Genomic DNA, 461373 nt, shown 5'->3' on the forward strand with positions numbered 1-461373 from the left:
AGGTTTCCGCCGGCCAGCTCGGTGCCGAGCCGATGCCCAACAAGAGCGACTTCCTGCTGTCGATCAATGCGCAGGGCCGCCTGACCACCGAAGAAGAGTTCGGCAACATCGTGATCCGCAGCGGCAACAGCGGCGAGATCGTGCGCCTGTCGGATGTGGCGCGTCTGGAACTGGGTGCGGGCAACTACACCCTGCGCTCGCAGCTGGACAACAAGAACGCGGTCGGCATGGGCGTGTTCCAGTCGCCGGGTGCCAACGCGATCGAATTGTCCGATGCGGTGCGCGCCAAGATGGCCGAGCTGGAAAAGCAGTTCCCGCAGGACATGGCGTGGTCGGCTGCGTACGACCCGACCGTGTTCGTGCGCGACTCGATCAGCGCGGTGGTGCACACGCTGCTGGAAGCGGTGCTGCTGGTGGTGCTGGTGGTGATCCTGTTCCTGCAGACCTGGCGCGCCTCGATCATTCCGTTGCTGGCGGTGCCGGTGTCGGTGGTCGGTACGTTCGCCGCGCTCTACCTGCTGGGTTTTTCGATCAACACGCTGAGCCTGTTCGGCCTGGTGCTGGCGATCGGCATCGTGGTCGACGATGCGATCGTGGTGGTGGAAAACGTCGAGCGCAACATCGAAGAAGGTCTGGCTCCGTTGGCCGCGGCGCACCAGGCGATGCGGGAGGTGTCCGGGCCGATCATCGCCATCGCGCTGGTGCTGTGCGCGGTGTTCGTGCCGATGGCGTTCCTGTCGGGCGTGACCGGCCAGTTCTACAAGCAGTTCGCGGTGACCATCGCCATTTCCACGGTGATTTCGGCGATCAATTCGCTGACCTTGTCGCCGGCACTGGCCGCCATGCTGCTCAAGCCGCATGACGCACCGAAGGATGGCCCGTCGCGGTTGATCGATCGCTTGTTCGGCTGGTTGTTCCGTCCGTTCAATCGCTTCTTCAACAGCAGTTCGCACAAGTACCAGGGCGCGGTCTCGCGCACCCTGGGCAAGCGTGGCGCGGTGTTCGCGGTGTATGTGCTGCTGCTGGTGGTCACCGGCTTCATGTTCAAGGTGGTGCCGGGTGGCTTCATTCCGACCCAGGACAAGCTGTACCTGATTGCCGGTACCAAGTTGCCGGAAGGCGCCTCGCTGGAACGCACCAACGAAGTGATCCGTCAGATCACCCAGATCGCGCTGCAGACCGAAGGCGTGGACCACGCGATTGCGTTCCCGGGCCTGAACCCGCTGCAGTTCACCAACACGCCCAATACCGGCACGGTGTTCCTGACGCTCAAGCCGTTCAGCCAGCGCAGCCGCACTGCGGCGCAGATCAATGCGGAGATCAACGCCCGCATCAGCCAGATCCAGCAGGGTTTTGCGTTTGCGTTCATGCCGCCGCCGATCCTGGGCCTGGGGCAGGGCTCGGGCTACTCGCTGTACATCCAGGACCGCGCCGGCCTGGGCTATGGCCAGTTGCAGAGTGCGGTCAATGCGATGTCCGGTGCGATCTCGCAGACGCCGGGCATGCAGTTCCCGATCGGCACGTATCAGGCCAATGTGCCGCAGCTCGACGCCAAGGTCGATCGCGACAAGGCCAAGGCGCAGGGCGTGCCGCTGACCAACCTGTTCGACACCTTGCAGACCTATCTGGGTTCGTCCTACATCAACGACTTCAATCGCTTCGGTCGCACCTATCAGGTGATCGCCCAGGCCGATGGACAGTTCCGCGACAGTGTCGAAGACATCGCCAACCTGCGCACCCGCAACGATCGCGGGCAGATGGTGCCGATCGGCAGCATGGTCACGCTGGGCCAGACCTACGGCCCGGATCCGGTGATCCGCTACAACGGCTACCCGGCCGCCGACCTGATCGGCGAAGCGGACCCGCGCGTGCTCTCCTCCACCCAGGCGATGCAGACGCTGTCCGGCATGGCGCCCAAGGTGTTGCCCAACGGCATGAACATCGAGTGGACCGACCTGAGCTATCAGCAGTCCACCCAGGGCAACTCGGCGCTGATCGTGTTCCCGATGGCGGTGTTGCTGGCGTTCCTGGTGCTGGCTGCGTTGTACGAGAGCTGGACGCTGCCGCTGGCGGTGATCCTGATCGTGCCGATGACCTTGCTGTCGGCCTTGTTCGGCGTGTGGCTCACCGGCGGCGACAACAACGTGTTCGTGCAGGTGGGGTTGGTGGTGCTGATGGGCCTGGCGTGCAAGAACGCGATCCTGATCGTGGAGTTCGCCCGCGAACTCGAAATGCACGGCAAGGGCATCGTCGAGGCCGCGCTCGAAGCCTGCCGCCTGCGTCTGCGTCCGATCGTGATGACCTCCATCGCCTTCATCGCCGGCACCGTGCCGCTGGTGTTCGGGCATGGCGCCGGCGCCGAAGTGCGCTCGGTCACCGGTATCACCGTGTTCGCCGGCATGCTCGGTGTGACCTTGTTCGGCCTGTTCCTGACCCCGGTGTTCTACGTGGCGCTGCGCAAGTGGGTCACCCGTCGCGAACCCGCTGCACCGGCCGCCGTTGCGCACGATCACGTCAAGGCGTGAGTGCGTCGTCCCCAATCCCCATTCGCAGTACAAGGACATTGAAATGAGCAACCACAAGATCGCATTGGTCACCGGCGCCACCCGCGGCATCGGCCTGGAAACCGTTCGGCAACTGGCCCAGGCCGGCGTGCATACGCTGCTGGCCGGGCGCAAGCGCGACGATGCCGTCGCCGCCGCACTCAAGCTGCAGGCCGAAGGCCTGCCGGTGGAGGCCATCCAGCTCGACGTCAACGACGACATCAGCATCGCTGCGGCGGTCGGCACGGTGGAGCAGCGTCATGGCCACCTGGACATCCTGATCAACAACGCCGGCATCATGATCGAGGACATGCAGCGCACGCCGTCGCAGCAGAGCCTGGAGGTGTGGAAGCGCACCTTCGACACCAACCTGTTCGCGGTCGTCAGCGTCACCAAGGCGTTCCTGCCGCTGCTGCGTCGCTCGCTGGCCGGGCGCATCGTCAATGTGTCCAGCATGCTCGGCTCGCTGACCCTGCACACCCAGCCCGGTTCGCCGATCTACGACTTCAAGATTCCCGCCTACGACGCCTCCAAGAGCGCGGTCAACAGCTGGACGGTGCACCTGGCCCATGAGCTGCGCGACACCGCCATCAAGGTCAACACCGTGCATCCGGGCTACGTCAAAACCGACATGAACGGTGGCGGCGGCGAGATCGAGGTGGAGCAGGGCGCGCACAGCAGCGTGCAAATGGCATTGCTCGACGCGCACGGCGCCACCGGCAGCTTTACGCATCTGGGAGAAGTGTTGCCATGGTAAGAACCTTTCTGAGCGTGGCACTGGCTGCGCTGGTGCTCAGCGGCTGCGCGGTGGGGCCGGATTACCGGCCCGACCCGCCGGCCGCGGTGACCTTGCAGGGTGCGCAGGATGCGGCCTTCAGCAGCGAATCACCGGTCGGTAACTGGTGGTCGCAGTTCGACGACCCGGTGCTGGAACAACTGGTGCGCGATGCCTTGTTCGCCAACCACGATCTGCGCATCGCCGTGTCGCGCGTCAAGCAGGCACGCGCGGTGTTCGTCGAGCGTCGCCTCGACCAGGCCCCGCACATCACTGCGCAGGGCAGCTTCGATCGACGCGAACAACAGCAGGTGGTTGCCGGCAACCAGCGCTTCCTCACCGAGCAGACCACCCTGGGTCTGGATGCGGCCTGGGAGCTGGACCTGTTCGGCCGCCAGCGGCGCGCCTCGGAAGCGGCGCGTGCGGATCTGGAAGCCGAGCAGGCCGGCCTGCTCGACGTGCAGGTCACCGTCGCTGCCGAAGTGGCGCGCAACTACTTCGAGTTGCGCGGCACGCAAAAGCAGCTGGAGGTGTCCAAGCGCACGCTGACCAACCTGCACGACACCCAGCGGCTGACGCAGACGCGTTGGGACCTGGGCGCCGGCAGCGAACTGGATGTGCAGAGCAGCCTGGCGCGCCTGAAGGCGATCGAGGCGGACATTCCGTTGCTGGAAACCGCCGAGGCGCAGTACCGCCATCGCCTGGCGGTGCTGCTCGGCCAGGCGCCCAACGCCCTGGACGCCACCCTGGTAGCGCGCACCACGCCCGCGTTCGCACGTGCGTTGCCCTTGGGCGATACCGCCGGATTGCTGCGTCAGCGCCCGGACGTGCGCAGCGCCGAACGTCGCCTGGCAGCGGCCACCGCGCAGGTCGGCGTGGCCACCGCGGATCTGTTCCCGCGCATCAGCGTCAGCGGCTTTGTCGGCTTCCTGTCCGGCGACGCGGCCAGGCTGACCGAGGGCAGCGGCAAGGCCTGGTCGATCACCCCGTCGATCAGCTGGGCGGCATTCGACTTCGGCACCGTGCGTGCCCGCCTGCGTGCCAGCAAGGCGCAGGCCGACGGTGCCTTGGCGCAATACCAGCAGACCGTGTTGCTGGCGCTGGAAGACACCGAGAACGCCTTGATCGGTTACGGTCGCCAGCAGGCGCGCCTGGCGATCGTGGTGGAGCAGGCCAATGCGGCGCGGCGTGCCGAACAACTGGCGCAGATCCGCTACCGCGAGGGTTCGGAAGACTTCCTGACCCTGCTGGACGCGCAACGCACCCAGCTGGCCGCCGACGATGCGTTGGCGCAGGCCGAGGCCGCGGTGAATGTCGGGGTGGTCGGTGTGTACAAGGCGCTGGGCGGCTGGAAGCAGGGCGAAGCACCTGCGGCACCGGTGGCCGTGCTCAATCGGTAAGGCAGGCCTGCAGGGCGGCCGTCAGGTCGCCCTGCAGGGACCCGGCTGCGCCAACGCCTCATCGGCCGATACGGCGGCTGGATTCCGGGCGACGGTCGGCATGCCTGCCGACCAGCTGATCACACGAGGGCTGCGCTCAGTCGGCCACCCGCACGCTGTCGCGGCCGCCGTTCTTGGCCAGATACAGCGCCGCATCGGCACGCGAAAACCAGTCCTGCCAATGCGTTTCGCCGTCATGGCGGGCCGCGCCCAGCGACACCGTGATCCGCCCGCCGGGGCCACGCAGCCCGTTGCGGATCACCTTGCGCAGGCGCTCGGTGGCCGCTTCCAGTTCCTGCAGGGAGCCGGCACGCAACAGCACCACGAATTCTTCGCCGCCGAAGCGGAACACCTGGTGTGGCTCGCGCACTTCGAAGCGCAGGATGGTGGCCAGATCCGACAACGCGGCGTCGCCTGCGGCGTGCCCGTAGAGATCATTGACCTCCTTGAAATGGTCCAGATCCAGGATGATTAGGCTGTTGAGCCGTTCATTCGGCTGGCGTCGGTCGATCTGATGGGTGAGCGCACGCTCGAGCATGCGCCGGTTGGGCAGGCCGGTCAGCGCATCCAGCGAGGCCAGCTCTTCCAGATGCACGCGGTCGTCCTGCATGCGCAGCGAGAACGCATACCCCACCGCCAGCGTCACCAGCGTCACCACGACCGTCGACACGCCCTGGCCGGGGCTGACGATCAGGCCCGGCAACAGCAGCAGCGCCGCCAGCAGCGGCAGGCTCAGCAGCACGGCGCGTTGCGGGCCGCACAGGAAGTAATTGGTGGCCAGCACTGGAAACAGCCAGGGCAGGGCGCCATCGCCGCCGCTCCAGCAGGCCACCAGACAGCCGCCCACATTGATCGAGGCCAGCCACACGCCGCCAGCGCCGGTGCGCTCTGCATCGCGCATCTTCCAGCCACGCCATATCGCAAGCACACCGAGCGATGCGGTGATCAGGCAGGCCAGCGCCTGACCGGTAATGGCCAGGTACACCGCATAGAGGCAAAGCAACAGCGCGGTGATCGGCCCCAGCATCTTGACGATGCCGAGGCGGAAATCCCGCCGCAGGTGGAGGATCACAGGGAAGGTTCTATAGGAGTCGGCATCATTATCGGCGGAGCCTTGCGAAAGTTGAGCGTGCACGCGCCGCGGCAGCGGGCCGGAAAATGAAGCGTTGCCGGGTCGGGCTTCGCACATCCTTGACGGCCGTGCCGCAACCGTAGCGTCTTTGCCGTCGGAGTCTGCCATGCCCACACGCGAAGAACTCGACATGCGCCTGGACGCGCTGCAGGACGAACTGCCGCAGCTATCGGCCGATGAAGACGCGGATTTCGACTATCTCGATTTTCAGGCGCGTGCCCAGGCCGTGCTCAGCAGTGCCGCGGCCGAGGACGCGGCCTATGTGCGGACCCGCGTCGACAACATGCTGGCGGGTGCCGGCCTGATTCCAACCGATGCGGATGGGCGCAGTTGCGCTTGATGCCCGCTGTGCGCGGTCAGTGCAATGCCTGCATTGCGGGCGCGCGTGGCGCGTCGGTATGCCCGCAGACGCAGGTCCAATCTGATAACGGCATGTCTCAGCCTGCGGCTGCGGTGCCCGCACTCACTACCTGATTGCGTCCGGCCTGCTTGGCGCGGTACAGCGCCTCGTCCGCGCGACGCAGCAACTGCGCCATATTGCCCGCATGTTGGGGAAAGCTGGCCGCACCGAACGAGGCGCTGACCTTCGGCAACGACACGCCATCGGCCATCACCTGCAGCGTTTCGATGCCGGCACGCAGCTTCTCGGCCATCCTGCAGGCGGTCGCCAGATCCACTTCCGGCAGGATGATCGTCAACTCCTCGCCGCCATAGCGGCAGCAGATGTCTTCGCCGCGCGTCTGCGCCAGCAGGAATTCGCCGATCGCCGCCAGCACGCGGTCGCCGCCGCTGTGGCCGTGCAGATCGTTGAACTGCTTGAAGTGGTCCACGTCCAGCATCAGCACCGACAAGGGGAGGGCCCGCCGCGTGCAGCGCGCCAGTTCGTGATTGAGCGCTTCTTCGAGATAACGGCGGTTGTACAGACCGGTCAACGGATCGCGAATGGATTGCTGGCGCAGCGTCTCGCGCAGGCGCAGGTTGTGCAACGCCAGCGATAGTTGTTCGGCTGCGGCCTCGGCCACGGTCAACGAGGCCAGATCGCGCGGATCCTCGCTGCGTAGCGCCAGCATCCCCAGTTGCGTGCCTTGAGCCGATAGCGGGATGCAGGCGGTGCTCGCATGCGCCGGAAGATTGGCGCCGATGTGTTGGCAGAGCATGCCCTGGCTGGCGTCTTCCACCACATGCGTGCGGTCGCGGCGCAAGGCCCAGCACGTATCCGGGGCGATGCTGGCGCTGTCGTCGTCGGCCATCGTGCCCCAGGCCACCACCTGTTCGGCACGATCGCGCGAGGCGCGCAGCAAATAGACCGCGCCGGCCGCGCCCGGGATCAGCGGAGCGATCGTGCGGGCGGTGATTTCCAGCGCTTCCTCGGCATTGCGGCAGTTCTGCAGCAGGCCCGAGTAACGTGCCAGCGCCTCCAGCCCGGCCGACGTGCGTTCGAGCGTGGCGAACGATTCGATCAGGCGTTCGCTGGTCGTGCTGGCCGCGTCTTCGGCGAGCACGCGCCGTTCCAGTTCGCGCGACAGCAACCGGTAGGCCAGCAACATCACCAGCAAGCCGCTGAAAATCCCGACCACCGTCACCCACAGCACCCATTGCGCGCTGCGCGCATTGGTGTCGGTACGCTTCACCAGTTGCTGGCGCTCCAGTTCCGTCATGGTCTGCACCTGGCGGCGCAGCGACGACGAGGTCTGGAACACGCCGCGTGCGATCGAGGCGCGCGCGCCATCCAGGCCCTGCTTGCGATAGCTGTGCAACAGGTCATTGATCTGGACCAGGCGCATGTCCACCAGGCGTCCGAGCGCCACGACGTTGCGCCGCTGCACCGGGTTGTCCTGCACCAGGGCATCCAGCCGCACGATGCGCTCGGGAAGCCGCCCGATCGCATCGGCGTACACCCCGAGAAACGCTTCATTGTCGGTCAGGACATAGCCACGCACCGACGACTCTGCCGACAGCATCCCGGCCTGGATCTCGTCGATGCTGGCGATCACTTCCTGCGTATGCGTCACCCAGCCGGCATCGGCCAGCGAGCGCTGCGTGGTGAAATAACCGCCCACCCCGATCAGGACGAAGATCACCCCGCCAAGCAACAAGGCGCCGGCGGCGTGACGTTTTGCGTTCCTGGTTAACACCGTGTTCCCCTGACATCGATTGTCTGGTTGAGGCTGATGCAAGTCGCGTGCCCATGCTCCACTTCGCTTGTCAGTCAGCTGCGGGACGGGCTTGAGGTCGCTCCGGCGCCGGCACGACGGTATCCTTCATGCTCGTCACCGAGCCGGGCAACAGAGTGGTCATTTTCCTTGGTAGCTATCGATTGACCTGTCGCGCTGCCCGGGGCGATGGCCCCAGCCGCGGCTGGGTCGCCGACTGGCAGATCGCCCAGATTGGGGCCAGCGCCGGCGACCTAGCGGGCAGCGCCCTGTCTGCCACGTTTCCCGACCACCGCAGTGCCATGGCCGCCGCCCGGGTTGCCGGCATGGTGACGCTGGAAGCGATGCATGCCGAAGCGCAGCGGCAGCTCGAGTCCGCGTAAGCGGCATGCGTGCCCGGTCGCATCGACCACGCCGGCACCGCACCAGCTGGCATACGGTTTGCTTCCAGCCCTGAACAACGCTGGGGAGCGTCTTGGACGGAAGCGACATGCAAGAGCTCAACAAAAGTGCCCTGGCCCTGCTGCAGCAGGAAGCCACTGAACTGCTCGCGCTATTCGATCAACTGCGTGGCGATGCAGTGCCGGCGCATGACGCGGACAGCGTCGTCGCAACCGCATCCACCGAATGCACCGAACAGACCGCCCACGTCACTAATTGACTCAGCAGGTAAGCCCGCCGACGTCTGCGATGCAGGGGCTGTCGGGCGAGACGCGATGCGACATTCTGTCAGCGCGATGTCGCTGCCGATCATGCGTCACCACGGCAGGGTATCGCCCATGAAAAAGGCCGGAAGCCCTCTGCATCGAGGAGTCCCGGCCTTAGTCGGTCGTCTTAGGACCGTTGTTTGGTGGAGGTGGGCGGAATCGAACCGCCGTCCGGAAGCACTCCATCCCCAGCACTACATGCTTAGCCCTCCGTTGGATCTCATTCCCAGGCAGCACGGTTGGCAAAGCGCACCTGGAAACCAGCCTGCTTTATCTAACCGGTAGCTGACAGGCAGCCACTACCGATGGTTCCGTGATAATGACCCTACACCTACGAGCACGGGCACAAGTAGGTTCGGGGGTTCGCCTAAGGCGGCTGTAGAACTACAACTAAAGCCAATTAAGCGGCGATAGCGAAGTCCGAACCGTAGTTGTCATCGTTGGCAACTAAAAGTTTGCTGCTGGATTAACGAGGAAAGCTGCCCCCTCGGCATGCGCCAAGCGACTTCGCGACCCCCGTCGAAACCAGTGCACCCCCGGGGAAAGCATCAAAACGCTGACCTGATCAGTGTAGGGATCGGAGCGCCCTGTCACAAGTGGTGAGACGTGCAGCGCTTACAGTTGCTTCAGTCCTATCGGACGGAAAAGTCTGGTAATCAAGGAGCCAAACGATGGCGACAGGCAAGCCCCCAGGTCCACGGCAGGCACGCAGCACGCCCCGCAAACGCGCATCGGGCGTCGACACCCCCAGGCCTCGACGCGCAGCCAAGGCTGCGCAGCAGCAGGCGCAGGACACCGTACTGACGCGCGTGCAGGGCAAGGCGCGCACTGTGATCTACATCCATGGCATCGGCAACAAGCCGCCGGCCGAGGTGCTGCGCTGTCAGTGGGACAAGGCCTTGTTCGGGCGGCCGATGGGCGAGCGCACGCGCCTGGCGTACTGGGTCAATCGCGAGCGCTATCCGGTTGCCGAACCCGGTAACTGCGACGCACGCGATGTCGGCCCGGCGCTCAATCAGAGCGTGCAGCGCGCCTTGAGCACGCTTGGGCTGGTGCCAGGCGAGCAGGATCTGCATCTGCTCGCCGATGCCTTGGCGCAGAGCGAGCAAGAGCGTGTCGATCTGCACCGCTTGCTGGACGAACTGGATGCCGCGCCCGCGATGCCGGCGGCGGGCCAGGTGCAGGCCAAAGGTCCGATCGATGCGATCAACCGCGTGCTGCTGCGGCTGATCTCCGCCGCGCTGCTGCAGGACGTGCACGATTTGTTCTTCGTGCCCGAGCGTGCGGCGCTGATGCGCGAGAGCCTGACGCAGCGGTTGCGTTCGGGTGGCGGGCCGTTTGTGGTGGTGGCGCACAGCCAGGGCTCGATGATCGCCTTTGACGTGCTGCGTCAGCTCCAGGCGGCCGAGTGCGAGGTCAGCCTGTTCCTGACCCTGGGCTCGCCCTTGGGCCTGCCGCAGGTGCGCAGCATGTTCAAGCGCTGGACCGGCACACGCAAGCTGCCGTTTCCCGCGTGCGTACGGCGCTGGATCAACGTGGCCGACACGCGCGACCCGATCGCGCTGGATCCGGATCTCGGCGACGATATCGCCAACGCCAAGGGGCGTTTCGAAAACCTCGCGGGCGCGCGCCTGAATCCGGACTGGCAGCACAACGCGCATTCGGGCTCGGGCTATCTGTCGATTCCGCAGGTGCGCGCGGCGGTGCGCGAAGCGGTGGGCGTCGGCTTCGACCAACCGGTCTCCAATGCGGTGCTGATCAAGGATCTCAGCGAGCAGCTGGAAGCACATGGCGCCGAGTATCGGCACGAAGTGCTGATCGAGCTGGATCGCCGGTTGCTGGGCGACGACCCGGCCGCCACGCGTGCGCTGCTGTTGGCGCAGTTGCGCCAGACGGCTGCAGCGACCACCGGCTTGAGCGGCGATGCGCTGGACGAGGCGATCGAGCTGGAAGATGGCTTGCAGCGGTTCGTGTCGGCGCGGCTGACGCGGTTCGAGATCGAATCGCTGCAGGACCGCTACCGCGCGCTGGGATTCCGGCGCGTGTGGCGCGATGCCGGCAAGCGCGCGTTGATCAACGTGTCCGGCAACGTCCTGCATGCCGATGCGGCGCGCACCGCGTATCGCGCGCGCGGGCAACAGATCGGCTGGGCGGTGCTGGACACCGGTATCGCAGCCAGTCACCCGCATTTCTTCGCAAAGGGGGAGCGCGACACGGTGGTCGCGCAATGGGATTGCACGCGGCGGGGTGCAGCCAGGCGATTGACGCGCGCCGACGGCGATGCCTTCGCTCGGCTGGATCGTCACGGGCACGGCACGCATATCGCCGGGATCATCGCCGGCCATAGCCGCGCAGTGGTTCCCGACGCGCAGGGCAACCCGGGCAAACCGCTGGAGTTTGCCGGCATGGCGCCGGACACCCAGCTGTACGGGTTCAAAGTGCTGGACGATGCCGGCAACGGCCGTGATTCCTGGATGATCAAGGCGTTGCAGCAGGTGGCAGCGATCAACGAGCGCGCCGGCGAGCTGGTCATCCATGGCGTCAATCTGAGCCTGGGCGGTTACTTCGATCCGGAGAGCTACGGCTGCGGTTTTACGCCGCTGTGCAATGAGTTGCGGCGGCTATGGCGGCAAGGCGTGCTAGTGGTGGTGGCCGCCGGCAACGAAGGCCTGGCCTGGTTGATGCGCAACGACGGCGATGCATATCCGGCCAACATGGATCTGTCGATCAGCGACCCGGGCAATCTGGAAGACGCCATCGTGGTCGGCTCGGTGCACAAGAGCAGCCCGCACAATTACGGCGTGTCGTATTTTTCGTCGCGCGGACCGACCGCCGATGGGCGCGGCAAGCCGGATGTCGTGGCGCCGGGTGAAAAGATCCTGTCGGCCTATTACGATTTCGACCCGAAAGATCCGGCCAGCCTGATGGTGGAGATGAGCGGCACCAGCATGGCCGCACCGCACGTCTCCGGCGTGCTGGCCGGCTTCCTCTCCGCCCGCCGCGAGTTCATCGGCTTCCCGGATCGGGTCAAGCAGCTGATGCTGGACACCAGCACCGACCTGCAACGCGATCGCTATGTGCAGGGCAGGGGAGTGCCGAATTTGATGCGGATGCTTGGAGCGACGTGATTCGGGATTAGGAATTGGGGATTCGCAAGAGCATGGGTTCTACGCGCCGCGTTGCTCGCCGGGGCCGAGAGCCATGCAAACGCCTGCTGCGAATGGATTTGCCGTTACCAATCCCCAATGCCGAATCCCCAATCCCGGCTACTCACGCATCCCGGTTATGCCGCCGCATCACGCGCTGCTTGTCGCGTTGCCAGTCACGGTCCTTGGCGGCGTCGCGCTTGTCGTGGTTCTGCTTGCCCTTGGCCAGCGCGATTTCCAGCTTGACCTTGTTGTTGCTCCAGTACAGCGCTGTCGGCACCAGGGTGTAGCCGTCGCGTTCGACGCTGCTCAGCACCTTGTCGATTTCCCGGCGGTGCAGCAGCAGCTTGCGGTCGCGGCGTTCCACCGGCACGGTGTGGCTGGAGGCCTGGATCAGCGGGGTGATCTGCGCGCCGATCAGGAAGATCTCGCCGGAGCGCACATAGGCGTAGCCATCGATGATGTTAGCGCGGCCCGCGCGGATCGCCTTGACCTCCCAGCCCTGCAGGGCCAGGCCGGCTTCGTAGCGCTCTTCCAGGTGGTATTCATGGCGCGCACGCTTGTTCAGCGCGATGGTTTTCGTGGCCGTCGCGCCGTTTGCTTTATCCTTGGCTGGTTTCTTGCTCATGCCGCCATTGTCGCCGATTCGGCGTCATCAAACGATCTTCTGTCTTTCACAAGTTAGCGAATGCCTACCATCCGTCGCAGCGCCCTGGTCGAACACAGCGCCACCCGCATGTTCGATCTGGTCAATGATGTTGCCGCCTATCCGCGCCGTTTCGGCTGGTGCGATGCTGCGCAGGTGCTTGAACAGGACCAGGCGCATATCGTGGCGCGGCTGGATCTGGGGTTGGGGTCGTTCCGCACCTGGTTCACCACCGAAAACGTGCTCGAACGTCCGCAGCGCATCGTCATGCATCTGCGCGACGGGCCGTTCAAGCGCCTGGAAGGCCTGTGGGAGTTTCAGTCGCTGGGCGAGAACGCCTGCAAGGTCAGCCTGACCCTGGAGGTGGAAACCAGCTCGCGGCTGTTGGGTCCGGCGCTGGCGCTGGGCTTTCAAGGCCTGGCCGACCGCATGGTCAACGATTTCGTGCGGGTCGCCGATCGCGGCGACGTCTGAGCATGCGGGTCGACGTCGTGCTGGCCTGGCCGGACCGCTGCAGTTCGGTATCGCTGGAGCTGGCCGAGGGCGCCACCGTCGCCGAGGCGATTGCCGCCTCCGGTCTGGCATCGGATCGACCGCCTGCCGCGCAGGCGATCCATGGGCTGATTGCACGCGCGGATCAGGTGCTGCGTGACGGCGACCGGGTCGAATTGCTCAGGCCGCTGCTGCTGGACCCGAAGGAGGCACGGCGTCGCCGTGCCGGACCAAGCAAAAAGGCCGGTCCCAACGGATAGCTGTGGGCCGGCACTGCGACGTATGTGCGCTGTGCGCAACAGTGAGCTCTTCTGTTGAGCGATCTGGATAAGCGAGCGCAGCCGGTAGCTTGAACAGGCGCATGTCGCCGCAAGACGGCTGACGGAAAACCGCGGATGTCGATATCCAGATCAGCGCTGCAGTTCCTGACCCAACACGTCTCTGCGACCAGGCAAATAAAAAACGCATCCGTTCAAACGGATGCGTTTTCTGGTGCGGCGACACTCAGGCGATCGCGCAGTGCGCGACCGAGCGCATCAACGGCCGCGCTGCTTTTTCTTGTCGCGGGCCAGATTGCGACCGAACTGCTTGGGTGCCGACTTGGCCAGCTGCTCGTCCTGCGAGGGGAAATAATCGCCTTCCCAGCGAACGACCTGCTCGTTTTCGAAGAACACGGTGAAGTTCTTGATCTCGGTGCGCGCCAGACGGTCCACGCGCTGGGTGGAGGTGTAGTCCCAGCGCTGCGAATGGAATGGATCGGGGATCGAGGGGGTACCCAGCAACGCGCTAACCTGCTGCTTGCTCTGGCCTACCTGCAGTTGCTCCACGGCATTCTGTTTGATCAGATTGCCCTGGTAGATCGGCTGCTTGTAGATGATGCCGCAGCCAGCGGTGGAAAGAGCAACGGCGGCGACCAGCAGGAGATTACGCATCGGGGATTAAGTGCTGAGGAAATCACGCCGATGATACACTCCCGCCGGTCGCCGCGACCCGTTTGATGGCAGCTGGCGCTAAATCGCCAATGAACGGAGAACATATGGAAACCCACGACCTGCGCAAAGTCGGGCTCAAGGTGACCCACCCGCGGATGCGGATCCTGGAGTTGCTCGAGCAGAAGAGCAACCAGCACCACCTCAGCGCAGAAGACATCTACCGGCAGCTGCTCGACCATGGCGACGAAATCGGTCTGGCCACGGTGTATCGGGTGCTGACCCAGTTCGAGGCCGCCGGTCTGGTGCTGAAGCACAATTTCGAAGGCGGCCAGGCGGTCTATGAGCTGGATCGCGGCGGCCATCACGACCATATGGTGGACGTGGATACCGGCCACGTGATCGAGTTCGAGAGCGAAGAGATCGAGGCCTTGCAGCGGCAGATCGCCGCCCAGCATGGCTACGAGCTGGAAGAGCACTCGCTGGTGCTGTACGTGCGCAAGAAGCGTCCGCGCTGACGGCAAGCTGGTGGCATCGCGGTAACGACAAGGCGGCTTCGGCCGCCTTGTGCGTTTGCCGCCATCGGCTGCCTGGGCAACCCCGATGGCGGCCGAGACAGCGCCCGGCGGCTCAGGCGCTCTGCAGCAGCTTGCGTGCCGCCGCGCGGGCTTCCTTGCTGACTTCCACCCCGCCCAGCATGCGCGCCAGCTCTTCCTGGCGCGCCTGCGGGCCGAGCAGTTCGACCGCGCTCTGGGTCATGCCGTCCACCGGCGCCTTGCTGACCCGATAGTGCGCGTGGCCCTTGGCGGCCACCTGCGGCAAGTGGGTCACGCACAGCACCTGGCGCTCTTCGCCCAGGGCGCGCAGCTTTTGCCCGACGATGTCGGCCACCGCGCCGCCGATGCCTGAATCCACTTCGTCGAAGACCATGGTCGGCACGCTGTCCAGCCCGAGCGCGGCGACCTCGATCGCCAGCGAAATCCGTGACAGCTCGCCGCCGGAGGCGACCTTGCGCAATGCGCGCGGTGGCTGCCCGGCGTTGGCGGCGACCAGGAATTCCACCCGCTCGGCGCCGTTGGGGTCCGGGCGCAGGGTGTCCTGGGGCTGCAGCTGGATCAGGAACTGCCCGCCGCCCATGCCCAGCTCGCCGATCAGCGTGGTGGTGGCGGCCGACAAGGCCTCGGCAGCGGTGGTGCGGCTGGCGCTGAGGCTGCTGGCCGCGCTGCGCCAGACGCCGATCGCCGCCTCGATATGCTTGTCCAGCTGCTGCAGGCGCTCGTCGGCGCCGCGCAGGCTCTCCACTTCCAGGCTCATGCGGTCGCGCTGGGCGGCCAGTTCGTCCGGGGTGACGCGGTGCTTGCGGGCCAGATCGTGCAGGCGGCCGAGCCGGCGCTCCATCGCCTCGAACTGGGCCGGATCGGCCTCCAGGTCGTCGCGCACGCGGTCGAGCAGGGCCAGCGCCTCCTCGATCTGGATGACCGCGCTGTCCAGCAGTGCATCGACCTCGCCCAGGCGCGGCTCGTGCTCGGCCACGCGCGCCAGGTCATGGCGGCTGTCCTGCAGCAGGCCCAGCGCGGAGGCGCCGTCGTCGCCATTGAGCTGCAGGGCCACGCTGTCGCAGGCGCCGATCAATGCGGTGGCGTGCGCCTGGCGGCGATGATTGACGTCCAGCGCGGCGATCGCGGCCGGGTCCAGGTCCTCGCGTTCCAGTTCGCTGAGCTGGTGTTCCAGAAAGCCGATGCGGTCGGAGACATCGCCCTGCGCGGACAGCGCATCGCGTTCGTCCAGCAGGGCCTGCCAGCGCTGGCTGGCCTGGCGCACCTGCTCGCGCTGCGCGCCGTTGCGGGCGTAGGCGTCGAGCAGGGCGAGCTGGCTGTGGCGGGCCATCAGGGCCTGGTGTTCGTGCTGGCCGTGAATCTCCACCAGCCGCGAGGCCAGCTCCGCCAGTTGCGAAGAGGTCACCGGGCGGCCGTTGATCCAGGCACGCGAGCCGCCATCGGCACGGATGATCCGGCGCAGCTGGCATTGCGCGTCGTCGTCGAGCTCGTTGTCCGACAGCCAGGTCAGGCCCGGGTGCTGGGCCGGCAGCTGGAATTCGGCCGACAGTTCGGCGCGGTCGGCACCGTGGCGGACCACGCCGCTGTCGGCGCGCAGCCCGGACAGGAAGCCTAGCGCGTCCACCATCAGCGACTTGCCGGCGCCGGTTTCGCCGGAAACCACGGTCATGCCTGGCCCGAATTCCAGTTCGGTGGCGCGGACGACGGCGAAATCCTTGATGGAGAGGTGTCTGAGCATGGGATCGAGTGTGAACGCTTTGGGGAAGCTTAGGGTGGGAGCGGCGGGCAGGGAATAAGACGCTTGCCAACCGCAGGGCCAGACATTATCTATGCCCAGTCTCACCGGATGATCCCATGCGCGCGTCACAGTCCCCAACGCTCGATCCCCGCGCACGCCAATTGCTGCGGACGCTGATTGCCCGCTACATCCGCGATGGCGAGCCGGTGGGCTCCAAGACGCTGGCCCAGCATGCGGGGCTGGACGTCAGCCCGGCCACCATCCGCAACATCCTGGCCGATCTGGAGGATGTGGGGCTGCTCAGCTCTCCGCATACCTCGGCCGGGCGGGTGCCCACCGCGCACGGTTACCGGGTGTTCGTCGACAGCCTGGTGCAGATGCAGCCGCCCGGCGAGGAAGAAGTGCGCCGCCTGCGCGCGGAGCTTGCCAGCGGCAACGGCACCCAGTCGCTGCTGGGCAGCGCCTCGCAGATGCTGTCGGCGATGAGCCATTTCGTCGGCGTGGTCAGTGCGCCGCGGCGCGAGCAGTTCGCGTTCCGGCATATCGACTTTGTGGCGCTGGACGCGCGCCGGGTGCTAGCGATCCTGGTGTTTGCCGACAACGAGGTGCAGAACCGGGTGATCGAGCCGCGCCGGGCCTACGAGCCGGCCGAGCTGGAGCGGGTGGCCAATTACCTCAATGCGCAATTTGCCGGGCGCGCGCTGTCGGACATCCGCGCCTCGCTGCTGCGCGAGCTGCGCATGGCCAAGAACGAGATGGAGCAGCTGCTGGCGCACAGCGTGGATCTGGCCAGCGAGGCGCTGGTGCCTGCCGACGCCGACGACATGGTGATGGCCGGGCAGACCCGCCTGATGGGCGTGCAGGACCTGTCGGACCTGGACCGGTTGCGCGAGCTGTTCGAGGCCTTCGCCAGCAAGCGCGAGATCCTGCAGCTGCTCGAACGCACCATCCAGGCGCCGGGCGTGCGCATCTTCATCGGCGAAGAGACCGGCATGCTGTCGCTGGACGATGTCTCGCTGGTCACCGCGCCGTATGCCGCCAATGGCCAGGTGCTGGGCGTGCTGGGCGTGATCGGGCCCAAACGCATGGCCTACGACCGGGTGATTCCGCTGGTGCAGACCGCCGCCCAGGTGCTGGGCGCGGCCATGGAACCGCCCGGCACGCGATAAGCGGCAGCGATCGATACGATCGTTTTGCTTGAAACGCGCGCGCGCGCCCACATACGGGGTGACGTTGGGGCGGGCGTTCCGCTTGCCCGGGAACTGCACATGAACCAAGACCACCCCGAATTCGACTCCGAAGACCTGTCCCAGAACCCACCCGAGACCGATCCGCTCAAGGCCGAGATCGAGTCGCTGCGCAGCGAGATCGCGCTGGTCAAGGCCGATGCCCTGCGCGAGCGGGCCGATCTGGAAAACCAGCGCAAGCGCATCGCCCGCGACGTCGAGAACGCGCGCAAGTTCGCCAACGAGAAGTTGCTGGGCGAGCTGCTGCCGGTGTTCGACAGCCTGGACGCCGGCCTGACCGCGGCCGGCACCGAACCCAGCCCGCTGCGCGATGGCCTGGACATGACCTACAAGCAGTTGCTCAAGGTCGCGGCTGACAACGGCCTGACCCTGCTCGACCCGGTCGGCCAGCCGTTCAACCCGGACCAGCACCAGGCGATCAGCCAGGGCGAGGCCGAGGGCATCGCCCCGGGCCACGTGGTGCAGGTGTTCCAGAAAGGCTATCTGCTCAACGAGCGTCTGCTGCGCCCGGCCCTGGTGGTCGTGGCCAAGCACGACTGAACCGCAGCGCCCGGCTGAACTGCCGGGCGCATGCGCGAAACGCAGATTCGTGCAGGTGGCTTGAACACCTGCGCACCACCCCCACATCTCAGCCAGACCCGGCGTCGCCGGACACAGCTACAGAATCATCAGGAGCGTATCCATGGGCAAGATCATTGGTATTGACCTCGGCACCACGAACTCGTGCGTGTCGATCATGGACGGCGGCAAGGCCCGCGTCATCGAAAATTCCGAGGGCGACCGCACCACGCCTTCGATCGTCGCCTACACCAAGGACGGCGAAGTGCTGGTCGGTGCCTCGGCCAAGCGCCAGGCGGTGACCAACCCGAAGAACACCTTCTACGCGGTGAAGCGCCTGATTGGCCGCAAGTTCACCGACGCCGAAGTGCAGAAGGACATCTCGCACGTGCCGTACGGCATTCTTGCCCACGACAACGGCGATGCCTGGGTGCAGACCAGCGATGGCAAGCGCATGGCGCCGCAGGAAATCTCTGCGCGCGTGCTGGAAAAGATGAAGAAGACCGCCGAGGACTTCCTGGGCGAGAAGGTTACCGAGGCCGTGATCACGGTGCCGGCGTACTTCAACGACAGCCAGCGTCAGGCCACCAAGGACGCCGGCCGCATCGCCGGTCTGGACGTCAAGCGCATCATCAACGAGCCGACCGCGGCCGCCCTGGCCTATGGCTTGGACAAGAACGGCGGCGACCGCAAGATCGCCGTGTACGACCTGGGCGGCGGTACCTTCGACGTGTCGATCATCGAAATTGCTGAAGTCGATGGCGAGAAGCAGTTCGAAGTGCTGGCCACCAACGGCGACACCTTCCTGGGCGGCGAAGACTTCGACAACCGCGTCATCGAGTACCTGGTCGACGAATTCAACAAGGATCAGGGCATCGATCTGCGCAAGGATCCGTTGGCACTGCAGCGCCTGAAGGATGCCGCAGAGCGCGCCAAGATCGAGCTGTCGACCAGCCAGCAGACCGAAGTGAACCTGCCGTACGTCACCGCCGATGCCTCGGGCCCGAAGCACCTCAACATCAAGCTGACCCGTGCCAAGCTCGAAGCGCTGGTGGAAGACCTGGTCAAGAAGTCGATCGAGCCATGCCGCACCGCGTTGAACGATGCCGGCCTGCGCGCCAGCGACATCAACGAAGTGATCCTGGTCGGCGGTCAGACCCGCATGCCGAAGGTGCAGCAGGCGGTTGCCGATTTCTTCGGCAAGGAACCGCGCAAGGACGTCAACCCGGATGAAGCCGTGGCCGTGGGCGCTGCGATCCAGGGCGGCGTGCTGGCCGGCGACGTCAAGGACGTGCTGCTGCTGGACGTGACCCCGCTGTCGCTAGGTATCGAAACCATGGGCGGCGTGTTCACCAAGATCATCGAAAAGAACACCACCATCCCGACCAAGGCCTCGCAGACCTTCTCCACCGCCGAGGACAACCAGTCGGCCGTGACCGTGCACGTGCTGCAGGGTGAGCGCGAGCAGGCCCGCTTCAACAAGTCGCTGGCCAAGTTCGACCTGTCCGGCATCGAGCCGGCGCCGCGCGGCATGCCGCAGGTGGAAGTGTCCTTCGACATCGACGCCAACGGCATCCTGCACGTGTCGGCCAAGGACAAGAAGACCAACAAGGAACAGAAGGTCGAGATCAAGGCCGGTTCGGGTCTGTCGGACGAAGAGATCCAGCGCATGGTCGCCGACGCGGAAGCCAACCGCGAGGAAGACAAGAAGTTCCAGGAACTGGTGCAGGCCCGTAACCAGGCCGATGGCCTGATCCACGCCACCCGCACTGCGATCACCGAGCATGGCAGCAAGGTCGGTGGCGATGTGATCGGCAAGGTGGAAGCGGCGCTGTCGGATCTGGAAACCGCCATGAAGAGCGACGACAAGGCGCAGATCGAAGCCCGCAGCAAGACCCTGGAAGAAGCCGGCCAGTCGCTGTACGCCGCCGCCGCCGCGGCAGAGCAGGGCGGCAACGCCGATGCGGCCAGCGGCAACGCGCAGGCCTCCAAGGCCGCCGACGACGTGGTGGACGCCGAGTTCACCGAGGTCAAGGACGACAAGAAGTAAGCCGTGATTAGGGAGTCGGGAGTGGGGATTGGCAGCCGCTAAAGGTGCCGATCCCCATCCCGATATCCTTTACGCGTCGCGTCGCCAAGGCGGACCAGCGCATGCTGTCCGCTTTTGCGTTTCAACGAATCTCAAATCACGAATCCCCAATACCGGCTTATGAGCAAACGCGATTACTACGAAGTGCTGGGCGTTGCCCGTGGCGCCAGCGACGAGGAGCTGAAGAAGGCGTATCGGCGCTGTGCGATGAAGCACCACCCGGACCGCAATCCAGGCGACGCTGCTGCCGAGGCGATGTTCAAGGAGTGCAAGGAAGCCTATGAAGTGTTGTCGGACGGCAACAAGCGTCGTGCCTACGATGCGCATGGCCACGCTGCGTTCGAGCACGGCATGGGCGGTGGTGGTGGGCCGGGTGGCCCGGACATGGGAGATATCTTTGGCGATATCTTCGGCAATATTTTCGGCGGTGGCGCCGCCGGTCCGCGCGCTGCGCGACGTGGCGCCGACGTCGGTTACGTGTTGGAACTGGATCTGGAAGAAGCCGTCGCCGGCATCGAGCGCCGCATCGAGATCCCGACCCTGATCGAGTGCGAGCCCTGCCACGGCAGCGGTTCGGAAGACGGCAAGGTGGAAGTGTGCGGGACCTGCCACGGACGCGGCCAGGTACGCATCCAGCGCGGCATCTTCGCCATGCAGCAGAGCTGCCCGCATTGCGACGGGCGCGGCACGCTGATCCAGAATCCGTGCAAGACCTGCCACGGCGCCGGTCGCGTGGAAGAAGACAAGGTGCTGTCGATCAAGGTGCCTGCCGGTGTGGATACCGGCGACCGCATCCGTCTGGCAGGCGAGGGCGAGGCCGGTCCGGCTGGCACGCCGCCGGGCGACCTGTATGTGGAGGTGCGCGTGCGCGAGCATGCGATCTTCCAGCGCGACGGCGACGACCTGCATTGCGAAGTGCCGATCCGCATCTCGCAGGCGGCGCTCGGCGACACCGTGCGTGTGGCGACCCTGGGCGGCGAGGCGGAAATCCGCATTCCGGCCGAAACCCAGACCGGCAAGCTGTTCCGGTTGCGCGGCAAGGGTGTGCGCTCGGTGCGTAGCCGTACCGAAGGCGATCTGTATTGCCGCGTGGTGGTCGAAACGCCGGTGAATCTGACCGCCGACCAGCGCGCGTTGCTGCAGCAGTTCGAGGCCACGTTCACCGGTGAGGATGCCCGCAAGCATTCGCCCAAGTCGGCCACGTTCATCGATGGCGTCAAGGGCTTCTGGGATCGGATGACGTCCTGAGGCCGGGAGTCGGGAATCGGGATTGGGGAATCGTAAGGGCGGCGTGACCGGGCCTGCAGGGATGGTGCGCCAGTGTGGCGATTCGGGATTCGTGGGAGCGGATGCCCGCTTCCAAATGCCCGGAGAGTTGCACGGCTGAGCGAGGTTCTCCCTATCAATGCCGGCCCCAGGGGCCGGCATTTGCGTTTGTGCGGCGGGAGCCCGCAGAGGTAAGGGCGATAGCGACTGCCGCCGGCGCATAGACCAGCCTGGCGGCGGAGTGCGCAGCGGCGAGCGGACGGTGGGCGCATCGATCGACGCCGGGCGCGCGGTGGCGCTGGCGTAAAATGCGGCGATGAACAATGCCCCCGACAGTCACCTCGTCCACGGTCGCCGCCAGCGCCCGGATGGTCCTTCGCCGATCGATGTGATCTCGGTGCAATCGCAACTGGTCTACGGCCATGCCGGCAACAGCGCGGCGGTGCCGCCGTTGCGTGCGCTGGGCCTGCGGGTGGCGGAAGTGCCCACCACGCTGCTGAGCAACGCGCCGTTCTACGCCACCTTGCGCGGCCGCATCCTGCCGGCCGACTGGTTGGCTGACCTGTTGCTGGGTGCCACCGAGCGCGGCCTGCCGCAGCGTGCGCGCATGCTGGTCTCCGGCTACTTCGGCAGCCTGACCAATGGCGAGGCATTCGCAGAATGGCTCGAGCAAACCCTGCCGCAGGCGCCGCAGCTGCGGTATTGCCTGGATCCGGTGATCGGCGACACGCACACCGGCCCGTATGTCGAGCCTGGACTGGAGCGCGTCTTCGCCGAGCGGCTGTTGCCGCATGCCTGGCTGGTGACGCCGAATGCGTTCGAGCTCGGGCGCCTGACCGGTTTGCCGAGCCTGCAGCAGGACGATGCCATCGTCGCCGCGCGCGCATTGCTGGCGCGCGGCCCGCAATGGGTGCTTGCGCACAGCGTGGCCGGTGCGGCCGGTGAGCTGGTGACCCTGGCGGTCAGCGACACGGCGGTGTATCGATGGGCCACGCCGCATCTGCCGGTGGATGTGGCCGGCACCGGCGATGTGCTGATGGCCTTGCTGATCGGTTTGCTGCTGCGCGAGGTGCCGTTCGAGCAGGCGGTGGGGCACGCGCTCAGCGGCGTGCACAGCGCGCTGGAAGCGACCCTGGCTGCAGGCTTCGAAGAGTTCGATGTGCTGGCCGCCGCGCCGGCCGCACTCGCGGCCGCACCGCGCTTTGCCGTCGAGCGCTTGGCGTGATGGCGCAGCCGGTGGTCGGCATCGTCGGCATCGCCGGCGCCTACGGACGCTGGCTGGCGCAGTTCCTGCGCACGCGCATGCGGCTGGAGGTGATCGGCTTCGATCCGGCCGTTGATGGCGACATCGATGAAGCCACGTTGGCGCAGCGTGCGGACGTGCTGATTTTTTCTGCACCGATCCGCCACACCGCCGGCTTGATCGAGCGCTATGTGGCGCTTGCCGGCCCGCGTGCCGCGTCGCAGTTGTGGATGGATGTCACCTCGATCAAGCAGGCACCGGTGGCCGCGATGCTGGCCTCGCCGGCCGAGGTCGTCGGCCTGCATCCGATGACCGCACCGCCCAAATCGCCCACCTTGAAAGGTCGGGTGATGGTGGTCTGCCAGGCACGCCTGCAGCACTGGTCCACGTGGGTACAGGCGCTGTGTACCGCGTTGCAGGCCGAGTGCGTGTACGCCACGCCCGAGCACCACGACCGCGTGATGGCGCTGGTGCAGGCAATGGTGCACGCCACCCATCTGGCGCAGGCCGGCACCTTGCGCGACTACGCGCCGCTGCTCGGCGAGCTGCGCGCGCTGATGCCGTATCGCTCGGCCTCGTTCGAGCTGGATACCGCGGTGATCGCACGCATCCTCTCGCTCAATCCGGCGATCTACGAAGACATCCAGTTCGGCAACCCCTACGTCGGCGAGATGCTCGATCGGCTGTTGCTGCAACTGCAGGAGCTGCGCGCCCTGGTCGCGCGAGGTGACGATGCGGCGCGCGCGCAGTTTCGCGCCCGGTTCCTGGACGACAACGCGCAGGCGCTGCAGGGCGAATCGCTCGCGGCCGGCAACTACACCTATGAGCGCGTGGGCTACCTGCTGGCCGACCTCACCGAACTGCTGACCCTGAGCGTGTATCTGCCGGAAGACCAGCCCGGGTCGTTGCGTGCGTTGCTGCATGTGTTCGAGCAGCATGGGGTGAACCTGTCGTCGATCCACTCCTCGCGCACGCCGGTGGGCGAGCTGCATTTCCGCATCGGGTTCGAGCCGGGCAGCGATCGCGCCGCGCTGGCGCAGGCGGCCAGCGAAATCGACCGCAGCGGCATCGGACGGGTGCTGGAGCGTTCCGACCGCAACGGGTAGCAGCAGTGCGGGGCGACCGTGGGCTTGCCCGCTGTCGATGGCCGCAGCAGGGTGCAGATATCAGGCACCGATCATGTGCTGGCCGAGTGACACCGCATGCGTCGCCGCCAAGGGCGAGGGTGATTGTCATTGGGCGCAATGCCGGATAAGGCAGACCGGTTTCATCCACACAGGGTGTGGATGAAACCTGCGCAAGCATGTGGATAACTGCGCGCAGCCTTTGCGCGGCAACGGCTACAGACAGGTTGGTCAAAAAATGACCAGTGCTATTTCAGGGCGTCGACAGGCGCAGCTCGCCACCAGCGGTGATGAAGCGCTGGCCCTGCCGTTGCAGGCGGCGGCCATCGGGCAGTTCGTAGCGTGGCGCGGTATGCGCTTGCGTGCGTGGTTGCGGCCCGTTGCGGGATTCGAGCTCGTCGCGGAATTCGATGATGACGTAGGACTCGCCATCTGCACCGATTGCGGGAAATTGCCGGAAAGACATACGCACCTCCGAAGGATTTCAGGGTCGCAGTGCGAGCCGCCAGGGACCGCACGCCCGGCGCCGGGCCGGTGCAGGCGAGCATGCGCAGGCAGGTGTTACCCGGGCGTCATTGCGCACTGCGGCACCGCTCGGGAGCCAGCAGGCAGCTTGCTCAACGGCTCAGATGCAATGCGTCCCGGTCGGCCGTTGCCGCTGCCAGCTCGGCACGCGCCGAGGCAATGCGCGCCTGCGCATCGATCAGGCGCACGCGGGCATCGTTGGCGGTTTCTTCGCGCTGATTGACCAGGAAGAAGTCGCCCGAGCCCAGTTCGAAGCGGCGGCGCTCGGCCACGGCCAGGCGGTCGGCCAGGCTGCGTTCTTCGTCGGCGATCTTGGCCAGCCGCTCGGCAGCGGTGAGCGAGATGACGATCGATTCAACCTCCACGGTGATCTGGTCGCGCAGGTAGCGGCTGCGCTGATCCAGCGCCTCGATCTCGGCGCGTGCCTCGGCGACCTTTCCCTTGGCGGTGCGGTTTTCCAGCGGCACGCTGAAGCGGAAGCCGATGATCGCATCGGTCGGCGAGCGGTTCGGGCCGCCCACACCGGGCGCCCCCAGATCCTTGCTGACCTCGAAGGTGACGTCCAGGCGTGGTTTGAGATCGTTCTGCGCCAGCATCAGCCGCGCGGTGGCTTGGTCGATCCGGGTCAGCACCGCGCGGTAATCGGGGCGCTCCACCGGCGCGGTGATCCTGCTGGCACCGGCCAGACCTTCCAGCGCCGACGTATCGGCCGGCAGGCGCTCGGTGGAGACGATCAACGGCATGCCGGCATCGTCGCGCAGGTACAGCGACAAGGCATTGGCGGCGTTGGCGAAGTCCTGCTCCGAGCGCACCACCAGGGCGCGCCGGCGGACCAGGTTCTGGTCGTTCTCGGTCAGCAGGATGGTGGGCCGCGCGCCCAGCGTCACCTGCCGGGAGATCGCATTGCGGCGCTGCTCGGCCAGCTGCAGCAGCTCGTTGTACGCGCGCAGCTTCAGGCCGGCCGCGACCCAGCTCTGGTAGGCATCCACCGCGCGGCGTTGCACGCCGATGGCGACCATTTGCGCTTCGTACTGGGCGACATCGATATCGCCACCGGCAACGCTGCGGCGGGTGCGGCGTTCGTCGACCACGCGGTCGCGCAGCAACGCATACAGCGCGCCGACTTTCACTTCGCCGCCGCGGTCGGTGTAGGACTTGTCTTCGTACACCGGGAACGCGCCGCGCGAGGAGCGGTAACCGCCGTAGTAGTAGCCGCCGTTGTCATCGAAGGGACGCTTGACGGTGCTTTCGATCGTGCTGCCGTCGTAGTAGCCGGCCTCGCGCGAACGGCCGTCGAGATCGAACACGGTATCAAACGCACCATCGGCCGAGATGCCCTTGCCTTCGGCCTGGCGGACCTTGGCCAGCGCTTCGACGATCTGCGGGGAAGCGCGTGCGGAGGAGCGCAGCACTTCGTCCAGCGTCAGCGGGGTGGTCTGGGCGGCGCCCACGCCCGGTGCGAGCGCGATCAGCAGGACGACAAGACGGCGGATCATTTCTTGCCGGTCTCGTCGTCTTCGGCCTTGGGCGCCGCCTTGGCCTTGCCCTCATCCTGCGTCGTCGTCGCTGCCGGACGGCGGCCAAACTCCAGCGGGAAATTGTTGAGCTGGCGCCACAGTTCGTAGCCCACCTTCACCGTTTCGCCCTGTACCCAGCCGCGCACCTTGCCGCCCTGGCGGGCGAATTCCTGCGCCGGCCACGCCGGCTTGCCCGGCTGCGGTTCGACCAGGATGCGGAACAGGCCGTCGGGCGCGGCATTGGGGTCGATGGCGCGCACGCGGCCATCGAACATGCCGTGCGCCACCGACGGCCAGCCGCTGAACTGGATCGCCGGCCAGCCTTCGAACTCCAGCCGCACCGGGCGGCCGGGGCGGATCAGCGGCACGTCGCGGCCGTCGATATACAACTCGACCGCACGCTCCACCCGCTCCGGCGCGATCACCGCCAGCACCGTGCCGGGCGAGACCATCGCACTGCCGCTGGCGGCGTTGAGCTGCTGCACGCGGCCATCGCGCGGTGCACGCACCAGCTGCGCCGACTGGCGGTTCAACTGGATGTCGATGCGGGTCAACTTGGCGCGCGATTCGGCCAGCTTGGCATCGGCCTCGGCGACCTTGATCTGGGTCAGCTCGAAGTCGCGGCGGCCGGCCAGCCCCTCGGCGAGCAATTGCCTGCTGCGCGCCACATCGATGCTGGCAACCGCGCGCGATTGCTGGATCGCGGTGATTTCCGCCTGCACCTGGGCCCGCTCGCTGGCCAGGCGGGCGAGCAGATCCGGGTCCAGGTCGCCGACACGCGCGATCGGATCGCCGCGCGAGACATGCTGGCCGTCGTGCACATACCAGCGCTCGACCCGGCCGGGCACGAAGGCGGTGACCTGCTGCTGGCGGTCGCCCGGATCCAGCGCCACCACCTGGCCCTTGCCGCTGGCGGTCTGCACCCACGGCGCCAGCGCCAGGATCGCGCTGGCAATGACAATGCCGATCAGCAGCATCCAGGCCAGCGCCTTGGCAATGCTCGGTGGGCGCATCGCCGCCAGGGTGGGGAAGTGCGCGTTGCGATCAGTAGCGTGCTGCATCGTTTGCCTCCTGCGTGGAGGCGACCAGTTCGGCGCGGGTGGCAAAGCGCTGCTGTCGCTCGGGCTGCAGGTGGAACCAGCCATCCAGGGTGATGTCTTCCGGCCGCCCGGTGCACAGCAGCACCGTGGTGCCGGCCGCCTTCAGGCGTCGCAGCACGCCGGCCAGGCGGTCGGCGGGAATCAGGTCGTACAGCTGCGACAGCATCAGCACGCGCGGGCGCACCAGCAGCGCATTGGCCAGCTTCAAGGCCATCACTTCACCGATCCACAGCGGGTAGCCGGAGGCGGCCAGCCGCGTGTCCAGGCCCTGCGGCAGCGCGGCGATACGGGTGCGCAAGCCCACCGCATCGATCGCCTCCAGCATCGCTTCGGAGTTCACATCGGCCGACGCCAGCGCCAGATATTCGCGGATGGTGACCTCGACAATGGTCGGCCGGTCGAGCACCGTCACTTCCGAGCGCAGCAGATACATGTCGAAGGTGGCCAGGTCCGCACCGCCCACCATGACCAGCCCGCGATCGGGGACCACATGGCGCTTGAGGATCATCGCCAGCAGCCGCTCCGCGCCGCCATCGGCGATCGTCACCAACTGCTCGCCGGCAGCCAGCGAAAAATCGAAACGCGCGCCGTCGATCACCACCCCGTCCAGGCGCACCGCGCTGTTGCCGGGCGTCTTGCCGGGTGCCACGACCGCGCGTTCCTGCGGGATGGCGAACAGCAGCGACAGTTCCTCGGAGCTGGCCACCAGGTCGTAGAACGCGTCCAGGTACGCACCGAGTTGCGAGATGCCGTAGAAGACCGCGCTGAGGATCAGCTCGGCTGCCACCAGCTGGCCGATCGACAGCTCGCCCCGCAGGATCAGGTTGCCGCCCAGCGCCAGCAGCGCCGCGCTGGCGATCGCGTAGACCAGCAGGAACGCCACCGTCTGGGTGAAGCTGTAACGGAAGTGGCGCCGATGCCGGTCGACATAGGCGGCGGTGACGGACTCGGAGCGGTCCATCGCAAAGTTGAGGTGGCGGCTGGATTTATAGAAGCCGTTGGAGCCGCCGACACTTTCCAGCCAGCGCGCGGCCTCGTGCTTGGCATGGCTCAGGTCGACCGCGGTGCGGATCGACCCGCGCGACCAGATCATCCAGATGCCGAAGATGACCAGCAGCAGCAGGGCGTTGAAGCCCAGGAAGAACGGGTGGTAGAAGCTGGTGAGTATCAGCCCGACCGCCGACTGCAGCACGATGGTGAAGGCGCCGATGGCCAGGCTCGGCACCGCTTTCTGCACCACCACCAGATCGAAGTAGCGGTTGAACATGTCGCCGCGGTTCTGGTCGGCGAAGAATGGATTCTGCGCATGCACCGCGCGCACGGTGATTTCCGACACCACGCGTGCGAACAGCCGGCGCTCGAACAGCGCCATGATCCACACCCGCATCGCGCTCAGGCCGGCGACCAGCAGCAACAGGCCCAGCAACAGGCTCGACAGGGTCCACAGCGGCGCCGCCAGCGCGGTATTGGCCACGCTGTTGATCAGCAACTGCACCGAGATCGGCGTGGCCAGCGACAGCAGGCTGATCGCGACTCCGTACACCATGGCCAGGCGCACATAGGGCATGTCCGGCCCAACGATTTCCGCCAGCCAGGCTCCCGCTTCCCGCCATCCGATCTGCTTGCCCGCCATTCGATTTCCGTTGATGAGTTCAATGAAGCATTGACGAGTTGCAGCTGGCGAACAAGGCCGCAGCACTTATTCGAGGCATAGGATTTTCCTATGCGGCCACCGCACGCAGAAGATCGGCGATCAGGCCGAAGGCCGGCGCGCGTCCTGCGCCCTGCCGCCACAACAGCCCGATCTCCCTATAGTAGCGTCCGCCTTTGATCGGCCGGACCACGACATCGTCGCCCTCGCGGATTTCCTGGCGCACATACAGGTCTGGCAGCAGTGCAAGACCCATGCCCATCCCGGCCATCTGGCGGATCGCATCCAGGCTGGTGCCTTCGTAATCGCGCAGCACATTGGCACCGACGTCCATGGCGATCGCCGCCACCTGTTCGGCCAGGCGGTACTCTGGCATCAAGGTGAGCAGGTTGGCGCCGCGCAGATCGGCCGGCGTGATGCAGGTCTTGGCCCGCAAGGGATGATCGGCGGCCATGGTCACGTGCAGCGGTTCGCGGAACAGCCGCTCGCTGTGCAGGCCGCGCCCGGCCACCGGCAATTGCGCCAGGATCAGGTCGTGCACGCCGCTGGCCAGGCCGCTGGCCAGCGCGGTCGGCAGGCCTTCGCGCACGTGTACGCGCAGTGCCGGATGTTCGCGGTGCAGGCGCGCCACCAGGCTCGGCATCAGGTAGGCGCCCAGCGTGGGCGACACGCCCAGCCGGATGGTGCCGATCAAGGTGTCGGCCGAGGTGGCGCGGACCTCTTCCAGATCGGCGACGTCCAGCAGGATGCTGCGCGCGCGCTCGAGCAGGTCGCGCCCCAACGGCGTCAGGATGGCCGGCACGCCACGTTCGAACAGCGCGGCGCCGACGATGGTTTCCAGCGCACGGATCTGCTGCGACAGCGAGGGTTGCGACACGCCCATCTGCTCGGCGGCGCGGGTGAAGCTGCCGGTGTCGGCGAGCGCGACGAAATAACTGAGTTGGCGAATGGTGGTTCTGGGGCGGGGCATGCGTGACGTCGTCAGGTGGGGGCGCGTGGGGGCGCAGGATCGGCCCGGGCCGCTGCCGCGGACACGCTGGCATGACAGCACACGCCGGTGTCACCCAGGCGTCATTGATCGATGAACTGCAGCCGCGCCAGCTCCGCGTACAGGCCGCCTTCGGCGATCAACTGCGCGTGCGTGCCCTGCGCGACGATGCGGCCGGCATCCATCACCACGATGCGGTCGGCCTTGAGTACGGTGGCCAGGCGATGGGCGATGACCAGTGTGGTGCGGCCTTCCATCAACCGGTCCAGCGCCTGCTGCACGGCGCGCTCGCTCTGCGCATCCAGCGCGCTGGTGGCCTCGTCCAGCAGCAGGATCGGCGCGTCCTTGAGCAAGGCGCGCGCGATCGCCACCCGTTGCTGCTGGCCGCCGGACAGGCGCGTGCCGCGTTCGCCGAGTTCGCTGGCGTAGCCCTGCGGCAGGGCGCGGATGAAACTGTCGGCTTCGGCGGCCGCGGCGGCGGCTTGCACCTCCGCATCGCTGGCGTCCAGGCGACCATAGCGGATGTTGTCGGCGGCACTGGCGGCAAACAGCGTGGGTTGCTGCGGCACCAGGGCGATGCGTTCGCGCAGCAGCACCGGGTCGGTATCGCGCAGGTCCACCTCGTCGATACGCAGCCTGCCACTGACCGGGTCGTGGAAGCGCAGCAACATCGCCAGCACCGTGCTCTTGCCGGCGCCGGAGGGCCCGACCAGCGCCACGGTTTCGCCCGGATGGACATGCAGGTCGAAGCCATCCAGCGCCGGCGCATCGGGGCGCTGCGGATAATGGAACACCACCTGATCGAAATGGATCGCGCCGCGCAGTGGCTGCGGCAAGGCCTGCGGCGTGGCCGGGGCGACGATCGCCGGCTGCTCGTCAAGTAATTCGCCGACCCGGCCCATGCCGCCGGCCGCGCGCTGCAACTCGTTCCAGACCTCGGCCAAGGCACCGACCGAGCCGCCGCCGATCAGCGCGTACAACACGAACTGTCCCAGCGTGCCGGGGGTCATGCGTCCGGCGATGACATCGTGCGCGCCCAGCCACAGCACACCGACGATGGCGCCGAAGATCAGCATGATCGCCACCGCCGTCACGGTGGCCTGGGTGCGGATGCGCAGCCGTGCGGTATCGATCGCGGCGAACAGGGCCTGGCTGAACCGCTGGCTCTCGTAGCGCTCGCGCGCATGCGCCTGCACGGTGCGCACCGCGCCCAGCGTTTCGGCTGCCAGCGTGTTGGCGTCGGCGACGCGGTCCTGGCTGGCGCGCGAGATCTTCTGCAGGCGGCGTGCGCCCAGCACGATCGGCAGCACCGCCAGCGGAATGCCGATCAAGGTGAAGCCGGCCAGCCGCGGGCTGGTCACGAACAACATCACCATGCTGCCGATCACCGTGACCGAGCTGCGCAACGCCACCGACATGGTGGTGCCGATCACCCCGCGCAGCAGCTCGCTGTCGGCCGACAGGCGCGACACCAGCTCGCCGCTGCGGCTGCGATCATGGAAGCCGGCGTCCAGCCCGATCAGATGCGCATACAGGCGGCCGCGCAAATCGGCCACCACTTTTTCGCCCAGCAACGCGACGAAATAGAAGCGCGCGGCCGTTGCCACCGCCAGCACCACCGCCACCGCGAACAACAGCGCGAAGGCGTGGTTGATCTGCGAGCCGCCGGAGAAACCATGGTCGATCATCTGCTTGACCGCCGCCGGCAGGCTCAACGTGGCGGCCGAGGAAATGGCCAGTGCAATCAGCCAGGCGGCGAACAGGCCACGCTGGCGCTGCACGAACGGCCACAGGGTGCGCAGGCTGCCAAGCTTCCGCAACGGGTTGGGCCTGGCGGCGGCTGGCTGGTTCATGCGGCTTCCGGTGATGAGAGATGGACACGGTTGCGAGTGGCGTCGCAAAGGCGCGTTTTCAAGCCGGCCAGCTGATCGGCCGGCAGTTGCACGCGTAGTGCCGCGCCCTGCGCGTCGAAGTGCTCGTCCAGCTTGTCGGCGTGGAAGGCGCTCAAGGCAGCATGCACCAGGCCCAGGTCGTCGAACCGGCATTGCAGGTCGAGCAGCGACAACGCAATCAATGGCTGTCGCGCCGCCAGTCGCAGGCATTCGGCCGCGGCGCCGCCGTAGGCACGCACCAGCCCACCGGCACCGAGCTTGATGCCGCCATACCAGCGTGTGACCACCACCACCACGCGGTCGTAGCCCTGGCCATCGATGGCCGCGAGAATCGGCCGCCCGGCGGTGCCGCTGGGCTCGCCATCGTCGCTGGAACGGTAGTCCTGCCCGAATCGGTAGGCCCAGCAGTTGTGGGTGGCATCGGCAACGGACACGCGCTGCACGATCTCCAGCGCCTGCGCGGGAGAGTCCAGTGCCGCAGCATTGGCCAGAAAGCGACTGTGCTTGATGTCCAGGCTGTGGTGCGCGTCAGCGGCGAGGGTATCGAGCATCGTCGCCATTCTATGCGAGCCGCTCGCGCCCGACGCCGCAGCCATCGTGACTGCCGTTGCAAGCTTGCAGATCGGCAGGGGGTTGGGCGGTGCGTTGCGACGGGGGATGTGCAATGAGCGCCGTGGCTCCTAGGCGGTTACGCCAGGGTGCTGTCGTTGATCTGTCGACCTGGTGAACAACGTGACGCGGTGCGTGACACGGCAGCCGCCGGGTGCGGCATCGCGCCTGAGCGATGGCCGCATAAGTGGGACATGGCCCGGTGCGTGGCTACTTCCACGCAGCTGACGTATGACTATAGCGCCGCAGCGCGCTTGCTGTTGCGCATGCCCGACCATGACGCCGGGCATGGCCCGCGATAGGGCAGGGAGCGGGCGTCGCCCCGCATCACACCAGCGTGGAGCGGCGCTTCTCGTCGATCCACTTGGAGGCCTGCGCCGGCGTGTAGTGCTGCATCCACTCCAGCATCTGTTCGATATCGGCGCCGTACCACAGGTCGCTGCGCTGGTCCGGATGCAGGAAGCGCTCTTCCACCATGCGATCGATCATGCCGATCAGCGGTGCATAAAACCCTTCGATATCCAGGAACGCACAGGGCTTGTTGCCGATGCCGAGCTGGCGCCAGGTGAGCATCTCGAAGATCTCTTCCATGGTGCCGAAGCCGCCGGGCAGGGCGACGAAGGCATCGGACAGCTCGAACATGCGCATCTTGCGCTCATGCATGGAGCCAACGATTTCCAGCGTGGTCAGCCCACGGTGCGCCACTTCCCAATCGGCCAGCTGCTGCGGAATCACCCCGGTCACCTCGCCACCAGCCGCCAGCACCGCATTGGCCACGGTGCCCATCAGCCCGACATTGCCGCCGCCATACACCAGCCGCAGGCCCTGCTCGGCGATGCGCTGGCCCAGCGCAGTGGCGCGCTCGGCGTAGGCGGGTTTGTTGCCGGCATTGGAACCGCAGTAGACGCAGATGCTTTTCATGGGATTCGGGAGTTGGGATTGGGGATTGGTAAAAGCGAGGCAGCGCTGCTGATTGCAGGTGATGCCATCGGCAGGGGGCGCGCTGAATTGTTTGAGTTCTTGCATGGCTTGAAAAACATAACGCCGGGTTTTCACCCGGCGCCATGTCATTGCCGGAGAGGGCCGGGACGGAGAGCCGCAGTTGCGAATCCCCAATCCCGAATCCACCAATCCCGGTCAGTTGGCCTTATGAATCGCGCGCTTGCTCACTGCCATCGCGGCATCGTGGATCGCTTCGGACAGCGTCGGGTGGGCGTGGCAGATGCGTGCCAGGTCGTCGGCCGAGCCGTTGAATTCCATCGTCAGCACGCCCTCGTGGACCAGCTCGGAGACGCCCACACCAACCAGGTGCATGCCCAGCACGCGGTCGGTTTCGGCATCGGCGATGACCTTGACGAAGCCGGCCGGCTCGCCCATGGCCACGGCACGGCCGATCGCCGCGAACGGGAAGCTGCCGGCCTTGTAGGCGACGCCTTCGGCCTTCAACTGCTGCTCGGTCTTGCCGACCCAGGCAATCTCCGGCTCGGTGTAGATGACCCACGGAATGGTGTCGAAGTTGACGTGGCCGGGCAGGCCGGCGATCAGCTCGGCGACCGCGATGCCTTCCTCGAAGCCCTTGTGCGCCAGCATCGGGCCGCGCACGCAGTCGCCGATGGCCCACACGCCGTCGACGCCGGTATGGCAATGGCCATCGACCTCGATCTGGCCGCGGTCGGTCACCTTGACGCCGGTGCCGTCAGCCAGCAGGTTCTTGGTGGCGGCCTTGCGGCCCACGGCCACCAGCAGCTTGTCCACGGTCAGGGTCTGCTCGCCGGCGCTGTCGGTGTAGCTGAGCACCACCTGCTTGGCATCGCCGCTGCCGGTGATCTCGGTCTTGCTGACCTTGGCGCCCAGCTTGATGTCCAGGCCCTGCTTCTTGAATTCCTTCAGCGCGGTCTTGGCCACTTCGGCATCGGCCAGCGCCAGGAAATCCGGCAGCGCTTCGAGGATGGTGACCTCGGCGCCCAGGCGCTTCCACACGCTGCCCAGTTCCAGGCCGATCACGCCGGCGCCGATCACGGCCAGGCGCTTGGGCACGGCGGTGAAGTCCAGGCCGCCGACGTTGTCGACGATGGTGTCGCCGTCGAACTTGGCGAACGGCAGCTCGATCGATTCCGAGCCGGCCGCAAGGATCACGTTGGTGCCCTTGAGTTCGATCTCGCCGCCTTCGTGCTGTGCGACCTTGACGATGTTGCCCGGCAGCAGCTGGCCGAAGCCGTAGTACGGGGTGATCTTGTTCGCCTTGAACAGCATCGCGATGCCGCCGGTGAACTGCTTCACGATCTTGTCCTTGCGGCCGATCATGGTGGGCACGTCCATCTTGGCGTCGTTGAAGCTGATGCCGTGGTCGCCGAACAGGTGGCCCATGTTCCAGAACTGGCGCGAGGAATCCAGCAGCGCCTTGGACGGAATGCAGCCCACGCGCAGGCAGGTACCGCCCAGCGCCGGCTTGCCATCCTTACCGATAGCCGCGTCGATGCAGGCGACCTTCATGCCCAGCTGGGCCGCGCGAATCGCAGCGTGATAACCGGCCGGACCGGCACCGATGACGACGACGTCGAATTGTTCTTGTTCGCTCATTCTTCGCTCACGAGATTGGGAATTGGGGATTGGGGATTCGTAAAAGCGGGATGCTCGGGAAAGGGCGGCTCTCGCCAATCCCCAATCCCGACTCCCCAATCCCGGCTTTCATCACAGACCGAACAACATCCGGCCCGGGTTTTCCAGCTGATTCTTGATGTCGACCAGGAACTGCACCGAGTCCTTGCCGTCGATGATGCGGTGGTCGTAGGACAGCGCCAGATACATCATCGGGGCGATCACGACCTGGCCGTTCTCGGCGATCGGACGCTCCTTGATCGCGTGCATGCCCAGGATGGCGCTCTGCGGCGGGTTGATGATCGGGGTCGACAGCAGCGAGCCGAAGGTGCCGCCGTTGGTGATCGTGAAGGTGCCACCCTGCAGATCGTCCAGGCCCAGCTTGCCGGCGCGGGCCTTGGCGGCGTAGTCGGCAATGCCCTGTTCGACGTCGGCAAACGACTGGCGCTCGACGTTACGCAGCACCGGCGTGACCAGGCCCTTCTCGGTCGACACCGCGATCGAGATGTCGCTGTAGCCGTGATAGATGATGTCGTCGCCGTCGATCGAGGCATTGACCAGCGGGAAGCGCTGCAGCGCGTTGGCGGCGGCCTTGACGAAGAAGCTCATGAAACCGAGCTTGATGCCATGCGCCTTCTGGAACTCGTCCTGCAGCTCCTTGCGTGCGGCCGAGACCTTGGCGAGGTTGACCTCGTTGAAGGTGGTCAGCATCGCAGTGGAGTTCTTGGACTCCATCAGGCGCTTGGCGATGGTCTTGCGCACGCGGGTCATCGGCACGCGCTCTTCCGGACGGGCCCCGGATGCCTTGCCCACGCCGCCAGCCTTGGCGAAGTTGACGATGTCTTCCTTGGTCACCGCGCCACGACGGCCGGTGCCTTCGACCTGGGCCGGATCCACGCCCTGGGTGATCGCGGAAAAACGCGCACCCGGCGGCAGCGCATCGGCAGCCGACTTGGATGCAGCGGCAGGCGCAGCGGCAGCAGCCGGGGCTGGGGCGGCGGCCGGGGCAGCAGCGGCAGGCGCCGGTGCCTCGGCCTTCTTCTCGTCGGCCGGTGCGGCCGCAGCCACGGCGCCTTCTTCGATGATCGCCAGGATCTGGTTGCTGGTGACGGTGCTGCCGGCTTCGAACTTGATTTCCTTCAGCACGCCGTCGACCGGCGAAGGAACTTCCAACACGACCTTGTCGGTTTCCAGGTCGACCAGATTCTCGTCGCGCTTGACCGCTTCACCGGCCTTCTTGTGCCAGCTGGCGATGGTGGCGTCGGAAACGGATTCGGGCAGTACCGGAACTTTGACTTCGGTGGCCATTCGGGGAGCGTCCTAGGGTTTTCGTTCTTTGGGGAAGGTGAGTTATTCAGCGACTTGGTCGTTGAACGGATTGAGGAGCGCATCGGCGACCAGCTTCTGCTGTTCGACGATGTGGTCGGCCATATGGCCGGCGGCAGGCGAGGGCGAACGGGCACGGCCGGCGTAATGCAGGCTCTGGCCGCTGGTCAGGCAGAAGTTCAGGTGGTGGCGGATCTGGTACCACGCACCCTGGTTCTGCGGTTCTTCCTGGCACCACACCACGTCGGTGGCGTTGGCATAGGCCTTGAGCTCGGCGGCCAGCTGCGCACGCGGGAACGGATACAGCTGCTCCACGCGCAGGATGGCGACGTCGTCCTGGCCACGCTTGGTCTGGTCTTCGAGCAGGTCGTAATAGACCTTGCCCGAGCACAGCACCACGCGCTTGACCTTGCCGGCATCGGCCTTGGCGTCGGGAATCAGATGCTGGAACTCGCCCTCGGCCAGTTCTTCCAGGCTCGATACCGCCAGCTTGTGGCGCAGCAACGACTTGGGCGTCATCACCACCAGCGGCTTGCGGGTGGTCATGCGCATCTGGCGGCGGATCATGTGGAAGCACTGCGCCGGGGTGGTCGGCACGCAGACCAGCATGTTCTCCAGCGCGCACAGCTGCAGAAAGCGCTCCAGACGCGCGGAGCTGTGCTCCGGGCCCTGGCCTTCATAGCCGTGCGGCAGGAACAGCGACAGGCCCGCGATGCGGCCCCACTTGGCTTCGCCAGCGGCGATGAACTGGTCGATCACCACCTGCGCGCCGTTGGCGAAGTCGCCGAACTGCGCTTCCCAGATGCACAGCGCATTCGGGTCGGTGGTGGAGTAGCCGTATTCGAAGCCCATCACCGCTTCTTCGCTGAGCAGCGAGTCGATGATGGTGGCGTCTTCGGGGTTCTGCACCAGCTGGCGCAGCGGCAGGTGATAGCTGTCGGTCTTCTGGTCATGCAGGATCGCGTGACGGTGGAAGAACGTGCCGCGACCGGCGTCCTGGCCGACCAGGCGCAGCTTGTGGCCTTCGGCCAGCAAGGTGGCATAGGCCAGATTTTCGGCAAAGCCCCAGTCGCCGGCCTGTTCGCCGGCGGCCATCTTGACGCGGTCGTCGTAGATCTTGCCGACGCGCGCATGCAGCTCGACGCCTTCCGGAATCGTGGTGATCAGCTTGGCCAGACGGTCCAGCTGCTCGCGCTTGACGCGGGTGTCGACCGGATCGGCAGCGGTGCCGACCAGATACTTGGACCAGTCGATGGCGAATTCGTCCGGCTTGCGCGTCGCCAGTTCGGTGGTGTATTCGCCCGAATCGAGCTTGTTGCGGTAACCATCGACCAGCGCCTTGGCCTCGTCGGCGCTCAGCACGCCGTCGCTTTCCAGCTTGGCGGCGTACAGCTCGCGGGTGGTCTTGTGCTTGCGGATGGTCTGGTACATCACCGGCTGGGTCGCTGCCGGTTCGTCGGCCTCGTTATGGCCCCAACGGCGGTAGCAAACCAGGTCGATGACCACGTCCTTCTTGAACTGCTGGCGGAATTCATAGGCCAGCTTGGACACGAACATCACCGCGTCCGGGTCGTCGCCGTTCACGTGGAAGACCGGCGCGCCGATCATCTTGGCCACGTCGGTGCAGTACAGCGTGGAACGGGCGTCGTCGCGGGCGCTGGTGGTGAAGCCGATCTGGTTGTTGACCACGATGTGCACGGTGCCACCGACGGCGAAGCCGCGCGCCTGCGACATCTGGAACAGTTCCATCACCACGCCCTGGCCGGCGAATGCGGCATCGCCGTGGATCAGGATCGGCAGCACGCTCTTGCGCTCGGCATCGCCGAAGCGCTCCTGACGCGAACGCACGCTGCCGACCACGACCGGGTCGACGATTTCCAGATGCGAGGGGTTGAAGGCAAGCGCCAGATGCACCTGCTTGTCGCCACCGACCGCGATGTCGGCCGAGAAGCCCATGTGGTACTTGACGTCGCCGGTGTGGGCGCGGTCGTCGTGGGCGTGCTCGAACTTGCCTTCGAACTCGTCGAACAGCTTGCGCGGGTTCTTGCCCAGCGTATTGACCAGCACGTTGAGGCGGCCGCGGTGGGCCATGCCGATCACGATGTCCTTGACCTGATCGTTGCCGGACTGGCGAATGATCTCGTCCATCATCGGGATCAGCGCGTCGCCGCCTTCCAGCGAGAAGCGCTTCTGGCCGACGTACTTGGTGTGCAGGTAGCGCTCCAGGCCTTCGGCGGCGGTGAGCCGCTCCAGCGTGCGCTTGCGGCTGGCCGCGTCGCCGGCGATCTTGCCGCCGGCATCTTCCAGGCGCTTGTAGATCCACTGGCGCTGGTCGAATTCCTGGATGTGCATGAACTCTGCGCCGATGGTGCTGGCGTAGGTCGCCTTCAGGCGGGCCAGCAGGTCCTTCAGCTTCATGCGCGGCTGGCCGCCGACGCCGCCGGTGCTGAACTCGCTGTCCAGATCCGCCTGCGACAGGCTGTGGAACGGCAGGTCCAGGTCGGGCGGGTTGACCGGCGGGGTCAGGCCGAGCGGATCGAGCTGCGCGCCGAGGTGACCACGCGCACGGTAGGCGGTGATCAGGCGGCCGACGTTGCGCTCGCGCTCGTCACTGGCCGCGGCGCCGGTGCCGGCGTTGGCAGCCTGCTTGGAGGCGGTGAGGATATGGGCAATGGCCGCCGAGTGCGGCACATCACCGGCATCGCGACCCTTGAAGCCATCGAAATAGCTCTTCCACTTCGGGTCAACACTGTCCGGGGCGACGAGGTACTGCTCGTACAGATCCTCGATATAGGCGGCGTTGCCGCCGGCGAGCTGCGATGACTGTGCGAACTGCTTTAGGAGATTATCCACGATGGTAAGTCGGGTCTGCTGTGGGGATGATTGTGCGGAAGCGGCGGGGCGAGATGCCCTGTCGGTCGGTCTCAAATCTCGAAAAATTATACCCCCTTGCGCTAGTGAGGGGGCGTCTGCCAGCTGACCGGACGGGTAGGTGCAACCGCCTGGCGCCTATGTGCGAAGGGCGCTGCGGTCTCAGATGCCGAGTGCGCGCGGTTCGTTCCAAAGCGCGCTGCGCTCCCATATCTGCGCGAATTCGCGCTCCAGCTGGCGGCTGCGCGCCGCGCCCGACAGCCAGGTTTCGCCATCGTCGAAGCGATGGCCTGTTGGACGAAAGTAGTAGGCGTCATCGCCCACCACATAGGCCGACGCATAGCTGGCATCGACCGGATCGCTGACCGCACGGAAGCGGAACACGCTGGGCAGGCGCTGGGCCAGCCGCAGCATCGCGCTGCTGTTGGTGCCCGCGGCGGCGGTGTCCTGCACCAGCACCTGCACGCGCTTGTCGTGGCGGGCGGTGGCAAAGCGGCGCAGCGCATCGAGCACTGCGGGGTTGTCGAACAGCGGCGGATCCAGTGCCCGCGTATAGATCAGCACCTGGCGGCGTGCGGCGCACAGCAGGCCGGTGGTGGCGGCCAGGGCCGCGCGCAGGTCGTCCACCGCCATCGGGCCGTCGAGACGGCGGTGCAGCGGCCCACCCGGGCGATCGCCCGCCGTTGCCGCGCTAGCGGGGTGCCGGTCGGAAGACGTGTCCGGCAGGAAGCCCAGGCGTGCAAACACGGCCTCGGCGTCTGTGTTCACACGGGTTTGCAGGCCGGGCCAGCCGCGTTGTTGTGCGGTGGCGACGGCGGCTGCGAGCAACCGCTCGGCCAGGCCGCGGCGGCGCCAGCCCGGCAGCACGCCGAGCCGGTCGATGCGCCGATCCGCCGTCAGCCGCACCGAGCCGATCAACTGGCCATCCTCGCTGCGCAGCGCCAGGTGCAGGCTGAGCGGGTCCAGGGCGTCCCAGTCGGCAGCGCTGTCCTCGGTGCTGCCGGTGCCGCAGGCCAGGCGCAGCGCACGCAGGGTTGCGGCGTCGGACGCCGCATCCAGCGAAACGATCTGCAGCCCGGCGTGGGAACTCATGCGCGCTGGTCGGACCCGTCGTCGTCGCCAGCGTCCGATGCCGCGTCGTCGTCGGCCAGCCCGCTGTCGTCGTCCTGGTCGGCATCCTCGCCTTGTTCGGCCTCCTCAGCCTGGGCCGGGCCGTCCGCGGCATCGGCGACCTGCTCGACGTCGGCCTCGGCGTCGATCTCGTCATCCGCGTCCGGCGTGTCGGCCCCGGCGTCGGCATCGTCATGGTCGCCCGACAGGCTCAGGACGTGGCCCTGGTCGTCGTCGATGTCCTCAATGTCGTCCTCCGCGTCCTCGTGGGCGCGCTGGTAATGGCCCTGCGCCAGCAGCTCCAGCACCACCTCGCGGCCACGGTTGGACAGCTGCGCATACAGCGTGCCGTCGATCTCTTCGGCTGCGGCCAGACGTGCGGCATCCTTGGCCGACAGCGCGAATTCCAGGCCGCTGCAGAACAGGGTGGCGCCACGCTTGGCGCGCCGCCAGGCCAGCCGCGACCAGGGGTGACGGTGCAGCAGCACGCCTTCTTCCAGCGCCTGCTCGACCGCCTCGCGGGGAATCGGTTCGGGTGCCGGCACCACGTCGCCGGAGGCGCGGTAGGTGGTCATGAAGCGGCCGAACCAGTCGCCCAGGCGATCCGGATCGTTCATGCGCAGCGCGTTGAGCGCTTCGACCACGCGGTTCATCGCGGTGACGTCGATCTCGTACGGATCGGCCGGCACCTTGAGGTCTTCGTCGTGATAGCGCACGGCCTCGTCGGCATCGGCGATCAAGGTGTCCAGGTAGTCGCCGATCAGCTCGGCCGAGGACGGCGCGCGGGTGCCGATGGAAAAGGTCAGGCAGGCGTCTTCGGCCACGCCGTGATGCGGCACCAGCGGCGGCAGGTACAGCATGTCGCCCGGGCCCAGCACCCAGTCGTGGGTGGGCTTGAAGTCGCGCAGCAGCTTGAGCTCGACATCGTCGCGGAACGCCAGCGGCGCGGCCTTGCGGCCCTGCTGCGCGCGTGCGTCGATCTGCCAGCGGCGGTGGCCCTGGCCCTGCAGCAGGAACACGTCGTAATGGTCGACGTGTGCGCCGACCGAGCCGCCGGTGGCGGCGAAGCTGATCATGATGTCGTCGATGCGCCAGCGCGGCAGGAAGCGGAACTGTTCCAGCAGCGCGCGGACGTCGGCGTCCCACTTGTCCACGTCCTGCACCAGCAGGGTCCAGTCATGGTCGGGCAGGCCGGGGAAGTCGGTTTCCTGGAACGGGCCGGTGCGCACGTTCCAGTCGTCGGTGGCGCGGTCGTGGCTGATCAGGCGTGCCAGCACGCCGTCTTCGCAGGCCAGGCCGGCCAGGTCTTCGGGCTGCAGCGGGGACTGGAAGTCCGCAAACGCGTTGCGGATCAGCAGCGGGTGCTTGTGCCAGTAGTTGCGCAGGAAGCGCTCGACCGGCATGCCCAGCGGCTGGTCGCGGGTGGCATGGATCTCGAAGGCCAGTGGCGCGCCTTTCCTGGCGGCGATCTTTTTTGCGGGGGTCTTTTTCATGGTGTCACGGGTCCGACTGGAGGGCCGGCGCGGTGCGGCCGGCGAGGTGGCTTATTGTCGCCCAGCCCGCCATGCGCTGCCTTGCATGCGGGTGTCGCGGTGAGGTTGCGGTGCGCGTCCGGGCCATGCACGGCCGGGGATGCAGCTGAGTGTCTCGGTGTCAGCAGATCAGCGGGTGGAGATCTGGTTGTTGCTGCCGTAGTCGTTGACCATCGCAGTGCCGGATTGCTGGGTGATGCGGTTGCCGCGGCCGTGCAGCGTGGCGGAGGCGATCGCCTGCGCCTGTACCTGGTTGTCGTCGCCCGGCACCAGCAGCGTGCCGATGCGGCCGGCCTTGAGCGTGGAGGTGCGGCTGAACAGTTCGATGGTGCTGGCATCGCCGGCGAGGGTGACCTGGGCATCGTTGCCGACCATGCGCACTGCCTCGGCGCGCTCGATCTGCACGATCGCATGCTGGCCCAGCACTGCGATCGTGCCGCAGTCACCCTTGAGGACCAGATTGGCGTTCTGTCCGGTCAGGTCGACGTTATGGCCGTCGCAGCTGACCGTGCCGCTGGTCGAGGTGACCATCAGTGTCGGCCGCTCGCTATTGCTGGCGACCTGGGTGGCGCCGTCCATGCTCGGAACTGACGGAACCGGCGGCACCGCTGCGGCCGCCACGCCGGCCGGCGCGTGCGGCGCGGCAGCGGGGGCGTCGGGCTGCGAGTCGGGAGTGGCCTGCTTCCCGCAGGCCAGCAATCCGCAGGCCACCGACGCAAGCAGGGAGACAGACAGCAGCGCGCGCAATGCCATGGCAATACTCCTGACAGCTGGATACAAGGGCGTGATACCGGTGGATGGATACCGCTGCTTAGATCGCGCGCGCCAGCTGTTCGGCCAGCCCGGTGTACGCACCCGGCGTCAGCGCCCGCAGCCGCTGCTTGTCCTGCTCCGGCAACTGCAGGCTCTCGACAAAGGCCTGCATGGACGCGGCAGTGATGCCCTGGCCGCGGGTCAGCGCCTTGAGCTGCTCGTAGGGGTTGGGCAGGCCGTGGCGACGCATCACCGTCTGCACGGCTTCGGCCAGTACTTCCCAGGCCGCATCCAGATCGGCATCCAGGCGCTGCGGATTGACGGTCAGCTTGCCCAGGCCCTTGGCCAGCGAATCCAGCGCGACCTGGGTATGGCCGAACGCGGTGCCGAGCGCGCGCAGCACGGTGGAGTCGGTGAGGTCGCGCTGCCAGCGGCTGATCGGCAGCTTGGCGGAAAAATGTTCGAACAACGCATTGGCGATACCGAAGTTGCCTTCGGCATTTTCGAAGTCGATCGGGTTGACCTTGTGCGGCATGGTCGAGGAGCCGACTTCGCCTTCCTTGAGCTTCTGCTTGAAGTAGCCCAGCGAGATGTAGCCCCAGATGTCGCGCGACAGGTCGATCAGGATGGTGTTCACGCGGCGGCTGGCGTCGCCGATTTCGGCCACGTTGTCGTGCGGCTCGATCTGGGTGGTGTAGGGGTTGAACACCAGGCCCAGGCTTTCGACGAAGCGCTGCGCGAACGCGGCCCAGTCCAGCTCCGGGTACGACACCAGGTGCGCGTTGTAGTTGCCGACCGCGCCGTTGATCTTGCCGGTGAGTTCGACCGCGGCGATCTGCTTGCGCTGCCGCTCCAGGCGCGCGACCACATTGGCGATTTCCTTGCCCAGCGTGGTGGGCGAGGCGGTCTGGCCATGCGTGCGCGACAGCATCGGCTGGCCGGCCTGGGCATGGGCGAGGGTGCGCAGGCTGGCGGTGATGCCGTCCAGCGTGGGCAGCAGCACCTCGCGGCGCGCCTGTTCCAGCATCAGGCCATAGCTGAGGTTGTTGATGTCCTCGCTGGTGCAGGCGAAATGCACGAATTCCAGCGCCGGGCCCAGCTCGGCATCGTCCTTGAGCTGTTCCTTGATGAAGTATTCCACCGCCTTGACGTCGTGGTTGGTGGTGCGCTCGATCTGCTTGACCCGCGCGGCATCGCCGACGCTGAAGTCGTCGGCCAGGCGGCGCAGGGTCTGGGTGGCGGCGGCCGAGAACGGCGCCAGCTCGGCGATGCCCGGTTCGGCGGCCAGCGCCAGCAGCCATTCGATCTCGACCTTGACCCGCGCCCTGATCAGGCCGTATTCGGAGAAGATCGGGCGCAGCGCATCCACTTTGGAAGCGTAGCGGCCGTCGAGCGGGGACAGGGCGAGCAGGGCGGAATCCGACATGGGCAGGGCACTGGGAGGCTGGCGGGGGTGCGTATTCTACGCCGCCCCGGCGCCGGCTTCGCCGATCGGCCGCACCGTGATGGCCTGGATCCGGTGCCCGGCCATACGCCGCACCGTCAGTGCGTGGCCGTCCAGCTCCAGGGTTTCGCCTTCTTCGGGCAGCCGCTGCAAACGGTGCACGATCAGCCCGCCGACCGAATTGACGTGGTCCGGCGCGCTCAGGTCCTGGCCCAGCAGACGTTCCAGGCGGAAGATCGAGGTGCTGCCGGCCACCAGCAGCGAGCCGTCCTGGCTGCGGATCGGGGCATCGCGCACCACGTGGCGGTGCTCGTCCTCGATCTCGCCGACCACCACTTCCAGCAGGTCTTCCAGGGTGAAAAAGCCCAGGATGCGGCCCTCCTCCTCCACGCACAGCGCCAGATGGGTGGTGCCGGTGCGGAACTGCTCCAGCGCGCTGGGGATCGGGGTTTCCAGGGTCAGCAGGGTGGGCGGGCGTAGCAACGGGCGCAGATCGTCCAGATCCTGGCTGCGTGCCATCGCCACCAGCAGATCCTTGGTATGCAGGATGCCCAGCACCTGCTCGCCATCGGCGTCGAACCACGGGTAGCGGCTGTAGCGCGACTCGCTGAACTCGGCCAGCACCGATTCCAGCGTCATGCCTTCGCGCAGGCTGCGCAGGTGCTCGCGCGGGCGCATCAGGTCGCCGGCGACCAGGTCGGGCAGTTCCAGGGCGTGGCTCATCAGGGCCAGCCCGTGATCGGGCGTGGCGGCGTTGGGATCCTGGCGGCCGACGATCAGCATCAGCTCCTCGCGCGAATAGCGATGCGACTGGTGCTCCACATCGCCCCAGCCCAGCACCCGCAGCAGGCGGTTGGCGCTGGTGTTGAGCACCCAGATCGCCGGGTACATCAGCCAATAGAACACGTAGAGCGGCGCGGCGGTCCACAGCGACATCCGCTCCGGGCGGCGGATCGCCATGGTCTTGGGCGCCAGTTCGCCCAGCACGATGTGCAGGAACGAAATCAGGCTGAAGGCGATCGCCAGTGCGGTGAACTGTGCCGCTTCCGGCGACAGGCCGGCGGTGTCGAACAACGGCTGCAGCAGATGCGCGAAGGCCGGCTCGCCGACCCAGCCCAGGCCGAGCGAGGCCAGGGTGATGCCGAGCTGGCACGCCGACAGGTAGGCATCCAGATGCGCATGTACCCCGAGCAACAACCGCCCACGCCAACCGTTGTTCTGCGCCAGGCCCACCGCCTGCGTGTGGCGCAGCTTGACCAGCGCGAACTCGGCGGCGACGAAGAAGCCGTTCAACAGCACCAGCAGCAGTGCGACGAACAACAGCAGCACGTTACCCAACATGGCGTCGGCCCCCTTGTCGCGTAACAGCGTTGACGCTGCCTGTCAGCCGCTGCGCGCAAGTGCCGGGGCAGTGTGCAAGCAAGCAAGACGCAAACGATGCGTTTCTACAATCAGGGTCGTCGCCCATGGCGGCGTGGTACCTCGTATGGATCATTGGGCAGTCTAGCCCACGGCTTGCGACGACACGGTCGCAACGCCGCGAGCGAGTATCGTAAACAGCCTCGCCAGCGTGGGCACGCCCGCTGCCAGCCATCCATCACCACAAACCAACCATGTGCGGAGAGTGCAGATGAGCGAACGTTTCAGGACCGAACACGACAGCATGGGTGAGCTGCAGGTGCCCGCCGATGCCTTGTGGGGCGCGCAGACCCAGCGTGCCGTGCAGAATTTCCCGGTGTCCGGCCAGCCGATGCCGCGCGGCTTCATCCGCGCGCTGGGGCTGATCAAGGCCGCTGCTGCTAGCGTCAATGCCGAACTCGGCCTGCTGCCCAAGTCGATCGGCAAGGCCGTGCAGGACGCAGCACTGCAGGTCGCCGACGGCACGTATGACGCGCAGTTTCCGATCGACGTCTACCAGACCGGCTCGGGCACCTCGTCCAACATGAATGCCAACGAGGTGATCGCCACGCTGGCCACGCGCGCCGGCAAGGACGCGGTGCATCCCAACGATCACGTCAATCTCGGGCAGAGTTCCAACGACGTGGTGCCCACCGCGATCCGGGTGTCGGCGTTGCTGGCGGTGCAGGAGCACCTGCAGCCGGCGCTCAAGCATCTGCGCAAGACCATCGACAAGCGCGGCAAGGGGCTGGACAAGGTCGTCAAGACCGGGCGCACGCATCTGATGGATGCGATGCCGCTGACCTTCGGCCAGGAATTCGGTGCATGGTCGGCGCAGCTGAGTTCGGCGCAGGAGCGTATCGACGATGCCCTCAAGCGCCTGCGCCGGCTGCCGCTGGGCGGTACTGCGATCGGCACCGGCATCAATGCCGATCCGCGCTTTGGCGGCAAGGTGGCCAAGGCCTTGTCGGGCCTGAGCAAGTTCAAGTTCGAGAGTGCGGACAACAAGTTCGAGGGCCTGGCTGCGCAGGACGATGCAGTGGAGCTGTCCGGTCAGCTCAATGCGCTGGCGGTGGCATTGATCAAGATCGCCAACGACCTGCGCTGGATGAATGCAGGCCCCCTGGCCGGGCTGGGCGAGATCGAGTTGCCGGCGCTGCAGCCGGGCAGTTCGATCATGCCGGGCAAGGTCAACCCGGTGATTCCCGAAGCCACCGTGATGGCCTGCGCACAGGTGATCGGCCACCACACCGCGATCACCGTGGCCGGGCAGACCGGCAACTTCCAGTTGAACGTGACGCTGCCGTTGATCGCCTACAACCTGCTGGATTCGATCAACTTGCTGGGCAATGTGGCGCGGCTGCTGGCCGATAGCGCGATTGCCGGGTTGAAGGTGCGCCAGGAGCGCGTGCGCGAGGCACTGGACCGCAATCCGATCCTGGTCACCGCGCTCAACCCGATCATCGGCTACGAGAAGGCCGCGGCGATCGCCAAGCGTGCCTACAAGGAACAGCGCCCGGTGCTGGACGTGGCGCTGGAAGACAGCGGACTCAGCGAGGCGGATCTGCGCCGTTTGCTGGATCCGGCTGCGCTGACCCGCGGTGGCATCCAGGCCGGCAGCACGGGCGGCGGTGGCTGACCACCGTAGCGTGCGTGCGTAGGAGCGCACCTGGGCGCGATGGGGCTTTATCGACAACGCCCCGTCGCGCCCAGGTGCGCTCCTACATGGGTTTGCGCGAATCCGCGGCGTCGCCAGGACTCAGTGCCGCTCGGCCTGCACGTTGCCGAAGCTTTCGCGATACGGCTGCAGCGACGGGATTTCATCGAGCAATTCGCCGCTGAGCTTCTGGATCTCCGGCGTGGCCATCAGCTTGATCGACTTGTATTCCGGGTCCGCGCCAGCCTCGTTGACGGCCTGCTGGCGCAGCATCTGCAGGTGCCCGAACAGCAGTTGCAACTTGGCGCGCGTCGGCTCTTTCTGCGGCAGCGCGATATCGTCGATCTTCAGCGTGCCGTCCGGGGTGATTTCCGCATTTGCGGCCGGTGGGCGGCGGATCATCACCGACTGGGTGGTGATGGCAACGCGCGGCTTGCCGCGTTCGGCGCGCCGCGACGACTGGTCGCCGCAGGCGGTCAGGGCGCATAGCAGGAGCGCCATGCAGAGCATCACCAACTTGTTCATGGGGTCGCCGGATTCAGGGGGAGCGTACTAGTGTAATCCCGCTCCGGCCAGCCGATCGGTGCCTGCGGCACATGGCGCGGCTGACAAGATGTCGCAGGCCGATGTTGGGTGCCTGGCGTGCGCGCAGCAATCGGTGTGACGATCCATCCGGTTTCCGGTCAGCCGCTGCGCCCGTCGATGTGGGCGCAGCGGCGATCAAGGCCGCGCTTACTTGCGGCAGTCGTCGACATCGTGCTGGCTGAGGGTCGAGTACGGCGCGAATGCCGGCACCAGTTGCGCGGCGGCGTCCTGCGCGTTGCGCAGCTTGGCCAGCTGATCGCAGATCTGCATCGCAGTGTGTTTGAAGGTTTCGGCCTGCGCTTCGATCTTGTCGCCGATCTGGTCGGTATTGCCGCTGAGCACACCCTTGAGCGCTTCGCCGGCGGCATGCGCACCGAAGGCCGCGCCCTGCGTGCCGATGTCGATGCCTTTATCGGCGACGCCCTGGATCTGCACGTAGAAGCCGCGCATCGCCTGGCGCTGCGCATCGTTCAGGCTCACCGGCTTGCCGGCGATGCTGAGCGCGCCATCCGCGCCGATGGTGGCCGCGGGCAGGCCGTCGCGGTGGAGCGTCAGGCTCTTGCCGTTGAAGATCACCCCGTTCGCGTTGGTCTTGCCCGACACCACGACCGTGGGTTCGGACTTGCCGCAGCCGACCAGCAGCGCGCCCACCAGTACCGCACAAATCAACAGTTTCATCAGCCGTCCCCCTCTTGAATGGTCAATGCAATGGTCAGTTGTCGGTCGGCACGCGGGTGGTGCCGGCCACATCGCTGACGTCGATATCGCCGCTGCCCTTGCGCGCGACGCTGACGTCGCCGCGTACCTTGTGCACGCTCAGGGCGCCGGAGTTGACCGCTTCCACGCCGACATCGCCTTGCACATCGTCGATGTCGACATCGCCTGAGCCGATCGTGCCGAACTTGACGTTGCCTGCCACGCCGCGCAGCTTGACGTCGCCCGAACCGACCTTGCCGACCTCTGCTGCGCCATGCACCTGCCTGGCCTTGAGATCGCCCGAGCCGACCGCCAGCACGCGCAGCGACCCCATCTCTTCCAGTTCGATATCGCCGGAACCGACCTTGGCGGTGACCCGGCCCCTGGTGCGGCGGATGGCCATGTCGCCGGAACCGACATCGGCACTCACGGCCGCAGCGCCGCTGATCTCGGCGTCACCGGAGCCCACGTCGAACTGCACCAGCAGCGTGTCCGGCACGCTGCCGCGCAGGTCCAGGTACGAGTAGCTGTCGCCGATGGAGATGCGCAGCGGGCGGTCGTCGGCCAGCGTCACCACCAGCTTGTCGCCCACCCGCTTCTGGGTGACGGTCAGGCCCTTGAGCAGCTCGGCCCTGGCGGCGCAGGCGCGGCCGCCCAAACGCCCGCCGTTGCCCGGCGCGGCGTCCAGATGCAGGTCGTTGGAGCCGACCTCGAACAGCACCGACTTCACTCCGCTCAGTTTCAACTCCAGGCTGCGCGGTTCGGAGAACTTGCATTGCTCCTCGGCAAACGCAGCGCCGGGCACGGCGAACAGGATGGCCAGACTCAGCAGACGACGCATGGGATGTCCTTCAGGCTTCGGAGCGCCGACGGCGCAGGTAGATGGAGGCGGCGATCAGGGCAACGCCGATTGCAGCGCCGATCCAGATGTCCGGATTGCCGTAGACCCGTGCGCTGTCGGTGTGCTGCAGCGCCCACTGCACCAGATCGCTGGGGTTCTGCATCGCGCTGCTGTCGAGGTTGCCGCTGACCGCGCGCGGCGACCAGGTGCCGGGCAGGGCGCTGAGCAGGCCGCGGTAGCCGACGATGTACCAGATCCAGCCGATCGGCAGCGAGATACCCGGCATCGCCGAGAGGATGCTCAGCATCACGCAGGCCAGCAGCGGGAACAGCACCGCCCACAGGAACGGCTTGCTGGTGGCCCAGGCCGAGCAGAACATCAGCCAGCCCACCGTCGGCAACGCCCACAGCAGACTCATCGGCACGGTCTTCAGCAACAGCCACAGCAACGCGAACGGGTGCGAATGGGTCGCCAGGGCCCAGGGGCTGGGGACGCCGGCGATCGAGGCGCCCACGATGGCGATCAGCCACAGTGCCAGGCCGACCAGCACGCCGATCACGATGGAAATCAGCGGCGCCAGCAGCAGCGCCCAGGCGGCCTTGGACAGCACCGTCTGCACATCGGACACCGGCAGCGATTTCCAGAACAGCACGCTGCGGTCGCGGCGGTCGTCGTACAGGCTGCCCAGCGAATAGAAGAACACCACGAACGCCAGGACCACCGAGGCGATGCCGATGCCGCCGAGCAGCAGGCCGTCGCCGACCTGGCCCAGGGTGCGCGTGTATTCGGCCAGATCGTCCATCGTGATGCTGTCGCCGATCATGTTGCGACGCGCGCTGATCGCGCCGATCACCGCGCCCAGCAGCGCGAAGAACACCGCGATGCCACCGGTGATGATCTGTGCCCAGACGAAACCGCCGCGGTGTTCCCAGTACTCGCGTTTGAGCAGCCAGCCGAACGTGCGTGCGGGAGAAGCTTGGTGGGTGAGTGCATTCATGCGTAGGTCCCCTTCATGACCGCAACGAACAGGTCGGCAAGGCCGGGATTGCGGGTTTCGCCAAAACGGGCGAGCTGCGCTTTCGGCACGCCATCGAACAGCATCACGGTCTTGCCAAACGGGAGGCTGCGCTCGTCGATCGGCTGCAGGCCTCTGGCGGCGTCGAGATGCTCGGCACCCACCAGCACTTCGGTGTATCGCTCGGCCACGTTTTCCATGTCGGCGGTCAGCACGATGCGGCCGTCGCGGATGAACATCACATCGGTGAGGATGTGTTCGATCTCTTCGACCTGATGGGTGGTGACGATGATGGTCTTCTGCTCGTCGAAGTAGTCTTCCAGCAGGCGTTGGTAGAACTGCTTGCGATACAGGATGTCCAGGCCCAGGGTCGGCTCGTCCAGCACCAGGATGCGGGCATCGATGGCCATCACCAGCGCCAGGTGCAGCTGCACGATCATGCCCTTGGACAACTCGCGCACCCGCGACTTGCGGTTGAGCTGCGTATTGGCCAGGAAGCGCTCGCACTTGGCGCGATCGAAGCGCGGGTGCACGCCGGCGACGAAGTCGATCGCCTCGCCGACCCGCAGCCAGCGCGGCAGTACCGCCACGTCGGCGATGAAGCAGACCTCGTTCATCAGTGCGTTGCGCTGGGTGCGCGGATCCATGCCGAGCACGCTCAGGTCGCCATCGAAATCGGTCAGCCCCAGCACCGCCTTGAGCGCAGTGGTCTTGCCGGCGCCGTTGGGGCCGATCAGGCCGACGATGCGCCCGGCGGCGATGGTGAAGCTGGTGTTGTCCAGCGCGAGCCGATGCTTGTAAGCCTTGCGCAGGCCACGTGCGTCGACCACATGGTCGGAGGAGACGGCGGTCATGGTGTTTTTCCCTGTGGCAACAGATCGTCGATGGACAGTCCCAGGCGCTGGATGCGTTCCAGCACTGCGGGCCATTCTTCATTCAGGAAACGCTCGCGCTCGCTGCCGCGCAATTTCTGCGCGGCCTCTGGTGTCATGAACATGCCCAAGCCGCGGCGTTTCTCCACCAGGTTCTCGTCGGCCAGTTCCTGGTAGGCGCGCGAGACGGTGATGGGATTGAGTTGGTAGTCGGCCGCCACCTGCCGTACCGAGGGCAGGGCGTCGCCAGGCTTGAGGATTCCATCGAGCATCATGGCAATCACCCGTTCCTTGAGTTGGCGGTAGATGGGAGCGCCGTCGCTCCATTGGATGTCGTTCATGGTCAGCTCCGTGGGCGCAGAACCTGCGCGAAGGAGAAATAGGGCATCGACAGCGAAGCGCGCAGGTGCCGGCTGGGCCGGGTGCGCGCCTCGGGGGGAGTTGTCGCGTTTTCCGTAACCGCCTCCGACACGCCATAATCGGCGCCGGACTCCGTGACCTGACTGGAAGCGGCTCCCAGGCAACCAATGGCGAACAGGGCGCTGCCGAACAGCAGCAATGGAGCTGGTCGCGTGAAGCGTGTGCTGTTCATGCTTTCCCCTGCGTTGGATGACTGGTGTTGTATTCAACTATAACACCGACACGCAGGCAGTCAACTGCCTGTCATACCCAACTGATGGCACCCCGCGTCGGCGGGTGGCCCGGACCTATCGAAAGGGATCGCTCATGTTGCTCAAGCGTCTGCTGGTCGTTGTATTCGCTGGCTTTTTCTCCGTCTCGGCGCTGGCCGCCGGCGCGCCGGTGCTGGATCTGGATTACCGGCCGCTGGCCGGCAAGGCGCCAATCAACCTGAACCGTACCTACGGCGGCAAGGTCCTGATGGTGGTCAATACCGCCAGCAAGTGCGGCTACACCCCGCAGTACGAAGGGCTGGAGGCGCTCAACCAGCGCTTCGGCAGCCGCGGTTTTTCGGTGCTGGGCTTTCCGTCCAACGATTTCCAGGGGCAGGAACCCGGATCTGAGAAGCAGATCCAGGAATTCTGCACGCTGACCTATGGCGTCAAGTTCCCGATGTTTGAGAAGGTGCATGTGCTGGGTGCACAGGCCACGCCGCTGTATCAGCGCCTGACCCAGGCCACGGGTGTGGCGCCGGGCTGGAACTTCCACAAGTATCTGATCGGGCGCAATGGACGGGTGGTGGCGCAGTTCCCCAGCAAGATCAAACCGGACGATCCGAGCGTGCTGGCGGCAATCGAACGCGAGCTCAACGCGCCGTCGCGCTGAGCACGGCGCTCGCAAGGCCACGCGCACATGCGACAATGCGCATTCAGCGCCGGCGTCGGCGTGTCTTTTCACTTTCGGGAAGTGCATCGAATGAAGATGGGAAAGCGCGGCGCGGCGGCGTCGCTACTGATGGTGGCACTGTCGGCATCGATGCCGGCGATGTCGCAGCAACCGGCCGCAGCGGCCACCAAGGAGAAGCCAGTTTTGAATGCATCGTCTGAGAAGAGCACGCGCGACAACGTCAGCTACGCCATCGGTATGGACGTGGCACGTTCGTTCGAGCCGATTGCCCAGGACATCGATGTGAGCGCACTGCAACGCGCCATCGAGAATGCATTCAAGGGCGGCAAGCCGCTGTTGTCCGACGAGCAGACCCAGGCCACCGACACCGCACTGCGCACGGCGCTGGCGGCGCGTAACGGCCAGCAGGTTCCTGGCATGGCGCCGGGTAGCGCGCCGGCCGCGCCGTCCAAGGAAAATGTCGGCCTGATGCTGGGCGATCGCGCGGTCGGTCCGTCGCTGGCCGGCATCAAGGACGAGATCGACCTGTCGATCCTGATGGAAGCGGTGCGCACCGTGTTCGCCAAGGGCACCACGCGTCTGACCCAGCAGGAAGCCGCTGCCACCATGCAGGCGTTCGCCTCTGCCAAGCAGGGTGCTGCCGGTGCCAAGAATCGCGAGGAAGGCAATGCCTTCCTCGCCAAGAACAAGACCGAGAAGGGCGTGATCACCACCGCGTCGGGCCTGCAGTACATGGTGCTGCGCCAGGGCAGCGGCGAGCGTCCGATGCCCACCAACACGGTGCGCGTGAACTATGAAGGCAAGCTGCTCAACGGTCAGGTGTTCGACAGCTCCTACCAGCGCGGCCAGCCGGCCGAATTCGGTCTGAATCAAGTCATTGCAGGTTGGACCGAGGGCGTCGCGTTGATGCCGGTCGGTTCGAAATACCGTTTCTGGATTCCATCCAACTTGGCCTATGGCCCGAACGGCACGCAGGGGGGGCCGATCGGACCAGACGCAACGTTGACGTTCGATGTCGAACTGATGGGTATCCTTCCCTGATCCCCCACAGGAGTACCCCCACCCATGCGAGTTGCGATCTTTGGTACCGGCTATGTTGGTCTTGTCACCGGTACCTGTCTGGCGGAAGTAGGTCATCACGTCATCTGCGTGGATATCGACCAGGCGAAAGTTGATGGTCTCAATCGTGGGGTGATTCCCATCTATGAACCCGGCCTGGAGCCGATGGTGAAAGCCAACCACGCCTCTGGCCGGTTGCGCTTCACCACCGATGCGGCCGAGGCGATTGCGCACGGCGAAATCACCTTCATCGCCGTGGGCACGCCGCCGGACGAGGATGGCAGTGCCGACCTGCAGTACGTGCTGGCGGTTGCGCGTACCGTCGGTCACCATATCGATGGCCCCTCGGTGGTCGTCAACAAGTCCACCGTGCCGGTCGGCACCGCCGACAAGGTGCGCGTGGCGATCCAGGAAGAGCTGGACGCACGCGGCGTGGACCATGAGTTCGATGTGGTCTCCAACCCCGAGTTCCTCAAGGAAGGCGACGCCGTGGCCGACTGCATGCGTCCGGATCGCATCGTGATCGGCGCCAAGAAGCCGGCGGCCATTGCCCGCATGCGTCGTCTGTATGCGCCGTTCAACCGCAACCGCGACCGCATCGTGGAGATGGACGTGCGTTCGGCCGAGCTGACCAAGTACGCGGCCAACGCAATGCTGGCGACCAAGATCAGTTTCATGAACGAGATCGCCAATATTGCCGAGCGCGTCGGTGCGGACGTCGAGCACGTGCGTAACGGGATCGGCTCGGATCCGCGCATCGGCTGGCACTTCATCTATCCCGGCGCCGGTTATGGCGGCTCGTGCTTCCCGAAGGATGTGCAGGCACTGGCCAAGACCGCCGAACAGTACGGCATGGAGCCGACCCTGCTCAACGCGGTGGAAAGCGTCAACAATGCGCAGAAGGGGCACCTGTTCGAACTGGTGCAGCGGCATTACGGCGCCGAAGGCACCGGCAGCATTGCCGGCAAGACCTTCGCGGTGTGGGGCCTGGCGTTCAAGCCCAATACCGACGACATGCGTGCCGCGTCCAGCCGCCGTCTGATGGAGCAGTTGTGGGAAGCCGGTGCCACCGTGCGTGCCTACGACCCGGAAGCGACCCATGAAGCCAAGCGCATCTTCGGCGAGCGCGACGATCTGACCTTCTGCGACGAGGCATTTGCCGCACTGGAAGGCGCCGACGCCCTGGTCGTGGTCACCGAGTGGAAGCAGTTCCGCAGCCCGGATTTCGGCAAGATCAAGCAGGCCTTGAAGGACGACGTGGTGTTCGACGGCCGCAACCTTTACGACCCGCAGGAAATCGAAGCCGCAGGTCTGGCCTACTACGCCATCGGACGAGGCCGTTCGTTGCATGCATGAGCAACTCTCGCCGCGCGACCAGGAACTGGACGCGCGGTTGGTTGAACTGGAAACGCGCCTGTCCTTTCAGGAGCAGGCGCTCAATGAACTGAGTGAAGCACTTGCGGACGCCCGTTTGACGGGCGCCCGCAATGCCGAACTGATCCGCCACCTGCTCGAGGATTTGGGCAAGGTGCGCTCCACGTTGTTTGCCGACGCAGCGGATGAACCGCCGCCTCCGCATTATTGATTGCAGATTGCCACCGCCATGAGCGATACCTTACGTGACCAGTTGCTTGGGTTGGGCTTCAAGTCCGCACCCAAGCCCGAACGCAAACCCGACGCACGGCCTGCCGCGCGTCAACATGGCCACGGTGGCAGGCCCGCGCCCGGCGGCAACAAGCCGGGTGGCCAGGGCAGGGGACCGCAGCGGCCGCATGCCGCTGCGGTGACTGACGGCAAGGGCGAGCGCAAACACGACGGCAGGCCGGAGCGTCGCAACGATGGCAAGCCGGCAGGATCGCAACGTCCGCCGCAGTCCACGGCCGACCGCCGCGGACCCAGGCCGGCACGCACGCGTGAGGACATCGACCTGGCCAAGGCCTATGCGATCCGCGCGCAACGCGAGAAGGACGAGCGCATCGAAGCCGAGCGGCTGAAACAGGAAGAAGCACGCCTGCGTCGCGAAGCCAAGGCCAAGCTCGAAGAACTGCTCAAGGACAAGGGGCTCAATCATGTCGATGCGGATATCGCCCGGCATTTCCCCTATGGCGGCAAGATCAAGCGTATCTACGTGACTGCCGATCAGCTCAAGGCGCTCAACGCCGGCGAGCTCGGCGTGCTGCAGCTCAACGGTCGTTATCTATTGGTGACTGCCGAAGTACTGGCCGACGCCGAAGCGGTATTCGCACCGTCGGTGGCACTGAAGGTGGACCCGAATGCGCCGGCAGGCGAAGACCCGTATGCCGATCCCCAGTACCAGGTGCCCGACGACCTGGTCTGGTAAGGCTGCGTAGATAGGTTTGCGTTGGCACATGGGCACCTGATGGGTGCCCATCTGTTGAGTGGTGGTCAACCCGATTGCGTGGCCGCCAAGTGGATGCGGTCGATGCGTCAAGGCGGGAGATCTAGTTTTCCTGCATGGCGGCCCGTATGCGTTTTAGAGTGCGCCGGTCGGCCGTTCGCGATGAGGGGCGGCCGCTTGTGTGCAAGTGACGAAACTTCGAGGATCAGGATGACGCGCTCGGCGACAGGGAATGCTTACTTCGCGCATATCGACGGATTGCGTGCATTGGCGGTGCTGTCGGTCATCGCCTATCACCTGGACGCCAGCTGGTTGCCCGGTGGCTTCACCGGCGTCGATATATTTTTCGTTATCTCGGGGTTTGTGGTCAGTGCGTCGGTCGATCGATTACCGCGCATTGCGGTGGCCGCCGAGTTGGCGCGGTTTTATGCGCGCCGCTTGCGGCGTATCGCACCGGCCTTGCTGGTCTGCGTGCTGGTCACCGCGCTGTTTTCGACCTTGTTCATTCCCGAGTCGTGGCTGAGCGAAGCCAGCACCAAGACCGGGCGCATGGCCTTGTTCGGGCTGAGCAACTGGGTGTTGGCCAGCGTCGGCCAGGATTATTTTTCTCCGCGTGCCGAGTTCAATCCGTATACGCAGACCTGGTCGCTGGGCGTGGAGGAACAGTTCTATCTGCTGTTTCCGTGGATGTTCCTGGCCTGGATGCGTGGCGGTGCCGGACGTGCCTGGTCGCTGGGCCTGTTCGCGCTCGCCAGCGCGGCCTCGCTGGGCTATGCCTGGCAGCGCACGCAGGTGCCGGGACACGAGGTCACTTCGTTCTATCTGACCACCGCACGCTTTTGGCAACTGGGTGCCGGCGTGGTGTTGTTTCAGCTGATGGCACTGCTGCGCCGCCGCGACGGGCAGCGTGTGTTCGCAGCAGGCATCGGCCTGCCTGCACCGTTGCGCGCAATTCTGTTGCTGTTGGCCTTGGCAGGCATCGGCAACGGACTGTGGAATGCGCGGCCTGGGCATTCGCCCTGGAGCGATGGCCTGTGGCCGGCGGTTGGCACGCTGGTGGTGTTGGCGTTGCTGCATCGGCACAGCGAGGGCTGGATCGGGCGCGTGTTGTCCGCCAGGCCGGTGGTGACGATCGGGCGCATCTCGTATTCGTTGTATCTGTGGCACTGGCCTGTGCTGGTGCTGCTGCGCTGGACGATCGGGCTGGATGCGGTGGCGGCCAAGCTGCTGGCGCTGGTGCTGACGGTCGTTTGCGCGGCGGCGTCGTATCGCTGGGTGGAACTGCCTTGGCGCAATCGGCGTATGGGTGGCTGGTCGAACGTGCGCGTGGTGATGGCCGGCCTCGCTGCGTTGGTGCTGGCCTTCGGCGTGCAATCGGCAGTGATCAAGTCGACGCCGTATACCTCGTTGAGTGTGGTCAGCCGCCACCCGCTGGATTGGTATGCGTATGCGCGCGGCTTGCGCAAGGAGCTGCCGGACTGCCGCCTGATCGCCAGCAACGCATCGGTGGGCGGTCAGCCGGTGCGCATCTTCGCGCGCGGGAAGTGTTCGCGTCCTGCGGCCAGCCAGCGCCAGGTCTTTGTGATCGGCGATTCGCATGCGCTGGCCTACAACGAAATGCTGCGGCGTTTTCCGTTGCTGGAAGGCGGCAGCGTGCGCATGTATGGCGTGGCCGGGTGTGCGGTCGCATCGATGCAGCCGGGTGGTCAGGGCGCAGGTTGCGACGCGTTCCTGCGACCGGCGCTGGAGGACGTGGCGGGCAGGGCGCGTGCGGGCGATGTGCTGTTCCTGCCTGGTTTGCGGGTGCCGCGGCTGGCCGAGCAGGACGTGTTGTTCGACCTGCACGGCAATATCGCCACGCTGCAGAGCGAGCCGGCACAGCGCGAGCGCGATGCGACGGTGGCGGCGACGATCGCATTGCTGGCACCGGTGCAGGCGCGGGGCGTTCTGATTGTGTTCGAAGCGCCCAAACCGGTGCTCAGGGCACCGCCTTACCGATGTTCGGACTGGTTCAATCGTGGCAATGCGATCTGCGCCAACGGCATGCAGATCGAGCGCAAGGCGATGGAAGACTATCGCGCGCCGGCACTTGATGGATTGCGTCGCATCGCATCCGGGCTAGGGGGCGCCAGCATCTGGGACCCGCTGCCGTCGCTGTGCGATGCGCAGGTGTGCGCGCCGACACAGCAGGGCCGGCCGCTGTTCTTCGATGCCGACCACTTGAGCGGGTATGGCAACCGTGTGCTGCTGCCGGGTTTCGCGGCGCATCTGCGTGGCTTGCCGGCGTCGGCACCGGTGGCTCAATAAAGGACCGGCTGCTCAGGAAAGGTTGACGTGCCGCTGGCGATACACGGGCCGGTCACGGCGCGCGCGGCACCATCGCCGCGTTATTGTCGACGCAGCCGGGCATGGTGCCCACTGCGTCGCTGCCCACTTCTGCCGATGGTGCCGCGTATGTCCTTGTTGTCGAACGTGTTGAAGTCCCGTGCCGTTGCGTCGGTTGCCTCCACCGCGCGTGGCGCTTCGGGTTTGCAGGCGACGCGCGCCACGGTGTTGGCCGCTGCCATGTTTGCGTTATGCGGGATGAGTGGGCAGGCCGCTGCGCAGACGGAGGATGCCCCTGCGTTTGACCGTCCCGGCATTCCGTTTGCCGCCGAAGTGCTGCAGCCCGGCGTGTTCGCCTGGGAGCAGGGTCTGCCGGATGCGAGTACCGATCGCAGCGACGGGCAGCGAATCACCCAGTACACCGCCGATACAGTGCTGCGCCTGGGCCTGTTCCAGAACGTGGAACTGCAGGTCGGCAGCGACAGCTACAACTGGCAGCACGGTGGCGGTGCGCATGTGCGCGGCGGAGGCGATAGCCATATCGGTCTGAAGGTGGCATTGCCGTCGCAGTCGGACAGCTTTCATTGGGCCGCGCTCGGCAGCTACAGCGTGCCGACCGGCAGCGCTGCCTTCAGCGATGGCTACGCGCGCGAACTGGGCGTGACCGCGTCCTGGGATCTGGCCCAGCAGCGCGCACTGGCGCTATACGTCAACTATGCGCGCGACAGCGACGGGCATACCTGGACCTTCTCGCCCAACTACACGTTCTTTTCCGGTGAGCGTTTCAGCAGTTATGTCGAGGCAGGCTTCGATACCGGCGGCGAGCATTCGCGCGTGGCCGGCGCCGGCGGTGCCTGGCAGTTGCCGCATGCGATGCAGCTGGATGTCTCGGTGCTGCGCGGGCTGACCTCCGAGAGCCCGGACTGGCAGGGCGGGATCGGCCTGTCGATTGCCTTTCAGTGATGGCAAGATGGAAGGCGGCGGCAGCGTCGCGGCCGCTGTCCATGTTGCACTGCCGCATGCATTGAGTGCGTGGAAAAGGCCTAATTGGATCGATCCAATCGACGCCAGATGCATGCGCACTTTTCCCATTGCAAGGTCGGCAACGTGACGCGTGCCAAACCGGCGCCCTCCGCTTCGGAGGATGGCGACGCGCGCCGCAGCGGACGCGGGCCGGTGACCCTGCGCGATATCGCCAGTGCCATCGGCGTATCGCGCGCGACGGTGTCGTTGGTGCTGCGCGGCAGCCCGCTGGTGCATGCGACCACGCGCGCGCGCGTGGAGGCCGAACTGGATCGGCAGCACTACGTCTACAACCGTGCTGCGGCCAATCTGCGCTGCCGCACCTCATCCAGCATCGCGCTGGTCATCAACGATCTGTCCAATCCGTTCTTTGCCGAATTCGCCGCAGGCGTGGACGAAGCGCTGGGCGCGGCGGGTTATGTGACCCTGCTCGGCAGCACCGGCGAATCGACGCAGCGCCAGCAGGCGGTGCTGACCTCGTTGATGGAGCACACCCCTGCCGGCATCATCCTGTCGCCGGCCGAAGGCAGCCAGGCACAGGCGCTGACCCAGGTGCTGGGACGACAACACAACGTGGTGTTGTTCAACCGCGAAGTGGAGGGCGCGGGCTGGGATCTGCTGGCGCTGGACAACGAGCAGGGCGCGTTGCTTGCCTGCGCGCATCTGATTGCGCAAGGCCACCGGCGCATCGTGTTCTTCGGTGGTCATGCCGAATCCAGTTCCTGCCGGCAACGCCGTGCCGGTTACGCGCGCGCGATGGCCGACGCCGGTCTGGCCGTGCATTACGTTGAATCCGCACCGAATCGACAGGATGCTGCGCTGTGCGCCGGTCGCATGTTGGACAGCGCCGAGCACGATCGCGCAACTGCGGCGGTCTGCTACAACGATAGCGTCGCGTTGGGCCTGATGGCCGCACTGGCGATGCATGGCATCGTGCCGGGGCGCGATTTCGCGGTGACCGGCTTCGACGATATCGCCGAAGCCGCGTTGTTCACGCCCGCGCTGACCACGCTGGCCGCAGATCCGCGCGCGCGCGGGCGCCAGGCTGCGCAACTGGTGTTGCAGCGTATCGGGAGTCCCGCCCTTGCATCGCAGCGTCTGACCGCCGCAGTCGAATTGAAGATCCGCGCCAGCAGCGCCAGCGCGTTGAGCTCCGTGATTCCGCTTTACTCCCCCAGCGATTCCCCCGCCCATTCCCCCACCAAGGCCTCAGGCCGCTGACCAGGCAATTCCTATGGTTTCCCTTTCCACGCAGTCCACAGTGCCTAGCGGCAACAAGGCGCCCGTCAACAACGGCGTTGCGTTGTCGGTCGTCACCACGATCTTCTTCATGTGGGGCTTTCTCACCTGCCTCAACGACATCCTGATCCCGCATCTGAAGGCGGTGTTCGAGCTCAACTTCGCGCAGGCGATGCTGGTGCAGTTCACCTTCTTCGGCGCGTACTTCCTGATGTCGCTGCCGGCCGGTTGGCTGGTGGCCAGGCTTGGCTACAAGCAAGGCATCGTGGCCGGGCTGGCGGTTGCCGCGGTCGGTGCGCTGGGCTTCTGGCCTGCGGCGGAATTGCGCGTCTATGGCGCATTTCTCGGCGCGTTGTTCGTGCTGGCCACCGGCATCACCATCCTGCAGGTGGCGGCCAACCCGTATGTCGCGCTGCTGGGCCCGGAGCGCAGTGCGTCCAGCCGCTTGACCCTGGCGCAGGCGCTCAATTCGCTGGGTACTGCGATCGCGCCGCTGTTCGGTGGCTGGCTGATCCTGTCCAACACCGTCATGAGCGGCGACCAGCTCAAGGTGCTGCCGGAAGCCGAGCAACTGGCCTATCGCGTGCAGGAAGCGCAGGCCGTGCAGGGGCCGTACATCGGTCTGGGCATCGTGCTGTTTCTGCTGGCGATCTTCGTGTTCCTGTTCCGTCTGCCGGCCCTGACCGATGTGGGCGCGCAGAAGGATGAAAGCAGGCATTCGCTGCTGGATGCGCTGGCGCATCCGCATGTGCGCTTTGGTGTGTTGGCGATCTTTTTCTATGTCGGTGCGGAAGTGGCAATCGGCAGCCTGATGGTCAACTATTTCTCGTTGCCGCAGATCGGCGGGTTCACCGAACGCGAAGCGACCCACTACGTGTCGGCGTACTGGACGCTGGCGATGATCGGCCGTTTCATCGGTTCGGCCTTGCTGGCCAAGTTGTCGCCGCGCGTGCTGTTGTCGGTGTTCGCCGGGATCAACGCACTGCTGCTGGGCCTGACCATGGCCAGCGGCGGCATGCTGGCGGTGTATGCGCTGGTGGCGATCGGCCTGTTCAATTCGATCATGTTCCCGACCATCTTTACGCTGGGCATCGAGCGGCTTGGCCCGCTGACCGGCCGCGCCTCGAGCCTGTTGATCATGGCCATCGTCGGCGGCGCCATCGTGCCGTATCTGCAGGGCCTGCTGGCCGACAGCATCGGTCTGCACGAGTCGTTCGTGCTGCCGCTGGTGTGCTATCTCTACATCGTGTTCTACGGCATCTGGGGCTCGCGTCTGCGCGGCCCACTGGCGGAGGCGCGCGCATGAGTGCCTTGAAGAACCGGGTGGTGTGTTTTGGCGAGGCCTTGATCGACATGCTGGCACTGCCGCAGGCGGGTCCGGATGAGGCGCGCACGTTTGCGCAATACGCCGGCGGTGCGCCGGCCAATGTCGCGGTCGCGGTGGCGCGCCTGGGTGGCGCAGCGCATTTCGTCGGCATGCTGGGGCGCGACATGTTCGGCGATTTTTTGCTGCAGAGCCTGCAGCAGGCCGGTGTCGCCACCGATGGCATCGTGCGCACCGATGAGGCCAAGACTGCGCTGGCTTTTGTTGCACTGGATGAAGCCGGCGAACGCAGTTTCAGTTTCTACCGTCCGCCTGCGGCGGATCTGCTGTTCCGGCCGGAGCATTTCGCCGCGGACGGCTTCACGCAGGCTGCCGTGCTGCATGTGTGTTCCAACAGCATGACCGAGCCGGCGATCGCGCAATGCACGCTGGACGGCATGCGCCGCGCACGCGCCGATGGCGCCATCGTCAGCCTGGATCTCAACCTGCGCCCGATGCTGTGGCCGCAGGATGTGGACCCGGCTGCACTGCTGTGGGAGGCGTTGGCGCTGGCCGATGTGGTCAAGCTCTCGCGCGAAGAACTCGATTACCTGGCCGGCACGCTCGATGGCGACGCCAGCGCGGTCACCCGCAAGCTCTGGCAGGGCCAGGCCAGCTGGTTGCTGGTCACCGACGGTGGTGGCCCGGTGCACTGGCAGACACGCACCGATTCGGGTCAGGTGCCGGCCTTCCGCGTGCAGGTGCGCGACAGCACGGCAGCGGGCGATGCGTTCGTCGGTGGCTTGCTGTTTCAGCTGGCGACGCGTGCATCCACGCTGGAGCAGCTGTCCGGCGATGCCGCTGCGATCACCGAGGTGATCCGCTTTGCCGCGGCGGTCGGCGCGCTCGCGGTGACGCGCAAGGGCGCGTTTGCGGCCATGCCGAGCGTCGATGAAGTCCATTCCCTGATCCAGGAACAATCATGAGCCGTTTGCCTGCGAGCCCCGCACCCGATTTCCGTTCGGCCGATGTGCTGCGTCAGCATATCGCCGACACCATGGCGTTCTACCACCCGCGCGCGATCGACCCGGCGGGCGGGTTTTTCCAGTATTTCCGCGACGATGGTTCGATCTACGATGCCGGGCATCGGCATCTGGTCAGCAGCACGCGCTTCGTCTTCAACTATGCGATGGCGTATCGCGAATTCGGCGATGCGCAGTACCTGCAGGCGGTGCGTCACGGCCTGGACTATCTGCGCAACGTGCATCGCAATCCGGCCACCGGCGGTTACGCATGGACATTGCGTGACGGCGTGGTCGAAGACGACATGAATCACTGCTACGGCGTGGCCTTCGTGCTGCTGGCGTATTCGTGCGGCCTGAAGGCGGGTGTCTATGAGGCGCGCGCATGGATGGACGAGACCTGGCAGCTGCTGGAAAAGCACTTCTGGGAGCCGGAATTCGGCCTGTACCGCGACGAGGCCGATGCGCAATTCAACTTCACCAGCTACCGCGGCCAGAACGCCAACATGCACATGTGCGAGGCGATGATCGCCGCGTACGAAGCCAGTGGCGAGCAACGCTACCTGGACCGTGCGCTGTCGCTGGCCGACACCATGACCCGGCGCCAGGCGGCCAAGGCCGACGGTCTGGTGTGGGAACACTACGATCTGCAATGGAATATCGACTGGGACTACAACCGCGACAATCCCAAGCACCTGTTCCGCCCCTGGGGTTTCCAGCCGGGCCATCAGACCGAATGGGCCAAGCTGCTGATGCTGCTGGATCGCTACGCACCGACCGACTGGTTGTTGCCGACCGCGCAACACCTGTTCGATGTGGCAGTGGAGCGCTCCTGGGATGCGCAGCGTGGCGGGCTGTATTACGGCTTCGACCCGGACGGCAAGGTTTGCGACGACGACAAGTATTTCTGGGTGCAGGCCGAATCGCTGGCGGCGGCGGCGTTGCTGGCGCAGCGCAGCGGCGAGCCGCGCTATTGGCAGTGGTACGACAAGCTCTGGGCGTATTCCTGGGAGCACATGATCGACCATCGCTATGGTGCGTGGTACCGCATTCTGGACGCGGACAACCGCAAGTACAGCGACGAAAAGAGCCCCGCCGGCAAGACCGATTACCACACCATGGGCGCCTGCTACGAGGTCTTGAACGTGTTGCGGCCGGCTGCTTGATGCTGGCGTGATCAAGGGCGCCGCCGCGCAATGCGTCGGCGCCGCGTAGGAGCGCACCCAGGCGCGATGCGGATTTACCGGTAAAGCCTCGTCGCGCCCGGGTGCGCTCCTGCGATGTCTGTGGTCTGCGGCTGTGCTTATTCCGGGTCGTAATCCAGATTCGATGCCAGCCAACGTTCTGCCAATGCCACGGTGATGCCCTTGCGCCTGGCGTAGTCGGCCACCTGTTCCTTGCCCAGGCGCCCGACCACGAAGTACTGGCTCTTGGGATGGCTGAAGTAGTAGCCGGAGACCGCTGCGGTGGGCAGCATCGCGAAACTTTCGGTCAGCGTCATCGTGGTATGACGCTCGGCATCGAGCAGGTCGAACAGGGTGCGCTTTTCGCTGTGCTCGGGGCAGGCGGGATACCCCGGTGCCGGGCGAATGCCGCGATAGCGCTCGGCGATCAGCGCCTCGTTGTCCAGCGTCTCATCCTCCACATAGCCCCAGAATTCGGTGCGCACGCGTTGATGCAGGCGCTCGGCCAGCGCCTCGGCCAGACGGTCGGCCAGGGCCTTGAGCAGAATCGAATTGTAGTCGTCATGCGCGGCTTCGAACCGCGCCACATGCGGCTCGATGCCGATGCCGGCGGTGACCGCAAACGCGCCGATCCAGTCCTGCTTGCCGCTGCTCTTGGGCGCGATGAAATCGGCCAGGCAGAAGTCGGGGCGGTCGACGGGTTTGTCGACTTGTTGGCGTAAGAAGTGCAAGAGCTGCCGGGATTGGGCATTCGGGATTTGGGATTGGCCGGGCTGCTGCGAATCTCCAATCCCGTTTGCCGAATCCCGGTGGTCTGTCAGCACCACTTCCACGTCATCGCCCACACTGTTTGCCGGCCACAGCCCGAACACCGCCTTCGCGGTCAGCCATTTTTCGGCGACGATGGTGCGCAGCATCTTGCGTGCATCGCGGTACAACTCGCTGGCCTGGGTGCCGACCACCTCGTCGCTGAGGATCGCCGGGAACTTGCCGGCCAGCTCCCAGGCCTGGAAGAACGGGGTCCAGTCGATCAGCTCGATCAACTCCTGCAGCGGATAGTCGTCGAACACGTGCAGGCCGGGCTGACGCGGGGCGGGCGGTGTGTAGGTGCCCCAATCACCATCGAAACGCTGTGCGCGTGCCTTTTCCAGCGACACCAGGCGTTTGGCGTCGCCGCGGTTGCGATGGCGGGCGCGGATCTCTGCGTAGTCGGCATCGTTGGCGGCAACGAAGGCCTGGCGCAGGTCGCGCGAGATCAGCGATTGCGCAACGCCCACCGCGCGCGAGGCGTCCTTCACCCACACGGTGGGGGCGGTGTAATGCGGGTCGATCTTCAAGGCGGTGTGTGCGCGTGAGGTGGTGGCGCCACCGATCAACAGCGGAATCTCGAAGCCTTGTCGCTGCATCTCGCGTGCGACATGCGACATCTCTTCCAGCGACGGCGTGATCAGGCCGGACAAGCCGATCAGGTCCGCATTCTCTGCGCGCGCACGGTCCAGTATCACCTGCGCCGACACCATCACGCCCAGGTCCACCACGTCGAAGTTGTTGCATGCCAGCACCACGCCGACGATGTTCTTGCCGATGTCGTGCACATCGCCCTTGACGGTGGCCATGATGATCTTGCCGTTGGACTTGCCGACATCACCGGTCCGCAGCTTTTCCGCTTCGATGAAGGGCAGCAGGTACGCCACCGCCTTCTTCATCACACGCGCGGACTTGACCACCTGCGGCAGGAACATCTTGCCGGCGCCGAACAGGTCGCCGACCACGTTCATGCCGTCCATCAGCGGGCCTTCGATCACGTCCAGCGGGCGGGTGGACTGCTGGCGCGCTTCCTCGGTATCGGTTTCCACGAATGCGTCGATGCCGTGCACCAGCGCATGCGCCAGCCGCGCACGCACCGGCTTCTCGCGCCAGGCCAGGTCTTCGACTTTCGCCGCGCCCTTGCTGCCTTTATAGCGCTCTGCAATTTCGAGCAAGCGTTCGGTGCCGTCCTTGCGGCGATTGAGGACCACATCCTCCACGCGTTCGCGCAGTTCCGGGTCGAGCTCGTCGTAGATCGGCATGCCGCCGGCGTTGACGATGCCCATGTCCATGCCGGCCTTGATCGCATGGAACAGGAACACCGAGTGGATCGCCTGGCGCACCATCTCGTTGCCGCGAAACGAGAACGACACGTTGGAAACGCCGCCGGAAACATGGCAGTGCGGCAGCGTGCGTTTGATCTGCCGGGTGGCTTCGATGAAGTCCACCGCGTAGTTGTCGTGCTCCTCGATGCCGGTGGCCACGGCAAAGATGTTCGGGTCGAAGATGATGTCTTCCGGCGGAAAGCCCACCTGCTCGGTCAGCACCTTGTAGGCGCGCGTGCAGATCTCGACCTTGCGCGCGCAGGTATCGGCCTGGCCCACTTCGTCGAAGGCCATCACCACCGCGGCAGCGCCATAGCGCAGCACCTTGCGCGCCTGTTCGATGAACAGCGCCTCGCCTTCCTTGAGCGAGATCGAGTTGACTACGCTCTTGCCTTGCAGGCACTTCAGGCCGGCTTCGATCACGCTCCACTTGGACGAATCCACCATCACCGGAATGCGCGCGATATCCGGCTCGGACATGATCAGGTTGAGAAAGCGCGTCATCGCCTTTTCCGAATCGATCAGGCCCTCGTCCATGTTGACGTCGAGGATCTGCGCACCGTTGGCGACCTGCTGGCGCGCCACCTCCACCGCCTCTTCGTAGCGCTCTTCCTTGATCAGCTTGCGGAACTGCGCGCTGCCGGTGACGTTGGTGCGCTCGCCCACGTTGACGAACAACAGGTCCGGGGTGATGACCAGCGGTTCCAGGCCGGATAGGCGGGTGTGGCGGGGAGTGCTCATGCGATGCTCTGAAGAAGGGCGGCCGCGTTGCTAGCCCGGATCGGAAAAGGAAGTGACGGGACGCAGTCGTCTGCACTCATCCGGCGCTGCACGCCTGCTTCCCCCGCATGCGGATGAAGGTGCCCGAAGGACGGATGAGTGTCATCGCTCTGCATCACGCTGCCAGCTCCTGCGCGCCAGGCAATTGCCGCGGCGGCAGGTCGGCGACCGCTTGGGCGATCGCACGGATGTGATCCGGCGAGGTGCCGCAGCAGCCGCCGACCAGATTGAGCAGGCCGGCCTGCGCAAATTCGCGCAAGGTTTCGGCCATTTCTTCCGGGGTTTCGTCGTACTCGCCGAAGGCATTCGGCAGGCCGGCATTGGGATGCGCGCTGACATAGGCGTCGGCAATCTGCGCCAGCGTTTCCACGTGCGGGCGCAGGTCCTTGGCACCGAGCGCGCAGTTCAGGCCCACCGACAGCGGCCGTCCGTGCGCGACCGAGGCGTAGAACGCCTCGGCTGTCTGGCCGGACAAGGTGCGTCCGGAGGCATCGGTGATGGTGCCGGAGATCATCACCGGCAGGCGCCCGCCGCGCGCTTCGAACACTTCCTCGATGGCATACAGCGCGGCCTTGGCGTTGAGCGTGTCGAAGATGGTTTCCACCATCAGCGTGTCGGCACCGCCGTCGATCAAACCGTCGATGGCCTCACGATAGGTGTCGCGCAAGGCATCGAAGCTGGTGTTGCGGTAGCCGGGGTCGTTGACGTCCGGGCTGATCGAGGCGGTGCGGCTGGTGGGGCCGAGCACGCCGATCACGAAGCGCGGTTTATGCGGGGTCAGCGCCTCGACTTCGTCGCAGCAGGCGCGCGCGACCTGCGCGCCGGCCTTGTTCAATTCGTAGACCAGATGTTCCAGGTGATAGTCGGCCTGGCTCACCGAGGTGGCGTTGAAGGTATTGGTTTCCAGCAGGTCGGCACCGGCGTCCAGATAGGCGCGATGGATGCCGGCGATGATCTCCGGGCGCGACAGCAACAGCAGGTCGTTGTTGCCTTTCAGGTCGTGGCCTTCCGGCGCGTGTGCGTGATCGCAGCCCGGGCCATGTACGTGCACCTGCGCGCTGTCGTAACCGTCGGCAAAGCGGCTGCCGCGGTAGTCGCGCTCCTGCAGATCGTGGCGCTGGATCATCGTGCCCATCGCGCCATCGATGATGAGGATGCGTTCGGCGAGCGCGGCAGTGAGTCTGGCGGCGCGTTCGGGATGCAGCCAGGGCAGTGCAAACGGGATTGGAGCTTGGGGATTGGATACCTGCGTCATGATTCAGCTCTCCGCGAAGCAGCGCCTTTGCTTTCAACGATTCCCGATTCCCGATTCCCAATTCCCGGCTTCACCGCAATCAATGAAATCACCTCGAAATGCGGCGGGCGCTTCTCGCGCGTCACCGTCTCCAGGCTGGACACGTCCAGCCCGGCTTTCTCGGCAAACCTGCGCAGTTCCTTGGCAGCAAAGCCAAGATTGACGTGGCCATAGGCATGCACCGCGGCACGGTGTTCGTGCTTGGCCAGGCTGCACAGCAGCAGGCGACCGCCGGGGCGCAGCACGCGCGCGGATTCGGCCACTGCCTGCGCCGGCTTGGCTGCGTAGGTGAGCGCATGCATCAGCACCACCAGGTCGAAGCTGGCATCGGGAAACGGCAGCGCATGCATGTCACCCTCGCGCACTTCCACATTGCGCAGCTTGCGCAGGCGCTCGCTGGCGGCGGCGACCACGCGTGCGCTGGTGTCGATGCAGATGTAGCGGGTGGCATGTGGTGCCACCAGCTCGGCCAGCACGCCGTCGCCGGAGGCGATGTCGAGCACGTCGCCGGTTTCCAGCAGAGGCAGGGCGGTGCGCGCCAGCGCCTCCCAGGTGCGCCCCGGGGAGTAGTGTCGTTCCATGTCGCCGGCCACCGAATCGGCCCAGTTCTGGTCGGCGGCGCGGTTGGCCAGCACTGCCGCCACGCGCTCGGCGTCCTGACGCAGTAGCGGATCGTCGCTGCCGGTGCTCAATGCCAGCCACAGGGCGCGCTGCGCCGGATCCAGCGACACCTCGTCGAAACGGTAGTAAGCCGACACGCCGGCGCGGCGGTCGCGCACCAGCCCGGCTTCCTTGAGCTTGGCCAGGTGCGTGGACACGCGCGGTTGGGCCAGGCGGGTGATCGCCGACAGCTCGGCCACGGTGAGTTCTTCCTGCTCCAGCAAGGTCAGCAGGCGGACGCGGGTGGCGTCGGCAAATACCTTCAGGCGCGCCGACCAGTCTTCCAGATCCATGAATATCTCTATATCGCGATATGGAGATATTTTCGGTCGGGCAGGGTGTGGGGTCAACTACATACGCATGCGAATGGTTGGAGCTACAATGGGCGCTCAGCCTAGGCCTGGAGGGGTGCGACGTGGATTTCAGCTTTACCGAAGAACAATTGATGATCCAGGATGTGGCCCGCCGCATCGCCCAGGAAAAGATCGCCCCCAGCGCGGAGCAGTTCGATCGCAGCGGCGAGTTCCCGCTGGAGAACATCCGCCTGCTCGGCGAAAACGGCCTGATGGGCATCGAGGTGCCGGCCGAGTACGGTGGCGCCGGCATGGACCCGATCAGCTATGCGCTGGCAATGATCGAGATCGCCGCCGCCGACGGCGCGCATTCCACCATCGTGTCGGTCAACAACTCGCTGTTTTGCACCGGCATCCTGAAGAACGGCAGCGAGGCGCAGAAACAGCTGTACGTGCGCGCGATCGCCGAAGGCGCGCAGATCGGCGCGTTCGCACTGACTGAGCCGCAGTCCGGTTCGGATGCCTCGGCGATGCGCTGCCGCGCGGTCAAGCAGGCCGATGGCAGCTTTGTGATCAACGGCAAGAAGAGCTGGATCACCTCCGGCCCGGTCGCCAAGTACATCGTGTTGTTTGCGGTGACCGAGCCGGACAAGGGCTCGCGCGGCATCACCGCTTTCATGGTCGACGCCGATCGCGCCGGCTTCCATCGCGGCAAGACCGAGCCCAAGCTCGGCATCCGTGCCTCGGCCACCTGCGAGATCGAATTTGCCGATTACATTGCCCAGCCCGACGAAGTGCTGGGCGTGGAAGGCGAGGGCTTCAAGACCGCGATGAGCGTGCTCGACGCCGGGCGCATCGGCATCGCGTCGCAGGCGGTCGGCATCGCGCGTGCGGCCTATGAAGCGACCCTGGCCTACGTTAAGGAGCGCAAAGCCTTCGGTGCGGCCATCGGCACCTTCCAGATGACCCAGGCCAAGATCGCCGACATGAAGTGCAAGCTGGATGCAGCGCTGCTGCTGACGCTGCGCGCGGCCTGGTTGAAGGGGCAGGGCCAGAAGTTCGGCACCGAAGCGGCCGTGGCCAAGCTCACCGCCTCGGAGGCGGCGATGTGGATCACCCATCAGGCTGTGCAGATCCACGGCGGCATGGGCTATTCGAAGGAAATGCCGCTGGAGCGTTACTTCCGCGACGCCAAGATCACCGAAATCTACGAGGGCACCTCGGAAATCCAGCGCCTGGTGATCGCGCGTGGCGAGACCGGCTTGCGCTGAAGGGCCTGATCCGGCAGTACGCCGCGGTCGACACCATCGGCCCGAGCTGCGCAGCAGTCGATCCGGCACCGTGACGCTGGCGATTGCCTCGCACTATGTAGGAGCGCGCTTGCGCAAACGTGAGCGGTCAGATATCACAGAAGCGCCGTACATCGCACATGGTTGCGCCCGACCTTGTCGCGCGCGGCGCGCGCGGATCACAATCGCAGCTTCTCTGGCCTCTGGTGCGCGCATGCCCCGGTCCTTGCACGCTGTGTTTTCCCGCCTTTCGTTGTCCGCCCGTGTTCCGGTGCTTGTGTGTTGGGGGCTGTTGCTGGTCTGCGCTGCGGCAAGTGCGCAAACGCCGCCGCCCTCGATCGTGCCCACCGACCGCCTGCAGGAAGCCTGGTGGGCGCAGCGGCATGCGCAGGTGCTGGAGCAGGTGAAGCAGCACGCCGACACGCCGCTGTTGTTGATCGGCGATTCGATCACCCAGAACTACGAAAAAGCCAAGGCGCCGGACGAGGATTTTCAGCCGACCTGGCAAACCTTCTACGGCAGCCGTGGCGCGCTCAATCTGGGCTTCAGCGGCGATGGCACCGAGAACGTGCTGTGGCGGCTGGCCAATGGCGAGGTCGATGGCCTGCAGCCCAAGGTCGCGCTGGTATTGATCGGTACCAACAACACCGGCCACCTCGGCCAGACCGCGGAGCAGGCCCAGCTCGGTATCGATGCGGTGGTGGCGGCGATCGAACAGAAGTTGCCGCGCACCCAGATCTTGCTGGTGGGTGTGCTGCCCAGCGACATCTCCGGCGAGAAGTCGCGCCGCGACGCGCAGATCAACCAGGGCCTGGCGGTGCGCTATGGCGACAATCCACGCGTGACCTATCTGGATGTGGGGTCGATCTTCCAGCGCGACGGCAAGCTGCGCACCGAGCTGTTTTACGACACCCGTTTCCGTCCGCCGGCCGCTGCCCTGCATCCGGACACGCAAGGCCAGCGCATGCTGGCCGAGGCGATCGAGCCGACCCTGGCGCGCCTGCTGGGCGAGGCGCCGGTCAAGCCGGTTGCCGCGCTGGGCCGCGATTTTGCGACCTCGCTGATTCCGGTCGACCGGCTGGAGCAGGACTCCTACGACTGGTATGCGCGTCACCATGCGGCGCTGGCCGCAGCGCGAACGCTCAAGCCCGAGGTGGTGGTGATCGGCGATTCGATCACGCACTTCTGGGCCGGCCCGCCGCAGGCCACGCGTGTCAGTGGCCCCGAGTCCTGGAGCTGGTTGTACGGCAGGGTCCCGGTGCTGAATCTGGGCTTTGGCTGGGACCGCACCCAGAACGTGCTGTGGCGCATCCGCCAGGGCGAGCTCGACGGCCTGGATCCGCGCTGGGTGGTGCTGCATATCGGCACCAACAACCTCACCGGCACCGCGCAAGCGCGCGCCTCCACGCCGGCCGAGACCGCGCAGGGTGTGGAGGCGGTGGTGAGCGAGGTGCGTCGCCGTTTGCCCAGGAGTCAGCTGATCCTGATGGCGATCATGCCGCGCGGCCGCCATGCCGGGGATGCGCAGCGCGCGCCCATTGCCGAGACCAATCGGCTGCTGGCCGCGCGTTATGGCAAGGATCGGTCCGTGCGTCTGGTCGACATCGGGCCTCGGATGCTGCAGCCGGACGGGACCTTGCCCGAGGCGCTGATGCCCGACGGCACCCATCCCAGTGAGACCGGGTATGCGATCTGGGCCACGGCGCTGCGCGAGGCGGGCATCACGGCAACGCCATAAGCCGTCCTGCGCTGCGGAGTCGGGGCAGTGGCCTCGAAGAGGGCGCTGCTGTCGCGCAGCAGGCTATCCGGTTGCACGGTTGCTGCGTCATGGCGTGAGCGGAATGAAGCGCCGGCCGCCGATCAATAGCGGGCTGCCATCGGCCGGCAACGCAGGCGCACGGCCACCGTCAGAACTTTTCGGACCCCAGAAACCAGAAGACCCCCGATCGCTCGGAGGTCTTTTTAAACTGGTGCCCAGAAGAGGACTCGAACCTCCACGAAGTTGCCCCCGCTAGCACCTGAAGCTAGTGCGTCTACCAATTCCGCCACCTGGGCAGGTGAGCCGCGAATTTTGCAGACTCCCGGCGGGCTTGTCAATGCCTGGTGGCCGGCAATTGCGACCGGCCGGGCGAGGCGTGCCGCCCATGGCGCGGCCGCAAGGGGTACCATGTAAGCAATGACAAAGAAAAACACCCCAGATTCCGATCGGCCCAGTCGCCGCAAGTCCACCAGCCCGGGCGAGTCCACCACCGCCGAAAAACAGAAGTTGCCGGGCTGGATGCCGGACTTCCTGGTCCGCGCCGCCGCCGGTGCGTCGACCAAGTCCGCCAACAAACGCGCTGCCGACAAGGCCGCCAACGCCTCGCCAGAGCTGCCGGTAGCGCCCGCGCTGCCCACGCCGCCGGCACCACGCGCACCGCATCCGCGCAAGAGCGGTCCGCCGGCGCCGCCGCCGGAACGCTTCCAGCAGGCGCCGACCGAAGCGCCCGCCCCGGCGGCGGAGTTCAAGGACCCGCATGCCGACCGCGAGGCACTGCGCTACGCCGAGCCGATCGCCAGCCGCGAGGCCATCCTGCAGTTGCTCGACGCCTGCGATGGCCCGCAGACCGCCGAGGAAATCGCCGAACAACTCAATCTCAGCGACCGCATCGACGCGCTGAGCAAGCGCCTTGCAGCGATGGTGCGCGAAGCGCAGCTGGTGCAGAACCGTCGCGGCGGCTACGCGCCGGTGCAGCAGACCAGCCTGATCGCCGGCGTGGTGATCGCCAATCCGGAAGGCTTCGGTTTCCTCAAGCCGGACGAGGGTGGCGACGACCTGTTCCTGCCGCCTTATGAAATGCGCAAGGTCATGCACGGCGATCGTGCGCTGGCCAACGTCACCGGCATTGACCGCCGCGGCCGTCGCGAAGGTGCGATCGCCCGCGTGCTCGAACGCCGTATGTCGCGCATGCTCGGACGCTTCTTCTACGAGCATGGCGTGGCCTATGTCGACCCGGACGACAAGCGCGTGCAACGCAACGTGCAGATCGCACCTGACGGTATCGGCGAGGCGCGCGAAGGGCAGTTGGTGGTGTGCGAACTGATCGCGCCGCCGGATGCGCGGCGCCCGGCGATCGGCAAGATCATCGCGGTGCTCGGTGACAAGCTCACCCCGTCGCTGGTGGTGGAGATGGCCATCCACGGCCATGAGCTGCCGCACGAATTTCCGCAGGAAGTGCTGGACGAGGCCGCGGCAGTGCCGTTGGTGGTCGAGCCGCAGATGATCGGCGGGCGCGTGGATCTGCGGCAGATGCCGCTGGTCACCATCGACGGCGAAGACGCCAAGGATTTCGACGACGCGGTGTATTGCGAGCCCAATGTCGACGGTTTCCGTCTGGTGGTGGCGATCGCCGACGTGTCCAACTATGTGCGTCCGGGCACGCCGCTGGACGATGAAGCACAAAAGCGTGCCACCTCGGTGTATTTCCCGGGTTTCGTGGTGCCGATGCTGCCGGAGACGCTGTCCAACGGCATCTGCTCGCTGATGCCCAAGGTCGACCGCATGTGCTTCGTCTGCGATATGCAGGTGGGGCGCGACGGCGAAGTCACCGGTTCGCGTTTCTACGAAGCGGTGATGAACTCGCATGCGCGCCTGACCTATAACCAGGTCTGGAAGGCGGTGGGCGAAGACGACGCCGACACCAAGGCCTTCATCGGCCCGTTGCTGCCGCAGGTGCAGCGCCTGCACCAGCTGTACAACGTGCTGTCCAAGGCGCGCACGCAGCGTGGCGCGATCGAGTTCGAAACCTCCGAAGTGCGCTTCGTGCTCGACAACACCGGCGAAGTCACCCAGGCCGGCATGCTGGTGCGCAACGATGCGCACAAGCTGATCGAAGAATGCATGATCGCCGCCAACGTCGAGGCCGCGCGTTACCTGCTGAGCATGCATGTGCCGGCGCCGTACCGCGTGCACGAGCGGCCGCCGGAGAGCAAGTACGAAGACCTGCTGGAGTTCCTCAAGGAATTCCAGCTGAGCCTACCGGCATGGAGCAAGGTGCGCCCCGGTGACTACACCAAGTTGCTGAAGAAAGTGCGCGCGCGCCCCGACGCGGCGCTGCTGGAGTCGGTGCTGCTGCGCAGCCAGAGCCTGGCGGTGTATTCGCCGGACAACAACGGTCACTTCGGTCTGGCGCTGGAGGCGTATGCGCACTTCACCTCGCCGATCCGGCGTTACCCGGACCTGCTGGTGCACCGCGCGATCAAGCACGCCCTGACCGGTGCCAGCCCGGAAAAATACATCTATACCCCGCGTCAGATGGCGGCCTTGTCGCTGCAGTGTTCCGAGCGTGGTCGGCGTGCCGACGAAGCCGAACGCGAAGTCGACGAGCGGTATCGCGCCGCGTGGATGGAAAAGCATGTCGGCGGCCAGTTCGATGGCGTGATCAGCGGCGTGACCGGGTTCGGCCTGTTCGTGGAGTTGACCCAGTCCAAGGTCAACGGCCTGGTGCATGTCACCCAGCTGCCGCAGGACTATTACCAGTTCGATCCGATCCGCAAGACGCTCAGTGGCGAGCGCCGTGGCCGCACGTTCCGTCTGGGCGATCCGGTGCGGGTGCTGGTGCTGAAGGCCAGCATGGAAGAGCGCAAGATCGACTTCCGCCTGGCCGAGGATCGCGGCGATTCGCCCGAACCGCCGCCGCCGCCGAGCGCTCAGCCGGCCAAGCGCAAGAAAAAACAGTACTAAGCGCGTCTGCAGGATCACAAGCCGCCGTCCGGCGGCGGCTCGCGATGTATACGGACCGCCGGATATGAGCGGCAGGTCGTTGCGGGCAGACGCTCGCAACGCGCGCTGGGTGCCCACTTTCAAGGCTTGAGGCGACGATGGACGCAGCAATCGAGTACAGCGGTGGCTGCCAGTGCGGTGCCGTGCGTTTCCACGTGCGCGGCAGGCTGACGGACGCCTCGATCTGCCATTGCCGCATGTGTCAAAAAGCCTTCGGTGCCTACTACGCGCCGTTGGTTTCGGTGCGCGGTGTCGAGTTCAGCTGGACACGCGGCGAGCCGAAGCGCTTCGCCTCTTCATCGATGGTGTTGCGTGGCTTCTGCGCCGAATGTGGAACGCCGCTGACCTATGAAGCGCCCGACGGCCTGGCGATTGCTGCCGGTGCGTTCGATACGCCCGAGCAGCTGCCTCCGGCAATCCAGTACGGGGTGGAGCGCAAGCTGCCGTTCGTCGATGCATTGGCCGATCTACCGGCGCGCACCACCGAGGACGATGTCGCCGCATTGGCGTTTCTGGCCGATGTGGTGTCAAGGCAGCACCCGGATCACGATACCGCGCAGTGGCCAGTGTGAGTCCGCGCCCGCAGGCGTGAGTGCCTACCGCAGGGGCGCGCGACAGCGGGGTGCGTGCAGGTGCCGGCACCATCACAACGGGGCGAGCGCCATCTTCGATCCCCGCAATCGGCCGTACAGCGTGCTGAAGTTCTGGCCGTGGCCCAGGAGCACCGCGATCTCCTTGCCGCCAGCGCCGTCTGCGCTCCGGCCGTGACGTGGCAGGCCGCAGGCCCTACCATTCCCCTTTATCTCTTCGTATCCGGCGCAATGAGCAGCAAGCAGAATCAGTGGATCGTCGGCGTCAACGCCGTCGCCTCGTCCGTCGAGAACGACGCCGACAACGTGCGCGAGGTCTTGATCGAGGCCGGCAGCAAGAATCCGCGCCTGATCGAGATCGAAGAGCAGGCCCGCCGCAAGGGCATCGACGTGCGCCGGGTCAACACCCAGGCACTCGATGGCGTCGGTGGGCAGGTGCGCCACCAGGGCGTGGTCGCGCGTTATGCCGCAGCGCGGCTGTGGGCCGAAAACGAGCTCGAAGCACTGGTGACCGCCGCCGAGGGACGTGCCTTGCTGCTGATCCTCGATGGCGTGCAGGACCCGCACAATCTCGGTGCATGCCTGCGCAGCGCGGCGGCGGCCGGCGTCACTGCGGTGGTCATTCCCAAGGACAAGTCGGCCACGGTCAACGCGACCGTGCGCAAGACCTCGGCCGGTGCGGCCGACCGTATTCCGGTGGTCGCGGTGACCAATCTGGCGCGTTGCCTGCGCGATCTGCAGAAGCAGGGCGTGTGGCTGTATGGCCTGGCCGGTGAAGCCGAGGCGTCGCTGTACAGCGTGGACCTGCGCGGCAACGTCGGGCTGGTGCTCGGTGGCGAGGCCGACGGCCTGCGTCGTCTCACCCGCGAGCACTGCGATGGTCTGGTCAAGATCCCGATGCCGGGCGATATCGAAAGCCTCAACGTGTCGGTGGCCGCCGGCGTGACCCTGTTCGAAGCGGTACGCCAGCGCCTGGGCGCCTGAAGCGGCGACCGAAACGACTGCGCTCACCGCCAGGTGGGCGCGGGCGCGGCCGATGCCCCGACTCGGCACGCACCACCGTGCACTGCGCTTGCTGCACGTCGTCCGCATCCAGCTGGCGACTGTTCGCCCTGTGTTGCCAACCACTCCGCATCGCACGTGCGTGCCGATGGCGAACCGCGCAGGTCGATCTGCATGGCGAGATCGCGCGTGCGGCGCGGTTCGATCCGCGCACCCACGCAGCAGCCGATCTGCGCAAACAATGGCGCCGGTGCGCTTGCAGCTGCAGTGCCGGGCGCACAGGTGGCCCGCCGCGCATGACGTTGACCAAGGCGTACGACGATTGACCGGCGCGCGTGCCCGTTTTTGCCTACCATATCGCCAGCGAACGGCGTGTTATGTCTGATGAGAGATGGGGCGGGGGCCTGGTCGACGGGCGAGAACGGATGCGATGCCAAGGCGTCGGCACGGGGAGACAAGCGGCCGCAGCGCTGGCTCGGTGCCGTTGTCTGCATGCTGCTGGCGCTGTGCTCGCTCGCGGCACTGGCTGCACCGGCCGGCACGGCGCCACTGCGCGACTACGCGATCGACAGCTGGAGCTCGCGTAACGGCCTGCCGCACAACTCCTTGCGCGATATCGCCCAGACCCGCGATGGCTACCTGTGGTTCGCCACCTGGGAAGGCCTGGTGCGTTACAACGGGCTGGAATTCGGCATCATCGACCGCAGCACGCGTCCCGGCCTGCCCGACAACGGCGTCGGCGCCTTGTACGTCGACCACGACGGGGCGCTGTGGCTCAGCGATGCGCGCGGCAATCTGGTGCGTCACGGCAGCGACGGGCAGTGGCGGCACTGGCAGCGGCAGGGACAGTGGCCGCAGGCGCTGATCCATGCAATGACCATGGATGCGCGCGGTCGCATGTGGTTGCTGTTCGAGGGCCACGGGCTGGGCTGCCTGTGGCCGGATGGGCGCTTCGAGTATTTTCCGCCGCGCGATGGCGTGCCGCTGCAGAGCAGCTTTCCGCGCATGGCGTTCGACGACCAGGGCCGGCTGCTGATCGGCACGCTGGACGGCCTGATCTATCGCGAACCGGACGGACGCATGCATCGCGCCCCGGCCGCGTTCGGCCTGCCACCCGGGCTGGCGTGGCCATACCGCGCGCCGGACGGCACGCTGTGGGTTGTCGCCGGCGAGCAGCTGTATCGGCTGCGGGGCGAGACTGCCGAGCTGGTACGGCGGGTGCCTGGGCAGGGCCATTTCACCGCGATGCTGCAGGACCACCATGGCGACCTGTGGCTGGGCAGCGAAAATCAGGGGCTGCTGCGCATCGGCAGTCATGGAGTGGAGCATCTGCCGGCTGGTCGCAGCCTGCCGACCGGGCGCATCGTCAGCCTGCGCGAGGATGCCGAAGGCAGCATCTGGGTCGGCGCCAACGGCGGGCTGTTTCGGCTGCGCGAAACCCTGTTCAGCAGTTACAGCCAACGCGATGGGCTGAGCGGCGACTACGCCCGCGCGGTGCTGGAAGACCGCGACGGCAGCCTGTGGATCGCCAGCACCGCCGGCCTGGATCGCATGCTGCCGGACGGACGCATCGTGCCGGTGGCGGTGGCCACGCCATCCGGGCGCAAGCTTTCGGTGCTCAGCCTGGCGCTGGATCGGCACGGCGATCTGTGGGTGGGCACGTATGCCGATGGCGTCTTCGTGCTGCACGACGGACGCCTGCTGCGGCATTACGGCGACGCCGAGGGCATTCCCAGCGGGCATATCCGCGCCATCGTGATCGACGACTCCGGCGTGGTGTGGCTGGCCACGCAGCGCGGCGTGGTGAAGCTGGTGAACGGCAAGCGGGCGCCCCTGGCGGTCGACGGCCTGCCCGATGGCGTGGTGACCGCGCTGGCCAGCATCGATGGTGCGCTGTGGATCGGCTCGGTCGACGGCGCGGCGGTACTGCGCGCCGGAAAACTGCAGCAATTGAATCTGGAAGCGCTGGGCGGCGCGCGGAGCGTGTTCGGTTTTCAGCGCATCGGTGACGCTGTCTGGATCTCGACCGATCGCGGCCTGTACCGGGTGCGCAACGGCAGGCTCGCACGCGTGGGGCTGGAGCAGGGCATTCCGGTCGATACGGTGTTCCAGCTGGTCGGCGACCGGTTCGGCAACGCCTGGATCAGCAGCAATCGCGGCGTGCTGCGCACGCAACTCACCCTGCTCGACGCGGTTGCCGATGGACGCGGCCGGCTGGTCATCGAACGCTATGGCGAGATCGACGGCATGGGCAACGCGCAGGCCAACGGCAGCTCCGGGCCGAGCATGATCGCGCGTGCCGATGGCTCGATCTGGGTGGTCACCGCCGGCGGCGTGAGCACGGTCGACCCGGCGCGCCTGCAGCGCTTTCGCGAGCGGCGCGCGCCGCCGGCGGTGATCGAAAGCGTGCAGCAGGACGCACGTCCGCTGACATGGCGGCAGCAGGCACGCCTGCCGGGCGGGCATCGCCTGAACGTGTCCTACGTCGGCATGAGCTTTCTGCTGCCGGAGCGGATCGAGTACCGCACGCGCCTGGAAGGCCTGGACAGCGACTGGACCGAGCGTGGCCGGCAACGCAGCGTGGAATTCATCGGCCTGCCGCCGGGGCGCTACCGTCTGCATGTGGCGGCCCGTCACCCGGGCGGTGCCTGGAGTCCGCACGAGGCGGTGTGGGCGTTCGAGGTGCTGCCGCTGTGGTGGCAGCGCCAGGACGTGCGTCTTGCCGCGGTACTGGGTGCGATTTTATTGCTGGCGCTGGTGTATCGGTTCCTGCTACGCCGCTACAAGAGCCATAACGCACGCCTGGCCGAACTGGTGCGCAAACGCACCGAAGATCTGCAACTGCAGGCGCAGCGTTTGCTGCAGGCCAACCAGGAAAAGAGCGAGCTGCTGACACGGCTGCGCATCAAGTCGGATGTCTTTGAGCGCCAGGCGCACGAGGACGCCCTGACCGGGCTGCCCAACCGCCGGCATTTCGACGAGGCGCTGGCGCGCGACATCAGCCGCGCACGCCGCAGCGGGCGGCCGTTGGTGCTGGCGATTCTGGATATCGATCATTTCAAGCGCATCAACGACCACTATTCGCACGCCAGTGGCGATGCGGTATTGCATGAAGTCGGTGTGCTGCTGACCGCCGCCGCGCGCGCGTCGGACCTGCCGGCACGCCTGGGCGGCGAAGAGTTCGCCCTGCTGCTGGCCGACACGACGCTGGAGGATGCACAGGCGCTGTGCCAGCGCATCCGCGCGCTGTTCCACGCGCGCCAAGGCTGGGGCGGCGTGGAAGGCCTGCAGGTGACCTTCAGTGCCGGCGTGGCCCAGTTGCGCGACGACGACACCGGCTCATCGCTGATGCAGCGCGCCGATCAGGCGCTGTACCAGGCCAAGAGCGCGGGGCGCGATCGCATCTGTGTGGGTTAGGTGCTGGGATTGGGGATTGGGGATTGGCAAGGGCAGTGTGTTGATCTGCTTTAGAACCCACCGACTGGCTGTGCCATTGCGTGCGGCGCATCGTGGCTCAGCAGAAGGGACGCGTCAGGCAGCGTGCCTTTGCGAATCCCCAATCCCCAATGCCCAATCCCCGCTCAAACAGGCCCCGGCCAGGCATTGGCGATCGTGCAGAACAGTCGCGCGGTCTGCTCGGTGTCGTAGACCGCGCTATGCGCATCGGCGGCATTCCATTCCAGGCCTGCGGCTTTTGCCGCGCGCGCCAGCACGGTCTGCCCGTAGGCCACGCCGGCCAGGGTCACGGTGTCGAACACGCTGAAAGGATGGAACGGGTTGCGTTTGTGGCCCACGCGCGCAACCGCGGCGTTGAGGAAGTTCAGGTCGAAATGCGCGTTATGGCCGACCAGGATCGCGCGCTGGCAGCCGTATTTCTTCACTGCCGCACGCACCGGCGCGAACACATGGTCCAGCGCGTCCTTTTCCTGCTTGGCAAAGCGGAACGGGTGGTCGAGCACGATGCCGGTGATCTCCAGCGACTTCGGGTCGATCTCCAGTCCTGGCGCGGGCACCAGATGGGCACTGGCGGTGTCGCCGGGGAAGAACCGCCCGTCGGCATCCATTTCGATCGGCACGCAGGCAATTTCCAGCAGGGCGTGCTTGTTCCAGTCGAAACCTCCCGTTTCCACATCCACCACCACGGGCAGATAGCCGCGGAAGCGCCGCGACATGGGCAGGAAGGAGGGGGCAGGCTGCAGGTCGACCGGTTCGTTCATCGGCATAGCCTAGCAGGTCGCACGGCCGGCTCGATCGTGGCAGCTGGCGGCCTGCCCGCGTGTACTGAGCGGCGATCCGTCAAACAAAAGCCCGACCCGTGTTGCCACGGATCGGGCCCGGAAGCTGTGCTACACCGCTGGCGTCAGCGGGCGGCGACCACGCTTGCGATCAGCCCGGTGGCCACCGCAATCAGCACGTAGTTGTTGTCCACGCGGCGCCACTCGTGCCCGCGCTGCGGCGTGTTCAAGTGATGCTTGTGGTAGTCGGTCACCCGTATGCCGCGGTGGTCCGGTGCCAGGCGCTCGCCACGCCGATACGGCGGGCCGCGACGATCGTTGCGGTGGTCGTCGTTGTGCGCGCTGGGGCGGTGGTCGCGCTTGTCATCGTGTCTGTCGTCGCGATGATCGTCGCGGCGGTCCGGACCATGCGCGTCGTGGTGCTGCGCGCTGCGGTCGCGGTCGTCATGCTGCTGCGGCGTGGCGAACGCTGCGCCGGACGTGAGCAGCGATACAACCATGAGGGATCCGATGATGCGTTTCATCTGCCTACTCCTGCGTCACAGGAACAGCCTGTGCGAGTTCACCGTAGGCATTTGGAGCTGAATACGTAATGAAATAAGGCGTTGCGACCTGTGCCGGCAGATGCCGCCGGCACTTGTTGCAATCAGATGACGCCGGTGGTGCTGGTGTCGTCGCGCTTCAGGCGCGGCGGCAGCGGCTGTTCGCCGTGGACCAGGAACCACACGTTCTCGGCGATGTTGGTGGCGTGGTCGCCGATGCGCTCCAGGTTCTTGGCCATGAACAGCAGGTGCGTGCAGGGAGTGATGTTGCGCGGGTCTTCCATCATGTAGGTCAGCAGTTCGCGGAACAGCGCGGTGTATTGCGCATCCAGGCGTGCATCTTCGTCGCGTACGCGGATGGCCGCATCGGCATCCTTGTTGCGGTATGCCTGCACCGCTTCGCGCACGGCATCGGCGGCCATCTGGCCGAGCGCACGCAGGCCCACCGTCTGCGGCAGCGGCGGTGCGGAATTGAGCGCGATCGAGCGCTTGGCGACATTGGCCGCGTAATCGCCAATGCGTTCGATATCGGCCGGAATGCGCAGGCCGGCCAGGATCTCGCGCAGGTCGCGCGCCATCGGCCCACGCAACGCCAGCCGCATCACGTCGTGGCTGATCGCATGCTCCAGCGCATCGATCGCCTCGTCGTTGACCACGATGCGATGCGCGGCGTTGTCGTCGCGACGCTCCACCACATCCAGTGCGGCTTCCAGCTGCGCCACCGCCGTGTCGCCCATGCGCACGATCTCGGCGACAAGACGGTGCTGCTCCTCGTCGTAGCTTTTGACGATATGGTCGTTGAGGTGCTGGTTCATCGTGATCTCGATTCGTGGCGGTGGTGGATGTCCGCCGTAACCCTGGCGACATCGCGGGTGATGCAAATGTCGTGCCGGGCAGTGCGGCGGAGCTGCGTCAATGCGGCGTTGCGATGGCCCGCCTTATATCAACCGAAACGGCCGGTGATGTAGTCCTCGGTCTGCTGCTTGGACGGCTGGGAGAAAATCGTTTCGGTGCGGTCATGCTCGATCAGGTCGCCCAGGTACATGAAGGCGGTGTAGTCGGAGACACGCGCCGCCTGCTGCATGTTGTGGGTCACGATCACGATGGTGTATTCGCGCTTGAGCTCTTCCACCAGTTGCTCGATACGGCTGGTGGAAATCGGATCCAGTGCCGAGGTCGGTTCGTCCAGCAGCAGCACGTCCGGGCGCAGCGCCACCGCGCGTGCGATGCACAGCCGCTGCTGCTGGCCGCCGGACAGGCCCAGCGCGCTTTGCCCCAGCTTGTCCTTGACCTCGTCCCACAGCGCGCCCTGGCGCAGCGCCTGCTCGACCCGGTTCTGCATGTCGGCCTTGGACAGTTTTTCGTGGTGGCGGATGCCGTAGGCGACGTTTTCGAAGATCGTCATCGGGAACGGCACCGGCTTCTGGAACACCATGCCGACCTTGCTGCGCAGCCGGTTCATCGGGTACTTCGGCGACAGGATGTTTTCGTTGTCCAGCAGCACTTCGCCGCGCGCTTCCATCTTCGGATACAGCGCATAGATGCGGTTGAAGATGCGCAGCAGGGTGGACTTGCCGCAGCCCGACGGCCCGATCAGCGCAGTGACGCGCTTTTCCGGAATCTCGATGTTGATGCCCTTGAGCGCGTGGTACTTGTCGTAATAGAAGTCCAGATTGCGTGCGGCCACTTTCACCGGCGCCTGCGCGGCCGGTGCTCCCTTGGCGGCCGGAACGGCGATGCGATGCATCGGCATGGCGTTTTGGAGATCGTTCATGTCGGGTGTCCGGAGGGAGAGGTCAGTCATTGGAAATCTTGTTGCGCAATAGCAGGGCGCGCGCGCCCAGGCTCACCAGCAGCACGAACACGGTCAGCACCAGCGCGCCGGACCAGGCCAGGGTCTGCCAGGTCTCGTACGGGCTGCCGGCGAACTGATTCATGATCACCGGCACGCTGGCCATCGGCTGGAACACGTTGCTGTTCCAGTACTGATTGCCGAAGGCGGTGAACAGCAACGGCGCGGTCTCGCCGCTGATGCGGGCCAGGGCCAGCAGGATGCCGGTGAGGATGCCGGCCGAGGCGGCGCGATACAGCACCTGCACGGTGACCTTCCACTGCGGGATGCCCAGCGACAACGCCGCTTCGCGCATCTGCGCCGGTACCAGGCGCAGCATTTCGTCGGTGGTGCGCACCACCACCGGCAGCACGATGAAGGCCAGCGACAGCGCGCCGGCAAATGCGGAGAAGCGCCCGCCGGTCTGCATCACGTACAGCGTGTAGACGAACAACCCCAGCACGATCGACGGTGCCGACAACAAGATGTCGTTGACGAAGCGCACCACCAACCCGGCCTTGCGTGCATTGCCGTATTCGGCCAGCCAGGTGCCGGCGGCAATGCCCAGTGGCGTGCCGATCGCCAGCGCCAGGCCGCACATCACCGCACTGCCGAAGAAGGCATTGAGCAGGCCGCCTTCCTGCATCGGCGGCGGTGTCATCTTGGTAAACAGGTTGACGTCGATGCCCGGCACGCCCTTGGACAACAAGGTCCACAGGATCCAGGCCAGGAAGAACAGGCCGAACACCGCGGTGACGCAGGACAGCAACAGTGCGATCGCGTTGGTCACGCGGCGGCGGTTGTACAGCGATTGCGAGACCGAGGACATCAGTTGCCCTCCCGACGCGACAGCTGCATCAGCATGAAGCGCGCAATCGCCAGCACGATGAAGGTCACGATGAACAAGACAAAGCCCAGTAGCAGCAATGCCGAGCGATAGGTTTCGGTGGCCTCGCCGAAGTCATTGGCGATCAGCGCGGCGATGGTGGTGCCGGGCTCCAGCAGCGACGGCGACAGCCGCACCGTGTTGCCGACCACGAACGCCACTGCCATGGTTTCGCCCAGCGCACGGCCCAGGCCCAGGAACACGCCACCGATCACCGCAGAGCGGGTATAGGGCAGCACGATGTCCCAGCTGACTTCCCATTTGGTCGACCCCAGCGCATACGCCGATTCCTTCAGGCGCGTCGGCACGGTCAGGAACACCTCGCGCATCACCGAGGAGATGAACGGAATCACCATGATCGCCAGCACGAAGCCTGCGGTCAGCAACCCGATTCCCAACGGCGGGCCCTGGAACAACGGGCCGATCAACGGCAGCGTGCCCAGGTGATCGTTGAGCCAGGGCGTCACGTGCTCGGTCATCACCGGCACCAGCACGAACAGGCCCCACATGCCGTAGATGATCGACGGGATGCCGGCCAGCAGTTCGATGGCGGTGCCGACCGGGCCGCGCAGCCAGCGCGGCGCCACCTCGGTGAGGAAGAACGCGATACCGAAACTCACCGGCACCGCAATCACCATCGCAATCAATGCGGTGACCAGGGTGCCGTAGATCGGCGCCAGCGCGCCGTATTTGTTTTCCACCGGATTCCAGTCGGCGGAATAGAAAAAGCTCAGGCCCTGCATCTGCAAGGCATGGCGCCCGCCCCACAGCATCGACAGCGCGGCGCTGCCGAGCGCCAACAGGACGAAGACGACCGTGGCGGCCAGCGCAAGCTTGAACAGGCGATCGGCACGTGCATCGCGCAGGTCGCGGCCGCGCGGGGCGGTCATCGCTTCGGGAATGGCGGTGGCATTCATTCGATTGGACTCGTCACCCGCGCACTGGCGGGAGCGTGAGACAGCAGGAACGGCGAGGCGCCCGCAGGCACCTCACCGCAGCGCAACCCGCCATGACAGCGGGTGCAGGGCATCACTTGAACTCGCTGGCCCAGTAGGCCTGGATCTGCTTGACCAGTTCCGGCGGCAGCGGCACGTAATGCAGTTCGCTGGCCTGAGCCTGGCCGTTGTCCAGCGCCCACTTGAAGAAGTCCAGCGTGGCCTTGCTGCGCGCCGCATCCTTGGGCTGCTTGTGCATCAGCATGAAGTTGGTCGCGGTGATCGGCCAGGCCTTCTCGCCCGGTGCGTTGGTGATCACCAGGTTGAAATCCTTGGCGTTGGCCCAGTCGGCGCTGGCGGCAGCGGCGGCGAAGCTTTCTGCATTCGGCTCCACCCACTGGCCGGCCGCATTCTGCAGCGAGGCGTAGGGCATCTTGTTCTGCAGGGCGTAGGCCAGTTCGACATAACCGATCGAACCCTTGATCTGCTGCACGTACGAGGCCACGCCTTCGTTGCCCTTGCCGCCGACGCCACCTGGCCACTGCACCGAGGTGCCTTCGCCGACCTTGCTCTTCCACTCCGGGCTGACCTTGGACAGGTAGTTGGAGAAGTTGAAGGTGGTGCCCGAACCATCGGAGCGATGCACCAGGTTGATCTTGGTCGCCGGCAGCGTCACGCCCGGATTGGCCGCGACGATCGCCGCGTCGTTCCACATCGTGACCTTGCCCAGGAAGATGTCGCCCAGCAGCGCGCCGGTCAGGCGCAGCTTGCCCGGTGCGATGCCTTCCAGGTTCACCACCGGCACCACGCCGCCGATCGCCGACGGGAACTGGCCCAGGCCGGCCTGCTGCAGTTCGGCGCTGTCCAGCGGCTTGTCGGTCGAACCGAAGTCCACCGTGCCGGCCTTGATCTGCGCGATACCGCCGCCGGAGCCGATCGACTGGTAGTTCACCTTGTTGCCGGTGGCGGCGTTGTAGTCGGCCGACCACTTGGAGACCAGCGGATAGATGAAGGATGCACCGGCGCCGGAGATCTCGGCGCTCTTGCTGTCGCCAGCGGTGGCACCTGCGGCGGTGGCACCCTTGGCGGTGTCGCCGGACTGCGCATCCTTGCCGGGCGAGCAGGCGGCCAGGGCGAGGGCGATGGTGAGGGACAGGGCGGTCAGGCTGGCCGACTGCAGTTTCATGGAAGCTCCGAGGCTGGGTTGGCCGGGGGACCCGGCAGACCACGCTATGAAATGATGTTTTTGTTACACGTGCATGACAGTGCCTTTTGGAGAAGGCATCACAAAAAAGACGCGACCCCGTGGGGGCCGCGTCCCGGTGCCGACGCCGGGGAGAGAGACGGCGTCGTTCCTGTCGCTGTGGCTGGCGTTACTTGGGCAGGTTCTTGGCCCAGTAGCCTTCGATCTGGGTCACCAGGCTGTCCGGCAGCGGCACGTAGTCCAGCTGCTTGGCCTGCGCATCGCCCTTGCTGTAGACCCAGCGGAAGAACTCCAGCGTGTTCTTGAGGCCGGCCGGATTCTTGGGCTTCTTCTGCACCAGGATGAAGTTGGTGGCGGTGATCGGCCAGGCATTGTCACCGGAGGCATTGGTCATCACCAGGTAGAAGTCCTTGCTGTTGCCCCAGTCGGCGCTGTTGGCGGCGGCGGCAAAGGTCTCGTCGGACGGCTGCACGAACTTGCCGGCGGCGTTCTTCATCGCGGTGTAGGCCATCTTGTTCTGCAGCGCATACGACAGCTCGACGTAGCCGATGCCGCCCTTGATCTGCTTCACGTACGCGGCCACGCCCTCGTTGCCCTTGCCGCCGATGCCGGTCGGCCACTGCACCGCGGTGCCTTCGCCGACCTTGCCCTTCCAGTCCGGGTTGACCTTGGACAGGTAGTTGGTGAAGTTGAAGCTGGTGCCCGAACCGTCGGAGCGATGCACCACGGTGATCTTGCCGTCGGGCAGCTTGACGCCCGGGTTGAGCGCGGCGATCGCCGGGTCGTTCCAGGTGCTGACCTTGCCCAGGAAAATGTCGCCCAGGGTCTTGCCGTCCAGCTTCAGCGCGCCTGCCGCCACGCCGGGCACGTTGACCACCGGCACCACGCCGCCGATCACCGACGGAAATTGCGCCAGGCCGGCCGCGGCCAGTTCTTCCGGCTTGAGCGGCGCATCGGACGAGCCGAAATCCACGCTGGCTGCCTTGATCTGGGCGATGCCGCCGCCCGAACCGATCGATTGGTAGTTGACCTGCTTCTTGGTGGCCGCGTTGTAGTCGGCCGACCACTTGGACATCACCGGGTAGATGAACGACGCACCGGCGCCGGTGACATCGGCGGCCTGGGCGCACAAGGCCAGCGAGGCGGTGAGCACGCCGACGGCCAGACGGGTCTTCAGAGAGTGGATCACGGAACAGCTCCTGTAGCGAAGGGATGAGGACGTCCCGCGGTCGTGCCATTGCAGGGCAGGGGCATGACGGCGCGATGTCCGGGAGATGACATGCAGATGACGGCGTTGCGGCGGGGCGCGTTGCCGGGTGGGATCAGGCCGGTTGCCGCCGTGGCACGCTCACGGGAGCGCAGCACGGCAGCCGATCCAGCGCGCACTTACCAATAGAACTGCGCACGTGCCTCGATGATCGACGGGTTGTCGTCGACCAGGCCACGCGTGGCGCTGTTGTAACGGGTGCTTTCCACCTTCGCGTAGTCGAGTGCGAACTTGAAGTTGGAGCGCCAGTACCAGTTGGCACCGACCGTCCACACGTCCATCTTGCCGCCCAGCACGCCGTCCACGAACGGGGTGGTGCCGTTGGAGACCAGATGGCCGTCGTTGAGGTCCAGGGTGTCGTAGCGCACCGCCAGCTGCCACATCCCCGAGGCCGGCGCGTTCGGCAGCGGGGTGGTCGGCACGCCGGCCTTGTAGCCCCAGGTCTCGCCGGTGATGTTCCAGACGCCGCTGACGTACCAGCCGTCACTCTTGTAATCGTTGGCGTTGTTGCCGATGCGCTTGGCGTTTTCCTGGAAGAACTCGCTCTGCAGCTTGAACGGGCCGGTGATCCACATCGCCTCGGCGCCGGCCACACCCACGCGGTCCACGTTGGTGATGGCGCCGCTGTCGATCAGGCGCACCGTGGTCAGGTCGGCGTCCGGGCGTGCGCGCAGGCGCAGGGTGTCGTCGTCGGTGTCATAACCCAGGTAGCTCAGACCGAAGTGCAGCACGTTGCCGCTCTCGTTGATCGGCGCCCAGGTGCCGCGCGCGCCGTAGCCGCTGCCGTGTGCCTGGTTGCGGGTCAGTTCGCGGCCGAACGCACTGGCGGTGATGCTCCAGTCGTTGTCGCCCATGCCGTAGGCCACGCCCAGCCGGCGCGAGATGCCGTAGGTGTTGGTCACTGCGGCCTTGGAGACGAAGTCGTTGTTCTTGGTGCTGGACAGCTCTTCCAGGCTGTTGGGCTGCTTGAACTGGCCGACCTGCAGGTAGTTGTTGGCGTTGCCGGCGAACTTGTACTTGATGTTGTTGTCGAGGAAACGCCCGGTGCTGCGGATGGTGGTGCCGCGGATGGTGACTTCCTTCAGCACGCTGGGGTCGTAACCGGCCACCCATTCGAAATTGCCCGGGCCCTTGCCCTTGAGCACCAGCTCGGCACGGCGGATGCTGAATTCGGAATTGTCGCCATTGGCACCGATCGGGCCATTGAGGTCCTGCACGTCGTTGTGGAACCAGTTGCCGTCGGCCTGGACCAGGCCTTCGAGCGACATCTCCGAGCCGCCGATCACGTCGATGGCGATTTCGGCGTGCGCGGCGGGTGCGGCCAGCGCCAGCAGCAGGGCGGAGCCAAGCAGGGTGGGAGAAAGTTTCATATGTGCCTTGCGACCTGAGAAAGTGAACGCAGGCTATGGCGTGAAAGTTGCGTTAATGTGACAACTTCAGATCGCGTTGCAATCTGATTTTTGTCAACAAAGACAAAGATTTACGCGTGTTTGTTTTTTGTCAGTGTGTGTCATGAGTCTGAACAGGCCACGTCGTATGACAGATGTGACAGTGGCGCAGTTCACCGTTTCAGCGAGCTCAAGCTTATTGCGACCTGAACCAACTAAGTGGAACTGCGGCGTATCAAGCGCTTTGTGCGTCGCACCACTTGCACAGGCGCGTTCTAAATTGTTAGTTTCGAGGCCATGTTTCCTCGATTCCTCCAGTTGCTGTTGGTCTGCCTGCTCGCGCTTACTGCGTGGTCGGCGGCCGATGCGCACAGCCGCATCCACGATGCGCTTGTGGGCGACGGCGTGGCGGTAATGGCGGACGCTGGCGAAGAACGTGATGCAGCCGATGATCTGCAGGGCGACGGGGACGCACAGACCCAGGTCGATACCCATTCTGCAGACGATATCCCCTTGCTCTCCCAGGCATGGCCGGTGGTCGCACGTTATTTCCCCTCTTGGTACGCGCATTACGCGCCGGCAACTCAAAAACGCGACCTGATCCCGCAACTGCGTCCTCCCAACGCAGTGCGCGCCTGATCCTCCGTTAGTCGCGTCAACCGGTGCAGCGCACCGGATTCCTTTGACTTGTTCGTCTTTGCACTTCGCGGTTCGCGCCGCGGAGAGCCATCCGTTGCCTAGAGGTATCTCCCATGGAAAGTTTGCTAGAAGGTTTTCGTCATTTCCGTAAGGAAGTGTATCCGCGCCAGAGTGCGCGCTTTCAGGAGCTGGCCGGTGGCCAGAGTCCGCATACGTTGTTCATCACCTGCGCCGATTCGCGTGTCATGCCGGAGCTGATCTTCTCCGCACAGCCGGGCGAACTGTTCGTCTATCGCAACATCGGCAATGTGGTGCCGCCTTACTCCCAGCACGTCAGCGGCGTGGTTGCGGCGATCGAATACGCCATCGCCGTGCTGGGCGTGCGGCACATCGTGATCTGCGGTCATACCGACTGCGGCGCAATGAAGGCGGTGCTCAAGCCGGAATCGCTGGAAGACGTGCCGTCCGTGGCGGCCTGGCTCAAGCACACCGATGCAGCGCGTCACGTCACTGCCCATCACGGACACGATCCGCACAGCCAGGAAGCGCTGAGCTGCATGACCGAAGAGAACGTGGTCTCGCAGCTGGACCATCTGCGGACGCAGCCGGTGGTCGCCGCGCGTCTGGCGGCCGGCACCTTGCGCATCCATGGCTGGATCTATGACATCGCCCATGGCGAGATCCGCGCCTTCGATGCCGAGAAGGGTGGCTTCCGTCCGTTGTTGGCGGACAACACCCCCGAAGCCACCCCACGTCCGCGACTGCAGCAAGTCGTGCGCGCTGAACTCGCCTGACGGAGCACATCATGAACACATCAGGTATCGGCGGATATTTCCGCCAGGGACTGTTCGGACGTGATTTGTTGTCGTCTGTCGTGGTCTTCCTCGTCGCGCTCCCGTTGTGTATGGGCATTGCGATCGCTTCCGGCATGCCGCCGGCCGCAGGTCTGATCACCGGCATCATCGGTGGGCTGGTCGTCGGCTTCCTGGCGGGCTCTCCTCTGCAGGTGAGCGGACCGGCCGCCGGCCTGGCTGTGTTGGTGTTCGAGCTGGTTCGCGAGCATGGCGTTGCCGCCCTGGGTCCGGTGATCCTGCTGGCCGGTGCGATTCAGTTGATTGCCGGCCTGTGCCGCGCAGGCGTGTGGTTCCGGATGACGTCGCCGGCCGTGGTGGCCGGCATGTTGTCGGGCATCGGCATCCTGATCGTGGCCTCGCAGGCGCATGTGCTGATGGACGCCGCTCCCAAGGCGCGCGGTCTGGAAAACTTCGCTGCATTGCCGGCGGTGGTGTGGCAGGCGATCAGCGAAGGAACCGGCCGCACCGCGTTGTTCGTGGGTCTGGCCACCATCGGCATCATCCTGGCCTGGGACAAGCTGCGCCCGCAGCGTCTGCGCTTTTTGCCGGGTGCGTTGATCGCGGTGGTGGTGGTCACGGCGACGGTGCAGTTGCAGGGCCTGAACGTCAACAAGGTCGACGTGCCGACCAATCTGTTCTCGGCGATCAGCATCCCCAGCGTCGCGGACATCTTCGGCGTGTTCAATGCGACGTTGCTGGTGTCGGCGGTGACCTTTGCCTTCATCGCCAGCGCAGAGACCTTGCTGTCGGCGGCGGCGGTGGATCGCATGCATCAGGGTGCGCGTACGCAGTACGATCGTGAGCTGGCGGCGCAGGGTGTGGGCAATATGTTGTGCGGCTTCCTGGGCGCATTGCCGATGACCGGCGTGATCGTGCGTAGCGCAGCCAATGTGCAGGCAGGTGCGGCCACGCGCATGTCCACGGTGCTGCATGGCGGCTGGTTGCTGGTGTTCGCGATGCTGCTGCCGTGGCTGTTGCGGATGACGCCGGTGGCGTGTCTGGCCGGCATCCTGGTCTACACGGGCGTGAAGATGATCAAGATCGGGCAGGTCAAGGAGCTGGCGACCTATGGTCGTGGCACCGCGGCGATCTACCTGGCGACCACCTTCGCGATCGTGGCGACCGACCTGCTGACCGGCGTGCTGATCGGCTTCGGCCTGTCGTTGTTCCGTCTGGCCCTGCATTCTTCGCGCCTGAAGGTGGACGTGCGTGAGCACGAGCACAAGAAGGACGAGATGCATCTGACCCTGCAGGGTTCGGCGACGTTCCTGAAGGTGCCGGCGATGGCGCGTACGCTGGAAAGCGTGCCGCCGAACACCGCACTGCACCTGGACGTGGCCAAGCTGCATCACGTCGACCACGCCTGTATCGAGTTGCTGCGCGACTGGAGCCGGAACGCGGCCTCGCGCGGCTGCGAGCTGGTGGTGGACTGGAACGAGCTGGATCGACGCGTGGAAGGCCAGCCGACGGTGGAAAGCGCGCTGGTCGAACAGCGCGTGGAGCAAGCCAAGGCGGCGTAGACCTGCTGCAAACACCCGGCGCTCGCGCCGGGTGACATCTATCGTGACCGGGTGATGCATGGCGCCGCAAGACGCATCATCCCGGTCGCGATTTTTTTTGGGCGGGGATTAGGGAGTCGGGATTTGGGATTTGCAAAAGCCGGGAACGGCGTTGCCGATACGAGAAGCCTGGCGCCTGGCTGGATGCTGCACAGTTATTACGACGGTTTCGCTAGATCGTGTCAGCCAGGTTGAGTCAGACCGCGTCATCCCTTCGGTGTTGTCGGCCTTTCGGCGGGTGCGGGGGTCTTGTCGCGGTAGCGGCACAGGTCGTGGATCACGCAGCCTGGGCAATCGGGTTTGCGTGCCTTGCAGACGTAGCGGCCATGCAGGATGAGCCAGTGGTGTGCGTCGTGCAGGAATTCGGCCGGAATGACCTTGACCAGCTTGTCCTCGACCACGCGCACGTCCTTGCCCGGTGCAAGACCGGTGCGGTTGGCGACGCGGAAGATATGCGTATCCACCGCCATGGTGGGCTCGCCGAACGCGGTGTTGAGCACGACGTTGGCGGTCTTGCGGCCGACGCCGGGTAAGGCCTCCAGTGCAGCGCGATCGTGCGGCACCTCGCCGCCGTATTGCTCCAGCAGGATCCTGCAGGTGGCAATGACGTTCTTGGCCTTGGCGTTGAACAGGCCAATCGTGGCGATGTAGCGCTTCAGGCCTTCTTCGCCCAGATCGAGAATGTCGCGCGGGGTATTGGCCACCGGGTACAGCTTGCGGGTGGCCTTATTGACGCCGACATCGGTGGCTTGTGCCGACAGCAGCACCGCGATCAGCAACTCGAACGGCGTGGTGTATTCCAGTTCGGTGGTCGGGTGCGGATTGAGCTCGCGCAGGCGCGCGAACATCTCCTGTATTTCGGGCTTGCGCATGTTGTTGCCGCGCCGTGCCGGCGCGGTGACGTGGATCGCGTTCATGGCTGTGCTCCACCAGCGGCCTTGGCCTTGGCGCGCGCCAGGATGGCCGCAGCCAGCGGCGGTAGTGCGGCGGCCGCCGGTTGGCTGGGCGCCGCTGCCGGCGTCCGGCGTGCATCGCGTTCGGCAGCGCGACGTTGCAGGCGCGCGGCGCGTGCACGGTAGCGGTCGCGTGCTGCCCAGGCATCGCGTAGCCGTTGTTGTGCGGCCAGCAGCACCGCGCTCAGTTGCGGGCAGGCCGGATCGAGCAGGTCGTCGCGTGGATCGGGCCGGTACTCCATCAGGCCCAGTGCCAACGCACGATCGAGATCGTCGGCGTGGACGCAGTCGAACAGCTGCAGGGCCAGTGGACGTGGTGCCGGTGTGGGGTCGAACGTCATGGCAGGCCGATCAGCGGTTGAGAAAGTGCGCGGGGCGTTTTTCGAGAAAGGCGCCGGTGCCTTCGCGCATGTCGTCGCTGGCGAACAACAGTGCAAATTGCGCGGTTTCCAGCTGCAGGCCTTCTTCGATGGCGCATTCGCCACCGAACACCACCGCATCCAGGATGCCGCGCAGCGCGAGCGGTGCGGCGGCGGCCAGGCGTTGTGCCAGGGCGAGGGTTTCGTCCTGCAATACCTCCGGCTCGACCACGCGATTGACCAGACCCAACTGGAACGCGCGCGCAGCATCGATCGGCAGGCCGAGCAGGCACAGTTCCAGCGCTGCCGCTCGCCCGGTCAGACGCAACAGCCGTTGTGTGCCGCCGAAGCCGGGGATCAGGCCAAGATTGATTTCCGGCTGCCCAAGACGCGCGCTGGATGCGGCGATGCGCAGATGGCAGGCCATCGCCAGCTCCAGCCCGCCGCCGAGTGCAAAGCCATTGACCATGGCGATCACCGGCTTGGGCATGCGCTCGATCCGGCGCATCAGCTGCTGGCCGAGCAGCGAGAACTCGCGGCCCTGCATCGCCGACAGATCGCGCATTTCGGCGATGTCCGCGCCGGCGACAAACGCCTTGGGGCCGGCACCGGTCAGTATCACCACGCGGATGTCGTCCGCGCTCGCTGCCTCGGCGAAGGCGTGATCCAGCGCCTGCAGCGTTTCCTGGTTCAAGGCGTTCAGTTTGTCCGGTCGATTGACCGTGATCGTCCGTACACTGGCGTGGTCGGCGATCAGAATGACGTGATTGGACATGGAAATCCTTACGAACGTAAAAAATTAGTAAATGCGGAACTTCCGAAAGCCTTGCTGGTCATAGCTTTCGTGATAAGTAGCGGTTCGCTATCGCGGCCGCTATCCTAGCGCGTCATCTCAGGCGGCAGACCCGTCCTGTGCCACCACCCTGGAGAATTGTTTGATGAAGTTGCGTTCTATCGCGGTCGCTGTGGCGGCCCTGGCCCTGACGGGCAATGCACTGGCCCAGGACACGACGTCCGAGAAGGGCAAGTTGAGCTACTACTTCGGCTATGACTACGGCAACAACCTTGCCGAACTCACCGGCCGCGGTGAGCAGCTCGACATCAACTCGGTGGTAAAGGGTCTGCAGGACGCCTATGCCAAGAAGCAGCCGGCGATCACCGCCGACCAGCTGAAGCCGGCTGTCGAAGCGTTCCAGAAGCGTGAGCAGGGCCGTGCCCAGCAGGCCAAGGCCGAATACGACAAGGCCGCTGCTGCCAACAAGACCAAGAGCGACCAGTTCCTGGCCAAGAACAAGGGCACCGCTGGCGTGCAGACGCTGCCGAGCGGCGTGCAGTACCGCGTGATCGAAGCCGGCAAGGGCGCCAAGCCGACCCAGGCCAGCACCGTGCAGCTGGAAGTGGCCGGTCCGTTCCCGTTCGGCGACCGCGAGAAGGCCCGTCCGGCGCAGCAGATCCCGGCCATCAAGGTCAGCGAAGTCGAAATGCAGGCCATGCGCGACACGCTGCTGCAGATGCCGGCCGGCTCGAAGTGGGAAGTGACCCTGCCGCCGGAGAAGGCCTACGGTGCCGACCCGCGTACCCCGTTCCCGCCGAACGTGGCCGTGCAGTTCGAGATCAAGCTGGTCAGCGTCAAGTAATTGCGTTTGCTGTTGCTGTGACAACGCCGGCCACCAGGCCGGCGTTGTCGTTTGGGTCCGCCGGATGCGCGACAGGATGGACGGACGGCGTGAGGATGCGGTGCGGCGGGAGCCAGCGATGAGCGACACGGATTCGAACCGCAGTGGCCTGCCCAGCCCGTGTATCGGTGTATGTTCGTTGGACGCGCAGGCGCACTGTGTCGGCTGCCTGCGCAGCCTGGATGAAATTGCACGCTGGATGAGCATGAGCGACGGCGAACGTCAGGAGTATCTGCACACGGTTCTGCCCGCGCGCGCGTTGGCCGCGCGGCTGCCCGAATGCGCGCAGCTGCAGCGTGCGCTGTATGCGCTGGACACCGCGCCCGACGGGCCGGGCTGGAATCATGCCGAATTGATCGACCTGACCGAAGGCGGCGCGTCTGCCGAGGCCGCAGTGCTGTGCGGTCTGGTGCCGCGCGCGCAGGGCACCATGGTGCTGCTGACCCGGCGCACCGACAGCCTGCGTCACCATGCCGGACAGGTCAGTTTTCCCGGTGGCCGGGTCGAGCCGTCGGATGCGGATGCGGCCGCTGCGGCCTTGCGCGAGAGCTGCGAGGAAATCGCGCTCGGCGCCGGCCAGGTGCATGCGCTGGGATATCTGGATCCGTTTCTGACCGTGAGCGGGTTTCGCGTCATCCCGGTGGTGGCGGTGATCGACCCGGCGTTCGTGGCGGTGCCGCAGCCGGATGAAGTGGCCGAGGTGTTCGAGGTGCCGTTGGCCTATCTGATGGACCCGGACAATCTGCGCAGCGTGGAGCTGGAGTTTCGCGGCAGGCCACGCCGCGTGCTGGAATACGACTGGCCGGGCCACCGCATCTGGGGCGCCACCGCGGCCATTCTCCTCAATCTTCGTCGTCGTCTGGAGCAGGTTGCATGAGTGCGGAACTCCACTGGACCACGCTGGTCGACAGCGCCACGCTGGCCGCGGCATTGCCGCATCCGCAGTTGCGACTGCTGGACGCGCGCGCTGCGCCACCGACTGCGCCGGACCGGGATGCAGCGCGCAAGGCCTATGCACAGGGGCATCTGCCAGGCGCGCATTACGCCGATCTCGACGAGGATCTGGCCGATCTGTCGCAGCCTGCGCAAGGGCGGCATCCGCTGCCGACCAGCGCGGCATTCGCCAGGCGGCTGGGCGAGTGGGGGATCGACCCGGATAGCCAGGTGGTGATCTACGACGCTGCCGACGGCAGCATGGCCGCGGCGCGGGCATGGTGGATGCTGCGGTTGTTGGGGCATCGCCGCGTGGCGGTGCTCGATGGCGGGCTGGCCGCCTGGCGCGCGGCGGGGTTGCCGGAAAGCACCGAGCCGCCTGCACTGCATGATGGCGCGGCATACCCGGGCAGCTTCGATGGCGATGCCGTGGTCGAGGCCGGGCAGATCCTGGCGCGGCTGGATCAGGCGCCGGGCTGGTTGCTGGATGCACGCGCCGCCGAGCGTTTTCGCGGCGAGGTGGAGCCGGTCGATCCGGTGGCCGGGCATGTGCCCGGTGCGGTGAGTCGTCCGCTGGGTGTGAGCCTGCGCGATGGTCGCTTCAAGCCGGCCGAGGAACTGCGCAGCGAGTTGTCTGCGCTGCTGGGCGCGTATCGCCCCGAGCAGGCAGTGGTGATGTGCGGCTCGGGCGTGACCGCCTGCCATCTGCTGCTGGCGCTGGAAGTGGCCGGCTTGTCGGGCGCGCGCGTTTACGCCGGCTCCTGGAGCGGTTGGTTGCAGGATGCGACACGCCCGGTCGCGACCGGCCCCTGATTGCAGGCACAATGGCGGCAGGAACGGTGACCTGTGGGGACGCAGGTTCGCTGCGCGGAGCGCAGTTTCTCGCAGTGCTGGGTGACTCATGCGGTTGCAGTTGCAGGTCGGCGCGCTGTGCGTCGCGATGCTGTCGATGGCGGCCTGTTCGGCGGGATCGACCGCCGACGCCAACGGTGCGCGCATTGCCGGTCGCGGACAGAGCGACCGCCATGCGGTGTATCAGGTCGAACTCGAACGTGCACGCGCCGAGCGCTTGCAGCGCTTGCGCGCGCCCGACGGTTGGCTGAGCTACACCGGCTCCGGGCGTGTGCGCGCAGGCCGTTACCAGGTGGGCAGCGATCCGCGCAGCGATCTGGTATTGCCGGCCGGTCCTGCGCAGCTGGGGCAGCTGACGCTGGATGGCGACGGCCGCGTGCACTTCGACGCCGCCGCACATGTACCGGTGTACTTGAACGGGCAGCGCGTCGATCGCGTCCGCCTGGAGCCGGAGCGCGCAGGGCAGCGGGGCGATCGCCTCGATGTGGACGGGCGGCAGTTCTATCTGGTGCAGACCGGCAGCTTGTTCGGCTGGCGTTTCCGTGACCCGGCAGCGCCGTTGCTGAGCCATTTCGCCGGGCTGGAATATTTTCCGACCGATCCGCACTGGCGCATCCTGGCGCGCTGGCAGGCGTATCCCACCCCGCGCACGACCACGCTGCTGACGTCGATCGGCACGCCGCTTACCGTCGAGATACCGGGCGAGGCGGTGTTCTCGCGCAATGGCCAGGAGTACCGCTTGCAGCCGATCGTCAGCGACGACGGGGAGGGCCTGTTCTTCCTGTTCGCCGATCGCACCAGCGGCAAGGAAAGTTATGGCGGCGCGCGTTATCTCTACACCGCGCCGCCACACGATGGCCGGCTCGTGCTCGACTTCAATCTGGCCGAAAATCCGCCCTGCGCGTTGACGCCGCATGTGGTCTGCCCGATCGCATCGCCGGAAAATCGCCTGGATCTTGCGGTGAATGCGGGCGAGAAGACCTACCGCGCAGCCGAGCGTTGAGCGCTGTACCAGCGAAGGCAGAATGCTGTTTCGATGGGGGCACCGCTGCTAGCGCGGTGCATGCGACCAGCTGACCGCCGCTTCGATCTGCGGCCACGGAAACAGCGGGCCGGGATCGAGCTTGCGCTGGATCTTGCGCGACGGGTCGTCGCTGGCCGCTTCCTGGGTGGTGTCCAGTGCCTGGTGGCCGGCAATCCGGCGTACCGACGGCAACTGTTGTTGCAGCCATTGCAGCAGCGTGATCAGCGCGTTGATCTGCACCTGCGGGTACGGTTCGTTCATGCACTGATGGCGCGAGTCCAGCCAGTGCGGATAACGGCCGCTGTTGACCAGTTCGATGCCCAGCGTATGCGGGTTGTGGCCGCGCACGTGGTGGGCGACGCGCTCCAGCGCAACGTATTGCTGGATGCTGCCGTTGCGGTCGATGTAGTAATGCCCACTGTTGCCGGTGCCGCTGTCGTAGAGCACGCGTTCGCCGTATTCGCGCGCCATCGCCATGTCGGGCAATTCGGTGCAATGGATGACCACCATGTCGATCTGCGTGAGCGCGCGTCGCGCCAGCCGCGATTCGTAGGACAACGGCGCGTAGGTGATCGGTGGCGACGGCAGGACGGCATCGGACATGGGGCGGATGCTAGCATTCGACGATGGCTTTGAATCCCGACAGCCCTTTGGGCAAATTGATGGCAACCCTGCCGCAGACCGGCCAGGTGACCTGGATCGGCGTGCGCCCGGCGCGCGATGTGGACATGATTGAGGTGGACGCGGCGCAGGCCACCACCGGTATCGGCCTGGTCGGCGACCGCTACAAGGGCGGCAGCGGCAAGCGCGGCGTGACCCTGATCCAGGCCGAGCATCTGCCGGTGATCGCAGCGCTGGCCGGCCACCCCGCGATTGCGCCGGCCACCTTGCGCCGCAACCTGGTGGTGTCCGGCATCCCGCTGATCGCCTTGAAGGGGCGGCGCTTCCGCATCGGCGATGTCGAGCTGGAAGGCACCGACCCCTGCGATCCGTGCTCGCGCATGGAAGATGCGCTGGGCGCGGGTGGCTATAACGCCATGCGCGGCCATGGCGGCTTGTGCGCGCGCATCCTGCGTGGCGGCGTGCTGCGCATCGGCGATACGGTGCAGGCGCTATGAGCCGCGGTCACTGCATCCTGTCGCACGGCTTCGAGAGCGGCCCGGATGCGCTGAAGGTCACCGCCCTGGCCGATGTCGCCGGGCAGCTGGGCTGGACCCACGAGCGCCCGGACTACACCGATCTGGACGCACGCCGCGATGTCAGTTCGCTCGGCGACGTGCAGGGCCGGCTGCAACGCCTGCTGGAGATCGCGCGGGCGGCGGCCGACAAGGGCCCGCTGGTGCTGGTCGGCTCCAGCCTGGGCTCGTACATCGCTGCGCAGGTGTCGTTGCAGGTGCCCACGCGCGGACTGTTCCTGATGGTGCCGCCGACCCGGATGGGGCCGTTGCCGGCACTGGATGCGGCGCGCGTGCCGATTTCCATCGTGCATGCCTGGCGCGATGAATTGATTCCGGCCGGCGAGGTGATCGCCTGGGCGCAGGCGCGGCATGCGCGCTTGCTGCTGGTCGACGACGAACACCGGCTGGCGTCGCATGTGGATGCGTCGGCGCGTGCCTTCGCCGAACTGTTGCAGAGCCTGTGATGCGCAATGGTCTGAAGACGAGCGGGCTGCGGGGCCTGCGATGAACGTGCTGATTCGCGAAGCCAGCGATGGCGATGCTGCGGCGATCGAACTGCTGACGATGGTCGCGTTCATGCGCGACGAACATAGCCGCCACGACGAGCAGCACGTGATCGCCGCCTTGCGCAACGACGGCGCGCTGGCGCTGTCGCTGGTGGCCGACCACGACGGGTATGTGGTCGGGCACCTGGCGGTATCGCCGGTGTCGCTGTCGGACGATTCGCCCGGCTGGTATGCGTTGGGGCCGCTGGCGATCGGGCCGGGGCATCAGCGCCAGGGACTGGGCACGCGCCTGGTGCAGGCGGCGCTGGGCAGCTTGCGCGAGCGTGGCGCCGCCGGTTGCCTGGCATTGGGCGAGCCGGCCTTTTTCCGACGTCTGGGCTTTGCGGTGGAACCGGGGCTGGTGTTGCCCGGCGTGCCGGCGTCCGAGCTGCAGGCGCTGGCGTTCGGCGACCGTCTGCTGCCGCTGGCCGATGTCGCCTATCACCCGGCCTTCGGGCTGGGTTGAGTCCAGCTGCTGGCGACCGCTTGGCGTGATCCACGCCAGGCACTGGGTCGGCAGGGGACGGTTTTCGCGGGATTGAGGACGCAGGGACGCCGAATCCCGGCAATTGCGTACCGGCGAGCGCTCGCCGCGGTTTCCGGGGGCGCCTGGAGGTCGGCGAGGTGCTGGCCTGCAGGAGCGTGAAACGCCATGAACGCCGGTGCTCGCCATGCTGGGCTTGACCGCGGCCACGCCTGCGATTTGGCCTGGCTCGCAGGCTGACCTACACTTTGCCGCATTGCCCACTGTCTGAGGATTGGTCCAATGCGCCATTGATGCCGCCGTCGTGATGACGGCCTTACCCGCTGCCGGTCCGGCTGGATCGGTGCGTGTGCTGGCATGCAATGGAGACCCGTATGACCTGTCCGTCGCTGACGCTGGAAAGCGTTGCGTATGTGCTGCCCGATGGCAGCCCGCTATTTTCCGATCTGTCCATCCACATCGACCAACGCGCCACCGGCCTGGTCGGGCGCAATGGCGTGGGCAAGAGCGTGCTTGCGCGCCTGCTGGCCGGCGAGGTGCTGCCCAGCGCAGGGCGTTACGTGCGCAACGGCAGCGTGCATTACCTGCCGCAGCGCGTGCGCGTGGCGCCGGGGCAGAGCATTGCCGAACTGGCCGGCGTCGCGCCGCTGCTGGATGCGCTGGACCGTATCGCCGCCGACAGCGTTGCGCCCGCCGATTTTGAACTGGTCGGCGAGCGCTGGACCGCCCATGCGCAATTTGCCGCAGAACTCGAACGGCAAGGCCTGGGTGGGCGCGATCCGCGTGCACCGGCCGCGCAGCTCAGTGGCGGCGAAGCGACGCGCGTGGCACTAGCCGGTGCGTTTCTGGCCCGGCCGGACCTGTTGATTCTGGACGAGCCCAGCAATCACCTGGATGGCCCGCAACGGCAGCGGCTGATGGATCAGTTACTGGCGTGGAGCGGTGGCTTGCTGGTGATCAGCCACGACCGCGACCTGCTCGATGCGATGCAGCGCATTGTTGAATTGTCCGCGCAGGGGCTGCGCAGTTATGGCGGCAATTACACGTTCTATGCGCAGCAGCGCGCCATCGAACAGCAGGCGGCCAGCACGTTGCTGGCCCAGCGCAAACAGGCGCGTTCACGCGGTGAGCAGGCGCTGCGCGAACAGCAGCAGCGTCAACAGCAACGCCAGGCACGCGGCGCGCGTGCCGCAGGGCAGGCCAACCAGGCCGCGATCCTGCTCGGCGCGCAGAAGCAGCGCAGCGAGCTCAGCGCGGGGCGGCTGCAACAGCAACGCCAGGCCGAACAGGCGCGGCTGAGCGAGGCGGTGGTGCAGGCCGCAGCGCTGGTGCAGGACGACCCCACGATCGCGCTCCTGGCGCCGACATCGCCCGCCGGTGCATCGCGGCAGCTTGCCACGCTGCAGCAGGTGGAGCTGGCCGACGGACGGCTGGGCGGGCGGCGGGTGGGCCTGCTGCTGCATGGGCAGCCGCGGATCGGCCTGGTCGGCCCCAATGGCAGCGGCAAGTCGTCGTTGCTGCAGCTGCTGGCCGGGCGCCTGCAACCCAGCGCGGGGCGTTGCCAGGTGCATGTGCCGGTGGCGTACCTGGATCAGCACCTGGGGCTGCTGGATCCGGCGCGCTCGGCCGCTGCGCAGCTGCAGGATGCAGCTCCGGACGCGCCAGCACACGCGCAGCGGCTGCGCCTGGCGCTGCTGGGCCTGGACCAACAGCGTGCCGACCTGCCCACCGGCCAGCTCAGCGGCGGCCAACGGCTCAAAGCGGCGCTGGCATGTGCGCTGTACCGGGCGCAGCCGGCGCAACTGCTGTTGCTGGACGAGCCGACCAACCACCTGGACCTGGCCGCGGTGGAAGCGATCGAGGCGCTGCTGCGCAGCTACCAGGGGGCGCTGATCGTCGCCTCGCACGATGCCGCCTTCCTGCAGCGGCTGGGCCTGCGGCAGCGCCTGGAGACTGCGCAGCCGCAGTGGCGGCTGGCGCCGTGGTGAACCGCGCGGTGGGCGATCCGGCCGGCGGGCTGGTAAAGCCGGCTCCGATGGCCGACCATTTGCGCCCCGCCCGCGGCGGCCACGGCTTTGCCCTCCCGGGCGCCGGCCCAGCGTCCTGCTCCCACGCTCGCCCCCACGGCCAGCGTCCCCATCGATACCTGCCTACGTGAAATTCTTCGCATCCTGTGCCAAGGGCCTGGAATACCTGCTTGCCGACGAGCTGCTGTCGCTCGGTGCCAGCAAGGCCACCGCCACCATCTCCGGCGTCAACGTCGAAGGTGACCTGCGCGATGCGCAGCGCGCCGTGCTGTGGTCGCGCCTGGCCAGCCGCGTGTTGTGGCCGCTGAGCGAATTCGATTGCCCGGACGAGGACGCGCTGTATGCCGGGGTGGCCGAATTGCCGTGGGACGAGCACCTGTCCGTCGGCCACACGCTGTCGGTGGACGCGCATGTCTCCGGTACCGCGATCACGCACGCCCGTTACGCGGCGCAGCGGATCAAGGACGCGGTGGTCGACACCATGCGTCGGCAGGGCCTGGAACGTCCGTCGGTGGACGTGGACAGCCCGGATCTGCGTTTGAACCTGTCGCTGCGCAAGGGCCGCGCCACCATTTCGGTGGATCTGGGCGGCGGCCCGCTGCACCGGCGCGGTTGGCGCATGGCGCAGAACGATGCGCCGCTCAAGGAGAATCTGGCCGCGGCGGTGTTGCTGCGCGCCGGTTGGCCGCGCGCCTACGCCGATGGCGGCGGCCTGCTGGATCCGATGTGCGGCAGCGGCACCCTGCTGATCGAAGGCGCGCTGATGGCCGCTGACGTGGCGCCCGGCCTGCAGCGCTATGGCAGCGATCTCCCCAGCCGCTGGCGCGGCTTCGATCGCGAGGGCTGGCAGCAACTGGTGGGCGAAGCGCGCGAGCGCGACAGTCTTGGCCGCGCCGCGCTCCGGCAGGTGATCCACGGCAGCGACATGGACCCGCATGCGATCCGCGCCGCGAAAGAAAATGCGCAAGTGGCCGGCGTGGCCGAGGCGATCTGGTTCGGCGTGCGCGAGGTGGGCGACCTGCAGACCCCGCCGCAGGCCACCGGCGTAGTGGTGTGCAATCCGCCCTACGACGAACGTCTGGCCGCCGATGCGGCGCTGTATCGCCGCCTGGGCGATACCCTGCAGCGCGCCGTGCCGCAATGGCGGGCCAGCCTGCTGTGCGGCAACGCCGAGCTGGCGTATGCCACCGGCCTGCGCGCGGGCAAGAAATACCAGCTGTTCAATGGCGCGATCGAGTGCGCGTTGATCGTCTGCGACCCGATCGCGGTGCCGCGGCGCACCCCGCTGGCGGCGCCGACCGCGCTCAGCGAAGGCGCGCAGATGGTCGCCAACCGCCTGCGCAAGAACCTGCAGAAGTTCAAGAAGTGGCGCGCACGCGAAGGCATCGAATGCTTCCGCGTCTACGACGCCGATCTGCCGGAATACTCGGCCGCCATCGACGTGTACCAGCAAGCCGATGGCGATCGCCGCGTGTTTCTGCATGTGCAGGAATACGCGGCGCCGGCGACGATTCCGGAAGCCGACGTGCGCCGCCGTCTGGGCGAACTGCTGGCCGCCGCACGCGAGGTGTTCGAGGTGCCGGGCGAACGCGTGGCGCTCAAATCGCGCGAGCGCGGCAAGGGCGGCAGCAAGTACGGCCGCTTCGAGCAGCGCAACGAGTTCATCAACGTGCGCGAGCATGGCGCGCTGCTGCGGGTGAATCTGTTCGATTACCTGGACACCGGCCTGTTCCTGGATCATCGCCCGTTGCGCGGCACCATGGCCACGCAATCGAAGGGGCGGCGCTTCCTCAACCTGTTCTGCTACACCGGCGTGGCCAGCGTGGAAGCGGCGGTGGCCGGCGCGAGCTCGACCACCAGCGTGGACCTGTCCGGTACCTATCTGCAGTGGTGCGCCGACAACCTGGCCCTGAACGGCCAGGCCGGCAGCAAGCACAAGCTGGTGCAGGCCGACGCGCTGGCCTGGCTGGAAGCCGAGCGCGCGCATTTCGACGTGATCTTCTGCGACCCGCCGACCTTCTCCAACTCCGCACGCGCCGAAGACTTCGACATCCAGCGCGAGCATGTGCGGCTGTTACGCGCGGCAGTGGCGCGCCTGGCGCCGGGTGGGGTGCTGTATTTCTCCAACAACTTCCGCCGCTTCAAGCTGGACGAGGAACTGGTGGCCGAGTTTGCGCAGTGCGAGGAAATCAGCCCGCGCACCATCGACCCGGATTTCGAGCGGCATGCGCGCATCCATCGCGCCTGGCGGTTGACCGCCTGAGGAAGTGGCCCGGTGACGTCTGGCCGGGCAGTACGCGCAGGGCGCGCGCGGGATTGCCGCGCCCGTTGCGCTGACGTGCGCCGTGTCACCGGTGGCGCCCGATCCCGATCGCGCAGACGCAGGCGCGTCCGCGCAGGCGAGGGAGGGGCGGCTAGCCAACAAGCCCACCACAGCGCTGCGGTATGCTGATTCGCATGCTCTGGAGTCAACGATGACCGCACCACCCCGGATTGCCTTTCTCGCCAGTCACGCCGAGCCGGCGGTGACCGCGCGCGCGCGTCTTGTGCAGCGCTATGGCGATCACGCGCTGGACAGCGCCGACATCGTCTGCGCACTGGGCGGGGACGGCTTCATGCTGCAGACCCTGCACCGGCACGGCGCTGCCAGCAAGCCGGTGTTCGGCATGAAGCTGGGCTCGGTCGGGTTTTTGATGAACCAGTACCGCGACGACGAGGACGACCTGCTCGCGCGTCTGCAACGTGCCGAACCGGCGCACCTGCGCCCGCTGGAAATGCAGGTGCAGACCGAGTCCGGTGCCAGCACGGTGTCGCTGGCCTACAACGAGGTCTCGCTGCTGCGCCAGACCCGCCAGGCCGCGCACCTGAGCGTGGATCTCAATGGCCAGACCCGCATCGCCGAGCTGATCGGCGACGGTGTCATGGTCGCCACGCCAGCCGGCAGCACCGCCTACAACTATTCCGCGCACGGGCCGATCCTGCCGCTGGGCTCGCACACGCTGGCACTGACCCCGATCGCCCCGTATCGCCCGCGCCGCTGGCGTGGCGCGATCCTCAAGGCCGACACCGAAGTGTGCTTCCGCGTGCTGGACCCGTACAAGCGCCCGGTCAGCGTCACCGCCGACTCGCACGAAATCCGCGACGTGGTCGAAGTGACCATCCGCGAATCCACCCAGCGCCAGGTGACGCTGCTGTTCGATCCCGAACACAATCTGGAAGAACGCATCTTCAGCGAACAGTTTGCGGTTTGAGGAGCGGGGATTGGGGAGTGGGGATTCGGGATTGGCAACGGCAGCAGCGTGCTACGTCGTCTTTAGAACGCGCGCACGCGCTACGATGCTGCGCAGATGGGCGATCAAATCCCGATCCAGTTCCTGCTTTAAACCAATCCCCAATCCCCACTCCCGAATCCCCGCCCCAATGACCGATAACTCCCCAAGACTCCTGACCGTCGCAGTGACCTCGCGCGCGCTGTTCGATCTCGAAGAAGGCCACGCGCTGTTCGAGGCCGATGGCGTGGAGGCGTATTCGGCGTTCCAGCGCGAGCATGAGGACGACATCCTGGAGCCGGGCGTGGCCTTTCCGGTGGTGCGCAAGCTGCTGGCGCTCAACCACGATGTGCCCGAAGAAACCCCGCGTGTGGAAGTGATCCTGCTGTCGCGCAATTCCGCCGACACCGGGCTGCGCATCTTCAATTCGATCCAGCACTACAACCTGGGCATCGTGCGGGCGACCTTTACCTCGGGTCAGCCGACCTGGCCGTACGTGAAGCCGTTCGGCACCGACCTGTTCCTGTCGGCCAACCCGGAGTCGGTACGGCGTGCGCTGACCCATGGCATTGCGGCGGCGACCATCATGCCGCGCGCGCCGGGCGAACGCGCCGAGGCCGCCGCGGCGATCGTGGACAACGACGAAAGCCGCCTGTCGACCCAACTGCGCATCGCCTTCGACGGCGATGCGGTGATCTTCGGCGACGAGAGCGAACGCATCTCGCGCGAGCAGGGCGTGGAGGCATTCGGGCGCCACGAGCGCGAACGTGCGCGCGAGCCGTTGTCGGTCGGGCCGTTCCGCAATTTCCTGTCGGCGCTGCATGCGCTGCAGGCGGCATTCCCGCCGGGCGAGGCCTCGCCGATCCGCACCGCGCTGGTCACCGCGCGCTCGGCGCCGGCGCACGAACGGGTGATCCGCACCCTGCGCGAGTGGGGCGTGCGTCTGGACGAGGCGCTGTTCCTCGGTGGGCGGCACAAGGGGCCGTTCCTGGAGGCGTTTGGCGCGGACATCTTCTTCGACGATTCGCAGCACAACATCGACAGTGCGCGCCAGCACCAGCACGTGGCGGCCGGCCACGTACCGCATGGCGTGGCCAACGATCCGCCGGGCAGGTGAGCGAGGCACCGAAGCCGGCTGGACGCGCCGCGCTGCGCTCCAGCTGGCGCCAGCTGGAGTTGTACTTCGCCGACGACACCGTGCAGACCCGCATGTCGCGCTGGGCACCGTACCGGCTGATGCTGCCATATACGCGCGGCATGCTGGCGGCGCTGTGGCTGCAGCCGCGGCCCGAACGCATCGGTCTGATCGGCTTCGGCGGCGGCGCGCAGGCCAAGTTCTGCCACCGCTATCTGCACAGCACGCGCATCGAGGCGGTGGACGCCGATGCGCAGGTGCTGGCGTTGCGCGATGCGTTTGGCGTGCCGCGCGACGATGCGCGGCTTGAGGTTACGCATGGCGACGGTGCGCAGTGGATCGGTACGCGTACCGGGCGCTACGACCTGTTGCTGCTGGATGCCTACGATGCCGATGGCATCCCACCGGCGTTGTGCACGCCCGAGTTCTACGCCGCTTGCCGCGCTGCGCTGACGCCCGGCGGCGTGCTGGCGCTGAACCTGTTCCAGGTGCCGCTGGCCGGGCATCTGGCCACGCTGCGCGAGGTATTCGATGGGCGGCTGCTGCTGTTGCCCGAGCCGGATCCGCGCAACCAGTTGCTGTATGCCTGGAACGGCAAACGCACGCCGGGCACTGCGGAGCAGGCGCTGGCGACGTTGCCGTGGCCGGCGCGCCGGCAGCTGCGGCCGTCGATGCTGCGGCTGCAGGCAGCGTGGATGGAGCGGGCCTGGCGGTTTTCGTAAGCCGCTGTCCGGCGCGTGGCGTCAGCCTGCGAAGGAGAACACTTCAACAGCGCCGCAGGTGCGCGGTCATGGGGGCGGCGGAGTTTCTGCATCTGCCAGCGGCAGCTGGATATCGGTCAGCCGCCAGCGCAGCCCTTGCCGGGTCAGCACGAACACCACCGGCGCTCCGGTCGCGGTGCGGGTGGTGGCGGTGAAGCGGCGGGTGGATTCGAAGCGCTGCTCGGCGCCTTGCAGCGGACGCGCCGGCGCGGGCGCCGCATAGGTGTCCGGGCTGACGGTGTCGCCGGTGACGCGATTCCACACGCTATGGCCTTGCAGCAGCGCGCCGATGCCCAGCGGCGTCACCAGCGTGTCCACGCCGGCACCGCTGATACCGCTGGCGAGCTGCAGGGCGAACCCGCCGAGCAGGCTCGATTGCATGCGGCTGCCGGCCTGACGGACCAGGTAATCGTCCAGCTGCGCCTTGAGGTTGACCCGCAGGCTGGGGAAATCCACATGGCGTTCCAGCTGCGACGCGTCGCGATTGGCGACGGCTTGGCTGATGCCGCGAATGGCCAAGTACGGGCCTGCAACCACATAGCTGACAAGCAGCAGCACGGCCAGTACGGGCAACAGCAACCAGCGTTTGTTCATGGTGTGCAGTCCATCGCGGTGGTTGGTGCAAGACGCAGCGATGCACAGCGCCGCGCAGCGAGAGATCGCTTCGGTGTGCTGACCGCCGGCGCCGCGTCGATGGCCGTCGGCGCCGCGCGATCCATCAAAATTCCAGATCCAGCGCAGCGCACAGGTAATCGACGAACGGCGCCAGCACCACCAGGTCGGCCTCGATGGTCTGGCGCAGGCGCGGGCCGGTCATGACGGCATCGTCGAGATGACGCAGGTACGCCCAGTTGCGGTGCTTGAGATCGTCGATGAACTCGAACTCGTTGGGAAAGCCGCGCGGTGCGCGCACCAGTTTCTCGCTGTCGTCCAGCGCGAACTTGCGGCGCAGTCTGGGTTCGTAGGCGGCCGCTTTCCAGTTGGCGGGATTGTCGAAAATGAACTGGCGCAGCTTGCGCTGGGTGTCCGGCTCCGGATGCCACAGCCCGGCACCGACGAAGCTTTCGCCCGGCTGCAGATGGATGTAGAACGACGGCGCCGGCACCTGGCGGCGGCGCTCATGGAACAGGCGCGCGCCCTGCCAGTTCTTATACGGCGACTTGTCGTTGGAAAAACGCGCATCGCGGTAGATGCGAAACAGCGAACCGCCCTGGGTCTTGGGATCGGCGCGATAGTGCTCGCTGACCTCGGCCAGGGCCGGCTGCAGGTCGGTGATGAGCTGCAGGAACGGCTGGCGCACATGCGCCTCGTACTGATGCCGGTGGTCGTTGAACCAGGTCTTGTCGTTGTGGCGCGCCAGTGCGCGCAGGAACTTGAAACTGGCGTCGGAAAAATAGGTGGTCATAGCGTGCGTTGGAGGTCCAAACCCCAGGCGGCGAGCTGATCGAGCAGGGACTGCTTGGTAGCATCGTCGGGGTGAGCAAGCCGTAAATCCGCGATCTGCGCATGGAACTGATCGAGCGTGAGCTCGCCCAGGCCACGGTCGTCGAGCAGGCGCTGACGACGGTAGACGTTCCAGCGTTCCTGCTCTTCGAACGACAGCGTCTGCGGCCAGTTGCGCGCGCGGTAGCGGAACAGCAACTCGACCAGGCGCGGGTCGCGAAAGCGCGACTCCAGCGCGCCCAGTTCGGCCGGCGCACTGGCGCGCACCTGCGCCAGCAGGCGCTTGTCGCCTTCGGCCAGGAAGCCATCGTAGAGCGAGGCATCGGCATCGTTGACCGCCGGCGCCGCAGCGCGCTCGTTGCCGTACACCTGGCGCACTTTTTCGGCCAGCTCAGGGCCGAGCTCGCGCAGGCGTGCAGCCTTGGCCAGCACCGCGTCGTGGTCGATGCCCAGGCGCTGGAAATCCGCTGCGCGCAGATGCTGCCAGGCCACCAGCGCCGGCGACTTGTTCAAGTGCACTTCCTTGAGCGGAATGCGCTGCTCGCCTTCGGGCAGGTCGGCGGCGCGGATATACAGCCGGTCGGCAATCTCGTCCGGGCTCAGGCGCAACAGCACTTCAGGGTCGCCATCCAGATCGAACACGATCACGCGGCTGTCGATGCGCGGATGGCGCGTCAACGGCAGCACCGCGGCGGCGCACATGCGCGAGGCGGGATAGCGCTGCGAGATATGCAGCACCGGCTGCATCGCGATGACGTCCAGCAGCGTCGCCGCAAAGCGCTTGTCGCGCAGGCGCAGCGCGTAGTCCCACAACTTGGGTTGATGCTGCTGGAACCTGCGCGCCATGCCGATGGTGGCGTACACGTCCGACAGCGCCTCGTGCGCGTCGCCTTCGCGCACTGCGTTGGCATCGGCCAGGTGTTCGAGCTTGAACGAGGTGGCGCCGTCTTCGCGCTGCGGCCAGACGATGCCGTCAGGGCGCAGCGCATGCACCAGCCGCAACACGTCGAGCAGGTCCCAGCGCGAATTGCCGCCGCGCCACTCGCGCTCGTACGGGTCGTAGAAATTGCGGAACAGCCCGCAGCGCACGAACTCGTCGTCGAAGCGGATCGAGTTGTAGCCCAGCGTGCAGGTCTGCGGCCGGCTCATCTGTTCGGAGATGCGCGCGAACGCTTCGGCCTCGCTCACGCCTTCGCGCAGTGCGTGTTGCGGGGTGATACCGGTGACCATGGTCGCGTACGGCGAGGGCAGCAGATCGTCGGCCGGTTGCACGTAGAAACTGATCGGCTCTTCGATCACGCGCAGTTGCGCATCGGTACGCACCGCGGCGAACTGTGCGATGCGCGTGCGGCGTGGATCCTGGCCGAAGGTTTCCAGGTCGTAGAAGAGAAAGCTGTCAGGCATGCCGTATGAAATCCAGATCCGCGGCGCACTGCGCAGGGCGCCGCCAGTGCTGCCTAGTATCTCTTATCCGCACCTACGCCTGCTGACGCCGGCCTGTGCGGGTGGATCAGTGCGCGCCTTCCAGCGGCTGCAGGCGCGCATGCACGACCGCTTCCAGCGCGGCCCAGTCGATGCGCGACAGGTCGCTGTGCCCGCGCGTGGCCTCGACCAGGATCTGGCGCTGGATCTCGCTGCGCGCCAGGGCGATCGAGTAGCGCGTGCGCAGGAAGGTCACCATCGTGTAATGCGGCACGAAACGGGTGGGCCAGCGCGCCTGCAATTGCTGTTCGAGCGCACGTTGCAGCAGGAAATCGGGATCGTCGACGCGGTCGCGCATCTCCAGGTAATTCTCCAGCGCCATCTGCTGGATCGCTGCGGCGTCGTCATGGCGTGCGGCCTGGAACGCGGCAAACGCAGTTTCCAGATCCTCGTGCGCATCCAGCTGCTCTGCCAGCGCCACGCAATCTTCGAACGCGCAGTTCATGCCCTGGCCGTGGAACGGCACCATCGCGTGCGCGGCGTCGCCGATCAGCAGTGCGCGGCCGCCCAGATGCCAGCGGTCCAGGGTGAGGGTGCCGAGCAGGCCGGGCGGATGTTCTTCCCAGTGCTCCTTGAGCTGCGGGATCAGCGGCAGGGCATCGGGAAAATCACGCGCAAACAGGGCCAGCGCTTCGTCGCCGGTACGCGTGGTGGCAAAGCTGGGCTCGCCGGCGTTGGGCAGGAATAGCGTGACGGTGAAGGTGCCGCCGTCGTTGGGCAGCGCGATGCACATGTAGCGCCCGCGCGGCCAGATGTGCAGCGCATTGCCTTCGATGCGGAAACCGCCACCGGGCAACGGCGGAATTTCCAGCTCCTTGTAGGAGTGATCGAGGAATTCGGTGCGCTCGCCCAGCGGCGACTTGCGCTGCATCGCCGCGCGTAGCGCTGAGCCGGCGCCATCGCTGCCGATCAGGCTCTGGAAGTGGATTTCGTGCGGCTGGTCGTCGCGGTCGTCGATGAAGCGCGCATAGCCGGCATCGAAGTCCACCGTGTGCAGGCGGCGATAGAAATGCACGCGTGCGCCGGCGCGTTCAGCCAGATCCAGCAGTGCGACGTTCAACGCGGCGCGGTGGATCGACCAGATCACTTCGCTGTCGTCGCGCCCGTAGCGTTGCAGCTGCGGTTCGCCGATCAACGGATGCACCATGCGCCCGCGCATCATCACCGCCTTGGCCATCACCGCGTCTTCGGCACCGGCCTGGCGCAGCGCATGGCGGCCGCGCTCGGCCAGCGCCAGGTTGATCGAGCGGCCGGACTCGTAGCCCTTGATGCGCGGATCGCCGCGGCGCTCGTAGACGGTGACCTGCCAGCCGCGACGCGACAACAGGATGGCCAGCAGGCAACCGGCCAGGCCAGCGCCGATCAAAGTCAGGGAACGGGGAGAGACTGCGCTCAATGCGGTATCCGGCAGCGGCCGGACGCAAGTGCCGGCGAAGGGGGAGAACGGGGATGGCTGGCAACGGCACCCGCCGCGATCAGCCAGGTGCGGGTTCGGAGTGTACGTGCGCGTGTGCCGGTTCCGGCCCACGCACCGATCTGGTCGATGGCACGGTCTGTGCCGTGCGTGCTCAGGCGCTGGCCCAGGTTTCCACCTGTTCGACCAACCGATGCAGATCGCTGAAGCGGTTGTACAGCGGCACCGGCGCGATGCGGATCACGTCTGGCTCGCGCCAGTCGCCGAGCACGCCGGCCGACTGCAGGTACTCGAACAGCGAGCGCCCCTGCGCGCGGCCACCGGCCACCCGCAACGACAGCTGGCAGCCGCGTTGCGCCGGCGCGGCCGGGGTGACGATCTGCAGCACCTGCGGCACGCGGGCGTGGATCAGCTGTTCCAGGTGCCCGGTGAGTTGTTCGGACTTGGCACGCAGCGCCGGCATGCCGGCCTGATCGAACAGCTCCAGCGACGCACGCAGCGGCGCCAGCGCCAGCACCGGCGGATTGCTCAGCTGCCAGCCTTCGGCGCCAGGCGAGGGCACGAACTGCGGCTCCATGCGGAAGCGGCTCTGCTGCTCATGTCCCCACCAACCGGCCATGCGCGGCAGGTCGCTGTTGGCATGGCGTGCGTGCACGAAACAGCCACCCACCGCGCCGGGGCCGGCGTTGAGATATTTGTAGTGGCACCACACCGCGAAATCCGCGCCGTCGTCGTGCAGCGTCAACGCGATATTGCCGACCGCATGCGCCAGGTCGAAACCCACCATCGCGCCCTGCGCGCGTGCCAGCCGCGCGATTTCTCCCAGCTCGAAGGCCTGGCCGGTGCGGTACTGGATGCCGGGCCACAGCACCAGCGCCAGCCGCGGACCGTGCCGTGCGATGGCATCGGCGATCGCCGCCATCGATACCGTGCCATTGGGTTGGTCGGCTTCCACTTCGATCAGCTGCGTGGCCGGATCCAGCCCATGCAGGCGCAGTTGCGATTCCACCGCATGGCGGTCGGACGGGAACGCGCCGGCTTCGATCAGGATGGCGCCCCGCTCGGGCGTGGGCCGGTAGAAGCTGGCCATCATCAGATGCAGGTTGACGCTCAGCGTGTTCATCGCGACCACTTCGCCGGGCTGCGCGCCGACCACGCGCGCCAGGCCATCGCGCACCAGCTGGTGATAGGTCAGCCACTGGGTGGGACCGGTGAAGTGGCCTTCCACCGCGAGCGCACCCCACTGGTCGAGCACTTCGGCCACCATCGCGCGCGCGCCGCGCGGCTGCAGGCCCAGCGAATTGCCGACGAAATAGGTCTGGTCCTGGCCGGCATGCTGCGGGAACACGAAGTCATCGCGCAGGTGGCGCAGCGGGTCGGCGACGTCCAGGGCAACGGCATGGGCGCGGGACAGCAGGTCGGTCATGATCACGGCTCGCAACGCAGGTCAGTGACGCAGTTTACCCGCCGGCACCGTGTGCGCCGTCATGCGCGGCCGCCGCCTCGGCTGCAGCGGTGGTCGAGGCTGGCCGGGCAGGGCGCAGTAGATGCGTCAAGGTGCCGATGCTGTCGGTGATGCGGTCGATGGTGTCGGCCAGTGCGGCGGTGGCGGGCGAGCCGTCGGGCAGGGCTGTCAATGCATCGGACAGCTGGCGCTCGGCGCCGCGCAGGGTGGCTGCGGCGGGAATGCCGCCGTCGACCAGGCAGGCGATCAGCTCGGACAATGCCTGGTCGGCCTGTTGCGCGAAGGCGGGCAGCGCTTCCAGCGCAGGCAGGGGATGGCCGTCGCGCAGTACCGCCTCCAGCGACAGGGTGGCGCGGATCAGCCGGTTGCCGTTGGCCAGCAAGGATTCGGCGAGTTTGAGCTCGTGCAGATTGCGCCGGCTGCGTGGCTCGCCGCGCAGGCGTTCAATCGAGGCCTGCGCGTTGGTGCGCGCCACGCGTGCGGCAGCGCGGGTGTCGCCCAGATCGTCCATCCTGCCGAGCAGCAGATTGCGCAGATGATCGCGATAGGCGCTCAGCAGCTGCGCCAGCGAGGCGCGGATATGCCGACGCTCGCGCGTGGGCCACACCGCGTAGGCGATCAACGCCCATGCACTGCCGGCGACCGTGGCCTGCAGACGCGCACCGATGGCCTCGCCCGGTGCCACGCCTTCGAAGGACAGCAGCAGCACCAGCATGCCGGTCAGAAACGCCACGCCGATGCCGTAATTCACCTGCGTCAGCAGGCGGAAGCCCAGGCAGAACAGCGCCAGCAACGCCAGGCGGACGCTGGCGCCGTCCATCGCCAGGTGCGCCAGCAAGGTCGCCACCAGCAGGCCGACGAAGGTGCCGGCCACGCGCAAGGCGCCGAAGCTGAAAGTGCCGCCGAAATCCGGCTTGAGCACGATGGCGGTGGTCATCGGAATCCAGAAGCCGTGCGGGATCTGCTGCCAGCGCTGGAAGGCGATCGCCAGCGCCAGGCACACGCCGCAGCGCAAGGCATGCCGGAACGCCACCGAGGACAGATCCAGGTTCGCGCGCAGCGTGGCCCAGGTAGCCGCGGGCCTGAGTGCCGCCGGCAGGCGCGCTTCGGCCAGCTGCGCCTGGATCTCGCCACGGCTGCTGGCCCAATGCGCGTTGCGGATCAGGGCGCGCAGCTGGCCGCCCAGGCCTTGCGCGCGCGCCACCGCCACGCGCACCAGCCGGCGCTCGCGGGTATCGGCGTTGTCGTGCTGGAACTGCGCCAGTGCGGCGACCAGATCGTCGAAACCGGTCATCGAGGCATTGGCGGCGAGCGGGTCTTCGCCCACCGTCATCGCATGCGCGAGCTGTTCCAGCACGATGGCGCTGCGTTCGAGCACGCGCTCGATCGCCGGGCGCGCCTGCGAGTCGGTCAGGCGGGTATCGACATCCGCCAGCGACAGCAGCTCGAGCCGTACGCGCTCGCACAGCTCGGCGATGATGCGGAAGCTCTGTACGGCGATCGCGCGCGAGCGATGCTCGCCATGCAGCATCACCATCGCATCGAGCACTTCCTGGGTGGCCGGTGGCGGGGCGCTGGCTTCCGGACGCTGGCGTGCGATGCCGGCCAGTTGACGCATCAGGTCGGCCAGCGCGAAGCGCTCCGGGCGATAGCGTTGCAATGGCCAGGCCGCCAGTGCCAGCACTACCTGGAGCAGGCCGCCGGCGAAGATCAATGCCGCCACGCCCGCGGCCTGCTGCACCGGCAGGCGCATGTCGGCGCTGACCACCAGCAGGATCATGCTGGTCAGCCCCACCCGCGCTGCCACCGGGCCAAGTGCCACCAGCAAGCCGCCGCCAAGACCGAGCAGCAACCCGGCGATCACCAATGCCGGCGTGTTGTGGCCGACCCAGATGCCGAGCAACGCGGCCAGGCCTGCTGCCAGCGCGGCCATCAGCATGCGCTGCAGGCGCGCACGGTACGGGCCGGGCTGGTCGGTGAACATGGTGTTGAGCGCGCCGGTACACACGGCCAGACCGGCGGCGACGTGCCCGCTGGCCACACCGACCGCCAGCGGCAGCACCACCGCGGCGGTGTTGCGCAACGCTACGCGCAATGGCACGTCGCGCGGCTTGAGGTCGATCAGCGTGCGCAGCATGGCATGGGGTTCAACGCGGGCGCACAGCGCAGCTGCGGCGCGTGCACACGCTCGACACACGGCGCGCTGCGCACAGCTGCATCGTCATTGCGTTGCGCGGCATTGCGAGGGCGCGGCGGAGCGCCGATGGCCACCGCCGAGCGAATGCGCTCGAAGACCTGTGCGACGCGTGCCTGGAATTGGCTCGGCCATCGTCCACTCATGCCTCGACAGTGGCATAGCGCTCCGGCGCAGGGTGCAGATGTCCGCACTGGCTGCAGGTGCGCAGCGCGAGCGAACGGTAGAAATGATCGAACACCGGCGGAAAATCGGTTTCGATGTCCTGCAGCGGAAACATCGCCTCGTACAGTTTGTGATTGCACTGCGGGCAATACCACTGCAGGCCGTCCTGCTCGTTGGGCAAGCGCTCGCGTTCGATCACCAGGCCGATCGAGCCGGCCGCGCGTTGCGGCGAATGCGGCACCTTCGGCGGCAGCAGGAAGATCTCGCCGGCGCGGATCGGGATGTCGCGTGCCACGCCTTCGTCCTGCACCTTCAGCACCATCTCGCCTTCGAGCTGGAAGAACCACTCCGGGCCTTCGTCGTAGTGATAGTCGGTGCGCGCATTCGGCCCACCGACGATCATGATGATGAAGCCGTCCTGCTGGATGCATTTGTTGCCCACCGGTGGCTTGAGCAGGTGGCGGTGTTGCTCGATCCAGGCTTGCAGGTTGATCGGCGGGACCAGCATCGACGTTCCTCGGCAAAGAAGACGTCCAGCATAGCCAACCGACGGCGCCGATGGGCGCCGCGGCTGGATGGCGTGCGGGTGCGGCTCAGCGTTCGGCGTGATCGGCCTGGATGCGCGCCAGTGCGGCGTCGTAGCGTTCCTGCAGCAGCTCCGGGCGGTCGATCGACATGCCCAGGTCGTGCGCACGTCCGTCGCGCAGGCTGTAGACCCAGCCATGCACCTGCAGTGCCTGGCCGCGGTCCCAGGCGTCGCGCACGATGGTGGTGCGGCAGACATTGACCACCTGTTCGAGCACGTTGAGCTCGCACAGGCGCGCGTGCTGCACCGGCAGGTCGCCCGCGTCGTGCAGGCAGGCCTCGTGCTTGTCGGCCACATCGGTGACATGGCGGATCCAGTTGTCGACCAGGCCCATGCGCTTCTGGGTCAGGCTGGCGAACACGCCGCCGCAGCCGTAATGGCCGACCACCAGGATGTGCTTGACCTTGAGCACGTCGACGGCGAACTGGATCACCGACAGGCAGTTCAGGTCGGTATGCACCACCACGTTGGCGATATTGCGGTGGACGAACACCTCGCCCGGGGCCATGTCGATGATCTGGTTGGCCGGCACGCGCGAGTCCGAGCATCCGATCCACAGGTACTCGGGCGTCTGCTGGGTGGACAGCTTGGAGAAGAATTCCGGGTCCTCGCGGCGGATGCGCTCGGACCAGGCACGGTTGTTTTCAAGCAAATGGTTGAGCTCGTTCATGCGCGCAGTATTCCAGAGGAAGGAGGGCAGTGTGTGATCGATAGATGAGCGAGAAGCGGTGTTGCAGAAATCGGGGGTGTGCCGCGCCGCTCAGACCGCGCGGTCGCGTACAAGCAGGGCATCGCGCATCAGCGACGCCACCTCGCGGGAGTCGGCCGATGCCTGTTGCTGCAATGCATCGCTCACAGCCGCCACATTAGCGGCCGGATGGTTCTGGCTGAGCTTGAAGGTCAGCTCGATGCGGCTGGGAACGAAGCGGAAGCCGACCAGGCCGCGCAACTGGCGGCGGTGGTTGTCGCGCTCCATCTCGAACAGCCAGTCGCTGCCGACGCGTTGTTCGAAGTGCGTGCTCATGCGGCCGATCAGCTCGCCCAGCGCCGCCTCATCGCTCACCTGCTCGCAGCGTCCATGCAGATGCGCCACGGCGTAGTTCCAGGTCGGCACGCGTGCGGCCGCTTCCTTGTCCGGATACCAGCTGGGCGACACATAGGCATGCGGGCCCTGCACCACGAGGACCGCGTCGCCGGGGCTGCGCGCCTGCGAATTGGGGCGCGCCCAGTGGCCTTCGATGACCACGGAGTGCGCATCGCGTCGGTACAGCACCGGCAGATGCGAGATCGCCGGCTGTCCGTCCTCGCCGTGGCTGATCAGGGTGACGAACGGGTCGCGCGCGATCAGCCAGTCCAGCAAGGCCAGATCGGTCTGCGCGAACGCGCGTGGGGCGTACATGTCAGGCGCGACCGCCCAGGGTCAGCACCATGCGTTCGCGCAGGTCCGCATCGTCGTCGCCACGCGGCGGCGAGACCTCATCGAGCGAGAAGCCGCGCATCAGCGCGTCTTCTTCGTCCAGCCCGTCGAGCGCGACGAATTCGGCATCGAACAAGGCCGCGCGGGCGCTGTCTTCGCTGTCGTAAGGCAGGATCTTGCCGTCGCTGTCCAGGACTTCGGCGGTACCGGCCTGCTTCACGCGCAGGCGCGCCCAGATCAGCGTGCGGCCGATCGTGGCCAGCCACCACGAATCGTGGTCGTCATGTGCGGTGTCTTGCGGTGTATTCATGGCATTACCTTGGAAAGCAGGCCGAGCAGGGCTGCCATGCCCAGGCCGAAGAAGATGGTCAGCAGCGACAGCCAGGCCGGCGTGGCCAGGCCGGACAGCGCACCGTCGCGATGGCTGCGGTAGCGCCGCGCCAGCAACCAGCGCAGCGCCGCAGGACTGATGAAGGCCGGTTCGCCGAAGCTGGCCAACGCCTCTGGATGTCGGTCGCGCAGGTGCACCAGCGTCAGCGGCCAGAAGATCAGCAAGGCGGTGAGGCCGGCAACGGCCACACCGACAAAACACAGCGCGAAGAACAGGGTCATGTGCCCGCCAGCATCAGTGCGAGTTGGGGAAGTGCTGCGCCGATCACCAGCGCAGTGATGGTCCACCATAAAGGACGCACGGCGTGGATGATCGCCCTGCGTGCCGTGTCACCCTGCCACCAGGCGCTTGCACCGGGATGTGCGGCTGCCCGCTGCGCCAGTCGGACGCCGCGCACGCCGGCGATGTCGGCGCCCGGCAACGCCGCCGCGAAGGCCAGCAACTGCAGCGTGGCGGCGGCCAGCAGGCTCACATCAGAACTCGGCGCTGCCCGGCGCGCGCGGGTAGGGGATGGCGTCGCGGATATTGCTCAGCCCGCACACGTACACCACCAGGCGCTCGAAGCCCAAGCCGAAGCCGGCATGCGGCACCGAGCCGTAGCGGCGGAAATCGCGGTACCAGCTGTAGTGCTCCTGGTCCAGGCCGAATTGCGCCATGCGTGCATCCAGCACATCCAGGCGCTCTTCGCGCTGGCTGCCGCCGATGATCTCGCCGATGCCCGGCGCCAGCACGTCCATCGCCGCGACGGTCTTGCCGTCATCGTTCAGGCGCATGTAGAACGCCTTGATGTGCTCGGGGTAGTTGGTCACCACCACCGGGCGGCCGATATGCTCTTCGGTCAGCCAGCGCTCGTGCTCGGTCTGCAGGTCCAGGCCCCATTCGACCGGGAAGTCGAATTTCTTGCCCGAGTTCTGCAGCAGCTTCACCGCCTCGGTGTAGTCGATCTGCTCGAACGGGGCATTGATGAAGGCTTCCAGTTTGGCGATCGCGTTCTTGTCCACGCGCTCGGCCAGGAATGCCAGATCGTCGCCACGCTCATCGAGCACCGCGCGGAACAGGTACTTGAGGAACTGCTCGGCCAGGCGCGCGTCTTCGGCCAGATCGGCAAAGGCGATTTCCGGCTCGATCATCCAGAATTCGGCCAGATGGCGCGTGGTGTGGCTGTTCTCGGCGCGGAAGGTCGGGCCGAAGGTGTAGACCTTGCTCAGCGCCAGGCAGTAGGCCTCCACGTTGAGCTGGCCGGACACGGTCAGGAAGGTTTCCTTGCCGAAGAAGTCGCGGCTGAAATCCACCGCGCCGCTGGCATCGCGCGGCAGGTTGACCATGTCCAGCGTGGAGACGCGGAACATCTGCCCGGCGCCTTCGGCGTCGGAGGTGGTGATGATCGGGGTGCTGATCCAGTTGAAGCCGTTCTGGTGGAAGAAGCGGTGCACCGCCTGCGCCAGGCAGTTGCGGATGCGGGTGACTGCGCCGAACAGGTTGGTGCGCGGGCGCAGGTGCGCCACTTCGCGCAGGAACTCCGGCGACATCGGCTTGGGCTGGATCGGGTAGGTCAGCGGGTCTTCGACCCAGCCGACGATCTCCACGCCGCTGGCCTGGATCTCGAACGACTGACCCTTGCCCTGCGACTTCACTAGCACGCCCTTGGCGATCAACGAGCAACCGCTGGTCAGGCGCTTGATCTCGTCAAAGTTGGGCAGGGTGTCGTTGGCCACCACCTGGATCGGAGCGAAGCAGGAGCCATCGGTCACGTTGATGAAGGCCAGTCCGGCAGATCCGCGCAGCGTGCGCACCCACCCCCGTACCGTGACTTCGCCGCCTTCCGGGAGTTTTCCCGCAAGCGCATGTTCAACGCTGACCACCGTCATGACTTGTCCTCGCCGTAGCGACTTTGAATGGTCTGCGAGTTTACTGGCTGCGGGCGCGCCGGCGCGAGCATCTGAACCGCTTGCGGATGGTTGCGCTTGTCCAAGGCCGGACATGGCCCCATCTGGGGAACACGGCGTCGCAGCGGCTGCAGCCCCGGTAATTGCAGCCTCGCTATACTTGCCACCATCGTTTCCGGAGCACCCCCCATGGCCATCAGCCTCACCCCCGCCGCGCTGGAGCGCGTGCAGCGTTTCGTGCAGCAGACCCCGGGGACGCTGGGTCTGCGCTTTGGCGTGACCAAGACCGGTTGCTCGGGCTGGGGCCATGTCACCGACTTGGCGCGCGAGAAACGCGACGACGACGCGGTGTTCGAGCAGGAGGGCGTGCGCATCTTCGTCGACCCGGTCAGCCTGCCGCTGGTTGACGGCACCTGCATCGATTTCGGCAAGCACGGCCTGAGCGAGACCTTCACCTTCCGCAATCCCAACGCGACTGCCGAGTGCGGCTGCGGGGAAAGTTTCACGACCGAAGCCGAGCATCGCTGAGCTCGCTGGTGCGCGCTATTCCTTCTCCCACCGGGCGAAGGTGCCCGAAGGGCGGATGAGGGTACGGGGCGAAGCCTCGCGCGGTTAGACGTCACCAGTGGCTTCGCAGCGGACCCTCACCCCAACCCCCGCGCCCCGGCCCGCGCCTGCGGCGCGGGCGTTCCAAGGCACGCGCGCCAGTGGCGCGCAAGCGGTGCCTTATCGCCCCGGCGGGAGAGGGGCTTAAGCAGTCACCACGTAGATGTTACGTTCCTAGGCTCAGCCGCTGGCTCGGCCCAGTTGCGGCTAAGCGCTTGAACTGCCATACTTTCCTGCTTCCTGCCCGGTTCCGGGTGGGGATCCTTGCTCCACCGGCCGCCTTGCGCGGGTTACCGGGGAGCTGTCCGGCCCACGTGGCCACATCCGAAAGGTAATACAACATGAGTCGTCATTACGAAGTCGTGTTCCTGGTCCACCCGGATCAGAGCGAGCAGGTCCCGGCCATGATCGAGCGCTACAAGTCGCTGATCGAGGGCGGTAACGGCACCATCCACCGTCTGGAAGACTGGGGCCGCCGTCAGCTGGCCTACCCGATCCAGAACCTGGTGAAGGCGCACTACGTGCTGCTCAACATCGAAGTCGACCAGGCCGTGCTGAGCGAGCTGGTGGAAAGCTTCCGCTTCAACGATGCGGTGCTGCGTCACCTGGTCGTCAAGCGCGATGGCCCGGACACCGAGCAGTCGCTGATCATGAAGAGCAAGGACGAGAAGGGCGACAAGCCCGAGCGTAGCGAGCGTCGTCGTCGTGATGACGATGAGGGCGATGCTGCACCTGCCGCCACCGATACCGACGGCGACAACGCCGAAGCCGCTTAAGGAGCGCTGTCATGTCCAAGTTCTTCCGTCGTCGCAAGTTCTGCAAGTTCACCGCCGAGGGCGTGAAAGAGATCGATTACAAGGATCTCAACACCCTGCGTCAGTACCTCACCGAGAACGGCAAGATCGTGCCGAGCCGCGTGACCGGTACCAAGTCCAAGTACCAGCGTCAGCTGGCCACGGCCGTCAAGCGCTCGCGTTTCCTGGCGCTGATCCCGTACACGGACAATCACGACGTTTAATCCGAGTCGTTGATGTGAGTTCCTCACAAAAGCCCGCACGGTTGTATGTGAGTCCCTCACAAAAGCCCGCACATCCATGTGCGGGTAATAAATATAGAGGCCGGTCATTCGAGATGCGGTGTTGATCGTGCTGTTGCGATTCCCAAATCCCGATTCCCGAATCCCGTCTTTTCGGACAGCAAACGTTGCGTCGGCCAAAGTGCCGGCGCTAACGAATAACGGAGCACCACCATGGATCTGATTCTTCTGCAGAAAGTGACCAATCTCGGCGGCCTGGGCGACAAGGTCAGCGTCAAGCCGGGTTACGGCCGCAACTTCCTCGTGCCGCAGGGCAAGGCCGTTCCGGCCACCGCTGCCAACGTCGAAGCGTTTGAAGCCAAGCGTGCCGATTACGAAGCCAAGGCCAACACCATCCTGGCCGATGCACAGAGCCGCGCCGGCAAGTTCGAAGGCGCCAGCGTCACCATCGGCGCGCATGCGTCGACCGAAGGCAAGCTGTACGGCTCGGTCGGCCCGCGCGACATCGCCGAGGCGTTCACCGCCGCCGGCCTGCCGCTGGAAAAGAGCGAAGTGATCCTGGGCGAAGGCGCATTCCGCAATGTCGGCGAGTACGACGTTGTGCTGCACCTGCACGCCGATGTGGAAACCTCGGTCAAGGTCATCGTCGAATCCGACGCCTGATCCACGCTGCACGCTGTACCCGAAGGGCGCCTGGTTAGGCGCCCTTCGTCTTTCTGCGGCCACGCCAGCGATGCCAGGCCCGCTATACTCATGCTCCATTGCCGGTTCCACGGCCCATAGATCTTGTGGATCAAGGGCTTAGGGGCGGCTTCACAGGAAAAAGCGCCTGCCGGCCTCGCCCGTGCGGTGCCCGGAACCTTCAGTCCCATGCGCCTGTCCACGATCAAACTGTCCGGTTTCAAGTCGTTCGTCGACCCGACCACGTTGCACCTGCCCACCAACATGACCGGTATCGTCGGTCCCAACGGCTGCGGCAAGTCCAACATCATCGATGCGGTGCGCTGGGTGATGGGCGAAAGTTCGGCCAGCCGCCTGCGTGGCGACTCGCTGACCGACGTGATCTTCTCCGGCTCCTCGGCGCGCAAGCCGGTGTCGCAGGCGACGGTGGAGCTGATCTTCGACAATTCCGATCACACCATCAGCGGCGAGTTCGCCTCGTTCAACGAGATCTCGGTCAAGCGCCTGGTCAGCCGCGACGGCAACAGCGCCTACTACCTCAACGGCACCAAGTGCCGGCGCCGCGACATCACCGACCTGTTCCTGGGCACAGGCCTGGGGCCGCGCAGCTACTCGATCATCGAGCAGGGCATGATCAGCCAGATCATCGAGGCGCGCCCGGAAGACCTGCGCGTGTATCTGGAAGAAGCCGCCGGCATTTCCAAGTACAAGGAGCGCCGCAAGGAAACCGAAACGCGCATCCGGCATACCCGCGAGAACCTGGATCGCCTGGGCGACCTGCGCGAAGAGATCACCAAGCAGCTGGCGCATCTGCAGCGCCAGGCGCGCCAGGCCGAGCAGTATCAGGCCCTGCAGGAAGAGCGCCGGATCAAGGACGCCGAGTGGAAGGCGCTGGAATACCGCGGCCTGGATGGCCGGCTGCAGGGCCTGCGCGAAAAACTGAATCAGGAAGAGACCCGGCTGCAGCAATTGATCGCCGAACAGCGCGATGCCGAGGCACGGATCGAAACCGGGCGCGCGCGTCGCGAGGAAGCCGCCGAAGCGGTGGCCAAGGCGCAGGCCGATGTCTATCAGGTCGGTGGCGCGCTGGCGCGCATCGAGCAGCAGATCCAGCACCAGCGCGAACTCTCGCATCGCCTGCACAAGGCGCGTGACGAGGCGCAGAGCCAGTTGCAGGAGCTGACCCAGCACATCAGCGGCGATTCGGCCAGGCTGGCGGTATTGCGCGAGGCGGTGGACGCTGCCGAACCGCAACTGGAACAGCTGCGCGAGGACCACGAATTCCGCCAGGAGTCGCTACGCGAGGCCGAGGCGCGTCTGGCCGACTGGCAGCAGCGCTGGGAAACCCATAACCGCGACACCGGCGAAGCCTCGCGTGCCGGCGAAGTGGAGCGCACGCGCGTCGATTATCTCGATCGCCAGTCGCTGGAGGCCGAGCGTCGCCGCGAAGCGCTGGTCAACGAGCGCGCCGGGCTGGACCTGGATGCGCTGGCCGAGGCGTTCGAGCAGATCGAGCTGCGCCACGAAACCCAGAAGACCTCGCTGGACGGGCTGACCGAGCAGGTCGAAGCGCGCAAGCACGCGCTCGGCGGGCTGCAGGAACAACAGCGCGCCAGCCAGGGCGAACTGGCCGACGTGCGCAAGCAGGCGCAGGCCGCGCGTGGTCGGCTGTCGTCGCTGGAAACCCTGCAGCAGGCCGCACTCGGCCAGGAGCAGGGCGCCGCAGTGGCGTGGCTGAAGTCGCGCGGGCTGGATTCTGCCGCACGTGTCGGCGAGCGCATCACGGTCGAAAGCGGCTGGGAAAACGCGGTGGAAGGCGCGTTGGGGCAGTTGATCGAAGGCGTGCTGGTGGATGCGCCGGAACAACTGGTCGATGCGCTGGGCGAATTGGGCGAGGGCCGCATCGCGCTGGTGTCCGGTGCCAGCGACAACGCCAGCTTCGCGCCGACCTCGCTGGCGGCCAAGGTGCAGGGGCCGATCGCGATCCGTCGCCTGCTCGCGCGCCTGCACGCGGCCGAGGATCTGGAGGCCGCGCGCACGCTGCAGCGCAGCCTGCCCGAAGGCGATTCGGTCATCACCCGCAGCGGCGAGCGGCTGGGCGAGGGCTGGGTGCGGGTGTCGCGCTCCGGTGCCGCCAAGCAGGGCGCCTTGCTGCGCGAGCGCGAGATTCAGGAGCTGCGTGCGCAGATCGAAACGCTGCAGGAGCGCGAGGCCGAACTCGAGCAGCGCCTGGGCAGCTTCCGCGAGCAACTGCTGGCGGCCGAGCAGCAACGCGAAGATGCGCAGCGCCAGTTGTACATGGCGCACCGCAGCGTGTCCGAGCTGGCCGGCCAGCTGCAGAGCCAGCAGGGCAAGGTCGATGCCGCGCGCACGCGCATCGAACGCATCGAAAACGAATTGTCGCAGCTGCTGGAAACACTGGACACCAGCCGCGAGCAGGCACGCGAGGCACGCGCCAAGCTCGAAGACGCGGTGACCCTGATGGGCGACCTGCAAGGCACTCGCGAGGCGCTGGAGAACGAACGCCGTCAGCTCACCGATGCGCGCGATCAGGCCCGCGATGCCGCACGTGGCGTGCGCGATGCGATGCATGCATTGGCGCTGACGCTGGAATCGCAACGCACCCAGATCACCTCCCTGAGCCAGACGCTGGAACGCATGGACAGCCAGCGCGGCCAGCTCGATACGCGCCTGGAGGACCTGGTCGCCCAGCTCAGCGACGGCGACTCGCCGGTGGAAACGCTGGAGCACGAGCACCAGGCCGCGTTGAGCGAGCGTGTGCGCACCGAGCGCGTGCTGAGCGAAGCGCGCACCATGCTCGAGAGCATCGATGGCGAGCTGCGCAGCTATGAGCAGACCCGCCAGCAGCGCGACGAACAGGCGCTGGCCCAGCGCGAGCGCATCTCCCAGCGCAGGCTCGATCAGCAGGCGCTGGTGCTCAGCGCAGAGCAACTGGAGGCCGCCGTGGTGAAAGCCGGCTTCGTGCTCGAGGACGTCGTCAATGGGTTGCCGGAAGCCGCGAACGTGGCCGAGTGGGAGGCGGCGGTCGGCCAGATCGACGGCCGCATGCGGCGGCTGGAACCGGTCAACCTGGCCGCGATCCAGGAGTACGGCGAAGCGGCGCAGCGTTCGGAATATCTGGACGCGCAGAATCTGGATCTCAACACCGCACTGGAGACGCTGGAAGAGGCGATCCGCAAGATCGACCGCGAAACCCGCGGCCGCTTCAAGGACACCTTCGACCGGGTCAATTCCGGCGTGCAGGCGCTGTATCCGCGCCTGTTCGGCGGTGGCCACGCGTATCTGGAGCTCACCGGCGAAGACCTGCTCGACACCGGCGTGACCATCATGGCGCGCCCGCCGGGCAAGCGCGTGTCCAGCATCTCGCTGCTGTCCGGTGGCGAGAAGGCGATGACCGCGGTGGCGCTGGTGTTTGCGATCTTCCAGCTCAATCCCGCGCCGTTCTGCCTGCTCGACGAGGTGGACGCGCCGCTGGACGAAGCCAATGTCGGCCGCCTGGCCAACATGGTGCGGGAAATGAGCGAGAAGGTGCAGTTCCTGTTCGTCAGCCACAACAAGGCGACGATGGAGGCTGCGCGCCAGCTCTCCGGTGTAACCATGCGCGAGCCGGGCGTCAGTCGCCTGGTCAGCGTGGACCTGGAAGAGGCCGCACGTTTGGCGGGTGCGGCATGACGTGCCATGCTTGTCGGAATATCGACACCTGTCACTCTTATGCGGAGGCACGCTGAATGTCCGACATGGCCATGATCCGGATCGGGATCCTGATCGCTGGACTGCTGCTGGTCGCGGCCATCTTCCTGTTTGGTCGCCCGAAAAAATCGCCACAAGGGCGCCGGGTCGACAAGGACGACGGGCAGCCGCGCGAGCGCCGCGAGCCGGTGATCTCCAGCGAGCCTGGCGTGGACGGCGACCCGTTCGAGCGCAATGAAGGCGCCGAGCAAAGCGAACTGAACCTGGACGATGCCGATGCGGCCGGCGGCAACGATGTCGGCAAGCGGCCTAACCAGGATTTCGACAAGATCGTCTCGCTGTTCGTGGCCGCCAAGGCCGGCCAGGTGCTGCGCGGCGAAGATGTGGTGGTCGCTGCGGAGAAGACCGGGCTGGTGTTCGGTCACATGAATGTCTTCCACCGTCTGGTGGAGGGGCACCCGGAGCGCGGGCCGATCTTCAGCATGGCCAGCATCCTCAAGCCCGGCAGCTTCGACATGGCCAACATCCGCGAGATGCAGACCCCGGCGATTGCGTTCTTCCTCACCTTGCCGGCGCCGATGACCGCGCTGGATGCCTGGGAAAAGATGCTGCCGACCGTGCAGCGCATGGCCGAACTGCTCGACGGCGTGGTGCTGGACGACAGCCGCAATGCGCTGGGCCGCCAGCGCGTGGCGCATATCCGCGACGAACTGCGCGCCTACGATCGCCAGCACCAGGCACCGCCGCTGACCAAGTCGCCGCGCTGGTGAGTGCGTATTGCTTTTAAGTGCGCGCTGCTGGTGATGTGCGTGGGTGGTGATTGCGCACCGCTGGTGATCGAGCGTCGCTGAGTCAGTGATTACGAGCCATTGACCGCGAGCCATCCCGACCGCGAGTCATCCATACGCAGTCTGAGTCGCGACCTGCCGCAGGACGCGTTCTAGCGTGAGGTGAACGATGTGGAGCTTGCAGGGCGCGCTGGCGGTGCTGATGTTGCTGGCGGTGTGGGCCATCCTGGCCGCACCGCTGCTATGGATGGTGTCGCGGATTGCGCTGCGTTTGCGCAAAGGCGCGTCGACAAGCCCACATCGCGCGCAATGGAGCTCGATCGGGTTTGCCGCTGCGGTGACGCTGCTGGTTGCGCCAGTGCCAACGCCCATCGTCACTGTCTTCCTGCCGCATGCGATCGCGCTGTTGGATGCCAGCTACTACGCACGCATCTTTCAGGGTCCGCCGATACTGCGCCAGCTCCTGGTGTGGATTGCGGTGTCGATGGCGCTGACGTTTGCGCTCAGCTACGTGTGGATCCGGCGCGTGCTGCGTCCGAATGCTGCCGCGCCGCTTCCAACTCCCACGCGATAGGAAATCAAAGCCCCTCTCCGGCGGGAGAGGGGTGAGGGTGCGGAGGCGAAGCAGTGCAGCAGTCGGTGATCCAGGTCTGCCGGCGCGTGGCGACGCGTTTGTCATTGCAGGTGTTGGTAGATCTCCGAGGCGCACCCTCAGCCGCCCTTTCGGGGCACCTTCTCCCGAGAGGGGAAGGGATGGCCACTCTGTGCTTGGCGATCAGCGCTTGGCCTTGGTAAACGCCTCGCGAAAGCGCAGCATCTCCGCCTCGGTGCCGACGCTCACGCGCACGCGCTTGGGCCAGATCGGCCAGCTGCGGCCGACGATGACGCCCTGTTTCTGCATCGAATCGGCGAACACGCCAGCGTCGCGCTTGACGTCGAGCAGGAGGCAATTGGCCTGCGTGGGCAGGCAGGTGTAGCCCTTGCTCTTGAGCCAGGCGATGGTGTCGTCGCGCACGCGGGCGTTCTCCGCGCGGCGGGTCTGCACCAGCTGCGGGTCGCGCAGGCTGGCGATGCCGGCGGCCATTGCCGGTACCGACAACGGGTTGCTGCCCAGGCTGGCGAGCTTGGTCTGCAGCCCCGGCGGCGCCAGCGCGGCGCCCAGGCGCAGGCCGGCCATGCCGTAGAGCTTGGAGAAGCTGCGCAGCACGATCAGGTCCTGGCGCTGACGCACCAGGTCCGCCATGGACGGCTCGTTGCTGTAGTGGATATACGCCTCGTCGACCACCAGCACTGCGCTAGCCGGCTTGTTGGCTAGCAGCCACTCGATGTCGGCGCGCGGGGTGATGGCGCCGCTGGCGTTGCCGGGGTTGCACAGGTAGATCAGGCCGGCGGACGGGTCGGCCTTGGCCATCGCCTTGACGTCGTGCGCGCCATCGGCCCGCAGCGGCACCTTGCGTACCGGCACGCCGCGGGCGGTGGCGCTGTCGATGATCGGGTCGAAGCTCGGGTCGGCCACCACCAGCCCGGCACGTGCCGAGGTGAACAGGCTGCCGGCACGCAGCAGCGCGTCCCTGGAGCCGGGAAAGAACGCCAGATGGTCGCCGGGCAGTTGCAGCTCGCCGGTCATCAGGTTGCGCAGGTCCTGCTCCATCTCGAACTGATAGCGGCCTGCACGTGCCAGCGAGCGCGTTGCCGCGTCCACTGCGGCGGGCGAGGGGCCGAGCGGATGTTCGTTGAGATTGAGAAACACCGCGCCCGCTGCCGGCGCCACACCGGGCTTGGCCGGCGCAGCCGCACGCTTGCGGGCTGCCTCGGCTGCCGGTGCCAGGCCCAGTGCGGAGATCGCCACGCCAACGCTGGCAAGGTTGAGAAACGAACGGCGCGAAACGGGCAACGGCACGGTGAGCTCCAGGCGAGCAGGCAAAGAGGGCGCCACGCTAGCGGGTTTGTGCCTGTCTGCCTATCGGGAAATCGCTGCCGGGCTCGCTGTCGCGCGATTTGGTCGGCGGTCCGGCAGCACTTGCACACCGGCATGGCCCGTTAGAATGGGCGGCCCAGAGCCAGCCCAGCGATCGTATGACTGTCAGCCCGGATCCCGCTCAGCGCATCGACGCCCTGCGTCATCGTATCGAGGACGCCAACTACCGCTATCACGTGCTCGACGAGCCGCAGATGGCCGACGTCGACTACGACCGCCTGATGCGTGAACTTGAGGCCCTGGAGGCGGCGCACCCGGAGCTGGCCAGCGCCGATTCACCGACCCAGCGCGTCGGCCACCTGGCCGCGTCGCGCTTTGCCGAGGTGCGGCATGTCCTGCCGATGCTGTCGTTGGGCAATGCCTTCAGCGACGAGGAAGTGACCGAGTTCGTACGGCGTATCAGCGAGCGGCTGGAGGTGAAGCAGCCGCTGTTCTCGGCCGAGCCCAAGCTCGATGGCCTGGCGATCAGCCTGCGCTACGAAAACGGCGAGTTCGTGCAGGGCGCAACGCGGGGCGACGGCGCCACCGGTGAGGATGTCAGCGCCAATCTGCGCACCGTCAAGGCGATTCCGCTGCGCCTGCGTGGCGAAGGCTGGCCGCAGGTACTGGAGGTGCGCGGCGAGGTGTACATGCCGCGCGCCGCCTTCGAGACCTACAACGCGCAGATGCGCCTGCAGGGCGGCAAGGTGCTGGCCAATCCGCGCAATGGCGCTGCCGGCTCGCTGCGTCAGTTGGATGCGCGCATCACGGCGCAGCGCCCGCTGAGTTTCTTTGCGTATGGCGTGGGCGAAGTGAGTGAAGGTGCGTTGCCGCAGACGCATTCGGCGATCCTGGCGCAGTTGCGCGCATGGGGTTTCCCGGTCAGCGCCCTGGTCGAGGTGGTGCAGGGTAGCGACGGCCTGTTGGCGTACTACCAACGCATCGGTGAGGCGCGCGACGGCTTGCCGTTCGATATCGATGGCGTGGTCTACAAGCTCGACGATCTGGCCGGGCAGCGCGAGATGGGATTTGTCTCGCGTGCGCCACGCTGGGCGATCGCGCACAAGTTCCCGGCACAGGAGCAGTCCACCACGGTGGAGGCGATCGAGATCCAGATCGGCCGTACCGGTGCGGCCACGCCGGTGGCGCGGCTCAAGCCGGTGCACGTGGCCGGGGTGATCGTCACCAACGCCACGCTGCACAACGCCGACCAGATCGCGCGGCTGGATGTGCGCGTGGGCGATACGGTGATCGTGCGGCGTGCCGGCGATGTGATTCCCGAAGTGGCCGGCGTGGTTGCCGAGCAACGGCCGCCCGGCACCCAGCCATGGCAGATGCCCACGCAATGCCCGGTCTGCGGGTCGGAGATCGTGCGCGAGGAAGGCGAGGCGGTGTGGCGCTGCTCCGGCGAGCTGACCTGCCCGGCGCAGCGCAAGGAAGCGTTCCGGCATTTCGTCTCGCGCCGCGCGATGGATGTCGATGGCCTGGGCGAAAAATTCATCGAGGTGCTGGTCGACAGCGGCGTGGTGCAGGGCGTGGCCGATCTGTATCTGCTCAACGTGGACCAGCTGCTGCAATTGCGCATGATCAGCACTGCCGAAAGCCCGCACGCGTTCCTGCGCGAGGCGCGCGAGCATCTGGCCAGCGGTGCGTACGGCCAGCTGGAAAACACCGTGGTCGGCATCGGTGTGGACCTGGCCGGCGAGCGCGAGGCGCCGCACACCTGGCAGGCGGATCTGTTGCGCGCCGGGCTGCCGGCGTTCGACTGGAACCGCAAGAAGATCGCCACCAAATGGGCGGAAAACCTGATCGAGGCGATCGAGCAATCGCGCGATACCACGCTGGAGCGTTTCCTGTTTGCGCTCGGCATCGAGCATGTCGGCGAGAGCACCGCCAAGGCCTTGTCGGCGTGGTTCGGCGATCTGGAGTTGATCCGCCATCTGCCGTGGCCGCTGTTCAAGCGCGTGCCCGACATCGGTGGCGAGGTGGCGCGCTCGCTCGGGCACTTCTTCGACCAGCCCGGCAATCAGCAGGCCATCGACGACCTGCTGCAACGTGGCGTGCGCATCGGCGATGCGCATCCGCCATCACCTAAACTGCGCGAGGCGCTGAGCTTTGCCAGCGTGCTGCAGGACATGGATATCCCCAAGGTGACGCCGGTGCGTGCGCAGCAGCTGGCTGCCGCGGTGGCCTCCTTCGATGCGCTGCGCAGCGCCGGGTCCGATGCCTTGTTGCAGGCCGGCGTTCCCGCGCCGGTGGTGGCGTCGCTGCTGCAATGGCTGGAGCGGCCGGAAAATGCGGCCTTGGCAAGCGCTGCGCAGCAGGCGATGGAAACGGTGCTGTCGCGTCTGCCCGACGCCGACGCGCTGCAAGCCGGCCCGCTCGACGGCCAGACCGTGGTGATCACCGGGACCCTGGCCGCGCTCACCCGCGATGCGGCCAAGCAACGGCTGGAAGCGCTGGGTGCCAAGGTCGCCGGCAGCGTCTCCAAGAAAACCGCGTTTCTGGTGGCCGGCGAAGAGGCCGGGTCCAAGCTGGACAAGGCGCAGTCGTTGGGCGTGGAGATCTGGGACGAGGCGCGCTTGCTGGCCTTCCTCGGCGAGCACGGCCAGCAACCATGACTGCGATGCAGGTCGATCTGGACGCGTTGCGGTTGCGCGCGCGGCTCAACGCGCTGATCCGCGATTTCTTCGCCGAGCGCGACGTGCTGGAAGTGGAGACGCCGGTGCTGTCGGAGGCCGGCAACACCGAGCCGAATATCGACAGTTTCAGCACGCGCTTCAGCGGCCATGTCGATGCCGGCGCGCCGGTGCGCTGGTTGCGCACCTCGCCGGAATATCCGCTCAAGCGGCTGCTGGCGGCCGGGGTGGGCGATTGCTACGAGCTGGGGCGGGTGTTCCGCAATGGCGAGGCCGGCGGCCGCCACAATCCCGAGTTCAGCATGCTCGAGTGGTACCGAGTGGGTTGGGACGATCGCGCCCTGGCGCAGGAGACCGTTGAGTTGGTGCGCCGCGCGCTTGCGCTGGTCGGGCGCCAGGCGCAGGTGCAGGTGCTGAGCTATCGCGCGCTGTTCGTGCAGGCGCTGGGCATCGACCCGTTGCGCGATCCGATCGAAACGCTGCGCGCACCGCTACACGACATCGCCATCGATCCGGATGGCCTGACCCGCGACGACTGGCTGGATCTGCTGATGACCCATCGCCTCCAGCCGGGCTTTGCCAGCGACACGCTGACCGTGGTGCACGACTGGCCTGCCAGCCAGTGCGCGTTGGCGCGCATCCGCCCCGACGAGCCGCCGGTGGCTGAGCGCTTCGAGCTGTATCTGGGCGCCTACGAGGTCGCCAACGGGTACCACGAGCTCAACGATGCGCAGGAGCAGCGGGCGCGTTTCATGCGCGACAACGCGGTGCGTGCGGCGCGCGGATTGCCGCAGCTGCCGGTGGATGAGCGGCTGCTGACGGTGTTGTCGCAACTGCCCGATTGCGCGGGGGTGGCGGTCGGTGTGGACCGGCTGTTGATGGCCATGCGTGGCACCACGCAGATTGCCGATGTGCTGGCCTTCGCCTTCGCCCGCGCCTGACCCACGGCGGTACCCAGTGTCTGCGCGGCACCGGGCGCGCGCCCGTTGCCATCCCGCTGTCATCGCCACCGTATTGCTATCTTCACATCGATGATGCTCTCATCGTGGCGTCCACGGGGGCGCGGCGCAGAGTGTGTTTGGGTGAGGATTGTCGGCATGAAGTGGCTGATCAGCTTATGCGGTTTGTGGTGCTTGCCGCTGCTGATGCTGGCCGATGCGCGTGCAGCGGATCGCGCCGCCGGCGTGGTGCGCTGCGAGTCCAAGGACATGGCGCGCGTGCATTGTGCGATGGATACCGAGCACGGCGTCCAGCTGGTACGCCAGCTGTCCGAGACCAGTTGCATCCGTGGCAGCGAGTGGGACATCGAACGCGGTGGCGTCTGGGTCGAACAGGGCTGCCGTGCAGAGTTTGCGACCGCACGGGCGCTGAGCGCTCCGCAGATGCGCCGCGTGGTGCGCTGCGATTCCAACGGCGGCAAGGTGGTATGCCCGGTGGTGCTGCGTGGTGCGCCTGTGCGCCTGCTGCGCCAGCGCTCGGTGTGGCCGTGCAAGGAAGGCCGCAGCTGGGGTGCGCGCCGTAACGAAATCTGGGTCTCGCGCGGCTGCGATGGCGAATTCGAGGTCGCTGCCGAGGACGGTTCCGGGTTCGTGGCCATGCCACGCATGGTGACCTGCGAATCGAAGAAGGGCGCACGCCGCACCTGCGGGATCTCGGTGGAGCGCCAGGTGCGTGTGGGCCGGCAGATCTCCAAGAAGGAATGCGTGGAAGGCCAGACCTGGGGCTGGAGCCGCGACGGCGTGTGGGTCAACGACGGCTGCCGCGCCGAGTTCATCGTCGACTGAGACGCTCAAGCTTTCGGTTGTCCTGAGATGTGATTGAACGGGGTGCGGATGCATCAGGCGTGGAGCGGGCGATCCGCGGCCTGGCTGCGGGACCTTTGCCTGCCCACCATCGCGGGACACGCCGCAAATACTTCCGTGTAGGTTTGCAAGAAGCGGCCGGCCAACGTTCTGGCGCGGTGCGGGCACCGCGCACTTGACCAGTTCGGTTTGCGGCATCGCCGGCGGGCCGAGCGCTGCGGCCACTGACTGGGCTGCCCGCGCGCTTTACAATGTCCGGATGAACGACAGCGCCCATATCGATTACGCCCGCTACGACCATATCCGCCCGCTGCTGTGGACGGGCGATGCCCTGGAACTGCTCGACCAGCGCAAGCTGCCCTTCGTGGTCGAGCATGTGCGTTGCGACACCAGCGATGCCGTGGCCGAGGCGATCCATTCGCTGGCCGTACGCGGCGCGCCCGCGATCGGCATTGCGGCCGGGTGGGGCGTGGTGCTGGCCGCGCGCGACATCGTTGCCGACGACGGCAGTGCGGCCCTGCAGAAGCTCGAACCGGCGCTGTTGCGGCTCAATGCCGCGCGTCCGACCGCGGTCAACCTGGCTTGGGCGCTGATGCGCATGCGTCGCGTGCTGGGCGCTGCCGGCGCCGACTGGCGCGAGGTGATCGCGCGCGAGGCGCAGGCCATCGCCGACGAAGACCTGGCGGCCAACCGGCATATGGGCGCGCTGGGTGCGTCGTTGATCGAGACCGGCAGCGGCGTGCTGACCCATTGCAATACCGGTTCGCTGGCCACCGCCGGCTTCGGCACCGCGCTGGGCGTGATCCGTGCCGGCATGGCGCAGCAGCGCATCGCCAAGGTGTTTGCCGGCGAGACCCGGCCGTGGTTGCAGGGCGCGCGCCTGACCGTGTGGGAGCTGCAGCAGGATGGCATCGACGCGACCCTGATCGCCGATTCGGCCGCTGCGCATCTGATGAAGTCCGGGCTGGTGCAGTGGGTCATCGTCGGCGCCGACCGCATCTGCGCCAACGGCGATACCGCCAACAAGATCGGCACCTATCAGCTGGCGATCGCCGCGCGCCACCACGGCGTCAAGTTCATGGTGGTGGCACCGTCGTCCACGGTGGACATGGACACCGCCAGCGGCGATCAGATCGAGATCGAGCAGCGCGATCCGGGCGAATTGTTCGGGGTCGGCGGCGTGCGCACGGTGGCCGATGGCATCAACGCCTGGAACCCGGTGTTCGATGTCACCCCCGGCAGCCTGATCGATGCGATCGTCACCGAACGCGGGGTGATCGCGCAGCCGGACCTGGCGCGCATGCAGGCGGCGTTCGGCGGCTGAGGCCAGTGCGGCGCACTATCGCCGCATCGCCCCGCCAAAATCCTGCAAGTGCTTGTTTCTGGCCGGTAAACCGGCGGCATCGTGGTGCCCCTTCGTGATACAATCCGGGGCTTGAATCGATCGGCGGGAGCGTGGGGTCGGCAGCCTGTTGTCAGGGCGCCCCCGACGCGGCTTTCCGGCTCGCCCGCCACCTCACTTACGGAACCCGAATGGCAGAAACCGCCAAGGAAATCATCCAGGTCAATCTGGAAGACGAGATGCGCAAGAGCTATCTCGATTACGCGATGAGCGTGATCGTGGGCCGCGCACTCCCCGATGCCCGTGATGGCCTCAAACCCGTGCACCGTCGCGTCCTGTACGCCATGCACGAGCTGGGTGCACACAGCAACAAGGCCTACTTCAAGTCGGCGCGTATCGTCGGCGACGTCATCGGTAAATACCACCCGCACGGCGACCAGTCGGTGTACGACACGCTGGTGCGCATGGCGCAGCCATTCTCGCTGCGCTACATGATGGTGGACGGCCAGGGTAACTTCGGTTCGGTCGATGGCGACTCCGCCGCGGCGATGCGTTACACCGAGTCGCGCATGTCGCGGCTGGCGCATGAGCTGATGGCCGACATCGACAAGGAAACCGTCGATTTCCAGCCCAATTACGACGAGAAGGAACAGGAACCGACGGTCATGCCGACCCGGTTCCCGAGCCTGCTGGTCAACGGCTCGGCCGGTATCGCGGTGGGCATGGCCACCAATATCCCGCCGCACAATCTGACCGAGGCGATCAACGCCTGCATCGCCTTGATCGACACGCCGGAGCTGGATGTCGAAGGCCTGATGGAATACATCCCCGGCCCGGATTTCCCCACCGCCGGCATCATCAACGGCACCGCCGGCATCGCTGCCGGTTACCGCACCGGCCGTGGCCGCGTGCGCATGCGCGCCAAGGCCGATGTGGAAGTGGCCGACAACGGCCGCGAAGCGATCATCGTCACCGAGATTCCGTATCAGGTGAACAAGGCGCGGCTGATCGAGAAGATCGCCGAGCTGGTCAAGGAAAAGAAGCTCGAAGGCATCAGCGAGCTGCGCGACGAGTCCGACAAGGACGGCATGCGCATCTACATCGAGGTCAAGCGCGGCGAGTCGGCCGAGGTTGTGCTCAACAACCTGTATCAGCAGACCCAGATGGAGTCGGTGTTCGGTATCAACATGGTGGCGCTGATCGACGGCCGCCCGCAGTTGATGAACCTCAAGCAGATGCTGCAGGCGTTCATCCGCCACCGCCGCGAAGTGGTCACCCGCCGCACCATCTTTGAACTGCGCAAGGCGCGTGCGCGTGCGCACGTGCTGGAAGGCCTGACCGTCGCGTTGGCCAACATCGACGAGATGATCGAGCTGATCAAGACCTCGGCCAACCCGCAGGAAGCGCGCGAGCGCATGCTGGCCAAGACCTGGGAACCGGGTCTGGTCGGTGCGCTGCTGGGCGCCGCCGGTGCCGAAGCCTCCAAGCCGGAAGATCTGGCCCCGGGCGTGGGCCTGGCCAACGGCTTCTATCAGCTCAGTGAAGTGCAGGCCTCGCAGATCCTGGAAATGCGCCTGCATCGCCTGACCGGGTTGGAGCAGGAAAAGCTGACCGACGAGTACAAGCAGTTGCTCGAGGTCATCCAGGGCCTGATCCGCATCCTGGAAAACCCGGACGTGCTGCTGCAGGTGATCCGCGACGAGCTGATCAACATCCGCGAGGAGTACGGCGACGAACGCCGCACCGAGATCCGTCACAGCGAAGAAGATCTGGACATCCTGGACCTGATTTCGCCGGAAGACGTGGTGGTGACGCTCTCGCATGCCGGCTATGCCAAGCGCCAGCCGGTGAGCGCGTATCGTGCGCAGCGCCGTGGTGGCCGTGGCCGGTCGGCGGCGGCGACCAAGGAAGAGGATTTCATCGACCAGCTGTGGCTAGTCAATACGCACGACACGCTGCTGACCTTCACCAGCAGCGGCAAGGTGTTCTGGCTGCCGGTGTACCAGTTGCCGGAGGCCGGCTCCAATGCGCGTGGCCGTCCGATCATCAACTGGATTCCGCTGGAACCCGGCGAGCGTGTGCAGGCGGTGCTGCCGGTGCGCGAATACGCTGACAACCGCTATGTGTTCTTTGCCACGCGCAACGGCACGGTCAAGAAGACCCCGCTGAGCGAATTCGCGTTCCGGCTGGCACGCGGCAAGATCGCGATCAACCTCGACGAGGGTGATGCGCTGGTCGGTGTGGCCTTGACCGATGGCGACCGCGACGTGTTGCTGTTCGCCTCCAACGGCAAGACCGTGCGCTTTGGCGAATCCACCGTGCGTTCGATGGGCCGTACCGCCACCGGCGTGCGCGGCATCCGTCTGACCAAGGGCGAAGAAGTGGTCAGCCTGATCGTGGCCGAGCGCGCCGGCGGCATCGAAGGCGATGTCGAGGACGAGGGTGTCGAGGACGTGGTGGAGAGCACGGACGGTGTCGAGGCGGAAGTGATCGACGTCGCCGAGAGCGACGACATGGCCTACATCCTCACCGCCACCGAGAACGGCTACGGCAAGCGCACCCCGCTGACCGAGTACCCGCGCAAGGGCCGCGGTACGCAGGGCGTGATCGGCATCCAGACCACCGAGCGCAACGGCAAGCTGGTGCGTGCGGTGCTGCTGGGCGCCACCGACGAAGTGCTGCTGATTTCCGATGGCGGTACGCTGGTGCGCACCCGCGGTTCGGAGATCTCGCGCGTGGGTCGCAATACCCAGGGCGTGACCTTGATCCGCTTGTCCAAGGGCGAAAAGCTGCAGGCGGTCGAACGCCTGGATGCCTCGCTGGATGAGGCAGAGGATGTGCTGGACGATGCAGCGGTTGCACCGGCAGCAAGCACGGGCGACCTGCCACCGACCGAAGCGTGATCGCAGCAGGCGAGCAACGCAGCTGAAGAAAAACGCCGGCGCACAGCCGGCGTTTTTTATTGCACGCGGTGACATCTGCAACGCAGTGTTTTTCGACGGCGTTCGCAAAGAACGCGGTTTTTTCACCGCGGCGGGTCGAAGGTTGGGGGTGGTGCGGCGGCGTTGCGTCGCCGCAGATCGAAGAGGAACAACTGATGACGACATTGCATCGTCCTTCCCGTCGCGGCCACTGGGCGCTGGCGACGTTGGGAGGCGTGATTGGAGTGCTGGGCGCCGTGCTGCTGGCCGGCGGCGTGTGGCTGGCCGCGCTGGGCGGCTCCTGGTATTACGCGCCTGCGGGCGCGGCCTTGCTGATCGCCGGCGTATTGCTGTTTCGCGGTCGCAATGCGGGCGCGTGGTGGTTTGCCGCAGTGGTGGCGGCGACGTTGCCGTGGACGTGGTGGGAATCGGGCAGCGATTACTGGCGTTGGGTACCGCGGCTGGGCTTGATCGTCGGCCTGGCGTTCGTGCTGGCACTGCTGCTGCCGAAGCTGGAGCGCCCGGTGTCGCGTGCGGTGTCGCGCAGCGTGGCCGGCGTTCTGGCAGCGGTGTTCGTGGTGGCCTTCGCGCTGGCGTTCGTGCCGTTTGGGGTGACCGAGGCCGATGGTGCGCTGGCACACGCCGCCGGCATGGCCGCTAGCCTGGTCAAGCGCAGCGCGTCTGCAGCGCCGGCCGCCGCCGACGGGCAGCCGGGCAATGCGCCTGCCGACGACGACTGGGCCGCGTATGGACGCAGCCAGGCCGGGCAGCGCTATTCGCCGTTGCAGCAGATCAACCGCGACAACGTTGCGCAATTGAAGCAGGCCTGGGTCTTCCACACCGGCGACCTGCCGAGCAAGCGCTGGGGTGCGGAAACCACGCCGCTGAAGGTGGGCGACAGCCTGTATCTGTGTACTGCGCGCAATCAGGTGATCGCGCTGGATGCCGCCAGTGGCAAGGAGCGTTGGCGTTACGATCCCAAGGTCAAGGACGAGGCGATTCCGTATACGGCCGCCTGCCGCGGTGTGTCGTACTACCAGGTGCCGGTGGCAGCCAACGACGCCGCCGCAGCAGTGGCAGCGGAGGGGGCGCCGCTGTGCCGCACGCGCATCATCGAAGGCACGCTGGATGGCCGCCTGATCGCGCTGGATGCGCGTAGCGGCAAGCCGTGCACGGATTTCGGCAACAACGGCCAGGTCGACATCACCGTCGGCATGGGGCAGACGCCGCCGGGCTATGTGTCGATCAATTCGCCGCCCGCCATCGTGCGCGGGGTGGTGGTCACCGGCCATCAGGTGCTGGACGGGCAGAAGCGTTACGAGCCGTCCGGTGTGATCGAAGGTTTCGATGCGGTGACCGGCCAATTGCGCTGGGCCTGGGACATGACCCATCCGGACTGGAACGGCGCACCGCCGCCGGGCCAGACCTGGACGCGTGGCACGCCGAACATGTGGACCACCGCCGCGGCCGACGAACAGCTGGGCTATGTGTATCTGCCGATGGGCAACTCCACCGCCGATTACTGGAGCAGCTCGCGCACGCCGCAGGAGAATCGCTACGCGACCTCGCTGGTGGCGCTGGATGTCACCACCGGCAAGCCGGTGTGGAATTTCCAGACCACGCATATCGATGCGTGGGATTACGACCTGGGCTCGCAGCCGAGCCTGATCGACTTCCCCAAGGACGGCGTCAACGTGCCGGCGGTGTTGTTGCCGAGCAAGCAGGGCGAGTTGTACGTGCTGGATCGGCGTACCGGCAAGCCGCTGGTGGGCGTGGAAGAACGCGCAGTGCCAGGCGGTGGCGTGGAGCCGCAGATGCGTGCCAAGACGCAGCCGTTTTCGCTGTACCACACGCTGCGCAAGCCGGATCTGACCGAGCGCGACATGTGGGGGATGACGCCGATCGATCAGCTGGTCTGCCGTATCCAGTTCCGCAAGGCCAGCTACAAGGGCATCTACACGCCGCCGGAAGCCGACCGCCATTCGATCGAATACCCCGGCTACAACGGTGGTTCGGACTGGGGCAGCGTGTCGGTGGATCCGCAGCGCGGCGTGATCGTGGCCAACTACAACGACATGCCCAACTACAACCTGCTGGTGCCGCGCGCCAAGGCCGACAAACTGGGCTGGGCACCGCGCGATGAAGTGCGCGGCGATGCCGGTGGCGCAGAAGGCGCGGGCGATCCGCAGGCCGGTACGCCGTATGCGATCAACGTCAACGCCGGCTGGCGTCTGCCGTTCACCAAGCTGCTGTGCAAGCAGCCGCCATATGGCGGCATCCGTGCGATCGATCTGGCCAGCGGCAAGACCCTTTGGGACCGCCCGTTCGGCAGCGCACGCGGCAATGGTCCGTTCGGCATCCGCTCTGGTCTGCCGATCGAGATTGGCACGCCCAACAACGGCGGTTCGGTGGTGACGGCCAGTGGCTTGATTTTCATTGCCGCCGCAACCGACGACCTGATCCGCGCCATCGATCTGTCCACCGGCAAGGAGCTGTGGCACGCCAAGCTGCCGGCCGGCGGCCAGGCCAACCCGATGGTCTACGCCTACAACGGCCGCGAGTATCTGGTGATCATGGCCGGCGGCCACCACTTCATGGAAACGCCCGCAGGCGATGCCGTGGTGGCCTACGCGCTGCCGCAGCAGGCACCATGACGCAGGCAGGGACCAAGCTCGCCAACCAAGGCAAGCCGGCCATTCCCGAGGCCTGAAACGAAAAAGCGCACCCCAAGCGGTGCGCTTTTTTTATGGGCAATCGCATCACAGCACTCGCTGCATCGGGAAGCGGTCAAACAGCATGCATCTACCTGTTGACCCAACAGAACCCCGCACCCACGCTCTTACGATTCCCGATTCCCGATTCCCGATTCCCGATTCCCGATTCCCGATTCCCGATTCCCGATTCCCAACTCACCCAACGTTAGCCGCAACCGCATCCTCAATCACCGCATCACGCACATCCTGCGCCAGCGTCGCCTTGACGATGATCGAGCGGATGGCATCGGTGGCATCCGACAGCGGCACATCGCTGCTCAGCCGCTGGAAGGTGTCGCGGCTGTTGTAGCCGGACCCGTCCTTCAGATAGTGGTCGTACATCGACAACAGGTCCTGGCAGGCGGTGATCAGCGCCGCGACGTTGCCGCGCAACAGGGCATAGCCGATCTGGTCGAAGCTGTGCAGGCAATCGGCCAGCCAATGCAGGTCGTAACGGGCGGTGGCCGGTTCCGGCGCGGTGTGGCCGCGGCTGTAGGCGCTGTAGCGGCGCAGGCTGCGTGCCACCCGTGCGACGTGCGCGAACAACGTGCCGATCTCGTTGGCGATATCCAGCCGCTGCACCATCACCATCGGAATCACCTGGCTGTCGGCAGCCGGCGCCTGTTCGGCGGCCGTCTGTTCCTGCTGCTCCAGCGATTGCTTGAGGACGGTGTAGCTGCGCTGCAGCGATTCCAGCTCCAGCACGCTGGCGGCCGCACGCGCCTTCGCCTGCGAGAGCGCGGCCTGGTAGCGGGCAAGGCTGTCCTGGGTGCTGGCGAGCTGGCCGGATTCGGCGCGCAGCTGCCGGCCACGCACGAACGCCAGCACGGTGGCAATCAGCGCCCAGAGCGCGAATGCAGGCACCAGGTAGATCAAGATGCCCATGGAGAGTCCTCGAAACGTTGCATACCTTGTCGGCCTGCACGCGGCGGACTTGAGGGCAATCGCCGAGAATGTGATGGGCAACGATGTCCTCGCTTGCAACCCGACGCCGGAAGCTGTCGCGCCCCCTGACCAAAGGCACGTGGCGGGCGGTATCCCGGCATGCTCGAATCAGCGCACCCGCCAGCCCGGAGCCTTGAATGCGCAGATGGATCGATCGCTGGCCGCCAACGCTGCGGCGCGTCCGCTCAGCCGGACTGATCTGGGTCGTGATGTGTGCCACCGTGCAGGCCGCGCCGGCCATGCCGTCATCGGCACCCGTGCAGGTGGATTACAGCGAGGCCACGGACCTGTTCAACCTGCTGGATAACCTGTCGGACTGGTTGCCGGGCTATACGGCGCCCGTGTATCGCAGCTATTTCGAAACCCATGGCGGGCTGGACCCGGCCGATCGTGCAGCGCTTGTGGCCTACGCAGATTTCCGTCGGCGCACCTCGGGGCTGGCAAAGGACGACGATCCGGAGGTGCTCGACCGTGTGTTTGCGCCAGATGCCACCCGTGAGGTAGATCCTTTCTCCCGGCATTTCCTCGGGAATGCGGGATTCGAGGCCTCAGCGGACGCCGCCATTGCCGAGCAGTCGGCAGACGACCAGGCGATGTTACGCGCGTATTTTGCCCGCTTCGTTCCGCGCGCCAGGCACCTGGTCGCCGTTGCACCGCGTTTCGAGCAACAGGCGCGCGAGCTGGGCGAGGAACTGTCCAAGCCCGCCGTCTCGCGGTTGGCAGCGCAGATGCGGGCGTTCTTTGCAGTGCCGGAGCCTGCGGTATTCCAGGCAACATTCGTCTGGTGGCCGGAGCCGGACACCACCCAGGCCAAGGTGCGCGGACGCACGATGCTGCTGTATTCGCAGCATGATGCGCGTACCGGCACGGCCTCGATGGACTGGGCGCCGATCGTGTTGCATGAATTGAGTCACTACCTGTCTGCGGGGCAGCCATCGGCGCGCAAACGCATGCTCGCTGCCAACTTCGTGCGGCTGTGTCCGGGTGCGGCCACCTTGCGTAACCCGCTCAACGCGCTGGAAGAGCCGTTGGCGATCTACTGGGGACAGTATCGCTTCGAGCAGGCGGTGCGCGGGCGTTCGCTGCCGCCGTCGTCGCAGTGGTACATCCAGGCGGACGCCGATCGCGCGGCGAAGGCGATCGCAGCCGCCTATCCAGCAAGCGGGGCGGCACCGGTGCTCGATGACAGCGCATTGCTGGCCGCTGCTGCATCGGCCTGCAAGTAGACCGTGATGGAGCTGGAAGCCGCCGGCAGAACGCGGCGGATCGTCGTCGCCTGCTGCGGATGGTGCGCTCACAACCGGTGATCTCCGCGTGCTGCATGCCGACCACATACGGCGTGCACGCGGTCGGCGAAACAGCCGGGGCCGAGAATCCTCAGCCGAGAATGCCCGGCAAATCCAGGCCTTTTTGCTTCGCGCAGTCGGTGGCGATGGCGTAGCCGGCATCGGCGTGGCGCATCACGCCGGTGGCCGGGTCGTTCCAGAGCACGCGCTCCAGGCGTCTGTCGGCTGCCTCGCTGCCGTCGCAGACGATGACCATGCCGGCGTGCTGCGAGAAGCCCATGCCGACGCCGCCGCCGTGATGCAGCGACACCCAGGTCGCGCCGGACGCGGTGTTGAGCAAGGCGTTGAGCAGCGGCCAGTCGGAGACCGCATCCGAACCGTCGGCCATGGCTTCGGTTTCGCGGTTGGGCGAGGCGACGCTGCCCGAATCCAGATGATCGCGGCCGATCACCACCGGCGCCTTCAATTCACCGCTGCGCACCATCGCATTGAAGGCCAGGCCGAGCCGATGGCGGTCGCCCAGACCGACCCAGCAGATCCGCGCAGGCAGGCCCTGGAAGGCAATCTTTTCGGCAGCCATGTCCAGCCAGCGGTGCAGATGCGCATCGTCGGGAATGAGCTCCTTGACCTTGGCATCGGTCTTGGCGATGTCGTCCGGATCGCCACTGAGCGCGACCCAGCGGAACGGGCCGATGCCACGGCAGAACAGCGGCCGGATATAGGCGGGCACGAAGCCGGGGAAGTCGAACGCATTGTCGACGCCGGCCTCCAGCGCCATCTGGCGCAGGTTGTTGCCGTAATCCACGGTGGGCACGCCGAGTGCGTGGAAGGTGAGCATGGCGCGGATGTGGTTGGCCATCGAGTCGCGCGCGGCCGCTTCCACCGCCTTCGGCGCGCTCACGCGTTTCGCGTCCCATTCCTCCACCGTCCAGCCCTGCGGCAGGTAGCCGTTGATCGGGTCGTGCGCGGAGGTCTGGTCGGTCAGCAGGTCCGGCTTGACCCCGCGTAGCAGCAGCTCGTCCAGCACGTCTGCGACATTGCCGAGCAGGCCGACCGACAGCGGCTTCTTCGCCGTGCACGATTCCTCGATCAGGCGCAGCGCTTCGTCCAGGTCGTCGGTCCAGGTGTCCAGGTAGCCGGTGCGCAGGCGCATGTCGATGCTGGAACGGCGGCATTCCACCGCCAGGCACGAGGCGCCGGCCATCACCGCGGCCAGCGGCTGCGCGCCGCCCATGCCGCCCAGGCCACCGGTGAACAGCCACTTGCCGGCCAGGCTGCCGCCGTAATGCTGGCGGCCCATTTCCACGAAGGTTTCGTAGGTGCCTTGCACGATGCCTTGCGCGCCGATGTAGATCCAGCTGCCGGCGGTCATCTGGCCGTACATCGCCAGACCCTTGCGATCGAGTTCGTTGAAATGCTCCCAGCTGGCCCAGCGCGGCACCAGGTTGGAGTTGGCGATCAGCACGCGCGGCGCATCGGCATGCGTGCGGAACACCCCGACCGGCTTGCCGGACTGCACCAGCAGGGTCTGGTCGTCGTCCAGGCGCGTCAGCGCGGCGACGATCCCATCGAAGGATTCCCAGTCGCGCGCGGCGCGGCCGATCCCGCCATAGACCACCAGTTCCTGCGGACGCTCGGCCACGTCCGGGTCCAGGTTGTTCATCAGCATGCGCAGCGGCGCTTCGGTGAGCCAGCTTTTTGCGGTAAGCGTGGTGCCGGTGGCGGCGCGGATGACGCGGGTTGCATCGTGACGGGTCATGCCGGTTTCCTTGCAATCAACGGTGCGCCGCAGGCGGCGTGGTGGCGGAGGAGTGAGCGGTGGTATTGGCAAACTGCAGGCAGGCCAGCAGCACGTGACGCAGCACTGCGCGTAGTGCGACCGCATGCGCGGGGAGCCAGGGCGTGGGCCAGTTCTGCGGGGTGATGGTGTCCGGCTCGCGCATGTAGCCGCGGCACGCCAGCTCCATCTGCAGCGTATGCACGCCATGCCCTGGCTGCGCATAGTGGCGTGTGATCCAGCCGCCCTTGAAGCGCCCGTTGCGCACGGTGCTCGAGCCGCTGCTGCGGCATAGCTGCTCCACGGCATCGGCCAGGGCCGGATCGCAACTGCGGTCGTCGTTGCTGCCGATGTTGAACTGCGGCAGCTCGCCATCGAACAGATGCGGAATATGCGAGCGGATCGAATGCGCGTCGTAGACCACGATGCTGGCGTGCTGCGTGCGCAGGCGCGCGATCTCGGCAGCGAGCGCAGCGTGATAGGGGTCGAACCACTGCGTGCGGCGCCGGGCGATCTGCGCTTGGTCGGGTTCTGCGCCGTCGGCATACAGCGGCTGGTTGTCGAAGGTGGTCAGCGGGCACAGGCCGGTGGTGTTCTGGCCCGGGTACAGGGACGCTCCGCTGGGATCGCGGTTGACGTCGATCACCGAGCGCGAGATCGCGGTGCGCACGGTGGTGGCGCCGAGCGATTGCGCGAAGTCGTACAGCTGATGCACCCACCAATCGGCATCGCGGCGTGCCAACCAGGGCGAGACGAACTGGTCGACCATCTCCTCGGGCAGCTCGGTGCCGGTATGCGGGAAGCTGAGGATCAGCGGCGCATCGCCGCGGTGGATCTCGAGCCAGGGCAGGGCACTCATCGCGGTGCGCCTTGTGCTGGTGCGATCGTCAGGACGCGACGATGTCGTGCCTGCATCCGGCCGGCGCGCACCACGGCCTGACGCGCAAGCAGTCCGCGCGCGCGTATCGGCCGCAGTGCATGTTCGTCGCGCAGATGCGCGCTCGGCAGTGACGCGAGACCTTGCACGCGCGGACACCACGCTGCCGAGCTCATTCCAGCGGCTGCGAGGTGGCGCGTCATGCGTGCTGCTCCACGCCTGGCAAGGCGATGGCGACCGCCTGCGCGAGCGCGCCCGAACGCACCAACGCACTGGCCGCCAGCATGTCGGGATGGAAATAGCGGTCGTCCTGCAGGGTCGGCACCTGCGCGCGCAGCAGGGCGCGCGCGGCTTCCAGCGCGGCGCTGGAGCGCAGCGGCGCATGGAAGTCGCAGCCTTGCACGGCCGCCAGCAATTCGATGCCGATCACGTGCGCGGCGTTCTCGGTCATCGCCAGCAGACGCCGCGCGCCATGCGCGGCCATCGACACATGATCTTCCTGATTGGCCGAGGTCGGGATCGAATCGACACTGGCCGGATACGCACGCTGCTTGTTTTCCGACACCAGGGCCGCAGCGGTGACCTGCGGAATCATGAAGCCGGAATTCAGGCCCGGGCGCGGGGTGAGGAACGCCGGCAGGCCCGACAAGGCCGGGTCAACCAGCATCGCGGTGCGGCGTTCGCTGATCGAGCCGATTTCGCAGACCGCCATCGCCAGCATGTCGGCCGCGAAGGCCACCGGCTCGGCGTGGAAGTTGCCGCCGGACAACGCCTCGCCGGTATCGCTGAACACCAGCGGGTTATCCGAGACGCCATTGGCCTCGATCTCCAACGTGCGTGCGGCCTGACGCATGATGTCCAGCGCCGCGCCCATCACCTGCGGCTGGCAGCGCAGGCAGTACGGATCCTGCACACGCACATCGCCGAGCCGGTGCGATTCGCGGATGCTCGAATCGGCCATCAGCGCGCGCAGCGCGGCAGCGGTGGCGATCTGCCCCGGTTGGCCACGCAAGGCATGGATGCGCGCATCGAACGGCGTGTCCGAGCCCTTGGCCGCTTCCACCGACAGCGCGCCGGTGACCAACGCGGCCTGCAGCACGGTTTCGATCTCGAACAGGCCGGCCAAGGCGCAGGCGGTGGAGAACTGGGTGCCGTTGAGCAGCGCCAGGCCTTCCTTGGCGCCCAGCACGCGTGGCTGCAGCTGCGCTTGCGCCAGAGCGTCGGCGGCAGGCAGGCGTTGCCCGCCGACGAAGGCTTCGCCGACGCCGATCATCACCGCGGCCAGGTGCGACAGCGGTGCCAGATCGCCGGAGGCACCGACCGAGCCCTGGCACGGCACCACCGGCGTGATGCCCTGGCGCAGCATCGCGTCCAGCAACGCCAGCGTCTGCGGCTGCACGCCCGAGGCACCCTGGGCCAGGCTGGTGAGCTTGAGCGCCATCATCAGCCGCACCACCGGCACCGGCGTGGGCTCGCCGACCCCGGCGGCGTGCGAGAGCACGATATTGCGCTGCAGGGTCTGCAGGTCCTCGCGCTCGATGCGCACGCTGGCCAGCTTGCCGAAGCCGGTATTGACGCCATACACCGGCTCGCCGCGCGCCACGATGGCCTCCACCGTCTGCGCGCTGCGCAGGACCGCGGCCGCGCAAGCGTCGTCCAGCACGACGTCGGCGCCGCGATACAGCGCACGCCACTGCGCCAGCGTGACCTGGCCGGGCTGCAAGACAATAGAAGCACTCATGACGACTCCGGATTCAGCAGGAATGCCCGCGCCAGACGCGGGCATGAAGAGGGTTGAAGCCCATGCGGTAGACCAGGTCGGCCGGCGCATCGATGTCCCAGATCGCCAGGTCGCAGTGCAGGCCGGCGCGCAGCCGGCCCAGTCGCTCGCCGCGCCCGAGTGCGCGTGCGGCTTCGCGGGTGAACCCGGCGATGCACTCGTCCACGGTCATGCGGAACAGCGTGGCGGCCATGTTCATCGCCAGCAGTGGGCTGGTCAGCGGCGAGGTGCCCGGGTTGCAGTCGGTGGCCAGGGCCAGCGGCACGCCGGCGGCGCGCAACGCCGCGATCGGTGGCAGCTGGGTGTCGCGGGTGAAATAGAACGCGCCCGGCAACAGCACCGCGACGGTGCCGGCGCCGGCCATTGCGGCAATGCCGGCGTCATCCAGGTATTCGATGTGATCGGCCGACAACGCGCCATGGCGTGCGGCCAGTTGCGCGCCATGCTGATTGCTCAGTTGCTCGGCATGGATCTTGATGTCCAGGCCATGTGCCTGCGCGGCACGGAAGACCTGTTCGGCCTGCGCGGGCGAGAACGCCAGATGCTCGCAGAACACGTCCACCGCCTCGGCAAGCCCTTGCGCGGCGATCGCCGGAATCATCTGCGTGCAGACGGCGTCGATATAGCTCTGCGCATCGCCGCCCGGCGGCACCGCATGCGCACCGAGGAAGGTCGGCACCACTTCGACCTTGCGCAGTGCCGCGAGCTGGCGTGCCACGCGCAGCTGCTTGGTTTCGTCCTCCAGCGTCAGCCCGTAGCCGGATTTGATTTCCAGCGTGGTCACGCCTTCGGCGAGCATGGCGTCCAGGCGCGGCAGGCTGGCGGCCAGCAGCGCTGCGTCGTCGGCAGCGCGGGTGGCGCGCACCGTGGCCACGATGCCACCGCCGGCTGCGGCAATCTCGGCATAACTGGCACCGCGCAGGCGTTGCTCGAATTCGTTGGCGCGATTGCCTGCATACACCAGATGGGTATGGCAATCGATCAGGCCGGGGCTGATCCAGCGGCGCCGGCAATCGTGCGCAACGTACGGCGTCAGCGCCGGGGCCTGCGCGGCCGGGCCGGCGTAGGTGATGCGGCCGTCCTGGCAGGCCAGAACGCCATCGTCCACGATGCCCAGGCCACCATCGGCTGCGTCCAGGGTCATCAGCTGTGCGTTGTGCCAGAGGACGTCGCAATGCATGGCGCAGGCTCGTGGTGTCTGATATGTATATACAATAGAACCGGCAATCGAGGGTGTCCAGTGGCAGACCAACAGGTGCAGGCGTTGTGGGCGGCGCGGGCTCTCCTGCCCGATGGCTGGGCGGGCGACGTGCGGATCACGCTGGCGCAGGGGCGCATCGCCTTGGTGCAGCCCGGCACCGCACCCGCTGCCGGCGACAGCCGGGTCGAGCGGCTGCTGCCCGGGCTGGGCAACCTGCATAGCCACGCATTCCAGCGCGGCATGGCCGGGCTGACCGAAGTGGGCGGGCGCAGCGGCGACAGTTTCTGGAGCTGGCGCGAGTTGATGTACCGCTTCGTCGACCGACTCGATCCGGACAGCCTGCAGGCGATCGCCGAACAGGCCTATGTGGAAATGCTCGAAAGCGGCTTCACCCGCGTCGGCGAATTCCATTACCTGCACCACAGCCCCGGTGGCGCGGCGTATGCGCAGGCCGGCGAAATGTCCGGGCGCATCGCTGCTGCCGCCGCCAACACCGGCATCGGGCTGACGCTGTTGCCGGTGTTCTATGCGCATGCGGATTTCGGTGGCGTCGCGCCCAGCGCAGCGCAGCGTCGTTTGATCCACGACCTCGACGGTTTCGCGCGGTTGCTGGACGACTGCAAGGGCAGCCTGAAACCATTGCCGGATGGCGTGCTCGGGCTGGCGCCACACAGCCTGCGCGCGGTCACGCCGGAGCAGTTGGCGGCGTTGGTGCCGCTCACCGATGGCCCGATCCATATCCATATCGCCGAGCAGCAGCGCGAGGTCCAGGCCTGCCTGGCCTGGTCCGGCCAGCGCCCGCTGCAGTGGCTGCTGGCCAACACGCCGGTGGATGCGCGCTGGTGCCTGGTGCATGCCACGCATGTGGACGCGAGCGAGCTGCAGGGTATCGTCGGCAGCGGCGCGGTGGTCGGGCTGTGCCCGATTACCGAGGCGAATCTGGGCGACGGCCTGTTCCCGATGCAGGCATTTGCCGCTGCGGGCGGGCGCTTTGGTGTCGGCTCGGATTCGAATGTGTTGATCGACGCGGCCGAAGAACTGCGCCTGCTCGAATACGGCCAGCGTCTGCAGCTGCAGGCACGCAATGTGCTGGCGCAGGCGGGCGCCTCCAGCGGGCGTTGGTTGTTCGAGCAGGCGGGCGAGGGTGCGGCGCAGGCCCTGGGCACTGCGCGCAGCGGCATCCGGGTCGGCGCATCGGCCGATCTGCTCGAACTGGACCCGACGCATCCGGCGCTGCTGGCGCGCAACGACGACGCGCTGCTGGACAGTTGGCTGTTCGCCGCGCGCGGCGGTGCGGTGCGCACCGTCTGGCGCGCCGGGCAACCGGTGGTGCGCGACGGGCGCCATGTGGATCGCGCGCGGATTGCCGCGCGTTTTGCCGGGGTTCTGCGATCGCTGCTGAGCAGATGAGTGGATGCGCGCACAATGCGGGTCTGACCGGAGACCTGTTTTGACCGCCACCCCCACCGCCGCGCCCGGCACCCTGCATCAACGCATCCGGCAGGATCTGGAACGCCGCATCCACAGTGGCGACTGGCCGCCCGGTCACCGGGTGCCGCCCGAGCACGAGCTGATGGCGCAATACGGCTGTTCGCGCATGACCGTGAACAAGGTACTCGGCCTGCTTGCCGATGCCGGCATGATCGAACGCCGGCGCCGCACCGGCTCGTTCGTGGCGCGCCCGCATCCGCATCTGGAGCAGGTCGCGTTGTCGATCCCCGACATCGAAGTGGAGATGACCGCGCGCGGCCACCTCTACCGGTTCGCGCTGTTGTCGCGCCGACTGCGCAGCCCGCGCCTGCGCGTGCCGCAGGAGCGGGCCCTGGGCAGCAGCGGCAAGGTGCTGGCGCTGGAAAGCGTGCACCTGGCAGACGGCAGTCCGTTCGCGCTGGAGCAGCGGGTGATCGACATCACCACCGTGCCCGAGGCATTGCTGCAGCCGTTCACCGACGTGGCGCCGGGCAGTTGGTTGTTGCGCAACGTGCCGTGGACGCGCGCCGAACACCGCATCAGTGCCGTCAGTGCGGACGCCGCGCAAGCCGAACGCCTGCAGGTGGACGATGGCGCGGCCTGTCTGGTCATCGATCGCCACACCTGGCGCGGAGACCAGCCGGTCACCTATGTGCGTCAGCTGTTCCTGGGCGGATCCTACGACCTGGTGGCACGGTTCGCACCGGGAATGCGCTGAGCCTCAAGCCTCGCGCGCAGGCGCATGGGGCGATGCATGAATCAGATCGTCGTGCACTGCCGCCAGCGCACCGCTTCGTCCACGCCGGGGCGTGGATTGAGTTGCACGCGCACGGTGCGCAGGTAGGGATAGCGCTGCAGTTCGCGGCAGATCAACGGCCACGCCGCCGCATCGTCAACCGAGCGATCCACCGCCAGCGTTGCCTGGGTGATCCAGATGCCGCGCACCAGGCCGGGCGTCTGTGCCAGCGCCTTGGACACCTCGCGCTGATAGCCCTGCATGGTTGCCGCATCCGGTTCGGCATCGCCTGCCAGTGGCGTCGATGCAGGCGGCGCCGCTGATGGCGGCGCGGCCTGCGGCGAGCTTGTGCCCTGCTGTGGGGGTGTTGCGGCGACCGCTGCGGCAGCGCCTGGGGCGGCCACCACCGCTGCCTGCTGCGCAGGCGCAGGTGGCTGCACCGGTTGCAAGGCCAGCACCGCGACCAGCGCCAGGGTCGCCAGCGCTGCACCGGCAATAAGGCTGTGACGGATCGCGCGACGGCGCGCCATGCCGACCACGCCGGTTTCCACATCGCCCGGCAGATACGGTTTGAGCAAGGGCCACAGGCGCACGCCATCCAGCACTTCGATGGACTGCTTCTCGGCGGCCGCCAGGCCTTCGCGTTCCATGCGGCCCTCGGTCACCATCACGCCGCCGCCCGCGCCGGCCAGCCGCGCCATCGCCCCCAGCTCGTTCACCGCTGCCACGCCGATGCGGTAGCCGCGCCCGTGCTTGCAGGCCACCAGGCGCGTGCCGTGCTCGGTCTGCATCATGAAGTCGGCCGTCGGCAGGCCGTCCTGCGGCACCTGGGTGGGTTGCCAGCCGCGTTGCTCCTGCAGCACGCGCTGCACCACGGCGGAAAAGTCGCGCCAGTGCATCGCCGCCAACGCACGCACGCCCTCGCTGGTTTCGTTGGCACGGCGGCGCACCAGCCACACATACGCACACACTCCCAGCCAGAGCAGCAGGGAAGCCACAAGCGCCACAATCCAGGAAGGCATGAGCATCAAGCGAAGGTATGGAACGTATGACGAAGCGGTACGCCTAGAAGAATCTTTCGCCGCAGATTCGTCAATGGATCGCGAGCGGCGATACCACGCACCGTGATCCAGATAGCGAAAGACCCGCCAGTCCGAAGCCGTGAGGGGAGGGGAGCAAACGGACTTCGTATTACAGGACTGGCGGGTCCTTCCCGATTGTCTAAAAAATCATGCTGCTTTGCAACATTGTCGGGCCGGCTTATTCACCATCGAACGCAGCGCTGCCAGGACTGGAGTTGCCGCTGGTCGAGCCGGTGGTGTCGCTGCTGGCGGCCTGCGCGTCCTGATTGGCGGTGCGGTTGGCGCGCTTGGTCGCGGCGGTATTGGCGCGCACCTGGGCCTTGAGCGATTCCACCTCGCGGCGCAGGTTTTCCAGTTCGTCCTGCTCGGGAATGTTGAGCGTGCGCAGCACGCCCTTGACGCGTTCGTCGAAGGCCTTGCCCAGCTTGTCCCAGCCGCGCACGGCAGTGTCGCGTGCCTGTTCGAACTGGGTTTCCACCTCTTCGCGCAGCTCATCGACGCTTTCGGCCGCCTTGCGCTGGCCGCTGCGCTCGTAGGCTGCGCCTTCGCGCACCAGCGAATCGAACAACTTGCCACCCTCGCTCTGCACCCTTCCCAGCGCACCGAGCCCGGCTAGCCACACCGTCTGTGCCGATTCGCCGAGCCGGCGCGAAATCTGTTCTGCCTGCGCCTGGAAGCCGTGCGCGGCATCGTCGCGCTTGCCGTTCTGATCGTATCCGGTCGTCATGGAATGCTCCTGTGGGTTGCCAAAGTGACGTTGCCTTCACCCTAGTCCCGGCACTGCATCGAGCAGGTGAAACACGTCCAGAGCATCCGCCTGCAATGGGCCGCGCGGGTGACTTGTCGCTGAAGCACCGGTGCGGTCAGGGCATGGCCGGGCGATCAGGCCCGGACCAGCGACACTGCGGCTCAGACGAGTTTTTCGGCCAGCAGGCGACGGATCTCCGATTCCACCATCGGCTGCATCGCCGACAACAGGAAGCCGAGCTCGGCGGTGACATGTACCTGCTGCGGCAGCAGGGTGATCGCCCCATCCACGCCGGCCCGCGCGATGCGCAAGGTATCGCCTTCCCAATGCGAGGCGACGCCATAGCGATCGGTCAACTTGCGCGCCGCCGCGTCGATCGCTGCGCGGGCCTGGGCCGGCGGCAAGGCATGGTCGTGGCGGATATCGATGCTGGACATGGGTTCCATGGGGAAGACGAAAGAAGCGTGCATTGTGCGCATACGCGGGCCAGGCTCCAAGTGCGGCGCGCGTGTGGCCGAGCAGCGACGCACCTCGGTGCCGTACCTGCGTCGGCCGGACGCCGGTCACATTGTTGGCCGCGGCGCGGGGCAAACCTGCTAGGCTGCGGCGGGTGCGCGATCTGCAAGTTCATTTCACCCACCGGCAGCAGCCGGATCATTCCCTCAAGCCCGGCGTCCACCGGATCGTCCGCCATGCCTCCGGCAGTGTGCGGGTGGTTGCCGATGCGCAGGGGGCGCTGCTGTTGGCGCAGTTCTGCCTGGACCAGCGCGGGCTGTGGCTGCAGGTGGCCAACGGGATCCGCGGCATCCATGTCAACGGACGTCCGGTGCGGCGCATGGCGCTGTTGCGCCCCGGCGATGCGATCTACGCCGACGGCGTGGAGATGCTCCTGCGCAGTGCGCCATCGAGCGCGCCGGCCAACGACGTTGCAGACGACGATGCCGGCCTGAGCGAGGTCTGCCTGCTGTTGCGCGGGCTGGGCGGCCGCCATCACGGGCGCAGCTTCACGCTGGACCGCTCACGCCTGGTCGGCAGCGACCCGGCTGCGGACATCGTCATCGACGACCCGGCCTTCGCCGCGCAGCACGCGCGCCTGGAACGTCACGGCGACCGTGTGCTGATCCGCGACCTGGGTTCGGAAGAAGGCAGCTGGATCAACGGCGTGCAGGTGCGCGACGGCTGGCTGCAGGCTGGCGACCAGGTGGTGTTCGATGCCCGCCATCGCTTTGTCGTGGAGGTGCCGCGCACCCATCACGGCACCACCTGGGACCTTCCCGAGTCGGAGCCGTTGCCGCCACCACGCGCGCCCGGCGAACCGGCACGTGCGCCTGTCAAAGTGGCGCGCTGGCCGTGGCTGCTGCTCAGCGCGGTGTTGCTGGCGGCGGCGTTGAGCGCCTTGCTGTGGTTCGGCGCGCGCTGAGTTTCTTCCAGATCCGCCAGCCCAACAGCACCGCCAGAATGCCGGCATATAGCGCCGGTTCGCGGATGTCGGATTTCACCAGCCACCAGAAATGCAGTACCGCCAGCAAGCCGATCGGGTAGATCAGCATGTGCAGGCGGCCCCAGTTGCGCTTGAGCCGCCGCATCCAGCCCTGGGTGGAGGTGATCGCCAGCGGCACCAGCAGCAGCCATGCCGCAAAGCCGACCGTGATGTAGGGGCGCTTGAGGATCTCCTCGAAGATCTGCGTCCAGAAGCCGCGCAGATCCAGGCTCAGGTAGGCCGCCAGATGCACGCTGGCGTAGAAGAATGCGTACAGCCCGAGCATGCGCCGGAATCGGATCAGCGTCGCCTGGCCGGTGAGCTGGCGCAGCGGCGTGATCGCCAGGGTGATCAACAGGAAGCGCAGCGCCCACAGCCCGGTGCGGTGCTCGATTTCGGCCACCGGATCGGCGCCCAGCGCATCGCTGCCGGTTTGCCATACCTGCCAGAACTGCCAGCCGAGCAAGGCGATCGGGGTCAGCGCGGCGACATGCACCAGGGTCTTGGCGGCGATCAGGGATGCGGAGGTCTTGGCCATGCGATCTCGATGAAGGAAGCGATGCCGCGCGGGCATCAACATGCATCGTAGGAGCGCACCCGGGCGCGACGGGCATTCCTGGTAACGCCCGTCGCGCCCGGGTGCGCTCCTACGCGGGGGACATCACTGCCTAAAACCACTTCTTCAGGTCCATCCCCGCGTACAGCGAGGCGACCTGGTCCGCATAGCCGTTGAACGGCTTGGTCGCGATGCGCTCGGCGAACAACTTGCTCGCGGTGCCAGCGATCCGGCGCTCGGTCTTCTGGCTCCAGCGTGGGTGATCCACCGCCGGATTGACGTTGGAAAAGAAGCCGTACTCGGACGGCTGCAGATCGTGCCACGCGGTTTCGGGCATCTTCTCGACAAAGCGGATTTCCACGATCGACTTGATGCTTTTGAAGCCGTACTTCCACGGCACCACCAGCCGCAGCGGCGCGCCGTTCTGCTGCGGCAGCGGCTTGCCATACAGGCCGGTGGCCAGCAGGGTCAGTGGATGCATCGCTTCGTCGATGCGCAGGCCCTCGCGGTACGGCCAGTTGATCGAGCGGTAGCGCACGCCCGGCATCTGCTGCGGATCGGCCAGCGTGGTGAATGCCACGTACTTGGCCTTGGAGGTCGGTGCGAAGCGCTTGAGCACCTCGCCGAGCGGCACGCCCGTCCACGGGATCACCATCGACCAGCCTTCCACACAGCGCAGCCGGTAGATGCGTTCCTCCGCGCTGATGCCCTTGAGCAACTCGTCCAGCGACAGACTGCCGGGCTTTTCGCATTCGCCGCTGACCTTCACCGACCACGGCGACAGCTTCAGGGTCTTGGCGGCCTTGGACGGGTCGGTCTTGTCGGTGCCGAACTCGTAGAAGTTGTTGTAGCTGGTGACGTCTTCCAGCCGGGTCAGTTCCTCGGCGGTACGGAAGCCGCTGCGCGCCTGCGCCGGGGTCACCACGGTCTTGGGCGGAGGCGGCGGATCGGCCTCGGCGCAGCCGGCCACGCCCAGCGCCGGGGTCAGCGCAAACAGCTGCAGCAGCCGGCGTCGGTCGCGGTAGACGGCCTCATCGGTGATCTCGCTGGACGGCGTCTTCAAGACATCGCGAAGGGACATGGCTCGCTCCTGACAGTGGCTGCTGATGAGAATACCGGACCATGGTGATGACGCTGCCGATGGCCTACGCAAACCATACGTCGCCATGGGTGAGAAGGATGCACATGCAACTTTTCTGCAACGCTGCCAAGGCCGGTGCGCTGCGGCATACTAGAAGGCTAGCTCGCCAAGGTGTGCCATGACACGCGCGTTCAATTTCAGTGCCGGCCCTGCGACATTGCCGGAATCGGTCCTGCGCCAGGCGCAGGAAGAGATGGTCGAGTGGAACGGCGTCGGCGCCTCGATCGTGGAAATCAGCCACCGCAGCGCCGATTTCATGGCCGTGGCGGCCGCGGCCGAAGCCGATCTGCGCACCCTGTTGTCGATTCCCGACGATTACGCGGTGCTGTTCACTGCCGGTGGCGCCACCACCATCCAGGCGCTGCTGCCGCTGAATTTCGCCGCACCCGGCCAGGCCGCCGACTACGTGATCACCGGCCACTGGGGCAAGACCGCGATCAAGCAGGCGTCCACCTATGTGGATGCGCGCATTGCCGCAGACGGCCAGGCGGGCGGCTTCACCGACATTCCGCCGGTGGCCAGCTGGACCTTGTCGCCGCACTCGGCCTACGTGCACATCACCGCCAACGAAACCATCCACGGCGTCGAGTTCCGCGACACCCCGGCAGTGGGTACCTTGCCGCTGTTTGCCGATTTCAGTTCGTCGATCGCCTCCGAGCCGCTGGATGTGTCGCGCTACGGGCTGATCTATGCCGGCGCGCAGAAGAATCTGGGCCCGGTCGGCATCTCGGTGCTGATCGTGCGGCGCGACCTGCTCGAACGCGCCGGCCAGCCGCGCGCGGACATCTTCAACTACGCCTCGCATGCCGCCCGCGATTCGATGCTCAACACGCCACCGACCTGGAACTGGTATCTGCTCGGACTCACCGTGAAGTGGATGCTGGAGCAGGGCGGGGTGGACGAATTCGCCCGCCGCAACGCCGAGAAGGCAGCGTTGGTGTATGGCGCGATCGATGGTTCCGGCGGGTTCTATCGCAACCTGGTCAAGCCGGCGGTGCGTTCGCGCATGAACATCCCGTTCTTTCTGGCCGACGAGCAGCTGGATGCGTTGTTCGTCAGCGAATCCAAGGCAGCCGGTCTGCTGGCGCTGAAGGGGCACAAGGCGGTCGGCGGCATTCGCGCCTCGCTCTACAACGCGATGCCGGTGGCGGGCGCGCAGGCGCTGGCGAGCTTCATGCACGACTTCCAGCAGCGTCACGGCTGAGTCTTTCATTCGACCGCGGCGCATGCCGCGCAGGCGCATGCGCCGCAATTTCAAGGAATGCCGAGCGATGGCTCCCAAGTCCAGCAAGCCCAGTGCCGCCACCGGCGGCAAGACCAAACCGGCAGGCAAGTCCGCCGCCAAGTCCACGGCCAACGCCTCAGACAAGCGCGCGATCAAGCCGGCCACCGCTGCGCCGGTGCTGGCCGACGTGCGCGCCAAGATCGACGAGATCGACCGCACCATCCAGGCGTTGATCGCCGAACGCGCCAACTTCGCCCATCAGGTCGGCAAGGCCAAGGGCAAGCTCGCCGCAGCGGTGGATTACTACCGGCCCGAGCGCGAGGCGCAGGTACTGCGCATGGTGGTGGACCGCAACGAAGGCCCGCTCAGCGATGAAGTGCTGGTGCACGTGTACCGCGAAATCATGTCCGCGTGCCTGGCCCAGCAGGAGCCGTTGAAGATCGGCTATCTCGGCCCGGAAGGCACCTTCAGCCAGCAGGCGGTGCTCAAGCACTTCGGCCGTTCGGCAGTTGGCCTGCCGATGGCAACCATCGAGGAAGTGTTCCAGGAAGTGGAAGCCGGCAATGCCGATTTCGGCGTGGTGCCGGTGGAAAATTCCGGCCAGGGCACCATCCAGGTCACCCTCGACATGTTCCTGACCTCCAACCTGAAAATCTGCGGCGAAGTCGAACTGCGCGTGCACCAGTACCTGCTCTCGCGCAACGGCCGGCTGGAAGACATCGAGCGCATCTACGCGCATTCGCAGTCGTTTGCGCAGACCGCCGGTTGGCTGCGTTCGCACCTGCCCAAGGTCGAGAAGATCGCCGTCTCCAGCAATGCCGAAGGCGCACGCCGCGCCCGCAATGCCGAGGACGCCGCGGCGATCGGCGGCGAGAGCGCCGCGCATGTGTATGGCTTGAAGAAAGTCATCATGAAGTCGATCGAAGACGACGACGACAACACCACGCGTTTTCTGGTGATCGGCCGGCAGATCTTCCCCACCTCCGGGCATGACCGCACCTCGGTGCTGGTGTTCATCCACGACAAGCCGGGTGCGTTGTTCGACGTGCTCAGCCCGTTCGCGCGGCATGGCATCAGCATGAACCGCATTGAGTCGCGTCCCTCGCACCAGGCCAAGTGGGAATACGGCTTCTTCATCGACCTCGCCGGCCACGTGGAAGACGAGGCGATGAAGCAGGCGCTGGCCGAACTGGAAGCGCACTCGGCGCAGATCAAGGTGCTGGGCTCGTACCCGGTCGCCATTCCCTGAGCGCCGGGCGTCACGCCAGCGCCGTCCTGACAGGCGCGCCGTCACCGGCCGAGGTGACGGCAGCGCCACGACACTCTTCAACGCGCATCGCCGCACAGGGCGATGCCGCAGCAATCGGATCACACGCATGAGCAGCAGCACGCACCACTGGATCGCCCGGCAGGGCAGCGCATTGCAGGGCAGCCTGACCATTCCCGGCGACAAGTCGGTCTCGCACCGCGCGGTGATGTTCGCCGCGCTGGCCGATGGCGTCTCGCAGATCGACGGCTTTCTCGAAGGCGAAGACACGCGCTCTACCGCGGCCATTTTCGCCCAGCTCGGTGTGCGCATCGACACGCCGTCGGCGTCGCAGCGCATCGTGCACGGCGTCGGCGTGGATGGCCTGCAGCCGCCCAGCCAGGCGCTGGACTGTGGCAACGCCGGCACCGGCATGCGTCTGCTTGCCGGCCTGCTGGCCGCGCAGCGTTTCGATAGCGAGTTGGTCGGCGATGCGTCGCTGTCCAAGCGCCCGATGCGGCGCGTGACCGGCCCGCTGGCACAGATGGGCGCGCGCATCGACACCGAGGACGACGGCACCCCGCCGCTGCGTGTGCATGGTGGTCAGGCCTTGCATGGCATTGACTTCGTCTCGCCGGTGGCCAGTGCGCAGGTCAAATCCGCGGTGTTGCTGGCAGGCCTGTATGCGCAGGGAGAGACGTCGGTCAGCGAGCCGCATCCCACCCGCGATTACACCGAGCGCATGTTGTCTGCGTTTGGTGTGGAAATCGATTTCTCGCCCGGCAAGGCGCGGCTACGCGGTGGTCAGCGTCTGCGCGCCACCGATATCGCGGTGCCTGCCGATTTCTCGTCGGCGGCGTTCTTCATCGTGGCAGCCAGCATCATTCCCGGTTCGGACGTGCTGCTGCGTGCGGTGGGCCTGAATCCACGTCGCACCGGGTTGCTGGCGGCACTGCGGCTGATGGGCGCGAATATCGCCGAAGAACGTCATGCCGAACATGGCGGCGAGCCGGTGGCGGATCTGCGCGTGCGCTATGCGCCGCTGCAGGGCGCGCAGATTCCCGAAGCGCTGGTGCCGGACATGATCGACGAATTCCCGGCGCTGTTCGTGGCCGCCGCTGCGGCAACCGGGCAGACGGTGGTCACCGGCGCTGCCGAACTGCGGGTCAAGGAGTCCGACCGCCTTGCAGCCATGGCCACCGGGCTGCGCGCGCTGGGCGTGCGAGTGGACGAAACCCCGGATGGTGCCACCATTCACGGCGGCAGCATCGGCAGCGGCGTGATCGAAAGCCACGGCGACCACCGCATCGCGATGGCGTTTGCCATTGCCGGGCAGCTGTCCACCGGCAGCGTGCGGGTCAATGACGTGGCCAATGTCGCAACCTCGTTCCCGGGCTTCGACAGCCTGGCGCGGGGCGCCGGTTTCGGGCTTGAAACGGCCTGAGTAATGAAACGGCTTCGGTAGGAAAGACGGGCAGTTCTCTTGCTGGTTGAGGACTGCTCTTCGGATGAGGAGCGGTCGACCAAAGGCGTCGTAACGCCTGTCAGTCGACGCTTGGATACCGCATTACAGCCAGCACGGCGCCACTGCGATCCGACTTGGTTGATGATCCCGCTCAGTGCTCGGCGGTGAACTCCACCGGCACCTGCACGCTGCTGACGACGGCGTGGCCATCGCGGCTGGCTGGCTCGAAACGCCACTGACGCAAGCTGTCCATCACCGCTGCATCCAGGCGCGGGTCATTGCTGCCGCTGCGATCGACGATGCTCACATCGCTCACCCGGCCTTGCACGTCCAGCTGCAGTCGCGCGGTGCGGCTGCCTGCGATCCCGGCCTGCGCAATGTCCGACGGGTAGCTCGGCACCGCATTGCCCGGCAGCGGAATCGCTTCTTGGGTGCTGATCGCCGCGCGCGCGGGTTGGTGCGCGATCATGGTCATCGCACGCGGACCCTCCGAGGTCGGCAGGATCTGGCGACTGGCCGCAGGCGCGGGGCGCGTGTCGGTCGCAAACGATTCATCGCTATGGCGGGCCCACCACCAGGTCGGCACCACCACCAGCAACGCCAGCAGGGTCGCCCACAGCCATGGCGAGGCGCCGTCGGCCGCGTCGTCGCCCGCACGGTCTTGCGCATGCACGGGGCGCTGCGGCAGTGCCTGGGTAGGGTGTGACGAAGGATTGGAGATGAAGGACATGGCCGGCCTCCTGGCGCATCTTTGGGATGACGTGACCAGTCTGGTCGGCCTTGCCTGAGGGCCAGCTAAGGCAGGGCGCTCGGGAAGGTTTAAACGGCGGTAGACATTCAGCTTGGTCAAGCCGAGTCAGGGTCTGGTTCGCCCCGCCTTGTCCGGTTAACGCGCAGTGGTGTTCGTCGATTGCGGCAGTCTGGCCGCCGTCGTGTGCGGTGCGCACGACGCGCCGTATCGGCGGGGCTTACTGCGCCGGCTTGAACTCGAACGGGATATCCAGACTGCCGGCAATCGGCTGGCCGTTGCGCTGCGCCGGATGGAAGCGCCAGTGACGCACCGCTTCCATCGCGGCGCGGTCCAGATCGCGCGAGCCGCTGCGTTGCACCAGCGTCACCCCGCCCGGATTGCCCGCCGCGTCCACGTCCACCCGCACCACCACATCGCCGGCATCGCCGCGACGCAGGGCAGCCGCGGGGTAGCGCGGCGGCGGCATCTGGCCCTGCATCGGCACCGGGCGATCTCCGCCTGCAGCCGCCGCGGCGTTTGCCGGTGCGGCGCCCGGCGCGCCGGGAACCGCGTCCTCCGGCAAGGGCGTCGGCGCGGGCGGGGCTGGTGGCGCAGTTTCCACCAGTGTCGGGGTTTCTTCCGGTGGCTTGGCCTGCGGCATGTCACTGGCGCCGTCCTGGGCCGGCAGCGGCGCGGGCAGCGGCTGGATGTTGTCGTCGGCCTGCGCACCTGCAGCCGGTTGCGCCGGCGAGGCCTTATAGAAGTCGTCCTTGCGGCCGGTGGCCCACACCAGCAGGAACAGCAGCAGGCCGGCAACGAAGGCGATACCGGCAATTTTCAGGGTGTGGCGGGGCAGTCGCAGGACAATCTGCCGATCAGACGCAGGGCGGGGCGCGGGCATAGGGCTCACCTGAAGGATCGGGCCAATTCTGGCATAGCGGCGGTGAATCGATCGCAGCAGGTGACGGAACAGGCGATAATCTCGCGCTTCCTACCGACACACAGACTCCCGATGCTAGATCCGGCCCTGCTTCGCCAACATCCCGCCGACCTTGCCGAGCGCCTGCGCAGCACGCGCAGTTTCTCCCTGGACACTGCGGAACTGGAGTCGCTGGAAAGCGAGCGCAAGCGCATCCAGGTGCGTACGCAGGAGCTGCAGAGTCAGCGCAACTCCAAGTCCAAGGCGATCGGGCAGGCCAAGGCCAAGGGCGAGGATGTCACTGCGCTGATGGCCGAAGTGGCCGGTTTCGGCGATGAGCTCAAGGCCTCCGAAGACGCGTTGGAGGTGATTCGCGCCAAGCTGGAGACCATCGCGCTGGGCCTGCCCAATCTGCCGGCCGACGACGTGCCGCAGGGCAAGGACGAGAGCGAGAATGTCGAGCAGTCGCGCTGGGGCACGCCGCGCCAGTTCGACTTCCCGGTCAAAGACCATGTGGAACTCGGTGCACCGCACGGCTGGTTGGACGGCGAGACTGCCGCCAAGCTGTCGGGTGCGCGTTTCACTGTGCTGCGCGGGCCGGTCGCGCGGCTGCACCGCGCGCTGGCGCAATTCATGCTCGACCTGCATGTCGGCGAGCATGGCTATGAAGAAACCAACGTGCCGCTACTGGTCAATGCCGAATCGATGCGCGGCACCGGGCAACTGCCCAAATTCGAGGACGACCTGTTTCAGACCGAAGTGGGCGAGTCGCGCCGCTATCTGATCCCCACCTCGGAAGTGCCGCTGACCAATATCGTGCGCGACGAAATCGTCGATGCCGAGCGTCTGCCATTGCGCATGACCGCGCATTCGATGTGCTTCCGCGCCGAAGCCGGCAGCGGTGGCCGCGACACGCGCGGCATGATCCGCCAGCACCAGTTCGAAAAAGTCGAACTGGTCACCGCCTGCGCACCGGAACACAGCGATGCCGAGCATCAGCGCATGACCCGCTGCGCCGAAGTGGTGCTGGAAAAACTCGGCCTGCCGTATCGCAAGGTGCTGCTGTGCACCGGCGACATGGGCTTCTCGGCGATCAAGACCTACGATCTGGAGGTGTGGCTGCCGTCGCAGGACACCTATCGCGAGATTTCGTCGTGCTCGAACTGCGGCGATTTCCAGGCGCGGCGCATGCAGGCGCGCTGGCGTAACCCGGCCAGCGGCAAGCCGGAGCTGCTGCACACGCTCAACGGCTCCGGCACCGCCGTGGGCCGCGCGATGATCGCGGTGATGGAGAACTACCAAAACGCCGACGGCTCGATCGATGTGCCCGAGGTGCTGCGTCCGTATATGGGCGGGCTCGAGCGGATCGGATAAGAGCGGCCGAGGCACCGGCTGCGCAGCATCCAGGCGGGCGCGGCCGATGCCTGGAATGGGCGTGCATCTTCATGCTCGATGTCGGGCGGGCAGGCAGCCTCGACTGGCGGCTGGCGGCTGGCGGCTGGCGGCTGGCGGCTGGCGACTGCCAGCTCCGGCTCGCTCGTCAGCCTTGTTGAGCGCCGTTGCTGGCGCGGCCGCTCAGCTACCCAAGTTGCGGTGGCGGAGTTGTTAAACATATTGATCAAGAACGGGGCCGTCACTGGCCCCGTTTGCATTTGCATGGTGCACGGCCTGCTGCGGCGCCTGGAAGACCCCGGTGGATCTAGCGAGCGCTACCTGCCGACATCTGTGCCGGGTGCTGGGCGTTGCCTTGGTAGAAAAAGATGAAGCTCCGTGCGCAAGAGTTCGATGGTCTGGCTGCAAGGAACTACATTTCTGATGTATCAGGTCGTTGCTCTGCTGGAATAAAGGTGATTAAATGTCACTTATCGTTCTATCCATGGATGCCTGCGCCATGCACGACCTGAATGACCTGTACTACTTCGCGATGGTGGTGGACCACGGCGGCTTCGCCGCGGCCGAGCGTGCGCTCGGGATCCCCAAGTCGCGCCTGAGCCGCCGTATCAGCCAGCTCGAAACGGATCTTGGTGTGCGCCTGCTGCAGCGCTCCACCCGCCGCTTTGCGGTCACCGACGTCGGCACCAGCGTGCATCGGCACGCGCAGACCATGCTGGCCGAAGCCCAGGCCGCGCGCGAGGTGGTGGATCGTCTCAGTGCCGAGCCGCGCGGTCTTGTACGTGTGAGCGTTCCGGTCTCGCTGGCGCAGATCCAGCTGCCCAAGCTGTTGCCGGAATTCCTGGCCAAGTACCCCAAGGTGCGGCTGCAGCTCAACATCAGCAATCGCCGCGTCGACGTCATCAACGAGGGCTACGACATCGCGCTGCGCGTGCGATCGCGCCTGGACGACGACGGCAGCCTGGTGATGCGCAGCTTTGGCCAGGTGCAGGAGTTGCTGGTGGCCAGCCCCAAATACCTGGACCGCGCCGGGCGTCCCAAGGACCCGAGCGAGCTGGCCAACCACACCACCATGAGCACCAGCGAAGACGAAGCGCACCAGCGCTGGGAACTGCACGGCCCCAACGGCGAGATGCGCCGCGTGGACCTGCAGCCGCGTCTGGCCGGCTTCGATTTCCCGCTGCTGCAGTCGATGGCGCGCGATGGCTTCGGCATCACCATGCTGCCGGAAACCGTGTGCGCCCAGGCAGTGCGCAGCGGCGAGCTGGAAGTGGTACTGCCGCACTGGTCGCTCCCGCAAGGCATCTGCCACGCAGTGTTCGCCTCGCGCCGCGGCCTGCTGCCGGCGGTGCGGGTGTTCATCGACTTCCTGGCCGAGCACCTGCCGCAGGAAATCGAACGTTCGCGCCTGGATTGCGGCGGCAACTGCGCCGAGCTGGCCGAAAAGCTCAAGCGTGCGGCCGCGACCGCACCGCGCCTGGCCGTGGCGGAAGCCGGCTGAGCGCCGTGCCTGTTCGTGGCTGAAGCCGGCCAAGCGCTGTGCCTAGTCGTCGACGTTTTGGTTGTCGACGTCGGCACATCAGCGCTGCGCGGCCTGGCAAGGCCGCGTCGTCGGGAACGCTGCGTACCTGGCAAGCGGAACCCCTTTGCAAAGCCTGGCAGCTCGGCAAGACGCAGCGCTTAGCAAAGCGCGTCCGGGCATGCGAGAATGCGCGCCCGGGAGCAATCCCGGGTCGATGGCGCCGCTCACTGCCGCGTCCATCGACATACGTCACCCGCATCGCGCGTGGCGCAAGCGTGATCACACGACGCCCTCGGCGGTCACGCAAAGCAGCATCGGAGAGATGGCCGAGCGGTTTAAGGCACCGGTCTTGAAAACCGGCGAAGGGTCAAACCTTCCGTGGGTTCGAATCCCACTCTCTCCGCCAGTCACGTCTAAGTTATTGATTTTAATCACTAATTTTTTAGGTGAATTGATTGGAGGCAGGAAGCATGCAGAGGAAAAACTCGCATGCGCATCCCTCATCATTTGAGCCGGTCCTCCACCGGCCGCTGGTCGTTCGTCCAACGTGTGCCCATCGGTTTGCAAACCGTGATGGGCTGCCGGCTTATCAAACGCTCCCTGCAAACGAAGGACTTGGCGCAGGCTCACGTGCGTGCGGTCGTGCTGGGGGCGGGCTATGCTCGGCTCTTCGCACAGTTGAAGGATCAACGCGTGGCCAAGCTCAGCAAGTCGGACGCGGATCTGCTCATTGCTCGACTGACGAGCGCCGAGAATCTTCAAGAGCTCACGTTGAATCGGACGCGTGCTCCTGACGGCAGCGTCACTGAGCAGTGGCAGATCGACAGCCCGAAGGACTTGAAACTGTATCGGCAGCTGATGGAACTGGAAGCGATGGCCGGCGCTGCCTTGCAGGCTAGAGCCCGCCCGGTTGCCGCGCCAACCATTTTTGGCTCACCGCATGCTGGCCCAAGTAGGCAAGCCTCTGCGCCGGCCATCGAAACCATGACTTTGGGCAAAGCCCGTGATGCCTTTCTGGCGACGCTCAAATCCTCGACGCTGCCCAAGACCTACACGATCAAGAAGACGGCCATCGAGGCGTTGGTGGCGTTCCTGGGGCCGACGATGAAGGTCCATGCCATCACCCGGTCGGATTTGGCCCGCTGGTATCAAGACATGCGGGAGAAGGGCGCTTCAACGCCGACGCTCACCAACAAGCAAAGCTACATCGGCGGCAAGGGTGGGTTCTTCGAATGGGCTATGGCGTCAGGCCATTACCCTAGGGGCGACAACCCTGCCTCCGGTCACGTGAGCTACTCACAGCGCGAGAAGAGGGCTCGGAAAAAGCTTGGCTTCAAGGCATACGACCGCGCCCAGATACAGGCGCTTTTCGCACCAGAGGCGCTTGTCAAGATGTCTGAGTCAGGCCGTTGGGCTTCCTTTATCGGGCTCTACACCGGTGCGAGGGCATCGGAGGTCGGCCAGCTCCTCGTCAAGGACGTGTTCGAGGAGGACGGCATCCCTTGCATTCGTATCTCGAATGAAGGCGAGCATCAGAAAGTAAAGACTGAGGTGAGCCTTCGAACGGTGCCGCTCCATCCCGAGCTTCTTAAGATGGGCTTCCTGAATTGGGTCGATGGGAAGCGCAGGGTCGGTGAAACGAGGCTGTTCCCGGCAGCTAAGGCCACGGCAGTCAACGGGCAGGGCAACTGGATCACCAAGGCCTTCAGTCGTCACCTGGCTGAGGTGGGGAAGGGCTGGGAGCCGGCTAAACGCGGCTTTCACTCACTGCGAAAAACGTTCATCCAAGAGCTCCAGGGAGTTGGCGTGGTGTCGGAACTTCGCGCGCAGATCGTCGGCCACGAGCTCGATGATGAGCACCATTCGACTTACAGCCGCGATTTCACCGTCCGGGAAAAGCTGCAAGGTATCGGGGCGCATTCGCCTGGATTAAGCGCAATCGCTGGCCTTTGGGTCTGGCAGGAAACTCACGATGTAAGTCTTGAGTTGCAAGCAAAATCACCATGTGGAGGCTGATCTTGAGTGCCTTTGTTTTCTTGAGTGAGCTCCTAAGGGCGATGACGAATTGGAGTGCTATTAGCGGTAGATGCTCTCGCAAAGAAGTAATAGATATTCAGGTCGAATTGAATGAGCTAAAGACGCGCATTGCAAAGCTTGAGCAGGTCCCGGATCCTAAAGGTGTAGAAAAGAAAAATGGCTGGACGCCAGTCTTTTTTTCCTATCTTTTTGTTCTTTCAGGAATATTGACTGTGGCGACAGCAGTTTTCTTCGTAAAGGGTGGTGTCGCAGAATATTTGTCTTACATTTCACCCCTCTTAGCAGCCATCATTGGCGGTGCGGGAGTCTACTTCTCCGAGAGGCGGGCGGGAATAGAAGGGCAGGGCAAAGTTGGGAAGGTTCTTAGTGCCGAAATTGTCTGCTATTTATCCTCGATTGGTGTCGGAAGTTTGGGCTTAATCGCATTTTTTGCATACAAAGAAGTTGTCATTGATCTCGCTGTAGCAATGATGGTTCCATTTGCGTTTATGCTTTCATTCTTCCTTTTTTTGATAAGGGTTCGTGAGGATAATGGCAAGTCATTGGGTGGACGCAATTGGCTACTCCCAAGTTTCATGCTAGTGGTGGTTTGCGCTGGCCTAGCTTACTGCTGGTTGGAATTCGTAATAGGCGGGCAAAAGCAAGTAAACGATGCTGCCGCCGCAGCAGTGGCTACGAAAAACGAAGCCAGACCCAAATAAGAGTTGCGAAGGGACTGAACGCAAAAATCGGTATGAGAAAGCGTGGCTCTGCGACTGCCTTCAGCAAATCTGTCACTTGACCTAAATCAAATTTCCCCATGTTTTTCATGCTTTATCCTCATTTCATGAACTGATACTCCCATGTTATTTCTATCTGTCAATGTCGCCCCCCCAGGCGAACAGGACATCGGTAACCCGCTTACCAGTACGAAAGCACTGAACACGCCCATCAGGTTAAGTGCCGTTTCTTGAGCGTGGATCCGGTGGCCGCGGACTCGGTATTGGCGGCTAACTTCAATCGCTACTGGTATGCAAACAACAATCCGTATCGGTTCACTGACCCGGATGGGCGAGACGGTAGACTTTTCTGGTCAGCGCCCGATCGAGTGACCTTTACAGTTCCATGGACGATGACTGGCGTGCCAACATCCAATTTCACGGCTGCCTCCGTCAATGCACAGATTGCTCAAGATTTCTCTGGGACCGTCACTGTAAATGGCGTCAAGGTCACAATGACTGCGCAAGGTGTTTATCAAACAACAGGGGGGAAAGGCGTCAACGTCGTTAACGTCGTGCCTGATACGGCTGGTGTCACTAAAAGTGGACGTTCCCAAATTAACGCTATCGGCAGTAACAAAGTGACCGCTGGTGCCGGTGGAGCAGATGCGGCAACAACTTTAACGATATCGCACGAACTTGGCCATGCCGGCGGCGCAGGGGATCAATATGCGGGCGGGGTTGACGCTAATGGAAATGTGCTTCCGGCCGATGTCGCAGGTCCAGCTAATGTGATGAAGGATCTTTCTGGCCAGCCGGCAAATTCTCAGAGCCTTGGAGAGATCATCAATGCCAAGACCAATGTAAACTCCTGCGATAAGGGCGTAAGCGCGGCGAACGGAGGTTGTTAGTGAACAAATTATCACTTATTGCAGGCATGGTCGGACTTCTTGGAAGCGGTTTTGTAACCGCTTCGCCTAGAACCCAGGCGCCAGCTGCGCCTCCCTCACGGTGCGAGATTCGTTTGTCAGCATGGTGCATTGCCGAAGGGGCTTACGAAATAAACCGACAGTTGGCTAACGACTCCGTTCATGACAGGGTCTGGTCTATGCGAGGGAGATCCAAGCCTGCATCTAAGGTGATTGTTCTCGAGCCCAATGGATGCAAAAGTGGGCCTTCAGATGCGCTGGAGTTGTTGGAATTTGAACAAGGGGTGGCGTGGCAAAACGATTCTTGGGATCGAATTCAAGTCAAGCTAAAGTCTGATGGGTCCTGCGATCTGACAATTTTGCTGCCTCCTTATGATGGAGACCCCCTGGAATGGGCCTTCTCCAGTGGGTTGCCTCTGATTAGGCCTTGCAAGGACGAAAAGTGCATTGGTGCGGGTATTGGGGAGCTGAGGTCTCAATTTGAAAAGAGATATCGCGAGCGCCCAAAATCATAGTATTTCATGGCGGTTTTCTCGACCCAATACGAAGAGGCCCGCAGTGATGCCGGCCTCGCAGTTTCCAGAGCTGATTCCTCTCGGTGACTGGCGTATTGAGCGACTCCTCCATGTTTGAGTTTTGTGCTGTCAGGCAGGAGCAAGATCTTCAGCTGGTCAACTGAAGCCACAACACGAGCAGCACCATGGGACGTCCGCTGAGCATCGAGCTGACCCAGAAAGCTCCCACTACGGTCAGCGAGGTCATCACCCACCACTGCCACCAAGCGAAGTCGGTATCCCGCGCTTGGGCAACCCGTGCTTCCGACGGGTAGAGCCGCTCGGCTTTCCGCAGACCCCGTCGAGCCATGAGTGGCCCAACAATGAAACCGAACGGGCCCAGGAAGAGCAGGCTCAGCGAGAACCACCAGAAGAACCGGTTGTGCGGCGTGGTCACCTTTTTGGGGGGCAGCGCGCAGTGCGCCGTCCCCGCCAAGCCCTCCCACGGCGCCGACTGCCGTTCCAACCATCGAATTCGATTCGGTCTTCATTGGCGTAGGCCCTCCACGTGCCGTCGGCCTTCGCATAGCGGAGATTTTTGCTGACGGGGACGGGAACCTGCCTGCCGGCGATTTCCAGGGTCACTTGGCCACGGGTATCGCAGCGGTAGCCGTCGGCGTCCTCGGCCTTGGTGCAGCCGGTCAGTTCGAAGTTCTGGACGAAGGTAGAGCGTTGTGACGCCCCATGTATCCACCAACCCGTGCGCCAAGATGAGCGCCCACAAGTTTCGGTTTGAGCGCAGGTATGCATAGCCAAAAACTGCCCCAACAAGGCCCGTCAGTAGAACTCCCGAAACGCCTTGACTCGCGTGCATGGCGCCGAACACAACTCTGCCCGCGACAGCCGCTCCGATGCGGCCTAGGCCAACGCGGTCGAACAACGCTTCAAGCTGGTGGATCAGAAACGCTCGGAACACCAGCTCCTCCCCGATGACGGCGCTGATCCATGCATACCCAATCAGCTGCATGGCTGCTGGTGCGTTATTGCGAAGCGCGCCGTAGGCGCTGTAATCCGTCTTGGTGCCAGTGAGGTAGTCGATCAGCGGCTGGAAAAACGGTGTGATGATCGCGGTGACGAAGAGCACCAGCAGCGCTGTCCACCCGAGCGTGGGGCCTAGTCCTCGCCATGTCAGGCCGCACGCCCGCCAATCGTGGGTTTCTAGCCAAACCAACGCAATAAGGCAGGGGCACGGTGGATGCTCTTGACGTGCTCCCACTCGCCAAGACCTATCGGTAAGCGCCGAAGCTCTATTACCGGCTAGTCAAAAAGTGCTGGCGAGAAATCCAAATCTTGTGGACGCTCGTGACTCGGCCACCGCCACTTTTTACCAAGGCGTAGGACGTTTCTGACAGAGAATGGCGCTATGCTGTGGAACCTCCACTGCGGAACGATGGGCCATCTCGCGCTGACGGAGGGGGCCACTGAGTCGCAAGGCGCTCAGCGCCCGTCTTGCCATGGTCCAGCCCTTGTTGCAAGACAGATGCGACGGATAATCGCGTCCAGGGTCCAATCAGGCCGCCAGCGATTCCTGGATGCGGTTGACCAAATGAGCGCGTTTGTAGGGCTTGCTTAGAAATTTTGTTCGACTGGGCAAGTCGCCAGGAATGTAGCCAATGCCCGAGGTGAGAATGGCAGGAAGGTTGCATCCGTCCAATCGGAGGTGGTGGAGCATCTCCTTCCCGTCCATGGCACCCGGCATTTGCAAGTCCGTGAAGATCAAGCCTATCTCAGGATGATCGGCAAGCCGGTCCAGTGCCTGGCTTGCATCCCCTGCGGTTACCACGCAATAGCCGTGTTCGGTCAGCAGTATTTCCGCCAGCTCACGAGTAAGTTCATCGTCATCGACAATTAGGATGACGCATTCAGCAAGAGAAGCCATGGGGGTCGTCTGGTCGCGGATCTAGCTATCGACACTGGCCCCTACAGTGCAAAATGCGCGTGATTGCCGAACTGCCCCCACTGAATGATCCAGATGCTTCCCTCTCAAGACCGCTACCGACAGATCGTTGAGCTGTCTCCGGACTCCATCAAAGAAATTGCTCTCGACGGCAAGGTGCGTTTTGTGAACTCCCACGGAGTCGCGCGGATCGCTGTGGAGAATGCGGAGCGTGTGCTGGGGCAACAGTGGTCGTCTCTATGGCCTGAAGAGGTCCGCGACACCGTCGAAGAGGCAATCTCCGCAGCTTCTCGTGGGGAACGGCGGCAGTTCGATGCGGCCTGCACAACTCCCAGCGGTGAGCGCCGGTTCTGGCTGGTTTCTACCAGTCCACTAACCAATGCCGACGGGGAAATCGAGGCCGTCCTGGCCGTCAATCGAGACGTAACCGAGCGCCGCCAGGCTGAAGTGGCGCTGCGCACGCTCAATGAGAGCTTGAGCAGTCAGCCTGAACTAGCCTTGGCCCACGCCGAGCTGGCCGATGCCATTGATGAGAAGTTGGGCCATGCCAACCAGCGGGCACAGCAGCTAGAGGGGGAGCTCAATATTGCAAAGGCCGCCCAGCGTATGGCCGAGGCAATCGCAGAGCAGGCCCAGAAAAGGGACGCGATTGGTCAGCTGTTGGCCGGCATGGTGCACGACTTCAACAACGTGCTGCAGGCGGCCTCCGGCGCGGTGGAGATGGTGCTTCTAAGCCAGGGTATCGACGATAAGAACCGCAAGCTTTTGGGCATGGCAGAAAGCGCGTTGCAGCAAGGGGCGACCATGTCGCAGCGGCTGCTCGGCTTTGCCCGGCAGCACCCTTATCTGCCAGAGAATGTTGACGTCGGCCGGGTCGTGCAGGGGATGCTGCCGCTGCTGAACCAAGCCGTGGGTCTCGGCATCACGATCGACTTCCGAGCGGAATCCAACCTCCCCCTGGCTATGGTGGATCTGCACAGCTTGGAACGGGCCATCATGAACCTGGTGGTGAACGCCCGGGATGCGTGCGGCGATGCAGGCACCATCACCATTTCTACGGAGAGTTGTTCCATCGGGCGTGTGCCCGACGGCGCATCCCATTCGCCTGGCCGCTATGTGCTTGTGAAGGTTCACGATACGGGGCAAGGCATCGCGCCAGAGGTGCTGGGACGGCTGTTTGAAGCCTACTTCACCACCAAGCCACCCGGGAAAGGGACGGGTCTGGGTCTCTCTCAGGTCTACGGCACGATGCGTCGGGCCAACGGCTTCGTCGATGTGGAGTCGCAGCCAGGACAGGGTGCTTGCTTCACTTTGGGCGTGCCTTGTCCTTGATGGACGCTGATTGCGGCGGCTGGGGCGCCGCAGCAGGCCACCGTCGCATTCTCGAGTAGTCCTGCTGTCTAGCGCGTCAGTTGCGCATAGAGCACAAACAGAACCATCGGGAGGCCGCTCAGCACCGAAGTGACCCAAAAGGCGCCCATGACGGTCAGCGGGGTCATGACCCACCACTGCCACCAGCTGAAGCCACGATCACGCTGGCGGGCCATGTGAGCCTCGAAAGCGTAGAGGTGCTCTGCCTTTCGCAATCCTCGTCGAGCCATGAGCGGCCCGACGATGAAGCCGAACGGTCCCAGGAAGAGCAGGCTCAGCGAGAACCACCAGAAGAATCGGTTGTGCGGGGTGGTCACATTTTTAGGGGCAGCGCGCATGGCGCCGTCTTCGAGGAAGCCACCCACGGTGCCAGCGGACGTTCCTGCCATCGAATCGGGTCGGGTCTTCATTTGGCGTAGGCCCTCCACGTGCCGTCGGCCTTCGCATAGCGAAGATTCTTACTGACCGGGATGGGCACCTGCCGGCCCTCGATGTTGAGCACGGCCTGGCCGCGCGTGTCGCAGCGGTAGCCCTCGGCTCCTTCGGCTTCAACGCAGCCAGTGAGTTCGAAGTTCTGGACGTCGGTGACTTGGCCGGCGCCGCTGTCTTTCAGCAGTCGGATAAAAGCTTCCTTGGCATTGTCAGATGAGGGCTTGCCGCCGCAGGCGGTCAGGCCCAAGGCCATGGTCAACGCGACCAGGCCAATCCATGCGTTTTTCATGTCGTTCCTTTTTTGAGGGATGGTGACGGGGAAGGCGGGCCAAGCCGGGACCTACTACTTGTCGCGGTTCCCGTCGGGCCTGAAGGCAGCAATCCAGAGCCTGGTGTCTTTGAAGGGCGTCAGCATCCCCGACGGTCCGGGATGCAGATCTGCGGTCTGGATGAATCCCGAGACCCATGCCACGCGCAGGGCGACATCGACGGCGCGGTCAGCCACGCCGGGCCGGCTCACATTGACGACAAACGGCTGGGCCGGAGGGTTGGGGCCGTTGGAGCGCTGGGCGCCCGTGTTGGGCTTGCTGGGCAGCACACGGATGCCGTTGAGGACATCCCGGCCTTTCCAGAGAGCAGAGGTATTGAGCTCTGCCGTCTCGCCCAGGTCGTCGGTCTCGGTCAGCGGAGCGTTGGCGCAGGCCTGGAAGGTCTCGACGCTCGGCGCGTTGGGGCCAGTCCAGATGCGGGCCTCCACCGTCCAGCAGGGCAGGGATGCCCCCCACTCGGTGAAGGTCAGCGCCACCCGAGGCCACTCCAGCTTCCCGAGCTGGGCCTGCTGGTGGTTGTCGCCCTTGAAGAGGTTAGGCAGCTTCCCGGCGCCGCTGATGGGCGTATAGATCGAGCTATTCCCCTGACCGCTGGCCTTGCCAGCGATCTGCGGCCTGATACCCACCATCTGCTTGCCGGTGTCTGCCAAGCCTTTGCCCAGCTGACGGAAGAAGCCAGGCCTCTGTTCTTGTGCGTCCTGGGCCTGAGCGGCGCTGGCCACAGTCAATGCGAGCAGGGCTGCGCCTGCAATCCTCGCGGTCTTCATGAAATCCCCGTGTGTTGGTGGAGGGTGCTACATTTCATGAAGAGTCTGCCATGCAGTGGAGGAGCAAGTCATGCTGTCCGGCCAACTTTTCAACATTCGTTCACGTGCCGAAGGCTTCCCCCCGAGCTCTCTTTGCTGCCCGCCTGAAACAGGCTCGGGAACTGCAAGGCATCCCAAGCCAGCGGGCTTTGGGGGTGCTGATGGGGCTTGATAAGAAGTTGGCCAGCAGCCGGGTCAATCGCTATGAGAACGAGACCAGTGGCATTGACCTGGATGGGCTAGGGAAGCTGGCCGAGACACTTGGAGTGCCTATGGCCTACTTGGTGGCGGAAGATGAAGCGACCGCAGAGGTGGTGTTGGCGCTTTCCGAATTGTCACGTGACGAACGAGCTCAAGTTGTCACATTGGTCAAGGAAAAGCTCGAAAAGAAGTGAATCCTCTTAACCATAAGTGATTCCGAATGCGCGCCCGATACGTCATTCCTTTCACCCGCCGGATCATCATCCCCGACCATTGGGAAATCCCATTTCAAGCAGGGGTATGCCGAGTTCGCGAAGAGGCAGGAATCGCCGTGGCGCTGGAGGTTGTTTTTTCCGGCCAGCCGGTAAACTTGGCGCCTAAATTAGTGCAAGAGCCGGGAGGAAATTTCCGTTTGGTGAATGAAGATCATAATGTTGAATTTATTCGAGTGCAGCTCGTCGATGCAATGGCTTTCCTCAGTTGCTACTTTGATATTGCACTCGAGATGGACGAAGTTGAGGCATTCTACGAGGCGGAGACGCCGGAAGAAGATGGAAAAATAGAAGTTAAGTCATTCAAGTCGGGAAGGCACGTCCCTAATCTTCCAATTCTCTTCGATTTATTGAGTCGAGCTATTTTTTGCGCCGAAGGGACCTCCGGGCCCCGCTTTGAAGCCACTTTAGTATCAAGTGCTCGCCATGCAATGGGTGAGAAGCGATACATAGACTCATTTAGATACTATTTTCTATTGATTGAGGCGTTATATGGTGGCGGGCATTTCAAAACCGTCGCCCTTAAGAGCGTTCTCAAGGCAGATGTTGAATTCAAGAATATGGTGCATCAAGCATTCGAGCATCTTAAGAGCTTTGATGTTGCTCGAATCAATAAGCTATCAGAACTGCTGTCGTTGCCAGATAGTGTTGATGGATTGATAGATCATCTGGTTGAACAGCGCGGAATCTACTTTCACAACAATGTTCGCCGTAAGGGCGCATGGCGGCCAGAGCGGCAGCAAGAAGCCCATGCCTTGGCGCTTTTCTCTGCTTTGGTAGCGCAAGAAATTTCTCAAAAGGCAGCAAGCCCGATGTTCTCAAAGGAACTTGTGGGTAGGCATATGGAATCTGCAAATAAGGCGGGAGCAAAAGTTGTGTATCAAATAAACTTCGATTATAAGGCAGTTGGCGAAGGTATTCTAAGAAGTAGTCATCTTATTGTTGACATGCCTGGAACCAAACCAACGCCCGCAGCTGTTTTTGAAGTCATGAAGATGTTCATTAAATATTTTGAACAAAACGTGCCAATGGGGAGTCTGGAGCGAGCAGCCTGCGTGGTCCAGGGGACGGGGGAAAAGGTGTTTGAAATGACTTTTTCTATGGGCGGAAACGTTGTCATGCCTGTTGGCTCAGAGTGATGCTCAATGTCAGTCGAGCCGGGCGTGGAGATTCTGAAGACGCTTTGGGAGAAGAGCTCGGTAGGCGAGTGGAAGATCGCTCAGTTGCGTCCTTTAAAGCTCTTGCCTGCGCAGGGATATGGGGAGGACTATTTTTGGATAGCGAACCGGTTCGAGTTTCCGACGACTCATAGGAGTTTTAGCTTCGGGCAGCTTGTTGAGTCTACGGGTTCTACCAACAGCTTTCTTAAACAAAGCATTGTTCCTGTTGTTGCCCTTGTTGCCGGAGCTTCTTTTCTTCGAGTCATTGGAACTGCTTTCGTGATCAGTGCATCCGGCTTGGTCATGACGGCAGCCCATGTGCTCCTAGACCCAGAAGATTCTGGTTATGGCGGTGCTATCAATGAAAATGGAGCAGTCCGTTTTGACGGTAATATTCAGATGGGAGTTCTCTTTCCCTTGCCGTCTACGAGCTACGGTCCAAGCGCTGTCCGGTTCGCCCCATTTCAGTCCAGTAGGTTCTGGGGAGGCTGGAAGGAAAGTCCGCTCTTCCACGAACGGGATCGGGTGGATTTTGACACCGATGTGGCTATATGCCGGCTTTTGCCGCATCCAGGTGGGGCGTATCAGCCCCTGAACCTTTCACTCAGGCCTGTAGAAGTGTCGGAACAGGTGTTTGCGATTGGCTATGCGGAGATGGACGATATCCCGGTTCGCTATGTGGATGGTGCAGTCGTGTTGGGCCAGTTTAGCCAAGACCTATACGTCTCGGTTGGCACGACCACAGCTGTCCATCTGGACAATGCTCAGACGCGCTCTGTGTCTACGCCCGGCCCGTGTTTTGAGTTCGACGCGAGGATCCCTGGCAAGATGAGTGGTAGTCCGATTCTCGGAGGCGATGGGGCAGTCATTCGCGGAGTAGTCAGCAAGAGCCTGTCAGGAGAGCGCCATGCGTTTGGCGCCTTACTTGGACCCGCGACCCATCTTCCACTTTTTGACCAGGAAAGCCTCAAGGACCTGATGGCGAAAGGATCCGAAGGCGTTCCGAGGATTCAGGGCACTGGCCTCTAGACTTCGGACAAGACGGCAATAGGAATGCCAGCAAAGTCCAACCAAATTTTGATCCTAGAGTCCATCTCGGCCGGCTAATTGAGCATCGCCAGGAGGCTGGTGGCCGACCTCCACATTCTCGTTGCCGTAGCGGAGAGGCGGGGGAGTCACCTGTAACGGGCAGCCCCATGCGTGCGCACAAGCACCTGGTCGCCCATAAAGCGTGGCAAGGTCAGCCCACCACAGGAGATCTTATTCAGCGATTTTTTTAGGCGCTTCATCCGACAACTTGGGTAAAAGAACCACGTAAAAGCCGGGAAGTGGCGCTCTGACGCTCGGGCCAACTCCCTTTTATCAGCCCAGCTGATGTCAGCATCCATCAAGCGCTCCCCGAAGGTCTGGCGTAGCGCGGAGAATCCGCTTTTTTCGATGCCATGAGAGCGCAAGTATCGAGCGAACTTGCTCCTAAGCCATGCGGCTGTGTCGGCTGTTCGCTCCCTCTGGCTGGTGGGAAAGAGTTCCCGCCCGTCCTTGTTTTTGATGGCTGCGACGTAGTCCGGAAACCCGGCATCAAGCAACACTTTCGGCACCGGAATCGACCCTGTGTTATGCCTCTGTCGAGTTCGGTATTTGGAGGCAGTGGCGCTTTCCGATTCCGGCGCAGCTCGATTCTTGAGCACGATGCACATCAGCCCGGCGGGTTCGATGATGTCGTCGATAGACAGCGCAGCCGCCTCCGATGCCCGGACACCCATGTAGAGTCCGAGCAAGGGGGCCCAAAAAAGCAGCGGTTCGTTGGCTGCCCATTGATCGTAGGCTGGAGATGCGAAAATCGTCGCTAGGTCGCTCTCAGCAAGACGCTGCGGGCGTTGGCGGTGAGATTCGGCATTCATAACAAATGCTGTGCTTGCGGTGCTGCGAGGTGTTCGAAAGGTTACTTTGCCAGGTAGGCGTTGATTGAGGAGAGAGGACAGATGTTCGGCAGTAGGCGTGCTGGTGATGCTCATGATTGAATTCCGAAAGGGTGGAGAAGGAAGGGTGGAGAAGGAAGGGTGGAGAAGGGCGTTGAGGTTTGAGCCCGCTACTTGGTCGCTGGCATCCGTTTTCAGTTGCTTAGCAACGGATGGTCGAAACAAGTGACCTTGCTGCGGCGATGACGCGGCAGCAAGATCGCAAGTCGCGATATCAAAGCAAGGTGCGGTCAGGGGTAGAACTTGCGGGGATCCGACAACTGTTCGGCGAACTGTCCTCGGCGATACTTGGGCAGCTCAACCGGCGGCTTGTATTTCCCCAGAATTCTGATCTGCGTGGCCCGAGCAAGCTTGGGCTTCTTGTGGAAATACGCGTCATGCAAGACGGGCACGTTCTTCCGCAGCGAATGGCCGGTAATGAGGGCGATGTCTTGGTCGGACACGTTCTTGTGGTGAAGCTCGGTGGCAAGCGTGTGGCGGAAGGTGTGAGCGCCGATCCCCTTTCCGAAGCCCAAGGTCTTCATGTAGCTGCTGAACTGGTTCACCGCGCCTTGGCTGTAGCGCGCATTGGTCTCACCCGTTTCCCGGTTCACGCCCGCAGACAGATGCGGAAAGAGTCTGGGATGGCCAGTAGCCTTGATGTCCTCAATGAAATCCAGGAAACCAGCATCCAGCAATGGTTTCGGGATGGGCAGGGTGCGAACTGCTGCTTTGCCCTTTAGGCTTTGACGGCTCCTGTCTCGATCCTTATGCCTGAGATCGGCGTCGACCGTTTTTTGGATGCGGATACACCAGACCTTGGCCTCCTCAACGATGTCCGCGACCTTCAATTGAGCGAGCTCGTTGATGCGTGCGCCCGTGTAGAGCGAGATCATGGGCAGCCACCACCGATGCGGATACTTCTTGGCCCAGGCCGGGAACGTCTTGGGTGAAAAGATGCGCTGAAGCTCTTCCTCGTCGAACAAGCGCTGGGGCTTGTTCGTGTCCACGACCAGGTCTTTCTTGATTTTCGGGAACGCATCCATTGGCGATATGGGAATCGCCTTGGCTTTTACTAGATTGCTGAAGAAGGTCACCAGGAACCGCCGGTGCTTCTCCAGCGTGGCGGGAGCGGGCGGCGTCACGCCAAGTTCTTTGCCACGGGCAACCGCCTGCTCGAACGTGTAGTCCCGATACTTAAGGTCGGACAGCAAGAGCGGGGGTGCCCAACGCATCAGGTCCCAAAGCTTGTAGATGTGAGCGTGGTCGATGCGCGAGACAGGAACGTCACCACAGGCAATCCGTAGGAGCTTCAGCGTGCGAGCCGTGTCGTCGACGGTTTCCTTTGCCAGGCAGCACCGCTCGCGATGGCCGAGGTAGTCCGAGATCTCGACCGACAGCAGTCGAGCAGGAGAGCAGAGGGGTAGGGGCTCGGGGTAGAGCGTCCGATTCTTACTGAGGCGCACTCTACGGGAGCGCTCATCCGCGCGGTCAAAGAGCTCCAGGGCGTGGATGGCGGCTTCGCGACCCGTAATGTTGATTTCGGAGGCCCGGACGTTGCCGACATGGACATCCTTGATTTGTAGGAGCCCAAACGGGGAGGTGATGTAATCGCGGAGCTGTTGCTGGACGATAGAGGACATTGCTTGCTTCCATTGTTTCAATGGAAGTAGTGATAAAACAGCCCGGAAATTCGTCAATCAAAACGGGCAATTTTTTTCTTTTCCTGAAGCAAACTCTACCGCAACGGTGCCACATGGACTTGCGCCAAAATTATTATGTCCGGTTCCAACCCGGCAGATCCATGTAATTCAATGATTTAGAACTGGTTGGCGAAATATTTTTGAGTGATTTGCCCTGGCATTATTGTACTGTTTAATGCAAATAGGCTAACTAAAACAGCCCTTATGTTAGTTTTTAAGGTGTACCATTCCTGAATGCTCGCTCAAATGTTAGTATTATCTCGGTAGATAAAGCAGCCAAAAACGGGAGTTAACTAACATGGACCACTTCGAGGGCGCGGTGCTGGACTACCTGCGTGCGGATCGCACTGGTATTACGATGCCTTGGCTGTGAGTTTCGAGGAGCAGGCAAACCACTTGTGTGAAATCTCCTGCACGGTGAACGAGCCGTTGCTCTTGGGGCGATTTAGCGCGGCATGTCCCAGCCAGAGAGACGCTTGACCGGGAGCATTGCTTCCAAGGCGATAATATAGTTGCCGGCACTCAGCCTTCGGCTACTATGTCGAGGGGATCTATTGGTGGTTTTTGCTAACAACAGGGGGTGAGATGGGAAGTGTGATCGTAATGACGCGGGACGAGCTAGAAGCGGCCAGGAACGCGAAGGCGCAGGAGATTGTCGTCAGGTGCAGCAGTTGCTGAAGGAAGTGATCTGCAACGCTACTTCTCCGTCCCTGTGTCCGCGTGATCGTTCTGAACGGAATCATGCGAACCCAGAATTCTGAGCAGCGCCAACAGAGCGCTATGCGAATCCATCGCCTGGCTCAGAGAGCTGGCTTCTTCGCCGTATCGAACAGCTGGTGAAGTCTTGAGGGTGGACAGAATCCGCTCGTCTACGTGGATTCCGAGTTTTTCATCCAAGAGTTTGCCAAGGTGGACGTGATCGTGACCCTTCCCGGCGTTCGTCGGGTATGCCTGTCCAGCCCGGGCAAGGAAGCCCTTCAGTAACTTTTCCGCGCACTGGGCGGCCTCCCATCGAGCTTTCCCATACTCTCGCCCGCTTGAGATGGCTTCGACGCTGTGCCTAAAATCTGCTTTCGCATGGGCGAAGAGCGGATGGCCGCGGAGAGAATCAAAAGTCATGATGGCTTGCCATCCGTGCACAAAGGCCCGATGGAAGAAGACGAGTTCTCGGTCTGTCAACTTGTTTGCCATTGGTTGAGTCAGACCTTCTACCGAAGACAATGCGTTGTGGATTGCTGGACCTCTGCCGACAGTATTCTGTTGGACCTTTGAAAGATCTCGATCAACCACGACCACTCCTTCACCCATGATCATCGGAAGGCGAATCCTCCAAAGGTTGGCGTTGACAACCACAAGAAAGGTTCCAGGTGAAAAGTCGACCTTCATCGCATCGCCGTAGTGATCGGAATACCATGCGTGAACACGAGCAAGAAGATCACGGGGGGAGAAAGGCGGACCCCTGTCCGTCGGTCCGCCAAGGATCGGAGTTCCATCCAACTTCAACGTCCAGGACACCTGCAGGGAAGCCATCATCCCGCGACGGTGCGGTTCGATGCCCTTCGCCGAGAGTCGACTGTCGAGTGACGTCATCATGGCGTCGAACTCGACCTCATTCGTCGGGCGGTGTGGCCACTGCCATTCGTTGAGCTCATCCTTCCTAGATTTTGTCATACAAACTCTTTGTGGCTGTTCTTGAAGGGGAGTTTAGACGGACCCGCAGGGCCTGCATTGGACCAGTGACTCGATCGTATCCGGCACTAACGCACCCGGACAAGCTGATCTCACCTTGTAGTGTAAGCCGGTGACAACGCTGTCTGGTTCATGGCCCACACCTACCTGCGTTGCTCGCCCCCGCGCACCCGCTTGGCGGACGACGCAATGGCCATTGAGCCGCGACCGAACTGGGTGTTCGCGCGGTCCATGATGTCCATCAAGGCTTTGGAGCGTGGTCCACTTGGGCGAACAAATCGCCCGGGCGGACATAGCCCGCGGGTTCGGACACTCGCTCGCAGCTGACGTAGAAGTTGTTGCCGTCTATGAGGCCCAGCATACTAAAGCGCCCGCGGGTCCACGTCGTGCCATTGCCGGATTTCTTGCTCCAGAGCGTCCCACGTTGTTTGGAGTTGCTGCCTGTCCCCATTGAATAGGGGCTGGTCCAAGTGTGCGAACTGGTCAAACTGGGGGTGGGGAAGAACGCTGCCGATGCCGCTGAAGCAAAACCACTCGCCCACCAGCTGCGCGATCTGGGCCAACTCCTTGATGGCACCTTTGGCGTCGTCCAGGTTCCACTGCTGGAGCGCTCGACCGGTGCGGCTGAACTCGGTGGCCGCGTGAGCGATTTCCACGTTGACGTGTTCCACTACGCCGTCCAGGCGCGCTAGGCGGCGCTCCAGCGTGTCAAACACCTCTTCTCGAATCAAATCATCGGGGGTGGACGTGCCGGGCGTGGTCCCGCTCAGCCAGTCGAAAACGGCGTGCCGTTGGGCCGAGGGTTCGTAGTGATAGTCCCGAGGAACCCAGTGAGCTTGGCCTGGTGCTTGGGCGCGCAGAAACTGCCGATACTGCTCTTCAATGGCCGCATAGTTGTAGCCGAGGCTGGCGATGTCCTCGACGAATACCCGACGGGTGATGCGCTGCCGGACCGCTTTCGCGTCCAGTAGCAGGCCACCAATGGAGCACACCCCACGTTGACCGTGGATGGTATCCCGCTCGGCCAGTCGCCGAACGCCTTGCATGGTGCTGCTCCAGAAGCCCGAGACGAGCATCTCCAGCACCATCCCATTGAGCTGCTTCCCATCCTCGCCATCGGGCGCCTGTCGTACTATTTCCACCACGCAAGTGAACGCGGTCAAGTCCCACGCAAGCTTCGACAACGCTTTGGATATGGCATTGTCGTCGGTGTCGTAGACGCGCTTCCAAAGCTCTATCCGATCGCGCATCACCTCTCCTGAATGACAGTCACGCCTTCGGGGGCGTTGAGCCCGCCTTCCCGGCGCCACAATTGGGATAGCACCCCTTCAAACCGCTTAAGTTCCCCGTCGTCGATGGGCGCACGCCGATAGGCAACTTCATCGTCAAGCACGCTTAGCACCGTTAGTTTAATAGTATGTGGACTTACCTTTAAAGAACGGCACTGTGACTACGAACGTTGAAAATGAACCTGATGGCGAGGACAAAAAGACGTTGGTTGAACCGGAGGCAATGTCAAGTTGCCAAGACCGGCCAGCTGTAGATCGATTGGTCGCTGCGCTGCAGAAGAGCTCGAATCGGCAGAGACTGCGCCTGTGGCTGGGGAGCGAGTCCCTCGTTGAGGCAGCTCACGCTGCGGATCACTCGGCCCGACGATCAGTAACACGACATTGGGAAGCTACTACAGCCTTGGAACACGCTTCCCGGTTGCGCTCGGTGGATGCCCTCGCGGCCACGGGGCCGGCTTATGAGCTGGCCCGTGTTGCCCAGGTTGGCGCAGCCGCGCTTCAGGAAGCCACCGAGGTATGGGCCCCCGTGTTCGAGGTCTTGTCCGTCGGCATCCAACAATTGGCCCGCAACGCGCAGGTCTGGCAGAGCCGGCTGTCGATGGTGGGCGATGTGGCCATTGAACTTCAGCGAAGAGTGAATGTAGCCAAAAGTCCTGTACTTTTGGTCGCGCAAGAGATTCAAGACCGGTTGAGCATGGTCCATCAAGTGGCGCAGTCGCCTACGTTCCAGACCTGGCTCCAAGAGCTGCCTAGCGAGCGAGTTCAGGAGGGCATCCGTCGCTTCCTTGAGGAAGTTGAGGAAGCCGAAGGTCTTGAGCAACCTGATGCTGTGGCCAGTGATGTTGCCGTTGCAGCAGAGGGTGACAGTGCTTGGATCGTGTCGTGGCTTCTTTCTTTCCTCAAGTGCTTGCAGAGGCTTGGGGTTACTCCTTCCGAACGCTGGAATGCCTATGCCTTATTGCTTCCGTTCGCCTGCTTCCTTTACACAGAGCAGGGCAACGACGAGGATCACGCGGAATTGGTGTCACTTATTCGCCAACAGCATCAGGCCGAGATGGCTCAAGGTTTGGAGCACCATCAAAGCTCAGTTGAATTGCTCAAAGTCATGCGCGCGTCGCTCGCGCTACAGCAGCTCGAACAGAGTTATGAAGTGGCCGTCGGACGCGCGCCGATTCGCGACCATTGGTCAGGACCCGTAACTGGTCATTTAGTGAAGGGAGATGAAGTCCAAGTTCTGGAGGCGGCAGGGAAGTGGCGACGCGTGCAGTCAGTCGATGAGGAAGGAAGGTTCTTCATTGGATGGATGCTCAATAAGCACCTACGTCACCTACCTGTTTAACCTTAATCTCTCAGTCCCTGTTAGGGGCCGCGCATCTGAGTTTGCCCGTTGGCTCAGCATACCTCCGGCTTAGTCCTGTATATGAACCACGGAACAAAACGGAATGGCGAAAGCCCTCCCAAGACGTTAGAAAGCTGGTTGAAGCAGAGCGCCACCTGGCATGTCAACTGGCGACTTGAAGAGGGGCTGACCGTGTGTCTCAGGCGATGCGACAGCATTGCCGATACTTGGGGTTATGGACAGAGCCGAGTTGCGCATCCACCTCGAACGCCTGGATGCAGCCGTTCCGACATTGCGGGCGTCGAGTCCTGATCGCCGCCACTTTTGGCGAGCTTTTACAGTCATGGCCGCCGCCATCGAGAGCAAGGCAGCGACGAGCGAAGACGCACAGTTCGTCGGCCGTCAGGCCGAGGAAATCTTGTCCTGGCACGGACTGGAAAACACCGAAAACCAAGTCTGAGTTCATGAGTGTTGCCAAGGCCATCCCGATGGTTGCGTGCTTCTCGTGCGCAGTGATGCGTGCGTAAGGCAAGCAAGCAAAGCTACGTAGTGGCTTCATCAATGGCTGCAAAACCCAGCCATAGCCTGCTGACAACGTCAGTCGCCTCGTCAATCCGCACGCCGTTTGGCCCGTAAGCCTTGTTGGCATGCATGGTGTTTTCTCCACAATGCGCTGGGCCTCTTGAAGGGAATCTTGGCTTCGCTGTCCCGACCGCAAGGACAGGCCTCCTTCTCGGCGCTGGCGCTCTGTTGCGGCCCTCCGCTGTGCGCCTAACGGTGCTCGCTCCCGGGTGCGGTCGAGCCGAACGCTTCGCCTGCCGGTTCCCACGAGGCGCACAACGCGCTGGTGGAGAAGAACCGATGAAGCGCACCCAAGACCTGAAGGCTCAATACCAACTCCAGATGGACGAGGAGGGTATTTTACTCGCCGCCGCGACCATCCTGGAGCAGCGCCTTCAACGCCAAGGCCGCATCCACAGCCCGGAGCAAGCCGGCAGCTACCTGGTCGCCCGCTGCGCCCACCTGCCGCGTGAGGTCTTCGGATGCATCTTCCTCGACACCAAGCACCACATCTTGGCCACCGAGCACCTCTTCAGCGGCACCATCGACGGGTGCGATGTCCACCCGCGAGTCGTAGCAAAGCGTGCCCTGGACCTCAACGCCGTCGCCGTCATCCTCTTCCACAACCATCCGAGCGGGAATCCGGAGCCCAGCGAAGCCGACCGCAAAGTCACGAAGCGCCTGGAGCAGGCCTTGGGTCTGCTGGACATCCGAGTCCTCGACCACCTGGTCATCGGTGGCCGGCAGCACACCAGCCTGGCCGCAAGGGGGTGGGCATAGCCCGCCCCCTCTTTGCTACCCTTTAACTTCAAAGGAGAAGGCGATGAAGCTTAAGCGGGAAGCTAGAACACTGAAATCCAAGTCTTTGGCCTCATTGCGCCGAGGACTTGAAGCCTTTAATAGTCACGATGATGTTGGTCGCCCCGAGGTAATCTTGCTGCTGCTGCAACATGCTAGCGAGATGCTTACGAAAGCGCTTTTAGTTCAAAAAGAAGAGGATGTATTTGACAAAGAAAAGGGGACATCTATCGGGCTTGAGAGATCTTTGAAAATCGGGCTGTCAAAAGGTTGGCTAACCGTAGCTCAAGCAGGGTCTATTCGGGTTATTGATGCTATGAGAGATCAAGCTCAACACTGGATGATCGTTGTTCCTGAGGACGCGCTTTATATCAATTCGCGAGCACTTATTACAACGTTGGATGAAATTCTTTCTCTTCACTTCGATGACTCTCTTGCTGATCACCTTCCTTTGCGAGTTCTTCCGCTTTCGACGCAGCCCATTCCCGATTTCATCATGTTGGTTAATCGGGAGTACGCTCAAATTAGAGAGCTGTTAGCCCCGGGCCGCCGTGCTCGTGATGAGGCGAGAGGGCGAATCACTGCCTTATTGGCGATGGAAGCACACGTGAGCGAAGAGGTTTCGGTGTCAAGACGAGACTTGGATCGAATCGAAGAGGCAATCAAGGGCGGGACGCCGGTGGAACAGGTATTTCCGCGCCTGATGACATTGGCAACCGATGTTGCAGGTGAGGGTCCCACTATTCGTGTTCGAATCACCAAGGCCCCAGATGCTCCTGGAATTCGTTATGTGTCTGGTGACGATCCTGAGGGGGCAGCCGCTATCCGCGAGGTGGATCTTCAAAGGAAGTATCACTTAAGCCCTAGTGCTCTTGCGGATAAGCTTGGTTTGACTAACAGCAAGGCCAAGGCGGTGCGAGATCTACTACGTGTGGATGAGGATCCAGCGAATGTTATGGTTTTTGAGTTCGGCTCCCAAAAGCATCCTCGTTACTCGGATAACGCACTTCGGGTTCTGAAGGCAGCCATCAATCCAGAATTAGTCGATCGTGCTTGGAGAGAGCGTGTCAGACGCCGTTAAGATTTATGTAAAGCGCAAGCTTTGGGTGGGGCATTGATGGCCACGTGTTGGGCCCATACAGTGAGCGGCTATGATTTAATATCTAGTGAGCATGTTGTCATGCAGGGCGGTGTGAGGTATTCAATTTTTATTTAATTGAAGTCGGGAATTGCTTTTGAATTTTTTATCTTTGATCTATTGCATTGCATAACTCATATGTGAGAGCGATTAGAGCTTCCATCGCCAACTTTGCTCTTTGATATTCAGCTAGGTTGGCATCATGTGTCTCTTCAAGAGAAAGTGGCTCTTGGCAAATCATGGCATAACTCACTGCCGTTTTCGTAGGGTGCTCGACTTCAAGGTAGGTTCCGTCATCCTGCCTAGCCATCTCGGGAAAGGGGACGATTGAGCGAATCGAGCGTGAAATTTGGCCGAGAAGTAGGCGAGGGGAGAAGGAGTGTGCAGCTAGGTCACGGAAATTGCTCGTCAGACCGGAGTATTCATCCCCATCCAGAAGGTGCAGATTTCGCTGGAAATCCGAAAATTTTGTCCAGCGCTCTCCCAACTTGCCCAGCTGTTTTCGCCTATCTGATCTTCGCAATGGTTTCCCAGGGCGATCGTCCTGCACAAGCCGGTCAGGCTCTTCTGGGGAAACAAATTGGTTGGCTTGATGGATAAGATTTTCTGCGGTCAAAGCTAGACGGTCTGCGAAGCTGCTGGGCTGAAGCATGCAATAGAAAGCGATCGGTTCCAAAAAGTGATTAAGAATTTCCCATTTGCGCTCCTCCTCCTGATAGTTCGAAACAACGTTGTTCCAGGCTGACCACTCGTGAATACGAATTCCCCAAGCATTGAGTAAGTTGATGCTCTCTTGGACTTCGCTGGAAGCTCCCCAAAACCAGGCGAAGGTTCCTTTTGTTTCGTTGACCTTTTGAACGATATCGTAAGAGGTAAGGCTTGGATGCCGGTCCCTGTGTCGCTCAAGGGCCGTCTGAAAACGCGTATAAGCTTCAAGGGAGAACGATTGCCAGCAACGCCAATGCTCTTCAGTTTCATTATCGGTCGGCATTGCATCCTCCAGATGCTGTCCCAGTTCCTACATTGTAGGGTTGCTGATTGATTGTTGGAATTCTGCTTTCCCTTATAGGGCACCGGTCCTCTTGAATCGTGCTCTCTCATCACAGCACAAGCGAGAATCCGGAGCACAGCGAAGTCGGCGGCGCCGTAAGCCTGCCAGCAGGTAGCATAGCCCTCCTTCACCTGTGCGGTCTGCCGAAGCTAGACTGCCAAGGCAGATGCACGTCCAAGGAGCAGGAAATGAGAGCGTTTCACGTGCAAGGCATTGTGTGGGAAACCGATGGCAAGCGTCCCGCGTTGCCGATGGAAGCCACGGTCGAATGCGAGAGCGAAGAAGACATCGCCGATGCGCTCAGCGATGCATACAGCTGGCTGGTGAGCGAGATTGCCGTCGTAGAGGAGATTGATGTCGGCCACGGCAGTGAATCGGGGCAAGGCTGATCGGTGGCCATCGCCTGGCTATTCTGGCCGTTGGGGCACAGCCGTGCTGCCGGCGATTTGGAGACCGGATGGCAGCCGGCAAACGTTGATGCTAATAGTTGTGGAAGCGCGGGATCGGTGCGCACCGAGCAAACTCCAAAGCAGGTAAGCTCTTCCGAGAGATGGCGCAACGCAAAAGAGATGGAGCGCAACGCATGGAATCGACGATGACCAATCAGCCAGAGGCTGAAGAGTTTTTTATATTTGGGCCCGACCTCGAGAGCGATAGGCCGTTCCGGGGTGCGGTCTTTGAAAACGTCCGAGCGTTGCTCACTCCACCTCGCCTCATCCTTCGACCCGAAGACGGCGGATTCCCTCCCTTGAGTGAAGCGCCACGGCTCTTGTTTGATCCTGCCCAGGGGCCCATGCCACGGGACTTGGAAGGAGGCTTCAGCGGGTATTGGTTGGTCTCGGAACGGCTCCAGCAAGTCATGGTTGCCGTTGACCCGGAGGCATTTGCATTCGTTGAGTGCGATACCCGCCTTGTGGATGGGTCAAAAGGGCCAAAGCACTTCCTTTGCGACGTGGTCCGCGAAGTGGATGCCCTGGACGAAGAAGCCTCAAGGCTGAAGATCGAGATCGACGAGGATTTCGTCAACGGGAAGTTCTATTCCCTGGGTGGAGGAGCCAGTTTGGTCTTCAGGCGTGAGGTCTTGGATGGTGCGCACGTGTTTCTGACGCCGTTCAACTCCTTTGTCGTTTGTGACCGGTCTTTCAAAGAGGCCGTTCAGAGCGCTGGAATACCTGAAGACCCCGGGGTAAGTGGCATCTCTTTCATCGACGCATCGGACATCTGACTGCCTTCAGGCGCGACAAGGAAGGAATCTGCACCATGCCCAACAAAAGTCCCCTTTTCCAAGGGCACCACGGCATCGAGCAACAAACCCTGGGGCATAGCCGCCTGTTGAAAGCGCTGGCGGATACTGGGCGCTTTGAGATGGACGCGGGTTCGAACCTGATCAACATGCCGAACGACAAGGTTCTTGCTCATGCACTCGGCGTTTCGCCCCATAGTGGCGGCCCTATACGTGATTACCGCCTAGGCTTGGAGGATAGTCTTGCCCGGTTGGAACGATCCAAGGATGGACGTGCTGCATTGGCGGGCGACCCCGAAGCGCTGGACAGGGTAGCGGCGAAGGTCCATCGGCTCGGCGACAACGTGCAGGTGGCGCTTATCAATGGCGACCTTCGCACCAACACGGGATTGGGGCAGACGATCGATCAGGCGCGCGCCCAAACCAAGGCATTTTTCCAAGACCCAAACGGCTACGACAAACTCCATGCTGGTCAGGTGGATGCACATGGCCAAGCCAGCCCGCTAAATCGCCAGTGGGGTGTGGTGACACAGAGCGAGCCGCGTGTGCTTGCCACCCTTCAACACCTCCAAGGATCTACGCAAGCGCTAACCCGCGGTGGCAATGTGGACCTCCAGCGGAACGGTCTCTCGCAGGCGATTGCTAATGCGCATCATGATGGCCGCGTGGTGATGTCCGAGCGCGGCATCCTGGTGGTCGAGCAAACCCTGGGAGAGGAAGCCGCACAAAACCTCCGTGTGCCGCGCGGGCAGCGCGGTGATGTCGCCATGCAGCTGTTGATGGGCGAGGCCTCTGCTCGGGGCCTGACGCGCGCGGGCGGACTTTTGACTACGGGCACGGATGCGGTCATGACCGCGCGCACGGCGTCCGCGCTGATGGAGCAGGGCAACACCACAGCGGCGCAGTCAGAGGTTCAGCACGCCATTGCGCGCAACGCGGGCGGCTGGGCTGGTGGTGCGTCCACGGCAGCGGCGCTGGGCAGCAGCGGAGGCTTTGTGCCTGCGGCCTTGGTGGTTGGCGACGCGGTCCTGATGAGCAAGGCCTTCGACAAAGGCGCCGATCTGCTGGACAACCGCGCCATCTACCACCAGACCGACAAGGCGGGCGTGGAGTGGCAGTTCAATGGCCGGGATTGGCAGCGCCAGGGCGCTTTCGAGCGCGGGGCAGATGGACGAGACACTCCCAGTCAGGCTCCGGTTGGAGCCAGCTACGCCAAGTCCCAGGAACTGGGTGCGGTGGCGAACGCCAAAGCAGCCGAGTTGGCGCTGGGCAAGGCACCGCCGCCGCAGGATCCGTTCAATCTCCCGGCCAAGCCTGGCGACCAGACGGGACTGGACAACCAGAACTGGCAGCGCAATCCGACTACCGAGTCCTGGGAACGCCAGGTCAAGACCGGCGTGGCGGGGCCCAACGACCACGGTGTTTACGAGCCTCAGGCCGCTACCCCGGCGCAGGCGCAGCGTTTGAACCAGGAATCCTTGGCTCGGATTGAGAACAACATTTCCACTGGTCGCGAGGCCATCGCCCAGGCCTACCTGGAAAGCCATGCCGCGCAGCGTGGGCAGGACTACGGGGTTGCAGTGCCGGAAGCCGTGGAGAGCGCCCGGGCCAAGCCCGACCAGGTCCAGGGCCATAACGGCCAGCTCTACCAGCGCAACGAGGCTGGGCAATGGGCGGGCAAGGACGGAGTGGCCACCGGCAACCTGGCGGTGGAACTGGAGCTGACGAATCAGATGCGCCAGCCCTCGCTGGAGCGCGCCCAGGAAACCGTAGCGGCCATTGAGGCTCGCCCAGCGCCCACGCCGGCGCAGATGGAGCACAACGAGCTCCTGCATCGCTACCGGGCCGCAGGCGTGGACCTCAACGCTCAAGAGAACAACCTTCAGGCGGTGGAGCTGGCCACCCAGCGCACCAAGCAGGCCGAAGGCCTGACTGGTCCGACGATGCAGCAGCTGAAACCGAACGAGCAGGGGCAATACGGCTACGACAGTCCCATTGCGCACTTCCAGGTCGGCGCCGACGGGGTGGCCCACCAGGTCGCGTTGACGACCGCTGAGGAGCTACGCCAGGCCAAGGCCGAGCTGGGCCAGCCGGCCATGGCGCACGTGCCGACGCTGGGCGCGGTGTCGGTGACCGGGCCAGGGCGCAGCAAGGAGCAGGAGGCTGAGCCGGCGCAGGAGAAGGCGGCTCCTGGTCTGTTGCTGGCCGACAACCCTTCGCACCCGGACCACTCGACCTATCAGCAGATCCACTCCTGGGTTCGCGGCACGGGGAACTGGAACGACGAGGAAACCAGGAACGTCTCGGCTGCGCTTTACAAGCAGCAGGTGGACGACCCGTTGCTGCAGCGGGTCGACAAGGTCACGGGCGGGCTGGGCAAGGACGGGGCGCACAACGTCTTTGCGGTCTACGCGCCGCATGGGATGGGAGTCGCGCCAATGTTTCATGCCCATGTCGATGGCCGCCAAGCCGCGCAAGAACCGGCGCAACAGAACCTTCAGCAAGCCGAGGCCATTCAGCAGACCCAGGTCCGCCAGCAGGCGATGGAGCAGACGCAGCAGCAAAACGTCCAGCAGGAGCAAGGGCCACGAATGACCATGGGTGGGCCCTGATGTCGCTCTTCGGCATGGCATGTCCGATGGAAAACGAGGAAGTGCATTTGAGCGATACCAAAACGGCGCTATGAAATCGGTCACTCCACTTTTGTATGCCTGATTCCACCTTAGACCGTTCTACGCTGGTCGACAGTGCTCACGTCCGAAGCCTCAACCAGTGGGTCCGAGGCCAATGCCAGCGTGGTCGAGCGCTGCCGTTTTTCGACCCGCTGGATGGGGGTGAAAGGGCTCGGATGATGGTGTTGCTGGAAAGCCCCGCTCGCCATGCCGCCACGCCGCGCTTTGTGTCGCGAGACAACCCGGTTCCTGCGCAGAAAAACTTGAAACACTTCCTCGAACAGGTGGCATTGCCGCGCAACGAGACCATCCTTTGGAACGCGGTGCCATGGCTGCCATCGGCAGGTGAGACCAAGAAACCACTTAGGAAGGCAGATCTACAGGAAGGGGTGGTGATGCTCCTGGACGTGCTTTCCCGCCTTCCAAGGCTTCACGCCATCGTCTTTGCGGGGCGAGTCGCCCAGCAGTGCATGCCCAGTGTCAGAGAGAGCTTCCCTCTGTTGGCCCTCTTCGGCATGCCTCACCCAAGCCCGCTGTCGGTCTGCACCAGCCCCGAGGTTACCAAGCGCATCTTGTCCGTCCTGAGCGAAGCCAAGCGCTCGCTTCAGACCGCTCCCGCTGCCCCACGCGAAGGGTGAATCAACTCCCCTTATTGAGCGAAGCGATGCAGGGAGAAACGAACAGGTTTCCCCGGTAAGCGCCGGCCAGTGTCTTGGCAAAGACGATGGCCCACATGACGGCCAACAACACGACCAGCGCCGTGCCCAGAACTTCGAAGAAGCTCAGGTGAAGCGTGGCCCCGAGGCGCAATGTCGTCACCGCATACACGCCCAGCGGGAAGGTGAATCCCCACCAGCCGAGGTTGAACGGGATGCCGTTTCGGAGGTAGCGCACGGTGATGAGCATGGCCAGCACCATCCACCACAATCCCAATCCCCAAAACAACAACCCGCTGATGAGGCCAAATCCCGCCGCCATGCTTCCTGCCGACTCGAGGCCTTGGGCAGCCAGGATGGCAGGGGCATCCGTGCCCAGCACCAGCATCCCCAGTGCGCCGGTTCCGATGGGGCCCAGCGACAGCCAACTGGACGCGGCCATGCTTTCGTGCGGCAACTTGTGCAGCGCCATGCGCAACAACAAGATAACCAAGATGCTCAAGGCCACCGGCACCGAGTATGCCCACAGCACGTAGCTGGTGATCAGCACATGGTATTGGCTTGCGGCGTCCGTGAGGTGGGGAGCCAGCAGCCCACCACTTGCGGCCGCGACCTCGGCCGCCACCACCGGCAACAGCCAAACGGCGGTCATCTGGTCGATGCTGTGCTGTTGGCGCGTGAACATCATGAAGGGGATCAGCACCCCGCAGGCCAACGACATGGCCACATCGACCCACCAGAGCGTCTCTGCCAACGGGAGCACATCCGCTCCCCACCTAGGCAGGCCGTAAAGAAGCAAGCCGTTGATGATGGTGGCCAGCCCCATGGGAATGGTCCCAAAGAACATGGAAACGGTGGAATGGCCAAAGATCTGCTTGGCCTCGTTGAAAAACAGCAGCCAACGGCTGGCGTAGAGCGTGCTGAACAAAATGAAGAGCCCGATGTTGAAGCACCACAATGCTTCGCCAAGGGCCTTGGCCCACGGGGACGGGAAGGGAAGTTGGCCCAAGGCCAGCGCCAGGATGCCGGTGCCCATGGTCGCGGCAAACCAGTTCGGCGTGAACTGCCGGATGGCCTCGCGAGGGTTGGAAAGAGCGGCCAGGGGCCGGTGCCCGCCCATGATGGCCATCAGTTTGCTTTCGCTCATTGCAGCAGCCTCGCAGCGGGGTGTTGGGAACGGGTAGAGTCTAGGGCGGCTTCCAATATCTGTAAAACGGGTAATCTTGGTAAGAGTTACCTGTTTGGTGGATTGAAATGAAGGTCAGCCTCCGTCAGCTCCAAATCTTTTGCGCCGTGGCCGAGCATGGCAGCACCACTGGCGGCGGCGCCGCGGTGGCGCTTTCGCAGTCGGCCACGAGCGCTGCGCTCAACGAGTTGGAGAGCGTGCTGGAAACGCGGTTGTTCGACCGAGTCGGCAAGCGGTTGCTGCTCAATGCCGAAGGCGAACGCCTGCTGCCGCAGGCACGGCAACTGCTCGACGGCGCACGCCAGATTGAAACCAGCTACCGCCCCGGCGCTTCCGGCCGTCCGGTGCGGCTACGGATCGGCTGCAGCACGACCATCGGCAACTACGTCTTGCCCCGTTTGCTTGCCGATTTGCGCAAGTCGTTCCCCCACATTCACGTGGACGCCGACGTGGCCAACAACGCCGCGATTGCGCGAAAGGTCGCCGACTTCCAACTCGACATGGGGCTCCTGGAAGGCCCTTCTCATCTTCCGGAACTTCATGCCGAGCCCTGGTTGACGGACGAACTGCTGATCGTCGCGGGGGCCCAGCATCCGCTGGCCAAGGCCTCGAAAGTCACCAAGGCGGACCTGCGCCGGGCCGACTGGCTGCTGCGAGAGCAAGGGTCTGGCACCCGGGAAGAAGTCGAGGCGCTTCTGTTGCGCTATCTAAGCGACCTGGCCAACACGCAGCAGATCGGCAGTTCCGAGGCCATCAAAAACACGCTAGTCCAGGGAATCGGCGTCAGTTGCCTCTCCCGTTGGGTGGTGAGCGACTTGCTGTCTTCCGGGCGACTGGTGGCCCTTGAGGGCGTGCTTCCCTCGTTGGCCCGTCAGTTCTACTTGGTCAAGCACCGCGACAAGTTCATCTCTCAGGGGTTGGCCGGGGCTTGGGAACAGTGCCTGGAAATGGGGCGAGACCCCAAAAAGAAGATACCTAAAAAATAGGTCGGTGAAACAGGAATAATTTGTTTTCCTTCTTCGTTGCCATGGGCCAGAGTAGTGAGGTCCAGCAGATTGCTGCGATGAGAACGATCACGCGCGCAGTCGCGCAGAACCGGAGGATGCGATGAACCTGTTACAAAAAACGATTGTCGGCTTGGTTTTCGGCGGCGCGATGGCTGTATCGCTGGGCACCCAAGCGGCCGAGGAACGGTGGACCTTTGACGGCGATATCCGCAACAACTCGCTTGCTGTCAGCCCGGATGAGGCGACGGCCGTGGTGTCCTACAGTCAGCGCCCGGAAATCGTGGTGTATGACCTCAAGGCGGGAAAGTCCAAGCGGGTTTTATCGGGTTACGTCACGCCCCGAAACATCGTGTTCTCACCGAACGGCGCGTTCTTTTACGTCTCCGATAGCAGCTTGGGCGTGGTGCGCAAAATCGATAGTCAGACGCTTAAAACGGTTGCCGACCTTCCGTTGGGTGCCGGGGCCTTCGGCACTACGCTCAGCAAGGATGGACGCTTTTTGTATGTCAACAACGAAGCGGCCAGCACGGTTTCGGTGTTCGACTTGAACAGCGATCGCCCGGTGGCGGTAGTGACTGGCTTCTCGCAGCCTCGCCAGGGCATCCGTATCAGCCCAGATGGTGCAACGGCTTACGTCACCAATTTTAAGGGCGACAAGATCAGCTTGCTGGACACAAAGACCAATACGATTCAAGGCGAAATCACCGGCTTCAACAAACTGCGGGCGATTTCCATATCGTCGGACGGCAAAACGCTGTATGCCGCCAACAGCGGCAGCAACACCGTGGCTGTGGTCGACACGGCCAAGCGTTCGATCACCACCACTATTGCCGTGGGGAAGGACCCTTACGGCGCAGCGCTCACGCCCGATGGCAAGCACGTGTATTCGGGGAACATGGCGGACAATACCTTGTCGGTCATCGACACGCAGACGCTGAAAGTGACTGGAACGATTTCGGGCTTCAAAGCCCCAAGGCAGGCCATTGTCTTCAGCAAGGACCTAAAGAAGGCGTATGTCCTTAACGAGGATCTGAGCCTTTCGGCCGTCGACTTGGCAACGAACAAGGTGAGCAAAACACTGACAGCCGATTGAGGAGCACAGCGTTTGCGGGAAGAGGGCGGCGCTGTGCCGTCCGCCTTTTTCCCACCGTCGTCTCCCGTTTCTTGAATTGCCAGATCGTGAGCCCTTTAAGTGCTTGGTAATGCGGCTCGCGCGGCACCTCGCAAACGAGCGGCTTGCCTGACACTGGGTTCTTTGCGGGCGTCCAGGTGTTGGAGCAACGCTCCTGCTAACTCGTCGTCGTCCAGCACATGGGCGTCAACTGAGAAGACCAAGTCGGCCACATTCTGCCGCCGCTTCGCTTTTTCTCGCCTCGCGGTTTGCTTGGCCTTCAACTCCGTGCGCTGGTTGGCTAAAAGCTCCTTCGCTTGCAGTTGGGCTAACTGCTTTGTGGCTCGGGCAATGCGGTCGTGGTAGTGGCTTGTGGCAGTCATGCGTTTCTCCAATGATTCCGTCTTTGAGTCAATCACGGAAAAGCACCTAGTCAAGTTTATGCGGGTTCGAAAATTGCCAGCACTCAAAAGTTGTTCGATGCTGAAAAACAGTGCGTAAAAGAAAGAAGCAAGAGCGCACTGATGCAATGTCTGCGACATAGCGCGCGCCAGGTGCTACGCCCCCGGACCCCCAAGCGCTCCGCGCTTGCGCAAACCAAAAGCCACGGCATAAAGAGAGCAACCTCATCTGGAGCTCTGCATGGCCATCTACCACTCTCGCGTCAAAGTTTTTAGTCGTTCCCGCGGCGACTCTGCTGTGGCCGCAGCCGCTTATCGGGCTGGCCTGCTACTTATCGATCACCTCACTGGCCAGCGCCACGACTACCGCCGCCGCGGTGGAGTGGTGGCGTCCGAATGCCTTGCTCCCCAGGATGCGCCGGCGTGGGCCCTTGTCCCGGCCGAGCTCTGGCAAAAGGCCGAGGCGGCGGAAAACCGCAAGAATTCGGTGGTGGCACGCGAGTTCGAGGTCGCCTTGCCCCACGAGCTCAACGACGAGCAGCGGTCCGTGCTCGCCACGGCCATCGGCCAAGCCCTGGTCGCCCGCTACGGATTTGCTGTGCAAGCCAGCATCCACTCGCCGGGCTCCCGTGACGGTCTGAACCATCACGTTCACCTTCTCGCCACCACGCGCAGGCTGGCCCCCGAAGGCTTTACCGAGAAAACGAGGGAGCTGGACGGCGGAGCGTCGGGGAAGATTGAGATCGAGTGGATCCGCCAAACCATTGCATCCACCATCAACGAGCACTTGGCCGCTGCCGGCATCGATGCCCGGGTCGACCATCGCCGCCTTGAAGTCCAGGCTGAAGACGCCCTGGCTCGCGGCGACTGGGCCGAAGCCATGGTGCTGTCCCGGCAGCCCACGAAACACGTGGGCAAGACAGCCACGGCATTGGCGCGCAAAGGCGTCATGACCGACCGTGCCGCCGAGAACGCGCGCATCATTCGAGAGAACGAGGAAGCCTTTGAACAGTTGCTCGCTCAAGCCGAGCAGGAGGGCAGGGCAATTCCAAACTCTATTGGCCATAGCCACGACCAAGCGCAGCGCGACCGTCGACGCCGGGTTGGCTCCACGAACGACCTTCAAACCGCTGTGCCCGGGTTGGAAATCCATGGGCTCCGTGGCATGCGCCTCTCTGATGCTTTAGGCCGGCGTGCGGAAGATACCCAGGTGCGACCGCTACGCCCTATCAGTGAGCTTGTCGGTGAGGCGGCTCGGGACCTGGCGGAGATCTTCTCGACCCGGCCCGACCTGGCGTTGACCGCCACCCAGCGCTTGGTGGGGCAATGGACCGCGCATGCGTCTACCCTTCTCGAAAGTATCGATTTGCGCAGGTGGCTCAACGGCCTGGTTGAACGACTCGGCCGTCTGAAACGGAGCGTGCTCAAGTTTGCCCAGCGGACCAGCTCCTTGGGTCGTGCCGAGAAGCTCTTCCACCTGGCCGAACAGGCGTGGGAGCAGTTCAACGGCGACCACCCTCGTCCCGATGGCGAGTGGGCCTCTCAAGAATGGGAAAAGCGGCGGGGAAGGCGGTTGGCCGTCTTGGAGAAGCGCACAGCTGAACTGGGGGCAGCTCAGGCAGCCGTCTCAGAGCAGCAGTGGAACGACGACGAGAACGAGATTGAGAACCGCGCCGCTCAGGTGGAACAGTGGAGCGAAGCGATGCTCGCAAGTCCAAAGCCTGAAATCGTTTATGGCTCTGTTGCATCTATCGACGCTGCTCCTGCTTTGCCCAAGCCCTCCCCAACGCCGACGCCAGCGCCACGACCAACAAGCCGGCGCCCGCGGCCCTGATGGATATCGAAAGCCCCGCATCTGCGGGGCTTTCTTCATTGGCCTTAATGCCGGGGGCGAGGGCGCAGGTCTATGCGTTCAATCCCAATGGGCTCCTTGGGGCGGGGGACATTGTCCTTTTCCTTGTTCTTCTTGCGCGTCTCCCGCCATTCTTCGACGGACGCCGGCATGGTCGGCACGATGCTGCGATCAACGGCCGCTCGTTTGACCAGGATGGGTTGAGAAGGTGCCATGGCTGAGACCTGGGTTTGACTGGCTGGCCCTGGCCCGCCGAGCCTCAGCAGCTCGGCGGCCAAATCCAGTGAGTATTGGATGTCCTCGACTTGGTTAGGGGGAAGGCGTGTGGTGTGTTGCTGGAGGAGGTGGCCGAGCAAGCGACTGGCGACTTGGATTTGCGTTTGGTGGTGCATGGGTGCTCCTGTGTTGGGTAAGCCCTCATCCAACCAAGAAACGGTGCTTACGCAAGAGCTCGCTTGTGGCTGCATTTCACAAATTTGAATACGCGAAGAAATTCGATGGCAGTTATGCCATTTGACGAATAGGAAAGATTTCAACTGGGTCGGCGTCCCCGATTTGTCGTTTGTAGAAGCACATGGTCCGCTGAGGCAGCGGGAGCAATCACGCCGTATCGGCGGGTTCTGGCTTGTGCGCGATACTGACCGACCAGCCGCCGGTCTCCTCCCGTTGCGTGGTCAGCAGGTCGTAGGTTTTGACCATATTGAGCAACCCCGAATGGCCATAGAGGTTGGGTGAGAAGGACGGGTCAGTGCGTTTGAGGTATTGGCCCAGTGCTCCCAATCCAACCTTGCCTTCAGAGGTGTCTCCCGTCAGCAGGGTGACGGCTTCAACCAAGAACCGAGGGCGGCGCTTGGGTAGCGGCTTGGCTTCAGCACGGGGCGCTTCTTCTTTCGCCGCCTCCGATTTCAGGACAGGAAGTTCATTGCCCTGGACTTCGGGTGCTGCCGCTTCCTTGGCCTTCCGGTCCCATTCGAAGAACTGGTCGCAGGCGTTGCGCAAAGCATCCGGGGTCTTGGGCTCGCCCACGATGAAGACCGTCGCTCCACGCTCCCGGAGCTTGCGGCAAAGGTAAGAAAAGTCCGAGTCGCTGGTGACCAGGCAGAAGGTGTCGGCTCGGTGATCGAACAACGCCTCCAAGGCGTCGAGCGCCAAAGCGATGTCGGCCGTGTTCTTGCCGGAGGCGTATTGGTATTGAAGGCACGGGGTGAACGCCTGGCGGACCAGGACTTCCTGCCACTTGCTAGCGAGGGTGTTGTGGTTGCCATACCCACGGCGCAGCACGACCCGGCCGAACTGGGCGACCATGAGCAACGCGTGCTCGACGATGTCGGTCGGCACGTTGTCGCAGTCGACCAATACAGCCACGCGGGATTCGTGCGGGAGGTTTGAGTTGCTCATGTTTGCGCGTCCCTAGGAAGCAATCCGAGCATCCATACCGGTATGCTCACGTAGCAAATAGAGCAATCCACCGCCGTCTATGAGTTCCAGAGGCTTGTTTTTGACAAAGTTGAAGGCGTCTGGCCCATAGCCACTGGTGCACACCAAGATGCCTTTGCTCGCCCCCTCGTTTTGCATAGTTCCATAGAGATCCCGAACAGCACTAATCCCGACTGTGTCGCGATAACGTTTTGCTTGGATAACTACCTTCCCACCGAGCACCGGTCGAGTATCGAAGGCAACTGCATCCACCCCCCCATCGCGGGAGCTGCGGGTGAGCTTTGTGTCGAGGCCCATCTTCGTAAAAAGATTCGCCACCAGCACCTCAAAATCCCCTGGAGTCAGGTCCAGCAGATTTGGTCGCGATTCGAGCGAGGAGAGCACATCCCCCTGCTCGATGAACCGCTTGTCCACCATGTCGAAGTCGATGATGGGTTTGATTGCCTGGAGCTCGTCTGGACGATTAGAGACCTGGGCGCCTAAGTTTCGGAGGCACGGGATCTTCTCTACACGTTCCAGTCGGAGTTCCAGAAACGCTACCTTTGTTGTGCGAACTGAAACCACAGGAACTCGCAACTCGCGGCCGCTGGCGGGATCGTGGGTGTCGATCAAGCCGTTGAAGGTGACCAGCGATAAGGCGTTTGCTTGATCTGCCTCAAACACCTCGTGCAGGGTTCGAAGCGCAATCGAAGCAATGATGTCTTGATAGAGCGCTTTGATCTCCGCTGGCTTACGGGGCTTGGATTCAATGAGATCCTTCGTCTTAACGTAGCGGTATTCAGCATCTACAGGAATCATTGATATTTCTGGCAAATCGTATTCGATGACAAGCTCGGACGAGTCTTCGCCATAAGCAAGTTTGAAGACCTGAGGGAAGCCCTCGGACGGATATTCTGAGCGTGTCAAAACCATCTCGTTATAGGCCACGATCGCATCTGCATCGTGTGCCATGTAGGCCGATTGGAGAGCATCTATCTCGGCGTCGCGACGTTTGACATCGGCTTCGTAGACTGCTCGTTCCTTTTCGTATTTGGCCTTCAGTCCGGCAACACGATTGCTTTTGGCTCTTTCTTTTTCTTCAAAATCGTTCAGCACGAGCCTATGCGCCGCTGTTGCTTTTGCTACAGCTGCGGCATGGCGACCAGAGGCACCCGGAATGAATTGATAGATGCCCGTGGGGAGCGGAACTGGCTGCATCTCGGGAGGGCGAGCAGGTTGCAGATCCTTTGGTGTCTCGAACCGTTCAAAAGGCTCGACATGCCGAAGGCTTGCAAAGTCGATGGTGTCGTCATGAGACAGCGTATGGGCAAGGATTCCACGCAAGTCCTCCATGCGGTCGGCAAGCTCTGCGTTGAGGTCATCCACCTCTCCCTGGCGGTCATCGAGGTATTCCGCTTTGGCTCGCTTGGCCGATTCTTTTTGTTCACGGTCGAACGCACGTTGATCGCGGACTTGCTGTGCCGCAGCCATGCGAGCATGGCGCTCCAATTGCCTAAAATGCGTTTGACGCATGCGCTCCTGCCGCTTGCGTTCCCTCTCAGCGCTTGCCGCAGCTCGTCCAGCTGCGCGGATGAATCCTTCCAAGCCTGTCCGTGTCCCCATACCTTCCCCCTTGTTTTGTCTGATCCTGAAAGCGTTGCGAATACCATCCTATCGTTGCTCAACGTAGCTTTAGATTCAGCGCACTAAATTTCCCAGCGGCTGACCAAAGTGAGCGATTACCAATCACGTAAACGGCTTCCTTGGCTCGGGTGACTGCGACGTTGAGCAGGTTCGGCGTCGAACCGGCCCATTGCCGGGCGCCATTTTGGCCAGGGTCCGGGGCCCCTAGAACGATGATGACGGCCTCCGCCTCTCTTCCTTGGACAGTGTGGACGGTGCCAATCCGCTCGGATGGCCACTTGGAGGCATTTTCCACCCAGCCTTGCAAGACGCCGTCCTGCTTCACCAGCTCTCGAAGGCCATCTTGAACGGCGACAAAGGGCGTGACGATGTAGAGATCAGGGAGAACCGCGTTGTTTCTCAACGTCCTGAGAAAAAGCAACAGCTGCTGGCCTTCCTCCGGTGAGAACTTGTCTCTCGCACTTCCAAGCACGTCTATCCAATGGGAGTTGCCCAAGACATCTCGAATGCTCGAGCTCTTAGGGGGCTTTGCCTGGACCATCAACCCGCCATAAGCAATTGTGTTGGAAATCTCGAACATCGGCGACGCACACCGACGGTGGACGAGCAGGGGGGATCCCACCGTCCGGAATCCACCGGCCGTATCGAACGTGGCGCAATAGTCGCCAGCCTCGTCGGCCAAGGTTTGAACCGACGCATTTGGGGCTCCGAATTTGTCAGGGTCGGCATCAAACTCGCGAAGGACGGCAGCAGTCAGCACGTCAGGCAGCGGAACGACTGGCTCAACTTGCTGCGGATCGCCCACGACCACTGCTCGCTGACATCGAAGCAGGGCACCTACGACTGCTTGCGGCGTCGCTTGCCCTGCTTCATCCACCAGCAGCCAGCCAAAGGTCTCCTGGGGAAGACGTCCCAACATTCGCTCGACGGAAGCAAACGTTGTTGAAATGACCGGCACGACCAGGAACAAACTGCTCCATAGATGTCCGCTCAAGTGCTGTCGGTCTGGTGGAATGTTGAAGTTTCCTCCGACCAAGGCGTTGATGTTATGGAGAAGGGGCTTTGCTGCTGCGTCGATGAAGGCCCGATGCACTTCCATGGCTGCTTCAAAGACCTCCATTCGAAGCTTCTGTAGCTCGCTGTCCAGCCAGGGCACGGCCAGCTGCTTCTGCTCGTGCGGCAGTGAAAGGAAATGCTCGTCCAGCACTTGAGCTCCAGCGCCGATCTGCACCTCGCGGCACTGCTGCTCCGTCGCTTCGCGTTTCTTGCAGGCCTTTTCGAGTTCCTGTGAAGCAATCGCTGCTTGCTGACCAGCGATCTGGGCCAAACCATCTGCGTTGGATTGGGCTTCTACAGCGACGCCCTTCGCCGTCCTTGCGATGTCAGCCTGATGTTTGAGAGGCCCGTGCCTGACCTCCCAAGATTTGGCGGACTGGACACCAAAAAGACGCTTTAGACTGAAAAAACTCGGTCGTTTTTGCGCATGATAGGACAGCGCGGTCTCACACTGCTGCAGCGCCAAAGTTGCGAATTGTGTATCTCTAACCAAGGCAGCAAGCAGCGACTGTGCCTGGTTGGCATGACTGGATGCCTCCAGATGTTGTTGGCGTTTTTCCTTCTCGTCTTCCCGCAGCTTGGGTAGTTGGATCAAGGCGCGTCGCAAGCTTTCCAGTTGAGACAACCGCGTGGAGCACGCACTGGAGAGTTGCTTGAAATGCTTTCGAGCACGCTCCCAGCGGTCTTGGGCTTCCTTTGGAGTAGATGGCGCACTGCAAAGTTCGGCCAGGCCCTCGGGAGACCCGTCTTCACGCGGTGCGATGCCGCTGACCTGTTTGAGGTAGCGTTCAAGGGAGCGTGGCGAGTCTCCCCAAAATTTCTTTCGGAACGCAGACCGATTGGATGCATTGCCGAGGACCGCTGTCATCAACCCCCATGCCTCGCGGTCCAATAGATCAGAAGCCAACGGCGCGAAATAGCGCAGGAGGGAGTCGCCGGGAATCGCTTGCATCGATGGCATTTCTGCACTGACGTTCTCGACGGCCTTGTTGTTCGAGCTGGCAACGATCATCTCGAATCCCCGCAAGCTGGCATCCAGCGCGTGAAGCTCCTGGGTCTCTCCCTTGGCCCTCTTTGTCCAACCGACTTTAAAAGCTTGGGTCGGGTCGGTGAACGCGCACATGGCTGTGGCTCGGCGAGTCAGCAAATCCGCCACAATGTCACGCAGCAGGGTGCTTTTTCCCGTCCCAGGTGGGCCATTGACGCCTAAAATCCCGGGGCCTCCGGACAAACGCCCCGCCGAGTTGACAGCAGCCTGCTGTAACAGGGCAGGGGTATGCGATGCAGGGGTGGGCCATCGACCCAGCGGCACATCGGCTGGAGCCAACGAAGCTTCCAGGGCGGCATCGTCTTTCAATAAGTCCCGTCGTGCTGCTGGCTTCTGGCTGCCCAGATAGAGAGACAACGCTTTGGGGAGTTCGCCCTTGTTGGCGATCTCTCGTGCCTTGGCCAAGTCGCGCAGGTAAAAGCTATTGAGAAGAAGCGGATCTGGAACAATCCGCAACGTGTAGTAGAGGTAATGGGCGACAGCGAATGTCGGGCCGCTTACTTGGTGTCCGGATAACCCAAGGGTGTCTACCAGCCAGGAAGAGGCGCGTTGTAGCGCTTCCCACGTCAGTGGAACTGGGGTCTCTGTTGATGAAACGCCCAACTGCTTGGTGAGGCCTTCGATCAGCCGCGGTTCTTGTTGGGTCCAGGCAGCCAGATCCTTGAGCGACCCTCCCAGGGCGACAGGCAAGCCCCATCCGAACGCGGACAGCGAGATGGGTGCCTCTCCAGCAAGGATTCCTTCCTTGTCCACAAGCAACGAGGCAAGAACAACGTCACCTTTAACGCTCGGGCGTTCAAGACGGGAGTCTTTGAAGCGGTCGATCAATGCAGCGAAAGCGGGCGCGGCAGGAATGGTTGCCAAAACGATGTGGAAATAAATCTTCTGCCTGGGGCGCGAGCTCGCAGGCCCTCTGTCCCAAGGCAGGCGGCCATCGCTGATAGAAACAATGGCTCGGTCCCCCTTCGCCAGGTCGGTAGGGCGGTCATACGTCTGCAGTGACAGCACCTCCAGTGCAGACCACGCAGCAAGCACATCCTTGGGGCGATTGGCATAAATTTTGGGGCGGTGTGCTGAGTCAGGCGGAGCCACGGGTGGAGACCAGAGCCTGTCCCTATCTCCGGTGAAACCTTCGGCCTGCGATGGTGGTGCAGGACGTTCTTGCTCAGCTTCCGGGCTCAAGCGAGCCAAGGTCTGCATCACCTCGACCTCCAACTCTTTTGCCCGTGCAGTTCTTCTAAACCCTAGTTCGGTCGCAATGGCGAGCAATACCGGGGAGGCATTCTGGGAAGTGGAAAACAGTTCCTCGAGCTGATCGATGGAGCTGGAAAGATAGGGACGGCTCATCCTTGACTCGGTGGTGATTTGGCTTCGGTCCAGTTTACGCAGAGGAGCGGTGCCAGCGTCGATCCACCTCACAGGCAAGCGGGCGCTAGCAATCGAGTCAAGCCCGGCGTTATGATCGAGGAAACATTGACAGGAAACCTGCCGAGCACGCTTTCTGCAACAGATTGAATGGGTTAAGTCGGACGTGATCCGATCCCACTCTCTCCGCCATATGTCGCTGCAGAGCACAAAGGCGCCCGCTTTTTTCAAGACCCGCCGATTCGTCCCATCTCCTGTCCGGTACTTGGCCCCGCGGTCCGTTCGTCATCGCGGTCACTGAGTTGTCGAGCCGTGGACAGCCGGAGGGTTTCTTCATGGCACTGCGGTGTGTTGATGCCTGCTCGCGTGTGTTGGGGCTTGAAGTGTGTGTCATCCGATCGCCGGGCGGCGATCAGCGACGTTCATGCCCATCGTATGAATCAGGCGCGGGGCAGCCGCCAACCGATATGGCCAACGCGTGTGCAAATCTCTGCCGTCTGTCTCGGCGCAGCAGCTGATTTATGGCCATCATCTGCTCGCCGTCCCCGCGAGCGCTGCGGCCGTTGCTGGGTAGCGCCGGGACGGCCTTTTCATTCGGTCAAATTGGCCATGGGGGCTTCCAATGTCTGCTCGACATCATCGTCTGCGTCGCATCTTTCGCATGATTTTGGCGCTTCCGCTTTGCCTGGTGCTGCCTGCAGCACCGGCTGCTGCGGCTGACAGCATTCCGCCTGGGGATTGGCGCGGAATCCTGTCCACCCGCGGCGGCACCGGGCCGGTTTATGTCGTTCTGAGAGCGCGTGCAGCAGGAGCCGATGGCATGCAGGGTGCGGAGCTGCGATTCGGGCCCCCGTTCAATTGCGCACTGGAGCTGCGTGCGCAAGCAGACGATTACGCGCTGCAGTCGCGCAATGGTGGCAAGTTCTGCGATGCGCTCTCCGGCGGGCGTGCCCAGCTCCAGGCAGGGGATGGGATGGCATCAGGCATTCAGCTCACGCTGCTGGGTCGCGAGGCGCCGCTTGTCATTGCCCTGGACCAGAAGGCCGATGCAGCGTTGACCGAAGCAGGGCGCTGGCGCTCAAACGGCCTGACGTCGGCGCAGCTGGACCTGGTGGCGACGGCGGTCCGGCCGGGTGATGTGGTCGGTCGCCTGCGCTATGGCGCTCCTCGGGACTGCCAAGTGGAATTGCGCTATGCCGGGCATGAGGCAGGTGCTTTGACCGCCTGGATCGGTGCCAACGATAGAGGCTACTGCCGGGGGCTCAGCGACAGCCAAGCCAGGATGCAGATGGGTCCGGATGGCAGCGCCGTGCTTTCGCTGCTCTTGCATGGTCAACGCGATATGGTGTCGTTTGAGCGAGTGCCCTGACCTCGGTGCAGGTGCAGGCTGCCAGTGCGACAACACCGCCGTCTTTCAAACGGTGATTACTGTGTGTTGGTGTGCTGATGGGAGTTAGGCCTTGCGGCAGCGAACGAGGAAAAACATCATGGGCGTGGCCTGGCTATAAATTGTTCATGAAATGAGCAAGATCAGCCGCCTGCGAGGACTGCCGCGCGTTTCTCCAACGAAGCGGCAGCTTCGACCAGAAAAGCGAAAGGAATGCCGGGCGTAGGCTGCATCGCCCGTCTATTAGCCATTGCCATTGCAAGGGCAGGCCAGAGTAGGCGTATGGCCCTCGACAAGTGGCTGCCTACGGCTTCGACGGAGCGTAAACAGCGGGTGTAGCACATTGGCCTGACCAGCCATAAAGCCAGGAACCCCATGAACGCGCCCGTCGAATATCGCCCCGATCTGGAAACGCCCAGCGTCAGTGAGCAGGAAACCATTCGTTCGCTGGAAGCGCTGTTCGTCGACATGGCAACGACCGTGGCTGAAAAGGAAGGGCATGCGCACCGCGCAGTCCATGCGAAAGGGCAGGGCCTGTTCACCGCCAGGCTCAGCGTATTCAACGATCTGCCCGAAGAGCTGCGACAAGGCCTGTTCGCAGGGCCTGGGCAATACGATGCTTACATCCGCCTGTCATCGCCACCTGCAGAACAACTGAGCGATGCTGTGTCGACTCCGCGTGCCCTGGCCTTGAAGGTGTTGGGCGTCAGCGGCGAGCGCGTCGAGGGCGGAGACGAGAAGCACAGCCAGGATTTCTTGATGGTCAATGGCCCTTCCTTCACCACCCCCGGTCCCGACGGTTTCTTGCGTAACTTCCGCGTGCTGGCGACGACCACGGAAAAGGCGCCAGGCGCCAAGGCGGCGCTTTCAAAAGTGCTTCGGGGTGTCGAGCACACGCTTGAAAAGATCGGCGGGGGAAGCGGCAGCATCAAGCAGATGGGCGGACAGCCGCAGGTTCATCCGCTGGGCGAGACGTTTTTCTCGCAGGTGCCGTATCTCTACGGGCGTTACATCGCCAAGTTCTCGCTTGCGCCGATATCCAGCAATCTCGTTGAACTCGATGGGCAGGAAGTTGGCGACTCCCCGGATGCGCAGCGCGAGGCCGTTCATCACGCCATCAGCACCCTGGATAGCCCGGCCGAGTGGGAGCTGCGCGTGCAGCTGTGCCGGGACGTGGAAAAGATGCCGGTCGAGGATGCGTCGATAGAATGGCCGCAATCCATCAGCCCCTTTGTGGCAGTCGCGCGCGTGGTGGTCGAGCGCCAGGCCGGTTGGGACGGAGAGAACTCGCAGCAGCTGGAAGACCGCATCGCCTTCTCGCCGTGGCATGCCTTGGCCGCGCACCGGCCGCTGGGCGCCATCAACCGGGCGCGCCGTATCGTGATGGCAGCCTCGCGCCGATTCCGCTCCGAGTTCAATCGCTGCCCGATCCACGAGCCGACTGGCGTCTAGCTGCTCCTGCTGCGTGCACGTGTCGTGCAGCACGCCTGTATCCGGGGGGCCGGAGTGCCCCTGGATCGCAGCTGCCAGGCGAGGATTTTGATCAGTCGTTGAGCGACTGCGTCGACTCGCGTGGCATGCCAGGGTGACCGCCGCTGCGTTTGGCGAGGACTAGCAGACAGCGGACTCGATCCACCGGGACTGCTGCTGTCTAGCTGAATGCTCGACTCACCCAGAGTGATGGATCGGGAAAGGACCATCAAGAACGACCGATCGCTGCCGCTAGGGACGCATCCCCAACGCAAGCAGCAGAGGCCGCTATGTTTTTCTCCGACAGCCACAAGGTGGACGCACTGACCAAGGCGGTTGATGCCACGTTGAAAGGTGGCAGTGCGCAGTGGCCCAATAACGGATCGGCTCTGCTGCTCAAGAAAATGGCCGAGCGTTTGTATGCGGCCCAGCAGGAGCGTGATCTGGCCAAGGCCCAGGCGGAAGACGCGACGACCGCGTTGCGCCATCTGGAGGGCCGTTTCGAGCTGGTCGCCAGTGGTACGACCGACGGGCTCTGGGATATTGGCGTCATCGCCGGCGATCCCAGCCACCCCGACAGCCCGGTGTGGTGGTCGCCGCAGATGCGCCGGCTGCTGGGCTTTGCCTCTGAACAGGATTTTCCCAATGTCCTGGACAGCTGGGTCGCATGCCTGCACCCGGATGACAAGCAGCCGACGCTGGATGCCTTTGCGGCGCACCTTGCCGATCGCAGCGGTCGAACCCCTTACGACGTGGAAAACCGCCTGCGTCTGAAGTCCGGCGAATATCGCTGGTTCCGCGCATTTGGCACTACCGAGCGCGATGCGCAGGGCTTGCCGCTCCGTGTGGCGGGTTCGCTCACCGACATCACCGAGCGTCGCGAGCGCGAGCAGTTCCTCGACATCACGCTGACGCGCTTCGAGCTCGGCTCGCAGATGCTCAGCGACGGCTTGTGGGACATGAGCGTGATCGCGGGTGACCCGATCAATCCGAACAACGAATTCTGGTGGTCGCAGCAGTTCCGCCATCTGCTCGGCTTCGAGTCCGAGCAGGACTTCCCCAACGTGCTCGATAGCTGGGCGTCACGGCTGCACCCGGAAGACAAGGAGCGTTCTTTGAACGCGTTCGCGGCGCATTTGAACGACCGTAGTGGCCGCACCAACTTCGATATCGAGTATCGCCTGCAGCTCAAGAACGGCCAGTACCGCTGGTTCCGCGCACGCGGCCTGACCAAGCGCGCTGCCGATGGCACGCCGTTGCGCGCGGTTGGAGCATTGATGGACGTGGAAGCCGGGCGTCAGCTGGGCGAGGTGGCAAATACGCTCAGCAGTGCGGCAGGTGACATCGTGCGCAGCAACGATGACCTGTCGCGGCGCACGGAGCAGCAGGCGGCGGCGCTCGAGGAGACTGCAAGCTCCATGGAGGAGATGACCAGCATCGTTCGCAAGAACGCCGAAGGTGCGCGTCAGGCCAATTCGCTGGCGAGCAAGGCCGCAGAGACCGCGTTGCATGGCGGTGAGCTGGTCAATGGTGTCGTCAGCACCATGGCGGCAATCCAGGCGTCGTCGCGGAAGATCGGCGAAATCATCACCGTCATCGATGGCATCGCGTTCCAGACCAATATCCTTGCCTTGAACGCGGCCGTGGAAGCGGCGCGGGCTGGCGAGCAGGGACGTGGCTTTGCGGTCGTTGCGTCCGAGGTGCGCAGCCTCGCGCAGCGCTGCACCATGGCGGCCAAGGAGATCCGCGACCTGATCGCCGATTCGGGTGCGAAGGTGGGTCAGGGCGCGGAGCAGGTCAACGTGGCGGGAAAGGCCATGGAAGAACTGCTTTCCTCGGTGCGGCAGGTCAACGACATCATGAGCGGCATTGCCGCGGCCAGTCACGAGCAGAGCGCTGGCATCGAGCAGATCAATCAAACCATCTCGCAGATGGATGCAGCGACCCAGCAAAACTCCGCTCTTGTTGACACCATGGCATCGTCGGCCCGCGCACTTGAGGATCAGGCGACTGCGTTGGTGGAGAGTGTTGCCAACAGCTCACGCAGCGCCTCCGGCAAGACGAAGCTCGCATTGGCTGCATAACGCGTGCAGCCGGTGCCACCCTGTGACCCGGTAATACCGGGAAGCAGGGCGGTGCACTGGAAACCAGAATGCGCTCGATGGCTTTTCTACGCTCGGCCTGAAAAGGCGCCCGGTCTAGACCGATCGCCTGAAATGTTTCATCGGGCAGGTGCGGTGTCGATGCGTGCGCCCGTCGCGAATGAGGCTCTCTGGATTTTTCCGTCGATCACCTCGTAGATGCATAGCATCTCAACAAGGCCGATCCCGTCTGGAAAGTTGCGGGTGATGCGCTCCGCGTCGGCGACGATGTTGCCGACCACGGTCCGCGACAACAGCTGCGCATGCAGGTCCGGCTCCTGAAAGCGGGCCAGAAACCGCTCGCGAAGCATGGCATGCCCCTTGGCCAGCTGTGGTCCGTGCAAGGTGTAATGCTCGGCATCGTCAGCATAGGTGGCCAGCAAGGCGTCGATATCCTTGGCGTTGTAGGCGTCCAGCTGCGCTTGAACGATCGAGAGCAGGCTATCGGTTGTCATGTCTGACAATGCTCGTAGAGAAAGACAAGGCGCTATCGTCCAGCATCTACGGATGACGGGCCAAGGATTTGCTGGCAGTGAGGCACCGAAGCAAGCGGATCCTGGTGGGTGTCTGCTAATACCAACCCAGATACAGCGTCGCAATGCCCCAGGTATCGATCAAGCCATGCGCCAGGATCATCGCCCAGAGGTTGCGTCGTGATCGCAGATAGACATAGCCGAACAACGCGCCGACAAGCCCGGTCAGCAACACCCCCGAGATGCCTTGGGTCAGGTGCATCGCGCCAAACAGGGCTCCCCCTGCCAGTGCCGCCATCACGCGTCCGCCACGATGGCGGCTCAGCAGGTGATCGAGGTGGTGCATCAGGAACGCACGGAAGACCAGTTCCTCGCCAAGCGCCGCGCTGAGCCAGGCGCCGCCTGCCAGGTGGGCTGCCGCGTTGACGTTGCCAAGCAGTGCGCCGTAGCCGCTGTAGTCGGCTTTGGTGCCGGTCAGCGCATCGATCAGCGGTTGCACGAACGGATTGATGACGCCGATGACCAGCGCGAGCAGCAGCAGCGTCCAGCCGAGCAAGGCGCGAGACGGCTGAGGCTTTAATCCGCAGGCACTCAGCGAGCGCGTTTCCAGCCAGACCAAGGCAATCCCTAGAATGCCGACAAGCGGCATCCGCCAGGGAAACTGCACCCAGCGGTAGTGCGCCAGTGCGAGGATGACTGCGATCGCTGCGATGCGTGCCAGAGGATGTCCCAGTGCAGGGATGCCCGGGTGGAGATGTGCGCTTGATGAGCCTTGTTGAAACATGCTGGACGAAGGATCGAGTAGGTCCTCGAACGGTAACCACGGGAGCGACAAGCGTCCTGTGCCAGAGGGCATGGGTTGCTGACTGCGACGAGGGACAGACATGCGCTGTTTCAGGCGCTCGACCGTGATCCGCACATTGAAGTAGGGCCGGCCGATGTCGCCGTGTGCGGTGAAGACGCTGCTGGCAGCGGCTGATTTCAACATTCATCACTGATGGGTTTGCATTGGGTTCAAGCAAGGTCTGCATCAGCACAGCGTTTCAGTTGGCAGCTACTCCACGCTCTCTTTTCATTTTCTGGTGGCGTGGTGGCTGGGGATTCGTTTCAGCTTGGACTGCAAATAGCTCCGAAGTGACGACGTCCTTGGTGCCTTTGCCATGTGGCTTCAGTTGCCTGATCACAGCTTCAGCATTGACTGCCGCGCTCAACGTCGGCTGGCATCGATTATCGACAAGCCAGCGTGGTTTAGTCCTGGCATGTATCTCTTCAAGCGATGGTTCTTCGTTACAGAAACTGCGTTGGCTAATGGTGACCACTGACGTCTGTCATACAAACGCTCTGCTTGAACTCGGCATCACCTTGCTTGTTCAGCTGTGTTCGCGCCGACTGGCAAAACGCACCACCAAGGACATGTGGATCCGGATACGCTATGCGCTTCCCACAGCGTTGTTGAAAGGTATGGAGCAGTTGAACGAACAATGGATGACAGCGGTTGTGGATGCCTTGAGCGACCTGCAGGCAGCAAGGGTGGCTCAGGGCGCGGTGCTTGAGGCCCTGGTTGCTTCGCATCCATCCCCGGTGCTGCTCATGCGCTGTTGGGATCGCCTTTCCTCCTCCTTGGTTGCGACCGTTTCGCAACACAAGGCCTCCTCGACAATGGCAAAGCCGATCGAGGCGTATACGCTTGAGCAGTTGGCAGCGTGGACGGATCGAATGGAGCGCTGTTTTCCCCAGGCCAGAGGGCAATCCTAGCCTGGGCTACTGCAAGGCAGCGCTTGCCATCCCGCTCGATGCACAGCACCTGGCCATCGAGTGCGTAGCGTAGTCATACGCCGCGCCTGGATCAGCGAAGGCAACAATGAGCAGTCGCCAGCAGTGCAGTGTGCTGGCGCCGTACGCTAGCCGGCCGTCAAGCTCCTGTTCTGAGCCTTGGCGGCTATCAGCGTTGCGAGACAGGGCGGGCAGTCTGCATTGACGTGCTGGAGCTTACTGACGCATGCCAATCGCCAAACGATTGAATGCAGCCATCAGCGCGATGGCAAAGCTCAGGTCAGCGATCTCGGCGTCACTGAAATGGGCTTTCAGAAGAGCAAAGTCATCGTCAGGGGCTCGGCTGTTTGCAATATCTGTCAATGACTCGGTCCACCCCAGGGCCACGCGCTCACGTTCGCTGAAATGCGGACTCACCCGCCACCCGGCCAGGCTGTCCAACTCGATGCGCTGCTGGCGCAGGCCGCCCAAGCACACGGACTGCCACTTCAGGCATTGAGCAGGTGGCGAATCCGGCCCTCATCGTCGGGCGGTTTGCTCATGAGATTCTCGAGCTTTGCAACGCAAGAACACGCGTACGCCTCGGTTCAACGGCTACGAGCAGCGCTGGATGACGTGTGGGCGCCTGCAGGGCCTCGCGTCCGTGCTGCATCGCCCCGGGTCTGAAGCACTTTGATCAACGGCCACCCTGAAAGCGAAAGGTGAAGCGCATGTCCGACGTGGAGGCCGTTGCCGAGTCTGCTGGTGGGGCAGTGGCGGCGACCAACGTCAACTGGCCATCGGCCACAGGCACCGGGACGCCAAGTGTGAGATCGATCTGTTTGGACCAGCCGCCACCGAGCACGGTTGCCCTGACGATCAACCGGCCCGCCACGACGCATTGCACCTCGGCCGGGCAACGGCTGTCTTCGATGACGCGGTCGGGACGAACCTTGGGGCCATCGACCGCCGCGATTTCTCCCAGCCGTACCGGGCCTTCGATGGGCTGGCTGGTGATGGACCCAGCTGCCGCGCACGCGGCAAGCCAGGCGACCAGAAGCGTTGCAAGCACCAGCGTGCGGAAGGGGCGTAGACGTTCCATGGCGGCAATCATGCCCGTGTGTTGTGGAGATGCAAGCTGGTGTCTTCGGTGCACTGTGCGGATGTAGCAACCACATCAATGCGATGCAGCGTCATTTCGCCGTGATGCGCTCGCGCAAGTGTCAGCATTGCGCGGGCGCAGGCAGTAACACGGCCAGTCACTAAGGATCGCGCTACCCGGCCAGTCAGATCACCGAGGCATTGACCTTGAACACCTCGACCGCCTGCGTCAGCTGGGTCGAATGCGCTTCCAGCGAACGGGCCGCCGTGCTCGCGGCTTCGACCAGGCTGACGTTCTGCTGGGTGGTTTCGTCCATCTGGGCGATGGTCAGGTTGACCTGTTCGATGCCGCCGGCCTGTTCCTGCGAGGCGGCGGAGATGTGGCCCATGATGTCGGTGACATGCTGGACGCTGGTGACGACCTCGCCCATGGTGGTGCCGGCCTTGTGCACCAGCGTTGCACCGTCGGCGACGCGTTGCACGGAGTCGTCGATCAGGCGTTTGATCTCCTTGGCGGCGTCCGATGAGCGGTGCGAGAGGGTGCGCACTTCCGAGGCCACCACGGCAAAACCGCGGCCTTGTTCACCGGCGCGTGCGGCCTCGACGGCGGCATTGAGCGCGAGGATATTGGTCTGGAAGGCGATGCCGTCGATGACCGAGATGATGTCGGCGATGCGCCTGGACGAGGCTTCGATGCCGGACATCTGTTCGATGACCTGGCCAACCACGTCGCGTCCTTCCGAGGCAATGGCGGCGGCGCCCAGCGCGAGCTGATTGGCACGGCCGGCGTGCTCGGCATTCTGCTTGACGGTGGAGGTCAGCTCTTCCATCGAGGCGGCGGTTTCTTCCAGGCTGGCGGCCTGTTGTTCGCTGCGGCGGGACAGTTCCTGGTTGCCGCTGGCGATGTCTTCGGCGGCAAAACCGATGCTGTTGGAGGTGGTCTGGATATGCGTGACGATGTCGGTGAGGCGATGCACGGTGCTGTTGGCATCGTCGCGCATGGAGGCGAACACGCCGTGGAAGTTGCCGGTCATGCGCACGGTCAGGTCGCCATCGGCGATGCACCGCAGCAGGTCGGAAAACCTGGCCAGGTTGGTATCGGAGGTGGCCATCATGGTGTTGAGGTTTTCGACCATCAGGCGGAAGTCGTGCTCGAACTTCTCAGGCTGGCCGCGCAACGCGAAGTTGCCGGCGCAGGCAGCCTGGGTCAGCTGCTGGATCTGCGCGTTGATGGCGCGCAGGTTCTGCTTGACCTGCTGCATGGTGGCGGTGATGGCGGCCTTTTCGCCAGGGTATTGTTCGATTTCGGGAGCCAGGTCGCCGATGGCATAGCTGCCCATGACCTCGGTCATGCGCAGCTGGGTCTGCACGTGCGCATGTACCAGGGCGTTGGTGTCCTGCACCATGTGCCCGTATTCGCCGGGGAACTGCTGGGCGTCGGTGCGGTAGCTGATCTCGCCGGCATCGTGGCGGGCCGCCATGTTGCGTTGGGCGGAGATCACATCCTGCAGGCGGCGCTGCATCTGTTGCATGGCGCGCAGCAACTGGCCGGATTCGTCCTTGCTGGTGGGCAGGTCCTGGCTGCGCAGGTCGCCGTCGTTGATGCGCTCGGCCAACCGCAGCGATTGGCGCAAGGGCAGCACCACGCTGCGGGTCAGCAACCACGCAATGGTGGCGCCCAGCAGCAAGGCGATGACGGTGGAGACCACCATCAGCATTGCAAAGCCGCGCGCGGTGGTCACCGCGTCCTTGGCGGCCGCGCGGTTCTTGGCTTCCTGCAGGTCGATGAAGGCGTTGATGCTGGCCAGCCAGGCGACGAAGGCGGGGCGCGCCTGCTGCAGCAGGCGTTGTTCGGCATGCGGCTTGTCGGCGCCATCGCGGAACGCGCGCACCTGCGCGATCAACGGCATGGTGCGCTGCTCGATGGCCTTGATCCGCTGGAGGATGGCCTTTTCTTCCGCGTCCGTGGAGGCCGCGATCATGTCGTCCAGCGGCTTGGCGGAGCGGGCGTAGTCCGCGGCGAGCTTGTCGATCGATTGCTCTGCCGTGTGCCGCTCTACTGGGTCGTCCAGCAGCACGACATCGCGCAGGGCGATCGCGCGGTCGTGCACGCTGCCGCGGAAATTGATCGCATAGCGTTGCTTGACGCTGTTCACTTCGTTGATGGCGGTGAGCTGCTGGTCGATGCTGCGCACGCGCTGGATGCCGACGACGGTGAGGATCACCATCAGGACAATGATCGCGAGGAAGCCGAGGGCCAGGCGCTGACCGATGCGCAGATTCGAAAGCAGGGACATAGGGAGTTTGATCGGTGATCCGGCGAGCGGAAGAGCGGGGGAGAATCCCAGCAACAGCTGGGAGGCGATGCGCCCGGGACACCGATGGGGTCGGCAGCGTTGCCGCTGCACGAAGGATGTCTCGACCTGTTCGTTATCGGCCTGCGTCAGCGGAAATGAAACCGCCTGCGGTGGCAGGATTCATCCACGGTTGGCGTCGCAATGCCGTCAGGCCATGGCGATCAGGACGCAAGCCAGCGGTCGCGGCCGCAGCGCAGCGCTTTGGTGCCGGTCAGCGCCGGGGCAGAAGCGGATTCAGGCACGGCAAATGACCGAGGCGTGGAGACGGCCGCGGCGCCGGTGCTGCGGCCGATGGCGGGCGTCGATCAGCATGCATCGTGCCGCCACCGCAGCACGGCCGCCATCCAGGCGGCCTCAGTCATAGCGCGACAGATCCGGCGCCTTCATCGACGGCGTCATCAGCTTGGCGGCAATGTTCTGGATGCTGGGTTGGCTGGCGAATTTCAATGCGCCGTGCAGCAGCTGGATGCCGAGCCGGCTGTGCGGATTCATCAGGCGCGGGCCGATCTTCGGCACGCCCTGGCCCTGTTCCACCATCGGCCGCATGGCGTCGGCGTAGGCGGCGAAGGCCTGTTCCAGCGTCGCGGCACGTGCGATCTCGTTGGCCAGCACGTAGCCGCCGGTGACCGCAAGAGTGGCGCCGATGCCGGCCAGCGGGGTTGCGCACCAGGCGGCGTCGCCGGTCAGCACGACGCGGCCGGCGTGCCAGCGCGGCATGCGCACCTGCCGCAAGGCATCGAAGTAGAAATCGTCGGTGGTGTCCATGCCGTCCAGCACCCGCGCAGCCTGCCAGCCGGCGTCGGCGAAGCGTTCGCGCAGATAGGCCTTCTGGGTCGCCACGTCCCAGTCCTGCTCGCCCTCGGGGGCTTTCTGCAGCGACAGCATCGCGCGCGTGGTGCCGTGCTGGTCCGGGCGCAACGAGATGCTGCGCCCGCCGGTGGTGTGATACCAGCGCCACAGGCGGTCGTCGTCGGCGGTGCGTGCGATGGTGAAGTAGGCAATGGTCAGATCCATCCAGCGCGGGTCGTTCTCGCCGGGAAACACCAGCTCGCGTGTGGCCGAGCCGACGCCTTCGGCGACGATGACGGCATCGAAGCGCTCGCTGCGTCCGCTCTGGAAGCGGACGGTGGCAGCCTCGCCGTCGTCGTCGATGCTGGCGATGCGGTCGCCGAACCGGTACTCGGCCGTCTGGCGGGCGGCGTCGTAGAGCAGGCGGGCGAGGTCGCCGCGCAGGATTTCCAGCTCTGCGGTCGGGCCATCGCCATCGATGTCGTCGGTCTTGAAGGTCGCCACCGCATGGCCGTGGTCGTCGACCCAGGCGGTGCCTTCCTCACCGGTGCCGTGATCGAGTGCGGCCTGCTCCAGGCCCATGCGCTGCAGGACCTCGCGGCCGACCCCGCGCACGTCGATGTTCTGGCCGCCATCGCGAAACTGCGCGGCCTGCTCGACGACGCTGACGTCGAATCCCTGCCGGGCGAGCGCCCAGGCCACGGTGTTGCCGGCGACGCTTGCGCCGGTGATGAGGATGCGACGCGGCATGACAGATCACCCGAAAGAAGAAATATCAGGAGTGATATTACATGTCCTGGTCGCGCTGCTCCAGGTTGGCGATCAGGCGCTGCATGAATGCAACAGTCTGCTGCGCCTCCTCGGGGGAGAAGTCCTTCAGCGCATCGGCATTGAGATCGATCAGTATCTTGCCGCCGATCTCGGCGATCTTGCGCCCGCGCGACGTGAGCGAGACCACTGCGGCGCGGCGGTCCTGCGGCGCCGGGGCGCGCTCGATCAGCTGCAGGCCCTCCAGCTTGTCCAGCAGGGCCACCATTGCCGGCTGCTTCACCGCCGAGTCGATCACCAGGTCGCGTTGCAGCATCGGCCCTTTCCAGGACAGCAGCATGATCGGCCCGAGCAGTGCCAGCGACATCCCATGCGGGCGCAGTTGCGCATCCACCAGACGGTTGAAGACCCGTGCAGCATGGTTGGCCAGATACCCCGGGGCCACCGCAGCCAGCGGGTGAATGAGTGCATCGCGATCCTGCATTTGCGTCATCGTGCCACGCCGTTGGGCCATTTCGCGATTTTATCCGGGCACGCGCACCGCCGGGCATCGCCGGCGCGCCGCGGCGCGGCACCCATGCCGGCTGCCGCGCCAACACGCCATGGTGGGGCCGGCGCGCAGTCGGCAGGCATCGTCACCTGAGTGTTGTAACGTAGGCGGGCGCTGCACGCCTTGCAGGGCGCCACCGGCAACGCCGGATGGCGCTGGCAGGTCCGGCCGGCATCTCGGCCCGTTCCGTTCCTGCCAGCCGGCGCTGCGCGGCGTTTGATCCTGGTTCTTCTTCAATGGTTCGTCAAAGATGCTTGTTTGGGTGATTGGTAAGCCGTCCGCGCACCGCGTTGCGCATTGTCCGCATGACGACTGCCGCCGGGCGGCAGCGCGCCTGGGCACCACGTGAGCGCGCCGTTTCCGTATGGCGACAGCGCCATGGCGCAGGCCGTGCGCGCCTACGACTGGGCCGCAACACCGCTGGGGCCGACCACGCAGTGGCCGTCGCCGCTGCGCAATGCGGTCAGCCTGATGCTCAGCTCGCCGGAAAGCATGTATGTGGTGTGGGGCGATGCGCTGACCTTTTTCTACAACGATGCCTATACGCCGATCCTTGGGCCGCGGCAGCCGCATGCGCTGGGTGCGCCGCTGCGGGAATTGTGGGCCGATGCCTGGGAGGCGGTACGTGCGCCGATCGAGGCCGCGTTCGCGGGGCGCGCCTCGCGCTTCGAGGAAGTGCCGATCGGTATGAACCGCTACGGCACGCCGGAAGACACCTGGTGGACATTCTCGTTCTCGCCGATCTATCTGGACGATGGGCGTGTGGGCGGCGCGTTCTGCGTCACCAACGAAGTCACCGACCGCAAGGTGGCGCAAAACCGGCTTGCCGATGAGCACGAGCGGCTGATCCGGTTGTTCGAGCAGGCGCCGATGTTCATGGCGTTTCTGAGCGGTCCGCAGCATCGGGTGGAGTTCGCCAACCCGTGCTATTCGCGATTGATCGGGCACCGCGACGTGATCGGCAAGCCGCTGGCCGAGGCCCTGCCGGATCTGGTCGAGCAGGGGCATCTGCATCGCCTGGACGAGGTGTATCAGTCCGGGCGTGCCTATGCGGCGAATGCGCTGGCCTATAACGTGCAGGCTGCGCCGGGCGGCCCGGTGGAGCGACGCCTGCTGGATCTGGTCTACCAGCCGATCGCCGGTGCCGATGGCACCGTCTCCGGCATCTTCGTGCAGGGCCTGGACATCACCGACCGCATCGGCCTGGAACGCGCGGTGCGCGAGGCGGAAGTGCGCAACCGGCAGATCCTGGACAGCGTGATGGACTACGCGATCATCGCCACCGACCTGCACGGCCTGGTCACGTCCTGGAACGAGGGCGCGCAGCGCATTCTGGGCTGGAGCGAGGCCGAGATGCTGGGCCAGAACCTGGAGCGCACCTTCACCCCGGAAGATGTGGAGCGCCGGCAGATCCTGATCGAGGCGGCGGCGGCGCTGGAAAGCGGCAGCGGCATGGACGAGCGCTGGCATGTACGCAAGTCCGGCCAGCGTTTCTGGGCGAACGGGTCGCTGATGGTGCTGCGCGACGAAACCGGTGCGGCGATCGGCTTTGTCAAGGTGTTGCGCGACCGCACCGCCGAGCGGCTGGCCAGCGAAGCCCTGCGCGAGAGCGAGCGCCGGCTGGATGCGCTGGTGCGCGCGTCCTCGCAGTCGATCTTCTCGGCCAGCGCCGACTGGCGCGAGCTTCGCCAGCTGGTTGGCGAGGGGGCGCTGAGCGATGCGCTCTCGGCAAGCTTGAACTGGCAGCAGGAGATGGTGCACCCGGACGATCGCGCGCGGCTGGCCGAGGCCATTGCGCATTCGATCGTCAACAAGACCGGGCTGGACGTGGAATACCGCGTGCTGGATGCCGATCAGCGGGTGGGTTGGACCCTGATGCGCGCGATCCCCTTGCTGGACGAGCGCGAGCAGATCGTGGAGTGGTTCGGCACCGCGGCCGACATCACCGACAAGCGGCTGGCCGAACAGCAGCTGCGCCAACTGACCGAAACGCTGGAAGAGCGCGTGCGCGAACGCAGCGCGGCGCTGCTGCTGGCCGAGGAAAAGCTGCGCCAGAGCCAGAAGATGGAGGCGGTCGGCCAGCTGACCGGCGGGCTGGCGCACGACTTCAACAATCTGCTGACGGCGATCAGCGTCGGTCTGGAGCTGTTGCAGACGCGCATCGAACAGGGCAAGTACGACCGCCTGGAGCGCTATGTGGAAATGGCGCAGTCCAGCGCCGCGCGCGCCACCGCACTGACCCAGCGGCTGCTGGCGTTTTCGCGCCGGCAGACCCTGGCGCCGACCGCGCTGGAGGTGCAGGCACTGGTGCAGGGCATGCACGACATCATCGCGCGCACGCTGGGGCCTTCGATCGCCTTGCAGCTGCGCCCTGCAGCCGACCCGTGGAAGGTGCTGGTGGATGCGCCGCAGCTGGAAAACGCGCTATTGAACCTGTGCATCAACGCGCGCGACGCGATGCCCGATGGCGGCGAGCTCACCATCGCCGTCGCCAACCGGGTGCTGGACGCCGGCGCCGCCCAGCAGCTGGACCTGCCGATCGGCGAGTACGTGTGCCTGAGCGTGCAGGACACCGGCACCGGCATGAGCGCCGATGTGATGTCCAAGGTGTTCGAGCCGTTCTTCACCACCAAGCCGATCGGGCAGGGCACCGGTCTGGGCTTGTCGATGATCTACGGATTCACCCGCCAGTCTGGCGGCCACGTGCGCATCGATTCGGAGGTGGGCGTCGGCACCACCATGGCGCTGTACCTGCCGCGCTTCGATGGTGTGCTGGCGCAGGACGAGGCAGTGCCGGCGACCGAGCAACCGCTGCGTTCCACCGCGCCAAGCTGCACGGTACTGCTGGTGGAAGACGAAACCGCGATCCGCGTGCTGATGTCCGAAGTGCTGAGCGAAGCGGGCTACCGCGTCATCGAGACCGCCGAAGGCAGCGCCGCAGTGGAGCGCCTGCGCTCGCAGGAGACGATCGATCTGCTGGTGACCGACGTCGGCCTAACCGGCGGATTGAACGGACGTCAGGTCGCCGACGCGGGGCGGCAGTCGCGGCCGACGCTGCCGGTGCTGTTCGTCACCGGCTACGCGGCAACCGCGGCGGTGGGCGCCGGGCAACTGGAGGACGGCATGGAGGTGCTGACCAAGCCGTTTCTGGCCGTGGACCTGGAACGTCGCGTGGCGCAGTTGCTGGAACGCAAATCGCACTGAGGCCTGCGTGCAGGCTTGGCGATGATTGGGTCGGGGTTGCTTACAGCGCGGTCTGCACGATGCCCAGCAGGTCGCGCAACGAAAACGGCTTGGTCAACAGACGCATGCCGGTATCGAGAAAATCCGCACGCTTGGCGATGGACCCGGCATAGCCGGTCATGAACACGATGGGCAGGGCGGGATACAGACGGCGCGCATTGTCGGCGAGGTCGCGCCCGTTCATACCGGGCAGGCAGATATCGGACAGCAGCAGATCGAACGGACGCGCCTGGTTGAGCTGCTCCAGCGCCTGCTCGGCGTCTGGCGACGCGATGACCTGGTAGCCCTCGTCACCCAGGATATCTGCGGTCATCGCACGAATGGCATCGTCGTCTTCGACCAGCAAGATACGGGCGTTACATGATGCGTGGTTCACCGCAGTCCTCGAGCGATCGCAACCATGCGATGCACTTCAGGTGCAACGCTAGGCCCACGCGCGTGACGAACGTGTCGGAACTGTCATAAAGCGCGGCGCAGGTCACAGCACGCTACCGATATCGCGGGGGCTCAGCTCGCGCCAAGCAAGCTGATCGATTCAGTGGTGCGCAGCGGTCAGTGATGCGCCCGTGATAAATTTAAACCTATGGAAAATCTGAAGCCGATGATCGCAAACCGCATTACGACTGGTACGACGGGGCTTGACACCATCCTGCGCGGCGGCCTGCCGCCCAACCGCCTGTACCTGCTGGAGGGCCAGCCGGGCTCGGGCAAGACCACCGCGTCGCTGCAGTTCCTGCTCGATGGCGCGGCCAAGGGCGAGAGCTGCCTGTACGTGACCTTGTCGGAGACCATCGACGAGCTCAACGAAGTGGCCGCCTCGCACAACTGGTCGCTGGAGGCGCTGCATATCTTCGAGCTGGCATCGGCCGAAGCGTTTCTGGGCGATGGACGCCAGCAGTCCATCCTGCATCCGTGGGAAATGGAGCTGGACGGCACCATCAAGCTGATCCAGGCCGAAGTGGACCGGGTCAAGCCGACGCGTGTGGTGTTCGACTCGTTGTCCGAGTTGCGCCTGCTGGCGCAGGATTCGCTGCGCTACCGGCGTCAGGTGCTGGCGCTCAAGCAGTTCTTTGCGCCGCGCAACATCACCGTGTTCCTGGTCGATGACCTCACCGGCGAGAACGGCGAACGCGATGCGCATCTGCACAGCCTGTGCCATGGGGTGATTTCGCTGGAACGCATGACGCTGGATTTCGGCGCGGCGCGGCGGCGCATGCAGGTGCAGAAGTTGCGCGGCGTGGATTTCATCGCCGGCTACCACGACATCACCATCACCACCGGCGGCATGCGGATCTTTCCGCGGCTGATCGCCTCCGATCACCATGTGCCGTTCATCGGCGATGCGGTGTCCAGTGGCGTGGCGCGTGTCGATGCGCTGCTGCACGGGGGGCCGCTGCGCGGTACCAGCACCCTGCTGACCGGGCCTGCCGGTTCGGGCAAGACCAATATCGCGCTGCAATACGTGACCGCTGCCTGCGAGCGCGGCGAGCATTGCTGCATCCTGGAATTCGACGAGCGCACCGGCACCTTGCTGACGCGTGCCGAGAGCCTGGGCATGGATCTGCGCAAGTATCTGGACGCGGGCCTGCTGGAACTGCATCAGATGGATCCGGCCGAGCTGACCCCGGGCGAGTTCGCCTGGGCGGTGCGCGCCAGCGTGGAACAGCGCAACTGCCGCGTGCTGGTGATCGACAGCCTCAACGGCTATCTCACCTCGATGCCGCAGGAAAAGCAGCTGATGCTGCAGATGCACGAGCTGCTGTCCTACCTCAACCAGAGCGGCGTGACCACGTTCCTGGTCAATCCGCAGCACGGCCTGGTCGGCACCATGTCCACCGGCAACCTCAATATCTCCTACATGGCCGACACCGTCATCCTGTTCCGCTTCTTCGAGGCTCAGGGGCGCATCCGCAAGGCCGTGTCGGTGATCAAGAACCGCAGTGGCGCGCATGAGGATTCGATCCGCGAGTTGCGCATCGGGACGGGCGGTATCCATCTGAGCGAGCCGCTGGAGAAATTCCACGGCGTGCTGACCGGTACTCCGCATTTTGTTGGGGACGACACGCCGTTGCTGGATCGTCCACTTGACTACCTGTGACCCGGATGGGTCCATCGTCCACATCATCGCGCCGTTCGGCCGCGATGCGGAGAGCATTGCCGGCATCGTCGGTCAGCGCGGACTGACGCGCCGGGTGTATGGGTCGCTGGCTGCGCTGGCGGACGACCTGCTCGATGCCTCCGGCGTGGTGGTGTTGACCGAGGAAGCGGTGGGCGGGGATCTGCGTCAGTTCTCGCATGCCCTGCAGAGCCAGGCCGCCTGGTCGGATATTCCGTTCGTGCTGCTGCGTGCGCCGCGCGGCAGCCACAACGGGCGCCAGGCCACGCTGCCGGCGGAAGTGACCAACGTCATCGAGCTGGAACGGCCGCTGAGCTCGTCGTCGTTGTTGAGCGCGATCTCCACTGCGTTGCGCTCGCGCCAGAAGCAGTTCGTGATTCGCGACCAGATGGCGCAGTTGGCCGAAAGCAAGACGGCCCTGATGTCGAGCGAGGCCGAGCTGCGTCGCGTCACCGACGCACTGCCGGTGCTGATTGCCTTCATCGACAAGGATCTGGTGTACCGCTTCGCCAACCGCTCGTATGAAGACTGGATCGGCATCCCGCCTGCCGAGGTGATCGGGCGGTCCATGGTGGATGTGGTGGGACCGGCGATGGTGCAGCAGCGCCGCGCCTGGATCGAGGCCGCACTGGCCGGGCAGGCGTTGACGGTGGAGGCCAGTTGGCCGCACGCCGACGGACGCCGGCGCGATGCGGAGATCCGCTACATGCCGCGCCTGGATGCGGACGGCCAGGTGGACGGCTTTCATGTGTTTGCCACTGACATCACCGCGCGCGCGCTGGCGCTGGAATCGATCCAGCAGCAGGCCAGCCTGCTCGAGGTCAAGGTGGCCGAACGCACCGCCGAGCTGCAGCAGCAGATGCTGGCACGCGAGTCCAGCGAAGCGGCATTGCGCCAGGCGCAGAAGATGGAGGCGGTGGGCCAGCTCACCGGCGGCATCGCACACGACTTCAACAACATGCTGACCGGCATCCTGTCGGCGCTGGATCTGGCGCGCCTGCGCATCGACCAGGGCCGCACCGAAGGGCTGGGCCGCTTTCTGGATGTGGCGTCGGCCTCGGCCCTGCGCGCGGCCGCACTGACGCAACGGCTGCTGGCGTTCTCGCGCCGGCAATCGCTGGAAGCGCGGCATCTGCATCTGAACGACCTGGTGGTATCGCTGCAGGAATTGCTGGCGCGCACGCTGGGCGAATCGGTGCATCTGGAAACCGATCTGCAGGCCGACCTGCCGCAGGCGTATGTCGACGAAAACCAGCTGGAAAGCGCGCTGCTCAACCTGGCGATCAATGCCCGCGATGCGATGCCCGATGGCGGGCAGCTGCGCATCGCCACCCGGCAGTTGCAGGTCCAAGCGCAGCCGCTGGAACTCGGGCGCGGGGTGACGCTGGCGCCGGGCAATTACGTGGTGGTGTCGGTGACCGACAGCGGCGCGGGTATGCCGGCCGACGTGCTGGAGCGTGTGTTCGAACCGTTCTACACCACCAAGCCGATCGGGCAGGGCACCGGCCTGGGCATGTCGATGATCTACGGCTTCATGCAGCAGTCCAACGGGCAGGTGTGGGTGGAGTCTGAGCTGGGCAGGGGCACCACGGTAAGCCTGTACCTGCCCGCCGGTCTCCATCCGCAGGCGCTGTCGCCGCAACCGCAAGCCGGTGCCGTGGTGTCCGGACGCGGCCAGCAGGTGCTGGTGGTGGAAGACGACGAACAGGTGCGGCTGCTGGTCACCGAACTGCTCAATGAATTGGGCTATGAGGCCGATGTGGTGGCCGACGCCGATGCGGCGCTGCCGATCCTGGCCTCGCAACGGCGCATCGATCTGCTGGTGACCGACGTGGGCCTGCCCGGGCTCAACGGGCGCCAGTTGGCGGAGATCGCGCGGCAGTCGCGGCGGGATCTGCCGGTGATCTTCATGACCGGCTATGCGGAAACCGCGCGCGATCGCGGCGAGTTTCTTGCCGACGGCATGAGCATGATCGCCAAGCCGTTTACGCTGGGCGAGTTCAGCGGAAAGCTGCACGAGGTGTTGGGGCCGTCGGCCTGATCGGGGTGCGCGGTCAATCGCGCCTGACACCACGACGGTGCTGCCATCGGCTGGTGTGGTGGTGTCCTTGAAGGCGGGTGCAGTCCAAGGTTGGCGTCAGGGCGCTGCGCGCCCGAATTGCCGCGCGCTGGCCAGCGACTCGGCCACGGCGATCTTGTCGGCCACCGCCTTCTGCATCGGCGAGCCGGCGTCGAGCAAGCCATGCAGATGCCGCCAGTGCTCGCTGGCAGCGCGGTAGTCCTGCTGCTGAAAGTCGCTGATGCCCAGCAGCCACAGGCCGCGCTGATGGTCCGGCTCGCGTGCGACCACCTGTTGCAGGCGGCTGCGTGAGTTGGCGTCGATGGCGAAATCGCTGCGCGTGGCCATGTCCGCGGCCACCCAGCCGACGATGGCGGCGCTGAGATCCGGCGCGATTTTGAGCGCTTGCGCATAGGCCTCACGCGCATCGGCGGGGCGGTTGTCCTGCTCGTGGGTCCTGGCTTGCTGCATCCACGACTCCAGCGCCTGCTCCTGCGCAACGTCGGCGTTGGCCTCTGCGGCCCGGGCTTGCTCACCCGCGGCGACGGCAGGCGCGTCTGTCGGTTGCGCCGTCGCGTAGACACGCCGTGCGATCGCATCCGGCGCGCCGACCAGCCGATACAAGCCGGCCGTGGCGATCGGCAAGCCGAGCACCAGCACAATCGGCAGGCTGTAGCGTGCATTGCCCTTGCGCGTTGGCTGACGCAGCAACGGCACCAGCAACAACAGCAAGGCGACGACCACCAGCGCGGCGCTTGCGACATAGAAACCGGTCATCACCATTCTTCCTCCGGTTGCGGCGCCACCGGCGTGCCGGCGCGCGCACGTTTGCGCACGGTGTGGATCACCACGCCCGCACCGGCACCCAGCAGCAGCAACGGACCGAACCACAGCAGCCAGGTGCCGCGCTTGACCGGCGGGTCGTACAGCACGAAGTCCGAATAGCGATCGACCATGTACTGCTTGATCTGCGCATCGCTCCTGCCGGCCTGCAACTGCGCGAACACCTGGTGGCGCAGATCGCGCGCAAGCTCGGCATTGGAGTCGGCCAGGTTCTCGTTCTGGCACACCAGGCAGCGCAACTGCGCGGTCAGGCGCTGATAACGCGCTTCGTCGCTGCGGTTCTTGAACGGCAGCGGGTCCACCGCCTGCGCCGCCAGCGGCGGTGCAAGCAGCACGCCCAGCAACAGCACCAGCAGCACACGCAGTTGCCGGCCCTGCATGCGCCAGTACCAGCGCCAAACCCGGCGCGCCGCCATCACCGCGTGCCCTGGGGCAGTGCGGCGATGGCGGGCAGCAGCTCGTCGTGGATGACCGCGGGCGTGAGCACGCCGATGTGCTTGTAGCGGATCACGCCTTGCGCATCGATCAGGAAACTCTCCGGCGCACCGTAGACACCGAAATCGATCGCGGTCTGGCCGGCTTCGTCGGCAATCACCAACGTATACGGATTGCCGTACTGCGCAAGCCAGGCCGTGGCGTCGGCTTGCGCGTCCTTGTAGTTATAGCCGATCAACGCCACCCCGAGCCGGCTGGCCTGCGCCATCAGCACCGGATGTTCGTGCACGCATTCGGCGCACCAGCTGCCGAACACGTTGAGGACATAGGGCTTGCCCAGCAGCTGGTCGCGGCTGACGCGTTGCTCGGGCCGATCCAGCCGCGGCAGCGAGAACGCCGGTGCCGGCTTGCCGATCAACGGCGAGGGCACATCGCGCGGGTTGTGCTGCATCGTCCAGTAGATGCCGAAGCCGAACAGCGCCGCCAGCAACAGAAAACCCAGCAAGGGCAGCAGACGGTTCATGCGTGCGATTCCTGCGCGGTGACACTGGTGCGGTGTGCGGGTGCCGTCGCCGCCGTCTTGGCGAGCGCCGGCGCACGGAACCGGCGGGCGCAGGCGCTGACGAAGCCGCCCAGCACCATCAGCAGGCCGCCGGCCCAGATCCAGCGGATGAAGGGTTTGTAGTACAGCCGCAGCGTCCAGTCGTATTCGATGTGTTGGTCGTCCAGCGGCTCGCCGAGCGCGACATACAGATCGCGGGTGATACCGGGGTCGATCGCCGATTCGGTCTGGATGCGCTCGCTGCTGTACAGGCGTTTTTGCGGATGCAGTTGCGCGATCAACTGGCCATCGCGGCTGACCTGCACGCTGCCTTGTTCGGCCTTCCAGTTCGGCCCGTCGATCAGTTGCACGCCGTCGAAGCGGAAGGCGTAACCGGCGATCTCGGCGGTCTGCCCGGGCGACAGCCGCACGTCGCGTTCGACCGACAGGCTTTCCGACACCAGCACGCCGGCCACGAACACCGCCACGCCCGCGTGCGCGAGCAGCATGCCGGCCATTTCCGCCGGAAACCGCCGGCCGCGCGGCATCTCGCGCCAGCGCTTGTACATGTACAGCGCGGTGCCGGCCGCCACCCATGCGGCAACGCCGATCCCGGCGATCGCCCTGGGCTGGCCCTCGGCAAACAGGCTGCCGACCAGCGCACAGGCGACCGCGGCGATGCCGGCGCGCGTGCCCAGTGCCTGCAACGGCGCCGCCTCGGCCTTGCCCCAGCGCAGATAGGGGCCGAACGGCAGCAACAGCATCACCGGCAACATCAGCAGCGGGAACAGCAAGCCGAAGTAGGGCGGCCCCACCGACACCTTGCCCAGGCCGAAGGCATCGGCCACCAGCGGAAACAAGGTGCCCAGCAACACCATCGCCGCCGCCACGGTGAGCAGCAGGTTGCCGATCAGGATGGCGGTCTCGCGCGAGGCGGCGGCGAACGGTTTGCCGCTGGCGATCCGGGGCGCGCGCAGCGCGTACAGCAGCAACGAGCCGCCGACCACCGCGATTAAAAAGATCAGGATGTACAGGCCGCGGCGCGGATCGGCGGCGAACGCATGCACCGAGGTCAGCACGCCCGAGCGCACCAGGAAGGTGCCCAGCAACGACAGCGAGAACGCCAGGATCGACAGCAGGATGGTCCAGGCGCGCAGGCTGCCGCGTTTTTCGGTGACCGCCTGGGTGTGGATCAGCGCGGTGCCGACCAGCCACGGCATGAAGCTGGCGTTTTCCACCGGGTCCCAGAACCACCAGCCGCCCCAGCCCAGTTCCGCGTACGCCCACCAACTGCCGGCGACGATACCGGCGGTGAGGCAGGCCCAGGCCACATTGGTCCACGGTCGCGCCCAGCGCACCCAGGCCTGTTCCAGTTCGCCACCCAGCAAGGCCGCCACCGCAAACGCGAACGCCACCGAGAAGCCGACATAGCCGGTGTACAGCACCGGCGGGTGGAAGGTCATGCCCGGGTCCTGCAGCACCGGATTGAGTTCGTTGCCATCCAGCGGAATCGGCGACAGTCGCGCGAACGGATTGGAAGTCAGCAGGATGAAGGCCAGAAAGCCCACCGACACCAGCCCCAGCACCGCCAGCACGCGCGCGGCAAAATGCTGCGGCAGATGCCGGCTGAAGGCGGCCAGCAACAGCGTCCAGCTCGACAGGATTGCGATCCACAGCAGCAACGAGCCTTCGTGCGCGCCCCACACCGCGGCAAAGCGGTAGTACCAGGGCAGGGCGATGTTGGCGTTGTCGGCGACATAGCGCACCGAAAAATCCAGCGACAGCAGCGACCAGGCGAGCAGGCCGAACGCCATCCACACGAACAGCGCCTGACCGACCGCGGCCGGCCGCGCAACGCCCATCAACGCGCCACTGCCGCGCCAGGCGCCGATCAGTGGCAGTACGCCCTGGGCAAGCGAAAGCAGTAACGCCAGGATCAGGGCGATCTGGCCGAGTTCAGGTGTCATGGGCGAATCGCATCGTGCAGCGAAGAGGCATCATTGAGGGAAGGAACAAGCTGCGCGCCGCATCAGCGCGGCGCAGGCAGCGGCACCGCGGCGGCGGGAATCGGCTTGCCGACATGGCCTTCGGCCATCGCGTCCTTCAGTTCCTTCGGCATATAGGTTTCGTCGTGCTTGGCCAGCACTTCGTTGGCGACGAAGCGCCCGCCCTGCATGCGCCCGTTGGCGATCACCGACTGGTTGTCGCGGAACAGGTCGGGAAGAATGCCGGTGTACTCGACCTGCGTCGCGGCATGCCTGTCGATCACGGTGAAGTGGACGGTGAGACTGTCGGTGGCGCGCTGGATCGAGCCGGCCTTGACCATGCCGCCGAGGCGGAATTGCCGGTAGCCGGCCGCCTCGCCGGCATGCACCTGGCTGGGCGTGAACAGGTAGCTCATGTTCCGCTGCAGCGCGAGCACGATCAGCGTGACCGCCAATGCCGCAGCGGCGAGTGCGCCGATCACCAGCCACAGGCGTTGCTTGCGGGTGGCGTTCATGGGGCGTCACGCTCCAGCGGCGCTGTTGCCGACAATTCGCGCGTGCGCCGCGGCGTTTGCCGTTGCAGCTGGCCGCGCAGCTCGCGCGGCAGGCGGTGGCGACGCAACCATGGCGATGCCAGGTCGGCCAGCAGCACCAGCACGAACAGCGCGTATGCGGTCCACACGTATTGCCCGTAACCGCCCATCGCCAGCAGGGTCGTCATGCGGTGCGCTCCGTCAGCACGATGCGGCGCGCCCAGTCCTTGCCGCTTTCCAGGGCGAGCAGGTCCACGCGCACGCGGCCGAACAGGCTGGCCAGGTAATAGCACTTGGTCGCCAGCATCATCGTCAGCAGCGGCCACAGCATGTCCGCGCTCATCGTGGAGGGGCCGAGCAGGCGCACGGTAGAGCCCTGGTGCAGCGTGTTCCACCACACCACCGAGTAATGCACGATCGGCAGATTCACCAGGCCCACCAATGCCAGCAAGCCGGCCGCACGCATCGCCTGGCGGCGGTCTTCCACCGCGTGGTACAGGCCGAGCACGCCCAGATACAGGAACAGCAGCAGCAACTCGGAGGTCAGCCGCGCATCCCAGGTCCACCAGGTGCCCCACATCGGCTTGCCCCACAGCGAGCCGGTGCACAAGGTGATGAAGGTGAAGGCCGCGCCGATCGGCGCCGAGGCCATGGTCACCACCTCGGCCAGCTTGATCCGCCAGACCAGTGCGATGAACGCGGATACGCCCATCGCCGCGTAGATGAACAGGCTCATCCAGGCGCTGGGTACGTGGATGAAGATGATGCGGTAGGCATCGTGCTGCTGGTAATCCGGCGGCGCCAGCACCAGCCCGCCGTAGGCGGCCACCGCACCAAGCAACAGCGCCAGGCCCAATGCCCACGGACGCACGCGTCCGGCCACGCGATAGAAGGTCGGCGGCGAGCTCAGTCTGTGCAGCCACAAGGGAATCCACTTGGCCATGCCGGTGTCGTCAGTTGGAATGTCTGGCGGGAGGCGCCAGCGCCTGCACGGCGGCACCGGCGTTGACCTGCAACTGGCCGTCGGAGAGCTTGCTGGTGCGCTGCATCAGCTCGCGCAATGCGGTGGCGTCCAGCGACGGCGACAGCGACAACAGCAACGCGACCACGCCGCTGACATGCGCGGTGGCCATCGACGAGCCGGAGGTGAAGTCGTAGCGGCCGTTCGGCTGGGTGGTCAGGATGTCCTTGCCGGGGGCGCTGAGCACGCCGGGCATGGCCGCGGTGGGGCTGCTGCTGCGTACCACCAGCACGCCCGGCACATCGTTGGGAAAACCGTCCAGCCGGCCGTTGGGCGGCATCGCGGCGACCACGATGCGGCCCTGCTGCACCAGGTGCTGCAGCATCTTGCTCAGCAGCGGGTCGGCCGGGCCGCCCAGGCTCAGGTTGATCACGCGCGCGGAGCTGTTGTTGATCGCCGCCAGCGCCTTGGCCAGGGTGAAGGTGTTGCAGCGTGCGGTGGCGCCGACCGTGGGCGCATACCAGCAGGCCTTGTAGATGCTCAGCATGGCCTTGGGCGCCATGCCGACGATGCCTTGATGGTTGTTGCTGCCGGCGGCGATGATGCCGGCCACCTCGGTGCCGTGCGAGTCGCTGCTGGTCATCACCGGCGAATCGTCGACCAGGTCGTGCACGTCGCGGATGCGCGCCTTCAGGTCGGCATGCGTGGTGTCCACGCCGGTGTCGACCACCGCCACCACCACGCCGCGGCCCTGGGTGACGGTCTGCGCGCTGGCCGCATCGGTGGCGATGAAGCCGCGCTGCAGATCCACATAGGGGTCGTTGTAGCCGGAGAGCGCGGTGGTCTTTTCCGATGCGTCGGCGGAAAACACCGAGAAATCCTGCACCGGTTGCACCAGCTCCACGCCGTCGTCGTCGGCCAGCGCGCTGACCAGTTCGTCGCGCGACACCCCCGGCGGTGGCTGCAGCACGGCGCAATACAGGCCCAGCGAGGTGATCGGCCAGCCGGAGACTTCGCGCAGCTTGTAGCGCTGCTTGAGTGCTTCCATGCGCACGGCGGCCTTCTGACCGGCGCCGTAATAGCTGGAGGCGTAGCCGATCAGGCTGGACCCGGCGCGGGCCGGCGGTGCGCTGAGCGGATTGGCCACCGCCAGCAGGATGTCGCGGCTGCTGTCGGGCGTGTGCGCATCGGCCGCCGGTGGCGTGCTGGCGCTGGCGGCGGCCTGCGCCGGCTCCTGCGCGGCGGCCTGCGGGCCAAGGCCGATGCAGGCGGCGATGATGCCGATGGCGAGCAGGCGCTTCATGGTGCGGACACGATCTCGGCCATGCGGATGCCCGGGTTGGCGCGCAACTGCTGCACGGTCTGCTGCGGCTGGGCCGGCGGTTGCGGCTGGGCCGGCACCACCGTGTAGGCGCCCATCTCGTTGGGCCCGCCGATCACCTGCAACTGCTGTGCATGCAGCAGGCGGTCCCAGTCGGCCACGGTCATCTTGGCGTCCGGCACCACCCGGATGGCGCCTTGCGGCACCGGCTGGGCGGTGGCGCTGCTGAGCGTGCGGTAGTCGTGCGAGGGCGCAGGCGTGGCCAGCCTGACGCCCATGACGCCCAGGCCGATCGCCTGCACCAGCGCTGCGGCCGCCAGGGCGCGCACCGTCCAGCTACCGGAGCGGCGCGCTGCCGGTGGCGCGGGCGCGCTGGCCTGCTCCGGCGCATCCAGGCGACCGAGCAGGCGCTGCAGGCCGGCGTTGGCGTCCAGCTTCACCGCCGACGGCAGCGCCAGCGCCTGGCGCAGGCGGTTCTGCTGGGCGAACTCGGCACTGCACGAGGCGCACTTGGCCACGTGCGCGATCAGCCAGGTGTTCTCTTCCTCGGTGGCGCTGTCGAGCAGGACCGCGGGCATCAGTTCCCAGGCGTGCGAGCATTCCTTGCCAGGCGCGATGAAAAACGTCTTCATTGCATGGTCTCCGTATAGGGGGCGCCGCCGGCCAGACCGGGCAGCACATTGCGTAATTTGACCCGCGCATGGAACAGCCGGGCCTTGATGGTGCCTACCGGGCACTGCATGATTTCGGCGACTTCTTCCAGCTTGTGGCCGATGCCGTAGACCAGTTCGATCACCAGGCGCTGATCCGGCGACAGCCGTTCCATGCCCTTGTCGAGCCAGTCGCGCAGCTCGCGGTCGTTGTTGTCGTCGGCGCTGGGGGCGTGGTCTTCCACCACCGCTGTATCGTCGATGGCCTCGCCGTCGTGCTGGCGCAGGCATTTGAGGCCGCAGCGATAGGCGATGCCCATGATCCAGGTCGAAACCTGCGAATCTCCGCGGAAGTCGCCGGCCTTCTGCCAGGCGATCCAGAAACAGTCGTTGATGGCTTCTTCGATGATGTCCGGGCGCCGGGTCAGGCGCGACAGGAAGCGGCACAGCCGGCCGTGATAGCTGGTGTACATGGTGGACAACGCGGCGCGATCGCCCGCCGCCATGCGGCGCAGCAGCATGCGATCGGTGGCATCACCCAGGGTGTCGGAATCATTCATCGAGGCAGGCACGGCTTAGGACGCATGTCAGTGCCCGCGGGCGGGCAAAAGGTTGCGTGGGGATCAGAAGGTGACCGACGCGGTACTCAGCCAGGGCGTTTCGCCGGGGCCGCCCTGCAGGCGTGGGGTGTTGTCGCTGGTGACGATGCGTTCCAGCTTCAGCGTCCATCGGTCCCGACTCCAGCGCAGGCCGAATTGCCCATACTGATAGCGGCCGGACCGCGCGGCGCCGTAGGCCATCGCCGGGAAACGTGACGAACCGGCGCCGACTGTCAGGCTGAGGTCGTCGCGCAGCGGGACATTGGCGGTGACGTCGATGGCGACATTCCACGGCGACTGGTCGGCACGTGGGAAATTGAAGGTCGACACCGAGAAGGTCAGCACGTCGCGATAGGACCAGGCCAGGCTGGCCTCCTGGCGGTCGAAGGTGCGCGTGGCCTGATTGGTCGGGTAGCCGTAATACAGCGCGCTGGCCTGCATCTGCCAGCGGTCGCCCAGCATCCAGGCGCGTGCGGCCTGGGCGGTCACCGCCACCGGCCTGCTCAGCGAGGGCGATTGCAGCGCGACCGACGCCGACATCGACCAGCCCGGTGCGGGCAGCCAGTAGCCGGCGGTCTGCAGGGTGGCCTTGTTGGGCGCGATCGAGATGCCGCGGTCGATCAACTGCGAGGTCAGCGCCACCGCGCCACCGACCGTGCCGGCGATGGCATTGCCCGGGCCCAACACCAGGGCCAGCAGCAGGCAGTGGCGCAACGCGGCGCGTCGGCGTGCGGCCTGAGCATGCCGGCAGTGCGGCATGCCCCGGGGCGTGTGGCAGCGTCGCCGGCCCGCCCCGTGGCCGCTCGCGAGCCACGGCTGCCCGTCGCAGGCGCAGCTGCGTCGCGTCCGGAGCGGGTAGGGCCTGGCAGTCAAGGCATTCGGCAATGGGGTAAGCGTCTACATGGAACAGGGGCGCGATAGTGACCCATCACGCAAGACGAGACCGCTGCGACGGCGGTTGTTCCGTCCGTATACGCGAAGGAACCGGCACAGGCAACGCGCACCTGTGCCGGTATGCGCCGGCGAGCGCGCTTCCGGATGCCAACCGGCAGCGCGCCGGTGTCGATCAGTGCAGGGTGTTGAGGTAGGCGATCAGCGCGTCGAGTTCCTTTTGATCTTCCAGGCCTTCGTACTTCATCTTGGTGCCCGGCAAGGCCTTGGAGGAGGACTGCGACAGATAGGTCTTGAGCTGGGCAGGCGTCCACTGCCACTTGCTGGCCTTGAGCGCATCGGAGTAATTGCTGTAGTCGGCCAGGCTGGCGGCCGGGCGCCCGGCCACGCCGAACATCGACGGGCCCTTCTTGTTCTTGCCCTGGGCGGCGCTGTGGCATTCGGCGCATTCGGTCATGAAAACGCCTTTGCCGTCGGCTGCGTGCGCAGGCGGGGCAAGCAGGGCGCCGGCCAGCAGCAGGCCGGCCAGCGGGGCGCACAACAGGGTCTGGTGGAATGACTTCATGGGGGTCCTTACGCGTGCGGGGGATCAGAACGAGACATTGACCGACAGCGCGAAGCTGTCGAGATCGCGCGGGTTGGTGATCGGAATGCCGCCACCGAACACATTGCTGGTGCTGCCGTTGAACTTGTCGAAGCGGAACCAGGTGGCCGCGAACCGCACGTTGGCATTGGTGGTGTAGGTGCCTTCCTTGCCGAACGGGGTCCAGTACAGCAGGATCAGATTGGCGGTGGTGTCGGGGATGCCGTAGGGCTGATAGCGCGCCACATCGAACGAGCCGCTGTTGATCAGATGCGCCGCCAGCACGCCGTAGGTCTGCTTGAACGCGTAGTTCATGCTGATGTTCTGGTCGCGCACGCTGCCGCGGTCGCGCGGGGACATGCTCGGGTCGGTCGGCAGCAGCGGGCTGCCGTATTTGCGGCGCTCGTAGATGTTGACGTAGGCCAGCGACAGCACGTGCTCGCGGGTGCCGAGGAACTGATAGGTCAGGTCGTAGCCCAGGTCGGTGAGGTCATCGCTGGGGCCGCCGCTGCGCAGCCGCTGGCGGCGCGTGGTCATGGCGGTCAGGCCGGCGGAGAAGAACTGCCGCTTCATGTCCTTCATGTAGGCAAGGCGCGCATAGCCGGTGTCGCTGAGCTTGCCCGGGTCGCCGTTGGGGTTCCAGCCCAGGTGGTCCTGCGCGTCGGTGGACAGCGCGCTGTAGCTGCCGACTTCGCCGTACCAGTTGCGGTCGAACAGGCCGTACACGGTGGCGCCGATCACGCGGTTGGAGAGCGAGGACGAACTGAGCATGCTGGCCGAGCCGGCGTTGGACACCGGGCTCAACGTCGATGCATTGGGCAGCACCTGGATCGGGTCGGACACGCCGGGATTGTTGTTGATGCTGACGCCGACCATCGCGTCCTTGCCGGCCAGCTGGAACGGCTTGCTGACAAAGCGCAGATCCACATCGTCGAGCTGGGTGTTGAAGGTGTCGTTGCCGCCGTTGTTGGAGCGGATCTTGGAGTAACCGCCGACGTGGTCGTTGACCCGTCCGGCCAGATACAGGTCCGCTTCGTTGATGCGTGCGCTGCTGTCGCCGCGGCTGGGATTGCGCCGGGTCCAGGTGACCTGGCCGGAGGCCGGGATCTTGGTGCCGTTGCCGTCGGTATCGGTGAAGCCGCCGAGCTTGAAGCGCATGCCGTACGGGGTGAGCGACGGTCCATAGGAGCCGACATGGCAGTCCGCGCACGACGAACCGGTCTGGCGTGCGAAGGAGGGAATCGCCTGCGCCTGGGTGCTGGCCAGCAGCAGCAACGGGCCGGACACGCACAACAAGGAGGTCAGGGAAGCGGTGCGCGTGGCAGTGGTGCGACGCGGAGCGGGCTGGGGAGTAGGCATGGAAAGTCCTTGTTCGACGGTACGGGGGTCGGCGCTGCGGGAGCGGGGGACAGCGGGCAACACGGCGGAGCTCATCGGCGTGTTCCCGGCAGCACGCGGTGCAGCAGGCCATCGCGCAACACCAGGTGATGCCAGAGGGCGGCGCCGATATGCGCGATCACCAAGGCCAGCAATACCCAGGCGGCATTCAAGTGCCAGGTGCTCAGGGTGTCGGCCAGGTCTTCGTCCGGCGCAACCAGGTTCGGCAGCGTCAGTCCGAACAGATAGACCGGTTTGGCGTAGGCATTGCTCAACGACCAGCCGATCAGCGGCAGGGCGAGCATCAAGCCGTACAGCGCGAGGTGGGTGGCGCCTGCAGCCAGCCGCATCGGCAGCGGCGATGGCGGGCCGGGCGGCAACGCGCGCAGGCGGATGCGCAGGCCCACCCGCAGGACGAACAGCAGCAGCACCATCAAACCGAAGTGGCGATGGCCTTCCATCAGCCACTGCCGCAGTGCGCGTCCTTCCAGCTCGGCGCGCAGCAGGATCAGCGCGGCCGCCATGGCCAGGCAGAACACCGTCAGCCAATGCAATACGCGCATCGGTCTGGGCAGCGGAATGACGCGCGCCGGCAGTGCGGCCTGCTCCGGCAGCGCAGTGGCACTGTCGGCTGCAACCGCATCGGGCGCGTGGGGGGATGAACTCATCGATCGGTGTCCTGCGCTGGTGTCGTTGGATCCGGCAGTGCGCGGTGCGCTGCCAGGCCTGGCTCCCCACGCCGGCCGAGCTGCGGCCACGTGAACGTGCAGCGATATGTGCGGTGCGGCCGCTGAAAGGTTGCATCGCCGTACGCGGATGACGTGCCTTGGCACGGGGGTGGTCGCAGCGACTGCGCTTGCGCGCACCTGGGTTCGCAGCGCCGTGACGCCGCGCAACCTTTCGCGCATGCCGGCGCACTCAGGCATGTCGCACTACGTGCAGTCAGCGGTTACGCCCTTCCGATCATGGCCATCGAACGCATCCAGTTGCATACCCACGGCGACGATCGCGGGCTGCTCATCTCGTTGGAGCAGCAGCGCAATGTCCCGTTCGAGATACGTCGTGTGTATTACCTGTTCGGCACCCGCAACGGCGTCCATCGTGGACAGCATGCACACCGTCGGCTCAACCAGCTGGCGGTGGCATTGCATGGCTCGGTGACGATCCTGCTGGATCAGGGCGACGGCCACGGCCAGCAGGAAGTGGTGCTGGACGATCCATCGCAGGGCCTGCTGCTCGGCCGCATGGTGTGGCGCGACCTGCATCGCTTCAGCCCCGACTGCGTGCTGATGGTGCTGGCCGACCAGTTCTACGATCCCGCCGACTACATTCTCGATTACGACCAGTTCCTCAGCGAAGTGCGCGCTGGCAGCGGTCTGGATGCACGCAGGCTGGAAGCATGAGCGTGCACAAGCCCCTAGTGATCGTGGGCGCAGGCGAATTTGCGCAGATCGCCTGCGAGTATTTTCAGCACGACAGCGACTACACCGTGGTGGCCTTCAGCGTGGAGCGCGACTTCCTGCTGCGGCCCACGCTGGCCGAGTTGCCGGTGGTGGCCTACGAGGAGCTCGAACAGCGCTATCCGCCCGAACAGTACGAGGTCTTCGTCGCCATCCCGGCCACGCAGCTCAATCGCCTGCGGACGCGCTTTTTCCAGGACATGTTGCGGCGTGGCTATCGCTGCGCCAGCTATGTCAGCTCGCGTGCGTTCGTCTGGCGCAATGCGCAGATCGGCGCCAACTGTTTCCTGTTCGAAGGCAACGTGATCCAGCCATTCACCCGGATCGGCGACAACTGCATCCTGTGGAGCGGCAACCATATCGGCCACCGCACGGTGGTGCAGGACAATGTCTTCATCGCCTCGCATGCGGTGATTTCCGGCTATTGCGAGATCGGGCGCGGCAGCTTCATCGGTGTCAACGTCACGCTCAGCGACAAGGTGCGCATCGCCGCCGATAACATCATCGGCGCCGGTGCGCTGGTGACCCGGCATACCGATGTCGAGCGTGTCTACGTTGGCTCGCCGGCGCGCGCGGTGGCCGGCAGATCCAGCTTCGACGTGGAGCTGTGAGCATGTTTGCCTGGACCAAGCGCGGCCTGGTGTTCGACGTCGCACGCGATGGTGTGGGCGGCTGGATGCAGCACGCCGCGCTGACGCCGACGCCCTACCGGTTGTCGGCGCAGGTGCTGCGTGTCTATGCGGGCTTTCGCGATGCGCAGGGCGTGAGCCGGATCGGTTATGTGGACGTACGCGCCGACGCACCGACGCAGATCGTCGGTGTCAGCCGGCAGCCGGTGCTGGACATCGGCCGCGCTGGCTGTTTCGACGACAACGGCATGATTCTTGGCGATGTGGTGGCCGGGCCGGATGGGCTGTACATGTTCTATGTCGGCTTCCAGCGCGTGGCCAAGGCCAAGTTCCTGGCCTTCACCGGACTTGCGCTGTCCCGCGACGGCGGCGAGCGTTTCCAGCGCTTGCAGGACACCCCGCTGCTGGATCGCGCGCCCGGGCGCAGCACGATTGCCGCGGTGCATTCGGCACGTTTCGAGGAGGGGCGGTGGCGGCTGTGGTACGCGGTGGGCGACGATTGGGAAAGCATTGGAGGCCAGCCGTATCCGCGCTACCACATCCGCTATGCGGAGACCGACGATCTGCGCCATATCCCTGCCGACGATGTGGTGTGCCTGCGCCCGCAGGACGACGAATACCGTATCGGCCGTCCGCGCGTGTATCGCCTGGGCGATCGCTATCTGATGTATTTCACCCGCGGCGATACGCACGGCGGTTATTTCCCGGGTTTCGCTTCCAGTCGCGATGGTGTGCAGTGGCAGCGCGATGACAGCCAGCTGGGGCTGCAGCTGTCCGAGCAGGGCTGGGATGCGCAAACACTCTGTTACCCGGCCTTGATCCAGCAGCATGATCGGGTGTTGATGTTCTACAACGGCAATGCGATGGGCCAGGCCGGCTTCGGCCTGGCCGATGCAGCGTTGCCGCCGGACCTGCAGGGGCGCCATGTTTTCGGTTAGGCCGTATCTGCCCGGCGATGCGCCTGCCTGGGATGCCCTGGTGGCGTCCTCGCGCAATGGCAATGTGTTGCATCGGCGCGGCTACATGGACTATCACGCCGACCGCTTCGTGGACGCATCGTTGCTGATCGAACGCGGTGGCGAGGTGGTGGCGGTGCTGCCGGCGAATGTGGAGGGCGACTGTGTCAGCAGCCACGCCGGCCTGACCTATGCGGGCCTGCTGTCGTCCACGGCCCTGCGCGCGGGTGCGACCTTGCAGGTGTTCGAACAGATCGCCGCGCACTATCGCGTGCGTGGGGTGCGCGAGCTTGTGTACAAGCCGGTGCCGCATATCTTTCACGCATATCCGGCCGAAGAAGACCTGTATGCCCTGTATCGCGTGGGCGCGCAGCTGTACCGGCGCGATCTGTCCTCGGCGATCGCGTTGCGCGAGCCATTTGCGTTCAGCGCCGAACGTCGACGCTCGCTGGGCAAGGCGCGCAAGGCCGGTATGCAGATCCAGGCCAGCACCCGACTCGATGAATTTCATGCCCTGCTGACCGAGGTGTTGCAGCGCCACCACGTGGCGCCGACCCATCGGCTGGACGAGCTGCAATTGCTGCAACACCGGTTTCCGCAGCAGATCGTGCTGCATGAGGCGCGAGCCGAAGGGGAGCTGTTGGCGGCAGCGCTGGTGCTGGATTTCGGCCGCAGCGTGCACACCCAGTATCTGGCGGTGTCCGCGCGCGGTCGCCAGCTGGATGCGCTGAGCCTGCTGCTGGCCGAGCTGATCACCCATGTGTATGCGCAGCGCCATTACTTCAGCTTCGGTATCTCGACCGAGCAGGCCGGCCAGGTGCTCAACGACGGTCTGGTCGAACAAAAGGAACGTTTCGGCGCACGCGCCGTGGTACAGGATTTTTATCGGTGGATGCTGTAATGGATGTGCCGTTCTTGGATTTGCGCGCGGTCAATGCGCGGTATGCGGAGGAGCTGAAGGTCGCTGCGGCGCGGGTGATCGATGCCGGCTGGTATGTGCTTGGGCAGGAGCTGGCCGCCTTCGAGGAAGAATTCGCCAGCTACTGCGGCGCTGCGCAGACGGTGGGTGTGGGCAACGGGCTGGATGCGTTGTCGCTGATCCTGCGCGGCTATCGCGAGCTGGGCGTATTGCGCGAGGGCGACGAAATCATCGTGCCCGCCAATACCTTCATTGCCAGCTTTCTTGCGATCAGCCAGAACCACCTGGTACTGGTGCCGGTGGAGCCGGACCCTGCGACCTTCAACATCGACCCGGCCAGCGTGGAGAAGGCGATCGGCCCGCGCACGCGCGCCATCATGGCGGTGCATCTGTACGGGCAGTTGGTGGATGTGGCGGCGCTACAGACGCTGGCGCATCGCTACGGGTTGCTGCTGATCGAAGATGCCGCGCAGGCGCATGGTGCCAGTGCGAACGGACGACGTGCCGGCGCCTTCGGCGATGCGGCGGCGTTCAGTTTTTTCCCGACCAAGAACCTGGGCGCACTCGGCGACGGCGGCGCAGTGGTGACCTCGGATGCGCGCCTGGCCGAGCGCATCCGCGCGCTGCGCAATTACGGTTCGCAGGTGAAGTATCACCACCTCTGCCAGGGTGTGAATTCGCGGCTGGACGAGATGCAGGCGGCGTTCCTGCGGGTCAAGCTGGGCTATCTGGACGATGAGATCGCCCGCCGCCGCGCGGTGGCGCAGCGCTACCTGCACGGCATCGACAACCCCCTGATCACCTTGCCGACGGTGGTGGCCGAAGCGCAGCACGTCTGGCATCTGTTCGTGGTGCGCAGCGTCCAGCGCGATGCCTTGCAGGCGCATCTGCTGCGCTCGGGCATCCATACCCAGATCCATTACCCGGTGCCGCCTCACCGGCAGCCGGCCTACACCACCTTGGGCGATGCCTGCCTGCCGGTGAGCGAGCGGCTTCACCGTGAAGTGCTGAGCCTGCCGATGGGGCCGGCGCTGGACGATGCGTCGGTTGCGCGCGTGATTGCCGCATGCCAGTCGTTTGGCGCTCCCGCATGAATGTCGTGCGCAGCAGCGCCTACACCGGCGTTGCGACGCTGGCCAAGCTGCTGGCCGCGCTGGTGGTGGTGAAGCTGGTGGCGGTCTACGCCGGCCCGCAAGGGGTCGGCCGGCTGGGCCAGTTCCTCAATCTGATGTCGGTGCTGGCGGTGCTGGCAGGCGGCGGCATCAGTGCCGGCATCGTCAAGTACGTGGCCGAGTACCGCGACGACGCCGCTGCGCTGGCACGTCTGCTCAGCGCGGCGCTGTGGTACGCATTCTGCGCGGCCTGCGTGATGGCGGTGCTGGCGTTACTGTTCAGTGGTGCCATCGCCGAGCGCCTGCTCGGCGATGCGGCGTACCGGCCGCTGATCTGCGTGGCGGCGGTGGCGCAGCTGGGCATCGCACTGGTCAACTACATCCTGGCGGTGATCAACGGCTTCATGGATGTGCGCCGCCTGGCATTCGTGCAGGTCAGCGGTGCGGTGCTGAGCACGGCACTGGTGGCATGGCTGTCTAGCCGGGCACAGCTGCAGGGCGCCTTGCTGGCGCTGGTACTGGGTCAGGTGCTGTGGTTGCTGGCCGGCGTGCCGGCGCTGCGGCGCAGCGGTTATTTTCGACGCGAGATGTTGCGCATGCGCTTCGATGCGCAGATGACGCGCAGGCTGGCGACGTTCTCGGTGATGACGCTGACCTCCACGCTGGTGCCGCAGCTGGTGGCCATGCTGGTGCGCGACCATCTGGCGCTGCAGTTCGGCTGGCAGCAGGTGGGGTACTGGCAGGCGGTGAGCCGGGTGTCGGACGCGTATCTGCTGTTCTTCACGACCGCGATCAACGTGTATTACCTGCCCAAGTTGGCATCGCTGCAGGAGCGTGTAGCGCTCGGGCGCGAGCTGCGCGCCGCGTATCGCCATATGTTGCCGGCGGTGATCGTGATGGCGCTGGGCGTCTACCTGTGTCGCGATTGGCTGACCTGGCTGTTGTTCGACGCCCGGTTTGCCCAGGCCACGCCGCTGTACGCTCCGCAGCTGCTGGGCGATGTGATCAAGATCGCCGCCTTCGTGCTGTCGTACGTGATGCTGGCTAAGGCGATGACGCGTCTGTTCGTGATCTCCGAATGCGTGTTTGCCGCCAGCTACCTGGCGCTGGTGTATCTGTTCACCGCGCAATGGGGGCTGATCGGCGCGATGTATGCCTTCCTCGCCAACTACGTGCTGTATCTGCTGTTCAACATCGTGGTGGTGCGGCGCTATCTGGTGCAGCCGGCATGAGCGACTCCACCCAACCGGTCGGGCGTGCACGCTGGCCGCTGGTATCGGTGCTGATCCCGGCCTTCAACCACGAACGCTTCGTGCAACGCTGTCTGGACAGCGTGCTGGAGGACCCGTACCCGTGCAAGGAACTGGTCATCATCGACGATGGTTCCAGCGATGCGACCGGCGAGAAGATTGCGCAGTGGATCGCCAGCCATGGCCACCGGCTGCCGGTGCAGTTCGTGCAGCGTGCCAATCGCGGGGTGGCGGCCACACTCAACGAGCTGGCGCTACGTGCGCGCGGCGAATACCTGCGGCTGGGCGCAAGCGATGATTATCTGCTGGCCGGCGGGCTGGATGCACAGGTGCGCTACCTGCGTGCGCATCCGCAGAAACTGGCGGTGATCGGCGATGCCTGTGTGGTCGACCAGCATGGGCAGCTGCTGCACGGCAGCGCCATGCGCGACCTGCATCGGGTGGATGTGGACCTGTACCGCTCCGCATCCGGCATCCGCCGCGCGGTGATCCAGCAGTGGGCGGTCGGCGGCGCGGTGGCGCTGCTGCGCCGCAGTGCCTTCGATGCGCGCGCCGGCTGGGACGAGTCGCTGCGGATCGAAGACTGGGATTTCTTCCTGCGCCTGGCCGCGCGTGATGCGCTGGGCTTTGTCGACGTGCCGGTGTGCGCGTACCGGTTGCATGGCCACAACCTCAGTAAGACCGTGGACGTGCGCGCGCGCATCGCCAACCTGAGCGAGTCGCGTCAGGTGGCACGGCGCTGTGCGGAATTGTTCGATGCGCCCGAGCGCAGCTTGCTGCACGCGCAGTCGCACTACATCGCCGCAAAGGTGGCGTTCCTGCAGCGCCGGCCGCACCGGGTGATCGGGCATCTGCTCGCCTATGCCTGGATGTCGCTGCCGGCCAGGTGGTGGCCCAGGCAGGCGCGCAGCACAGTGAAACCGGCATGAGCACGCTGCTACGCCGGCCGGCGACCTATCTGGCACTGCCGATGCTGTTCAGTTGCGCGCTGACGCTGCTGACCTACAGCTTGCCTGGCGACTACGCGGACGGCATCGCGCTGCTGGCCGCCGCCGCCGCCGCGACCTGTGTACTGGACGCCGTGCTGCGCGTGCAGTTGCCTGCGGTGGAGCGCTTTCGCGCCTACCGTTACGCCGGCACCCGTGATGCGTTCCTGGTGATGACGCTGGCGGCGGTGGTGACGCTGTTCTGCATCGTGGATGTGGCGCTGTTTCCGATTCCGCTATTCAGCGATCCGTCTTCGTATGCCACCTTGAGCCCGCTGCGCGCGCATGTGCGGCACATCTCCAACATGTGCTGGATCCTGCCGCCGATCGCGCTGCTGTGCGTGCGCCATCGCGGGCTGCGCGCGGCGATGCTGACGCTGGGATTCGTGTTTCCGATCGTGGTGATCGACCGCAACCGCATCTTTGCGGGGCTGTTTTCGTTCGTGCTGGTGATGCTGTTGCGCCGCGATCCGGCACGTCGCCTGCCGTGGAAGACCATCGGCCTGCTGGTGCTGGCCGGTGGCGGGGTGTTTTCCATCCTCGGCGCACTGCGTTCCGGCTCGCTGGCTACCGTGGCCCTGCCGTTCAGTGCCTTGTATCGCGCCATGCCGCAGGGTGTGCAGTGGTTGCTGCTGTACATCAGCGCCGGGCCGTACAACTTTGGCGCGATCCTGGCCAAGGGCTATGTCAACGCCAGTTTCCTGGTCAATCAGCTGGTGCCGTTCAGTGGCTCGATCGCCACTGCCGGCACCAGCATCCCGCTGGATGCGCCCAACATCAATGTGGGGACCGAATTCTTTCCGTTCCTGATGGCCTGGGGGGCGCCGGGTGCGTTGCTGGCGCTGCTGGCGTTGTATGCAGGGCTGGTGTGGAGCGTGCGACTGCTCAACCGCTCGCTGTCGATCTTCCATGTGCTGATCTTCCTGCGCATCGCCTATGCCTGCCTGATGTCGCCATTTGCGCCGCAGGCCTTCACCTGGACCAATTTCGGCTTCGTCGCGCTGTGCCTGGTGTTGCATGCCTGCACGGTGCTGTTGCCTGTCCGCAATGCCGTACCCACCGCTGCTGCGTAATGCGCGGCCGCTCCGCTTCACCCTGTTCCAGAGCCGGTGCACCATGACTCAACACGACGATATCTATCTGATCGACCTGTGGCGCATCCTGCGCCGCGAATGGCGCTGGGCGCTGGCCGCACTGCTGGTGGTGCTAGCACTGACCTTGGCCTTCACCCGCCTGGCCCGGCCGCAGTGGGAGGCCACCGCCTGGATCCAGGTCGGCGAGATCGGCCCCACGCCGGCCGGGCGCGACCCCAAGGTCGAACCGTTCCAGCGCGTGATCGACCGCATGAAGACGCGGCTGTTCCAGGATGCGGTGCTGCGCCAGGCCGGCGTGCCGCTGAAAAGCCGCGCTGCGCAGCTGTACCGCGGCAGCCTCAAGCCGGACCCGGACCCGTATGCCAATCTGATCGGGGTGACCATCCGGGGCGAATCGTCGGCGCAGGCACGCAAGCTGGCGATGGCGACGGTGAGCGCCTTGCAGGGCCTGCACGGTGACACCAATGCCGTGGCGCTCGCACTGGCGCGTACACGCCTGCAAGGCCTCACCGACGATCTACGCGCGGCAATCCGCAACCGCGATCGGTTGCAGCAGCAGGTGCAGGCCGGGCAGGGCGCCGCCGCGGCCACGCCGGCCCAGGTTCTGGCAGGCGTGCTGTTGACCGACAGCAACACCACCGTGCGCGCATTGAGGAGCGAACGCGACGATCTGATTGCCCGCCTGACCACGCGTTACACCTATCAGACCTCGCTGGCGTGGCCGTTGTACGTGCCCGAGCAGCAGGCGTTTCCCAATGCCGTCACCGCCTGGGCCGCCGGCCTGCTCGGCGGGGCGGGGCTGGCGGTGCTGGCGGCGGTGTTGCGCAATGCATGGCGGCGCCGCGCGGTGGCCACCCCGCGCGCTGCCGGCTGATCTGCGCAGCGCCGTGCAGCACGTGCGCAAGGCTGCCCACGCTGCAACCAAACCGCCTGCGCGAGGCACTCACCGGTCAATCAAGCGATGCCGCGTTGGCGGTGTCGCGCCTGGAGAGTGTCGTGAGAACAGCTGGATCGGTGTGGGAGGCTGCGCATGTCGGTGGTCAATGAGCATGCGGCGCGCGGTGGCACGGTGGCCCCTGAGCGCTTGCTGGAGACGCAACGCGCGTTCGACAGCGTTGCGCCCGACTACGACGGCCCACGCGGCAACAACGCGCTGATCCAGCGCATGCGCAGCACGTTGTGGGACACTGTCGCGGCCGAGCTGCCGGTGGGCTCGCATCTGGTGGACCTGGGCTGCGGTACCGGCCTGGATGCCGGCGAATTCGCACGTCGCGGTTACCACGTGCTGGCCACCGACTGGTCGCCGGCGATGGTCGAGCGCACCCGCCATCGCGCGGCAGCGCAGGGCCTGCAAGAGCGCCTGAGCGCGGCCCATGTCGGCATCCAGCAGCTCGACCAGCTGCAGGGCAGCTTCGACGGCATGTATTCCAACTTCGGCCCGCTCAACTGCGCGCCGGATCTGCCGGCGGTGGCGGCCGAATGCGCGCGTCTGCTGCGCGCCGATGGCTGCCTGGTGTTCTCGGTGATCGGGCGCATCTGCCCCTGGGAAATTGGCCATTACGGCGTGCGCGGGCGGTTCAAACGCGCCGCGGTGCGCGCCGCGCGCGGGGTCACCGCGGTGGGCATGAACGGCCACACCATCTGGACCTGGTACCACCTGCCGCGCGAGTTCTACCGCGCCTTCGCCAAGCACTTCGTCCTGGACCGCTATTGCGCGTTGAGCCTGTTCCTGCCGCCGCCGTACCTGGTGGATTTTTGCGAACGGCATCCGCGCCTGTCCGCGCGCCTGGGGCAGTGCGACGACCGGCTGGGCGGCCTGCCGTTGCTGCGCGACATGGGCGACCACTTCCTGATCGTGATGCGCAAGCGCTGAGTGGAGACGCCGATGTCCATGGCCGATGTCTGTCTGCAGGGCGCGCGCTCGATCACCCTGGCCGGCCCCTCGCGCGCGCCGCTGACCATCCGTGCAGGGCGCTTCGGCGGCACGCTTGGCACGCGCAGCCTGCGGCTGGACCTGCAGGGGCATGTGCTAGCGCCCGGCCTGATCAATGCGCACGATCATCTGCAGGTCAACTGCGTGCCGCCGCTGCCGCAGGGCGCGGCGTTTCCCAACAGCTATGCGTGGATCGAGGCATTCCAGGCGCATTTCCAGCATCCCGAGGTGGCCGCGGCCCTGCGCGTGCCCAAGGCGGTGCGTCTGCGTCACGGTGGACTGAAGAATCTGCTGGCCGGCGTCACCTGCGTGGCGCAGCACGACCCGTGGCACGCCACCCTGGACGAGGCCAGCTTTCCGGTTGGCCTGCTGCGCGAGTTCGGCTGGAGCTATGCACTGGGATGGACCGGCTATGGCCCACCGGTGCAGGGCAGCTTTGCCGCTACCTCGCCCGAGCATCCCTGGATGATCCACCTGGCCGAAGGCACCGACGCGGTGGCGGCCGCCGAACTGGACGAACTGGATCGGCTCGGTTGCCTGGCCTCCAACAGCGTGCTGATCCACGGCGTGGGCATGGGCGAGTACGATATCGAGCAGGTGATCGCACGCGGCGCGGCGGTGGTGTGGTGCCCGTCGAGCAATCTTGCGCTGCTGGGTCGCACGCTCGACCCCTGGCGCCTGTGCATGGCGGGCCGGCTCGCGTTGGGCAACGATTCGCGCGTCAGCGGTTCGCGCGATCTGCTGGAAGAACTGCGCATCGCCGCCAGCAGCGGCTTGGCCGCGGATCTGTTGCTCGGCCTGGTCACCCATCAATCGGCGCGCATCCTGCGCATGGCCACGCGTGGACGCCTGGCGCCAGGGGCGGAGGCGGATCTGGTGATCGTGCGCGACCGCGGTGGCGACCCGGCCGACAGCGTGGTGGGCTGCGCACGCAGCGACCTGCGCGCGGTGATACGCGATGGCGTCCCGCGTATCGCCGACCCGGATTTTGCCGGCTGGTTCGACGCTGCAGGCGTCCAGACCGTGCCGGTACTGCTGGATGGCCGCCCCAAGCTGCTCGACGCCACGCTGGCCGATCCGGCAGTGCTGGCACTGGAACCGGGCCTGCAGCGCCTGGCGCAGGCTGCGCACCGGCCCGGCGTGACCATGGCCGCCAGCGGTGCGCTGTCGTGAGCACAGTGCCGACGCTGGAGCCGGCAGCGGCGTATGCGCTGTGGGCGCAGGCGTATCCGCCGCATGCGCACAATCCGGTGATGCTGGCCGAGGAGCGCGCCATGCTCGCGCTGATGCCGAGCGTGTTGCAGGGCCAGCACGTGCTGGACGCCGGCTGCGGCAGTGGCCGCTACATGCTGCATGCCTTGCGGCGCGGCGCGCTGCAGGTCACCGGCGTGGATCTGTCGCCGCAGATGCTGCAGCGTGCGCACGCCGAGCTGTCGCAGCACTGGCCAGCGGCGCGCATGCACCTGCAACAGGGCAGCCTGGAGCAACTGCCACTGGGCGATGCAGTGGCCGATCTCAGCGTCTGCGGCCTGGTGGTCGGCCATCTGCAGCGGCTATGGCCGGCGCTGGAAGAACTGCATCGGGTCACCCGCGTCGGCGGCATCGTGCTGTGCAGCGACGTGCATCCGATCGGGCATGCGCTGGGCTGGCGGCGCGACTTCAAGGCCGATGGCCGGCAGTACGCGGTGCGGCATACGCAACATCTCTACAGCCATTGGCATGCGGCCTGTGCGGCGCTGGGAATGGAGATCGAAGCAGTGGCCGAGCCGATGCTGGACCCGGCCGACATCGCGCCCGGTGCACGGTTCGATCAGGCCGCGCTGCAGGTGCCGGTCGCGCTGGTGTTGCGGCTGCGGCGCATTGCGTGAGCGCCGTGGCGGCCATGCTGGCATGTGCCTGCAGCACCTCGGCCGCGGGCAAGCCTTGCCGTTTGCGCGCCGCGCGGTGCGCGGCACGTGGCCCGATCGCGCTTGCAGGCCGTGCAATCCGGGCGCGGTCGCTGTGATGAGCTTGCGGGTGGCACAACTCAACCTGGTGCCGACGCCGGCCGGCCTGACGGCGGAGCAGGTGTTCGCGCAATGGCCATCGCTGGCCGATATCGCCGAGGCCGTCGCCAGCGCCGGGGTGCGCGTGGCGGTGGTCCAGGCCTCTGCACTGAACCTGCGGCTCACCCGCCAGGGCGTGGACTACCGTTTCGTCGAGCTGGGTGCGCGCGGCAGTGCACAGCGCGCAGCGCTGCTTGCGGCGATGCTGCGCGAGATCGGCGCCGATGTGGTCCACGTCCACGGTCTGGAATTTGCCGGCGATGCACGCCGTCTCGCCCGCCTGCTGCCGCATACGCCGATCCTGCTGCAGGATCACGCCAACCGCCCGCCGCGCTGGTGGGCCCGGAGTGTGTGGCGGCGTCGCTACGCTGCCGCCGCCGGGATCGCGTTCACCTCGCTAGACATGGCGCAGCCGTTCGCACAGGCGCGCCTGTTCAAGGCCAGGACGCAGCTGTTTGCGATTCCCGAATCGAGCAGCCGCTGCTCGCCGGGCGATCGCCTGCAGGCACGCGAGCACACCCGCCTGCATGGCGACCCCTGCGTGTTGTGGGTCGGGCATCTGAGCGCGGCCAAGGATCCGCTGTGCGTGCTCGATGCCGTCGCCCTGGCCGCACGCGTGTTGCCGGGCCTGCGGCTGTGGTGCGTGTTCGACCAGGCGCCGTTGCTGGAGCAGGTGCAGCAACGCCTGCGCGCCGATCCGTCGCTGGCGCGCTGCGTGCAGCTACTGGGCAAGGTGCCGCATGCGCGCGTGGAAACGCTGTTGCGTGCCTGCGACCTGTTCGTCTCCGCCAGCCATGCGGAGAGCTGCGGTTACGCGGCTGTGGAAGCCTATGCCTGCGGCACCTTGCCGCTCTTGACCGATATCCCGGCCTTTCGTGCGCTCAGCGATGGCGGCGCAGTCGGCGCGTTGTGGCCGGTGGGCGATGCCTCGGCCCTGGCGGAACTGCTGTTGCGGCTCTTCCGGCAACGCCCCGACCGCGCACAGGTGCGCGCGCATTTCGATGCACGGCTGTCGTTTGCCGCAGTGGGGAAACGCTGGAAGCATGCGTACACCCGGTTGCTGGCCGCGCCAGGGCGGGGCGCATGAAACTGGCCCTGGTGGTCCCGGGCGGCGTGGACCGCAGCGGCGAGGTCCGCGTGATCCCGGTGTTCCTGACCCTGATCGAATGGCTGGCGCGCCATCACCAGGTGCATGTGTTCGTGCTGCACCAGGAGCCGCTGCCCGGTACCTGGGCATTGCGCGGCGCCACCGTGCACAACATCGGCGCCAGGCGCACCCGCACGCGCGCGATCGCCGCCATTGCCAGTGAACACCGGCGTGCTCCCTTCGATGTGATCCAGGCGATCTTTTCCGGCTATTGCAGTCTGATCGCGGTCGCCGCGGCAAGGCTGTTGCGTCGTCCAAGCGTGGTGCATATCGCCGGTGGCGAGCTGGTCGCGTTGCGTGGCATCGGCTACGGCGGCCGGCAGCGCTGGCGCGGGCGTTTACGCGAAGCGGTGATCCTGCGCCTGGCCGACCGCGTCACTGCGGCCAGCGCGCCCATCCTCGAGTCGCTGACGGCGCTCGGCATCCACGCGCAGCGGGTGCCGCTGGGCGTAGATCTGCGGGCCTGGCCGCCGGCCGCGCCACGTGCACGCAGCGGCGGCATCGCCCGCTTGCTGCATGTGGCCAGCCTCAATCCGGTCAAGGACCAGACCACCTTGCTGCAGGCAATGGCGGCGCTCAAACGCGCCGGTGTCGCCTTTACCCTGGACATGGTCGGCGTCGATACGCTGGAAGGCGCCATGCAGCGCCTGGTGCACCAGCTGGACCTGGGCGGGCAGGTGCGTTTTCTCGGTTTCAAGACCCAGCGCGAGTTGCGCCCGATCATGCAGACGGCCGACCTGCTGGTGCTGTCGTCCTTGCACGAAGCCGGCCCGCTGGTGCTGCTGGAAGCGGCGGTCGCCGGCGTGCCCACCGTCGGTACCGCAGTCGGGCATCTGGTCGAGTGGGCACCGGTGTGTGCGCTCGCGGTACCGCCGGGCGACTGGGCCGGGCTGGCAGAAGCCGTCCGCCAGGTCCTGGCCGACGACGAGTTGCGCCTGCGCCTGGCCTGGGCAGCGCAATGCCGTGCGGTACGCGAGGACGCGGCGTTGACCACGCGGTTGTTCGAGCAGCTGTATCGGCAACTGTGCGAGGCGCGTCCGCTGCGCTGACTGCGCTCGCAGGGGACGCAGCCTGCATCGGCTGCCATGCAATACGCGCGGTGCAGCAACGAGGCTGCCAGGCCGAACCTGGTGACATCCTCGCAAGGGCGATCGGCTGAAAAGCGGCAGCCTGTGCACGCCTGCTGCAGTCCTGGAATCACCAACAAGACGTCGCGATCGGCCGATGGATGGATGCGGACGGCGCGCCCGGAATCGGACTGTGCGGCTGATACCTGCCGCCTCCGGGCATCGGCCGCGCCGGTGCGGCAGTGAGCGCAGCAGCGTTGTCAGCCGCGCTCAGACTGGCTGCAGATAGCCGTCCAGCGCTGCACGCACCACATACAGCATGTCGGTGCGCGGCACCGGCCGGGTCAGGCGCGTCATCACCCGGCGCAGCTGGGTCTGCCGCACCCATGGCTGGTCCTGAAGCCACAACTGGGTCTGCAGCATGTCGGCACGTTCCTTGCGGCTCTCGGCCGACGGCACCACCCGGTTGCGCAGGTACTGCCGCGCTTCGCCCAGCGAGCGTGACCATTCGATGCCGGGCAGGGCCGACAACCACAGGTTGGAACACGAGGCGGTGGTCAGGGTCTGGCGGGCCGCACGCATGCGCAGCAGGCGCGGGCAATCGGCCTGCAGCCGCGCCATCACCGCCGGCGGCACCACGCTGCGGTAATAGCGTTGCAACAGCAGCAGCGGCGGCAACGCCCACCACGGTGCCATGGCCGGGTCGTCCCACAACTGTTCCCAGTCGCGCAGGCCCATGCGCGTGGCCAGCAATGCCAGGTCATGCAGATGCATCAGGCGGATGCTGCGCTGGCAGATGCCGCCGGCCGCATGCAGCAGCAGATGGCACATCAGCGCGCCGACCGACGGGTAGGGGTTCAATCCCGGCTGCGGACGCTCCGGCAGGATGCGCGCGGTGATGTCCACGCTGCTCAGCGGCAGGCGTTCCTGGATGCGGGTATGCAGCTCGAGATTGATCGGCGCATCGCGATGCTCGCCCAGTCCCGCAACCGCCTCGCCCTGCAGCGGCTTGAACACCTGGTGCTTCCATTGTTCGAAGGAGGCCACGTAGCCAAGCTCGCACAACAGTGCCGCCGCCACGGGCGCATCCTCCGGCGCCACCAGCAGGTCGATATCGGCCATCGGGCGATCGCCGGGCAGATAGACGCCGAGCCGATGCAAGGCGGTGCCCTTGAGACCGACCAGGGCGATGCCCGCCGCACGCGCCGCCGCGTCGATGCGCGTCAGCAGCAGCGCGATGCGCCGATGGCGGTCTTCGACATGGCTACGTTGCTCGTGCAGGAACGCGGTCCAGTCGGCGTCCTGCCACAGCGAACGGCGTTGCAGCAGCGGCGACACCCCATGCGCGGCCGCCGCGGCCGCGGCCAGCTGCCATTGCAGCCGGTCCCACTGCGGCACCGCCTCGCCGGGCTGCGCCAATTCCCGGGCCAGCCGTTCGGTGGCCGTCTGCAGGCCGTGCTTGATGGTGCGAAGGGAAGGCTGCATGCGGCGGAGATTCCGAGAAAGGCAACGTGATGTCGGGAAGTGAGGTCGGCGGGTTGCGCGTCAGCCGACCAGCACGCTGGCCAACTGGCGCGGTTGGCGTTCGGCAGCGCCGGCAAGCGGCGCGGTGCGATGTTGCCGTTCGCTGGCGATCAAGGCGGACCAGCGCGCTTCCAGCGTGTCCGAGGCCTGTGCAAACGCATCGGCGCCCAGCGTGGCGCGCGCCTGTTGCAGGTCCACCTGCGTATGCAGCAGATCGCGCACGCTGCGGTAGAACTCCGAGTCGTACGCACCATGGAACATCATCGCCAGGTCGTCGCTGTCCTGCCAATGGGTCTTGCCGCCCAGCTGGTTTTTCACTTCCTCGTAGAACTTGGTGCCGGGCAGCGGATAGGACACGCTGACGCCGATGATGTCCGGCTTGGCCTGCGTCACCAGTGCGCGCGTGGCCAGGATGTCTTCGAGTTCTTCGCCCAGGTAGCCGAGTTGAATGAAGAATCCCACGCGGATCCCGTGCGCACCCAGGCGCCGGCGTGCGGCGATGACCTCGCCAACCTCGGTGCCCTTGGTCATTTTGTCCAGGATGCGCTGGCTACCGCTTTCGGCACCCAGCCAGGCCTCGGCGCAGCCGGCGCGTGCCAGCGCAGCGGCCATACGCTCGCTGGCCAGGTCGGCGCGGGTCTGGATGGTGAACGGGATCGCGCCATCGGCGTCGCTCAGGCGCTGCGCAAAGGTTTCCACCCACTCGATATGGAAGCCGAAGATGTCATCGGCCATCCAGAGGTGATCGGGCTGGAAGCTGCGCTTGAGATGGATCATTTCGGCAGCCACGTCTTCCGCATCGCGGCGCTTGTAGTGATTGCCCCAGATCGGTTTGGCGCACCAGTTGCAGCGGAACGGGCAACCGCGCGAGGCGGCCATGTTGAGGCTGAAATAGCCGTGCCGTTGCCGCCAGAAACGCTGATAGCGCGGCATGTCGACCAGGTCCCAGGCCGGCAGGCCGCTCAGGCGCGCGTCCGGCGGTTGTGCGCCACGATGCACGTGTGCTGCAGCAGCTGGGCTGACGGCGATACGTGCAACGCCCGCGAGCCAGGCGTCTGTATCGATGATGGGATCTTGTTCGACGCGCGCCACCAGTTCGAGCAGTGGTGCAATGCCTTCGCCGATCAACACCGCGTGCGCGCCGGCAGCCAGAAACACATCTGGGTTGTCGGATGCATCGGAGCCGGCGACCAGCACGCGGCAGCCGGCCGCGAGCGCTTGCCCAATCATCTGACAGGCCGCCTCGCGCATGCGGCTCAGGCACATCTTGGTGAGGAAGTTGAAGTTGTCTTCGTAGAACACCACCAGGTCCGGCTGCGCAGCGTGCAAGGCGCCGGTGTAGTCCTGCACGTCGTCGGCCAGCATCGCGTCGAACAGGCTCAGTGCATGGCCACGCTCGCGCAGCAATGCCGCGACCTGCAGCGTTGCCAGCGGTGGATACGGCTTGCCGCGCTCCCATTGCTTGGGGTCGTAACGCAGGAAATACGAATGACTGACCTGGATCTTTAGCATCTGCACAAGGCTCTCGTTCTGTCGCCAGGTGCGCGCAGCGGCGGCGTGCGCAGGCACCGGCATTCGGCTCGGCAGTAGGTGCGGATGCAGGTGGCTTTGGTTGCGCCGATCGGCATGCCGTCGTTGGCGTGCATTGGGCACGCGTGCCGATGTGGATGCGGCAACCTTTCTGGTGCCGTTCGGCACACACCGGCTGATCGATGCAATGGGTGGAAGGGCATGCCGCAGTCGGCTGCGTTGGCGCAATTGATGCCGGTGGGCGATGACGCACGCACTGGCGCGCCGGATGCGGCGGCAGTGGCAGCAGATCCGTTCGGCGAACATCGGCCGCGTCGGCAGTGCGTGCGCCGGCAGATCCTCGGCGCACTGTTCCACTTCGAAAGCGACAGCGAGGCGCTGCTGGCATTGGTGGACCTTGCCTACGCCGGCCTGCCCGCGCATCGCCTGCCGGGTGCGCCGGAATTCCATATCACGCTGGATCTGGTGGCACGTGGTCACGCGTCTTCGAGCGCAGCGCCGCCACCGGTGCGCACCCATGCCAGCGGCGGATTGCTGTGCGGCGTCATGGATGCCTGCAATTACCTGATGTTGTCGGTGCCCGCGCGCCGCGCCATGCTGGTGGTTTCCGACGACATGCTCGCCCACGCCTATCACGTGCGTTATGAGCTGATCGAATTTTCGGTGTTCCTGCTGGCGGCACGCGGCATGGGCCTGGTGCCGTTGCATGGCGCCTGCGTGGGCCGGCAGGGAGGCTGTGTGCTGTTGCTCGGCGCCAGTGGCGCCGGCAAATCGACCCTGGCGCTGCACAGCCTGCTGCATGGCCTGGATTTCATCGCCGAAGACGGCGTGTTCGTGGCGCCGGAGAGTCTGCTCACCACCGGCGTTGCCAATTTCCTGCATCTGCGCGCCGACGCGCTGGGCCTGGTCGATGCGGACACCCGCGCGTGGATCAGCGCCTCGCCAACCATCCGCCGCCGCAGCGGTGTGGAAAAGTTCGAGATCGACATCCGCCACGGCCGTGCGCAGCTGGCGCGCGCGCCCTTGCAACTGTGTGCAGTGGTGATGCTGTCGGCAACGCCGGCGAGCGATCCCGCGCAGCCATTGCTGGCAATGCCCGCCGAACGCATCGCCGCTTGCCTCGCAAATGATCAACCGTATGCGGCCGGGCAACCGGGCTGGCAGCGCTTTATCCAACAGGTACAGCGCATCGGCATGTTCACCCTGCGCCGCGGGGCGCACCCGCAGGCCGCGCTGGACGCGCTGCTGCAGGTGTTGCGGTGAGCGCGCCGGCAGCGCGGCAGCGGTGCGTCCCCTGCCGGGCCGACGCCATGCCGTATTCCACAGTGAGCGTCAGGCGTGACTGAGATACGCGCTACTGCAGATCGCAAACCCATGCGTGCGCTGTGGCGCGATTTCGTCGGCACGCTGGTGCCGGCGGATGTCTCGACCATCGCACTCTATGTCGGCTTGTCGCTGCTGGCCGCACTGGCCGGCAGCCTTGTCGCGGTCAGCCTGGTGCCGCTGGTGCAGCCTGGTCATGCCGTCCGCCTGGCCGGCTACGCGCTGGCGTTACCGGCTGGTCTGGCAATGCAGGTGGCGCTGTTTGCCGGTGTCAGCCTGGTGTTTGCCGCACTGCGCTGGCATGGCGCACGGCTGGCCGCACGGCTGACCAGCCGCTACGCGATCGGGTTGCGGCAGCGCGTGCATGCGGCGCTGATCGATGCGCCGCTGCCGGCGCTGTCCGGTGCCAGCTCGGCGGAAATCGCCAATGTGCTGACCTACAATATCGAGATCGCCACCCAGGGCTTCAGTGCGGCCTTGCAGCTGCTAGTGGCCGGCATGACAGCTTTGGTGAGCATCTGCATCGCGGTCATGATCGCCCCCGCGTTGCTGATGGCGACGCCGTTGCTGCTGGCACTGGCGTGGCTGGGCTTGCGCATCTCCAGCAGCGACACCCAGGCGCGCATCAGCCGCGATTACGTGGCCGACATGACGCAGCTGTTCTGGCTGAGCGAAGATTTCCCGCGTCGCCTGCGGCATGTGCGTTCGTTTCAGCGCGAAGCGCTGGAAACCCGCGATTACGAGCGCATTTCCGCTCGGTTGGGGCAGGGCTATGCGCAGCAGCAGGCGCTGGTGGCGGGCAGCCGGCTGATGCTCGAGGCCACCGCAGTGGCTGCCATCGCCGGCATCCTGGTGCTGGCCAACCTGTGGCAGGGCGCGGACCGCGCTGCGTTGATCACCGTCAGCCTGCTGCTCGGGCGCCTACTGCCGTATCTGGTCAGCACCCGGCAGAGCGTGCAGCAACTGCGCTCGGCCTGGCCGGCGTTGCAGCTGTGGTGGCGCTATGTGGCGCTGGGCACAACGCGTCCACCGGTGTCGGCCGCACCGGCACAACCGTTGCCGGCAGCCCTGCATCTCGAACACATCGGCCTGGCACCGCCGTTGCCCAGGCTCGCTCTCGATCCGCTGCTGTTGCTGCCCGGCGAGCTGACCTTGGTCGTCGGTCCCTCCGGCATCGGCAAGAGCAGTCTGATGGACGTGCTCTCGGGTCAGACCCCGCCTGCACAGTTCACCGCGCACATGGCCGGGCGCCGGCTGGATTTTGCCGCGTATCGCGCCCTGGTGCGGCATGGCGCCTACCTCGGCCAGGGGGTGCGGCCGTGGCAGCGCACGGTCCGCGCCTGTCTGGACTGGGCATTGCCCGGCACCAGCGATGCACGCATGTGGCAGGTGCTGGCCGACGTCGGCCTGGGCGCGCGTCTGCAGCGCGCCGGGCAGGGATTGGATACCCCGATCAACGGCCCGGATGGGCGCCTGTCCGGTGGCGAAGCGCAGCGCCTGCTGCTGGCGCAGGTGCTGTTGCGCAAGCCGACCCTGGCGGTGCTGGACGAGGCCACCAGCGCACTGGATGCCGAGGCCGAACAGCAGGTGTTGTGCATGCTGCGGCAACGCCTGCCGCAGACCGTGCTGGTGGTGGTCTCGCATCGCACCAGCCTGGCCGCAGTGGCCGATCGCACGGTTGCCTTGGGCACCGCAGTGGCGGCGCAGACCGCTGCCCACGCCGATGCGGTTGCACGCTCAGACGCGTGATGGCAGATGGCGTACTCGCGTCGGCAGCGCGATCAGCCGGCAATCTCTTCCAGCGCCCGATTGCGCGTGCGCGGGCCCAATAGCGCAATCACGCTGGCCACGATCGACATGCTGATCACGATAAAGGCCAGCACGCCCTGGCTGCCGACCTGGGCGAGCAGCCAACCGATCAGCACGCTGCTCACCGCCGTGGAAAGACGGCTGAAGGAATAGCAAAAGCCCACTGCGCGCGCGCGCAAGCCGGTGGGGAACAGCTCGGCCTGATAGCCGTGATAGGCAAAGCTCATCCAGGCATTGCAGAACGCGATCATCGCCCCGCACAGCACCATGCCGATCGCCTGATGCTGCAGCGAAAACAGCACGCCGAACAGCACTGCGCCCAGGGCCGATGTGGTGATCTGCCATTTGTTCTCCCAGCGCTGCGCAAAGCGCAGCAACAGCAGCGGCGCCAGCGGGTAGGCCAGCGAGATCGCAAAGGAATAGGCCAGGCTCCTGGTCACGCCGGTGCCTTGCGCCGAGATCAATGCCGGCAACCAGTTGCCGAAGCCGAAGAAGCCGATCGCCTGAAAGATATGGAATACCACCAGCATGCCGATGCGCCCGCGATACGGCGCACGCCACAACATCGCGGTCTGCATGTCGCCGGCCGGCGAGGGGGCGGCCACCTGCGGTGCGGCCAGGGGCGCACCCAGATCGCGCACGCAGCGCGTTTCGAGCTGGGTCAAGACCGCATCGGCTTCGGCATGGCGTCCCTGCGCCGCCAGCCAGCGGGCAGATTCCGGCAACCGGCTGCGCAGCCACCAGATCGCCAGCGCAAACACCCCGCTCAGCAGCACCACCCAGCGCCAGCCGCTCACCCCCAGCGGTGCATGCGGCACCAGCAGCCAGGCAGTCAGCGCTACCGCAGGCACCGCCAGAAACTGCACGAAGAACGCAAATGCGAACGCCGCACTGCGCATATGCCGCGGCACCAGTTCGGACAGATAGGTGTCGATGGTGACCAGCTCGATGCCCAGGCCGATCCCGACCACCAAGCGCAGCACGATGACCCCGGTGGCGGTGTGCTGCAGGCCCATCGCCACGGTCGCGGCGGTGTACCAGATCAGGGCGAAGGTGAACACCGGACGGCGCCCGAAGCGGTCGGCGAACGGACTCAACAGGGCGGCGCCGACGAACAGGCCCAGAAATGTCGCCGCCGCGAACGCGGCCTGGTCGGACATGCCGAACGCGCCATCGGCAGCGCTGGCGAAGATGCCGTCGCGGATCAGCCCGGGGCTGATGTAGGCGGTCTGGAACAGGTCGTACAACTCGAAAAATCCACCCAGCGCGAGCAGGCCGACCAGCCGCCACAGCGTGGCGCTGGCCGGCAGCCGGTCGATCCGCGCGGCGATGTGCAGGGTGGCGGAAGCGGGGTCGAGCGAAGCGGTCGAAGCCATCGTCATGCAGGCGCTGCCAGTGCGGTGTTCATCATAGCCAGCAGCCCTGTTACCCGGCGCCCGCGCTTCGCGGTCAGGCAACTGCATTCGCAGGCGATCCGGCGAGCGCAAGACACCCCACAGCCATCGCGCATGGCCTGATATCCCTCCCTCCGCGGCGAATGTGTGGCTTGCGCGCCATCGTCGCCCTGCATTGCAGCACCCGTCCAACAAGGCGCGGGCCCGGGCACGGAGCGGGGCAGTGCCCAGCTGCAGATCCTCCCGTTGTTTGACCACTGGAATGCTGTAATCCCCCCAGCGCCACCTGGGCAGGTGGCAAAGCCGCCTGGCCAGCCCCATCTCTTGCACATCACTCATTCCCCGGAGTCATCCGATGACGCCCATTTCCGTGCTCGACCTGGCGCCGGTCTGCGAAGGCAGCGACACCACCCACGCCTTCGCCAACATGCTCGATCTGGCCCAGCACGCCGAGCGCTGGGGCTACCAGCGTTACTGGCTGGCCGAGCACCACAACATGCCGGGCATCGCCAGCGCCGCCACCGCGGTGCTGATCGGCCATGTCGCCGGCGGCACCAAGACCATCCGCGTCGGCGCCGGCGGCATCATGCTGCCCAACCATGCGCCGCTGCAGGTGGCCGAACAGTTCGGCACGCTGGCCTCGCTGTATCCGCAGCGCATCGACCTGGGCCTGGGCCGTGCGCCCGGCACCGACCAGCCGACCGCGCGCGCCCTGCGTCGCTATTTCGACAGCGCCGACCATTTCCCGCAGGACGTGGCCGAGCTGTTGCGCTACTTCGCGCCGGTGGTGCCGGGGCAACTGGTGCAGGCGGTGCCGGGGGGTGGTCTCGACGTGCCGGTGTGGCTGCTGGGTTCCAGCCTGTTCAGTGCGCGGCTGGCCGCGGCGATGGGCTTGTCGTTCGCGTTCGCCTCGCATTTTGCGCCCGATGCGATGGACGAGGCGGTGGCGATCTACCGCCGCGAGTTCCGTCCGTCCGCGCAGTTGGCCAAGCCGCACGTGATGCTGGCCTTAAATGTGGTGGCTGCAGAGACCGAAGCGCAGGCACGCCGCCTGTTCACCACCCAGCAGCAGAGCTTCGTCAACCTGCGCCGCGGCAAGCCGGGCAAGATTCCCGCGCCGATCGACGATATCGACAGCTTCTGGCAGCCGCACGAGCGTGCCGGCGTGGAGCGTGCGTTGGCATGCACGGTGCTGGGCGATGCCGAGCAGATCGCGCGGGGCGTGGCCGAGTTCATCGAGCGCCACACCCCGGACGAACTGCTGTTCACCGCCAACATCTACGACCATGCCGCGCGTTTGCGTTCGTTCGAAATCGCCGCCATGGCCTGCCGCGAGCTGGACGTGACTCCTGTGTGATTCACGTCGCTTTGCGCGGCGATCCGCTCAGATGCATGCACCTCCATTGGGAACACCAGCATGCAATTTCAGGAACGCAGCGAGAGCATCAAGCAGTTGGCGGAATTGATCCGCGGCGTGGACATCGCGATGTTCACGACCGTCTCGGCCGACGGCAAGTTGGTGAGCCGGCCGTTGGGAACGCAGGAAGTCGAATTCGATGGCGACCTGTGGTTCGCCACCGCCGCCGACAGCCCGAAGGTGGCCGAAATTGCCGCCGATCCGCGCGTCAACGTGGCCTATGCCTCGGCCTCGAAGAACAGCTACGTCTCGGTCGCCGGTACCGCACGCGTGGTCGATGACCGCGCCAAGATCGAGCAGCTGTGGTCGCCGGCGATGAAGGTGTTCTTCCCAGGTGGCAAGGACGACCCGAACCTGCGCCTGATCCATGTGCGCGCCGAATCGGCCGAGTACTGGGATGGCCCGAGCGGGCTGCTCGGCAAGGCACTGTATTTCGTGATGACGGCCGTGACCGACGATACCGGCAGCCTGTCGGACAACCGCGTGGTCGATCTGAAGTAACTGCGCTCCAGGTGCGCCGGCCGTCGCGTGCTCAGCGCCAGGCGGCCGGCCACCAACCGCGGATCAGGTCCAGCAACTGATCCGAGGTGACGCCGAACACCGCCACCGAGATCAGCGCAGCGGCCCAGCCCACCAGCAGCAATGCGCCGTCGCGCTCGAGCAGGGCCAGCGCAAACAGCAGCAGGATCAGCCCGAAGATGTAGTTGGTGAATGGAATCGGCAGCGTCAGCAGGATGCCGACCAGCACCAGCAGCACGCCGGTGACCATCTGCGCCGGCATCCGGTCCAGCATGCCGTGCAGGCGCGGCTTGAGCAGCCGGTCCAGGCGCTGCAACGTCGGCGCAAGCCGTGCGACGAAACGCTGGCTGGTACTGCGGCGAGGCCCGCGATCGCCGATGAAACGCGGCACCCATGGCTTGCGCAGGCAGCACATCATCTGCAGCCCGATCAATACCGTCAGCGGGCCACTGATGCCGCCGGCCAGGCCGGGAATCGGAATGAACGACGGCAGGATCGCCAGGAACAGGAATACCCCGAATGCGCTCTGCTGCAGATCGGCCAGGATCTCGCGCACCCGCAGCACATGCTCCGGATCGCCCTCGCTGAAGGCCGCCAGCAGGCTACGGATGCCTTCGTTGCGATAGCGCATCTGCGCGCCGTCCGCTCCATCCGATGGCGGGACGCGGTTATCCGACGATGTCATCGCTGCCCTCGTCGCTGACGCGGCTCAGCAGCAGCTTGTCCACGCGTGCGCCATCCAGATCGACGATCTCGATGCGCCAGCCGGCCCAATCGAAGAATTCGCCCGCCTGCGGAATGCGCCCGAAGTAGTAGATGCACAGGCCGGCGAGCGTGTGGTAGTCGCCTTCGTCGGCCTCCGGCAGTTCGGCGCCCAGCACTTCGCGCAGTTCCTCCACCGGCAATGAGCCGTCGATCAGCAGCGAGCCGTCGGCGCGCGTGACCACCAGCGCATCCTCGTCGGTGTTTTCCACCGCCTGCAGGCGGCCGACCACCGCGCCCATCAGGTCGCTGATGGTCACCAGCCCACGGATTTCGCCGTATTCGTCCACCACCAGCGCCATCGACTGCTGTTCTTCGCGGAAGATCTCCAGCAGCTTCATCGCATGCGTGGATTCAGACACGAACAAGGTGTCGCGCAGCGCCTGGAACAGCTGCGCGCCGTGTCCGTCCATGCGCGTGACCAGCGACTTGACCTCCAGCACCCCGGCGATGTCCTGGTCGCTGCCGCGGTAGACCGGATAACGCGAGAATTCGTGTTCGCGCATCACCAGCAGATTGCGTTCCGGCTCGGCGTTGGCATCCAGCCAGGCGATGCGGTTGCGTGGCGTCATCAGGCTGTCGGCGGTGCGGTCGCCCAGTCGCATCACGCGGTTCATCATGTCGCGCTCGTGCGCATCGATCACGCCGGCCTCGTGGCTTTCGGCCACCAGCATGCGGATCTCCTCTTCGGTCACCGATGCCGATTCGTCCTTGCCCATGCCGAGCATGCGCAGCACCAGCCGGGTCGAGCGCGCCAGCACCCACACGCCGGGCGCGGCGATCTTTGCCAGCCACGCCATCGGCACCGCGACCACCCCGGCGATGTCCTCGGAGTTGCGCAGCGCCAGCCGCTTGGGCACCAGCTCGCCGAAGATCAGCGTCAGGAAGGTGATCAGGGCCACCGCCAGCGTGCTGCCGATCACCACCGAATACGGGCGCGGCTTGCCGACCAGCTCGAACGAGGCCGACAGCGCCGGGAACAGCCCCTGCAGCCAGCTGCTGATGGCCTCGCCGATCGCCTCGCCACCGAACACGCCGGTGAGGATGCCGATCAGGGTGATGCCGATCTGCACCGTGGACAGGAAGTTTTCCGGGCTTTCGGCCAGCGCCAGGGCGCGGGCGGCGCGCTTGCTGGAGCCGGCCATCTGCTTCAGCCGGCTCTTGCGCGAGGTCATCAGGGACATTTCCGACATCGCGAAGAAGCCGTTCAACAGGATCAGCGCGATGACGATCAGAAACTCAACCACGGGCGTCTTCCCCGGTCAGTGAAGGGGAGGGCGGGCGAGCACTGGGTTGGCCGGCGCGCACGGGGGCGGGGCGGCAACGGGGGAATATAGGGTCGTCTTCCATAGGGTGCACCCGAGGGCGCGGGAGCATGTTAGCAAACCACAGGGTGGTTCGAGCCGGGAAATGCCGATGTGAAGGCCGCCTACGCCGCCGAGATACCCAGACAGGTCATGGAACGGTCATAATTCGCGCTTGGCGTCCGTCTCTCCCTCGACGGCAGGAAGTTTTCCACCCATGTTCTCGTTGCAGACCATCTTCGGCTCCGGCAAGCAGTTCTATGCGCTTCTGAACGAAGCGGCGCAGGCCGCCTACGACAGCACCAAGGCCTTGCACGCCATGATGCGCACGTCCGACCGCCAACCCGCGCTGGACGCCTTCAAGCTGGCCCGCCTGCGCGAACGCGCCGCCTCGGACAAGATCGGCCAGGCGCTGGTGGACAGCTTCATGACCCCGATCGAGCGCGAGGACATCGAAGCGCTGGGCTCGGCGCTGTACAAGATTCCCAAGCAGGTCGAGAAGTTCGCCGACCGCTACTCGCTGGCCACCAAGCATCTGGAGCACATCGACTTCGCCCCGCGCGCGGCGATGCTGGAGCAGGCCGCCGCGGTGGTGGTGGAGATGGTGGCCGACCTGCCGCAGATGAACATCGATCGCATGACCGCGCTCAACGACAAGCTGCGCATGCTGGAAAACGAGGCCGACCGGCTGATGCTCGAGCTGTACCGCGACATCTATTCCGGTCGCCTGGACACGCTGCAGATGTTCCTGCTCAAGGAATTCTTCGAGATTCTGGAGAAGGCCATCGACCGTTGCCGCGAGGCAGGGGTGGTGGTGTACCAGATCGTATTGAAGAACAGCTGAGGTCGCCGCGTGCTTACCCTAGTTATGGTGGTGATCCTGGCGGCGTTGGTGTTCGAGTTCATCAACGGCTTCCACGACACCGCCAACTCCATCGCCACGGTGGTCGCCACCAAGGTGCTGTCGCCGGGCTGGGCGGTGATGCTGGCCGCCGGCATGAACCTGATCGGCGCGCTCACCGGCACCGCAGTGGCATTGACGATCGCCTCCGGCCTGCTCAACACCGAGGTGGTCGAAGTCACCCCGCAAGTGATCCTGTGCGCGCTGCTGGGCGGCATCATCTGGAACCTGATCACCTGGTGGAAGGGCCTGCCGTCGTCGTCCTCGCACGCCTTGATCGGCGGGCTGTGCGGCGCCGGCCTGGCGGCCGCGCACAACAACTGGAACGCCTTGATCTGGTCCGAAAACATCGGCAACTGGGCCAAGAACAAGGGCCTGTTGTGGAAGGTGTTCGTGCCGATGATCACCTCGCCGATCGCCGGCTTCCTGCTCGGTATCGTGGTGATGCTGCTGCTGTGGGCGATCATCGCCGGCATGGCCCGGCTGGGCGGGCCGATCGGGCGGCTGGCGCGTCCGCGCTGGGTCAATGCGTTCTTCGGCAAGGCGCAGATCGCCTCGGCCGCCTACATGGGCTATGCCCACGGCCATAACGACGCGCAGAAGACCATGGGCATCATCGCCATGACCCTGATCGGCGCGCAGTCGGCCGGTGCGCTGGACGATCTGCCGAGCTGGCTGTCGTTCCTGCATCCGGGCACCGGCCTGGCTGCGGGCGCCGGTATTCCGATGTGTATCGTGCTGACCTGTGCGGTGGTGATGGCCGCCGGCACCGCCTCGGGCGGCTGGAAGATCATCAAGACGCTCGGCCACAAGATGGTCAAGCTGCATCCCATCCACGGCTTTGCCGCAGAAACCAGCTCGGCCACCGTGCTGACCGTGGCCGCGCACTTCGGCATGCCGGTGTCCACCACGCACAGCATTTCCACCGCGATCATGGGTGTGGGCTTTGCCAAGAACCCGCGCTCGCTGCGGCTGGGCGTGATCGAGCGCATCGTCTGGGCCTGGATTCTGACCATCCCGGCCGCCGGCGGAGTGGCGTATCTGATCCTGCGCTGCTTCGAATGGTTCGGCTGGACCTGAGCGATGTCGCGCTGTGGTCACCTCGGTGGGCGAGCATGCGCGCCAACCGCGGCGTGCCCTACAGGCCCCCTGTTCGACCCTGATGTGCCAACGCGTCCTGCCTGAGGAAACGCGCCGATGATGCTTGCGCTGGTGTGCGTGCTGTTCTTGCTGTCCTGGCTGATCGGCCGCCGGCGCTGGCCGCGCAGCGCGCGTGCGCTGGCGGCGGCCACATTGGCGTTGCTGCTGCTGGTGGGCTGCGGCCCGTTGGCGAGCTGGATGCTGCACGGGCTGCAGCAGACCGGCGTCAACGATTTCAACGACTGGCGCGCGCGCAACATGATCGTGCTGCTGGGCGCGGGCACGGTGCGGCCGGATGGCCCCGACGCCACCGCCGAGGCCAACATGTTCGCCTATGGCCGCATCGTCGAGTCGGCGCGGCTGTACCGGCAGTGCCGTGCGCATGGCGGCGACTGCAAGATCGAGATCAGTGGCGGCGACGCGCGCGGGCTGGGCCTGTCCGAGGCGGTGGTGTATCGAAAGGTGCTGATCGGGCTGGGCATCGCGCAGGCCGATCTGATCATGGAGCCGTCCAGCATGAACACCTGGCAGAACGCGCAGTTCAGTCAGCCCTTACTGCGCCAGTACCGCCCCGAGCGGGTCGTGCTGGTGTCCTCGGCCACACATCTGCGGCGTGCCGAGCTGTACTTCCGCCACTTCGGCATCGACGCCACGCCGGTGCGCTCGGACTGGTTGACCGCGTCCTGGGCGTGGTTGCCGCAGAGCTATAACTTCACCGTGGCCGATGTCGCCTTGCACGAGTACCTGGGCATTGCGCGCTATCGGGTTTACGAGTGGCTGGGGTGGAATGTGGAGGCTGTTCGGGCTGGGGCGTTGTGAATCGGGAATCGGGAATCGGGAATGGGGAATCGGGAATGGTGATTCGGGATTCGGGATTCGTAGCAGCTGATGCGCTGCCTGATATGTGCGGCTGATCAGCGTCCGACAGCGCTTGCCGCTCCGGATTAACGGGGGTAAGGGGATTGCGCTGCTTGGTGGCAGCGCGGCTAGTTGCGCATTTACTTGCGGCTGGCGTAATGCATCGCCCGCCGCGTGTGCGGCCGGCGATGGTGGTGCTCAGCGGGTTTCGTACATCGTCTTGACGTCGTTGCGGAACGCGGCCTGGCTGTCGGCGCGGTTGTAGAACATGTGGCCGCCGGGATATTCGCGCACCTGCACGCGCTTGGGGTCGCTGCCCATCGTCGGCATCTGGTCCACCGTCAGCACCGAGCCCATGAACGGGCAGGAGAGGTCGTTCCAGCCATGCGCGATCAATACGCGCAGCTTGGGGTCGATCGCCACCGACTGGCGCAGCTGGGTGACCGCGCCCTTGCGCAGTTCGTCGTTCCAGTCCCATAGCGTGTTGACGTCGTAATTGAGCGCCTGATAACGCGCATCGACCTTCCAGCCAACCACGCGGGTGACGAAGTCCACCATCGCGGTGGTGGTCGGCGCGATGATGCTGTCCAGCAGCGGGTCGTTGGCGCGCTGCTCGGGATCGTTGGGGAAGGGGTCGAACGCGGTCACGTTGGCGTCGTAGCGGCTGCCCAGCTCGCCCTTGTCGCGGAATACCTCGCGCAGGTAGGCCTGGGTTTCCAGGCGCCCGCCGGAGCGGCGCACATAGGTCGCGTCCAGCCCGGTCATGCGGGTGACTTGCTGCAGCATCGCCTCGGTCGCCTGCGGGTCGGTACGGCCCTTCATCAGCGCCACCGCGTAGTCGCCGCGGGTGTAATCGATCACCTGGCGCATCGCCGTGTCGCTGAGCTGGCCCTGGCGTTCCAGGTGTGCGGCGGCGATCGAGGGCAGCGTCATCATCCAGGCCAGCGGCGACACATCGCTGTTGTCGTCGAGGGTGGGATTGAGATACGGCGACACCAGCACCACGCCGTTCATCGCCACGCCCAACCGGGTCTGCAGGTACTGGGTGATGCGCGGGCCGCGGAAGCCGCCGTAGCTTTCGCCGACCAGGTACTTGCGTGCCTGCAGGCGGCGGTTCTTCAGCAGCCAGTCGTAGACCACACGCGAGAGATATTCCACGTCGGCCTGCGGGTTGTAGAACTGTTTCTTGGCCTCGTCGTCGCCGATCAGGGCGCGGCTGAAGCCGGTGCCGACCGGGTCGATGAACACCAGGTCGGTGAAGTCCAGCCAGGTGCCGGGGTTATCGCGCAGCGCCGCCGGCGCGGAGGCGCTGTCGCCTTCGGCGCCGAAACCGACCACCTTGGGTCCGATCGCGCCCATGTTCAGATACACCGACGACGCACCGGGGCCGCCATTCAGCGCGAAGGTCACCGGGCGGTCCTTGCCATCGACGGTGTAGGCGGTGAACACCACCTCGCCGGTGGTCTTGCCCTGCGCATCGCGCACCGGCAGAGTGCCGACGGTTGCGGTGTAACTCAGCGTGCGCCCACCCATGCGGGTGCTTTGCCGCACGCTGGCATCGGCCGGCAGTGGCGCGGGTTTGGCGACGGCGGTATCGGCCTTGGTGTCGGTTTTTGCAGCGTTCTTGTCGGGCGCGTCGGCCAGCGCGGTTCCGCTGAGCAGGACGCAGGCCAGCAGGCTGGCACGGAGGAAGCAGGGCATGAGCATCGGAGATTCGGCAGGGAGCGACGATGCTAGGCCGCCGATGGCGTCGGATGGATGTGCACAAAGGCATGTGTGTCGCGTTGGCCGACGTGGCCTGCCTGGCTAGAAGCAGCATGTGCCGCTGCAGGCAGCCGTCTGAGCCGAAGGGTGGGGATCGGCTTCACCCTCACCCCAACTTCCGCTTCGCACCCCCGGCCCGGGCTGGCAGCGCGGGCGCTCGAAGAGACCTGCGCACGCAGTGCCTTCTCGCCCCGCTGGGGGGCGAAGCTTTCGCTGCTTGGTGTTTTCAGACTTTCAGCGAACTCAAACCTCCAGCGACGCCAGATCGCCCTTGGTCTCCAGCCACTGCTTGCGATCGCCGGCGCGCTTTTTCGCCAGCAGCATGTCCATCAGCGAGCGGGTCTGTTCGCCATCGTCGATGGTCAGCTGCACCAGGCGACGCGTATCCGGGTGGATGGTCGATTCGCGCAGCTGTTGCGGATTCATCTCGCCCAGGCCCTTGAAGCGGGTGACGCTGACCTGGCCCTTGAGCTTCTCGCGCGCGATCTTGTCCAGCAGCGTGGTCTTTTCCTCTTCGTCCAGCGCGTAGAACACCTGCTTGCCCACGTCCACGCGGAACAGCGGCGGCATCGCCACGAATACGTGGCCGGCCGCGACCAGCGCCGGGAAATGCTGCAGGAACAGCGCGGTCAGCAAGGTGGCGATATGCAGGCCGTCGGAGTCCGCATCGGCCAGGATCACTACCTTGCCGTAACGCAGCCCGGTGATGTCGTCCTTGCCCGGGTCGCAGCCGATCGCGATCGCCAGGTTGTGCACTTCCTCGGAGGCAAGCACGCTGCCCGATGCCACTTCCCAGGTGTTGAGGATCTTGCCGCGCAGCGGCAGGATCGCCTGGAAGTCCTTGTCGCGGGCCTGCTTGGCCGAGCCGCCGGCCGAGTCGCCCTCGACCAGGAACAGTTCGGTACGCGACAGATCCTGGCTGATGCAGTCGGCCAGCTTGCCGGGCAGGGCCGGGCCCTGGGTGACCTTCTTGCGGACAATCTGCTTTTCGGTCTTCAGGCGCGCACTGGCGCGGTCGATGGCGATCTGCGCGATCTTCTCGCCGATCTCCACGTTCTGATTCAGATACAGGCTGAAGGCATCGTGCGCGGCGCCTTCGATGAAGCCGGCGGCCTGGCGCGAGGACAGGCGTTCCTTGGTCTGCCCGGAGAACTGCGGGTCGGTCATCTTCAGGCTGAGCACGAAGGTGACCCGGTCCCATACGTCTTCCGGCGCCAGCTTGACCCCGCGCGGCAGCAGGTTGCGGAAGTCGCAAAACTCGCGCAACGCATCGGTCAGGCCCGAACGCAGGCCGTTGACGTGGGTGCCGTGCTGCGCGGTCGGGATCAGGTTGACGTAGCTTTCCTGCACCAGTTCGCCTTCCGGTACCCAGGCCGCTGCCCAGTCGACGATTTCGGTGTCCTTCTTCAGGCTGCCCACGAACAGGTCGGCCGGCAGCATCTCGTGCGCGGCCATCTCGCCCTTGAGGTAGTCGCGCAGGCCGTTCTCGAAGTACCAGCTGTCCTGCTCGCCGGTGGCCTCGTCGTGCAGCTTCACGGTCAGGCCCGGGCACAGCACCGCCTTGGCGCGCAGCAGATGACGCAACGCGCGCACGTTGAACTTGGGCGTGTCGAAGTACTTCGGATCGGCCCAGAAGCGCAGGCGCGTGCCGGTATTCTTCTTGCCGACGGTGCCGACCACTTCCAGCTTGGAGGCGGCGTGGCCGTCGCGGAACTCCATGCGGTGTTCGCTGCCTTCGCGCTTGATGAACAGCTCGACCTTGGTCGACAGCGCATTGACCACGCTCACGCCCACGCCATGCAGGCCGCCGGAGAAGGTGTAGTTGCGGTTGCTGAACTTGCCGCCGGCATGCAGCCGGGTCAGGATCAGCTCGACACCGGGAATCTTTTCTTCCGGGTGCATGTCCACCGGCATGCCGCGGCCGTCGTCGGACACCTCGCAGCTGCCGTCCTTGTACAGGGTCACTTCGACCTGCCTGGCGTGACCGGCCAGCGCCTCGTCGACTGAGTTGTCGATCACTTCCTGCGCCAGATGGTTCGGGCGCGCAGTGTCGGTATACATGCCAGGGCGGCGTTTGACCGGGTCCAGGCCCGACAGCACTTCAATATCGGCGGCGTTATAACGGGTGTTCATGCATCTCGTTGGCACGTGAAACGACGCGCAAGTGTGGGGGTTGGGCCGATTTTTTGCACGCGACAGGCGTTCAGTGCAGGGCGGGGTGCGGCTGGATACCCTGGCGTTGGATTCGGAACCAAACGTCCCCACCTGAGGATGTCACCGAACCCGGAGGACACCATGAAGTTCAAGCACATCCTGATGCTCACCCTCGGTGCTGCCGCAGTAGCCGCGCTTCCTGCCATGGCCCAGGCCGCTCCTCAGCAGACCGGGCAGGGCGCCGGCGCCAGCGCGCAGAAGGCCGATGACGCCAAGGCCAAGACCGAAGCCGAGCGCAAGGCCGAGCGCCGCGCCGCTGCTGCGGCACACAAGCCCAAGGCCGACGCCGCCACGCGCGAGGAAGAGGAAGAAGAAAAGCCGGCGCGCTGATTCCATCGCGCGACGGCATAACGCCACACGGACGCCCCGGCCTTGGTCGGGGCGTCTGCATTTGCGCGCCAGGCGCAGCACGTTTTTCGCCGCTGTGACGACATGATCGTCACGCAACCCTTGGGCATTCGCCCGTCACCCGCTAAACTATGGCTTTCCGGGAGGCTTCAAGCCCCATGACCCCCCTGATTTTTGTTACCGGCGGCGTAGTGTCCTCGCTAGGCAAGGGCATTGCCGCCGCTTCGCTTGCCTCCATTCTGGAAGCGCGTGGCCTGAAGGTCACGATGATGAAGCTGGACCCGTACATCAATGTGGACCCGGGCACGATGAGCCCGTTCCAGCATGGCGAGGTCTACGTCACCGACGACGGCGCCGAGACCGACCTGGATCTGGGTCACTACGAGCGCTACGTGCGCACGCGGCTGTCGCGCAAGAACTCGGTCACCACCGGCCGGATCTACGAGAACGTGATCCGCAAGGAGCGTCGCGGCGATTACCTGGGCGCCACCGTGCAGGTGATCCCGCATATCACCGACGAGATCCGCCGTTGCATCGACGAGGCCACCGCCGGGTTCGACGTGGCGCTGATCGAGATCGGCGGCACCGTTGGCGATATCGAGTCGCTGCCATTCCTGGAAGCGATTCGCCAGGTGCGCACCGAACGTGGTGCTGAAAAGGCCATGTTCATGCACCTCACCCTGGTGCCGTACATCGCCGCCGCCGGTGAGTTGAAGACCAAGCCGACCCAGCATTCGGTCAAGGAGCTTCGTTCGATCGGTATCCAGCCAGACGTGCTGCTGTGCCGTTCCGAGCAGGCGGTACCGGATTCGGAGCGCCGCAAGATCGCGTTGTTCACCAACGTCTCCGAGCGCGCGGTGATCAGCTGCCCCGATATCGATGTGCTGTACGGCATGCCGCTGGAGCTGCGTCGCCAGGGCCTGGACGAACTGGTCATCGATCAGTTCAAGCTGCGCGACAAGGTGGCCGCGCCCGACCTGTCCGAATGGGCTGCGGTGGTGGATGCGGTCAAGCACCCGCTGGACGAGGTCACCATTGCGGTGGTCGGCAAGTACGTCGACCACCAGGACGCCTACAAGTCGGTGGCCGAAGCGCTGCGCCACGGAGGTCTGCGCCAGCGCACCAAGGTCAACCTGAAGTGGCTGGAAGCGCAGGATCTGGAAGGTAGTGACATGGCTGCGCTGCAGGATATCGACGGCATCCTGGTGCCGGGCGGCTTCGGCGACCGTGGTTTCGAAGGCAAGGTGCTCACCTCCAAATATGCGCGCGAGCACAAGGTGCCGTACTTCGGCATCTGCTACGGCATGCAGGCGGCGGTGGTAGACTATGCCCGCCACGTGGCAGATCTGGATGCAGCCAACAGCACCGAGAACGACCGCCAGTCGCCACACCCGGTGATCGGCCTGATCACCGAATGGCGCACCGCCACCGGCGAAGTGGAAAAGCGCGACGAGAAGTCCGACCTGGGCGGCACCATGCGGCTGGGTCTGCAGGAGCAGCGGCTCAAGCCGGGCACGCTGGCGCGCGAGGTGTACGGCAAGGACGTGGTCGCCGAGCGTCACCGCCACCGCTACGAGTTCAACAACCGCTACCGCACCCAGCTGGAAGACGCCGGCCTGGTGATCTCCGGCAAGTCGATGGACGACACGCTGGTAGAGATGGTGGAGCTGCCGCGCGATGCGCACCCGTGGTTCCTGGCCTGCCAGGCGCATCCGGAATTCCTGTCCACCCCGCGCGACGGGCATCCGCTGTTCATCGGTTTCGTGCGCGCTGCGCGCGAGAAGAAGGCGGGCGGGAAGTTGTTGAAGGAAGCGCGTGCCTGAGCCGCTCCTTCTCCCGTCGGGAGAAGCTGGCGCGCAGCGCCGGATGAGGGGCGTCGCAACGCACCGGAAGATGGCAGCCATGACGAACGCGTCGCCACGCGTCAGCCAGGGCAAACCATCGCACTTCAGCAGCGCTTCGCAACCGTACCCGCACACCAGCCCCTCTCCCGACGGGAGAGGGGCTTTAATCAATAGGTGACCTGATGAAACTGTGTGACTTTGACGTTGGCCTGGATCAGCCGTTGTTCCTGATCGCCGGCCCCTGCGTGATCGAGTCGATGCAGCTGCAGCTCGACGTGGCCGGCAAGCTCAAGGAGATCACCGGCAAGCTGGGGATCAACTTCATCTTCAAGTCGAGCTTCGACAAGGCCAACCGCACCTCCGGCACCAGCTTCCGCGGTCCGGGCCTGGAAGAGGGCCTGAAGGTGCTGGAGGCGGTGAAACAGCAGATCGGCGTGCCGGTGCTGACCGACGTGCACGAATACACCCCGATGAACGAGGTCGCCGCAGTCGTCGACGTGCTGCAGACCCCGGCCTTCCTGGTGCGCCAGACCGATTTCATCAAGAACGTCTGCGCCGCCGGCAAGCCGGTCAACATCAAGAAGGGCCAGTTCCTGGCGCCGTGGGACATGAAGCCGGTGGTCGACAAGGCCAAGTCGACCGGCAACGAGCAGATCATGGTCTGCGAGCGTGGCGCCTCGTTCGGCTACAACAATCTGGTCAGCGACATGCGCTCGCTGAGCGTGATGCGCGACACCGGCTGCCCGGTGGTGTTCGATGCCACCCATTCGGTGCAGTTGCCGGGCGGGCAGGGCAGCAGTTCCGGCGGCCAGCGCGAATTCGTGCCGGTGCTGGCGCGCGCGGCGGTGGCGGTGGGCATTTCCGGCCTGTTTGCCGAAACCCATCCGGACCCGTCCAAGGCCTTGTCGGATGGCCCCAACGCCTGGCCGCTGGACCGCATGGAAGAGCTGCTCGAGACCCTGATGGAGCTGGATGCCGTCACCAAGAAGCACGGGTTCGCGCGCTTCGCATGAGTTCCGATGCCTGGGCGCTGGCCGCGTCGCAGCGCCAGCGTCGGCAGTGGCGCCACTGGCCCTGGGGCTGGATCGCGCTGGTCGCATCGATCGCCGCGTGGGCGTGCATGGCCGCGATGGTGTTTCTGGTCGCTGCCAGCATCGGCATGCCGGGTGACGGCGACCATGCCATGCAGGCCACGCGGGTGCCAATGCTGGTCACGCTGCTGCTGGCCGCGGTGGCGATCACAAGTTGCCTGATCGCCGGCCCGCTGGCGTTGCGGCTGGCTCGCCAATCCGGCGCAGCGATCTTTGCGTTGGTGTCGCTGTCGGTCTTGCTGCTGCTGTCTGGGCTACCGCTGCTTGGCTTGATGGCCTAGCGGCATGCTTGCCGGCCTGTTGCGTGCGGCAGCGTCACGCGATTTGGCAATGTGCCGGTGTGCGGCGATAATCCCGCAGCTTGTTTCCGGTGTACTTCCCCCTTACTGGTAACCGATCGACCTATGACCACTATCGCCAAGATCCTCGCCCGCGAAATCCTCGACTCCCGCGGCAACCCCACGCTGGAGGCCGAAGTCACGCTGGACGACGGCTCGTTCGGCCGCGCTGCCGTGCCCTCGGGCGCCTCGACCGGCACCAAGGAAGCGGTGGAACTGCGCGATGGCGACAAGACCCGCTACCTGGGCAAGGGCGTGCTGCATGCGGTGCAGAACGTCAACGGCACCATCGCCGAGACGCTCAAGGGCTTTGACGCGGCCGACCAGCAGGGTCTGGACCGCCGCCTGATCGACCTGGACGGCACCGAGAACAAGGGCCGCCTGGGCGCGAACGCGCTGCTGGGGGTTTCTTTGGCCGCCGCGCATGCGGTGGCCGCCTCGCGCAAGCAGCCGCTGTGGCAGTACCTGTCCACCATCACCGAGTCCGATGTGGCACTGCCGGTGCCGATGATGAACATCATCAACGGCGGCGCGCATGCCGACAACAACGTCGACTTCCAGGAGTTCATGGTGCTGCCGGTCGGCTGCAGCTCGTTCTCCGAAGCGCTGCGTGCCGGCACCGAAATCTTCCACGCGCTCAAGTCGGTGCTCAAGGGCCACGGCCTGAGCACGGCGGTGGGCGACGAAGGCGGCTTTGCGCCGGACTTCCGCAGCAACGTCGAAGCGCTGGACACCATCCTCGAGGCGATCGGCAAGGCCGGCTACACCGCCGGCGAAGACGTGCTGCTGGGCCTGGACGTGGCGTCCAGCGAGTTCTACGACAACGGCAAGTACAACCTGGTCGGCGAGAACAAGCGCCTGACCAGCGAGCAGTTCGTCGACTTCCTGGCCGACTGGGTCGCGCAGTACCCGATCATCAGCATCGAAGACGGCCTGGCCGAGGACGACTGGGCCGGCTGGAAGCTGCTCACCGACCGCGTCGGCAAGAAGGTGCAGCTGGTCGGCGACGATCTGTTCGTCACCAACCCGAAGATCTTCAAGCAGGGCATCGACTCGGGCACCGCCAACGCGATCCTGATCAAGGTCAACCAGATCGGCACGCTGACCGAGACGCTGGAAGCCATTGCGATGGCGCATGCGGCCAACTATGCCTCGATCGTCTCGCACCGCTCGGGCGAAACCGAAGACACCACCATCGCCGACATCGCCGTGGCCACCACCGCCACGCAGATCAAGACCGGCTCGCTGTGCCGCAGCGACCGCGTCGCCAAGTACAACCAGTTGCTGCGCATCGAGCAGGCGCTGGGCTCCGGCGCGCGTTACGCCGGCCGCGACGCGTTCGTTTCGCTCAAGCGCTAAGCCGTGCGCAACTGGCGCTGGCTACTGCTGGTGCTGGCGGTGCTGCTGGCTTGGCTGCAGTACCGCTTCTGGTTCGGGCCTGGGAATTCCGGCGAAGTGATGATGCTGGAAGCCCAGGTCGCGCATCAGACACAGGACAACGAAGGTCTGCGCCAACGCAACCAGGCGTTGGCAGCAGAGGTGAAGGATTTGAAGGACGGCGAGGCGGCAATCGAAGAGCGCGCGCGCAGCGAACTGGGCATGATCAAACCGGGCGAGACGTTCTATCGCGTGGTCGAGGATGCACCGCCGCTGCCGCCCGCAGTGGCCGCGCCGTCCGCTGCGCCCGTCGAGCCTGACGCTCCGGCGGAACAGCCATGACCGGTTCGATCTGGGCGATCGTGCCGGCCGCCGGGCGCGGCACGCGTTTTGGTGGGCAGACCCCCAAGCAATATCTGTGCGCTGCCGGGCAACCGCTGATGGCCTACACGCTGGCGGCGCTTGCCGCGCATCCGGTGGTGGCCGGCATCGTGGTGGCCATCGCGCCCGACGATGCGGATTGGCCGGGCTGGACCTCGGTGCAGGGCAAGCCGGTGCTGACCTGCGTCGGCGGCGGGACACGTGCGGCATCGGTACTGGCCGGATTGCTTGCCCTGCCGGAGAGCGTGCGGGCCGATGACTTTGTGCTGGTGCACGATGCCGCGCGGCCCAATCTGGCGCTGGCCGATCTGGAGCGTCTGCTGGAAATCGGCCGCGGCGATCCGGTTGGCGCGATCCTGGCTGCGCCGGTGCGCGACACGCTCAAGCGGGCTGGCGACGATGGCGGCATCGATGCCACCGAGCCACGCGAGCGGCTGTGGCGCGCACTGACCCCGCAGCTGTTCCGTCGCCATCAACTGATCCGCGGCCTCACCGAGGCGTCGGCGGCCGGGGTGGACGTGACCGACGAGGCGATGGCGATGGAGCGGCTGGGATTGCGCCCGTTGCTGGTGGAAGGTGCCGAAGACAACTTCAAGGTGACCACGCCAACGGATCTGGCGCGCTTCGAATTCGAACTGGCGCGCCGCGGTGTTGCAGTGGATGCCCAGTCGCCTGCAACCGACCCGCGCGCCGGGGCGGTCGTTGGCCACACCGATGCGCTGTCCGCTGGTGCCCACCACGACGCCGACGCTCCCTAATCACCACGGATTACCATGTCTTTCAATTTTCGAATCGGTCAGGGCTACGACGTGCACGCGTTCGGTGCGGGCGACCACGTGATGCTGGGCGGCGTGCGCGTCGCGCACAGCCATGGCGTGCTCGCGCACAGCGATGGCGACGTGGTGCTGCACGCGCTATGCGATGCGATGCTGGGCGCGCTGGCGCTGGGCGATATCGGTCAGCACTTTCCGCCGTCCGACGCGCGCTGGAAGGACGCCGACAGCGCGCAGTTCCTGCAGCATTGCGATCACTTGCTGCGCGAGCGTGGCTGGCGGGTCGGCAATGCCGATGTCACCGTGATCTGCGAGCGTCCCAAGATCGGCCCGCATGCACTGGCGATGCGCGAACGCATCGCCGGCCTGCTGGCGATCGAACTCGATGCAGTCAGCGTCAAGGCCACCACCAGCGAAAAACTCGGCTTCACCGGCCGCAGCGAGGGCATCGCTGCGCAAGCGGCAGTCTTGCTCGGCAGGATCGCCGGCTGACCGCGGCTCACAGACACCTGCGCACCGTCGGTGGCATGGAAGGTGCCGGGCATGGCGATCATCCCGCATACCCTGCAGTGCTGAGCCTGCCGTCCACGCATCCGGCCACTGCCGGCCCAGCTGTTCCAGCCGCTCCAGATCGCGGTTACCTGCGCCGGGCTCGTCTTGGCGTCGCACCGCGACACCACCGCGCCGAGGCATTCGGCACATAGCGCACGACCTGTCGGCGCGAAGGTAAATCACAGCATGAGCGACACCTCTGTTCTGCCGCGCGCGCATGGCGCTGCGGTCCTCGGCGCGGCAATGCGCAGCACGCCCGAAGATTTTCAGGTCGATGAGCTGCCTGCCTTCGAGCCAACCGGCGAGGGCGAGCACCTGTTGCTCACCATCCGCAAGCGTGGGCAGAACACCGCCTATATCGCGAAGAAACTCGCGCAGTGGGCCGGAATCGCCGAGATGGGCGTCAGCTACGCCGGGCTGAAGGACCGCCATGCGGTGACCACGCAGCGCTTCAGCGTGCATCTGCCCAAGCGCATCGCGCCGGAGCTCGCCGCGCTCGACGACGATGAGATGCAGGTCATCGCCAGTACCTGGCACAACCGCAAGCTGCAACGCGGCGCACTGCTGGGCAATCGTTTCGTGTTGACGTTGCGCCAGGTGCACGGCGAGCGTGCGGCGATCGAACAGCGCCTGCAGGCGATCGCCGCGCGCGGTATCCCGAACTGGTTTGGCGAACAGCGCTTCGGCCGCGATGGCGGCAACGTGGCCTCCGCGCTGGCGATGTTCGGTTACGTGTCCAATGCCGACGGCACCTTGTCGGCGGCGCCGGCATCCCGGCGGCGGCTGCGCAACGACCAACGCTCGATGCTGCTGTCGGCGGCGCGCTCGGCGTTGTTCAATCGGGTGCTCACCGCTCGCGTGGAGCAGGGCAGCTGGGACACCGCGCTGGATGGCGAGGCGTGGATGCTGGATGGCTCGCGCAGCGTGTTCGGCCCCGAGCCGTTCACCGATGTACTGGCAGAGCGCCTGGCGCGCTTCGATATCCATCCCAGCGGGCCGTTGTGGGGCGCCGGCGAGCTGCGTTCGACCGCGCAGGCCGCGGCGGTGGAGCAGGGCGCGTTGTCCGATCCGCAATCGGAGGTGCTGCGGCAAGGCCTGGAGGCCGCGGGCTTGAAGCAGGAGCGCCGCGCACTGCGCTTGCGTCCGCAACAGCTGGAGTATCGCTGGCTGGATGCGGACAGCCTGCAGATCGCATTCGCGCTGCCGCCGGGCTGCTACGCCACCGCGGTGCTGTGGGAACTCGGCGAAGTCAGCGACGCCGGCCGTCTCAACGCCGGCACGCGTTCCGACGCCTAGGCCTATCCAGTGGTCGTCGGCTGCCCGGCAAACACGTCACCGCCGTAGGAGCGGACCTGGCCGCGACAGGCCTGCCCATCAACGCGTCCTTTGCGCAAGCGCATGCCTGCATCGGCGACCCATCGCCCAATCGGCGCTAACGCCGTGCCAGCAACACCAGCAATGCTCCGGTGCCACCTTGCGTGGCCGGCGCGGAATGAAACGCCAGCACATCGTTGCGCTGACGCAGCAGGCGATCCATCAGGTTTTTCAACACCGGCGCGCCGTTGTCCGACTGCAGCCCCTTGCCGTGGATGATGCGCACGCAGCCATGGTCGTGCGCATGCGCTTCCAGCAGGAACTGCCGCAGCAGGGATGCGGCCTGCGCGGCGGTGGCGCCATGCAGGTCCAGTTCGTCCTGGATCGAGAATTGACCGCGCTTGAGCCGCTGAAACAATCGGGTGGGAAGATTCTCGCGCCGGTAGCTGGCGGTATCGCCCGCCTCCAGCGGCGCACTGTCGCGCAGCAGACGCGCGAATTCGGTGTGCGCTTCCGCATCGTCGCGCTCGGCCATGCGTGCGCGCGGCTTGGGGCGCGGCTTGGCATTGGCCGGTGGGGCGACTTCACGAATCGGCTTCACCGCGCCGATCGCTGCGCGGAACAGCGCGCCGTCGTCTTCGTCTTCAGGATGCGACATGCTCACAGCCTAACCTGCCCAACCTCAGGCGCAAGCGAAGATCAAGCGCGAAGGGCGCGGACGCATCCGGTATCATGACCCGGTTTTCCGAGGAGTCCCATGCGCGTACTGGTTAGCAACGACGACGGTGTCGACGCCCCCGGCATCCAGATTTTGGCCGAGGCGCTGCGCCATGCCGGTCATGAAGTGATGGTGGTCGCGCCCGACCGCGACCGTTCCGGCGCCAGCAACTCGCTGACGCTGGATGTGCCGATCCGCACCCGCCGCATCGACGCGCAGACCTGCGCGGTTGCCGGCACGCCGACCGACTGCGTGCATCTGGCGCTGACCGGCATGCTCGATTACGACCCGGATATCGTGGTCTCCGGCATCAACAACTCGGCCAATCTCGGCGACGACGTGATTTATTCGGGCACCGTGTCCGCCGCGATGGAAGGCCGCTTCCTCGGCCTGCCGGCGGTGGCGGTCTCGCTGGTGACGCACAATCACGAAGCGCATCACTACGAAACCGCCGCGCGCGCCGCGGTGGAGATCGTGGCACGGCTGAAGTCCGACCCGTTGCCCGCCGATACCATCCTCAACGTCAACGTGCCGGACCTGGCCTGGTCGGAGGTGCTCGGTTTCGAGGTCACCCGGCTGGGCAACCGCCACCGGTCCGAGCCCTGCGTGCCGCAGCGCGACCCGCGCGGCCGCACCGTGTACTGGATCGGCCCGGCCGGGCCGGAGCAGGACGCTGGCGCCGGCACCGACTTCCATGCCGTGCGCACCGGGCATATCTCGATCACCCCGATCCATGTCGACCTGACCCGCTATCAGGCGCTGGAGACGGTGGCCGGCTGGGTGGGCGGCCTGACCGCCGCGCTGGATACGCCGGCATGACGCCGAGGCTGCGGCTGCAACCGGAATCGGTCGGGATCGGCATGACCTCGCAACGCGTGCGCGACCGGCTGGTCGAGCGCCTGCGCGAGGCCGGTATCCAGGACGAGGCCACGCTCAACGCGGTGCGCACCGTGCCGCGCCATCTGTTCATCGACGAAGCGCTGGCCTCGCGTGCCTATGAAGACACCGCCTTGCCGATCGGCCACGGCCAGACCATCTCGCAGCCCTGGGTGGTCGCACGCATGACCGAGGCGGTGCTGCAGGTTGGCCCGACCAAAGTGCTCGAAGTGGGCACCGGCTCCGGCTACCAGGGCGCGATCCTCGCCGCGCTGGGGCTGGAGGTGTACACCGTCGAGCGCATCGGCGACCTGCTGCGGCAGGCGCGCAAGCGCTTCCGCCATCTGGGCATGAACGTGCGCAGCAAGCACGACGACGGCCGCATCGGCTGGCCCGAACATGGCCCCTACGATGCCATCGTGGTCACCGCCGCCGCCCCGGCGCTGGTCGACGCGCTGGTCGATCAGCTGGCGGTCGGCGGGCGGCTGGTCGCGCCGGTCGGTGGCGCCTCGTCGCAGTCACTGGTGCAACTCACGCGCGCTGCCGACGGCGCGATCGAGCAGCAGGTTCTGGCGCCGGTCACGTTCGTCCCGCTGTTGTCGGGCATGCTGGATTGAATCCATGAGAGTTTTTCGATGAAGATCTTCGGGCCGTTGTACGACGTGGCCATTCGCTGGTCGCGCAATCGCCGCGCTCCGGCGCTGCTGACCGGCCTCAGTTTCGTGGAGGGCTTCATCTTCCCGGTACCGCCGGAGGTGATGCTGGCGCCGATGTCGCTGGCCGAACCCAGGCGCGCCCTGTGGTTCGCCACCTTGAGCCTGATCGGCTCGGTCTGCGGCGCGCTGGTCGGTTATCTGCTGGGCCATTTCGCCTTCGCCGCCTTGCAGCCGCTGATCGAATGGCTGGGCTGGAGCGCCAAGATCCAGGCGCAGATCGAGACGTTGCGCACGCTGGTCGCCGATTCGCCGTGGAAGGCCTTCTGGGCGCTGGTGCTGGTGGGCTTTACCCCGATCCCGTTGAAGATCTTTACCTGGGCCTCGGGCGTGGTCGGCGTGCCGATCCTGCCCTTCATTGCCAGCATGCTGGTGGGGCGCGGCAAGCGCGTGTATCTGGTGGCCGGCGCGATCCGGCTGGGTGGGGCGCGTGCCGAGGCCGCGCTGCATCGCTGGATCGAGCCGCTGGGCTGGGTGGCCATGGCCGTCCTGGCGGTGGGAGCAGGCTGGCTGGTGTGGAAGACAACCAACGGATGAGCAAGTTGCAGATGAACTCGGTACGTAAGACAGCAGTCCTGCTCGCAGTCGCCGTCGGGCTGGGCGCCTGCAGCAGCGCCACGGTGGTGCGTTCACCCGGAGCCGGCGGCGGTTCGGCGTCCGCGCGTCCGTCCGCGGCGCCGCGTCCGTCGGTGCCGCGCCCGGGTGCGACCGTCACCGTGCAGCGCGGCGACACGCTATACGCCATCTCGCGTCGGACCAACATCACCGCGCCGGACCTGGCGGCCTGGAATGGCCTGTCCTCGCCGAACACCATCTATCCCGGCCAGACCCTCAAGCTCTATCCGCCCGGAGCCAGCAGGCCGGGCGGTGGCGCGGCCAGCGCCGGCACGGTGGTTCCGCCGCGCCCGAGTGCCCCGATCGCAGCACCGGTCAGTAGCGGATTTCCGTGGCGCTGGCCAGCCGACGGCGTGGTGGTCGGCACCTTCGTCAGCGGCGAGACCACCAAGCAGGGCGTGGACATCGCCGGTGCCAGCGGGCAGGCGGTGCGTGCCGCGGCCGATGGCGTGGTGGTGTACTCCGGCGCCGGCCTGGTCGGCTACGGCGAGCTGATCATCATCAAGCACAACGACCAGTGGCTGTCCGCCTACGGACACAACCGCAAGCGCCTGCTCAACGAAGGCCAGAGCGTCAAGGCCGGCCAGCAGATCGCCGAGATGGGCCGCAGCGGCGCGGCCCGCGACATGCTGCACTTCGAGATCCGCTACAACGGCAAGCCGGTGGATCCGCTGCTGTATCTGCCTAAGAAGTGATTCGGGATTCGGGATTTGGGATTCGCAACGGCAACGGCGCTGGGCCGATGGTGCTACTTGGAAGGTGCGTTCTACCGGCCTGAGCTCGCTTGAGGTGGCGCTACTGCTGTTGGCATGAGAGCGACATCTGCTTCAGCCCGCAGTTGCGAATCCCCAATCCCGACTCCCTAATCCCGGCCTTCCAGAATCATCGCCAGTGCCACCCGGCGGCCTTCGCTGGCCAGCACGTTGTAGGTGCGTGCCGCGGCCGCATTGGTCATCGCTTCCAGGCCGATGCCGCGGGTCAGGCAGGCTGCCAGCACGTCCGTCTTCGGGAACTGCTGCCGCTCGCCGGTGCCGAGCAGGATCACCGCCGGGGCGAGCGCCAGCACCGCGTCCATATGCGCGACCTGGAGCTGTTCCAGGCCGGAGACCGGCCAGCCTTCCACCAGCTCGTCGGGCATCAGGATGAAGCTGCGCTGCAGAATCTGATCGTTCACCTTGGCGTGGCGGCCATCGGCCGCGCGCAGCGCATAGGTGTAGTCGGGGTGTTCCTGGCTTAAGGGCATGTCGAACTCGTCGGGTCAGCCGCGCGGCAGCACGATCTGACGCTTTTCCTTGCTGGGGCGGTACAGGATGGCGACATGGCCGATCCGCTGCACCAGCGCGCTGCCGGTCTGCTCGGTCAGTTCGGCAATCATGGCGTCACGGGCCTCGCGATCCTCCGATGTCACCTTCACCTTGATCAGTTCGTGGCGCTCGAGCACTTCCTCGAGTTCGGCCAGAAATGCCGGCGTGACCCCTTTGCCGCCGGTTTGCAGCAGTGCCTTGAGATCGTGGGCCTGGCCGCGCAGGAAACGGTTCTGGGCGGAGGTGAGAACAATGGACATGCAGGATCAAAGGGCAGCAAAGGGTGTTCAGGGTATCATGGCGACCCGTTCAGACCCCTTTGCCGATGCCTTCCCGTAGTAAAAGCAGCCAGCGCTGGCTCAAGGAACACTTCGCCGATCCGTTCGTCAAGAAGGCGCAGGCCGAAGGCATGCGCTCGCGTGCGGCCTACAAGCTGGAAGAACTGCTCCAGCGCGACCGCCTGCTCAAGCCGGGCATGGTGGTGGTCGACCTGGGCGCGGCGCCAGGCGGTTGGTCGCAACAGGTGCGCAAGTCCATGGGCGACAGCGGCCGGGTGGTGGCGCTGGATATCCTGGAGATGCCGCCGCTGGCCGGCGTGGAGTTCCTTCACGGCGACTTCAGGGAGCAAACCGTCCTATCGGAATTCGAGGCGATGCTGGGCGATGTGCCGGTGGACCTTGTGCTGTCCGATATGGCCCCCAATAAGAGTGGCATGGATGCGGTCGACCAACCGCGGATGATGCACCTGGCGGAACTGGCGATGGAATTTGCCGATACCCACCTCAAACCGGGCGGGGCGTTCCTGATCAAGCTGTTCCAGGGTGTCGGGTCCGACGATTACATTCGTGAGCTTCGCCGCCGCTATGACAAGGTGACGATTCGCAAGCCGGCGGCCTCGCGCAAGCGCTCCCCGGAAGTTTATGCGCTCGGTCAGGGCAAGCGTGCCCAGATCAAGTAAGCTGCCAATGACCACCGTGTTTCAAGAATTTGAAGAGTAGAGGGCACCGGAGCCAATGAGGATGAACGACTTGACCAAGAATCTGCTGCTGTGGGTGGTCGTCGCGGTTGTGCTGATGGTCGTCTTCCAGAGCTTCTCGCCGCGGATGGCGGGCGGTGTCGGCCCCGACTCGATCACCTACACCCAGTTCCTGAAGGAAGTGGACTCGGGCCGCGTGAAGTCGGTGGACTACACCGACGAGACCAACCTAGCGGTCAATGCGATCCGCTTCAAGCGCACCGACGGCAGCGAAGCCACCGTCTACGGTCCGCGCGACGACAAGCTGGTCGACGTGCTGTATAGCAAGAACATCGAAATGACCCGCCAGAAGCCCTCCACCGGGCCCGGCTTCTGGTCGTTGGTGCTCAATTTCCTGCCGGTCATCCTGATCATCGGCTTCTGGCTGTTCATCATGCGCCAGATGCAGGGCGGTGGCGGTGGCGCCAAGGGCGCAATGAGCTTCGGCAAGTCGCGCGCCAAGCTGCAGGGCGAGGACCAGGTCAAGATCACCTTCGCCGACGTCGCCGGCTGCGACGAGGCCAAGGAAGAAGTCGGCGAGCTGGTCGACTTCCTGCGCGACCCGACCAAGTTCACCAAGCTGGGCGGCAAGATCCCGCGCGGCGTGTTGATGGTCGGCCCGCCCGGTACCGGCAAGACGCTGCTCGCCAAGGCCATCGCCGGCGAGGCCAAGGTGCCGTTCTTCAGCATCTCGGGCTCGGACTTCGTGGAAATGTTTGTCGGCGTGGGTGCCAGCCGCGTGCGCGACATGTTCGAGCAGGCCAAGAAGCATGCGCCATGCATCATCTTCATCGACGAAATCGATGCGGTGGGCCGTCATCGCGGCGCCGGTCTGGGCGGCGGGCACGACGAGCGCGAGCAGACCCTGAACCAGTTGCTGGTCGAGATGGACGGTTTCGAAGGCGGCGAAGGCGTGATCGTGATCGCGGCGACCAACCGTCCCGACGTGCTGGATCCGGCGCTGCTGCGTCCAGGCCGTTTCGACCGCCAGGTCGTGGTCGGCCTGCCGGACGTCAAGGGGCGCGAGCAGATCCTGCGTGTGCACATGCGCAAGCTGCCGCTGGCCGACGACGTGGTGCCGATGGTCATCGCACGCGGTACGCCGGGCTTCTCCGGTGCCGATTTGGCCAACCTGTGCAACGAGGCGGCGTTGTTTGCCGCACGCGGCAGCGAGAAGGAAGTCCGCATGGACCACTTCGACCGTGCCCGCGACAAGATCCTGATGGGTGCCGAGCGTCGCTCGATGGCCATGAGCGAGGACGAGAAGACGCTCACCGCGTACCACGAGGCAGGTCACGCCATCGTCGGTCGTCTGGTGCCCGAGCATGACCCGGTCTACAAGGTCACGATCATTCCGCGTGGTCGCGCCCTGGGCGTGACGATGTATCTGCCGGAAGGCGACCGTTACTCGATGAACCGCGTGGCGATCGAGTCGCAGCTGTGCTCGCTGTACGGCGGCCGCGTTGCCGAAGAGCTCATCTTCGGCGGCGACAAGGTCACCACCGGCGCGTCCAACGACATCGAGCGTGCGACCAAGATGGCGCGCAACATGGTCACCAAGTGGGGCCTGTCCGACGAGCTCGGCCCGGTGGCCTACGGCGAGGAGGAAGACGAGGTGTTCCTGGGGCGTTCGGTCACCCAGCACAAGAACGTGTCGGACGAGACCGCGCGCAAGATCGACGAAGTGGTGCGCTCGATCCTGGACAAGGCTTACAGCAAGACCAAGGCCATCCTCACCGAGAACCTGGACAAGCTGCACGCGATGTCGCAGCTGCTGCTGCAGTACGAGACCATCGACGTGCCGCAGATCGACGCCATCATGGAAGGCCGCGAGCCGCCGCCGCCGGCGGGTTGGGGCAAGTCCGACAAGGACGGTGGCAACAACAACGACAAGGGCAGCCCGCGTCCGTTGCCGCCGATCGCCGGGCCGGCCGAGCAGCTGTAACCAACGCATCGGTCAGCTGCAGCAGCATCCATCAAGGCCGGGAAGCGATTCCCGGCCTTGATGCGTTGTAGCGACACCTCGCCCCGGCGGCGCTGATCGCAACCATCCAAGGAGACACCACCGATGTTCGATACTGCCCTCAAGCTGGATTGCGCCGGTCGCGCGCTGCGACTGGATGCGCCGCAGGTGATGGGAATCGTCAATGTCACGCCGGATTCGTTTTCCGACGGCGGCCAGCACGCCAGCTGCGACGCCGCCATCGCGCATGGTTTGAGGCTGGTCGAGCAGGGCGCTGCGGTGCTGGATATCGGTGGCGAATCCACCCGCCCCGGTGCCACGCCGGTATCGCTGGAGGAAGAGCTGCAGCGCGTGGTCCCGGTGATCCAGGCATTGGCGCAGCAGACCACTGTTCCGATCAGCGTGGATACCTACAAGCCGGAGGTGATGCGCGCGGCGGTCGCGGCCGGCGCCGGCATGATCAACGACGTGCATGCGCTGCGCTCGCCGGGGGCGCTGGATGCGGCAGCCGAATTGCGGGTGCCGGTGGTGTTGATGCATGCACGCAGCGCGCCGCATGCGATGCAGGACGCGCCGCACTATGACGACGTGGTGGCCGAGGTGCATCGCTTCCTGGCCGAGCGCATCTTCGCGGCCGAAATGGCCGGGATCGACAAGCGCCGCTTGATCCTCGACCCGGGGTTCGGCTTCGACAAGACCACCACGCACAATCTGACCGTGCTGGCGCAGTTGCAGCGCCTGCAGGAGTTCGGTCTGCCGGTGCTGGCGGGGCTGTCGCGCAAGCGCAGCATCGGTGAGTTGACCGGGCACCAGCTCGCCGCAGAGCGCGTATACGGCTCGGTCGCCGCGCATCTGATCGCCGCCCAACACGGCGCGATGTTGCTGCGGGTGCATGATGTGGCCGCCACCGTGGATGCCCTGAAGGTGTGGAGCGCGATGACGGCGATTCCGCTGCCGCGCGTGAGCGCGCCTGCGGCACCGAGCATTCGCTGGCCGGACGAGGACTGATGCCGGCCGACCGCCGCCCGCTGGCGATTGCGCTGATGGGGCCGACCGCCAGCGGCAAGACCGCGCTGGCACTGGACGCCGCGCAGCGCTGGAACGGCGAGATCGTCAGTGTCGATTCGGCGCTGGTGTATCGCGGCCTGGACATCGGCGCGGCCAAGCCGGATGCGGCGATGCGCGCGGCAGTGCCGCATCACTTGATCGATCTGCGCGAGCCCTGGCAGATCTATTCGGCGGCGGAATTCGCCAGCGATGCGCGGCAGGCGATCGAGCAGATCGTGGCGCGCGGCAAGCTGCCGATCCTGGCCGGCGGCACCGGGCTGTACTTCCGCGCCTTGCTGGAAGGGCTGTCGCAGTTGCCCGAGGCCGATCCGGCGGTGCGCGCGGCAATCGCAGCCGAAGCCGGGGAACTTGGCTGGGCGCGGATGCACGCACAACTGGCGAACGTCGACCCGGTCGCGGCGGCGCGGATCCATACCACCGATCCGCAGCGGATCCAGCGCGCCCTGGAGGTCTACCGCATCAGCGGCAGGCCGATCAGCTACTGGCAGGCGCTGCCGTCGGGTCCCCGTTTGCCGGTGCGGGTGCTGAAGGTGGTGCTGGCGCCGCGCGAGCGCGCAGTGCTGCATGCACGCATCGAACAGCGCCTGGACACGATGCTGGCACAGGACTTCCTGGCCGAGGTGGAACGTCTGCGGGCACTGCCGCAACTGCGTGCAGTCTCCGCGCCGCTGGATCTGCCCGCAGTGCGCGCGGTGGGGTATCGCCAGGCTTGGGAGTACCTGGATGGGGCCGGTCGCCTGGCCGACTTTCGCGACAAGGCGGTGCAGGCCACCCGTCAACTGGCCAAGAGGCAGCTCACCTGGCTGCGTGGCGAGCTCGACGCGCGCTGGTTCGACCCGGAGCATGACCGCCAACGATTGGAAAGTGCACTTGTCGGCTTCCTCGGCCAACGTCCCGCTGTACGGCAGGCTTCAGGCGTGTAACATCCCGTTTCCGGGGCCGGCTGGGGATGGCAGGTGTCGACCGGGACTATAAGAACAATAATGAAGAGGAGTTTTCGATGGCTAAGGGGCAATCTTTACAGGACCCATTCCTCAACGCGCTGCGGCGCGAGCGGGTGCCGGTTTCTGTGTATCTGGTCAACGGCATCAAGCTGCAGGGCACGATCGAGTCGTTCGACCAGTTCGTGGTCCTGCTGCGCAATACCGTGAGTCAGATGGTCTACAAGCACGCCATCTCCACGGTCGTGCCGGCGCGCAATGTGCGCGTGGGACCAGGTGGTGGGTATGTGCAATCCAATGAAGGCAACCAGGCGGAAGATGACGACGTCGAGCAGTAATGGAGTAGTGCGTGTTTGATCGCTCACGCAAGGGTGAACACGCGTTGTTGATTCAGACCCACTCCGGTGGGCCTGCCGAAGAGGATGTGCTGGAGGAGTTCGCCGACCTTGCCAAGTCGGCGGGCGCCACGGTGGCGGCCACGCTCACCGCGCGCATCGACAAACCGAACCCGTCGACCTTGATCGGCAGCGGCAAGCTGGAAGAGATCAAGGCCGCCGCCGAGGCCACCGGTGCGGATCTGGTGTTGGTCAATCACACCTTGTCGCCCGGCCAGGAGCGCAATCTGGAGCGCTATCTGGAGCGGCGCGTGATCGACCGCACCGGCCTGATCCTGGACATCTTCGCGCAACGGGCACGCAGCCACGAGGGCAAGCTGCAGGTGGAGCTGGCGCAGTTGCGGCATATGGCCACCCGGCTGGTACGCGGCTGGACCCACCTGGAACGTCAGCGCGGCGGCTCGATCGGCCTGCGCGGCCCTGGCGAAACCCAGCTGGAAACCGACCGTCGCCTGCTGCAGAAGCGGGTGGAGCAGTTGCAGCAGCGGCTGGAAAAGGTCGAGGTGCAGCGCACCCAGATGCGGCGTGCGCGCATGCGCAGCGAACTGCCGCGGATTGCGTTGGTCGGTTACACCAATGCCGGCAAATCCACGCTGTTCAACGCCTTGACCGGTGCGGAGGCCTACGTGGCCGACCAGTTGTTCGCCACGCTCGATCCCACCGTGCGCCGCATCGCGCTGCCGGGCGGCAGTGCGATCCTGGCCGACACGGTCGGCTTCGTGCGCGACCTGCCGCACCAACTGGTCGCCGCATTCCGTTCGACCTTGTCCGAGGCGCGCGACGCCGATCTGCTGTTGCATATCGTCGATGCGGCCGACCCGCTGCGCGAGGAACGCATCCAGCAGGTCGATGAGGTGTTGCATGCGGTAGGTGCGGGCGATCTGCCGCAGCTGCTGGTATTCAACAAGATCGACAAGATCGAAGGCGCGCAGGTGCGTCACGATGCGCAGGACGGCGTTCCCGACCAGGCGCGGCGTGAGCGCGTGTGGGTCTCCGCGCGCGACGGACGCGGGCTGCAGGAATTGCAGCATGCGCTCGGGCAGCGACTGGACCTGCGCCATGTGACCGGGCAACTGCGGTTGCCGCCGTCGGCCGGCCGTCTGCGCTCGAAGTTGCATCAACTGGAAGTGGTGCGCGGCGAGCAGTCCGACGAGGACGGCTGGTTGCTGGAGGTCGACCTGCCGATGGTCGAGGCCGAGCGCCTGGCTGCCGGCGACGACGGTGCGCCACTGCGGGCGATGCTGCCCGATCGTCGCGAAGACTGGGAGTCGTGAGTGGCGCTGCACGGTCGGCTTGTGCCAGCCGTGCAGATCGCCGTTGTCGGGGCAGGCCGATATCTGCCGGCGGTGTGGCGATCGCGCTGGGTGACGGTGGGTTCTGTTGCTGGGGTGACCGAATGCGTGTCTGCAGCAGTCGTGCAGGCGTGAGAATGTCCGCCAGCCGCCGATATCCTTGCGATCCGGTTACCAGCGCAGCCGATGCCCGCTGCCATCGGCTGCACACGGCCACTGAACCCTGGCCACGTCGTCGCTGGCGCGGATTGGGCGCCAGCGCAGACAGGCGCGGCGAATTCGGCTAAAACGTCGGTTGCTTCTTCATGCGCCGTGCCCATGTCCATGTCCGCCGATTCCGAATTGCAGCAGCTGGCCGAACGCCTCGGTCAGCAGCTGCTTGCCGCGCGCGAGCGCCTGGTCACTGCCGAGAGCTGCACCGGTGGCTGGATCGCCAAGGCAGTCACCGATGTGGCGGGGTCCTCGCACTGGTTCGATTGCGGCATGGCCGCCTACAGCTACGAGGCCAAGCAGGCCTTGCTGGGCGTGCGGCCGCAGACGCTGGAAGTGCATGGTGCGGTCAGCCGCGAAACGGTGATCGAAATGGTGTCGGGCGCGCTGGTCAATTCCGGTGCGAGCATCGCGGTGGCGGTGACCGGCATCGCCGGCCCGGGTGGCGGCAGTGAGGACAAGCCGGTCGGCACGGTATGGATCGGCTGGAAGCGGCGCGGCGGCTATGCCACTGCGCAGTTGTTCCAGTTCGCTGGTGATCGCGATGCAGTGCGGCGTCAGACCGTGGTTGCCGCGCTGCAGGGCTTGAGCGCACTGCTCTAATTCCGGCGAATCCGTCGATCGCTACGAGCTCGGCGCCAGGGCCAGCTGGCTAGGTGACAACCGTCTGCTCAATGCCGCGCTGTTCTACCAGGACTTCAGCGACTTTCAGCGCAGTCATTTCCTCGCAACCAGCTTCTGGTGGGTGCCATTCCCAGCGAGGTGTCGCGCGGCATCGATACCGAACTGCTGCGGCAGGGCGTCATTCCAGGCCCGATGCGGCAGGGCGGGCTCAGCTACACGGATGCTGCGTTTGGTCGCGATCCGCTGCTGCCCGGCAGTCGTGATTGTCTAGGCGCGCCGCGCACGTATGGGGTGACCTTGCGCTTACGGGATGAAGGCTCGAAGACCTGGGTACGCCATTGCCAAGCCACCAGGATGCAAGCGTAGGCGCAACCTCGGCTAAGCCGGCAAACGTCCATGACGCGACAGGCTGGTGCAGATCGGCTACAAACAAGGTCCCGTCTTCAACCCGCGTGCCGATGCTTCCGCTGTTTGCTCATGCGTTGTTTTTGTCCGTACCGTGCCGATTTGCTGGCGATGTCCCGGTGTTGCCCGATGGCCTGCGCGCATCCTGCAGGCAACCGATGCCGGAGGCGGCCGCTCGGTGCGCCATCGTGTGCGCAAGCGATCATGCCGCCCTGGCGGTTGCGCGTGGTCGTGCATGCTCAATGGGTGCGCGCAGCGACGGCACACATGCAGCGATGCACGTTAACGCCATTTGTCCTGTTGCCGCAGCGCGATCGCAGGCGGTGTGCTGATGTGGGAAGCGCTCGGTACCGTTCGGGACCTGGGGCGGCTGCAGGAAATCGCCGCGGTGCTGATCCGTTACGGATTCGGCGATGTGGTGCGGCGCATCGGGCTTGCCGACGTGCTCGAACGTGCCGGCAAGCTGCTGCACTGGCATAACGCCGAGGGCCGCCTGCGCATGTCCGCCGCGACGCGGGTGCGGCGCGCGCTCGAGGAACTCGGGCCGACCTTCGTCAAGCTGGGGCAGGTGCTGGCCACGCGTGTGGACCTGCTGCCGCCGGAGTGGATCGAGGAGCTGAGTGAGCTGCAGAACGCGGTGCCTGCGCTGCCGTTCGAACAGATCCGCCCGCAACTGGTCGCAGCCCTGGGCGCGGAGCCGGAAAGCGTGTTCGCACGCCTGGACGAACAGCCTCTGGCTGCGGCATCGCTGGCGCAGACGCATCGCGCCTGGCTGGCCGATGGCACGCCGGTGGTATGGAAGATCCGCCGCCCCGGCATTGGCGATGTCATCGATGCGGATCTGCGCCTGTTGGCGCGCCTGGCGGAAATCGTGGAAACGCGTGCCCCCGATCTCAAGCGCTATCGCCCCGCCGAGGTGGTGCAGCAGTTCACCGTCTCCCTGCGGCGTGAACTCGATTTCGCCGCCGAGTGCCGCAATGCCGAGCGCATCGCAGCCAATTTCGTCAACGACCCCCAGGTGGTGGTGCCGTCTGTCTATTGGCAGTGGACCTGCGAATCGCTCAACGTGCAGGAATTCATCGACGGCATCCCGGGGCGGGATCTGGTCGCCGTGGATGCGGCCGGCCTGGACCGCAAGGCGCTCGCACGCACTGGCGCCGGGATCGTGTTGAAGATGGTGCTGCAGGATGGCTGCTTTCACGCCGACCCGCATCCGGGCAACATTTTCTATCTGCGCGACGGGCGCATCGCCGTCATCGATTTCGGCATGGTCGGACGCGTTTCCGAGCAGCGCCGCTTCCAGGTCGCACAATTGCTGCATGGCATGGTCAGCTACGACGCCGAAGCGGTCATCGACGTACTGCTGGAATGGGCCGGTACCAGCCTGGAAATCGATGAGTCGCGGCTGCAGCAGGATATCGGTGCCTTCGTCGACGAGTACCGCGGGGTGCCGCTGAAGGAGCTGCGCATCGGCGCGATGCTGGGCGATGTGACCTCGATCCTGCGTGATCACGGGCTGACCCTGCCGTCGGATCTGGCGTTGATGATCAAGGCGTTTCTGACGCTCGAAGGCATGGGACGCCAGCTCGATCCGGATTTCGACATGGCCACCGAGGCGCGCCCGTATCTCGAACGCGTGGTGCTGCAGCGTTATGCGCCCAGCGCAATGCTGCGGCGCAGCCGTCGCACCGTGACCGGCGCGATCGACCTGATCGGCGATCTGCCGCGCGACCTCAAACGGCTGCTGCAGGCCGCGCGGCGCGGCAAGCTGCAACTGCAGATCGAAACGCGTGCATTGCGCGAGTTCGGCGAGCAGGTCGATCGCGCGGCCAACCGGCTCACCATGGGGATCGTGACTGCCGCGCTGGTGATCGGCTCGTCGATCGTCATGAACAGTGTCGGGGGCAGTGCCAGCCGCTGGCTGCTCGCGTTGGGCGTCGGCGGGTTCATCGGTGCAGCCCTGTGCGGCGTCTGGATCCTGTTCTCCATCTGGCGCAGCCGACGCTAGACGCGGCACGCGTGCCGACTCCGGTGGCTGACCCGTGCGTAGCGTACGACACGGCTATTGCGCAGGCGCCAGTTAGTAGTAATACTACTAACCATGGACCTGACCGATACCCAGCAAGCAATCCTGGCCTTGATCGCCGAGCGCATCGATGCCGACGGCGTACCGCCCTCGCAGACCGAGATCGCGCGCGCCTTCGGCTTCAAGGGTGTGCGCGGCGCGCAATACCATCTGGAGGCATTGGAGCAGGCCGGTGCGATCCGTCGCGTCCCCGGCCAGGCCCGCGGCATCCGTCTGGCCGGGCAGGGCGCCCAGTCGCGTACCGCGCCTGCCGCTGCAAACGAGCCGGTGCGCGATGATGTGCTGCGCCTGCCGGTGCTGGGACGCGTGGCGGCAGGCCTGCCGATCGGCGCGGATATCGGCTCGGACGACTTCGTGGTGCTGGACCGGGTGTTCTTCTCGCCGTCGCCGGACTATCTGCTCAAGGTGCAGGGTGACTCGATGCGCGACGAAGGCATTTTCAACGGCGACCTGATCGGAGTGCACCGCACCCGCGACGCGCGTTCGGGGCAGATCGTGGTGGCGCGCATCGATGAGGAGATCACGGTCAAGCTGTTGAAGATCGGCAAGGACCGCATCCGCCTGCTGCCGCGCAACCCGGACTACGCGCCGATCGAAGTGTTGCCGGATCAGGATTTCGCGATCGAGGGCCTGTACTGCGGGCTGTTGAGGCCGAATCGTTGAGTACTGCGCCGATGGCCTCACTGGCGTTATCCCGAGCCGGTGCCGCAGGATTTCCCGCTGCCATCGCCATGGCCGCCTCCCTAATCTGAGTGTGTCGCAGCCAGTCTCAGCCTGTGCGATACACCGCCGTTACATTCGCCCTACACCGAAATCACTGACAAGGATCACCCAGATGGATGAGAACAAGAAGCGCGCCCTTTCCGCCGCACTGAGCCAGATCGAGAAGCAATTCGGCAAGGGCTCGGTGATGCGCATGGGCGACCGTGTGATCGAGGCCGTCGAAGTCATTCCGACCGGCTCGCTGATGTTGGACATCGCACTGGGGATCGGCGGCCTGCCCAAGGGCCGCGTGGTGGAGATCTATGGTCCGGAATCGTCGGGCAAGACCACCCTGACCCTGCAGGCGATTGCCGAATGCCAGAAGAAGGGCGGCACCGCTGCCTTCATCGACGCCGAGCATGCGTTGGACCCGATCTACGCCGCCAAGCTGGGCGTCAATGTCGACGACCTGCTGCTGTCGCAGCCGGATACCGGCGAGCAGGCGCTGGAAATCGCCGACATGCTGGTGCGTTCCGGTTCGGTGGACATCGTGGTGGTCGACTCGGTCGCCGCGCTGACTCCGAAGGCGGAAATCGAAGGCGAAATGGGTGACCAGCTGCCGGGTCTGCAGGCCCGCCTGATGAGCCAGGCGCTGCGCAAGCTGACCGGCAATATCAAGCGTTCCAACACGCTGGTGGTCTTCATCAACCAGCTGCGCCACAAGATCGGCGTGATGATGCCGGGCCAGAGCCCGGAAGTGACCACCGGCGGCAACGCGCTGAAGTTCTACGCATCGGTCCGTCTGGATATCCGTCGTATCGGCGCGATCAAGAAGGGCGACGAAATCATCGGCAACCAGACCAAGATCAAGGTGGTCAAGAACAAGCTGGCGCCTCCGTTCAAGCAGGTCGTGACCGAAATCCTCTACGGCGAAGGCATCAGCCGCGAGGGTGAGCTGATCGACATGGGCGTGGAAGCCAAGCTGGTCGAGAAGGCCGGCGCCTGGTACAGCTACGGCGAAGAACGCATCGGGCAGGGCAAGGACAACGCGCGTGGCTATCTGCGCGACAACCCGCAGGTTGCAGTGCGGCTGGAAGCCGAGCTGCGTGAGAAGTTCCAGCCGGCTGAAGCGCCGCGCGAAGCCGGCGACGACGTCGAGAAGGAATAACAGCAGCCAGGCAGTGCGAGCCCAGCCGTCATCAGGCAGGTGTCTCGGCAGCAGCGCGAACCGGGACGTCCGCGTGGGGCCACCCCGGTTCTGCCTACCGGCCGCGTCCGCCTGATGGCAGAACGGCAGCACTGACGGCTGTGGCAGGTCTTCTATCGCGGGGACGGCGGAGTCAGTGCCGTCGCTTCCCGCGGTAGATCTATTGAAGGCCAGGAGGGCAGGCGCCACGAACGGCGCATTGATGCTGTGTGGTTTTGGTACTCGGGACACCCACGATGGACGAGCAACAGCCCGCGCCAAAGCGGGGACGCCGCTTCAAGGAGCAGACGCCGGTACAACGCGCACTGGGATTGCTGGTGCGGCGTGAGCATTCGCGCAAGGAATTGAATCGCAAGCTGCTGGCACGCGGTATCGAGCCGGACGCTGCACAGGCGGCCGTGGAGCGCCTGGCTGAGGAGGGGTGGCAGGACGACACCCGTTTTGCGGCCTCGGTCGTACGCAATCGTGCAGGTTCGGGCTACGGTCCACTGCATATTCGCGCCGAGCTCGGAACCCACGGCCTGGACAGCGATGCCATCAGCGCCGCAATGGCGACGTTTGAGGGCGACTGGACCGAAAACGCGCGCGACCTGATCCGCCGTCGCTTCGGCGAGGAAGGGCCTACCGACCTCCCGCAGCGGCGCAAGGCCGCGGATCTGCTGGCACGGCGTGGTTTCGATGGCAACAGCATTCGCAGCGCTACGCGCTTCGACCTTGAGGACTGAGGGCGTCAGGCCTGCTACCCTTCGTGGTTTCAGGTTGTTCCGCTCATCTGCGCCCACATCTCATTGGGTGACCGGGACTGCCGCCCGCCCAATGCCAGCACATGAACGCATCCGCCAAATTCAGCACTTCCCAGATCCGTAGTGACTTCCTCGCGTTCTTCGAGGGGAAGGGCCACACCATCGTGCCATCCGCGCCGCTGGTGCCGGGCAACGACCCGACCTTGCTGTTCACCAACTCCGGCATGGTCCAGTTCAAGGACGTCTTCCTCGGCGCGGAGAAGCGTAGCTACGTGCGCGCGGCCGACGTACAGCGCTGCCTGCGTGCCGGCGGCAAGCACAACGATCTGGATTCGGTGGGCTACACCGCGCGCCATCACACCTTCTTCGAGATGCTGGGCAACTGGTCGTTCGGCGATTACTTCAAGAAGGACGCCATCAGCTGGGCCTGGGAGCTGCTGACCCAGGTCTGGAAGCTGCCGGCGGAGCGGTTGCTGGTCACCGTCTATCACACCGACGAAGAAGCCTTCGCGCTGTGGCGCGACATGATCGGCATTCCGGAAAGCCGCATCGTGCGCATCGGCGACAACAAGGGTGCGCCGTACGCGTCGGACAACTTCTGGCAGATGGCCGATACCGGCCCGTGCGGCCCCTGCACCGAGATCTTCTTTGATCATGGCGACCACATCGCCGGTGGCCCCCCGGGCTCCCCGGATGAGGATGGCGACCGCTTCATCGAGATCTGGAACCTGGTGTTCATGCAGTTCGATCGCCAGCCCGACGGCACCCTGGTGCCGTTGCCGGCCCCGTGCGTGGATACCGGCATGGGCCTGGAGCGCCTGGCTGCGATCCTGCAGCACGTGCATACCAACTACGAGATCGATCTGTTCCAGGCCTTGATCGGCAAGGCCAGCGCGCTGACCGGCGTCACCGATCTGGAGAACAAGTCGCTGCGGGTGATCGCCGATCACATCCGCGCCTGTTCGTTCCTGATCGTCGACGGTGTGCTGCCGTCCAACGAAGGCCGCGGCTATGTGCTGCGCCGGATCATCCGGCGTGCGCTGCGCCACGGCTGGATGCTGGGGGTACGCCAGCCGTTCTTCAGCAAGATGGTGCCGACCCTGGTCGAGCTGATGGGCGAGGCCTATCCCGAACTGGTGGTCGCGCGGGAGACCGTCGCGCGCGCACTGCTGGCCGAAGAAGAGCGTTTTGCCGAGACGCTGGACGCCGGCATGAAGATCTTCGACGACGTTGCTGCGCGCTCGCAGGAAGTGATTCCCGGCGCCGATGCGTTCCGCCTTTTCGATACCTACGGGTTCCCGGTCGATCTGACCTCCGACATCGCACGCGAGCGCGGCTTGCGCGTGGACATGGAGGGCTTCGAGTTCGCCATGGAGCGTCAGCGCGAGACCGCGCGTGCCGCCGGCAAGTTCGGTGGCGGCGTCGCATTGCCGGCCGATCTGGTCGCCACCATGTCGCCGACGGTGTTTCTGGGCTACGAGGCCTACGATGCCGATGCACTCAAGGTCGTGGCGTTACTCAAGCAGGGCCGTCCAGTTGAACGCGCGGAAGCCGGCGACGAGGTCATCGTGTTCACCGACCGCACGCCGTTCTATGCCGAGTCCGGTGGTCAAGTCGGCGATAGCGGCCAGCTGAGCGGTAGCGATGTCTCCATCGAGATCACTGACACCCAGAAGTTTGCCGGTCAGTTCCATGGCCATGTCGGGCGCATCACCGAGGGTGCGCTGGCATTGGGCGATGTGCTGGCAGGCGGCATCGACGTGCAGCGTCGCGGCAAGACCATCCTCAACCACTCGGCCACGCATCTGCTGCATGCGGCCCTGCGCGAGGTGCTGGGCACCCACGTGCAGCAGAAGGGTTCGCTGGTTGCACCGGACCGCTTGCGGTTCGACTTCTCGCACTTCCAGCCGATCACGCCCGAAGAGCTCGCCGTGATCGAACGCAAGGTCAACGCCGAGGTGCGCACCAACCACAGCGTGGAAGTGCACAACATGGCCATGCAGGAGGCGCTGGATTTCGGCGCGATGGCGCTGTTCGGCGAAAAGTACGGCGAGAACGTGCGTGTGCTGAAGATGGGCGGTTATTCCACCGAGCTCTGCGGCGGCACCCATGTCACCCGCACCGGCGACATCGGCTTGTTCAAGATCACCTCCGAGGGCGGTGTGTCCTCGGGTGTGCGTCGCATCGAGGCGGTGACCGGGCAGGGCGCGCTGGACCATGTCGCCGATGAGGAACGACGTCTGCTTGAGGCGGCCAGCCTGCTCGGCGGCAATGCCACCGAGGTGGTCGACAAGGTTCGCGCGCTCACCGAACGGCAGAAGCGGCTTGAGCGTGAGCTGGAGTCGCTCAAGGCCAAGCTGGCCTCCGGCGCAACTGCAGACCTGGGTTCCAGCGCGGTCGATGTGGCAGGCGTCAAGGTGGTCGCCGTGCGTCTGGAGGGCTTCGATGCCAAGGCGTTGCGCGATGCGATGGATCGCCTCAAGCAGCAGCTGGGCGATTCGGTCATCGTGTTGGCAGGCGCGGCTGCCGGCAAGGTTGCGCTCGTTGCCGGCGTGAACGGCAGCCCAACTGGCAAGGTGAAGGCGGGGGAACTCCTCGGCCATATCGCCAGTCAGATCGGGGGCAAGGGCGGTGGTCGTCCGGATCTCGCCCAGGGTGGTGGCGAGGATGGTCCCGCCCTTGCGACCGCGCTGGAAGGCGTGCCCTCCTGGGTCAAGCAACACTTGGGCTGAACACTTGTCCTGGTATGCCTTGCTGCTTGGCAGGGTGTCCCGCTACCATTTCCGGTCTATTCCCTTTACCTAGGGCGCGCCTCGTCAGTCGGCCGCCGATGCTGGTGGGAAACCCACCGGTCCCAGGAGATTTGCAAAATGTTGATCCTCACTCGCCGGGTAGGCGAAACCTTGATGATCGGCGACTCGGTCACTGTGACCGTACTCGGCGTCAAGGGTAATCAGGTGCGTATCGGCATCACCGCACCGAAAGATGTTGCTGTACACCGCGAGGAAATCTATCAGCGGATCCAGCGTGGGGATGAGCCGGTCGCTTCCGGTGCGCATCAAGGCGACGATTCTTCGAATTGATCGTCATAAAGGGTTTACGTTAGCCCCTCTTACCCGGTATTCTTCGCGGCCTGCAACGGACACCGCGGCAGGACGCAAAAACTGGAGCGATGCCCGAGCGGCTGAAGGGGCTCCCCTGCTAAGGGAGTATAGGGTCAAAAGCTCTATCGAGGGTTCGAATCCCTCTCGCTCCGCCAGTGTTTCAAACGCCCGCAAATCCCTGATTTGCGGGCGTTTTCATTTGTGCCGGCAGGTCAGTGACGGTCTGCAGTGGCATCGCTGGCGCCACGCTGGTGGCTGTGCCGGCCGCAGCATCTGAATTGCCACGAACGCGCTGCAGGCGGCGATTCAAGTAAGCCGGGCACGGGTCGCTAAGGCTGTGACACCTCTCTCGGATCTCACCCCGATGCGCCTACCGCCTCTGCTTGGACGCCTGTTTTCTTCCCGGAGCCGTGGGCTGCAGCACAAGGCCGATGCGGTGGACCGGGTGATGGCGGTGATCGAGTTCGATCTTGATGGCCGCATCCTGCATGCGAACCAGAATTTCCTGTCGCTGATGGGCTACCGGCTCGACGAAGTCGTCGGTCAGCATCACCGCATGTTCGTGACCCCCAGCGACCGCGACAGCGAAAGCTATCAGCAGTTCTGGCAGGCGCTGCGTCGTGGCGACTTCAACGCCGGGCGATTCTGCCGGCTGGACAAGAACGGGCGCGAGGTATGGATCAACGCTTCCTACAATCCGTTGCTGGATCGTGCAGGCAAGGCCTATCGGGTGGTCAAGTACGCCACCGACATCACCACGCAGGTCCGCCAGACCGCCGACTTCGAAGGCCGCATCGATGCGATCGACAAGGTCATGGCGGTCATCGAGTTTTCGCTGGATGGCACGGTGCTCGATGCCAACGAGAATTTCCTTGCGGTGATGGGCTACCGGCTCGATGAGATTCGCGGCAAGCACCATGGCATGTTCGTGGACGCGCAAACGCGTCAGTCGGCGGCCTATCGCGCGTTCTGGGAGAAGCTGGGACGCGGCGCGTTCGACGCGGGGCGCTACAAGCGCCTCAACAAGGACGGCAGCGAGGTGTGGATCCAGGCGTCCTACAACCCGGTGCTCGACGAGCACGGGCGGCCGTACAAGGTGGTCAAGTACGCCACCGACGTGACCCGTCAGGTGATCGATTCGGCCGACGCCGATGGTCGCATCCAGGCCATCGACAAGGTGATGGGCGTGATCGAGTTCGATCTGGAAGGGCACGTGTTGAGTGCCAACGACAACTTCCTGGCCATTTTGGGGTACTCCGCCGAGGAGGCGATCGGCCAGCATCACCGCATCTTCGTGGACGCAAACTACGGCGCCTCCGAAGACTATCGGCACTTCTGGGCGAAGCTGGCGCGTGGGCAATTCGATGCGGGCCGCTACCGTCGGCTGCGCAAGGACGGCAGTCCGGTGTGGATCCAGGCGTCCTATAACCCGATCCTGGATGTGTCCGGTCGTCCGTACAAGGTGGTCAAGTACGCCACCGATGTCACCGATCAGGTGCGCTCGGCCGAGCGCATGCGTCAGTTGATGCAGCAGACCATGAGCATTGCGCAGAACGTGCAGCGCGAGGCGCACCATATTTCGGTCAGCAACCAGGACCTGGTGAGCCGCTCGTCAACGCAGTCGGCAGCCGTGGCGCAGACCTCGACAACCATTGATCAGCTGGCAGAGACCGTACGCAGCAATTCCGACAGTGCCGGCTCGGCGCAGCGCATGGCGGAGGCATCGGCCGATGTTGCCCGACGCGGCGCTACCGTCATCGCCGACATGGTCAAGACCACGGCCGGCATACGCTCGGCTACCGATCGTATCGGCCAGATCATCGAGGTGATCGACGGCATCGCGTTCCAGACCAATATCCTGGCCTTGAATGCGGCCGTGGAAGCGGCACACGCTGGCGAGCAGGGGCGTGGATTTGCCGTGGTGGCGACCGAGGTGCGCAGCCTGGCGCAGCGCTGCAGTGTCTCGGCGAAGGAAATTCGCGGCTTGATCGACAATGCAGCCGACCAGGTGGGCGATGGTTCGCGCCTGGCCGAGCAGGCCGGGGCGGTGATGCAGGACATGGTCAGCTCGGTGCTGCGGGTCACCGCGACCGTGGAGCAGATTGCCGCTGCCAGTCAGGAGCAGGCGCGGGACATTTCCACCGCCAACACCGCGCTGCAATCGATCGGTGTGCAGGCGCGCGACCAGGCGCAGATGGTCGACGATCTGGCGCGCTCGGCGCGTGTGCTGGAAGCCGATGCCGATGCGCTGTTTGCGCTGGTCAATGGCGACAGCGATGGCGCGGCGGAGGCGGCTGCCGTGCGCAGCGAACCCGCGAGCAAGTCGCTTGTCAGGCCTGCCAAGCCGCAGGCGGCATGATCCCGCGCAGAGTGCTGCGCGGGATTGTCGATGCGCTGCGTCGTCGCAGCTGCCCTGCAAGCAGAGGTGAGTGAGCACAAAAAAGCCCGCCGGAAGCGGGCTTTTTGATATCGGCCGATCCCCAGTGCGCGGCGTGCCGCCTGGTCTGCGGCACGCCGTGCGCTTAGCTGGTGGCGCTTACCTCGGCAGATCGAACACCAGCACTTCCGCATCGCGTGCATCGGCCAGCACGATCTCCGGCTCGTCGGTGATCTGCAACGCATCACCGGCCGACAGCGCCTGGCCATTGACGCTCAGGCTGCCGCGCGCCACCTGTACGTAGCCGATGCGGCCCTCGGCCAGTGGCTGCTGCAGACGCACCTCGCCATCGAGGATCGAGGCATACAGGCGCGCGTCCTGGTGCAGGCGCAGCGAGCCGTGCTCACCGCCGGGCGAGGCGATCAGGCGCAGCTGGTTGCGCTTGCTGTCGGCATCGAAATGTTTCTCCTCGTAGCTGGGCTCGATGCCGCTGCGCTCGGGCATCACCCAGATCTGCAGGAAGTGCACCGGTTCGCTGGCGGAGTGATTGAACTCGCTGTGGGTGACGCCGCTGCCGGCGCTCATGCGCTGCACATCGCCGTAGTGCAGGACCGAGCCGGTGCCCATGCTGTCCTTGTGCTCCAGTGCGCCACCCAGCACGTAGGAAATGATCTCCATGTCGCGGTGGGCATGGGTGCCGAAGCCTTCGCCCGGAGTCACCTTGTCTTCGTTGATCACCCGCAGCGGGCCGATGCCCATGTGGCGCGGGTCGTGGTAACTGGCGAAGGAGAAGGTATGGCGCGAGGACAGCCAGCCATGTTCGGCGCGGCCACGGGTTTCGCTCTTGCGGACATTCAACATGCTGCTTCTCCTTGAAAGGGTTGGTGTCGCCAGGGAATGAGTCGGTGTCCCGGCGGCTTGGTGGCTAGTCTCTACCTCCGCGCCGGCGCCAAAAAGCGAGTAGATTTGGTCGCTACCATCGAAAAAATCGAACAATGAAGATCAGCCTGGAAGCACTGCAGATTCTGGATGCGATCGACCGCCGCGGCTCGTTCGCGGCCGCGGCCAAGGTGTTGTTCAAGGTGCCGTCGACGATTTCCTACACGGTCTCCAAGCTGGAGGACGATCTGGGCGTGCAGCTGTTCGAGCGGGTCGGGCCGAAGGCGACACCGACCCAGGCCGGGCGCGAACTGCTGCGCGAGGGGCGGCAGCTGCTGCGGGCCGCGCAGGAGCTGGAGGTGCGGGTCCGGCGGGTGGCGTCGGGCTGGGAGTCGGACTTTGCGATCGGTCTGGATGCGATCCTGCCGGTGGCCTTGCTGCAGGCGCAGATCCTGGACTTCTACACGGTGGCCGACAGCACCCGCCTGCGCGTGGTGAGCGAATCCTTGTCCGGCAGCTGGGAGGCGTTGCTGGATCGGCGCGTGGACCTGATCGTGGCGGCGGGCGAGGGGCCGAGCGGTGGTGGCTATGTGGCCGAGGCGATCGGCACGCTGGGCTTCGTGTTCGCGGTGGCCTCCACGCATCCGCTGGCGGGCGCCGGCCTGCTGGGCGCGGCCGAGCTGGCCGAGCACCGTGCGATCGCAGTGGCGGATTCGGCGCGGCGTCTGCTGCCACGCACGGTCGGCCTGCTCTCCGCGCGCGATGTGCTCACCGTGCCGGACATGCAGGCCAAGCTGCAGCTGCAGCTGGCCGGCGCCGGTTACGGTTTTCTGCCCGAGCCGTATGCGCGCGGCGCGCTGCAGGACGGCCGGCTGTGCGCGCTGCAGGTGGAGACCCGTAAACCTGATGAAACCTTCTACCTGGCGTGGCGGCCGGGCGAGGAGGGCGAGGCATTGGGCTGGTGGCGGCGCGCACTGCGCCGCGATGGACTGTTCGATGGCTGGTTGCAGTCGCTTGCCGAAACGTATCGTTCCGTCGCCGCCGGGCAGCCGCGTGCGTGAGGAAGGGCGGATAATGGGCCCTCGCCGTCGCGCAGGGTCGCCGCATGCAAGGCTTGATCGAACAGTACGGATTGGCGCTGGTCTTTGCCAACGTGCTGGCGTTGTCGCTGGGCCTGCCGGTGCCGGCGCTGCCGACCCTGGTGCTGGTCGGTGCCGGCTACGCGCTGCAGGGCGGCAGTGACGCCTGGCTGGCCGGATTGCTGGCGTTGGCTGTGTCGGTGCTGGCAAGTCTGCTCGGTGACCTGGCCTGGTATCTGGCCGGCCGCCGTTTCGGCAATCGCACCCTGCAGTCGCTGTGCCGGCTGTCGCTGTCGCGCGATACCTGCATGAAGAAGACCGAGCGGTTCTTCTCGCGCTGGGGTGTGCGGGTATTGGCGGTGGCCAAATTCGTGCCCGGTCTGTCGATGGTCTCGGTGCCGATGGCCGGTGCGATGCGGGTGCGCCCGGCGGCATTCCTGCGCTACGACGCCCTGGGTGCGTCGCTGTGGGCGTTCGTCGGGCTGAGCCTGGGCGCGCTGTTCGCGCATCAGGTGCAGGACGTGCTCGCGTTGCTGTCGGATCTGGGCTCCGGTGCGGTGGTCGTGCTGGCCGCGTTGCTGGCCTGCTATGTCGGCTGGCGTTGGTGGCGGCGGCATGCCTTGCTGCGCTCGCTGGAGCACGCACGTATCGCGGTAGACGAGCTGGTGCCGCTGCTCGATGGCGACGAAGCGCTACGGCCGACGGTGCTGGACATCCGTGCGCCGGGCCATCGCGATCTGCAGCCGTACACGATTCCCGGCGCGGTGTTTGCCGACGAGCGTCAGCTTGCGCAGATCCTGGCCAGCGTGCCGCGCGATCGCAGCGTGGTGATTTATTGCGCGTGTCCGGACGAGGTGTCGGCGGCGTGGTTGGCCGGCCGGATGCGCGAGCGCGGATATGGCGACGTGCGGCCGTTGCTGGGTGGGCTGGATGCATGGCGCGACGCCGGGCATCCGGTGACCTCGCTGCTGCCGGTGGCGGTGGTTGCCCGTACCGATGATGTGCTGGGCGCAATGGCCTGACCGCAGTGACGCGATGTCCTGCGGCGGGCGTGCTGGTCTTTGGCAGTTGCTGCGTCGCGTTCGCTGCGTGGTAACAGCGCGGCCACGCCATGCGCTCGAACGACAGGCAAAAAAAAGACCAGCAAGCTGGTCGTTTTCTTCAAGATTGGTGCGCCCGGAGAGATTCGAACTCCCGACCGCCTGGTTCGTAGCCAGGTACTCTATCCAACTGAGCTACGGGCGCATTATCTTGTTTTGACTTGCATTTCCAACTTGCAGATCCGTCGCAATGCGATCGGACCCTTGTAACTAAAAAGACAGCGGTTGAAGGCTGTCTCTTATTGTTCTGAAGATGGTGCGCCCGGAGAGATTCGAACTCCCGACCGCCTGGTTCGTAGCCAGGTACTCTATCCAACTGAGCTACGGGCGCGTCGTCAGGAGCGGAATTATGCGGATGCCCGGAGTCCTCGTCAATCCCTTTGTGACATTCGATTGTCGCTACCCTCATCGCCAAGACACCGGCGCAGCGCGGCGGCCACGGCGGCAGGCGTCTTCATCCATGCGAAGTGATCGCTGCGCGCGCCCAGTTGCGCATCGTCCAAGGCAACACGTTCGGCACGTGCCTGCGGCATTTTCTGCAGCAAGGCCTGCAAGGCGCCGGGCGGGCCGAAGCGGTCGCGTGCGAAGGTCACTGCGCTGATCGGCATGTCGAGTTGGCCCAACGCCTGCTCGAGATCCCACGATGTGCCTGCCGCACGATAGCGATTGCTGCGACCGACCTGCGCCCAATCGGCGATCAGGCTGCGCGCCTCGGTGCCGCCGAAACCGAGCCTTCGCCCGTGCAGCACGCCTTGTGTGCGTGCCAGCCATGGCAGCAGCCGGAAGATCAGCGGCAGGCCGTAGCGCATCGGCACCGGAAAATTGCGCCAGTACGGCGAGCCGCTGGCGACCAGCCACAGCTGCGCAATCCGTGCCGGCTGCAGCGCGGCATGGCAGCAAGCCAGTTGGCCGCCCAGGCTATGACCGCCCAGCACGCACGGCAGTTGCGGGTCATGCAGGTCGAGCAGCGCGCGGCTGGCAGGGATATCGTCGGCAAGCAGCGTGCGATAGCCCCAGTCGTGCTCGCGCGAGGGGCGCAGGGTGCTGCTGCCGTTGCCGCGCCACTCGTGCAGATACACCGCAATGCCGGCGCTCGCCAGGGCGTGCGCGAACGGCTGGTAGTGCCGGGCGGCAACGCCCAGTGCCGGCAGCCACAGCAGGCTGGCGATCGGCCGCGCCGGTGCGTGGCGCAGCACCTGCCAGGCATGTCCATCCGCTGCGGTCACGGCGAGCGTGCTGGCCTGCACGCTCATGGGCTGGGCGCGGCGCCGAAATGGTCCAGCACCAGCACCTCGCTGTTACCGGGGCTGTGGCCAAGGCGGATGGCGCGCGCGATGTAGTCGATGGCCGCTTCGCAGGCGTTGAGCAGGGACAGGCCCTGGCACAGCTGCGCGGCAATGGCCGCCGACAGGCTGCAGCCGGTGCCATGCGCATCGACCTGCAGGCGCGGATGCATGAACACGTCCTGGGTGACACCGTCATCGAAGCGGTCGATCACCCGCGCGCCCTCGTGCAGGTGACCGCCCTTGAGCAGTACCGCGTTGGCGCCGAGTTCGAGCAGGGCGGCGGTGGCATGCTCGGCGGCGTCGGCATCGTCGATGCGGCGGCCGGTCAGCAGTTCGGCTTCGGGCGTATTCGGTGTGATCAGCGTGGCCAGCGGCAGTAGACGCGCGCGCAGGGCCTCCAGCGCGGCGTCTTCGAGCAGGCGGGCGCCACTGGTGGACACCATCACCGGGTCGAGCACCACGAACGGTGGGCGATGGGTTTCGAGCAGATCGGCCACGCAATGGATGACCTCGGCGTTGGCGAGCATGCCGAGCTTGACTGCCTGAATTTCGAAGTCCGCAAAGCAGGCATCGATCTGCGCCCGCAGAAACGCGACCGGGGGGATATGCACGGCAGTGACGGCGCGGGTGTTCTGCGCGGTCAATGCGGCGATCGCCGACAAGCCGTGCACGCGGTGCGCGGCGAAGGTCTTGAGGTCGGCCTGGATGCCGGCACCACCGCCGGAATCGGAGCCGGCGATGGTCAGGGCGGACAGCGTGCTGGACGTGGTCATGGGGGGGATTCTGCACTGCTGTCTGGCGGATGTGCGGATCAGCGCGTGCGCCAGCGACGCCACTGCAGGTAGCCAACGTAGCCTGCACCGGTCACTCCGGTCAGGCTGGCTGGCAGGTAGAGCGCGTCGTAGTGCCAGCGCTGGAACAGCCAGGTGCCGAGCATGCTGCCGCCGAGAAAGCCGCCGATGATCAGCCCGCTCAGCGTGAGCCGGCGCACCTGCAGCGGGCGCCCGCGCAGCAGATGCCCCAGGCCGATGCCCAGGTCGGTGAACATGCCGCTCAGATGGGTGGTGCGGACTGCGGCGCCGCTGAGGGTGGTGGCCATGGCGTTCTGCAGGCCGCAGGCGCCTGCGGCGACCAACGCGCCGCCGACATGGTGCAGCTTGAACAGTGGGATTGCGGCCAGCAGCAGCAACGCTTCGAGCAGCAGCGCCGCGCCGTAGCGCTGTCCCAGCCGCAAGACATCGTCCTGGATGATCAGACCGCTGAGCATGGCGCCTGCGCAGAAGGCGATCAGGATGCCCCAGAGAAAGCCGATCTCCGGTGCGCTGTTCTGCACCAGGGCCACGCCGAGCAGGCTGGTGGTGCCGGTGAGGTGGCTCACCACCTGATGCTCGGAGCCCAGGTAGCCGACCACGTTGACCATGCCGGCCACGCCCGATAACGCCACCGCGCCGATCCAGACCCAGCGCGGCAGCAGCAGGCCCATCGCGGGTCAGGGCGTACCGTTGACGGCGATCTGCGAGAACGCGCCGGTTTGCGGATCGTACAGCGCCCCCCAGAAGGCGCTACCGCCATCGCACACCCGGATCGCTTCCTTGGCCGGTTTCACCGGCGGATCGTTCGGGAGTTTGAAGGCGTTGATGTAGATCAGCTGCTGGCCCTGGACCACCACGCCCACGTACTGGCGATCGAAATCGCGCGGCTCGGGGATGGTCGGCGTCAAGGCATCCTGCCTGGATTCGAGCTGTTCGATCTGCTGCTGGCTCGGTGTCCAGTAGCCGGTGACCTGGCCCGAATGCCGCGCCGGGCTGTCGCGCGAGCAGGTGTCCAGCACCTGCTCGGCGATGCCCTGGCGGGTGATGACCCAGGACTGCCCGTTCTTGAGGTTGGTCGGCACGCTCGCTGGCGGCGGCGCGGTCGCGCAGCCGGCCAGTGCCATCACGGCGAGTGCCGCCGCGCCGCGCAGCCTGTGCATCACAGCACCTCCGAGGCGAAGTCGGCCAGACGCGAACGCTCGCCGCGCCGCAGCGTGATATGCGCGCTGTGCGGCCAGGCCTTGAAGCGATCCACCGCATAGGTCAGGCCAGAGGTGGTTTCGGTGAGGTAGGGCGTGTCGATCTGTTCGACGTTGCCCAGGCACACGATCTTGGTGCCGGGGCCGGCACGGGTGATCAGTGTCTTCATCTGCTTGGGAGTGAGGTTCTGCGCCTCGTCCAGGATCAGGTAGCGCGACAGGAAGGTACGCCCGCGCATGAAGTTCATCGAGCGGATCTTGATGCGGCTGGCGAGCAGGTCGTTGGTGGCCGCACGCCCCCAGGCGCCGCCGTCCTGGTTGTGGGTGAGCACTTCCAGGTTGTCGGTCAGTGCGCCCATCCACGGCGTCATCTTTTCTTCCTCGGTGCCGGGCAGGAAGCCGATGTCTTCGCCGACGCTGACGGTGGCGCGGGTCATGATGATTTCGCGGTAACGCTGCTGATCCATCGTCTGCGCCAGGCCGGCGGCCAGGGCGAGCAGGGTCTTGCCGGTACCGGCGGTGCCGAGCAGGGTGACGAAGTCGATTTCCGGATCCATCAAGGCATTGAGCGCGAAGTTCTGCTCGCGGTTGCGCGCCACGATGCCCCAGACCGCATGCTGGCCGCTGCGGAAATCGTCGACCAGGCACAGCGTGGCCTTGCCGCCGCCGACCTTGGCCACGCGCAGCTCCACTTCGTCCTCGCCCGGCAGGTACAGGTACTGGTTCGGATACCAGTCTTCGTCCTCGGCCAGCACGATCTCGTAATGGGTGCGACCACGCTCGTTCCAGCTGCGCAGGTCCTGATTGTGCTTTTCCCAGAAGTTTTCCGGCAGCTCGATGGCGCCGGTGAACAGCAGGCTGAAATCGTCCAGCGCGCGATCGTTCTGGTAGTCCTCCGCATTCAGGCCGCTGATGTAGGCCTTGATGCGCAGGTTGATGTCCTTGGACACCAGAATGACCGGCACATCCGGATGCTCCTCGCACAGCGCCAGCACCGACGCCAGGATCTTGTTGTCCGGGATCATCGCGCCGAAGGTGCGGCCCGGGTCGATCGGATGGATCTGGAAATACAGCCGGCCGATCGCCGCCTGGCCCTTGAGCTGGATACCCTGCGGATGGCTGAGCAGGATGCCGGCCTGGATCTGCTCGGCATTCGTGTTCTCCAGCAGTTCGTCCAGGAAGCGGCTGACCTGGCGCGCATTGCGGCTGACTTCGGACGTGCCCTTCTTGGCGTTGTCGAGTTCCTCGATCACCTGCATCGGCAGGAACACGTCGTGTTCCTCGAATTTGAACAGCGCGGTGGGATCGTGCATCAGCACGTTGGTGTCCAGCACGTAGATGCGCTTGCCTCGGGTCATTGGGTCTTCCAAGTGATGGAGCAGGGGCGAGCCATCACGCCTGCAGGGCAGGGTGATGGAGGACACGGGAAACCAGGGGGCGTCACTGTCTGGCGTGCGCCTTCAACGCGGCCAGCACGGCGTCGGCGTGGCCGGCGACCTTGACCTTGCGCCAGGCCTGCACCACCACCCCTTCGGGCGACAGCAGGAAGGTGCTGCGCTCGATGCCGAGCACCTGCTTGCCGTACATGTTCTTTTCCTTGATCACATCGAAGGCGCGGCACAGGGCCTCGTCGCCATCGCTGACCAGCGGGAAGGTAAATCCCTGCTTGGCGCAGAAATTGTCGTGCGACTTCACCGAGTCGCGCGAAACGCCCAGCACGACCGCGCCGGCCTGGGTGAACTGCGGCAGCAGCGCGTTGAAATCCAGGCCCTCGGTGGTGCAGCCGGGCGTGCTGTCCTTCGGGTAGAAGTACAGCACCACCCATTTGCCGGCGTAGCCGCGCAGCGTGGTACTGGTGCCGCCGGACAGCGACAGTGGCAGGTCGAAGCTTGCAGCGGGTAGTTCGAATACAGCGTCGGTCATCGTTGCTCAGCCCTAAGTGGAGGGGCGTACGGCGCGGTCAAGCCGGGCCGACGTCCATCCCATCATAAGCAGCCACGTGGAAACGTTTGGCAAGCACATCGAACTGCGCATTGCGCTGATTCAGCGACTCGATGGTGTGCTGTTCCAGCTTGTCCACGTGCAGGAAATAGGACTCTTCGTCGTCGCCATCGTCTTCGTCGCGTTCGCCCAGGAAGATATCGATGACCCGATAGCCGTCCCGGGTCAGTTGCTCGGCGAGGTGTTGCAGCGGTTGCTGCGCCGGGTCGGCGAAGAAATATTCCCAGCGCAACGGCCCGTCGAGATTCCAGTCGGTCTCGGAGCGGATGTGCTCGAACATCTGTTTCAGGGCGGAAAGGGCAATGGCCATCGGAACGTCTGCCTCAGAACTTCATCGGGTCCATGATCGCGTCGAGATTGAGGTGATCACAGAATTCCAGGAAATCATCGCGCAACGCGGCGATGTGCATGTTGGCCGGCACGCCGATGGTCACCTGCGCCGAGAACATCTCCGCGCCGGTCTGCATGGCGCGGTAGCGCGTGCTCTGCAGGTTCTCGATGGTGATGCCCTGGCGGTCGAAGAAATCGGCCAGCTGGAACAGGATGCCCGGCTTGTCGGCGGCGATGACTTCGACGATGTAGGGCAGCAGGTTGGACTGGGTCTGCTTGGGGCCGGTGCGGTACCACACCAGCTTCAGGCCTTCCTCGCGCTCGAGCCGGGTCAGCATCGCTTCGAGCTTGGCGACCGAATCCCAGGAGCCGGTGGCCAGGGCGGTGACCGAGACATCGCGCCCCACCGTGGCCAGGCGGGCGTCCACGAGATTGCAGCCGCTGTCGGCGATGCGGCGGGTGACGGGCAACAGGGGGGACTCCGGATGCGTCGTATAGGCGTTGATCAGGAGGTGGTTTTCGGTCGGCGAAGGCCGGGGAGTCGAGTCGGTCAAAGGGGCTTCCGGCATTGCATCAGGCTGAATGGCCGCCCGGGCAGGCGCCCTGGCGGTGACCAGCATACTTGCCCGTGGTTTCGCGCCGCAAGTAACATGCAGGCGGCCACAACCCGCGTGCGCGCGGGCCTTTCCTGTCACGTAAGAGCAGCAGAATCTTGTCCCTTTCCGGCATCATCACCGCGCTGGCGACCCCTTTCGGTCCGGACGGCGCACTCGACCTGGATGCCTGGCGGCGGTTGCTGGAACAGCAACTGCACGGCGGCGTGCAGGGAATCGTCGTCGCCGGTTCCACCGGCGAGGCCGCGGCATTGAGCGACGAGGAGTACGACACCTTGTTGCGCGCCGCCGTCGCGCAGGTGGCCGGCCGCGTGCCGGTGCTGGCCGGTACCGGCCTGGCGGGCACCGCCAAGACCATTGCGCAGACGCGCCGCGCCGCGGCGTTGGGTGCGCAGTACGCGCTGGTGGTGACGCCGCCGTACGTGCGTCCGACCCAGGCCGGGCTGCAGGCACATTTCCAGGCGGTTGCCGACAACGGCGGGCTGCCGGTGGTGCTGTACAACGTGCCCGGCCGCACCGGATGCGATCTGTTGCCGGAGACGGTTGCCGCACTGGTCGGCCATCCGAATATCGTCGGTATCAAGGAAGCGCGCAGCGAGCCGGAGCGCGTCGCCGCGCTGGTGGCGCTGCGCAGCGAGTCCTTCGTCGTGCTCAGCGGTGACGATGGCAGCGCCGCGCAGGCGATGCTGTCCGGTGCCGACGGGCTGATTTCGGTGGCGTCCAACGCGTTGCCGTCGGCGTACCGGCGGCTGTGCGATCTGGCCCGCGATGGTCAGCGCGAGGCGGCCACCACGTGGGACGCACGCCTGAGCGAGTACCACAGTTTCTGCGGGATCGAATCCAATCCCATCCCGGTCAAGGCGCTGCTGCAGCGCGCCGGGATCGGGCACGGCCTGCGCCTGCCGTTACTGCCCCTTTCTGCGGCGCACCAGCCTGCCGCCGACCGCCTTGCCGCCGACGCTGTTGCGTTGGAAGCGCTTTCCAGCCGCGAAATGCTCGCGGCCTGACCCAGGAGATTTATCGATGCGTCATTCCGTTTCCCCCGTCCGCGTGCTCTCGCTCGCGTTGCTGGCGACCGCCACCGTCGCCGCCACGAGCGGTTGCAGCTGGTTCCACAAGGGCGCACGCGGTGACTACGCGCTGGCCCCGGAAGCCCGTCCGCTGGAAGTGCCGCCGGATCTGAACCTGCCCGACACCTCCGGTGCGATGAAGGTGCCGACGCTGGCATCGAGCGCGCAGCAGAACACTTCGGCGCCACCGTCCGCCAGCGCCAACAGCGGTTTCACCTTGCCGGGCGAGCGCGACGAGGTGTTCGCCAAGGTTGGCGCGGCGCTGGCCGACATTCCCGGCCTGACCATCGCCAGCAAGGCGCAGATGCTCGGTTCCTACGACGTCAGCTACGAAGGCTCCAGCTTCCTGGTGCGCGTGGTGAAGGTCGAAGCCGGCAGCTATGTGTCGGCGGTGGATCCGCGCGGCATGCCGGCCACTGCGGCAGCGCCGGTGGCGGTCATCACGGCGTTGAAGGGCAAGCTGGGCGGCTGAGGCCGCTGCAGCAACTGCAGACAGCAGAACGGGCGCTTCGGGCGCCCGTTTTGCGTTCTGGTGCGTGGTATCGCTTTATCGCTGCGTTGTCGCCGGCTGGATGCTGCCAGGCGCTGTTTTAGCGTTGCAGCAGCGGCAACTTGTTCGGCTTGCCGTCCCACTCGGCGGCATCGGGCAGCGGCTCCTGGCGCACGGTCAGCACCGGCCAGGCCTTGGCCAGCTCGGCGTTGAGCGCGACGAAGCCTTCCTGACCTGCCGGGACGTCGTCTTCCGGGTAGATCGCATTGGCCGGGCATTCCGGCTCGCACAGCGTGCAGTCGATGCACTCATCCGGGTCGATGACCAGGAAATTCGGGCCGACATGGAAGCAATCCACCGGACAGACCTCGACACAGTCGGTGTATTTGCACTTGATGCAGTTTTCGGTGACAACAAAAGGCATGGCGGAATCCGGCGTTTAGCCTGTCAATTCTAAAGCAGTCCGGTGGCCGGTGTGGGGTTGGCCGGGATTTGTCGGCCTCCAGCCCTGGCCGCTCGGCGCGGTCCTGACCGTCTCCGGTCAGGCCAGCCCGCGCTGCCTGGCCAGTGCGAACAATCCCGTGGCAGCCAGATCTTCCCGATGCAGCTGCGTCCGCACGCCCAACTGCGCCAGCGCCAGCGCGTAGCGCTGCGCCAGGCCGGGGCTGCCGACCAGGTGCACGGTGGCGTGACTGCCGCGCTGCTCGCGCAGTTCGTGGCCGATCAGCAGGCCCGAGAGGTAGGACGGCAGCGCGGTGGCGGCGAGGCGGTCGAACAGGCCCAGCGTGCGGGCGCCGAACAGGTGGTGGCTGAGGCCACCGGGCGCGGCGCTGCGGTCGACGCCTTGCGCGAAGGCGTCGGTGTCCAGGTCCGCAGGATCGTCCTGCATCAGCTTGCCCAGGATGCTGTGCTGGCGCAGCACCGCATACAGCTCGCCGGTCATGACGGTGGCGAAACCGGTCAGCTGGCCGTGCGCGATCTGCGCCCATTTGCTGTGGGTGCCGGGCAGGCAGGCGACGTGCTCGCCGTCGCCGAGTGCGGCGATCAGGCCGACCAGCTGGGTTTCCTCGCCACGCATGACATCGGGCACGCCGTGCTGCTCGCCGGTGCTTACGCCGGGGACGAACCACAGCGTGCGCCCGGGCAGCAGGTCGGTGTAGCTGCGCATCGCCTGCGCCAGGGCGGCGGTATCGGCCGGGCAGGGCAGATAGGCCTGTTCGACCCAGCCATTGCGGCTGCCGATCATGCCCGACAGCAGCAGCGGGCCATCCCAGCCGTCGATCAGCGTGCTCAGCACCTCGGCGAAGCGGCCCTGGCAGGCCAGGATGCCGTCGCTGCCGCGGCGTTGCTCCAGCACCGTGCCGTCGGCAGCGAGCAGGTAGCCACGCAGGCTGCTGGTGCCCCAGTCGATGGCGATCATGCGCTGATCACCCGGCTCTCGGGCAGGCCCTTGATCGGCACGTCGCAGACGTACAGACCGCCGGCTTCCGGCGTGCGCGCCAGTTCTTCGGCGCTATGGTCCAGGCGCGAGCTGATCACGTGCAGGCGGTCCAGCGCGGCGCCGCCAAGGGCGCTGCAGGTGGGGTGTTTGACCGGCAACTGCACGATGCGCTCGATGCTGCCGTCGGGGCGATAACGCACCACGCGCCAGGCGCGCCATTGCGCATTCCACAGATGGCCTTCGCTGTCGATGATGGAGCCGTCCGGCTCGGCATCGTCGCGATCCAGCGTGGTGAACACGCGCACGTTGCTGGTCTGCGCAGTGTCGGCGTCGTAATCGCAGCACAGGATCTGCGGGCGCAGCGAGTCGCAGTAATAGAGCGTGCGGCCGTCGGGGCTGAAGCAGATCGAGTTGGGGATCGACACGCCCGGCAGCGGCAACGCACGCAGGCCGTGGCGCAGCGAAAACTGGTACATCGCGCCGCGTGCGGCCTTGTGGTCGTGCTCGTCCATGGTGCCGAACACGAGGTTGCCGTTGCGGTCGGCGCGGCCGTCGTTGCTGCGCGTATGCGGGTTGTCGGCTTCGATATCGGCCAGGTGCTCGAGCGGCAGCGTGTCGGCGTCGGCGTTGTCGGGGTCGGCGATGCAGACCGACTTGGCCAGCGCGATCATCACGCGGCCGTCGTCCATCAGGCCGAGGCAACCGGGGCGGTCCGGCAGCGTCCAGTACTGCGTGTGTGCGCTGTGCGGATGATGCCGCCACAGCCGCTTCTCGCTGATGTCCACCCAGTACAGCGCTTCACGTTGCTCGCACCACAGCACGCCTTCGCCATGCGTGCAGCGGCTGTCTACCGCCAGCACGGCGGTGTGTTCGGGCGTGCTCACCATTCGGCGATGCTGCCATCGCTGTGACGCCAGACCGGGTTGCGCCAGTCCGGCGGATTTTCGTTTGCGCGCTTGAGCATGTCTTCGTCGATCTCCACACTGAGCCCGGGCTTGGGCAGCGCGGCGATACTGCCATCGACACACTGAAAATCGTCTTTATTGATGACGTAATCGAGCAGGTCGGCGCCTTCGTTGTAGTGGATGCCGATGCTCTGTTCCTGCAGCACCGCGTTGTGCGAAACGAAGTCCACGTGCAGGCAGGCGGCCAGCGCGATCGGCCCGAGCGGGCAGTGCGGGGCGAAGCCGACATCGTAGGCTTCGGCCATCGCAGCGATCTTGACGCACTCGGTGATGCCGCCGGCATGCGACAGGTCCGGCTGCACCATGCCGATACCGCCGGCGCACAGCACGTTCTTGAATTCGAAGCGCGAGAACATGCGCTCGCCGGCCGCCAGCGGAATCGAGGTGCTCGCGGCCAGGCGCGGGTAGTACTCGGCCTGCTCGGCCAGCACCGGTTCTTCGACGAACAGCGGCTTGAACGGCTCCAGCTCGCGCAGCAGCGCCTTGGCCATCGGCGCGCCGACGCGGCCGTGGAAGTCGATGCCGAAATCGATGCTGTTGCCGAAGGTCTCGCGGATCTCGGCGACCTTGACCACGGCGGCATCGACGGCGCGCGCGCTGTCGATCAGCTTCATTTCCTCGGTGCCGTTGAACTTGAAGGTGTCAAAGCCCAGCGCACGGTAGTCGGTGATCTGCTGGATGATCGCGCCCGGGCGGTCGCCGCCGACCCAGCGATAGGTCTTCATGCGATCGCGCACCAGCCCGCCCAGCAGCTCGTACACCGGCACGCCCAGGGCCTTGCCCTTGATGTCCCACAAGGCCTGGTCGATACCGGCGATGGCGCTCATCAGGATGGCGCCGCCACGGTAGAAACCGGCGCGGTACATGGTCTGCCACAGGTCGTTGATGCGCGCCGGATCCTTGCCGATGACGTAGCCGGCCAGTTCGTGCACGGCGGCTTCCACCGAGCGCGCGCGGCCTTCGATGACCGGCTCTCCCCAGCCGGTGATGCCCTCGTCGGTTTCGACCTTGAGGAACAGCCAGCGCGGTGCGGCGTGGTAGGTGGTGAGGCGGGTGATCTTCATCCTTGCAGTTCCTGGTAGGCCTGCACGAAGGCGCGTGCATGCGTCTGGGTCGTTTCGAGCGATTGCGCGGGTTTGTACAGTTCGCCACCGATGCCGGCACCGGCGGCGCCCTGGGCAAGGAAGCCGGCAAGGGTCTGCGGGCTGACGCCGCCGACCACGTAGACCGGAATGTGCTTGGGCAGCACCGAGCGCAGCGCGCGCACATGCGCGGCGCCATAGGTGGCTGCCGGGAACAGCTTCAGGATCGTGGCGCCGGCATCGATGGCGTCGAACGCCTCGCTGGCGGTGGCGAAACCGGCGACCACGGTGAGCCCGCGCGACACCGCATGGCGGATCAGCGACGGGCGCGTATTCGGGGTGACGATGAAGCGCGCACCGATCTCGGCCAGGGTGTCGACATCGTCGTTGCGCAGCACGGTGCCGGCGCCGATCCAGGCGCGCTCGCCGTAGGTCTGCTGGGCCAGGGCGATGCTCTCGGCCCAGCGCGGCGAATTGAGCGGGATCTCGATCGCGTCGAAGCCGGCGTCGATCAGTGCACCGACATGGTCGAGCGTTTCTTCCGGCGTGATGCCACGCAGGATGGCGATCAGCGGCAAGGCGAACAGGCTGGCGGTGGTGTCTGAGGTCATCGTGTTACTCGCGATAGAGCGGAAAGCGGCCGTCGGCGCCCGGATGGGCGCCAGCGTCGGGGGAAGTTGCAGCGCTGCATAGCAGCGCGCGGAGGGCGGCAGGCAGCCGAGACGAGTTGGCTGCGGCACTTGCGTGCGCACTCCAACGGCCTGCAATTGGCCGGCAAGTTGCCGTCATCGTCGTCCACCTCCGCAATCATGGCGTGCGTGTTGCCATCCTGTGGAAGATGGGTCACGTCTGTTCTGGCCGCGCCCGGGAGGTAGGGGCTCCTGCTGCGGCGTTCGATAGCCTCGCGCGGGGAGATATGTGCTGCAAATGAAATTTTCGGCATATTCTATTCCTCCTACGAATACAGCTGCGTGGCGATACCCCATGGCAAATTCCGGCACTCCCTGGTTCAACGCTGCCCGCCTCAAGACGCGCCAGCTCCTGCTGCTGCTGCATCTGCACGAACAACGCTCGGTGCTGCGCGCGGCCGAGGCTGCCAGCATGACCCAACCGGCCGCTTCCAAGCTGCTGGCGGAAATGGAAGACATGCTGGGGGTGAAACTGTTCGAGCGGCATGCCCGCGGGGTGGAGCCCACCTGGTACGGCCATGTGCTGATCCGGCGTGCGCGCGCGGCGATGTCGGAGATCGGCCGGGCGCAGGAGGAGATCGCCGCGCTGCGCGCCGGGCGCATGGGCCAGGCCTCGATCGGCACCGTGGTCAATCCGGGCACCAACCTGGTGCCGCAGGCGATCGCCGAGGTCAAGCGCGAGTTCCCCGACATCCTGGTGCGGGTGGAAATGGATTACAGCCGCCCGCTGGTGGCCAAGTTGCTGGACGGCCAGTTGGACATCGTGATCGGCCGCATCCTGGGGCCCGAAGGCGTGGGCGAGCTGGAGTTCGAGCCGCTGGCCGACGAGCCGCATTCGGTGATCGCGCGTGCCGGCCACCCGCTGGCCAGTCGGACCGGCCTGCAGCATGCGGATCTGGTGCGGCATGGCTGGATCCTGCCGCCGGCCGACAGCGTGCTGCGCGCGCGGCTGGATTCGATGTTCATGGAGCACGGCGTGCAGACGCCGACCAACGCAATCGAGACCTCGTCGCTGCCGGTGACCTCCACGCTGTTGCGTGGCACCGACATGCTGACCGCCTTGCCGGTGGAGTCGGTGGCGCCGCTGATCCAGGCCAAGCTGCTGACCGTGCTGCCGATCGAGCTGGGCGTCCGCATGGAGTCGTTCGGCATCATCCGGCGGCGCGATTACATCCTGCCGCCCGGGGCCGAGCGCATTCTGCAGGCGCTGCGCACCACCGCGCGGCGTCTGTACCCCGGTCTGCGCGGGCCGGAATCCACTGGTTAAGCGGGCTCTTCCATTTGTATTCCGGCACGGCATACCAGGCTGTGAATTTTTCATTGGCTGGCGCTAGACCACGCGCCTATATCTGTGAGCCAGATCGCACGCTGAAGCGCACGTGAAGTCGGGCAGGTGATCTGCGGGCAAACCGTCAGATAGAGGGAGGGGCAGGCGTCCGTGCCGGCTCCGCCGTGATCACGCGGGCCGCGTCGCGGCGCCGCGACAACCAGTCTTCAGTCGTCTTGCGTCCTGGGAGGGATTCAGATGTACAAGTTTTCAAGCCATGCCTCGGCAGGGACGGGCGTGTACGCACGTCGTACCCCGCGTTTGCGTCATTCGGCCATGGCCGTCAGCATCGGGTTGCTGCTCGCCGCCCCCGTCTATGCGCAACAGGCGCAGTCGTCGCAGGCCGCCTCCAGCGCCAATGGCGGCAGCAGCGCGGTGGATCTGGACACGGTGGAAGTGCGCGGCGTGCGCGCCAGCCTGATCAAGTCGCAGGTGATCAAGCGCGATGCCAGCCAGATCGTGGATTCGGTCAGTGCCGAAGACATCGGCGCCTTGCCCGACCGCAGCGTCACCGAAACCCTGCAGCGCGTCAGCGGCGTGACCATCGATCACTTCGCCGCACGCAGCGATCCGGACCATTTCTCCGCCGAAGGCAGCGGGGTGATGATCCGCGGCCTGACCCAGGTGCGCGGCGAACTCAATGGGCGCGACATCTTCAGCGCCGCCAGCGGCCGCGGGCTGAGCTTCGAAGACGTGCCGGCCGAGTTGATGGCCGGTGTGGACGTCTACAAGAACCCCTCGGCGGAAATCATCGAAGGCGGGCTGGGCGGCACGGTCAATCTGCGTACGCGCATGCCGTTCGACAATCCGGGCCGGATCGTCGGCGGCAATGTCGATTACAACTACGGCGACATGAGCAAGAAGTACAAGCCGTCGGCCTCGTTCCTGTTCAGCGACCGCTGGAACACAGGCATCGGCGAAATGGGCTTCATGATCGATGTCGCGCATTCGGAGCTGGCCACGCGCTCGGACGGCATCCAGGTGGAGCCGTACGTGCGGCGGACCGATGAGGCCGTGCTGGCCGGCAGCGGGCGCAGCGAAGTGTTCGTGCCGGGCGGGGTGAACTGGCGTCAGCTGGATTTCGAGCGCAAGCGCGACGGGATCGCGGCGGCGTTCCAGTGGAAGCCCAGCGACGCCACCGAGATCTATGCGCAGTTCCTGCGCTCGCGCTACGAGATGAACTGGCAGGAGCGCGCCGCGTTCTTCAACGACAGCAACAACAGCATCACGCCGGCACCGGGCACCACCTTCGACTACGACGATCGCGGCGCCTTCCTGCGCGGCTCGCCGGTATCCAGCTCCTGGCGCGGGGTGCTCACCGGCGATGGTGTGCGCTTCAATACCGACAACCGCTATTCCGAACAGCGCACCACCACCACCGACATGTCGGTGGGCTTCAGCCATTTCTTCAACGACAACCTGCAGATCAAGGGCGATATGCAGCTGGTGGAGTCGGAGAACGAACAGCTGGATTTCACCGTGTTCAGTGCGACCTATCTGCCGGGCCTGTCGTACGACGTGTCGGGCAAATATCCCAGCGTGCAGATCGCCAACCCGGGCTTTACCCAGGACCCGTCCAACTACTTCTGGGCGGCGGCGATGGATCACCTGGGCAAGAACCGCGGGCGGCAGCTGTCCACGCGCGTGGACCTGGAATACACCTTCGATGACAGCAGCTGGTTGCGCTTTGCGCGCTTCGGCATGCGCGCTACCGACCGCAATCAGATCAACAAGAATTCGGGTTATAACTGGGGCGTGATCTCCGACAACTGGGCCGCCATTCCGGGCACCAGCAACGGCCTGGCGAATATGTCCGAGTTCATGACCGACCAGTCGTCGTTGTTCACCTTCTCCGACTTCTTTCGCGGCGGGGTGAACGTGCCGACCACGCTGGTGGTGCCCAACAGCAGCCTGGTCAACAACTACCGCTCCGCCTCGCAGATGATCCAGCAGATCGTGGCGCTGCGCGGCTACGGCTGGGCGCCGGACACCTATCAGCCGCAGGACACCAACCGCCAGCACGAACGCACCCAGGCCGCCTACGCGGCGCTGTACTTCGGCAACGACGAGGCCTGGGGCGTGCCGGTGGACGGCAACATCGGCATCCGCGTGGTGCAGACCAAGACCCAGGCCGAAGGCTTCGGCCAGTTCCAGAACCTGGCCGGCCTCAATGTCTCACCGGAACTGCAGGCGCGCTATACCGGGCAGTACTTCGAGAACAACTCCCAGGGCAGCTATACCAACGTGCTGCCCAGCCTGAACCTGCGGCTGCGCTTCACCGACAGCCTGCAGTGGCGCTTTGCCGCCTCCAAGGCGATGGCGCGCCCGGACTACACCCAGCTGCAGCCGTATGTGTTGCTCAACGTGGAAACCAACGACGCCGGCCAGGCGACCGATTTTGTCGGCACCGCCGGCAACCCGAACCTCAAGCCGATGGTGGCCAACCAGTTCGACACTGCGTTGGAGTGGTATTTCGACACCAGCGACATGCTGTACGCCACGCTGTTCTACAAGAAGGTCAAGGATTACTTCTCCACCCAGACCCGCAGCGAGATCTACGACAACCGCCCCTGGCTGGTGACGCGCCCGTACAACATGGAGGAGGGCACCATCCGCGGCGCGGAGCTGGGTTACACCCAGTTCTTCGACCAGTTGCCGGGCTGGCTGAGCGGGTTCGGCGTCAACGCCAACTTCACCTTCGTCGACAGCCAGGGCGGCGCCAACACCGCCACCGACCCGTACACCAATACCACCGTCACCGGTGTCGAGCTGCCACTGGAAGGCCTGTCGCGGCGCAGCTACAACCTGGCCGGTATCTACGAGAAGGGCCCGTTGTCGTTGCGTCTGGCCTACAACTGGCGCTCGCGCTACCTGCTGACCACCAGCGATGCGTCCACCCGTCTGCCGACCTGGGCCGACGACTACGGCCAGCTCGACGGCTCGTTCTTCTACCGCTTCAACGAGCATCTGCAACTGGGCGTGCAGGCCAACAACCTGACCAACACGGTGACCAAGGTGCTGATGGGGCCGACCTCGTACGAAGGCGGCGAGGTGGATCCGCGTCTGTATACGCGCTCCTCGTTCGTCAACGACCGGCGCTATTCGCTGGTGCTGCGCATGAACTGGTAAGCGCGGGCCATCACGGAACTGCCGTGCGCGGGCTCGCAGACTTGAGCCCGCTTTGGCCGCTCCGGCCGTCCGGATCCGCAATGCCATACCCGGCGGGTTTGTTGGCGTTGCTATAGTTTTTACGAATAGCTTTCCAGGAATATTTCATTGGTGTGGCACGACAGCGCCGCCCTATGCTCCGGCCGCAGCCGCTAGGTAAGCCTCGTCAGGATTACCACGCATCGCACCGCCCGGCCTTCCGGTCGTGGGCGGATGCGGGCCAGCACCAACGACGGGCAGGGCGTTCGCGCACCGGCCCGCTAAAAATTAGAAGTACATGCGTCCTGGGAGGGAGCACCATGTCAGTGCAACATCGCCACATTCCGGCAGGCCGGACTGTGGGTCAGCGTTCGATCCGTGATTTCCGCCGCTCCGTGATGGCCCTCAGTGTGGCCACGCTGTTGAGCACGCAGGCCTACGCGCAGGACGCGACCACCACAGCCACCCCGGCTCAGGACGCCACCACCCAGCAGCTCGACACGGTGCAGGTCACCGGCACGCGCAGCAGCGTCACCAAGGCGCAGCTGGTCAAGCAGAATGCCGAGCAGATCGTCGATTCCATCGTTGCCGAAGACATCGGCAAGCTGCCCGACAACAACGTCGCCGAGGCGCTGCAGCGCATCTCCGGTATCCAGATCTCGCGCAACTACGGCGAAGGCAGCTCGATCGCCATCCGCGGCCTGACCCAGGTGCGCACCGAACTCAATGGCCGTGACATCTTCACCGCCAACGATGGCCGTGGCCTGAGCTTCGAGGACGTGTCGGCCGAACTGCTCGGCGGCGTCAACGTGTACAAGAATCCCTCGGCCGACATGATCGAAGGTGGCCTGGGCGGCACCGTCGACCTGCGCACGCGCCTGCCGTTCGACTACGACGGCCGCAAGATCGCCGGCAGCGTCCAGTACAACTATTACGACCTGGCCGACGACGGCAAGCCGGCGTTCTCGGGCCTGTTCAGCGATCGCTGGCAGACCGGCATCGGCGAGATCGGCCTGCTGGTGAATTACTCGCAGCAGAAGAGCCCGTTCCGCCAGGACACCATCTCGATCGAGCCGTGGTACACGCAGACCGATCTGCCGGGCTATGAAGGCCAGGGCGTGTCGGTGCCGCACGGCGCCGGCATCAACACCACCATCGGCGAGCGCGAGCGCAAGACCGGTGCGTTCGCAATGCAGTGGCGTCCGAACGATTCGGTCGAGGTCTACACGCAGGTGCTGCGTTCGGATTACGACTTCAGCTGGCACGACTATTCGTTCTTCGCCCTGACCGGCGCCAACCCGATGCAGGGCTTGCCGGGCATCCAGGTCAACGACCGCAACGAGTTCGTCAATGGCTCGTTCCAGAACGTGCCGACCGAATCCAACACCAGCCTGACCGAGCGGCATTCGGTGACCACCGATTACTCGCTGGGCGCCAAGTGGACGGTCAACGAGAAGCTGACCCTGAGCACCGACTTCCAGTACGTCGATGCCACCACCAAGGGCACGCGCTACATCGTCGCCACCGGGCAGGACACCAGCCCGCAGTTCAACGTCGACTTCCGTGGCGATCTGCCGCGCCTGTCGGTGACCGATGCCAGCGGCGCGGAAGGCTATCTGGCCGATGCCAACAACTACGACGGCTGGCGCTGGCACCTGGACAACAAGGACGACAACAAGGGCACCGAGTTCGCCTGGCGCGCCGACATGGACCTGGCCTTCGACAGCGACTTCGTGCGCAGCTTCAAGGCCGGTGTGCGTTACACCGACCGCGATGCCGAGACCAAGGGCAATATCTACCGTTTCATGTGCATCAACGATTGCTCGGGTACGCCGTTCTCGCAGTACCCGACCATCGGCCTGGTGACCAACCCGATCACCGACTTCTTCCGCGGTGAGAGCAGCACCTTCGGCCGCACGCTGACGGCTGCCGACTCGGCAGTGGCCAACTACGAGCAGACCCTGGCCACCTTCGGCGCCAGCCCGCTGGAATTTGCGCCCAACAACATCAATACGCAGAACGAGAAGACCTACGCGGCCTATGGCGTGCTGCGCTTCGGCGTGGACAGCGACTCGATTCCGTTCGACGGCAACATCGGCGTGCGCGTGGTGCGCACCGAGGTGGGCTCGCAGGGCGTGCGCACCGGAACCGACAGCGAAGGCGGCGGACTGATCCCGGTGGATGCGCAGCAGACCTATACCGACGTGCTGCCCAGCTTGAACCTGCGCTGGATGCTGAGCGATCAGCTGCAGTGGCGTTTTGCGGCCTCGCGCGGCATCTCCCGTCCCACCTTCGACCGGCTCAACCCAAACCTGAGCCTGAGCACCGGCACCTCCAATGGTGCCTCGACCTTCACCGGTACCGCGGGTAACCCGAGTCTGGAAGCGGTCAAGGCCGACCAGTTCGACACCGCGCTGGAGTGGTACTTCGGCCAGGGCTCGATGATGTACGGCACCTTGTTCTACAAGAAGGTCGAAGGCTTCATCGCCAATGCCGTCTTCAACGAGGTCTACGACGGCCAGGTCTGGCAGATCACCCGTCCGGTCAACGGCGATGCCGGCAAGATCCGCGGTGCGGAACTGGGCTATACGCAGTTCTTCGACTTCCTGCCGGGCTGGCTGAGCGGCTTCGGCCTGCAGACCAACTACACCTATGTCGACAGCGAGGCGCCGAGCCCCACCGCCACCGACACCAACGGCCAGGCGCTGACCGTGCCGCTGGAAGGCCTGTCCAAGAACAGCTACAACGCGATCCTCAGCTACGAAACCTCGCGCTTCCAGGGCCGTGTGGCCTACAACTGGCGCAGCGACTGGCTGGTGACCACCGCGGGCAACGGCACCGGCAACCTTCCGGTCTACAACAAGGGCTTCGGCCAGCTGGATGCCTCGCTGCGTTTCAACATCAATGATGTGTGGTCGATTTCGCTCGATGGCGTGAATCTGCTCGATACCCGTCGCGAAAGCTATCTGGGCACCGAGTCGCGCTACCGTGACTTCGTGATCAACGATCGTCGGTATGGCCTGACATTGCGGGCCAGCCTGTAGAACGCGCCGTAGGAAGTGCGTCTCCGGTCCGGCGAGCTGTGCAGGCAGCCCGTCGGGCCGGTGTTTTTCCTATCGACGGCAGGCCGTCGATCGCAAGAGGAGCCGGAGGAATGATCGCTGTGATCGATCCGCCTACTGTGCGCCGCGTTACCGCAGCGATGTGGCCGGTCCGTGTATGGCTGGCACTGCTGGTGCTGTTGTCGCTTTCGATCCTGCCGCTGCAGGCCGCCGATCCGGCGTCCCAGGGGCCTTACCAATGGCGCAGCGTCGCCATCGGCGGTGGCGGATTCGTCACCGGTGTGCTGTTTCATCCCGCCGAGCGCGACCTTGCGTATGCACGCACCGATGTCGGTGGTGCGTACCGCTGGGATGCGCGCGCGCAGCAGTGGGTGGCGCTGACCGACTGGCTGGGCGCCGACGACTGGAACCTGATGGGGATCGATGCGTCCGCGGTCGATCCTGCCGACCCGCAGGCGCTGTATCTGGCTGCGGGCACCTACATGCACGAGCGCGCCGGCAATGCCGCGGTGCTGCGCTCGTTCGACCGCGGCCGCAGTTTCGAGCGTGCCGAGTTGCCGTTCAAACTCGGCGGCAATCAATTGGGCCGTGCCAATGGCGAACGGCTGGCGGTGGACCCGCACGATGGCCGTGTGCTGTTGCTGGGCTCACGCGATGCAGGGCTGTGGCGCAGCGACGATCGCGGCGCGCACTGGGCGCGGGTGGATGCATTTCCCGCCGAGGCAATGGCGGGCGCGACGGCGCGCAATCATGTCGGACGCGAGCAGGCGGTGGGCATCGCCTTTGTCGTCTTCGATGCCGCCAGCGGCCATGCCGGCCGCCCGACCCCGCGCATCTATGTCGGCGTGTCCACCGCGCAGACCAGTCTGTATGTTTCCGACGACGCCGGTCGCAGCTGGTCGGCGGTGGCCGGGCAGCCCAAGGGCCTGCGTCCCAGTCATATGGCCGGCGGCAGCGATGGGCAGTGGTACCTGAGCTACGGCGACCAGCCCGGGCCGGACCTGATGGCCGGCGGTGCGCTGTGGAAATACACCCCGGCGCAGGGGCGCTGGAGCGAGATCAGCCCGATCGCGCAGCCGGCCGGCGGCGATGGTTTCGGCTGGGGCGCGGTGGCGGTGGATCCGCAACAGCCGCAGGTGCTGCTGGCCAGCACCTTCCGCCGTCGTAGCCCGCGCGATGAGCTATTCCGCAGCGTGGACGGCGGGCGCAGCTGGACGCCGTTGCTGGCGGGCGCGCAGTTCGATCACAGCGCAGCGCCGTGGACCGCGCAGGCCACGCCACACTGGATGGGTGCGCTGGCGATCGATCCGTTCGACAGCAACCACGCGCTGTTCGTCACCGGCTACGGCATCTGGGCTTCGCGCAACCTGCAGGATTTCGCCAGGCAGCAGCGGCCGTTGCAGTGGTGGTTCCAGGATCGTGGGCTGGAAGAGACCGTGCCGCTGGATCTGCTCAGCCCGATGCAGGGCGCGCATCTGCTCAGTGCGCTGGGCGATATCGACGGCTTCCGGCATGACGATCTGGAGCGTGCGCAGCTGCAGTACGCCGGCCCGCGCCTGACCAATGGCGAGAGCATCGATGCCGCCGGGCAGGCCGCGCAATGGGTGGTGCGCAGCGGCACCGTGCGCGATCGCCGCAACAACGAGATCCGCGCGCTGTACTCGCGCGATGGCGGTACGCAGTGGACGGCGTTCGCCAGCGAGCCGCCAGCCGGGCAGGGCGCCGGCAACATCGCCATCGCCGCCGATGCATCCCATGTGGTGTGGGCGCCCGAGAAAGGCGGCAGCTGGCGCACCACCGATTTTGGCAAGCACTGGCAGCGGGTGCAGGGGCTGCCCGAGACCGCAGTGGCGGTGGCCGATCGCGTCGATGCGCGGCGCTGGTACGCAGTGGATACCGCCAGCGGGCGCTTGTACGAGAGCGGCGATGGTGCAGCGAGCTTTCGCGACACCGGTGCCCAGGCCGGCAACCCGGCGCGTGACGAACGGGCGCGCCCGCAGCTGCGCCCGGATCCGTGGCGGGCGGGGGTGGCATATCTGGCCAGCCCTGCGCTGGGCGTGATGCGCTGGCAGGACGGGCGTTTGCAGACCTTGTCCAGGCCGGATGAGGCGCGTTCGCTGGGCATCGGCAAGGCATTGCACGATGGCGCACCGCCGGCGCTGTATCTGGCCGGCCGCGTGGATGGCGTGGACGGTGTGTTCCGCTCCGACGATGAAGGCGCGCGGTGGTTGCGCATCAACGACGACGCGCACCAGTTCGGCAAGCCTTACAGCGTCACCGGCGACCCGCGCCTCCCCGGGCGCGTGTACTTCGCCACCGGCGGGCGTGGCATCTTCTACGGCGATCCACGATGAGCGCTGCGTCCCTGTGCGCGTCGTCGCGCTGTCTTACCGTGTACGGCGGCATGCGCCGTCGCATCGCTGCGCGCCGAGTGGCCGCGCCGACCCTGGAGATCACTGCATGACTGTTTCCCTCATCCGTCGTGGCTGCCTGTTGGGCCTGGTGCTGGCCAGCCCTGCCGCATTGGCGCAACCGAGCCTGCCGTTGTTGTTCGCCGATGGCGCGGTGCTGCAGCGCGACCAGGCGATGCCGGTGTGGGGCTGGGCCACGCCCCATGCCGTCATCACGGTCAGCTTCGACGGCAAGCGGGCCACCGCCAAGGCCGATGCCAAAGGCCAGTGGAAGGTCAGCCTGCCCGCACACAAGGCCGGCGGCCCCTATGTGCTGAGCGTGCAGGGCGACGGCGGCGAGTTGCAGGTGCGCGATGTGCTGGTCGGCGATGTGTGGCTGGCCAGCGGTCAATCGAACATGGAGTGGCCGCTGGCGCAGGCCAGCGATGGCCCGCAGGCGGTGGCGGCGGCCAACGACCCGCAGTTGCGGCACTTCAAGGTGCCCAAGTCGTGGTCGCTGCAGCCGGAAGCGCGCCTGACCGGCGGCGACTGGAAGCCCACCACACCGGACAACGCCGGCGAGTTCACCGCAGTCGGTTATTTCTTCGCCAAGGAGCTACGCGCCAGCACCGGCGTGCCGATCGGCATCGTCAACAGCACCTGGGGCGGCAGCGCGATCGAGGCCTGGATGGATGCGACCTCGCTGGGCCTGGATGCCGGGCAGAACCAGGGCGCGATCGAGGCGATCAAGCAGCGCGATGCCGCTGCGCAGGCGGCCACCGGCAAGCGCATCGCGCGCTGGCCCAAGGTGGATGGCGAGATGCCGCAGTGGCGCGAAGCGACATTCGACGACAGCGACTGGGACAGCATCCCGACCACCCAGCAGTGGGAATCCAGCGGCTATGACGGCATGGATGGGATCGCCTGGTATCGCACCACGGTCACCCTGAGCGCTGCCGAAGCCAAGGCCGGCATCACGTTGGGCGTGGGACAGATCGACGACTCGGACATCACCTACGTCAATGGCCAGCAGGTCGGCACGACCGAAAAGCAGTGGAACCTGCCGCGCGTCTACACCGTGCCGGCCTCGGCCTTGCATGCAGGGGTCAACCACATCGCGGTGCGGGTGGAAGATCTCAGTGGCGGTGGCGGCATGCATGGCCCGGACGAGCAGCGCTTCGTGCAGACCAGCGCCGGTGCCAAACGCGCGTTGGGCGGCTGGAAGTTCCGCCCCGCCGCCGTGCGCGTGTCGCTGGTCGACAACAAGAATCAGCTGCCCACGCTGCTGTACAACCAGATGATCCATCCGCTGCAGCCGTTTCCGGTCAAGGGCGTGATCTGGTACCAGGGCGAAACCAATGCCAGCGACACCGGCGCGGTGAAGTACCGTGAACAGTTCGCCGCGATGATTCAGCAATGGCGCGCCGAACGCGGGGAAAAGACGCTGCCGTTCCTGTGGGTGCAGCTGGCCAACTTCAAGGCCGGCGGCGACAAGGGCGAGCTGAGTCCGTGGGCACTGTTGCGCGAGTCGCAGTCCAAGACGCTGGCGCTGCCGGCGACCGGGCAGGCGGTGATCATCGATATCGGCAACCCCGCCGATATCCATCCCACCAACAAGCGCGATGTCGGCCATCGCCTTGCGATTGCTGCACGTCATGTGGCGTACGGCGAAACCCTGGTGTACAGCGCGCCGGTGTTCAAGCAGGCGCGCTTTGTCGATGGTCAGGCAATGCTGAGTTTCGATCTGCAAGGCAGTGCCTTGCAGGTGCGTAATGGTGGCGAAGTGCAGGGCTTCCGCGTCGCCGGTGCCGACAAACACTTCCATCCGGCCACCGCACGCATCGAGGGCGATCGCGTGATCGTGCGCAGCGACGCGGTGGCTGCACCGGTCGCGGTGCGCTACGGCTGGAGCGAAAACCCGGACGACGCCAACCTGGTCAATCGCGAACAGCTTCCCGTTTCCCCCTTCCGCACCGATACCTGGTGACACGGAGTCTTATGTCCATGCATTCCCCCGTTGCACGTGTGATCGCTCCTTCCCCTGCACGCCGTTACCTGCGTCCGCTGCTGCTGTCCGCGCTGACGCTGGCCCTGGCGGCGTGCCAATCCGGCGAGCAGGACGACAAAGCCAAACCGGCCGCAGTCGCACCGACTGCCGGTAGCGCAGCGACCGCGCCTGCCACGGCAGCGGCGCCGGCTGCGCAGACGCCGATGCCGCAGTTCGTCAGCAAGGACGGCAAGCACGCGTTGATGGTCGATGGCGCGCCATTCCTGATCCTGGGCGCGCAGGTCAACAACTCCAGCAACTATCCCGGCGTGATGGACAAGGTGTGGCCGGCAATGCAGGTGCTGGGCCCCAATACCGTGCAGGTGCCGATCGCCTGGGAGCAGGTCGAGCCGGAAGAAGGCAAGTTCGATTTCTCCTTCGTCGATACGCTGCTCACGCAGGCACGCGAGCACAAGGTGCGGCTGGTGCTGCTGTGGTTTGCGACCTGGAAGAACAACGGCCCGGCGTATGCGCCGCATTGGGTCAAGACCGACAACCAGCGCTTCCCACGCGTGGTGACGCGCGAGGGCAAGGCGATCGGGTCGCTGTCGCCGCATGCGCAGGCCACCCTGGATGCCGACCGCAAGGCCTTTGTCGCCTTCATGCAGCACCTGAAGCAGGTCGATCCGCAGCACACCGTGATCATGATCCAGCCCGAGAACGAGCCGGGCACCTACGGCAGCGTGCGCGACTTCTCGCCGATGGCGCAGAAGCTGTTCGACGGCCCGGTGCCGGAAGAGCTGCTCAAGCGCTTGAACAAGCAGCCGGGCAGCTGGGCACAGGTGTTCGGTGCCGATGCGGACGAGATCTTCCATGCCTGGTCGATCGGTCGCTACATCGACCAGGTGGCCGAAGCCGGCAAGGCCGAATACCCGCTGCCGATGTACGTCAACGCCGCGCTGCGTGGCCCGTTCAATCCCGGCCAGCCCGGCCAGTACGCCAGCGGCGGCCCCACCGACAACGTGCTGGATGTGTGGAAGGCCGCCGGCCCGCATATCGACCTGCTGGCACCGGACATCTACATGCCCGAGTACCGCACCTACACCACGGTGCTGGAGCGCTACGCCCGCCCGGACAATGCGCTGTTCGTCGCCGAAACCGGCAACCGCCCGGAATACGCGCGCTATCTGTTCCCCGCGCTGGGCCACGACGGCATCGGCTGGTCGGCGTTCGGCATGGACTACACGCGTTATTCCAACTATCCGCTGGGCGCCAAGCACGTCAACGCAGACACCCTGGCCCCGTTCGCGCTGGGTTTCGAGCTGGTCAAGCGCGGCATGCGTCCGTTCGCCAAGGCCGCGTCCGAAGGCAAGCTGCACGGCACTGCCGAAGAACCCGGCCAGGCGGTGCAGGAGCTGCAGCTCAACGAACGTTGGGGCGCCACCATCACCTACGGCGTGCCGCAGTTCTGGTTCAAGGGCGAGCCGCCGGGCAACCCCGAGCCGATCGGTGCGGCCTTGATCGCCGAGCTCGGCCCTGACGAATTCCTGGTCACCGGCTACCACGTGCGCGTGACCCTGCATCCGGCCAGCGAGGCGACCGCCAACATGCTCTACGACCGCGTCGAGGAAGGCGTCTACGACGGCAGCGACTGGAAGTTCGAGCGCAACTGGAACGGCGACCAGACCGATTACGGCGTCAATTTTTCCAGCGCGCCGCAGCTGCTGAAGATCAAGCTGGCCACCTACAAGTAAACCTGCACGGCCACTTGCTGCGCAGCCAGATCGCTGCGCAGCACGCCGGCTTCCAGGTCGAACGCAATGAACCCATGCGTTGCCGCCCCCGCGGCAGCGTTTCGTAATTCCAAGGGAGTGAACATGCAAACCATCAACCGTTCCGCCGGCCATGCGCCTGCCACCCGACGTACACCGCTTGCGCAGTGCCTGGCGTTGTCGCTGGCCTTGCTGGCCAATGCCGCGCACGCGCAGGAAGTGCGCAAGGCCGCCGATGGCGTCACCGTGGTGCCGAGCGCCAAGGGCGCCGCACCGGTGCGTCTGCAGGTGGTCGATGCCGGCATCATCCGCGTCAGTGCCGACCCGGACGGCGACTTCGCGCGCAGCCCCAGCCTGATGCGCGTCCCGGTGCAGGGCGATGGCAACTTCCAGCTGGCCGAGCAGGGCGACAGCGTGCAGCTAAAGACCGGCAAGATCACCGCCACCGTGTCCACCGTCGATGGCCATGTCAGCTTCGCCGATGCCAATGGCAAGCCGGTGTTGTCGGAGGTTGCCGGCGGGCGCAGCTTTGCGCCGCTGAAAGTGGAGGGCAAGCAGTACCTGAGCGTGCGTCAGCGCTTCCAGTCGCCCGACGACGAAGCCCTGTACGGCTTCGGCCAGCACCAGCAGGGCTGGATGAACCAGAAGGGCCGCAACATCGAGTTGCAGCAGAACAATATCGACATGGCGGTGCCGTACCTGGTGTCCAGCCGCAACTACGGCCTGCTGTGGGACAACAACTCGATCAGCCGCCTGGGCGACCCGCGCGGCCTGCAGCCGCTGCCCAAGACGCTGAAGTTGTATGACGCCAAGGGCAAGGCCGGTGCGTTGACCGCGCGTTATGCGATCAACGGCAAGCAGATCGTCGAGCGTCGCGAGAGCGAGGTGAACTACCAGTACCTCAGCGACCTGACCAAGTATCCGAAGAAGGCGATCACCAAGGACAAGGACAGCCGCATGCAGGTCACCTGGGAGGGCGAGATCGAAGCGCTCACCGGTGGCGAGCACACCTTCTCGCTGTATTCGAGCGAGTACGCCAAGCTGTACGTGGACGGCAAGCTGGTCGTCGATCGCTGGCGCCAGAACTGGAACCCGTGGAATCACGAGTTCAAGCTGGATCTGGAGCCGGGCACGCGCCACACCGTCAAGGTCGAGTGGGACCTGATCGACCCCAGCTACATCGCGCTGCTGCACCGCGACCCGCTGCCGGCCGCCGAAGCGAAGGACCTGTCGCTGTGGTCCGAAGCCGGCCAGATGATCGACTACTACTTCGTCTCCGCCGATTCCTACGATCAGGCCGTGGCCGGCTACCGCGAGCTGACCGGCAAGTCGGTGATGCTGCCCAAGTGGGCCTACGGCTTCTGGCAGAGCCGCGAGCGTTACAAGAGCCAGGACGAGTTGGTCGGCGCGGTGGCCGAATACCGCAAGCGCAAGCTGTCGCTGGACAACATCGTGCTGGATTGGTCGTACTGGCCCGAGAACGCCTGGGGCTCGCACGATTTCGACCCGCAGCACTTCCCCGATCCGGACGGCATGGTCAAGGCCGTGCACGATATGCATGCGCAGATCATGATTTCGATCTGGCCCAAGTTCTATCCCACCACCGCCAACTACAAGGAACTGGACGCGGCCGGTTTCATGTTCAAGCGCAACGTGGAAGTGGGTGAGCTGGACTGGATCGGCAAGGGCTACAAGAACTCGTTCTACGATCCGTATTCGGAAAAGGCGCAGGCGATCTACTGGCGCCAGGTCAACGAAAAGCTCAACAGCAAGGGCTTCGATGCGTGGTGGATGGACGCCGACGAACCGGACGTGCATTCCAACCTGGACATCGGCGAGCGCAAGGCGCGCACCACGCCCAACGCGCTGGGCTCGTCCACCGAATACTTCAACTCCTACCCGTTGCCGCACACCCATGGCGTGTACGTGGGCGACCGTGCGGCCGACGACAAGCGCGTGTTCATCCTCTCGCGCAAGGGCTACGCCGGCACCCAGCGCAATGCGGTGGCAGTGTGGAGCGGCGACATCGTCTCGCGCTGGGACGACATGCGCGACCAGATCTCCGGTGGCGTCAACATGGCGCTGTCGGGCCTGCCCAACTGGACCTTCGACATCGGCGGCTTTGCGGTGGAGAAGCGCTACGAGAACCAGGACCCGGCACACCTGCCGGAATGGCGCGAACTCAACACGCGCTGGTTCCAGTTCGGCGCATTCGTGCCGATCTTCCGCTCGCACGGCCAGTTCCCGTACCGCGAGATCTGGAACATCGCCCCGGAAGGCACGCCGTTCTACGACAGCATGGCGTACTACAACCGCCTGCGTTACGCGTTGCTGCCGTACATCTACAGCCTGGCCGGCGACACCTATCAGCGCGATGGCGTGATCATGCGCGGCATGATGATGGACTTCCCGAACGACCCCAAGGTCCGCGACATCAACGACCAGTACCTGTTCGGCCCGGCCTTCCTGGTCGCACCGGTGACCCGCTTCGGCGCCACCTCGCGTCAGGTCTATCTGCCGGCCGGCAGCAGCTGGCTGGATTTCGCCACCGGCAAGCGTTACGAAGGCGGCCAGAGCATCGAAGCGGCCGCGCCGATCGAGCGCATGCCGTTGTTCGTGCGCGCCGGTTCCATCGTGCCGACCGGCCCGGTGCAGGAATACGTGGATCAGAAGCCGGATGCGCCGCTCACCGTGGTGGTCTACACCGGTGCCGACGGCCAGTTCTCGCTATATGAGGACGACGGCAAGGGCTACGGCTATGAGAAGGGCGAGTTCAGCCGCATTCCGCTGAGCTGGAACCAGGCCAAGGGCGAGCTGAGCATCGGCAAGCGCGAAGGCAGCTGGACCGGCATGCAGGCCAAGCGCACCGTCAACGTGCGCTTCGTCGACGGCCCGCGCGAGGACGCCGGTGCGCTGGAGCCCAGGACCGATGCCAGCATCCAGTACGACGGCAATCCGGTCAGCGTGTTGCAGCGCAAGATTGCGTCCGGCAAAGCGCGTCGTCGATGATCGCAACTCGTTGTCAGTCAGTGAGTGCGCAGATGCCGGATCGCCGCAAGGCTCGGGCGTGCAGGTCCGGTCATGCAGCACGGTGGTGCACGTGCTGACCCGCAGGGAAGTCTGCAAGGCAACCGGTGCCGCACTCGCGGCGCTGGGCGCTGCGCCGGCTGCGTCCGCCATTGCTGCGCCGGCCAAGGCTGCCGGCGAGCAATCGCTGCCTGCCGTTGCTGCGGGCGATGCCTTGCAGCTGTGGTACCGCGAACCGGCCAACGAGTGGGTGCAGGCGCTGCCGGTCGGCAACGGCCGGCTGGGCGCGATGGTGTGGGGCGGCATTGCCCACGAGCGCCTGCAACTCAACGAGGACACGCTGTACGCAGGTGGCCCGTACGATGCCACCAGCCCCGACGCGCTGGCGGCCTTGCCACAGGTGCGCGCGCTCGTGTTTGCCGGGCGCTATGCCGAAGCCGAAACCCTGGCCGACGCGAAGATGCTCTCGCGTCCGCTCAAGCAGATGCCGTATCAACCGCTGGGCGATCTGTTGCTGGATTTCGATCGTGCCGACGGCATCAGCGAGTATCGCCGCCAGCTCGATCTGGATACCGGCGTCGCCACCACCACGTTCCGCTCCGGCGGTGCTGTGCACAAGCGCGAAGTGTTCGTGTCGGCGCAGTCGCAATGCATCGTAGTGCGCCTGTCCTGCGATCGGCCACGCGCGATTTCCTTGCGCGTGGGCATCGACAGCCCGCAGACCGGCGCGGTCACGGTGGAGCAGGACGGGCTGCTGTTCAGCGGCCGCAACGGCAGCTTCGCGGGCATCGACGGCAAGCTGCGTTTTGCCTTGCGCGTGCTGCCGCAGGTCAAGGGCGGCACGCTCAGCGGGCTGCGTGACCGCCTGCGCATCGAGGCCGCCGATGAAGTGGTGCTGCTGCTCACCGCCGCCACCAGCTACCAACGCTTTGATGCAGTCGATGGCGATCCGTTGGCATTGACCGCAGCAAGCATGCAGAAGGCCGGCAAGCTGGACTATGCCGCACTGCTGCGTGCGCATCTGGCCGATCACCAGCGGCTGTTCCGGCGCGTGGCGATCGATCTGGGCACTAGCGAGGCGGCGGCACTGCCCACCGACGAGCGCGTGCAGCGTTTTGCGCAGGGCAACGACCCGGCGCTGGCCGCGTTGTATCACCAGTTCGGCCGTTATCTGCTGATCTGCAGCTCGCGGCCCGGCACCCAGCCGGCCAATCTGCAGGGCATCTGGAACGACCTGATGCAGCCGCCGTGGGAAAGCAAGTACACCATCAACATCAACACCGAGATGAACTACTGGCCCAGCGAGGCCAACGCGCTGCACGAGTGCGTCGAACCGCTGGAATCCATGTTGTTCGATCTGGCCAAGACCGGCGCGCACACCGCACGTGCGATGTACGACGCACCGGGTTGGGTGGTGCACAACAACACCGATCTGTGGCGCCAGGCCGGGCCGATCGATGGCGCCAAGTGGAGCCTGTGGCCGATGGGTGGCGTCTGGCTGTTGCAGCAGCTATGGGATCGCTGGGATTACGGCCGCGACCGTGCCTATCTGGGCAGGATCTACCCTTTGTTCAAGGGCGCGGCGGAGTTCTTCGTCGCCACGCTGGTGCGCGATCCGCAGACTGGCGCGATGGTGACCAACCCGTCGATGTCGCCGGAAAACCAGCATCCGTTCAACGCCGCGCTGTGTGCCGGCCCCACCATGGATGCGCAGCTGCTGCGCGATCTGTTCGCCCAATGCATCGCGATGAGCAAGCTGCTCAAGGTCGACGACGCCTTCGCGCAACAACTGAGCACCCTGCGCGAGCAGTTGCCGCCCAACCGCATCGGCAAGGCGGGGCAATTGCAGGAGTGGCAACAGGACTGGGACATGCAGGCGCCGGAGATCCATCACCGCCACGTCTCGCATCTTTATGCCTTGCATCCTTCGAGCCAGATCAATCTGCGCGATACGCCCGAGCTTGCCGCCGCAGCCAAGCGCACGCTGGAAACGCGCGGCGACAACGCCACCGGCTGGGGCATCGGCTGGCGGCTGAATCTGTGGGCACGGCTGGCCGATGGCGAGCATGCCTACCGCATCCTGCAACTGCTGATCTCGCCCGAGCGCACCTACCCGAATCTGTTCGACGCGCATCCGCCGTTCCAGATCGACGGCAACTTCGGCGGCACCGCCGGCATCACCGAAATGCTGCTGCAAAGCTGGGGCGGCAGCGTGTTCCTGCTGCCTGCCTTGCCCAAGGCATGGCCGCGCGGCAGTGTGCGTGGATTGCGCGTGCGCGGCGGTGCCAGCGTGGACCTGCAGTGGGAGGGCGGCCGCCTGCAGCAGGCACGCGTGCACAGCGAGCGGGGCGGGCGCTATCAACTGTCTTACGCAGGGCAGACCCTGGACCTGGAACTGGGTGCCGGCCGCACCCGGCAGGTGGGCCTCAACAACAACCGATTGGTGACGCAATGAGCTTGTACGTAGGATTGGATGTGGGCACGCAGAGCGTCAAGCTAGTGGCCTACGACCCACAGGAGCGCGCCGTGGTCGCCACGATCGCCGCGCCGATGGAACTGATCAGCCGCGACGACGGCACCCGCGAGCAACAGGCGCAGTGGTGGATCGACGGCATCGTGCATTGCTTCGCGCAGCTCGATGGCGAGCAGCGTGCGCAGGTGCGTGGCATCTCGGTCTCCGGCCAGCAGCACGGTTTCGTGCCGGTGGCCGCCGATGGCAGCGTCACCGCACCGGTGAAGCTGTGGTGCGATACCAGCACCGCACTGGAATGCGAGGAAATCATGGATGCGGTGGGCGGCGCCGCAGGCAGCGTGGCCACCGCCGGCAATCCGATCATGGCCGGCTACACCGCCTCCAAGCTGCCGTGGACGCGCAAGCATCGCCCCGAGGCGTATGCGGCGATGACCACGGTGATGCTGCCGCACGACTACGTGAACTTCTGGCTCACCGGCGAGCGCTTTGCCGAAGTCGGCGATGCCTCCGGCACCGGCTGGCTGGACGTGCGCACGCGGCAGTGGTCCGAGCGCATGCTCGGCGCGGTGGATGCGCAGCGCGACCTGCGCGAGGCACTGCCGCCGCTGGTGGAGACCGGCGCGGTCTATGCCTTGTCCGACGCAGCCGCCGATGCCTTGAATCTGCCGGCCGGCGTGCGTGTCACCACCGGCGGCGGCGACAACATGATGGCCGCCATCGGCACCGGCAACGTGGTGCCGGGGCGCCTGACCATGAGCCTGGGTACCTCGGGCACCTTGTTCGCCTACGCCGACCACCCGGTGGTGGACGACGAGGCACGCTGGGCCGCGTTCTGTTCGTCCAGCGGCGGCTGGCTGCCGCTGATCTGCACCATGAACTGCACCGTCGCCACCGAGGCGGTGATGCGCATGTTCTCGATCACCCGCGAGCAGACCGACGCCTTGATCGCGAGTACCACGCCGGGCGCCGATGGGCTGGTGCTGCTGCCGTTCTTCAACGGCGAGCGCACCCCGGACTTGCCGGCCGCCCGCGGCTGCCTGTTCGGCATGGACCTGCACAACACCACCCCGGCGCATTTCTACCGCGCCGCGATGGAAGGGGCGACCTATAGCCTGCGCAACGGCTTCGATGCATTCGTTGCCGCAGGTCTGCAGTTCGACACCATCCTGCTCACCGGCGGCGGCAGCAAGAGCGCGCAATGGCGGCAGATGGTGGCCGATATCTTCAACCTGCAGGTCGTGGTGCCGACCCAGCCCGAAGGCGCTGCCTTCGGTGCCGCGCTGCAGGCCTTGTGGGCCTGTGATCGCGATGACGGCGCTACGCACGCGTTGTCGGATGTGGTGCTGGAGCATCTGCAGGTCGACGACAGCCTGTCGGCGCGCCCGGATCCGCAGCGCGTGGCCCAGTATCAGCAGCACTACCAGCACTTCCTCAAGCACCTGCATGTGGTCAGCCCGCTTTACGCCGGCTGATCGACACGCTTTCTACAACTCCCCCAGCAGCAAGGACATTCCACCCCATGAGCAACACCGTCTACATCGGCGCCAAGGAATATTTCCCCGGTATCGGCAAGATCGGCTTCGAAGGCCGCGACTCGGACAACCCGCTGGCGTTCAAGGTCTACGACGCCAACAAGCAGGTCGGCGACAAGACCATGGCCGAGCATCTGCGCTTTGCCGTGGCCTACTGGCACAGCTTCTGCGGCAACGGCGCCGATCCGTTCGGCCCGGGCACGCGCGCGTACCCGTGGGATATCGGCAACACCGCGTTGAACCGCGCCGAAGCCAAGGCCGATGCCGCGTTCGAGTTCTTCACCAAGCTCGGCGTGCCGTACTACTGCTTCCACGACATCGATCTGTCGCCCGATGCCGACGACATCGGCGAGTACCAGAGCAACCTCAAGCACATGGTCGGCATCGCCAAGCAGCGCCAGGCCGATACCGGCGTCAAGCTGTTGTGGGGCACCGCCAACCTGTTCTCGCACCCGCGCTACATGAATGGTGCGTCGACCAATCCGGACTTCAATGTCGTCGCGCGTGCGGCGGTGCAGGTCAAGGCCGCGATTGATGCCACCGTCGAGCTGGGCGGCGAGAACTACGTGTTCTGGGGCGGCCGCGAAGGCTATGCCTGCCTGCACAACACCCAGATGAAGCGCGAGCAGGACAACATGGCGCGCTTCTTGACCCTGGCACGCGACTACGGCCGCGCGATCGGCTTCACCGGCAACTTCCTGATCGAGCCCAAGCCGATGGAGCCGATGAAGCACCAGTACGACTTCGACAGCGCCACGGTGATCGGCTTCCTGCGTCAGCACGGCCTGGACCAGGACTTCAAGCTGAACATCGAAGCCAACCACGCCACGCTGTCGGGCCACAGCTTCGAGCACGACCTGCAGGTGGCATCCGACGCTGGCCTGCTCGGCAGCATCGATGCCAACCGCGGCAACCCGCAGAACGGCTGGGATACCGACCAGTTCCCGACCGACCTGTACGACACCGTCGGCGCGATGCTGGTGGTGCTGCGTCAGGGCGGGCTGGCACCGGGCGGGCTGAACTTCGATGCCAAGGTGCGCCGCGAGTCGTCCGACCCGCAGGATCTGTTCCTGGCGCATATCGGCGGCATGGACGCGTTCGCACGCGGGCTGGAAGTGGCTAATGCGCTGCTGACCTCCTCGCCGCTGGAGCAGTGGCGCGCCGAGCGCTACGCCAGCTTCGACAGCGGCGCGGGCGCGGACTTCGCCAACGGCAGCAGCACGCTGGTGGATCTGGCCAAGTACGCCGCCGGCAACGAACCCAAGCAGCTCAGCGGCCGTCAGGAAGCCTACGAGAACCTGATCAACCAGTATCTGACCCGTTGATGTCCCGTGGCCGGCGGCGCACTGCGCGTCGCCGGCCGATGTCGGCCGCCCCTGTGGCCGCTCCCTTGCATGCTTCCAGGTGAATCCATGTCCAGTGTCTCCGTAAACGGCGCCCCCGATGCCGGTGAGAACACCCGTTTTATCGTCTTGATCAGTTGCGTAGCCACGATCGGCGGTTTTTTGTTCGGTTTCGATAGCGGTGTGATCAACGGCACTGTCGACGGCCTGAAGCAGACCTTCAATTCCAGTGCCGCCGAGACCGGGTTCGAAGTCGCCTCGATGCTGCTGGGCTGCGCCATCGGCGCCTTCTTTGCCGGCCGTCTGGCCGACCGCTGGGGCCGCCGCGCGGTCCTGATCATTTCGGCGGCACTGTTCCTGCTCTCGGCCATTGGCGCCGGTGCCTCGCACAGTTCCGGCTTCTTCATCTTCGCTCGTGTGATGGGCGGCTTTGCGGTGGGCGCCGCCAGCGTCATCTCGCCGGCCTACATCGCCGAGGTCGCCTCCGCGCGCTATCGCGGCCGGCTCGCCACGATGCAGCAGATCGCCATCATCAGCGGGCTGTTTTGCGCATTCCTGAGCAACTACCTGCTGGCCAACGCCGCCGGTGCCTCCACCGAGCCGCTATGGGCCGGGCAGGCCGCCTGGCGCTGGATGTTCTGGATGCAGGCGGTTCCCTCGCTGCTGTTCCTGTTGCTGTTGCTGGTCATCCCGGAAAGCCCGCGCTACCTGGTGGTCAAGGGCCGCCGCGAGCAGGCGCTGGTGGTGTTGAAGCGGCTATACGGCAACGCCGCCGCGCAGACCAAGCTGGCCGAGATCTCGGCCTCGATGTCGGCCGACCAGCACAAGCCCAAGTTCTCCGACCTCATCAACAAGGCCACCGGCAAGATCCGCCCGATCGTCTGGATCGGCGTGGGCCTGGCGGTGTTCCAGCAACTGGTCGGCATCAACGTGGTGTTCTATTACGGCGCGGTGCTGTGGCAGGCGGTGGGCTTCTCCGAGCAGGACGCACTGCTGATCAACGTGCTCTCCGGCGGCCTGAGCATCGGCGCCTGCCTGGTCACGGTGATGCTGGTCGACAAGATCGGCCGCAAGCCGTTGCTGTGGATCGGCTCGGCCGGCATGGCGGTCTCGCTGGCCCTGGTGACCTATGCCTTCGCCACCGCCTCGCTGGACCCCAACGGCAAGCTCGCCATGTCCGATGCCATGGGCATGCTCGCGCTGGTGGCCGCCAACGTCTACGTGGTGTTCTTCAATGCCTCGTGGGGCCCGGTGATGTGGGTGATGCTGGGCGAGATGTTCCCGAACCAGATCCGCGGCTCGGGCCTGGCCATTGCCGGCGCCGCGCAGTGGACCTCCAACTTCGCCATCACCGTCAGCTTCCCGATCCTGCTCGGCAGCATCGGCCTGGCCGGCGCGTACGGCATCTACACCGTCGCCGCCTTCATCTCGGTGTTCTTCGTGCTCAAGTACGTCTACGAGACCAAGGGCAAGGAGCTGGAGCAGATGGAGGGCTGATCTCCCCGTTATGCGGATATCGGCATGGAAGACGAACAAGGCCGCGCACTGCGCGGCCTTGTTCGTTAATGGTCTTGCCGGGACCTTGCCGATGTCTCGCATGCCTGCATCGCTGCAGACGCCCCAATCGCGCTGGCTATCATCGTCGGGCTGGATTGGGTGCATGCGTCGTCTCGTGACTGCCTGCTGCTCCGGCCTGTGCTGTGTCAGGCGACCTGATTCCCATGTGGCCCAACGCACCACTAAAGTGCAATGCGCGTCTTCAACGGCGATAACCGCCTGGGAGGGCACCGGCTCTTTTTGCAAATTGTGCGCCACCGCTATACTCCACCAGGCAGTTTCCCTCCAGACTAGGGCGAATCGTGGAACCAAGGAGTGGTGGTATGGCGGTAGCTAAAGAGCTTGTCAGGGGCATGCTGATCAGCGTGTGCTACTGCCTGGTGTTTCTGATGCTTTGGCGTTTTTCCCTTGATCAGTGGTACCTACCAGTTGGTTTGCGGGTTGTTACCTTGCTCTATCGACCTTATCGGGAGTGGCCGTTTCTGTTGGCGGGGGACGCCGCAGCGATGTTGTTCCTGCGGATTCCTTTGGGCGAGCTTCAGGGGTTCAGCCCGCTCTGGTCGTATTTGAGCCCCCTATTGCACGCGCCCTTGATCGCCTGTGCGATTGGACTACTGCGTTACCGCGCTCCTTACATCGTCAAGCGGGAGCAGTGGCTTGTCCCCGCGGCTCTCGCGCTAGCGCTTTGGAATGCGTTATGCAGCCTGTTATTGAATGGGCTGCTCGGTGGGCCGCCGATCTACCCTGTAATAGACCTGCTGTTGCGATATGGGGCGGGCAGCTATCTCGGCGTGCTCACCCTGTTGTTGCCGGTAATGTTGTGGGCCAATTGGAATGAGAGCCCTGTGCGTTCCAGTTTTCCGCGGGATGTTGGTGTCGCTGTGGTTGTTGTCCTCAGCTTCTTCTTCACTCTTAGTGTCCTGAATGATCCATCGATTCGAAACGTTTTGATGGTCGCGATGCTCGTACCGATGGTGGTACTGACTTTCAGGCATGGGTGGAGAGGGAATGCCTTAGGGGCGCTGTTGGCAAGCTTTGCGCTTGAGTTCTCGATGCCTAAGGTGTATCAGCTCGGGTTCTTTGATCAGGCTGTTTTCAATATCCAACTGCTTTATGCGTTTGTGACGACGATTCTGTTTGTCTTCAACGCCCGTCTGCGTGAGCCTGCCCGCGGCGGTATATCGAATCAGTCGAAGGATGATATTTATACCTTTGGTCGCGCAAGTTACGCCAGCGCCGAGCGCCTGTTGCGCAATCGCGTGCTTGAATACTCCGACATCAATGTGCAGATCAATCGGATGCGCAAAGATGTGGTGGCCGATTTGAGAGCAAAAGGGCAGCATTCGGTTGCGATGGAGATGACACGAGTGGGTGTTATCGAATCGCAGCTGTTGCAGCAATATGTGGCTGCATTGTATCCGTTGGAAATAGAAACGCATGGGTTGTATCAAGCGCTATGTTCGCCGGCGCTTGAGCGCTTCTGCGCTTCCAAGTTCCAATGTGTGTTTCGTGGCGACTGTAGGAGCCTGTCTTTGGAGCTACAGTTAAGTGCCTATCGCAGTGTGCTCAATTGCGTCGAGATTCTGCCTCCGGCTGGTAGGCATTTCATCCAGGTGCGTGCATGGATAGCGAGGGAGACGCGTGGTGTTGCAGTGCGTGTTATTGCTGATTCCTCATCGGTTGACGCGGTACGGCGCGACTCGAATGACGTAGAAGCAGAACTGAAAGCAAGATTGAAAGCGCATGGCGGCATGTTTCATCGCCGCCATGCATTGGTTCTGACATTCCTGGTGGCTGAAGCCAATCCCGTACTGGTCAGGGAGACACGATCCACTGATCCCCAGTTGCTCCGCGCCGTGTGAGCACTGTGAAGTTTCTTGTCTTATAGACAAGTTGGGCTTGATTGAGCTGGGCTGCATCGTTTGCAGTCAGCTCGCTCAGGCTTGGAGCTGAGGAGATTTTATTTTTCTTAGGCAATACAACGCGATCCACATCCTTGCCCATTGGTAGGGTCCATAGAGCGTCATCCACCCGGGCGACGACAGCGTGGACCACACCGGTGACGTCGTTGATTTGCAAATATGTCACGCCATCACGATGGAACTCGTAGATGGCAAGCGAGGAGTCCATAGCGAGGTTGGCTGCCTTGGGATTGCTATCGCCAAGCCCGACGGCGGGCGCGCCGATGCCGCCACTGGGACAGCAATCAGCCATCGCCGCGCTCGATGCGAAGAGTCCGACGATTAAACAAAAAGCCATAGGCCAGGTTTTTGCGTTCTTCATGATTTTGCCTTCCCCCTGCATGGGGCAACTCCGCCTGCGATTCAGGCGCTTATACGTTACGTGTTGAATGGCAGATTTTGTTGATTGTTTGTCGCAGAAAATCGCTGCGGCATACCGTCCGCAGATCAGCGAGGAACAGTCGACCGCATCCGCTGTTACCTGGACCTATCCGGTCAGGCGTGATGTGCAGTGCTGGAGCGCGCGCGCTATTTAGCGGCTCGGCTCGAGTTCGCCACCGGCACGTTCAAACCATCCAATCACTCGCCGGTGATGAGATTCGCCCCAACGACGCAAGAACTGCTGGGTGTGGTGGTCGCTCAGATCGCGCAGGCTGGCGATTCGTTGGGTGATGAAAGGGGCGGTCAGTGGCTGGGCGCAGTCGACTTCGATGCAGTGGCGCCAGGCGGTATAGCTGTCGGGGATGGCGAGGGACATCGTGGCGCTCTTCGGTAAAAGTGAACGTGAGGGCAGTGGCGGGGCACGGCGGGCTTGATTTTGCGCAACAATTGTTACTTTATAACACTTCATCCATCGTTCGTCCGGTCACGCCGTGTCGCGTTCCTTGCCGCAGAGTGTCGTTTGCCTGGTCACCATGCCGAACCGTCCGTGCTCGAAGTGGCGCGGTGGCCACGTCGATCCTCCGGGGTTGGCTCGATGAGGCGGCGGGAGGTGTTGCACGCCGTCAGTGCCGCCTTGGTGCTGTCGCCGCACCTGGTCCACGCGCAGCCGCAGCCGCTGCTGCGCAGTTGCAATCTGCAGCGTCAGGGCGCGGGACTGCGACTTCGGCTCGCATTGAGTACGCAGGTCGCCTACCGCAGCTTCAGCCTGTCCAATCCAGCGCGCTTGGTCATCGACCTGCCGGGCGTTTCGACGCAACCACCGCAGATCGATCCATTGCCTGACGATCTCGCGGTCGTCGCCATCCGTAGCGGCTCGCACGGCGATGGGCTGCGCGTGGTGCTCGATCTGGCGCAGCCGCTGACAGCCACGGCGCGCTGGGAGGATGGTGCACTGGTGGTCGATCTTGCTGCTGTGCCCGGCACTGCGTCATTGTCCGCAGCCGATCCGACCGAGCCGACCGTTGCGGCGGCTGCGCCCACGCGCTCGCGGCTGCATCCCTATGTGGTCGCCATCGACGCCGGTCACGGCGGCAAGGATCCCGGCGCGGTTAGTGCCGATGCGCGCTACGAGAAGCATGTGGCCATGGCGGTCGCGGGGCGGCTGCACCAGCGCCTGGCGGCCGATCCGCGTTACCGGCCGACCATGATCCGCAGCGACGATCGCTTCGTGGCGTTGCACGAGCGGGTGTTGATCGCCCATCGCCGCAATGCCGATCTGTTCGTGTCCATCCATGCCGATGCTGCGCCCAGCAGCCAGGCGCGCGGCGCGTCGGTGTTTGCCTTGTCGCAGAACGGCGCCAGCTCTGCATTGGCGCGCTGGATCGCCGACAGCGAAAACGCCGCCGACGACATGGGCGACAGTACGCGCCGTCTGCGGGTGCCAAGCAACCCGGTGTTGTCGCAGGTGCTGGCCGACCTGTCGCTGAGCGGCACCATCGCCAGCAGCGTGGCGTTCGGCAAGGTGATGCTCGGGCGGCTGCAGCAGGTGACGCGGCTGCATCAGGACCAGGTCGGGCAGGCCGGCTTTGCCGTGTTGAAGTCGCCGGACATTCCGTCGCTGCTGGTGGAAACCGGCTTCATGAGCAATCGCGACGATTGCCGGCGGCTGTGCGGCGATACGCATCAGGACGAACTGGCGCACATGCTGCATGCCGGTATCGACGATTACTTCCAGATGTTTCCCGGTCGCGCCTGAGGCGCGATTGCCCTCATCTCCTTCTACGAGCTTTCGATGTCCGCCACGCTGCCCGATGTTGCCGTTACCGAACCTTCCCCACTGAGCGCGCCGCTGCGCTGGGTCGGCATGCAGGACATCGCCGTGCCGCTGCGGCTGGCCGATGCCGGGCCCGGCGGCAGCGTGGCCGCGCGTGCCAGCGTGCAGGTGGATCTGCCGCGCCCCGAACTCAAGGGCATCCACATGTCGCGCTTGTACCGCCTGCTGGATCGGCATCTGGAGCAGCCAGTGTCGCCGGCGATGGTGTCGCAGCTGCTGCAGGCGATGATCGACAGTCATGCCGATTGCGGCAGCCGTGCGGCGCGGCTGGCGCTGAACTTCGAGTTGATGCTGCGGATGCCGGCGCTGCGCAGCGAAGGACTGAGCGGTTGGCGCGCCTATCCGGTGCGCATCGATGCGCAATCCAGGGCAGGCCACACCGAGATCCAGTTGCAGGTCGATGTGCTGTATGCCTCCACCTGTCCCTGTTCGGCGGCCTTGTCGCGCCAGTTGCTGAGCGATGCGTTTTTGCAGCAGCACCAAGGGCGCGATGCGTTACCGCTCGCAGAGGTTGCGCAATGGCTGCAACACAACGGTTCGTACGCCACGCCGCATAGCCAGCGCAGCGTGGCACGGGTGCGCGTGGAGCTGAGCGCATGCGCGCAGCGCTTGGACATCCGCGAGCTGGTCGGCCTGTGCGAACAGGCGCTGGCGACGCCGGTGCAGGCGGCGGTACGGCGCATCGACGAGCAGGCGTTTGCCCGCTTGAATGGCGCCAACCTGATGTATGTCGAAGATGCCGCGCGGCGGTTGCGCAAGGTGCTGGCCGAGCGCCATGCCGTCTTCCATGTGGCGGTGCGCCATCTGGAAAGTCTGCATGCCCATGACGCCACCGCCGAAACCGACAGTAGTGCCGATGCCGATGCGTTTCCTTCCTTCGCCGAGTGAGGAGTTGCCATGCAATGCAAACATCCACGTCGATCTGCCGTTGCTGCGCGCGAATGCGAGATTGATCGCACGCTGCGGCGATGCGGACGCGCGGTCGCGCAGGCCTATGTGTTGATTGGGCCTTACATGATTTTTTTATTGGGGTGATCGGCAAGAGCCACGCCCATGCGCCCACGCCAGGTTGCACGACGTGCAGCCGCAGGACTGAAGTGCGCGATCGGCGGCAAGGCGCAACCCGCAGCGCCCGGCGCCGTAACCAGCCTCAGCCAGTCGGCGCATCTCAGCACCTTGGATCGATGGCGTTGCCATGGGAGCTGCGCTTCTCTGACCCTGGGCGGGATCGAGGCGCATCCACCCGACCAGCGGCAACCACCCATGCCCAATAACGCAAAAACCCCGCAATGCGGGGTCTTGGCGTGTTCTGCAGTCAGACGACGGTGGTGCTCCCTAGGGGACTCGAACCCCTGTTTTAGCCTTGAGAGGGCCACGTCCTAACCATTAGACGAAGGGAGCGTTTGGTGCGTCTTGTGCAGCGCGCTAGTATAGTGCGCTAAAACCCGTTGGGCAATCCTGCAACACAAGACGGAAGCGCCATCATCGAACCCTCAGTTACATCTCCGTTCACGCTGCGCGTCATCCCACGCGATCAGCACACCATCTCGCGCAAGGACATCAGCCCCAACGCGCTGCGCGTGCTGTACCGCCTGCGCGAATCGGGCTTTGGTGCCTACCTGGTCGGCGGCGCCGTCCGCGACCTGCTGGTCGGCGGCCATCCCAAGGATTTCGACGTGGCCACCAGCGCCACGCCGGAAGAAGTCAAGGCGCTGTTCCGCAACTGTCGCCTGATCGGCCGCCGCTTTCGCCTGGCGCATGTGGTGTTCGGCCGCGAGATCATCGAAGTGGCCACGTTCCGCGCCAACATCGACGATGGCAGCGGCGACCGCGAACTGGATAACGGCCGGCTGGTGCGCGACAACGTCTACGGCACCATCGAAGACGATGCGATCCGTCGCGACTTCACCTGCAACGCGCTGTACTACGCGATCGAGGATTTCTCGGTACGCGACTACTGCGGCGGCTTCGAGGACGTGCAGGCACGCCTGATGAAGCTGATCGGCGACCCGGAGCTGCGCTACCAGGAAGATCCAGTGCGCATGCTGCGCGCGGTGCGTCTGGCGGCCAAGCTGAACTTCGATATCGAAGCCGGCACCGCAGAACCCATCCCGCGCCTGGCCGGTCTGTTGTCCGAGGCCGCGCCGGCGCGCTTGTTCGAAGAGATCCTCAAGCTGTTCCTGTCCGGACACGGTGTGGCCAGTTTCGAGGGGCTGGAGCGTTACGGCCTGCTCGGTGCGCTGTTCCCGGAGAGTGCGGCCGCATTGCGCTCCAACCGCAGTGGCGCATTGCGCGCCATGGTGCTGGAAGGCCTGCGCAATACCGATGCGCGCGTGGCCAACGACGAGCCGGTGTCGCCGGCGTTCCTGTTCGCCCTGCTGCTCTGGCCGGCGTTCTGCCGCACCTTGATGGGTCTGCAGGCGCAGGGCGTGCAGCCGGAAGACGCGCAGCGTCGCGCCGCCGACCGGGTCACCCTGCATCAGCTCGAGCGCGTGGCGCTGCCGCGCCGTTTCTCGCTGCCGATGCAGGAAATCTGGCTGCTGCAGACGCGCTTCTCCTCGCGTCAGCGCAAGCGCGTGTTCCGCACCTTGTCGCACCCGCGTTTCCGCGCCGCGTTCGATTTCCTGGTGTTGCGCCAGTTCGCCTCGGCCGATCACGCCGCCGATGTGGAGTTCTGGCGTGAGGCGCAGAAGTCCTCCGGCCAGGAACTGGTCGATGCGATCGAAACCGCGCAGGCCGATCACGAAGGCGAGGAAGGTGCACCGCGCAAGCGGCGCCGCCGCCGTCGTCGCACCGGCGCACCGGCAGGCGAGTAGGGCGTGCACACCGCCTTTGTCGGCCTGGGCGCCAACCTGGGTCCGGCCGAGGCCAGCGTGCGCGCGGCCATCGCCGCACTGGGCGAGCTGCCGCAATCCACCCTGATTGCCGCCTCGCGCCTGTATCGCACGCCGGCCTGGGGCCGCGAAGACCAGCCCGATTTCATCAATGCGGTGGCGCAGCTGCGTACTGCGCTGGCGCCATTGCAACTGCTGGAGGCCTTGCTCGGCATCGAGCAGGCCTTCGGCCGGCAGCGTATCGACGGCGAGCGCTGGGGCCCGCGCACGCTGGACCTGGATCTGCTGCTGTACGCCGATCAGGTGATCGACCTGCCACGCCTGCAGGTCCCGCACCCGCATCTGCAGGCGCGCGCCTTTGCGCTGCTGCCGCTGTCCGAGCTCGCTCCGGAGGCGATCATTCCGGGCCATGGAACAGTGCGACACGCCCTGCAGGCCATCGATGTCTGCGGGCTGGAGCCGATTGGGTAGATAATGGCCGGCTTATCACCCCACGTAATGACTTCATGAGCAGCCATACCGACAGCAAGCCCTGGACCGTGCCCGCCTTGGCGCAGGCCAAGCGCGAGGGTCGAAAACTGGTCATGTTGACCGCCTACGACGCCGGCTTTGCGCGGACCTTCGATGCCAACGGCGTCGACCTGATCCTGGTTGGCGATTCGCTGGGCATGGTGGTGCAGGGGCACGATTCGACCTTGCCGGTGACCACCGCCGACATGGTCTACCACACCGCCGCAGTGGCCAGGGTGCTGGAGCGGGCGTTGCTGGTGGCCGATCTGTCGTTCCAGGCCGATGCCACGCCCGAGCGCGCACTGGACGCTGCCACCCAACTGCTGCAGGCTGGCGCGGAGATGGTCAAGATCGAGGGCGCCGGGCACAAGCTCGAGGTGATCCGCTATCTGGTCGAGCGCGAGATCCCGGTCTGCTCGCATCTGGGGCTGACCCCGCAATCGGTGCTGCGTTTCGGCGGTTACACGGTGCAGGGGCGCGGCGAAGCCGGCGAACAGTTGCGCCGCGACGCGCAGGCCGTGGTCGATGCCGGTGCCAGCCTGGTCGTGCTGGAATGCGTGCCCACGCCAATCGCCACCCAGATCAGCGCCGCGCTCGGCGTGCCCACCATCGGCATCGGCGCCGGCCCCGGCTGCGATGGCCAGGTGCTGGTGATGCACGACATGCTGGGCCTGGACAGCGGCCACCGCCGGCCCAAGTTCGTCAAGGATTTCCTCGCCGAAGGCGGCTCGGTGGCGGGCGCGGTGCGCGCTTACGCGCAGGCCGTGCGCGACGGCAGCTTCCCCGACGCAGCGCACGCGTACGCCGCATGATCCAGACCCTGACCGATCTTTCCACCCTGCGCGCACTGGTCACCGGCTGGAAGCGCGAGGGCCTGCGCGTGGCGCTGGTGCCGACCATGGGCAACCTGCACGCCGGCCACTATTCGCTGGTGATGCTGGCGCGCCAGTACGCCGACCGCGTGGTGTCGAGCGTGTTCGTCAACCCGACCCAGTTCGGCCCCAACGAAGACTTCGCACGTTACCCGCGCACGCCCGAGGCCGACCTGCGCGGCCTGGAAGACGCCGGTTGCGATGCACTGTGGCTGCCTGACGTGGACACCATGTATCCGCTCGGCACCGCACTGGCCACACCGATCCACGCGCCGGGCGTCAGCGACGTGCTGGAAGGGGTGTGCCGGCCGGGGCATTTCGATGGCGTGTGCACGGTGGTGGCGCGGCTGTTCAACCAGGTGCAGCCGGACGTTGCCGCTTTCGGCAAGAAGGACTATCAGCAGCTGGCGGTGATCCGCCAGATGGTGGCCGACCTGGCGTTTCCGATCGAGATCCTGGGCGGCAGCATCGTGCGCGAGGCCGACGGCCTGGCGATGAGCTCGCGCAACCAGTATCTGACCGCCGACGAGCGCCCGCGCTCGACCCAGATCCGCAAGGTGCTGCTGCAGATGCGCGATAGCTACGCCGCCGGTACGCCGCGTGCGCAGGTCGAGGACGCCGCCACCCAGGCGCTGGAACAGGCCGGTTTCCGCGTCGATTACTCGGTGGTGCGGCTGTCCGACCTGAGCGAACCGGGCGACAGCCATGCCGGCGCGCGCGTGGCCCTGATCGCCGCCCGTCTGGGCAGCACGCGGCTGATCGACAACCTGGAATTCTGAGCGGTCTGATACCGCTGCAGGCGCTGCGTCAGGCCGCGACCGGCGACGCCTGCGATCCTGCGCACAGGCGCGTTTGTCCGGTGCCGGCCTGAAGCCCTCACCACCGGTTGCGCGGCAGGCCGGTGGACATCGGCGCTTTCCGCTAAAATGCCGGCTTTCCTTTGCCGTTGCCCGTCATGCACCTGTCCCTGCTGAAAGCCAAGATTCACCGCGCCACCGTCACCCATTCCGAGCTCAATTACGAAGGCTCGATCGCCATCGACGGCCTGCTGCTGGAAGCCACCGGCATCCGTGAGTTCGAACAGGTGCATATCTGGGACGTCACCAACGGTGCGCGTTTCAGCACCTATGCCATCCGTGCCGACGAAGGCAGCGGCATCATTTCGCTCAACGGCGGCGCCGCGCGTCACGTGCAGGTCGGCGACCTGATCATCGTGGCCGCCTTCGCCAGCATGAGCGAAGCCGAAGCCGAGACCTTCAAGCCCAATCTGGTATATGTGGACGGCAGCAACACGATCACCCACACCAACCACAGCATCCCCACGCAGGCCGCATGACACATACCAACGGATTCGACGCGCTTCACGCCCACGCCCAGCGCCTGCGCGGCGCTGCCATCCCCGCATTGCTTGCCGCCGAGCCGCAACGGCCGACGCAATACGCCAGGCAGGTCGGTCCGTTGTATTTCAATTTCGCGCGGCAGAAGTACGACCGCGCCGCGCTGGATGCCTTGTTCGCCATCGCGCGCGAGCGTGACCTGGCCGGCGCGTTCGAGCGCCTGTTCCGCGGCGAGCAGGTCAATGTCACCGAACAGCGCGCTGCATTGCACACCGCATTGCGCGGCGACCTGACCGATGCGCCGGTGGCCTCCGAAGCGTATGCCACCGCCGCGGAAGTCCGCCAACGCATGGGCGCGCTGATCCAGCAGCTGGAAGCCACCGACGTCACCGATATCGTCAGCGTCGGCATCGGCGGTTCGGACCTGGGGCCGCGGCTGGTGGCCGATGCCTTGCGGACGCCGTCGGGCGCGCGTTTCCGCGTGCATTTCGTCTCCAACGTCGATGGCGCGGCGATGCAGCGCACGCTGGCCACGCTGGACCCGGCCCACACCGCCGGCATCCTGATTTCCAAGACCTTCGGTACCCAGGAAACGCTGCTCAACGGCAGCATCCTGCACGCCTGGCTGGGCGGCAGCGAGCGCCTGTACGCGGTGAGTGCCAATCCCGAGCGCGCTGCCAAGGCCTTCGACATCGCACCGAGCCGCGTGCTGCCGATGTGGGACTGGGTCGGTGGGCGTTATTCGCTGTGGTCGGCGGTAGGTTTCCCGATCGCGCTGGCGATCGGCTTCGAGCGTTTCGAACAATTGCTGGAAGGCGCTGCGCAGTTCGACGCGCATGTGCTCGACACGCCACTGGAAGAAAACGTCGCCGTGCTGCACGGCCTGACCGCGGTGTGGAACCGCAACCTGCTCGGCAGCGCCACGCATGCGGTGATGACCTACGACCAGCGCTTGGCCCTGCTGCCGGCCTATCTGCAGCAGCTGGTGATGGAAAGCCTGGGCAAGCGGGTCAAGCTCGACGGTTCTGCAGTGGACAGCGACACCGTGTCGGTGTGGTGGGGCGGTGCGGGTACCGATGTGCAGCACAGCTTCTTCCAGGCGCTGCACCAGGGCACCAGCGTGGTGCCGGCCGATTTCATCGGCACCGTGCACAACGACGATCCGTATGCGGAGAACCACGTCGCGCTGATGGCCAACGTGCTGGCGCAGACCGAAGCGTTGGCCAACGGCCAGGACAGCAGCGATCCGCACCGCAGCTATCCGGGCGGCCGCCCGAGCACAGTGATCCTGCTCGATGCGCTGACCCCGCAGGCGCTAGGTGCGCTGATCTCGATGTACGAGCACAGCGTCTACGTGCAATCGGTGATGTGGGGCATCAACGCGTTTGACCAGTTCGGCGTGGAGCTGGGCAAGCAGCTGGCCAGCCAGTTGCTGCCGGCGCTGAAGGGCGAGTCGGCCGACGTGGCCGACCCGGTGACGCGCGAGCTGCTGGCCAAGCTGCGCGGCTGAGCCTGTCGCGCATCGATGGTGTCAGACGACGGGGCCTGCGGGCCCCGTTCTGTTTCTGGAGTTCCTGCGTGGCAATAAATTTGGGCCAAATAGCCAAATTTCCCAAAATGGGACGTTGGGAGTAGGCTGGGGCCACCACAGCGCGCAGGACCGTCCCATGTCTCGCCTCCAGGATCTGCCCGAGCTCGAAAAATCCCCCGCTGCCGACATCAAGGTGAAGGGCTGGCCCAACCTGATGCGCAAGGTGCGCTCGCATGGCGCGGTGGTCATCACCAACCACAATCACCCCGAGGCGGTGGTGGTGGACGCGGAGGAATACCGCCGGCTGGTCAGCCAGGCGAGTGCAGCGACGGCCGCCTCGACGCGCGCGCAGTCGCTGCAGGCACTGCAGGCCAGGTTCGATGCGCATCTTGCGGCGGTGACCGACGGCGCAGGCCTGGCCCAGGTGATCGGCAAGCCGGCACGCCGGGGCAGCAAGATCGCGCTGGGGCCGTCGCTGTAAATCGTGGGGAACATTCTGGTGCTGGCCGGCGTCAACGGCGCCGGCAAGAGTTCGCTGCTGGGCAGCCTGCTGCGGGAAGACGGCGCCACCTGGTTCAACCCGGATGCGTTCACCCGGGACCTTGTGGAACAGGACTGGTCACCCGAAGACGCCAATGCACAAGCCTGGCAGGAAGGCGTTCGGCGGCTGCGTCAGGCCATGGACGCCGGCCACGACTATGCGTTCGAAACCACTCTGGGCGCGACCACCATCCCGCGCCTGCTGCGGCAGGCCTGCGCGACGCACACGGTGGCGGTCTGGTTCTGCGGCCTGTCGAGCGTCGAGCTGCATATCGCACGTGTGGCGGCGCGCGTGGCCGCAGGCGGGCATGCCATCCCCGAGCACAAGATCCGCGAGCGTTACGATGCCTCGCGTGCCAATCTGATCGCGCTGTTGCCGCACCTGTCGGTGCTGCATGTCTACGACAACAGCGCGCCTGCCGACGCGACCGGGCAGGTCGCGCCGCTGCTGGTGCTGGAACTGGACCGCAATGGCCTGCAATACCCGCAAACGCCCGAAGAACTGGCGCAGGTTCCCGATTGGGCCAAGCCCATCGTGATGGCGGCGCTGGAGTTGCGGCAGTCCTGACCGCGCTCAGGCACTTGCGGTCTGATCCGCTTCTCGCGCCCAGGTGTGCTCCTACCGGCATTGCGACAGCAGCGATAACGCCAAGCTGCACGCGTCGGCCTCACCCGTAGGAGCGCACCTGGGCGACAGGCATACCGGCAAAGCTCCTCGCGCCCAGGTGCGCTCCTACTGGCCTTGCGACAGCAGGGAGAACGCCACGCTGCACGCGTCGGCCTCACCCGTAGGAGCGCACCGGGGCGCGACAGGCCATACCGATAAAGCTCCTCGCGCCCAGGTGCGCTCCTACCGGCCTTGCGACAGCAGCGGGAACGCCATGCTGCACGTGTGAGTCTCACCCGTAGGAGCGCACCCGGGCCCGACAGGCCATACCGGGAAAGCTCTTCGCGCCCAGGTGCGCTCCTACTGGCCTTGCGACAGCAGCGAGAACGCCACGTGGCACGTGTCGGCTGCAGCGTCACGCAGCGCTGCAACTGCAACGGCGGCGCTTACGCCTTGCCCAGCTTCACCGCCACCGGGTCGCCGGTGAGGTAGCCCACCGCCGCGCCGAAACGGTTCTTGTAGTTGGCGCGGATCAGCGGATCCAGCGTGGCCTTGACGGTGTCGTGCAGCGGGCTTTCCCAGTCGCCGGGATGCTGGAAATTGCTCATCACGTAGGTCCAGCCGTGGATCTGGTCGACCGCATGCAGGCCGGTGGATTCGGCGCCGGCCGGCACCGACAGCACCCGCGTCAGCGTGCCGCTGTCCACGTTGTAGGCCCACAGGAAATTGTTCACGTGCAGGCTACTGTCTTCGCCAATGAACAAGGTGCGCAGCGCTTCGGAGAACTTGAGGTTGTCCGGGTTGGCCAGCCGTTCCGGGTCGGCGAGGTTGCCCAGCGCGTCGGCCTTGGCCAGATCGTGGCCGGTGAGTGCGGCCGGTGCGGCCATGTCGATCGGCACCCAGTCGCTGTGGATCGGCGCGCCGTGGTTGTCGCGCTGGCCGCCACGCAGACTCAGGGCGTACACCGCACCCGCATCCGGGCCTTCCACCTTCACGTCGCCCGAGCCGTTGCGCATGCTGGTGACGATGTAGGACATCGCCATGTAGGCGATCTTGTCGCGCGCGTTGACGGTAGTGCCTTCGAGCTTGGTGAAGCCCAGGCTGCCGCCGGCCAGTGCCGCGTAGCGATGGGTTTCCAGATAAGTCGCCGCCTTCTCCATGCCCGGCTTGATGCGGATCCAGTTGAAGGTGCCGTTGAACGGGATCTTGGTAAACGAGCCATCGCCCGGGTCGCTCAGATGCACGTCGAGGATGTCGGCAGCGGTCAGGCGGTCGGCCATGGCCTGGATCTCGGCGCTGGTGGCGTGGCCGAGCTTGATCCAGCGCAACGTGGCCGCACCCGGGCCCACGCCCGAGGTCTGCTGCCACTTGCCCACGTACAAGGTGCCGGCCGACAGGTCCGCCTTGCGGTCGGCGATGAACATGAAAAGACCGCCATTGGTGGCGTCGTCGCCCATCAGCACGGTGCGCTGGTCGGGCATCACCTGCACCAGCTCGTGCGAGATGCGGCCCAGGCAGTAGTGCTTGCGCACGCTCCCGGTACCGTCCGGGTGCACGGTGATTTCGGGCAGGTGGCCGTAGTGATACGGATTGGCTTTTTCCGGGTCGCCGTACAGATGCGTGCTGTAGCTGCGGAACTGGGTGTTGCCGGCCAGCGCGGTGGCGTCGGGTTCGTACTCTTCGCTGGACAGGTGGGTATTCCACGGCGACAGGCTGGCGCCGCAGGTGGTCCACAGCCCATGCACCGGCGCGGTGTCGACGTTGTGGTATTTCACCAGCGACAGCTTGCCGGTGGCCGGGTCCTGATCCAGCGTAAGCACCGCGATCGGCGCGGGCAGGTGGCGGTTGGTGTCGTTGCCGGCCTGGTCGCGGGTGGTGTATTCGAACTGCACCACCGCAAACACGTGGTTGCCCTTGACCCCGGGCACCTTGGCATCGGGCAGGGTCAGCAGCGAGGAGCCGTCCGGGCAATCGGAAAAGAACGGGCGTTCGGCACCGGGTTTGGAGCGGTCGATGATCGGCCGATGCTGGATGTCGTAATAGCCACCGGCCAGCACGGTGCCGCCCTTGCCGTCGGGCACCTGGTCGCCGGTGACGAAGAAGGGGTGGTACGCAAGCGCATAACGCTGGGTACTGCCGTCGCTGCGCGCCACCGTCAGCGCCGACCCCACCGTGGTGGTGGCCATCGCCGCGGGGGTGGCCAGGCTGGGTGCGGGCATGCCATGGAAGGTGGCCGACACCAGCTGGGTCGGGTTGTCCGACGGCCGCAACGGGTGCGCGGCCAGTGCCGCGCCGCCGAGGTGTTGCAGGGCGGCGGCACTGGCGCTGCCCAGCGGCAACAGCGGGACGGACGCCAGCAACTGCATCAGGCGGCGGCGGGCGGGATCGGGGGAGGCAGACATCGAAACTCCAGGCAAAGACGACGATCAACGATGGCCGGTGGCGCATCGGCAAGCCGGTCACGCTAGGCCCGGGGTATGACAGTTGTTTGACGGCGAGCTCACCCGTTGGCGGGCGTTCGTACACGGTGCAGCAAGCGAACCCAGCAACGCGCGTGCAGGTGACAGGAGCTGCGCAATAGTGATCGCGGACAGTGGTGCATTGCAGCAAACTGCGCCGCCGCGAAAAATCAAGCGCCACGCCGGATTCGGCGCTTTGCCGTGGTTTGACAGGTGCTGCCGGTATTCCAAGCCTATAGCCCGGGCCAATAAGTTGGCCGGCGTTTGGCATACAAGCGCGTGTTGTTGACAGGGTAGGGGAATCACGCAAGCGTACGCCGCCTAATGGCCTGCGGCGTCACGCATCGCCGTGGGGAGAACCACCTGGAGACCTGGATATTGGACAAGCTGCTTCGTCGTACCGCCGCGCCCGTGGCGCGTCGTGCCCTCTCTCTGGCCACCGCCGCAGCGGTGCTGATGCTGGCCGCCTGCCAAGGCAAGGACACCGCTGCCGAGGCGAGCAAGACCGCACCGGCCGCCGCACCTGCCGAGGCGTCCACCACGATCCATCCCGACCAGTGGCCGTCGCCGAAGTGGCCGTTCGCCCAGGACCAGGCCCTGGAGCAGCGCATCACCGATGTGATGGCCAAGATGAGCGTCGAAGAGAAGGTCGCGCAGACCATCCAGGGCGACATCGCCAGCATGACCCCGGACGATGTGCGCAAGTACCGCATCGGCTCGGTGCTGGCCGGCGGCAATTCCGATCCAGGCGGCAAGTACGACGCCAGCCCGGCCGAATGGTTGAAGCTGGCCGACGCCTTCTATGAAGCGTCGATGGACACCTCAAAGGGCGGCAACGCGATTCCGATCATCTTCGGCATCGATGCGGTGCACGGCCAGAGCAACATCGTCGGCGCCACGCTGTTCCCGCACAACATCGGCCTGGGCGCCACGCGCAACCCGGAGCTGATCAAGCAGATCGGCGAAGTCACCGCCGCCGAAACCCGCGTCACCGGCATGGAGTGGACCTTCGCGCCGACCGTGGCGGTGCCGCAGGACGACCGCTGGGGCCGCAGCTACGAAGGCTATTCCGAGTCGCCGGAGGTGGTGGCCAGCTTCGCCGGCAAGATGGTCGAAGGCGTGCAGGGCGTGCCGGGCACCCCGCAGTTCCTCGACGGCAGCCACGTGATTTCCTCGGTGAAGCATTTCGTCGGCGACGGCGGCACCACCGACGGCAAGGACCAGGGCGACACCAAGGTGTCCGAAGCCACCATGCGCGATATCCACGCGGCCGGTTACCCGCCGGCGATCGCGGCCGGTGCGCAGACGGTGATGGCCTCGTTCAACAGCTTCAACGGCGAGAAGATGCACGGCAACAAGGTCATGCTGACCGACGTGCTCAAGGGCCGCATGAACTTCGGCGGTTTCGTGGTCGGCGACTGGAATGGCCACGGCCAGGTCAAGGGCTGCACCAACGAAAACTGCCCGGCCTCGTTCATTGCCGGCGTCGACATGGCGATGGCCTCCGACAGCTGGAAGGGCATCTACGAGACCGAACTGGCGGCAGTGAAGTCGGGCCAGATCTCGGCCGAGCGCCTGGACGATGCGGTGCGCCGGATCCTGCGCGTCAAGCTGCGCCTGGGCTTGTTCGAAGCCGGCAAGCCGTCCAAGCGCCCGCTCGGCGGCAAGTACGAATTGCTCGGCGCGCCGGAACACCGCGCGATCGCCCGCCAGGCGGTGCGCGAGTCGCTGGTGCTGCTCAAGAACCAGGCCGGCATCCTGCCGCTGGATCCAAAAAAGCGCGTACTGGTGCTGGGCGATGGTGCCAACGACATGGGCAAGCAGTCCGGCGGCTGGACGCTGAACTGGCAGGGCACCGGCACCAAGCGCAGCGACTACCCCAATGGCAACACCATCTGGGAAGGCCTGGACAAGCAGATCAAGGCCGCCGGCGGCAAGGCGGAGCTGGCAGTCGATGGTGCGTACAAGACCAAGCCCGACGTGGCGGTGGTGGTGTTCGGTGAGAACCCGTACGCCGAGTTCCAGGGCGACATCGCCACCCTGCTGTACAAGCCGGGCGACGAGAGCGAGCTGGCGCTGATCAAGAAGCTCAAGGCCGAAGGCATCCCGGTGGTGGCGGTGTTCCTGAGCGGGCGTCCGTTGTGGATGAACCAGTACATCAACGCCGCCGACGCATTCGTCGCCGCCTGGTTGCCGGGTTCGGAAGGCGAGGGCATTGCCGACGTGCTGCTGCGCAAGGCCGATGGCACGGTACAGAACGACTTCAAGGGCAAGCTGAGCTTCTCCTGGCCCAAGACCGCGGTGCAGTTCGCCAACAACGTCGGGCAGAAGGATTACGACCCGCAGTTCAAGTTCGGCTTCGGCCTGACCTACGCCGACAAGGGCGACCTGGCTGCTTTGCCGGAGGAATCGGGCGTGTCCGGCGAGCAGTCGGTGGGTGGCGTGTACTTCGTGCGCGGCAAGCCGGCGCTGGGCATTGCGATGCAGCTGTCCAATGCCGGCCAGGCCAACATGCCGGCCACCACGCTGCCGGTGGGTCTGTCCGATGGCAGCCTGAAGATGACCGCAGTCGATCACAAGGCGCAGGAAGATGCGCGGCGTCTGGTCTGGTCCGGTGCCAAGGCCTCCAGTGTGTTGCTGGTGTCCGGCAAGCCGGTCGATGTCTCGCGTGAGAGCAACGGCGATGTGCAGTTGCAGCTGACCGTGCGCCGCGACAGCGCGGTGACCGCGCCGGTATGGCTGGGCGTGGGCTGTGGCGACAAGTGCGGCGGCCGCGTCGATGCGCAGAAGACCCTGGCCGCGCTGCCGCAGGGCCAGTGGAAGGTGGTCGGCGTGCCCTTGAAGTGCTTCGCGGTGGCCGGTGCGGATGTGACCAAGCTGACCCAGGTCGCCAGCATCGAAAGCGCTGCGGCGCTGGACCTGTCGGTGTCGAAGATCGCGCTGGGCGCACTCAACGAGGCCGAAGTCACGCTCGACTGCCCGGTCAAGTAAGCAGCACACCCGCAGGCGCGCTTGCGGGTATGCCCAGGTAACAACCTCATACATGCGTCGCCGGCCCCGGCGACGTGTCAAAGCGGCCACCCTCAGCGGTGGTGTCATCAGCCGCCGCGGGACGCGCGCGTCGATCGGCCGGGATGGCCTGCAGCTGCGGTTCGCCGCGCTGCTGCCACGCACGCAGTGCGGGCGGCGGCAGTCTGCAGACCTGTCCGGTCCACGACGCTCGGCCCAGAGCCAGACAGGAGAGTGCAGTGGGTTTGGCGACGTTGGATATCGTGATTGTGCTGGTCTATCTGACCGGCATCTTCGTGCTCGCGCAGTGGGTCTCGCGCGAGAAGGCAGGTCACAGCAAGAGCGCCGAGGATTACTTCCTGGCCAGCAAGTCGTTGCCGTGGTGGGCGATCGGCGCCTCGCTGATCGCCGCGAACATCTCGGCCGAGCAGATCATCGGCATGGCCGGTTCCGGCTACGCGATCGGGCTGGCGATCGCCTCCTACGAGTGGATGGCGGCGCTGACGCTGCTGATCGTCGGCAAGTTCTTCTTGCCGATCTTTCTGCGCAACGGCATCTACACCATGCCGCAGTTCCTGGAACAGCGGTACGGCAAGTGGATCCGCACGCTGATGGCGGTGTTCTGGCTGCTGCTGTACGTGTTCGTCAATCTCACCTCGATCCTGTGGCTGGGGTCGATCGCGGTCAGCCAGGTCACCGGCATGGACCAGACCCTGGCACTGGCGTTGATCGGCGTGTTCGCGCTGGTCTACCAGCTGTACGGCGGTCTTAAAGCGGTGGCCTTGACCGACATCGTGCAGGTCACGCTGCTGGTGCTGGGCGGCCTGCTGGTGGCCGGGCTGACCCTGGCACGGATCGGCGACGGTGCCGGCGTGCTGGCCGGCTTCAAGCACCTGTGGAATGCGCACCCCGAGCACTTCCACATGATCCTGAGCAAGGACAACCCGTTCTACAAGGACCTGCCCGGCCTGAGCGTGCTGCTGGGCGGTCTGTGGGTGATGAACATCAGTTACTGGGGTTTCAACCAGTACATCATCCAGCGCGCGCTGGCGGCCAAGAACATCGGCGAGGCGCAGAAGGGCATGGTGTTCGCCGCGTTCCTGAAACTGCTGATGCCGTTGGTGATCGTGGTGCCGGGCATTGCCGCGGTGGTGCTGGCGCCGGACCTGGCCAAGCCCGACCAGGCCTATCCGACCATGATGCAGCTGTTGCCGACCGGCATCCTGGGCCTGGTGTTCGCGGCGCTGGTGGCGGCGATCGTGGCCTCGCTGGCCTCCAAGATCAACTCGGTGGCGACGATCTTCACCCTGGATTTCTACGCCAAGTTCCGCCCGCAGACCGAGCAGAAGCAGCTGGTGCGCGTGGGTCGCATCGTGGCCATCGTGGCGGTGGTGATCGGCATCCTGACCGCGCGGCCGCTGCTGGGCAACTTCGATCAGGGCTTCCAGTTCATCCAGGAATTCACCGGCTTCTTCACGCCTGGCGTGGTGGTGATCTTCATGCTTGGCCTGTTCTGGAAGCGCGCCAACGAGGCCGGCGCACTGACCGCGGCGATCGGCTCGGTGGTGCTGTCGTTCGCGCTCAAGTTCGCCTGGCCGGAACTGCCGTTCATGGACCGCATCGGCGTGGTGTTCGTGGCGGCGCTGGTGCTGGCAGTGCTGGTGTCGTTGATGACCGCGCCCACCCAGGCGCGCGACCTGATCCGTACCGACGATGTGGCCTACGGCACTACGCTGGGCTTCAAGGTCGGTGCGATCGGGGTGGTGGTGATCCTGGTCGCGCTGTATGCGGTGTTCTGGTAATCGCCCAGCCAGTCCGCTGAAATTGGTTGTGCGCACGCGGCGCGACACTCAGGTGTCGCGCCGCGTGCGTTTTGGCTGCTGTGCTGCTTCCGCTTACACCCGCGCCGCGGCCAGGCTTGCGGCGAGCAGATTGACCGGCGCTTCCAGCTGCTCATGCCACGGCGTCTGCAGCCAGGTTTCCAGTGCGGCCGCCGGCATCGGCTTGGCGATCCAGTAGCCCTGACCTTCGTCGCAGCCCCAGGTGCGCAGCTGCGCGTAGGCCTCCGCCGACTCGATGCCTTCGGCGACCACGCGCTGGCCCAGGCTGTGGCCGAGCTGGATCATCGCCGGCACCAGGGTGCGGTCGGTGCGGTTGTCCGGCAATGAGCGGATGAAGGATTGATCGATCTTCAACGAGCTGGCCGGCAGCTGCTTGAGATAGCTGAAATTGCTGTAGCCGGTGCCGAAGTCGTCGATGGCGATATGCACGCCCAGCGCCGCGATGGCCGCCAATTGCTCGGCCAGATGCTCGGGGTGGCGGATCATCGCGCTTTCGGTGAATTCGATCTCCAGCCGGCGCGGATCCAGGTTGTGGCGCTCCAGGCCACGCCGCAGCAGGCCGACGAATCCGGGCCGGTCCAGATCGGCGGCCGACACGTTCAGGGCCAGGTTGAAATCCAGGCCCTGTTGCTGCCAGCGCGCGGCCTGGGCGATGCCGTTGTCGATGACCCAGGCGGTAATGCGGTTGATCAACGCGGTTTTTTCGGCCATCGGCACGAAGTCGGCGGGCATCACCGGGCCGATCATCGGATGCTGCCAGCGCAGCAGCGCCTCCACTCCGACGCAGCGGTGATCGTGCAGGTCCACGCGCGGCTGGTAGTGCAGGCGCAGCTGGCTGGCGCTGTCCAGCGCGGCGGGCAGGGAAGCCAGCAGGCGGAAGGTATTGCGCTGGGCCACGTCGTGCTTGCGCTCGTACATGCTCCACGGCACGCCGCGTTCGCGCGAGATGTCTACCGAGGTGGTCAGCGAGCGGATGGTGTCGGCCGCGCCATAGCTGGTCTGCAGCGATACCGCGCCGATCGAGGCCACTGCGGTATGCGGAATGCCCTGATGTTCCAGCGTTTCGGCAAAGGCCTTGGAGACCTTGGTGCACAGCGCGGACAGACGCTGCGTTTCGGCCTGGGCCAGAAAACCGAAGGTGGTCGGGTCCAGCCGATACAGCGCGGTGCCGGTAGGCAGATAGGCCGCCAGCCGACGCTGCGCGATCGCCACATAACCGTCGGCGTAGTCCCAGCCCAGCGCCTTGACCATGTCGCGGAAGTAATCGCTGCCGCAGATGTCGACCGCCACCGCGGTGGTGGCCGGCGCGCTGTCGCGTTGCGACAGCCAGGCATCCAGGTCTTCGGCAAAGCGCGACCGATTGGGCAGCCCGGTCGGTCCGTCGCGGTAGGTGGTGCTGCGCAGGTTTTCCACCCGCAGCACCGCCAGGTCGCGCAGGCCTTCCAGCTGGGTGATCGCTTCGGCATCCAGGCCCGGGCGCGGGCTGGTCCCGATCACGCACAAGGTGCCGATGCGGTGGCCGTCGCGCAGCGTCAGCGGCGCGCCGGCGTAGAAACGGATGAACGGCGGTCCCAGCACCAGCGGGTTGTCGCAAAAGCGCGGATCCAGTTGCGCGTCGGGCACCACCATCACCTCGGGGGCGCGGATCGCATGCGCGCAGAACGCCTGGTCGCGCGGCGTTTCCTGCGGTTCCAGGCCGATGCGGGCCTTGAACCACTGACGATGCTCGTCCACCAGCGACACCAGCGCGATTTCTGCGCCCAGGTTGCGGGCGGCCATGGCGGCGATGGTCTCGAACACCGGGTCCGGCGGCGAGTCCAGCAGGCACAGGCCACGCAGGACGGACAACCGGGTCGACTCGTCGACCACGGGCGGAAGAGGGGAATTGGCAGGAGCAAGCACGGATTGCATGTGCTTCTATCGGCCTGAAGCGTAATCCCTTGATCGACGCTGCTAGGTGGCGTTCAGTTGAGGCGGCATTGCCGCGCGATGGCTGCGCCAACGCCGCTGCAGGGACAACAGCGGTGCGATGGCATCAGGCCACAGCATGACCAGGCGGCCTACGCGCCAGGTCGACGGTCGCTCTGACTCACGCGTCATGCGTGATGTAAGCAAACGTGCGGCGTCGTGGTCGGCGCTGGCGCACGACCGCTAAACATTGCCGCCCCCTCGCCGATGACTGAGGGTGCGCCTGCCTTGTCCCCCACAACGTAATCGTTCAGCGCACTTGTTTCGGCGCTTGTTCGATATGTGACAGGGGTTGCGTCGGCTGGCACGTCAAATTGACACAGTGTTCACGCGCACTGTGAGTGCTGCCATCGCTCGTCCTCCTCCCCTCTGTCTGGAAAAATCGATCGTGAAATCACCGTTGTCTCGTTTTGCCCACCGCATGCTGCTGGTCGTTGCAGGCCTGGCAGTGTCGTCTGCCGCGCACGCGGGGCTGTCGGTGTCCGGCACACAACTGCGTGAGTCCAATGGCAACACCGTGGTCCTGCGTGGCGTCAATCTGCCGCATGCCTGGTACGCGAGCCGCACCGACGCGGCCCTGGCCGCCATCGCTGCCACCGGCGCCAATAGCGTGCGCGTGGTGCTCAGTTCCGGTTATCGCTGGAACCGCACGCCGGAGGCCGAGGTGTCGCGCATCATCGCGCGTTGCAAGAGCCTGGGCCTGATCGCGGTGCTGGAAGTGCACGACACCACCGGCTATGGCGAAGACGGCGCTGCCGCTGGCCTCGCCCACGCTACTGCGTACTGGACCAGCATCCGCAAGGCGCTGATCGGCAACGAAGACCAGGTCATCATCAACATCGGCAACGAGCCGTTCGGCAATCAGTTGAGCGCCAGCGAATGGGTCAACGGCCATGCAACCGCAATCGCCGCATTGCGCAAGGCAGGACTGACTCACGCACTGATGGTGGATGCGCCGAACTGGGGCCAGGACTGGAAGTTCTACATGCGCGACAACGCTGCCGCGTTGCTGGCGCGCGACAGCCGCCGCAACCTGATCTTCAGCGTGCACATGTACGAAGTGTTCGGCAGCGATGCGACGGTCAACAATTATCTGCGCGCCTTCCGCGATAAAAAGCTGGCGCTGGTGATCGGCGAGTTCGGTGGAGACCATCGCGGCGCGCACGTGGACGAGGCAGCGATCATGCGCCGCGCCCGCGACTACAACGTCGGCTATCTGGGCTGGTCGTGGTCGGGCAACGACAGCAGCACGCAATCGCTGGATATCGCAATCGGCTGGAACGCCACGCGCCTCAGCAGCTGGGGGCGCAACCTGATCCTGGGCGCCGATGGCATCACCGCGACCTCGCGCAGGGCGAGCGTGTTCGGGCCACGGTGAGAGTGATGCCCTGCGGTCAGCGTCTCTGGTTTTTTTCGGGATGCGTGGATGGGTCGCTTGCAGAGCTTCCGACTTGCGAGTTTTCTGCAGGGCCCTTGCCCGCCCACCATCGCGGGACACGCCGCAAGTACATCCTTGTAGGCTCTTACGCGGCATCCATGCCGCGTAAGGTCCCGCGACCGTGGGCGGGCAAGGACCAGTCGAGATGGTCGGTGTGCATGGTTTTCAACAAAACAGCCGGCAACCGGTGCGGTGTCCTCGCCGTGTTCTCGACGCTGTGATTTTGCTGCAGGGCCCTTGCCCGCCCACCATCGCAGGACACGCCACAAGTACATCCTTGTAGGCTCTTACGCGGCATCCATGCCGCGTAAGGTCCCGCGACGGTGGGCGGACAAGGACCAGTCGAGATGGTCGGTGTGCATGGTGTTCAACAAAACAGCCGGCAACCGGTGTGGTGTCCTCGCCGCGCTCTCGATGCTGTGAGCTTCCTGCAGGGCCCTTGCCCGCCCACCATCGCAGGACACGCCGCAAGTACGTCCTTGTAGGCTCTTACGCGGCATCCATGCCGCGTAAGGTCCCGCGACGGTGAGCGGGCAAGGACCAGTCGAGATGGTCGGTGTCATAGTGGAAGCGACGCAGGACGTGCACCGGTCGGATCACTAAGCGGTCGATCAACCTCTGACCATTTTCGCGTCGCAAGCCGAGCAGCAAACGGGCTTTCAACACGCAAGCTGCAAACGTCGCAGCTGCTGCCGCAATCCGAGCAACACGCTTCTCAAGAAAACAGCCGATCAACTCTCTGGCGCGGTGTCCTTGCCGGTTGCTGGACCCTTGGCGGCATGGATGCCGCCAAGGAGCCTCCATGGACGGATGCACGGCGTGTCCTACAAGCGGCGAGGGCACCGTGCTCTCGACTCACCGAGCGTTTGAGCTATGTATCGGACCGCGCCCAAAACAGCGCCATGGCTGAACGGAATCAAGCCTCGCGTAGCGCCTGAAAAACGCCACGGTTCAACGTCTCGATGTGAGGTCTCAGCGCCCGGGCTCGCGTAACGGCCCCGGGCTTGGCCGCTTGGTCAGCTTGCGCTGCAGCGAGCGGCGGTGCATGCCGAGCAGGCGTGCGGCGGCGGAGACATTGCCGCCGGTTTCGTGCAGCGCCTGCTGGATGTGCTCCCACTGCAGGCGGCTGAGCGGTGTCATCATTTCCCGCGCGGTTTCTTCTTCGTCCGGCTCCGGCAGCTCGTCGTCCTCTTCGCCCAGCGCCCGCATGATGGTCGGGATATTGGCCGGCTTGGGCAGGTAGTCGTCGGCGCCGAGCTTGATCGCCTCTACCGCAGTGGCGATGCTCGCGTAGCCGGTGACCAGCAGGATGCGCATGTCGGCGCGGATCTCGCGCAGCGGCTGGATCAGGCTCAGGCCGGAATCGTGGCCGAGCTTGAGATCGATCAAGGCGAAATCGGGCAAGGCGCTGCGCGCGGTCGACAGGGCACTGACCGCGTCGGTGGCGGTCAGGGTTTCCACGCCGCGGCGGGCGAGGCTGCGCTGCAGCGTGCGCAGGTACAGGGTGTCGTCGTCGACCAGCAGGCCGGTACGCAGGGGAGTGCTTGTCATGCGAGTGCCTCGTGTTCGGAGAGCGGCAGACGGAAACCGACGCGGGCGCCGCTGCCTTCGGCGGGCAGCATCCACAATTCGCCCTGCAGCCGCTCGACGGTGGCGTGCGAGAGCGCCAGCCCGACGCCCATGCCGTCGTGCTTGCCGCTGTTGAACAATGTGCCCGGCAGCATGGCCTGCGAGGTGTCGAAGCCCGGACCATAGTCTCGGACTTCGCCGCTGAGATGGTCCTGCTCCACGCGCAGGGTGAGATCGATCTGCGGCCGGCCGGCACGTTCGCCGGCATCGGCCGCATTGTTGAGCAGCACCATCAGCAGATGGCTGACGCCGGGCTGCAGCAGCAGGCGCATCGGTGCATCGTCGTTGCGGCGCAGCTCGATGGTCGGGCGCACCAGCCGCCATTGTTCCAGCACGTCCTTGACCGCCACTTCGCGGCTGAGGTGGCCGTTGTCGGCCGGTGCGGCCAGCGCCAGCACGCGCTCGTGACACTGCACCAGCAGCTCGCGCAGGGTGTCCAGATCCTCGCGCAATTCGCCCTGGTCGCATTGGTCGGCGATGTCGTCGACTAGCAGGGTCATCGTCGCCAGTGGCGTGTTGAGTTCATGCGCCACCGAGGCCGCGTGCGTGGCCAGCGCGACGATGCCCTCGTTACGCGCAAAGCGCTCGCGCAGCGTGGAGATCTCGCGCTCGCGTTCGCGCATCGACAAGGCCAGCCGGGTGGCGAAGGCCAGCACCACCACCGTCGACAGCAGGAAGTTGGCGGCCATGCCCCACATGTGCAGGCTGAGCGGGTCGAAGCTGCCGTAGGGCAGCGGCAGGCCGAACGCCGCACTGATCACATAGCCGGCCACACAGGACGCCGCCACGGCCATCGCCCAGCCCAGCGGCAGGGCCAGCGCGGCCAGTGCGATCAGCACCAGGAACAGCGAGCCGAACGGGTTGGCGATGCCGCCGCTCCAGCCCACCATCCAGGTCAGCACGGTGACATCGACCAGGATGTGGCCGAACTCGGTGGCCGGGCTGACCGCGCCACGGTGGGCCACCCGCAATTGCGCATACAGGTTGAACACCGCCAGTGCGGCCACGCCGGCCCACAAGGGTTGCTGCGGCAGGTCCAGGCCCATCAGGCCGGTGGCGACCAGGATGGTGGCGGCCTGGCCGGCGGTGGCCAGCCAGCGCAGGCTGCACAGGGTCCGCAGGAAGGAGGCGTCTGAGGAATTCATCACGGCAATGCTATGCGCTCGGGGGCGTGGCGGCCTGCGACAAACCGTCGCATCGGCCCGGAAGACGGCCTGCGCAGCGCTTCAGCTGTGAGCGGACCGATGACAGGCTAAAATACCGCGATGTACGATGCCGTGACTCGCCCAACCCCTCCCGCCGACGCCACCGCCTGGCCGCGCCGCATCACCCAGGCCGTCAAGATCGGCAGCGTGACTGTGGGCGGCGGCCACCCGGTGGTCGTCCAGTCGATGACCAATACCGATACCGCCGACATCGCCGGCAGCGTCAAGCAGGTGGCCGACCTGTGGCGCGCCGGCTCGGAAATGGTGCGCCTGACCGTCAACAACGCCGAGTCGGCTGCGGCCATTCCGCGCATCGTCGACAAGCTGCGCATGATGGGGATCGAGGTGCCGTTGATCGGCGATTTCCATTACAACGGTCACCAGTTGCTCGCCGCCGAGCCGGCCTGCGCCGAAGCGCTGGCCAAGTACCGCATCAATCCGGGCAATGTCGGCTTCGGCAAGAAGAAGGATCTGCAGTTCGCGCAGCTGATCGAGTTCGCGATCAAGTACGACAAACCGGTGCGCATCGGCGCCAACTGGGGCTCGCTGGACCAGTCGCTGGCTGCGCAGCTGATGGACGAGAACTCGCAACGCGACACCCCCTGGGATGCCGGCCGCGTGCTGCGCGAGGCCTTGATCCGTTCGGCAGTGGATTCGGCCGAGCGCGCGGTGGAACTGGGGCTGGCGCGCGAGCGCATCATCCTGTCGGCCAAGGTATCCGGTGTGCAGGAGCTGATTGCGGTGTATCGCGACATGGCGAGCCGCTGCGACTTTGCGCTGCATCTGGGTCTGACCGAGGCCGGCATCGGCAGCAAGGGCATCGTGGCCTCCGCCGCCGCGCTGAGCGTGCTGCTGCAGGAAGGCATCGGCGACACCATCCGCATCTCACTGACGCCGGAACCTGGCCAGTCGCGCACCCAGGAAGTGATCGTCGCACAGGAGCTGCTGCAGACCACCGGCCAGCGCGCCTTCACGCCGATGGTCACGGCCTGCCCGGGCTGCGGCCGCACCACCTCCGAGTTCTTCCAGGAACTGGCCGGCGTGGTGCAGAACCATGTGCGCGCCAAGATGCCGGAGTGGAAGATCAGCAACCCCGGCGCGGAAAACATGACCCTGGCGGTGATGGGCTGCGTGGTCAACGGGCCGGGCGAATCGCGCCACGCCAACATCGGCATTTCGTTGCCGGGCACCGGCGAGGCGCCGTCGGCACCGGTGTTCATCGATGGCGAAAAAAGCGTCACCTTGCGTGGCGAAAACATCGCCTACGAGTTCATCGATCTGATCGATCAGTACGTCGAACGTACCTATGTCCGCCGCGCCGGCTGAATCGCCGGCCGGTTTCAGGGGATGGCTGCGCAGCAATGCGTGGCGCATGGCGTTGCTGTTTGCCGGCGTGCTGCTGCCGTTGGGCTTGTTCGTCGACCTGGCCGACGAAGTCCACGAGCTGGAAAATTTCTATTTCGACGAACCCCTGCTGTGGAGCATGCGCAGCATCGCCACGCCGGGGCTGGATGCGTTTTTTGGGGTGGTCTCCAAGATCGGCTACCAGTACGGGGTGATCCCGGCCGATATCGCCATCGTGCTGGTGTTGCTGATGTTGCGGCGCTGGCGCGAGGGAACCTTTGCCGCACTCGGCTTTGGCGGCTCGGCCTTGTTGAACATGGGCGCCAAGCAGGTGTTCCAGCGCGACCGCCCGAGCCTGTGGGAATCGATCGCCCCGGAAAGCACTTTCAGCTTTCCCAGCGGGCATGCGATGGGCTCGATGACGCTCGCTGCGGTGGTCATCGCGCTGGCCTGGAACACGCGCTGGCGCTGGCCGGTGACCACTGCCGCCAGCCTGTTCGCGGTGCTGGTCGGCGTGTCGCGGATCTACCTGGGCGTGCATTATCCCTCCGACGTCCTGGGCGGCTGGTCTGCTGCGCTGGTATGGGTGGTCGGGCTGTATCTGGTGATGTTTCGCGGCGCACGGCGGCCGCATTGGCGTCGCCATCTCACCTCGGCCTGAGGGCACGGCCGCGCGACGTCGAAGGTGGTGGGCGAAAAATGCGGGTGCCGAGCGTGGCGCAGACAGGTACTGCCTTGACTCAGTAACGACGTACGCGCTCCCGGCGCCACAACTGCAGCCCGATCACGCTGCCGATTGCGGCCAGCAGAATCATGTAATACGCCGGGCCCATCGGGTGCTGCTTGAGCAACATCACCACCACCAGCGGGGTCAGGCCACCGAATACCGCATAGCCCAGGTTGTAGGCGAACGATACGCCGGACAGGCGCACCACTGGCGGGAACGCTTCGACCATGACGCGCGGAACCGCCCCCAGGACGCCGAGTGCCGCGCCCAGCAGGGCGTATAGCGGGAACAGCAACTGCGGATCACCGGCCAGGCGATAGAACAGCCAGGCGCTGGCGCCCAGGAACACGCTGCCGGCAAGCAGCACGCGTCCATTGCCGTAGCGATCGGACAAGGCGCCGGCCACGATCGAGCCGATCGCCTGCAGCAGGACCGCGAGCAGGTTGGCCTGCAAGGCGACCGCTGCCGGGTAGTGGTACGCGCTCTGCAACAGCGTCGGTGTCATCAACGACACCACCAGCACCCCGGCGGCCACCATCCAGGTCAGCCACAACGACTGCGCCACACTGCGTGGATGATCGCGCAGCACCAGCTTGAGCGGCGTTTCGCGCGCGACGGCACGCATCGCCATCAGCTCGGCGAACACCGGTGTTTCGTGCAGCCAGCGCCGCAGATACACGGAAAGCAGGCCGAAGAGGCCGCCGGCCAAAAACGGCAGGCGCCAGGCATAGTCGGCGATTTCCTGCGGCGTGAAGGCGCGATTGATCGCCCCGGCGCTGAGCGAACCGAGCAACACCCCGGCGGCCAGGCCGGCAGTCAGTGTTCCGCAAGCCAGTCCCCTGCGTTGCGCAGGCACGTGTTCTGCGACGAAGACCCATGCACTGGGAACTTCGCCGCCGATGGCTGCGCCCTGCAGCAACCGCATCGTCAGCAGCAGGAGCGGGGCGGCCAGGCCGATCTGCGCGTAGGTCGGCAGCACGCCGATGGCCAGCGTCGGCAAGGCCATCAATCCGATGCTGAGCGCGAACATGCGCTTGCGACCGAGCAGGTCGCCGAAGTGCGCCATCACGATCCCGCCCAGCGGACGGATCAGGTAGCCGGCAGCAAAGATGCCGAAAGTCTGCAACTGCCGCATCCAGTCCGGTATGCCCGGCGGAAAGAACAGCTCTCCCAGCACCGTCGCGAAGAAGATGAAGATGATGAAGTCGTAGAATTCCAGCGCGCCGCCCAGCGCGGACAGGGCCAGCGTCTTGTAGTCGCCGCGTGTGAGCTGGCTTGTGGGTGCAGCGCCTGTTGCGGAAGGGGTCTTCAAGGCATGACATCCTGTGGCAGGTGCCCGCGCGCATGCGCGTGCTGGAGCAGTGAGGTATGAGTCATCCGTGCTATTGCTGCGGCAACGCGCAGCTTGCACGCTTGCCCGCCACGGCCAGGCGCATGCACTTCGGGAAAGGCGCGCTGGCTGCGCCTTCGGTGCCGATCAGTCGCGCACACTTGCGTGCGCCGCCGCTTCGGCATGCAGTGCGGTGGTGTCGAACAACGGCAGCTGCGCATCGCTGCTGTCCACCAGCAGCGAAATCTCGGTGCAGCCCAGGATGATCGCTTGCGCACCCTCCTGGCCGAGGTCGGCCATGACCTGGCGGAAATAGCCGCGCGACTCCGGCCGGATGATGCCCTGGCAGAGTTCGTCGTAGATCACCCGATGCAGTTGCGCGCGCGCGTCGGCCGGCGGTACCAGCACCTGCAGGCCACGCCCAGCCAGGCGCTCGCGATAGAACGGCTGTTCCATGGTGAAACGCGTGCCGAGCAGCCCGACCCGGGTGACGCCCGCGGCAATCAACGCATCGGCGGTAGCATCGGCGATATGCAGCAATGGCAGCGGCGTTGCGGAGGTGATCGCATCGGCAACGCAATGCATGGTGTTGGTGCACAGCACCAGGAAGTCGGCACCGCCGGCATGCAGCGCGCGCGCCGCTGCCGCCATTGCCTGGCCTGCGCCGTCCCAGTCGCCGGCGTGTTGCAGGCGCTCGATCTCATGGAAATTGACGCTGTACAGCAACAGCCTGGCCGAATGCAGGCCGCCGCAGGCCAGGCGCACCCGCTGGTTGATGATGCGGTAATAGGGCAGGGTGGATTCCCAGCTCATGCCGCCGATCAGGCCGATGGTTTTGCTTGGAATCGGCATGCCGACCTCACCTTGGAACAGTCAACGAAGTGCGTGCGCATCGCCCCTTCAATGCCCGGGGGGCGCGTACCAGCGCAGTGTACGTCGGCATCGTCGCCACGCCACCGCGCAGGCCGGTCAGGCCGCTCGCAGACGCTCGATCACTCGCCCGGTTTTGCGCCTTCCAGCGGTGCGTGCGTGGCGGCACGACGTGCCAGCACGCTTTCACGATGGGCGATGTAGACATTGGCGCAGATGATGATGGCCGCACCGATCAGGGTATGGTGTTCGATCGCCTCGCCGAACAGCCACCAGCCCAGCAGCGCCACCAGCGGCAGCTGCATGAAGCTGATCGGCTGCAGTGCGGAGACTTCGCCAAGCTTGAGCGCGCGCGTCCAGAACAGCTGGCCGGCGGTGCCGAAGATGCCGGTCGCCGCCAGCCAGAGCCAGTCGATGCCCTGCGGCCAGATCCACTGAAACAGTGCCGGAATCAGCGACATCGGCACCCAGAACACATAGGTGTAGAACACCACGGTGTCCGAGTCGTCGCTGCGCGAGAGCTGCTTGATCTGGATCGCCACCACGGCGCTGATCACCGCTGCCAGCAGCGCAATCAGCAGGCCGGGCGTAAAGGTGGACGAGCCCGGCCGCAGGATCACCAATACGCCGATGAATCCGGCTGCCACCGCCAGCCAGCGGCGCAGGCGCACCTGTTCGTGCAGCCACACCACGGCCAGCACGGTGACGAACAACGGGGTGGAATACGACAGCGAGATCGCCTGCGACAACGGCAGGTGGCCGATCGCCCAGAACCCGCACAGCATCGAGGCCAGGCCGATCAGGGTGCGTGCCAGGTACTGCGGCAATTGCCGCGTGCGCGGCGCCTTGCCGGCGCGCAGGATCAGCGGCAACAGGGCCAACAGCCCGAACGCATTGCGAAAGAACGCGATCTCGGTGGTGGCGATCGTGCCCGATGCCAGCCGGATGCAGATGGCCATCAGGCCGAAGGCGAAGGTACTGGTGAGCATCCACAGCGCAGCACGTCGTGATGCCTGCTGCGCAGTCACCAATGCGCTCCGATGATGCGCGGCTCCGGCTCCAGGATCACCGAGTAACGCTCGCGCACCGATTCGGCGATGCGCCGTGCAAAGTCCAGCAGCTGCGCACCGCTGGCGGTGCCGTAATTGACCAGCACCAGGGCGTGATCCGGCGACACTCCGGCATCGCCTTCGCGCCGGCCCTTCCAGCCGCACTGCTCGATCAACCAGGCCGCCGACAACTTGCCCTGGCCGGGCTGTTCGCCAGGGTAGACCGGCATATCGGCAAAGGTGGCCTGCAGCGCGGCAATCTGCTCGCTGGGCAGCAAGGGATTCTTGAAGAAGCTGCCGGCATTGCCGAGCACATCCGGGTCCGGCAGTTTGCGCCGACGGATGTTGATCACCGCCTGCGCCACATCGGCGGCACCGGCCAGGTCGGCGCCCATGCTGGCCAGCTCCTCGCGGATACCGGCGTAGTCCAGCCGCAACTCGTGCAGCAGCGGCAGATTGAATTCCACCGCGACGATCAGATAACGCTCCGGCTGCTGCTTGAACACGCTGTCGCGATAGGCAAAGGCGCACTCGGCCGCGGTCAGCCGCACGAACTGCTGGGCATGCAGATCGAAGGCGTCCACCACATGGATGAAGTCGCCCACCTGGGCGCCGTATGCGCCGATGTTCTGGATCGGGCAGGCGCCGACGGTGCCGGGAATCAAGGCCAGATTCTCCAGCCCCGACAAGCCTTGCTGCAGCGAATACAGCACCAGCGCGTGCCAGTTGACGCCGGCACCGGCGCGCACGATGGCGTGGTCGGCATGGTGCGCGATGATGGCGACGTCGCGGTTTTCGAAACACAGCACGCAGCCCGGCGGGTCGCCGGCCAGCAGCACGTTGCTGCCGCTGCCCAGCACCAGCAGCGCTTGCCCGGCGATCTCCGGCGCTGCCAGCGCCTGCGGCAAGGCATCGGGTGCGTGGATGCTCAGCAACCAGCGCGCCGTGGCATCGACATGAAAGGTATTGAGCGCGCGCAGGGGCGCGTGTTCGCTCAAGCGCCAGCCGGCCTGCGCTGCAGCGCTCATAGCGGCGACACCGCACCACCGCTGGGCGCTTCGCGGCGGCGACGGATCGCGTCCACGCATTCGCCGATCAGCGGCGGCCCGCGATAGACCAGGCCGCTGTAGCACTGCACCAGCGTCGCGCCGGCCGCCATCTTGGCCACCGCATCCGCACCGGAGTTGATGCCGCCCACGCCGATCAACGGGATCGACTCGGGCAGACGCGCGCGCAGGCGGCGCAGCACCAGCGTGGATTGCCCCAGCAGCGGCGCGCCCGACAGGCCGCCGGCCTCGGCAGCCAGCGGATGGTTGGCGATCAGGGTGCGCGTCACCGTGGTGTTGGTGGCGATCACACCATCCACCGCCAGATCGGCCAGCACGCGCGCGGCCGCATCGATGTCGCGATCGTTGAGATCCGGCGCCACCTTCACCAGCATCGGCACGCGCTTGCCGTGTTGCGCGGCCAGGGCTTCCTGGGTGTCGCGCAGATCGGCGATCAGCCGGCGCAGCGCCTGTTCTTCCTGCAGCTCGCGCAAGCCGGCAGTGTTGGGCGAAGAAATGTTAACGGTGATGTAGTCGGCCAGCGGGTAGACGCGCTCCATGCAATAGCGGTAGTCGCTGGTGGCTTCCTCGTTGGGCGTGTCCTTGTTCTTGCCGATGTTGATGCCGAGCAGGCCGCCGCGCCGGCGCGCGCGTTGCACGTTGGCCACCAGCACGTCCACGCCCAGGTTGTTGAAGCCCATGCGGTTGATCACCGCCTGGTATTCCGGCAAGCGGAACATGCGCGGCTTGGGATTGCCTTCCTGCGGCCGCGGCGTCACCGTGCCGATCTCGACGAAGCCGAAACCCAGCGCAAGCAGTGCATCGATGTGCTCGCCGTTCTTGTCCAGGCCGGCACCGAGCCCGACCGGGTTGGGAAACATCAGACCGAAGGCCGGCGTCGGCAGCGGCACCGGGCGCTTGGCCAGCAGCGGCGTGGTGCCGGTGCGGTAGGCGACATCGATGGAGCGCAATGCCAGCGCGTGGGCGCGCTCGGCATCGAGGGAAAACAGCAAGGGGCGGGCAAGCGAATACATGCGGGTCAGTTCAATCCCCCGGCGAACACCCGGGTCTGGTATTGGAAGTCGATCAGCCCGTCGCGTGCATGCACATCGAACAGCGTGCGCAGTGCGGCGAGCATCGGGACATGGCGTGGGTCATGCGCGAGCGGGGCATACGACGAAGACAACAGCCGGCCGCGTAAGGCATCGAAGTCCAGCCGTTGCACATTCGGAAAGCGTGCCATCGCGCGGAAGCCTTCGCCGAACCACGCCTGCATGGTGGCATCGTCCTGATAGCGTTCGGCCACGGCCGAATAGTCGGTGCCGTAGTCCAGCAGCAGTTGCTCGTAGCCGCGCAGGAAGTCGGTGGTGTCCAGCTCGCGGCTGTTCCAGTAGATCACCGCCAGCCCGCCGGGCTGCAGGATGCGCGCCCACTCGGCACGCACCGCCTGCACGTCGAACCAGTGAAAGGCCTGCGCCGCGGACACCAAGCCGACGCTGGCATCGACCAGCCCGGTGGCCTCGGCGGTGCCGTCGACCGCGCGGAACTTGGGGAACTCCGCCAGCCACTGCTGCGCGGCTGCGCGCATGGCCGGGTTGGGTTCCACCGCCGTGACCGGATAACCGGCCTCCAGAAACAGCCGGCTGGAGATGCCGGTGCCGGCACCGATATCGGCCACCGCGGTGGCCGGCGTCAGGCCCAGCTCTTCGTGCAGCCAGCGCAGCAGCTGCGGCGGATAGCTCGGCCGGTAGCGCACATAGGCAGCGACGCGGTCGTTGAAGCGTTGGGCGGAGGAGGGCGCGGCCATGCTCAACTGTTGGCGGCCGCAAGCCAGGCCAGGCCGCCGAAGAACAGGATGAAGATCGCCACCCCTGTCACCCAGAGCGCAACCGCCAACCAGCCAAGAATCAGCCCGCCGATGGCCAGCCCGTCGCCGTCCAGTCCCTGCGGGTTGCGGCGGATTTCGCCGCGCGCCAGGTGGCCGGTGATGATGGCGCAGAGGCTGCCGAGGAACGGGATCAGCGTCCAGCCGAGAATGCCCGAGACCAGGCTGACGATGGCCATGGCACTGGTCTGTCGAACGACGACGTTCATCATGAACTCCTGAAGTGGCGGCAGCCGACGGCTGGCGTGGGCCGATTATCCCAGAGCCGCCGCCCGAATGGCGTGCCGTCTGCGGCCAGACGCGGTGCGGGGCCGGTTTTGACCGGAATGGGCGAGGCTGCATCTCTGGCCGTGCCCGACATCGGGACTAGCGGCCGATGAAACGTTGAGCACCGAGGTCGTGCGCAACAGCGTGACTCACTGCAAATGATCCAGGCACCAGGCCGCCGCTGATTGGCCGAGCCGTGCGCAGGCGCAACGTGGCAGCCATGCTCCGGTACGCGTGCGACAGCGCGCCGGCTCGATGCCCGGCGCGCTGCACCTCGATCAAAGATCGAACTTGATGCCCTGCGCCAGCGGCAGCGAGTCGGAGTAGTTGATCGTATTGGTCTGACGACGCATATAGACCTTCCACGCATCCGAACCGGATTCGCGGCCACCGCCGGTCTCCTTTTCGCCGCCGAACGCGCCGCCGATCTCCGCACCGGAGGTGCCGATGTTGACGTTGGCGATGCCGCAGTCGCTGCCGGCCGCCGACAGGAACTTCTCGGCCGCCTTCAGGTTCTGGGTGAAGATCGACGACGACAGGCCCTGCGGCACACCGTTCTGCAGTTCGATCGCCTCGTCCAGCGTGCTGTACTTCATCACGTACAGGATCGGCGCGAAGGTCTCGTGCTGCACCACCGCGTCGCTGTTCTGCAGCCCGGTGACGATGGCCGGCAGCACGAAATTGCCGGGGCGATCGATCGCGGTGCCGCCCACTTCGACCGTGCCGCCAGCGGCCTTGGCCTTGGCGATCGAGGCCAGGAACTGCTCCACCGCGCCCTGGCTGTTGAGCGGGCCCATCAGGTTTGCCGGGTCGGTCGGGTCGCCGATCTTGCTGTCGAGCTGCTTGTACGCCTTGACCAGCGTGGCCAGCACGTTGTCGTAGATGGATGCGTGCACGATCAGGCGGCGCGTGGTGGTGCAGCGCTGCCCGGCGGTGCCCACCGCGCCGAACACGATGCCCGGGATGGCCAGCTTCAGGTCGGCGGTCTCGTCCAGGATGATGGCGTTGTTGCCGCCCAGCTCCAGCAGGCAACGGCCCAGGCGGTGCGCGACCTTTTCCGCCACCACGCGACCGATCTGGGTCGAACCGGTGAAGCTGATCAGCGGGATGCGGGTGTCTTCCACCAACTTCTGCGACAGCGCCGTGCCGGCATCGTTGATCAGGAAGAAGATGTCCGGGAAGCCGGCGTCCTTCAATGCCGCATTGCAGATCTTCATCGTCGCGATCGCGGTCAGCGGGGTCTTGTTGGACGGCTTCCAGATGCAGATATCGCCGCAGATGGCCGCCAGGAACGCATTCCACGCCCACACCGCCACCGGGAAGTTGAACGCGCTGATGATGCCGACCAGGCCCAGCGGCTGGTACTGCTCGTACATGCGGTGGCCCGGCCGCTCCGAGTGCATGGTGTAGCCGTACAGCATGCGGCTCTGGCCGACTGCGAAGTCGGCGATGTCGATCATCTCCTGTACTTCGCCGTCGCCCTCGGGCTTGCTCTTGCCCATTTCCAGCGCCACCAGCGAGCCCAGCGCATCCTTGTGCGCACGCAGCGCCTCGCCACACAGGCGAACGGCTTCGCCACGGCGCGGCGCAGGCGTGGTCCGCCACACCTTGAAGGCGGCCTGTGCACGCTGGACGATCAGCTCGTAGTCTTCCGGCGTGGTGGCCTGCACCTCGGCGATCACCGCGTTGGTGGTCGGATTGAGCGGCTGCAGCACCCCGGCGCCGGTGGCCTGCGACCAGGTCGCCTCGCCAAGATAGGTACCGGAATTGGACGCGGCGAGGTCGAGCGCCTTGAGCAGGTCAGCGGACATGGGATCTCCAAAGGTCGGGACGGTCGCGTGGCGGCCAGCGGCCCCCCACGACACGGTAGCCGCCGATTTTAGCAGGCTCCGCCGACCACCCGCCGGCTTGGCAATCGCAACGATCGTGCGACAATGCCCACCTTGGCCCCGTAGCTCAGCTGGATAGAGCGTCCCCCTCCTAAGGGGAAGGTCGCCCGTTCGAATCGGGCCGGGGTCACCATGATCGATTAGTTACGCGCCGCCTAGGTTGGGCCGCTTGCTTTACCTCAGTCAACTTAGGCGTTTCTTTGACACAGTTGGCAAAGTGCCTCCTGCCTCACTGCACCTTTGCGCATGGCTTCAAAAATTGACCATCCGTCAAATTCGACTGATACTTGGTTTTTGCCGTGCTTGAGATGTGCTGATGCTGCGGGAATTCGGGTTCAGAAACTACTACGGCTTCCGTGAGGGGATGACTGTCTCTTTCGAACTCGGAGCTAATTGCCCGAAAACGATATCGAACGGCCTATCCATTAGCACCATAATGTGTGTCAAGGGCGCGAATGCGGCAGGGAAAACGACAGTTCTGCGAGCGTTGTCGTTCTTAGGGGCGTTTGCCACAGCATCCTTCGATGCCAAGCCAAATGCTGCGATACCGATAGCTTCTTATTTCCGTTCCGAAGATCCTGTCGAGTTTTTTGTCGACTTCGAGGTGAGTGGCGTCCGCTACATCTATGAAGCGGCAATGACGGATAGAAAGGTCGTAAGCGAAGAAATTTTCCGGAAGGTTAAGAAGAAGACGTCGCTCCTGAGGCGTGAAGGTGATCGGATCGTTTCAAGTATCTCCGATTGGTCGCTCCTTGATGTTATGAAACTGCGCAGTAATGTATCGGTGATAGCGACCGCACGTCAGTATGATTTTTCCGAACTGGATGGACTTTTTGGTTTCTTTTCAAACATCAACGGCAACGTGGCCTTTTCAGGTTTGATGTATGAGGAAGCTTCACTTTCAGATGTAGCTAAAGAGCTGTATGCCGATCCGGATAGGCGAGAGTTTGTAGAAGGTTTTTTGAAAGAAGTTGATGCCGGAATCACTCAGTTTGTTGTCTACGAGTTCAAAGATCCTGACCCTATTTATCCTGAGAAGGATAAGAAAAGGTATGTTCCATTTTTTGTGCATGGAGCGCCCGAGAATGCGATCACTTGGCATACAGAGTCCAGCGGGACAAGGGCGCTTGTTCATAAGCTTTCAAAAATAAAGCAAACGATGCGCTCAGGCGGAGTTCTACTCGCTGATGAATTCGATTTACACTTGCATCCAAAGATCGTTCCTAAGCTGTTGCAGCTTTTTACTTGTTCAAAGTCTAATCCGCACGGTGCTCAGCTTGTTTTTACGACGCACCAATCAGATGTTCTGGACATTGCCGGGAAATACAGAACTCTCATCGTAAGCAAGCGAGACAATGAGAGTTTTGGTTATCGCCTCGACGAGGTTGCAGGCGATCTAGTTAGGAATGATCGTCCCGTGGCACCGATCTATGATGCTGGCAAGATTGGAGGGGTGCCGCGTGTATGAGTAAGTTTGGCAATGCGCGTAAGGATTTATTCCTTGAGGAGTTACCCAGGAATGAGCTCGCTTCGAAGGATGATTGCCTCACATCAAGATGTAAATTCAATTTCCATTATTTTGTACCTGACTCACCTGGTCAGGATTGGGGCGACTGGGGTGTAAAGGGGCTCAGTAAGCTGCTTCGGAAGCTTCAGATGTATTCGGAAAGATCATTGTCGGATTGGGAAAACGAGAGGGCTGGGGGTTGCGGCTGCTTACGTTTTACAATGACTTCCCGCTGCGATCAGAGTTTAAGCATCCCCAAAGTGTTCCTCATGACGTGCGATGGGGACGCTTCAGGCTCGAGCAAAAAATAAGGCTGGTTGGCTTTGTCGTTCCCACTGATAAAAAAGGGATTGAACACATTAAAACCAAGCAAAGGTTCTGTACCAATACCTTCTATGTGGTATTTCTCGATCGCGAGCATAAGTTCTATATCACGGAGAAGGCCTGAAAGCTTTCAAATGCTCACCGAAGTTTCATTACTGCCAGATATTGGCTGCGCACAGTATTTCTCTCCGGTGCCGTAGTGGGCATTACCAGCTAAGATTTCTACTATCACCTTAGATTCACATCGCCCCGCGCTGTTTAGGCGCAGAAAGTGTCACGTAGTCGATCAAGGTGACCTCAGACAGCAGTTCGCTCCGAATATCGCTGAACCAAGCCGACATTGTGTCTCTGTGGAAGATGAGGAGGCAGGAGAATGGTTGGCATACTGCCGACCTAGCGTAGCGTCTTAGAAGAACTCTCGTTTTTCCCTGATTTTGTCCGGTCCGCGACGATCTCGTCCAGTTCTTAGTGGTCACGGACGGTATCCAGCGTATTGCTTGGGTTCAAGGCGATCCCGCTGCGGTAGTTACTTCATCATGAGCGAGATCACTTGCAGAGCGCTGGCTTCCTGCTTAGATCCCCAATGGGGACCACAGAGTATGCGGCCTGAGCGTGTTCATCAGCACAATATAATCCTGCGAGAACGTTCAACTACGGAGTGTTCGAGCATATCGTCGGCGCGCCAGCTTCGTCGATAACACATTCACCCATGCCGCACCACTCGCACTCCCACCGGCCTTGCAAACTTATCCATCGCCACCGATGAGATGCGGCTATGGCGCAGCAGGCTGCCGAGTTGCTCGGGGACGCCCAGGCGTTGATCGACTTCCGGTTCGAGTACGGTGCGGCGGCGTTTGCGTTGATCGGCCTTGGCGAAGCGGATGCGGTTGTACTCGGCCCAGCCGACGGTGGTGATGGCGCTCATCAGGGCGATTACCGGCAGGGCGCCCAGTGCGAACGGATCCAGCGCGTTGTGCTTGAGATACAGCTCCGTGTAGGCGCTGCGCAGGCCGAAGAACCAGGCGATCAGCGTTGCCAGGGGTGCCCACAGATAGAAGTAGACCATCCAGGCGCCAGCGGTGGCGGCGCCGTAGGCGAGGCGGCGCGAGCGGCCGAGGCGTTGCGGCAGGTTGATGATGGGCGGTGTCATTGGATTCCTCGGTCGGGGCTTTTCCAGCGGGCGCGTTTGCTGCGGCGCGCGAGCAGGGCACGGGGGAAGGCGATGACGGCAGTGAGCATGCCGATCATCCAGAAGGCGACCGGATACCAGATCACCCAGAAGAACTGGCGCGCCAGGCCTTTTTCGTAGCGGCGTTCGATCACCAGACTGGTGGCGAACTGCATCAGGCACACCACCGCCAGCACCAGGCCATGCCAACGCGGCAGGATGGTGTCGACGTACAGCGCAGGCGGCAGCGGGATGACCTTGCCGAGCAGCCACAGCACGATGATGAAGAGCATCGTGTAGGCCCAGGCCAGGCTGAGCGCGTATTCCAGCAGCACGCCCCACATGCGTCGGCTGCGCCAGGACAGCACGCGGCGGCCATGGCTCAGCAACACTTCCACACCACCGCGCGCCCAGCGCAGGCGCTGCATCCACAGGCCGCGGAAGGTCTCCGGCATCAGGATCCAGCACAGCGCATTGGGCTCGTAACGGATATCCCAGTCGTCGAGCTGCAGACGCCAGGAGATGTCGATGTCTTCGGTGACCATGTTGTCGGACCAGAAGCCGACGTGATGCAGCGCCGACCGCCGGAACGCGCAGATCACGCCCGACACGGTGAACAGCCGCCCGTAAACACGCTGCGCACGCTTGATCAATCCGACGATGGCGGAGAACTCGCCCACCTGCATGCGGCCCATCAGCGTGGTGCGGTTACGCACCCGCGGGTTGCCGGTGACGCCGCCGACGCGCGGGCCGGAGATCAGGTGGCCGACCATCCAGCGGGTGGCATTCGGGTCCAGGATGGCGTCGGCATCCACGCACACCAGATAGTCCGAGCGCGACGCCAGCGTGCCGACGCGCAGTGCGTTGGCCTTGCCGTGGTTCTGCTCCAGATGCACCACGCGCAGGCGCGGATGCTGGTGGGTGAGGTCGTCGAGCGCTTGGGCGGTGTTGTCGCTGCTGCCATCGTTGATGGCGATGATCTCGAAGTCCGGGTAGTTCTGCGCACTCATCGCGGCGATGGTTTCGCCGACATGCTTGGCCTCGTTGTAGCAGGGCACCAGCAACGACACGAACGGCTCGCTAGCCAACGGTGGCGGCGACGAGGGACCCGGTGTGCCGCGCTCGCGTCGCAGGTAGTAGTACGTGCCTCCGATCATCCAGAAGAACGCCATGATGATGGGATAGAAAAACGCGAAGTTGAACAGGGCGCCTAACAGGAGGCTGGTCGTCATCGGTTACCGCTCGATATATGGGAATTGCCGAGCCGACATGGCCTCGCGCGCTTCGGGAAGAGACGGGTGGCCGCCGATGAAATCGTCGGGGTAGTACGCCAGGTGGCGCACGCCCGCAGCCAGGAGCAACTTGCTGTGTTCGAGCAGCACACCCTCCGGCAGGGGCTTGCCGGTGCGCCAATCCACGGTCTGCAGTTCGAAAATGGTGTTCTCGAAACCATGCGGATGCTGGCCGACACGCTGCGCCAGCTGCTGCAGCCACTGCTGCGGGTCGTTGGCTTGCTCCATGTACGGCATCGCCATCAGTGCGGTGTAGTCGTAGGCCGAAGCAAACGCATCCAGGCGCTGCGCGAACCAGGCTTCGCTATGCGGCTCCAGCACTGGCTGCGCGAACAGGTTGCGCACGGTCACCAGCTTGGGGCGCCAGCGTTCGGCGGCTGCTTTCAGCTCCTGGGTGAAGCCGATCAGCTGCTGCGTGCGCGTGGCAGGATCGCCATTGCCGTAGGCAGGCAACTCGTCGTCGCGCAGATAGGCATCGTCGTGAAACAACAGGCCTTCGAAGTAGGTGTTGGCAGCCAGGTCTTCGTAGATGTCGGCGACCAGCTGATGCGTGCGCGGATTGCCCGGGTCCAGGCGCGGCACATCCTTCGGGTCGTTGCCGCGAATCTGCAGCGCCGCCTGCTGCTGCGCGTCGGGGAGACGGAAGCCCAGCACCGGCAACCAGGCAAACACGCGCACCCCTGCACGGGTGCGCAGCTGCCAGGCCACACGCCCGAACAGATCCGCACGCATCGGCAGATGCCGGTTGGGAAAGTACAGCGCATCGGCTGCGCCATCGCCATCCGGGTCGGCGAAGGCCTGCAGGAACACATGGCTGGGGCCGATGTCCTTGACGCGCTGGACCAGGATGTCGAGATTGCGTGCCAGCTGCGCCGGGTCCGGGTCGTAGACGTAATCCAGATCGATCTGGATCGCACGCAGGCCATCGCGCGACAGATCGCGTCGCAGTTCGCCGGCCAGGTCGCGCACATCGGGGTTGTTGAACAGCAAGAGGCGGCCGAGGCTGGCCAGCGATTGCCCGTCCACGCGGTCGCGGCCCTGCTGGCCGATATCGGCTTCGTGCGAACGGCCTTCCAGGTCGAAGCTGAGCGTCATGCCCAGTTGCGCGGCAATGGCGTTGCTGGCGCGGTTGTAGGCGGCATACGGCCACACCATGGCGCGCGGCGGTTTGCCCAGATGCGCCACGATGGCGTCGCGGCTATGGCGTAGATCGGTCTGGATGCGCTGGCGATAATCCGCTTCGCTCTCATAGCCCTTGCCCGCTTCCCAACGACGGGTGACCGCTGCCGGGGTCTGATTGCCGAATGGATTGCCGGGGATACCTTTGTGCAGATCGTCGCTGTGCGAACCGATTTCGATCAGGCCGCTGTCCTGCATTTCGCGCAGTTGCGCCCAGGTGACGAAATCATCGTGGGTGAAATCGCGATGGCCGTAGGGCACCACCTGGTCGGCCGGCAATTCGACCCAGCTGGTGACCGGTGCGACCAGCGCGGGATAGCCATAGGCCTGCAATAAGGGGAACACACGCGTGTAGACGCTGCGCAAGCCATCGTCGAAGGTCAGTAGCACCGGCCTGGAGGGCAGGGCGCGCCTGCCGGCACGTGCATCCAGGACCTGCTGCACACTCACCGGGTGATAGGCGTGCGAGCGCAGCCAGTCCAGATGCGCGGCGAAGTTGCTGGTGGACACCGCATAACGATCGGGATCGCCCTTGGCGGCGACGTCGTCGCGAACATCGTGGTAGCTGAGCACCAGCAGGCCCGCCTGCGCCGACGACGCGAACGTCATCAGCAGCAAGGCAACCAGCAACAGCGGCAGGCGGATCAAGGCGTACCTCCCCATCGGAAATCCAGGTCGAATCCAAGTTGTTGTTCGCGCTGACCGTCGTAGACCGGGCGCGACCAGCTCACGCCGTAGCTCAGCGCACTGCCGTCGCCCAGCGACCACAGGTGTCGATACGCCGCGCTGGGCACCCACTGGCTGCCGAAGCCGGACTGATAGGTCGGCCCGACCGTGACCTCCAGCCGTTGCCGGAAGGCGTAGTCGTAGCGACGCCAGCCGATCTGATCGATGCGCACGCCAGCGGCCACCGCAGAGTTGCGGCGCGGATTGAAGTAATTGACGGCGCGGTCGTCTTCTGCGCGTCCGGCCGAAGCGGCGAACAGGCCATCGAGCAGCACGTGCGGGCTGGCCCACAGGCGCTGGCTGCCGGACAGATCCAGCTGATCGCGCCGATTGCCGTCGCTGTAGCGCAGCTGGCGTGCCTGCAGTTCCCAACGGCTTTCGTCGTTGGGTGTCCAGCGCAGGGCGGCGCCGATGCTGTCGCCGGTGATGCCGAAACGGCGTGCTTGTAATGAGGCGTCCGGATCGCGTGTGCGCCAGGCCAGGCTGCCGTACCAGGCATCGGAAAACCGCCAGCCGGCATCCAGCGCCCAGGCGGTGCCGTCGCGGTCGAATTCGTCGAGCGCCCGTCCGCCGTAGGCGCTGACATCCAGGCGGTCGTAGCGGTAGTGCGTGCCCAGCCAGAAGCTGCGATAACGTACGCGCGTGTCCTGGAAATCGGCCCAATCGTCGCGTGCACGCAATCCCACGCGCCAGCGCTCGCCGAGCAGCGGCGATTCGGCTTCCAGCAGCGTGCTGCCGAAGTCGTTGCCGAGCGGCGAGGTGCTGTTGGTCAGGGTGTCGTTGTCGCTGCGGCCGCGCGCATGGCTGAGATGTACCTGCCAGCCGCGCTGGCGTTCCAGCGAGGCGCCAAGCCGCTGCAGGCCGGCGTCATCCGGATATTCCTTGCGCAGCGGCGCAAAGGTCGCTGCGGCCAGATCCAGGCGATCCAGATCGCGCTGCGCTTCGACCACGCCACTGCGCGCCTGTTTCTGGTGCGGATCCAGCGTCAAGGCCATCGCATTGCGTTGCAGCGCGGCGCTCGGGTGCCCGCGACGGAATTCGATCGAGGCCAGTGCCGCCTGCAGCTCTGCGTTGTCGGGGCCGATGGCTACGCATTCGCGCAACAGGGCGTCTGCGTCGCGATTGTGGTTGGCCGCCGAGCGTGCGGTGGCCAGGGCAATGTCTGCGCTGAAGCGATCCCAGTTTTCGTAGCCGCTGCTGGCGCCGTTGCGGCGCGGCCACGGCGCCTGCGTGGCCGCGAGTTTTTCAAACAGCGGCATCGCCAGGTCGAAGCGTTCCTGCTCGAGCAAAGCGTAGCCCAGCAGCAGCTGTGTATTGAAGTCGTCGGGATTGTGCTGAAGGGCCTGCCGGAGCACGGCTTCGGCCTCGGCCGGGCGACGCAGGCCCATCAGCGAATCGCCGACCGTCGGCAGTACATAGGCGGGAACCTCGATACCTTCCGCCTTCAACGCCTGGTAGTTGGCCACGACGTCGCGATGGCGCTGCCGCTGGTTGAGCGCGACCAGGCTATCGACGCGCAGCCGCGTGGCTTCCCACGTCAGCGTCGGCGGTGATTCGCGTTCGATGCGGGCGACATTGACCAGGGCCTGGTCGGTCTCGGCATAGCGGTGTGCGGTGTCGATGGGTTCGGCGCTGGCCCACCCGATCATGCGGGCGACACGATCGTTTTCGATGCGCTCGCGCTCCTGCTGCGAGAACCAGTCCGGATGCCGCCACACGGCCTCTGCTGCGAGCTGTGCGCTGCCGAGGTCGCTCAGCGTGATCGCACGCATGGCATAGGCGCCACGGTCCCGTGGGTTCGCACGAAGTACACGTTCATAGATGGCCAAGGCATCCGCATGGCGCTGCTGGCCGCGCAACTGCTCAGCCTGCTGCATGGGAGTGAGGGCGGTGGAGGCATCAGTCACCCCGTTCGGCCGCACTTCACCACCGTGCGCCTGGGGCACACATGCGGCAATCAAAGCGAGGCTGAGCAGAGGAGTGAGTGCGCCCGTGCGGTCAGGACGGCCGCGACGCACGTGGTTGCAGAAGCTGGGGGAAAAGGCAGTGCATTAGCGGTCCAGGCGTATGACGACTGGCGATACTGCGTATGCCCACGTAAAGCCTACGTCATCACGAATTTAACGCGATCTTCATCGGATCAGTCCGCTTTAGATGTGACTTTTGTCACATTTAAGTGTCGAATCAACGACCACAAGCGGGCTATGTTGATCACTGGCGTAACCGTATGTGTGTGGAAAGGCTCACTGAACAGGCTGGACAGGGTGCAGCGCGATGAAGTTCGGCGTTGGGCAACCCAGTACGACTATCCCATCATCGCAATTAAGTAAATATAATTTTTAACTAAACGTGCAATTGGATTTTTGCGAGAATGGTTTCTTCAAATCTGCGTCGGAATGGTTGTTTAGTTGTTTTTTGGTTAAGTGGTTGGCGGGCTGTCTGAATTAATTTCCCATGTAAAGATCGGGATTTCAGGTGGCTTGCTAAAAGGCCGAAGCTTTAATTGGGTGTTGACGTTTCAATTGTGTATCCGAATTTATCGGGTCGGAATTTGCCGCTGCGGAGGTGTAGAAATTTGTGTTGCGGTGAACGGCTTTTTTAAAAGTTGGTTGTAATCAGATTGGATGGCGACATGATAAGTAAATCGCGATGGTTGGGACTCCTGGGGTGGTTGGTGCTGTGCTATCTGGTCGCGGCCCTGGGAGCGGCGGCATCGATCCAAGCGGCGAGCTTCTACGCCGGCTTGCAGCGGCCGGACTGGGCACCGCCGGGATGGTTATTCGGGCCGGTGTGGACTGTGCTGTACGGGATGATGGCGATATCGGTGTGGCTGGTCTGGCGCCGCGGCGGATGGAGCAGTGCGCGTGGGGCGCTGGGTCTGTTCGTGCTGCAGTTGGGGTTGAACGGGTTGTGGAGCTGGTTGTTCTTTGCCTGGCACATGGGTGCTTGGGCGTTTGTCGATATTGTGGCGCTGTGGGTGGCGTTGGTGCTGACGATCGTAGCGTTCGCCAAGTGGCAGCGGGTTGCTGCGTGGTTGCTGGTTCCGTATCTGCTGTGGGTGAGTTTTGCGGCGGCGTTGAACTATGCGGTGTGGCAGCTCAATAGGCAGGTGCTTGGCTAAGGGCTATATGGGTCAAAAGTGGCTGATGCACCTCTGCGTTTGGCGCGAGAAGGGTGCGCGGCGGCTACTCGCATCAGCCGGATCCGACGTCGTCTAGCACCAGGTCTCACTATGGGATGCTGCGCAAGCACCGCTTGGTCCGGCGCATAAAAAGTTTCCATAGCAATTAATCGTTTGGGACTGCCTTGCTTAAATCTTTGTCCCGCAAGGCTTTCTGTATAGGCGCCGCGTTGCGCAAGGCTGGTTTGATACACAGCGCTTGACAGGCCTCGGCCCGGTGATGTCTTTTGCGTACATGCATAACGCCTGCGCCAACGCTTCGCTTACCTGTCAGCCGCAGCTGCGGCCGGGTGCGGGCGTGGCCGGCATTACCACCACCATTACCACCGTCACCATTCGCCCGGTGCGGCCCGTCGTCTTCGCGTAACTTCCGAAAACAACGGCCCCGCACCCGGATCAGGATGCGGGGGCTTTCCTCCCTCATCTGATGCGGACGGGGCCTCCCTAACGAGGTCTGTCGATGTCATCGCCTGTTGTTTTGCTCGAACCCGCCGCTGTTGCCGCATCTTCCGCACGCACCGTCGTGCACAAATTCGGCGGCACGTCGGTGGCCGATGCCGAGCGCTACCGGCATGTGGCGCAGTTGTTGCTGGCACGCGACGAGTCGGTGCAGGTCACCGTGGTGTCGGCGATGAAGGGGGTGACCGATGCCTTGATCGCGCTGGCAGAACTGGCCGCGCAGAACCGCCCCGAATGGCGCGAGCGCTGGCATGAGACACGGGCGCGCCATCGCGGTGCGGCGGTGGCCCTGCTGGGCGAGCATTCCGGGCCGACGGTGGAGTGGCTGGACGAGCGCTTCGAGCATCTGTCGCAGATCCTCGGTGCATTGGCGGTGATCGGTGAGTTGCCGCGCGAGGTGCTCGACCGCGTGCAAGGCCTGGGCGAGGTGTATTCGGCGCAGTTGCTGGGCGACCATTTCCGCGCGCTTGGCGAGGATTGTGCGGTGCTGGATGCGCGTGACGTGCTGGTGGTCAATCGCGGCGAACTCGGTGTCGATGTGGACTGGGACACCAGCGCGCAGCGGCTTGCGACCTGGCGCCAGGCGCATCCGCAGACACGCGTGGTGATCACCGGCTTCGTTGCGCGCGACCGCGCCGATCGCATCACCACGTTGGGGCGCAATGGCAGCGATTATTCCGGCGCGATCTTCGCGGCCTTGTTCGATGCCGATGAGCTGCATATCTGGACCGACGTGGACGGCGTACTGTCGGCCGACCCGCGCGTGGTGCCCGAAGCGGTGCAACTGGAAACGCTGAGCTACGACGAGGCCTGCGAGCTGGCCTATTTCGGCGCCAAGGTGGTGCACCCGCAGACCATGTCGCCGGCGATCGAGCGCGGCTTGCCGATCATCATCCGCAACACCTTCCAGCCGGAACATCCGGGCACGCGCATCACCGCCAGCAGCGCGGTGAGCGGGCCGATCAAGGGGCTGACGCTCAGCCCCGACCTGGCCGTGCTCAACCTGGAAGGCACCGGCTTGATCGGCGTGCCGGGCACCGCCGAGCGCGTGTTCGCGGCGCTGCGCACGGCGCAGGTGTCGGTGGTGATGATCTCGCAGGGTTCGTCCGAGCATTCGATCTGTTGCGTGGTCAAGCAGCACGAGTCCGAGCGCGCACGCAATGCCTTGCTGCAGGCGTTTGCGCATGAACTCACGGTCGGTCAGGTGCAGCGCGTGCAGCTGACCACCGGCATCAGTGTGCTCGCTGCAGTGGGCGATGGCATGGCCGGCCAGCCGGGTGTGGCGGCGCGGTTGTTCGAGTCGCTGGGGCGTGCACAGGTCAATATCCTGGCGATCGCGCAGGGCTCGTCGGAGCGCAACATCTCGGTGGCCATCGACGCGGCGCACGCGACCAAGGCCTTGCGTGCGGCGCACGCCGGCTTCTGGTTGTCGCCGCAGACGTTCTCGGTGGGCGTGATCGGCCCGGGTAACGTGGGTGCGGCGTTGCTGGACCAGTTGCGCATTGCGCAGCCGCAGTTGCTGGGCAAGGCCAACCTGGATCTGCGCCTGCGCGCAGTGGTCTCGCGCGGCCGCATGCTGCTGGACGAGCGCGGCCTGGTCGGCAACTGGCGCGATGCCTTCGCCTCTGCAGCCACCGCGACCGATCTGGAGCGTTTCACCACGCACCTGTTGTCCGCGCATCTGCCGCATACGGTGATCATCGATTGCAGCGGCAGCGCGGAAGTGGCCGATCGCTACGCGGACTGGTTGGCTGCCGGCATCCATGTGGTGACGCCGAACAAACAGGCCGGCTCCGGTCCGTTGCAGCGGTATCAGGCGATTCGTGCGGCGGCCGATGCCAGCGGCGCGCGCTTCCGTTACGAAGCCACCGTGGGCGCCGGCTTGCCGGTGATCACCACGCTGCGCGATCTGGTCGATACCGGCGATGCGGTGACCTCGATCGAGGGCATCTTTTCCGGCACGTTGGCCTGGCTGTTCAACAAGTACGACGGCAGCGTGCCGTTCGCCGAGCTGGTGACGCAGGCGCGCGGCATGGGCTATACCGAACCGGATCCACGCGACGATCTGTCCGGCGTGGATGTGGCGCGCAAACTGGTGATCCTGGCGCGCGAAGCAGGGCGCGCGATCAGCCTGGAAGATGTGCAGGTCGAGAGCCTGGTGCCTGAAGCACTGCGTCAGGCCAGCGTGGACGATTTCATGGCGCGCCTGCATGAGGTGGATGCCACATTCGCGCAGCGCCTGGCCGACGCACGTGCACGCGGCAATGTGCTGCGCTATGTCGCGCAGCTGCCGCCGGATCGCGCACCGAGCGTCGGCCTGGTCGAACTACCGGCCGATCACGCGTTCGCCAACTTGCGCCTGACCGACAACGTGGTGCAGTTCACCACGCGTCGTTATTGCGAGAATCCGCTGGTGGTGCAGGGGCCTGGTGCGGGGCCGGAAGTCACCGCGGCCGGCGTGTTTGCCGATCTGCTGCGGGTGGCGGCGGGCGAGGGGGCACGCTTGTGAATCATGCGGTTGCAGACCAGTCCGCGGAGATGCAACGGGTGGCGATTGCTGCGCGCGAGCTTGGCCAGGCACGCGCCTTTGCACCGGCCTCGGTGGCGAATGTGGCGGTGGGATTCGATCTGCTCGGCTATCCCATCGACGGCGTCGGCGACACCGTCACGGTGCGGCGCATCGATGCGCCACTGGTGCGCATCGCCGCCATCCGCGGCACCACCGTGGCCTTGCCGCTGGATGCCGAACGCAACACGGCGGGTGCGGCATTGATGTCGTTGCGCGCGGCGTTGTCGCTGCCGTTCGGCTTTGAAATCGAAATCGACAAAGGCATCGCCTTGAGTTCGGGCATGGGCGGCTCTGCAGCGTCATGCGTAGCGGCGTTGGTTGCCGCCAACGCGCTGCTGGACGCGCCGCTGAGTAACGAGCAGCTGTATCAGCACGCACTCGATGGCGAGGCGGTGGCCAGCGGTAGCCGCCACGGCGACAATCTTGGCCCGTTGTTTTTGGGCGGCCTGGTGCTGTGCACGCTGGAGCGTCTGGTGCCGATCAGCGTGCCGGCGGCGTGGCACAGCCTGCTGGTGCATCCGGATGCGGTATTGGAAACGCGCCGCGCGCGCGAAGCCCTGGCCGGCGACTATCAGCTGCGCGAGTTCGTCGCGCAGAGCACCAACCTGGCCTTGGTACTGGCCGGCTGCCATGCCGGCGATGCGGGGCTGGTGCGTGCGGGCCTGCGCGATGTGCTGGTCGAACCACGCCGCGCGCCGTTGATCGCCGGCTTTGCCGCTGCCAAGCAGGCCGCGCTGGATCACGATGCCTTGGGCGCCAGCATCTCCGGCGCCGGCCCCAGTGTGTTCGCCTGGTTCGCATCGCGCACGGCCGCCGACGCTGCCGCCGCATCGGTCAAGGCCGCCTTCGCAGGCGTTGGCCTGGACAGCCAGCACTGGGTGTCTCCGATCGCCAGCCCGGCCGCGCGGTTGCTCGCATGAGCCATCGCGCGGATGTCGTCGTTGATCGATCGCCCGCGCACGGCAGGCAGGCTTGGCAGCGCGCAGGACATGCTTCAACCGACCACGACCTCACTGATCTGCATCACCGGCGCAAGATCGGTGTAGTTGGCGATATCGGCCAGGATCTCCTCGGCATGCGGCCCGAAGCTGGCGCCGAAGGCCTCCACCGATTCGCAGAAGATATGGCACATGCCGATGAAGGCCGGCGGGCTGCCCGGCTCGCCGCCGCTGATGCCCTTGTCCACCGTATAGCGCAGGCAGGCCGCGCCCATCCGCGCGCTCACCAGCGGCATGTGCGAGTCGCGGTAGTAGGCATGGTCGAAGCGGGCGCCTTCGCGGTACGGGTACATCACGCTGACCTTGATCATCTGCCGGCTCCACTGGAAGGTGCGCGCAGCATAGCGCTGCGCCGCCCTTGCCGGGCGCCGCCGCCACGCGGCGAGGCCATGCCGCAGTGTCCGGCCTTCTCATTCACGGGCAACGCCCCGTCTTCGTCTTGTCTGGAGTCGTCACCATGAACTTCCTCTCCACCCGTGGCAACGCGCCTGCCGCAAGCCTGAGCCAGGCGATTGCCGCCGGCCTGGCGCCCGATGGCGGCCTGTACGTGCCGCAGACCCTGCCACCGGCACGCACGCTGACGGCCGGCACCACGTTGGCCGACACCGCCGCCACGTTGCTGCGGCCGTTCTTCGACGGCGATGCGCTGGCGGCCGAGCTGCCGGCCATCTGTGCCGAAGCGTTCGACTTCCCGGCGCCGCTGGTGGCCCTGGGCACGCCCGGCGATTACGCGCTGGAGCTGTTCCATGGCCCGACCGCCGCGTTCAAGGATTTCGGCGCGCGCTTTCTTGCCGCCTGCCTGACCCGCCTGCGCCGTGCCGAAGACCGCCCGCTCACCATCCTGGTTGCCACCTCCGGCGACACCGGCGCTGCCGTGGCCGCGGCATTCCACCGCCAGCCGGGTCTGCGCGTGGTGGTGCTGTATCCGGACGGGCGCGTGTCGCCGCGCCAGGCGCATCAGCTGGGCTGCTTCGGCGACAACATCCACGCCCTGCGCGTGGCCGGCTCGTTCGACGATTGCCAGGCGATGGTCAAGCAGGCCTTGAACGATGCCGACCTACAGGCGCAGCTGCCGCTGAGTTCGGCCAACAGCATCAGCCTGGGCCGCTTGCTGCCGCAGATGAGCTATTACGCGCACGCCGCCCTGCAGCACCATGCCGGGGCGGGGGCGGCGCTGAATCTGGTGGTGCCCACCGGCAACCTGGGCAACGGGCTGGCGGCGATCCTGGCGCGCGCGCTCGGTGTGCCGCTGGGCCGTATCGCGTTGGCGTCCAATGCCAATCATGTGTTGCCGGATTATTTTGCCGGCGACGATTACGCGCCGCAGCCCAGCATCGCCACGCTGGCCAATGCGATGGACGTGGGTGCGCCGAGCAACTTCGAACGGCTGCGCTGGCTCTACCAGGGCGACGATGCGGCGCTGCGCGAGGCCTTCCGTGCGCTCTCGGTGGACGATGCCGCGATCCGCCACACCGTGCAGCAGCGCTTTGCGCGCTATGGCGAAGTGCATTGCCCGCATACCGCCACCGCCGTGCATGTGCTGGAGCAGCTGCGCGCAGAAGGGGCCGAGGGCGGCACCGGCGACTGGGCGGTGGCGGCCACCGCACATCCGGCCAAGTTCGAGGGCGTGGTCGAGCCGCTGATCGGGCGTGAGGTGGAGGTGCCGCCGGCACTGGCCGCGCTGCTGCAGCGTCCTGCGCATGCCGAAACGCTGGCGCCGGACTACGCGGCGTTCCGGCAGCGCCTGCTTGCGGATGCGGCCTGACCGAACGCGTTCAGCCTGCCGGGGTTGGAAAGTGCCGCACATGCGGCTATTTGTAGGGGGTGCGGTTCCGCCACGGCGCCGCGTCCGATGTGGGTCGTTGCATGTCTTATCGAGTGATCGCCGTTGCCGCCGCGTTGTGCGGGTGGGCAGCGGCTGGAACGGCCAGTGCGGCCGATGCCATCTCCGCCGCACCGTTGCCGGGGCTGGGCGCACCGCGTATCGGTCTGGTCGATGCATTGGCGCGGCAGGCGCCGTCGCTGGATCGCCAGGTGCTGGCCCTGGCGGCCGAGGCGCTGCAATGCGCGCGGCAGCGCCAGCAGGTGGGCGCCGAACGCGTGCTCAGCGTCATCGACTACAGCCGGCCGTCGACCGAGCGCCGGTTGTGGGTGTTCGATCTGGAGCGGCAGCGGCTGCTGTTCCAGGAATGGGTGGCGCACGGGCGCAATACCGGCAACAACCTGGCGGCCAAGTTTTCCAACGACGACGGCAGCTTCCAGTCCAGCCTGGGTGCGTTCACCGCGCAGGAGTCGTACACCGGCCACAACGGCTATTCGTTACGGCTGAAGGGCCTGGAGCCTGGCTTCAACGACCATGCGCGCGACCGCGCGATCGTGATCCATGGCGCGCCCTATGTCAGCGAGGCGGTGATCCGTACGCAGGGCCGGCTTGGCCGCAGCCTGGGTTGCCCGGCGGTGCGTCCGGCGGTGGCCAAACAGTTGATCGATACCCTGCGTGAAGGCGCCTTCGTGTTCGCCTACTACCCGGACCGGGCCTGGCTGCGGCAATCGCGGCTACTGGGTGGCGGCTGCGGTGCGGCGGTGGCGAGTGCGACTGTGGGCGGTCGCTGAGTCGTTGTCGGCGGCGCGGGCTGTAACGATCGCGCGAGCGGCCTGAAGTGCTGGCATCGCATTCCAATCTGCGGGTCAGTCACGCGGCGATGCTTACCTGCTGTGCGAGGCACAAAGCGTCGCCGGTGATCTGGTGCGGACGGGCGCGCAGGAATCCCGCGTTTGATGATGCCAACCTCCGCACCGCTTGCGCCTATGGGTGCGTGCGCTCGCTGGTCGCATCGGTCCTGCTGGCCGTCGCGTCTCAGACGGTATCGCCCGCCAGGCTGCGCAGCGCCGCGTAATCCAGGATCTGCACCAGATGCAGCTGCGGCAGCGCGATCAGTTGCTGTTGCCGCAGCTTAGTGAAGGTGCGGCTCACCGTTTCCACGGTCAGCCCGAGGTGGTCGGCGATATCGCTGCGGCTCATCGGCAGGGCGACGGTGTCGCCGCTGGCGCCGGGCTGGGTGGAGCGGGCGGCCAGTCGCAGCAGGAAATGCGCCAGCCGTTCGCCCGGTTGCAGGCGCGCCAGCAGCAGGCCGGTGTCCTGCGCGGCGGCCAGCTCCATGCTGGCACGCTGCAGCAGCTTGCGTTCCAGCTGCGGGTAGCGCTCGCGCAACTGGCGCATCTGCGCCAGCGGCGTGCGGCAGACCCGGCTGTCGATGATGGCTTCGATATCGTGGCGGTGCTGCGGTGTTTCGGTCAGCCCCACGTAATCGCCCGGCAGCACGAAGCCGGTGACCTGGCGGCGGCCGTCGGCCAGCGTGCGCACCATGCGCAGCGCACCGGAGGTCAGCGTATAGACGTGGTGGCGGGTGTCGCCGGCGCGCACCAGGGTGCTGCCGGGCGCGTAGGACTGGGCGCTGGTGGCCTGGTCGAGTGCGTCCATTTCCTGCGGCGACAGCGCCGCGCAGATGGCCCGGCCGCGGACCGCACACTGTGCGCAGTCGGAACCGCGCGCATCGGTGCGCGTGGCCGCGCCGGGCGCCGGGCAGGTCGTGCTGGGGTCTGGAAGCTGCCGGTACATGAGTCACGCACTGCTGGAATGCGTGTGAATGATACGCCATGCGGTCAGCGCGGCCGGCAGCCGGTAGAATTGCGCGTTCGCCACATTGCCCTGCAGGAGTTTCGCTCGTGATCAAGCCCCGTACGCCGCCCGGCATCATGGAATTGCTGCCGCGCGAGCAGATCGCGTTCCAGCGCATGCTGGACGTCATCCGCCGCAACTACGAGCGGTTCGGGTTCCTGCCGGTCGAAACCCCGGTGTTCGAGCTGTCCGATGTGTTGCTGACCAAGTCCGGCGGCGAGACCGAGCGCCAGGTCTACTTCGTGCAGTCCACCGGCGCGCTGGCCAATGCCGCCGCGGCGGCAGACGAGGGCGGCGAGGGCGGCCTGCCGGAGCTGGCACTGCGTTTCGACCTGACCGTGCCGCTGGCCCGCTACGTGGCCGAGCACGAGCACGACTTGAGCTTCCCGTTCCGCCGCTACCAGATGCAGCGCGTGTATCGCGGCGAGCGTGCCCAGCGCGGGCGGTTCCGCGAGTTCTACCAGTGCGACATCGACGTGATCGGCAAGGATGCGTTGAGCATCCGCTACGACGCCGAAGTGCTGGCGGTGATCCACGCGGTGTTCGCCGAGCTGGGCATCGGCGCGTTCAAGGTGCAGTTGAACAACCGCAAGCTGCTGCGCGGCTTCTTCGAAAGCCTGGGCGTGGCCGAGGGCGAGCTGCAGCTGGCGGTGTTGCGCGAGGTCGACAAGATCGACAAGCGCGGCGCCGACTACGTGCGCGACACGCTGGTGGGCGAAGGCTTCGGCATCGCCGCCGCGCAGGTCGACAAGATCCTGGCCTTCGTGGCGGTGCGCTCGAACGGGCATGCCGATGCGCTGGCACAGCTGCACGCGCTGGAGGCCTCGGTCGCTGCGAGCGCGACGCTAGGCGAGGGCATCGCCGAGCTGCGCGAGGTGCTGGAACTGGTCAAGGCGCTGGGCGTGCCCGAGAGCGCGTACTGCCTGAACTTCTCGATCGCGCGCGGGCTGGACTACTACACCGGCACGGTCTACGAGACCACGCTGACCGACCACCCGCAGATCGGCTCGATCTGCTCCGGCGGCCGTTACGAAAGCCTGGCCAGCCACTACACCAAGTCCAAGTTGCCCGGCGTTGGCATCTCGATCGGCCTGACCCGGCTGTTCTGGCAGCTGCGCGAGGCCGGCCTGATCCAGGGCATCGCCGAGAGCAGCGTGCACGCGATGGTGGCGCTGATGGACGAGTCGCGCCTGGACGATGCGCTGGATATCGCGCGCCGGCTGCGCATCGGCGGCATCAATACCGAAGTGCAGATGGAGCCGAAGAAGATCGGCAAGCAGTTCCAGTACGCCGCACGCGCGGGCATCCGCTTCGTGGTGCTGGCCGGCGACGACGAGCTGGCGCGCGGGGTGGTGGCGGTCAAGGACCTGGTGCGCGAGCAGCAGTTCGATGTGGCCCGCGACGAGCTGGCCAGCACCTTGCTGGTGGAGCTGGAGCAGGCCAGGGCGATGCTGGTGGCCGGGGGCGTTCATCTTAAGTGACGCGAGAAATCGTCGAAGTTCAGCTTGAAGGACCGCTCTTCTTTGCGAGGGAGGACGAGGAGCGTTTCTTCAATTGGCTTTATGACTTGCCTGCTTTTCGTGATGTTGAGGGCAGTGGGCGTGTCCTGCATCTTCGCCTGACTGCCCCGGTAGATGTTGATACGGTTGAGCAGTTGCTGGTCATTTGCCATCGCTGGAAGATCGACAACGCCCCGCTCGCACCGCTAAAACTCGGTGCCGTTGCCGATCACATCTTGTGGCGCGCTGATTAAAGAAGTCGTAGGCCCTGCCGCGTAGTTCAGAGCCGATTCTGTACAGCTTGGTCTCGCCCGGCACGGGTACGTCTGGAGCGCGCTTCGTCCGACACCACTAGAAAAATGCCCGGTTCTGCGCTGCATCAGCGCAGGGCCCCTGTCTCGTTTCCTGAACTGTAAGTCTGGAAGGCGGTGACAACCCGGCTGCTTTGCGTTAATGTGCTAACACGCTATTACATTAACGCAATGAAACAACGACCTGCCCCCCGTGAAAGTGCCGATGCCGCCGCCTCCCTCAAGATGCTGGCCGATGCGCTGGCGTGCCTGAAGGAGCCCGGTGCGGTCGAGGCCTTTCTGCGCGACCTGTGCACGCCCGCCGAGCTAGAGGCCATGTCCGACCGCTGGCGAGTGGTGCCCTTGTTGATCAAGGGCGTGCCGTATCGCGAAATCCACGAGCTGACCCAGGTCAGCGTGACCACCATCGGGCGCGTTGCGCGCACCCTGGAACATGGCGCCGGCGGCTATGCCGAGGCCCTGCGCGAGCAATCGTCGCGCCCTGTCGAATCCCACTGAGAGAACAAGATGAGTGCTTCCACGGCAGCACCGGCACGTGACCGGTTGCGTATCGCCATCCAGAAGAGCGGCCGCCTGGCCGAACCGGCGCGCAGCCTGCTGGCGGCCTGCGGGCTGAGCTGGCGGCAGAGCCGCGACAAGCTGTTCTGCTACGGCGAATCGCTGCCGGTGGACCTGCTGCTGGTGCGCGATGACGACATCCCCGGCCTGATCGCCGATGGCGTCTGCGATCTGGGCATCGTCGGCCAGAACGAACTCGAAGAGCAGGCATCCGAGCGACGCCGCAACGGCCTGCCGGCCGCGTATCACGCGGTGCGCGGAGTCGGTTTCGGCCAGTGCCGGTTGATGCTCGCGGTGCCGGAAGAGTGGGACTGGCAGGGCGTGGCGCAACTGGCCGGCAAGCGCATCGCCACCAGCTACCCGTCAATCCTGGCCGACTGGCTGGAGCGCCAGGGTATCGACGCGGCGGTGGTGGAGCTGTCCGGCTCGGTGGAGATCGCCCCGCGCCTGGGCACCGCCGATTTGATTTGCGATCTGGTTTCCAGCGGCGCCACCCTGGCCGCCAACCAGCTCAAGCCGGTCGAGCTGGTGATGGAGAGCGAAGCAGTGCTGGCCGGTGCGGTGCGAGAGCCGGCCGACGCACGCGCCGCGCTGCTGGCGATGCTGCTGCGGCGCATGGACGGCGTGCTCAAGCTGCGCGACAGCAAGCTGCTGATGTTCCGCGCTGAACACGGCAACGTGGATGCGCTGCGCCGTCTGCTGCCCGATGCAGAGCCGCTGGTGCAGTTGCCCGACGATGGCAATGGCGCGTTGCGCCTGCAGACCATGTGTCATGGCGCGGTGACTTGGCAACGCTTGGAAGAACTCGAACGCGCAGGTGCGCAAGGTCTGATGGTGTTGACGGTGGAGCGCTCGCTGGCATGAATATTCTCGATTGGTCGCAACTGGACGCCGCTGCACGGACGCAGGCATTGACCCGCCCGGTGCAGACCGTGGCTACACAGACGCGCGACGCGGTGGCTGCATTGATTGCCGATGTGCGTGCACGCGGCGATACCGCCTTGCGCGAGATCACCGCGCGTTTCGATGGCGTGGCGCTGGACAGCTTTGCCGTGAGCGAGGCCGAATTTGCCGCCGCCGAAGCGGCCGTGGCGCCGGAACTGCGTCAGGCCATGCAGGATGCGGTGGCGCGCATCGACACCTTCCACCGCGCCGGCATGAGCGACGGCTATGCGGTGGAAACCGCGCCGGGCGTGGTGTGCGAAAAGATCGTGCGGCCGATCGGCCGGGTCGGCTTGTACGTGCCGGCCGGCAGTGCGCCGTTGCCGTCGACTGCGTTGATGCTGGGCGTGCCGGCACGTCTGGCCGGATGCCGCGAGGTGGTGTTGTGCACGCCGCCGCGCAAGGACGGCAGCGTGGATCCGGCAGTGCTGGTCGCCGCGCAGCTGACCGGCGTGCGCCGGGTGTTCAAGCTCGGCGGTGCGCAGGCGATTGCGGCAATGGCGTATGGCAGCGAATCGGTTCCGAGTTGCGACAAGCTGTTCGGCCCGGGCAACAGCTTCGTCACCGAGGCCAAGCAGCAGGTGGCGCAGTCCGGCGCGGCGGCGATCGACATGCCGGCCGGTCCGTCCGAAGTGCTGGTGATCGCCGATGCCGGTGCGCAGCCGGCCTTCGTTGCCGCCGATCTGCTGTCGCAGGCCGAACACGGCCCGGACTCGCAGGTGCTGCTGCTGTCCGACAGCGATGCGCTGATCGCGGCGGTGCAGGTGGAGCTCGATGCCCAATTGGCGCAACTATCGCGCGCCGGGATCGCACGCCAGGCGCTGGCGCAATCGCGCCTGATCAAGGTGCAGACCCTGGACGAGGCGTTTGCGATCAGCAACCGCTACGCACCTGAGCATTTGATTCTTGCGCTGCGCGAGCCGCGTGCGTGGCTGAGCCAGGTCGAAGCGGCCGGCTCGGTATTCCTCGGCGATTACACGCCCGAAGCGTTGGGCGATTACTGCAGCGGCACCAACCATGTGTTGCCGACCAGCGGCGCGGCGCGCGCCTACAGCGGCGTGAGCGTGGCCAGCTTCCAGAACATGGTCAGCGTGCAGGCCGCCAGCAAGGCCGGCATCGACGGCATCGGCGCATGCGCGCTGATTCTGGCGCGCGCCGAAGGCCTGGATGCGCACGCCAATGCAGTGGCATTGCGCATGGGAGTGGCAGCATGAGCACGTCATCGATTCTGGATCTGGTGCGCGAGGACCTCCGTGCGTTCGCCGGCTATTCGTCGGCACGCACCAGCGCCGTGCAGGGCGATGTGTGGCTCAACGCCAACGAGTCGGCCTGGGGCAATCCGGCCGACCCCGGCGCAAGCACGCGGCGCTACCCGGATCCGCAGCCAAAGGGCTTGCGCAGCGCACTGTCGGCGCTGTACGGCTGCACGCCCGAGCAGCTGTTGATCGGCCGCGGCAGCGACGAGGCGATCGATCTGCTGGTGCGCGGCCTGTGCGCCCCCGGGCGCGATGCGGTGGTGGTGACGCCGCCGGTGTTCGGCATGTACGCGGTGTGCGCACGCCTGCAGAACGCACCCCTGGTCGAGGTGCCGCTGGTGGACGGGCCTGCGGGTTTCCATGCGGATATTCCGGCGATCGTCGCGGCAGCGCTGGCCTCGCAGGCCAAGCTGGTGTTCCTGTGTTCGCCGTCCAACCCGGCGGGCTCGGCGATCGCCCTGGACGCGATCGAAACCGCCGTGCAGGCCCTGCAGGGCAAGGCGCTGGTGGTGGTCGACGAGGCCTACGGCGAATTCTCCGATGTGCCATCGGCTGTGAGCCTGCTTGCGCGCTACGACAATCTGGCGGTGTTGCGCACGCTGTCCAAGGCGCATGCGCTGGCAGCGGCGCGCATCGGCAGCCTGATCGCCAACGCCGAGCTGATCGCCCTGCTGCGGCGCTGCCAGGCGCCGTACCCGGTGCCGACGCCGTGCGCGGCAATGGCCGAGCAGGCCTTGTCGGCGCCTGCGCTGGAGGTCACGCGTCGGCGCATCGCCGAGGTGCGCAGCGAGCGCACGCGCGTGCACCAGGCGCTCGAGCAGCTTGCCGGTGTGCGTCAGGTGTATCCCTCGCAGGGCAACTTCTTGCTGGTGCGCTTCGACGATGCCGAAGCGGCATTCCAGGCGCTGCTGGAGGCCGGTGTGGTGGTACGCGACCAACGCGCGGTTGCGCAGCTGTCCGACGCGCTGCGCATCACCCTGGGCACGCCCGAACAGAACGAGCGCGTGCTGAGCGCGCTGCAACGCAAGCAGGAGGCCGCCGCATGACCCCGATTCTTTTCGTCGACCGCGACGGCACACTGATCACCGAGCCGGCCGATTACCAGATCGACGCCTACGAAAAACTGCGCCTGGTCGACAACGTGATTCCGGCGATGCTCAAGTTGCGCGATGCCGGCTATCAGTTCGTCATCGTCAGCAACCAGGACGGGCTGGGCAGCGACAGCTATCCGCGCGCGTCCTTCGATGGCCCCAACAACCTGATGCTGCAGATCTTCGCCAGCCAGGGCATCGTGTTCCGCGAGGTGTTGATCGACTGCAGCTGGCCGGCCGACAACGCGCCCACACGCAAACCCGGCGTCGGCCTGATGGTGCCTTACCTGCAGGATCGCACGATCGACTGGGCACGCTCGGCAATGGTGGGCGACCGCATCACCGACATCCAGTTCGCGCAGAACCTCAATATCCGTGGCTTCCAGTTGCGCACCGACGAGTTCGGTGGCGAGTGGGACTGGCCCGGCATCGCGCACGAGCTGGCCGATGCGCCAAGGCGTGCGGTGGTTCAACGCAACACCAAGGAAACCAAGATCCGCGTCGAACTGGATCTGGACCGTGTGGCCGAGCCGAAGACCGCCACCGGCCTGCCGTTCTTCGATCACATGCTGGAACAGATCGGCAAGCACGGCGGTTTTGCGCTGGACATCCGCGCCGAAGGTGACCTGCACATCGACGAGCACCACACCATCGAAGACACCGGTCTGGCGCTGGGCCAAGCCTTGCGCGAAGCGCTGGGCGACAAGCGCGGCATCGGCCGTTACGGCTTCGATCCCGACGACAGCCCGTGGCGCGTGGCCGGTGACACCGCGCAGCATGGCTTCACGCTGCCGATGGACGAAACCATCGCCAGTGCCGCGCTGGATTTCAGTGGCCGGCCGTACTTCGTGTTCGACGGCGAGTTCAAACGCGAGCGCGTGGGCGACATGCCGACCGAACTGGTGCCGCATTTCTTCCGGTCGATCTGCGACGCCTCGGGTTTGAACCTGCACCTGAGCGTGCGCGGTGAGAACGATCACCACAAGGTCGAAGCCTGCTTCAAGGCCCTGGCACGTGCGTTGCGCCAGGCTATCCGTCGCGAAGGCACCGCGTTGCCCACCACCAAGGGTGCGCTATGACCGATGTCGCGTTGATCGATGCCGGCGGCGCCAACCTGGGCTCGGTGCGCTACGCGTTGGAGCGGCTGGGCGTGGAAGCGCGGCTGGTACGCGATGCAGCCGGGTTGCAGGGCGCGCAGCGGGTGATCCTGCCTGGCGTCGGCGCTGCGCCCGAAGCGATGTCGCGCCTGCGCGCACAGGGCCTGGTTGAGCCGTTGCGACAACTGCAGGTGCCGCTGATCGGCATCTGCTTAGGGATGCAGTTGCTGTTCGAATATTCCGAAGAAGGCGATGTCGATTGCCTAGGCTTGCTGCCGGGCATCGTGCGTCACATGACGCCGGCGCTCGGCATTCGCGTACCGCATATGGGTTGGAATCAGCTGGTGCCGATGCGCGCGTCCGCGCTGCTGGACGGCCTGCCGGAGCGTGCCAGTGCGTATTTCGTGCATGGTTATGCCGCGCCGGTGACGGCCGACACCGTGGCCGCCTGCGATCACGGCGGTCTGTTCACGGCGGTGGTGCAGCAAGGCCTGCGCTGCGGCGCGCAGTTCCACCCCGAGCGTTCGGCCGAAACCGGTGCACGCATCCTGCGCAATTTTCTTGAGATGAGCTTCCCATGAGTTTCACCGTTTACCCGGCCCTGGATATCCGCAACGGCCGCGTGGTGCGCCTGCTGCAAGGCGACTACGCACGCGAGACGCAGTACGGCGACGATGTGCTGCCGCGCGCGCAGGCGTTTGCCGATGCCGGCGCGCAGTGGATGCATCTGGTCGATCTGGATGCGGCAAAGGCCGGTGGTTACACCCTGGCCAGCACACTGGGCGAGATCGCACGTGCCACCGGCTTGCGGGTGCAGACCGGTGGTGGCGTGCGCTCACGCGAGGACGTGGCGCGCATCCTCGATGCCGGCGCCGCACGCGTGGTGATCGGCTCGTTGGCGGTGCGCCAGGCCGACAGCGTTATCGAATGGCTGCAGGAATTTGGCGCCGATCGGTTGACCATCGCGCTGGACACGCGCCAGGACGCCGACGGCATATGGCAGTTGCCGGTGCACGGCTGGACCGAGCCCGCCGAGGCCACGCTGGATCAGTTGGCCGTACGTTACGCGCAGGCCGGCCTGCAGCATCTGCTTTGCACCGACATCGCGCGCGACGGCATGCTGTCCGGCCCGAACATGGATTTGTACGCGCACCTGCGCACGCTGGCGCCGCAGTTGCAGGTGCAGGTGTCCGGTGGTGCGCGCAACCTGGCCGATGTCGCGGCCGCCAAGGCTGCCGGCTGCGCCGGCATCGTGCTCGGCAAGGCCTTGCTGGAAGGGCATCTGGCGTTGAAGGAGGCACTGGCATGCTGAGCCGCCGTATCATTCCGTGCCTGGACGTGCGCGACGGGCGCGTGGTCAAGGGCGTCAAGTTCCGCGACCACATCGACATGGGCGACATCGTCGAACTGGCGCTGCGCTACCGCGAGCAGGGCGCAGACGAACTGGTGTTCTACGACATCGGTGCCAGCCCGGAAGGGCGCTCGGTCGACTACACCTGGGTCGAGCGGGTGGCGCGGCTGATCGATATCCCGTTCTGCGTGGCCGGCGGCATCGGTAATGTGGAAACCGCGCGCGCGGTGCTGCATGCCGGTGCCGACAAGATTTCGATCAACTCGCCGGCGCTTGGCAGGCCGCAGTTGATCTCCGAGCTGGCCGATGCCTTCGGCGTGCAATGCGTGGTGGTCGGTGTCGACTCGATTCGTGAGGACGATGGGCAGTGGAGGGTGCGTCGCTATACCGGCGACCCGAGCAAGACCCAGGCCTTGCCGATGCGCACGCTGGACTGGGTGGCCGAAGCGCAGCGCCTGGGTGCGGGCGAGATCGTGCTCAACTGCATGGACAACGACGGCGTGCGGCGTGGTTACGACATTGCACAACTGCGTCAGGTGCGCGCGCTCTGCCACGTGCCGTTGATCGCCTCCGGCGGTGCTGGCGAGATGCAGCATTTTGCCGACGTGTTCGACCAGGCCGATGTCGATGGCGCGCTGGCGGCAAGCGTGTTTCACAGCGGCGCGATTCCGATCCCGGCACTCAAGCAATTCCTGCGCGCGCAACAGATCGAGGTACGTGATGGGCAGTAACGAGATGACAGCGAGCGACGCGCTCGCCGCGCTGGACTGGAGCAAGGGCGAGGGCCTGTTGCCGGTAGTCGTACAGGACGCCGACAACCTGCGCGTGTTGATGCTGGGCTACATGAACGCCGAAGCGCTGGCGGTGACGCAGCAGCGTGGCGAAGTGACCTTCTTCAGCCGCAGCAAGCAGCGCCTGTGGACCAAGGGCGAGAGCTCGGGCAACGTGTTGCGGGTGGTGTCGATCGAGACCGATTGCGACGCCGACACGCTGTTGGTGCAGGCGCGCCCGCACGGGCCGACCTGCCATCTGGGCCGCACCAGCTGCTTTCCGGGCGCGCCCGGCCAGTTCCTCGGCAGCCTGGACGCCTTGATCGCCACGCGCGAGCAGGAGCGCCCGCACGGAAGCTACACCACCAAGCTGTTCGAGCAGGGCATCCGCCGCATCGCGCAGAAGGTGGGCGAGGAAGGCGTGGAAACCGCGCTGGCCGGCGTGGTGCAGGGCGATGCCGAGTTGCTCGGCGAGTCGGCCGACCTGCTGTATCACCTGATCGTGCTGCTGCGTGCGCGCGGCCTGGGCCTGGGCGATGCGGTGGCGCTATTGGAGTCGCGGCACAAGTAACGTAGTCATGTAGGAGCGCACCCGGGCGCGACGGGCGTTATCGGTAAGGCCCGTCGCGCCCGGGTGCGCTCCTACGGGGCACGTGTCGGCGTGTCTTTCGCGCCGTGCGCCTGGCGAGGGCGGGTACAATTTCCGCTGATCTTCGCGCGGGAAAACGCATGCAGCTTCGCTTCGCTCTGTTGGCCCTGGGTGTGCTCGCGGGAAGCGCGTACGCGCGCGATGCCGTGGTCGATGGCACCGTCTACGAAGAACGCGACGGGCGTGCCGGGCGCAGTGCCGATGAGCCGGGCATTGCCGGTGTAGTGGTCTCCAACGGCGAGCAGCTGGTACGTACCGACGCGCAAGGCCGCTATCGCCTGCCGGTGCGCGACGAGCAGACTGTGTTCGTGATCAAACCGGGCGAGCGCAGCTTCGTGCCAGCCGCCGACGGACTGCCGGGTTTCTGGCGTCACTACGCGCCCAAGGGCTCGGCCAAGCGCAAGTATCCAGGCATCGCCGCAACCGGGCGCAATACGCAGCACTGGGATTTTGCGCTGACCCCGCGCGCCAGTGCCGGCAAGGAAGGCTTCCAGATGCTGGTGTTTGCCGACAGCCAGACCGCCAGCCTGACCGACGTGGGCTACTACCAGCGCGATATCGTGGCACCGATCGTCGGCAAGACCTCGGCCAGGCTGGGCACCACGCTGGGCGATATCGTCAGCGACGATCTGAGCCTGTACCCGGCCTTGAACAAGGTCACCACCCAATTGGGGGTGCCGTGGTTCCATGTGCCGGGCAATCACGATCTCAACGTCGACGCGGGCGACGATGCGCATTCGCTCGACAGCTGGCGTGCCGTCTACGGCCCGGACACCTATGCAGTGGAAGAGGCCAACGCCAGCTTCGTGTTCCTGGACGATGTGATCTATACGCCAGGCGGCAAACCGGCCTATGTGGGCGGCCTGCGCGAGGATCAGTTCGCGTTCCTGCAGGCCTATCTGGCGCAGCTGCCGCGCGAGCGGCTGCTGGTGCTGGGCATGCATATTCCGTTGTTCGACGCGGCGCCGGGGCAGGAGACCTTTCGGCATGCCGATCGTCGCCGCCTGTTCGCCTTGTTGAAGGATTTTCCGCATGTGCTGGTGCTCAGCGCACACAGTCATACCCAGCGACAGGTCGATCACGGCGCCGACGAAGGTTGGCAGGGCGCCCGCCCGCTGCACGAATACAACGTCGGCGCGGCCTGCGGGGCGTTCTGGTCCGGTGCCAAGGATGCCGACGGCATTCCCGACGCGACGATGAGCGACGGCACGCCGAACGGGTACGCGGTGCTGCGGGTCGCGCCCGGCGGCGACTACACGCTGGCCTATCACGTCGCGCGTTCGGTCGATGATGCGCAACTGCTGCTGCACGCGCCCAAGGTGCTGCGCCAGGGTGCGTATGCGGCCTGGGGGATCTACGCCAATGTCTTCATGGGCCAGGACGACACCCTCGTCGAGATGCGCATCGACAATGGCGCATGGCAACCGATGAAGCGGGTGGAGCGCGCCGATCCGCGCCTGCTGGCCGAGAACGTGGGCGACGATGCGGCCGAGCAATTGCGCGGCTACGACCGCTCGCCCGAGGCCACGCCGTCCACGCATCTATGGCGTGGTGCGTTGCCGACCACGCTGGAAGTAGGCGAGCACGCGGTGGATGTACGCGCATCGCTGCCGACCGGGCAGTACAGCGCACGCACGGTGTATCGCTTGCAGCGCGCCGATCCCTGAAGAGGAGGCGTGTGTGGGGCGGGGGTTCTGGCGTGGAGCCCGTCGCGCATCAATGCGCTCCTACGGTGTTTGGTTGTTGGTTCGTTCGACGCTTGAACCCTATCGCCGGAAACACAAACGCCTCCACGAGGGAGGCGTTTTGGGATCCGGGCTGGCAGGCGATGGCGCGCTGGCGGGGATCGATGCTGGCTGGCGTGAGCTGGCTGGCCGGGCGAGTGTAGCGAGGCTGCGCCAGCGCTGACGAAATGAGAATTAGTCTCAGCGCGTGGCAATCTTCATGGCGTCTCGGGTGCCGGCACGGGCGACGGTTTGCGCAGGCTGGCCGGTGCGGCCGGCACCTTGACCTTGGTCGGGTCGTCCAGCGACCTGCTATCAGGATCGGATTCCGGATCCTGGTCCTGCCCGGCGTCCGGGGCGGTCTCCAGCGGAGGATACGGGTAGGCTACGGCCGCGCCTGCCTGTAGCCCTGCACGCCAGCGTGCCAGCACCGGCGCGATGCGCTTGCCGAGCGATTGCTGCGGCAACGACGGCAGTTCGCCTTCCTGCTTCTCACGCGCAGTGATCGCCGTCCTGGCCATATCGAACGCGGCCAGCGGGTCGTCGCTGCGGTTCATCGCATCGATCAGCCAGGCCTGGCCGAAGTAGGTTGCATTGGAGGTGTTGCCGCAGCCGAACGAGGGTCGGTCCGCGCGCGCGGCGGTGAGGATCAGCGTGTCCGGCGAACGCAGCGCCGGAATGAAGCCGCCCGAGTAGCACGCCGACAGCACGATGATGCGATTGCCGATGCCGGCATCGTCCAGGGCCTGGCGCAGATCCTGCGGGCTGATGAAGTCTTCCTCGTTCTGGTCCACCTGCACGTACAGCGTGTGGTCTTCGGTGCCATGGGTGGTGACGAACAGCAGCAGCGCGTCTTCCTTGCGATCCATGCGCTTGCCGATTGCGGCGAGCGTGTCGTACAGGTTGTCGTAGGTCGCCAGCGGTGCGTACGGCCGCTCGCCCAGATTGTCGGGGTTGTTGACCAGCGTCACCACGCGGCCGCGCGCATCGAAGCGTTGTTCGAACAGTTGCCTGAGGTAGAGCGTCTCGTTGCGAAACACATCGTCGCTGGCATCGCCGGCGAAGCCGACCACATACAGGTCGGTCACCCCAGGACGCTGTGGCTGCAGCGCGTTCAATGCCTGCGCAAGCGCCGCCTGGTCGACCGGGTCGACCTCATCCTTGCCTGCCGCCGCCTGCTTGGGCAGTGCGGCACCGGCATCGGGATGACAGCCGGCCATCAAGGCCACGATGACGATCAACAAGGAGAGTCGCCGCAGCAAGGCGTTCGGTCCAAAGGGGGAATGCAGCGACATGACAAACGCCGAGGTCTGGGAGGACGGGTGGAGCGCCTGGGCGCAGTGATCGCAACGCAGGCCATGACGTTGCACAACGTCCATCGATCCGCTTCAAGCACACCTTGCAGAACACGTTGCCTGCAGCAGGCCTGCCAAGTCTCGCCACTGCGCATCGGCAAGGTCGGCTGAGCCACGCCTGCAACAGCGCCGCGGGCCTGCCGTCAGGCGGGTGCACACGGCGCGCTTGAACCGCAATGCATCAGGAGCGCATGCAACGCGGAGTAACGACTGCGCTCACCCGAGGATGAGCGCAGCGGGCTTGCCGATCGCGCTTACAGCGCCAGCTCGGTGAAACTTTCCACGCGCTGGTGGCTGCCGATCTCGTCGGCCGAGCGTGGGGTCGGGTAATCCTCGCGACGATCCAGCAACGCGGTACGCATGCCGGCACGCTTGGCGGCGTCCAGCTCTTCGATCACGTCCGACAGGAACAGGATTTCGCCCGGCGGCACGCCGATGCGTTCGGCGATGCGGCGGTAGCTGGCGCTCTCGCGCTTGGGGCCGACTTCGGTATCGAACCAGTCGGTGACCAGCGCGCTCAGGTCGCCGGCATCGCTATGGGCAAAGAACAGCTTCTGCGCCGGCACCGAGCCGGACGAATACACGTACAGCGGAATGCCGGCCGCATGCCAGGCCTGCAGCTGGATCGCCGCATCGGCATAGATGTGCGCGGTGAAGTCGGCGGTCTTGTAGCCGTCGCTCCAGATCATTCCCTGCAGCGCCTTGAGGGCGGTGTGCTTGCGATCCTCGTCGATCCAGGTCTGCAGGGTGCTGACCAGGACTTCGTCCGGCACGTCCTCGCCGATCTCGTCGGCCACCTGGTTGAGCCAGTGCCGCACCTGCGGGTGACCGCCGTGCTCCTGCACGTAAGCCGGCATGGCGCGGCGCGCATACGGAAACAACACGTCCTTGACGAACGAGATGCTGCTGGTGGTGCCTTCGATATCGGTGAGGATCGCTTGCGGTCGTGTCATCGTCAGCTGGCCTTTGGAGGTTTCTCGGGGGCGTAGCGGGGGAATTGTTGGGCGATTTCGGTGCCGGTGAAGTGGCCGACCCAGCCATCGGGCTCGGTGAAGAAGCGGATCGCCACGAAGTGCGGCTGCGGCCCCATGTCGAACCAGTGCAGGGTGCTGTCGGGCACGGCGATCAGGTCGTCCTTCACGCATTCGATCTCGTAGACCTTGTTGTCCACGTGCAGCGTGAACTGGCCCGAGCCGGCGACGAAGAAGCGCACCTCGTCTTCCTTGTGGAAGTGCTCGTCGAGGAACTTGGCGCGCATTTCCTCGCGCTTGGGATTGTCCGGCGCGATGCTGACCACATCGACGGTCTTCAGCCCCCGCTCGGCGCTGAGCCGCTCGATATCCTCGCGGTAGGCTGCCATCACCTGCTCGGGTGATGCGCCCGGCTCGATCGGCTGATTGGCCTTCCAGCGCTCGAAGGTCACGCCGATCTTGCTCAGCTCGGCGGCAATCTGCTCGCCGTCGCGGCTATCGAGCTGCGGCAGGTTGGGATCGGAATCGTTGTAGATGCGAAGTCGGCTCATGGCGATCTGGCTCACAAGGAAGGGGGGAGGTGGCGAGGACTCAGCGCGGCCCGCGCAGCTTCAGCAGTTCGAGTTCGCAATGCAGCAGGAATTCGAAGGCCTCCAGGTGACGGCGCGCCTCGGCCATGTTGCGGCCCCAGGCATACAGACCGTGTCCTTCGATGAGATACCCCCACAGGCTCTGTTTGTCCAGCAGGGCCTCGACCTGCGCGGCCAGCACCTGCATGTCCTGCGTATTGGCAAACACCGGCACGTCCACTGCCGTTTCATGTGTGGTGTTGCCTTCGAAGGCTTTCAACAGCTCATAGCCCTCCAGCCGGATCATGCCGCTGCCGGCGTACAGTCGCGAGGCAATGGTCTGCACCGGCGAATGCGTGTGCAGCACGCAGCCGATCTCGGGGAAGCGGCGATACAGCTGGGTGTGCAGCAGCGTTTCCGCAGACGGGCGTAACGGACGGCCAACCGCCAGGCCATCGAAGTCCACCACCATGATGTCTTCTTCGACCAGGCGGCCCTTGTCGCGGCCGGACACGGTGATCGCCGCATGCTGTTCGTCCAGGCGATGGGAGAAATTGCTGCTGGTGGCCGGCGTCCAGCCGGCCTGGGCCAGCTCGCGGATATTGCCGATCAGCAGGTGCGCCAGCTCGTGCAGACGCGCGGCGCTATAGGGCAGGGGGGCAGTGGTCGCATTCATGCACCTATTCTACTGCCCCGCCGGATTACGGTCAGGTGCAGCGCAGCAGGGTTTGTTCCTGTCAGGCCCGTACCCAGATCGGCCTACTAAACGTGAGGAGCGCGCGCCTGGCAGAGGTCAAATGCCTAGCTGGTCGGGAGCGCGGTGCCCTCACCACTTGCGGGACACGCCGTGAATCCGTCCATGGAGGCTCCTTGGCGGCATCCATGCCGCCAAGGGTCCCGCAACCGGCGAGGGCACCGCACCAGGAAGCTGGTCGGTGGTCGTATGAAAAGCCGCTTGTCGCCCCCGTGTCGCACCTCGAGCCGGCGCATCAGTGTCGAACAAAGCGCACTACGCACGGCGGTTACTGCTCTTCAACTGTGCACACCGATCATCCCGGTTGGTCCTTGCCCGCCCACCCTCGCGGGACCTTACGCGGCATGGATGCCGCGTAAGAGCCTACAGGGACGTACTTGCGGCGTGTCCTGCGAGGGTGGGCGGGCAAGGGCCCAGCAGCCAAGCCGCAGATCAGTGCCCACCAACCAAGCTACAGATCAGCCCCCTGCAGCGAAGGCCCGAATCATCGCTCCGCCATGGACGACCGGTGCGCAGGCGTTAACCCACTGGTGTACTCAGCGACCGTCGCGCAGACGGCTGTGGCGATAGCCGTAGCCGAAATAGACCACCAGCCCGACCAGCGTCCACACCCCCATCAGCATCCAGTTGTGCAGGGTCATCGCCGACAGCAGGGCCAGGCAGCTCAACACGCCGGCGCTGCAGATCAGCCAGGCCACCGGCATGCGGAACGGACGCGGCAGTTCCGGGTGGGTACGGCGCAGGATCAGCACGCCGGCGCACACCGCGGCGAACGCGATCAGCGTGCCCATCGAGGTCAGCTCGCCCAGCACATCCAGCGGGAACACCGCTGCCAGCAGGGCGATGCCCACGCCGGTGATCACGGTATTGACGTGCGGGGTGCGGTACTTGGGATGGATGCGGGTGAAGATCGACGGCAGCAGCCCGTCGCGCGCGATGATCATGAAGATGCGCGGCTGGCCGATGATCATCACCAGCACCACCGACGACAGCCCGATCAGCGCGCCGACTTCCACCACCACGCGCAACCAGGCCAGCTGCGGATGCGCCGCCACCGCGGTCACCACCGGCTCGTCGGTGCCGAGCAGGGTGTAGGGCACCAGGCCGGTCATCACCGCCGCCATGGCGATGTAGAGCACGGTGCAGATGACCAGCGACAGGATCATGCCGATCGGCAGGTCGCGTTGCGGGCGGTGCGATTCCTGTGCCGCCACCGACACCGCCTCGAAGCCGATATAGGCGAAGAACACCATCGCCGCGCCGCGCAGCACGCCTTCCATGCCGTATTTGCCCGGACCTTCGTTGGCCGGAATGAACGGGTGCCAGTTGGCGGTATCCACGTACTTCCAGCCCACCGCGATCACCAGCAGGATCAGCCCGGTCTTGAGGATCACCATCGCCATGTTCATCGCCGACGACTTGCGGATGCCCACGTAGCACAGCCAGGTCAGCAGCAGCACGATACCGGCGGCAGGCAGGTTGGCGATCGCGCCGGTGCGCTGCAGCTTGCCGTCCAGTGGCGCGCTGACCAGGGCGGCCGGCAGGTGGATGTTGAAATGCTCCAGCAGGCTGAGGAAATAGCCGGTCCAGCTGACCGCTACCGCCGAGGCGGAGACGCCGTACTCCAGCACCAGCATCCAGCCGATGAACCAGGCCGCCAGTTCGCCGAAGGTGGCGTAGGTATAGGTGTAGGCGCTGCCGGACACTGGCACCATCGCCGCGAACTCGGCGTAGGCCATTGCGCAGAACGCGCAGCACACCGCTGCCAGCACGAACGACAGCATGATCGCCGGGCCGGCGTGGTCGGCCGCGGCTTGGCCGGTGATGACGAAGATGCCGCCGCCGATCACCGCCCCGATGCCCAGGGCGGTCAGCCCCCACGGCCCGAGTGCGCGTTGTAGGCCCAGCCCGTCGGCCGCCTCGTGGCTGGCGTGCGGGTGCTTGGTGGCCCAGAGTTGCTTGAACATGCAGCGGTTCCTGTTGAATCCCTGCACATGGCGGTGCGGGCGTGTGCGAGATGTGCGGGCTGTTGCGAGGGACTCGTGTCGTCAAATCCCCGCACACGGATGTGCGGGCTGTTGCGAAGGACTCGTGTCGTTAAATCCCCGCACACGGATGTGCGGGCTCTTGCGAGGGACTCGCAATCAAACCTTGCGGGCCAGCCGGCTATGGCGAATGCCATAACCGAAATAGATGACCAGGCCGATCATGGTCCAGCCCACGAACACCTTCCAGTGTTCCTGGAACGCCTGGAAGAACAGGAACAGGCAGGCCAGCGCGCCCAGCGGACAGATCAGCATCGCCAGCGGCACCCGGAACGGGCGCGGCAGATCCGGCTTGGTGAAACGCAGCACCATCACCCCGGCGCACACGGTGGCAAAGGCGAGCAGGGTGCCCATCGACACCAGTTCGCCCAGCACGCTGAGCGGGATCAACCCTGCCAGCAACGCCGCGACCACGCCGACGAAGATCGTCCCGACATAGGGGGTATGGAACTTCGGATGCACCTTGCCGAACAGTCGGGGCATCAACCCATCCTTGGCCATGGTGTAGAAGATGCGCGGCTGCGCCATCAGCATCACCAGCACCACCGAGGACAGGCCGGCGATCGCGCCGATCTCCACCGCGGTCTTGAGCCAGGTCAGCTGCGGGTGCGCTTCCAGTGCGGTGGCTACCGGCTTGGCGGTGCCGAGCTGGGTATAGGGCAGCAGGCCGGTCAGCACCGCGCAGACGATGATGTAGATGACGGTGCAGACCGCCAGCGACACCAGAATGCCGATCGGCATGTTCTTCTGCGGATCCTTGGTCTCGCCAGCGGAGGTGGAGACCGCGTCAAAGCCGATATACGAGAAGAACACGATGGAGGCGGCGCGGAACACGCCGTCCCAGCCGAACTGGCCCGGCCCGGTGTTCTCCGGGATGAAGGGATGCCAGTTGGCCGGGTCGATGTAGGCGATACCGAAGCCGACGAACAGGCAGATCACCACCACCTTGATCGCCACCACGATGGCGTTGGCGAACGCCGACTGGGTGACGCCCACGTAGCACAGCATGCTCACCGCAGCCACGATCAGCACGGCCGGCAGGTTGATGAGGTTGCCGGAGCTGACAAAGTTGTGGCCGTCCCAGGCCAGTGGCGCGCCGGCCAGCTCGGCCGGGAAAGGCAATCCAAGCGTGCCGGTCAGGAAACTGATCAGGTAGGCGGACCAGCCGACCGCAACGCTGGAGCCGGCGAACAGGTATTCCAGCACCAGGCACCAGCCGATGAACCAGGCGATGCCCTCGCCGAGGGTGGCATATGAATACGAGTAGGCGCTGCCGGAGACCGGCATCATCGCCGCGAACTCCGCGTAGCACAGGCCGGCGAACGCACAGGCGATGCCGGCGAATACGAACGACAGCATCACCGCCGGGCCGGCATGGTTGGCAGCGGCCTGGCCGGTCAACACGAAGATGCCGGCGCCGATCACCGCACCGATCCCCAACATGATCAGGTGCTTGGCGGTCAGGGTGCGTTGCAGGGTGGCTTCGCCTTGCAGGCTGCCTTCGACCGGTTCGCCCCCGTCGACATGTCCAGCGGGCTCGATCGGTTTGACCCTCAACAGAGACTTCAGCATTCGGTACATCCCTAAGTGGCAACTAAGGCGCGCGCGCCTGGGCGAAGGTGGTGCGCCGCGTCCCGGTGGGACAGGCAAGCGGCCTACCTTGCCAAAGCTACACGCTCACGACAAGCGCGTACGCAGCATGAATGGCGATAATGGCCGCCTGGCCCGCAACGGGCGACCGGGAACGACAGATGGTGGATGCAACCCTGCAACAGCGATTGGCCGACTACCGCGCACGCTGGCCGGACGAAGCGGAGCTGGCCGAGCAGTTCGCTCAGCTGCTGGACGATGCCACCAACCCGTTCCTGCGCGAGCGTGTCGAAGGTCATTTCACCGGCTCGGCGTGGGTGGTCAGCGCCGATGGCACGCGCACGTTGCTGACCCATCACCGCAAGCTGCAACGCTGGCTGCAGCTGGGCGGGCACGCCGACGGCGACCGCGACCTGGCGCAGGTGGCCTTGCGCGAGGCGCAGGAGGAGTCCGGATTGACCGGCTTGCGCCTGGCTGACGCGGCCATCTTCGACCTGGATCGGCACTGGATTCCCGCGCGCGGCGAGGTGGCCGGGCACTGGCATTACGATGCGCGCTATGTGGTGGTGGCGGGAGCGGACGAGGCATTCGAAGTCAGCGAGGAATCGCTGGCCCTGGCGTGGCGCCCGGTCGCCGAACTGCTTGCCGATCCGCAGCTGGATCCGTCGATGCGGCGCATGGCGGAGAAGTGGGTGGCGCGCGCGCATTGAGCAGCTTCTTAGCGCCCCTTTCGTCGGGGTAATAAGGCGCTGCTTGCGTGCCACTGGCGCTCGCGCCGCAAGCGCGGGCACTGCGCTTGTTAGTTGCCGGCTTCGGTGGGCGGCAGCAGCGCGGCCGGCGATCGGCTGCTCGGCTCGGTCAGACATCCTGTCTGACTCGCCGCCGCGGCACATCCGTGTGCCGCTCTCCGCCAATCCCCGCCCACGCTGCTGCCTCGGCCATTCGCTGTCATGGCCTTGGAAGCAGTGGGTGAGTGATGAGACGTTGTTTCGTGCTCAGGTCTGCGAAAGCCCCTCTCCCGTCGAGACGAGCAGGCACAGCTTGCGCCATGGGCGCGCGTGCCTGGGAGCGCCCGCGCCGCAAGCGCGGGCCGGGGCGCGGAGCGGGGGTTGGGGTGAGTACCGCCAGGCATCGGCTGCCAGTTTACGAGTCGCCCTTACTGGCGCGTGGCGACGCGTTTGCCATGGCAGACGCGTCGAAGTTGGCCGCAGCGCCCCTTATCCGGCCCCTCGGGCCACCTTCTCCCGTTGGGAGAAGGAATCACCTCGGTACAAAGTCCGCTCAGTACAGAATGCGCGTTCGCAAGGTCCCTTCGATCAAGGCCAGGCCTTCCTTCAACGCGGTGGCCTGCGCCTCGCTGGCGCTGACGTCGATCACCACGTAGCCCACCTTGGGATCGGTGCGCAGGAACTGGCCGTCGATGTTGACGTTGTGGCGCGAGAACAGTTCGTTAATCTTGGACAGCACGCCGGGCACATTGCGGTGGATATGCAGCAGACGCAGGCTGTCGGGGTGCTCGGGCAGGGTGACCTCGGGGAAGTTCACCGCCGACAGCGTGCTGCCGTTGTCGCTGTAGCGCACCAGCTTGGCGGCCACTTCGACGCCGATATTGTCCTGCGCTTCCAGCGTGCTGCCACCCACGTGCGGGGTCAGGATCACGTTGTCGTGTGCGGTCAACTTTGATTCGAACGCATCGCCATTGCCCTTGGGCTCGATCGGGAACACGTCCACCGCCGCGCCGCCGATCTGGCCCGAGCTCAGCGCCGCGTCCAGTGCGTCGATGTCGATCACGGTGCCGCGCGAGGCATTGATCAGATGCGCGCCGTGCTTCATGCGCGCGATTTCCGCCGCGCCGATCATGTCCTTGGTCGACGGCGTCTCCGGCACATGCAGGGTCACCACGTCCGCGCGTGCCAGCAGGTCGTCCAGATCGATCGCCGCGCGCGCGTTGCCCAGCGACAGCTTGGTTTCGATGTCGTGGAAGATCACCTGCATGCCAAGCGACTCGGCCAGCACGCCGACCTGGGTGCCGATATGCCCGTAACCGACGATGCCCAGCACCTTGCCGCGCGTTTCGTGGCTGCCGGCGGCCGACTTGGACCACCCGCCGCGATGGCACTCGGCGTTCTTCTGCGGGATGCCGCGCAACAGCAGGATCGCCTCGGCGATGACCAGCTCGGCCACGCTGCGGGTGTTGGAGTAGGGCGCGTTGAACACCGGGATGCCGGTCAGCTCGGCCGCGTCCAGATCGACCTGGTTGGTGCCGATGCAGAAGCAGCCCACTGCGATCAGCCGCTTGGCATGCGCCAGCACCTCGGCGCTCAACTGCGTGCGCGAGCGGATGCCGACGATATGCGCCTCGGCGATGCGCGCGATGAGCTCGTCTTCCGGCAACGACTTGGCGTGCAGTTCGATCTGCGAATAACCGGCGGCGCGGAACACATCCACGGCCGTCTGGCTGATGCCTTCCAGCAACAGGACGCGGATGTCCTGCTTGGGAAACGAGGTTCTCTTCGGCGACATGGGGGGAGCGCATTGCAGCAATCGGGTCGGCAACTATGCCAGATGGGCCGCGTGATGGGGCGCCCGCAACGCAGTGTTTGCGCAGGCAAAGTCCTTGCGGTGCAACGGTTTCAGCTGAATCCAACGCCGCGGCGGCGCCATGTCGTGCAACTGGACGAGGCCGGCGCGCACTGGCACGCTGTGCGGTTCCTACTGCAGCGCCGTGTGCCATGACCGATCCCCGCATCCTTTCGTTGCAACAGGCCGTGCCCTCGTTGCGTTTGAAGACCGAGCCGGCCGACCTGGAACACTACGGCCGCGACTGGACGCGGCGCTGGACGCCCAACCCGCTGGCGATCGCCTTGCCTGGTGCGGTGGACGAGGTGCAGGCGGTGCTGCGCTGGGCCAATGCGAACGCGGTTGCGGTGGTGCCTTCGGGCGGGCGCACCGGCTTGTCCGGCGGTGCGGTGGCTGCCAACGGCGAGCTGGTGCTGAGCCTGGAGCGCCTGAACAAGCCGCTGGAGTTCAATGCGGTGGATCGCACGCTCACCGTCCAGGCCGGCATGCCGCTGGAAGCGGTGCACAACGCCGCGCGCGAGCATGGGCTGGTGTATCCGGTGGATTTCGCCGCGCGCGGTTCGTGCTCGATCGGCGGCAACATCGCCACCAATGCCGGCGGCATCCGCGTGATTCGCTACGGCAATACCCGCGACTGGGTCGCCGGCCTGAAGGTGGTCACCGGTGCCGGCGAACTGCTGGAGCTCAACAACGCGCTGGTGAAGAATTCCAGCGGCTACGATTTCCGCCATTTGATGATCGGCTCCGAGGGCACGCTTGGCGTGGTGGTCGAAGCGACATTGCGATTGACCGACCCGCCGCCGCCCAGCAACGTGATGCTGCTGGCACTGCCTTCGTTCGAGGTGCTGATGCAGGTGTTTGCCGCGTTCCGCGCGCAGCTGCGGCTGGAGGCGTTCGAATTCTTCACCGACCGCGCGCTCGAACACGTGCTGGCGCACGGCGCGCAGGCACCGTTTGCGCAGGTGCATCCGTATTACGTGGTCACCGAATTCGCTGCCGGCGACGAGGCGCAGGAAGCCGCAGCGATGGCGGCATTCGAGACCTGCATGGAGCAGGGTTGGGTCAGCGACGGGGTGATCAGCCAGAGCGACGCGCAGGCCGCGCAACTGTGGCGGCTGCGCGAAGGCATCACCGAAGCGCTGGCGCGCTACACGCCGTACAAGAACGACGTGTCGGTGCGCATCTCGGCGATGCCGGCGTTCCTGGCCGAAACCCAGGCGTTGCTGCACGATGCGTATCCGCATTTCGATGTGGTGTGGTTCGGCCATATCGGCGACGGCAACCTGCATATCAACGTGCTCAAGCCCGATGGGACCAGCCAGGCCGATTTCGTGGCGGCCTGCGATCAGGTGACCAAGTTGCTGGCGCAGGCCTTGCAGCGTTTTGGCGGCAGCATCTCTGCCGAACATGGCATCGGCCTGGTCAAGAAGGCCTATCTGTGGAGCACGCGCTCGGCCGAGGAGATCGCCTTGATGCGCGGGATCAAATATGTGCTCGATCCTCATCTTTTGCTGAATCCCGGCAAGCTGTTCGAGATGGACGACGCGCCTGCCGCCACGCGTGCCGGTTAGTCTTTCACCACCTTCACATGGAATCGATACGCCAATGATGCGCTCCCTCGTGTTTTGCGCTTTGACGCTGCTGCCGCTGGCGGCCTTCGCATCCAGCCTGGCCGGAACCTCGGCGGGTGCATCGTCGGCCGGGTCGTCCAATTCCTCCGGCAGCAGTTCCGGCGACGACAAGGTGGTGGCCGACGCACGCGAAGATGCCGCCGGCTTCGTCGCCAGCGATGGCGCGATCCGCGGCGCGCGGCTGGAAGCGGCGCTGCTGCAGTTGCGCAGCCGTAGCGATGCGGCGCGGCTGTCCAGCGACCTGGAACTGGCGCAGTCCATCCTGGCCCAGTGAGTTCTCCTCGCCGGTGCTGGTGGCTGTGGCTGGCCGCAGCGATCGCACCGGCGGCGCAGGCCGAATTACGCATCGATGTCGATCCGCAGGGCCTGTCTGCGGCGCAGATCGACACCACACACGCATTGGTGGAACAGGTGGCGCAGCGTCTGCCGCCTGCCTGGATGCAGCGCATCGACGCACCGATCCAGCTGCAATGGCGCACGGATTTGCCGGCACACGTGCACGGCCGCGCGATCGGCCGGCGCATCCTGCTCGATCGTGCGCTGTTGGATGCCTGGAGCGCGCAGGCGACGGCCACGCAGACCGACCCCGAGGCACCGGCCACGCGCGCCGCAATGGCCGCCGTGGTACATGAGCTGGCGCATGTGCTGGACCGCGGTGCGCACGGCGGCCTGTCGCGCGACCCGCGGCTGCGCGATCTGGCCGGCTGGCAGGTGCGTCCCTGGCGGATCGGGCGTGGCGCAAACCGGTTCAGCGATCGCAGCCCCGACGATTACGAGCGGCGCAGCCCAGCCGAATTCGTCGCGGTGAATCTCGAACACTACGTGCTCGATGCCGATTATCACTGCCGGCGTCCGGCGCTGGCGGCCTGGTTCGCCGAGCAGGTCGGTGGCATGCCCGATGCAACGCATTGCGAGACGACGCTGCCGTACCTGCAGGCCGACAACGATGCCGGCGCGATGTCGCTGCTGGCACTGGATCCAGCGCGTGTATACGCGGTGGACTATCTACTGGCCGAGGGCAATGCGCAGCCGATGAGCCGCTGGGGCCACAGCATGCTGCGTCTGGTGATCTGTGCCCCTGGCCGCGCGCCCGGTCCCGATTGCCGTCTGGATCTGCAGTATCACCGCGTGCTGTCGTTCCGCGCCTTCGTCGGCGATGTGCAGATTTCCAGCTGGCGCGGGCTGACCGGTTCGTATCCCTCGCGGCTGTTCGTATTGCCGTTGAATCAGGTCGTGGACGAATACACCAAGGTGGAGCTACGCGCGCTGTCGTCGGTGCCGCTGACACTGGCGCCGGGGGAGATCGCCGCGCTGCTCGCACGCGCCGCGCAGGTGCATTGGAGTTACGACGGGCGCTACTACTTCATCGGCAACAACTGCGCGGTGGAGACCTTCAAGCTCCTGCACGACGGCGTGCCGCGACTTGCCACGGCCGGGCTGTCGTCGATCACCCCGCGCGGCGTGAGGCAGCGCTTGCAGCGCGCCGGCATCGCCGACATGCAGGTGCTGGACGACCCTGCGCAGGCGATTCGCCAGGGCTATTACTTTGAGTCGGCGGCAGCGCATTACCAGACCATGTTCGAGGTGATCCGCCGCGGCCTGCCGGTGCCGCAGACCAGCGTGGAGCAATGGCTGGACGCGCGCGCGGACGCGCGTGCGCAGTGGTTCGACCGCGGCGGTCTGCGCGAGACCGCTGCAGCGTTGTTGCTGGAACAGGCCGCGTTGCGCCGCCAGGAGTTGCTGGCACGCGATGCGCTCAAGCGCCTGCTGACACCCGGCGCGGCCGGGCGTGACTCGGTGCAGGGTCAGCTGCAGTCGCTGTTCGCGCGGCAGTCCCGGCTCAGTCATCCGGCTACGCTGTTGGGCAGCGCCGGCTACGGACTGCCGCAAGCAGACGAGCGGCAGGACCTGAGCGCGCGCGTGGCGCAGGAAACCGGCGTACTGGTCGACGGCTGGAAACAGCTACAGGCGCTGGGGCGGCAGCAACTGCCGGCCGACGTCCGCACTGGATTGGAGCAGGGCGAGGCGAATGTGCAGCGCCTGCGCGCACGCCTGCGCGAGCTAGCGCGCGGTGATGCGGCCGACGACAAACGCCTGCAGCGGTAAGTCCCAGTTCCCGGTGCTCCGGCCAGGGACGACGCATTGCACCAGCTGGCACCTGTCACACCAGCCGGCGTACCTCAGCCAGCCGGTTGCAGATCCGCCTGCACCGAATACTTGCGCAGCCAGTCGCTGACCTGCGCGTTGTTGCGGTACTGCTGCATCAGCTTTGCAAGCCGTGCTGGTGCCGGCGTGCAGAATTGCGCGATCGCCACTTCGATCTCGTGGCGACGATCGGCGTCGTACGGGTCCTCGCCCGCGAAGTGCTCGCAGGTGTCGTAATCCTCCACCAGCGTGCGTACGTCCTCCGGCATGCCGCACAGGCCGGGCGGATGTTGCAGCCACTCCTCGTCCACCTTGGCATCGGTGCAGGCCACCGGCGCAGGTGCGGGCGTGGCTGTCGGCGCCGGCGCTGGTTGCGCCGTGCAGGCGCCCAGCAGCCCCAGCGTCACCACAACGACCAGCTTGCGCATCAGTCGGCACGGCCCGCAAATTCGCCGGTGGTGGTGTTGACCAGCACGCGCTCACCGTTGGTGATGTACTCGGGCACCATGATTTCCAGGCCGGTGTTGAGCTTGGCCGGCTTGGGCCGCTTGGTGGCGGTGCCGCCCTTGAGCTCAGGCGGGGTTTCGACCACTTCCAGCGTCACCGTCTGCGGCAGTTGCACGGCCACCGGCTGGTCGTCGATCACCTGCACGTAGATGCCGGTCAGCCCGTCGATGATGTAGCCGGCATCGGTGCCGATCACGTCCGCATCCAGCGTGTAGGGAGTGAAGTCCTCGTCGTCCATGAACACGAACGCCTCGCCATCCTTGTACGAAAATGTCGACAGGCGACGCAGCAACTCCACTTCCGGCAGGTTGTCGTCGGCGTCGAAGCTGGCGTCCAGCTTGGCGCCACCGGGCACGCTGTACATGATGAAGCGGAAGCGCACGTTGCCACCGCGGCCCTGCGGCGAGCTGCGCTCGATGTCGCGGATCTGGTAGATGCCGCCGTTGTATTCGACGACGTTGCCTTTCTTGATGTCGTTAGCTTTCATGGAATGAGTCAGGGATTGGTGATTTGGGATGAGGGATTGGCAAAGCAGGACTGGAGCGGGCGGGCAGGGCAGTAGTGCTGTTACGAATCCCCAATCCCGACGCACCAATCCCTGCTACTTGGGCGCCAACCGCACGCCGCCGTCCAGGCGAATCACGTCGCCGTTGAGGTAGCGATTGCGCAGGATGAAGGCGACGGTGTCGGCGTATTCGTCGGGTTGGCCCAGACGCGAGGGGAACGGGATCGCCGCGGCCAGCGATTGCTGCACCGCCTCGGGCATGCCGTCCACCATCGGGGTCCAGAACACGCCCGGTGCGATCGTCATCACGCGGATGCCGAAGCGGGCCAGCTCGCGCGCCATCGGCAAGGTCATGCCGACCACACCCCCCTTGCTGGCGGCATAGGCGGCCTGGCCGATCTGGCCTTCGTAGGCGGCCACCGACGCGGTGTTGATGATCACGCCGCGCTCGCCGTCGTCGCCGGCGCTGTTGTGCTGCATCACGTCGGCCGCGGCCTTGGCGACATTGAAGCTGCCAACCAGGTTGACCAGCACGGTGGTGCGGAAGGTCGCCAGCGGCATCGGCGCTTCCTTGCCGAGCACGCGGCCCGAGCCCAGGATGCCGGCGCAGTTCACCGCCAGGTTGAGCCCGCCCAGCGCCTTCGCGGCCTGCGCCACGTTGGCGGCGACCTGCGCCTCGTCGGTGACGTCGGTGGCGAAATACTGCGCGTTGCCGTCACCGAGCAGCGCCAGCGCCGCCTCGGCCTTGTCGGCGTTGACGTCGAACAGGGCGACCTTGCCGCCGTCGGCCACGATGCGCTGCGCCACGGCCAGGCCCAGGCCGGAAACGCCGCCGGTGACGATGGCAAGAACAGAAGAAGGCTGCATGCGGTGGTTCCTTGGAAATCCTGGAAGCCGGTGGATGCCGGCAGGCGAACGGGTGACGACGCAGCCGGCGATTCTAGCCGAAGCGTCCGTGTGACCGCCCTGGAAGATGCGCGGGCGTGGCAGCGTGCGGGACTGAAATCTCAGCCGGCCGCCGCCAAGGCCTTGCCAACCTTGCTGCCGGTCTCGCGGCCCAGCAACTGCGCCAGCCAGCGGCCGGTACGGGCGAGGGCAGGCAGGTCGATGCCGGTCGACATGCCCAGCCCATGCAGCAGATACACCACGTCTTCGCTGGCCACATTGCCGCTGGCGCCCTTGGCGTAGGGGCAGCCGCCGGCACCGGACACCGCCGCATCGACCACGCGCACGCCTTGCTCCAGGCAGGCGGCGATGTTGGCCAGCGCCTGGCCGTAGGTGTCGTGGAAGTGCACGGCCAATGCCGGCATCGGGACCGCCTGCGCCACCGCCGCCAGCATCTGGCGTGCCTTGGCCGGGGTGCCGACGCCGATGGTGTCGCCCAGCGAAATCTCGTAGCAGCCCAGTGCGTACAGCCGTTGCGCGACACCGACCACGTCGGCCACCGGCACCTCGCCCTGATACGGGCAGCCCAGCACGGTGGAGACATAACCACGCACGCGCACGCCGTCGAGCGCGGCCTGTTCCAGGATCGGCCGAAAGCGCGCGATCGATTCGTCGATGCCGGCGTTGGTATTGGTGCGATTGAAGGCCTCCGACGCCGCCGTGAACACCGCCACCTCCTGTGCGCCGGCGGCGCGTGCGCGCGCATAGCCCTGCAGGTTCGGCACCAGCACCGGATAGGCGATACCCGGCGCCTGGGTGATGCCGGCAAACACCTCGGCCGCATCGGCCAACTGCGGCACCCAGCGCGGGCTGACGAAGCTGGTCGCCTCGATGCTGCGCAGCCCGGTCGCGGAGAGTTGATCGATCAAGGCGATCTTGTCGGCGGTGGCGATCGGCATCGCTTCGTTCTGCAGGCCATCGCGCGGGCCGACCTCGACAATGCGGACGAAGTCGCTCACGCCGCGCCCTCCGGCACCCAGGCCGGGCTGCGCTTGTCGAGGAAGGCGCCCAGGCCTTCCTGACCTTCCGGGGAAACGCGCAGGCGCGCGATCCACGCGGCATTGGCAGCGTCGATGGCGTCACGGTCGATCGGCGGCAGCACCGCGCGTACCAGCGCCTTGGCGCTGGCCGCGGCCAATGGCGCTGCCGCCAGCAACAGGCGGACCTGGCGCTCCACCGCGATATCCAGTTGGTCGGCGGCCACCAGTTGATGCAACAGGCCCAGCAGCTGCGCGGTGGCCGCGTCGAAGATCTCGGCAGTGGCGAACCAGCGCCGTGCCTGGCGCGCGCCGATCGCTGCAATCACATACGGTGAAATCACCGCCGGCAGCAGGCCGAGCTTGCTCTCGGTCAGGCCGAAGCGCGCCTCGGTGCAGCCGATGGCGATATCGCAGCACGCCACCAGGCCCACGCCGCCGCCGAATGCCGCGCCGTTGACGCGCGCGATGGTCGGCTTGGGCAGTTCGTCCAGCGTGCGCATCAGGCGCGCCAGGGCGAGCGCATCGGCCGCGTTGTCGGCCTCGCTGGCACCGGCCATGCCGCGCATCCAGTTCAGGTCGGCGCCCGCAGAGAACGCAGCGCCGGCACCGGTGATCACGACGACGCGGATCTGCGCTGCCCGGCCGGCCTGCTGCAAGGCGTCGGTGAGCGCGCCGATCAAGGTCGCATCGAAGGCGTTGTGCACCGCCGGGCGGTGCAGTCGCAACGTGCGGACCGCTCCCTGGTCCTCCACGATCAAGCCGGTGTCCTGCATTGCGTCAACGTCCATGAATGGGATGCGAACCATGATAGCGGCACGGGTCGGCTGAGCCATGACGCGGTGCGTCGATGCTAGAATTGAGAACCATTCCTAACAATCAGGCCGTCTTTGTGACGCTGTCCGACATGCCCTTGCATCGCGCCGCCATCGTGGATTCCGTGGAGGATCGCCTCCCCAACGACACGATCGCCCGGCGTCTGCGCGAACTGGGGTTTGTCGCCGGCGAAGAAGTCACGGTGCTGGCGACCGGGCCGGTCGGGCGCGAACCGCTGCTGGTACAGGTCGGTTACACCCGGTTCGCCCTGCGCCGCAGCGAGGCCGCACGCGTGCAGGTACGCGTCGACGGAGCACAGGCATGAGCGCGGCGAGCGTCCCGTTGCGGCTGGCGCTGGTGGGCAATCCCAACAGCGGCAAGACCGCGCTATTCAATCAGCTGACCGGCAGCCGGCAGAAGGTCGCCAACTACACCGGCGTCACCGTCGAACGCAAGGAAGGGCAGTTCCGTGCGCCATCCGGGCGCGACTTCGCGGTGCTGGATCTGCCCGGCGCCTACAGCCTGCAGCCGGCCAGCCTGGACGAGGCGATCACCCGCGACCTGTGCCGTGGCTTCTATCCCGGCGAACCAGCACCGGACGTGCTGGTCTGCGTGATGGATGCGACCAACCTGCGCCTGCACCTGCGCTTTGCGCTGGAGTTGCGCGAGCTGGGCCGGCCGATGATCGTGGCCTTGAATATGGTCGACGCCGCGCAGCGGCGCGGCATCGTCATCGACCTGCCGGCGCTGGAACAGGCGCTCGGGGTGCCGGTGGTGGAAACGGTGGCGGTACGCCGCGGCGGCGCCAAGGCGCTGGTCGAGCGGCTCGATACGCAGGCCGCACGCCTGGTCGCCCCCAGCGCCGCGCCGCCGGCCGATGGCAACTATCACGCCCAGGTGCGGCAGATCCTGAGTGCGGCCGTCAGCATGCCGACCCGCACCTCGCGCGTGGACGATGCGCTGGACCGCTGGCTGCTGCACCCGCTCTGGGGGCTGGTCACGCTGGCGGTGGTGATGTTCCTGATCTTCCAGGCGGTGTATGCCTGGGCCACGCCGGTGATGGACCTGATCGACGGCGGCACCTCGGCACTGGGCGAGTGGGTCGGCGCCACCTTGCCGGAAGGACCGCTCAACAGCCTGCTCAAGGACGGCATCATCGCCGGCCTGGGCGGGGTGGTGATCTTCCTGCCGCAGATCCTGATCCTGTTCGCCTTCATCCTGGCGCTGGAGGAGTCCGGCTACCTGCCGCGCGCGGCCTTCCTGCTCGACCGCATGATGTCTGCCGCCGGCTTGTCCGGGCGCTCGTTCATCCCGTTGCTGTCGAGCTTTGCCTGTGCGGTGCCGGGCATCATGTCCACCCGCAGCATCCAGGACCCGCGCGACCGGCTCGCCACCATCATGGTCGCGCCATTGATGACGTGTTCGGCGCGCCTGCCGGTGTATGCCTTGCTGATCGGCGCCTTCATCCCGCAGAAGACCGTGTGGGGCATCTTCAACCAGCAGGGCCTGATCCTGTTCGGGTTGTATGCCGCGGCCATCGTCAGTGCGCTGCTGGTGTCGTGGACGATGAAGAAGTGGCGCCGCGACAAGAGCGAGCATCCACTGATGCTGGAACTGCCGTCGTACCGCCTGCCGCATCTGCCCGACCTGGCGCTGGGGCTGTGGGAGCGTGCGCTGATCTTCCTCAAGCGCGTCGGCGGCATCATTCTGGCCCTGACCATCCTGCTGTGGTTCCTGCTGTCGTTCCCGGCCGCGCCGGCCGACGCCACCTTGCCGGCGATCGATTACAGCTTCGCCGGGCGCATCGGCCATGCGATGGCGATCTTCTTCGCGCCGCTGGGCTTCAACTGGCAGATCTGCATCGCGCTGATCCCCGGCCTGGCCGCGCGCGAAGTGGCGGTGGCCTCGCTGGCGACCGTGTACGCGCTGTCGGCGGCCGACGACGATGCTGCCGCGCAGGCCTTGTCGCCGCTGATCAGCGATGGCTGGTCGCTGGCCACCGCGCTGTCGCTGCTGGTCTGGTACATCTACGCGCCGATGTGCATCTCCACACTGGCCACGATCAAGCGCGAAACCAACTCGTGGAAGCAGATGACGGTCAGCGCGGTGTACCTGTTCGCGCTGGCTTACCTGGCCTCGCTGGTGACCTACCAGCTGGCCGTGCTGCTGGGAGCCGGCTGAAGTGGATCTGTCGCTTACGCTGCAATACCTGGTCATCGCGCTGGCGGTGTTGCTCAGCCTGTGGGTGGTGATGAAGAAGCAATTTCCCGGCACGCTGCGGCGTCTGCGTGGCGCAGTGGCGATCGGCCTGCTGCGCGATGGGCGGCCTGCGTGGATGCGGGCGCTGGGCCGCCGCGTGGCGCCGCCGGCCGCGCAGAACGCCGCAGCCTGCGGTGGCTGCGACAGCTGCGGGCCGGCCCCGCCACGTCGTCACTGACACACCGCAGTTCTTCGGTAGCGCCACCGCGACCCAGGCGTGTGTCGTGACGCGTGGCGATGGTCGGCGCAGCGGCGATACCGCCACTGGGCGGGTTGCGTCGTCGACGCTGCAGTGCACAGCGCGTCGGCCGTGGGCCTTCGCTATGCTTGCGCAATGACGACCTCTTTCCAGATCTCCCGACGTGCGCAGGCGCTGACCAGTTCGGCGATTCGCGAAATCCTCAAGGTGACCGAGCGGCCGGAGGTGATTTCCTTCGCCGGCGGGCTGCCGTCGCCGGCCACCTTTCCGGTGGAGCGCATGCGCGCGGCCAGCGATCAGGTGCTGCGCGATGCGCCGCAGGCCGCGCTGCAATACGGCCCCACCGAAGGCTATGCGCCGCTGCGCGAATGGGTGGCCACACGCCTGAGCTGCGACGGCGCCAGCATCCGGCCCAGCCAGGTGTTGATCACCACCGGCTCGCAGCAGGGCTTGGACCTGCTCGGCAAGGTCTTCATCGACGAAGGCAGCAAGGTGCTGGTGGAAACGCCAAGCTACCTGGGCGCGCTGCAGGCGTTCTCGCTGTTCCAGCCGAGCTTTGTCGGCATGCCCTCGGACGAGGACGGAGTGGTGGTGGACGCGCTGGATCCTGCAGTGCTGGCCGATGCGCGCTTTCTGTATTGCCTGCCGAACTTCCAGAACCCCACCGGTCGCCGGCTGCCGCTGGCGCGCCGTCAGGCCCTGGTGGCGCGGGCGGCGGAGGCGGGCGTGCCGATCGTCGAAGACGACCCGTATGGCGAGCTGTATTACAGCGGCCAGCCGCTGCCGAGCCTGCTGTCGCTCAACCCGGAGGGCGTGATCTACATGGGCTCGTTCTCCAAGGTGCTTGCGCCCGGGTTGCGGCTGGGCTACGTGGTCGCGCCCGAAGCGGTGCTGGGCAAGCTGATCCAGGCGAAGCAGGCGGCCGATCTGCATACGCCCTCGTTCACCCAGCGCGTGGTCCACCAGACGTTGCAGGACGATTTCCTGGACACGCATATCCCGCAGATCCGCGCGCTGTATGCGCGTCAATGCAGCCTGATGCTGGAGGCACTGGATCGGCATTTCCCGCCCCAGGTGCAATGGAATCGCCCCGAAGGCGGCATGTTCCTGTGGGTGACCCTGCCGCCCGGGCTGGATGGCACCACGCTGCTGGCGCGTGCGATCGCGCGCAATGTGGCGTTCGTGCCGGGCGCGCCGTTCTACGCCACCTTGCCGCAGGTCAATACCTTGCGGCTGTCGTTTGTCACTGTGCCCGGCGACAGGATCGACGCCGGCATCCAGGTCCTGGGCGAGGTGCTGCGCGAGGCGCTGGCCGAATTGCCCGGGCAGGGCGCATGAGCACGCAGACCGCTGGCTTGCAGGCGCCTGCGCTCGCGATCACCATCGACAGCGTTGCGATCGGCATCGCACGCGACTTCACCCGGCCCGGTAGCCGCAGCGCGATCGACAAGCGGGCGGTGGACGGCAGGGTGCACGTCGGTCCCGACGGTCTGCACGGCGACGAGCAGGGCGACCGGCGTGTGCATGGCGGGCCGGACAAGGCGATCCACCATTATCCACGCGATCACTACGCCGCCTGGCGGACCGAGCTCGGTGCACATGCGTTGCTGGAGACGGCCGGCGCATTCGGCGAGAACCTGAGCAGCCTCGGCCTTACCGAAGCCGAGGTCTGCCTGGGCGATCGCTTTGCGTTGGGTACGGCAGTGGTGGAAGTGTCGCAGCTGCGTCAGCCATGCTGGAAGCTGTCCGACCGTTTCGGCCTGCGCGACATGGCGCGCCGCGTGCAGGACACCGGCCGCACCGGCTGGTATTACCGCGTGCTGCAGCCCGGCGACGTTGCGGCCGGCGATACGCTGACACTGCAGCAGCGACCGCATCCGCAATGGACGCTGTTGCGCCTGCAACAGCTGCTGTATGCGCGCGATGTCGATGTCGCCGCCATCACCGAGGTGCTGCAACTGCCGCTGGTGCCGTCATGGCAGGCGCTGTTCCAACGCCGCCTGCAACGCCGCGAAATAGAGAGCTGGAGCAAACGCCTGCACGGCGCAGGCGACTGAGAGCCGCCAACACCATCGCGCGCGATCAAAGGCCGCAGCCGCGCTAGCTGCAGGGCTGAGATTCGGGAGTCGGGATTGGGGAATCGCGGTCACGAAGTCGGCAAACGCCACCTTCCAAGCGCCGCCATGATGGCCGTATGCCATGCGTCCTCATCGTCCTTGCCAACGTGCAGTGGCGCAGCCCTTACCAACCCATGGCCGCTCGCGACGTTGTATGCCAACCACCACGCGCACCCCACGGACGCCACCAAGCCAAAGCGCCACAGCACGTAAAACGCGCACACCCGCATCCGCTCTCACGAGTCCCTGATCCCGATTCCCGGCTTTAACGACTCCCCAATCCCGACTCCCCAATCCCAGCTTTTACGATTCCCGATTCCCGATTCCCAGCTATCTTGTACAACCCCATCGCCCAGCTAGGCCTGCCGCCATGACACCGTCTCCTGTGAAAGTTCTGATCCACGGCGCCTCCGGGCGGATGGGCAAGGCGTTGCTGCGCCTGGCTGCCGAAGACGAGGCGCTGCACGTCGTCGGTGCGGTGGTGGGGCGCTCGCCGTCGCAGCGCGTGGTGGACGGCGTGCCGTTCTTTGCCGCCAGCGAACTCGGCGGTGCGCCGGCCTTCGATGTGGCAATCGACTTCAGCCTGCCGCAGGGCTTTGCACCGATCCTGGCGCTGTGCGCGCAGCGCGGCAAACCGCTGGTGTCCGGCACCACCGGTCTGGATGAGGCGCAGCGCGCCGCGTTGCTGGAGGCCGCGCAACAGATCCCGTTGGTGTGGGCGTCCAACTTCAGCCTGGGCGTTGCGGTGCTGACCGAACTGGTGGAGCGTGCCGCCGGCAGCCTGCCGGGCTGGGATTGCGACATCATCGAGGCGCATCACGTGCACAAGCAGGACGCACCCTCCGGAACCGCACTGACGCTGGGGGAGGCGGCCACCGGCAGCGGCGCGCAGCCGCGCTTTGCCAGCCTGCGCGCCGGCGACATCGTCGGCGAACACACGGTGCAGTTCACCGGGCTGGGCGAGCGGGTGGAGCTGGTGCACCGCGCCACCAACCGCGACATCTTTGCGCGTGGCGCCCTGCATGCGGCCAAGCGGCTGCTCGGCAAGCCGGCCGGCAGCTATCGCGTGCGCGATCTGGTGCTGTAAGCCGGCGCGTCGCCGCGCATGAATGGCGAGTGATCGCGGTGGCGCATTCATCCCGCCATTGCGGTGGCACTGCGGCGACCGGTGTTCTCCAGGCTGGCATGCCGGGGCACTTGCCTTTACAATTCTCGCTTGCCCGAACCAGCGTCGGACCGGTCCTCAGCACCGCGTCCGCGCTTTGCTGCAACCGGAATTTGGCCGGAAGCGCATCGGAGTCCCAGGCAGCCAGAGCGAGACCCCCACGTGACCCAACCCGCAATCCTTGTCCTCGAAGACGGCACCGTGTTCGAGGGCGAATCCGTAGGCGCCAACGGGCTTTCCGTCGGCGAAGTGGTGTTCAACACCGCCATGACCGGTTACCAGGAAGTCCTGACCGATCCCTCCTACGCCCGCCAGATGGTCACGCTGACCTATCCGCATATCGGCAACACCGGCTTTACCGATCAGGATGACGAGGCCAGCAAGATCTGGGCCGCCGGCCTAATCGTGCGCGACGTGCCGCGTCGCCCCAGCAGCTGGCGCAGCGAAGTCGCACTGCCGGAGTGGCTGCAGGCCCGCGGTGTGGTGGCCATTTCCGGCATCGACACCCGCAAGCTGACCCGCCTGCTGCGGCAGAAGGGCGCCCAGAACGGCGCACTGATGGCCGGCGAGATCGATGTCGCCAAGGCGCTGGAAGCCGCGCGCAGCTTCCCCGGGCTGAAGGGCATGGACCTGGCCAAGGTGGTTTCCACCGAGACCAGCTACAGCTGGCAGGAAGGCTCGCTGGATCTGAATTCCGACACCTTCGTGCGCGCCGAGCTGAAGCACAAGGTTGTTGCTTACGATTACGGCGTCAAGCTCAACATCCTGCGCATGCTGGCCGACCGTGGCTGCGACGTCACCGTGGTGCCGGCACGCACGCCGGTGGCCGAGGTGCTGGCGATGAATCCGGACGGCGTGTTCCTGTCCAACGGCCCGGGCGATCCGGAACCCTGCGATTACGCCATCAGCGCCATCCAGGAATTGATCGCCAGGCAGGTGCCCACCTTCGGCATCTGTCTGGGCCATCAGCTGCTGGCGCTGGCCGCCGGCGCCAGCACGGTCAAGATGACCACCGGCCATCACGGCGCCAACCATCCGGTGCAGGATCTGGACGGGGGACGGGTGATGATCACCTCGCAGAACCATGGCTTTGCGGTCGACGAAAGCACGCTGCCGGCCAATGTGCGGGTGACCCATCGGTCGCTGTTCGATGGCACCAATCAGGGCATCGCGTTGACCGACGCACCGGCGTTCTCGTTCCAGGGCCATCCGGAAGCCTCGCCGGGGCCGCGCGATGTGGGGCCGTTGTTCGACCGGTTCGTGGAGTTGATGGCCAAGGATGCCAAGCGCGCATGAGCGCTCGTTTGATGGGTGTGCTGATCGTGCTGATGGGCGTTGCGCTGACGTATTGGGGCGTGTGGATGCCGCTGGAGCAGGCACGCGCTGGCGCACAGTCGATCACGCTGCACGGCGGCATGAAGCTGGCCTTGCTGGTGCCGATGTGCTTCGTTTTCGGTGTCGGCTATGTGGTTGGAGGGGGATCTTTTCACCACCGCATGCAGAACACCGACCCGGACAAGGTACGCCGTTGGGGCAAGACCTCCGGGATCGGCTGGCTGCTGATCCTGGGCAGCTTTGCCGCGTCCTTCGGGCTGTATCAATGGCTTCAGCACACCCTGCGCGCCCTCGGCTATGGATCTGCCGGATGAACCCGGCATTCGGCTCTGCCGAGCCGATGCACTATCACGCCGCGTCGCGATGCGATCGCCGCGGCCACTCTTCCGCACCTGCGGCTTGCCGCATGTTCCTAATCGAGTAAAGAAATGCCAAAGCGCACCGACCTAAAAACCATTCTGATCATCGGCGCCGGCCCGATCGTCATCGGCCAGGCCTGCGAGTTCGATTACTCCGGCGCGCAGGCGTGCAAGGCGCTGCGCGACGAGGGCTATCGCGTGGTGCTGGTCAACAGCAATCCGGCCACGATCATGACCGACCCGGACATGGCCGATGCGGTGTACATCGAGCCGATCAACTGGCAGACGGTCGAGAAGATCATCGCCAAGGAAAAGCCCGATGCCCTGCTGCCGACCATGGGCGGGCAGACCGCGCTGAACTGCGCGCTGGATCTGGCCGACCACGGCGTGCTGGAGAAGTACAACGTCGAGCTGATCGGCGCCAAGCGCGAAGCCATCCGCATGGCCGAAGACCGCGAGCTGTTCCGCGTGGCGATGGGCGAGATCGGCCTGGATTGCCCGCGCGCCGAAGTGGCGCACACGCTGGAAGAGGCGTTGGATATCCAGACCCGGGTCGGCTACCCGACCATCATCCGTCCCAGCTTCACCCTGGGCGGCAGCGGCGGCGGCATCGCCTACAACCGCGAAGAGCTGATCGAGATCGTCGGCCGTGGCCTGGAACTGTCGCCGACCACCGAGGTGCTGGTGGAAGAATCGGTGCTGGGCTGGAAGGAATTCGAGATGGAAGTGGTCCGCGACACTGCGGACAACTGCATCATCGTCTGCGCGATCGAAAACCTCGATCCGATGGGCGTGCATACCGGCGACTCGATCACCGTGGCGCCGGCGCAGACGCTGACCGACAAGGAATACCAGCGCCTGCGCGATGCCTCGATCGCAGTGCTGCGCAAGATCGGTGTGGATACCGGCGGCTCCAACGTGCAGTTCGGCATCAGCCCGACCACCGGCCGGGTGGTGGTGATCGAGATGAACCCGCGTGTGTCGCGCTCCTCGGCGCTGGCGTCCAAGGCCACCGGTTTCCCGATCGCCAAGGTCGCCGCCAAGCTGGCGGTGGGCTACACGCTGGACGAATTGAAGAACGAGATCACCGGTGGCCTGACCCCGGCCTCGTTCGAGCCGTCGATCGACTACGTGGTCACCAAGATCCCGCGCTTTGCGTTTGAAAAGTTCCCGCAGGCCGATGCGCGCCTGACCACCCAGATGAAGTCGGTGGGCGAGGTGATGGCGATGGGCCGCACCTTCCAGGAATCGCTGCAGAAGGCGCTGCGTGGCCTGGAGACCGGCAAGATCGGGCTGGACCCGACCGGCCTGGATCTGAGCAGCGAAGACGATATCGCCGCGCTCAAGCGCGAGCTCAAGGCACCGGGCCCGGAGCGTCTGTTCTATGTCGCCGATGCGTTCCGCGCCGGCATGAGCGTGGCCGATGTCTACGCGCTGTCGTTCATCGACCCGTGGTTCCTGGATCAGATCGAAGAACTGATCAGCCACGAACAGCAACTGGCCGACGACGGCATGCCGGCACTGGATGCGGCGCGTCTGCGCACGCTCAAGCGCGCCGGTTTCTCCGACGCGCGCCTGGCCGAGCTGACCGGCACCAACGAAGAATCGGTGCGCACGCTGCGTCGCGCGCTCAAGGTGCGCCCGGTCTACAAGCGCGTGGATTCCTGCGCCGCCGAATTCGCCACCAGCACCGCGTATCTGTATTCGACCTACGAGGACGAGTGCGAGGCGCTGCCGACCGACCGCGACAAGATCATGATCCTGGGCGGTGGCCCCAACCGCATCGGCCAGGGCATCGAGTTCGACTACTGCTGCGTGCATGCGGCGCTGGCGCTGCGCGATGACGGCTACGAGACCATCATGGTCAACTGCAACCCGGAGACCGTTTCCACCGACTACGACACTTCCGACCGTCTGTACTTCGAGCCGCTGACGCTGGAAGACGTGCTGGAAATCGTCGAGCTGGAAAAACCCAAGGGCGTGATCGTGCAGTACGGCGGCCAGACCCCGCTGAAGCTGGCGCGCGCGCTGGAAGCCAACGGCGTGCCGGTGATCGGCACCTCGCCCGATTCGATCGATCTGGCCGAAGACCGCGAGCGGTTCCAGCAACTGGTCGACAAGCTGGGCCTGAAGCAGCCGCCGAACCGCATTGCCCGCAATGCCGAGGAAGCCCTGGTGCTGGCGCGCGAGATCGGCTATCCGCTGGTGGTGCGCCCGAGCTACGTGCTGGGCGGCCGCGCGATGGAAATCGTCTACGGCGAATCCGACCTGGCGCGCTATGTGCGTGACGCGGTCAAGGTCTCCAACGATTCGCCGGTGCTGCTGGACCGCTTCCTCGACAACGCGGTGGAAGTGGACGTGGACATCATTGCCGACAAGGACGGCAACGTGCTGATCGGCGGGCTGATGGAACACATCGAAGAGGCCGGCGTGCATTCGGGCGATTCGTCCTGCTCGCTGCCCCCGTACTCGCTCTCGCCCAAGACCCAGGCCGAGCTGCGCCGTCAGGTGGTGATGCTGGCCGAAGGCCTGAACGTGGTCGGCCTGATGAATACCCAGTTCGCGGTGCAGGTGAACGAGGCCGGCGACGATGTGGTGTTCCTGCTGGAAGTGAACCCGCGTGCCTCGCGCACCGTGCCGTTCGTGTCCAAGGCGATCGGCATGCCGCTGGCCAAGATCGCCGCGCGCTGCATGGCCGGCAAGACGCTGGCCGAGCAGGGCGCCACCAAGGAAATCGTGCCGGGTTATTACTCGGTGAAGGAGGCGATCTTCCCGTTCGCCAAGTTCCAGGGCGTGGACCCGATCCTCGGGCCGGAGATGCGCTCCACCGGTGAGGTGATGGGCGTGGGCCGCAGCTTCAGCGCCGCGTTTGCACGCGCGCAGGAGGCCGGCGGCATCAAGGCCCCGCCGGTGGGCAAGGCGTTCGTGTCGGTGCGCGATCCGGACAAGCAGCGCGTGTTGCCGGTGGCGCAGGCGCTGGTGGAGCGTGGCTATACGCTGGTCGCCACGCGCGGTACCGGTGCCTGGCTGCAGCAGAACGGGCTGAGCTGCGAGATCGTCAACAAGGTCGCCGAAGGGCGCCCGCATATCGTCGATTCGATCAAGAACGGCGAGATCGTGTATATCGTCAACACCACCGAAGGTCGCGCCGCCATCTCCGACTCGTTCTCGATCCGGCGTGAAGCGTTGCAGCATCGCGTGACATATTCGACCACCGTTGCCGGCGCCAAGGCGCTGGTGCATTCGCTGGAATTCCGCGGCACCGGCCCTGTGTGGTCGCTGCAGGAACTGCACAAGGAGCTGGAAGCATGAGAGCACCCATGACGGCAAAGGGCGCGCAGCGTCTGCGCGAAGAGCTGGACCAGCTGAAGTCGGTCAAGCGTCCGGCGGTGATCAACGCGATCGCCGAAGCGCGCGCGCACGGCGATCTGAAGGAAAACGCCGAATACCACGCCGCGCGCGAGCAGCAGAGCTTCATCGAAGGCCGCATCAAGCAGCTGGAAGGTGAGCTCTCGCATGCCGAGATCATCGATATCACCAAGCTGTCGGCCGGCACCAAGATCGTATTCGGTGCCACGGTGACGCTGGCCGACACCGAGACCGACGAAGAAAAGCGCTACCAGATCGTTGGCGATCTGGAAGCGGACATCAAGCTGGGCATGATCGCGATCTCCTCGCCGCTGGCGCGTGCGTTGATCGGCAAGCTGGAAGGCGACTCGGTCACCATCGATGCGCCGGCCGGCCAGCGCGAGTACGAAGTGGTCAGCGTTGCCTATCTGGACTGACGGGCCGGGATTGAACGACGCCACCGCCTGATGACCACCGCCACGCTGCTGCTGCCGGAAAAACGTCGTCTGCCCGGTGAACTGGGCGACACGCCGGTGGCGCGTGCGCTGGCGCGTGCCGACCAGCACGGTGCCGAGCCCGGCGAAGTGGCGCAGCTGCAGCGCCACTTCACGCTGACGCCTGCGCACTGGCCGGTGGCCGCGTTGACCCGCCAGCTCGATGCCGGCGATGCGGCCGGTGCGACCTGGGTGCGTGCCGATCCGGCCTATGTGGTGCCGGATATGCAGGGCGCGCGCTTGATGGGCTACGGCGAGGCGCTCGGTCCCACGGCCGAGGACCTGGCGGTGTTGCTGCCCATCCTCAAGCCGATGTTTGGCGATGCCGGCTTCCTGCTGGATGCGCCCACGCCTGCGCGCTGGTACCTGCGGCTGTCGCCGGATGCCAAATTGCCGGAATTTGCGCCACCGGATCTGGCGATCGGCGACGACCTGTTCGAGCATCTGCCGGCCGGCGAGATCGGCCGGCGCTGGCGCGCCTTGCTGACCGAGGCGCAGGTGCTGCTGCATCAGCACCCCTGGAACGAGGGCCGCGTGGCCAGCGGCAAACCGGCGATCAATTCGCTGTGGTTCTGGGGCGGCGGCGTGCTGCCACATGCGGTGAGCTCGCCGCACCGTCAGGTACGCAGCCGCGAATCGCTGCTGCGTGCGCTAGCGCTGTCGGCCGGTGCCGATGCGCAGGGCGAACAACGCGTGGATGCGTTGGTGGACCTGCGCCATCTGCGCTCGCTGCAGCAGTTCAGCGACGATGCGGTGGCGCCCTTGCTGGCGGCGATGGCACGTGGCGAACTGGATCGGCTGGTGCTGGATTTCCAGGATGGCGAAACCGTGTCGCTGACGCATGCGCAACGCTGGCGTTTCTGGCGCAAACCGCGCGTACAGCTGGCGCAATGACCTCCACCCCGCGGATCGTCCGGCGCCCGCCCGGGCAGGCCGGCAGCTGGCCCGATGCCATGTTGCCGCTGCTGCGCCGCATCTATGCCGCGCGCGGCGTCACCGATACCCACGGCGCGCACCCGCGCCTGGGTCAGTTGCTGTCGCCGCAGTTGCTGCACAACAGTGACGTGGCCGCCGAGTTGCTGGCCGATGCGATCGCCCGGCAACGGCGCATCCTGGTGGTGGGCGATTTCGACTGCGATGGCGCCACCGCCTGTGCGGTCGGCGTGCGTGGCTTGCGCATGCTCGGCGCGCTGGATGTGCATCACGCGGTACCCAATCGCATGGTGCATGGCTACGGCCTGTCGCCGGCCCTGGTGGAGGAACTGGCCGCATTGCAGCCGGATCTGCTGGTCACGGTCGATCACGGCATCGCCTGCCACGCCGGCGTGTCTTCGGCCAAGGCGCGTGGCTGGACGGTGCTGGTCACCGACCATCACCTGCCTGGCGAGGTATTGCCGCCGGCCGATGCGATCGTCGATCCGAATCTGGCCAACGATCGCTTCCCGAGCAAATCCCTGGCCGGGGTCGGAGTGATCTTCTATGTGCTGATGGCCTTGCGCGGCGTGCTGCGCGCGCGCGGCGCCTTCGCCGAACGCGCCGAGCCGGATCTGTCGGTATTGCTGGACCTGGTGGCAGTCGGCACCGTCGCCGATCTGGTGCCGCTGGACACCAACAACCGTGCGCTGGTGTCGGCCGGCCTGCGCCGCCTGCGCGAGGGCAAGGGTTGCATCGGCCTGCGCGCCTTGATCGATGCCAGCGGCCGCGACGTGGCGCGTCTGAGCGCCAGCGATATCGGATTTGCGTTGGGCCCGCGTCTCAACGCAGCCGGCCGGCTGGAAGACATGGCGCTGGGCATCGAGCTGCTGCTCAGCGAGGACTGGAACCGGGCGCGCGAGATCGCCGGCACACTGGAAGAGATCAACGCCGAGCGCCGCGCGGTGCAGCAGTTGATGACCGACGATGCCGAGCAGGCCGTCACCAAGGTGGTGCTGGATGCCGATGGCGCGTTGCCGATCGCCGCGTGCCTGTTCGATGCCGACTGGCACCCGGGCGTGATCGGCCTGGTCGCCTCCAAGCTCAAGGACCGCCTGCATCGCCCGGTGATTGCATTGGCGCCGGCCGAGCCGGGCAGCAGTCAGCTGCGTGGTTCGGCACGTTCGATCCCCGGCCTGCATATCCGCGATGTGCTGGCGGCAGTGGATGCGCGCCACCCGGGCCTGATCCAGAAGTTCGGCGGGCATGCGATGGCCGCCGGGCTGAGTCTGGAGCATGCCGCGCTGGCGACCTTCGAACAGGCATTCCAGCGCCAAGTGCAGGCGATGGTCGACGCCTCACTGCTGCATGCCGAGTTGCACAGCGATGGCGAACTGGCCGCGCACGAACTCGATCACCTGCATGCAGAGGCGCTACGCGTGGCCGGGCCGTGGGGGCAGGGCTTTCCCGAGCCGCTGTTCGATGGTCAGTTCGAAGTGCTGCAATGGCGCCTGCTCAAGGAACGCCATCTCAAGCTCACGCTGCGCTGCGCCGGCCGTGCCGAACCGCTCAACGCCATCCACTTCAACGGCTGGCGCGGCAGCGAGCCGGCACGTATGGTGCGGCTGGCGTACCGCCTGGTCAGCGACGACTATCGCGGCGGCACCGCGGTGCAGTTGATCGTCGAGCACTGCGAGCCGGCGACAGTCACGGGCTGAGCGCGCGGCTGTCAACCGCGGGCTTCGGTAGGGGCGACAGCGCGGCCCTGCAGCCAGGCTTCACATCAACCGCTCTACACGGGGCGGCGCACCCACAGCCGGCATGTACGTGGTGGTACATGCCGCAAGTGGCGCATGCCTGATGGCGGCAAGGTGGTTTGGTTCGTCGCTCAAGGCGTCTTGCAAGACAGTGCTGCAAGCAGACCTGCGCTCGCACGACCTCGCCCCGGTCAGGGCGCCTTCTTGACCTCGGTCACCAAGGTCGGCAATTCCCACGCGCCGCCAGCGGCGACCAATCTGCACAGGCCCGAGGTGGATTCGGAGGTCGGCACGAAACGGCGGCCGTCCCAGGTCCAGCTGGACTCGCTGTAGCAGTCGCCCAGGCCGCGTCCCTTCTGCGATGCAAGGATGGTGGAGCCGTCGATATCGCTGGCGTGCGTGGTCACCAACGTCGGCGCGAACGGCGGACGTGCATTGATGACCCAGAAACCGGTGCCGATGTTGTAGGCGCCCATCCAGCAGTCGGTCGAGACCAGCAGTTTGTCGCCGCTGAGCCGGGTGACCGACAGCGGCTCGGCTGCATCGCCAGCCTGCAGCCCCTTGCATTCCTCATCGGCCGGCAAGCTGGCACGCAGCGCTTGGTACAACGCCGGCAGCGTGCCCAGGCGCGCATCGGCTGCTTGCGTTGCTGCGAGTTTGACCGCTCGCACCTGCGGTGCGGGCACAGCCGGCAGCACTGCAGCCTCGTCGCGATCGCCCTTGCGCAACAGGGCGCCGCGCGTGCCCAGCCGGCCCTGGAACTCGTCCATCTTCAGCAGCACCGCTGCGGCGCCGCGGTCGGACAGCTGCCAGCGGCGACCATCGTTGCCGAGCGCCACGATCTTGCTGCTGCGGGTCAGTGCGGCCAGCAGTGCGGTCACCTGCGCGCTGGTCAGCGGTGCAGTGCCGCTGTCGCGATTCAATGCCAGCTTGCCCAGGTCGCGCTGGTCGATGCGCAAGGTGAGCGATGCCGGCATCTTGACCTCGTCGTACTGGCCCAGCATCAACTCAGCAGTGACCTGCTGCCCCGCACCGGCCTTGCGCGTCAGCAAGACCGACACCGGCGTGCTGCCGTCGTCATCCGGCTGATAGCCAGCGGCGCGGCAGGTGCGGGTGTTGTCGCAGGCGATGGTCCAGTCCTGGTGCTCGAAGGCGATGCCGACCGGCGCATCGGCAAGGGCGGCGGCAGGCGCGAGCAACAAGGTGGCGGCGAACAGGGTAGGGCGCATGGTGTCTTCGAAAGAGCGTGTCCGGCGCGCATCTTGCGTTGCTGCCGACGGGCCGTCCAGTGCGTCGCATGCCGAAGCGGCACACGTCTGTGCAACATTTTCATGACGGCACCGGCGCGCTGTCGGTCTTGCCCGCCATGCGCGGCCTGCGTGCACGCAATCCGAACAAGGGACGCAACCAGCGCACCCGGCGGATCGCAAACTCATGCAACGCCAGGCAGCCGGTCACGGTGGCGGCGATCACCAGCGCCGGCTCCAGCCAGGCATTCAGATGCAGGGGCATCAGCCAGTACAGCGTCACGATGATCAGGCTCTGGTGCAGGATGTACCACGGGAACACCGCCTCCGTGCAGTACGGCAGCCAGGGGAACGGGCGATTCAATCGAAGCCTTGCCCAGCCAAGAATCGTCAGCAGCGCCAGCCAGGTGTAGGCAGCCCGTGCGCCGTGTTCGATCGCCTCCCACGGCAGCGCGGCCAGCGGTGCACCCAGTTGCGCAGTCTGCCCCTGGATGCTGGCATAGCGAATGCCCAGTTCGGTGCCGATCGCCACCAGTGCGGTGCCCAAGGTGAGCCAGCGCAGTTGTACGGCCAGCTGCCAGAAACGCTCGCGGCGTGCCAACAGATACCCCAGGACGAAGAGCGGGAACGATTCGGCGTGCACGAACCAGTCGCCAAACAGCGCGTGGGTGGGCGGATGCCGCGGCATCACCCACAGCACGCAGAACGCTTCCCACAGGATCGGCAACAGCAGCAGTGCCGGCACCGCCAGCGCAGCGGGTAAGCGCGGCCACGCGGCCAACCGCAGCGGTCGGGTCAGCGACACCAGCGCCATCAAGGCGATGGTGTAGGGCAGCAGATAGGCCAGATACCACAGATGGTTCCAGGTGATGCCGTGCTGCCAGCCATCGAAACTGCCGGCCGGCCATGGCCGCACCTGCCAGTAGCGCAACAGGAAGCTGCCGAAGCCCGGGCTGACCTTGCCGTTGCTCACGCCCTGGCAATAGGCCTGCACCGCGACCACCACGAACATGCCGAACAACAGCGGCGGCAGCAATCGCCCGCAGCGCTGCAAGGCGAAGCGCCAGGGCCTGGCCTGCGGCCGCGCCAGCCCGATCGCGATGCCGGAGATCATGAACAGCAGCGGCATCCGCCAGCGGTTGAGCACGATCATCGGCCATTGCAGCCACTGCGCGGTGTGCACGCTCTTGAGGTGGAAATCCCAGTCGGCCACATAGGCCATGCCCGCGTGGTAGAGGATCAGCAGTGCGAAGGCGAAGACGCGCAAGGCATCGATATCGTGACGGCGTTCGGTCATGGTGGTGTCGGCAGGAGGCATGCCCGCATCCTCGGCAACGCAGGCCCCAAGCAGCTGCGACAAGGGCGGCAATGCCGTCCCCGAGTGACCAGTTGCAGTCCCACAGGGACGAACCGGGGACGGCAAGCGGGCGGTTTTGTCGAAGATGCGCGGCTGCATTCCCGAGTCAGAAGCCAGGTCTGACATTGCTAGACCTCAGTTTCACCCTTTATTGGAATTGCGGCGCGCGGCGCCGGTAACGTCGGCAGGCCAAATAGCGGCCGCAGCCAGCGCTGCTTGCGAATGACCTCATAGCTGGCCAAGCACAGCACAGCGGTTGCGACGATCAGCGTCGCACTCTCGGCTAGCTGCGGCAGCGCCAATGGCTTCAGGGAATGCGCCAGTACCACGATGATCGTCTGGTGCAGGACATATACCGGAAACACTGCAGCAGTGAGATAGCGCAGCACGGCACCATCGGCATGACGGAAACGATAGGCGAAGCCCAGGATGGCGGCGATCGCGCACCATTGTTCTACCGCCCACACGGCACGCAAGAGCAGGCGCAGGGCGGTGGGTGCCGGGTGCGCATCGTCATAGATGGAGAAGTACCAGGTGTGGATCATCAGCGCATAGCTGCAAGAGGCCAGCAGCAGTGCCACCCAGCGCAGGCGCTGTAACGATTCCCAGATGCTGGCTATTGGCGCGATCAGCACCCCGATCAGGAAGACCAGCAGGTACTGCGCGTGGTTGTACCAGTCATCAAACAGCCAGTTGGTTTGCTGGAAGCGAGCCACCAGCACCAGCCGTGCGACCGCCAGTAGCGTCAGCGGTACCAGCAACGCACCCCAGCCCTGGAGCGGGCGCGCAGCCCATGCGCGCAGACGCACCTTCGCTGGCGCAGGAAGCAGGCGCCAGAGCAGCCACACCACCAGGGTGTACGCCCACAGGTAGGGCAAAAACCACAGGTGATTCCAGGTGGGCAGGCGCAGGCAGTCGCCATCGGCTCCACAAAACCCTTGGTAGGCGCTCAGATACTTGGCATAAAACGCCAGATAGCCCTGGCGGTAGCCGCCGGGCAATTGTTCGACGACTTGATAGTAGGACTGTGGTGGCACGATCACGGCCATACCGAACAGCAGCGGCAGTAGCAGCTGACGCGAACGTCGGTACAGCAAGCCCTCGGGCTTGTTGTTCAGCATGAAGGCGGTGGCGACACCGGAAATCAGGAACAGCAGCGACATCCGCCACGGGCTGCTGAGCAGCATGACCGGCTCCAGCATCAGGTGGGTCGAGGAACTTTTGACGTGCCAGTCCCAGGTCACGTAATACATGCCGACGTGATAAAGCACCAATAGGCCGAAGGCGATGACGCGCAGCCAGTCCAGATCGTGACGCCTTTGCATTGGCCGCCCTGCACCAAGGATGATATGCCCCAACTACGCGAGATGACGCAGCGGGCGACCAGCGGGAAGGGACGAAACAGGGATCTTCAGGGACGAATGGGTTCCGCCGTGGGGTGACGATCGGCGCCGCCAGCCTAGAATATGGGGATGAGTACCGACCCGGCACGCACGATCCTGGAGCGCTTTCTGCCTTGGCAGCGCAGCGCAGGCATGTTGTTTTGGCTGATGGTGGTGGTGGTCAACGCCAGTGGCAACGCCGTTACCGAGTTGATGGATCGCCGGCGCGCCGGGCTGCCGATCCAGAGCTGGGAACCCTGGGTGTGGGAGATGTCCAGCGGCTTGGTCTGGCTGCTGATGCTCGTCCCCGTCATCGCCTGGTTCACGCGGAAGCTGCCGTTACATCTGGATACCTGGCGGCGCCGGCTACCCTGGTATCTGTTGGTCAGCGTGGCGGTCTCGGTGGTGCATGTCGTCACGATGGTCGGCCTGCGCATGCTGACCTATCGGCTGCTGGGCGAACATTATGATTTTGGAGCGTGGCCGCAGGAATTGTTCTACGAGTACCTCAAGGACGTGCGTACTTTCGCGATCATCGTTGCGTGCATGCATGGCTACCGGTTTTTGCTGCGCCGCCTGCAGGGCGAGGTGCGGCTGCTGGCCGCGCCGGACGAAGGCCCGCCGGTCGAGCCGCTGGACCGTCCGGAACGCTTTCTGGTGCGCAAGCTGGGGCGCGACTTCCTGGTCGCCACTGCCGACATCGAATGGGTCCAGGCGTCGGGCAACTACGTCAACCTGCATGTACGCGGCCATGATTACCCACTGCGCAGCACGATGGCCGCGATCGAGGCCAGACTCGATCCGGCCGTGTTTGTGCGAATCCATCGCAGCTACATCGTCAACCTGGGCTGCGTGGTGTCGATCGAACCGCTGGACGCAGGCGAGGCGCGCGTGCACCTGTCCGGCAATGGCCAGCTGCCCTGCAGCCGTCGTTACCTGGCGCCGCTGCGGCGCGCCGCCGGACATGCCGAGGCGCCAGCGGTCCCGGCTGTGCCGGGCTGAACAGCATGCCCACCGCGTTCCGCCACCGTCGCCCGCTTGCTAAACTAGCCAGCTTGTTTGCCGGAAGTCCGTCATGATCGAAACCAATCCGATCCGCCAGCGCATCACCGATCTCAACGATCGCGTGCTCTCGCTCAGGGGGTATCTTTGACTACGACGTCAAGAAAGAGCGTCTAGAAGAAGTCAGCCGGGAGCTTGAGAGCCCCGATGTGTGGAACGACGCCGAGCGCGCGCAGGCCCTGGGCCGCGAGCGCTCGCTGCTGGAAAAGACCGTCATCGGCATCGCCGATGTGCTGGCCGGGCTGAGCGATGCGGCCGATCTGCTGGAACTGGCCGAAAGCGAGCAGGACGAGGACACCGCGGTGGCGGTGATCGCCGATCTGGACAAGTACCAGACCCATGTCGAGAAGCTGGAATTCCAGCGCATGTTCTCCGGCCAGATGGACGGCGCCAACGCGTTCGTCGACATCCAGGCCGGCGCTGGCGGCACCGAGGCGCAGGACTGGGCCGAGATCCTGTTGCGCATGTACCTGCGCTGGGCCGAGTCGCGCGGCTGGAAGACCGAGCTGATGGAAGTGTCAGGCGGCGAAGTGGCGGGCATCAAGTCGGCCACGATCCGCATCGAGGGCGAGTACGCCTATGGCTGGCTGAAGACCGAGATCGGCGTGCACCGGCTGGTGCGCAAGTCGCCGTTCGATTCGGACAACCGCCGGCATACCAGCTTCACCTCGGTGTTCGTGTCGCCGGAAGTGGACGACAACATCGAGATCGACATCAACCCGGCCGATCTGCGCACCGACGTGTATCGCTCATCGGGCGCCGGTGGCCAGCACGTCAACAAGACCGAATCGGCGGTGCGCATCACGCATATTCCGACCAATACCGTGGTCGCCTGCCAGACCGGCCGCAGCCAGCACCAGAACCGCGACAACGCGATGAAGATGCTGGCCGCCAAGTTGTATGAGCTGGAAGTGCAGAAGCGCAACGTCGAGCGCGACGCGCTGGAAGCCACCAAGTCCGACATCGGCTGGGGCAGCCAGATCCGCAACTACGTGCTCGACCAGAGCCGCATCAAGGATCTGCGCACCGGCATCGAACGCAGCGACACGCAGAAAGTGCTGGACGGCGACCTGGACGAATTCGTCGAGGCCAGCCTCAAGGCCGGTCTGGCGGCAGGCTCCAAGCGCCTGGATGCCTGACCGCAGCAAGACCTCGCCGCGCCCGCCGCGCAGCGACGTCTTTTTTCGCGGACGCTGCGACATGTGCAGCGCCACGCAGCCTGTACATCGCCACGCAGTCCCGTTGCGCCGTGCAGTTGTCACCGATACACCGTAAAACGCAGGAACCGGCCAGCCCGGTTCCGCATTCTCCACCGGGCACGCGCCCGACCTATCGCAGACCGATTCCCGCCATGACCGAGCAGACCCCCGCGCCGCAGATCCCCGCCGACGAGAACAGCCTCATCGCCGAGCGTCGCGCGAAACTGGGCGCGTTGCGCGGCCAGGGCATCGCCTATCCCAACGATTTCGTGCGCGAACACTTCGCCGGCGATCTGCAGGCCGAATTTGCCGATGCCGACACCTGGACCTCCGAGGCACTGGAAGCAAGCGGCCGTACGGTCAGGATGGCCGGCCGCCTGATGGCCAAGCGGGTGATGGGCAAGGCCAGCTTTGCGCAGATCCAGGACGAGTCCGGGCGCGTGCAGCTGTTCCTGCAGGGCAATGTGCTGGGCGATGCCTATGCCGCGTTCAAGGGCTGGGATGTCGGCGACATCGTGGCGGTGGAGGGCGGGCTGACCCGCACCAAGACCGGCGAGCTGTCGGTCAAGGCCAGTGCGTTGCGCCTGCTGACCAAGTCGCTGCGTCCGTTGCCGGACAAGTGGCACGGCCTGTCGGACGTGGAGCAGCGCTATCGCCAGCGCTACGTCGATCTGATCGTCACCCCGGAGGCGCGCGAGGTCTTCATCAAGCGCTCCAGGATCATCCGCGCGATCCGCGCCTGGCTGGATACGCGCCGCTTCCTGGAAGTGGAAACGCCGATGATGCATTACATCCCCGGTGGCGCCACCGCCAAGCCGTTCACCACCCACCACAACGCGCTGGATCTGGACCTGTACCTGCGCGTGGCGCCGGAGCTGTACCTCAAGCGGCTGGTGGTCGGTGGGCTGGAGCGGGTCTACGAGATCAACCGCAATTTCCGCAACGAGGGCGTGTCGACCCGGCACAACCCCGAGTTCACCATGCTCGAGCTCTACGAGGCCTATGCCACGTACCACGAGATCATGGACCTGACCGAGCAGGTGATCCGCGACACCGCGCAGTCGGTGCTGGGCACCGCCCAGGTGAACTGGGACGGCGCCGCCATCGATCTGGCGCCGGCTTTCCGGCGCTGGCGCATGGATGAGGCCGTTCGTCACCACAATCCGGAGATCAGCGCGGCCGATTGCACCGATCGCGATGCGCTGCTGCGCCATTGCGAGCGGCTGAAGATCAAGGTCAAGCCGTCCTACGGCTGGGGCAAGTTGCTGCTGGAAATCTTCGAGGCCACCGTGGAACACACCCTGGTGCAGCCGACCTTCATCACCGACCACCCGGTCGAGGTGTCGCCGCTGGCGCGTTCCAGCGACACCGAGCCGGGGTACACCGACCGCTTCGAGCTGTTCATCAACGGCAAGGAGCTCGCCAATGGCTTCTCCGAGCTCAACGACCCGGAAGACCAGGCCGCGCGCTTCCAGGCGCAGGTGCAGGCCAAGGACGGTGGAGACGACGAAGCGATGCATTACGACGCCGATTACATCCGTGCGTTGGAGTACGGCATGGCGCCGACCGGCGGCCTGGGCATCGGTATCGACCGGCTGGTGATGCTGCTGACCGGCAGCACCTCGATCCGCGATGTGCTGCTGTTCCCGTACATGCGTCCGGAAGCCTGATCTTTTTTGTGCCGTCGGCGTGCCGACGGCACAGATACTGCATATGCTAGAGCGGAGCCCCGAATGGCGTATCGTCGGGGGAGTCGGCACAGCGGCCGGCGTCATCGCTTTTCCGTTCTCGGGATAGAGGAGCAACGGCTATGCAGGATGTTTTGGGTAATCTTGCCGGCGTATCGTCGGCGGATCCATCGGGAAGCTGGTCGGAAAAGGCGGATCTGGGATTGAACATCGTCATTGTCGATGACCAGATGTCTGCGCGGACGATGCTGCGCCACGTCATCGAGGACATCGCACCGGAGTTGAAAGTCTACGATTTCGGTGACCCGCTCGACGCGCTGGCGTGGTGCGAGGCCGGACGGGTTGATCTGTTGCTGCTCGACTACCGCATGCCCGGCATGGATGGGCTGGAGTTCGCCCGGCGTCTGCGCCGGCTGCCCAGCCATCGCGATATTCCGATCATCCTGATCACCATCGTCGGCGACGAGCCGATCCGCCAGGCGGCGCTGGAAGCGGGCGTGATCGATTTCCTGGTCAAGCCGATCCGCCCGCGCGAACTGCGTGCGCGCTGCGCCAATTTGCTGCAGCTGCGTCAGCAGAGCGAAAGCGTCAAGCAACGCGCACTGTCGCTGGAGCAGCGTCTGCTGGCCAGCATGAACGAGGTAGAGGAGCGCGAACGCGAGACGCTGTCGCGGCTGGCGCGTGCCATCGAGTACCGCGACTCGGGCACCAGCGCCTTCCTGGAGCGCATGTCGCACGTGGCCGGCCTGATCGCCGAGCAGCTCGGCTTGTCGGAAGAAGAAGTGCGCATCATCGAGATGGCCGCACCGCTGCACGACATGGGCAAGATCGCCATTCCCGATGCGGTGCTGCTCAAGCCGGGCAAGCTCACCGACGACGAGATGAGCATCATGAAGCGGCATCCGCGGATCGGCTACGAGCTGCTCAGCGGCAGCCAGAACCGCTTCATCCAGGTCGGCGCCCTGATCGCGCTGCGTCACCACGAGCGCTATGACGGCACCGGCTATCCGGATGGACTGGTGGGCGAGGCGATTCCGCTGGAAGCGCGCATCGTGGCGGTGGCCGACGTCTTCGACGCACTGTTGTCGCCGCGCCCGTACAAGGAGGCCTGGACCATGGACGCCGCGCTGGCTTATCTCTACGCACAACGCGGCCGCCTGTTCGACCCACGCTGTGTGGATGCGCTGCTGCGCGGCCGCGCGCAGCTGGACCAGATCTGCGGCGAATTCTCGACCGCATCGGCACGACCCGGGGTGTAAGGCTATGAATCCGTTCGGAAGGATCCGGCAGCGGTTGATGAATCGACCTGACAGCGAACATGGCCAGGCGATCGTCCGCATCGTTCTGATCAGCCTGATCCTGTCGTATGTCCTCGTGCCGAGTGTCCGGCACAGTTTGCCGCTGCACCAGCACACCGGTGTCTTGGTCATCGTGCTGACAGGCCTCGGGCTTGGCCTGGCGTTGTTCGGATGGCTGCTGTGGCGACCCGACCGCTCGGATGCGCGTCGCATCCTGGGCATGCTGGCCGATTACGGGTTGATGGCGGCCGGCATGATCCAGATGGGCGAGCCGCTGGCCTGGGTCTATGTCGTGGTGATGTGGGTCACCGTCGGTAATGGCCTGCGCTACGGCAACCGCTATCTGTATCTTGCGGTGGCAATGGCGGTGGTGAGCTTTTCCACGACGCTGTCGATGACCGAATACTGGCAACGCAACCAGCGCCTTGGGGTCGGGCTTGCGGTTGGTCTGGCCGCCGTTCCGCTGTATTTCTCCAGTCTGCTGCGGCAGTTGACCCGTGCAACCGCCGAGGCGCGCCGCGCCAGCGAGGCCAAGAGCCGCTTTCTGGCCAACATGAGTCACGAGTTTCGGACACCGCTGAACGGTCTGTCCGGAATGACCGAGGTATTGGCAACGACGCGTCTGGACGATGAGCAGCGCGAATGCCTGAAAACCATTCAAGCCTCCACACGCAGTCTGCTGGCGCTGGTGGAGGAGGTGCTGGACATCTCGGCCATCGAAGCTGGCAAGCTGCGGATCAACGCGTCCGACTTTGCAGTGCATGACACCTTGCAGGCAATCGGTCTGATCCTGGAGCCGCAGGCCAAGGCCAAGGGCTTGCGTTATCAGGCAACTATCGCTGCAGATGTCCCTCCCCGCGTGCACGGGGATGCGGGACATCTGCAGCAGATCCTGCTCAATCTGGTCGGCAATGCGGTCAAGTTCACCGACCACGGCAGTGTCCAGTTGAAGGTGGCGGCCACCGAGGCCAGTGGCCGCGCTGGTGTGCTGCTCCGTTTTGAAGTGCTCGATACCGGGATCGGTGTGCCGGTCGACATGCGTCCGCGTTTGTTCGAGGCGTTCGAACAGGCGGACACCGGACTGGCGCGCCGCTTCGAAGGCAGCGGTCTCGGAACGACGATCGCCAGGGGGCTGGTGCAGTCGATGGGTGGCGCGATCGGGTTTGAGGAAAATCCCGAAGGCGGCAGCTTGTTCTGGTTTGAACTGCCGTTCGGCCTGGCGACCGCCAAGCCTGCAGCAACTCCGTCGCCTGTGCTGCATGAGACGGAGTCCACCACCATACCGGGCAACGTGATTGCGTTTGCCGATCCGTTCCTACGTCACCGTGCCCGCGTGCGTAGCATGCAGATCCTGGTGGCAGACGACCATCTGGCAAATCGCCTCGTGCTGCAGCGGCTGCTGCAAAAAGCAGGGCATCGCGTCACCTGTGTTGATGGCGGCGAAGCCGTTCTGGATGCGTTGGCCGAAGCCGACTACGACGCGGCCATCGTCGACCTGCATATGCCTGGTGTCAGCGGTCTGGACATGCTGAAGCAGCTGAGGGTCATGCAGGCCGGTGGTAAGCCGGGAACCCCGATCGTGGTATTGAGCGCTGATGTCACCCCCGAGTCGATTCGCAGCTGCGAACAAGCGGGCGCCTATGCATTCCTGGCCAAGCCGGTGGCGGCGATCAAGTTGCTGGATACGCTGGCCGAAATCGCGGTCAACCAGAAGCTGCGTCAGACCGATCTGAGCATTGGTACCCGTAGCGCGGCGCCAAGCGGCGCAGTCCTCGATCCTGCCGTGCTCGACGAGCTGGCGGAACTGGGGATGGGAAATGAGTTCGAACGCGAGTTCATTCAACAATGTCTCAGCGATGCTGCGGCATGTGTTGTCCAGCTCGGTAAGGCGGCGGCGGACGGAGACTGGGCACGTCTACGCGAGCATGCTCACGCGGTCAAAGGTGTTTCCAGCAATCTCGGGCTGGTGATGTTGGCCGAACAGGGCGGTGAGTTGATGCGCCTGCCGGAAGCGCAGCTGCGAGCAGAATGGAGTCAAAGACTGGAGCAGCTGAAGAATGGTTTGAAGCTTGGGCGCGAGGCGCTCGCCCAGCGTGCTCAAAATAAGTCCGACGGAGGCGTCAGCGGGAATGGCGACCGTGGGTAAGCGAAGCCCGGCAATAGGCCGGGCCTGATTCCCCCAGTATTGGATCCACCAAAATCAGGCGACACCCGCGCCTGCGCGGCGGTTCTGTGCTTTGACCAAACGGTCCATCGTGCGCAGTGATTTCTCACTGAGTGCCAGGGCCGTGTCTACCCAGACTTCGGTGATGCGCAGCAATTCCTCGTAAGGCACCGCCTGCGCGAGGTTGCGTGCGGCGTTCATCGCCAGATAGGAGTGGGAGATGCGCTTTTGCTGGCGAATCAGCGTTTCTGTGGCAACCACGCCTTGGCCCTTCGGTACGAGTACGTCCACGATCCCCATCGCATGCATTTCTTCGCTGCTGTAAATGCGTCCATCGAGAATGATTTTTTCCGCCAGATGGGGCGAAACGCGGCGGCACAGGAAGGAATACGCGCCCATGCCCGGAAACAGGCCGAACAGGACCTCGGGCAGTCCCATGCCGATGCCTTCCTCGGCCACGATGGTATGGCAGGCCAGGGCCATCTCCAGCCCGCCTCCCAATGCATCGCCCTGCAGCAGCGCAATGCTGCGCACGTCCCCACCGAAGCCGGTATGCAGGTGATGGACGCCTTCCACGCAGCGAATCGCATACCGCATGAGTTGCTCGCGATTCTGTTCGCGGATCAAGCGTGCGAACAGGTCCAGATCGCCACCGAGATTGAAGGCGTCCGCGTCGGAGGCGAGTACGAAATGGCGCAGTTCCCCGCTGCGTCGCTCATGCGGGGCGCGGGTGATGGAGCCCATGACATCCCAGATGTCTTCCAGTAACTCAGGACTGCAGCAGGGACGTATGCCAAAAGGCGCATCGGCATGCATGAACAACCAGTGGGTGCCGTCAGCAGCCGAAGAATCGACCCGAATGGTGGAGTGGGGACGACCGAGGGAAATCTTTTCAATCGTGTTCATGGGCGTGATCCTGGAAAAGCCCGCAGTGGGAGAGTGAACGCCGGCGGGCGCGTGCGATCCACTCCGAATCGATGCTACACCGGCACTATCTCCATGAACGCAGAGGGCTTCCTTTCTATCCGGTGAGCCCTATGACCTGAATCTTTCAGTGAATTTCCGCAAGCAAAAGTAGTTTATTGTGAATTGCACATTCTTGAAATTATGTGTTCCGTGATTCTGCGTTCCGGGTTCACCGAAGTACTCCCTGGGGGACTGTCATGAGCTTTAAAAACGCATGGTATTTCCATGCATCGGAACGGCGCAGATAACCAAGTGCAAATCGGCCCTTATTCCGGCGCGCGCGTCGTCACGCTGGCCGTCCGAAACGAACGTTCCGTCCGAAGCGTGCAAAAACAAACGCCCGCAAGCCTGGCGGCAGTGCGGGCGTTGGATGACAGCCGGGTGGCTGTCGATCTGCGCTGGCGTAGGTGGATTAGCCCTTGGGCGCATCCCGCAATTCGCGGCGCAGGATTTTGCCGACGTTGGTTTTCGGCAGTTCCTTGCGGAACTCGATCACTCGCGGCTGCTTGTAGCCGGTCAGGTTGGCGCGGCAGTGCGCCTTGACGGCGTCGGCGGTCAGGGCAGGGTCTTTCTTCACGATGACGGCCTTGACGATCTCGCCGGACTTCTCGTCCGGTACGCCGACGGCGGCCACTTCCAGCACGCCGGGCATCTCGGCAATCACGTCCTCGATCTCGTTCGGATACACGTTGAAGCCGGACACCAGGATCATGTCCTTCTTGCGGTCGACGATGTAGACGAAGCCCTGTTCGTCCATCCGCGCGATATCGCCGGTATGCAGCCAGCCGTCGGCATCCATGACCTTGGCGGTTTCTTCGGGCTTCTTCCAGTAGCCCTTCATCACCTGCGGGCCCTTGATGCACAGCTCGCCGATCTCGCCCAATGGCAGCGCCGCGCCGGCGTCGTCCTTGATGCAGGCATCGGTGGACGGAATCGGCAGGCCGATCGAGCCGTTGTAGTCCTTCAGGTCCATCGGGTTGATGCACGCGGCCGGCGAGGTTTCGGTCAGGCCGTAGGCCTCGACCAGGGTCAGGCCGGTGACTTTTTTCCAGCGTTCGGCGACCGAACGTTGCACCGCCATGCCGCCGCCCAGGGTCATCTTGAGCGAGGAGAAATCCACCTGATCGAAGCCGGGGGTATTGAGCAGGCCGTTGAACAGCGTGTTGACCCCGGTGAAGGCGGTGAAGCGGGTCTTCTTCAGTTCCTTGACGAAGCCGGGCATGTCGCGCGGATTGCTGATCAGGTGATTGCAGCCGCCGATCTTCATGAAGACCAGGCCGTTGGCCGTCAATGCGAAGATGTGGTACAGCGGCAGCGCGGTGATCACCACCTCGGCGCCTTCTTCCAGCTTGCCGGTGCCGGCAAGCCACTGATGGGCCTGCTGCATGTTGGCCACCAGATTGCGGTGGGTGAGCATCGCGCCCTTGGCCACGCCGGTGGTGCCGCCGGTGTACTGCAGGAAGGCGATGTCGTCGGGCTCGATCTGCAAGGTCGGCACGCTGTGCTTGCGGCCCAGCGCCAGTGCGTCGCGGAAACGGATCGCGCCATTGATGCGGTAATCGGGCACCAGCTTCTTGACGTACTTGACGACGAAATTGACCAGCGCCGCTTTCGGGAAGCCGAGCATGTCGCCCAGCCCGGTGGTGATCACCTGCTTGACCGGGGTGTCGGCGATGACCTGCTGCACAGTGGTGCCGAAGTTGTCGATCACCACCAGCACGCTGGCGCCGGAGTCGATCAGCTGATGCTTCAGCTCGCGCGGGGTGTACAGCGGATTGACGTTGACCACGGTCAGGCCGGCACGCAGGATGCCAAAGGTGGCGACCGGATACTGCAGGCAGTTGGGCATCATCAGGGCGACGCGGTCGCCCTTCTTCAACTGCAGTTCGCCAAGCAGATAGGCGGCGAATTGTTCGACCAGCTGATCAGCTTCGCGATAGGTGATGGTCTTGCCGAAGCTGTGATACGCGGGGCGGTCGGCAAACCGCTTGACCGAGGTGGCGAACACCTCGGCCACGGTACGGAACTGCTCCAGATCGATCTCGGCGGCAACGCCGGCCGGATAACTTTGCAACCAAGGACGTGCCTGATTCATCTGCCCCCCTCCAGGGTATTCGGTACGTGACGCGGTGTGTTCCACGGCACTACAACAGCGGGCAGCATACCGTCATGGATGGAAAAGGCGAAGCGTGATGCAGAGCAGCATTCAAGCGTGGTGGCGGGTCGGGCTGGTCGCGATTTTGGTCGTGGCCTTGAGCGGTTGCACGCGTGCCGCACCGGAGCAACGGCTACGCGCAACACTGGAAGCGATGCATCAGGCGATCGAGGCGCGGCAGATTGGCGCGGCGATGGCGCCGGTGGCCGAGGACTTTGTCGGCGAACAAGGACTGGACGCAGCCGGGCTGCGGCGACTGATGCAACTGCAGATGCTGGGCAACCGCCGCATCGGCGTGACCCTGGGGCCGGTGGAGGTGCAGCTGCGCGACGACACCGCGCGCGTGCGCTTCACCGCGCTGCTGACCGGTGGCAGCGGACGCTGGCTGCCCGAGCAGGCACAGACCTATCAGGTGACCACCGGCTGGCGCCTGCAGGACGGCGACTGGCAGCTGACGCACGCGCAATGGGAGCCCGCGGGGCGCTGAGCACGGCGATTCCGGTGTGCGCATCGTCAGGCGAGCGCGGCCGGTGTCTGGTGGCAAGGTATCTCGCCCGTTGCGCTGCGTCGCGTGCAGCGTCTTGCTGCCTCCGACGACGGTTCACCGTCCCGGCGTTGGCGAGTTCTGGCCACCCAAAACGACACTCCCGCCAGGCGGCGGGAGTGTCGTCGAGCTGATGGCGCAGCGCGCCTTGCGATCAGGCTGCCTTGCGTGCGGCCAGTTGGCGCAGCACGTACTGCAGCAGGCCGCCGTGCTTGAAGTACTCCACTTCCTTGGGCGTCAGCAGCAGCACCTTGACCTGGAACTGCTTGACGCTGCCGTCGGACTTTCTGGCATCCACGGTGGCACGGCGGCTGGCGCCGTCCTGCAGGCCGGTGATGTCCAGCACTTCGGAACCATCCAGGCCCAGCGTCTGCGCGTTTTCGTTCTCCAGGAACTGCAGCGGCAGCACGCCCATGCCGACCAGGTTGGAGCGATGGATACGCTCGAAGCTCTCGGCGATCACCGCCTTGACGCCGAGCAGGTTGGTGCCCTTGGCCGCCCAGTCGCGCGAGGAGCCGGTGCCGTATTCCTTGCCGGCCAGCACCACCAGCGGCACGCCGTCGGCCTTGTACTTCACTGCCGCATCGTAGATCGCCAGTTTTTCCGGCGCCGCGCCGTCCTTGCCGTAGTACAGCGTGTTACCGCCTTCTTCGCCGCCGAACATCAGGTTCTTGATGCGGATGTTGGCGAAGGTACCGCGCACCATCACGTCGTCATTGCCGCGGCGGCTGCCGTAGCTGTTGAAGTCGGCCGGTTGCACGCCGCGCTCCTGCAGGAAACGGCCCGCCGGCGAATCCTTCTTGATGTTGCCGGCCGGCGAGATGTGGTCGGTGGTGATCGAGTCGCCGAACAGGCCCATGATGCGCGCACCGTGCACGTCCTCGACGTGGCCGACCTGCATGGTCATGCCGTCGAAGTAGGGCGGGTTCTTGATGTAGGTCGAGGTCGCGTCCCATTCGTACAGGGCACCATCCGGGGAGGCGATGGTGTTCCAGCGGCTGTCGCCCTTGAACACGTCGGCGTAGTTCTGCTTGAACATCTCCGGGCCGACGGTGGCGGCGATGGTGTCGCCGATTTCCTTGTTGCTCGGCCAGATGTCGCGCAGATACACCGGCTGCCCGTCGCTACCGGTGCCGAGCGGATCGGTGGTGAGGTTGATGTCGGTGGTACCGGCGATCGCATACGCCACCACCAGCGGCGGCGAGGCGAGGTAGTTCATCTTCACTTCGGGATGCACGCGGCCTTCGAAGTTGCGGTTGCCCGACAACACCGAAGACACCACCAGGTCGTCCTTGGCGATCGCTGCAGACACATCGTCCGGCAGCGGGCCGGAGTTGCCGATGCAGGTGGTGCAGCCGTAGCCGACCACGTAGAAACCGAGCGTTTCCAGATCGGCGAGCACACCGGCCTTGCTCAGGTAATCGGTGACCACGCGTGAGCCCGGCCCGAGCGAGGTCTTCACCCATGGCTGCGCCTTCAGCCCCTTGGCCGCCGCGTTACGCGCGAGCAGGCCGGCGCCCAGCATCACTGCCGGGTTGGAGGTGTTGGTGCACGAGGTGATCGCGGCGATCACCACCGAGCCGTCGCGCAGCTGCCAGCCGGCACCGCTGTCGGTGGAACTCTCGGCCTGCGCTGCCTTGGCGCCGACCGCAGTGCCGCCGCCGCCTTCGTTCTTCAGCCGGTCTTCCTGCTTGATGTCGGTCAGGCGCTTGCTGCGCGCATCCACGAACGGCTTGAGGCTCTCGCGGAAGTTGGACTGCATGTCTTCCAGCAGCACGCGGTCCTGCGGGCGCTTGGGGCCGGCCAGCGAGGGCTTGACCTCGCCCATGTCCAGCTCCAGCGTGGCGCTGTACTGCGCCGGCGGGGTGTTGGCGTCGTGCCACAGGCCCTGCGCCTTGGCATAGGCCTCGACCAGCGCGATCTGCTCCTCGCTGCGGCCGGACAGGCGCAAATAGGTCAGCGATTCGTCGTCGACCGGGAAGATGCCGCAGGTGGCACCATACTCCGGTGCCATGTTGCCGATGGTGGCGCGGTCGGCCAGCGGCAGATGCTGCAGGCCTTCGCCGTAGAACTCGACGAACTTGCCGACCACGCCGGCCTTGCGCAGCATCTGGGTGACGGTGAGCACCAGATCGGTGGCGGTGGCGCCTTCGGGCAGCTTGCCGCTGAGCTTGAAGCCGACCACCTGCGGGATCAGCATCGACGAGGGCTGCCCCAGCATCGCGGCCTCGGCCTCGATCCCGCCCACGCCCCAGCCCAGCACGCCGATGCCGTTGATCATGGTGGTATGGCTGTCGGTGCCGAACACGGTGTCCGGGTAGGCGATCTGTGTTCCGTCCTTGTCCGCGCTCATCACCACGCGCGCCAGATTCTCCAGGTTCACCTGGTGGACGATACCGGTGTTGGGTGGCACCACCTTGAAGTTTTCGAATGCCTTCTGGCCCCAGCGCAGGAAGCCGTAGCGTTCCTGGTTGCGCTGGAATTCGATCTTGCCGTTGAGGTCGAGCGCATCGGCCGAGCCGAACACGTCCACCTGCACCGAGTGGTCGATAACCAGTTCGGAGGGGATCTGCGGGTTGATCTGGTCGGCGTTGCCGCCGAGCTTGACCACGGCATCGCGCATCGCGGCCAGGTCGACCACGCATGGCACGCCGGTGAAGTCCTGCAGCACCACGCGGGCGGGCATGAAGGCGATTTCGATATCGGGCTCGGCGGTGGGGTCCCACTTGGCGACCGCTTCGATATGGTCCTTGCCGACGGTGACACCGCCGTCCTCGTGCCGGAGCAGGTTCTCCAGCAGGATCTTCATCGAATAGGGCAGATGGCCGATATCGAAGCGCTCGCCCAGCTTCGGCAGGCTGTAGTACTCGTAGCGCTTGCCGTGGACCTCAAGCGAGGTGCGGGTGGAAAAGGAATCGCTCATGCATCACTCCTATGGCTGCAGGCTGTAGGTCTGTTTGGAACAGTGTGACCAATTCAGTGTGTACGTTCGGTTGCAAGACAGGGTATGTGGCCTTGAGTACGACAAGTCAAGTATGTAAAATCGGCGCATACTTTCTGCCGGGGCCACCTCCATGGAAGCCACAGTTGCCGAACGCGGACAGATCACGCTGCCCAAGGCCGTGCGCGATGCCCTGGGCCTGACCAAGGGCACCACACTCAAGATCGAGCTCGACGGCGGGCGCATCATCCTGCGCAAGGACGTCAGCGAGGCGCTGCGCAAGGTGCGCGGCAAGTTCAAGCTGGTCGACGGGCTGACCAGCACCGACGAGGCGATGCGCGCCATCCGCGGCCGCGCCCCCGGGGATCCGTTCGACCCATGATCGCCCTGGATTCATCGGTGCTGCTGGACATCCTGGTCGGCGATGCGGTCTACGGCGAGGTGTCGGAGATCTGCATCGGCGATGCGCTGGCGCGCGACGAGGTGGTGGTCTGCGATGCAGTGGTGGCCGAGGTGCTGGCCATGCTCGATACCCAGGTCGACCTGATGGAAACCCTGGCCTCGATCGGGGTGCGTTACGAAGCCACCCAGGAAGCGGCGGCGGTGCGCGCCGGCCATATGAACAAGCGCTTCCGCGCGCGCGGCGGCAAACGCGAGCGGGTGGTGGCCGATTTCCTGATCGGCGCCCACGCGCTGCTCCAGTGCGACGGGTTGATCACCCGCGACGAGGGCTTTTTCCGCGACTACTTCAAGGGTTTGAAGATCGTTGTTCCCAAACCCGCAAGCTGATCCACGTTTCGCGTCTACACATTCACTGTTGTCTTTCGGAGAATCCGCATGTTGGAAGCCTACCGCCACCACGTTGCAGAGCGCGCCGCGCTCGGTATCCCGCCGCTGCCGCTGACCGCGCAGCAGACCGCCGAGGTCATCGAGCTGCTGAAGGCTCCGCCGGCGGGCGAAGAAGAATTCCTGGTCGAGCTGCTCAGCCAGCGCGTGCCGGCTGGCGTGGATGATGCCGCCAAGGTCAAGGCTTCGTACCTGGCTGCGGTGGCCTTCGGCACCGAGAAAACCGCGCTGATCAGCCCGACGCGTGCAACCGAGCTGCTCGGCACCATGCTGGGTGGCTACAACATCCAGCCGCTGATCGACCTGCTCGACAACACCGAGCTGGGCGCCACCGCCGCCGAAGCGCTCAAGCACACCTTGCTGGTGTTCGACGCCTTCCACGACGTGCAGGAAAAGGCCGAAGCCGGTAACGCGCATGCCAAGGCCGTGCTGCAGAGCTGGGCCGATGCCGAATGGTTCACCAGCAAGCCGGAAGTGCCGCAGAGCATGACCGTCACCGTGTTCAAGGTGCCGGGCGAGACCAACACCGACGACCTGTCGCCGGCCCCGGATGCGACCACCCGCCCGGACATCCCGCTGCACGCGCTGGCGATGCTGAAGAACAAGCGCGACGGCGCGGCCTTCGAGCCGGAAGAAGACGGCAAGCGCGGCCCGATCCAGGCCATCGCCGATCTCAAGGACAAGGGCCATCTGGTTGCCTACGTGGGCGATGTGGTCGGTACCGGTTCCTCGCGCAAGTCGGCGACCAACTCGGTGCTGTGGTGGACCGGCGAGGACATTCCGTTCATTCCGAACAAGCGCTTCGGCGGCGTGTGCCTGGGCAGCAAGATCGCCCCGATCTTCTACAACACGATGGAAGACGCCGGCGCGTTGCCGATCGAGCTGGACGTGTCGCAGATGGAGCACGGCGATGTGGTCGAGCTGCGTCCGTATGACGGCAAGGCGCTGAAGAACGGGCAGGTGATCGCCGAGTTCGCGATGAAGTCGGACGTGCTGTTCGACGAAGTGCGCGCCGGTGGCCGCATTCCGCTGATCGTCGGCCGCGGCCTGACCGCCAAGGCGCGCGAGTTCCTGGGCCTGCCGGCCTCTGACCTGTTCCGCCTGCCGATGGACCCGCCGGACACCGGCAAGGGCTTCTCGCTGGCGCAGAAGATGGTCGGCCGCGCCTGCGGCTTGCCGGAAGGCCAGGGCATGCGCCCGGGCACCTATTGCGAGCCGAAGATGACCTCGGTGGGCTCGCAGGACACCACTGGCCCGATGACCCGCGACGAGCTCAAGGACCTGGCTTGCCTGGGCTTCTCGGCCGACCTGGTGATGCAGTCGTTCTGCCACACCGCCGCGTATCCGAAGCCGGTCGACGTCAAGACCCACCACACCTTGCCGGAGTTCATCTCCACCCGAGGCGGCGTGTCGCTGCGTCCGGGCGATGGCGTGATCCACAGCTGGCTCAATCGCATGCTGCTGCCCGACACCGTCGGTACCGGTGGCGACTCGCACACGCGTTTCCCGATCGGCATTTCGTTCCCGGCCGGCTCCGGCCTGGTGGCCTTCGCCGCCGCCACCGGAGTGATGCCGCTGGACATGCCCGAGAGCGTGCTGGTGCGCTTCAAGGGTGAGATGCAGCCGGGCGTGACCCTGCGTGACCTGGTCAATGCGATCCCGCTGTACGCGATCAAGGACGGTCTGCTGACCGTGGCCAAGCAGGGCAAGAAGAACATCTTCTCCGGCCGCATCCTGGAAATCGAAGGCCTGCCGAACCTGAAGGTGGAACAGGCGTTCGAGCTGTCCGACGCCTCGGCCGAGCGTTCGGCGGCCGGTTGCACCGTGCACCTGGACAAGGCGCCGATCATCGAATACCTGACCAGCAACATCACCCTGCTGCGCTGGATGATTGCCGAAGGCTATGCCGATGCGCGCACGCTGGGCCGCCGCATCAAGAAGATGGAAGAGTGGCTGGCCGATCCGCAGCTGCTGCAGCCCGATGCCGACGCCGAGTACGCCGCCGTCATCGAGATCGACCTGGCCGACATCCACGAGCCGATCGTGGCGTGCCCGAACGACCCGGACGACGTCAAGACGCTGTCCGAAGTGGCCGGTGCGGCGATCGACGAGGTGTTCATCGGTTCGTGCATGACCAACATCGGTCACTTCCGTGCCGCTGCCAAGTTGCTGGAAGGCAAGCGCGATATCCCGACCCGTCTGTGGGTTGCACCGCCGACCAAGATGGACGCCTCCGAGCTGACCAAGGAAGGCCATTACGGTACCTTCGGCGCGGCCGGTGCACGCATGGAAATGCCGGGCTGCTCGCTGTGCATGGGCAACCAGGCGCAGGCACGCGAGGGCGCCACGGTGTTCTCCACCTCCACGCGTAACTTCCCGAATCGTCTGGGCCGCAATACCAACGTGTACCTGGGTTCGGCGGAACTGGCGGCGATCTGCTCGCGTCTGGGCCGTATCCCGACCAAGGACGAGTACATGGCCGATGTGGGCGTGATCAAGACCAGTGGCGATCAGATCTACCGCTACATGAACTTCGATCAGATCCAGGAATATCAGGACGTGGCCGATACCGTTGCTGCCTGATCCAGTTGGTTGATCACCTGTTCGAAAAACGCCCGGCGATGCCGGGCGTTTTTCGTTATTCGGGCGATGACTTCGTTTTGGCTGCGCAATGTCGGGAGTTAAGGCAATCGCAGTTAACTCGTCTGTCGCATTGCAACAAAAATCTGAAGTCGGCAGGTCTAGAGTGGCGCCGCTCCCATCGCTCTGATTGATCTCCAATGCCTACTTGCACGATCGCTGGTCAAACGCTGCATTACGCACAATACGGTCAAGGGTTTCCGGTGTTGCTTGGCCACAGTTATCTCTGGGACGCGGCCATGTGGGAGCCGCAGATCCAGGCGCTTTCGCAGCACTATCGGGTCATCGTTCCCGAGTTGTGGGGGCACGGGCAATCGGCAGCGCTGCCAGCGGGCACGCAGACGGTTGGCGATCTTGCCAGGCAGATGCTGCTGCTGCTGGATGCGCTGGAACTGCCGCAATGCGCGGTGGTCGGCCTGTCGGTCGGCGGCATGTGGGGCGCCGAGCTGGCGCTGCTGGCACCGCAGCGCGTGCGCAGCCTGGTGCTGATGGATACCTTCCTGGGTGCCGAGCCGCAAGCCACGCAAACGCGTTATTTCGGTCTGCTCGATGCGATCGAAGCGGCCGGGCAGGTGACGCCTGAGTTGATCGAGGCGATCGTGCCGATCTTTTTCCGCCCCGGCATCGATCTGAATTCCGCGCTGCCGGCTGCGTTTGCGCAGCGTCTGGCGGCGCTGTCGGCCGAGCAGTTGCGCACCTCCATCGTGCCGCTGGGCCGGCTGATCTTCGGGCGCGCGGATCGCCTGGAGGCGATGGCCGCGCTGGATCCGGCCAGCACCTTCCTGCTCGGTGGCGCAGACGATATTCCGCGCCCGCCCGAAGAGCTGTGGCTGATGGCCGAGGTGATCGGGTGCGACTACGAGCTGATTCCCGATGCTGGGCACATCGCATCGCTGGAGAATCCGGCCTTCGTCACTGCGCAATTGCTGGGTTGGTTGAAGCGCACCGTGGCATCGGATTCGACGCGGATGCAAAGGTGCGCGCTTGAAGACAACAGTCAGGCACAGGCATCGCTCTCATGATGTGCCGCTGATCTGGCGATCAGAACGACACCATGCGTTGCTTGCAAGCATGAGCACCGGCCACCTCAGTTGGCGCTGCTTGCAACCATTAGCACCGACCACCTCACTTGGTCTTTGCCCGCTCACCGTCGCGGGACCTTACGCGGCATGGATGCCGCGTAAGCGCCTACAAGGACTTACCTGCGGCGTGTCCTGCGAGGGTGGGCGGGCAAGGGCCCTGCACAGAACCACCAGATCAGATGCTTTGCCTTCTGGCAATTTGCTTCGACTTGCTGATGCGTGCGTAAAAACGCTATGAGAACAGCCTGACAAACCACGACATGGTTGTCGTGAGCCGCTCTAAGACTGCGCACCCAGCCAGGCTTCCAGTGCCGCCGCCGGCAATGGCCGCGAAAACAGATAGCCCTGCAGCACTTCGCAGCCGAGGTCGGCGAGGAACAGGCGTTGGGCTTCGTTTTCCACGCCTTCGGCAACCACGTGCTTGCGCAGATGCTCGCCGATGCGCAGCACCGAGGTGGTGAGGGCGCGGGCGTCTTCGCTGTGTTCGATGTCGCGCACGAAGCTCATGTCCAGCTTGAGCTCGTCGATCGGCAGGCGATGCAGGTGGCTCAGGCTGGAGTAGCCGGTGCCGAAGTCGTCCAGCGACAACGAGATGCCGGCTTCGCGGATGGCGTGCAGGTTTTCCAGGACGCCGGGTTGCCCGGAGAGCATCACGCTCTCGGTCATTTCCAGCGTGAGGTCGGAGGGCTGCGCGCCCATGTCGGCGATCAGGCGCAACAGGTCGCTGAGCATGCGCGGGCTTTCGAAGCTGCTCGCCGACAGGTTCACCGACACGCGCGACACCGGCACGCCACGCTTGCGCCAATCGGCGATCTGCCGGCAGGCACTGCGCAGCACCCAGTCGTTGAGCTGCGGCATCATGCCTTGCTCTTCGGCCACGGGCAGGAACCGCGCCGGCGAAATGGCGCCCATCTGCGGATGATTCCAGCGCAACAGCGCTTCCACGCCGTATAGCGCGTGCGGTGCGGCGCTGTGCAACTGCGGTTGGTAGTGCAACTGCAGTTGATCGCGGTCGATCGCCTGGCGCAGCTCCGCTTCCAGCGCAACGCGTTCCTGCGCCATGCGGTTCATGTCGGAACTGAAGAAACGGAACCGTCCACCGCCTTCCTGCTTGGCGCGGTTCATGGCCAGATCGGCATGCCGCAGCAGGATGTTGATGTCGCGCCCATCTTCGGGAAACATCGCCACGCCGATACTGGCCGACGGATGCACGGTCATGTGCCCGACCGGCAACGGCCTGGCGATGGTGCCCAGCACGCGTTCTGCGGCGGCACTGGCCTGCTCGGCACTGCATTGCGGCAGCGCGAGCGCGAATTCGTCGCCGGCCAGGCGCGCCAGCATGGCGGTGGCGGTCAGCTGTTCGCCGATGCGCAAGGCGATGTCGCGCAACAGGCCATCGCCGGCGGCATGGCCCTGGCTGTCGTTGATCAACTTGAAGCGGTCGATGTTGATGAACATCAACGTGGCCGGTTCGCCGGCGTATTCGGCCTGTGTCAGGGCTTGCTCGGCGCGTGCGCTGAACATGATGCGGTTGGGCAGGCCGGTCAGCGCATCGTAGAACGCCAGTTGATGCACGCGCTGGCGGATCTGTTCGCGTTCCAGCGCCAGCGTGCACAACTGCTGGCACAGATCGGTGAGGCGTACGTGCCAGGCATCGGCACGCTGCGCCTTGCGGTAGTACAACGCGAAGGTACCCAGCACGCGTGCGCTGTTGGAGCGGATCGGTGTGCTCCAGCACGCGCGCAGACCCATCGGCAGCAGCAGTTCGCGGAATTGCGCAAACAGCGGGTCGGTGGCGATGTCTTCCACCATCACCGGGCGGCCGCGCCAGGCGGCCGTACCGCAGGCGCCTGCACCCGGCGCGATCTTCAGTCCGTTGACCGCATCGGCATATTCCGGCGGCAGGCTGGGTGCGGCCAGCGAATGCAGGCAGCCCTGGTTGTCCGCGCTCATGACCGTGGCCAGCACGTCCGGTGCGATGCGCTCGACCTCGGTGCAGATCAGCGTCATCACCTCGATCAGCGGCCGTTCCTGCACCAGCGCCTCGAGCACGCGGTGCTGCAGCACCTCATGCATCTTGGTGTCGGTGATGTCGGTCAGCACCGCCACGTAATGCGACGGCAGATGCCTGGCGTCGTAGATCGGATTGAAGTTGAGCGAAATCCACAGCGGCGTGCCGTCCTTGCGGTATACCAGCAGGTCGGCCTGGGTCTGCTGCAACGCATCGGCGCGGTCGCGGATGCGCGCCACCTCGTCCTGGTCGCTTTGCGCGCGGGTCAGCACGTCCGAGGGACGCTTGCCGACCAGTTCGGCTTCGGTATAGCCGAACATGCGCTGGAAGCCGTCGTTGGCGTAGAGCAGGCGCGATTGCAGATCGCAGATCAGGATCGCACTGCTGCTGCCGTCCAGCGCTTCGGCCAGCAGGCGCGAGCGCGTGGCATCGGGATGTTCGTCCGGCCTGCTCACGCCAGCGGTGATCGGGCCGACCTTGAACGTCCTGGGGAGGGGCGCGTGATCTGCCGGTGTCTCCGCCGTCGCCAGCGATGCGGTTACCGCGACGCCGGGAACCGCCGCCTGTTCAGCTGGATGCGGGGGACGAACGGTCATGCCGGATCAACGCGCCTGTGCCGACAGCGCGATCAGGCGCTCGGCAACGCGGCTCAGCGGCACCACTTCCTGCGCGGCACCGAGCTTGTAGGCGGCGCCGGGCATGCCCCACACCACGCTGCTGGCTTCGTCCTGCACCAGCGTGGGCGCACCGGCCTGCAACATTTCCAGCAGGCCGCGTGCACCGTCGTCGCCCATGCCGGTGAGGATGGCGCCGACCGCGTTCGGGCCGGCGTTGGCGGCGACGGAGCGGAACAGCACGTCCACCGCCGGCTTGTGGCGATTGACCGGCGGGCCGTCGTCGATGCGGCAGCGCCAGCGCGCACCGTCGCGGATGATGCGCAGGTGCTGGCCGCCCGGCGGCAGGTAGGCGTGACCCGGCAGGATCGCCTCGCCATCGCTGGCCTCGCGCACCGACATCGCCGAGTGGCGATTGAGGCGTTCGGCGAAGGCGGTGCTGAAGCTGGCCGGCAGATGCTGGGTCATCACCACCGCCGGGGCATCGGCGGGCATGTGTTCGAGCACCACGCGCAGGGCTTCGGTGCCGCCGGCCGAGGCGCCGATGGCGATCAGGCGGTCGGTGGTGCGGAAGCGCAGCGCGCTGCCGGGAACCGGTGCGGACTGCATGTCCAGGGTGACCTTGGGCGCGCTGGGACGATTGAGCGCGCTGACCCTGGCCTTGGAGGCCATCTTGACCTTGCTGACGATTTCTTCCGCGTAGCCTTCCAGCCCGCGTGCGACGTCGATCTTGGGCTTGGAGACGAAATCCACCGCACCCAGCGACAAGGCCTGCAAGGTGGTGTCGGCGCCGCGCTCGGTCAGCGACGAAATCATCACCACCGGGGTGGGGCGCAGGCGCATCAGGTTTTCCAGAAACACCAGGCCGTCCATGCGCGGCATTTCCACATCCAGCGTGATCACGTCCGGATTGAGGCGTTTGATCTTTTCGCGCGCCAGGATCGGGTCGGCGGCCGAGCCGATCACCTCGATGCCGGCATCGCGCGAGAGGATTTCGGTCAGCATCTGGCGTACGACCGCCGAGTCGTCGACGATCAATACACGCACAGGGGTTTCCAGCGTCATTCGAACAACTCCACTCCACCGGTAACCGGTGCTTTGGACAGACGGGCGCGCACGGCCGATTCGGTGGCGGCGACTTCGGCTTCGTGTGCATGCGGCAAGCGCTGCACGACCACGCGTCCGGTCGTCGGGAAGAACCACACCTTGCGCGGATGGATGCCGCACAGATCTTCGGCAATGATGGGAATGTGTTCGGCCTGCAGGTACTGGCGCACGAACTCGGCGTTGCGGGTGCCGACCGGGTTGCTGGTGAAGCCCTTGAGCACGTTGGCGCCGCCGAAGACCTTGGCTTCGATGCGTTTGCGATGCGCGCCGCGCTTGAGCATGTCGTTGATCAGCAACTCCATCGCATAACTGCCGTAACGCGCGGGTGCGCCATCGCCGACCTGTCCTTCCGGCAACAGGAAGTGATTCATGCCGCCGATCTTCAGGACCGGGTCGCGCAGGCAGGCGGCAACGCACGATCCCAAGGTGGTCGTCAACGCGGTGTCGTCGTCGACCACCAGGTACTGGGTGGGCAACAGCTTGGCGGTGATGGTCTGGAACCGCGAATCGCGATAGCGCATGACATCGTCGACCTGCACGGCGGTACTCATGCAGACGCTCCCGCGCGCGGGCTGCGCCGATACAGCGTGCGCCCGCACGGCTGGATCAGATCGGCCGCGTGCAGGTAGTTCTCCGAATGCCCGGTGTAGAGCAGACCGTCGTCGCCCATGTGGCTGACCAGCCGCGACAGGATGCCGCGCTGGGTCGGTTTGTCGAAGTAGATCATCACGTTGCGGCAGAATAACGCCGCATACGGGCCGCCCACGTCGTAACGCGGTGCCAGCAGGTTCAGTTGGCGGTATTCGATGAGCTGGCGCAATGCCGGGATCACCCGGCACTTGCCTTCGTTGGGGCCGCTGCCGCGCTGGAAGTACTTGCGCTTGATCGATGCGTCCAGCGAGGCGACGCGGTCGATGGCGTAGACGCCGCGCGAGGCGGTCTCCAGCACCTGGGTGTCGACGTCGGTGGCGACGATGCTGACCGGCGGGGTCAAGGTGCCGAAGGCTTCGCAGGCGGTGATGGCGATGGAGTAGGGCTCTTCGCCGGTGGAGGCCGCGCACGACCAGATCTTCAACGGCGCCTGCGAGGCGCGCTTTTGCAGTTCTTCGCGCAGCTTGTCGAAGTGGTGCGGCTCGCGGAAGAACGAGGTCAGGTTGGTGGTCAGCGCGTTGGTGAACGCCTGCCATTCCTCCTCGTCGTTGCCTGCTTCCAGCTGGTCCAGGTAGTCGCGGAAGGAGCGCAGGCCGAGCACGCGAAGACGACGCGACAACCGGCCATACACCATGTCGCGCTTGGCCGGAGCCAGGGCGATGCCGACACGCTGATAGATCAGGTCGCAGACGCGCTTGAAATCGCGGTCGCCAAAATCAAATTCGCGTGTGTCTGAAGCGGGAGTCAAGGTGGTCGTCATATCCATACGCGTCGTTAGCTATGACTGGATATCGGCCATGTGGTCATGCAACTGAAGCACCAATCGTGCATTGCAGACAGCCGGGTCCGCTGGCGGTGCACGGCGCTGCGCGGGCGGTGCGATCGCAGCCGGCGGCAGGGCAGTGCGCGCTGCGCCGGGGGCAGATACACAAAGCCCCGGCAGTGCCGGGGCTTTGTGGGGAGACAGCAGCGGCTTAGAACTCCTGCCAGTTACCGTCGGCCAGCGCGGCCTGCGGCTTGGCCGGGCGCGATGGGGTGGCTTCACGTGTCGCCGCCTTGGCTGCGGACTTCACCGCGACCGGGCGCGAGGCGACCGGGCGTACGCGCGCGGCCGGGGCGGCCGGCTCGTCCAGCTTGAACACCGACACCGCTTCGGCCAGGTGGCCGGCCTGTTCTTCCATCGAGCGTGCGGCCGCAGTGGCTTCTTCCACCAGGGCGGCGTTCTGCTGGGTGGTCTCGTCCATCTGGGTGATGGTCTGGTTGACCTGCTCGATGCCGGTCGACTGTTCCTGCGAGGCGGCAGAGATCTCGCCCATGATGTCGGTCACGCGCTGCACGCTGGCCACGATCTCGGCCATGGTTGCACCGGCCTTGCGTACCAGGGCCGAGCCCTCGGCCACCTTGTGCACGGAGTCGTCGATCAAGCCCTTGATCTCCTTGGCGGCACCGGCCGAGCGCTGTGCCAGCGTACGCACTTCCGAGGCGACCACGGCAAAGCCGCGACCCTGTTCGCCGGCACGGGCGGCTTCCACCGCCGCGTTCAGGGCCAGGATGTTGGTCTGGAACGCGATGCCGTCGATCACCGAGATGATGTCGGCGATCTTCTTGGACGAGGCTTCGATGCCCGACATGGTGGTGACCACCTGCGAGACCACCTCGCCGCCCTGCGAGGCCACGCCGGTGGCGCCGATGGCCAGCTGGTTGGCCTGACGGGCGCTTTCGGCGTTCTGCCGGACGGTGGAGGTGAGCTCCTCCATCGAGGCGGCGGTTTCTTCCAGATTGGCGGCCTGCTGCTCGGTACGATGCGACAGATCGCTGTTGCCGGAGGCGATCTCGCCGGCCGCCGAGTTGATCGCTGTGGACGAGACCTTGATGCGCCCGACGATGTCGGCCAGCTGCTCGGCGGTGGCATTGGCATCGTCGCGCATCTGCGCGAACACGCCGCTGAATTCGCCATGCATGCGCACGGTCAGGTCACCGCGCGACAGCGCCGACAGCAATGCCGAGATCTGCTCCAGGCTGCCGGCATTGGCATCCAGCAGGCCGTTGAGCTGCTGGGCCAGCTGCAGGAAGAAGCCCTGCTTGCCGTCGGTTTCCACCCGGCCGCTCATGTCGCCGCTGGCGGCGGCACGCACGATGCGGGCGACTTCTTCTTCGACCTGGACTTCGATGGTGCGGTCGCGCCACTCGCAGACCTCGCCGGTGCTTTCGCCGTGCTCGTTCTTGATCGAGGTGACGGTCTGGGTCACCACGAACTCGCCATAGCGCTCTTCGAAGCTGGTGATGCCGTCGCGTTCCAGTGCTGCGATGGCCTTGCGCACGGTCGATTCGGGCATGCCGAGATAGCTGATGTGCTGGCCGATGATCTTGTTCGCATCGAAGTCGGACGATGCCAGGCGGATGCTGCCTTCGTAATGCGTCACAATCTTCATGAACGCCTCGTTGGCGTAGATGATGGTGCGATCGGCATTGGTGATGAAGGTGCCGGTGGACGATTCGTCCAGCGCGGTGCGGATACGCAGGTTTTCGTCGGCGATCTTCTGATCGCGTTCGATGCGTTCCTTCAGGTCGCGCTGCATGCGGTGCATGGAGCGCATCAGTTCGCCCACTTCGTCCTGGCCCTGCACATTGATCTGGCCATCGAGCTTGCCGCTGGCGATTTCGGTGGCGGTGGACACGGCGCCGCGCATGCTCTTGACGATGGAGCGTGCGAACAGGAATGCCAGGCCCAGGCCACCGGCGATGCCGATCAACAGCACCATCACGGTCAGCGATACCGAGGTGGCATGGACCTTTTCGGCCTTGCTCTTGGCGGCCTGCGCCAACTTGTTGTCTTCGACGATCAATGCGGCCAGCGAATCCTTGGCCTTGTTGTGCAGGGTGCGGGTCTCGCCGACAAAGGTGTCGACGGCATCGTCGGGCAGATTGAGCTCGATCATTTCGTCGACGCTGGCGTAGGACGCGGCTGCCTTCTTCCAGTCGGCCACGAACACGTCAAACAGCTTCTTCTGCTGCGGGCTCTCGATCAGGCGGGGATAGCCCTTGATCGTGGCATCGATTTCACCATGGAGCCGCTTGGCGCGGACCTTGGCTTCCTGCTTGACCGAGTCGCTGGCGCGCACCAGATTTTGATAGGCCGCATTTCGATATTCGCCGAGCATGCCGCGCAAGTCGCCTGCTTCGCGCACGCTGGACATGGTGTTGCCGGCCAGGTCGCGGGTGACGTTATTGAGCGACGCCAGGCCCGCATAGGCGATGATGCCCTGCACCAGCATGATCAGCAGCACGATGCCGAACGCCAGCATCAGCTTGGGCATCAGTTTGAGATTGTT

Annotated in this window: 396 protein-coding genes, 7 tRNA genes, 2 other RNA genes and 3 pseudogenes (2 of these 408 running past the window's edge); 225 read left to right on the top strand and 183 right to left on the bottom strand. The window is 65.4% G+C overall.

The features are described from left to right. The 3 genes in view from ACCQ04_RS07365 to ACCQ04_RS07375 are tightly spaced (at most 43 nt apart) and all read left to right on the top strand, a layout consistent with a single transcriptional unit that may run on beyond the window. A protein-coding gene (locus tag ACCQ04_RS07365; RefSeq protein ID WP_184614184.1) for an efflux RND transporter permease subunit crosses the window boundary here: on the top strand, positions 1-2525 show its 3' portion. Its footprint begins 646 nt before the window's first position; 2525 of the gene's 3171 nt are visible here — the last part of the coding sequence; its start codon lies off the left edge, out of view; its stop codon occupies positions 2523-2525. A 43-nt stretch (positions 2526-2568) separates the two neighbouring features. Beyond that, positions 2569-3300: an SDR family oxidoreductase gene (locus ACCQ04_RS07370; RefSeq protein WP_016904913.1), complete on the top strand. Its 732-nt coding sequence runs from the start codon at positions 2569-2571 to the stop codon at positions 3298-3300. Further along, entirely contained in the window at positions 3294-4718 is a 1425-nt protein-coding gene (locus ACCQ04_RS07375; protein ID WP_043087390.1) for an efflux transporter outer membrane subunit, read from the top strand. The genes ACCQ04_RS07370 and ACCQ04_RS07375 overlap by 7 nt, the downstream gene beginning before the upstream one ends. A 136-nt stretch (positions 4719-4854) precedes the next feature. Here ACCQ04_RS07375 and ACCQ04_RS07380 read toward each other — a convergent pair whose 3' ends face one another. Continuing rightward, positions 4855-5829 (bottom strand): GGDEF domain-containing protein, encoded by a 975-nt coding sequence (locus tag ACCQ04_RS07380; RefSeq protein ID WP_226426586.1) that lies wholly within the window; start codon positions 5827-5829, stop codon positions 4855-4857. Between the two features lie 94 nt (positions 5830-5923). Here ACCQ04_RS07380 and ACCQ04_RS07385 point away from each other — a divergent pair, with 94 nt between their 5' ends. Continuing rightward, positions 5924-6229, top strand: a complete 306-nt coding sequence (locus ACCQ04_RS07385; RefSeq protein ID WP_046342210.1) for a hypothetical protein — start codon at positions 5924-5926, stop codon at positions 6227-6229. 97 nt (positions 6230-6326) lie between these two features. On the opposite strand, the gene ACCQ04_RS07390 is transcribed toward ACCQ04_RS07385, so the two are convergent. Beyond that, on the bottom strand, positions 6327-8024 hold the full coding sequence (locus tag ACCQ04_RS07390) for a sensor domain-containing diguanylate cyclase (RefSeq protein WP_046342211.1): 1698 nt from the start codon (positions 8022-8024) through the stop codon (positions 6327-6329). Between the two features lie 155 nt (positions 8025-8179). Here ACCQ04_RS07390 and ACCQ04_RS07395 point away from each other — a divergent pair, with 155 nt between their 5' ends. After that, positions 8180-8425 (top strand): hypothetical protein, encoded by a 246-nt coding sequence (locus ACCQ04_RS07395; RefSeq protein ID WP_226427121.1) that lies wholly within the window; start codon positions 8180-8182, stop codon positions 8423-8425. Positions 8426-8532: 107 nt separating this feature from the next. Further along, complete coding sequence (locus tag ACCQ04_RS07400; RefSeq protein ID WP_226426585.1) at positions 8533-8703, top strand: hypothetical protein; 171 nt, start codon at positions 8533-8535, stop codon at positions 8701-8703. Positions 8704-8890: 187 nt separating this feature from the next. On the opposite strand, the gene ssrA is transcribed toward ACCQ04_RS07400, so the two are convergent. Then, positions 8891-9287: a transfer-messenger RNA gene (gene ssrA, locus ACCQ04_RS07405) on the bottom strand. 133 nt (positions 9288-9420) lie between these two features. On the opposite strand from ssrA, the gene ACCQ04_RS07410 reads away from it, so the two are divergent. After that, positions 9421-11877 (top strand): S8 family peptidase, encoded by a 2457-nt coding sequence (locus tag ACCQ04_RS07410; RefSeq protein ID WP_226426520.1) that lies wholly within the window; start codon positions 9421-9423, stop codon positions 11875-11877. Positions 11878-12019: 142 nt separating this feature from the next. Here the strand turns inward: ACCQ04_RS07410 and smpB are convergent, their stop codons facing one another. Continuing rightward, positions 12020-12523, bottom strand: coding sequence for an SsrA-binding protein SmpB (gene smpB / locus ACCQ04_RS07415; protein WP_006449452.1), 504 nt, complete (start codon positions 12521-12523; stop codon positions 12020-12022). Positions 12524-12583: 60 nt separating this feature from the next. On the opposite strand from smpB, the gene ACCQ04_RS07420 reads away from it, so the two are divergent. Together ACCQ04_RS07420 and ACCQ04_RS07425 are read left to right on the top strand one after the other, a co-directional pair. Further along, positions 12584-13015, top strand: coding sequence for a type II toxin-antitoxin system RatA family toxin (locus ACCQ04_RS07420; protein ID WP_016901567.1), 432 nt, complete (start codon positions 12584-12586; stop codon positions 13013-13015). A 2-nt stretch (positions 13016-13017) separates the two neighbouring features. Then, positions 13018-13293 (top strand): RnfH family protein, encoded by a 276-nt coding sequence (locus tag ACCQ04_RS07425; RefSeq protein WP_167708715.1) that lies wholly within the window; start codon positions 13018-13020, stop codon positions 13291-13293. Between the two features lie 276 nt (positions 13294-13569). Here ACCQ04_RS07425 and ACCQ04_RS07430 read toward each other — a convergent pair whose 3' ends face one another. Further along, positions 13570-13965 carry an outer membrane protein assembly factor BamE gene (locus ACCQ04_RS07430; protein ID WP_039528130.1) on the bottom strand — a complete coding sequence of 132 codons (396 nt, stop codon included), beginning with the start codon at positions 13963-13965 and terminating at the stop codon, positions 13570-13572. A 104-nt stretch (positions 13966-14069) separates the two neighbouring features. On the opposite strand from ACCQ04_RS07430, the gene fur reads away from it, so the two are divergent. Continuing rightward, complete coding sequence (gene fur / locus ACCQ04_RS07435; RefSeq protein ID WP_016901564.1) at positions 14070-14480, top strand: ferric iron uptake transcriptional regulator; 411 nt, start codon at positions 14070-14072, stop codon at positions 14478-14480. Between the two features lie 112 nt (positions 14481-14592). On the opposite strand, the gene recN is transcribed toward fur, so the two are convergent. Beyond that, positions 14593-16257, bottom strand: coding sequence for a DNA repair protein RecN (gene recN / locus ACCQ04_RS07440; protein WP_047128487.1), 1665 nt, complete (start codon positions 16255-16257; stop codon positions 14593-14595). A 116-nt stretch (positions 16258-16373) separates the two neighbouring features. Here recN and hrcA point away from each other — a divergent pair, with 116 nt between their 5' ends. The 6 genes from hrcA to ACCQ04_RS07470 all read left to right on the top strand — a co-directional run bounded on the left by hrcA (position 16374) and on the right by ACCQ04_RS07470 (position 23766). After that, entirely contained in the window at positions 16374-17426 is a 1053-nt protein-coding gene (gene hrcA, locus ACCQ04_RS07445; RefSeq protein WP_024939315.1) for a heat-inducible transcriptional repressor HrcA, read from the top strand. A 99-nt stretch (positions 17427-17525) separates the two neighbouring features. Then, positions 17526-18044: a nucleotide exchange factor GrpE gene (grpE, locus tag ACCQ04_RS07450; RefSeq protein WP_010366360.1), complete on the top strand. Its 519-nt coding sequence runs from the start codon at positions 17526-17528 to the stop codon at positions 18042-18044. 142 nt (positions 18045-18186) lie between these two features. After that, a complete protein-coding gene (gene dnaK / locus ACCQ04_RS07455; RefSeq protein WP_016901561.1) occupies positions 18187-20112 on the top strand; it encodes a molecular chaperone DnaK in 1926 nt (641 codons plus the stop codon). 159 nt (positions 20113-20271) lie between these two features. Further along, entirely contained in the window at positions 20272-21399 is a 1128-nt protein-coding gene (gene dnaJ / locus ACCQ04_RS07460) for a molecular chaperone DnaJ (RefSeq protein WP_024939317.1), read from the top strand. 334 nt (positions 21400-21733) lie between these two features. After that, positions 21734-22642: a pyridoxal kinase gene (pdxY, locus tag ACCQ04_RS07465; RefSeq protein WP_226426519.1), complete on the top strand. Its 909-nt coding sequence runs from the start codon at positions 21734-21736 to the stop codon at positions 22640-22642. Further along, a complete protein-coding gene (locus ACCQ04_RS07470; RefSeq protein WP_226426518.1) occupies positions 22639-23766 on the top strand; it encodes a prephenate dehydrogenase in 1128 nt (375 codons plus the stop codon). The genes pdxY and ACCQ04_RS07470 overlap by 4 nt, the downstream gene beginning before the upstream one ends. 271 nt (positions 23767-24037) lie before the next feature. Here the strand turns inward: ACCQ04_RS07470 and ACCQ04_RS07475 are convergent, their stop codons facing one another. From ACCQ04_RS07475 to ACCQ04_RS07550, 16 genes are all read right to left on the bottom strand, one after another. Next, positions 24038-24250 (bottom strand): hypothetical protein, encoded by a 213-nt coding sequence (locus tag ACCQ04_RS07475; RefSeq protein WP_166771139.1) that lies wholly within the window; start codon positions 24248-24250, stop codon positions 24038-24040. Positions 24251-24401: 151 nt separating this feature from the next. Next, entirely contained in the window at positions 24402-25805 is a 1404-nt protein-coding gene (locus tag ACCQ04_RS07480) for a TolC family protein (RefSeq protein WP_226426517.1), read from the bottom strand. Then, positions 25802-26887 (bottom strand): HlyD family secretion protein, encoded by a 1086-nt coding sequence (locus tag ACCQ04_RS07485; RefSeq protein WP_024939322.1) that lies wholly within the window; start codon positions 26885-26887, stop codon positions 25802-25804. The genes ACCQ04_RS07480 and ACCQ04_RS07485 overlap by 4 nt, the downstream gene beginning before the upstream one ends. Further along, entirely contained in the window at positions 26871-28559 is a 1689-nt protein-coding gene (locus tag ACCQ04_RS07490) for an ATP-binding cassette domain-containing protein (RefSeq protein WP_065032440.1), read from the bottom strand. The genes ACCQ04_RS07485 and ACCQ04_RS07490 overlap by 17 nt, the downstream gene beginning before the upstream one ends. 88 nt (positions 28560-28647) lie before the next feature. Next, positions 28648-29547: a hydrogen peroxide-inducible genes activator gene (locus tag ACCQ04_RS07495; RefSeq protein WP_024939324.1), complete on the bottom strand. Its 900-nt coding sequence runs from the start codon at positions 29545-29547 to the stop codon at positions 28648-28650. 101 nt (positions 29548-29648) lie between these two features. Then, positions 29649-31418 carry an ABC transporter transmembrane domain-containing protein gene (locus ACCQ04_RS07500; protein WP_104626424.1) on the bottom strand — a complete coding sequence of 590 codons (1770 nt, stop codon included), beginning with the start codon at positions 31416-31418 and terminating at the stop codon, positions 29649-29651. Next, a complete protein-coding gene (locus ACCQ04_RS07505) occupies positions 31415-32017 on the bottom strand; it encodes an IMPACT family protein (RefSeq protein ID WP_166771143.1) in 603 nt (200 codons plus the stop codon). The genes ACCQ04_RS07500 and ACCQ04_RS07505 overlap by 4 nt, the downstream gene beginning before the upstream one ends. A 376-nt stretch (positions 32018-32393) precedes the next feature. Next, positions 32394-32987 carry an LOG family protein gene (locus ACCQ04_RS07510; RefSeq protein WP_016901548.1) on the bottom strand — a complete coding sequence of 198 codons (594 nt, stop codon included), beginning with the start codon at positions 32985-32987 and terminating at the stop codon, positions 32394-32396. A 216-nt stretch (positions 32988-33203) separates the two neighbouring features. Continuing rightward, positions 33204-34646, bottom strand: a complete 1443-nt coding sequence (gene lpdA / locus ACCQ04_RS07515; RefSeq protein WP_104608029.1) for a dihydrolipoyl dehydrogenase — start codon at positions 34644-34646, stop codon at positions 33204-33206. A 111-nt stretch (positions 34647-34757) separates the two neighbouring features. Continuing rightward, a complete protein-coding gene (gene sucB / locus ACCQ04_RS07520) occupies positions 34758-35972 on the bottom strand; it encodes a dihydrolipoyllysine-residue succinyltransferase (protein WP_039520473.1) in 1215 nt (404 codons plus the stop codon). Positions 35973-36014: 42 nt separating this feature from the next. Continuing rightward, entirely contained in the window at positions 36015-38843 is a 2829-nt protein-coding gene (locus tag ACCQ04_RS07525; RefSeq protein WP_506191515.1) for a 2-oxoglutarate dehydrogenase E1 component, read from the bottom strand. A gap of 180 nt (positions 38844-39023) precedes the next feature. After that, the gene (locus ACCQ04_RS07530; RefSeq protein ID WP_226426515.1) at positions 39024-39953 is read right to left on the bottom strand and encodes a GNAT family N-acetyltransferase; all 930 of its coding nucleotides are present in this window, start codon (positions 39951-39953) and stop codon (positions 39024-39026) included. Continuing rightward, entirely contained in the window at positions 39950-41440 is a 1491-nt protein-coding gene (locus tag ACCQ04_RS07535) for a ribosomal protein uL16 3-hydroxylase (protein ID WP_226427118.1), read from the bottom strand. The genes ACCQ04_RS07530 and ACCQ04_RS07535 overlap by 4 nt, the downstream gene beginning before the upstream one ends. 192 nt (positions 41441-41632) lie before the next feature. Next, entirely contained in the window at positions 41633-42256 is a 624-nt protein-coding gene (locus tag ACCQ04_RS07540; RefSeq protein ID WP_226426514.1) for a DUF3060 domain-containing protein, read from the bottom strand. A gap of 58 nt (positions 42257-42314) precedes the next feature. After that, a complete protein-coding gene (gene purB / locus ACCQ04_RS07545) occupies positions 42315-43682 on the bottom strand; it encodes an adenylosuccinate lyase (RefSeq protein ID WP_104608035.1) in 1368 nt (455 codons plus the stop codon). 36 nt (positions 43683-43718) lie between these two features. Then, complete coding sequence (locus ACCQ04_RS07550; RefSeq protein WP_065032434.1) at positions 43719-45041, bottom strand: hemolysin family protein; 1323 nt, start codon at positions 45039-45041, stop codon at positions 43719-43721. A gap of 289 nt (positions 45042-45330) precedes the next feature. Here ACCQ04_RS07550 and ACCQ04_RS07555 point away from each other — a divergent pair, with 289 nt between their 5' ends. Next, positions 45331-46737, top strand: a complete 1407-nt coding sequence (locus ACCQ04_RS07555) for a class II fumarate hydratase (protein WP_102252181.1) — start codon at positions 45331-45333, stop codon at positions 46735-46737. Positions 46738-46857: 120 nt separating this feature from the next. Here the strand turns inward: ACCQ04_RS07555 and ACCQ04_RS07560 are convergent, their stop codons facing one another. From ACCQ04_RS07560 to ACCQ04_RS07590, 7 genes are all read right to left on the bottom strand, one after another. Further along, on the bottom strand, positions 46858-47280 hold the full coding sequence (locus ACCQ04_RS07560) for a hypothetical protein (RefSeq protein ID WP_226426512.1): 423 nt from the start codon (positions 47278-47280) through the stop codon (positions 46858-46860). Between the two features lie 207 nt (positions 47281-47487). Then, positions 47488-48018 carry a DUF2884 family protein gene (locus ACCQ04_RS07565; RefSeq protein WP_115043276.1) on the bottom strand — a complete coding sequence of 177 codons (531 nt, stop codon included), beginning with the start codon at positions 48016-48018 and terminating at the stop codon, positions 47488-47490. Between the two features lie 34 nt (positions 48019-48052). Continuing rightward, complete coding sequence (locus tag ACCQ04_RS07570) at positions 48053-48877, bottom strand: DUF4097 family beta strand repeat-containing protein (RefSeq protein ID WP_039528077.1); 825 nt, start codon at positions 48875-48877, stop codon at positions 48053-48055. A 10-nt stretch (positions 48878-48887) separates the two neighbouring features. Next, positions 48888-49874, bottom strand: a complete 987-nt coding sequence (locus ACCQ04_RS07575; RefSeq protein ID WP_024939339.1) for a hypothetical protein — start codon at positions 49872-49874, stop codon at positions 48888-48890. Beyond that, complete coding sequence (locus ACCQ04_RS07580; protein WP_046342254.1) at positions 49871-50746, bottom strand: ABC transporter ATP-binding protein; 876 nt, start codon at positions 50744-50746, stop codon at positions 49871-49873. The genes ACCQ04_RS07575 and ACCQ04_RS07580 overlap by 4 nt, the downstream gene beginning before the upstream one ends. Continuing rightward, entirely contained in the window at positions 50743-51105 is a 363-nt protein-coding gene (locus ACCQ04_RS07585) for a GntR family transcriptional regulator (protein WP_003483692.1), read from the bottom strand. Before ACCQ04_RS07585 ends, ACCQ04_RS07580 begins: the two co-directional genes overlap by 4 nt. 2 nt (positions 51106-51107) lie before the next feature. Next, positions 51108-51356, bottom strand: coding sequence for a hypothetical protein (locus tag ACCQ04_RS07590; RefSeq protein ID WP_024939341.1), 249 nt, complete (start codon positions 51354-51356; stop codon positions 51108-51110). 134 nt (positions 51357-51490) lie between these two features. Between ACCQ04_RS07590 and ACCQ04_RS07595 the strand changes: the two genes are divergently transcribed. The 11 genes from ACCQ04_RS07595 to ACCQ04_RS07645 all read left to right on the top strand — a co-directional run bounded on the left by ACCQ04_RS07595 (position 51491) and on the right by ACCQ04_RS07645 (position 63565). Further along, the gene (locus ACCQ04_RS07595; protein ID WP_024939342.1) at positions 51491-52048 is read left to right on the top strand and encodes a glutathione peroxidase; all 558 of its coding nucleotides are present in this window, start codon (positions 51491-51493) and stop codon (positions 52046-52048) included. 90 nt (positions 52049-52138) lie between these two features. Beyond that, entirely contained in the window at positions 52139-53110 is a 972-nt protein-coding gene (locus ACCQ04_RS07600; protein ID WP_016901531.1) for an FKBP-type peptidyl-prolyl cis-trans isomerase, read from the top strand. A gap of 24 nt (positions 53111-53134) precedes the next feature. Then, positions 53135-54484 carry a UDP-glucose dehydrogenase family protein gene (locus ACCQ04_RS07605; protein ID WP_226426511.1) on the top strand — a complete coding sequence of 450 codons (1350 nt, stop codon included), beginning with the start codon at positions 53135-53137 and terminating at the stop codon, positions 54482-54484. Further along, a complete protein-coding gene (locus ACCQ04_RS07610; protein ID WP_024939344.1) occupies positions 54477-54713 on the top strand; it encodes a SlyX family protein in 237 nt (78 codons plus the stop codon). The genes ACCQ04_RS07605 and ACCQ04_RS07610 overlap by 8 nt, the downstream gene beginning before the upstream one ends. Positions 54714-54731: 18 nt before the next feature. Next, the gene (locus ACCQ04_RS07615; protein WP_345778016.1) at positions 54732-55469 is read left to right on the top strand and encodes a DUF2058 domain-containing protein; all 738 of its coding nucleotides are present in this window, start codon (positions 54732-54734) and stop codon (positions 55467-55469) included. A 228-nt stretch (positions 55470-55697) separates the two neighbouring features. Continuing rightward, positions 55698-57794: an acyltransferase family protein gene (locus ACCQ04_RS07620; RefSeq protein WP_226426509.1), complete on the top strand. Its 2097-nt coding sequence runs from the start codon at positions 55698-55700 to the stop codon at positions 57792-57794. A gap of 135 nt (positions 57795-57929) precedes the next feature. Next, complete coding sequence (locus ACCQ04_RS07625) at positions 57930-58775, top strand: transporter (protein ID WP_226426508.1); 846 nt, start codon at positions 57930-57932, stop codon at positions 58773-58775. Between the two features lie 108 nt (positions 58776-58883). After that, entirely contained in the window at positions 58884-60056 is a 1173-nt protein-coding gene (locus ACCQ04_RS07630) for a LacI family DNA-binding transcriptional regulator (protein WP_226426507.1), read from the top strand. Positions 60057-60069: 13 nt separating this feature from the next. Beyond that, entirely contained in the window at positions 60070-61380 is a 1311-nt protein-coding gene (gene fucP / locus ACCQ04_RS07635) for an L-fucose:H+ symporter permease (protein WP_226426506.1), read from the top strand. Then, positions 61377-62363 carry a carbohydrate kinase family protein gene (locus ACCQ04_RS07640; RefSeq protein ID WP_024939350.1) on the top strand — a complete coding sequence of 329 codons (987 nt, stop codon included), beginning with the start codon at positions 61377-61379 and terminating at the stop codon, positions 62361-62363. The genes fucP and ACCQ04_RS07640 overlap by 4 nt, the downstream gene beginning before the upstream one ends. Continuing rightward, a complete protein-coding gene (locus ACCQ04_RS07645) occupies positions 62360-63565 on the top strand; it encodes an AGE family epimerase/isomerase (protein ID WP_226426505.1) in 1206 nt (401 codons plus the stop codon). The genes ACCQ04_RS07640 and ACCQ04_RS07645 overlap by 4 nt, the downstream gene beginning before the upstream one ends. A gap of 137 nt (positions 63566-63702) precedes the next feature. On the opposite strand, the gene metH is transcribed toward ACCQ04_RS07645, so the two are convergent. The 3 genes from metH to ACCQ04_RS07660 form a co-directional block, all read right to left on the bottom strand. Further along, positions 63703-66456 carry a methionine synthase gene (gene metH / locus ACCQ04_RS07650; RefSeq protein ID WP_226426504.1) on the bottom strand — a complete coding sequence of 918 codons (2754 nt, stop codon included), beginning with the start codon at positions 66454-66456 and terminating at the stop codon, positions 63703-63705. A 154-nt stretch (positions 66457-66610) separates the two neighbouring features. Next, positions 66611-67750 (bottom strand): homocysteine S-methyltransferase family protein, encoded by a 1140-nt coding sequence (locus ACCQ04_RS07655; protein ID WP_167762773.1) that lies wholly within the window; start codon positions 67748-67750, stop codon positions 66611-66613. After that, positions 67747-68742, bottom strand: coding sequence for an ArsR/SmtB family transcription factor (locus ACCQ04_RS07660; protein ID WP_024940812.1), 996 nt, complete (start codon positions 68740-68742; stop codon positions 67747-67749). The genes ACCQ04_RS07655 and ACCQ04_RS07660 overlap by 4 nt, the downstream gene beginning before the upstream one ends. Before the next feature lie 152 nt (positions 68743-68894). Here ACCQ04_RS07660 and ACCQ04_RS07665 point away from each other — a divergent pair, with 152 nt between their 5' ends. Both ACCQ04_RS07665 and ACCQ04_RS07670 read left to right on the top strand, forming a co-directional pair. After that, a complete protein-coding gene (locus ACCQ04_RS07665; protein WP_225874194.1) occupies positions 68895-70013 on the top strand; it encodes an acyl-CoA dehydrogenase family protein in 1119 nt (372 codons plus the stop codon). Between the two features lie 232 nt (positions 70014-70245). Beyond that, complete coding sequence (locus ACCQ04_RS07670; RefSeq protein ID WP_226426503.1) at positions 70246-71769, top strand: platelet-activating factor acetylhydrolase IB subunit; 1524 nt, start codon at positions 70246-70248, stop codon at positions 71767-71769. 230 nt (positions 71770-71999) lie between these two features. Here the strand turns inward: ACCQ04_RS07670 and ACCQ04_RS07675 are convergent. Continuing rightward, positions 72000-72086: transfer RNA gene (locus ACCQ04_RS07675), tRNA-Leu, on the bottom strand. Positions 72087-72207: 121 nt separating this feature from the next. Here ACCQ04_RS07675 and rnr point away from each other — a divergent pair. From rnr to ACCQ04_RS07700, 5 genes are all read left to right on the top strand, one after another. Beyond that, complete coding sequence (rnr, locus tag ACCQ04_RS07680; RefSeq protein ID WP_226426502.1) at positions 72208-74754, top strand: ribonuclease R; 2547 nt, start codon at positions 72208-72210, stop codon at positions 74752-74754. Between the two features lie 137 nt (positions 74755-74891). Next, entirely contained in the window at positions 74892-75365 is a 474-nt protein-coding gene (locus ACCQ04_RS07685) for a GFA family protein (protein WP_226426501.1), read from the top strand. Positions 75366-75614: 249 nt separating this feature from the next. Beyond that, positions 75615-76367, top strand: coding sequence for a 23S rRNA (guanosine(2251)-2'-O)-methyltransferase RlmB (gene rlmB, locus ACCQ04_RS07690; RefSeq protein ID WP_024940443.1), 753 nt, complete (start codon positions 75615-75617; stop codon positions 76365-76367). 67 nt (positions 76368-76434) lie between these two features. Next, positions 76435-76509, top strand: a non-coding RNA gene (locus ACCQ04_RS07695) — sX9 sRNA. Positions 76510-76769: 260 nt separating this feature from the next. Next, positions 76770-79802: a ligand-binding sensor domain-containing diguanylate cyclase gene (locus ACCQ04_RS07700; protein ID WP_226426500.1), complete on the top strand. Its 3033-nt coding sequence runs from the start codon at positions 76770-76772 to the stop codon at positions 79800-79802. 164 nt (positions 79803-79966) lie between these two features. Here ACCQ04_RS07700 and rnt read toward each other — a convergent pair whose 3' ends face one another. From rnt to ACCQ04_RS07745, 9 genes are all read right to left on the bottom strand, one after another. Beyond that, positions 79967-80608, bottom strand: coding sequence for a ribonuclease T (gene rnt / locus ACCQ04_RS07705; RefSeq protein WP_226426499.1), 642 nt, complete (start codon positions 80606-80608; stop codon positions 79967-79969). Positions 80609-80745: 137 nt separating this feature from the next. Further along, positions 80746-81144: an RcnB family protein gene (locus tag ACCQ04_RS07710; protein ID WP_102580971.1), complete on the bottom strand. Its 399-nt coding sequence runs from the start codon at positions 81142-81144 to the stop codon at positions 80746-80748. A gap of 122 nt (positions 81145-81266) precedes the next feature. Further along, positions 81267-81977: a phosphate signaling complex protein PhoU gene (gene phoU, locus ACCQ04_RS07715; RefSeq protein WP_005994733.1), complete on the bottom strand. Its 711-nt coding sequence runs from the start codon at positions 81975-81977 to the stop codon at positions 81267-81269. Between the two features lie 128 nt (positions 81978-82105). Continuing rightward, positions 82106-82936, bottom strand: coding sequence for a phosphate ABC transporter ATP-binding protein PstB (gene pstB, locus ACCQ04_RS07720; protein ID WP_016902480.1), 831 nt, complete (start codon positions 82934-82936; stop codon positions 82106-82108). Positions 82937-82958: 22 nt separating this feature from the next. Beyond that, positions 82959-83822: a phosphate ABC transporter permease PstA gene (gene pstA, locus ACCQ04_RS07725; RefSeq protein WP_039511726.1), complete on the bottom strand. Its 864-nt coding sequence runs from the start codon at positions 83820-83822 to the stop codon at positions 82959-82961. Continuing rightward, positions 83822-84796: a phosphate ABC transporter permease subunit PstC gene (gene pstC / locus ACCQ04_RS07730; protein ID WP_006450306.1), complete on the bottom strand. Its 975-nt coding sequence runs from the start codon at positions 84794-84796 to the stop codon at positions 83822-83824. The genes pstA and pstC overlap by 1 nt, the downstream gene beginning before the upstream one ends. 112 nt (positions 84797-84908) lie before the next feature. Further along, positions 84909-86000: a phosphate ABC transporter substrate-binding protein PstS gene (gene pstS, locus ACCQ04_RS07735; protein WP_016902478.1), complete on the bottom strand. Its 1092-nt coding sequence runs from the start codon at positions 85998-86000 to the stop codon at positions 84909-84911. 187 nt (positions 86001-86187) lie between these two features. After that, on the bottom strand, positions 86188-87207 hold the full coding sequence (gene pstS / locus ACCQ04_RS07740; RefSeq protein ID WP_161961418.1) for a phosphate ABC transporter substrate-binding protein PstS: 1020 nt from the start codon (positions 87205-87207) through the stop codon (positions 86188-86190). Positions 87208-87404: 197 nt separating this feature from the next. After that, the gene (locus ACCQ04_RS07745; protein WP_102580970.1) at positions 87405-88655 is read right to left on the bottom strand and encodes an OprO/OprP family phosphate-selective porin; all 1251 of its coding nucleotides are present in this window, start codon (positions 88653-88655) and stop codon (positions 87405-87407) included. 336 nt (positions 88656-88991) lie between these two features. Here ACCQ04_RS07745 and ACCQ04_RS07750 point away from each other — a divergent pair, with 336 nt between their 5' ends. From ACCQ04_RS07750 to ACCQ04_RS07760, 3 genes are all read left to right on the top strand, one after another. Further along, positions 88992-89312 (top strand): hypothetical protein, encoded by a 321-nt coding sequence (locus ACCQ04_RS07750; RefSeq protein WP_016902475.1) that lies wholly within the window; start codon positions 88992-88994, stop codon positions 89310-89312. Between the two features lie 113 nt (positions 89313-89425). After that, positions 89426-90106 carry a carbonic anhydrase gene (locus ACCQ04_RS07755; RefSeq protein WP_016902474.1) on the top strand — a complete coding sequence of 227 codons (681 nt, stop codon included), beginning with the start codon at positions 89426-89428 and terminating at the stop codon, positions 90104-90106. 11 nt (positions 90107-90117) lie between these two features. Continuing rightward, positions 90118-91686 carry a SulP family inorganic anion transporter gene (locus ACCQ04_RS07760; protein WP_226426498.1) on the top strand — a complete coding sequence of 523 codons (1569 nt, stop codon included), beginning with the start codon at positions 90118-90120 and terminating at the stop codon, positions 91684-91686. Between the two features lie 245 nt (positions 91687-91931). Here ACCQ04_RS07760 and nth read toward each other — a convergent pair whose 3' ends face one another. Genes nth through ACCQ04_RS07775 form a run of 3 tightly spaced genes read right to left on the bottom strand, consistent with a single transcriptional unit; the run spans position 91932 to position 93812 of the window. Then, entirely contained in the window at positions 91932-92642 is a 711-nt protein-coding gene (nth, locus tag ACCQ04_RS07765; protein WP_226426497.1) for an endonuclease III, read from the bottom strand. Next, the gene (locus ACCQ04_RS07770) at positions 92639-93019 is read right to left on the bottom strand and encodes a hypothetical protein (RefSeq protein WP_046342273.1); all 381 of its coding nucleotides are present in this window, start codon (positions 93017-93019) and stop codon (positions 92639-92641) included. Before ACCQ04_RS07770 ends, nth begins: the two co-directional genes overlap by 4 nt. A gap of 10 nt (positions 93020-93029) precedes the next feature. Continuing rightward, entirely contained in the window at positions 93030-93812 is a 783-nt protein-coding gene (locus ACCQ04_RS07775; RefSeq protein ID WP_226426496.1) for an enoyl-CoA hydratase-related protein, read from the bottom strand. Between the two features lie 163 nt (positions 93813-93975). Here ACCQ04_RS07775 and ACCQ04_RS07780 point away from each other — a divergent pair, with 163 nt between their 5' ends. The 4 genes from ACCQ04_RS07780 to ACCQ04_RS07795 all read left to right on the top strand — a co-directional run bounded on the left by ACCQ04_RS07780 (position 93976) and on the right by ACCQ04_RS07795 (position 97501). Further along, a complete protein-coding gene (locus ACCQ04_RS07780) occupies positions 93976-94674 on the top strand; it encodes an FKBP-type peptidyl-prolyl cis-trans isomerase (protein WP_016902469.1) in 699 nt (232 codons plus the stop codon). A 118-nt stretch (positions 94675-94792) separates the two neighbouring features. Next, on the top strand, positions 94793-95590 hold the full coding sequence (locus tag ACCQ04_RS07785) for a CoA pyrophosphatase (protein WP_039528018.1): 798 nt from the start codon (positions 94793-94795) through the stop codon (positions 95588-95590). Beyond that, a complete protein-coding gene (locus ACCQ04_RS07790) occupies positions 95587-96459 on the top strand; it encodes a sulfurtransferase (protein WP_226426495.1) in 873 nt (290 codons plus the stop codon). Before ACCQ04_RS07785 ends, ACCQ04_RS07790 begins: the two co-directional genes overlap by 4 nt. An 88-nt stretch (positions 96460-96547) precedes the next feature. Further along, positions 96548-97501, top strand: coding sequence for a DUF1684 domain-containing protein (locus ACCQ04_RS07795; protein WP_226426494.1), 954 nt, complete (start codon positions 96548-96550; stop codon positions 97499-97501). A gap of 48 nt (positions 97502-97549) precedes the next feature. Here the strand turns inward: ACCQ04_RS07795 and ACCQ04_RS07800 are convergent, their stop codons facing one another. After that, positions 97550-98125, bottom strand: coding sequence for an N-acetylmuramoyl-L-alanine amidase (locus ACCQ04_RS07800; protein WP_115043289.1), 576 nt, complete (start codon positions 98123-98125; stop codon positions 97550-97552). Positions 98126-98148: 23 nt separating this feature from the next. Between ACCQ04_RS07800 and ACCQ04_RS07805 the strand changes: the two genes are divergently transcribed. The 9 genes from ACCQ04_RS07805 to ACCQ04_RS07845 all read left to right on the top strand — a co-directional run bounded on the left by ACCQ04_RS07805 (position 98149) and on the right by ACCQ04_RS07845 (position 106882). After that, a complete protein-coding gene (locus ACCQ04_RS07805) occupies positions 98149-98640 on the top strand; it encodes an MOSC domain-containing protein (RefSeq protein ID WP_039528007.1) in 492 nt (163 codons plus the stop codon). Then, positions 98637-99164: an alpha/beta hydrolase gene (locus tag ACCQ04_RS07810; RefSeq protein WP_054592279.1), complete on the top strand. Its 528-nt coding sequence runs from the start codon at positions 98637-98639 to the stop codon at positions 99162-99164. The genes ACCQ04_RS07805 and ACCQ04_RS07810 overlap by 4 nt, the downstream gene beginning before the upstream one ends. A 40-nt stretch (positions 99165-99204) precedes the next feature. Beyond that, complete coding sequence (locus tag ACCQ04_RS07815) at positions 99205-99711, top strand: GNAT family N-acetyltransferase (RefSeq protein ID WP_024940677.1); 507 nt, start codon at positions 99205-99207, stop codon at positions 99709-99711. A 392-nt stretch (positions 99712-100103) separates the two neighbouring features. Next, positions 100104-101717 carry an ABC-F family ATP-binding cassette domain-containing protein gene (locus ACCQ04_RS07820; RefSeq protein ID WP_226426493.1) on the top strand — a complete coding sequence of 538 codons (1614 nt, stop codon included), beginning with the start codon at positions 100104-100106 and terminating at the stop codon, positions 101715-101717. Further along, on the top strand, positions 101696-101887 hold the full coding sequence (locus tag ACCQ04_RS07825; RefSeq protein ID WP_080931303.1) for a hypothetical protein: 192 nt from the start codon (positions 101696-101698) through the stop codon (positions 101885-101887). Before ACCQ04_RS07820 ends, ACCQ04_RS07825 begins: the two co-directional genes overlap by 22 nt. Continuing rightward, on the top strand, positions 101884-104019 hold the full coding sequence (rlmKL, locus tag ACCQ04_RS07830) for a bifunctional 23S rRNA (guanine(2069)-N(7))-methyltransferase RlmK/23S rRNA (guanine(2445)-N(2))-methyltransferase RlmL (RefSeq protein ID WP_016902459.1): 2136 nt from the start codon (positions 101884-101886) through the stop codon (positions 104017-104019). The genes ACCQ04_RS07825 and rlmKL overlap by 4 nt, the downstream gene beginning before the upstream one ends. Positions 104020-104230: 211 nt before the next feature. Then, the gene (locus tag ACCQ04_RS07835) at positions 104231-105007 is read left to right on the top strand and encodes an NAD kinase (RefSeq protein WP_047125593.1); all 777 of its coding nucleotides are present in this window, start codon (positions 104231-104233) and stop codon (positions 105005-105007) included. 169 nt (positions 105008-105176) lie between these two features. Next, positions 105177-106142, top strand: coding sequence for a 5'-nucleotidase (locus tag ACCQ04_RS07840; protein ID WP_102584340.1), 966 nt, complete (start codon positions 105177-105179; stop codon positions 106140-106142). After that, on the top strand, positions 106139-106882 hold the full coding sequence (locus ACCQ04_RS07845; RefSeq protein ID WP_226426492.1) for a spermine/spermidine synthase domain-containing protein: 744 nt from the start codon (positions 106139-106141) through the stop codon (positions 106880-106882). Before ACCQ04_RS07840 ends, ACCQ04_RS07845 begins: the two co-directional genes overlap by 4 nt. 66 nt (positions 106883-106948) lie before the next feature. Here the strand turns inward: ACCQ04_RS07845 and ACCQ04_RS07850 are convergent, their stop codons facing one another. From ACCQ04_RS07850 to asnS, 13 genes are all read right to left on the bottom strand, one after another. Next, positions 106949-107515: a DUF2939 domain-containing protein gene (locus ACCQ04_RS07850; protein WP_226426491.1), complete on the bottom strand. Its 567-nt coding sequence runs from the start codon at positions 107513-107515 to the stop codon at positions 106949-106951. 124 nt (positions 107516-107639) lie between these two features. After that, the gene (locus ACCQ04_RS07855) at positions 107640-108326 is read right to left on the bottom strand and encodes a DUF2461 domain-containing protein (protein ID WP_024940671.1); all 687 of its coding nucleotides are present in this window, start codon (positions 108324-108326) and stop codon (positions 107640-107642) included. Next, positions 108323-109768 carry an exodeoxyribonuclease I gene (sbcB, locus tag ACCQ04_RS07860; protein WP_016902452.1) on the bottom strand — a complete coding sequence of 482 codons (1446 nt, stop codon included), beginning with the start codon at positions 109766-109768 and terminating at the stop codon, positions 108323-108325. The genes ACCQ04_RS07855 and sbcB overlap by 4 nt, the downstream gene beginning before the upstream one ends. A 106-nt stretch (positions 109769-109874) precedes the next feature. Beyond that, positions 109875-111242, bottom strand: coding sequence for an FAD-dependent oxidoreductase (locus tag ACCQ04_RS07865; protein WP_024939860.1), 1368 nt, complete (start codon positions 111240-111242; stop codon positions 109875-109877). Between the two features lie 172 nt (positions 111243-111414). Continuing rightward, positions 111415-112686, bottom strand: a complete 1272-nt coding sequence (kynU, locus tag ACCQ04_RS07870) for a kynureninase (protein WP_226426490.1) — start codon at positions 112684-112686, stop codon at positions 111415-111417. 34 nt (positions 112687-112720) lie between these two features. Continuing rightward, a complete protein-coding gene (locus ACCQ04_RS07875) occupies positions 112721-114862 on the bottom strand; it encodes an FUSC family protein (RefSeq protein WP_226426489.1) in 2142 nt (713 codons plus the stop codon). A 199-nt stretch (positions 114863-115061) separates the two neighbouring features. After that, a complete protein-coding gene (locus ACCQ04_RS07880; protein WP_024939857.1) occupies positions 115062-115592 on the bottom strand; it encodes a 3-hydroxyanthranilate 3,4-dioxygenase in 531 nt (176 codons plus the stop codon). A gap of 85 nt (positions 115593-115677) precedes the next feature. Next, positions 115678-116340, bottom strand: a complete 663-nt coding sequence (gene can, locus ACCQ04_RS07885; protein WP_016902447.1) for a carbonate dehydratase — start codon at positions 116338-116340, stop codon at positions 115678-115680. A 90-nt stretch (positions 116341-116430) separates the two neighbouring features. Then, the gene (locus ACCQ04_RS07890) at positions 116431-117069 is read right to left on the bottom strand and encodes an FMN-binding negative transcriptional regulator (protein ID WP_226426488.1); all 639 of its coding nucleotides are present in this window, start codon (positions 117067-117069) and stop codon (positions 116431-116433) included. 1 nt (position 117070) lies between these two features. Next, positions 117071-117397 carry a hypothetical protein gene (locus ACCQ04_RS07895; protein ID WP_024939855.1) on the bottom strand — a complete coding sequence of 109 codons (327 nt, stop codon included), beginning with the start codon at positions 117395-117397 and terminating at the stop codon, positions 117071-117073. Then, entirely contained in the window at positions 117394-117699 is a 306-nt protein-coding gene (locus ACCQ04_RS07900) for a hypothetical protein (RefSeq protein WP_065032404.1), read from the bottom strand. Before ACCQ04_RS07900 ends, ACCQ04_RS07895 begins: the two co-directional genes overlap by 4 nt. Continuing rightward, on the bottom strand, positions 117696-117950 hold the full coding sequence (locus tag ACCQ04_RS07905) for a hypothetical protein (protein ID WP_166771171.1): 255 nt from the start codon (positions 117948-117950) through the stop codon (positions 117696-117698). The genes ACCQ04_RS07900 and ACCQ04_RS07905 overlap by 4 nt, the downstream gene beginning before the upstream one ends. 1 nt (position 117951) lies before the next feature. Continuing rightward, positions 117952-119346 carry an asparagine--tRNA ligase gene (gene asnS, locus ACCQ04_RS07910; RefSeq protein ID WP_039511777.1) on the bottom strand — a complete coding sequence of 465 codons (1395 nt, stop codon included), beginning with the start codon at positions 119344-119346 and terminating at the stop codon, positions 117952-117954. A gap of 207 nt (positions 119347-119553) precedes the next feature. Between asnS and ACCQ04_RS07915 the strand changes: the two genes are divergently transcribed. From ACCQ04_RS07915 to ACCQ04_RS07945, 7 genes are all read left to right on the top strand, one after another. Next, positions 119554-119892 (top strand): HesB/IscA family protein, encoded by a 339-nt coding sequence (locus tag ACCQ04_RS07915; RefSeq protein ID WP_016904198.1) that lies wholly within the window; start codon positions 119554-119556, stop codon positions 119890-119892. Positions 119893-120311: 419 nt separating this feature from the next. Beyond that, complete coding sequence (gene rpsF / locus ACCQ04_RS07920) at positions 120312-120746, top strand: 30S ribosomal protein S6 (protein ID WP_006451585.1); 435 nt, start codon at positions 120312-120314, stop codon at positions 120744-120746. An 11-nt stretch (positions 120747-120757) separates the two neighbouring features. Continuing rightward, a complete protein-coding gene (gene rpsR / locus ACCQ04_RS07925; RefSeq protein ID WP_005991243.1) occupies positions 120758-120988 on the top strand; it encodes a 30S ribosomal protein S18 in 231 nt (76 codons plus the stop codon). A 231-nt stretch (positions 120989-121219) separates the two neighbouring features. Further along, on the top strand, positions 121220-121669 hold the full coding sequence (rplI, locus tag ACCQ04_RS07930) for a 50S ribosomal protein L9 (RefSeq protein ID WP_016904199.1): 450 nt from the start codon (positions 121220-121222) through the stop codon (positions 121667-121669). Between the two features lie 207 nt (positions 121670-121876). Then, positions 121877-125380 (top strand): chromosome segregation protein SMC, encoded by a 3504-nt coding sequence (smc, locus tag ACCQ04_RS07935; RefSeq protein WP_226426487.1) that lies wholly within the window; start codon positions 121877-121879, stop codon positions 125378-125380. Between the two features lie 56 nt (positions 125381-125436). Continuing rightward, the gene (zipA, locus tag ACCQ04_RS07940) at positions 125437-126168 is read left to right on the top strand and encodes a cell division protein ZipA (protein ID WP_024939850.1); all 732 of its coding nucleotides are present in this window, start codon (positions 125437-125439) and stop codon (positions 126166-126168) included. 187 nt (positions 126169-126355) lie between these two features. Then, complete coding sequence (locus ACCQ04_RS07945; protein ID WP_184380089.1) at positions 126356-126760, top strand: hypothetical protein; 405 nt, start codon at positions 126356-126358, stop codon at positions 126758-126760. Positions 126761-126961: 201 nt separating this feature from the next. On the opposite strand, the gene ACCQ04_RS07950 is transcribed toward ACCQ04_RS07945, so the two are convergent. Continuing rightward, positions 126962-128086: a pyridoxal phosphate-dependent aminotransferase gene (locus ACCQ04_RS07950; protein WP_226426486.1), complete on the bottom strand. Its 1125-nt coding sequence runs from the start codon at positions 128084-128086 to the stop codon at positions 126962-126964. A 176-nt stretch (positions 128087-128262) separates the two neighbouring features. Here ACCQ04_RS07950 and ligA point away from each other — a divergent pair, with 176 nt between their 5' ends. From ligA to ACCQ04_RS07980, 6 genes are all read left to right on the top strand, one after another. Continuing rightward, positions 128263-130764, top strand: coding sequence for an NAD-dependent DNA ligase LigA (ligA, locus tag ACCQ04_RS07955; protein WP_226426485.1), 2502 nt, complete (start codon positions 128263-128265; stop codon positions 130762-130764). Beyond that, complete coding sequence (epmA, locus tag ACCQ04_RS07960) at positions 130761-131723, top strand: EF-P lysine aminoacylase EpmA (protein ID WP_226426484.1); 963 nt, start codon at positions 130761-130763, stop codon at positions 131721-131723. Before ligA ends, epmA begins: the two co-directional genes overlap by 4 nt. A gap of 156 nt (positions 131724-131879) precedes the next feature. Next, complete coding sequence (locus tag ACCQ04_RS07965; RefSeq protein WP_024939845.1) at positions 131880-132566, top strand: DUF3011 domain-containing protein; 687 nt, start codon at positions 131880-131882, stop codon at positions 132564-132566. A 277-nt stretch (positions 132567-132843) separates the two neighbouring features. Then, on the top strand, positions 132844-133908 hold the full coding sequence (gene mtnA, locus ACCQ04_RS07970) for an S-methyl-5-thioribose-1-phosphate isomerase (RefSeq protein WP_039812638.1): 1065 nt from the start codon (positions 132844-132846) through the stop codon (positions 133906-133908). 209 nt (positions 133909-134117) lie between these two features. Next, the gene (gyrA, locus tag ACCQ04_RS07975) at positions 134118-136829 is read left to right on the top strand and encodes a DNA gyrase subunit A (protein WP_039527948.1); all 2712 of its coding nucleotides are present in this window, start codon (positions 134118-134120) and stop codon (positions 136827-136829) included. 194 nt (positions 136830-137023) lie between these two features. Continuing rightward, positions 137024-139501, top strand: coding sequence for a membrane-bound PQQ-dependent dehydrogenase, glucose/quinate/shikimate family (locus tag ACCQ04_RS07980; RefSeq protein WP_226426483.1), 2478 nt, complete (start codon positions 137024-137026; stop codon positions 139499-139501). Between the two features lie 255 nt (positions 139502-139756). On the opposite strand, the gene ACCQ04_RS07985 is transcribed toward ACCQ04_RS07980, so the two are convergent. Further along, positions 139757-140485 (bottom strand): hypothetical protein, encoded by a 729-nt coding sequence (locus ACCQ04_RS07985; RefSeq protein ID WP_226426482.1) that lies wholly within the window; start codon positions 140483-140485, stop codon positions 139757-139759. 197 nt (positions 140486-140682) lie between these two features. On the opposite strand from ACCQ04_RS07985, the gene ACCQ04_RS07990 reads away from it, so the two are divergent. Next, entirely contained in the window at positions 140683-141771 is a 1089-nt protein-coding gene (locus ACCQ04_RS07990; RefSeq protein ID WP_104568626.1) for a hypothetical protein, read from the top strand. A gap of 151 nt (positions 141772-141922) precedes the next feature. Here the strand turns inward: ACCQ04_RS07990 and hutU are convergent, their stop codons facing one another. The 4 genes from hutU to hutI form a co-directional block, all read right to left on the bottom strand. Next, positions 141923-143590 carry a urocanate hydratase gene (gene hutU / locus ACCQ04_RS07995; RefSeq protein WP_226426481.1) on the bottom strand — a complete coding sequence of 556 codons (1668 nt, stop codon included), beginning with the start codon at positions 143588-143590 and terminating at the stop codon, positions 141923-141925. A 16-nt stretch (positions 143591-143606) separates the two neighbouring features. Continuing rightward, positions 143607-144467 (bottom strand): N-formylglutamate deformylase, encoded by an 861-nt coding sequence (hutG, locus tag ACCQ04_RS08000; protein ID WP_226426480.1) that lies wholly within the window; start codon positions 144465-144467, stop codon positions 143607-143609. A 217-nt stretch (positions 144468-144684) separates the two neighbouring features. Next, positions 144685-146226, bottom strand: coding sequence for a histidine ammonia-lyase (gene hutH / locus ACCQ04_RS08005; RefSeq protein ID WP_226426479.1), 1542 nt, complete (start codon positions 146224-146226; stop codon positions 144685-144687). A gap of 13 nt (positions 146227-146239) precedes the next feature. Further along, complete coding sequence (gene hutI / locus ACCQ04_RS08010) at positions 146240-147445, bottom strand: imidazolonepropionase (RefSeq protein ID WP_226426478.1); 1206 nt, start codon at positions 147443-147445, stop codon at positions 146240-146242. 60 nt (positions 147446-147505) lie between these two features. Here hutI and ACCQ04_RS08015 point away from each other — a divergent pair, with 60 nt between their 5' ends. Together ACCQ04_RS08015 and hutC are read left to right on the top strand one after the other, a co-directional pair. Continuing rightward, on the top strand, positions 147506-148876 hold the full coding sequence (locus ACCQ04_RS08015; protein WP_226426477.1) for a formimidoylglutamate deiminase: 1371 nt from the start codon (positions 147506-147508) through the stop codon (positions 148874-148876). Positions 148877-148880: 4 nt separating this feature from the next. Further along, the gene (gene hutC / locus ACCQ04_RS08020) at positions 148881-149654 is read left to right on the top strand and encodes a histidine utilization transcriptional repressor HutC (RefSeq protein WP_186810971.1); all 774 of its coding nucleotides are present in this window, start codon (positions 148881-148883) and stop codon (positions 149652-149654) included. Positions 149655-149695: 41 nt separating this feature from the next. On the opposite strand, the gene ACCQ04_RS08025 is transcribed toward hutC, so the two are convergent. From ACCQ04_RS08025 to ACCQ04_RS08035, 3 genes are all read right to left on the bottom strand, one after another. Continuing rightward, entirely contained in the window at positions 149696-150700 is a 1005-nt protein-coding gene (locus tag ACCQ04_RS08025; protein ID WP_181142312.1) for a restriction endonuclease, read from the bottom strand. A gap of 232 nt (positions 150701-150932) precedes the next feature. After that, entirely contained in the window at positions 150933-151481 is a 549-nt protein-coding gene (locus ACCQ04_RS08030; protein ID WP_372358719.1) for a phasin family protein, read from the bottom strand. 182 nt (positions 151482-151663) lie between these two features. Beyond that, positions 151664-151939 carry a polyhydroxyalkanoic acid system family protein gene (locus ACCQ04_RS08035; protein ID WP_054592843.1) on the bottom strand — a complete coding sequence of 92 codons (276 nt, stop codon included), beginning with the start codon at positions 151937-151939 and terminating at the stop codon, positions 151664-151666. Positions 151940-152112: 173 nt separating this feature from the next. Between ACCQ04_RS08035 and ACCQ04_RS08040 the strand changes: the two genes are divergently transcribed. After that, the gene (locus ACCQ04_RS08040; protein WP_065032371.1) at positions 152113-152922 is read left to right on the top strand and encodes an FHA domain-containing protein; all 810 of its coding nucleotides are present in this window, start codon (positions 152113-152115) and stop codon (positions 152920-152922) included. On the opposite strand, the gene msrQ is transcribed toward ACCQ04_RS08040, so the two are convergent. Then, on the bottom strand, positions 152864-153520 hold the full coding sequence (gene msrQ, locus ACCQ04_RS08045; RefSeq protein ID WP_065032370.1) for a protein-methionine-sulfoxide reductase heme-binding subunit MsrQ: 657 nt from the start codon (positions 153518-153520) through the stop codon (positions 152864-152866). The two genes, ACCQ04_RS08040 and msrQ, sit on opposite strands and share 59 nt — an antisense overlap. A 130-nt stretch (positions 153521-153650) precedes the next feature. Further along, on the bottom strand, positions 153651-154619 hold the full coding sequence (gene msrP, locus ACCQ04_RS08050; protein WP_024940184.1) for a protein-methionine-sulfoxide reductase catalytic subunit MsrP: 969 nt from the start codon (positions 154617-154619) through the stop codon (positions 153651-153653). A gap of 178 nt (positions 154620-154797) precedes the next feature. Between msrP and serC the strand changes: the two genes are divergently transcribed. The 3 genes from serC (at position 154798) to aroA (ending at position 158594) form a co-directional block, all read left to right on the top strand. After that, positions 154798-155883 carry a phosphoserine transaminase gene (serC, locus tag ACCQ04_RS08055; RefSeq protein WP_184434198.1) on the top strand — a complete coding sequence of 362 codons (1086 nt, stop codon included), beginning with the start codon at positions 154798-154800 and terminating at the stop codon, positions 155881-155883. A gap of 67 nt (positions 155884-155950) precedes the next feature. After that, positions 155951-157153 carry a prephenate dehydratase gene (gene pheA, locus ACCQ04_RS08060; protein ID WP_102253914.1) on the top strand — a complete coding sequence of 401 codons (1203 nt, stop codon included), beginning with the start codon at positions 155951-155953 and terminating at the stop codon, positions 157151-157153. Between the two features lie 127 nt (positions 157154-157280). Next, entirely contained in the window at positions 157281-158594 is a 1314-nt protein-coding gene (gene aroA / locus ACCQ04_RS08065; protein ID WP_226426475.1) for a 3-phosphoshikimate 1-carboxyvinyltransferase, read from the top strand. Positions 158595-158766: 172 nt separating this feature from the next. Here aroA and ACCQ04_RS08070 read toward each other — a convergent pair whose 3' ends face one another. Together ACCQ04_RS08070 and ACCQ04_RS08075 are read right to left on the bottom strand one after the other, a co-directional pair. Further along, the gene (locus tag ACCQ04_RS08070; RefSeq protein WP_226427116.1) at positions 158767-159234 is read right to left on the bottom strand and encodes an energy transducer TonB; all 468 of its coding nucleotides are present in this window, start codon (positions 159232-159234) and stop codon (positions 158767-158769) included. A gap of 349 nt (positions 159235-159583) precedes the next feature. Beyond that, positions 159584-160246 carry an energy transducer TonB gene (locus tag ACCQ04_RS08075; RefSeq protein WP_053054371.1) on the bottom strand — a complete coding sequence of 221 codons (663 nt, stop codon included), beginning with the start codon at positions 160244-160246 and terminating at the stop codon, positions 159584-159586. A 111-nt stretch (positions 160247-160357) separates the two neighbouring features. Here ACCQ04_RS08075 and serS point away from each other — a divergent pair, with 111 nt between their 5' ends. From serS to ACCQ04_RS08105, 6 genes are all read left to right on the top strand, one after another. Further along, complete coding sequence (gene serS / locus ACCQ04_RS08080) at positions 160358-161638, top strand: serine--tRNA ligase (protein ID WP_039520688.1); 1281 nt, start codon at positions 160358-160360, stop codon at positions 161636-161638. A gap of 502 nt (positions 161639-162140) precedes the next feature. Then, a complete protein-coding gene (locus ACCQ04_RS08085; protein ID WP_016903391.1) occupies positions 162141-163157 on the top strand; it encodes a LysR family transcriptional regulator in 1017 nt (338 codons plus the stop codon). Positions 163158-163494: 337 nt separating this feature from the next. Further along, positions 163495-163584: transfer RNA gene (locus tag ACCQ04_RS08090), tRNA-Ser, on the top strand. Positions 163585-163667: 83 nt separating this feature from the next. Further along, positions 163668-165194, top strand: coding sequence for a DUF6538 domain-containing protein (locus ACCQ04_RS08095; RefSeq protein ID WP_372358720.1), 1527 nt, complete (start codon positions 163668-163670; stop codon positions 165192-165194). A 2-nt stretch (positions 165195-165196) separates the two neighbouring features. Next, on the top strand, positions 165197-165916 hold the full coding sequence (locus ACCQ04_RS08100) for a hypothetical protein (RefSeq protein WP_372358721.1): 720 nt from the start codon (positions 165197-165199) through the stop codon (positions 165914-165916). 248 nt (positions 165917-166164) lie between these two features. Beyond that, a complete protein-coding gene (locus ACCQ04_RS08105) occupies positions 166165-166824 on the top strand; it encodes an RHS repeat-associated core domain-containing protein (RefSeq protein WP_372358722.1) in 660 nt (219 codons plus the stop codon). A gap of 681 nt (positions 166825-167505) precedes the next feature. On the opposite strand, the pseudogene ACCQ04_RS08110 reads toward ACCQ04_RS08105, so the two are convergent. The 4 genes and pseudogenes from ACCQ04_RS08110 to ACCQ04_RS08125 form a co-directional block, all read right to left on the bottom strand. Continuing rightward, a pseudogene (locus ACCQ04_RS08110) lies at positions 167506-167887 on the bottom strand (hypothetical protein). A 1-nt stretch (position 167888) separates the two neighbouring features. Further along, positions 167889-168080, bottom strand: a pseudogene (locus ACCQ04_RS08115) (hypothetical protein); the annotation flags it as partial. Beyond that, a pseudogene (locus ACCQ04_RS08120) lies at positions 168058-168573 on the bottom strand (CPBP family intramembrane glutamic endopeptidase); the annotation flags it as partial. The pseudogenes ACCQ04_RS08115 and ACCQ04_RS08120, both read right to left, overlap by 23 nt. 333 nt (positions 168574-168906) lie before the next feature. Next, positions 168907-169275, bottom strand: a complete 369-nt coding sequence (locus ACCQ04_RS08125) for a response regulator (RefSeq protein WP_104589025.1) — start codon at positions 169273-169275, stop codon at positions 168907-168909. A gap of 84 nt (positions 169276-169359) precedes the next feature. Between ACCQ04_RS08125 and ACCQ04_RS08130 the strand changes: the two genes are divergently transcribed. Continuing rightward, complete coding sequence (locus tag ACCQ04_RS08130; protein WP_372358723.1) at positions 169360-170625, top strand: two-component system sensor histidine kinase NtrB; 1266 nt, start codon at positions 169360-169362, stop codon at positions 170623-170625. A 68-nt stretch (positions 170626-170693) separates the two neighbouring features. Here the strand turns inward: ACCQ04_RS08130 and ACCQ04_RS08135 are convergent, their stop codons facing one another. Genes ACCQ04_RS08135 through ACCQ04_RS08145 form a run of 3 tightly spaced genes read right to left on the bottom strand, consistent with a single transcriptional unit; the run spans position 170694 to position 172192 of the window. Continuing rightward, complete coding sequence (locus ACCQ04_RS08135; RefSeq protein WP_255085867.1) at positions 170694-171074, bottom strand: hypothetical protein; 381 nt, start codon at positions 171072-171074, stop codon at positions 170694-170696. Continuing rightward, a complete protein-coding gene (locus ACCQ04_RS08140; protein WP_255085865.1) occupies positions 171071-171385 on the bottom strand; it encodes a hypothetical protein in 315 nt (104 codons plus the stop codon). Before ACCQ04_RS08140 ends, ACCQ04_RS08135 begins: the two co-directional genes overlap by 4 nt. A 54-nt stretch (positions 171386-171439) precedes the next feature. Then, the gene (locus ACCQ04_RS08145; RefSeq protein ID WP_255085864.1) at positions 171440-172192 is read right to left on the bottom strand and encodes a hypothetical protein; all 753 of its coding nucleotides are present in this window, start codon (positions 172190-172192) and stop codon (positions 171440-171442) included. Between the two features lie 104 nt (positions 172193-172296). On the opposite strand from ACCQ04_RS08145, the gene ACCQ04_RS08150 reads away from it, so the two are divergent. From ACCQ04_RS08150 to ACCQ04_RS08160, 3 genes are read left to right on the top strand one after another with little or no spacing between them, the layout of a single operon-like run. Continuing rightward, complete coding sequence (locus ACCQ04_RS08150; RefSeq protein ID WP_372358724.1) at positions 172297-172626, top strand: helix-turn-helix domain-containing protein; 330 nt, start codon at positions 172297-172299, stop codon at positions 172624-172626. Between the two features lie 26 nt (positions 172627-172652). Next, entirely contained in the window at positions 172653-173843 is a 1191-nt protein-coding gene (locus ACCQ04_RS08155; RefSeq protein ID WP_147295424.1) for a hypothetical protein, read from the top strand. A gap of 24 nt (positions 173844-173867) precedes the next feature. Then, positions 173868-174893, top strand: coding sequence for a S1 family peptidase (locus ACCQ04_RS08160; protein ID WP_372358725.1), 1026 nt, complete (start codon positions 173868-173870; stop codon positions 174891-174893). A gap of 146 nt (positions 174894-175039) precedes the next feature. Here ACCQ04_RS08160 and ACCQ04_RS08165 read toward each other — a convergent pair whose 3' ends face one another. The 4 genes from ACCQ04_RS08165 to ACCQ04_RS08180 form a co-directional block, all read right to left on the bottom strand. Further along, the gene (locus tag ACCQ04_RS08165) at positions 175040-175879 is read right to left on the bottom strand and encodes a site-specific integrase (RefSeq protein WP_372358726.1); all 840 of its coding nucleotides are present in this window, start codon (positions 175877-175879) and stop codon (positions 175040-175042) included. A gap of 194 nt (positions 175880-176073) precedes the next feature. Continuing rightward, positions 176074-177465: a site-specific integrase gene (locus tag ACCQ04_RS08170; RefSeq protein WP_372358727.1), complete on the bottom strand. Its 1392-nt coding sequence runs from the start codon at positions 177463-177465 to the stop codon at positions 176074-176076. Positions 177466-178221: 756 nt separating this feature from the next. Continuing rightward, on the bottom strand, positions 178222-179196 hold the full coding sequence (locus ACCQ04_RS08175; RefSeq protein ID WP_046933740.1) for a HEPN domain-containing protein: 975 nt from the start codon (positions 179194-179196) through the stop codon (positions 178222-178224). 380 nt (positions 179197-179576) lie between these two features. After that, on the bottom strand, positions 179577-180464 hold the full coding sequence (locus ACCQ04_RS08180) for a hypothetical protein (protein WP_046932577.1): 888 nt from the start codon (positions 180462-180464) through the stop codon (positions 179577-179579). 439 nt (positions 180465-180903) lie between these two features. Here ACCQ04_RS08180 and ACCQ04_RS08185 point away from each other — a divergent pair, with 439 nt between their 5' ends. The 4 genes from ACCQ04_RS08185 (at position 180904) to ACCQ04_RS08200 (ending at position 184282) form a co-directional block, all read left to right on the top strand. After that, positions 180904-181842, top strand: a complete 939-nt coding sequence (locus tag ACCQ04_RS08185) for an SH3 domain-containing protein (RefSeq protein WP_152666600.1) — start codon at positions 180904-180906, stop codon at positions 181840-181842. A 235-nt stretch (positions 181843-182077) separates the two neighbouring features. Continuing rightward, positions 182078-182302, top strand: coding sequence for a hypothetical protein (locus ACCQ04_RS08190; protein ID WP_046932574.1), 225 nt, complete (start codon positions 182078-182080; stop codon positions 182300-182302). A gap of 401 nt (positions 182303-182703) precedes the next feature. Next, the gene (locus ACCQ04_RS08195) at positions 182704-183183 is read left to right on the top strand and encodes a JAB domain-containing protein (protein WP_046932572.1); all 480 of its coding nucleotides are present in this window, start codon (positions 182704-182706) and stop codon (positions 183181-183183) included. Between the two features lie 43 nt (positions 183184-183226). Continuing rightward, complete coding sequence (locus ACCQ04_RS08200) at positions 183227-184282, top strand: DUF8611 domain-containing protein (RefSeq protein ID WP_080949664.1); 1056 nt, start codon at positions 183227-183229, stop codon at positions 184280-184282. Between the two features lie 163 nt (positions 184283-184445). Here the strand turns inward: ACCQ04_RS08200 and ACCQ04_RS08205 are convergent, their stop codons facing one another. Further along, positions 184446-185330, bottom strand: coding sequence for a hypothetical protein (locus ACCQ04_RS08205; RefSeq protein ID WP_152666598.1), 885 nt, complete (start codon positions 185328-185330; stop codon positions 184446-184448). 248 nt (positions 185331-185578) lie between these two features. Between ACCQ04_RS08205 and ACCQ04_RS08210 the strand changes: the two genes are divergently transcribed. The 4 genes from ACCQ04_RS08210 (at position 185579) to ACCQ04_RS08225 (ending at position 189943) form a co-directional block, all read left to right on the top strand. Continuing rightward, a complete protein-coding gene (locus ACCQ04_RS08210; RefSeq protein WP_046932570.1) occupies positions 185579-185779 on the top strand; it encodes a hypothetical protein in 201 nt (66 codons plus the stop codon). Positions 185780-185973: 194 nt separating this feature from the next. Continuing rightward, positions 185974-186615: a DUF1629 domain-containing protein gene (locus ACCQ04_RS08215; RefSeq protein ID WP_046932569.1), complete on the top strand. Its 642-nt coding sequence runs from the start codon at positions 185974-185976 to the stop codon at positions 186613-186615. A 35-nt stretch (positions 186616-186650) separates the two neighbouring features. Next, positions 186651-189245 (top strand): XVIPCD domain-containing protein, encoded by a 2595-nt coding sequence (locus ACCQ04_RS08220; protein WP_046932568.1) that lies wholly within the window; start codon positions 186651-186653, stop codon positions 189243-189245. A gap of 236 nt (positions 189246-189481) precedes the next feature. After that, the gene (locus ACCQ04_RS08225) at positions 189482-189943 is read left to right on the top strand and encodes a uracil-DNA glycosylase family protein (RefSeq protein ID WP_206539859.1); all 462 of its coding nucleotides are present in this window, start codon (positions 189482-189484) and stop codon (positions 189941-189943) included. A gap of 1 nt (position 189944) precedes the next feature. Here the strand turns inward: ACCQ04_RS08225 and ACCQ04_RS08230 are convergent, their stop codons facing one another. Next, positions 189945-191108 carry a TDT family transporter gene (locus ACCQ04_RS08230; protein ID WP_075287973.1) on the bottom strand — a complete coding sequence of 388 codons (1164 nt, stop codon included), beginning with the start codon at positions 191106-191108 and terminating at the stop codon, positions 189945-189947. Positions 191109-191215: 107 nt separating this feature from the next. On the opposite strand from ACCQ04_RS08230, the gene ACCQ04_RS08235 reads away from it, so the two are divergent. Both ACCQ04_RS08235 and ACCQ04_RS08240 read left to right on the top strand, forming a co-directional pair. Then, positions 191216-192133 (top strand): LysR family transcriptional regulator, encoded by a 918-nt coding sequence (locus tag ACCQ04_RS08235; protein ID WP_372358728.1) that lies wholly within the window; start codon positions 191216-191218, stop codon positions 192131-192133. Positions 192134-192254: 121 nt separating this feature from the next. Beyond that, positions 192255-193247: a YncE family protein gene (locus tag ACCQ04_RS08240; RefSeq protein ID WP_372358729.1), complete on the top strand. Its 993-nt coding sequence runs from the start codon at positions 192255-192257 to the stop codon at positions 193245-193247. 95 nt (positions 193248-193342) lie between these two features. Here ACCQ04_RS08240 and ACCQ04_RS08245 read toward each other — a convergent pair whose 3' ends face one another. Then, the gene (locus ACCQ04_RS08245) at positions 193343-193807 is read right to left on the bottom strand and encodes a hypothetical protein (protein ID WP_372358730.1); all 465 of its coding nucleotides are present in this window, start codon (positions 193805-193807) and stop codon (positions 193343-193345) included. A gap of 100 nt (positions 193808-193907) precedes the next feature. Between ACCQ04_RS08245 and mobQ the strand changes: the two genes are divergently transcribed. Beyond that, the gene (gene mobQ / locus ACCQ04_RS08250) at positions 193908-195500 is read left to right on the top strand and encodes a MobQ family relaxase (RefSeq protein ID WP_372358731.1); all 1593 of its coding nucleotides are present in this window, start codon (positions 193908-193910) and stop codon (positions 195498-195500) included. Between the two features lie 44 nt (positions 195501-195544). Here the strand turns inward: mobQ and ACCQ04_RS08255 are convergent, their stop codons facing one another. From ACCQ04_RS08255 to ACCQ04_RS08270, 4 genes are all read right to left on the bottom strand, one after another. After that, positions 195545-195910 carry a hypothetical protein gene (locus ACCQ04_RS08255; protein WP_115676719.1) on the bottom strand — a complete coding sequence of 122 codons (366 nt, stop codon included), beginning with the start codon at positions 195908-195910 and terminating at the stop codon, positions 195545-195547. A gap of 208 nt (positions 195911-196118) precedes the next feature. Further along, complete coding sequence (locus tag ACCQ04_RS08260; RefSeq protein WP_372358732.1) at positions 196119-196916, bottom strand: NYN domain-containing protein; 798 nt, start codon at positions 196914-196916, stop codon at positions 196119-196121. Between the two features lie 12 nt (positions 196917-196928). Beyond that, positions 196929-198539, bottom strand: coding sequence for a restriction endonuclease (locus ACCQ04_RS08265; RefSeq protein WP_372358733.1), 1611 nt, complete (start codon positions 198537-198539; stop codon positions 196929-196931). A 76-nt stretch (positions 198540-198615) separates the two neighbouring features. Further along, positions 198616-201885 (bottom strand): DEAD/DEAH box helicase, encoded by a 3270-nt coding sequence (locus ACCQ04_RS08270; RefSeq protein WP_372358776.1) that lies wholly within the window; start codon positions 201883-201885, stop codon positions 198616-198618. A 784-nt stretch (positions 201886-202669) separates the two neighbouring features. Here ACCQ04_RS08270 and ACCQ04_RS08275 point away from each other — a divergent pair. The 3 genes from ACCQ04_RS08275 to ACCQ04_RS08285 all read left to right on the top strand — a co-directional run bounded on the left by ACCQ04_RS08275 (position 202670) and on the right by ACCQ04_RS08285 (position 206988). Further along, a complete protein-coding gene (locus ACCQ04_RS08275; RefSeq protein WP_226426457.1) occupies positions 202670-203416 on the top strand; it encodes a hypothetical protein in 747 nt (248 codons plus the stop codon). Positions 203417-203809: 393 nt separating this feature from the next. Then, the gene (locus ACCQ04_RS08280; protein WP_184380119.1) at positions 203810-204886 is read left to right on the top strand and encodes a catalase family protein; all 1077 of its coding nucleotides are present in this window, start codon (positions 203810-203812) and stop codon (positions 204884-204886) included. A gap of 308 nt (positions 204887-205194) precedes the next feature. Beyond that, on the top strand, positions 205195-206988 hold the full coding sequence (locus ACCQ04_RS08285; RefSeq protein ID WP_154831792.1) for a methyl-accepting chemotaxis protein: 1794 nt from the start codon (positions 205195-205197) through the stop codon (positions 206986-206988). Between the two features lie 137 nt (positions 206989-207125). On the opposite strand, the gene ACCQ04_RS08290 is transcribed toward ACCQ04_RS08285, so the two are convergent. Continuing rightward, complete coding sequence (locus ACCQ04_RS08290) at positions 207126-207500, bottom strand: nuclear transport factor 2 family protein (protein ID WP_226426456.1); 375 nt, start codon at positions 207498-207500, stop codon at positions 207126-207128. A 115-nt stretch (positions 207501-207615) separates the two neighbouring features. Next, complete coding sequence (locus ACCQ04_RS08295) at positions 207616-208167, bottom strand: CPBP family intramembrane glutamic endopeptidase (RefSeq protein ID WP_226427115.1); 552 nt, start codon at positions 208165-208167, stop codon at positions 207616-207618. Between the two features lie 359 nt (positions 208168-208526). On the opposite strand from ACCQ04_RS08295, the gene ACCQ04_RS08300 reads away from it, so the two are divergent. Further along, entirely contained in the window at positions 208527-209273 is a 747-nt protein-coding gene (locus ACCQ04_RS08300; protein WP_372358734.1) for a hypothetical protein, read from the top strand. 234 nt (positions 209274-209507) lie between these two features. Here ACCQ04_RS08300 and ACCQ04_RS08305 read toward each other — a convergent pair whose 3' ends face one another. The 5 genes from ACCQ04_RS08305 to ACCQ04_RS08325 all read right to left on the bottom strand — a co-directional run bounded on the left by ACCQ04_RS08305 (position 209508) and on the right by ACCQ04_RS08325 (position 214769). Further along, entirely contained in the window at positions 209508-209762 is a 255-nt protein-coding gene (locus ACCQ04_RS08305; protein WP_209271846.1) for a carboxymuconolactone decarboxylase family protein, read from the bottom strand. A 205-nt stretch (positions 209763-209967) separates the two neighbouring features. Next, a complete protein-coding gene (locus ACCQ04_RS08310) occupies positions 209968-210372 on the bottom strand; it encodes a hypothetical protein (RefSeq protein WP_372358735.1) in 405 nt (134 codons plus the stop codon). 184 nt (positions 210373-210556) lie between these two features. Then, positions 210557-212668 carry a methyl-accepting chemotaxis protein gene (locus ACCQ04_RS08315; protein ID WP_184455672.1) on the bottom strand — a complete coding sequence of 704 codons (2112 nt, stop codon included), beginning with the start codon at positions 212666-212668 and terminating at the stop codon, positions 210557-210559. 414 nt (positions 212669-213082) lie between these two features. Continuing rightward, a complete protein-coding gene (locus tag ACCQ04_RS08320; protein ID WP_226426454.1) occupies positions 213083-214267 on the bottom strand; it encodes an FAD-dependent monooxygenase in 1185 nt (394 codons plus the stop codon). 37 nt (positions 214268-214304) lie between these two features. After that, positions 214305-214769, bottom strand: a complete 465-nt coding sequence (locus ACCQ04_RS08325) for a MarR family winged helix-turn-helix transcriptional regulator (protein ID WP_046345906.1) — start codon at positions 214767-214769, stop codon at positions 214305-214307. A 444-nt stretch (positions 214770-215213) separates the two neighbouring features. Between ACCQ04_RS08325 and ACCQ04_RS08330 the strand changes: the two genes are divergently transcribed. Further along, a complete protein-coding gene (locus ACCQ04_RS08330) occupies positions 215214-218039 on the top strand; it encodes a hybrid sensor histidine kinase/response regulator (protein WP_255618510.1) in 2826 nt (941 codons plus the stop codon). 40 nt (positions 218040-218079) lie between these two features. Here ACCQ04_RS08330 and ACCQ04_RS08335 read toward each other — a convergent pair whose 3' ends face one another. After that, complete coding sequence (locus ACCQ04_RS08335; RefSeq protein ID WP_016903378.1) at positions 218080-218424, bottom strand: response regulator; 345 nt, start codon at positions 218422-218424, stop codon at positions 218080-218082. 237 nt (positions 218425-218661) lie between these two features. Between ACCQ04_RS08335 and ACCQ04_RS08340 the strand changes: the two genes are divergently transcribed. Together ACCQ04_RS08340 and ACCQ04_RS08345 are read left to right on the top strand one after the other, a co-directional pair. Beyond that, positions 218662-220176: an ATPase domain-containing protein gene (locus tag ACCQ04_RS08340; RefSeq protein WP_160954980.1), complete on the top strand. Its 1515-nt coding sequence runs from the start codon at positions 218662-218664 to the stop codon at positions 220174-220176. Beyond that, the gene (locus tag ACCQ04_RS08345) at positions 220163-222235 is read left to right on the top strand and encodes a PAS domain-containing hybrid sensor histidine kinase/response regulator family protein (RefSeq protein ID WP_184614265.1); all 2073 of its coding nucleotides are present in this window, start codon (positions 220163-220165) and stop codon (positions 222233-222235) included. The genes ACCQ04_RS08340 and ACCQ04_RS08345 overlap by 14 nt, the downstream gene beginning before the upstream one ends. Before the next feature lie 96 nt (positions 222236-222331). Here the strand turns inward: ACCQ04_RS08345 and ACCQ04_RS08350 are convergent, their stop codons facing one another. From ACCQ04_RS08350 to ACCQ04_RS08415, 14 genes are all read right to left on the bottom strand, one after another. Further along, positions 222332-223036: a tetratricopeptide repeat protein gene (locus ACCQ04_RS08350; protein WP_226426452.1), complete on the bottom strand. Its 705-nt coding sequence runs from the start codon at positions 223034-223036 to the stop codon at positions 222332-222334. After that, complete coding sequence (locus tag ACCQ04_RS08355) at positions 223030-223512, bottom strand: cytochrome c-type biogenesis protein (protein ID WP_226426451.1); 483 nt, start codon at positions 223510-223512, stop codon at positions 223030-223032. The genes ACCQ04_RS08350 and ACCQ04_RS08355 overlap by 7 nt, the downstream gene beginning before the upstream one ends. Further along, entirely contained in the window at positions 223512-224054 is a 543-nt protein-coding gene (locus tag ACCQ04_RS08360) for a DsbE family thiol:disulfide interchange protein (protein ID WP_226426450.1), read from the bottom strand. Before ACCQ04_RS08360 ends, ACCQ04_RS08355 begins: the two co-directional genes overlap by 1 nt. After that, entirely contained in the window at positions 224051-226039 is a 1989-nt protein-coding gene (locus ACCQ04_RS08365) for a heme lyase CcmF/NrfE family subunit (RefSeq protein WP_226426449.1), read from the bottom strand. The genes ACCQ04_RS08360 and ACCQ04_RS08365 overlap by 4 nt, the downstream gene beginning before the upstream one ends. A 62-nt stretch (positions 226040-226101) precedes the next feature. After that, the gene (ccmE, locus tag ACCQ04_RS08370) at positions 226102-226572 is read right to left on the bottom strand and encodes a cytochrome c maturation protein CcmE (RefSeq protein WP_024940342.1); all 471 of its coding nucleotides are present in this window, start codon (positions 226570-226572) and stop codon (positions 226102-226104) included. Beyond that, the gene (gene ccmD / locus ACCQ04_RS08375; RefSeq protein WP_226426448.1) at positions 226569-226778 is read right to left on the bottom strand and encodes a heme exporter protein CcmD; all 210 of its coding nucleotides are present in this window, start codon (positions 226776-226778) and stop codon (positions 226569-226571) included. Before ccmD ends, ccmE begins: the two co-directional genes overlap by 4 nt. Next, the gene (gene ccmC / locus ACCQ04_RS08380) at positions 226775-227533 is read right to left on the bottom strand and encodes a heme ABC transporter permease CcmC (RefSeq protein ID WP_024940344.1); all 759 of its coding nucleotides are present in this window, start codon (positions 227531-227533) and stop codon (positions 226775-226777) included. Before ccmC ends, ccmD begins: the two co-directional genes overlap by 4 nt. Positions 227534-227543: 10 nt before the next feature. Beyond that, positions 227544-228854, bottom strand: a complete 1311-nt coding sequence (locus ACCQ04_RS08385) for a S8 family serine peptidase (RefSeq protein WP_104552731.1) — start codon at positions 228852-228854, stop codon at positions 227544-227546. After that, on the bottom strand, positions 228851-229504 hold the full coding sequence (locus tag ACCQ04_RS08390; protein WP_054592783.1) for a zf-HC2 domain-containing protein: 654 nt from the start codon (positions 229502-229504) through the stop codon (positions 228851-228853). The genes ACCQ04_RS08385 and ACCQ04_RS08390 overlap by 4 nt, the downstream gene beginning before the upstream one ends. Beyond that, the gene (locus ACCQ04_RS08395; RefSeq protein ID WP_226426447.1) at positions 229501-230082 is read right to left on the bottom strand and encodes a sigma-70 family RNA polymerase sigma factor; all 582 of its coding nucleotides are present in this window, start codon (positions 230080-230082) and stop codon (positions 229501-229503) included. Before ACCQ04_RS08395 ends, ACCQ04_RS08390 begins: the two co-directional genes overlap by 4 nt. 63 nt (positions 230083-230145) lie before the next feature. Continuing rightward, positions 230146-230880 carry a TorF family putative porin gene (locus tag ACCQ04_RS08400; protein WP_024940348.1) on the bottom strand — a complete coding sequence of 245 codons (735 nt, stop codon included), beginning with the start codon at positions 230878-230880 and terminating at the stop codon, positions 230146-230148. 307 nt (positions 230881-231187) lie between these two features. After that, positions 231188-231577 carry a c-type cytochrome gene (locus ACCQ04_RS08405; protein ID WP_016902092.1) on the bottom strand — a complete coding sequence of 130 codons (390 nt, stop codon included), beginning with the start codon at positions 231575-231577 and terminating at the stop codon, positions 231188-231190. Positions 231578-231601: 24 nt separating this feature from the next. Then, the gene (locus ACCQ04_RS08410) at positions 231602-232954 is read right to left on the bottom strand and encodes a hypothetical protein (protein WP_024940349.1); all 1353 of its coding nucleotides are present in this window, start codon (positions 232952-232954) and stop codon (positions 231602-231604) included. Positions 232955-233025: 71 nt separating this feature from the next. Further along, a complete protein-coding gene (locus ACCQ04_RS08415; RefSeq protein ID WP_226426446.1) occupies positions 233026-233640 on the bottom strand; it encodes a cytochrome b in 615 nt (204 codons plus the stop codon). A gap of 297 nt (positions 233641-233937) precedes the next feature. Between ACCQ04_RS08415 and ACCQ04_RS08420 the strand changes: the two genes are divergently transcribed. The 14 genes from ACCQ04_RS08420 (at position 233938) to ACCQ04_RS08485 (ending at position 247552) form a co-directional block, all read left to right on the top strand. Then, positions 233938-234375, top strand: coding sequence for a sugar 3,4-ketoisomerase (locus tag ACCQ04_RS08420; RefSeq protein ID WP_016902088.1), 438 nt, complete (start codon positions 233938-233940; stop codon positions 234373-234375). Continuing rightward, on the top strand, positions 234372-235043 hold the full coding sequence (locus ACCQ04_RS08425) for an acetyltransferase (protein ID WP_226426445.1): 672 nt from the start codon (positions 234372-234374) through the stop codon (positions 235041-235043). The genes ACCQ04_RS08420 and ACCQ04_RS08425 overlap by 4 nt, the downstream gene beginning before the upstream one ends. Before the next feature lie 2 nt (positions 235044-235045). Continuing rightward, positions 235046-235999 (top strand): glycoside hydrolase family protein, encoded by a 954-nt coding sequence (locus ACCQ04_RS08430; protein WP_226426444.1) that lies wholly within the window; start codon positions 235046-235048, stop codon positions 235997-235999. A 7-nt stretch (positions 236000-236006) separates the two neighbouring features. Then, positions 236007-236918 carry a GNAT family N-acetyltransferase gene (locus ACCQ04_RS08435; RefSeq protein WP_226427114.1) on the top strand — a complete coding sequence of 304 codons (912 nt, stop codon included), beginning with the start codon at positions 236007-236009 and terminating at the stop codon, positions 236916-236918. Further along, positions 236918-238030: a DegT/DnrJ/EryC1/StrS family aminotransferase gene (locus ACCQ04_RS08440; RefSeq protein WP_226426443.1), complete on the top strand. Its 1113-nt coding sequence runs from the start codon at positions 236918-236920 to the stop codon at positions 238028-238030. Before ACCQ04_RS08435 ends, ACCQ04_RS08440 begins: the two co-directional genes overlap by 1 nt. Next, positions 238027-239280 carry an O-antigen translocase gene (locus ACCQ04_RS08445; protein ID WP_226426442.1) on the top strand — a complete coding sequence of 418 codons (1254 nt, stop codon included), beginning with the start codon at positions 238027-238029 and terminating at the stop codon, positions 239278-239280. The genes ACCQ04_RS08440 and ACCQ04_RS08445 overlap by 4 nt, the downstream gene beginning before the upstream one ends. After that, the gene (locus ACCQ04_RS08450; RefSeq protein ID WP_226426441.1) at positions 239277-240227 is read left to right on the top strand and encodes a glycosyltransferase; all 951 of its coding nucleotides are present in this window, start codon (positions 239277-239279) and stop codon (positions 240225-240227) included. Before ACCQ04_RS08445 ends, ACCQ04_RS08450 begins: the two co-directional genes overlap by 4 nt. Next, positions 240224-241357 (top strand): hypothetical protein, encoded by a 1134-nt coding sequence (locus ACCQ04_RS08455; protein WP_104543245.1) that lies wholly within the window; start codon positions 240224-240226, stop codon positions 241355-241357. The genes ACCQ04_RS08450 and ACCQ04_RS08455 overlap by 4 nt, the downstream gene beginning before the upstream one ends. 43 nt (positions 241358-241400) lie before the next feature. After that, positions 241401-242252, top strand: a complete 852-nt coding sequence (locus ACCQ04_RS08460) for a Wzz/FepE/Etk N-terminal domain-containing protein (RefSeq protein WP_226426440.1) — start codon at positions 241401-241403, stop codon at positions 242250-242252. 156 nt (positions 242253-242408) lie between these two features. Next, a complete protein-coding gene (locus ACCQ04_RS08465; RefSeq protein WP_104574166.1) occupies positions 242409-243251 on the top strand; it encodes a class I SAM-dependent methyltransferase in 843 nt (280 codons plus the stop codon). Positions 243252-243263: 12 nt separating this feature from the next. Then, positions 243264-244484, top strand: coding sequence for an amidohydrolase family protein (locus ACCQ04_RS08470; RefSeq protein ID WP_226426439.1), 1221 nt, complete (start codon positions 243264-243266; stop codon positions 244482-244484). Beyond that, positions 244481-245179: a class I SAM-dependent methyltransferase gene (locus ACCQ04_RS08475; protein ID WP_226426438.1), complete on the top strand. Its 699-nt coding sequence runs from the start codon at positions 244481-244483 to the stop codon at positions 245177-245179. Before ACCQ04_RS08470 ends, ACCQ04_RS08475 begins: the two co-directional genes overlap by 4 nt. Positions 245180-245315: 136 nt before the next feature. After that, a complete protein-coding gene (locus ACCQ04_RS08480; RefSeq protein ID WP_226426437.1) occupies positions 245316-246443 on the top strand; it encodes a glycosyltransferase family 4 protein in 1128 nt (375 codons plus the stop codon). After that, the gene (locus ACCQ04_RS08485; RefSeq protein ID WP_226426436.1) at positions 246440-247552 is read left to right on the top strand and encodes a glycosyltransferase family 4 protein; all 1113 of its coding nucleotides are present in this window, start codon (positions 246440-246442) and stop codon (positions 247550-247552) included. The genes ACCQ04_RS08480 and ACCQ04_RS08485 overlap by 4 nt, the downstream gene beginning before the upstream one ends. 288 nt (positions 247553-247840) lie before the next feature. Here the strand turns inward: ACCQ04_RS08485 and ACCQ04_RS08490 are convergent, their stop codons facing one another. Further along, positions 247841-249055 carry a nucleotidyltransferase family protein gene (locus ACCQ04_RS08490; RefSeq protein WP_226426435.1) on the bottom strand — a complete coding sequence of 405 codons (1215 nt, stop codon included), beginning with the start codon at positions 249053-249055 and terminating at the stop codon, positions 247841-247843. A 60-nt stretch (positions 249056-249115) separates the two neighbouring features. After that, on the bottom strand, positions 249116-250669 hold the full coding sequence (locus ACCQ04_RS08495) for a B12-binding domain-containing radical SAM protein (RefSeq protein WP_372358736.1): 1554 nt from the start codon (positions 250667-250669) through the stop codon (positions 249116-249118). Between the two features lie 156 nt (positions 250670-250825). Here ACCQ04_RS08495 and ACCQ04_RS08500 point away from each other — a divergent pair, with 156 nt between their 5' ends. Beyond that, on the top strand, positions 250826-251887 hold the full coding sequence (locus ACCQ04_RS08500; protein WP_372358737.1) for a phosphoenolpyruvate carboxykinase (ATP): 1062 nt from the start codon (positions 250826-250828) through the stop codon (positions 251885-251887). 111 nt (positions 251888-251998) lie between these two features. Next, positions 251999-253696, top strand: a complete 1698-nt coding sequence (locus tag ACCQ04_RS08505; protein WP_372358738.1) for an ATP-binding cassette domain-containing protein — start codon at positions 251999-252001, stop codon at positions 253694-253696. 32 nt (positions 253697-253728) lie between these two features. Here ACCQ04_RS08505 and ACCQ04_RS08510 read toward each other — a convergent pair whose 3' ends face one another. Then, positions 253729-255132: an MFS transporter gene (locus tag ACCQ04_RS08510; protein ID WP_372358777.1), complete on the bottom strand. Its 1404-nt coding sequence runs from the start codon at positions 255130-255132 to the stop codon at positions 253729-253731. A 373-nt stretch (positions 255133-255505) separates the two neighbouring features. On the opposite strand from ACCQ04_RS08510, the gene ACCQ04_RS08515 reads away from it, so the two are divergent. Then, positions 255506-256507 carry an LLM class flavin-dependent oxidoreductase gene (locus ACCQ04_RS08515; RefSeq protein WP_372358739.1) on the top strand — a complete coding sequence of 334 codons (1002 nt, stop codon included), beginning with the start codon at positions 255506-255508 and terminating at the stop codon, positions 256505-256507. 60 nt (positions 256508-256567) lie between these two features. Next, entirely contained in the window at positions 256568-257068 is a 501-nt protein-coding gene (locus tag ACCQ04_RS08520; RefSeq protein WP_016902069.1) for a pyridoxamine 5'-phosphate oxidase family protein, read from the top strand. 31 nt (positions 257069-257099) lie between these two features. Here ACCQ04_RS08520 and ACCQ04_RS08525 read toward each other — a convergent pair whose 3' ends face one another. Next, positions 257100-257771, bottom strand: a complete 672-nt coding sequence (locus ACCQ04_RS08525; RefSeq protein ID WP_046342352.1) for an exopolysaccharide biosynthesis protein — start codon at positions 257769-257771, stop codon at positions 257100-257102. Beyond that, entirely contained in the window at positions 257755-259095 is a 1341-nt protein-coding gene (locus tag ACCQ04_RS08530; protein ID WP_016902067.1) for a hemolysin family protein, read from the bottom strand. The genes ACCQ04_RS08525 and ACCQ04_RS08530 overlap by 17 nt, the downstream gene beginning before the upstream one ends. 274 nt (positions 259096-259369) lie before the next feature. Between ACCQ04_RS08530 and ACCQ04_RS08535 the strand changes: the two genes are divergently transcribed. From ACCQ04_RS08535 to ACCQ04_RS08545, 3 genes are all read left to right on the top strand, one after another. After that, entirely contained in the window at positions 259370-259996 is a 627-nt protein-coding gene (locus ACCQ04_RS08535; RefSeq protein WP_016902066.1) for a DUF47 domain-containing protein, read from the top strand. A 9-nt stretch (positions 259997-260005) separates the two neighbouring features. Further along, the gene (locus tag ACCQ04_RS08540; protein WP_372358740.1) at positions 260006-261133 is read left to right on the top strand and encodes an inorganic phosphate transporter; all 1128 of its coding nucleotides are present in this window, start codon (positions 260006-260008) and stop codon (positions 261131-261133) included. Positions 261134-261250: 117 nt separating this feature from the next. Continuing rightward, positions 261251-262012, top strand: a complete 762-nt coding sequence (locus ACCQ04_RS08545) for a YdcF family protein (RefSeq protein ID WP_372358741.1) — start codon at positions 261251-261253, stop codon at positions 262010-262012. 237 nt (positions 262013-262249) lie between these two features. Here ACCQ04_RS08545 and ACCQ04_RS08550 read toward each other — a convergent pair whose 3' ends face one another. Then, on the bottom strand, positions 262250-263752 hold the full coding sequence (locus tag ACCQ04_RS08550) for a S10 family peptidase (protein WP_226426431.1): 1503 nt from the start codon (positions 263750-263752) through the stop codon (positions 262250-262252). Positions 263753-264058: 306 nt separating this feature from the next. Then, positions 264059-265948 carry a DNA topoisomerase IV subunit B gene (gene parE, locus ACCQ04_RS08555; RefSeq protein WP_046342354.1) on the bottom strand — a complete coding sequence of 630 codons (1890 nt, stop codon included), beginning with the start codon at positions 265946-265948 and terminating at the stop codon, positions 264059-264061. 162 nt (positions 265949-266110) lie between these two features. Between parE and ACCQ04_RS08560 the strand changes: the two genes are divergently transcribed. From ACCQ04_RS08560 to truD, 9 genes are all read left to right on the top strand, one after another. Then, positions 266111-266359 carry a hypothetical protein gene (locus ACCQ04_RS08560; RefSeq protein WP_024939563.1) on the top strand — a complete coding sequence of 83 codons (249 nt, stop codon included), beginning with the start codon at positions 266111-266113 and terminating at the stop codon, positions 266357-266359. A 176-nt stretch (positions 266360-266535) separates the two neighbouring features. After that, entirely contained in the window at positions 266536-268200 is a 1665-nt protein-coding gene (gene pyrG / locus ACCQ04_RS08565) for a CTP synthase (RefSeq protein WP_024939564.1), read from the top strand. A 203-nt stretch (positions 268201-268403) separates the two neighbouring features. Then, a complete protein-coding gene (gene kdsA, locus ACCQ04_RS08570; protein ID WP_054592805.1) occupies positions 268404-269234 on the top strand; it encodes a 3-deoxy-8-phosphooctulonate synthase in 831 nt (276 codons plus the stop codon). Further along, the gene (locus ACCQ04_RS08575) at positions 269231-269593 is read left to right on the top strand and encodes a hypothetical protein (protein ID WP_226426430.1); all 363 of its coding nucleotides are present in this window, start codon (positions 269231-269233) and stop codon (positions 269591-269593) included. The genes kdsA and ACCQ04_RS08575 overlap by 4 nt, the downstream gene beginning before the upstream one ends. Positions 269594-269716: 123 nt before the next feature. Then, positions 269717-271009 carry a phosphopyruvate hydratase gene (gene eno, locus ACCQ04_RS08580; protein ID WP_016904017.1) on the top strand — a complete coding sequence of 431 codons (1293 nt, stop codon included), beginning with the start codon at positions 269717-269719 and terminating at the stop codon, positions 271007-271009. A gap of 3 nt (positions 271010-271012) precedes the next feature. Continuing rightward, positions 271013-271369, top strand: a complete 357-nt coding sequence (gene ftsB, locus ACCQ04_RS08585; RefSeq protein WP_016904016.1) for a cell division protein FtsB — start codon at positions 271013-271015, stop codon at positions 271367-271369. After that, positions 271366-272166: a 2-C-methyl-D-erythritol 4-phosphate cytidylyltransferase gene (gene ispD / locus ACCQ04_RS08590; protein WP_126965761.1), complete on the top strand. Its 801-nt coding sequence runs from the start codon at positions 271366-271368 to the stop codon at positions 272164-272166. The genes ftsB and ispD overlap by 4 nt, the downstream gene beginning before the upstream one ends. Before the next feature lie 15 nt (positions 272167-272181). Continuing rightward, a complete protein-coding gene (ispF, locus tag ACCQ04_RS08595) occupies positions 272182-272673 on the top strand; it encodes a 2-C-methyl-D-erythritol 2,4-cyclodiphosphate synthase (RefSeq protein ID WP_065032327.1) in 492 nt (163 codons plus the stop codon). A gap of 246 nt (positions 272674-272919) precedes the next feature. Next, entirely contained in the window at positions 272920-274029 is a 1110-nt protein-coding gene (gene truD, locus ACCQ04_RS08600) for a tRNA pseudouridine(13) synthase TruD (protein WP_226426429.1), read from the top strand. Positions 274030-274165: 136 nt separating this feature from the next. Here the strand turns inward: truD and ACCQ04_RS08605 are convergent, their stop codons facing one another. After that, positions 274166-274705 (bottom strand): Smr/MutS family protein, encoded by a 540-nt coding sequence (locus tag ACCQ04_RS08605; RefSeq protein WP_226426428.1) that lies wholly within the window; start codon positions 274703-274705, stop codon positions 274166-274168. 99 nt (positions 274706-274804) lie between these two features. Here ACCQ04_RS08605 and surE point away from each other — a divergent pair, with 99 nt between their 5' ends. From surE to ACCQ04_RS08625, 4 genes are read left to right on the top strand one after another with little or no spacing between them, the layout of a single operon-like run. Further along, on the top strand, positions 274805-275584 hold the full coding sequence (gene surE, locus ACCQ04_RS08610; RefSeq protein WP_024939572.1) for a 5'/3'-nucleotidase SurE: 780 nt from the start codon (positions 274805-274807) through the stop codon (positions 275582-275584). Continuing rightward, positions 275581-276258, top strand: a complete 678-nt coding sequence (locus tag ACCQ04_RS08615) for a protein-L-isoaspartate(D-aspartate) O-methyltransferase (protein WP_016904010.1) — start codon at positions 275581-275583, stop codon at positions 276256-276258. The genes surE and ACCQ04_RS08615 overlap by 4 nt, the downstream gene beginning before the upstream one ends. 18 nt (positions 276259-276276) lie before the next feature. Beyond that, positions 276277-276891 (top strand): YqaA family protein, encoded by a 615-nt coding sequence (locus tag ACCQ04_RS08620; protein ID WP_016904009.1) that lies wholly within the window; start codon positions 276277-276279, stop codon positions 276889-276891. Continuing rightward, a complete protein-coding gene (locus tag ACCQ04_RS08625; protein ID WP_226426427.1) occupies positions 276888-277664 on the top strand; it encodes a peptidoglycan DD-metalloendopeptidase family protein in 777 nt (258 codons plus the stop codon). The genes ACCQ04_RS08620 and ACCQ04_RS08625 overlap by 4 nt, the downstream gene beginning before the upstream one ends. A gap of 167 nt (positions 277665-277831) precedes the next feature. On the opposite strand, the gene ACCQ04_RS08630 is transcribed toward ACCQ04_RS08625, so the two are convergent. Both ACCQ04_RS08630 and yhbY read right to left on the bottom strand, forming a co-directional pair. Next, the gene (locus tag ACCQ04_RS08630; RefSeq protein WP_016904007.1) at positions 277832-278212 is read right to left on the bottom strand and encodes an Mth938-like domain-containing protein; all 381 of its coding nucleotides are present in this window, start codon (positions 278210-278212) and stop codon (positions 277832-277834) included. 15 nt (positions 278213-278227) lie between these two features. Beyond that, on the bottom strand, positions 278228-278533 hold the full coding sequence (gene yhbY / locus ACCQ04_RS08635) for a ribosome assembly RNA-binding protein YhbY (RefSeq protein ID WP_024939574.1): 306 nt from the start codon (positions 278531-278533) through the stop codon (positions 278228-278230). Positions 278534-278598: 65 nt separating this feature from the next. Between yhbY and rlmE the strand changes: the two genes are divergently transcribed. From rlmE to ACCQ04_RS08710, 15 genes are all read left to right on the top strand, one after another. Next, complete coding sequence (gene rlmE, locus ACCQ04_RS08640; protein WP_016904005.1) at positions 278599-279231, top strand: 23S rRNA (uridine(2552)-2'-O)-methyltransferase RlmE; 633 nt, start codon at positions 278599-278601, stop codon at positions 279229-279231. A 61-nt stretch (positions 279232-279292) separates the two neighbouring features. Then, a complete protein-coding gene (gene ftsH / locus ACCQ04_RS08645) occupies positions 279293-281233 on the top strand; it encodes an ATP-dependent zinc metalloprotease FtsH (RefSeq protein WP_024939575.1) in 1941 nt (646 codons plus the stop codon). A gap of 123 nt (positions 281234-281356) precedes the next feature. Continuing rightward, positions 281357-282259, top strand: coding sequence for a dihydropteroate synthase (folP, locus tag ACCQ04_RS08650; protein WP_167762707.1), 903 nt, complete (start codon positions 281357-281359; stop codon positions 282257-282259). Continuing rightward, complete coding sequence (gene miaA, locus ACCQ04_RS08655) at positions 282259-283242, top strand: tRNA (adenosine(37)-N6)-dimethylallyltransferase MiaA (protein ID WP_226427112.1); 984 nt, start codon at positions 282259-282261, stop codon at positions 283240-283242. The genes folP and miaA overlap by 1 nt, the downstream gene beginning before the upstream one ends. A 77-nt stretch (positions 283243-283319) precedes the next feature. Next, positions 283320-283598: an RNA chaperone Hfq gene (gene hfq, locus ACCQ04_RS08660; protein WP_005915027.1), complete on the top strand. Its 279-nt coding sequence runs from the start codon at positions 283320-283322 to the stop codon at positions 283596-283598. Between the two features lie 11 nt (positions 283599-283609). After that, complete coding sequence (gene hflX / locus ACCQ04_RS08665) at positions 283610-284929, top strand: ribosome rescue GTPase HflX (RefSeq protein ID WP_226426426.1); 1320 nt, start codon at positions 283610-283612, stop codon at positions 284927-284929. A gap of 336 nt (positions 284930-285265) precedes the next feature. Further along, positions 285266-285760 (top strand): CinA family protein, encoded by a 495-nt coding sequence (locus ACCQ04_RS08670; RefSeq protein WP_039515969.1) that lies wholly within the window; start codon positions 285266-285268, stop codon positions 285758-285760. 757 nt (positions 285761-286517) lie between these two features. Further along, the gene (gene ubiB, locus ACCQ04_RS08675) at positions 286518-288194 is read left to right on the top strand and encodes a 2-polyprenylphenol 6-hydroxylase (RefSeq protein WP_372358742.1); all 1677 of its coding nucleotides are present in this window, start codon (positions 286518-286520) and stop codon (positions 288192-288194) included. Between the two features lie 93 nt (positions 288195-288287). Further along, the gene (gene lexA, locus ACCQ04_RS08680; protein WP_184434287.1) at positions 288288-288935 is read left to right on the top strand and encodes a transcriptional repressor LexA; all 648 of its coding nucleotides are present in this window, start codon (positions 288288-288290) and stop codon (positions 288933-288935) included. Between the two features lie 172 nt (positions 288936-289107). Continuing rightward, the gene (recA, locus tag ACCQ04_RS08685; RefSeq protein WP_016904265.1) at positions 289108-290142 is read left to right on the top strand and encodes a recombinase RecA; all 1035 of its coding nucleotides are present in this window, start codon (positions 289108-289110) and stop codon (positions 290140-290142) included. Positions 290143-290417: 275 nt separating this feature from the next. Beyond that, positions 290418-290906, top strand: a complete 489-nt coding sequence (recX, locus tag ACCQ04_RS08690; protein ID WP_024939583.1) for a recombination regulator RecX — start codon at positions 290418-290420, stop codon at positions 290904-290906. 101 nt (positions 290907-291007) lie between these two features. Beyond that, positions 291008-293656, top strand: coding sequence for an alanine--tRNA ligase (gene alaS, locus ACCQ04_RS08695; protein WP_184434290.1), 2649 nt, complete (start codon positions 291008-291010; stop codon positions 293654-293656). 138 nt (positions 293657-293794) lie between these two features. Then, complete coding sequence (csrA, locus tag ACCQ04_RS08700) at positions 293795-294007, top strand: carbon storage regulator CsrA (protein WP_024939585.1); 213 nt, start codon at positions 293795-293797, stop codon at positions 294005-294007. 83 nt (positions 294008-294090) lie between these two features. Further along, positions 294091-294183, top strand: a tRNA-Ser gene (locus ACCQ04_RS08705). Between the two features lie 236 nt (positions 294184-294419). Continuing rightward, positions 294420-296387 carry a methyl-accepting chemotaxis protein gene (locus ACCQ04_RS08710; protein ID WP_180969674.1) on the top strand — a complete coding sequence of 656 codons (1968 nt, stop codon included), beginning with the start codon at positions 294420-294422 and terminating at the stop codon, positions 296385-296387. 177 nt (positions 296388-296564) lie between these two features. On the opposite strand, the gene ACCQ04_RS08715 is transcribed toward ACCQ04_RS08710, so the two are convergent. Then, positions 296565-297266 carry a pirin family protein gene (locus tag ACCQ04_RS08715; protein ID WP_046342365.1) on the bottom strand — a complete coding sequence of 234 codons (702 nt, stop codon included), beginning with the start codon at positions 297264-297266 and terminating at the stop codon, positions 296565-296567. Positions 297267-297400: 134 nt separating this feature from the next. On the opposite strand from ACCQ04_RS08715, the gene ACCQ04_RS08720 reads away from it, so the two are divergent. Then, a complete protein-coding gene (locus ACCQ04_RS08720) occupies positions 297401-298345 on the top strand; it encodes a LysR family transcriptional regulator (RefSeq protein WP_226426424.1) in 945 nt (314 codons plus the stop codon). A gap of 44 nt (positions 298346-298389) precedes the next feature. Further along, complete coding sequence (locus tag ACCQ04_RS08725; protein ID WP_226426423.1) at positions 298390-299385, top strand: DedA family protein/thiosulfate sulfurtransferase GlpE; 996 nt, start codon at positions 298390-298392, stop codon at positions 299383-299385. A gap of 146 nt (positions 299386-299531) precedes the next feature. Here ACCQ04_RS08725 and ACCQ04_RS08730 read toward each other — a convergent pair. The 10 genes from ACCQ04_RS08730 to ACCQ04_RS08775 all read right to left on the bottom strand — a co-directional run bounded on the left by ACCQ04_RS08730 (position 299532) and on the right by ACCQ04_RS08775 (position 305711). Further along, a tRNA-Arg gene (locus tag ACCQ04_RS08730) sits at positions 299532-299608 on the bottom strand. Positions 299609-299717: 109 nt separating this feature from the next. Beyond that, positions 299718-299794: transfer RNA gene (locus ACCQ04_RS08735), tRNA-Arg, on the bottom strand. 40 nt (positions 299795-299834) lie between these two features. Continuing rightward, positions 299835-300716, bottom strand: coding sequence for an alpha/beta hydrolase family protein (locus ACCQ04_RS08740; RefSeq protein ID WP_226426422.1), 882 nt, complete (start codon positions 300714-300716; stop codon positions 299835-299837). Further along, the gene (thiD, locus tag ACCQ04_RS08745; protein ID WP_226426421.1) at positions 300713-301522 is read right to left on the bottom strand and encodes a bifunctional hydroxymethylpyrimidine kinase/phosphomethylpyrimidine kinase; all 810 of its coding nucleotides are present in this window, start codon (positions 301520-301522) and stop codon (positions 300713-300715) included. The genes ACCQ04_RS08740 and thiD overlap by 4 nt, the downstream gene beginning before the upstream one ends. A gap of 38 nt (positions 301523-301560) precedes the next feature. Beyond that, positions 301561-302232 (bottom strand): YoaK family protein, encoded by a 672-nt coding sequence (locus tag ACCQ04_RS08750; protein WP_184380180.1) that lies wholly within the window; start codon positions 302230-302232, stop codon positions 301561-301563. Positions 302233-302238: 6 nt separating this feature from the next. Next, a complete protein-coding gene (locus tag ACCQ04_RS08755) occupies positions 302239-302721 on the bottom strand; it encodes a hypothetical protein (RefSeq protein WP_184455731.1) in 483 nt (160 codons plus the stop codon). Beyond that, entirely contained in the window at positions 302721-304118 is a 1398-nt protein-coding gene (locus ACCQ04_RS08760) for a PhoH family protein (protein WP_024939790.1), read from the bottom strand. Before ACCQ04_RS08760 ends, ACCQ04_RS08755 begins: the two co-directional genes overlap by 1 nt. 82 nt (positions 304119-304200) lie before the next feature. After that, on the bottom strand, positions 304201-304683 hold the full coding sequence (locus tag ACCQ04_RS08765; protein ID WP_047128581.1) for a peroxiredoxin: 483 nt from the start codon (positions 304681-304683) through the stop codon (positions 304201-304203). Positions 304684-304720: 37 nt separating this feature from the next. Continuing rightward, positions 304721-305071 carry a ribonuclease E inhibitor RraB gene (locus tag ACCQ04_RS08770; protein WP_372358743.1) on the bottom strand — a complete coding sequence of 117 codons (351 nt, stop codon included), beginning with the start codon at positions 305069-305071 and terminating at the stop codon, positions 304721-304723. Positions 305072-305084: 13 nt separating this feature from the next. Beyond that, positions 305085-305711, bottom strand: a complete 627-nt coding sequence (locus tag ACCQ04_RS08775; protein ID WP_002813792.1) for a glycine cleavage system transcriptional repressor — start codon at positions 305709-305711, stop codon at positions 305085-305087. A 92-nt stretch (positions 305712-305803) separates the two neighbouring features. Here ACCQ04_RS08775 and dapA point away from each other — a divergent pair, with 92 nt between their 5' ends. After that, positions 305804-306712 (top strand): 4-hydroxy-tetrahydrodipicolinate synthase, encoded by a 909-nt coding sequence (dapA, locus tag ACCQ04_RS08780; RefSeq protein ID WP_226426420.1) that lies wholly within the window; start codon positions 305804-305806, stop codon positions 306710-306712. Between the two features lie 16 nt (positions 306713-306728). Beyond that, entirely contained in the window at positions 306729-307247 is a 519-nt protein-coding gene (locus ACCQ04_RS08785; RefSeq protein ID WP_372358744.1) for a hypothetical protein, read from the top strand. 118 nt (positions 307248-307365) lie between these two features. On the opposite strand, the gene fdxA is transcribed toward ACCQ04_RS08785, so the two are convergent. The 5 genes from fdxA to ACCQ04_RS08810 all read right to left on the bottom strand — a co-directional run bounded on the left by fdxA (position 307366) and on the right by ACCQ04_RS08810 (position 311364). Beyond that, entirely contained in the window at positions 307366-307689 is a 324-nt protein-coding gene (gene fdxA, locus ACCQ04_RS08790) for a ferredoxin FdxA (protein WP_006453280.1), read from the bottom strand. 117 nt (positions 307690-307806) lie between these two features. Then, positions 307807-308685 carry a 2-dehydro-3-deoxygalactonokinase gene (locus tag ACCQ04_RS08795; RefSeq protein WP_226426419.1) on the bottom strand — a complete coding sequence of 293 codons (879 nt, stop codon included), beginning with the start codon at positions 308683-308685 and terminating at the stop codon, positions 307807-307809. Next, positions 308682-309593 carry an SMP-30/gluconolactonase/LRE family protein gene (locus ACCQ04_RS08800; protein ID WP_226426418.1) on the bottom strand — a complete coding sequence of 304 codons (912 nt, stop codon included), beginning with the start codon at positions 309591-309593 and terminating at the stop codon, positions 308682-308684. The genes ACCQ04_RS08795 and ACCQ04_RS08800 overlap by 4 nt, the downstream gene beginning before the upstream one ends. Then, complete coding sequence (dgoD, locus tag ACCQ04_RS08805) at positions 309587-310735, bottom strand: galactonate dehydratase (protein WP_372358745.1); 1149 nt, start codon at positions 310733-310735, stop codon at positions 309587-309589. The genes ACCQ04_RS08800 and dgoD overlap by 7 nt, the downstream gene beginning before the upstream one ends. Continuing rightward, positions 310732-311364 (bottom strand): 2-dehydro-3-deoxy-6-phosphogalactonate aldolase, encoded by a 633-nt coding sequence (locus ACCQ04_RS08810; RefSeq protein ID WP_039520823.1) that lies wholly within the window; start codon positions 311362-311364, stop codon positions 310732-310734. The genes dgoD and ACCQ04_RS08810 overlap by 4 nt, the downstream gene beginning before the upstream one ends. Positions 311365-311737: 373 nt before the next feature. Here ACCQ04_RS08810 and ACCQ04_RS08815 point away from each other — a divergent pair, with 373 nt between their 5' ends. The 6 genes from ACCQ04_RS08815 to galD all read left to right on the top strand — a co-directional run bounded on the left by ACCQ04_RS08815 (position 311738) and on the right by galD (position 325109). Next, positions 311738-312709 (top strand): LysR family transcriptional regulator, encoded by a 972-nt coding sequence (locus ACCQ04_RS08815; protein ID WP_024939782.1) that lies wholly within the window; start codon positions 311738-311740, stop codon positions 312707-312709. Positions 312710-312967: 258 nt separating this feature from the next. Then, the gene (locus ACCQ04_RS08820; RefSeq protein WP_226426417.1) at positions 312968-315898 is read left to right on the top strand and encodes a TonB-dependent receptor; all 2931 of its coding nucleotides are present in this window, start codon (positions 312968-312970) and stop codon (positions 315896-315898) included. A gap of 338 nt (positions 315899-316236) precedes the next feature. Beyond that, complete coding sequence (locus ACCQ04_RS08825) at positions 316237-318960, top strand: TonB-dependent receptor (RefSeq protein ID WP_046342376.1); 2724 nt, start codon at positions 316237-316239, stop codon at positions 318958-318960. Positions 318961-319070: 110 nt separating this feature from the next. Then, complete coding sequence (locus tag ACCQ04_RS08830) at positions 319071-321332, top strand: beta propeller repeat protein (RefSeq protein ID WP_226426416.1); 2262 nt, start codon at positions 319071-319073, stop codon at positions 321330-321332. Positions 321333-321438: 106 nt separating this feature from the next. Continuing rightward, positions 321439-323355 (top strand): sialate O-acetylesterase, encoded by a 1917-nt coding sequence (locus tag ACCQ04_RS08835; RefSeq protein WP_226426415.1) that lies wholly within the window; start codon positions 321439-321441, stop codon positions 323353-323355. An 83-nt stretch (positions 323356-323438) separates the two neighbouring features. Next, complete coding sequence (gene galD, locus ACCQ04_RS08840) at positions 323439-325109, top strand: GH35 family beta-galactosidase GalD (protein ID WP_275945961.1); 1671 nt, start codon at positions 323439-323441, stop codon at positions 325107-325109. Here the strand turns inward: galD and ACCQ04_RS08845 are convergent. Beyond that, positions 325100-325234 (bottom strand): hypothetical protein, encoded by a 135-nt coding sequence (locus ACCQ04_RS08845; protein ID WP_255618376.1) that lies wholly within the window; start codon positions 325232-325234, stop codon positions 325100-325102. The two genes, galD and ACCQ04_RS08845, sit on opposite strands and share 10 nt — an antisense overlap. Here ACCQ04_RS08845 and ACCQ04_RS08850 point away from each other — a divergent pair. From ACCQ04_RS08850 to ACCQ04_RS08875, 6 genes are all read left to right on the top strand, one after another. Beyond that, positions 325233-328136: a TIM-barrel domain-containing protein gene (locus ACCQ04_RS08850; RefSeq protein WP_226426413.1), complete on the top strand. Its 2904-nt coding sequence runs from the start codon at positions 325233-325235 to the stop codon at positions 328134-328136. The two genes, ACCQ04_RS08845 and ACCQ04_RS08850, sit on opposite strands and share 2 nt — an antisense overlap. A gap of 91 nt (positions 328137-328227) precedes the next feature. Then, positions 328228-330609 carry a glycoside hydrolase family 95 protein gene (locus tag ACCQ04_RS08855; RefSeq protein WP_226426412.1) on the top strand — a complete coding sequence of 794 codons (2382 nt, stop codon included), beginning with the start codon at positions 328228-328230 and terminating at the stop codon, positions 330607-330609. Then, positions 330606-332099: a xylulokinase gene (gene xylB, locus ACCQ04_RS08860; protein WP_024939776.1), complete on the top strand. Its 1494-nt coding sequence runs from the start codon at positions 330606-330608 to the stop codon at positions 332097-332099. Before ACCQ04_RS08855 ends, xylB begins: the two co-directional genes overlap by 4 nt. 47 nt (positions 332100-332146) lie before the next feature. Next, positions 332147-333484: a xylose isomerase gene (gene xylA, locus ACCQ04_RS08865; protein ID WP_054591108.1), complete on the top strand. Its 1338-nt coding sequence runs from the start codon at positions 332147-332149 to the stop codon at positions 333482-333484. 87 nt (positions 333485-333571) lie between these two features. Then, the gene (locus tag ACCQ04_RS08870) at positions 333572-334999 is read left to right on the top strand and encodes a sugar porter family MFS transporter (protein ID WP_016904374.1); all 1428 of its coding nucleotides are present in this window, start codon (positions 333572-333574) and stop codon (positions 334997-334999) included. Between the two features lie 383 nt (positions 335000-335382). Continuing rightward, positions 335383-336921 (top strand): MASE1 domain-containing protein, encoded by a 1539-nt coding sequence (locus tag ACCQ04_RS08875; protein ID WP_065032301.1) that lies wholly within the window; start codon positions 335383-335385, stop codon positions 336919-336921. On the opposite strand, the gene ACCQ04_RS08880 is transcribed toward ACCQ04_RS08875, so the two are convergent. Together ACCQ04_RS08880 and ACCQ04_RS08885 are read right to left on the bottom strand one after the other, a co-directional pair. Continuing rightward, positions 336875-337363, bottom strand: a complete 489-nt coding sequence (locus ACCQ04_RS08880) for a hypothetical protein (protein WP_166761891.1) — start codon at positions 337361-337363, stop codon at positions 336875-336877. The two genes, ACCQ04_RS08875 and ACCQ04_RS08880, sit on opposite strands and share 47 nt — an antisense overlap. A gap of 189 nt (positions 337364-337552) precedes the next feature. Next, a complete protein-coding gene (locus tag ACCQ04_RS08885) occupies positions 337553-337777 on the bottom strand; it encodes a hypothetical protein (RefSeq protein ID WP_049818154.1) in 225 nt (74 codons plus the stop codon). A gap of 219 nt (positions 337778-337996) precedes the next feature. Here ACCQ04_RS08885 and ACCQ04_RS08890 point away from each other — a divergent pair, with 219 nt between their 5' ends. Together ACCQ04_RS08890 and folE2 are read left to right on the top strand one after the other, a co-directional pair. Next, positions 337997-339157: an N-acetylmuramoyl-L-alanine amidase gene (locus ACCQ04_RS08890; RefSeq protein ID WP_226427744.1), complete on the top strand. Its 1161-nt coding sequence runs from the start codon at positions 337997-337999 to the stop codon at positions 339155-339157. A gap of 36 nt (positions 339158-339193) precedes the next feature. Further along, positions 339194-340123, top strand: a complete 930-nt coding sequence (gene folE2 / locus ACCQ04_RS08895; RefSeq protein ID WP_226427745.1) for a GTP cyclohydrolase FolE2 — start codon at positions 339194-339196, stop codon at positions 340121-340123. 438 nt (positions 340124-340561) lie between these two features. On the opposite strand, the gene ACCQ04_RS08900 is transcribed toward folE2, so the two are convergent. Continuing rightward, positions 340562-340636, bottom strand: a tRNA-Glu gene (locus tag ACCQ04_RS08900). 47 nt (positions 340637-340683) lie between these two features. Here ACCQ04_RS08900 and pcnB point away from each other — a divergent pair. The 8 genes from pcnB to ACCQ04_RS08940 all read left to right on the top strand — a co-directional run bounded on the left by pcnB (position 340684) and on the right by ACCQ04_RS08940 (position 347427). Continuing rightward, positions 340684-342051, top strand: coding sequence for a polynucleotide adenylyltransferase PcnB (gene pcnB, locus ACCQ04_RS08905; RefSeq protein ID WP_024939771.1), 1368 nt, complete (start codon positions 340684-340686; stop codon positions 342049-342051). Between the two features lie 3 nt (positions 342052-342054). Then, positions 342055-342540, top strand: coding sequence for a 2-amino-4-hydroxy-6-hydroxymethyldihydropteridine diphosphokinase (folK, locus tag ACCQ04_RS08910; protein ID WP_047125494.1), 486 nt, complete (start codon positions 342055-342057; stop codon positions 342538-342540). Between the two features lie 35 nt (positions 342541-342575). Continuing rightward, positions 342576-343391: a 3-methyl-2-oxobutanoate hydroxymethyltransferase gene (panB, locus tag ACCQ04_RS08915; protein WP_039510407.1), complete on the top strand. Its 816-nt coding sequence runs from the start codon at positions 342576-342578 to the stop codon at positions 343389-343391. Further along, on the top strand, positions 343388-344230 hold the full coding sequence (panC, locus tag ACCQ04_RS08920) for a pantoate--beta-alanine ligase (protein ID WP_226427746.1): 843 nt from the start codon (positions 343388-343390) through the stop codon (positions 344228-344230). The genes panB and panC overlap by 4 nt, the downstream gene beginning before the upstream one ends. A 176-nt stretch (positions 344231-344406) precedes the next feature. Next, entirely contained in the window at positions 344407-344787 is a 381-nt protein-coding gene (gene panD / locus ACCQ04_RS08925; protein WP_024939767.1) for an aspartate 1-decarboxylase, read from the top strand. Then, entirely contained in the window at positions 344784-346298 is a 1515-nt protein-coding gene (gene pgi, locus ACCQ04_RS08930; protein WP_226427747.1) for a glucose-6-phosphate isomerase, read from the top strand. Before panD ends, pgi begins: the two co-directional genes overlap by 4 nt. Before the next feature lie 157 nt (positions 346299-346455). Continuing rightward, a complete protein-coding gene (locus ACCQ04_RS08935) occupies positions 346456-346800 on the top strand; it encodes a type II toxin-antitoxin system prevent-host-death family antitoxin (protein WP_047125491.1) in 345 nt (114 codons plus the stop codon). Positions 346801-346803: 3 nt separating this feature from the next. Continuing rightward, positions 346804-347427 (top strand): ATPase, encoded by a 624-nt coding sequence (locus ACCQ04_RS08940; RefSeq protein WP_226427748.1) that lies wholly within the window; start codon positions 346804-346806, stop codon positions 347425-347427. Positions 347428-347912: 485 nt separating this feature from the next. On the opposite strand, the gene ACCQ04_RS08945 is transcribed toward ACCQ04_RS08940, so the two are convergent. Next, on the bottom strand, positions 347913-349868 hold the full coding sequence (locus ACCQ04_RS08945; protein WP_226427749.1) for a PhoX family protein: 1956 nt from the start codon (positions 349866-349868) through the stop codon (positions 347913-347915). Positions 349869-350303: 435 nt separating this feature from the next. Here ACCQ04_RS08945 and ACCQ04_RS08950 point away from each other — a divergent pair, with 435 nt between their 5' ends. Together ACCQ04_RS08950 and ACCQ04_RS08955 are read left to right on the top strand one after the other, a co-directional pair. Further along, positions 350304-352916, top strand: coding sequence for a glycoside hydrolase family 3 protein (locus ACCQ04_RS08950; RefSeq protein WP_046345913.1), 2613 nt, complete (start codon positions 350304-350306; stop codon positions 352914-352916). 257 nt (positions 352917-353173) lie between these two features. Continuing rightward, positions 353174-354736 carry a sodium/sugar symporter gene (locus tag ACCQ04_RS08955; protein WP_226427750.1) on the top strand — a complete coding sequence of 521 codons (1563 nt, stop codon included), beginning with the start codon at positions 353174-353176 and terminating at the stop codon, positions 354734-354736. A 93-nt stretch (positions 354737-354829) separates the two neighbouring features. Here ACCQ04_RS08955 and ACCQ04_RS08960 read toward each other — a convergent pair whose 3' ends face one another. Then, positions 354830-356686 (bottom strand): putative bifunctional diguanylate cyclase/phosphodiesterase, encoded by a 1857-nt coding sequence (locus ACCQ04_RS08960; RefSeq protein WP_024940761.1) that lies wholly within the window; start codon positions 356684-356686, stop codon positions 354830-354832. Between the two features lie 478 nt (positions 356687-357164). Here ACCQ04_RS08960 and ACCQ04_RS08965 point away from each other — a divergent pair, with 478 nt between their 5' ends. Further along, the gene (locus tag ACCQ04_RS08965; RefSeq protein WP_046342393.1) at positions 357165-358121 is read left to right on the top strand and encodes a glycoside hydrolase family 5 protein; all 957 of its coding nucleotides are present in this window, start codon (positions 357165-357167) and stop codon (positions 358119-358121) included. A gap of 1032 nt (positions 358122-359153) precedes the next feature. Here the strand turns inward: ACCQ04_RS08965 and ACCQ04_RS08970 are convergent. Both ACCQ04_RS08970 and ACCQ04_RS08975 read right to left on the bottom strand, forming a co-directional pair. After that, complete coding sequence (locus ACCQ04_RS08970; protein ID WP_226427751.1) at positions 359154-359732, bottom strand: response regulator transcription factor; 579 nt, start codon at positions 359730-359732, stop codon at positions 359154-359156. Further along, on the bottom strand, positions 359729-360955 hold the full coding sequence (locus tag ACCQ04_RS08975) for an ATP-binding protein (RefSeq protein ID WP_016903101.1): 1227 nt from the start codon (positions 360953-360955) through the stop codon (positions 359729-359731). The genes ACCQ04_RS08970 and ACCQ04_RS08975 overlap by 4 nt, the downstream gene beginning before the upstream one ends. Positions 360956-361075: 120 nt before the next feature. Here ACCQ04_RS08975 and ispG point away from each other — a divergent pair, with 120 nt between their 5' ends. Both ispG and ACCQ04_RS08985 read left to right on the top strand, forming a co-directional pair. Continuing rightward, positions 361076-362341, top strand: a complete 1266-nt coding sequence (gene ispG, locus ACCQ04_RS08980; RefSeq protein WP_024940821.1) for a flavodoxin-dependent (E)-4-hydroxy-3-methylbut-2-enyl-diphosphate synthase — start codon at positions 361076-361078, stop codon at positions 362339-362341. Continuing rightward, complete coding sequence (locus tag ACCQ04_RS08985; RefSeq protein WP_226427752.1) at positions 362322-363020, top strand: phosphatase PAP2 family protein; 699 nt, start codon at positions 362322-362324, stop codon at positions 363018-363020. Before ispG ends, ACCQ04_RS08985 begins: the two co-directional genes overlap by 20 nt. A gap of 79 nt (positions 363021-363099) precedes the next feature. Here the strand turns inward: ACCQ04_RS08985 and ACCQ04_RS08990 are convergent, their stop codons facing one another. The 8 genes from ACCQ04_RS08990 to amaB form a co-directional block, all read right to left on the bottom strand. Beyond that, positions 363100-364398, bottom strand: a complete 1299-nt coding sequence (locus tag ACCQ04_RS08990; protein ID WP_226427753.1) for an MFS transporter — start codon at positions 364396-364398, stop codon at positions 363100-363102. Between the two features lie 165 nt (positions 364399-364563). Next, positions 364564-365268: an aspartate/glutamate racemase family protein gene (locus tag ACCQ04_RS08995; RefSeq protein ID WP_039527607.1), complete on the bottom strand. Its 705-nt coding sequence runs from the start codon at positions 365266-365268 to the stop codon at positions 364564-364566. A 140-nt stretch (positions 365269-365408) separates the two neighbouring features. After that, positions 365409-366317: a DMT family transporter gene (locus ACCQ04_RS09000; protein ID WP_226427754.1), complete on the bottom strand. Its 909-nt coding sequence runs from the start codon at positions 366315-366317 to the stop codon at positions 365409-365411. Continuing rightward, positions 366311-367363 carry a UDP-N-acetylmuramate dehydrogenase gene (gene murB / locus ACCQ04_RS09005; RefSeq protein WP_226427755.1) on the bottom strand — a complete coding sequence of 351 codons (1053 nt, stop codon included), beginning with the start codon at positions 367361-367363 and terminating at the stop codon, positions 366311-366313. The genes ACCQ04_RS09000 and murB overlap by 7 nt, the downstream gene beginning before the upstream one ends. Next, the gene (locus tag ACCQ04_RS09010; protein ID WP_039521311.1) at positions 367360-368415 is read right to left on the bottom strand and encodes a quinone-dependent dihydroorotate dehydrogenase; all 1056 of its coding nucleotides are present in this window, start codon (positions 368413-368415) and stop codon (positions 367360-367362) included. Before ACCQ04_RS09010 ends, murB begins: the two co-directional genes overlap by 4 nt. A gap of 5 nt (positions 368416-368420) precedes the next feature. After that, the gene (locus ACCQ04_RS09015) at positions 368421-369188 is read right to left on the bottom strand and encodes a class I SAM-dependent methyltransferase (RefSeq protein ID WP_226427756.1); all 768 of its coding nucleotides are present in this window, start codon (positions 369186-369188) and stop codon (positions 368421-368423) included. 2 nt (positions 369189-369190) lie between these two features. Next, positions 369191-369475, bottom strand: coding sequence for a DUF4190 domain-containing protein (locus tag ACCQ04_RS09020; protein ID WP_226427757.1), 285 nt, complete (start codon positions 369473-369475; stop codon positions 369191-369193). 336 nt (positions 369476-369811) lie between these two features. Next, positions 369812-371344, bottom strand: coding sequence for an L-piperidine-6-carboxylate dehydrogenase (gene amaB, locus ACCQ04_RS09025; protein ID WP_102252462.1), 1533 nt, complete (start codon positions 371342-371344; stop codon positions 369812-369814). A gap of 134 nt (positions 371345-371478) precedes the next feature. On the opposite strand from amaB, the gene ACCQ04_RS09030 reads away from it, so the two are divergent. Both ACCQ04_RS09030 and ACCQ04_RS09035 read left to right on the top strand, forming a co-directional pair. Next, positions 371479-371555 (top strand) — tRNA-Arg (locus ACCQ04_RS09030). A 183-nt stretch (positions 371556-371738) separates the two neighbouring features. Continuing rightward, on the top strand, positions 371739-372890 hold the full coding sequence (locus ACCQ04_RS09035; protein ID WP_226427758.1) for an AAA family ATPase: 1152 nt from the start codon (positions 371739-371741) through the stop codon (positions 372888-372890). Positions 372891-373956: 1066 nt separating this feature from the next. On the opposite strand, the gene pgaD is transcribed toward ACCQ04_RS09035, so the two are convergent. The 4 genes from pgaD to ACCQ04_RS09055 are packed head-to-tail and all read right to left on the bottom strand — an operon-like array spanning position 373957 to position 379495. After that, positions 373957-374403 (bottom strand): poly-beta-1,6-N-acetyl-D-glucosamine biosynthesis protein PgaD, encoded by a 447-nt coding sequence (pgaD, locus tag ACCQ04_RS09040; RefSeq protein ID WP_024937760.1) that lies wholly within the window; start codon positions 374401-374403, stop codon positions 373957-373959. Further along, positions 374400-375653, bottom strand: a complete 1254-nt coding sequence (gene pgaC, locus ACCQ04_RS09045) for a poly-beta-1,6-N-acetyl-D-glucosamine synthase (RefSeq protein WP_226427760.1) — start codon at positions 375651-375653, stop codon at positions 374400-374402. The genes pgaD and pgaC overlap by 4 nt, the downstream gene beginning before the upstream one ends. A gap of 3 nt (positions 375654-375656) precedes the next feature. Then, complete coding sequence (gene pgaB / locus ACCQ04_RS09050; protein WP_226427761.1) at positions 375657-377555, bottom strand: poly-beta-1,6-N-acetyl-D-glucosamine N-deacetylase PgaB; 1899 nt, start codon at positions 377553-377555, stop codon at positions 375657-375659. Further along, positions 377537-379495, bottom strand: coding sequence for a tetratricopeptide repeat protein (locus ACCQ04_RS09055; RefSeq protein ID WP_226427762.1), 1959 nt, complete (start codon positions 379493-379495; stop codon positions 377537-377539). The genes pgaB and ACCQ04_RS09055 overlap by 19 nt, the downstream gene beginning before the upstream one ends. Between ACCQ04_RS09055 and ACCQ04_RS09060 the strand changes: the two genes are divergently transcribed. The 4 genes from ACCQ04_RS09060 to ACCQ04_RS09075 all read left to right on the top strand — a co-directional run bounded on the left by ACCQ04_RS09060 (position 379457) and on the right by ACCQ04_RS09075 (position 384747). Further along, positions 379457-379948 carry a hypothetical protein gene (locus ACCQ04_RS09060; protein ID WP_226427873.1) on the top strand — a complete coding sequence of 164 codons (492 nt, stop codon included), beginning with the start codon at positions 379457-379459 and terminating at the stop codon, positions 379946-379948. The two genes, ACCQ04_RS09055 and ACCQ04_RS09060, sit on opposite strands and share 39 nt — an antisense overlap. Before the next feature lie 302 nt (positions 379949-380250). Continuing rightward, complete coding sequence (locus tag ACCQ04_RS09065) at positions 380251-380739, top strand: TspO/MBR family protein (protein WP_226427763.1); 489 nt, start codon at positions 380251-380253, stop codon at positions 380737-380739. Positions 380740-381259: 520 nt separating this feature from the next. Further along, positions 381260-383767, top strand: a complete 2508-nt coding sequence (gene thrA / locus ACCQ04_RS09070; RefSeq protein WP_226427764.1) for a bifunctional aspartate kinase/homoserine dehydrogenase I — start codon at positions 381260-381262, stop codon at positions 383765-383767. Between the two features lie 29 nt (positions 383768-383796). Next, complete coding sequence (locus ACCQ04_RS09075; protein WP_226427865.1) at positions 383797-384747, top strand: homoserine kinase; 951 nt, start codon at positions 383797-383799, stop codon at positions 384745-384747. Positions 384748-384821: 74 nt separating this feature from the next. Here ACCQ04_RS09075 and ACCQ04_RS09080 read toward each other — a convergent pair whose 3' ends face one another. Continuing rightward, complete coding sequence (locus tag ACCQ04_RS09080; RefSeq protein ID WP_065032272.1) at positions 384822-385136, bottom strand: EthD family reductase; 315 nt, start codon at positions 385134-385136, stop codon at positions 384822-384824. Between the two features lie 146 nt (positions 385137-385282). Between ACCQ04_RS09080 and thrC the strand changes: the two genes are divergently transcribed. Then, on the top strand, positions 385283-386590 hold the full coding sequence (thrC, locus tag ACCQ04_RS09085) for a threonine synthase (protein ID WP_226427765.1): 1308 nt from the start codon (positions 385283-385285) through the stop codon (positions 386588-386590). Positions 386591-386691: 101 nt separating this feature from the next. Then, positions 386692-387438, top strand: coding sequence for a murein L,D-transpeptidase catalytic domain family protein (locus ACCQ04_RS09090; protein WP_226427766.1), 747 nt, complete (start codon positions 386692-386694; stop codon positions 387436-387438). Between the two features lie 244 nt (positions 387439-387682). On the opposite strand, the gene ACCQ04_RS09095 is transcribed toward ACCQ04_RS09090, so the two are convergent. After that, positions 387683-388306: a Crp/Fnr family transcriptional regulator gene (locus ACCQ04_RS09095; RefSeq protein ID WP_054592468.1), complete on the bottom strand. Its 624-nt coding sequence runs from the start codon at positions 388304-388306 to the stop codon at positions 387683-387685. 245 nt (positions 388307-388551) lie between these two features. Here ACCQ04_RS09095 and hisS point away from each other — a divergent pair, with 245 nt between their 5' ends. The 12 genes from hisS (at position 388552) to ACCQ04_RS09155 (ending at position 399695) form a co-directional block, all read left to right on the top strand. Next, complete coding sequence (hisS, locus tag ACCQ04_RS09100) at positions 388552-389985, top strand: histidine--tRNA ligase (RefSeq protein WP_226427767.1); 1434 nt, start codon at positions 388552-388554, stop codon at positions 389983-389985. Beyond that, positions 389982-390257, top strand: coding sequence for a hypothetical protein (locus ACCQ04_RS09105; RefSeq protein WP_052726698.1), 276 nt, complete (start codon positions 389982-389984; stop codon positions 390255-390257). Before hisS ends, ACCQ04_RS09105 begins: the two co-directional genes overlap by 4 nt. Positions 390258-390485: 228 nt before the next feature. Continuing rightward, positions 390486-390812 (top strand): YerC/YecD family TrpR-related protein, encoded by a 327-nt coding sequence (locus tag ACCQ04_RS09110; protein WP_039521339.1) that lies wholly within the window; start codon positions 390486-390488, stop codon positions 390810-390812. A 9-nt stretch (positions 390813-390821) separates the two neighbouring features. Then, positions 390822-391736 carry an ATP phosphoribosyltransferase gene (gene hisG, locus ACCQ04_RS09115; protein WP_024937748.1) on the top strand — a complete coding sequence of 305 codons (915 nt, stop codon included), beginning with the start codon at positions 390822-390824 and terminating at the stop codon, positions 391734-391736. After that, positions 391733-393028 (top strand): histidinol dehydrogenase, encoded by a 1296-nt coding sequence (gene hisD / locus ACCQ04_RS09120; RefSeq protein WP_226427768.1) that lies wholly within the window; start codon positions 391733-391735, stop codon positions 393026-393028. Before hisG ends, hisD begins: the two co-directional genes overlap by 4 nt. Beyond that, positions 393025-394116 (top strand): histidinol-phosphate transaminase, encoded by a 1092-nt coding sequence (hisC, locus tag ACCQ04_RS09125; RefSeq protein ID WP_226427769.1) that lies wholly within the window; start codon positions 393025-393027, stop codon positions 394114-394116. Before hisD ends, hisC begins: the two co-directional genes overlap by 4 nt. Next, the gene (hisB, locus tag ACCQ04_RS09130) at positions 394113-395240 is read left to right on the top strand and encodes a bifunctional histidinol-phosphatase/imidazoleglycerol-phosphate dehydratase HisB (RefSeq protein ID WP_102257046.1); all 1128 of its coding nucleotides are present in this window, start codon (positions 394113-394115) and stop codon (positions 395238-395240) included. The genes hisC and hisB overlap by 4 nt, the downstream gene beginning before the upstream one ends. Beyond that, positions 395237-395839 (top strand): imidazole glycerol phosphate synthase subunit HisH, encoded by a 603-nt coding sequence (gene hisH / locus ACCQ04_RS09135; RefSeq protein ID WP_226427770.1) that lies wholly within the window; start codon positions 395237-395239, stop codon positions 395837-395839. Before hisB ends, hisH begins: the two co-directional genes overlap by 4 nt. Further along, positions 395836-396570, top strand: coding sequence for a 1-(5-phosphoribosyl)-5-[(5-phosphoribosylamino)methylideneamino]imidazole-4-carboxamide isomerase (hisA, locus tag ACCQ04_RS09140; RefSeq protein ID WP_226427771.1), 735 nt, complete (start codon positions 395836-395838; stop codon positions 396568-396570). The genes hisH and hisA overlap by 4 nt, the downstream gene beginning before the upstream one ends. Beyond that, on the top strand, positions 396564-397340 hold the full coding sequence (hisF, locus tag ACCQ04_RS09145) for an imidazole glycerol phosphate synthase subunit HisF (protein ID WP_226427772.1): 777 nt from the start codon (positions 396564-396566) through the stop codon (positions 397338-397340). The genes hisA and hisF overlap by 7 nt, the downstream gene beginning before the upstream one ends. After that, positions 397330-397950 carry a bifunctional phosphoribosyl-AMP cyclohydrolase/phosphoribosyl-ATP diphosphatase HisIE gene (hisIE, locus tag ACCQ04_RS09150; RefSeq protein WP_226427773.1) on the top strand — a complete coding sequence of 207 codons (621 nt, stop codon included), beginning with the start codon at positions 397330-397332 and terminating at the stop codon, positions 397948-397950. Before hisF ends, hisIE begins: the two co-directional genes overlap by 11 nt. A 158-nt stretch (positions 397951-398108) precedes the next feature. After that, on the top strand, positions 398109-399695 hold the full coding sequence (locus ACCQ04_RS09155; RefSeq protein WP_226427774.1) for a calcineurin-like phosphoesterase C-terminal domain-containing protein: 1587 nt from the start codon (positions 398109-398111) through the stop codon (positions 399693-399695). 275 nt (positions 399696-399970) lie between these two features. On the opposite strand, the gene ACCQ04_RS09160 is transcribed toward ACCQ04_RS09155, so the two are convergent. The 6 genes from ACCQ04_RS09160 to ACCQ04_RS09185 all read right to left on the bottom strand — a co-directional run bounded on the left by ACCQ04_RS09160 (position 399971) and on the right by ACCQ04_RS09185 (position 407018). After that, complete coding sequence (locus ACCQ04_RS09160) at positions 399971-401047, bottom strand: C13 family peptidase (protein WP_226427775.1); 1077 nt, start codon at positions 401045-401047, stop codon at positions 399971-399973. Between the two features lie 314 nt (positions 401048-401361). After that, the gene (mtnC, locus tag ACCQ04_RS09165; protein WP_046342443.1) at positions 401362-402060 is read right to left on the bottom strand and encodes an acireductone synthase; all 699 of its coding nucleotides are present in this window, start codon (positions 402058-402060) and stop codon (positions 401362-401364) included. Between the two features lie 2 nt (positions 402061-402062). Next, complete coding sequence (locus tag ACCQ04_RS09170) at positions 402063-402629, bottom strand: 1,2-dihydroxy-3-keto-5-methylthiopentene dioxygenase (RefSeq protein WP_226427776.1); 567 nt, start codon at positions 402627-402629, stop codon at positions 402063-402065. Positions 402630-402669: 40 nt separating this feature from the next. Beyond that, positions 402670-403323, bottom strand: coding sequence for a methylthioribulose 1-phosphate dehydratase (locus ACCQ04_RS09175; protein ID WP_016904399.1), 654 nt, complete (start codon positions 403321-403323; stop codon positions 402670-402672). A gap of 614 nt (positions 403324-403937) precedes the next feature. Continuing rightward, positions 403938-405368, bottom strand: a complete 1431-nt coding sequence (locus ACCQ04_RS09180; protein ID WP_016904398.1) for an amino acid permease — start codon at positions 405366-405368, stop codon at positions 403938-403940. Between the two features lie 177 nt (positions 405369-405545). After that, positions 405546-407018: an amino acid permease gene (locus ACCQ04_RS09185; RefSeq protein ID WP_024937736.1), complete on the bottom strand. Its 1473-nt coding sequence runs from the start codon at positions 407016-407018 to the stop codon at positions 405546-405548. A gap of 140 nt (positions 407019-407158) precedes the next feature. Between ACCQ04_RS09185 and ACCQ04_RS09190 the strand changes: the two genes are divergently transcribed. Further along, positions 407159-407746, top strand: coding sequence for an NUDIX hydrolase (locus ACCQ04_RS09190; RefSeq protein WP_104541995.1), 588 nt, complete (start codon positions 407159-407161; stop codon positions 407744-407746). 571 nt (positions 407747-408317) lie between these two features. On the opposite strand, the gene serA is transcribed toward ACCQ04_RS09190, so the two are convergent. Then, positions 408318-409559: a phosphoglycerate dehydrogenase gene (gene serA / locus ACCQ04_RS09195; protein ID WP_226427777.1), complete on the bottom strand. Its 1242-nt coding sequence runs from the start codon at positions 409557-409559 to the stop codon at positions 408318-408320. A 209-nt stretch (positions 409560-409768) separates the two neighbouring features. Here serA and ACCQ04_RS09200 point away from each other — a divergent pair, with 209 nt between their 5' ends. The 3 genes from ACCQ04_RS09200 to ACCQ04_RS09210 are packed head-to-tail and all read left to right on the top strand — an operon-like array spanning position 409769 to position 413353. Continuing rightward, positions 409769-411187, top strand: a complete 1419-nt coding sequence (locus ACCQ04_RS09200) for a D-2-hydroxyglutarate dehydrogenase (RefSeq protein ID WP_226427778.1) — start codon at positions 409769-409771, stop codon at positions 411185-411187. Positions 411188-411221: 34 nt separating this feature from the next. Then, on the top strand, positions 411222-411521 hold the full coding sequence (locus ACCQ04_RS09205) for a DUF2388 domain-containing protein (RefSeq protein ID WP_024937732.1): 300 nt from the start codon (positions 411222-411224) through the stop codon (positions 411519-411521). Then, a complete protein-coding gene (locus tag ACCQ04_RS09210; RefSeq protein WP_226427779.1) occupies positions 411518-413353 on the top strand; it encodes a DUF7844 domain-containing protein in 1836 nt (611 codons plus the stop codon). The genes ACCQ04_RS09205 and ACCQ04_RS09210 overlap by 4 nt, the downstream gene beginning before the upstream one ends. Before the next feature lie 74 nt (positions 413354-413427). Here ACCQ04_RS09210 and ACCQ04_RS09215 read toward each other — a convergent pair whose 3' ends face one another. The 5 genes from ACCQ04_RS09215 to ACCQ04_RS09235 all read right to left on the bottom strand — a co-directional run bounded on the left by ACCQ04_RS09215 (position 413428) and on the right by ACCQ04_RS09235 (position 417102). Beyond that, positions 413428-413820, bottom strand: coding sequence for a hypothetical protein (locus ACCQ04_RS09215; protein WP_024937731.1), 393 nt, complete (start codon positions 413818-413820; stop codon positions 413428-413430). Continuing rightward, a complete protein-coding gene (yeiP, locus tag ACCQ04_RS09220) occupies positions 413820-414386 on the bottom strand; it encodes an elongation factor P-like protein YeiP (RefSeq protein WP_016904354.1) in 567 nt (188 codons plus the stop codon). The genes ACCQ04_RS09215 and yeiP overlap by 1 nt, the downstream gene beginning before the upstream one ends. A gap of 114 nt (positions 414387-414500) precedes the next feature. Then, positions 414501-415271, bottom strand: coding sequence for an SDR family oxidoreductase (locus ACCQ04_RS09225; protein WP_184434640.1), 771 nt, complete (start codon positions 415269-415271; stop codon positions 414501-414503). A 140-nt stretch (positions 415272-415411) separates the two neighbouring features. Continuing rightward, positions 415412-416308 carry a hydroxymethylglutaryl-CoA lyase gene (locus ACCQ04_RS09230; protein WP_226427780.1) on the bottom strand — a complete coding sequence of 299 codons (897 nt, stop codon included), beginning with the start codon at positions 416306-416308 and terminating at the stop codon, positions 415412-415414. Next, positions 416305-417102: an enoyl-CoA hydratase-related protein gene (locus ACCQ04_RS09235; protein WP_016904357.1), complete on the bottom strand. Its 798-nt coding sequence runs from the start codon at positions 417100-417102 to the stop codon at positions 416305-416307. The genes ACCQ04_RS09230 and ACCQ04_RS09235 overlap by 4 nt, the downstream gene beginning before the upstream one ends. Positions 417103-417218: 116 nt before the next feature. Between ACCQ04_RS09235 and ACCQ04_RS09240 the strand changes: the two genes are divergently transcribed. The 12 genes from ACCQ04_RS09240 (at position 417219) to recJ (ending at position 431048) form a co-directional block, all read left to right on the top strand. Further along, on the top strand, positions 417219-417467 hold the full coding sequence (locus ACCQ04_RS09240; protein ID WP_016904358.1) for a FeoA family protein: 249 nt from the start codon (positions 417219-417221) through the stop codon (positions 417465-417467). Continuing rightward, entirely contained in the window at positions 417464-419323 is a 1860-nt protein-coding gene (gene feoB / locus ACCQ04_RS09245) for a ferrous iron transporter B (RefSeq protein WP_024937727.1), read from the top strand. Before ACCQ04_RS09240 ends, feoB begins: the two co-directional genes overlap by 4 nt. A gap of 1 nt (position 419324) precedes the next feature. Continuing rightward, positions 419325-419579 (top strand): DUF6587 family protein, encoded by a 255-nt coding sequence (locus ACCQ04_RS09250; protein WP_039521380.1) that lies wholly within the window; start codon positions 419325-419327, stop codon positions 419577-419579. Positions 419580-419735: 156 nt separating this feature from the next. Beyond that, on the top strand, positions 419736-420938 hold the full coding sequence (locus tag ACCQ04_RS09255; protein WP_226427781.1) for an aminotransferase-like domain-containing protein: 1203 nt from the start codon (positions 419736-419738) through the stop codon (positions 420936-420938). Continuing rightward, positions 420935-421657, top strand: coding sequence for an MOSC domain-containing protein (locus tag ACCQ04_RS09260; protein ID WP_226427782.1), 723 nt, complete (start codon positions 420935-420937; stop codon positions 421655-421657). Before ACCQ04_RS09255 ends, ACCQ04_RS09260 begins: the two co-directional genes overlap by 4 nt. A gap of 430 nt (positions 421658-422087) precedes the next feature. Further along, positions 422088-422804 carry a 4-hydroxy-tetrahydrodipicolinate reductase gene (gene dapB / locus ACCQ04_RS09265; RefSeq protein WP_226427783.1) on the top strand — a complete coding sequence of 239 codons (717 nt, stop codon included), beginning with the start codon at positions 422088-422090 and terminating at the stop codon, positions 422802-422804. 240 nt (positions 422805-423044) lie between these two features. Beyond that, complete coding sequence (carA, locus tag ACCQ04_RS09270; protein WP_024937723.1) at positions 423045-424178, top strand: glutamine-hydrolyzing carbamoyl-phosphate synthase small subunit; 1134 nt, start codon at positions 423045-423047, stop codon at positions 424176-424178. Next, positions 424175-424531 (top strand): hypothetical protein, encoded by a 357-nt coding sequence (locus ACCQ04_RS09275; RefSeq protein WP_024937722.1) that lies wholly within the window; start codon positions 424175-424177, stop codon positions 424529-424531. The genes carA and ACCQ04_RS09275 overlap by 4 nt, the downstream gene beginning before the upstream one ends. A gap of 114 nt (positions 424532-424645) precedes the next feature. Next, on the top strand, positions 424646-427888 hold the full coding sequence (gene carB, locus ACCQ04_RS09280; protein WP_024937721.1) for a carbamoyl-phosphate synthase large subunit: 3243 nt from the start codon (positions 424646-424648) through the stop codon (positions 427886-427888). A gap of 8 nt (positions 427889-427896) precedes the next feature. Continuing rightward, positions 427897-428361, top strand: coding sequence for a transcription elongation factor GreA (greA, locus tag ACCQ04_RS09285; protein WP_024937720.1), 465 nt, complete (start codon positions 427897-427899; stop codon positions 428359-428361). Between the two features lie 30 nt (positions 428362-428391). Further along, positions 428392-429312, top strand: a complete 921-nt coding sequence (locus tag ACCQ04_RS09290) for a phosphoglycerate mutase (RefSeq protein ID WP_184455806.1) — start codon at positions 428392-428394, stop codon at positions 429310-429312. Further along, entirely contained in the window at positions 429309-431048 is a 1740-nt protein-coding gene (recJ, locus tag ACCQ04_RS09295) for a single-stranded-DNA-specific exonuclease RecJ (protein ID WP_226427784.1), read from the top strand. The genes ACCQ04_RS09290 and recJ overlap by 4 nt, the downstream gene beginning before the upstream one ends. 230 nt (positions 431049-431278) lie before the next feature. Here the strand turns inward: recJ and ACCQ04_RS09300 are convergent, their stop codons facing one another. The 3 genes from ACCQ04_RS09300 to ACCQ04_RS09310 form a co-directional block, all read right to left on the bottom strand. Beyond that, positions 431279-432316, bottom strand: coding sequence for a DUF1176 domain-containing protein (locus ACCQ04_RS09300; RefSeq protein ID WP_226427785.1), 1038 nt, complete (start codon positions 432314-432316; stop codon positions 431279-431281). A 100-nt stretch (positions 432317-432416) separates the two neighbouring features. Next, on the bottom strand, positions 432417-433631 hold the full coding sequence (locus tag ACCQ04_RS09305; protein WP_226427866.1) for an acyltransferase family protein: 1215 nt from the start codon (positions 433629-433631) through the stop codon (positions 432417-432419). Between the two features lie 188 nt (positions 433632-433819). Further along, a complete protein-coding gene (locus tag ACCQ04_RS09310) occupies positions 433820-435049 on the bottom strand; it encodes an acyltransferase family protein (RefSeq protein WP_226427786.1) in 1230 nt (409 codons plus the stop codon). A gap of 177 nt (positions 435050-435226) precedes the next feature. On the opposite strand from ACCQ04_RS09310, the gene ACCQ04_RS09315 reads away from it, so the two are divergent. The 5 genes from ACCQ04_RS09315 to ACCQ04_RS09335 all read left to right on the top strand — a co-directional run bounded on the left by ACCQ04_RS09315 (position 435227) and on the right by ACCQ04_RS09335 (position 442466). Next, positions 435227-436075 (top strand): LytTR family DNA-binding domain-containing protein, encoded by an 849-nt coding sequence (locus tag ACCQ04_RS09315; protein ID WP_226427867.1) that lies wholly within the window; start codon positions 435227-435229, stop codon positions 436073-436075. Between the two features lie 73 nt (positions 436076-436148). Next, positions 436149-437274 (top strand): peptide chain release factor 2 gene (gene prfB, locus ACCQ04_RS09320; protein ID WP_102252050.1). Its coding sequence is split into 2 segments (ribosomal slippage): positions 436149-436223 and positions 436225-437274, totalling 1125 coding nucleotides; the frame shifts between segments, so codons are not numbered across the junction. Between the two features lie 212 nt (positions 437275-437486). Further along, the gene (gene lysS, locus ACCQ04_RS09325) at positions 437487-439004 is read left to right on the top strand and encodes a lysine--tRNA ligase (protein WP_046342469.1); all 1518 of its coding nucleotides are present in this window, start codon (positions 437487-437489) and stop codon (positions 439002-439004) included. A gap of 140 nt (positions 439005-439144) precedes the next feature. After that, positions 439145-440281 carry a cyclic di-GMP phosphodiesterase response regulator RpfG gene (rpfG, locus tag ACCQ04_RS09330; protein ID WP_029219717.1) on the top strand — a complete coding sequence of 379 codons (1137 nt, stop codon included), beginning with the start codon at positions 439145-439147 and terminating at the stop codon, positions 440279-440281. A gap of 37 nt (positions 440282-440318) precedes the next feature. After that, positions 440319-442466, top strand: a complete 2148-nt coding sequence (locus ACCQ04_RS09335) for an ATP-binding protein (RefSeq protein WP_226427787.1) — start codon at positions 440319-440321, stop codon at positions 442464-442466. Positions 442467-442520: 54 nt separating this feature from the next. Here the strand turns inward: ACCQ04_RS09335 and ACCQ04_RS09340 are convergent, their stop codons facing one another. Next, positions 442521-443390, bottom strand: a complete 870-nt coding sequence (locus tag ACCQ04_RS09340) for a crotonase/enoyl-CoA hydratase family protein (RefSeq protein ID WP_024937710.1) — start codon at positions 443388-443390, stop codon at positions 442521-442523. A 472-nt stretch (positions 443391-443862) separates the two neighbouring features. Beyond that, entirely contained in the window at positions 443863-445545 is a 1683-nt protein-coding gene (gene rpfB / locus ACCQ04_RS09345) for a fatty acyl-CoA ligase RpfB (protein ID WP_024937709.1), read from the bottom strand. Positions 445546-445642: 97 nt separating this feature from the next. Between rpfB and ACCQ04_RS09350 the strand changes: the two genes are divergently transcribed. Beyond that, entirely contained in the window at positions 445643-446092 is a 450-nt protein-coding gene (locus tag ACCQ04_RS09350) for a Cif family virulence factor (protein WP_024937708.1), read from the top strand. 211 nt (positions 446093-446303) lie between these two features. On the opposite strand, the gene acnA is transcribed toward ACCQ04_RS09350, so the two are convergent. Beyond that, positions 446304-449072, bottom strand: a complete 2769-nt coding sequence (acnA, locus tag ACCQ04_RS09355) for an aconitate hydratase AcnA (RefSeq protein ID WP_104576817.1) — start codon at positions 449070-449072, stop codon at positions 446304-446306. Between the two features lie 151 nt (positions 449073-449223). On the opposite strand from acnA, the gene ACCQ04_RS09360 reads away from it, so the two are divergent. From ACCQ04_RS09360 to ACCQ04_RS09375, 4 genes are all read left to right on the top strand, one after another. Then, positions 449224-449472, top strand: coding sequence for an AbrB/MazE/SpoVT family DNA-binding domain-containing protein (locus ACCQ04_RS09360; RefSeq protein WP_016903180.1), 249 nt, complete (start codon positions 449224-449226; stop codon positions 449470-449472). Then, positions 449469-449879: a type II toxin-antitoxin system VapC family toxin gene (locus tag ACCQ04_RS09365; protein WP_024937706.1), complete on the top strand. Its 411-nt coding sequence runs from the start codon at positions 449469-449471 to the stop codon at positions 449877-449879. Before ACCQ04_RS09360 ends, ACCQ04_RS09365 begins: the two co-directional genes overlap by 4 nt. 48 nt (positions 449880-449927) lie before the next feature. Next, positions 449928-452519, top strand: coding sequence for a bifunctional aconitate hydratase 2/2-methylisocitrate dehydratase (acnB, locus tag ACCQ04_RS09370; RefSeq protein ID WP_226427788.1), 2592 nt, complete (start codon positions 449928-449930; stop codon positions 452517-452519). Between the two features lie 197 nt (positions 452520-452716). Next, positions 452717-453598 carry an alpha/beta fold hydrolase gene (locus ACCQ04_RS09375; protein ID WP_226427789.1) on the top strand — a complete coding sequence of 294 codons (882 nt, stop codon included), beginning with the start codon at positions 452717-452719 and terminating at the stop codon, positions 453596-453598. Positions 453599-453937: 339 nt separating this feature from the next. Here the strand turns inward: ACCQ04_RS09375 and ACCQ04_RS09380 are convergent, their stop codons facing one another. The 5 genes from ACCQ04_RS09380 to ACCQ04_RS09400 all read right to left on the bottom strand — a co-directional run. After that, positions 453938-456265 (bottom strand): EAL domain-containing protein, encoded by a 2328-nt coding sequence (locus ACCQ04_RS09380; RefSeq protein WP_226427790.1) that lies wholly within the window; start codon positions 456263-456265, stop codon positions 453938-453940. A gap of 6 nt (positions 456266-456271) precedes the next feature. After that, complete coding sequence (locus ACCQ04_RS09385; protein WP_039510453.1) at positions 456272-457348, bottom strand: protein-glutamate methylesterase/protein-glutamine glutaminase; 1077 nt, start codon at positions 457346-457348, stop codon at positions 456272-456274. Further along, entirely contained in the window at positions 457345-457941 is a 597-nt protein-coding gene (cheD, locus tag ACCQ04_RS09390) for a chemoreceptor glutamine deamidase CheD (protein WP_005993860.1), read from the bottom strand. The genes ACCQ04_RS09385 and cheD overlap by 4 nt, the downstream gene beginning before the upstream one ends. Further along, positions 457938-458807, bottom strand: coding sequence for a CheR family methyltransferase (locus ACCQ04_RS09395; protein WP_226427791.1), 870 nt, complete (start codon positions 458805-458807; stop codon positions 457938-457940). The genes cheD and ACCQ04_RS09395 overlap by 4 nt, the downstream gene beginning before the upstream one ends. 208 nt (positions 458808-459015) lie before the next feature. After that, a protein-coding gene (locus ACCQ04_RS09400) for a methyl-accepting chemotaxis protein (RefSeq protein WP_046342488.1) crosses the window boundary here: on the bottom strand, positions 459016-461373 show its 3' portion. The gene runs 12 nt beyond the window's last position; the window shows 2358 of its 2370 coding nt (coding positions 13-2370); the start codon falls outside the window, past its right edge; it ends in the stop codon at positions 459016-459018.

The sequence above is a fragment of the Xanthomonas sp. NCPPB 2866 genome (assembly GCF_041475745.2).
GTDB lineage: Bacteria > Pseudomonadota > Gammaproteobacteria > Xanthomonadales > Xanthomonadaceae > Xanthomonas > Xanthomonas arboricola.

Excerpts from the sequence above, each read along its gene's own strand:
- ACCQ04_RS07370 (WP_016904913.1), top strand. The coding sequence starts at position 2,569 with ATGAGCAACCACAAGATCGCATTGGTCACCGGCGCCACCCGCGGCATC.
- ACCQ04_RS07375 (WP_043087390.1), top strand. The coding sequence starts at position 3,294 with ATGGTAAGAACCTTTCTGAGCGTGGCACTGGCTGCGCTGGTGCTCAGC.
- ACCQ04_RS07400 (WP_226426585.1), top strand. The coding sequence starts at position 8,533 with ATGCAAGAGCTCAACAAAAGTGCCCTGGCCCTGCTGCAGCAGGAAGCC.
- ACCQ04_RS07410 (WP_226426520.1), top strand. The coding sequence starts at position 9,421 with ATGGCGACAGGCAAGCCCCCAGGTCCACGGCAGGCACGCAGCACGCCC.
- smpB (WP_006449452.1), bottom strand. The coding sequence starts at position 12,523 with ATGAGCAAGAAACCAGCCAAGGATAAAGCAAACGGCGCGACGGCCACG.
- ACCQ04_RS07420 (WP_016901567.1), top strand. The coding sequence starts at position 12,584 with ATGCCTACCATCCGTCGCAGCGCCCTGGTCGAACACAGCGCCACCCGC.
- ACCQ04_RS07425 (WP_167708715.1), top strand. The coding sequence starts at position 13,018 with ATGCGGGTCGACGTCGTGCTGGCCTGGCCGGACCGCTGCAGTTCGGTA.
- ACCQ04_RS07430 (WP_039528130.1), bottom strand. The coding sequence starts at position 13,965 with ATGCGTAATCTCCTGCTGGTCGCCGCCGTTGCTCTTTCCACCGCTGGC.
- fur (WP_016901564.1), top strand. The coding sequence starts at position 14,070 with ATGGAAACCCACGACCTGCGCAAAGTCGGGCTCAAGGTGACCCACCCG.
- recN (WP_047128487.1), bottom strand. The coding sequence starts at position 16,257 with ATGCTCAGACACCTCTCCATCAAGGATTTCGCCGTCGTCCGCGCCACC.
- hrcA (WP_024939315.1), top strand. The coding sequence starts at position 16,374 with ATGCGCGCGTCACAGTCCCCAACGCTCGATCCCCGCGCACGCCAATTG.
- grpE (WP_010366360.1), top strand. The coding sequence starts at position 17,526 with ATGAACCAAGACCACCCCGAATTCGACTCCGAAGACCTGTCCCAGAAC.
- dnaK (WP_016901561.1), top strand. The coding sequence starts at position 18,187 with ATGGGCAAGATCATTGGTATTGACCTCGGCACCACGAACTCGTGCGTG.
- dnaJ (WP_024939317.1), top strand. The coding sequence starts at position 20,272 with ATGAGCAAACGCGATTACTACGAAGTGCTGGGCGTTGCCCGTGGCGCC.
- pdxY (WP_226426519.1), top strand. The coding sequence starts at position 21,734 with ATGAACAATGCCCCCGACAGTCACCTCGTCCACGGTCGCCGCCAGCGC.
- ACCQ04_RS07475 (WP_166771139.1), bottom strand. The coding sequence starts at position 24,250 with ATGTCTTTCCGGCAATTTCCCGCAATCGGTGCAGATGGCGAGTCCTAC.
- ACCQ04_RS07480 (WP_226426517.1), bottom strand. The coding sequence starts at position 25,805 with ATGATCCGCCGTCTTGTCGTCCTGCTGATCGCGCTCGCACCGGGCGTG.
- ACCQ04_RS07485 (WP_024939322.1), bottom strand. The coding sequence starts at position 26,887 with ATGCAGCACGCTACTGATCGCAACGCGCACTTCCCCACCCTGGCGGCG.
- ACCQ04_RS07490 (WP_065032440.1), bottom strand. The coding sequence starts at position 28,559 with ATGGCGGGCAAGCAGATCGGATGGCGGGAAGCGGGAGCCTGGCTGGCG.
- ACCQ04_RS07495 (WP_024939324.1), bottom strand. The coding sequence starts at position 29,547 with ATGCCCCGCCCCAGAACCACCATTCGCCAACTCAGTTATTTCGTCGCG.
- ACCQ04_RS07500 (WP_104626424.1), bottom strand. The coding sequence starts at position 31,418 with ATGAACCAGCCAGCCGCCGCCAGGCCCAACCCGTTGCGGAAGCTTGGC.
- ACCQ04_RS07505 (WP_166771143.1), bottom strand. The coding sequence starts at position 32,017 with ATGGCGACGATGCTCGATACCCTCGCCGCTGACGCGCACCACAGCCTG.
- ACCQ04_RS07510 (WP_016901548.1), bottom strand. The coding sequence starts at position 32,987 with ATGAAAAGCATCTGCGTCTACTGCGGTTCCAATGCCGGCAACAAACCC.
- lpdA (WP_104608029.1), bottom strand. The coding sequence starts at position 34,646 with ATGAGCGAACAAGAACAATTCGACGTCGTCGTCATCGGTGCCGGTCCG.
- sucB (WP_039520473.1), bottom strand. The coding sequence starts at position 35,972 with ATGGCCACCGAAGTCAAAGTTCCGGTACTGCCCGAATCCGTTTCCGAC.
- ACCQ04_RS07530 (WP_226426515.1), bottom strand. The coding sequence starts at position 39,953 with ATGAGTTCCCACGCCGGGCTGCAGATCGTTTCGCTGGATGCGGCGTCC.
- ACCQ04_RS07540 (WP_226426514.1), bottom strand. The coding sequence starts at position 42,256 with ATGGCATTGCGCGCGCTGCTGTCTGTCTCCCTGCTTGCGTCGGTGGCC.
- purB (WP_104608035.1), bottom strand. The coding sequence starts at position 43,682 with ATGTCGGATTCCGCCCTGCTCGCCCTGTCCCCGCTCGACGGCCGCTAC.
- ACCQ04_RS07550 (WP_065032434.1), bottom strand. The coding sequence starts at position 45,041 with ATGTTGGGTAACGTGCTGCTGTTGTTCGTCGCACTGCTGCTGGTGCTG.
- ACCQ04_RS07555 (WP_102252181.1), top strand. The coding sequence starts at position 45,331 with ATGAGCGAACGTTTCAGGACCGAACACGACAGCATGGGTGAGCTGCAG.
- ACCQ04_RS07560 (WP_226426512.1), bottom strand. The coding sequence starts at position 47,280 with ATGAACAAGTTGGTGATGCTCTGCATGGCGCTCCTGCTATGCGCCCTG.
- ACCQ04_RS07565 (WP_115043276.1), bottom strand. The coding sequence starts at position 48,018 with ATGAAACTGTTGATTTGTGCGGTACTGGTGGGCGCGCTGCTGGTCGGC.
- ACCQ04_RS07570 (WP_039528077.1), bottom strand. The coding sequence starts at position 48,877 with ATGCGTCGTCTGCTGAGTCTGGCCATCCTGTTCGCCGTGCCCGGCGCT.
- ACCQ04_RS07575 (WP_024939339.1), bottom strand. The coding sequence starts at position 49,874 with ATGAATGCACTCACCCACCAAGCTTCTCCCGCACGCACGTTCGGCTGG.
- ACCQ04_RS07580 (WP_046342254.1), bottom strand. The coding sequence starts at position 50,746 with ATGACCGCCGTCTCCTCCGACCATGTGGTCGACGCACGTGGCCTGCGC.
- ACCQ04_RS07585 (WP_003483692.1), bottom strand. The coding sequence starts at position 51,105 with ATGAACGACATCCAATGGAGCGACGGCGCTCCCATCTACCGCCAACTC.
- ACCQ04_RS07590 (WP_024939341.1), bottom strand. The coding sequence starts at position 51,356 with ATGAACAGCACACGCTTCACGCGACCAGCTCCATTGCTGCTGTTCGGC.
- ACCQ04_RS07595 (WP_024939342.1), top strand. The coding sequence starts at position 51,491 with ATGTTGCTCAAGCGTCTGCTGGTCGTTGTATTCGCTGGCTTTTTCTCC.
- ACCQ04_RS07600 (WP_016901531.1), top strand. The coding sequence starts at position 52,139 with ATGAAGATGGGAAAGCGCGGCGCGGCGGCGTCGCTACTGATGGTGGCA.
- ACCQ04_RS07605 (WP_226426511.1), top strand. The coding sequence starts at position 53,135 with ATGCGAGTTGCGATCTTTGGTACCGGCTATGTTGGTCTTGTCACCGGT.
- ACCQ04_RS07610 (WP_024939344.1), top strand. The coding sequence starts at position 54,477 with ATGCATGAGCAACTCTCGCCGCGCGACCAGGAACTGGACGCGCGGTTG.
- ACCQ04_RS07615 (WP_345778016.1), top strand. The coding sequence starts at position 54,732 with ATGAGCGATACCTTACGTGACCAGTTGCTTGGGTTGGGCTTCAAGTCC.
- ACCQ04_RS07620 (WP_226426509.1), top strand. The coding sequence starts at position 55,698 with ATGACGCGCTCGGCGACAGGGAATGCTTACTTCGCGCATATCGACGGA.
- ACCQ04_RS07625 (WP_226426508.1), top strand. The coding sequence starts at position 57,930 with ATGGTGCCGCGTATGTCCTTGTTGTCGAACGTGTTGAAGTCCCGTGCC.
- ACCQ04_RS07630 (WP_226426507.1), top strand. The coding sequence starts at position 58,884 with ATGCATGCGCACTTTTCCCATTGCAAGGTCGGCAACGTGACGCGTGCC.
- fucP (WP_226426506.1), top strand. The coding sequence starts at position 60,070 with ATGGTTTCCCTTTCCACGCAGTCCACAGTGCCTAGCGGCAACAAGGCG.
- ACCQ04_RS07640 (WP_024939350.1), top strand. The coding sequence starts at position 61,377 with ATGAGTGCCTTGAAGAACCGGGTGGTGTGTTTTGGCGAGGCCTTGATC.
- ACCQ04_RS07645 (WP_226426505.1), top strand. The coding sequence starts at position 62,360 with ATGAGCCGTTTGCCTGCGAGCCCCGCACCCGATTTCCGTTCGGCCGAT.
- metH (WP_226426504.1), bottom strand. The coding sequence starts at position 66,456 with ATGAGCACTCCCCGCCACACCCGCCTATCCGGCCTGGAACCGCTGGTC.
- ACCQ04_RS07655 (WP_167762773.1), bottom strand. The coding sequence starts at position 67,750 with ATGACGCAGGTATCCAATCCCCAAGCTCCAATCCCGTTTGCACTGCCC.
- ACCQ04_RS07660 (WP_024940812.1), bottom strand. The coding sequence starts at position 68,742 with ATGGATCTGGAAGACTGGTCGGCGCGCCTGAAGGTATTTGCCGACGCC.
- ACCQ04_RS07665 (WP_225874194.1), top strand. The coding sequence starts at position 68,895 with ATGATCCAGGATGTGGCCCGCCGCATCGCCCAGGAAAAGATCGCCCCC.
- ACCQ04_RS07670 (WP_226426503.1), top strand. The coding sequence starts at position 70,246 with ATGCCCCGGTCCTTGCACGCTGTGTTTTCCCGCCTTTCGTTGTCCGCC.
- rnr (WP_226426502.1), top strand. The coding sequence starts at position 72,208 with ATGACAAAGAAAAACACCCCAGATTCCGATCGGCCCAGTCGCCGCAAG.
- ACCQ04_RS07685 (WP_226426501.1), top strand. The coding sequence starts at position 74,892 with ATGGACGCAGCAATCGAGTACAGCGGTGGCTGCCAGTGCGGTGCCGTG.
- rlmB (WP_024940443.1), top strand. The coding sequence starts at position 75,615 with ATGAGCAGCAAGCAGAATCAGTGGATCGTCGGCGTCAACGCCGTCGCC.
- ACCQ04_RS07700 (WP_226426500.1), top strand. The coding sequence starts at position 76,770 with ATGAGAGATGGGGCGGGGGCCTGGTCGACGGGCGAGAACGGATGCGAT.
- rnt (WP_226426499.1), bottom strand. The coding sequence starts at position 80,608 with ATGCCGATGAACGAACCGGTCGACCTGCAGCCTGCCCCCTCCTTCCTG.
- ACCQ04_RS07710 (WP_102580971.1), bottom strand. The coding sequence starts at position 81,144 with ATGAAACGCATCATCGGATCCCTCATGGTTGTATCGCTGCTCACGTCC.
- phoU (WP_005994733.1), bottom strand. The coding sequence starts at position 81,977 with ATGAACCAGCACCTCAACGACCATATCGTCAAAAGCTACGACGAGGAG.
- pstB (WP_016902480.1), bottom strand. The coding sequence starts at position 82,936 with ATGAACGATCTCCAAAACGCCATGCCGATGCATCGCATCGCCGTTCCG.
- pstA (WP_039511726.1), bottom strand. The coding sequence starts at position 83,822 with ATGTCCTCGGTCTCGCAATCGCTGTACAACCGCCGCCGCGTGACCAAC.
- pstC (WP_006450306.1), bottom strand. The coding sequence starts at position 84,796 with ATGAATGCCACCGCCATTCCCGAAGCGATGACCGCCCCGCGCGGCCGC.
- pstS (WP_016902478.1), bottom strand. The coding sequence starts at position 86,000 with ATGAAACTGCAGTCGGCCAGCCTGACCGCCCTGTCCCTCACCATCGCC.
- ACCQ04_RS07745 (WP_102580970.1), bottom strand. The coding sequence starts at position 88,655 with ATGAAACTTTCTCCCACCCTGCTTGGCTCCGCCCTGCTGCTGGCGCTG.
- ACCQ04_RS07755 (WP_016902474.1), top strand. The coding sequence starts at position 89,426 with ATGGAAAGTTTGCTAGAAGGTTTTCGTCATTTCCGTAAGGAAGTGTAT.
- ACCQ04_RS07760 (WP_226426498.1), top strand. The coding sequence starts at position 90,118 with ATGAACACATCAGGTATCGGCGGATATTTCCGCCAGGGACTGTTCGGA.
- nth (WP_226426497.1), bottom strand. The coding sequence starts at position 92,642 with ATGAACGCGATCCACGTCACCGCGCCGGCACGGCGCGGCAACAACATG.
- ACCQ04_RS07770 (WP_046342273.1), bottom strand. The coding sequence starts at position 93,019 with ATGACGTTCGACCCCACACCGGCACCACGTCCACTGGCCCTGCAGCTG.
- ACCQ04_RS07775 (WP_226426496.1), bottom strand. The coding sequence starts at position 93,812 with ATGTCCAATCACGTCATTCTGATCGCCGACCACGCCAGTGTACGGACG.
- ACCQ04_RS07780 (WP_016902469.1), top strand. The coding sequence starts at position 93,976 with ATGAAGTTGCGTTCTATCGCGGTCGCTGTGGCGGCCCTGGCCCTGACG.
- ACCQ04_RS07785 (WP_039528018.1), top strand. The coding sequence starts at position 94,793 with ATGAGCGACACGGATTCGAACCGCAGTGGCCTGCCCAGCCCGTGTATC.
- ACCQ04_RS07790 (WP_226426495.1), top strand. The coding sequence starts at position 95,587 with ATGAGTGCGGAACTCCACTGGACCACGCTGGTCGACAGCGCCACGCTG.
- ACCQ04_RS07795 (WP_226426494.1), top strand. The coding sequence starts at position 96,548 with ATGCGGTTGCAGTTGCAGGTCGGCGCGCTGTGCGTCGCGATGCTGTCG.
- ACCQ04_RS07800 (WP_115043289.1), bottom strand. The coding sequence starts at position 98,125 with ATGTCCGATGCCGTCCTGCCGTCGCCACCGATCACCTACGCGCCGTTG.
- ACCQ04_RS07805 (WP_039528007.1), top strand. The coding sequence starts at position 98,149 with ATGGCTTTGAATCCCGACAGCCCTTTGGGCAAATTGATGGCAACCCTG.
- ACCQ04_RS07810 (WP_054592279.1), top strand. The coding sequence starts at position 98,637 with ATGAGCCGCGGTCACTGCATCCTGTCGCACGGCTTCGAGAGCGGCCCG.
- ACCQ04_RS07815 (WP_024940677.1), top strand. The coding sequence starts at position 99,205 with ATGAACGTGCTGATTCGCGAAGCCAGCGATGGCGATGCTGCGGCGATC.
- ACCQ04_RS07820 (WP_226426493.1), top strand. The coding sequence starts at position 100,104 with ATGACCTGTCCGTCGCTGACGCTGGAAAGCGTTGCGTATGTGCTGCCC.
- ACCQ04_RS07835 (WP_047125593.1), top strand. The coding sequence starts at position 104,231 with ATGACCGCACCACCCCGGATTGCCTTTCTCGCCAGTCACGCCGAGCCG.
- ACCQ04_RS07840 (WP_102584340.1), top strand. The coding sequence starts at position 105,177 with ATGACCGATAACTCCCCAAGACTCCTGACCGTCGCAGTGACCTCGCGC.
- ACCQ04_RS07850 (WP_226426491.1), bottom strand. The coding sequence starts at position 107,515 with ATGAACAAACGCTGGTTGCTGTTGCCCGTACTGGCCGTGCTGCTGCTT.
- ACCQ04_RS07855 (WP_024940671.1), bottom strand. The coding sequence starts at position 108,326 with ATGACCACCTATTTTTCCGACGCCAGTTTCAAGTTCCTGCGCGCACTG.
- sbcB (WP_016902452.1), bottom strand. The coding sequence starts at position 109,768 with ATGCCTGACAGCTTTCTCTTCTACGACCTGGAAACCTTCGGCCAGGAT.
- kynU (WP_226426490.1), bottom strand. The coding sequence starts at position 112,686 with ATGACCGACCTGCTGTCCCGCGCCCATGCCGTTGCCCTGGACGTCGCC.
- ACCQ04_RS07875 (WP_226426489.1), bottom strand. The coding sequence starts at position 114,862 with ATGCTGCGCACGCTGATCGACCTCAAGCCGCGCGACGTGCCATTGCGC.
- ACCQ04_RS07880 (WP_024939857.1), bottom strand. The coding sequence starts at position 115,592 with ATGCTGGTCCCGCCGATCAACCTGCAAGCCTGGATCGAGCAACACCGC.
- can (WP_016902447.1), bottom strand. The coding sequence starts at position 116,340 with ATGAACGAGCTCAACCATTTGCTTGAAAACAACCGTGCCTGGTCCGAG.
- ACCQ04_RS07890 (WP_226426488.1), bottom strand. The coding sequence starts at position 117,069 with ATGTACGCCCCACGCGCGTTCGCGCAGACCGATCTGGCCTTGCTGGAC.
- ACCQ04_RS07895 (WP_024939855.1), bottom strand. The coding sequence starts at position 117,397 with ATGAATACACCGCAAGACACCGCACATGACGACCACGATTCGTGGTGG.
- ACCQ04_RS07900 (WP_065032404.1), bottom strand. The coding sequence starts at position 117,699 with ATGACCCTGTTCTTCGCGCTGTGTTTTGTCGGTGTGGCCGTTGCCGGC.
- asnS (WP_039511777.1), bottom strand. The coding sequence starts at position 119,346 with ATGACGGTGGTCAGCGTTGAACATGCGCTTGCGGGAAAACTCCCGGAA.
- ACCQ04_RS07915 (WP_016904198.1), top strand. The coding sequence starts at position 119,554 with ATGGCCATCAGCCTCACCCCCGCCGCGCTGGAGCGCGTGCAGCGTTTC.
- rpsF (WP_006451585.1), top strand. The coding sequence starts at position 120,312 with ATGAGTCGTCATTACGAAGTCGTGTTCCTGGTCCACCCGGATCAGAGC.
- rpsR (WP_005991243.1), top strand. The coding sequence starts at position 120,758 with ATGTCCAAGTTCTTCCGTCGTCGCAAGTTCTGCAAGTTCACCGCCGAG.
- rplI (WP_016904199.1), top strand. The coding sequence starts at position 121,220 with ATGGATCTGATTCTTCTGCAGAAAGTGACCAATCTCGGCGGCCTGGGC.
- smc (WP_226426487.1), top strand. The coding sequence starts at position 121,877 with ATGCGCCTGTCCACGATCAAACTGTCCGGTTTCAAGTCGTTCGTCGAC.
- zipA (WP_024939850.1), top strand. The coding sequence starts at position 125,437 with ATGTCCGACATGGCCATGATCCGGATCGGGATCCTGATCGCTGGACTG.
- ACCQ04_RS07945 (WP_184380089.1), top strand. The coding sequence starts at position 126,356 with ATGTGGAGCTTGCAGGGCGCGCTGGCGGTGCTGATGTTGCTGGCGGTG.
- ligA (WP_226426485.1), top strand. The coding sequence starts at position 128,263 with ATGACTGTCAGCCCGGATCCCGCTCAGCGCATCGACGCCCTGCGTCAT.
- epmA (WP_226426484.1), top strand. The coding sequence starts at position 130,761 with ATGACTGCGATGCAGGTCGATCTGGACGCGTTGCGGTTGCGCGCGCGG.
- ACCQ04_RS07965 (WP_024939845.1), top strand. The coding sequence starts at position 131,880 with ATGAAGTGGCTGATCAGCTTATGCGGTTTGTGGTGCTTGCCGCTGCTG.
- mtnA (WP_039812638.1), top strand. The coding sequence starts at position 132,844 with ATGAACGACAGCGCCCATATCGATTACGCCCGCTACGACCATATCCGC.
- gyrA (WP_039527948.1), top strand. The coding sequence starts at position 134,118 with ATGGCAGAAACCGCCAAGGAAATCATCCAGGTCAATCTGGAAGACGAG.
- ACCQ04_RS07980 (WP_226426483.1), top strand. The coding sequence starts at position 137,024 with ATGACGACATTGCATCGTCCTTCCCGTCGCGGCCACTGGGCGCTGGCG.
- ACCQ04_RS07985 (WP_226426482.1), bottom strand. The coding sequence starts at position 140,485 with ATGGGCATCTTGATCTACCTGGTGCCTGCATTCGCGCTCTGGGCGCTG.
- ACCQ04_RS07990 (WP_104568626.1), top strand. The coding sequence starts at position 140,683 with ATGCGCAGATGGATCGATCGCTGGCCGCCAACGCTGCGGCGCGTCCGC.
- hutU (WP_226426481.1), bottom strand. The coding sequence starts at position 143,590 with ATGACCCGTCACGATGCAACCCGCGTCATCCGCGCCGCCACCGGCACC.
- hutG (WP_226426480.1), bottom strand. The coding sequence starts at position 144,467 with ATGAGTGCCCTGCCCTGGCTCGAGATCCACCGCGGCGATGCGCCGCTG.
- hutH (WP_226426479.1), bottom strand. The coding sequence starts at position 146,226 with ATGAGTGCTTCTATTGTCTTGCAGCCCGGCCAGGTCACGCTGGCGCAG.
- hutI (WP_226426478.1), bottom strand. The coding sequence starts at position 147,445 with ATGCATTGCGACGTCCTCTGGCACAACGCACAGCTGATGACCCTGGAC.
- hutC (WP_186810971.1), top strand. The coding sequence starts at position 148,881 with ATGCGCGCACAATGCGGGTCTGACCGGAGACCTGTTTTGACCGCCACC.
- ACCQ04_RS08025 (WP_181142312.1), bottom strand. The coding sequence starts at position 150,700 with ATGCTCATGCCTTCCTGGATTGTGGCGCTTGTGGCTTCCCTGCTGCTC.
- ACCQ04_RS08030 (WP_372358719.1), bottom strand. The coding sequence starts at position 151,481 with ATGACGACCGGATACGATCAGAACGGCAAGCGCGACGATGCCGCGCAC.
- ACCQ04_RS08035 (WP_054592843.1), bottom strand. The coding sequence starts at position 151,939 with ATGTCCAGCATCGATATCCGCCACGACCATGCCTTGCCGCCGGCCCAG.
- msrQ (WP_065032370.1), bottom strand. The coding sequence starts at position 153,520 with ATGGCCAAGACCTCCGCATCCCTGATCGCCGCCAAGACCCTGGTGCAT.
- msrP (WP_024940184.1), bottom strand. The coding sequence starts at position 154,619 with ATGTCCCTTCGCGATGTCTTGAAGACGCCGTCCAGCGAGATCACCGAT.
- serC (WP_184434198.1), top strand. The coding sequence starts at position 154,798 with ATGACACGCGCGTTCAATTTCAGTGCCGGCCCTGCGACATTGCCGGAA.
- pheA (WP_102253914.1), top strand. The coding sequence starts at position 155,951 with ATGGCTCCCAAGTCCAGCAAGCCCAGTGCCGCCACCGGCGGCAAGACC.
- aroA (WP_226426475.1), top strand. The coding sequence starts at position 157,281 with ATGAGCAGCAGCACGCACCACTGGATCGCCCGGCAGGGCAGCGCATTG.
- ACCQ04_RS08075 (WP_053054371.1), bottom strand. The coding sequence starts at position 160,246 with ATGCCCGCGCCCCGCCCTGCGTCTGATCGGCAGATTGTCCTGCGACTG.
- serS (WP_039520688.1), top strand. The coding sequence starts at position 160,358 with ATGCTAGATCCGGCCCTGCTTCGCCAACATCCCGCCGACCTTGCCGAG.
- ACCQ04_RS08085 (WP_016903391.1), top strand. The coding sequence starts at position 162,141 with ATGGATGCCTGCGCCATGCACGACCTGAATGACCTGTACTACTTCGCG.
- ACCQ04_RS08095 (WP_372358720.1), top strand. The coding sequence starts at position 163,668 with ATGCGCATCCCTCATCATTTGAGCCGGTCCTCCACCGGCCGCTGGTCG.
- ACCQ04_RS08125 (WP_104589025.1), bottom strand. The coding sequence starts at position 169,275 with ATGGCTTCTCTTGCTGAATGCGTCATCCTAATTGTCGATGACGATGAA.
- ACCQ04_RS08130 (WP_372358723.1), top strand. The coding sequence starts at position 169,360 with ATGATCCAGATGCTTCCCTCTCAAGACCGCTACCGACAGATCGTTGAG.
- ACCQ04_RS08135 (WP_255085867.1), bottom strand. The coding sequence starts at position 171,074 with ATGAAGACCCGACCCGATTCGATGGCAGGAACGTCCGCTGGCACCGTG.
- ACCQ04_RS08140 (WP_255085865.1), bottom strand. The coding sequence starts at position 171,385 with ATGAAAAACGCATGGATTGGCCTGGTCGCGTTGACCATGGCCTTGGGC.
- ACCQ04_RS08145 (WP_255085864.1), bottom strand. The coding sequence starts at position 172,192 with ATGAAGACCGCGAGGATTGCAGGCGCAGCCCTGCTCGCATTGACTGTG.
- ACCQ04_RS08155 (WP_147295424.1), top strand. The coding sequence starts at position 172,653 with ATGCGCGCCCGATACGTCATTCCTTTCACCCGCCGGATCATCATCCCC.
- ACCQ04_RS08165 (WP_372358726.1), bottom strand. The coding sequence starts at position 175,879 with ATGAGCATCACCAGCACGCCTACTGCCGAACATCTGTCCTCTCTCCTC.
- ACCQ04_RS08170 (WP_372358727.1), bottom strand. The coding sequence starts at position 177,465 with ATGTCCTCTATCGTCCAGCAACAGCTCCGCGATTACATCACCTCCCCG.
- ACCQ04_RS08175 (WP_046933740.1), bottom strand. The coding sequence starts at position 179,196 with ATGACAAAATCTAGGAAGGATGAGCTCAACGAATGGCAGTGGCCACAC.
- ACCQ04_RS08180 (WP_046932577.1), bottom strand. The coding sequence starts at position 180,464 with ATGCGCGATCGGATAGAGCTTTGGAAGCGCGTCTACGACACCGACGAC.
- ACCQ04_RS08190 (WP_046932574.1), top strand. The coding sequence starts at position 182,078 with ATGGACAGAGCCGAGTTGCGCATCCACCTCGAACGCCTGGATGCAGCC.
- ACCQ04_RS08195 (WP_046932572.1), top strand. The coding sequence starts at position 182,704 with ATGAAGCGCACCCAAGACCTGAAGGCTCAATACCAACTCCAGATGGAC.
- ACCQ04_RS08200 (WP_080949664.1), top strand. The coding sequence starts at position 183,227 with ATGAAGCTTAAGCGGGAAGCTAGAACACTGAAATCCAAGTCTTTGGCC.
- ACCQ04_RS08205 (WP_152666598.1), bottom strand. The coding sequence starts at position 185,330 with ATGCCGACCGATAATGAAACTGAAGAGCATTGGCGTTGCTGGCAATCG.
- ACCQ04_RS08210 (WP_046932570.1), top strand. The coding sequence starts at position 185,579 with ATGAGAGCGTTTCACGTGCAAGGCATTGTGTGGGAAACCGATGGCAAG.
- ACCQ04_RS08215 (WP_046932569.1), top strand. The coding sequence starts at position 185,974 with ATGGAATCGACGATGACCAATCAGCCAGAGGCTGAAGAGTTTTTTATA.
- ACCQ04_RS08220 (WP_046932568.1), top strand. The coding sequence starts at position 186,651 with ATGCCCAACAAAAGTCCCCTTTTCCAAGGGCACCACGGCATCGAGCAA.
- ACCQ04_RS08225 (WP_206539859.1), top strand. The coding sequence starts at position 189,482 with ATGATGGTGTTGCTGGAAAGCCCCGCTCGCCATGCCGCCACGCCGCGC.
- ACCQ04_RS08230 (WP_075287973.1), bottom strand. The coding sequence starts at position 191,108 with ATGAGCGAAAGCAAACTGATGGCCATCATGGGCGGGCACCGGCCCCTG.
- ACCQ04_RS08235 (WP_372358728.1), top strand. The coding sequence starts at position 191,216 with ATGAAGGTCAGCCTCCGTCAGCTCCAAATCTTTTGCGCCGTGGCCGAG.
- ACCQ04_RS08240 (WP_372358729.1), top strand. The coding sequence starts at position 192,255 with ATGAACCTGTTACAAAAAACGATTGTCGGCTTGGTTTTCGGCGGCGCG.
- ACCQ04_RS08245 (WP_372358730.1), bottom strand. The coding sequence starts at position 193,807 with ATGTCGCAGACATTGCATCAGTGCGCTCTTGCTTCTTTCTTTTACGCA.
- mobQ (WP_372358731.1), top strand. The coding sequence starts at position 193,908 with ATGGCCATCTACCACTCTCGCGTCAAAGTTTTTAGTCGTTCCCGCGGC.
- ACCQ04_RS08255 (WP_115676719.1), bottom strand. The coding sequence starts at position 195,910 with ATGCACCACCAAACGCAAATCCAAGTCGCCAGTCGCTTGCTCGGCCAC.
- ACCQ04_RS08260 (WP_372358732.1), bottom strand. The coding sequence starts at position 196,916 with ATGAGCAACTCAAACCTCCCGCACGAATCCCGCGTGGCTGTATTGGTC.
- ACCQ04_RS08275 (WP_226426457.1), top strand. The coding sequence starts at position 202,670 with ATGTCTGCTCGACATCATCGTCTGCGTCGCATCTTTCGCATGATTTTG.
- ACCQ04_RS08280 (WP_184380119.1), top strand. The coding sequence starts at position 203,810 with ATGAACGCGCCCGTCGAATATCGCCCCGATCTGGAAACGCCCAGCGTC.
- ACCQ04_RS08285 (WP_154831792.1), top strand. The coding sequence starts at position 205,195 with ATGTTTTTCTCCGACAGCCACAAGGTGGACGCACTGACCAAGGCGGTT.
- ACCQ04_RS08290 (WP_226426456.1), bottom strand. The coding sequence starts at position 207,500 with ATGACAACCGATAGCCTGCTCTCGATCGTTCAAGCGCAGCTGGACGCC.
- ACCQ04_RS08295 (WP_226427115.1), bottom strand. The coding sequence starts at position 208,167 with ATGCCGCTTGTCGGCATTCTAGGGATTGCCTTGGTCTGGCTGGAAACG.
- ACCQ04_RS08310 (WP_372358735.1), bottom strand. The coding sequence starts at position 210,372 with ATGGAACGTCTACGCCCCTTCCGCACGCTGGTGCTTGCAACGCTTCTG.
- ACCQ04_RS08315 (WP_184455672.1), bottom strand. The coding sequence starts at position 212,668 with ATGTCCCTGCTTTCGAATCTGCGCATCGGTCAGCGCCTGGCCCTCGGC.
- ACCQ04_RS08320 (WP_226426454.1), bottom strand. The coding sequence starts at position 214,267 with ATGCCGCGTCGCATCCTCATCACCGGCGCAAGCGTCGCCGGCAACACC.
- ACCQ04_RS08325 (WP_046345906.1), bottom strand. The coding sequence starts at position 214,769 with ATGCAGGATCGCGATGCACTCATTCACCCGCTGGCTGCGGTGGCCCCG.
- ACCQ04_RS08330 (WP_255618510.1), top strand. The coding sequence starts at position 215,214 with ATGGCGCAGGCCGTGCGCGCCTACGACTGGGCCGCAACACCGCTGGGG.
- ACCQ04_RS08340 (WP_160954980.1), top strand. The coding sequence starts at position 218,662 with ATGGAAAATCTGAAGCCGATGATCGCAAACCGCATTACGACTGGTACG.
- ACCQ04_RS08350 (WP_226426452.1), bottom strand. The coding sequence starts at position 223,036 with ATGGTGATGACCGGTTTCTATGTCGCAAGCGCCGCGCTGGTGGTCGTC.
- ACCQ04_RS08355 (WP_226426451.1), bottom strand. The coding sequence starts at position 223,512 with ATGGCGGCGCGCCGGGTTTGGCGCTGGTACTGGCGCATGCAGGGCCGG.
- ACCQ04_RS08360 (WP_226426450.1), bottom strand. The coding sequence starts at position 224,054 with ATGAACCGTCTGCTGCCCTTGCTGGGTTTTCTGTTGCTGGCGGCGCTG.
- ACCQ04_RS08365 (WP_226426449.1), bottom strand. The coding sequence starts at position 226,039 with ATGACACCTGAACTCGGCCAGATCGCCCTGATCCTGGCGTTACTGCTT.
- ccmE (WP_024940342.1), bottom strand. The coding sequence starts at position 226,572 with ATGAACGCCACCCGCAAGCAACGCCTGTGGCTGGTGATCGGCGCACTC.
- ccmD (WP_226426448.1), bottom strand. The coding sequence starts at position 226,778 with ATGACGACCCTGCTGGCGATGGGCGGTTACGGGCAATACGTGTGGACC.
- ccmC (WP_024940344.1), bottom strand. The coding sequence starts at position 227,533 with ATGGCCAAGTGGATTCCCTTGTGGCTGCACAGACTGAGCTCGCCGCCG.
- ACCQ04_RS08385 (WP_104552731.1), bottom strand. The coding sequence starts at position 228,854 with ATGAAGCGCCTGCTCGCCATCGGCATCATCGCCGCCTGCATCGGCCTT.
- ACCQ04_RS08390 (WP_054592783.1), bottom strand. The coding sequence starts at position 229,504 with ATGAAGACGTTTTTCATCGCGCCTGGCAAGGAATGCTCGCACGCCTGG.
- ACCQ04_RS08395 (WP_226426447.1), bottom strand. The coding sequence starts at position 230,082 with ATGAATGATTCCGACACCCTGGGTGATGCCACCGATCGCATGCTGCTG.
- ACCQ04_RS08400 (WP_024940348.1), bottom strand. The coding sequence starts at position 230,880 with ATGCCGCACTGCCGGCATGCTCAGGCCGCACGCCGACGCGCCGCGTTG.
- ACCQ04_RS08405 (WP_016902092.1), bottom strand. The coding sequence starts at position 231,577 with ATGAAGTCATTCCACCAGACCCTGTTGTGCGCCCCGCTGGCCGGCCTG.
- ACCQ04_RS08410 (WP_024940349.1), bottom strand. The coding sequence starts at position 232,954 with ATGCCTACTCCCCAGCCCGCTCCGCGTCGCACCACTGCCACGCGCACC.
- ACCQ04_RS08415 (WP_226426446.1), bottom strand. The coding sequence starts at position 233,640 with ATGAGTTCATCCCCCCACGCGCCCGATGCGGTTGCAGCCGACAGTGCC.
- ACCQ04_RS08420 (WP_016902088.1), top strand. The coding sequence starts at position 233,938 with ATGGCCATCGAACGCATCCAGTTGCATACCCACGGCGACGATCGCGGG.
- ACCQ04_RS08425 (WP_226426445.1), top strand. The coding sequence starts at position 234,372 with ATGAGCGTGCACAAGCCCCTAGTGATCGTGGGCGCAGGCGAATTTGCG.
- ACCQ04_RS08430 (WP_226426444.1), top strand. The coding sequence starts at position 235,046 with ATGTTTGCCTGGACCAAGCGCGGCCTGGTGTTCGACGTCGCACGCGAT.
- ACCQ04_RS08440 (WP_226426443.1), top strand. The coding sequence starts at position 236,918 with ATGGATGTGCCGTTCTTGGATTTGCGCGCGGTCAATGCGCGGTATGCG.
- ACCQ04_RS08445 (WP_226426442.1), top strand. The coding sequence starts at position 238,027 with ATGAATGTCGTGCGCAGCAGCGCCTACACCGGCGTTGCGACGCTGGCC.
- ACCQ04_RS08450 (WP_226426441.1), top strand. The coding sequence starts at position 239,277 with ATGAGCGACTCCACCCAACCGGTCGGGCGTGCACGCTGGCCGCTGGTA.
- ACCQ04_RS08455 (WP_104543245.1), top strand. The coding sequence starts at position 240,224 with ATGAGCACGCTGCTACGCCGGCCGGCGACCTATCTGGCACTGCCGATG.
- ACCQ04_RS08460 (WP_226426440.1), top strand. The coding sequence starts at position 241,401 with ATGACTCAACACGACGATATCTATCTGATCGACCTGTGGCGCATCCTG.
- ACCQ04_RS08465 (WP_104574166.1), top strand. The coding sequence starts at position 242,409 with ATGTCGGTGGTCAATGAGCATGCGGCGCGCGGTGGCACGGTGGCCCCT.
- ACCQ04_RS08470 (WP_226426439.1), top strand. The coding sequence starts at position 243,264 with ATGTCCATGGCCGATGTCTGTCTGCAGGGCGCGCGCTCGATCACCCTG.
- ACCQ04_RS08480 (WP_226426437.1), top strand. The coding sequence starts at position 245,316 with ATGAGCTTGCGGGTGGCACAACTCAACCTGGTGCCGACGCCGGCCGGC.
- ACCQ04_RS08485 (WP_226426436.1), top strand. The coding sequence starts at position 246,440 with ATGAAACTGGCCCTGGTGGTCCCGGGCGGCGTGGACCGCAGCGGCGAG.
- ACCQ04_RS08490 (WP_226426435.1), bottom strand. The coding sequence starts at position 249,055 with ATGCAGCCTTCCCTTCGCACCATCAAGCACGGCCTGCAGACGGCCACC.
- ACCQ04_RS08495 (WP_372358736.1), bottom strand. The coding sequence starts at position 250,669 with ATGCCGGTGCCTGCGCACGCCGCCGCTGCGCGCACCTGGCGACAGAAC.
- ACCQ04_RS08500 (WP_372358737.1), top strand. The coding sequence starts at position 250,826 with ATGCCGCAGTCGGCTGCGTTGGCGCAATTGATGCCGGTGGGCGATGAC.
- ACCQ04_RS08505 (WP_372358738.1), top strand. The coding sequence starts at position 251,999 with ATGCGTGCGCTGTGGCGCGATTTCGTCGGCACGCTGGTGCCGGCGGAT.
- ACCQ04_RS08510 (WP_372358777.1), bottom strand. The coding sequence starts at position 255,132 with ATGGCTTCGACCGCTTCGCTCGACCCCGCTTCCGCCACCCTGCACATC.
- ACCQ04_RS08515 (WP_372358739.1), top strand. The coding sequence starts at position 255,506 with ATGACGCCCATTTCCGTGCTCGACCTGGCGCCGGTCTGCGAAGGCAGC.
- ACCQ04_RS08520 (WP_016902069.1), top strand. The coding sequence starts at position 256,568 with ATGCAATTTCAGGAACGCAGCGAGAGCATCAAGCAGTTGGCGGAATTG.
- ACCQ04_RS08525 (WP_046342352.1), bottom strand. The coding sequence starts at position 257,771 with ATGACATCGTCGGATAACCGCGTCCCGCCATCGGATGGAGCGGACGGC.
- ACCQ04_RS08535 (WP_016902066.1), top strand. The coding sequence starts at position 259,370 with ATGTTCTCGTTGCAGACCATCTTCGGCTCCGGCAAGCAGTTCTATGCG.
- ACCQ04_RS08545 (WP_372358741.1), top strand. The coding sequence starts at position 261,251 with ATGATGCTTGCGCTGGTGTGCGTGCTGTTCTTGCTGTCCTGGCTGATC.
- ACCQ04_RS08550 (WP_226426431.1), bottom strand. The coding sequence starts at position 263,752 with ATGCCCTGCTTCCTCCGTGCCAGCCTGCTGGCCTGCGTCCTGCTCAGC.
- parE (WP_046342354.1), bottom strand. The coding sequence starts at position 265,948 with ATGAACACCCGTTATAACGCCGCCGATATTGAAGTGCTGTCGGGCCTG.
- ACCQ04_RS08560 (WP_024939563.1), top strand. The coding sequence starts at position 266,111 with ATGAAGTTCAAGCACATCCTGATGCTCACCCTCGGTGCTGCCGCAGTA.
- pyrG (WP_024939564.1), top strand. The coding sequence starts at position 266,536 with ATGACCCCCCTGATTTTTGTTACCGGCGGCGTAGTGTCCTCGCTAGGC.
- kdsA (WP_054592805.1), top strand. The coding sequence starts at position 268,404 with ATGAAACTGTGTGACTTTGACGTTGGCCTGGATCAGCCGTTGTTCCTG.
- ACCQ04_RS08575 (WP_226426430.1), top strand. The coding sequence starts at position 269,231 with ATGAGTTCCGATGCCTGGGCGCTGGCCGCGTCGCAGCGCCAGCGTCGG.
- eno (WP_016904017.1), top strand. The coding sequence starts at position 269,717 with ATGACCACTATCGCCAAGATCCTCGCCCGCGAAATCCTCGACTCCCGC.
- ispD (WP_126965761.1), top strand. The coding sequence starts at position 271,366 with ATGACCGGTTCGATCTGGGCGATCGTGCCGGCCGCCGGGCGCGGCACG.
- ispF (WP_065032327.1), top strand. The coding sequence starts at position 272,182 with ATGTCTTTCAATTTTCGAATCGGTCAGGGCTACGACGTGCACGCGTTC.
- truD (WP_226426429.1), top strand. The coding sequence starts at position 272,920 with ATGAGCGACACCTCTGTTCTGCCGCGCGCGCATGGCGCTGCGGTCCTC.
- ACCQ04_RS08605 (WP_226426428.1), bottom strand. The coding sequence starts at position 274,705 with ATGTCGCATCCTGAAGACGAAGACGACGGCGCGCTGTTCCGCGCAGCG.
- surE (WP_024939572.1), top strand. The coding sequence starts at position 274,805 with ATGCGCGTACTGGTTAGCAACGACGACGGTGTCGACGCCCCCGGCATC.
- ACCQ04_RS08615 (WP_016904010.1), top strand. The coding sequence starts at position 275,581 with ATGACGCCGAGGCTGCGGCTGCAACCGGAATCGGTCGGGATCGGCATG.
- ACCQ04_RS08620 (WP_016904009.1), top strand. The coding sequence starts at position 276,277 with ATGAAGATCTTCGGGCCGTTGTACGACGTGGCCATTCGCTGGTCGCGC.
- ACCQ04_RS08625 (WP_226426427.1), top strand. The coding sequence starts at position 276,888 with ATGAGCAAGTTGCAGATGAACTCGGTACGTAAGACAGCAGTCCTGCTC.
- ACCQ04_RS08630 (WP_016904007.1), bottom strand. The coding sequence starts at position 278,212 with ATGCCCTTAAGCCAGGAACACCCCGACTACACCTATGCGCTGCGCGCG.
- yhbY (WP_024939574.1), bottom strand. The coding sequence starts at position 278,533 with ATGTCCATTGTTCTCACCTCCGCCCAGAACCGTTTCCTGCGCGGCCAG.
- rlmE (WP_016904005.1), top strand. The coding sequence starts at position 278,599 with ATGCCTTCCCGTAGTAAAAGCAGCCAGCGCTGGCTCAAGGAACACTTC.
- ftsH (WP_024939575.1), top strand. The coding sequence starts at position 279,293 with ATGAACGACTTGACCAAGAATCTGCTGCTGTGGGTGGTCGTCGCGGTT.
- folP (WP_167762707.1), top strand. The coding sequence starts at position 281,357 with ATGTTCGATACTGCCCTCAAGCTGGATTGCGCCGGTCGCGCGCTGCGA.
- miaA (WP_226427112.1), top strand. The coding sequence starts at position 282,259 with ATGCCGGCCGACCGCCGCCCGCTGGCGATTGCGCTGATGGGGCCGACC.
- hfq (WP_005915027.1), top strand. The coding sequence starts at position 283,320 with ATGGCTAAGGGGCAATCTTTACAGGACCCATTCCTCAACGCGCTGCGG.
- ACCQ04_RS08670 (WP_039515969.1), top strand. The coding sequence starts at position 285,266 with ATGTCCATGTCCGCCGATTCCGAATTGCAGCAGCTGGCCGAACGCCTC.
- ubiB (WP_372358742.1), top strand. The coding sequence starts at position 286,518 with ATGTGGGAAGCGCTCGGTACCGTTCGGGACCTGGGGCGGCTGCAGGAA.
- lexA (WP_184434287.1), top strand. The coding sequence starts at position 288,288 with ATGGACCTGACCGATACCCAGCAAGCAATCCTGGCCTTGATCGCCGAG.
- recA (WP_016904265.1), top strand. The coding sequence starts at position 289,108 with ATGGATGAGAACAAGAAGCGCGCCCTTTCCGCCGCACTGAGCCAGATC.
- recX (WP_024939583.1), top strand. The coding sequence starts at position 290,418 with ATGGACGAGCAACAGCCCGCGCCAAAGCGGGGACGCCGCTTCAAGGAG.
- alaS (WP_184434290.1), top strand. The coding sequence starts at position 291,008 with ATGAACGCATCCGCCAAATTCAGCACTTCCCAGATCCGTAGTGACTTC.
- csrA (WP_024939585.1), top strand. The coding sequence starts at position 293,795 with ATGTTGATCCTCACTCGCCGGGTAGGCGAAACCTTGATGATCGGCGAC.
- ACCQ04_RS08715 (WP_046342365.1), bottom strand. The coding sequence starts at position 297,266 with ATGTTGAATGTCCGCAAGAGCGAAACCCGTGGCCGCGCCGAACATGGC.
- ACCQ04_RS08720 (WP_226426424.1), top strand. The coding sequence starts at position 297,401 with ATGAAGATCAGCCTGGAAGCACTGCAGATTCTGGATGCGATCGACCGC.
- ACCQ04_RS08725 (WP_226426423.1), top strand. The coding sequence starts at position 298,390 with ATGCAAGGCTTGATCGAACAGTACGGATTGGCGCTGGTCTTTGCCAAC.
- ACCQ04_RS08740 (WP_226426422.1), bottom strand. The coding sequence starts at position 300,716 with ATGAGCGTGCAGGCCAGCACGCTCGCCGTGACCGCAGCGGATGGACAT.
- thiD (WP_226426421.1), bottom strand. The coding sequence starts at position 301,522 with ATGACCACGTCCAGCACGCTGTCCGCCCTGACCATCGCCGGCTCCGAT.
- ACCQ04_RS08750 (WP_184380180.1), bottom strand. The coding sequence starts at position 302,232 with ATGGGCCTGCTGCTGCCGCGCTGGGTCTGGATCGGCGCGGTGGCGTTA.
- ACCQ04_RS08755 (WP_184455731.1), bottom strand. The coding sequence starts at position 302,721 with ATGCACAGGCTGCGCGGCGCGGCGGCACTCGCCGTGATGGCACTGGCC.
- ACCQ04_RS08760 (WP_024939790.1), bottom strand. The coding sequence starts at position 304,118 with ATGACCCGAGGCAAGCGCATCTACGTGCTGGACACCAACGTGCTGATG.
- ACCQ04_RS08765 (WP_047128581.1), bottom strand. The coding sequence starts at position 304,683 with ATGACCGACGCTGTATTCGAACTACCCGCTGCAAGCTTCGACCTGCCA.
- ACCQ04_RS08770 (WP_372358743.1), bottom strand. The coding sequence starts at position 305,071 with ATGGCCATTGCCCTTTCCGCCCTGAAACAGATGTTCGAGCACATCCGC.
- ACCQ04_RS08775 (WP_002813792.1), bottom strand. The coding sequence starts at position 305,711 with ATGCTGGTCACCGCCAGGGCGCCTGCCCGGGCGGCCATTCAGCCTGAT.
- ACCQ04_RS08785 (WP_372358744.1), top strand. The coding sequence starts at position 306,729 with ATGCGTCATTCCGTTTCCCCCGTCCGCGTGCTCTCGCTCGCGTTGCTG.
- fdxA (WP_006453280.1), bottom strand. The coding sequence starts at position 307,689 with ATGCCTTTTGTTGTCACCGAAAACTGCATCAAGTGCAAATACACCGAC.
- ACCQ04_RS08795 (WP_226426419.1), bottom strand. The coding sequence starts at position 308,685 with ATGATCGCCATCGACTGGGGCACCAGCAGCCTGCGTGGCTACCTGCTC.
- ACCQ04_RS08800 (WP_226426418.1), bottom strand. The coding sequence starts at position 309,593 with ATGGTGAGCACGCCCGAACACACCGCCGTGCTGGCGGTAGACAGCCGC.
- dgoD (WP_372358745.1), bottom strand. The coding sequence starts at position 310,735 with ATGAAGATCACCCGCCTCACCACCTACCACGCCGCACCGCGCTGGCTG.
- ACCQ04_RS08810 (WP_039520823.1), bottom strand. The coding sequence starts at position 311,364 with ATGACCTCAGACACCACCGCCAGCCTGTTCGCCTTGCCGCTGATCGCC.
- ACCQ04_RS08815 (WP_024939782.1), top strand. The coding sequence starts at position 311,738 with ATGGCAAATTCCGGCACTCCCTGGTTCAACGCTGCCCGCCTCAAGACG.
- ACCQ04_RS08820 (WP_226426417.1), top strand. The coding sequence starts at position 312,968 with ATGTACAAGTTTTCAAGCCATGCCTCGGCAGGGACGGGCGTGTACGCA.
- ACCQ04_RS08825 (WP_046342376.1), top strand. The coding sequence starts at position 316,237 with ATGTCAGTGCAACATCGCCACATTCCGGCAGGCCGGACTGTGGGTCAG.
- ACCQ04_RS08830 (WP_226426416.1), top strand. The coding sequence starts at position 319,071 with ATGATCGCTGTGATCGATCCGCCTACTGTGCGCCGCGTTACCGCAGCG.
- ACCQ04_RS08835 (WP_226426415.1), top strand. The coding sequence starts at position 321,439 with ATGACTGTTTCCCTCATCCGTCGTGGCTGCCTGTTGGGCCTGGTGCTG.
- ACCQ04_RS08850 (WP_226426413.1), top strand. The coding sequence starts at position 325,233 with ATGCAAACCATCAACCGTTCCGCCGGCCATGCGCCTGCCACCCGACGT.
- ACCQ04_RS08845 (WP_255618376.1), bottom strand. The coding sequence starts at position 325,234 with ATGTTCACTCCCTTGGAATTACGAAACGCTGCCGCGGGGGCGGCAACG.
- xylB (WP_024939776.1), top strand. The coding sequence starts at position 330,606 with ATGAGCTTGTACGTAGGATTGGATGTGGGCACGCAGAGCGTCAAGCTA.
- xylA (WP_054591108.1), top strand. The coding sequence starts at position 332,147 with ATGAGCAACACCGTCTACATCGGCGCCAAGGAATATTTCCCCGGTATC.
- ACCQ04_RS08870 (WP_016904374.1), top strand. The coding sequence starts at position 333,572 with ATGTCCAGTGTCTCCGTAAACGGCGCCCCCGATGCCGGTGAGAACACC.
- ACCQ04_RS08875 (WP_065032301.1), top strand. The coding sequence starts at position 335,383 with ATGGCGGTAGCTAAAGAGCTTGTCAGGGGCATGCTGATCAGCGTGTGC.
- ACCQ04_RS08880 (WP_166761891.1), bottom strand. The coding sequence starts at position 337,363 with ATGCAGGGGGAAGGCAAAATCATGAAGAACGCAAAAACCTGGCCTATG.
- ACCQ04_RS08885 (WP_049818154.1), bottom strand. The coding sequence starts at position 337,777 with ATGTCCCTCGCCATCCCCGACAGCTATACCGCCTGGCGCCACTGCATC.
- ACCQ04_RS08890 (WP_226427744.1), top strand. The coding sequence starts at position 337,997 with ATGAGGCGGCGGGAGGTGTTGCACGCCGTCAGTGCCGCCTTGGTGCTG.
- folE2 (WP_226427745.1), top strand. The coding sequence starts at position 339,194 with ATGTCCGCCACGCTGCCCGATGTTGCCGTTACCGAACCTTCCCCACTG.
- panB (WP_039510407.1), top strand. The coding sequence starts at position 342,576 with ATGAGCAGCCATACCGACAGCAAGCCCTGGACCGTGCCCGCCTTGGCG.
- panC (WP_226427746.1), top strand. The coding sequence starts at position 343,388 with ATGATCCAGACCCTGACCGATCTTTCCACCCTGCGCGCACTGGTCACC.
- panD (WP_024939767.1), top strand. The coding sequence starts at position 344,407 with ATGCACCTGTCCCTGCTGAAAGCCAAGATTCACCGCGCCACCGTCACC.
- pgi (WP_226427747.1), top strand. The coding sequence starts at position 344,784 with ATGACACATACCAACGGATTCGACGCGCTTCACGCCCACGCCCAGCGC.
- ACCQ04_RS08935 (WP_047125491.1), top strand. The coding sequence starts at position 346,456 with ATGTCTCGCCTCCAGGATCTGCCCGAGCTCGAAAAATCCCCCGCTGCC.
- ACCQ04_RS08945 (WP_226427749.1), bottom strand. The coding sequence starts at position 349,868 with ATGTCTGCCTCCCCCGATCCCGCCCGCCGCCGCCTGATGCAGTTGCTG.
- ACCQ04_RS08960 (WP_024940761.1), bottom strand. The coding sequence starts at position 356,686 with ATGCAATCCGTGCTTGCTCCTGCCAATTCCCCTCTTCCGCCCGTGGTC.
- ACCQ04_RS08965 (WP_046342393.1), top strand. The coding sequence starts at position 357,165 with ATGCTGCTGGTCGTTGCAGGCCTGGCAGTGTCGTCTGCCGCGCACGCG.
- ACCQ04_RS08970 (WP_226427751.1), bottom strand. The coding sequence starts at position 359,732 with ATGACAAGCACTCCCCTGCGTACCGGCCTGCTGGTCGACGACGACACC.
- ACCQ04_RS08975 (WP_016903101.1), bottom strand. The coding sequence starts at position 360,955 with ATGAATTCCTCAGACGCCTCCTTCCTGCGGACCCTGTGCAGCCTGCGC.
- ispG (WP_024940821.1), top strand. The coding sequence starts at position 361,076 with ATGTACGATGCCGTGACTCGCCCAACCCCTCCCGCCGACGCCACCGCC.
- ACCQ04_RS08985 (WP_226427752.1), top strand. The coding sequence starts at position 362,322 with ATGTCCGCCGCGCCGGCTGAATCGCCGGCCGGTTTCAGGGGATGGCTG.
- ACCQ04_RS08995 (WP_039527607.1), bottom strand. The coding sequence starts at position 365,268 with ATGCCGATTCCAAGCAAAACCATCGGCCTGATCGGCGGCATGAGCTGG.
- murB (WP_226427755.1), bottom strand. The coding sequence starts at position 367,363 with ATGAGCGCTGCAGCGCAGGCCGGCTGGCGCTTGAGCGAACACGCGCCC.
- ACCQ04_RS09010 (WP_039521311.1), bottom strand. The coding sequence starts at position 368,415 with ATGTATTCGCTTGCCCGCCCCTTGCTGTTTTCCCTCGATGCCGAGCGC.
- ACCQ04_RS09015 (WP_226427756.1), bottom strand. The coding sequence starts at position 369,188 with ATGGCCGCGCCCTCCTCCGCCCAACGCTTCAACGACCGCGTCGCTGCC.
- ACCQ04_RS09020 (WP_226427757.1), bottom strand. The coding sequence starts at position 369,475 with ATGAACGTCGTCGTTCGACAGACCAGTGCCATGGCCATCGTCAGCCTG.
- amaB (WP_102252462.1), bottom strand. The coding sequence starts at position 371,344 with ATGTCCGCTGACCTGCTCAAGGCGCTCGACCTCGCCGCGTCCAATTCC.
- ACCQ04_RS09035 (WP_226427758.1), top strand. The coding sequence starts at position 371,739 with ATGCTGCGGGAATTCGGGTTCAGAAACTACTACGGCTTCCGTGAGGGG.
- pgaD (WP_024937760.1), bottom strand. The coding sequence starts at position 374,403 with ATGACACCGCCCATCATCAACCTGCCGCAACGCCTCGGCCGCTCGCGC.
- pgaC (WP_226427760.1), bottom strand. The coding sequence starts at position 375,653 with ATGACGACCAGCCTCCTGTTAGGCGCCCTGTTCAACTTCGCGTTTTTC.
- pgaB (WP_226427761.1), bottom strand. The coding sequence starts at position 377,555 with ATGGGGAGGTACGCCTTGATCCGCCTGCCGCTGTTGCTGGTTGCCTTG.
- ACCQ04_RS09060 (WP_226427873.1), top strand. The coding sequence starts at position 379,457 with ATGGCGCTGCTGGCCGCGCAACTGCTCAGCCTGCTGCATGGGAGTGAG.
- ACCQ04_RS09055 (WP_226427762.1), bottom strand. The coding sequence starts at position 379,495 with ATGCAGCAGGCTGAGCAGTTGCGCGGCCAGCAGCGCCATGCGGATGCC.
- ACCQ04_RS09065 (WP_226427763.1), top strand. The coding sequence starts at position 380,251 with ATGATAAGTAAATCGCGATGGTTGGGACTCCTGGGGTGGTTGGTGCTG.
- thrA (WP_226427764.1), top strand. The coding sequence starts at position 381,260 with ATGTCATCGCCTGTTGTTTTGCTCGAACCCGCCGCTGTTGCCGCATCT.
- ACCQ04_RS09075 (WP_226427865.1), top strand. The coding sequence starts at position 383,797 with ATGCAACGGGTGGCGATTGCTGCGCGCGAGCTTGGCCAGGCACGCGCC.
- ACCQ04_RS09080 (WP_065032272.1), bottom strand. The coding sequence starts at position 385,136 with ATGATCAAGGTCAGCGTGATGTACCCGTACCGCGAAGGCGCCCGCTTC.
- thrC (WP_226427765.1), top strand. The coding sequence starts at position 385,283 with ATGAACTTCCTCTCCACCCGTGGCAACGCGCCTGCCGCAAGCCTGAGC.
- ACCQ04_RS09090 (WP_226427766.1), top strand. The coding sequence starts at position 386,692 with ATGTCTTATCGAGTGATCGCCGTTGCCGCCGCGTTGTGCGGGTGGGCA.
- ACCQ04_RS09095 (WP_054592468.1), bottom strand. The coding sequence starts at position 388,306 with ATGGACGCACTCGACCAGGCCACCAGCGCCCAGTCCTACGCGCCCGGC.
- ACCQ04_RS09110 (WP_039521339.1), top strand. The coding sequence starts at position 390,486 with ATGAAACAACGACCTGCCCCCCGTGAAAGTGCCGATGCCGCCGCCTCC.
- hisG (WP_024937748.1), top strand. The coding sequence starts at position 390,822 with ATGAGTGCTTCCACGGCAGCACCGGCACGTGACCGGTTGCGTATCGCC.
- hisD (WP_226427768.1), top strand. The coding sequence starts at position 391,733 with ATGAATATTCTCGATTGGTCGCAACTGGACGCCGCTGCACGGACGCAG.
- hisC (WP_226427769.1), top strand. The coding sequence starts at position 393,025 with ATGAGCACGTCATCGATTCTGGATCTGGTGCGCGAGGACCTCCGTGCG.
- hisB (WP_102257046.1), top strand. The coding sequence starts at position 394,113 with ATGACCCCGATTCTTTTCGTCGACCGCGACGGCACACTGATCACCGAG.
- hisH (WP_226427770.1), top strand. The coding sequence starts at position 395,237 with ATGACCGATGTCGCGTTGATCGATGCCGGCGGCGCCAACCTGGGCTCG.
- hisA (WP_226427771.1), top strand. The coding sequence starts at position 395,836 with ATGAGTTTCACCGTTTACCCGGCCCTGGATATCCGCAACGGCCGCGTG.
- hisF (WP_226427772.1), top strand. The coding sequence starts at position 396,564 with ATGCTGAGCCGCCGTATCATTCCGTGCCTGGACGTGCGCGACGGGCGC.
- hisIE (WP_226427773.1), top strand. The coding sequence starts at position 397,330 with ATGGGCAGTAACGAGATGACAGCGAGCGACGCGCTCGCCGCGCTGGAC.
- ACCQ04_RS09155 (WP_226427774.1), top strand. The coding sequence starts at position 398,109 with ATGCAGCTTCGCTTCGCTCTGTTGGCCCTGGGTGTGCTCGCGGGAAGC.
- ACCQ04_RS09160 (WP_226427775.1), bottom strand. The coding sequence starts at position 401,047 with ATGTCGCTGCATTCCCCCTTTGGACCGAACGCCTTGCTGCGGCGACTC.
- mtnC (WP_046342443.1), bottom strand. The coding sequence starts at position 402,060 with ATGACACGACCGCAAGCGATCCTCACCGATATCGAAGGCACCACCAGC.
- ACCQ04_RS09170 (WP_226427776.1), bottom strand. The coding sequence starts at position 402,629 with ATGAGCCGACTTCGCATCTACAACGATTCCGATCCCAACCTGCCGCAG.
- ACCQ04_RS09175 (WP_016904399.1), bottom strand. The coding sequence starts at position 403,323 with ATGAATGCGACCACTGCCCCCCTGCCCTATAGCGCCGCGCGTCTGCAC.
- ACCQ04_RS09180 (WP_016904398.1), bottom strand. The coding sequence starts at position 405,368 with ATGTTCAAGCAACTCTGGGCCACCAAGCACCCGCACGCCAGCCACGAG.
- ACCQ04_RS09185 (WP_024937736.1), bottom strand. The coding sequence starts at position 407,018 with ATGCTGAAGTCTCTGTTGAGGGTCAAACCGATCGAGCCCGCTGGACAT.
- ACCQ04_RS09190 (WP_104541995.1), top strand. The coding sequence starts at position 407,159 with ATGGCCGCCTGGCCCGCAACGGGCGACCGGGAACGACAGATGGTGGAT.
- serA (WP_226427777.1), bottom strand. The coding sequence starts at position 409,559 with ATGTCGCCGAAGAGAACCTCGTTTCCCAAGCAGGACATCCGCGTCCTG.
- ACCQ04_RS09200 (WP_226427778.1), top strand. The coding sequence starts at position 409,769 with ATGACCGATCCCCGCATCCTTTCGTTGCAACAGGCCGTGCCCTCGTTG.
- ACCQ04_RS09205 (WP_024937732.1), top strand. The coding sequence starts at position 411,222 with ATGATGCGCTCCCTCGTGTTTTGCGCTTTGACGCTGCTGCCGCTGGCG.
- ACCQ04_RS09215 (WP_024937731.1), bottom strand. The coding sequence starts at position 413,820 with ATGCGCAAGCTGGTCGTTGTGGTGACGCTGGGGCTGCTGGGCGCCTGC.
- yeiP (WP_016904354.1), bottom strand. The coding sequence starts at position 414,386 with ATGAAAGCTAACGACATCAAGAAAGGCAACGTCGTCGAATACAACGGC.
- ACCQ04_RS09225 (WP_184434640.1), bottom strand. The coding sequence starts at position 415,271 with ATGCAGCCTTCTTCTGTTCTTGCCATCGTCACCGGCGGCGTTTCCGGC.
- ACCQ04_RS09235 (WP_016904357.1), bottom strand. The coding sequence starts at position 417,102 with ATGCAGGACACCGGCTTGATCGTGGAGGACCAGGGAGCGGTCCGCACG.
- feoB (WP_024937727.1), top strand. The coding sequence starts at position 417,464 with ATGAGCGCGGCGAGCGTCCCGTTGCGGCTGGCGCTGGTGGGCAATCCC.
- ACCQ04_RS09255 (WP_226427781.1), top strand. The coding sequence starts at position 419,736 with ATGACGACCTCTTTCCAGATCTCCCGACGTGCGCAGGCGCTGACCAGT.
- ACCQ04_RS09260 (WP_226427782.1), top strand. The coding sequence starts at position 420,935 with ATGAGCACGCAGACCGCTGGCTTGCAGGCGCCTGCGCTCGCGATCACC.
- dapB (WP_226427783.1), top strand. The coding sequence starts at position 422,088 with ATGACACCGTCTCCTGTGAAAGTTCTGATCCACGGCGCCTCCGGGCGG.
- ACCQ04_RS09275 (WP_024937722.1), top strand. The coding sequence starts at position 424,175 with ATGAGCGCTCGTTTGATGGGTGTGCTGATCGTGCTGATGGGCGTTGCG.
- carB (WP_024937721.1), top strand. The coding sequence starts at position 424,646 with ATGCCAAAGCGCACCGACCTAAAAACCATTCTGATCATCGGCGCCGGC.
- greA (WP_024937720.1), top strand. The coding sequence starts at position 427,897 with ATGACGGCAAAGGGCGCGCAGCGTCTGCGCGAAGAGCTGGACCAGCTG.
- ACCQ04_RS09290 (WP_184455806.1), top strand. The coding sequence starts at position 428,392 with ATGACCACCGCCACGCTGCTGCTGCCGGAAAAACGTCGTCTGCCCGGT.
- recJ (WP_226427784.1), top strand. The coding sequence starts at position 429,309 with ATGACCTCCACCCCGCGGATCGTCCGGCGCCCGCCCGGGCAGGCCGGC.
- ACCQ04_RS09300 (WP_226427785.1), bottom strand. The coding sequence starts at position 432,316 with ATGCGCCCTACCCTGTTCGCCGCCACCTTGTTGCTCGCGCCTGCCGCC.
- ACCQ04_RS09305 (WP_226427866.1), bottom strand. The coding sequence starts at position 433,631 with ATGACCGAACGCCGTCACGATATCGATGCCTTGCGCGTCTTCGCCTTC.
- ACCQ04_RS09315 (WP_226427867.1), top strand. The coding sequence starts at position 435,227 with ATGTTGTTTTGGCTGATGGTGGTGGTGGTCAACGCCAGTGGCAACGCC.
- lysS (WP_046342469.1), top strand. The coding sequence starts at position 437,487 with ATGACCGAGCAGACCCCCGCGCCGCAGATCCCCGCCGACGAGAACAGC.
- rpfG (WP_029219717.1), top strand. The coding sequence starts at position 439,145 with ATGCAGGATGTTTTGGGTAATCTTGCCGGCGTATCGTCGGCGGATCCA.
- ACCQ04_RS09335 (WP_226427787.1), top strand. The coding sequence starts at position 440,319 with ATGAATCGACCTGACAGCGAACATGGCCAGGCGATCGTCCGCATCGTT.
- ACCQ04_RS09340 (WP_024937710.1), bottom strand. The coding sequence starts at position 443,390 with ATGAACACGATTGAAAAGATTTCCCTCGGTCGTCCCCACTCCACCATT.
- rpfB (WP_024937709.1), bottom strand. The coding sequence starts at position 445,545 with ATGAATCAGGCACGTCCTTGGTTGCAAAGTTATCCGGCCGGCGTTGCC.
- ACCQ04_RS09350 (WP_024937708.1), top strand. The coding sequence starts at position 445,643 with ATGCAGAGCAGCATTCAAGCGTGGTGGCGGGTCGGGCTGGTCGCGATT.
- acnA (WP_104576817.1), bottom strand. The coding sequence starts at position 449,072 with ATGAGCGATTCCTTTTCCACCCGCACCTCGCTTGAGGTCCACGGCAAG.
- ACCQ04_RS09360 (WP_016903180.1), top strand. The coding sequence starts at position 449,224 with ATGGAAGCCACAGTTGCCGAACGCGGACAGATCACGCTGCCCAAGGCC.
- ACCQ04_RS09365 (WP_024937706.1), top strand. The coding sequence starts at position 449,469 with ATGATCGCCCTGGATTCATCGGTGCTGCTGGACATCCTGGTCGGCGAT.
- acnB (WP_226427788.1), top strand. The coding sequence starts at position 449,928 with ATGTTGGAAGCCTACCGCCACCACGTTGCAGAGCGCGCCGCGCTCGGT.
- ACCQ04_RS09375 (WP_226427789.1), top strand. The coding sequence starts at position 452,717 with ATGCCTACTTGCACGATCGCTGGTCAAACGCTGCATTACGCACAATAC.
- ACCQ04_RS09380 (WP_226427790.1), bottom strand. The coding sequence starts at position 456,265 with ATGACCGTTCGTCCCCCGCATCCAGCTGAACAGGCGGCGGTTCCCGGC.
- ACCQ04_RS09385 (WP_039510453.1), bottom strand. The coding sequence starts at position 457,348 with ATGACGCTGGAAACCCCTGTGCGTGTATTGATCGTCGACGACTCGGCG.
- cheD (WP_005993860.1), bottom strand. The coding sequence starts at position 457,941 with ATGAGTACCGCCGTGCAGGTCGACGATGTCATGCGCTATCGCGATTCG.
- ACCQ04_RS09395 (WP_226427791.1), bottom strand. The coding sequence starts at position 458,807 with ATGGATATGACGACCACCTTGACTCCCGCTTCAGACACACGCGAATTT.